We start from the raw sequence: 461373 nt of genomic DNA, 5'->3' as shown, positions 1-461373 counted from the left end.
GCCCCCAGATGTCGTTGAGCAGGCCGTCGTAGGTTTCCATCACGACCGGCATGCACCAGTACACGCGGCCGGCCGCCGCTTCGCGCTCGTTCGCGACCAGCGCATCGCGCACCGCGCCGACGCTGTGCGTGTTCGTATAGGCGATCGGGGTCGTCAGCAGGCCGGCTTCGCGGATCCATTCGAGCCCGGTCGCGTCGCCGTTGCCGTTCAGCACATGGACGCCCGCGAAGCACGGCGAATCGTGCACGGCGCCCGCGCGCGGCTCGATGACGGTGACGCCGGTGCGGATCGACGCATCGCCGTTCTCGACGTTCAGCGTGCAATGTCCGACCCGCACGCCCGGTACGTCCGTGATCGCGTTGAAGCGGCCCGGCGTGCCGAGTCCGATGCGGATGCCGAGATCCCTCGTGCGCATGATGCAATTCCTCCGTCTTTCGATGGTTCGATAGTTCGATGTGTCGATATGGTCAGAGCGAGCGGAACGCATCGCTGTGGCGCGCCCAGACCGCATACATGACGAGCGCGGCCACCAGCAGCCCGCCGATGATGATCAGGTCGGTCGGCTTGGTCGCCGTCGCCAATGTCGTGTAGAGCGTGTACGCGGCGCCCGCGACCGCGACGAGCGGCGTCACGGGCCACAGCGGCATCCGGTAATGATGCTCGACGTCGCGCCGCACGAGCCGGCTCGCCAGCGCGGCCAGCCCGACGACGAGGTAGATCAGCAGCAGCAGGTCGACCGTGAACGCGGTCAGCTCGTCGAGGCTCGACACGAACACCAGCCCCGACGACGGCACCGCCAGCGCGAGCGTCGCGAGCCACGGCGACTCGAAGCGCGGATGGATCGTCGAGAACGCGCGGTTGCAGGTGCGCGACCAGAGCGCATGCCGGCCGCTGCTGTACAGCAGGCGCCCCATCGTGATCACGATCGCGATGATCGCGTTGAACACCGACAGGAAGATCCCGCCGCTGACGACGCGCGACACCGCCGGGCTGCTCAGCGAACGCACGACATAGCCGATCGGGTCCGCGCTCTTCGTCAGCTCCGTCAGCGACGGCGCGCCGAGCACGATCGCGGTGAGCGGAATCAGCTCGACGACGAGGATCACCAGCAGCGAATAGATCACCGCCTTCGCGACGTTGCGGTTGCCGCCGCGCAGGTCTTCCGCGAGATAGGCGGCGGAGCCGAAGCCGTTGTAGCAGAAGATCGCCGTGCCGATCGCGGGCACGATGGCCGCGAGCGTGGCCGGCACCAGCGCATTGCCGCTCGCGACGACCGGCGCGATCAGCGCGTCGGCGCCGCGATGCGGGGAGCCGAAGCCGAGCCCCGCGATCAGCATCAGCACGCCGATCTCGACGACGAGGAACGCGCCCGTGATCCACGCATTCGTCTTGATGTTCAGCATCCCGAGCACGTAACTGAGCAGGACGATCGTGAGCGCGACCGACTGGTTGCCGAAGTGCGTGCCGAGCGCGTTGTTCAGGTACGGCGCGGCGCCGCTCGCGAGCACGGCCGGGATGAACACGCTGACGGACAGCACCGTGATGAACGTCAGGTAGCCGGGCAGCGTGCCGAACACGCGCTTGGCCATCACGTATTCGCCGCCTGCGCTGCGATGCGCGGCACTGAGCTCCGCGTAGCAAAGCGCGAACGCGAGCGCGAGCACGCCGCCGAGCAGGAACGACAGCACCGCGCCGCTGCCGGCCTGCTGGATCGCGAACGGCGCGATCACGAAGATCGAGCTTGCGGGCGTCACGCCCGACACGGTGATCATCACCGCGTCGCGCACGCTGAGCGTCTGCGACAGCGCGCGCGGCGCGTCTTCCGTGGCAGGCGTCGCTTGCAGCGTGCCCGTCGATTCCGACATCATCGCCATTTCGTTCTCCTGTTGCTCCTACCCTGCACTTTTTTGAACACCCATACTCGGGCCCGATTGATTGCGTGGCAGTCTAGGAAGCCAAATTCAGGACCGCTATTCCCCCTTCGTGTTACACCCTTCGGTGGTGGTATGGATCGACTCTTCTCCGAAATCGCGATGCACCAGGCGCTTGGCCGCGCGATCGATCATCTGGGCCAGCCGCGCTTCTGGCGCTTCCTGGTGCTGCTGCTCAACGAAATGGTGCCGTTCGACAACGCGCTCGCGACGGCGATCGGCCGCGACGGCGTGCCGCTCGTGCTCGACGAATACGACACGGGCGGCTCCGACAGCGCGTCGCCGGTGCCGCTTTACCTCAATGGGTTATATCTGCTCGACCCGTTCCTGCAGGCCGCGCACGACGGGCTTGCCGACGGCTGCTACCGGCTCGAGGAAGTCGCGCCCGACCTGTTCCGGCAGAGCGAGTATTTCCTGAGCTACTTCCGCGATGCGGTCGGCGACGACGAAATCCAGATCCTGCTGCGGCCGAACCCCGACTTGCTGCTGTCGTTGTCGCTCGGCGCGTCGGCGCGCTTCGACGTCGAGCCGCTCGGCAAGCTGACGGCCGCGATGCCGTGGGTGCTCGCGACGATCCGGCAGCACTGGCGGCTGGTGGGCGATGCCGCGCGCGCGACGCCCGACGACGATCTCGGCGCGCGCGTCGAGCAGGCGCTCGCGCGCTTCGGCGCGGGCGTGCTGACCGATCGCGAGATGTCGATCGCAAGAATGGTGCTGCGCGGCAATTCGTCGAAGGCGATCGCGGAGCGGCTGGCGATTTCGCCGGAGACGGTGAAGGTGCATCGGCGCCATCTTTACGCGAAGCTCGGGATTTCGTCGCAGCCGGAGCTGTTTTCGCGGTTCATTCAGGCGTTGGGGGAGGATGCGGCGGGCTGAGCGCGACGCCGACGCGTCACGACGGTTCGGCCTCCGCGGCCCGACGTGTCGGCGCGATCGCCAGGTGCAGCGCGCGCTCGGGCCGCAGCGTCACGTTCAGCGTCGCGCGCGGCGCCGTCATGCCGGGCGGCACGGACAATTCATGACGCTGCAGGATCATGGCCGCCACCACCGTCATTTCCGTCATCGCCAGATGCTGCCCGAGGCATACGCGCGGCCCCGTGCCGAACGGCAGGTACGCGCCGCGCGGAATCGCCGGCGCGTCGTCGGCGAAGCGCTCGGGCCGGAATGCCTGCGGTTCCGGAAACCACCGCGCGTCGTGATGCATCAGCTGAATCGGCAGCATGAACAGCGTTCGCGCCGGAAACTGCCATGCGCCCAGCGCGACCGGCCGCGATGCGCGACGGCTGATCAGGATCGGTGCCGCCGGATACAGGCGCATCGTTTCCTCGAGCGTCTGCGTCAGATAGCGCAATGCGGCGCGCGTGTCGGCGGTCGGCGCGCGGCCGCCCAGCACGCGCACGACTTCGTCGCGCGCGGCGGCCTGCGCGGCCGGATTCGCGGCCATGTTCCACGCCCACCAGGTCAGCGTGGCCGCGGCCGTCTCGTGACCGGCCAGGAACGCCGTCATGCACTCGTCGTGCACGGCTTGCAGCGGCCAGGCGCGCACGTCGGCGCGGTGCAGCCGCAGCAGGCGCGACAGCAGATCGTCCGGCCAGCCATGCTCCGGCATGTCCAGACGCGCATGCAGTTGGCGGTCGATCAATCCGTTCAGCACCGCCAGCGCCCTCGCCTTGCCGCGCTTCCACGGCATCCAGTCCGGCGCGCTGGCCGGCTGATAGAACTCGGCGTTCGCGGCCGCGCTGACCGTGCGCACGGCGGCCTCGGCCACGCGCGCGTCCGCGCCGATCGCATCCGAGAACATCGTGCGCATGATCACGTCCATCGCAAGCGACGTCAGTGCACTTTCGATCGGCCAGTGCGCATCGTGCGCGGGCCACTGCGCGAGCGCATGACCGGCCGTCGCGGCAATCGACGGCACGAACGCCTGCACCGGTTTCGGCATGAAGTTCGGCTGCAGCGCGTGCCGCTTGTCGCGCCACGCGTCGCCCTCGGCAATCAGCACGCTGTGCCCGTGAACCTGCGAGAACACGCGGATGCCGCGCTCCCAGCGCACGAACGCATCGTGATGCGTGACCAGCAATGCGCGCACGAGCGCCGGATCGGTCAGGACCACCGCATGTTCGGGCCACATGCGCAGGTGCACGACGTCGCCATGCGCGCGCTGCCAGCCCGCGAGTGCGCCGGTCAGGTCGCGCGACATCGCGCGCAGGAGCCGCCACCCCGTCAGGCCGGCACGCGGCCCCGGCGGCCATACGCCGGGCGGGTGAAGCGCGGGCGCCGCATCGGTGGCGTCCGCATCAAACGGGCATCGGGAAGAGGATCGTGTGTTCATGCGCCGGATTGTCCGGATCGACACGCTGCCGGTCTTGAACGCAAACGACATCGACACGTGCGGCGCCGGTCCCTATACTCCGGCGTCATGCCCTTCGGTCCGTCTCCGACATTGCCGCCGTGTCCCGATCCGCTCGCGCGTGCGCCGCGCGTGCTGTGCGACGGCCGGTCGCCGCCCACGCGGCTGTATCAGCCGCCGGCTGCGCTGCAAGGCGCGGTCGTCGCGATCATTACCCGCGACACGCGCGGCTTCATGTTGAGCGACGCGCAGCGGCTCACGCATTTCCCCGCGTCGCCGATCGTCTGCCTGTCGTGGTATCGCGGCCTCGACGTCGGGCTCGTCCGGCTCACCGGCGACGGGCCCGTATGGCGGCCGTTCGGCGCATCGGCGACGTTGTCGGGCAGCCAGTCGATGCCGGTCGCGAGCTGGGCGCCGACGAGCGGACAAGGCGGCATCGTCTGCCTGCATGCCGATGCGGCACGCGCGCTGTTCGGCGTCGCGTTGCCGGCGATCCACGACACCTTCGTCGACGCGCATGCATGTCTCGACGACAGCTGGCGGCCACTGCTCGATGCGCTCGCCGATGCCGAACACGACGACGACGCGCTGGCCGCGCTCGACCGCCACCTCGCGCCGCGCTGGCATGCGCTGCGCGGCAGCGTGTCGCCGCTGTCGTCGCTGCGCGATGCGGGGCGCAGTTGGGTCGGGCGTCTCGCATCGAAAGCGCGCGAATGGCGGTACACCCACAGCCCGCGTCAAGTCGAACGGCGCATCAAGTCGTACAGCGGTCGCTCGATGCGCGACTGGCAAACGCTGGTGCGCACCGAAGGCGTGTTCTTCGCCGCGCGCGACCGTCAGGACGCCGGGCAGCCGGTCGACTGGGCCGCGCTCGCACTGGACGAGGGATTCGCCGACCAGGCACACCTGAGCCGCGCGACGCGGCGCATCACGGGCTTCTCGCCGACCGAGTTCGTACGACGCTTCGCCGAGGACGAATCGTTCTGGATGTACCGGCTCTGGGTGTGACGGGGCGCGGCTCGTCACGCGTCAGCCGCCCGATTCGATGAACCCGCCCTCGGGCGCCTGGTGCGGCACGTACCAGCCGAAATACACCTCGGCCTCGACGATCCGGCCATCGCGGACACGCAACCGCTCCGCATTCCGGAACCGCCTGCCGGCTGTCGTGTCGGCCTCGTACACCACGAACACGTATTCGCCATGCACGGCGACGTCGACGAACTCGAAACCGGCGAGCATCGCGCTGTTCGGCCAGCAGCGCGCCAGATACGCGTCGCGGTCGAGCCGGTTGTCGAGCGGGCTCGTGAAATGGAAGTCCGGTGCGATCAGCGCTTCGATCGCGTCGCGGTCCTTGTCGACATACGCGCGATAGCTGGCACGCGCAACGTCACCGGGGTCGTCTGTCATCGTCGTTACCTCCGCGAAGGACGGGGCCGACGCGACAGCCCGCGTCGCCCCGAGGCATCGATCAAACGCTTGCGGGCGGCACGACCGACCACGACCGCCCCCGCAGGCACCTACGCGCGCACGCCCGGCCCGATGCTATTCACGAAAACCCGCACCGGGCGATCGCCGCGACCGCCTGCGCGCGCCGATGCCGCGGTTGCCCGTTTCCGCACGCACGGGCATGATGTCCGCCAGCGTGCCGGCCGCGGCCGCCGGCTTCGGCGGTCGTCGGCGCCGCGATCGGCTTGCCGCCCATGCGCCGCCTCCGGCATCACCGAGCAATCCGCGTGCCGGCCCCGGCCGCTCACCTCACCGAGTCCATGTCACTACGCGCATTCCGAACGCTGGTCGCGATCGCCCGATACCGCACCTTCGCGCGCGCCGGCGAAGCGATCGGGCTCACGCAATCGGCCGTGAGCCTGCAGATCAAGACGCTCGAAAGCGAATACAACGTCCGGCTGTTCGACCGTTCGCGCCGCCAGCCGGTACTCACCGAAGCCGGCAACATCCTCGTCGCGCAGGCCGAGCAGGTGCTCGCGATCGTCGACCGGATTCCCGATGCGCTCAGCGACGAGAAGAAGCTCGTCGGCCGCCTGCGGATCGGCGCGATCCAGACCGCGCTGTCCGGCCCGCTGCCCGACGCGCTGCTCGCGCTGCGCGCCGCGCACCCGTCGTTGCGCGTGCACGTATCGGCCGGCATGTCGGCCGAACTGGCGAATCGCGTCGCGGCCGGCGAACTCGACGCCGCGATCACGACCCGCCCCGTGCGCCCGCACCCGGCGGAGCTGACGTGGACCACGCTGTACGAAGACCGCTTCTGGCTGCTCGCGCCGCCGCAGCATGCGGAGCGCGACGCGGGCACGCTGCTCGAGGCGTTGCCGTTCATCCGCTTCGACGCGCAGGCGTGGGCCGGCCGGATGATCGCCGCCGAGTTGCGCCGCATCGGCGTGCGCGTACGCGAGGAGATGGTGCTCGACAGCGCGGAGACGATCGCGCGGATGGTCGCGCGCGGGCTTGGCGCGGCGATCGTCGCGCTCCCCGACTCGACGCTCGCGCGGCTGCCGCCCGTCACGCGCTTGCCGTTCGGCCAGCCGCAGATGGGCCGCGAGGTCGTGCTGCTCGAACATCAGTCACGGCCGGCCGAGCGTTTCGCGCGTGCGCTGGCCGCCGAAGTCACCGCGTCATCGATGAGAATTTCTCATTGAACGCCTGATAATTAACCGTTATTCCTGCTGCATCTGCGTGTTAACTTGGGGGCATCGTCACTCTTTCGATTGCGTGCCGCCATGTTGCCCGCCGGATGGATTCCCGCTTCGTTCCGCCGCTTCTCGCGCCTGCCGTCCGGCCCGTGTCGCCTGAAGGCGCGTCGATGATCGGCCCGATCCTGCTCGCGCTCGCGCCGGTCGCGCTGCTGGTCGCGCTCGGCCACGGCCTCCGGCGCACAGGCTTCATCGGCGATGCGTTCTGGCCGCACGCCGAGCGGCTCTGCTACTACGTGCTGCTGCCCGCGCTGTTCGCGAACAGCCTCGCGAATGCGCGGCTGCAGGCACTGCCCGTCTTGCCGCTCGCGGCGGCGCTGGTCGGTTCGACCGTGCTCGTCGCGGCGCTTCTGCTGCTGGTCCGCCGCTTCGTTTCTGTGGACGGCGCCGGGTTCACGTCGGTGTTCCAGGGCGCGGTGCGCTTCAACAACTATGTTGGCACGGCACTCGCCGCCGGACTCTTCGGCGCGCACGGAATCGCGCTCGCGGCCGTGTGCGTCGCGGCGATCGTGCCGACCGTGAACCTGATGTGCGTGCTGGTGTTCGCGCGCTACGGCGACACGCGGCTCGGCGCGTGGGCGCTCGTGCGCCAGATCCTGTCGAATCCGCTGGTCGTCGGGTGCGCGCTTGGGATCGCGATGCAGGTCGCCGGCATCGCGTTTCCGGCCGCCGTCGAACCGGCCGTGCGCGCGCTCGGCGCCGCCTCGATGCCGCTCGGCCTGCTGTGCGTGGGCGCGGCGCTGAAGTTCGACACGGCGCGCGAATGGATGCAGCCGATGTGCGTCGCGTCGGCGTTCAAGTTCATGGCAATGCCGCTCGCCACGCTCGCGGCCGGCCGCCTGTTCGGGCTCGGCGATGCCGCGCTGACCATCGCGCTGCTGTTCCAGGCGCTGCCGACATCGTCCTCGTCGTACATCATGGCGCGCCAGCTCGGCGGCGACGCGCCGCTGATGGCCGGCATCACCGCGTTCCAGACGATCGCCGCCGCGCTCGCGATGCCGGCCGTGCTGACGGCGCTCGCGTCGGCGCCGGTGTTTCGCTGACGGCCCGGCATCGCGGCGCGTCGCTGACCCGTCGAGGGAGCGCGGCCGCAGGAGGCCCGTTCGACTCACGAAGGTTCGGGGACGGATGGCAAATCCCGCCGCACGGGTGCAACCGCCGCGTCGTTGCGCGAGATACACGCATCGCCGATGCGCCCCCCGTTCTTCTCGCAGCCCCGCCAAAAACCGCCTATGGTGAATGAAGCGGGTCCGTGCCTCCGCCATTCGACTTCACGTCGCTCGCACCGGCGGCCACGGCGCCGCGTTCCGGCACCATTCCCCGCAGTCGCGCGCACGCCCGGCCATGCGTGCGGCTGCGCCGCCCACCGGACCACAAGGAGGTAATCATGAAAGCCGTGCTGCTCGTCAGCTCCGCCGTGCTCGCCATGGCGTCCGTTTCGGCCTTGGCTCAAGGCGCGATCACCAAGGTCGAAAACGGCGCGCTCGTCGCCGCGAACGGCATGACCGTTTACGCATTCGACAAGGACAAGCCCAACGCCGGCACCAGCGCCTGCACGGGCCAATGCGAATCGATCTGGCCGCCTTACAAGGCCAGCGCGACCGATGTCCCGGTCGGCCCCTACACGATCGTCAAGCGCGACGACGGCAGCCCGCAATGGGCCTACAAGGGCAAGCCGCTGTATTTCTTCGCGAAGGACATGAAACAGGGCGACCGCAACGGCGACAACTTCAAGAACATGTGGCACGTGGTCGCGCCGTAAGCGTGCCTTCCCCGACTTGAGTGTCGGCACGGCCGCCGCACGTGTGAAAAGGCCCGCCCCGGTCGTCGACCGGGGCGGGCCTGTGCGTCTTTACGCCGGCCGCATTGCGTCACGTCGCGGCCGGATCGCGCGTCAGCGGTTCGACGGGAAGCTGAACACCGTCCCTTCGCGCACGCCGGCCGACGGCCAGCGCTGCGTGATCGTCTTGCGCTTCGTGTAGAAGCGCACCGCATCCGGGCCGTACGCGTGCAGATCGCCGAACAGCGAGCGCTTCCAGCCGCCGAACGAGTGATACGCGACGGGCACCGGCAGCGGCACGTTGATGCCGACCATGCCGATCTGGATGTTGTCGCTGAAGTAGCGCGCCGCTTCGCCGTCGCGCGTGAACAGGCACGTGCCGTTGCCGTATTCGTGCGCGTCGATCAGCGCCATCGCCTCGTCGAGCGACTTCAGGCGGATCACGCCGAGCACCGGCCCGAAGATCTCGTGCTGATAGACCGGCATGCCGGGCTTCACGTTGTCGAACAGGCACGGGCCGAGGTAGTAGCCGCCGTCGTGGCCGTCGACCTTCACGCCGCGGCCATCGACGACGAGCGTCGCGCCCGCTTCCACGCCCGCGTCGACGAAGCCCGTCACCTTCTCGAAATGCTGCTTCGTGACGAGCGGCCCCATGTCGACGCCCGCACCGTTGCCCGGGCCGACCTTCATCTTCGCGATCTCGGCCTTCAGGCCGTCGATCACCTTGTCGCCCGTTTCATCGCCGATCGCGACGACCAGCGGAATCGCCATGCAGCGCTCGCCGCACGAGCCGTACGCGGCGCCCATCAGCGCGTTCACCGCGTTGCCGATGTCGGCGTCGGGCATCACGACCGCGAAGTTCTTCGCGCCGCCGAGCGCCTGCACGCGCTTGCCGTGCGCGCAGCCGGTCGCGTAGATGTATTCGGCGATCGGCGTCGAGCCGACGAAGCTCACCGCCTTCACGCGCGGGTCGGTCAGGATCGCGTCGACCGCTTCCTTGTCGCCGTTCACGACATTCAGCACGCCCGGCGGCAGGCCGGCCTCGAGCGCCAGCTCGGCCATGCGCAGCGTCGACGACGGCGTGCGCTCCGACGGCTTCAGCACGAACGTGTTGCCGCACGCGACGGCCATCGGCCACATCCACAGCGGCACCATCACCGGGAAGTTGAACGGCGTGATGCCGGCCGCGACGCCGAGCGCCTGGAATTCGCTCCACGAATCGATCGCGGGGCCGACGTTCTTGCTGTGCTCGCCCTTCAACAACTCGGGCACGTAGGTCGCGTATTCGACGTTCTCGATGCCGCGCTGCAATTCGCCCATCGCGTCGGCGAGCACCTTGCCGTGCTCGGCGGTGATCAGCGCGCACAGCTCGTCCGCATGCTCCTCGAGCAGCGTCTTGAAGCGGCTCATCACGCGCGCGCGCTTCAGCGGCGGCGTGTTGCGCCATGCCGGGAACGCGGCCTGCGCGGACGCGATCGCGGCTTCGACGGTCAGCTTGTCGGCGAGCGCGACGCTCTTGTGCGATTCGCCGGTGGCCGGGTCGAACACCGGCTGGACGCGGCTGCCGCCGTCGACGCGCTTGCCGTCGATCAGATGGCCGACGGTGGAGGTCACATTGCTGTCGTGTTTCATGTTTCTGGCTCTGTCTCGTGAATTCGGTTGTCGCGCAGCACGGGCCGCGCTCAGTTCACTTCGTTCAGCGCGTCGGACAGCGCGTTCACGAGGTTGTCGATCTCGCGCTTTTCCGAGATGAACGGCGGCGCGAGCTGGATCGTGTCGCCGCCGTAGCGCACGTAGAAACCCTTCGCCCAGCAGCGCATCGCGATCTCGTACGGGCGCCGTGCCGGCTCGCCCGGCAGCACCGCGATCGTCAGGCCGGCCGCCAGCCCATAGTTGCGGATGTCCGTGATATGGCGCTGGCCCTTCAGCCCGTGCACGGCCGCCTCGAAATGCGGCGCGAGATCGCGCACGCGGGCCACCGCGTCTTCCTTCACCAGCAGGTCGAGCGCCGCGACGCCGGCCGCGCACGCGACCGGGTGCGCCGAATACGTGTAGCCGTGCGGGAACTCGAGCATGTATTCGGGGCCGCCCGCGGCCATGAACGTGTCGTAGATTTCCTTCGTCGCGATCACGCCGCCGAGCGGCTGCACGCCGTTGGTCACCTGTTTCGCGAAGTTCATGATGTCCGGCACCACGCCGAACGCGTCGGCGCCCGTCATCGCGCCGGCACGGCCGAAGCCCGTGATGACTTCGTCGAAGATCAGCAGGATGTCGTGCGCGGTGCAGATGTCGCGCAGGCGCTTCAGATAGCCCTTCGGCGGCACGACCACGCCCGCCGAACCCGAGAACGGCTCGACGATCACGGCCGCGATGTTCGATGCGTCGTGCAGCGCGATCAGGTCGAGCAGGCGGTCGGCCAGATCGGCGCCGTGCTCGGGCATGCCGCGCGAGAACCGGTTTTCGGCGAGCTGCGTGTGCGGCAGGAAGTCGGCGTCGATCCCCTGGCCGAACAGCTTGCGGTTCGGCCCGATCCCGCCGACCGAGATGCCGCCGAAGTTCACGCCGTGATAGCCCTTCTCGCGGCCGATCAGGCGCGTCTTCGTGCCCTTGCCCTTGGCGCGCCAGTACGCGCGGGCCATCTTCAGCGACGTGTCGGCCGCTTCCGAGCCCGAGCCCGTGAAGAATACGTAGTCGAGGCCGGCCGGCGTCAGGTCCTTGATCTTGTTCGCAAGCTCGAACGACTTCGGATGACCGAACTGGAACGCCGGCGCGTAGTCGAGCTGCGCGACCTGGCGGCTCACGGCTTCCGTGATTTCCGTGCGGCCGTGACCGAGACCCGTGCACCACAGGCCCGACAGGCCGTCGAAGATCTTGCGGCCTTCGCCATCCGTGAAATACGCGTCCTTGGCCGACACGATCATGCGCGGATCGGACTTGAACTGGCGATTCGCCGTGAACGGCATCCAGTGGGCGTCGAGCCAGGCGGCGTCGGTGCGGAGGTTCGTCTCGTCCTGCTGGCTGGCGGTGATCGTGTCGGTCATGTCGGTCGGCGCGGCGCGCCCCTCCTTCTTGTGATGATGTTGCGCATTGTCGGGAGGCCAATTAGTCTCTTCAATATCGCAATATCAATGTTCACTTGCGCAACTATGCAAGCAAAGAAACCGAAGAGCCGCGCGCTGCTCGGGCAGCTCAGCGACATGGATCTGCGGCTGCTGCGGGTCTTCAAGGGCGTCGTGCAGTGCGGCGGGATGGCGGCGGCCGAACTCGAGCTGAATATCGGCATCTCGACGATCAGCCGGCACGTGAAGGATCTGGAAACGCGCCTCGGGCTCGTGCTGTGCCGGCGCGGCCGCGCGGGCTTCACGCTGACCGCCGAGGGGCAGACCGTGTACGAGGAAACCTTGCGACTGCTCGCGTCGATGGAGGCATTTCGCAGCAGGATCGACGGCATTCACGACAAAATGGGCGGAGAACTGCACGTCGCCGTATTCGACAAGACCGCCACCAACCCGAACGCGCGGCTCGGCGACGCGATCCGCCAGTTCACGGACGAAGCGCCCGACGTCGCGCTGAACCTGCATGTCGCGTCGATCAACGAGGTCGAGCGCGGGATCATCGACGGCAGCTATCAGGTCGGGATCATCCCCGCGCACCGCAGCTCGGGCAGCCTCGTGTATTCGGAATTGTTCGACGAACGGATGCTGCTGTACTGCGGCCGCCAGCATCCGCTCTTTGATGCGCCGCACGGCAGGCTCACGTGGACGACGATCCGCAACCACGCATTCGCCGGCCTCGGCTTCCATTCGCCGAACATGGAGCTGAGCCATCGCGCGAAGCTCACGCGCAGCGCGACGGCATCGGACCAGGAATCGATCGCGACGCTGATCCTGTCCGGCCGCTATCTCGGCTTCCTGCCCGACCATTACGCGGAGAGCTTCGAAAACAAGGGGCTGATGCAGCCGATCGCGCCGCACCGCTTCAACTACCGGTGCCGGTTCGTGAGCCTGCTGCGGCGCTCGCCGCGACCGACGCGCGCGGCGCTGCTGTTCCAGTCGTGCCTCGACGCGGCGCATGCGGCGGCGCGGCCGAGCAGCGACAGCAGCGACGCGTAGCCGCGTTCAGGTTTCGCGGGCGGCGCCGTCCGATCAGAGGCTGCGGCCCGATCCGGCTCTGCGATAATGCGCACTTCTCGTTTCCGCTCGCCTCCCGCCATGACGCAGCCGTCCGCCCCGCTCCCGACCGACCTGCCGCCGATTTCGTGCCTGCCCGGCGACGCGCTGCCATGGCTGCCGATGAGCGCCGACCTGCCGGGGCTCGCGATCAAGTATCTGCATATCAATGCGGCGGAAGACACGCTGACCGCGCTGCTGAAGATGCCGGCCGGCGGCACGCTGCCGCGCCATCGCCACGACGGCGAGGTCTTCGTCCATACGCTGCAGGGTGCGTGGCGCTACCGCGAATACGAGTGGATCGCGCAGGCCGGCTCGACGGTGCTCGAACCGGCCGGATCGGTGCATACGCCGGAAACGCTCGGCGCGCCCGGCGACGACGTGATTACGCTCAACGTGATGCGCGGCGATCTGGTGCTGCTCGACGACGACGGCCGCGAGACCGCGCGCGAGAATTGCCGCGTCGCGCTGCTGCGCCAGCGCAAGCATGCGCGCACCGCGCCGCACGATGCGGCGCCGTTTGTCACGCGGTAATCACGCGGCAAGACGGGCGACATCGTCGCGTCACGATCCACACGGCGCATGCAGTCGCCAACACGCGCATGAATGACCGCCGGCGCACTTCGTCACCCAAGCCGCCCCCGGCCGCATTACCGAAAGCGCCGGAAAAATCGGCGAATATCGTCGGCCAGCAGTTCCGGCTCCTCCATCGCGGCGAAATGGCCGCCGCTCGGCATGTCGGTCCACTGCACGACGTCGAACACCCGTTCGACCCAACTGCGCGGCGGACGACTGATTTCCTTCGGAAAGCGCGCAAATGCGACGGGCACCGCCACGCGCTGCCCGGCCGCGAAGCGCATCGGCTGCAGCCGGTTTTCCCAATACATCTGCATTGACGAGCCGATGCAGCCGGTAAACCAGTAGAGTGAGATTCCGGTCAGCAGCGTGTCGTGCGAAAACCGCTTTGCGACGTCGCCATCGCAATCGCTCCACGTGCGGAATTTCTCGGCGATCCACGCCGCCAGCCCCGCCGGCGAATCGTTGAGCGCGACGGCCAGCGTCTGCGGCTTCGTCATGTGCACGTGCGCGTATCCACCCTCCAGCGCAACCCATTCTCCACGCTGCGTCACGAAGGCGCGTTCGTCTTCGGTCAACGGCGAAGCCGCGTCGGTCGGAGGCTCGTAGTTGCCGGGCAGGTAGTTCAGATGGATGCCGTTCACCAAGTCGGCATGTCGCGCGCCGAGCGCAATCGACACGCCTGCGCCGAGATCGCCGCCTTGCGCGCCGAAGCGACGATAGCCGAGCCCGGACATCAACGTCGCCCAGCGGTCGGCGACCTGAAATGCCGACATGCCCGGTGCCGCGGGCGCGGGCGAGAACGCAAAGCCGGGAAGCGACGGCGCGACCACGTCGAACGCGTCGTGCGGATCGCCGCCGAACGCGGCCGGATCGCACAGGCGATCGATCAGCGCGTCGAATTCGAGTACGGAGCCCGGCCAGCCGTGCGTGATGACGAGCGGATACGGCTTCGGCCCCGCCCCACGCCGATGGATGAAATGCACGCGTTGCCCGTCTGCGTCCGCGACGAACTGCGGCTGCCGGTTCAGCGCACGCTCCGCCGCCCGCCAGTCAAAGCCCTCGCGCCAGTACGCAACCAGTTCATGCAGCCACGCGCCATCCACACCCTGCTGCCACGGCGCGGCGGGTGTCAGCACCGGTGCGCGCGTGTCGCGCAGGCGCCGATGCAAGTCATCGAGCGCGTGATCGGGAATCGCAATGCTGAACGGGGCGGCGCGCATGGTGTCTCCTTGCGAGGAATGCCGGAGATTCTGCGCGATTTTTCCGACCCGCGCTGGCGGCGCGCCCGCGAGCGTCAGCCCGTTTCGCGCTCGTCCGCCCGCGCGTCGCGCCGCACGGCCTGCGGCGGCACGCCGAAGCCGCGCACGAACGCGTCGCGCAGGTGGCGCCGGTCGCGGAAACCGTTCTCCTTCGCGATCACATCGAGCGAATGCCGGCTCTGCTCGATCATCAGCCGCGCGGCTTCGAGCCGCAGCCGCTCGATCGCCTTCGCCGGCGACTGCCCGGTTTCGAGCGTAAACACGCGGCTGAACTGGCGCGGACTCAGGTGGACGGCGTCGGCCAGTTCCTCGACGGTCAGCGCGCGGCCGAGATTCCGCCGCGCATAGTTGAGCGCGTTCTGGATCCGGTCCGATTTCGGCGCGAGGTCCAGCATTTCCGAATGCTGCGACTGTCCGCCCGCACGGCGCTGGTGCATCACGAGCTTGTGCGCGACCGAGCGCGCGGTGTCCGCGCCGAGATCCTTCTCCACCATCGCGAGCGCCAGGTCGAGGCCGGCCGTCATCCCGGCGGACGTCCAGATCGGGCCGTCGACGATGTAGATCCGGTCCTCCTCGACACGAATGTCCGGAAACTGCTGCTGCATGCCGCGTCCGTACGCCCAGTGCGTCGTCGCGCGGCGCTGCGCGAGCAGCCCGGCCTCGGCGAGCACGAACGCGCCCGTGCAGATGCCGGCGATGCGCCGCGCGCGGGCGTTCGCGCGTCGCAGGAACGCGACGACGCCGGCCGGCGCCGGCGACGCGAGCGGATCGTTGACGCCCGCGACGATCCACGTATCGACGTCGATCCGCCCGCGCAGCGCGCGCGTCGCGACCGGCAATCCGAGCGACGAACGCACGTCGCCGCCGTCGACCGAATAGTTGTCCATCACGTAGAACGGCTCGCCCGCGACCATGTTCGCGTACTCGAACACCGATTGCGCGGCGAGCGCCATGATCTGGAAGCCGTCGCTGATCAGAAAACCGATGCGGTGCATGCGTATCTCCAGTAGCGGGGCATGATCGTGACGACCCGCCCGATGTCCGAAATCATACCCATCTACGTCATTTGTGTCGCCGCGATTCGAGGCCAGAATGCCTTCACGCACTCACCTTTTCCTCGACACGGAGCGACATCATGACTGAAGCACATCGCGGTACCGCCGTCATTACCGGCGCATCGTCCGGCATCGGCGCGATCTATGCGGATCGACTCGCGCGCCGCGGCTACGACCTGATCCTGGTCGCGCGCAACCGCGACCGGCTGGCCACGCTCGCCGAGCGCGTCACGAACGACACGCAGCGCAGCGTCGAGATCGTCGGCGCGGACCTCAACGACCGCGCGGCGCTCGCCGCCGTCGAGGCGAAGCTGAAGCAGGACGCGAGCATCACGCTGCTCGTCAACAACGCGGGCGTCGGCACGCACGCGCCGCTGCTCGACAGCGATGTCGACGCGATGACGCGGATGATCGACCTGAACGTGACCGCGCTCACGCGCCTGACCTATGCCGCCGTGCCCGGCTTCGTCGCACGCGGCCGCGGCGCCGTGATCAACATCTCGTCGATCGTCGCGCTGTCGCCGGAAACGCTCAACGGCGTCTACGGCGGCAGCAAGGCATTCGTGCTCGCGTTCAGCCAGTCGCTGCACCACGAACTCGCGGAACAAGGCGTGCAGGTGCAGGCCGTGCTGCCCGGCGCGACGGCGACCGAGTTCTGGCAAACCGGCGGCCTGCCGCTCGAACACCTGCCGAAGGAGATCGTGATGTCGGCGTCCGACCTCGTCGACGCGGCGCTGGTCGGCTTCGATCGCGGCGAACTCGTGACGATTCCGTCGCTGCACGCGGCCGGCGAATGGGATGCGTACGAGGCCGCGCGCCGCACGATGGCGCCGCACCTGTCGACGGATTCGCCGGCACCGCGCTATACGGTTGCGCGCTAGTCGCGCAGTACCCGGGTCGCGCCCGTGCTGTCCGGGCGCGACGCTTCCGAATCGAAGCGCGTCGATGGCGCTTGCGCCACCGCAGCCGTCGACGCCGCGACGCATTCCGGACCCTGCGTTGCGTTCCCGCCAAAGCCGGTTTCACCCCGCTTGCCACGCATTTTCCGCGACGATAGGCTTCGCGATTGCAACTCCCGAAGCAGCGCCACGCGACATTCGTCCGATGATCGGCGCAATCGACCGTCGCGGAATTCGACCATGCGGTTCCGAATGTTCACCTCCGGGGCCGGCGACACACCCGGCTCCTCTCGCGTCCCCGCCGACGATCGCCCGGCGCTCGCGCCGTTGCCCGAACTCGAGACCGTGTGCCGGCTCGCCCGCGCGCATGTCGGCACGGTCGGCGCGTTCGTCACTTTCGCCGAAGCCAGCACGCAGCGCGTGGCAGCGTCCGACGGAACGCTGCCCGCCACGCTGCCTGCCGCGCACTTCCCGCCGCGTGTCGAGCGCGTCTCGGCGTCCGACCGCCGATTCATCACACCCGAGGCGAGTGGGCTCCCGCTCGACGCGCCGCACGTCGTCGCGGCCTGCGAACTAATTGCGGCCGACGGCACCACGCCTGGCGCACTGTGTATCGTCGGCGACACGGGCCTGATGCTCGACGCCGCGCAACGCGCTTTCCTGCATGACCTGGCCACGCTCGCGGAACGCGCGATCGCCCGCGCGAATGCACAGGCCGCGCTGCACGAACGGCTCGGCGGCATAGAAGAACGCAGCGCGCTGACCACGCTCGCGCTGACCGAAAGCGGCACCGGCATGTGGGACCGCAACGTGGAAACCGGCGAGATCCATTATTCGGCGGCCTGGAAGGCGCTGCTCGGCTACGCGCCCCACGAACTGACGAGCCGGATCGAGGATGCGTACGAACGGCTGCACCCGGACGATGTCGCCGACGTGAAGGCCGCGATGCTCGCACATTTCGAAAGCCGCACCGACAGCTATGCGGTCGAGCACCGCATCCGCTGCAAGAACGGCACGTACAAATGGATCTGCAGCCGCGGCAAGGTCATCGCCCGCGACAACAACGGGCGTGCGTTGCGCATGGTCGGCACGACCACGGACATCACCGCGCTGCGCGAACTCGCCGGCCGGCTGAGCGACTCCGTCACACTCGTGACGAACCTGACCGACCAGGTCCCCGGTCTCGTGTTCCAGCTGCGGCAGACCGCCGACGGTCGCCGGTTCTTTTCGTACGCGAGCGCGGGCGTGCGCGACATCTACGAACTGACGCCCGAGCAGATCGCCCGCGACGCGGACGCGGTCGAGACCCGGATTCATCCGGCCGACCTGGTCGCGTACCGCCAGTCGCTGCTGGCGTCGGCGGAGCGACTGACGCCGTGGCGGCTCGAATACCGCGTGCTGCTGCCGGATCAGGGGATGCGCTGGCGCGAAGGCGACGCGCGCCCGCAACGCACGCCGGACGGGGGCACGGTCTGGCACGGCTTCATCACGGATGCGACCGAGCGCAAGCACATCGAGACCGAGCTGCACCGGATGGCGACGACCGATCACCTGACCCAGCTGTCGAACCGCCACGCGTTCATGCGGCAAGGCGAAGCCGCGTTGCGCCGCGTGCGCGCCACCGGCCAGGACGCCGCGGTGCTGATGCTCGATCTCGACCACTTCAAGGCGCTGAACGACCGCTGGGGACATCCGTTCGGCGATCGCGCGCTCCGGCATTTCGCGCGGCTGCTGCTCGCGGAAATCGGGCCGGACGGCATCGTCGGGCGCATCGGCGGCGAGGAATTCGCGATCGTGCTGCCGCACGCCGGGATCGATGCGGCGTGCGCGCTCGCGCTGCGCGTGCAGCAGCGCGCGGTCGACGCGCGGCTCGTGCACGAGGACCAAGTGCTGGCGCTGACCGTCAGCATCGGCATCGACGCGATGCGGACGTCCGACTTCGGCGCGTACCAGGCGCTGTCGCGCGCGGACAAGGCGCTGTATGTCGCGAAGGAACGCGGCCGCAACCGGGTCGAGGTGTATCGCCCCTAGCCGCGCACCGCGCCGGCGCGTCCCCCGATCAACGCGACGCGAGCGCGACCGCGCCGCCGAAGGCGCACGCGCGACGTGCCAACGACGCTCGCGCTTGCGGTCCGGGCGCCGCCGCGATCACGATCAGCGCCCGGCCGTGGTTCAGGCCCGCCGCGCGGGGTCGCCCTTCACGCCGAGCATCAGCGCGGCGCCGCTCAGCACGAGCAGCGCGGCCAGCAAATACACGGCGAGATCCATGCTGCCGGTGCGCGTGCGGATCAGCCCGATCACCCACGGGCTGACGATGCCGCTCGTGATCCCGATGCTGCTGATCAGCGCGATCCCGGCCGCCGCCGCGTTGCCCGACAGATAGCGGGTCGGCACGGCCCAGAAGATCGGCAGCGCGGCGAAGATCAGCGTCGCCGCAATCGACAGGCACGCGAGCATCGCCGCGAAGCTGTGCAGGTGCAGCGTCAGCGCCGCGAGTGCGAGCCCGCCGCCGATCGTGCAGCACGCGAAATGCTTGCGGCGCTCGCCGGTGCGGTCCGAGCGGCGCGCGATCAGGATCAGCCCCACCGCGCCGACCGCGTTCGGCACGACCGTGTAGAGGCTCACGGCCACGACGTCGGTCACGCCGAAATCGCGGATCATCAGCGGCATCCAGAAATTGAGCGTCAGCGACGCGCAGGTCAGCGAGAAATAGATGAACGCGAACAGATAGACGCGCGGGTTCGCGAGCGCGGCCGCCAGGCTGCGCGTGTCGTGCGCGCCATGCGCACGGCCGTCGCCGCACAGCGCGGCGACGCGCGCCTTTTCGTCGGACGTGAGCCACGCGGCGTCCTGCGGCCGGTCGACCAGATACGTGAACGCGAAGCACGCGAGCACGATCGCCGGCGCACCTTCGATCGCGAACATCCATTGCCAGCCGTGCAATCCGAGCACGCCGCTCATGTCGCGCATGATCCAGCCCGACATCAGGCCGCCGAGCACGCCGGCCACCGCGACGCCCGCGAAGAACACCGAGATCGCCGCCGCGCGGCGGTTCGCCGGAAACCAGTAGGTCAGGAACAGCACGATGCCGGGAAAGAAGCCGGCCTCGAACACGCCGAGCAGGAAGCGCAGCACGTAGAAATGCGACGGCTGCGACACGAACATCATCCCGGTCGACGCGATGCCCCACAACAGCATGATCCGCGTGAACGTGCGGCGCGCGCCGAAGCGCGCGAGCAGGAGGTTGCTCGGCACCTCGCAGAACACGTAGCCGACGTAGAACACCGCGGCGCCGAGGCCGTACATCGCATCGCTGAAGCCGAGGTCGTGCTTCATCTGCAGTTGCGCGAAGCCGATGTTGATGCGGTCGAGAAACGACACGACGTAGCAGAGGAACAGGAACGGCACGATCCGCCATGCGATCTTGCGGAACAGCAGCGCGTCGCCGGCGTCCGACGCCGGTGTGGATTCATATGCGGAAGCCGACGCCGCAACACTCGCGTGCGCGATCGTCGCTTCGGCGGGAAGCGATTGGGGCATGTCTCTCTCCAAACGGGCCGCGCGATTCGAGCGCGCAGCAGTCTCCGCGGGCGTACGTGCGCCCTGCTTTCTTGTGAGACCGGAAGCCGGCGCCCCGAACCGCGGCCCAATGCCGCCGTCGTTCAGGCGCCGTCAGAAAAACGGCGGGGCGCCCGCCTGGACGCCGCGCCGCGGTGAGCCGCTCAGTCCTGCAGCGCGTCCCACATTTCCTTGTCGCGCTGCGCGGTCCAGATGCGCGGATGCGTGATGCCGCTCGCCTCGTCGAACGCGCGCGACACGTCGAACGGCAGACAGTGCTCGTAGATGAACACGTGGCCGAACTTCGGATCCATCGCTTCGCGCGTGAGCGCCATCGACGCCTTCAGGTCGAGCTTGCGCTCGACGGCCTTGCGGCCCTGCGCGAGCAGCGTCGTCACGAAATCCTTCGTGTAGTCGAGGCCCTTGTCGACCTCGGCCGGATTCAGCAACGCGGGACCGCGGCCCGGCACGAGCTTTTCCGCGCCGAGCGCGCGCAGCGCCTCGAGCGTGGCCGGCCACTGTTCGAGCTGCGCGTCGCCGCAATAGCAGGCCGCGTCGTATTCGACCAGGTCGCCGGAGAACAGCACCTTCTGCGACGGCAGCCAGACGATCGTGTCGCCCTTCGTGTGCCCCGAGCCGACGTGCATGATCTTCACTTCGAGCTTGCCGAGGAACAGCGTGATCTCGCGCTCGAACACGAGCGTCGGCCAGGTCAGGCCCGGCACCGTCTCGACGCCCGCGAACAGGCGCGGAAAGCGCTCGATCTCCGACTTCATGTCGGCCTCGCCGCGCTCGACGATCATCTCGTACGTGCCGCGGCTCGCGATCACGTGCTGCGCGCCTTCGGCGAAATACGCGGACGCGCCGAGCACGCGCACCGCGTGGTAATGCGACAGCACGACGTGCTTGATCGGCTTGTCGGTCACACTGCGGATCTTCGCGATCAGGTCCTGCGCCATCGCGGGCGTCGCGGTCGTGTCGACGATCAGCACGCTGTCGTCGCCGATGATCACGCCCGAGTTCGGGTCGCCTTCGGCGGTGTACGCGTACGCGTTCTCGGACAGCTGCGTCCAGGTGACTTTCTTCTCTTCCAGATCGGCTTGGGAGGCGAATGCTTTGGCCATGTTGCGTTCCGTGGCTGCGAGCCATGTGTTGAGGGGAGTGAGCGGATCATCTGCCCGCGTCGATTATTTGTCAATGACAAATGCGCTTGCTATTGTCCAATACGGGTAAACCTGCGGGCTGGCGCGTCAAATGGCGTCGGATACCATGCGGGGTTTCGTCAACGGAAGAATCATCGCGTGCAGAACCACGAAGTCAGCGCGGACGACGCGCCGCCCAAGGCGCAGCGCGGAATCCAGAGCGTCGAGGTCGGCGGCCGGCTGCTCGACGCGCTCGCGCGCCGGCGCAAGCCGCTCGGGCTGTCGGAGCTGGCGGCCGCGGCCGAGCTGTCGACCGCGCAGGCGCACACCTATCTCGTCAGCCTGACGCGGCTCGCGCTCGTGAAACGCGACGCGCTCACGGGCAACTACGAGCCGGGGCCGCTGTCGCTGCGGCTCGGGCTGATGTCGATCGAACGCCAGCCGGCCTATCGCGCGGCGCTGCCGCACGCGGCGCGGCTCGCGGAAGCGGTCGGCCTGAGCGTGGCGCTGTCGGTGCCGGGCGTGCTCGGGCCCACGATCGTGCGCATCGAGCACGGCGGCTATCCGCTGCACGTGAACCTGCACGTCGGATCGGTGATGTCGCTCGACACGACGGCGACCGGCCGCGTGTTCCGCGCGTTCGGCGACCCCGCCCAGCTCGACGCTATGGCGGCCAGTCAGGCCGGCGCCGGCGACACGCTCGCCGGCGCAGAAGGCGTGCAGCCCACGTCCGACGCCGGCGCGTGGCAGGCCGAACTCGACGCGATCCGCGCGCGCGGGATCGAGCGCGGCGTGGACCGGCCGAGCCCCGGCGTCAGCGCGATGTGCGTGCCGGTGCTGGACGCGGACGGACGCCTGCAACTCGCGTTGACAGTGATCGGCTCGACCGGATCGATCGATGTCGGGTGGGACGGCCCGATCGCGGCGGCGCTGCGCGATGCGGCGCGGCAAGCCACCGCGTCGCTCGGCGCGGGACGCGATGCCCCGCCGGTCGGGGCGGGCATGCCGCCGGCCACGCAGCGCATGCCGCCCGCGCTCGCCGACGATACGAAAGCGCAGCGTGGCATCAACGCACTCGACAGCACGGGGGAACTGCTGCTGGCGCTCGTGTCGGCGGGCCGTGCGCTGCCGCTGCGCGATCTCGCGGCGGCGGCCGGCATGCCGGCCGCGAAGGCGTTTCCGCATCTGGTGAGCCTGCAGAAGATCGGCCTGCTGAGCCGCGACGACGCGAGCTGCTTCGGCGGCGGGCCGCTCGCCCAGGCGCTCGGCCTGATCGCGATGCAGCGCGTGTCGCCGACGCGCGATGCAGAAGCCGAGATCGTCGCGCTGGCGGCCGCGACCGACATGAGCGTGGCGGCCGCGACGCTCGGGCCGCTCGGGCCGACGGTGATTCGTCTCGAGGAATCCGCGCGGCCGCAGCACGTGAGCCTGCAGGTCGGCACGGTGATGTCGCTCGTGAATACCGCGATCGGGCGGATCTTCGCGGCCGGCATGTCGGACGACGTGCTGGCCGGCCTGCTGGCCGACGAGCCGGTGCGCCTCGCCGGCCGCGCGACGCAGATCGACGACGCATTCCGCGCGCGGCTCGCGACGATCCGCGCGGACGCGCTCGATTTCGCGTTCGATGCGCCGGTGCCGGGCATCGGGACGATCGCCGCGCCCGTGTTCGATCACACCGGCAGCATCCGGCTCGTGATCGCGATCATCGGCTCGTCGCGCGGCTTCCCGCGCGGGCCGGACAGCGAACTCGCGCATGCGCTGCGCGCCGCGACGCGCCGCCTGTCGTGGCGCTTCGGATGGATCGGCGGGTAAGCGCCGCCCCGCCGCCGCGCCCTTTCTCCGCGCCTGACTTCCCCTTCCGTCCGTCAATGCAAGGCCGTGCTCGCCACGGCCTCGTCACGCGCGTCCGCCACGCGGAAGCACATGAAATTGATGTTGCGCAGCAGCAACAAAAATTGTCAGTGATTCTCATATAACGAAATCGCATTTCACAGCACGGTGACGTTCCTCTATGATTAGGGTTATCCCTAACTCGCCACCTACATGGGGCTTCGTCATGCAAACGTCTAATGTCTCCGATCGTTCCACCCAATCCGCTGGCTGGCTCGCACGTGTTGGCGAGCTGCTTGCAGAAGCATGGGCACTGCACCTCGAGAACTGCGAAGTCATCGCTGAAGCGCACGCACGCCTGCCGCGCTGAGCGCAGCGTCACATCATCCGTCTGACCCGCCTGCCGGGACGCGCGCCGTAAGGCCGCCGCGCCCGGCATCGGCGTGGTGGATGAGCGCCGCAAAAGCCGACGGAAGATTCATCCGTTTTCCGGCCCCGCAGGCATTTCCCGCCTGTTTCCGGCTCCGGGCCGCGCCCATTCGACGCGACAGCCCGATTGCCGCTCCTCTCCGGCACATCCGCGAATCTCGTCGTCACGACGATGCGCGTGCCGTCTCCGCCTGTCGTCACACCTGAATCGACGGCACGTCTTTCATGCACCGCAGCGCGAACATCGAGCGGCTGTGGCGAATGCTCGAAATCCTGTACAGCTTCTCGCGCAAGAAGCGCTCGTAGCCGGCCGTGCCGTCCACCGCGACCTTGATCCAGTAGTCGTATTCGCCCGACACGAGGTAGGCCTCGAGCACTTCGGGCAACGCCGCGAGTTCGGCGCCGAAACGCGCGAGCGCGTCGTCCTCGTGGCGATCGAGCGTGACTTCGAGGATCACGATGTCCGCGTAGCCGAGCATGCGCTGGTTGACCAGCGCGACGTAGCCGTCGATGTAACCATCGAGCTCAAGCTGCCGCGTGCGGTTCCAGCATGCGGTGGTCGACATGCCGATCTGTTCGGCCAGTTCTGCGTTCGACAGACGCGCATTTTTTTGCAGTGCACCGAGGATCTTGCGGTCCTGGTTGTCGAGGGTTTTCGGCGTGCGTTCGCGGGTAGCCATGATGGAAAGAATCTTCTACTTAAAATCGGCATTCTATCTGAACAGGATTCCTGTTTCGGGTGCGTTTTGCTGGAAAACAGGAAGCCTTTTAACCGGCTCGCTTGATACATTTTCTCCATGCCTGTTGTCCGGCACGCTCCCCGCGACAACCCCCTCGCACCGGGACGCCCGGCCGCAATCACGAGTTGCGGCGCCGGACACGCAGGCATGCAGTGTCCCGCCTCCCGCGCGCCTATCCGGCTGCACGGGCCGGCGCCTGATCCATCGTTTTTCGCACATCCCGTCATGTCGTTCAGGCTTTATCTGTCGTTCCTCGCTGCGTCCGCCGTCCTCATCTATGCCCCCGGCCCCGTCAACCTCCTCACGATGAACCAGGCATTGCGCACCGGCTGGCGCCGCGCGCTGCCGTGCGTATGGGGCGGCACGCTCGCCGTGCTGCTGCAGCTCGCGCTGACCGCGCTGTGCCTGAATTCGCTGGTCCGTCTCGACGAGCACGCGCTGAACGTGCTGCGCTGGGCCGGCGCGGCCTACCTCGTGTGGCTCGGCTGCAAGCAATGGCTCGGCCGCACGCCGATCGCCGCATCCACCACGTCGGCCCAACCCGGCAGCACCACATCCGATGACAGCGAACGCGCGCTGTTCTGGCGCGGCGTCGCCACCTCCGGCCTGAATCCGAAGACGCTGCTGTTCTTTCCGTCGTTCTTTCCGCAGTTCATCGTTCCGAACGCGGACTGGAGCCTGAACGCGCAGTTCCTGCTGCTCGCGACGTCCTTCGCGCTGCTGTTCGCCGGCGGCGTCGCGTCGATGGCGCTCTTCTCGCACCGGCTGAGCCGTGCGCTGCAGCGTCCGGCGCGGATGCGCGCGATGAATCGCGTGACGGGCGGGCTGCTGGTCGGCATGGGCGCGATCATGGCCGGCTGGAACTGAGACCGGGCGGCCTCACGCGCGGGTGCCGGGTCAGCCCCGTGCCCCGCGAAAAAGCAGCCGATCGCCGAATGCTTTAGGGTAGCGGCTGGTTCGTTGGACATGCCCGGCTCGCCCGGGCGATTGCATGAAGCACGTCACTACCCGCCTGCGGCGCCTGTTCGCGCCGATCGGCCTGCACTGGTATCTCGCTCTCCTCCTCGCGCTCGATGCACTGATGGTGCTGCGCCCCGTCGTCGCCCATGCGAAGCTCGGCGCGCATCATGCGTGGCTCACCGATGCGCTGAACCTCGTCGACAATGCCGGCCTCGTCGTGCTGCCGCAGGTCGTCGTCGCGGCCGGCCTCGCGACGATGGCCATCGGCATCGTGCTGCGTGCCCGCGTCGCGTGGGTGCTGTCGATCCTGCTGCTGGTCGCGGCCGCCGCGATCAGCATCCTCGGCGGCTATCGCAGCAACGCGGTATTCGTGTACACGGCCGTCCTCGCCGTCACGCTGATCTACTACTGGCGCCATTTCGACCGCGCGAGCGTCGCCGCGAGCAGCCTGTTCGCGCTGCTCAGCATCGTGTCGCTGCTGATCTACGCGACCTTCGGCGTGCTGTATCTCGGCGACGAATTCACGCCGCCGGTCCACGACCTCGCCACGGCCGTCTACTTCTCGATCGTGTCGATGTCGACGGTCGGCTACGGCGACATCGTGCCGCACGCACCCACCGCGCGCCTGTTCACCGCGTCGGTGATCGTGCTAGGCATCACGGTGTTCGCGACGTCGATCAGCGCGGTCATCGGGCCGGTGATCGGCGGCAGCCTGAAACGGATCGTCAAGGGAGGCATTTCGAACGTGATCCGCAAGCATCATTTCCTGATCGTCGGCGCGACGCCCGTCGCGCATGCAGTGCACGACGGGCTGCGCACGCGCGGCTACGCCGTGACCGTCATCGTGCCGGCCGGCGTCGAGCACAACTATGCGGGCGCGACCGACCTGATCGTCGGCGACGCCACCGACCACGCGGTGCTGGAAAGCGCCGGCGCGGCCACGGCCCGCGCGGTGCTCGCGCTGCGCTCCGACGATGCCGAGAATGCGTTCATCATCCTCGCGATCCGCGAGATCGCGTCGACGGTGCGTACCGTCGCGCTCGTGAACCAGCAACGCAACCTCGAGCGGCTGCGCCTGCTGAAGCCGGACATGGTGTTCTCGCCGCAGCAGCTCGCGGGCGAACTGCTCGCCAGCACGCTCAACGACGAACCGGTCGACAAGTCGGTGATCTCGCACCTGCTGTTCGGCACCGACGCCGCCGCGTGACCGGTGCCGGCCGGCGTGCGGCCGGTACAATCACGCGATGTCCGAATTGCTCACTTACGGCGGCCTGTTCGCCGTGTCGATGGTCGCCGCGACCCTGCTGCCGCTCCAGTCCGAAGCCGTGCTCGCCGGCCTGCTGCTCGCCGGGCGCGAGCCCGTGTGGGCGCTGGTGCTGGTCGCGAGCGTCGGCAACGTCGCGGGCTCGGCGGTCAACTGGGCGCTCGGCCGCGGCATCGAACACTTCCGCGACCGCCGCTGGTTCCTGGTCAAGCCGGCCGCGCTCGCGCGCGCCGAGCGCTGGTATGCGCGCCACGGCCGCTGGTCGCTGCTGCTGAGCTGGGCGCCGGTGGTCGGCGATCCGCTGACGATGATCGCCGGCGTGCTGCGCGAGCCGCTGCCGACCTTCCTCGCGATCGTGATGATCGCGAAGGTCGGGCGGTATCTGGCCGTCGCGTGGCTCGTGACGCACTGACGCCGCCCGCCTGCATCGGGCCAACCTGCTCGCCCCTTGCGGCTTCGCACCGCTAAAGAATTCGCCGAACCTGCCGTATTCCTTACGGTATGCGGTGGCGCGTGCGTTCCGCCTCTCTCCCTCTCCACTCAGGATTCGTATGAGATTGACCCAACTGGGCCGGGCGAGCGTCGGCGCGCGCCTGGCCGCGCTGGCATGCGTGCTGGTCGCGCTGCTGTTTACCGCCTTCGCATGGGCGCTCGCCCATTTCGCCGGCCAGCAACTCGCCGACGAGGCCCATGCGCGCATCGCGGACAAGGAGCAGTCGATCCGCGCGATGGTCGAGATGTTCGACAAGGCGCTGTCCGCCGAAGCCACGCGCTCGATGGCGCTGTTCGCCAGTTTCCTGCCGGCCGATTTCGCGCTCGACCCGGCCCGCACCGTTGACATCGGCGGCGTCGCCGCGCCGACACTCTCCGCGGGCGGCCAGCCGCTCGACCTCGATTACGCGATTCCCGACCAGTTCCTGAAGAAAAGCGGCGCGATCGCGACGATCTTCGCGCGCGACGGCGACGATTTCGTCCGCATCACGACGTCGCTGAAGAAGCAGGACGGCACGCGTGCGGTCGGCACGCGCCTCGATCGCGCGGGCCCCGCCTACGCGCCGCTCGTCGCCGGACGCAGCTATACGGGCCTCGCGAAACTGTTCGGCCGGCCGTACATCACGCAGTACAAGCCGGTCACGGACGCGACGGGCCGCGTGATCGGCGCGCTGTTCGTCGGCCTCGACGTCGGTGCCGAGCTGCAAGTCGTGCAGGACGGCATCCGGGCGCTGAAGATCGGTGAAAACGGCTATTACTTCGTGCTCGACGCGTCGCCGGGTGCATCGCGCGGCACCTTCGTCGTCCATCCCGACGCGGCCGGCCAGCGCGCGGACGACGCGCGCGCGCCGTACGCGCAAATGCTCGCCGCCGGCCAGGGCCGGCTCGCTTACGCGTCGGCCGATCCGGCCGCGCACGATACCGGGCCCACCGCCAAATTCGTGTCGTTCACGACGATTCCGCAGTGGCAATGGCTGGTCGGCGGCATCGCGCTCGACGACGAACTGCTCGCGAGCATGCGCACCGTCCGCAACCGTTTCCTGATGATCGGGGCCGTGCTCGTCGCGGCGTTCGCGGCGTTGTTCCTCGTCGTCGTGCGACGCGTGGTGAGCCGGCCGCTCGATGCGGCGGCGCGTGCGTCGGAACGCTTCGCGGCCGGCGACCTCAGCATCCGCATCCGCGACGGCGCCGCCGCGCGCGGCGCGGCGGGCAACGACGAGATCGGCCGGCTCGTGCAGGCGGTCGACGGAATCGGCGACGGCCTCGCGCGGATCGTCGCGCAGGTGCGCAGCGGCTCGTCCGACATCGCGCGCGGCACGGTCGGCATCGCGGCCGGCAGCGGCGACATCGCCGCGCGGATCGCGACGCAGGCGAGCAGCGTCGAACAGACTGCAGCCAGCATGGAGCAGATCACGGCCGCCGTGCAGCAGAACGCCGAACATGCGGCTCAGGCGAACGCGCTGGTCGCCGACGCATCGGCCGCCGCGACCGACGGCGACACGGCGGTGCAACGCGTGGTCGCGACGATGGACGACATCGGCCGTGCGACGCGCCGGATCGCCGAAATCACCGGCACGATCGAAGGCATCGCGTTCCAGACCAATATCCTGGCGCTGAACGCTGCCGTCGAGGCCGCGCGCGCGGGCGAGCACGGCAGGGGCTTCGCGGTGGTCGCGGCAGAAGTGCGCGCGCTCGCGCAGCGCAGCGCGGCCGCGGTCAAGGAAATCGACGCGCTGAGCGCTGAATCGTCGACGACCGTCGAACAGGGCTATCGGATCGCGGACGCCGCGCGCGGCACGATGCGCGACATCGTCCAGCGCGTCGATCAGGTCAGCACGCTGATCGGCGAGATCAGCGCCGCGTCGCGCGAGCAATCGACCGGCATCGAGCAGGTGAATCAGGCCATCACGCAGATCGGCGAGGCGACGCAGCAGAACGCGACGCTGATCTCGGATGCCGAACGCGCGGCCGTCGCGTTGCGCGACCAGGCCGCGCAATTGTCGGAAGCCGTCAGCGTGTTCCGGCTGGCCCGCGACGCGTGACGCACGACGAACGACCGGGCAGCCGCCCGGTCGCGTCGATCACTTCTTGTCCCCCGCCAGGTCGATCGCCTTGTCCGACCCGACCGCGTTGCGCAGCTGGAATTTCTGGATCTTGCCGGTCGACGTCTTCGGCAGCTCGCCGAAGCGCACGACCTTCGGCACCTTGAAACCCGCGAGCAACTGCCGGCAGTGCGCGATGATTTCCTCCTCGGTCGCGCTCATGCCGTTGCGCAGCTCGACGAACGCGCACGGCACCTCGCCCCATTTCGGGTCGGGCATCGCGACCACCGCGGCGACCTCGACGGCCGGATGCCGGTACAGCGCATCCTCGACCTCGATGCTCGAGATGTTCTCGCCGCCGGAAATGATGATGTCCTTGCGGCGATCCTTGATGCGGATATAGCCGTCCGGCGTCAGCACGCCGAGATCGCCCGTGTGGAACCAGCCGCCGTGGAATGCCTCGTCCGTCGCGTGCGGGTTCTTCAGGTAGCCCTTCATGCAGATGTTGCCGCGGAACATGATCTCGCCGAGCGTCTCGCCGTCGGCCGGCACCGGCGCCATCGTGTCCGGGTCGAGCACCGTCGCACCCGCTTCCAGGTGATAGCGCACGCCCTGCCGCGCATTGAGCCGCGCGCGCTCGTCGTCGGGCAGTTCGTCCCAGTGCGCCTGCTTCGCGCATACGGTCGCCGGGCCGTAGACCTCGGTCAGTCCGTACACGTGCAGCAGGTCGAAGCCGATCTCCTTCATCTTCGCGATCACGGCCGGCGCGGGCGCGGCACCGGCGACCATCGCGTGCACCGTGTGATCGATGCCCGCGCGGAACTCGGCCGGCGCATTCGCGATCGCGCTCTGCACGATCGGCGCGCCGCAGTAATGCGTGATGCGTTCGCGACGGATCAGGTCGAACACCGTCTTCGCGTCGAACTTGCGCAGGCAGACGTTCACGCCCGCGCGCGCCGCGACGGCCCACGGGAAGCACCAGCCGTTGCAGTGGAACATCGGCAGCGTCCACAGATACACGGCGTGCTTCGGCATGTCCCATTCGAGGATGTTGCTGATCGCCGCGAGATACGCGCCGCGATGGTGATAGACGACGCCCTTCGGGTCGCCGGTCGTGCCGGACGTGTAGTTCAGCGCGATCGCCTCCCACTCGTCGGCGGGCAGTGTCCACGCGTAGTCCGGGTCGCCGCCCGCGACGAACGCCTCGTAGTCGGTCGCGCCCGCGAAGCGCGCGGGGTCGGCCGGCATCGCGTCGGCGACGCTGACGATCTTCAGGCCCGGCACTTCGAGCGCCGCGCGATGCGCGAGCTCCGCGTATTCGGTATCGACGATCAGCACCTTCGCTTCGCCGTGACGCAGCATGAACAGCACCGACGAAATATCGAGCCGCGTGTTGATCGTGTTGAGCACGGCGCCGGCCATGGGCACGCCGAAGTGCGCCTCGACCATCGCCGGGATGTTCGGCAGCAGCGCCGCGACCGTCTCGCCACGCGCGACGCCGGCCCGCGCGAGCGCACTCGCGAGCTGCTTCGACCGCTTGTAGGTCTCGCCCCACGTGCGCCGCACGTCGCCGTGCACGATCGCGAGGCGCTCGCCGTAGACTTCGGCCGCGCGGACCAGAAAGTCGATCGGCGTGAGCGGCACGTAGTTGGCGTCGCGGCGGCCGAGTCCGGCCTCGAACATCTGCGTCATGATCCTGTCTCCCGTTTTCTGCCGGCCGGCGCGCATGCACCCCGATCGGTTTTGATGTGGTTCAATTGCCGATAGCCTAACGGGCGCTATTGTGAGCCGTCTGTCATCGAAACGACAGAGTGCCCGATGAACGCTGCGCGTTATCCCTATCCTCGCAAACCCGCACCCATGCACGACCACTCCGTTGCTCCGCCCGACGCGGCCGCTACGCCGGACCACTCGCCGGCCAACCCGCCGCTCGAACCGGGCCCGTTGCCGGCCCTGTCCGTGCTGTTCGGCCAGTGCGCGTGGTTCCGCGCGCTGGCGCCGGAACACCAGGCGCTCGTGCTCGCGCAGTCCCACGCGGAACGGCACGAAGCCGGCGACGTGATCGCGCAGCGGCTCGCGCCGTCCGAATACTGGATCGGCGTGCATCGCGGATTGCTGAAGCTGGCGATCTTCAACGCGTCGGGGCGCGGCTGCACGTTTTCCGGCGTGCCGTCGGGCGGCTGGTTCGGTGAAGGCAGCGTGATCAAGCGCGAACTGCGCAAGTACGAAGTCGTCGCCGTCCAGCGCTCGATCGTGCTGTTCGTCCCGGTCGACACGTTCCATGCGCTGCTCGACACGAGCCTGCCGTTCACGCGCTTCGTGATCCATCAGTTGAACAACCGGATGGGCGAATTCATCGCGTCGATCCAGAACAGCCGGCTGCTCGATGTCGACGCGCGCGTCGCGCAGGCGCTCGCGCAGCTGTTCAACCCCGCGCTGTACCCGGACACCGGCCCGTCACTCGCGATCTCGCAGGAGGAACTGGGGATGCTCGTCGGCGTGTCGCGGCAGCGGATCAACCAGGCGTTGCAGCAGCTCGAGAAACTCGGCGTGCTGAGGCTCGCGTACAACCAGATCGAGGTCGTCGATCTGGCCGCGCTCGCGCGGGTCGGGATGGAACAGATCTGAGCGGCGTCCGATGCGCGGAACCGCCGCCGATGCGGCATGCGCGTGCGGTCCGGCGGCGGTTTCCGCGCACCTGCGTCCGCGCACCTTTCATCCGATGAATCGACCTTGCGCCGCCCCGCCCCAACCTGACAATTCCGCCAGTTTCGCGCCAGTGACCCGTTCCGCCCCGACGCCTATCATTCGGGTTCCCTTCACCGACGCCTGATCACCGCCTGTCCCGCTGCCTCCATGTGGATCGTCAATCTCGCGCTCAGGCGCCCCTACACGTTCATCGTGATGGCCATCATGATCGTGCTGGCCACCCCGCTTGCGCTGATGCGCACGCCTGTCGACGTCCTGCCGGCGGTCAACATTCCCGTCATCAGCGTGATCTGGAATTACACCGGCTTCTCCGCGAAGGAGATGACCAACCGGATCACGGCCGTTCATGAACGGATCCTGACGACGACCGTCAACAACATCCAGCACATCGAGTCGACCTCGCTGCCCGGCATCGCGGTCGTGAAGGTGTTCCTGCAGCCCGGCGCGAACGTGCAGACCGCGATCGCGCAGACGGTTTCGTCCGCGCAGGCGATCGTGCGGCAGATGCCGCAGGGCGCGACGCCGCCGCTCGTGATCACCTATTCCGCGTCGAGCATCCCGGTGATCCAGCTCGGGCTGTCCAGCAAGACGCTCAGCGAACAGTCGCTCGCCGACATCGCGCTCAACTTCCTGCGCCCGCAACTGATCACGATCCCGGGCGCGCAGATCCCGTTTCCGTACGGCGGCCGCACGCGCGTGGTCGCGATCGACCTCGACCCGCAGGCGCTGCTCGCGAAGGGCCTCACGCCCGCCGACATCGTCAACGCGGTCAACGCGCAGAACCTCGTGCTGCCGACCGGCACCGCGAAGATGGGCCAGACCGAATACCGGATCGACACGAACGCGTCGGCCGACACGGTCGCCGATATCAACGGCCTGCCGGTGCAGACCGTCAACGGTGCGACGACCTACCTGCGCGAAGTCGCGTCGGTGCGCGACGGCTTCGCGCCGCAGACCAACGTCGTGCGCCAGAACGGCCAGCGCGGCGTGCTGATGTCGATCCTGAAGACCGGCGACGCGTCGACGCTGAAGGTCGTGTCGGACCTGAAGGCGCTGCTGCCGAAGGTGATCCCGACGCTACCCGAAGGGCTCACGATCACGCCGCTGTTCGACCAGTCGGTGTTCGTCAACGCCGCCGTGCAGGGCGTGATCCACGAGGCGCTGATCGCCGCCGTGCTGACCGCGATGATGATCCTGCTGTTCCTCGGCAACTGGCGCAGCACGCTGATCATCGCGATCTCGATTCCGCTGTCGATCTTCACATCGCTGATCGCGCTGGCCGCGCTCGGCGAGACCATCAACATCATGACGCTCGGCGGGCTCGCGCTCGCGGTGGGGATCCTGGTCGACGACGCAACCGTCACCATCGAGAACATCGAGCGGCACCTGCATCTCGGCACCAACCTGCACGACGCGATTCTCGAAGGCGCGGGCGAGATCGCGGTGCCCGCGTTCGTGTCGACGCTGTGCATCTGCATCGTGTTCGTGCCGATGTTCTTCCTGACGGGCGTCGCGCGCTTCCTGTTCGTGCCGCTCGCCGAAGCGGTGGTGTTCGCGATGCTCGCGTCGTACGTGCTGTCGCGCACGCTCGTGCCGACGCTGGCGATGCTGCTGTTCCGCCCGCAGCAGGCCGGCACCGGCCCCGAGCACGCGACGTCGCGTTTCGCGCGGCTCCATCACGCGTTCAACGCCGCGTTCGAGCGGCTGCGCGCGTGGTACATCGTGCTGCTCAGCATCCTGCTGGTGCGCCGCCGCTTCTACGCGACGTGCTTCCTCGGCTTCTGCCTGCTGTCGACCGGCCTCGTGTTCGTGCTCGGCCGCGACTTCTTCCCGAACGCCGATTCCGGCAACATCCGGCTGCACATGCGCGCACCGACCGGCTACCGGATCGAGGAAACCGCGCGCCTCGCCGACCAGGTCGAGCGCGCGATCCGCGAAGTCGTGCCGCCTGACGAACTCGGCGCGATCGTCGACAACCTCGGGCTGCCGGTGAGCGGCATCAACCTGTCGTACAGCAACAGCGGCACGATCGGCACGCTCGACGGCGAACTGATGATCGCGCTGAAGGCGGGCCACCGCTCGACCCAGCACTATGTGCAGACGCTGCGCACGCTGCTGCCGCAGCGCTTCCCCGGCGTCGAGTTCTTCTTCCAGCCGTCGGACATCATCACGCAGATCCTCAACTTCGGTCAGCCGGCCGCAATCGACGTGCAGGTGCTCGGCAACGATCTCGCGAGTAACATGGCTATCGCGAGCAGCCTGATGAAAAAGATCAGGCAAATCCCCGGCACCGTCGACGTGCACGTACTGCAGCGCAACGACGAACCGACCCTGGTGGCCGATATGGACCGTACGCGCATGCAGCAGCTCAGCCTTTCCGCGCAGAACGTCGCGCAGAACATGCTGATCTCGCTGTCCGGCAGTTCCCAGACGACCCCGTCGTTCTGGATCAACCCGCGCACCGGCGTCCAGTACCCGCTGCAGATCCAGACCCCGCAATACAACATCGCGTCGATCGACGACCTCCTCGGCACGCCGATTTCCGCGAGCGGGCGCACGGGCATGCCGCTGCAGCTGCTCGGCAACCTCGTGCAGATCCACCCCGTCTCGAACCCGGCCGTGATCACGCATTACAACATCCGCCCGGCGATCGACCTGTACGTGAGCGTCGAGGGCCGCGACCTCGGCTCGGTCGCGGGCGCGATCGACCGGATCGTGTCCGACGCGCGCGCGACGCTGCCGCGCGGCACCGACCTCACGGTGCGCGGCCAGGTCGAGACGATGCGCACGTCGTACATCGGTCTCGGCGCGGGCGTCGCGATGGCGATCGTGCTCGTCTACCTGCTGATCGTCGTGAACTTCCAGTCGTGGCTCGATCCGCTGATCATCATCAGCGCGATGCCGGCCGCGCTCGCCGGCATCGCATGGATGCTGTTCATCACCGGCACGCACCTGAGCGTGCCCGCGCTGACGGGCGCGATCATGACGGTGGGTGTCGCGACCGCGAACAGCATCCTGGTTGTGTCGTTCGCGCGCCAGCGCCTCGCCGCCGGCGCGCCGCCGCTCACGGCCGCGCTCGAGGCCGGCGCGACGCGGATCCGCCCGGTGCTGATGACGGCGCTCGCGATGATCATCGGGATGGTGCCGATGGCGCTCGGTCTCGGCGAAGGCGCCGAGCAGAACGCGCCGCTCGGCCGCGCGGTGATCGGCGGCCTGCTGTTCGCCACCGTTTCGACGCTGCTGTTCGTGCCGCTCGTGTTCGGCGGCGTGCATTCGCGGCTGGCCCGCCGGCGCGCGCGCCAGGCCGGACACTGACTTTCGCCCCTAGCCTTTAGACCCGGTCAATTCATGGAAGAGAAACATCACAGCTCCGTCGGCATCCAGGTGGACGAACACGGCATGCACCTGCCGACGCGCACGTCGGTGTCGCGGCGCGGGCGGGTCGTGCTGATCGTGGTCGGCGTGCTGCTGGCCGCGGGCGCCGCGCGCACGATCGTCGTCAACGTGCTGAACCGCAACCGGCTCGACGCGGTGGCCGAGCAGAACACGCGGCAGTACGTGAACGTCGTGCATCCGGTCGATGCGGCCACCGGCGGCAAGCTGACGTTGCCCGGCACGCTGCGCGGCTTCGTCGAGGCGCCGATCTATGCGCGCGCGAGCGGCTACGTGCTGCGCTGGCAGGCCGACATCGGCGCGCACGTGAAGCAGGGGCAACTGCTCGCCGAGCTCGATACGCCCGAGCTCAACCAGGAACTCGCGCAGGCCACCGCGCAGCGTCAGCAGGCGCAGGCCGCGCTCGCGCTCGCGAAGACGTCGTTCGACCGCGCGCAGCAGCTGCGCCAGCGCGATGCGGTGTCGCAGCAGGAACTCGACGACCGGCAAGGCGCGTTCAACCAGGGCAGCGCGAATCTCGCAGCGGCCGATGCGAACATGCGCCGGCTCACCGAACTGAAGGGCTTCCAGCGCATCGTCGCGCCGATCGACGGAATCGTCACGCAGCGCAACGTCGACGTCGGCGACCTCGTCAATTCCGGCAACGCGGGCCGCTCGCTGTTCACGGTCGTGCAGGCCGACCAGTTGCGCCTGTACGTGCAAGTGCCGCAGGCGTACGCGCAGCAGGTGAAGGTTGGCCAGCACGTGAGCGTCGCGCAGGCCGAGCTGCCCGGCCAGACCTTCGACGGCACGATCACGCGCACGTCCCAGGCGATCGACGTCGCGACGCGCTCGCTGCAGATCGAGATCACGCTGCCGAACCCGGACGGACGGCTGCTCCCCGGCTCGTATGTGCAGGCCACGCTGCCGATGACACCGGTCGGCCGCCTGCAGATTCCGGCCAACACGCTGCTGTTCCGCGCCGAAGGACCGACGGTCGCAGCCGTCGACGCGAACGGCCAGGTGCACCTGAAGGCGGTGACGATCGCGCGCACGATCGGCCAGACGCTCGAAGTCGACGGCCCGCTCACGCCGAACGACCGCCTCGTCGCGAACCCGAGCGATGCGCTCGCGAACGGCGACACCGTCATCGTGCAGGCGCCGCCGGCCGTGAAACCGGCGTCCGCCGCCGCGGGAGCGAAGTCGTGAGCGCGATGCGCGCCCGCCTGCGCCCCGCCGCGGTCCTGGCCGTCGTCGCGGTCGCGGCGCTTGCCGGCTGCACGGTCGGCCCCGACTACCGGCGCCCCGCCGTCGAGACGCCGGCCGCGTGGCGGCTCGACCCGGCCGACGCGTACTGGCACCCGGCCGCGCCCGCCCGCGCGCCGCTCGATCCGGCCTGGTGGACCGCCTTCGGCGACGCGCAGCTGGACATGCTCGAAGCCGACGCGTTGCACAACAACCAGAACCTGAAGGCCGTTGCCGCACGCTACGACCAGGCGAAGGCGACGCTCGCGTCGGTCGCGTCCGCGCAGTATCCGGCCGTCGGCCTGAACGCGAGCGGCCAGCGCTTCAAGATCTCCGCCGACCGGCCGCAGACCAACTACGCGACGCGCAGCATGTCGACCGTGCAGAACGACATCCAGGTCGGCGCAAGCGTCAGCTACGAACTCGACCTGTTCGGCCGCGTGCGGCGCAGCGTCGAATCCGCGCAGGCCAGCTCCGAGCAGGCGCGCGACGATTTCGCGAACGCGCGCCTCGTGCTGACCGCCGATCTCGCGTCGAGCTACTTCGCGCTGCGCGAACTCGACAGCGAAATCGACGTCGTCAAGCGCTCGATCGACCTGCAGCAGAAGGCGCTCGACTACGTGAGCGCGCGCCACGACCTCGGCGCGGTGTCCGGCCTCGACCTGCTGCAGCAACGCGCGCAGCTCGACGCGACGCGCACGCAGGCACAGCTGCTGATCCAGCAGCGCGCGCAGGTCGAGACCGCGATCGCGACGCTGGTCGGCACGCCGGCCCCCGAGTTCTCGCTGCCGCCGCGCGTGGTGCCGATCAACGCGCCCGCGCTGCCGACCGGGATGCCGAGCGACCTGCTGCAGCGGCGCCCGGACGTCGCGTCGGCCGAGCGCGCGATGGCCGCCGCGAACGCGCAGATCGGCATCGCGCGCGCCGCGTACTTCCCGCGCATCGCGCTGTCGCCGGACATCGGCTGGGACGCGACGCGCTTCTCCGGGCTGTTCACCGTGCCGGCGCTGCTGTGGTCGATCGGCGCGTCGGTCAGCCAGCCGCTGTTCGAAGGCGGCAAGCTGAAGGCCGGCGTCGATTTCGCGCAGGCCGGCTACGTGGCCGCGCAGGCCAGTTACCGGCAAACCGTGCTCACCGCGTTCCAGGAGGTGCAGAATGCGGTGACGGGCCTGGCGGTGCTGGCCGAAGCCGCGCAGCAGGCGTCGGCGGCCGTCGACGACGCGCGCAAGCTCGTGTCGCTCGCGCAGGACCGTTATGCCGGCGGCCTCACGCCGTTCATCGACGTGCTGACGGCCCAGCAGCAGTTGCTGACGAGCGAGCGCCAGGCCGTGCAGATCCAGGGCCAGCGTGCGGCGCTCGTCGTGTTTCTCGCGAAGGCGCTCGGCGGCGGCTGGGACGGCGGCGCGACAGGCGGCGCCACGCCGACCGACGTCGCGGCGGCAACCCTCCAGCCCGCCGCGAGCGTCGGCCCCTAACCCGGTTACAAGGACACACCCATGAAAGTCCTGATCGTCGAAGACGAACCGAAAGTCGTCGAATACCTGAAAAGCGGCCTGACCGAGGAAGGCTGGGTCGTCGATACCGCGCTGGACGGCGAGGACGGCGCGTGGAAGGCCGTCGAATTCGAATACGACGTGGTCGTGCTCGACGTGATGCTGCCGAAGCTCGACGGCTTCGGCGTGCTGCGCGCGTTGCGCGCGCAGAAGCAGACGCCCGTGATCATGCTGACCGCGCGCGACCGCGTCGACGATCGCGTGCGCGGGCTGCGCGGCGGCGCCGACGACTATCTGACCAAGCCCTTCTCGTTCCTGGAACTGATCGAGCGGCTGCGCGCGCTCACGCGCCGCGCGCGCGTGCAGGAATCGACGCTGATCTCGATCGGCGACCTGCGCGTCGACCTGATCGGCCGGCGCGCGTCCCGCGACGGCACGCGCCTCGACCTGACCGCGCAGGAATTCCAGCTGCTCGGCGTGCTCGCGCGGCGCAGCGGCGAGGTACTGTCGAAGACGACGATCGCCGAACTCGTGTGGGACGTGAACTTCGACAGCAACGCGAACGTCGTCGAGACGGCGATCAAGCGCCTGCGCGCGAAGCTCGACGGCCCGTTCGCGGAGAAGCTGCTGCACACGATCCGCGGAATGGGTTACGTGCTCGAGGCGCGCGAGGACGCCGACAGCGAGAGGCACGCATGAAACGCTCGATCACCCTGCGTCTGTCGGCGATGTTCGGCATCGTGTCGCTGCTCGTGTTCACGCTGGTCGGCTGCGGGCTGTTCGTGATGATTGAGCGCCAGCTGTTTGCCGAATTGCGCGCGACGATCGACACGCGCGCGAAGGTCGCGCAGATGATCGTGTCGCACGCGACCACCGCCGCGCGCGGCCGCCTGATGCAGGAAAAGCTCGCCGATCTCGAACCGCCCGACGGGTCGACGCGTTACCAGATCGACAGCCCCGACGCCAACTTCCGCTTCGGTCATCCGGTCGACGGCGTGCCCGTCGGCAAGCCGTTCGGTGCGTTCCAGCAATACGCGCTCAACCACAGCAGCTACGACGTGATGACGAAGACCGTCCCGATCGCGGGCAGCGGCGAGCGCCCCGATCTGAAGCTGATCGTCGCGTCGTCGTGCGAGCGCACGCAGCGGATGCTGCGCCGTTTCGTGTGGACGCTCGCCGCGCTGATCGCGATCGCCACCGTCGTCACGCTGTTGCTGAGCCGCGCGGTCGCGCGCTTCGGGCTCGCGCCGCTCGAACGGCTGTCGCAGGACGCGGCGGCGATCAACGCCACCGACCGCCGCCAGCGGCTGCACACGGACGCGTTGCCGACCGAGCTGCGCGATCTGGCCGCGTCGTTCAACGGCGCGCTCGAGCGCATCCAGCAGACCTACGCGCGGCTCGAGGCCTTCAACGCGGACGTCGCGCACGAGCTGCGCACGCCGATCAGCATTTTGATCGGCCAGACCCAGGTCGCGCTGACGAGCCGCGACCGCTCCGTCGACCGGATGCGCCAGACGCTGCAGTCGAACCTCGAGGAGTTCGAGCGTCTGCGCGTGATCATCAACGACATGCTGTTCCTGTCGCGCAGCGATCGCGGCGAGCGCGCGACCGACCTGAAGCACGTGTCGCTCGCCGACGAAGTGCGGCGCATGCTCGACTTCCTCGAGATTCCGCTGGACGAGGCGCAGTTGCGCGCCGAACTGCACGGCGATGCGCGCGCGGCCGTCGACCCGTCGCTGTTCCGCCGCGCGATGACCAACCTGCTGATCAACGCGATCCAGCATTCCGTGCCCGGCGCGACGCTGAACGTGACGATCACGCCGCGCGACACGCTCGTCGACGTGTCGGTCGCCAACCCCGGCGAGCCGATCGACCCCGTGCAGCGCTCGCACGTGTTCGAGCGCTTCTACCGGCTCGAGGAAGCGCGCGCGAACAGCAAGGAGAACCACGGGCTCGGGCTGTCGATCGTCAAGGCCGTCGCGGAGATGCACGGCGGCAGCGTGTTCGTCGCGTGCTCGGGCGGCGTCAATACGTTCGGCTTCTCGGTGTCGACGCAGGCGTGCAGCGTCGGCCCGATACGCTCAGCCGAGGCGGGCGACCCGCAGGTGCTGCGGCCGACGCACGCGCCGCGCGCGATGCACTGACGGCACCGCACCGCCCAGGGCAGTTTTCTTCAATACGGATACGCGCGGCTTCTTTAGTCTCGATGCGACTTTCACATTCGCATGGAGACACATGATGAGCATGCTGGTTTCGATGGCCGCGTTCGCGCTGGCATCGTCGATTACGCCCGGTCCCGTCAATATCGTCGCGCTCGGTGCGGGCGCGCGCCACGGTCTCGGCGCGAGCCTGCGCTATGCGGCCGGCGCGACGCTCGGCTTCGTCGCGCTGTTTCTGCTGATCGGCCTCGGGCTGCACGCGGCGCTCGCCCGCTGGCCGATGCTCACCACGGCCACCCAATGGTCGGGGATCGCGTTCCTGCTTTACCTCGCGCTGCGGCTGGCGCTCGACGACGGCCGGCTGTCGACCGATCCGGCCGATCCGGACGCGCCAAACGTCGCCGGCCCGTCGGCGGCGGCCGGCGCGGCGATGCAATGGCTGAACCCGAAAGCTTGGCTTGCATGCGTGGCCGCGATGGGCGCGTATGCGGCCGATGGCGGTCGCGCGCAGGTGTGGCAATTCGCGGCGCTGTATCTGGTGATCTGCTTCGCGTCGATCTCGTGCTGGGGGTATGCAGGTGCGTCGCTGCGGCACTGGCTCGCGAACGCGCGGCGGATGCGGCTGTTCAACCGCGCGATGGCGCTGCTGCTCGCGGGCAGCGCGCTTTATCTGCTCGACGTCTAGCGTCGTCGCTTCGAACGGGTGTTGCTGCGGGCGGCGGCGGTGCGAGCCGTCGCCCGCCCGCAGCGGCGCCGGCATGGGCCGGCCCTTCCCCGCTCAGTTCGCGGCGCTTCGATATTGGCCCGGCGTGGCGGCCGCGATGCGTCGGAACGCGCGCTGGAAATGCGCCTGGTCCGCAAAGCCCGCATCGAGCGCGACCTCGGCGATCGGCCGGCCGCGGCGCAGTTCCGTGCGGCCGTACTGCACGCGACGGTCGACCAGGAACGCATGCGGCGTCATCCCGTAGCGGGCGTTGAACGCGCGGATCAGGTAGGACGGCGACAGGTCGGCGGCCGCGCAGATCGCATCGAGCGTGACGGCCTGACGGCAATGCGCGGCGATGTAGTCGGCCGCGCGGGCGAGCTTCGCGTTGTCGGTCCCGCGCCGCGTGTCGACGGGCATCTCGCGATCGAGCGCGCCGTGCAGCCGCGTGAAGAATTCGACCGCCGCGCTTTCCTTGCCGAGCGGATCGACGCCGGGTGCCACGAGCGTGCGGTAAAAGCCGCCGAACTGCGCGAACAGGTCGCGCCGCTCCGTCAACTTCGGCGAAAAGCCGTGAAAATCGCTGTTCGGGTCGCGTCCGAGCGCATGCTGCAGCCGCGCGAGCCAAGGCACGTCGACATAGACCATCCGGTACGCCCACGCGTCGGGGCCATACGGATTGCACGCATGCACCTGCTCCGGATCGATGATCACGAGCACGCCGCGCCCGACGTGTTCCTTCGTCGCGCCGTTCAGGTAAGTGCTCGTGCCGCCGACGATCGCGCCGAGCGAAAACGTGTCGTGCGTGTGCTTCGCGTAGCAGATCGTCCGACCGTCGTCGACGGTGCGCGCCTCGATGAACGGCAGCGCGGCGTCGCGCCAGAACGGCGACGGCACGGCGAGGGGGGTGGCGGAACGGCTCACGCGACGGGCTCCCGGATCGGATGGCGAACGCACACCGTACAAGACTGCGCGGCGCGATGCAACCGCGAACCGACGCTTCGCGGCCGGATCGCCTAAGCTTTGATTTCGGCCGCCACGGCAGGTGCGGCGGGTTCCGTTTCCCTCTTCCAACCGGTACATTCATGCACATCGATCTGACAGGCAAAACCGCAGTCGTCACCGCTTCCACCGCCGGCATCGGGCTGGCGATCGCCGAAGGGCTCGCGCAGGCGGGCGCACGTGTCGTCGTCAACGGACGCAGCGACAAGTCGGTCGATGCCGCGCTCGCGCAGCTGCGCAGCGCGGTACCGGGCGCGGACGTCGACGGCGTCGCCGCCGACCTGTCCGACGCCGCCGGCGTCGCGCGTGTCACGCAGCACACGCCGGAGGCCGACATCCTCGTGAACAATGCGGGCATCTACGGGCTGAAGGCGTTCTTCGACATCGACGACGACGAATGGGCCCATTACTTCCAGATGAACGTGATGTCCGGCGTGCGTCTCGCGCGGCACTACCTGAAGGGGATGCTCGCGCGCAACACGGGCCGCGTCGTGTTCATTTCGTCGGAATCGGGTCTGAACATCCCGGTCGACATGATTCACTACGGGTTCACGAAAACCGCGCAGCTCGCGATCGCGCGCGGCCTCGCGAAACTCGCGGCCGGAACCAACGTGACCGTCAATTCGGTGCTGCCGGGGCCGACGATGTCGGAGGGCGTGCGCGCGCTGCTGAAGGAAACGGCCGATGCGACGGGCCGCAGCATCGACGACGTCGCGGTGGATTTCGTGCGCAGCGAGCGCGCGAGCTCGATCATCCAGCGGCCGGCAACGACGGAGGAAGTCGCGAATCTGGTCGTGTATGTCTGCTCGCCGCAGGCCTCGGCGACTACCGGCGCGGCGTTGCGCGTCGACGGCGGCGTGGTCGACACGATCGCGTGACGACTGCGTGACACGCGTGCGCGGCGCATGGCGGCCGCGCTATCGCGAAGCCGCCTTGTCGGACTGAAGCGTGCCCTTGCGGTCGGCGTCCATGCAGGTATCGAAGCCGTATTGCGTGACGGCACCGGCCTTGTCGAACACGACGAAGTACGCCCGGTGATCGTTGCCGTGCTCGATGAAGTAGTTGTAGCAGACGCCGCTTCCGTTACGGACCATCCACACGCTGCGCGGGTTGCCGCCCGCGCGTACAACGTCGGCGCGCGTCGCGCCGTGCCGCGACGCGGCCCGCGCCAGCGGCGTGCGCGAATACGAGAACGGCAGCCACGAGTCGAACCACGCGCAACCGTGCAGCATCAGGCAGCTGGCGGCCAGCGACAGCGTCGCTGCAGGACGGTACATCGGAATCAATCGCATGCTTGGAAGAATCTGCCGCGCCATGCCGGCGTGATCGAAAGCCCCATGCTACTAGACCTTTGGGTCCGGATCGAAAAGAAATGTAGAGACTTGTGTCCGACGCCGCGCTCGGCGCGGCCCGGCTCGCGCCCGATCGTCGCGAACCATGAAGGCGCCGCGCGGGCTCGCTCACGCGTCAATGCCGTTGCGCCGATGGCCCGGATCGGCGCAACGAGCCTCGCCGTCAGGCGACCCACTCGGCCCACAGCATCGTCAGCACCGTCATCAGCGCCGGGCCGACGAACAGTCCGATCAGGCCGAACGTCTCGGCGCCGCCGAGGATGCCGAACAGCACGAGCAGGAATGGCAGGCGGGTCGAGCTGCCGATCAACACCGGCCGCACGAAATGCTCGGCGACGAACACGACCACGAAGCCGACCGCCAGCACCACGACGGCCCACGCGGTCGCACCCTGCACGAACAGCCAGAGCGCCGCGCCGCAGAACACGATCGGCGCGCAGAACGGCAGCATCGCGGCGACGGCCGTGACAAGGCCGAGCAGCGCCGCGTGCGGGACCCCCGCGAGCGCATACGCGACGCCGAGAATGGCGCCCTCGCCCAGCCCGACGACGACCAGCCCCGTCACCGTGCCGTACACGGCCGCGACCATCCGTTCGATCAGGTGCGCGCCGCCGCGGCCGAACGCACTCCGCGCGCCCTGCAGCAACGCGCCCGACAACTTGTGGCCGGCCCGCATGATCACGAACAGCGTGACCAGCATGAAGCCGAACTCGAACAGCGCATGCGCGAGCTTCGTGCCGAACTGCCGGCCGAACGCGATGAACTTCTCGCCGCTCGCGCCATGCATCGCGGTGCCCGCGTGCAGCGGATGACCGAGATTGGCCTGCCACCACTCGGTGACCTGCGCGGCACCGTACGGCAACCGGCCGACGACGTCCGGCAGCGGAATGCCGTTGTCCTGGATCGAGTGCAGCCAGATGCGCAGGTCATGCGCCTGCGAGATCGCCTGGCCCAGCGCGATGGCGACCGGCAGCACGACCAGCAGCGACACGCCCGCGGTGATCGCGGTCGCGATCAGGGTTGGCCGGTCGCGAAACCAGCTGTCCGATTCGAAGCGTTTCAGCAACGGCCACAACGCGATCGCGATCACGCAGGCCCACGCGATGGCGGGAAGAAAATCGCGGATCACCCACAGCGCGAGCACCAGCAGCGCCGCATACAGCACGGCGCGGGCGATCTGCTGGGCACGCGGCCGCGCGGCGGATTCCTGGGAAGGCGAGACATGTGCGCGCATGGCACCTCTGTCGAAATGAAAAAATGGCGGTTCGCGCGGGCCGAGGGCCGGTGCGAACCGCCATTCTATCCATCGATACCGCCACGGCACGCGGACGCGATGCCAAGCATTGTCAAATGCATGGCGCGAACGTCGCGCCCGCCGCGCGGTGCGACGCGCGCTCAGGCCACCTTGTCGGCGACACGATAGCGTTCGAGCCAGTGCGCGTACGGCGCAGGCAGCGTCCACGACGGACGCTCGACGCCGAGCTGCTTGGCCGCGTAGTACGGCCAGTGCGGATCGGCCAGATGCGCGCGGCCGACCATCACGAGGTCGAGCTGCTGTTCGGCGACGACGCGCTCGGCCAGTTGCGGCGTGTCGATCCCCCATGCGGACGACACCGGCAGGCCGGCCTCGCGACGCACGCGTTCCGCGATCGGCGCGAGGAACGCCGGGCCCCACGGAATGCGCGCGTCGGGCGTCGAGAAGCCGACCGACACGCTCAGCATGTCGAGGCCTTCCTGCTTCATCCGCTGCGCGAGCGCGATGGATTCGGCGAGCGTTTCCTCATCGCGGCCGTCGTATTCGATCACGCCGAGACGCGCGGTCAGTGGCAGATGCTCCGGCCAGACCTGGCGGACGGCCTTCAGCGTGTCGACGAGGAAACGGCCGCGGTTTTCGGCGGAACCGCCGTATTCGTCGTCGCGCCGGTTCGAATGCACGGAGAAGAAGCTCTGGCCGAGATAGCCGTGCGCGAAGTGCAGTTCGAGCCATTCGAAGCCGAGGTCGCGGGCACGCTTCGCCGACGCGACGAAGTCGGCCTGCACGCGTGCGATGTCGTCGTGCGTCATCGCGCGCGGCATCTTCGGCAAATGCGCGCCGAACGGCACGGCCGACGGAGCGATGGTCTGCCAGCCACGCGGATCGCCGTCGGCGATGTGGTCGTCGCCTTCCCACGGACGGTTCGCGCTCGCCTTGCGGCCCGCATGCGCGATCTGGATGCCCGGCACCGCGCCGGCCGCCTTGATCGCCGCGACCGACGGCGCGAACGCCTCGGCCTGCGCATCGGTCCACAACCCGGCGCAGCCCGGCGTGATGCGGCCTTCCGGCGACACGGCCGTCGCCTCCGCGATCACGAGGCCCGCGCCGCCGCGCGCGATGCCGGCCAGATGCACGTGATGCCAGTCGTTGACGACGCCGTCTTCGGCGACGTACTGGCACATCGGCGGCACCGCGATGCGGTTGCGCAGCGTGACATCCTTCAGTTTGAACGGTTCGAACAGGGCAGACATCCACCACTCCTTTGCTTGGTTCTACGAAACGACTGGATGAGCCGCCGTGCGGTGCGCACGACGGAACGGTTCGGGCCGTCGCCGGGCCGGATGCGCCCGACGACGGAAACGGCCAGGTGCCGGTCATGCCGGCACCGCGCGGGCTTACTGACGGCCGAGCTTCGCGAGCAGCGCCTCGGCAGCGCGTTCCGACGACGCGGGGTTCTGCCCCGTGATCAGCAACCCGTCGGTGACGACATGCGGCGCCCAGTCGGCGCTGCGCTCGAACTGCGCGCCGTTGGTCTTCAGCATGTCCTCGACGAGGAACGGCACCACTTCCGTCAACTCGACGGCCGCTTCCTCGCTGTTGGTGAAGCCCGTCGCACGCTTGCCGCGCACGACCGATTCGCCGGTCTTCGGATCCTTCACGTGGCGCAGCACGCCCGGCGCGTGGCACACGGCCGCGACCGGCTTGCCCGCCGCCAGCGCACGCTCGATCAGGCCGATCGAGTGCAGGTCCTCGGCGAGATCCCACAGCGGGCCGTGCCCGCCCGGATAGAACACCGCGTCGTAATCGTCGACCGACACGTCGGCCAGCTTGCGCGTGGCCGCGAGCGCGGCCTTGGCCGCCGGATCGGCGCCGAAGCGGCGCGTGGCGTCGGTCTGCGCGGCCGGATCGCTGCTTTTCGGGTCGAGCGGCGGCTGGCCGCCCTTCGGCGATGCGAGCGTCAGCTCGATACCCGCATCCGTGAACGCGTAGTACGGCGCGGCCAGTTCCTCGAGCCAGAAGCCGGTCTTCTTGCCGGTGTCGCCGAGCGTGTCGTGTGAGGTCAGGACAACCAGAATCTTCATGATCAGACACTCCTTCGAAATGGGGGAACGGGGCCGCGTCGCGGCGGCAGCCCACGCGACGCACGCCGCGTGCCGGCGACGACGGCGCGCCTGCCGGTTAGGCCGCCGGCACGCGTCAACGTGCCGGCTCCGCGCCAAAAATATTGTTCAAGTCTATTAGACCAGTCGTCTAGAATCAGCTCGAAAAAAACGACGGCATCTCCTGCACCACCAGCATCGCAGCGCGATATGGCATCTTCGCGTCCGTTGGAAGGAATGACGTCGCATTCATGAGGCTGGATGATAGCCCCGAATTAGACCGGTCGTCTAGAAACCTGACATTCAGCCCTGCCGCCGTCATGGCTTTTGCACCGGAGCGCGCCCCGCAACGTGCGTTGCCGATCGCGCCCCACGGGGGCGCGCCGCCGAAACGGCTAGCCGTGCACCGGCCCGTCCGTATCGCCTGCCTCGATGATCGGCATCTCGAGCCGATGGCCGCGCACGCCGTCGGCGAGCAGGCCCAGCATCAGGTCCGCCAGCGCACGTCCGGTCGCATGCCCGGTCGGCTGCACCACGGCCGTTACCCGATGCGGATACGCGACCTCCGGCGGCACCCCGTCATAGACGATGAGCGAAATGTCCCGCCCGAGCCGCAAGCCGCTGTCCACCAGCGCCCGAAACGCGCCGCCCCCCGAAATGTTGTTGTCGACGAGCAGCGCAGTCGGCCGCTCGGCCTGTGCGAGCAGCGCCTGCGCGCCCTGCTGGCCGCCGTCGCGCGTAAACGGACACTCGACGAGCAGCGCCGGATCGGGTTCGATGCCGGCCTCGCGCAGCGCCGCGAGATAGCCGGCGCGGCGCTGCATCGCGAAATTCAGCGACAGCGGCGCGCTGATCATCGCGATCCGCCGATGACCGAAGCCGATCAGACGCCGCACCGCATCGCGCGCGCCCGCTTCGTTGTCGAAATCGAACCAGGCGTAAGGCTCGGCGGCTTGCGTACGGCCATACGCGACATACGGAAACGCATTCGAGCGCAGGTACGCGAGGCGCGGGTCGTCGACCAGCGTGCGCGCGACGATCAGCCCATCGACGAGCCGGCCGTCGACGAGCCGGCGATACGAGTCGAGTTCGGCGTTCGGCCGTGCGGCCGCGATGATGAAGTCGAGATTGCGCTCGCCAAGCCGCTCGGTGATGCCCGCAACGACCTCACCGAAGCGCGGGTCGCCCAGATCGCCGGCTCCGAACGGATACACGATGCCGATCGCATCGGCACGCCCCGTCGCCAGCCGCCGTGCGGTCGGATCCGCGACATAACCGAGTTCGCGCGCAGCCTTCATCACGCGTTCGCGGGTCGCCTCGCTCACATCGTCGTAGCCGTTCAGCGCCCGACTGACCGTCGTGCGCGACAGTCCGAGCGCATCCGACAGCGCCTTCAGATTCACCTTCACGTCGCTCCTCGCGTTGTGCATGCCATTCGTTCAATCCGCGTGCGGCGGCAATTATTTCCGAATGGTAGTTATTACCGTCAAATATTTATCTTTTGACGTCCAAACCGGTTTGAAATAGCATCCAAACCGGTTTGGATATCAACGCCACCTCAGCAGTTCCTTTTCACCGTCAACGGAAACAACGCCGACATGACTTACTTTCCTTTTTGCCGCGCGACCGCGGCCAAACGTTTGCTGTTCGCTGGCGCGGCACTGGCCGCCTTCGCGTCCGCGTCATCCGTCGCGCACGCGCAAAGCACCGGCGCCCCCGCGCCCACGCCTCATACGCAGCAGGCCTACGATCCCGAAGGCAACTTCACGATGCGCTGGACCCGCGCGGACATCCGCCAGATCGTCGCGCAGTCGCACACGGCCGGCGCGGACAAGAACTCGCTGCCGCAGTCGCTGACGATGCCGGACATCCCGCAGGATTTCCCGCTGATCAACTCGAACGTGTGGGTCTGGGATACCTGGCCGCTGGCCGACCTGCGCGCGAATCAGCTCAGCTACAAGGGCTGGGAAGTGATCTTCTCGCTCACGGCCGATCCGCACGCCGGCTACACGTTCGACGATCGTCACGTCCATGCGCGCATCGGCTTCTTCTATCGCCGTGCCGGGATTCCCGCGTCGCAGCGTCCCGCGAACGGCGGCTGGACCTGGGGCGGCCACCTGTTCCCGGACGGCGCGAGCGCCAAGGTGTTCGGCACGTCGCCGATGACCAACAACGCCGAATGGTCGGGCTCCGCACGCCTCACGCAAGGTGACAACGTCAGCCTGTACTACACCGCGACCTCGTTCAACCGCTCGGCCCCCGGCGGCGCCGACATCACGCCGCCGCAGGCGATCATCACGCGCACCGACGGCCACATCCATGCCGACGACAAGCACGTGTGGTTCAGCGGCTTCGACGATCACAAGGCGCTGCTGCAACCGGACGGCAACTACTACCAGAGCGGCCAGCAGAACACCTATTTCTCGTTCCGCGATCCGTTCGTGTTCACCGACCCCGCGCATCCGGGCAAGACCTACATGGTGTTCGAAGGCAACACCGGCGGCCAGCGCGGCGCCCGGACCTGCACCGAGGCCGACCTCGGCTATGCGCCGAACGATCCGCACCGGGAAGACCTCAACGCCGTCATGAACTCGGGCGCAGTGTATCAAAAGGCCAACGTCGGCCTGGCGGTCGCGACGAACCCGCAACTGACCGAATGGAAGTTCCTGCCGCCGATCCTGTCGGCGAACTGCGTCGACGACCAGACCGAGCGCCCGCAGATCTATCTGAAGGACGGCAAGTACTACCTGTTCACGATCAGCCACCGCACGACGATGGCCGCGGGCGTCGACGGGCCGGACGGCGTCTACGGCTTCGTCGGCAACGGCATCCGCAGCGACTTCCTGCCGCTGAACGGCGGCAGCGGCCTCGTGCTCGGCAACCCGACCGACTTCTCCGCACCGGCCGGCGCGCCGTATTCGCAGGACCCGAACCAGAACCCGCGCGAATTCCAGTCGTATTCGCACTACGTGATGCCGGGCGGGCTCGTCGAGTCGTTCATCGATGCGATCGGCCCGCGTCGCGGCGGCACGCTCGCGCCGACGGTGAAGGTGAACATCAACGGCACGTCGACGGCCGTCGACCGCGCGTATGGACGTAGCGGCCTCGGCGGTTACGGCGACATCCCGGCAAACCTGCCGGCGACGGGCGCCGACCACAACGGCGGCCCCGGCACCCGTCCGTAACGGGTCCGCTACGGACGCAGCGGGCATCGCCCGCCGGCGTCGAGGCGGCGCACATCGCGCGTGTCGCGTGTGTGCCGCTTCCCTCCTTCGCAGAATCGCGCATGCTGTCTTCGCAAGCGGCATGCGCGTCCTTTCCCGCTTCGCGCGTCGAAGCACGGAACCCCGCATGAGATCGACGTTTCTTCGCTTTCCCCTCCTGATTACCCGGCTGCTGCTCGCGTGTGCGGCAAGCGCGGCCTGCACGCACGCCGCCGCTGCGCCCTGCGACGCACCGCTCGAGCACGGCACGCCGCAATGGCGGCCGGCCGTGCACTACACGCCGCAACGCAACTGGATGAACGATCCGAACGGCCTTGTCTACGAGAACGGCCTCTATCACCTGTTCTATCAGTACAACCCGCTCGGCCACGACTGGGGCAACATGTCGTGGGGCCATGCGACCAGCACCGACCTCGTCCACTGGCGCGAACAGCCGGTCGCGATGCGCGCGAACGCGACGGAGGAAATCTTCTCCGGCTCGATCGTCGCCGACACGCACAACACGTCCGGCCTCGGCGCGCCGGGCGAAACGCCGCTGGTTGCGCTTTACACGAGCGTCTACAAGGACGGCTCGGGTCACGCACCGGGCACGCAGGCGCAATCGCTCGCGTACAGCCTCGACCACGGCGCAACCTGGCGGCCCTACGCGCACAACCCCGTGCTCACGCTCGATCCCGAGTCGAAGCAGTTCCGTGACCCGAAAGTGTCGTGGTACGCGCCGGGAGGCTACTGGCTGATGACGACCGTCGTCGCGGACGCGCAGGTCGTGAAGCTTTATCGATCCGACGACCTGATTCACTGGTCGTTCCTGAGCGACTTCACGCTGCCGGACGTGCCGCATGCGGGCGTGCTGTGGGAAATGCCCGACCTCGTGCCGCTGCCCGTCGACGACGATCCGCGACACATCAAGTGGGTGATGATCGTCAACGTCAACCCGTGGTCGATCGCCGGCGGCTCCGGCGCGATGTATTTCGTCGGCGACTTCGACGGTCGCACGTTCACGCCCGACCATGTCGCGCCGGCCGGTTCCGATCCCGCGCGATTCCGCTGGGTCGATCACGGCGCCGATTTTTACGCCGCCGGCACGTTCTCCGGCGCACCGGGCGCGCGGCCTGTCGCGATCGCATGGATGAGCAACTGGGATTACGCGGCGAAAGTGCCGACGGCGCCCTGGCGCGGCGCGACGACGCTGCCGCGCGAGTTCGCGCTGAAGACGATCGACGGCGAACCGACGCTCGTCGTGACGCCGGCCACCGCGTTCGATGCGTGGGCCGACGGGCGGCCCGCCGTGCACGAAGGCAACCTGAATGTCGAGTCCGCGACCCGCGCGCTGTCGGACGCGACGCGCGGTGTCGTCCAGCGCATCACGGTGACGATCGCGCCGCGGCATGCGGCCCGCGCGGGTTTGATCGTGCGAGGATCGGCGGATGGCTCGATCGGCACCCGGATCGTGTACGACACGGCGAAGCGCACGCTGACGCTCGACCGCTCGCGCGCCGGCTCGACGGATTTCGCGGGCACGTTCAGCCGCGAGCACATCGTCGATCTGCCGCTCGATCATGGGCAACTGCGGCTCGAAATCGTCGTCGATCGCGGGTCGGTCGAGGTGTTCGCGAACGGCGGCCGCGTCGCGCTGACGGATCTGATCTTTCCGCCGCTCGATGCGGACCGCGTCGCCGTGTTCGCCGAGCACGGCAGCGCGACGTTCTCGGGGCTGACGGTGACGCAGCTCCACGGACGCGATCGGGCCGACGAGGTTCGCGACACCTGCACATTGCGCTAGCGATGCGATCGCCCGGCGGGGCTGCGCCGCCCGACGTCGCGTCGGGTCGTGCGGCCCCGCCGGTCATCCGCTCAAAGCAAGCCCATCCCGCCCGACGCGATGATTTCCGCGCCGACGATGAACGCGGATTCCGGCGCGCTCAGATGCAGCACCGTCGACGCGATTTCGTCCGGCGTGCCGAACCGGCCGATCGGGACGAGCCCCTTGATCTTCTCGGCCGTCTCGTCGAGCGTCGCCGCGTCGAGCCCGAGCTTGCCGTACAGCGGCGTCTGGACCGGGCCGGGGCTCACCACGTTCACCCGCACGCCGTGCGGCAGCAGCTCCGTCGACAACGTCTTCGCGAACGAATTGACGGCCGCCTTGCTCGCCGCGTACAAGGACGAGCCCGGCATCCCGATATGCGCGTTGATCGAGCCGTTGATCACGATCGACGCGCCGCGGTTCAGCAGCGGCACGAGCGACTGGATCTGGAAATACGCGCCCTTCACATTCGTGTCGAACACGAGATCCCACAACGCTTCGTCGATATCCGCGAACGGCGCGAGTTTCGCGACGCCCGCGTTGACGAACACGGCGTCGAGCCGCGCGCCGGAGGCCGCGATCGCATCCGCCAGCGCCCGCGCCGACGCGACGCTGCCGGCCTCGTTGCGGATCGCGAGCGCGCCGTCGCCGAGCGACGCGCGTGCGGCGGCGAGCGTCTGCTCGTCGCGACCGGTGATGATGACCCGCGCGCCTTCGGCCGCGAATGCCCGTGCGGCCGCCAGGCCGATGCCGCTGTTGCCGCCCGTGACGAGGACCGTTTTTCCTTCGAAGCGTTGCATGATGTTCTCCTGTGAACCGGTGAGTTGACCGTGAACACAGGATGCGCGCGGCGCCCGCCCTTGCCGTACGATCGGCGCGGCGGACATGTTCGAAATCTTCGAACGTGTTTGTCGGGACCTGTCCGTGCGTTGCACGGCTGACGCGCTCAGCCCAACATGTCGATCCCGTCGAGCAGGCGCTGCGCGAGCCGCGGTTCGCGCAGTTGCTCCAGCCACCATTGCAGCGCGCGGCCGTCGCGGTCGCCGCGCCAGGCGACGTACAGCACGTTCGGCTCGCGCGGATCGGCCGTTTCCTTCTCGACGAGCTCGCCGCGCGCGAGCAGCGATGCAACCCGCCGGCGCGGCACCCAGCCGACGCCGAGCCCGTCGCGCTGCGCGAGGATCTTGGCGCGCATCGACGGCACCGCGAGCGCCGCCTGCCCGCCGAGCAGCCCGTACGCGCGGCCGACGGCCCGCCGCGACGAATCGGCGACGACGACCGCGCGATGCGCGCAGATCGCGTCGCGGGTCAGCCGCTCGCTTGCCGCGGCGAGCGGATGGCGCGGCGATATGGCGAACACCCATTCCATCGCGCCGAGCTCGAACCATTTGAAACCCGGAATCGCCGGCGGCTCGTTGGTCGCGCCGACGACCAGATCCGCGCGGCCGTCGCGCAGCGCTTCCCAGGTGCCGCCGAGCACTTCGTGCGTGAAGCGCAGCGACACGCCCGAATCGAGCCCATCGAATGCGCGGACGACCGGCAGCAGCGTATCGAACTCCAGCACCTCGTCGCTGACGATCCACAGCCGGTCCTCCCAGCCGCTCGCGACCTGCCGTACGCGCTGCGTGAGCCGCGCGACGTCCAGCGCGAGGCGTGACGCCTCGTCGGTCAGCAACTGGCCGGCCGGCGTGAGCTGCAGCCGGTAGCCGCGCCGGTCGAACAGCAGCGCGTCGAAGCGCGTTTCGAGCTGCCGCGCCGCGTGCGAGATGGTCGACGGCGCCTTGCCGAGCCGCGCAGCCGCCCGCGACAGGCTGCCGGTGGCGCGGATCGCATCGAGCAGCGCGAGTTCGTCTTCGGACAGCATGAGGGCACTCCGATCGGGGATTGTGATGGATCGTAAGGCACCGGCGGGCGGCGGTCCAATCGAATGGCGCCGTGCGGCTACGTTCGGCGGATGCCGGGCCGCCCACGAACTTCCGGTATGCTCATCGGCATCAAATTACCCTATTCGAGGTAACCACTGCGATGGACATCGCGATCCGCATCGAAGGCCGTCACGACCTCACCGGGCAAATCTTTCGGCAACTGCGCACCGCGATCGTCGACGGGCGGCTCGAAGGCGGCGCCCGGCTGCCGTCGACGCGCGACCTCGCCAGGCAGCTCGGCGTGTCGCGCAAGACGACGCTCGACGCGTTCGAGCGTCTCGTCGCCGAGGGCTTCCTGAACACGCGCGCGGGCGACGGCACGTTCGTCGCCGACGGCCTCGCGCGGGTGCCGCACGCGGCGGACTCGACGCCATCGCTCGTCGAGGCCACACGGCCCGTCCATGCCGTCGACGCACGCGCGCTGTGGGACGAACTGCCCGACGCGCTCGCGATGCCCGCGCCGCAGGACACGCCCGCGTTCGACTTCCGCGGCGGCGTGACCGACAAGACGCTGTTCCCGTTCGACGCGTGGCGCCGCTGCCTGCATCACGCGTTGCGCCAGCAGGCGCGCGGCCCCGGCCAGTACCACGATCCGGCCGGCGATCCGCAGTTGCGCGGCGCGATCGCGCGCTACGTCGCGTTCAGCCGCGCGGTCGCGTGCGGCTGGGACGACGTGCTCGTCACGCAAGGCGCGCAACAGGCGCTCGACCTGATCGCGCGCGTGGTCGTACGGCCGGGCGATGTCGTCGCGGTCGAGAATCCCGGCTATCCGCCGGCGCGCGCGGCGTTCGCGTCGCTCGGCGCGACGGTGATCGGCGTGCCGGTCGATGCGCACGGCCTCATCATCGACCGGCTGCCCGACGACGCGCGCCTCGTCTACGTGACGCCGTCGCACCAGTTCCCGCTCGGAATGCCGATGACGCTGGACCGGCGCGTCGCGCTGCTCGAATGGGCGCAGCGACGCCGCGCGGTGATCATCGAGGACGATTACGACGGCGAATTCCGCTTCGAAGGCCGGCCGGTGGAGTCGCTGAAGAGCCTCGACCGCACGGGCCTCGTCGCGTACGTCGGCACGTTCTCGAAGACGATCTTTCCCGAACTGCGGATCGGCTACGCGATTCCGCCGCGCGCGCTGCGCGGCGCGCTCGCCAAGGCGAAGCAGATCGTCGACTGGCATACCTGCACGCTCACGCAGGCGGCGCTCGCGCGCTTCATGCACGAAGGCGATTTCGCGCGGCATCTGCGGCGCGTGCAGAAGCATTACGACGCGCGCCGCAAGATGCTGCTCGCGCATTTGCGCGGCAACCTCGCGCCGTGGTTCGACCCGATCGTGCCGACCGCCGGCATCCACCTCGCCGCGCACCTGAAACCGGGGCTCGACGAAGCCGCGCTGGTCCGCGCCGCCCGCGAGCACGACATCGGCCTGTACGGAATCTCGGCGTTCCACGTCGGCTCGGCGGCGCGCGCGGGACTGCTGTTCGGATATGGCGGGATCGACGCGCTGCGCATCGACGCCGCGCTCGCGAAACTGGCCGCGCTGCTGGACTCGGGCAACATCGGCGGTGCGCCACTGGTTACCTGAATTTTCCCGGAATTGGCCATTCAAGCAGGCCAGTGCCACGCTTAAAGTGGGTCCTGTCGCGCCACCGTGCGCATCAACCGGAAAAAGGACCTGCCATGCAACCGCGCCTGAACTTCTATACCGCCAGCCCGAATGCCATCAAGGTGATGCGCAACGCCGAGGAATTCATCGCGAAAAGCTCGATCGAGAAGCCGCTCGCCGAACTGGTCCGGCTGCGCGCGTCGCAAATCAACGGCTGTGCGTTCTGCGTCGACATGCACACCACCGATGCGCGCAAGGGCGGCGAGACTGATCGCCGTCTCGCGACCGTCGTCACGTGGCGCGAAACGCCGTTCTTCACCGAGCGTGAACGCGCGGCGCTGGAATGGACCGAGGCGCTGACGCTGATCGCCGACAACCACGTGCCGGATGCCGTCTGGGAAGCCGTGAAGCCGCACTTCAACGACACGGAGCTGTTCGAGCTGTCGATGCTGATCGCGACGATCAACACGTGGAACCGCTTCGCGATCGCATTCCGCAAGATGCCCGAGTAAGGAGACGACGATCATGCGCTCCCGCTTCACGCTCCGCCGCGCGATGCTGTGCACGCCGCTCGCGCTCGTCGTCGCGCTGCCGGCCGCCGCCATTGCGCACGACGCCGGCGACAACGTGCACGCGATCATGCAACAGGCCGTGCCCGAAGCGCCCGGCAAGCTCGCCGTCGTCGCGACGGTCGACTATGCGCCTGGTCAGGCATCCGAAGCACACAAACACCTCGGCTCGGTGTTCGCGGTCGTGTCGAAAGGCGAAGTGCTGTCGCAGGTGAACGACGGCCCGGTGCGCCGCTATCGCGCCGGCGAAGGCTGGTACGAGCCGCCCGGTTCGCGCCACCAGGTGTCGCGCAATGCGAGCGCGACCGAGCCCGCGCAACTCGTCGTGTTCGGGCTGACGGGCGAGCACCGGCCGCTGAAGTCGCCGATCGATCAGTGATGACGTTCGGGGTGCGTGCCGTGTCGGGCACGCACCCGCGACGCACGGCTTCCTCGCCGGCCTCGGGCGCTTCTTCCCCCGGTTCCCCGTGGTTTCCCCATTAGCCGCTTCCTACATTCCGCCACTGGCATACGCCCGGTCGTCACGCCGCCACCCCGCTCGTCCGCACCGCCGTTCGACGTACGCCTGATCTCGATCAACGCGGGCGAAAACCCTTCCTTGAAATTAACTAACCCGTCAATTAGCGTCGTCTGCATGAACGCGAGATCCACCGTCGCCAGGCCGCGCGGGCGCCGCCCGTCGGTGGACGACTTCGACCTGCGCGACCACATGCTCGACGTCGCGATGCAGCTGTTCGCCGAGCGCGGCATCGCGGCGACGACCGTCGCGCAAATTGCCGCGGCCGCCGGCGTCACGTCGGCGATGGTCCATTACTACTTCACGAATCGCGAGCAGCTGCTCGACGCGATCGTCGAGGAGCGGCTCGCGCAGGTCATCGCGTTCGTGTGGCGGCCGACCGCCCCGCAGATCGAAAACGATCCGTTCGCGCTCGTCGCCGAACTCGTCGACCGGTTCTTCGACGTCACGCATCGCATGCCCTGGCTGCCGTCGATCTGGCTGCGCGAGATCGTCCACGAAGGCGGCCTGCTGCGCGAGCGGATGATCCGGCGCATTCCGCTCGAGCACGTCGGCCGCTTTGCCGAGCGCATCCGCGCCGCGCAGCAGGCCGGCACGCTGAACCCCGCGCTCGAACCCGCATTCCTGTTCCATTCGATCATTGCGCTCGTGATGCTGCCGCTCGCCACCGCGAAGCTGTGGCAAAGCGCGCGCGGCCTGCCGCCGGTCGATCGCGACGTGCTGCATCGCCACGTCCGCGCGCTGCTCGATTCCGGCTTGCAGCCGCCCGCCGCCGTGCCGGATGCCGGCGCACATTCGCCCCGGAGGCCGTCGTGAACGTGTCCCGCCCGCCGCCGCTCGCGCTGGCCGCAGCCGTCGCGCTGCTCGCCGGCTGCGGACGGCCGGCGAACGACGTGGCAACTTATCAAGGCTATGTCGAAGGCGAATTCGTGTACCTGTCGTCGTCGCAAGCGGGCACGCTGACGCAGTTGTCGGTCGAACGCGGCCAGGCCGTCGCGGCCGGCATGTCGGTGTTCTCGCTCGAAGCCGTCAACGAAACGGCCGCATTGCTGCAGGCGCAGCATCAGCTCGCGGCCGCACGCGCGCAACTCGCCGACCTGCAGACCGGCAAGCGTCCGCCGGAAGTCGCGGTCACGCGGGCCCAGCTCGCGCAGGCCACCGCACAGGCCGCGCGTGCCGCCGCGCAACGCGCGCGCGACGAGCGCCAGTACGCGGCCGGCGGTCTGTCGAAGCAGCAGCTCGACGATTCGCGCACGTCCGCGCAGACCACCGCCGCGCAGGTGCGCGAGTTGCAGAACCAGGTCGACGTCGCGCGCCTGCCCGGACGCACGCAGCAGGTGGCCGCCCAGGCCGCGCAAGTCGATGCCGCGCAGGCGGCCGTCACCGAAGCGCAATGGAAGCTCGACCAGAAGCGCGTCGCCGCGCCCGCCGCCGGGCGTGTGTACGACACGCTGTACCGCGTCGGCGAATGGGTGCAGGCCGGCAATCCGGTCGTGCAGATGCTGCCGCCGCAAAACCTGAAGGTGCGGTTCTTCGTGCCGGAAGCCGCCCTCGCATCGATCGCCCCGGGGCGCGCCGTCGCGATCCGCTGCGACGGCTGCCCCGCCGACGTCCCCGCGCACGTCACCTACGTGTCGCGCGAGGCCGAATACACGCCGCCCGTGATCTACAGCAACGAGAGCCGGACCAAGCTCGTGTTCATGGTCGAAGCGCGCCCCGCCGTCGCCGACGCGCCGAAGCTGCACCCGGGCCAGCCCGTCGCCGTGAGGATGCGATGAACGCGCCGCCCGCTCCGTACGCGATCGACGTCGACCGCCTGAACAAGCGCTTCGGCGACAAGCATGTCGTGAAGGACGTATCACTGCGCGTCGCGCGCGGCGAGATTTTCGGCTTTCTCGGGCCGAACGGCAGCGGCAAGACGACGTCGATCCGCATGATGTGCGGCCTGCTCACGCCCGACTCGGGCAGCGGCACCTGCCTCGGCTACGACATCGTGCGCGACAGCGCGCAGATCAAGCGGCGTGTCGGCTACATGACGCAGCGCTTCTCGTACTGGGAAGACCTGTCGATCCGCGAGAACCTGGATTTCGTCGCACGCGTGTACGGGATGCCCGATCGCCGGGCGGCCGTCTCGCGCGCGCTCGACGGGCTCGGCCTCGCGAGCCGCGCGGACCAGCTCACGGGCGCGCTGTCGGGCGGCTGGAAGCAGCGTCTCGCGCTCGCCGCGTGCATGCTGCACGAGCCGGAACTGCTGCTGCTCGACGAGCCGACGGCCGGCGTCGATCCGGCCGCGCGCCGCGACTTCTGGGAAGAACTGCACCGGCTGGCCGCGCAAGGCATCTCGGTGCTCGTCAGCACGCACTACATGGATGAAGCCGAACGCTGCCACAAGCTCGCGTACATCGCGTCCGGCGAACTGCTCGCGCAGGGCACGTCCGAGGAAATCGTCGCGTCGCAGCACCTGTCGACACGCTCGGTCACCGGCGGGCATCTGGCCGAACTGTCCGCGCGCCTGCGCACGATGCCGGGCGTCGACCAGACGGTCGTGTTCGGTTCGACGCTGCACGTGAGCGGCCGCGATCGCGCGCTGCTCGATGCAACGCTCGCGCAGATCGCATCGCAAGCCGACGCGCAGACGGACGGTCGCGCACCGCTGCAGGTCGCACCGATCGAGACCGGGCTCGAAGACGTCTTCATCTACATGATGGGCCGCGCGTCCGGGCCGCCTGGCGGAGCGGCGACATGAACGCGTGGACAGGCCTGCGCGAATCGTTCTCGGTCGCGCGCTGGTGGAGCATCGTGCTGAAGGAATTCCTGCAGCTGCGCCGCGACCGCGTGACGTTCGCGATGATCGTCGGCGTGCCGATCATCCAGCTCGCGCTGTTCGGCTTCGCGATCAACACCGACCCGAAGCATCTGCCGACCGCGGTGATCGTCGCCGACTCGAGCCCGTTCGCGCGCAGCTTCATCGCCGCGATGCGCAATTCCGCGTACTTCGACATCGTCGCGACGCTGCCCGACGAATCGGCCGGCCGGCATGCGCTTGCCCGTGGCGACGTGCAGTTCGTGCTGAGCGTGCCGGCCGATTTCTCGAAGCGGCTGCTGCGCGGCGAGCGCCCGGCGCTCCTCGTCGAGGCGGACGCGACCGATCCCGTCGCGACCGCGTCGGCGATCGGCGCGCTACCGGGCCTCGTGCAACCCGTCGCCGACAAGGACCTGACCGGCCCGCTCGCGCACCTGAACGGCCGTCCGGCCGCGTTCGACGTGGTGCTGCACCGCCTGTACAACCCCGAAGGCATCACGCAGTACAACGTCGTGCCGGGGCTGATGGGCGTGATCCTGACGATGACGATGGTGATGATGACGGGCCTCGCGATCACGCGCGAACGCGAGCGCGGCACGATGGAGAATCTGCTGGCGACGCCCGCGCGGCCGCTGGAGGTGATGACCGGCAAGATCGTCCCGTACGTGTTCATCGGGCTGATCCAGGTGTCGATCATCCTCGCCGCCGCGCGCTACGTGTTCGACGTGCCGTTCGTCGGCGGCGTGTTCGCGATCTACCTGTCCGCGCTGCTGTTCATCGCGGCGAACCTCACGGTCGGCATCACGCTGTCGTCGCTCGCGCAGAACCAGCTCCAGGCGATGCAGCTCGCGGTGTTCTACTTCCTGCCGAACATCCTGCTGTCGGGCTTCATGTTTCCGTTCGCCGGGATGCCGCGGTGGGCGCAATTCATCGGCAACCTGCTGCCGCTCACCTACTTCAACCGCCTCGTGCGCGGCATCCTGCTCAAAGGCAACGGCTGGGCCGACCTGTGGCCGTCCGTGTGGCCGGTCGCGCTCTTCACGCTCGTCGTGATGGGCATCGCGCTGCGCTTCTACCGGCGCACGCTCGACTAGGGGCCGCGCGATGAAACCGGCTTCGCGTCACGCCTCCCACACCGCCCGCGGCAGCGCATTGGCGGCCGTTGCGCTGCTCGTCGCCGGATGCGCGGTCGGGCCGGATTTCCGCACGCCGGACGCGCCGTCCACGCAGCGTTACACACGCGACGAAGCGCCCGCGGCAACGGCGGTGGCCGGCGACGCGCAGACGTTCGCGCCGGCCGCACACACGCTGCAACGCTGGTGGACGCGGTTCGATTCGGCGCCGCTTAACCGGCTCGTCGATACCGCGTGGCAAAACAGCCCGACGCTCGCCGAGGCCCGCGCGCGGCTCGACGAAGCGCGACAGAACCATGCGGCGCAATCCGGCGCGACGATGCTGCCGCGCGTCGACGCGAACCTGTCCGCCACACGCCAGAAGGTCGACGTCGCCGCGTTCGGGCTGCCCGCCAACGTGCCGAATCCGGGGCCATTCACGCTGTACGACGCGTCGGTGAGCGTGTCGTACGTCCTCGACGTGTTCGGCGGCAACCGGCGCGCGCTCGAAGCGCTGCGCGCCCAGATCGACTATCAGGCATACACGCTCGACGCCGCGCGCCTGACGCTCGCGGGCAACGTCGTCGCGACCGCGATCCTGCGCGCGTCGCTCGCGCAGCAGATCGCGCTCACACGCCAGCTCGTCGACGCGCAGGCGCGGCAGTTGCGCATCGTCGAAGCGCGCTTCGCGGCGGGCGGCGTATCGCAGGCCGACGTGCATGCGCAGCGCACGCTGCTCGCGCAGACGCAGGCCTCGCTGCCGCCGCTCGCGGCCCGCTTCGCGCAGGCCGGCCACCGGCTCGCGATCTTGCTGGGCGCGCCGCCGTCCGACGCCGCACTGCCTGATCTCACGCTCGATGCGCTCGCGCTGCCTCGCACGCTGCCGGTCGCGCTGCCGTCGACGCTTGCGCGCGAACGACCCGACATCCGCGCGGCGGAGGCCGTGCTGCACCAGGCGAGCGCGAACGTCGGCGTGGCGACCGCGAACCTGTATCCGCGTTTTTCGATTTCGGCGGGGATCGGTTCGGAACGCACGCGCATCGCGGATATCGTGAGCGGGCTCAATGTCTGGAATGTCGGTCTCGGCCTGACGCAGCCGCTCTTTCACGGTGGCGAACTGCGCGCGAGAAAGCGCGCGGCCGAAGCCGCATACGACGCCGCGTTCGCAAGCTATCGAGAAACCGTGCTGCTGGCGCTCCAGCAGGTCGCCGACGCGATGCGCGCGGTCGAGCACGATGCGGCGGAGCTGGAGGCACGAGACACGGCTGCACGGGAAGCGGCGGCAGGCAACGCGATTGCCGTCGACCGTTACGCGGCAGGCGGGATCAGCACGTTCGCGCTGCTCGACGCGCAGCGGCAGGCACTGCAAACCGCGCTCGATCGCACACGTGCACAGGCAGACCGGCTTGCCGATACGGCGGCGCTGTTTCAGTCGCTGGCGGGGAACTGGTCGGACGATTCGAGCCGGTGACGATCGGGACGGCTTGCGCACACGTCGTCGGACACTGCTCGGCCGACGACGGCACCCGCGCCACGCGTGCGGCGCGCACCCACGAAAAAAAACCGGCCCGAAGGCCGGTTTTTTCATACCGCATGCCGTGAGCGGCGCTCGCGCGCCGCGCGACATCAGAAGCGGTGGATCAGGCCAACGCCTGCAGCGATCTGGTTCTGCTTCGAACCTGCGCCCACGCCGTCGCCGATCGACGTCGTTGCGTTGACGATGCCGCCGGTCAGGCCGCTGATCGTGTTGCCGCTGGCGTGCTGGTACGCTTCGACCGCGTACAGGCCCGTGCGCTTCGACAGGCTGTAGTACTGCGACAGCGTGACTTGGTGGTACTTGGCCGCGCTCGAGACGCCGTTCGATTGGGTCGCACGCGTGTACGAGTAGCCTGCCGCGAAGTCCCACTGCGGCGCTGCCTTCCAGTGCAGCACTGCGCCCGCCGTGTTGAAGATCGCCGTATTGTGGAATGCCGACAGGTTGCCCGGGATGTACTGGACGTTCGAGTACGACACCGAGATGTCCCACGCCGGCGTGAACTGGTAACCGGCCGTCACGGCGACACGTTGCTGCGACTGTGCCGTCTTGTAGCCGCCGTTGATCGACGACACGGCCTGCTCGGCACCGTTGCCGTTCGAATCCAGACCGTTTTGCGCGGTCGAGTTCGCGCCCCACACGCCGCCGCCGAGCGTCGCGTTGTTGATGCGCTGATAGCCGACCGCGATGCCTGCCGGGCCGTTCAGGTACTGGATCGCCGCGCTCCAGGTCGAGCCGCGGTTGAAGCTGCCTGCCACGCCGCCGAGCGAGTACGAACCGCCGACCGTGAAGCCGTAGAACTTCGGCGACATGTAGACGAGCGAGTTGTTCGCGCGGTAGCTGGTGTCCAGCGAGTCGATATCGCCCGGGTGCGCGCCGTAGTAACCGGTCAGCCAGGTCGTCGGGCTATACGGCGACAGCAGCGTGTAGTACGCGGTGTACTGGCGGCCGGCCGTCAGCGTACCGTACGTCGGGTTGGTCAGACCTACCCACGCCTGACGCGTGAAGATGCCGTTCGTCCATTGCGACGAGCCGTTGTTCGCGTTGAAGCCGGCTTCCAACTGGAAAATCGCCTTCGTGCCGCCGCCGAGATCTTCGCTGCCCTTCAGGCCGAAGCGGCTGCCTGCCCAAATGCCGGTGGCCATCTGGACCTTCGAGTGACCGCCCGAAACCGCGCTGGTCGCCGACGAGTTGTTCTGCCAGGCGATGGCGTTATCGACGATACCGTACAGGGTCACGCTGCTCTGGGCGTGGGCGGCGGTAGCGGCTGCGAGACCCACTGCCGTCATGGCGAAAGCGACGCGCTTTTTCATTGATTCTCCGTCCTCAAAGAATGATTTCTTTTCTGGTGTGGTTTTATGACTGACACATGTGCGAGTACATGCCGGTGCGATTCTGACGGATTACCAATCGTTTCCCAACATGTGCAGTCGGTCATCGTATGATCGACGCAACGCAGGGGTTCACCAAACGGTTACATAACACCTGAAAACGCTTACGCGGTGGGCCTTTCCGGCATTTCCCGGTGAAAACCCTAGCTTTACATTTTTACTGGTGCATCGCGACCGTCCAATGTCGTCAGACGCCTTCGGCAACAACCTTCTTACAAATGCGCGACCGCGGCGGCTGCCACGATTCAACGCCGCCGCGCAGGATCGCTGACATTCATGACACCCACGTTTCGGAAAGCGAAATCGTGAAAACGTTTCAGTGCGTGTGGGGAGAATCGGACGGAAGCGGCCCGGCGAATGCGGGCCGAGGGGCGATGCCCGCGCCTGTCGCGCCGGCATCGTTCAGCGAGAATCAGCGCGCGGCCGGCTGCTCGATCCGCGCGTTCACCGCGTCGACGAGCGCGTTCATGCGCGCACGGATCGCCGCGTTCGAGCCGACGAGCGCGAGCGACGACGCCATGATCCGGTAGATCCGCTTGCGCGGCACCTTCGCCGGCCTCGCCGGATCGAGCCATGCATCGTGACCGGCCAGCAATTCGAGCGTTTCGAGGCCGATCATGATCGGCCACAGACACGCGAGCCGCAGACGCACGAAACGGCGCGGAATCGCCAGCGTGTACCGGCACGCGTCTCGATACTGATCGAGCGCCACGCGCAGCAGGTCGACCAGCACGCCGCGCGCGCGCGCCGACGCATCGGGCGACATCAGGTCGGCGACGCTCACGCGGTGCGCGGCCAGCACGTCGTCCGGCAGATAGCAGCGGCCGATCCGCAGGTCCTTCGCGCAGTCGCGCAGGATGTTGGTCATCTGCAGCGCCTTGCCGAAACGAATGCCCTTCTCGCGCATGTCCGCCAGGTCCCAGCCGCGCGCGGCCCGCGTGTGCGCGCCGGTCATGTCGGTCCAGAATTCGCCGACGCAGCCGGCGACCAGATACGTGTAGCGATCGAGCATGTCGCGGTCCGGCAGCGACGCGACCTCTCCCGACTGTTCGTCGGGGAACGTGCGCAGGTCGAACTCCATCCCCGACGTCAGCGTCGCGACGACCTTACGGATCGATGCGCGATCCGCCTCCGGCTGCGCGCGCAGCAGCGCGAGCATCGGCTGCATCGAGCCGAGCAGCACGTGCTCGTGCGAATCCGTCTGCATTCGCGTCACGTCCTCCAGCGCGTGCGACAGCGCCGCGCCGTCGCCGAGCCGCTCGACCTCGTCGCGCAGGTCGGTCAGCAACGCCGCGCGGAGATCGGGTGCGACGAGCGCCGTGTCGGCGATCGTGTCGGCCGCGCGCGCGAGCAGGTAGGCCAGGCCGACCGGGTCGCGCATGCCGTCGGGCAGCACGCGCAGCGTCAGGTAGAAGGAGCGGGAAACGTTCTTCAGCAGGTCGCCGAGCAGGTAGGCGGGATCGGTATGGGTCGTCATGGGTCGGTAAAAATCGGCCGGCGCGGGCCCCGGACGCACACGGGCGCCGGACGCCCGCGCCGGCCCGCGAGTCGCCGCATCGTCGCGCGGGCGGGCGTCGGCCCGGCGCGGCGATGCAAAAGTCCCGCAAGTTTAGTGCATCCGGCGCGCCGGCTCCCGGCGACGGCCGGATCGCGCCGCTCGCACGGTCGCGCAATCCGCCCGTCCCGTGCGTCTTACGCGGCAACACAAAAGAAAGGCGCGAGTAATACATATGTAATTATTCGATGCGACGATCGCGTCCCGTTCGATCCCGCGCGGCCCGCCGAGACAGGCCGCGCCGCCGGAACGACGCCCCTTTCACCGACTTCCGTTTCGAAGGTTCACCGACATGCTCTTCACGCGCCCGACCGCCCTGCGCTGCATCCCGTTCGCCTGTGCCGCCGCCCTCCTGCTCGCCGCCTGCGGCGGCGACGACGTGTCGGCATCCGATCCGACGCAGCCGATCTCCGCGAAGGTCCAGGTGGTCGGCCATCGCGGCGCGAGCGCGCTGCGCCCCGAACACACACTCGCGTCGTACCGCAAGGCGATCGAGGACGGCGCGGACGTGATCGAGCCCGACCTCGTCTCGACGCGCGACGGCGTGCTTGTCGCGCGCCACGAGAATGAAATCTCCGGCACGACGAACGTGTCGACGCTGCCGCAGTTCGCGAGCCGCAAGGCGACCAAGACGATCGACGGCGCGCAGCTGACCGGCTGGTTCACCGAGGATTTCACGCTCGCCGAGTTGAAGACGCTGCGTGCCCGCGAGCGCATTCCGCAGGTCCGCCCGGCGAACACCGCGTACAACGACCAGTTCGAGATTCCGACCTTCGACGAGATCGTCGCGCTCGCGAAACAGATGTCCGCGCAGACCGGCCGCACGATCCACCTGTATCCGGAAACCAAGCACCCGACCTACTTCCAGTCGGTCGGCCTGCCGCTCGAGGACCGCCTCGTCGATGCGCTGCTGAAGGATCCGTACACGGCACGCACGGCGACCGTCTACATCCAGTCGTTCGAGGTCGCGAACCTGAAGGCGATCCGCAACCGGATCAAGTCGAGCCAGCCGAACTGGAAGCTCGTGCAGTTGATGGACGAAGCCGGCCAGCGACCGTACGACTTCGTGAAGGCGAACGACAAGCGCACCTACGGTGACCTGTCGACGCGCGACGGAATGCGCGAGATCGCGTCCTATGCGAACGGTGTCGGCCCGTACAAGACGTCGATCATCGCCGTGGCCGCGGACGGCACGCTGCAGCAGCCGACGCCGTACGTGCGCTACGCGCACGAAGCCGGCCTCGTCGTGCATCCGTACACGTTCCGTCCGGAGAACAACTTCCTGCCCGCGTCGCTGAAGGACGGCGGCACGCCGGCCACGCGCAACACCGCGGGCTCGGTGCGCGAGATCCAGGCGTACCTGCGCGCGGGCATCGACGGCTTCTTCACCGACGATCCGGCCGTCGGCCGCACGGCCGTCGATACGTTCAAGCGGTGAGCGTACCGAACGCGTCGCATGCGGCATGCGATGCGCCGCTGAACGCGCGGCAACCGGGCGCGGCGCATGTCGTGCCGCACACCGGATGCCGCGCCGCGCTCAGATCACGCGGAAGTGGTGCGTACCGTCCCGCTTCAGCTGGTCGACCAGCCCGTATTCCCAGTCGAGATACGCCTGCATCGCGGCGGCCGCGTTGTCCGTGCCTTCATACGGGCGCCGGTAGCGGTCGACGCGCGGCGACGCCAGATGCGTCTCGCCGTGCTCCAGCGGCAGCCCCGCGTCGATCCACGCGGCCGTGCCCCCGGTCAGCACCGAGATCGCCGCGGAAGCCGGCAGCAACGCGCGCGCGTCGTCTGCCGCGAACCGCGCGAGCAGGCTCGATCCGCACGTGAACACATAGCGCTTCGCCGGCGGAATCGCGGCGAGCGCGTCGCGCAACCGCGCGCGCACGACGAACCACGCGCCGGGAATATGCCGCTTCACGTAGTTCGCGCTGGTCGTCACGTCGACGATCGCGACCTCGCCCGGCCCCGCCTCCTTCAGCCAGCCCGCGAGCGTCGCGGGCAACACCTCGGCCACCTGCGGCGTCGCCGGCACGTCGCGCGGCGGCTGGCCGCGCTCGGTGAAGGCCGCCGTGCCGGCCGGCTCGATCACGCGCACGTCCCAACCCATCTGCGCGAGCCACGACGCGGTCATGTCCGCGCGCACGCCGTCGTCGTCGGCGAGCACGATGCGCGCGCCGCGCACGGCCGCGTGATGGTCGGTCTCCTGGACGAGCTGGCCACCCGGCGTGCCCAGGAAGCCTGGCAGATGGCCGGCCTCGTATTCCTCCGGCGTGCGCACGTCGAAGCGATACAGCGTGCGGCCCGGCTCGTCGAGCGCGGCGACGTCCGCAAGCGCGATGCGCGGCACGCCGGCGCGCTCGGCCACCGCGCGCGCGGCGCGCCGGGCTTCCTCGCGCTGCGCGGGTTCGACGTCGTCGGGAAAGCGTCGCGCGGCGCCGTGCTCGAGCGTCTGGCCCGCGAGCGTCCAGCCGATCGTGCCGTTGCGCAGTGCCGCGACCGGGTTCGGCAGCCCCGCGTTCACGAGCGACTGCGTGCCGATGATGCTGCGCGTGCGGCCCGCGCAGTTCACCACCACCCGGGTCGCGGGGTTCGGCGCGAGCGCGCGCACGCGCAACACGAGTTCCGCCCCCGGCACGCTCGTCGACGTCGGGATGTTCATCGTCTGATACTCGTCGAAGCGGCGCGCGTCGACGATCACGACGTCGGCCTTCTCGTCGATCAGCGCCTGCACTTCCTGCGCCGACAGCGACGGCGTATGGCGCTCGGCCTCGACCCATTCGCCGAACGACTTGCTCGGCACGTTCACGTCGATGAACAGCTCGCCGCCCGCGGCGAGCCAGCCCGCGAGACCGCCGTCGAGCAGCCGCACGTCGGTATAGCCGAGCTGCGCGAGCTTCGCGGCCGCGCGCGGCGCGAGATCCTCGCCGTCGGCCTCGCCGAACACGACGATCGGCGTGTCGCGGCGCGGAATGCGCGTCCACGCGTCGAGTTCGAGCTTCGACAGCGGAAAGTTGGCGGCCCAAAGCGGATGGCCCTGCGCGTATGGATCTTCCTCGCGCACGTCGATCAGCGCGAGCTCGTCGCGGGCCAGGAGGCGTGCGCGTACGTCCTGGTACGACGCGACGGGGAAACGGGAAGTGGAATCAACGGATTGCGTCACGATGTCTCTGTCGGATTCTGTTGAAGTCGGTGAAGAAAGCAAAGAAGCTCGGGGCTGCGGGTGTGTGTGCTCGCAACGGGATGTCCGCGCGTTGCGGCGTCACACGTTCGATCACACGTTCGAATAGCCGGACACGAACGGCTTCACGGTGCCGTCGTCCAGGAACACCGCGCGCTCGACCTTGCCGATGTTCGCGCCGTACACGTGGATGCTGATCGACACCTGGTCGGCGAACGCGTTGGTCACGCGATGCACGTCGCCGATATGCGGCGACACGGCCTCGACGTCGCCCGGCTTCAGCCGCACCGCATCGCCCGACGGCACCGGCTTGCCGGTCGCGTCGAACCGGTACGGCTGCGAAAACTCGCCGCCGCGCAGCATGCCGATCAGCCCCCACACCGTGTGATTGTGGATCGGCGTCGTCTGGCCAGGCCCCCACACGAAGCTGACGACGGAGAACCGCTCGTCGGGATCGAGATGCAGCAGGTACTGGCGGTAGCGCTCGGGATCGGGCTGCGCGAATGCGTCGGGCAGCCAGTCGTCGTGCGCGACGAGCGCGGCAAGCAGCGCGCCGCCCTCGTCGAGAATGCGCGCCTCGTTCGCGCCGGACGCGAGCAGCGCGCCCAGCCCGTCGACGAACGGACGCAGCGGCGTCTGATGCAACGAAAGCGTACTCATCGGCTGCCTCCTCGAATATGATGCCGAATATGATGGATCGTCATGATGCACCCGAAATACCATGCAGAACAAACATGAAAATTAGCGATATCGACGCTTTTGCAGCGGTCGTCCGCTGCCAGACGCTGAGCCAGGCCGCGGCCGAGCTCGGGATGACGCAGCCGGCGATCACGCGGCGCGTGCAGAATCTCGAGGAAGCGCTCGGCGCGACGCTGCTCGACCGCAACACGAAACCGCCGCGTCCGACCGACATCGGCCTGCAGGTGTTCGAGCAGTGCCGCGCGATCCTGCGCGAGGTCGATGCGCTGCGCGAACTGACGGCCGGCCAGCGGCCGCCCGCCGGCGAATTCCGCGTCGGCCTCACGCAGGGCCTCGGCGAACTGATGCTGCCCGGGCTGATCGCGCGGATCGCCGGGCAATGGCCCGCACTCGCCACGCAGGTCACGACCGCCTGGGGCGGCATGCTCGTCGAGCGCGTCGCGCGCCGCGAACTCGATGCGGCGCTGGTGTTTCTGGCCCGCGAAATGGTGCTGCCGCCGCACGTCGAGGGCGAACGGCTGCTGGTCACCCGGCTCGTCGCGGTCGGCCGCAAGGGCGACTGGCCGCGCCGCAGCTACCGGCTCGCCGACTGCCAAGCGCGCGGCTGGGTGCTCAATCCCGACGGCTGCGGCTTTCGCGCGGGCCTGCGCCGCGCGCTCGACGCGCAAGGGCTGCCGATGCCCGTCACGCTCGACGTGTATGGTCGCGACCTGCAATTGCAGAGCGTCGCGAACGGCTTCGGCATCGGGCTGATGCCGCTGCCGCTCGTCGAAGGCAGCCCGCTGCGCGACGCGGTCGAGATCGTGCCGCTCGCCGATTTCAAGCCGCAGATCGATCTGTGGCTGCTGCACCGGCAGGACGCCGCGCGCATCAAGGCGCCGCTCGCGGCCGTGGGCGCGCATGCGCGCGCGGCATTGGCGCTGCCCGCGGATGCCGCCGCGCACGACGAGGCCGCTTGACCAAGGCCGGCGACGCCAGCACCGCGCTGTCCCGTTTGCGCCGACCGTCCTGCGGTCCCGCTCACGCATCGCGTCGACCGGATGCCGGTGCGTCGCGCGACGTCCCGCCAGTCTCCGCGTTCGCGGTTGCGCTTCGCGCCGCGGCGTCGAGCGCCGCACGCCCGGCGGCGACCGCGATCGCATCGTCCTGCGGCGTATGCACGCGGCTGCACAGCACGTCGCGATAATGACGTTCGAGCGGATTGTGGCGGCTCAGCCCGTGATTGCCCGACAGCTTCAACGCGTGCTCGACCGTGCGGATCGCCTGCTCCGTCACGGTTCGCTTGACGAGGCCGCTCGTCGTCACCGTCGGCGCGTCACCCGCATCGGTGCGCGCGATGTGCTCGTCGAGCAGCACGCGGTTCGTGTGCAACCACCCTTCGATCTCGCCGACGGCCTCCTGAATGCGCGGCAGCGTCGCGAGCGGGGCCCCGAGCCCGCTCGGCGCGCGCGTCATCGCGAACGCGAGCAGCCAGTCGCGTGACGCGCGCGCCACCGCATCGTAGAGGCTGCCGAGCAGCGCGACCATCCACGCCTGCTGGTCGGCCTGCGCGTCGACATCCGCATGGCTCGCGGCCGATACGGCCCACGCATCGGGCGCGCGCACGTCCACCGCATGATCGGCGGGCAGCCGCACGTCGTCGAACACGACCTCGTGGCTGCCCGAGGCGCGCAGGCCCAGGTGATTCCAGCTTTCGATCACGCGGATGCCTGCGTCGTCTTCCACATCGCGCTCGCGCCGCACGAGGAATACGCCGACACGCGGCTCGGGTTCGTCGGTGCGCGCCCACACGGCGAGCCAGCGCAGCGCCGGAATGCCGGTGCTGTACAGCTTGTGGCCGGACAGCCGCCAGCCGTCGCCGTCGCGACGCGCGATCGTTTCGGGCAGGCCGCCGCGCGACGGCGACCCGAGCGCCGGTTCGACGCGCAACGCGTTGATCAGCGCGCCTTCGGCGACCGCACTGTCGAACACCGCACGCCGCACGCGCGCGGGCCAGCGGTTGTCCGCACGGCCGAGCGCGCGATGCTGCAGATACGTCATCGTCAGCACCAGCGCGGTCGCGGGATCGGCGCGGGCGACGGCGGCCACGATCCGGCTCGCCTGCGCGAGCGTCGCGCCCGCGCCGCCATGCTCGCGCGGCACGACCTGCGCGATCAGCCCGGCGCGATGCAGCCGCGCAAAGTTCTCGTGCGGGAAGCGGCCGTCGACGTCGTTACGGGCGGCGTCGGCGGCGAGTTCGGGTGCGAGGCGCTCGAGCAGCGCCGCGACGCGCGCATCGTCGGCAGGCAGGTGGCGCAGCGACGACTGCGGCGGTAGCGGCGAGGAAGCGGCAAGGCTGGCGGACATCGGTACGGATTCCCTCGGTGACTGGGTAGCTGGCTAACGGATCGGCGCTCATGGCAGAGATCAATCGGCGGATGGCGCAGCGGCGCGTGAAGCCGGCGGCGACCGGTTGCGCACTCGCGCGCCGTGCCGGTTCGCGGACGTTTGCCGCGAATGCGTGCGCACGCATCGGCATTCGCACCGGGCCGCATGCCGAGCCGGTTCCCGCCCGGCGCGAAAGCCCCGCCCGACACGCCCCGACGCCCTTTCGACGCCATCGCGAGCCCACAGCGTATGCGCAACGCACACGCGGCCAAACCATGCAAATCTGATATTCAAATCGGGATTGATTATTTCCGTTCCGCATGATCCCGGCGGTAATCTGCGCTCCATTCCCGCCCCCGCCGGCCGTTGCCGGCCGCGTGGGGCTGTCCTTGTATCGGAGACCCAGATGAGCGTCGAATTCATCGGCATGATCCAGAGCCAGAAGCAGTCGGAAATCCATCCACCTGCCGGCCCCGTCGTCGACCCCGACTACGTGCGCGACTTCGCCCGCGCACACGAAACGGCCGGCTTCGACCGGATCCTCGTCCCGCACCATTCGACCGGCCCGTCCGCGACGCTGACGATCGCGTTCGCCGCCGCCGCGACCGAGCGCATTCACTTCATGCTCGCGCATCGGCCGGGCTTCACCGCGCCGACGCTCGCCGCGCGGCAGATCGCGACACTCGATCAGTTCAGCCGCGGCCGGCTCGCCGTGCATTTCATCTCCGGCGGCTCGGACAGCGAGCAGCAACGCGACGGCGACTTCCTCGACCACGACGCACGCTACGCACGCACCGACGAATATCTCGGCATCCTGCGCCGCATCTGGACCGAAACGCAGCCGTTCGATCACGACGGCGCGCACTACCGCTTCACGCAGGGCTTTTCGGAAGTGAAGCCGTTCCAGCAGCCGCACGTGCCGATCTACTTCGGCGGCGCCTCGGAAGCGGCGCTGGAAGTCGCCGGCAAGCACGCGGACGTCTATGCGCTGTGGGGCGAATCGCTCGACCAGGTGCGCGACCTGACGACCCGCGTGCGCGCCGAAGCCGCGAAGCACGGCCGGCAGGTGCGCTTCTCCGTGTCGTTCCGGCCAATCCTCGCGGCGACCGAAGACGAAGCATGGGCGCGCGCGCACCGGATCCTCGACGAAACGCGCCGGCTGCGCGAAGCGGCCGGCCTCGGCAGCGGCGGCCCGCAGCAGAGCGAAGGCGCGCGACGCCTGCTCGCCGCGGCCGAACGCGGCTCGCGCGTCGACAAGCGGCTGTGGACCGAGATCGCAAAGCTCACCGGCGCACGCTCGAATTCGACCGCGCTGGTCGGCACGCCCGAACAGGTCGCCGACGCGCTGCTCGACTACTACGACCTCGGCGTGACGACGTTCCTGATCCGCGGCTTCGATCCGCTCGAAGACGCGATCGACTACGGTCGCGAATTGATTCCGCGCGTGCGCAGCGCCGTCACCGCACGCGACGCGGCACGCCGCGCGGCCTGACGCAAAGGGAGACGCCGATCATGTCCGCCGTCCTGGCTTCGTCATCGCCCGTGCGCACCGCATCGGGCCTCGTCCTCGCCGACACGCCGCGCCAGCATTTCTGGTTCGATCCGCCCGCGCCGCGCGTCGACGTCGCCGCCGAGCGCCGCCACCGGCAGGAGCGACTCGCGGCCGCGTTCCGCCTGTTCGCGCGCTTCGGCTTCGCGTCGGGCCTCGCCGGCCACATCACCGCGCGCGACCCCGAACTGCCCGACCACTTCTGGGTGAATCCGCTCGGCGTGCATTTCTCGCGGATCAAGGTATCGGACCTGCTGCTCGTCAACGCACGCGGCGAAACCGCGATCGGCAACCGGCCGCTGAACAAGGCCGCGTTCGCGATCCACGCGGCGATTCACGACGCGCATCCGCACATCGTCGCCGCCGCGCACACGCATTCGACCTACGGCAAGGCGTGGTCGACGCTCGGCCGCCCGCTCGATCCGCTGACGCAGGACGCGTGCGTGTTCTACGAGGATCACGCGCTGTTCGACGACTTCACGGGGATGGTCGTCGACACGAGCGAAGGCGCACGGATCGCGGACGCGCTCGCGAAGCCCGACGGCACCACGCACAAGGGCGTGATCCTGAAGAACCACGGCATCCTGACGGCCGGCCCGACGGTCGAGGCCGCCGCGTGGTGGTACATCGCGCTCGACAACGCCGCGCACACGCAGTTGCTGGCCGAAGCGGCCGGCACGCCGCAACCGATCGATCACGCGACCGCGCGACACACGCATGGCCAGATCGGCGGCCCCGACGGCGCATTGCATGCGTTCGACAGCCTGTTCGCACGCGTCGTCGCCGACGAACCCGACCTGCTCGACTGAGCGCCCTGCCGCACGACCGGAACCAGAGACCACACGATGACCGAAACCACCGCACCCGCGCCGACCGGCGCCCATGACGACAAGCGCCGCCGGCTGCTGCGCGCGGCCGGCGCCGCCGCGCTCGCCGCGCCGGCGATCACGCTCGGCCGCAAAGCATGGTCCGCGCCGCCGCTGAAGAAGCTCACGTTCGCGTGGAACCAGAACGCGTTCTGCCTGACGCCGATCGTCGTCGCGCAGGAAAACGGCTTCTTCGAGAAGAACGGGCTGAAGGTCGAGCTGATCAACTACAGCGGATCGACCGACCAGTTGCTCGAATCGATCGCGACCGGCAAGGCCGACGCGGCGGTCGGGATGATTCACCGCTGGCTGAAACCGCTCGAAGCCGGCTTCGACGTGAAGATCATCGGCAGCTCGCACGGCGGGTGCGTGCGGCTGCTCGGCGCGAAGACGGCCGGCGTGACGACGCTGCAGGCGCTGAAGGGCAAGACGGTCGGCGTCAGCGATCTCGCGGCGCCCGGCAAGCACTTCTTCTCGATCCTGCTCGCGAAGAACGGCATCGATCCCGAACGCGACATCACGTGGCGGCAGTATCCGGCCGATCTGCTCGGCGTCGCGGTCGACAAGGGCGAGATCCAGGCGATCGCCGACGGCGACCCGAATCTCTATCTGCTCGAAAAGCGCAGCAACGGCGCATATACGGAACTCGCGACGAACCTGTCCGGCGAATACGCGCGCAAGGTGTGCTGCGTGATCGGCGCGCGCGGCGACCTCGTGCGCAACGACCGGCCGGCGGCCGCCGCGCTCGCGCGCTCGATCGTGCAGGCAACCGAATACACGCACGACAACCCGAACGAAGCCGCGAAGGCGTTCGCGAAGTATTCGCCGAAGATCAATCCGGAAGATCTGCGCAAGCTGTATGCAACGCTGACCTACACGCACCACCCGACCAACGTCGATCTGCAGCAGGAAATCGCGTTCTACGCGGACGATTTCCGCCGGATCAGCGTGCTGAAGAAGAGCACCGACCCGCAGCGCTTCGCGCAGCAGGTCTATGCGAACGTGCTGGGGTGACGCGATGTCGACGATCGAACACGCGTCCGCGGCGCGCACCGCATCCGCAACTGCAACCGGCGGTACCGCCGCCGCGCCTGCCACGTCCCGCGCAGCATGCACGGCCTGCGACGCGACGCTCGCGGCCGAAGCCCGCCGTGCGCGCACCTGGCCGACCGGCGTCGTCGCGGCGCTCGCGTGGGCCGCGCTCGGCGCGGTGACTGCCGTGTGGCCGAACCGCGTCGTCGGTTTCACCGACTGGGCATACACCGACACGTTCGGCATCGCCGCGTGGGCGATCGCCGCGCTGCTGCTGGTCGCCGCGACGCTCGGCCATCGCGTGCCGGCCACGCGCGCGCGGCTTGCCCGCGTGCGCCCGGCCGGCCCGTGGCTCGTCGCACTGCCGCTCGTGCTTGCCGCGTGGGAAATCGTCACGGCCAAAACCGGTTGGCTGCCGACGCCGTTCTTCGCGCCGCCGCAAGCATTGATCGAGGTCTACGTCGACGACTGGCCGCGCCTCGCCGGCAGCGCCGGCAATACGCTGAAGCTGCTTTCGCTCGGGTTCGCGTACGGCGTCGCGGTCGGGTTCGCGGTCGGCGTATCGATCGGCTGGTCGCGCCGCATCGGCTACTGGGTGCATCCGGTGCTGCGCGTGCTCGGCCCGGTGCCGGCCACCGCGCTCCTGCCGCTCACGTTCTACTTCTTCCCGACGAGCTATTCGGCCGCCGCGTTCCTGATCGCGCTGTCGACCGGCTTCCCGGTCGCGGTGCTGACGTGGTCGGGCGTCGCGAGCGTGAACCGGCAGTACTACGACGTCGCGCGCACGCTCGGCGCGAACGCGCGCTTCCTGGTGCTGCGCGTCGCGATTCCCGCCGCGCTGCCGCACGTATTCGTCGGCATCTTCATGGGGCTGAGCGCATCGTTCACGGTGCTCGTCGTCGCCGAGATGATGGGCGTCAAGTCGGGGCTCGGCTGGTACCTGAGCTGGGCGCAGGGCTGGGCATCGTACGTGAACATGTATGCGGCGCTGATCGTGATGGCGCTGCTGTTTTCCGGGCTGATCGCGCTGCTGTTCGCGGTGCGCGACCGCGTGCTCGCGTGGCAGAAAGGAACTGTCAAATGGTAAGCGCCGCCGTTCCCGAATCGTCCGTCCCCACGGCGCCCGCCACGCCCGATGCCACGGCGCCGCGCGGCGCGCGCATCGACATTCGCCGCGTGAGCCATGCGTTCGACGGCCCCGGCGGCCCGCTGCCGGTGCTCGACGACGTCACGCTGTCGGTCGCGGCCGGCGAATTCGTCGCGCTGCTCGGCCCGAGCGGCTGCGGAAAATCGACGCTGCTGCGGCTCGTCGCGGGCCTCGACGCCGCACGACAAGGCCGAATCGCGCAGGACGGCGTGCGGATCGAGCGGCCCGATCCGTCGCGTATCGTCGTGTTCCAGGATCCGACGCTCTACCCGTGGCGCCGCGTGCGCGCGAACGTCGCGCTCGGCCTCGAGGCGCGCGGCGTGGCTCGCACCGCGCAACATCGCGTCGACGACGCGCTCGCGCGCGTCGGGCTGCAGGAATTCTCGAACGTGTTTCCGCATCAGTTGTCGGGCGGGATGGCGCAGCGTGTCGCGTTGGCACGCGCGCTCGTCAACGATCCGCGCCTGCTGATTCTCGACGAGCCGCTCGGCAAGCTCGATTCGCTGACGCGGTTGACGATGCAGGCCGAGTTGACCGCGCTGTGGCAACGCGACGGCTTTTCCGCGCTGCTCGTCACGCACGATGTCGAGGAAGCGCTGTTTCTCGCGCAGCGCGTGATCGTGTTCGGCCCGCGTCCCGCGCGGATCGTCGCGGAACTGCGCGTCGACCTGCCCTATCCACGCCATCGCGGCGATCCGCGTCTCGCGGAACTGCGCCACGAAGCGCTGCGGCATCTCGGACTCGATGCGAGCTGGTAGATGCCGAGTGCCGCTAGCAGGATGGCCCGCGCACGGCAAAGGCCGCGCCGATGAATGCACCGCCGTTCGCCGACTGGGCGCTGCTGTTCCTGCAACTGCTGTATCGCGCGCAGATCGCGTTCGTCCGGGCGCTGCATGCGGCGGGCCTGACCGGGGACGCCGACGGACAGGCCGCGTGGCCCTGGGCACACCGGATCGCGCTCGAAACGCTGCGCATCGATGCCGGGCTCACGCGACAGCTTGCGGTCGCTTGCGCGGCAACCGCGTTCGCCGTGGCGCTGGGCTGCATCGCGCTCGTTTCGCGCAAGTGGCGGGCGGCATCGGCGATCGCCGCACTCGCCGTCGCGTGGTTCGCGCCGTGGCCGCCGGCATCGCTGTGGCTCGCACCCGCGGTGCCGACCAGTTTCCAGCGCAATCCCGCGCCGCTTTCCGTCACGAACGTGATGCACGGTGCGCACCTGTATGCGCGGCATTGCGCGGCATGTCACGGCGCGGACGGTCGCGGCGAAGGGCCGCTCGCGGCAACGCTCGCGCATTGGCCGCCGACCTTCGCGGGCGCGCTGCTCGCCCGCCGGCTCGACGGCGAACTGTACTGGCGCGTGCGGCACGGTATGCACGACGCGCGCGGTGCGTCGTCGATGCCGGGCTTCGCCGCGACGCTCGGTCCGGCCGACACGTGGGCCGTGCTCGCTTACCTGAAGACGCTGTCGGCCGGCAGCGGCGCACGGGCCGAAGGTGCGTGGCCCGTGCCGGTTCCGCTGCCTGCGCTCGACGTTCGCTGCGGCAGCGCCGCGCCGCAACCGCTCGAGCGCTGGCGCGAAGGCCAGCGCGTGCGCGTCGTTGCGCTCGCGCCGGGCAGCGCGCAGCCGACGGAGGATCCGCGCTGGCAGACGCTGCTCGTCACCGCCGACGATACGCCCGCGCCCACCGCAACCGGCCCGCGCGCGAACTGCGTCGCGTCGACGCCGGGTGCCTGGCAAGCGTTCGCGACGATCGCCGGCGTGCCGCCCGAGACGTTCGGCGGCACGCAACTGCTTGCCGACCGGCGCGGCTGGCTGCGGGCGCGCGCGTTGCCGGGCAGCGCGGGCTGGTCGGCCGACGATTTGTTGTGCCGCTCGGATGCGACCGCCCGGCCGTCCGCCGCCCCCGCGAACGTCGATCCGCTGACCGCGCTGCTGCTGCGTGCGGACGCTGAACCCGTGCGCGACGTGCAGGCCGGGCTCCCGCATTGAATCCCTGAACCGTTTCCTCCGATCGACCGAACTTCACGATGAATCCGACCCGACGTCACTTTCTCGCGCAAGCGAGCGCCCTCGCCGCCGCCACCCTCGCCGTCGCGCCGACCGCGTTGCACGCGCAATCGGGCACGCGACCGCTGCTGCGTGCCGGCGACCAGAAAGGCGGACTGCGCGCGCTGCTCGAAGCGGCCGGCGAACTGAACGGCCTCGCATACGACATCGCATGGACCGAATTCCCGGCCGCCGCGCCGCTGGCCGAAGCGCTGAACGCGGCGGCCGTCGACTGCGGACCGATCGGCGACGCACCGGTGATCTTCGCGCTCGCATCGGGCGCGCGCATCAAGGTGATCGGCGCGAACCGCTCCGACCCGTACGGCACCGCCGTGCTCGTGCGGCCCGACGCGGCGCTGAAGGAAGCCGCCGACCTGAAAGGCAAGCGCATCGGCACCACGCGAGGCTCGATCGGCCATTTCGTCACGCTGAAGGCGCTCGACGCCGCAGGCCTGCCGCCCGACGCCGTATCGTTCCGCTTCCTGCCGCCGGCCGACACGATGCTTGCGCTCGCAACCGGTTCGATCGACGCGTGGGCGACGTGGGAGCCCTATACCGCGCTCGCCGAAACGAGCGGCCGCGCGCGCGTGCTCGTCAACGGCCGCGGCCTGTGGTCGGGCCTCAGCTACGTCGCGGCGACCGACGCGGCGATCGCATCGAAGCGCGACGTGCTGCGCGACTTCCTGCAACGCGTCGTGCGCGCGCAGGCCTGGTCGTACCGGCACGTCGACGCGTATTCGGCGGCGCTCGCGCGCATCGTCGGCATCCCGCCGGCGGCCGCGAAGCTGCAGTTCGAGCGCCGCAACACACGCTGGCAGCCGATCGACGCGACGGTGATCGTGGGCCAGCAACGCACGGCCGACTTCTACCTGAAGGCCGGGCTGCTGCGCCAGCCGCTCGACGTGCGCACGACCTTCGACCTCGGCTTTCCGCTGGCGTGACCCGACGCGCGGCTCGGCGCGACGGCCTGCAACCGCCCAAACGGCTTTCGTATGATCTGGCACAATCGCGATTCGACCATCCCGCCTTCAGCCAGCGTCATGCCAGCCATCTCCGAACTCTTCGTCTATCCGATCAAATCCTGCGCCGGCATCGCGCTGTCGCGTGCGCAGCTGCTCGAAACGGGCCTCGCGTACGACCGCCACTGGCTGATCACCACCCCGGACGGGATGATGATCACGCAGCGCACGCACCCGCGCCTCGCGCTGATCCGCACCGCGCTCGAGCACGATGCGCTCGTGCTGAACGCGCCGGGCATGCCCGAGATCCGCACGCCGCTCGACGGCGATGCGACGCCCGCCACACCGAAGATGGCCGCGACCGTCTGGCGCGACACCGTCGACGCGATCGACACGGGCGCCGAAACGGCCGCGTGGCTCACCGAATTCCTCGGCGTGCCGTTGAAGCTTGCGCGCTTCGGGGCTGAGTCGCGCCGCGGCTGCAACCGCAAATGGACCGGCGACATCGACACGCACACGCAGTTCGCGGACGGCTATCCGCTGCTCGTGATCGGCCAGTCGTCGCTCGACGACCTGAACGCGAAGCTCGTCGCGAAAGGCGCGCCGGCGATTCCGATGAACCGCTTCCGCCCGAACATCGTCGTGTCGGATCTCGATGCATACGAAGAAGATTTCGTCGAGCATCTCGACGCCGAAGGCGACACGCCCGTGCGGCTGCGCCTCGTGAAGCTGTGCACGCGCTGCCCGATGCCGACGATCGACCAGGTGACCGGCGCGCCGAACCCGGAATGGCCGCACGAGCCGACCGACACGATGCAGACCTATCGCGCGCATCCGAACTACGACGACGCGCTGACGTTCGGCATCAACGCGATCGTCGTCGAAGGCGCGGGCGCGTGGCTCGAGGTCGGGCAGTCGCTCGAAGCGGAGATCGGGTTCGGCGACTGAGCGGATCGGTCGAAACGGCGCGACGGCGTATCGCTTTCGCCGTCGCCATTCACCGCGGTTGCGTCGAGCGCGGCCCGCCTTCTATTGCGCCGCCGGAACCGTCGGCAGCATCACCGTCACGACCAACCCGCCGCCCGCCGCATCGGTCAGCGTCACGCTGCCCTGATGCACACGCGCGATCTCCCGCACGATCGACAGCCCGAGCCCCGTGCCTTCGACCGTCTGCGTCTTGCTGCCGCGATGGAAGCGCTCGAACACCGCGTCGCGCTCGGCTGCCGGAATGCCCGGCCCGTTGTCGATCACGTCGAGCCGCGCATGTTCGCCGTCGCGCGACACGCGCACCGTGATCACCGCACGGTCGCCCGAATAACGGATCGCGTTGTCGATCAGGTTGCCGATCATTTCGCCGAGCAGATCCGGCTGACCATGTACGTCGACGTCGGCCTCGTGCTCGAAGCCGAGATCGATGTCGCGCGCCCGCGCCACCGGCGACCAGTCGAGCGTCACGCTGCGCGCCAGCCGATGCAACGCGACCGGCTGGTGCGCGACCGCATGGCCGCTGTCCGAATCGAGCCGCGACAGCGACAGCAGCTGCTGGACGATCTTCGCGGCCTGGCGCACCGCACCGTTCACACGCCGCAAATGCACGTTCACGCGCGGCTGCTCGTCCGGCCGCAAGGCCAGTTCGACGCCGGCCTGCACGGCGGCGAGCGGCGTCTTCAGCTGATGCGCCGCGTCCGCGAAGAAGCGCCGCCGCGCGACCTGCATCCGCTGCGTGCGGCCGATGTACTGGTTGATCGACTCGACGAGCGGCGCGAGCTCGCTCGGCATGCCGCCGGTGTCGAGCGGCGTCGGATCGCCGTCGGTACGCGCGGCGACCTTCGCGGACAGCCGGTTCAGCGGCCGCAGCCCGCGCCCGACGCCGAGCCATACGATCCCGAGCGCGAGCACGACGAGCAAGCCTTCCTGCAGCAGCGAGCCCATCAGGATTTCGCGCGCGAGCGCCTGGCGCCCCTCGATCGTTTCGCCGACCATCACCCATACGATGCGCGTCTGCGCAGTCGGCACGTCGTGCACCGGCACGCGCAACGCGGCCATGCGCAACTGTTCGCCGCGATAGACGACGTTGTAGTAGCGCGTGACGAACAGCGCGCCGTCGCCCGGCGGCAGCGGCAGGTCCGGATAGCCGGTGATCGTGTGGCCGTTGTCCTCGCGGATCAGGTAATAGATCTTGCCGCCGTCGCCCGACTCGAACATCTCGAGCGCGAGATACGGCAGGTCGACCTCGATCTCACCGTCGTTGAGCCGCACGCCTTCGCGGATCGACTTCAGCGACGACGACAGCGTGCGGTCGAACGCGACGTGCGCGGCGCTCATCGCGCGCTGGTACGTGAGCCACGAGTCGAGCGCGAGCAGCCCGAGCAGCGGCAGCAGCAGCCACAGCGCGACTTGCGTGCGCAGGTTCGGACGGCGGATCATCATGTCCGCCACCGGGCCGCCCCAAGCGCGGCATGCGCCCCCTCGGCGGGCAGCGGACGTGTCGATCCGGAATAGCGCTTCAGCGCATACGCCGGTCCCGTGCAAGGCCGGTGAGCGTGCGGTTGGTTCATCCGGCGGCCTTCGCTTCGAGCAGATACCCGAGCCCCCGCAGCGTGACGATCGCGACGCCGGTGTTTTCCAGCTTCTTGCGCAGCCGGTACACGTAGATCTCGATCGCGTCCGCGTTGACCGACTCGTCGAGCCCGAAGATCTTCTCCGACAGCGTCTCCTTGTTGATTGCGCGCCCGTTGCGCAGGATCAGCACCTCCAGCACCGAGCGCTCGCGCGGCGTGAGCGGCAACGCTTCGCCAGCGAGGTGGAAGCTGCGATCGATACTGTCATACGAAAGCGGCCCGCATACGACCCGCGAATGCTCGTGACCGAGGCTGCGCCGGATCAGCGCGCGGGCGCGCGCCTCCAGCTCGGTCAGTTCGAACGGTTTCGCGAGATAGTCGTCGGCCCCGAGATCGAGCCCCTTCACGCGGTCCTCGACCGAGCCGTGCGCGGTCAGGATCAGCACCGGCACCGGATTGCGGCGCGCGCGCAACCGTCGCAGCACCTCGAGCCCGTCGAGCTTCGGCAGCCCGAGATCGAGGATCACCAGCGCGTAGTCCTGGGTGCGCAGCACGTGATCCGCCGCCTCCCCGTCCGCCATGTGATCGACCGCGAAACGCGCGGCGCTCAGCGCGTCGTTCAGCGACTGCGCCAGGTTCGGGTTGTCTTCGACGAGCAGCACACGCATGGGGACCTCGGGAAATCCATGACACAAAGGACGCTATTGTGAACCGAAATGAAAGCAGGCTGAAAGTGCCTCGCAATTAACATCCGCGTCACTCGAACAACACACACGCATCACTGGAGGAAGACATGCCGTTTGCACCGAAGCAGCTCGCCGCCGCGCTGGCGATCGTCCTGGGCACCACCGCCGGCGCCGCCGTCGCGCAGGTTCCGGCCGGATATCCGGGTAACTACCAAGGCGTCGTCGACGCCGCGAAGAAGGAAGGCAAGCTGATCGTCTACTCGACGACCGACACGGGCCTCGTGCGCCCGCTGATCAAGGACTTCGAAAGCCTGTACGGCGTGAAGGTCGAGTACAACGACATGAACAGCACCGAGCTGTACAACCGCTACATCAGCGAGAACGCGGCGAGCAGCACGAGCGCCGACGTGCTGTGGAGCTCGGCGATGGACCTGCAGGTCAAGCTCGTCAACGACGGCCTGATGACGTCGTACGATTCGCCCGAAAGCGCGAACGTGCCGCAATGGGCGCAATACCAGAAGCAGGCGTACGGCACGACGTTCGAGCCGCTCGCGATCGTCTATAACAAGCGGCTGATTCCCGAGAACGAGGTGCCGAAGACGCGCGCCGACCTGATCAAGCTGCTCACGTCGCAACCCGACAAATTCAAAGGCAAGCTGACGACGTACGACGTCGAGAAATCCGGCGTCGGCTTCAACGCGCTGACGCAGGACGCGCACCTGAACGAGAAGGTCACGTGGGAGCTCGTGAAGGCGATCGGCGCGACCGGTCCGAAGCTGCAGTCGAGCACCGGCGCGATGATGGAGCGCATCTCGTCGGGCGAGAACCTGATCGGCTACAACATCATCGGCTCGTATGCGTACGCGAAGGCGAAGAAGGACAAGTCGATCGGCTACGTATTCCCGAAGGACTACACACAAGTCGTGAGCCGCCTGGCCACGATCTCGAAGAAGGCGAAGAACCCGAACGCTGCGAAGCTGTGGGTCGACTACCTGCTGTCGAAGCGCGGCCAGACGCTGATCGCGAACCAGGCGAACCTGTACGCGATTCGCACGGACGTGACCGGCGAAACGTCGGTCGCGAGCCTCACGAAGGAACTCGGCGATTCGCTGAAGCCGATCCCGATCGGCACCGGCCTGCTCGTCTATCTGGACCAGTCGAAGCGGCTCGCATTCCTCAAACAATGGCAGCAGGCGATCAAGAGCTGATCCGCTGATCGGCTTCGGCCGACCGACGGCCGCCCGCCGCACGCCGCGCGGGCGGCCCCTTCCCCTTACCGACTTCCTAGAGGCGGCCATCCGGATGGCCGCAGGGGCGAACTCATGCTTTCAACCAGCACACGCGGGGCGGCGCCGGCCGTTCCGCCCACCACCGGCCCGGGCGGCGCGATCCCCGCGCTTCCGGCCAACGGCCTGCAGCCGCTCGCCGGCATGCTGCGCTGGCTCGTCGTCGCGGTGCTCACCGTCGCGGTCGCGCTGCCGCTCGGCTTCATCCTGTTCCAGAGCCTGCTGTCCGCGCCGTTCTTCGATGCGAACAAGACGCTCGGCATCGAAGGCTTCCGTTTCATCTTCACCGACCCGGACTTCTGGTCGGCCGTGAAGAACTCGTTCATCATCGCCGGCGGGATGCTGTTCATCTCGATCCCGCTCGGCGGCATTCTCGCGTTCCTGATGGTTCGCACCAACCTGCCCGGCCGCCGCTGGCTCGAACCGCTCCTGCTCACGCCCGTGTTCGTGTCGCCGATGGTGCTCGCGTTCGGCTACGTGGTCGCGGCCGGCCCGGTCGGCTTCTACTCGGTGTGGTTCAAGGAACTGTTCGGGGTGCAGAACGTACCCTGGAACGTCTACTCGATCTTCGCGATCACGGTGATCGTCGGCCTCACGCACGTGCCGCACGTGTACCTGTACTCGTCGGCCGCGCTGCGCAACCTCGGTTCGGACGTCGAGGAAGCCGCGCGCGTGACGGGCGCGCGCCCGTTCCGCGTCGCGCTCGACGTGAGCCTGCCGATGACCATGCCCGCACTGCTGTTCGCCGGCGTGCTCGTGTTCTTCCTCGGCTTCGAGGTGTTCGGGCTGCCGCTCGTGCTCGGCGATCCGGAAGGCCACCTCGTGCTCGCGACCTACCTGTACAAACTGACCAACAAGCTCGGCGTGCCGTCGTATCACCTGATGGCCGCGGTCGCCGTGTGCATCGTCGCGATCACGTTCCCGCTCGTGCTGCTGCAGCGCCGTTTGCTGAAGACCGCGAACCGCTTCGTCACCGTGAAGGGCAAGGCCGGCCGCGCGACGGTGCTGCCGCTCGGCGTATGGCGCTGGGTCGCGCTCGCGATCGTCGCGCTGTGGCTGATGCTGACGGTGATCGTGCCGATTTCCGGCATCGTGCTGCGTGCATTCGTGACCAACTGGGGCGAAGGTGTCGCGCTCGCCGAAGTGCTGACGCTGTCGAACTTCATCGAGCTGTTCGAGCAGGACAACCTCGTGCGCGCGATCGTCAACACGCTCGGCATCGGCGTGATTGGCGGCGCGCTCGCGATCGGCTTCTACTCGCTCGTCGCGTTCGCCGGCCACCGCCGGCACGACTGGGCGACGAAACTGCTCGATTACCTCGTGCTGCTGCCGCGCGCGGTGCCCGGCCTGCTTGCCGGTCTCGCGTTTCTGTGGATCTTCCTGTTCGTCCCGGGCCTGCGCGAGCTGAAGAACTCGATGTGGAGCATCTGGATCGCGTACACGGTCGTGTGGCTCGCATACGGGATGCGGCTCATTCAAAGCGCGCTGCTGCAGGTCGGCCCCGAACTCGAGGAAGCCGGCCGCAGCGTCGGCGCGACGCGCAGCCGCGTGTCGCTCGACGTGACGCTGCCGCTCGTGCGTTTCGGCCTGCTCGCCGCGTGGCTCCTGATCTTCATGATCTTCGAGCGCGAATACTCGACCGCCGTCTACCTGCTGTCGCCCGGCACCGAAGTGATCGGCGCGCTGCTCGTGTCGCTGTGGGCGACCGGCGCCGTCGACCAGGTGGCCGCGCTCTCTGTCATCAACATCGCGATGGTCGGCGCCGGTCTCGGCGTGGCCCTGCGCTTCGGAGTGAAACTTCATGGATAAGCTCATCGTCGACGACCTGCATCTCAGCTACGGCGCCAACCCGATCCTCAAGGGCGTGTCGTTCGAACTGAAGGCCGGCGAAGTCGTGTGCCTGCTCGGCGCATCGGGCAGCGGCAAGACCACGCTGCTGCGCGCGGTGGCCGGCCTCGAACAGCCGTCCGACGGGCGCATCCAGCTCGACGACCGCGTGTTCTTCGACGGCGCGCGGCATGTCGACCTGCCGGTCGAACAGCGTTCGCTCGGCCTCGTGTTCCAGTCGTACGCGCTGTGGCCGCACCGCACCGTGGCCGACAACGTCGGCTACGGGCTCAAGCTGCGCCGCGTCGCGCCGGCCGAACAGAAGCTCCGCGTGCAGACCGCGCTCGATCAGCTCGGCCTCGGCCATCTCGCCGAACGCTTTCCGCATCAGTTGTCGGGCGGCCAGCAGCAGCGTGTCGCAATCGCACGCGCGCTCGTCTACAACCCGCCCGTGATCCTGCTCGACGAGCCGCTGTCGAACCTCGACGCGAAGCTGCGCGAGGAAGCGCGTGCGTGGCTGCGCGAGCTGATCGTGTCGCTCGGGCTATCGGCGCTCTGCGTGACGCACGACCAGACCGAAGCGATGGCGATGTCCGACCGCATCCTGCTGCTGCGCAACGGCCGCATCGAACAGGAAGGCACGCCGGCCGAGCTGTATGGCGCGCCGCGCTCGCTGTACACGGCCGAGTTCATGGGCAGCAACAACCGCATCGACGCACGCGTCGCGGCCGTCGACGGCGAACGCGTGACGCTCGCCGGCGACGGCTGGGAACTGCAGGCGCTGGCCCGCGACACGTTCGCACCGGGCCAGGACGCACAGGCCGTGATCCGTCTCGAACGCGTGCAGGTCGCCGACGGCCCTGGGGCGAACCGGCTGCAGGCCGATCTCGTCACGTCGATGTATCTCGGCGATCGCTGGGAATACCTGTTCCATTGCGGCGAGATGCGCCTGCGCGCGTTCGGCCACGTGCCGCGCGCGGCCGGCAAGCACTGGATCGAATTCCCGACCAACGACTGCTGGGCGTTCGCGAAAGCGGGCTGACCCGGGCGCGGCGTGCTCTGTGCGCCGCGCACGTCGAGCAAGGCAATGACAGACCGTCCGGCGAACGCTTTCCGGCGTTGGCCTCGACCGCGTCACACCCGTTTTACCCAACCCACAATAAATCAGGAGACACCGTCAATGAAATTTCGCGCAGCAGTCCTCACCAGCTCGGCCGCCGCGGCCTGCATCGCCGCCCCCGTCGTGCACGCGCAGTCGTCGGTCACGATGTACGGGATCATGGATGCCGGCATCGAATACACTAACCATGCGGCGCCGGAGGGCGGCAGTTCCGTCAAGCTGAAGTCGGGCAACAAGAATACGTCGCGCTGGGGCCTGCGCGGCGTCGAGGATCTCGGTGGCGGGCTGAAGGCCGTGTTCCGCCTCGAAAGCGGAATCGATCTCGCGAACGGTGCGTTCGACGATGGCCCCGACTCGATCTTCGCGCGTCGCGCGACGGTCGGCCTGAAAGGCAAATGGGGCGAGCTGACGCTCGGCCGCAACTACACCGTCACGTACGACTACATGCTGCCGTTCGATCCGATGGGTTACGCGCAGAACTACTCGTGGGCAACATCGTCGATGGCGACGGGCGGCCGCAAGGACGGCATGTTCACGCGCTCGTCGAACGCGGTGCGCTACGACGGCGAATTCAGCGGCGTGAAGTTCGGCGCGATGTACGGCTTCGGCAACGTGCCGGGCAGCGTGAAGACCAGCTCGAAATACGACTTCGCGCTCGGCTACGAGACCGGCCCGTTCGCGGCGGTGCTCACGTTCGACCGACAGAACGGCGCGGCCGACAGCGTCACGCCGGCCGATACCGTCAACTACATCCAGGGCATTCACGCGGGCTTGAGCTACGACTTCGGCGACCTGAAGACGATGGCCGGCTATCGCAACTACAAGCGCACGTTTCGCACTGCGGCGGCGAACCAGCTGAGCGACACGTACTGGGTCGGCGGATCGTACCAGTTCACGCCGACGTTCTCGCTGATCGCGGCCGTCTATCACCAGAACGTCAAGGGTGGCAGCGATGCCGATCCGACGTTGGTGTCGGTGCGCGCGAATTACGCGCTGTCGAAGCGCACGGTGCTGTACGCGGCCGGTGCGTTCGCGATCGCGAAGCATGACCAGAAGGTCGGCGTGTCGCGCGATTTCGCCGGGTATGGCACCACGCAGGTCGGCGTGACGGCGGGGATTCAGCAGCGGTTCTGAGTCCTGTTCTGAGTCCTGGCTTGACGACAGGCGGCGGCACGCGCCGCCTGCCCGCCTCCATGCGATGCGGTCATTGGCACTCGCTCGCCATCGTGCGCCGAGCCTAATGCGCAGCACGACGTCGTACACGCACGGATCACTGTCTGCTACGGCAACATGGCCTTGAATCGATCAAACCGAGTAGGCGGCAGCCTGATCTCTCCCTCACTATCAACGGCGGTATCAAAGATCAGGGATTTCTTGGTCCATACCAAACGAACAGAATCGGGGGCCGCCTCGTTCAATACGTCCCATCCCCCTTCTTCGCCGCCTCCCCACCGTTCCCCTTGAACCGCGCCGCCAGTCGCTCCGCACTCCGCGCCAGCAGCGTCGTATCGACTCCCACCGCGACAAACAGCGCACCCGCTTCGAGATACCGCCGCGCCGCCGCCTCGTCCGCGCTGAGAATGCCCGGCGCCTTCCCTGCCGCCTTGATCGCCCCGATCGCGCCGTCGATCGCCGTCTGCACGTCCGGATGCCCGGGATTGCCGAGATGTCCGAGGTCGGCCGCCAGATCCGCCGGCCCGATGAACACGCCATCGACGCCATCGACCCGCGCAATCGCGTCGATCGCATCGAGCCCGGCGCGCGTCTCGACCTGCACGAGCACGGCCATCTCGTCGTTCGCGCGATGCAGGTAGTCGCCAACGCGATTCCAGCGCGACGCGCGCGCGAGCGCACTGCCGACCCCGCGAATCCCATGCGGCGGATAACGCGTCGCGGCCACCGCCGCGCGTGCTTCACCGGCGCTCTGCACCATCGGCACGAGCAGCGTCTGCGCGCCGAGATCGAGCACCTGCTTGACGATCACGGGATCGTTCCACGGCACGCGCACGACCGGATGCGTCGGATACGGCGCGATCGCCTGCAACTGCGCGAGGATCGTCGGCACCGTGTTCGGCGCATGTTCACCGTCGATCAGCAGCCAGTCGAAACCGGCGCCCGCGACGACTTCGGCGCTGTACGGATTCGCGAGCCCGAGCCACAGTCCGACCTGCGCATCGCCGCGCGCGAGCGCGGCCTTGAAGACATTCGACGGAATCTGCATCGTTCGCTCACCTCACTCGAAATGACACTGGATCGTCCCGAGCGGACCGTAGTCGACGCTGAACGTATCGCCCGAACGTGCCGCGCACGGCCGCGTAAATGAACCGCCGAGCACGATCTGCCCCGGTTCCAGCGCGACGTCGAAGCGCGACAGCCGGTTGGCGAGCCACGCGACGCCATTGGCCGGATGGTTCAACACGCCAGCCGCGACGCCCGTTTCCTCGACCACGCCGTTGCGCGACATGATCGCCGCGACCCAGCGCAGGTCGACGTCCTGCGGCCGCACCGGCCGCCCGCCGATCACGACGCCCGCGTTCGCTGCGTTGTCGGCGATCGTGTCGAACACCTTGCGCGGCCGCTTCGTATCGGGGTCGATCGACTGGCTGCGCGCATCGATGATCTCGAGCGCGGGCACCACATAGTCGACCGCGTCGTACACGTCGAAGATCGTGCAGCTCGGGCCCGTGAGCCGCTTGCCGAGCACGAACGCGAGTTCGACTTCCACGCGCGGCACGATGAAGCGGCCGGTCGGAATCGTGCCGCCGTCGTCGAAGAACATGTCGTCGAGCAGCGCACCGTAATCGGGTTCGTCGATTTGCGACGTGTTCTGCATCGCCTTCGACGTGAGGCCGATCTTGTGCCCTTTCAGCGTGCGGCCTTCCGCGAGCTTGAGGGTCACCCACGCGCGCTGGATCGCGTACGCGTCGTCGATCGTGATGTCCGGATGGTCGAGCGAGATCTGGCGGATCTGCTTGCGCTCTCGCTCGGCGTCGTGCAGACGCCGCGCGAGCTGGTCGATGATGGCGGGTTCGAGCATGGTCGGATCGGGAATGGTGTTCAGCCGGCCCGCTTGTAGCGGGCGTGAATGTTGTTGTGCTTGTACGAACCGCTTTCGCTGAACTCGGTCAGCTCCATCGACAACGCAAGATAGCGTTTCGCGTACAGCTCGGCGAAATGTGCCTTGATCGCGTCGAACAACGCGTCGCACGCAGCTTTTTTGGTTTCGTCGCTGCGGCCCGAACCGATCTTCAGCGTCACGTGGACGAACGCGTCGTCCCCGGTGCCGTCGGCGATGCAGTAGTCCTGCAGCTCGATCGCGCGCGAGCGGATGCCGCCCGTCGGAAACACGCCGTCCTGCGCGATCAGCGTCGCGTTGATCGTGCGCAGCAGCGCGGGAATGCGCGCGTCGTCACGAATGTTCGCGGTGTACTCGACGACGATGTGTGGCATGGCAACGCTCCGGATAGGTGATGCGACGCTCAGGCGAGCGGGAAGATCGCGTTGATCTGCCCGGTGCCCGAGCTCGCGAAATAGTCGGTGACGATCTCGACGGGCTTGTCGTAGCGATCCCAGCCGAGCAGGCCGAGCAGCATCGCCGTGTCGTGCATGCCGCCTTCGCCGTGGCAATGCGTGTTGTACTCCGGCAGCATCGCGCAGAAGGTCTTGAAGTCGCCCTGCTTCCACAGCTCGACCACGCGCAGGTCGACCTGCCTGAAGAATTCGCGGCTGATCTGGTGAATCGATTCCTCGGGACTGCCGTTGTCGTTGAAGCGGTGCGACAGCGAACCGCTCGCGAGGAACGCGACGTTCGAATCGCTCTTTTCAATGGCCTCCAGCAGCGCCTCGCCGAAACGCCGGCTTTCGTCGAGCGTGTGCCACATGCACCAGCCCGCGATCGACACGACCTTGAAGTGCTGGTCGCCGTTCATGTAGCGCATCGGCACGAGCGTGCCGTATTCGAGTTCGAGGCTGTCGATCTCGTGCGCGCGCGTCGCGATGCCGCGCGCACTGGCCGCCCCGGCGATCAGGCGGCCGAGCACCGGGTTGCCCGGATACGCGTACGCCATGTCGCGGATGAAATGCGGCAGTTCGTTGCTGGTATATGTGCCTGCGAACCGCGCATTGCAGTTCACGTGATAGCCGGCGTTGACGAGCCAGTGCACGTCCGACACGACGATCGTGTCGACGCCGAGCGCGCGGCAGCGCTCGCCGATCAACTGATGGCCGCGGATCGCCGCTTCGCGGCAGCCATGATGCCTGCCGGGCAACTCCGACAGGTACATCGACGGCACGTGCGTGATCTTCGCGGCGAGGGACAGTTTTCCCATCGTTAAGTCTCCGTATCGTTCTGGCGTTCTGACGGCGTTCTTGCGGCGAAACAATCCGCGCCCGTTACACGCCCCAACGGGGAATGTGATGCGAACCCATCGAGATGCATACGTTCTTGATTTCCGCGAACACCTCGAAGCTGTATTCGCCGCCCTCGCGCCCGGTGCCCGACTCCTTCACGCCGCCGAACGGCTGGCGCAAGTCGCGCACGTTCTGGCTGTTCACGAACACCATCCCGGCCTCGATGCCGCGCGCGAGGCGATGCACCTTGCCGACGTCCTGCGTCCAGATATACGACGCGAGCCCGTAGGACGTGTCGTTCGCGAGCCGCAGCCCTTCTTCCTCGTCCTCGAACGGGATCAGGCACGCGACCGGCCCGAAGATTTCCTCTTGTGCGATGCGCATCCGGTTGTCGACGTCCGCGAACACGGTCGGGCGCACGAAGTTGCCGTTGCGCAGATGGTCGGCGAGACCGGCCGGCTTGTCCGCGCCGCCTGCCACCACGCGCGCGCCTTCCTGCTCACCGATCCGGATATAGCCCGTCACCTTCTCCCAGTGCTGGCGCGTGATCATTGCGCCGAGCTGCGTCGCGGGATCGGTCGGGTCGCCGACCACCAGGTTGTTCGCGCGGCGCGCGAATTCCTGCACGAAGCGATCGTAGATCGTGCGCTGCACGAAGATCCGCGAGCCCGCGGTACACCGCTCGCCGTTGATCGAGAAGATCGTGAACAGCGACGCGTCGAGCGCGCGGTCGAAATCGGCATCGTCGAAAATCAGCACCGGCGACTTGCCGCCCAGCTCCATTGAATACTTCTTCAGGCCCGCGCGCTCCATGATCCGCTTGCCCGTGACCGTGCCGCCCGTAAACGACACCGCGCGCACATCCGGATGGCGCACCAGCGCGTCGCCGGCGGTCGCGCCGTAGCCCTGCACGACGTTCAGCACACCCGGCGGAATGCCGGCCTCGAGCGCGAGCCGGCCGAGCTGGTCGGCCGTCAGCGGCGACAGCTCCGACATCTTCAGCACGGCCGTGTTGCCGAGCGCGAGACACGGCGCCGTCTTCCACGTCGCGGTCATGAACGGCACGTTCCACGGCGACACCAGCGCGCACACGCCGACCGGCTGGTACAGCGTGTAGTTCAGCATCTGGTCGTCGACCGGATACGTGCGGCCGTTCATCTGCACGCACACTTCAGCGAAGAAGTTGAAGTTCTCGGACGCGCGCGGAATCAGCTGCTTGCTCGTCTGTGCGATCGGCAGGCCGGTGTCCTGCGTCTCGAGCGCGGCGAGCATCGGCACGTTCTTCTCGATCAGTTCGCCGAGCTTGCGCATCAGCTTCGCGCGCTCCTTGGCCGGTGTGTTCGCCCATTTCGGGAACGCTTCCTTCGCCGCGCGCACGGCCGCGTCGACTTCGGCCTCGCCGGCGGACGCGACGTCGGTGATCACGTCGCCCGTCGCGGGGTTCAGCGTCGTGAACGTCTCTCGGCTTTCGACTTCGCGGCCGTCGATCCAGTGCTTGATGGTCATGTGCTCTCCTTGGGCGACGGGCTCAGCCGGCGCGATAGTAGTCTGCTTCGCCGACGATCGTGTTCACGAGCCGGCCGATCCCTTCGATTTCGGTCACCACCTCGTCGCCCGGCTTCGTGTCGGCCAGCCCTTCCGGCGTGCCGGTCAGGATCAGGTCGCCCGGCGAGAGCGTCATGAAACTGCTGATGTGCTCGATCAGCGCGGGTACGTCGAAGATCATGTCGCGCGTGCTGCCGCGCTGCGTCTCCCGGCCGTTCACCGTCGTGCGCAGCATGAGGCCGCCCGCATCGCCGATCTCCTCGCGGCTGACGAACCACGGCCCGAGCGGCGTGCAGGTGTCGCGGTTCTTCACGCGCAGGTTCGGGCGGTAGTAGTTTTCGAGGTAATCGCGGATCGCATAGTCGTTTGCGACCGTGTAGCCGGCAACGTAGTCGATTGCCCGCGCCCGGCTCACGTTGCGCGCCGGGCGGCCGATCACGACGGCCAGCTCGCACTCGTAATGCATGTGCGTCGCGTCCGCCGGGCGCACGGTGTGCGACCGATGGCCGATGAACGTGTTCGGCCCCTTCAGGAAAATCAGCGGCTCGCTCGGTGCCTTGAACGCGAGTTCCTTCGCGTGGTCCGCGTAGTTGAGGCCGAGTGCGAAAGTCGTGCGCGGTGCGACGGGCGGCAGCCACGTCACCGCGTCCTCGGCAAGCACGCGCCCCGTGTCGAGACGGATCGCGCCGTCGCCGGCCGGTTCGGCCGCGTGCAGTGCGCCGTTGTAGATCACGCGCGCCGTCTTCATCGTGCTTCCTCCGCAATCAGCGTATGCCGCAACGTGCCGATGCCGGCGGCGTCAATCTCGACCGTGCTGCCCGCGCGGGCACGCGGTGCGCCACCCGCGACGCCGAGCAGCAGCACGTCACCCGCGTCGAACGACATGAACGCCGTCACGTCGGCGATCAGCTCGCGCACCGGGCGGATCAGCGTGGCGGTCGATGCGGACACCGCGGTGCGGCCGTCGATCCGTACCGTCAGGCCGATCGCGTCGATGTCACCAAGCGCAGTAGCCGGCACGATCGCCGGGCCGAGCGGGCAGAAGCCGTCGCGACATTTGAAGCGCACGGCCGGACGGTAGTAATCGGGATGCGGAACCGACACGTCGCTCGCGAGCGTGAAGCCATGCACGTAGTCGAGCGCCTGCGCGGCCGGCACGCGCGTCGCGCGCCGCGAGAACACGACGGCCACCGATGCGCCGATCTCCAGCGCATCGACGCCCGCCGGCACCACGACGGCCGCGCCGTCGGCTGCGTGCGTGTTGGCCGGTTTGATGTAAAGGATCGGTGCCTGCGGCGGACGGCCGTAAGGCGGCGCGTGCACGGCGTCGCCGAGCGCGTCGAGTGCGGCGCGCTCGTTGAGCAGCGCACCGTAGACGGTACCGATGGCGACCGGCAGCGGCGGCGCCGCGGCGGTCATGCAGGACAGCTCCATGCGTCATTCCCCTGCCGCGCATCGCGGCGCATCATCAATACTTAACATCTTAAGTAAACAATCGAATGCTCGCAACCTCGATTACCCTGATACGCGAAATTCATCACCATCGGCTGTTAAGATTGATGCGTCCCCGTCCTCTGCACCTCTACCCACCCCGATGAACCGTACGCTCGACCATCGCAACCTGGCCATGCTGCTGCTCGAGGCCCGCGAAACGCTGATGGGCCTGTTCCGCCCCATTCTCAAGGAATTCGCGCTGACCGAACAGCAATGGCGGATCATCCGCGTGCTCGACGGCGAGCCTGCGCACGCGCTCGAAGCGGGACAGATCGCGCGCCGCTGCTGCATCCTGAGCCCGAGTCTCACGGGCGTGCTGGAACGGATGGAGCGCGACGGCCTGATTACGCGCACGCGCGCGCAGGAAGATCAGCGCCGGCTGCTGGTGGGCCTGACGCCGCAAAGCAGGAAGTTGGTCACGGAAATCGGTCCGCGCATCGACGAGCAGTATCGTCAGCTTGAAGCGCGTTTCGGCCAGGACGGCCTGGACGACATCTACCGAGCGCTCGACCGGCTGATCGAACTCGGCAGCGCGTCGTAGGGCCTGCGGTCGCCGGACCGCCGCGAGCGGCGGCAAACCGGCCGCCGGGAATTGGCAGGCCCCGAATCGCGCGGGCTCTCAGTGCAGCGCGCCACGCATCAGTTCTGTCACCGCGACGCCGCGCGACGTGCGCATGCACTCCTCGACGTAATCGATGAACGGTAGCGGCTCGAAATCGATTTCGTCGCGCACGCGGCGGTTGTCGAACACGCGATCGACCATCGCGAACTCCGCGCAACGCTGCAACGCGCGGCCGATCACGCGTTCGAGCGCCGGATCGGACCGCCCGAGCACGTCGCGCACCACGAGCGGCAGTTCGGCCGGCGCACAGGCCACGTAGCGCGGCGCGCCCGTCATGCCGGCCGCCTCGTCCATCGCGCGCACGATCTGCGCGACCTGCGGCGCCTCTTCGCCGGCCGACACGTGGTACACGTCGTGCATCAGCGTCGGTTTCACGGCCAGCAGCATGGTCGCGCGCGCGACGTCGTCGACCGACACGATGTCGATGCGCGTCATCGGCCGCGCGGTAAAGCGCCGCGCCGCGTGCGCGACGCGGAACATCCAGAATGAATTCGGTGCGGGCCGCGTGCCGAGCACCGTGTGACCGACGACGTGCGACGGACGCACGACGACGAGCGGCAGCCCGAGCGCGCGCAGGCGCTGCTCCGTTTCCGCCTTCGCTTGCAGGTAGTCCGCCGCGAGCACCGCGCCGTGCAACCCGTCGCCGCCCTGCGCCGCGTCGCTCGCCGTCGCGCCCGCCGTCGCCTCGTACACGATCCCGCCGCGGCCCGCGTGCGCATAGGCGGTGCCGACGTACACGAAACGCTGCAATTGCGGCGCGTGCGCGAACCGTTCGGCAAAGCGCAGCGAATCGGCGATGTCGGCCTGCAGGTGCGAACCGTCGGCCGGCGACGCATGGCCCGCGCAATGGATCACGTGCGTCGCGCCGGCGAGACGCGACGCGTCGGTGCCCTGCCACACGTCGCCGAGCGCACCGACGACCACGTTCGCGTCGCCGAGACGCGATGCCCAGTACGGCGCGAGCCCCGCGCGCAACGCCGCTTCACGCAAACGCGCGACCGCGTGGCCGCGATTCTCCGCACGCACGACACACACGATGCGCTCGAGCAACCCGGCGTTGACGAGCGCCGTCAGCACGGTACTGCCGATGAAGCCGGTGGCGCCGGTAAGCACCAGCCGTCCGACGTTGGCCGCCGCGACCGGTGCGCTGGCCGGCGACACGAGGCTCGTGCGCCAGTTGAGCGACAACGCGGTTTTCCAGATCAGCACGATAGTCTCCTTCGAAGAATCGGCCGGACGGCGCGGCCGCCCCGGATCGCGGAGCGGCGCACGGCTGTCGGCCGGGGCCGGGGCCGACGCTCGCCCCGGCAATCCCGATCGGGCTGCGGCCCGCGATCGCGTCTCTGGCACGAGGCGGCGGCGGCCCGCCGCAAACAGGCGTCCACGGCGCAGGATCGGAATATCCAAGTGTGGGGCCTGATCGCCCGCAAGTCTGTCCTGAAAGTTTCGTGAAAGTGTGAGGATTTGTACGCGAATGTCGGAGTGTGTCGCGCCGGCCGGGCGATCAAATCGTCGAAACGTCCGGGCGGGCAGCATTCGGGATGCGTCAGCGGCCAGCCCGGCGATACGCGCGGAGCCCTCGTTTCGGCGCGACACTTCGACGCGGCCTCTCACGGGGTCATCGCATGTCCGGGACACGCCAGGGTCCGATCGCGGTGCGCGGATCACGCTGCGCTTGCGTTTGCACGCTCCGTCACGATCGCGGCGGATCGTCAGACATCGTTTCATCGGGAAACGCCTATAGGCGCAATTCGGATTTATTGCGGATTATCACTTGCGTTTCACGGCAGTCTATCTAGACTGGTCAAACCAAAACGGTCGAATGTGTCATTTTCTTCAGGAGACGATCCAATGCGCCTCACTATTCGGATTAATGGCAGCGAGTCGGCAACCCGTCACTCCTTCGCGGTGCTCTGGGTCGATACCGACGAGGGGCTGTGGTCACGCGAGGCTCACCAGGGGATCGATCTTCCGAGCTGGGGCAAGGTTCGGGACGTGGAAGGCGCAATGGCACTCTGCGCGGCCGACAGCGGGAAGGCCGTGTGCCAGTTGAAGGGGCTGTCGTTCAGTGCGACGCAGCGCGAACAAGGTCCCGCGGTGCTCGCCGGCGAGCACCCCGACGGTGCATGGCGTCTGCAAGCGGTCGATCGTTCCACTGCGGAGCCGGAATACCATGAATTTATTTCCGTCGCGCGATAGGTATTTTTGACGGCAATCCTCTGCGGTTTTCGGGTTTATTCCAGTTTCCGCGATATTCATTTCGATATTCACCAATAAGGCGCCTCTCTTCAAGGCGCCTTTTTATTTTCCGGTCCCTGAATTAATCGGGGCCGGGTTAATCGAACCGCGGCGACGGTAACGATCCGCCCCCTCCAATCCGGCTCCGTTGCGCCAGCACGTCAGGCGGCGCCGCCATTTCGCCCCGCCCCCACCTTTTCCCGACCGTCCCGGGCGGAAACGCCAATCTTTTACGGGGCCGAAACACACTTTCCCCACATGATGTTTACTCATTTATTACAATCGCATTATTCCGACTGACTTGCCGCCGCCCGGCGGCCCGACCCGGCCCTTGCATGAGCGTGAAAAAGAAGACCCACCCCGCCGATCCATACGCCGCCGCGACCAAGCATCCGATGCTCGCGTCACGCCTGCCGATGTGGCGCTCGAAGCTGGTCGTGATCATGGTGTCCCTCGGTTTCGCCGCGCTGATCGGACGCGCCTTCTGGGTGCAGGTCGCGAACCAGGATTTCTACGTCGGGCAAGGCCAGAAGCGCTACCAGCGCACGATCGAGCTCGATGCGATGCGCGGGCGCATCGTCGACCGCAACGGCGCGATGCTCGCGGTCAGCCTGTCGACCTATGAAATCTGGGCAAATCCGAAACAGGTCGCCGAAATCGACTATCCGCAGATCGCGAAGCTGCTCGACATGCCGCTCGTGGAAGTGAAGCGCCGCCTGCGCAACGACCGGACGTTCGTGCTGCTCAAGCGGCAGATCGACGCCGACACCGCGAGCCGGCTCGACAAGCTCGAGATCGACGGCATCACGCAGATCGCCGACTCGAAGCGTTTCTATCCGGAGGGCGAATCGGCCGCGCACGTGGTCGGCTTCACCAACGTCGAGGACAAGGGCCAGGAAGGCGTCGAGCTCGCGGCGAACGGGCGGCTGTCGGGCACCGCCGGGCAGCGCGAGGTGATCCGCGATCGACTGGGCCGCATTGTGTCCGACACGCGTCCGCTCGTGCCCGCGCAGCACGGCGCGACGATCGAACTGACGATCGACCGGCGGATCCAGCAGCTCGCGTTCAGCCAGCTCAAGGCCGCAGTGCTCGAGAACAACGCGGTAGCCGGCAGCGTGGTCGTGCTCGACGCGCAGAACGGGGAAATCCTCGCGCTCGCGAACTACCCGACCTTCGACCCGAACGACCGCGCCCGGCTGACGGGCCAGCAGCTGCGCAACCGCGCGGTGATCGACACGTTCGAGCCGGGTTCGACGATCAAGCCGCTCGTCGTCGCGCTGTCGATCGACGAGCGCAAGGTCACACCGAACACGATCATCAACACGTCGCCCGGCACCTACAAGATCGGCCCGGCCGTGATCCACGACACGTCGAACCACGGCTCGCTGACCGTCTCGCAGGCGCTGCAGAAGTCGAGCAACGTCGCGCTCGCGAAGCTGGCGCTGAACCTGCCCGCCGAAACGATCTGGAACAAGTACCAGGAATACGGGATCGGCCGCGCGCCGGAGCTGACGTTCCCGGGCGTCGCGTCGGGCCGCCTGCGCGGCTACAAGCGCTGGCGGCCGATCGAGCAGGCGACGATGGCGTACGGCTACGGGCTGTCGATGTCGCTGCTGCAGATCGCGCAGACCTACACCGCCTACGCGGGAGACGGCACGCTGCACCCGGTGTCGCTGCTGAAGAACGGCTCCGACCCGCAGACGATCAATGCCCATCGCGGCCACCGCGTGACGTCGCCGCAAACCGCGGCGGCGATCCGTGCGATGCTCGAGTCGGCCGTCGGCGAAGGCGGCACCGGGCGCCGCGCGCGGGTCGACGGCTACCGGATCGGCGGCAAGACGGGCACGGCGCGCAAGCAGGTCGGCGCGACCTATGCGAAGGGCAAGTACCGCGCATTGTTCGCCGGGATGGCGCCGATGAGCAACCCGCGCCTGATCGTCGCGGTGATGATCGACGAGCCGCGCGGCAAGGGCTATTACGGCGGCACGGTGGCCGGCCCGGTGTTCTCGTCGGTCACGAGCGGCTCGCTGCAGTTGCTCGGCGTGCCGCCCGACGCACCGGTCGAACCAACGCCGAATGCGCCGGTCAAGGCCGCACCGCAGAAGACCGTCGCGGCGCAGAAGGCCGCGGCGCAACCGAAGACGGCGGCCGAGCAGAAGGCATCGGCGCCCGTGAAAACGGCCGCGCAATCCGGCGCGGCCGTACAGGCGAAGGCGGCGGCAGGCTGAAGCCGCCGGGGCGCACTGGGCGCCGCGCGCGGCGAACAGGTCGATCGTTCGCGGTGTCGAATGCCCGGCACGCCCGCTTTCCGCTGGCCGACACGCCCCTCTATCCGCGCGAATCCGGCCGCACGACCGTCAGTGCGCGTGCGCGGCCGCCACCGGCTTCACCATCCTGCCGAGTACGTGCTCGGTCATTCCACGCGCGAGTTCGCTCTCGCCCATGAACACGGTGCCGACGCCCTCGCTCGACAGCAACGCGGCTTCGTCGCTGCTGTTCGTGCACAGCACGACCTCCAGCGTCGGATTCAGCGTGCGCGAGATCTCGACGATCTGCCGCACGTCGAATACGTCCGGCAGCGTGACGACCAGCATCCCGGCGCGCGCGATATGCGCCTGGACGAGCACGATCGGCTCGATCGCATCGCCCGACACGGCGGCGACGCCGTCCGCGCGCAGCTTCTCGACGAGCTCGCGATTCTGCTCGACGACGACATACGCGATTCCGCGCTCGTCCAGCGCATGCGCGATCCGCGTGCCGACCTTGCCGTAGCCGACGATCACGACCTGCCCGGTCAGATGCGTCTGCGGCGTCGACATCGGCAGCGCGGCGAGCGGATCGTCGCGTGCCTCGAGCTTGCGCGCGAACGCCGAATGCTTGCGGATCCACGCGAGCGCCGGATCGATCATCGCGAACAGCAGCGTGTTCATTGCGATCGAGATCAGCGCGACCGCGAGGATCAGGCTCTGCCCTTCGGCCGACAGCAGCCCGAGCGCACGACCGAGCCCCGCGAGAATGAACGAGAATTCGCCGATCTGCGCGAGGCCCGCGCCAACCGTCAGCGCGGTGTTCAGCGGATAGCGGAACGCGATCACGAGCGCGACCGCCGCGAGCGTCTTGCCGACCAGCACGATCGCCGCGACCTCGATCACGTGCAGCGGCTCGGTGAGCAGCACCGTCGGGTCGAACAGCATCCCGACCGAAATGAAGAACAGCACCGAGAATGCGTCGCGCAGCGGCAGCGTCTCGTCGGCCGCGCGCCGGCTGAACTCCGACTCGCGCATCATCATCCCGGCGAAGAACGCGCCGAGCGCGAACGACACGTCGAACAGCTTCGCCGCGCCGAACGCGATGCCGACCGCCGCGGCAATCATGCACAGCGTGAACAGCTCGCGCGAACCGGTGCGCGCGACGAGCCACAGGATGCGCGGAAACACGCGCTTGCCGACCACGAGCATCAGCGCGATGAACGCGGCCACTTTCAGCATCGTGACGCCGAGCGTGCCCCATACGCTGCCGCCGGCCGCGTGCGCGTCGCCGGGCGGCGTGCCGCCGAGCAGCCCCGCGACGGGCGGCAGCAGCACGAGCACGAGCACCATCACGAGATCCTCGACGACGAGCCAGCCGACCGCGATGCGCCCGTTCACCGTCTCGACGAGCCCGCGCCCCTCGAGCGCCCGCAGCAGCACGACCGTGCTCGCGACCGACAGCGCGAGCCCGAACACGAGCGCCGCGCCGAGGCTCCAGCCCCACGTGAGCGCGAGCCCGCCGCCGAGCAACGTCGCGACGGTGATCTGGACGACGGCCCCCGGCAGCGCGATCTTGCGCACCGCGAGCAGGTCGCCGAGCGAGAAATGCAGGCCGACGCCGAACATCAGCAGCATCACGCCGACTTCCGCGAGCTGCTGCGCGAGCGACAGGTCGCCGACGAAACCGGGCGTGCCGGGGCCGATCACGATCCCGGCAAGCAGATAGCCGACGAGCGGCGGCATTTTCAGCAGTGACGCGAGGTAACCGAAGATCATCGCGAGACCGAAACCGGCCGCGAGCAACGCAATCAGGCTGACGTCATGAGGCATCCCCCCTCCCGAGTTCTTGTAACTATTTAGTAAGGTTCAAGAATGGAAGGATAAGGGATGAGATGGAAAAATGGCGGGCCACCGCGAAAAATTCACGCGATGGCCGCCATTGCGGGGTACTACCCCGGGCGGTCGGAACGCACCGCACGAGCCGGCCGGCAGCGCGAGGCGGATCGATCGGGCGCGGCCCGGCGCCCCGCCGCGTGCGTCAGCGCGACGCCTGCGGGAACCGCGCGCCCGGCGGCGGCTCCGGCCGCGTCGACGGCGTGCTCTCGCGCACCTTCGCGACCTGCGCGGCCGTGATCGCCGCGCCCGTATTGCCCCAGCTCGTGCGCACGAAGTTCGACACGTCCGCGACTTCCTGGTCCGACAGGCGCCAGCCGAACGGCGGCATCGTGAAGGTCGACGGTGCGGTGTGCGTACCCTGCAGCGCACTGCCTTCCAGCACGACGTGAATCAGCGACGTCGGGTCCTCGCTTTGCACGACCGGGTTGCCCGCAAGCGCCGGGAACACGCGCGTGTAGCCGTGGCCGTCGCTGCGGTGACACGCCATGCAGTTGTCGCGATAGACGGCGGCGCCCGGCTTGCTCGCGTCGCCGGTCTGCAGCGCCTTCGCCGCGGCCGCGTCGTACACGTGCGGCTGCTCGCCCTGCACGCGCGGCGGCAGCGTCTTCAGGTAGCGCGCGATCGCGGTCAGGTCGTCGTCGGTCATGTGCTGCATACTGTGGCCGACCACGTCCGTCATCCCGCCGAACGCGGCCGTGCGCAGCGTGCGGCCGGTCTTCAGGAACTGCACGATCTCGGTTTCGTTCCACGTGCCGAGCCCGGTGCGCGGCTCGCCGCGCAGGCTCGTCGGCACCCAGCCGTCGATCGCCGCGCCGCCGGCCAGGAAGTCGAGGCCGCCTGCATCGGTCAGCGCGCGCTCCTGCATCGTCGCCGCGCGCGGCGTGTGGCACGCGCCGCAATGGCCGAGACCCTGCACGAGATACGCGCCGCGCGCGACTACCGGATCGGTGTACGACGCCGCATCGAACGGCTTCGGCGCCGGCGCGAACATCTTGCGCCAGAACGTCAGCGGCCAGCGCATCGACAGCGGCCATACGATGTCGACCGCGCGGTTCTCGCGTTCGACCGGCGCGACGCCGTGCATGAAGTACGTATACAGCGCCTTCATGTCGTCGTCGCTCAGGCGCGCGTAGGACGGATACGGCATCGCCGGATACATCGTGTCGCCGTTCTTGCGGACGCCCTCGCGCACCGCGCGGGTGAAGTCGTCGAGCGTCCAGCCGCCGAGGCCCGTCTTCGGGTCCGGCGTGATGTTGGTCGAATAGATCGCACCGATCGGCGTGTCGAACTTCAGCCCGCCCGCGAACGGCTTGCCGCCGCTCGCGGTGTGGCACGCGATGCAGTCGCCCGCGCGGGCGAGGTATTCACCGCGCTTGACGAGGTTCGCGTCGGCGGATTGTGCCGCCGGCGCCGCCGGTTGCGCGAAGGCCGATCCGCCCGCGAGACCGAATGCCGCCCATGCCGTGCCGATCGCCAGTGCGCGCCGCAGCGGGGAAATTCGGCGCGCGGCGTTGTGATGGTTCACTGTCCTCTTCATGCGGTCACCAGCGGGGCGGGATTTTTCAGGTATTGCTCGCGGATCGCACGTGCCGACCAGTAGGCCAGCGCCGCGATGATCCCGGTCGGGTTGTAGCCGATGCCCTGCGGCAACGCAGACGCGCCCATCACGAACACGTTGTGCACGTCCCAGCACTGCAGGTAGCGGTTCAGCACGCTCGTCTTCGGATCGGTGCCCATGATCGCGCCGCCGACCAGGTGCGTCGTCTGGTACGCGCGCGAATCGAAGTGCTTGCCGAACTCGCGCGTCGACACGCCGATCGCCTTCGGCCCCATCGCCTCCGCGATCTTCTTCATCTGCCCGGTCACGTACTGCGCCATCTTGATGTCGTTGTCCTTCCAGTCGAAGGTCATCCGCAAGAGCGGCTGGCCGTACGAATCGCGATAGGTCGGATCGAGGTCGAGGTAGACATCTCGGTACGACATGTTCGTGCCGTGCGCGTCCATCGAGATCGTATGCGCGTAGTTGTCCTTCACGGCCTTCTTCCACGCGGCGCCCCATTGCGGCGTGCCCGGCGGTGTCGCGATGCCGCTGATCGGCTTCACACCGGCCTGGTTCACCCACAGCGGCGAACCGCCGACGAAGCCGAGCGGGCCATGGTCGAAGTTGTCCGCGTTGAAGTCGTCCACCGCGACGCCGTTGCCGCCCGCGCCGATGAACGGGTTCGTGAAGGTGTCCTTGTCGAAGAACGCCTTGATCGTCGACAGGTTCTGGTACGCGAAATTGCGGCCCACGACGCCTTCGCCCGAGATCGGGTCGTACGGCTTGCCGATGCCCGAGAGCAACAGCAGGTGCACGTTGTGATACTGGAACGCCGCGACGATCACGAGATCGGCCGGCTGGTGCACTTCACGGCCTGCCGGGTCGACGTAGGTGACGCCCGTCGCGCGCTTCTTCGTGTCGTCGAGGTCCACGCGCAGCACGTGGCACTTCGAGCGCAACTCGAAGTTCGGCACCTGCTTCAGCGCGGGCAGGATGTTCAGGTTCGGCGACGCCTTCGAGTACATGTAGCACGCATAGCCGCTGCAGTAGCCGCAGAAGTTGCACGGCCCCATCTGCACGCCGTACGGGTTCGTGTACGGACCCGACGTGTTCGCCGACGGCAGCCGGTACGGATGCAGCCCGAGCGACTTTGCCGCATCGAAGAAGCGTTGCGCCGAATACGTGTTGAGCTGCGCGGGCAGCGGGAAGTTGTCGCTGCGGTTCGCCTCGAACACATTGCCGTCGCCGACTACCTTGCCGCCGACCTTGTATGCCTGCCCCGACGTGCCGAACACCTTCTCGGCGAAGTCGAAATACGGCTCGAGCTCGTCGTAGCTGACGCCCGTGTCCTGGATCGTCATCCCTTCCGGGATGAACTTCTTGCCGTAGCGCTCCTCGTAGTGGCTGCGCAGGCGCAGCTCTTCCGGCGTGATCCGGAAATGCACGCCCGACCAGTGCAGCCCCGCGCCGCCGACGCCCTCGCCCGGCAGGAACGCGGCGAGCTGCCGGTAAGGCAGCGCGGTGTCCTGCACGCCGTGGCGGATCGACACGGTCGTTTTCGACAGGTCGAGGAACAGCTTCTTGCGGACGTTGTAGGTCAGCTCGTCGATCGTGTTCGGATACGCGCCGTCCGGATAGGTGTCGCGATACTCGCCGCGCTCCAGCGCGACGACGTTCAGGCCCGCTTCGGTGAGTTCCTTCGCGAGAATCGCGCCGGTCCAGCCGAAACCGACGATCACCGCATCGACGTGCGGCTTCTTTTCCGCTGCCATCAGGTGCGCTCCCCGTTGATCGAGACCGGGCCGTACGGATACGGCTTGCCGTTCTGGTTGACGAAATCCATGAAGTCGGCGCGCGCGCCCGGAAAACCGATCATCTTCCACGCGGCCATGTCGTGATTGCCGCCATGCACCGGATCGCAGAAGTAGCCTTCGCGCGTGTTCTGCAGCAACTGGCCGAAGAACACGACGGACGGCACGTCGTCGATCTGCGCGCCGCCTTTCTCCAGTGCGCCGAGCACGGTATCGCGAGTCGGCGCGTCGAGATCGGTGAACACCTTGCCGTGGGCCTTTTCGCAGTAGCGGTTGACGGCCGCAATGCCGAGCCGGTAGATGTCGCGCGGCACGAGCTTGAGCTGGTAGCCGAGTTCGGGCACGCCCTGCTGGAACGGCCCCTGCATGTACCACGTCGCGCCGTGCGCGTACGGGGTTTCCATCTGCCGGTCGATGAATTCGGGCACGCCGGATTCGAGCGCGCCGGGGCCTTCGGCGTCGGCCGGAATCAGGCGGTCGACGGCGGCCTGGACGAACGCCCACTCCTTCGCATCGAAAAAGGTCGGCTTGTACGGCGCGCGTTCGACACTGGCCGATGCGGTGGACGCATTGCCGGCCGCGGTCGAGGACGACGACGAGCGCAGGTCGCAACCGGCGACCGACGCGATCGGCACGAGCGCGACCGACGTGCGCAGGAAACGGCGACGCGAATTGGGTTTGTCGGGTGGCGTGGACATGGTCGGATGGTGATCGTTGGGGAACGTGGTTCGGGGCGCGCATTCCGCATGCGGCATGCCCGGCACGGCAGCCATGCCGCGCGCGGCTGGCCGTCCTGTTCTTGCGGTGTTGCGAACAACCTCGATGCGGGCGCGCCGCGCGTTGCGCGGTGGCGCCGTCATGCAGCCGTGCAGCGCGCCGGTTGTCGGCGCGCTGCATGGAGTCGACCTCTTCGCGGGTCTCATCGTCGGACAAATACCGGCTTAGCGCCCGCATCTACCCTGCATCGCCATGGCCCTATCCAACTTAGACGCCGCGCTGGCCGGCGGCAAGCGCATCGTGCACGACCCTCATTCCGGGCCCGGCGATAAACGTCGCGAATTATAGATGGAACCGGTTCCATTTCCAAAGGGTTCAATGCAATTCATTACATCGAAAATCGCAATAATGGGGAAATCGTTTTCCGGATTGCGCAAGAGCCGTGGTGCGGTCGTGTCATCGCTCACCCCGCCGGCGCGATGCGCGCGCGGGCTTCTCCCGCCCCTCCCCGGTCTGCGCGTTCCATCTCGACGCCGCGACGAGCGTCAGGGCTCCCGTCGCTGCACACGGCCTGCCGCGCCGGGCGCGACGCTCACCACGGCCACAGCATCGACGCGATCGACAACGAGAGCGCCACGCACAGCGGCGAGTAACACACGCTGTCCATCCGCGCGAAACGCGACCCGCGAACCCGCTTGAAGAAGCCGACGTAGCGGAAATCTCCGACCGCGCGCACCGCGAAGATCAATGCGAGCGCAACGATCGCGAACGCGACCGCGCCGGGATACAGGTTCGGCCACAGCCAGCCCGCGCGCGACGCCACCACGCATGCGCCGGCCAGCAATGCCGTCGCGACGGCGAGCGTGCCGAGCATGGTCGGCCGCAGCAGCGGTACCCCGTCCTGTTCGGGAATGGCCGCGCGCTTGCCGAGCCGTCCGCCGAACGCCCAGTAGACGTGAACGAGTGCGATCGCACAAAGCGTCGGCACGCTGAAATACGCGCCGGTCATCTCGGTAAGGTTCCTTGTCTCATCGTGTCGTCGTGTCGTGATCCGGCCGGAACGGCTCCGGCCGCGCGCGGCCCCGTTCCGCGCAACACGAGACGATACCCAAACCACGTGCCGCATGCATTGCGACGTCCGGTCGCAATGCGCCATGCCGCGTGCTGCGGTGCAGTGCGCGCGCGCCGTCTCACCGGCCGCCGCTTGACTTCCCTCCGGGCACCACTACCCTTTTATTCCAGTACGGCACTCGAACCGTGCATGCGCGACCGTCGCACACGTGCCGTTCGCCGGCACGCTCGATCGGACGATCGCTGCGCACCCGGGCACGACGACAACGATGAATACCCATGGAGACGACTCATGCTGATCGGTGTGCCGAAGGAGATCAAGAACCACGAATACCGCGTCGGCCTCACGCCAGCCGGTGCACGCGAACTCACGCGGCATGGCCACGGCGTGCTCGTGCAGCGCGGCGCGGGCACCGCGATCGGCCTGCTCGACGACGACTACACGGCCGCCGGCGCGGCATTGTGCGACGACGCGCGCGACGTCTTCGCGCGCGCCGACATGATCATCAAGGTCAAGGAACCACAGGCGGCCGAGTGCGCGATGCTGCGGCGCGGACAGATTCTTTATACGTATCTGCATCTCGCGCCCGATCCCGAGCAGGCGGCCGCGCTGGTGAAGTCCGGCGCGGTGTGCATCGCGTACGAGACCGTGACGGGCCCCGGCGGCGGACTGCCGCTGCTCGCGCCGATGAGCGAGGTCGCGGGACGCATGTCGATCCAGGTGGCGGCGACGCACCTCGAAAGCCCGCGCGGCGGCCGCGGCGTGCTGATGGCCGGCGTGCCCGGCGTGCCGGCCGCGCACGTCGTGGTGCTCGGCGCGGGCGTGGTGGGGACCGGTGCGCTGCAGATGGCGGTCGGCCTCGGCGCACGCGTCACCGTGCTCGACACGAACGTGGGCCGGCTGCGCCAGCTCGATCTGGTCTTCGCGAACCGGATCGCCACCGTCTGCTCGAACGCGCACACCATCGACGAAGCCGTGCGCGACGCCGACGTCGTGATCGGCGCGGTGCTCGTGCCGGGCGCGTCGGCGCCGCGGCTCGTCACGCGCGACATGATCGCGACGATGCGCACGGGGGCGGTAGTCGTAGACGTCGCGATCGACCAGGGCGGCTGTTTCGAGACATCGCATGCAACGACCCATGCGCAGCCGACTTTCGTCGTCGACGGCGTCGTGCACTACTGCGTCGCGAACATGCCCGGCGCGGTCGCGCGCACGTCGACGTTCGCGTTGAACAACGCGACGCTCGGCCATGCGCTCGCGCTCGCCGACAAGGGCTGGAAGCGCGCGATGGCAGACGATCCGCATCTGCGCGCGGGCCTGAACGTATGCGACGGCCGCATCACGTACGAGGCCGTTGCGCTGGCGCTCGGCCTGCCGTACGTCCCGGCGGAAGACGTGCTTGCCTGACTTCGGCGCGCGCCGTCACGCACCCTTCGGGCGGCCGCGCTGCGACGCGCCGCTCGCGCGCATCGTGCGCGCCAGCAGCGGCCGCAGTTGCGCGAGCGTGCGCGTGTTGAGCACGTCCTGCCGCGTGAGCCAACCACGCCGCGCCTGGCCGATACCGTATCCGAGGTTGTCCAGATCGTTCGCGCACAGTGCGTCCGAGCCGATCGCCACGGCGACGCCGGCTTTCGCGGCCTCGCGGCACCAGACGTCCGGCAGATCGAGCCGCCGCGGATCGCCGTCGAGTTCGACGAAGCAGTGGCGCGCGGCGGCCGCGGCGAGCACGCGCGGCACGTCGAGTTCGCATGCGTCGCGTTCGCCGAGCAGCCGGCCGGTCGGATGCGCGAGGATCGTGAAATACGGTTGATCCATCGCACGCAGGATCCGCGCGGTCTGCGCGTCGCCCGACAGGTCGAAGCCGTCGCGCACCGCGCCGACGACGAGGTCGAGGCGGCCAAGCACGTCGTCGGGCACGTCGAGGCTGCCGTCCTCGCGAATGCCGGCCTCGACGCCCTTCAACAGCACGAAGTCGTCGAATGACGCGTTGAGGCGGTCGATCTCGTCGATCTGCCGCACGAGCCAGTCGCCATCGGCGCGGTGACCTTTCGTATCCGGTGCGCGATCGGTGACGGCCAGATAAGCGAGCCCGCGGGCCCGGGCCGCATCCGCCATCGCGCGCAGGCTGTCGCGCCCGGCCGACGCCGCGGTATGCGCGTGCAGATCGCCATGAACGTGCCTGCGCTCGACCAGCGCTGGCAGCATGCCAGCACGCGCCGCGTCGATCTCGCCGCGGTCCTCGCGCAACTCGGGCGGCACCCAGTGAAGACCGATCGCCTCGTAGACGGATGCCTCCGTCGCGCCCGCGATCCGCTCGTCGCCGCGGAATACGCCGTATTCGTTGATCTTCAGCCCGCCGGCCTGCGCGATCCTTCGCAGTGCGATGTTGTGCGCCTTCGATCCCGTGAAATAGACGAGCGCCGCGCCGAACGCGTCGGCCTCGACGACGCGCAGGTCCACCTGCAGCCCGTTGCCGAGCATGACGCTCGAACGCGTCTTGCCGTTCGCGAGCACGCGCGCGACTTCACCGTAGCCGACGAACGCGTCGGCCACCGCGGCGGGATCGCGGGCCGTCACGAGGATGTCGAGATCGCCGACCGTTTCGCGGCTGCGGCGAAAGCTGCCGGCCGGCACCGCTTCGCCGACGCCGGCCACCTTGCGCAGACGCTCGAGCAACGGCATCAGCGATTGCGCGGCATCCGGCAGCAGGAAGCGTTGCGGCTCGCGCTTCAGGCGATCGTCGATCGCGTCGAGCAGATGGGCTTCGGTATTCGCGCCGAAACCCGGCAGCGCACGGATGTGCCCACTCTTCGCTTCGGCGCGCAGCTGTTCGAGCGAGTCGACGTGCAGTGCGTCATGCAGCGCCTTGACGCGTTTCGCGCCGAGCCCCGGCACGTCGAGCAGTTCGACGATCGCGCCCGGCAGCGCATGGCGCAGCGTTTGCTGCAGTTCGCAGGTGCCGGTCGACGCGATCTCGCGCAGCTTCGCCGCGAGATCGGCACCGATCGATGGAATCCGGCCGAGATCGCCGCCGCTCGCGATGATCGCGGGAATGTCGCGCCCGTAGTCGGCAATCGTCCGGGCCGCGTTGCGATAGGCGCGCACCCTGAATGGATTGGCGCCCTGGATCTCGAGCATGTCGGCGATTTCGGCAAAGACGGCCGCACACTCGGCATTGTGGATCGGCATGGTCGGCGTGGCTCCCTTCCACGTGGATGGCGCCGTGCGCCGGCGCGCCGGCCTCTGCCCGCCCGGCGCCGCATGTCGACGACGGCGGGCGCCCGTTGGTCATCCTGCACCGATTGCCCGTGTCATGTCGCGCGGGACATGCGGCTTGCGCGGCGCCTGCGCCGATACCTCAGAGCGATGCGCGCGGTGTCGTCGCGTAGCGGCGCTCGTACAGGGACTGGCAATGCGTGCAACGCTCGGCAGTCGGGCGTGCGAGCAGCCGCTCGTAGCCGACCGGCGCATTGCAATCGATGCATTCGCCGTAGCTGCCGTCGCGCATGTGCTGCTGCGCGCGCCCGATCGCACGCAACTCGGCCAGCTTCATCCCGATCAGCGCGTGATCCATGTCGACGAACAGATCGGCGTTCGCCTCGTCGCCCTCGTCCGGCGCCGCGCCGGCAAGCTCCGCGTAGGACTCCGACGCGCGCTGATCCTCGCTCGTGCGGATATCCGCCCGCAACGCCTGCTCGCTCTCGGTCAGTCGCTGCTGCAGCGTTCGCCGTTGTTCTTGATCGAGCGCCATCGCCGTCTCTCCTTTTCCGGGTTCCGCGCAACGAGCATACGGCGCGCGGTTGTCGTGCCGGTGCGCGGCGGGCCGGAACGCCCCGGCTCGCCGCGCCCGGATGCACGCCCGGCCGCACGAAGCGCCGGACGCCTTCGACGCAGCATAAACCCAATGCACACGCATGTGTTGACCGGCGTCAGCGCCCACCTCGTGCGCGCGAAAACGGGGGACCGACGCGATAATCCCGCATACCCGCATTCGTCTGACGCAGCCGCCGTTGAGGTCGATCAATCCCCTGTAAAAAGTTGCGACATAGATTGAAAACATGCGCGGCGAATCCGCTGCTTTGAGGGAGAACGTCATGTTGTTCGGCGTCGTCATCTGGGTGGCCCTTGCGGCCCTGTTCCCGACGATGGTCGTGCCGACGATCCAGCACGCCATCCAGCCGTCGAGTGCGCAAGCCGCGCCCGACGCCAGCCCCGCCGCCACGCCCGCTGCGTTGCCGGCGGCCGCTCAGCCGCCGTCGGACGGTTGACACGCGGTTTCACGTGCGCCGTTGCGAGGCGCATCGCATCGACGACGAAAACGCCGCGCAGAATACTTCGCAATCCTCTTCGTCAGAAGGCATTGCGCCCGACGAAGCCACGCACGACCGTCATCAGGATGATCTTCATGTCGAACCAGAAGCTCCAGTTCTGCATGTAGAACAGATCGAACTTCACGCGCGCGGCCATCGCCTCGACCTTGCGCGTCTCGCCGCGATAGCCGTTTACCTGCGCCCATCCCGTGATCCCCGGCCGTACGCGATAGCGATACATGTAGCAGTCGACCAGTTGCCGGTAGAAGTCGTCGTGTTCGATCGCATGCGGACGCGGACCGACCACCGACATCTGGCCGAACAACACGTTGAAGAACTGCGGCAACTCGTCGAGCGACGTGCGCCGCAGAAACGCACCGACAGGCGTGATGCGCGCATCGTTGCGCGAGGCCTGCCGCACGACACCGGGCTGTGCGCGATGCACGCGCATCGTCCTGAACTTGAGGATGTGAAACTCGCGGCCGTCGGCGCCCTTGCGGCGCTGTCTGAACAAGACGGGCCCCGGCGACGACAGCTTCACCGCGATCGCCAGCACCGCAAGCAGCGGCAGCAGCGGGATCAGCACGGCGACCGCGAACAGCCGGTCGAACGCGAACTTCGCCCACAGTTCCGGCGCGGAACGCGGCGTAGTCGCGAGGTTGATTGCCGGCATGCCGAGTACATCGGTCGCAGATCGCTCGACGACCGCCATCTGCCGCACGTCCGGCAACAGTCTCAACTCGACGAACTCGTCGCGCAGTTCGCGCACGATGCGCTGAATGCGCGACTCATGCGACATCGGCAGCGTGAGCCACACTTCGTCGATCTCGCCGCCGCGGATCATGCGCCGAAGCGCGACCCAGTCGCCGATCACCGGCACGCCGCCGATCCCGGCGGTGGCTGCAGCGGCCGGCGCGTCGTCGTCGAACACGCAGGCCGCCGCAAATGGGCCGGTCGGCTCGAGCTGCATGCGCTCGATCGCCACCCGTCCGTAAGCGGTCGCGCCGACGATTGCGACCCGCCGCTGCCGTGTGCGCGGATCGCCGCGCTTCATCGCCAGCGCGCCCAGTGCCAGCCTGCCGAGCAGCAGTGCCGCGTCGCCGGACAGCACCGTCCGCGCAATCCAGCGTGTCGTGACTGTGCCGCCGCGGTTCATGATCCACATCGTGCCGGCCACCGTCAGCGTGCCCGCGCACACGACGGCCACCACCGTGCGCGTCAGCACGGTTCCGCTGTCATGCGACGACGACGCCCCGCGCGACACGCGCACACTGCGCGGCAACAACGCGACCGTCAGCGCACACAGCAATGCAATCGCGCCGCGCTGCGCATCCGACAGATCGCGCCACGCGAGCCCCATCGCAACCTGCGCGGCGAGCGCGCCTGTCAGCACGAGCGCGGCATCGGCCGCGGCAATCGCGGCGCGCCGCATCGTATTCGTTCCACCCGCCGTCGCGTGCATCGTCACGCACCATGCACCGGGAATCCGCCGTGCACGTCGTGCATGCGCGGTCGCACCGGCATCGATCGCGCGCCGTTCCGCGTGCCGAGCAGCCGGCGATAGTCCGCACGAATCAGCTCGTAGCATTCGCACGCCTGGCGCTCGAGGCCGTCGCGGTCGAGCACCGTGATGCGGCCGCGACGCTGACGGATCAGTCCGGCTTCCTGCAGGTGGCCGGCTGCTTCCGTCACGCCTTCGCGACGCACGCCGAGCATGTTCGCGATCGTCTGCTGCGTGACGGCCAGTTCGTCGCCGTCGATCCGGTCATGCGCGAGCAGCAGCCAGCGGCTCAACTGCTCGCTGACCGAGTGATGCCGGTTGCACAACGCGCTGCGCGAGATCTGCGCCATCGTCGCCTGGCAGTAGTTCAGCAGCAGCCGATACGTCGCCGGGGAACGCTCGAATTCCGAGCGCATCACGCAGGTCGGCACGCGATAGGCCATGCCGCCGATACGGACTTCGACGCGGTTCGATATCGCGGTACCGCCGACGAGCGTCGCCAGACCGACCACGCCTTCGCGGCCGACCACGGCGACCTCGACCATCGCACCGTCCTCCATCAGGTGCTGCACCGACATCATGGCGGTCGTCGGGAAATGCAGGTGGCGCATCGGTTCCCCGACACGGTCGAGCATGCCGGCCTTGATTCTGACCAGTTCGAGGTGCGGTGCGATGGCACGGATGCTGTCCTCCGGGAGGGCATCGAGGATGGCGTTCGCCGAGTAGCTCGAGTGAAGATGAAGCATGTCTGTATCCCATTTTGTCGTCCGCGCCGCATGCAGCCGCGTCAGCGGAACTCGTTATCGCGATGCGCGTCCCGACGGCGACGCGGGTTGCGGCCCACAACCCTCCTTCCAATCGACCGTCGGCTTCGCGCCGCCGGATCGAATCGGCAGTCCCGTTTCGATGCGCCCATCTCAATAAGCGATTTACGTGCCAATACCCGCCTCATCCTTAATATATAAATGACCCGCGATTTTGCGCCCCCGAATTGCCGACTGAAAACCGCAAAAAGCGTCTCATTTTCGGACACCCTCTGCCGCAGCGGACACCGCCGGCGATTCGACTGATCAATGGCCACCGAGTATGCGGCGGCTCCGACAGCCGGGCCACGAAGCTTATCGTTCAACTACTTACGGCCCGTTTTCAATTGTTTCCGTGATGTCCCGCGCGTCACCCGAGCGGCGTACGACACCTCGAATGAACGTTTGAAACTGTCTCAAATATGAATCGGCATATTAATTTACGACTCTGTAAGCAAACGCACAGAACCACCGTAACTATATGATTCAATTGACCAATTCACGACAGAAATCCAAATTGTCAAATAATGTTCAATGCATTCTTAATGTTTTACCTGTACGATATGCATCGACTCCCGATTGATTCCAGATCATCATCGAATTCCAGACTTAACCGTCCATCCATATCACGGCAATTAACTCGCGAAAACATGATCTTCAAATCCGTATAACGTTTTCATTTATCCCGAATCGTCAAACTTTGTGAAGTTACGCAGTGCGCAATTTATCGAATTCAATTGCGTGCTAGCCTTTTCCCGCCATCGGCATTCGAATTCCGACGAACTCAAATCCGCACGCGCGTGCTAAATCCCCGTGGATGCCGCCGCGCGACGTGCGACCGCCCCCTACGAGGATGCGCCGTGACCCACCAGGCCAATGAAGCCGTCGCCCACGCGAGCGGCATGATCGAGCTCTCCCACAGCTTCGACGCCAACCGGTTCCTCGCGGCCCTCGACCGCGAGGAACGCGCCACGCTGATTGCCAATCTTCAGCTCGTTCACCTGAAATCGGGCCAGGTGCTGTGCGAACCCGGCGAAATGCTCACCGCGGTTTATCTGCCCGTCACGACGGCGATTTCGCTGCAGTACGTATCGTCCGGCGGCATGACGCTGGAAGTGGCCGAGATCGGCAGCGAGAGCGTCGTGTGCGACGACGTGATCGGCGGCAGCGGCCGGATGCCCTGCCGTGCCGTCGCATGCCGCGACGGCTTCGTCTACCGGCTGGACCGACGCGTCTTCGCCGCCGCGTTCGATGCGTCACCGGTGATTCGCCACCTGGTGTTCGTCTGCGTGCGGCTGCTGATGGCCCAGGTATCGCAGATCACGTTCTGCAGCCGCCATCATGTGCTCAAACATCAGTTATGCAGATGGTTCCTGCTCGCCTACGACCGGTCCCGCAGCATCGAGATTCAGGTGACTCACAGCATGCTCGCGCAGATGCTCGGCGTGCGGCGCGAGACGGTCACGGACGCAGCCGGCGAGATCCAGAAACTCGGCCTGATCCGCCAGTACCGGAGCTCGATCGAGCTTGCCGACCTTGCGGGCCTCGAGAAAATGTCGTGCGGCTGCCGCGCGATCGTGCGCGACGAGATGAAGCGCATCCTGTCGGCCGACTCGAGCGTGACCGCTGCGGCACGCGCGTGATACGCACGTCGTTTCGGCGCACGCGTGCGATCCGAGTCAGCCGATTGTAGGGTGGCGAACAGAACGCCGTGCTTGCGAATGGTCTACTGATGCCGGACTGCCGGGGGGATGTCAGCGCGCTGCGCGCGTCCGCCCGTGCGGACGACACCACACACGCCGGAGCAGCACGTGAAAAACGAAATCAGAACCATCCTCAAGCACGTCGCCCACCTCGAAGCCGCGATCGACTCGATCGGTGACGGGGACGACCTCTACGAAGCGGGCCTCTCCTCGCTCGACACGATCCAGTTGATGCTCGCGATTGAGAAGCAGTTCAACATCGAGATTCCCGACGAGATGCTGAACCGCAATCTGTTCCGCAGCATCGACGCGCTCGCGGATACGATCGCGACCCTGCAACGCTCCGAGCATTCCGCATGAGCGCGCTGCTTCCCGAACTCGCGGCCGACGACGAAGCACGCCGGCTCGACGAGGCCGCGCATGCCGTTGCGCATATCGCCGCCCAGCATGCGGATGCGGTCGATCGCGACGCGCGCTGCCCCGTTGAAGCGATCGAGGCCATGCGCGCGCGCCGCCTGCTGAGCGCAATGGTCCCGGCCCGGCTCGGCGGTGCCGGCGCGTCGCTGGCCGACATCGCGTCGGCATGCTCGATCCTCGGGCAAGCGTGCGCATCGTCGGCGATGGTGTTCGCGATGCACCAGATCCAGGTCGCCTGCATCGTCAATCACGCCGCCGACCAGGGCTGGCACAAGCTGTTCCTGCAGCAGCTCGTGCGCCATCAGTGGCTGCTCGCGTCGGCGACATCCGAAGACGGCGTCGGCGGCAACCTGCGCGCGAGCCAGTGCGCGCTCGAGACCAACGGCGGCGCATTCCGGCTGCACAAATCCGCACCGACGATCTCGTACGGCGACTATGCCGACGGCATCCTCGCGACCGCGCGGCGCGACGCAGACGCGCCGGCGTCCGAGCAGGTGCTCGTCACGCTGCTGCGCGACGGCTATACGCTCACGCGCCGCGGCGAATGGGACACGCTCGGCATGCGCGGAACGTGCAGCAACGGCTTCGTGCTCGACGCACGGGGCGCGACCGAACAATGCCTGCCCGTGCCGTTCGCGCAGATCGCCGAACAGACGATGGTGCCGGTTTCGCACATCCTGTGGGCGGCGGTGTGGATCGGCGTGGCCGGCGATGCGTTCCATCGCGCGCATCAGTTTTTCCGCGCGCAGGCGCGCCAGACCGACGGCGCGCCGTCGCCCGCGTCGCGGCGCATCGCCGAATCGCTTGCGCTGATGCAGGCGATGCAGGCCCGCGTCGACAACGTACTGCGCCTCTATGCCAGCGCGTCGCCCCGCTCGTGGTCGGCCGGCATGGCCTGGGCCGCCGAGATCAACACGCTGAAAACCTATGTGTCGTCGACCGCGCTCGAAGTCGCACAGCAGGCGATGATGATCTGCGGGATGGCCGGCTACAAGCACGGCACGCCGTTCAGCATCGGCCGCCACCTGCGCGACCTGCACGCGGCGCCGCTGATGATCAGCAACGACCGCATTGCCGCCAATACCGCGAGCCTGCTGCTCGCATTGCGTCCCGCGACGCTGGAGAAACATTCGTGAACGACCGCCTGTCCGTGCCCTCTGCCGCCACCCCGTCCGACGCACCGCTCGACCACGCGGGCGTCAATCCGCTGCGCGACGCGCTGATCGATGCGGGCCTGCTCGTGTCGACCGGCATCCAGGGCCTGTTCGGTCGCAGCGAACGGTTCGAGCGCGTCGTCGAAGCGCTCGACGCCTTCGTCACGCGCCTCGGCGCCGACCAGCAGGCCGAAGTGCTGCGCTTCCCGCCGGCGATGAGCCGCACCGAGTTCGAGCGCAGCGAATACATGAAGAGCTTCCCGCAGCTCGCGGGCAGCGTGCATGCGTTCTGCGGCGACGAGCAGCGCCACCAGCGCGTGCTGCAGTGCCTCGACCGCGGCGAGGACTGGACCGAAAGCCAGAAGCCGACTTACGTCGTGCTGACGCCGGCCGCCTGCTACCCGGTCTATCCGGTCGTCGCGCGCGCGGGTGCGCTGCCCGACGACGGCCGCATCGTCGACGTGTTCTCGTATTGCTTCCGCCACGAGCCGTCGCTCGACCCGACCCGCATGCAGCTGTTCCGGATGCGTGAATACGTGCGGATCGGCACGCCCGAGCAGATCGTCGCGTTCCGCGCGACGTGGATGGAGCGAGGCACGCGCATGATCGAGGCGCTGCGCCTGCCGAACGCGATCGATCTCGCGAACGATCCGTTCTTCGGGCGCGGCGGCAAGATCGTCGCGAACAGCCAGCGCGAGCAGAACCTGAAGTTCGAGCTTCTGATCCCCATCGAGCACGACGATCGCCAGACCGCGTGCCTGAGCTTCAACTACCACATGGATCACTTCGGATTGCTGTGGGACATCCGCACCGCGACGGGCGACGTCGCGCACACGGGCTGTGTCGGCTTCGGCCTCGAGCGGCTGACGCTCGCGCTGTTCCGTCATCACGGTTTCGACATCGACGCATGGCCGGCCGACGTTCGCGACGTGCTGTGGGGTACGCGATGAAATTCGTGTCCCGCGACGGCGAGGACGCGTCGTTCGAGGACGTGCGCCATCGCGCACGCCACTATCGGCCGCACCCGCTGCACAGTCAGGAGATGGTCTGGAAGCAGACCAACTGCTACGTCGACATGTGGCTCGAGGTGCTCCGCTGGTGGGGCCTCAATCCGTACGCGGCACTGCCGTTTACGATCGCGCTCGATTTCGAGGGCGACCAGTTCACGTTCTTCAAGTTTCCGCACGACGAACTGGAGCGGCTTTACGGAATCGTCGTGCAAGAGCATTCGATCTACGAGCCGCTCGACCAGCACATCGAGACGCAGGTCGCGCGCGGTCACCTGATGATCGTCGAGGTCGACGCGTGGTTCCTGCCGGACACGCGCGGCAGCAGCTACCGCGCGCAGCATACGAAGACGACGATCGGCATCGACTCGATCGATCGCACGCACCGCCAGATCGGCTACTTCCACAACAGCGGCTATTACGTGGCCGAGGATGTGGACTACGACGGCCTCGTCGGCGGCGGTTCGCCGATGCCGCTGCCGCCGTACGTCGAGTGCGCGAAGCGGCGTTTCGCGCCGCTCGACGAGCGCGCGCTGTGCGAAGCCTCGCTCGCGGCGCTGCAGCGCCATCTGCGCCGCCTGCCGGTCGTCAATCCGGTCGCGGCGTTCCGGCGCCAGTTGCAGATCGATGCGAAGTCGCTCGCCGATTCGCCGCTCGAACGGTTCCACGCGTACTCGTTCAATTCGGTGCGGCAACTCGGTGCAAACTTCGAACTGTTCGGCCATTACGCGCGCTGGTTGCAGGCAAGCGGCTGCGTCGGACCGTTCGCCGAGATTCGCACCGCCTGCGACCGCATCGCGTCCGAGGCGATGGTGCTGGAGTTCCGGCTGGCGCGGGCCTGCGCGCGCGGCAAGGAAGAGCGCGGCGACGCGACGCTCGAAGCGATCGAAGCGGCATACGCCGACCTGATCGACTGCGCGCGGCAGATCACCCCGCCGCTTCAGCGCGCGGTGCCCGTTCGCGTCGACGCGGCCCCCGTGCCGTCGATGCGGTGAGACGCGCGCCCGCCGCGCTCGCGTGGTCGATGCTCGCCACGGCAGCGGGCGCCACGCGCGGGCCGCTCGATCTTCCCGCCGACGGCTGGATCGCCGCCCCCGTCCCCGGCACGGTCGCGCAAGCGCTCGTGCAGGCCGGACGACCCGACGATACGGCGTCGCTCGACGAGCGCGACCACTGGTATCGCGTCGAACTGCACGGGCACGGGCCGCGCGTGCTGCGCTTTCACGGCCTCGCGACACTCGCCGAAGCCTGGCTCGACAACACGCCGATCCTGCGCTCCGACAGCATGTTCGTCGCGCACGACGTGCCCGTGTCGCTCAATGGCACACACCGCCTGACCGTCTGCTTCCGCGCCCTCGCGCCGCACCTGCGCGACGTGCGCGCACCGCGCCGTGCACGCTGGCGCACGCGACTGGCCGAACCAGCGACGCTGCGCACCGTTCGCACGTCGCTGCTCGGGCACATGCCCGGCTGGTTTCCGCGCTGCGTGCCGACCGGACCGTGGCGGCCCGTCGACGTGCTCGATCCGGCCGACGGGCCCGTTCTCGTTCATTGCGACCTGCATGCGCGCATCGATGGCGACACCGGCTGGCTCGACGCGGAACTCGCGTTCGCCGGGCCGCTGCCCGATGCGTTCACGGCCCGGCTGTCGTGCGGCGAGCACCACGCGACGCTCGAGCGCAGCGGCGCCGACCGGCTGCACGCGACCGTCGCGGTGCCGAACGTGCGCCGCTGGTGGCCGCACACGCACGGCGAACCGGTGCTCTATGAAGTCGCATTGCACATCGGCGCCGATCGACGACCGCTCGGCGCGACGGGGTTTCGCACGATCGAGCAGGACGCGGGCGACGACGGCAAGGGCTTCGGCCTGCGCGTGAACGGCGTGCGCGTGTTCGCGCGCGGCGCCTGCTGGAGCAGCGCCGCACCGCTCGCGCTGCACGCCGACGACGCAACCTATGGCCGGCTGCTCGGACTCGCGCGCGACGCCGGCTTCAACATGATTCGCGTCGGCGGCACGATGGCGTATGAGGCCGACGCATTCCACGCATGGTGCGACCGGCTCGGACTGCTGGTCTGGCAGGACTTCATGTTCGCGAATTTCGATTACGCGCTCGACGATCGCGCGTTCGCGGACGCCGTCGATCGCGAAGCCGAACAGTTCCTCACGCGCCACCGCGCATCGCCATCGCTCGCAGTTCTGTGCGGCGGCAGCGAGATCGCGCAGCAGGCCGCGATGTCGGGGCTCGGGCCGAAGCAGCGCTTCCTCGAACTGACCGCCGAGCGCCTCGCCGGCCATGCGGCGGCGCGACGGCCCGACACGGTTTACGTCCCCGACTCGCCCGACGGCGGCGTGCTGCCGTTCATGCCGCGCGAACGTGTGTCGCACTACTACGGCGTCGGCGCGTACCTTCGCCCGCTCGACGACGCACGTCGCGCCGACGTGCGCTTCGCAAGCGAATGCCTCGCGTTCGCGAACGTGCCGTGCGATGCGATGCTCGCAAGCCTCGGCTGGCCGGGCGTTCATGAGCCGCGCTGGAAAGCGGCCGTACCGCGCGATCCCGGCACGTCGTGGGATTTCGACGATATTCGCGATCACTATCTGCAGACGTTGTACGACGTGGCACCCGACCGCCTGCGGCGCGAGGACCCGTCGCGTTACTTCGAGCTGTCGCGCGCGGTGATCGCGGACCTGATGCGCGACACGTTCTCGGAATGGCGGCGCACCGGCTCACGCTGCGCGGGTGCGCTCGTCTGGCAGTTCCAGGACGTGATGGCGGGCGCCGGATGGGGCTTGCTCGATGCGACGCATCGGCCGAAATCGGCATGGTATGCGCTGCGCCAGGTACTTCAACCGGTGCAGGTCCTGCTCGTCGACGAAGGACTGAACGGGCTCGACGTGCATGTGATCAATGAGCGGCCGGCGCCGCTGTCGGCAGCGGTCGAGCTGGTCGCGCTGCGCGACGGCCGTACGCCGGTCGCGCGGGCCGGCGGGGCCCTCCGGATCGCCGCGCACGACACGGTGCGGCTCGAGTCGGCCGAATTGCTCGGCCGCTTTTTCGACTGGACCTATGCGTATCGCTTCGGCCCGTGCGAGCACGATACCGTCGTCGCGACGCTGCGCGCCGAGGACGGCACGCTGCTGTCGCAGGCCTTCTACTTCCCGTCCCGCACGCATCCGGCCGTGTTCGCCCGCCGCGAACCCGGCATCGAGGCATGCGTGTCGCGCACCGGCGACACGTGGCACGTCGACATCGATACGCGCCACGTCGCGCGCCACGTGCAGATCGACGCACCGGGCTTCGTGCCGCGCGCCGACTGGTTCGATCTCGCGCCCGGCACGCCGGCACGCGTCGCGCTCGTGCCGCTGGATAACGCCGGCGACCATCCGGCCGCCGGCGCGCCACCGACCGTCGAGATCCGCGCGGTCAACGCCGCACGAACCGTGCGCGCCGCGTTGGCCGGCTGACGCGGGCGGGACCGCTCACACGGTCGCACGGCCGCGCCGCGCACGTCAGTCCGACGAGCCCGTGCCGCGCGGCCGCTCGATTCCGTACGCTTCCATCCAGCGATAGAGCGTGGCACGCGACACGCCGAGCTCGCGCGCGGAAGCGGCGACGCGTCCGCGCGTGCGCAGCAGCGCGGTTTCGATCGCTTCGCGTTCGATCGACTTGCGGATATCGGCAACGGACGGCGACGCCGCGTCGAGACAATATTCGAGCTCGAGATCCTGCGCGGTGATCAGGCGCCCTTCCGTCATCACGACCGCGCGCCGCACGCGGTTGATCAGCTCGCGGACATTGCCCGGCCAGTCGTGCTTGTAGAGCGCCGTGATCGCATCCGTGGAGAAGCCGCGCACGCGATGGCGCGCGTCGCCACGAAAGCGTTCCAGCATGTGATGCGCGAGCAGCTCGATATCCTTGCCGCGCGCACGCAGCGGCGGCTGATCGATGCGCATCACGCAAAGACGGTGGAACAAGTCCGCGCGGAAACGCCCTTCTTCCATCGCTTCGCGCAGGTCGACGTGCGTCGCGGAGACGATCCGCACGTCGACCGGCACCGGATCGCTGCCGCCGAGGCGATGAATCGCACGCTCCTGCAGGAAGCGCAGCAGGCTCGCCTGGCTCTCGTGCGGCAGGTCGCCGATTTCGTCGAGCAGCAGCGTGCCGCCGTTCGCGGCTTCGACGTAGCCGATCTTGCGTGCGTTCGCGCCGGTAAACGCGCCGCGCTCGTAGCCGAACAGCTCCGATTGCAGCAGGTGGGGCGGGATCGCACCGCAATTGACCGCGACGAACGGGCCGTTGCGCCGTTCGGAATGACGATGGATCGCGACGGCCGTCAGTTCCTTGCCGGTGCCTGTCTCGCCGAACACGAACACCGGTGCGTCGGTGCGCGCGAAGCGCCGCACCGTATCGAACAGCCGCAGCATCGCGCTGCAGGTGCCGACGATGCCGTGCTCCCGCGATTCGAGCGCTTCGCGATCGCGCGCGAACAGGCATTCCATTCCGTACGCGTGGCCGACCGTATCGGCGATTCGTTGGTGCGACGCGGGCAACGTGATGTAGTCGAAGCAATAGTCGCGCAACAGTGCGCGCACGTTCGGCGAAGCGGTCTGACCGGTTTCGACGAGCGCGACCCATACGACATCGCGCATCGACGCGCAGGTCGACGCGATGCTGCCGATCGCGTCGGCGTGGCCGCCGCTCAGGTCGAGGATGCCGCAGGTGATTTCGCCGGAGGTGTCGCGCAATTCGTTTGCGTGCGCAACGACCGTCACTTTCCAGTCACGCCGGGCAAGTTCCTTGCGCAGCATGACGGACGGCGACCGGGTCCAGTAAATCAGAGGACGCTGCCCGGTAGTCCTCCCCCCGCCGGCGCTCTTATCGCGCGTTATTGGCATATTCATAACGAACCATCACTTTCTCCACTCCGCGAACCGTTCGCGTGCGCTGCGGACGGCGGCGCATGGCCGCCTGTCCGCGCTGCGTTTCCGCAGCTTTGGCGAAGATCGAAACTGCACACGGCGAGAGCCCCCGGAGGTCGAGCCGGATGTCATCCGGCCTCGTTGTCATCGAACTCGAAGGGAACGCACGGCCGCGGGAGCCGCGGCGTTCCGGCTTTCATGCGACGCGCCGTCAGGTGGAGCACGTCGGCAAACGGGAATTCCGTCCGCATTTGCGTCGCGTCGTACACGACAGTCGCGCCCGATGCTGAACCGGATGGCCGCCAACCCGCTTTCGGAATGGTGACCTCATTTCATCCGCTCCTGAATTTACACCCCGTATCGAGATGGCCTTGTTACCAAAAGCTAAACATCGATTCAGCCGATTACGGTGCCGCTCCGCCTGCGCGGCGCGCGTTTAGCGACTCAGATTTGATTATCTACGACCATTCCCGTCAATCAGTGGCAAATCCCACTTTTCTGCAAGATCGGCCCCTCCCATTGCCCGCGATTCTCGCCTGAATCGAACAAAAAGTCCGGACAGCATGTTTCGTCCGTCGGTAATCACGCGTCGCGCGCGACGCAGCATGACGCATCGAATGCGGGCAAACCGGGCGTGTTCGTTACAACATCGTAACGAAGCGGCCGGCCGGACCATCCGCCTACTGCCGCGATGCAGCATGACCTCCATGCCTGTCGCACCCCCTGTCGCTGCCGACGTGCCGATGCGACAGGCACCGCACTGGTGCAAGCCCGCATGCAGCCCGAAAAGGGCCGGGCAGCGCTAAATGGCAAGTATGCGCGTGTTGGCCGGCGCGGCGAAACGATCGCGGCCCGATGAAGGATGTGCGCACCGCGAGGAAACCGGCGATGCGATGGATGTTGGCTTGCGAGCGACAGCCGATCGCGAGGCGCGACCTGCCTGCCGTGAACGATCGCAATCTTCAAGTACGGCCCCGGTTTTTCAATCGCGTTCGATGCGGACGACCTCGCTGTGAATTTCGCAGCGGGCGTCGCGACGATTCAATTATGGGAAAGCCGCCATACGGCCACCGTGTGCTACCGCACATTGCCCCGTTCGCGGCACGCGGTCCGTGTCGCGCAGCCGGCATCGACCGCGCGAAACAGGAATAACGGGAGCGTGAGTACGCTTTCGAACAGACCGCTGCTCGCCGCATCCGCATCATGGATATCGTCCGGCCGCACGGAACGAAGGCGTTCATGCGGCCCGGCGTGCTGAAGGCTTCACACGAGGACCGCATCATGGAATGGCATTGTTGTGAATTCGAACATCTGAGCCCGATCGATCTCTACGCAATCCTGCGTTCGCGAAACGCGGTGCTGGTGGTCGAGGACGCGCACACGCATCTCGACATCGACGGCAAGGATGCGCACGCATTGCACGTGTTCGCGTGCATGCACAGGGGCGACACGACGGAAGTCGTCGCCTACGCGCGCGTCCTCCCCGGCGACGACGCCGATCCGGACGTCGTGATCGACAAGGTGCTGACAAGCGAGGCATGTCGCGACGACCGCACCCTCGAACAGCTGATGCAGCGCGCGCTCACGGCCGCGCAAGCCGCATGGCCCGACGTGGCTGTGCGCACGCACGTGCCCGCACAGCGTCAGTCCTTCTACAAGCGTTTCGGATTCCGCAAGGCCTACGGTCCCTATCTCGAACAGGGCGCGCCGTTCGTCGGTCTCGTCCGGCCGGCAGACCGCGCCGCCGGCGCGCTGCGTCAGCTCCTGTCACGGGCCATCTCCGCACCGCGATCGCGAAACGAGGACGCACGCGTCGACGGCCGCGCGCACAACCGGCTGCCCGCCGACACCGGAGCCAATCGATGAGCGCCACCCTTCGCCCGGTTCCCGACCCGGAGCTGCCCTGCATCCTGCCCGTCATTCTCGCCGGCGGTTCGGGCACGCGCCTCTGGCCGTTGTCGCGAGAGCAGTATCCGAAACAGTTGATCGAGCTGACCTCGAACGAATCGCCGCTGTCGTCGACCGCGCGCCGCCTGAACGGCATCGCGAACGCGGCACTCGGCGACACGCTGCTGCTGGTATGCGGCGAACAGCATCGCATCATGAGCGCCGCTCAGGTGGTCGGGCGCGCGGCGCCTCCCCGTATCCTGCTCGAACCGGCCGCGCGCAATACGGCACCCGCGCTGACGCTCGCGGCACTCGACGCCAGTGCGCTTGCGGACGATCCCATCCTCGTCGTCATGCCGGCCGATCACGTGATCGGCGACGTCGCCGCATTCCAGGAAGCGATCGGACGTGCGGCGCGCTACGCACAGGAAGGCGCGATCGTCACCCTCGGCGTGCTGCCGCGCCGCGCGGAAACCGGCTACGGGTACATCCAGGTCGGCGAACCGCGTGCCGGTCGCCTCGGCGGACAAGGCGGCTATGCAATCGGGCGGTTCGTCGAGAAGCCGAACGCCGCACTCGCCGAACGCTACCTGCATTCGGGCGATTATTGGTGGAACAGCGGGATTTTCATCACGCGCGCATCGATCTGGCTGAAGGCCATCGGCGCGCTCGCACCCGACATCCATGCGGCCTGCGACGCGGCATGGCGCGCGGGCACCGCCGAGGATCCGTTCTTCCGCATCGACGCGGCGGCTTTCGACGCGTGTCCGTCCGACTCAATCGACTACGCGGTCATGGAACGTCTCGCGGAGAGCCCCGAACTTGGCATCGAAGGCATCGTGGTCCCGCTTTCCGCAGGCTGGTCGGACGTCGGCACCTGGGATGCGATCTGGGAAATCATGCCGAAGGACGATCACGGCAACGTCGCGCGTGGCCCGATCGTGTTCGAGGACACGCAGGACAGTCTCGTGCGCTCGGAAGGCCGCCTGATCGCGTGCGTCGGGATGAAGGACGTCGTCGTGATCGAGACACCCGATGCGGTGCTGGTCGCGAACAAGCACGACGTCCAGCGCGTGAAGAACATCGTCACGCGCCTGAAGACCGAGCAGCGCCCGCAGGCAAGCGAACACCGCAAGGTGCAGCGGCCGTGGGGACACTACGATTCGATCGATCTCGGCGAGCGGTTCCAGGTGAAGCGGATCGTCGTCGAGCCCGGCAAGCGGCTGTCGCTGCAGATGCACTATCACCGTGCCGAGCACTGGATCGTCGTGCGCGGCACTGCGAAGGTCACGCGCGGCGACGAAACCTTTCTGCTCAGCGAGAACGAATCGACCTACATCGCCGTCGGCGAGGTTCACCGTCTCGAGAATCCCGGCCGGATTCCGCTCGAGATCATCGAGGTGCAGTCGGGTGACTATCTCGGCGAAGACGATATCGTGCGATTCGACGATCAGTATGGGCGGCCGGTCGTCGAGACCGCGCGGCAGCGACCGTCGCTCGCCTCGCGCGAACCGGACGAGGAAGCCGCGGAACGCGACGTCATCCGGTAGGCGCATGCGAATCGCGGCGGCGCGCGCGACGATGACGGGCGCCGCCGCGCGAACAAGCGGCGGCGGACCGCTCACCGTATGTCGCTTCGGACCGGCGGCCCATGCGACGCATCATCAGTCGATTCCGCCTTGCGACCAGCGCGCCTGCCTGACGGACTCGCGCACGCGCGGCAACAATGACGTATCCGCGCCGACGGCGTCACCCGCCGCCGACGGCGATTGATGCCCGGCCGCACACGGCGTGCCCTTCGCCCGCCCTCCCGATGCCATCGCCGGCCGGCTGGTCGCGCAATCGTGCGCCGGGTCGATCCGGACCGGCATTCCGCCGATCTCCGATAATTTGTTGTCCGCAAGACGCACGCCCGACACGTTTCCCCACAGACGAATGCCGTCGAATCGCGCATGCGATACGCGGTTGCCGATCACGGTCACGCGCGACACCGAACCCGACCACGTGCTGACCTCGATTGCCGCCTGCTGTGTGATCGGGCGATGATCGGGCCGGCCCGCCGCGGTCTGGATATCCGCGATCGAGTTGCTCTCGATGCGGATGTCGGACGAGCCGGCGGTGCGGTTGCTGTCTTCCTGCGCGACGAGAATCCCCGAGCTCACCTCCACGTTGCGCACGATGTTGTTCGAGATGGTGACGTTCGCGCCGCCGACCACCGTGATGCCCCGGCCCCACGGATTGCCCTCCAGCGAGTTGCCGGTAATCAGCACGTTGCGCGTCAGCACGCCTTCCGCCTGGTAACTCACCACGGCGATCATGTCGTCGCCGGTGCCGCGCACGACGTTGCCTTGCACGAGCAAGTTGTGCGAGCCGTGCGTCATGTGAATGCCGTCCGCCAGCGTCGACAGCACCTCGTTGCCGACGATCGCGACATCCGCGCCGCCGAACACGAAAATGCCGGCGCCGGCGCCGCCGTCGATCACGTTGTCGAGCACCTGCACGCCGCGCCCCGTGACCTCGACCTTCGTCGATGCGGGCGTCGTGAGCCGAGTCGTGCCGGTTCCCGCGAGCCGAAAGCCGACGAGTGTCGTACCGTCGCCGCGCATCTCGATCGTCTGGTCGTCGGGGGTTGTCGCGATCAACGTCGCGCCGTAGCCCGACAACACCACGTTCGGCTGCCGCACGACCAGCGAACGGCCGATCACGTACCGCCCCGGCGCGAATATCAGTCGCTGGCCCGGCTGCAATGCGTCCAGCGCACGTTGCAGCATGTCGGCCTGATCTGCACCGTCCGCGGCGGGACGCACGTATGCATCCGGTACGCTCGCATGAAGTGCGCCGGGTGCGGGCGTGCCGGATGCCGCCACGGCACTACCCGGCCACGCCAGCCCGCCTGCAATGCACATGCCGGCGATCGCCGCGCGTGCGAGGAACGGGCTTGGTGATCTACACATATCGAATCGACTCCCTCGAATGACTTCATGCGCGTCGGCTGGCGCAGCCGAACGCGGGATCCCAGCCGGATTGCCTGCCCGTGATACCGCCGAAGCGGGCGACGCGATATGTTCGATTAGATCATTCGAACCAGCCGCGTTTCGGTGCGTCAACAGACCAATGCATCCCTCCTGCGCGGCGCGCGCTCACGTACCGTTGATCATTCGTCGCGCCTCCCGTGACGCGAATCGCCGAACGGTAGGCTCGCGAACCGAGTGCAGATCGGCGACGCGTATCATGGTCATCGTGCGACGCGACCGTGGTACGGCATCACCCAAAGACACCGGCCGCCGCCGATCCGGCGTCGTGGTCCCGACGGGGTCCCATGCGCGCCCCACCCACATCGTCCGCTCTTCGCTCGTCCAGAACCCGTTCATGACCGACCTGACCATCGCAATCTGCAACTACAACCATGGCGCTTACTTGCGCGACGCGATCGATTCGGCGCTCGCACAGACCGCGCACGGTGTACGCGTGCTGGTCGTCGACGACGGTTCCACCGACGATTCGCGCGACATCATTCGCTCGTACGGCGAGCGGGTGACGGCGGTGTTTCAGGAAAATCGCGGTCAGGTCGCCGCATACAATCGCGCGCTCGAGCACGTCACGACGCGCTACGTCATCCTGCTCGACGCGGACGACCTGCTCTATGACGACGCCGCGGTCCGCGTGCTGGCCGCGTTCGCGTCCGGCGACTTCGTGAAGGTGCATTTCCGGCTCGACGTGATCGCGCGGGACGGTGCGGTGACCGGGGCGAGCGTGCCGCAGTCGGCCGTTGACACCGATTGCGGCCGACTGTTGCGCGCGGGCTGGCTGTACCCGTCGCCGCCGGCATCCGGCAACGCGTATCGGGTCGATGCACTCAAGCGCATCTTTCCGGTGCCCGTCACGCCGGACAACCTGCATGGCGCCGATTTCTACGCGATCTACGGTATCGCGTTGCTTGGCGCCGTGCACATGATCGATGCAACGCTCGGCGGCTATCGCGTGCATCAGCAGTCGGATACGCGGCCGGCCGAGGACACGCCGTCACTTGCCCTCACCAATTCGGAAGACGCCGCGACCGGCGCGCTGAAAGCTCAACGCCGTTGGTCGACGCTGCGCATGATCGCCGGCACGCGGCTGCACGAAACATTGCCGATCGCGCCGCTCGACTTCGCGATCGAGAAGGCGCGCTTCGCAAGCACGCTGTATCACGCGCCGCTCGTGAGGCGCTGGCGCTGGTTCCTGTGCGAATCCGGGCGCTACTGGCAAACCGTGCTGCGCAACCCGTTCTGGGGTCCTGCCAAGAAGGTGGCCGTCGCCGGACTTTCACTCGCATGCTTGCTGCCGTCGGCAACGCTCAGCAATCGCGCGATTCACTACATCTCCAACCCTCTCGCACGCGTGCGCAAGTCATCCGGGCATCGCGCCGACGCTCGATAGCAGCGTCGGGCCAGCGCATCCCGCGCCAAATCGCTCCTTCGGTAAGCCATCGCACCCAGTGGGCCGCGCATGCGCTGCACAATGATCCGGACCAGTGGATTCACGCGCGCTGACCGGATCTCGCCGTGTTCTCTCTCCAGTCGTCGTAGTCGAACACCGGCATCCGATGTTCGGAGAAATCTGGCCGACGCGTAGCGCGCGGCATGGATGCTTCGTGCCGGATCGTTTTCGGTGCTCTCCGGCAACGTCTACCCGATATTGCATCGGCTGAAATCACCCGGCCGCCTCGCCAGCTCACACATGCGACCGCGACTGCAGGATCCAATGGTCAAGACCACCATGCATTTATCAATCAGGAATGCATAGTTTAACGAACCGGACACCTAGACCGCACGATTTGCAGGCGACTCATCGTCACGATGGGCGATGAGTGTGCGATCGGATCGCCAGACCCAAAGATGACCAAAGAAAAGATCGTTCATATTGCCGAGGCATTTGGCGGCGGCGTGCTTTCGATGCTGACCCATCTCGCGAACCATGCGGCGGCATCCGGTGTCGACGTGACGGTTCTGCATTCGATCCGACCGGAAACTCCGGCCGATTTCTCGACGCTGTTCCTGCCCGACGTGAAGCTCGTATACGTCGAGATGGCGCGCGAGGTGAGCATCAAACAGGATTTGCGGAGCTTGCGTGCGCTGGTCCGGAACCTGCGCGACTGCAAGCCGACCGCGATTCATCTGCACTCGTCGAAGGCCGGCGTGCTGGGGCGAGTCGCCGCCCGGATCGCCGCCCCGGACGCAAGGGTCCTCTACTCGCCGCACGGACTCTCGTTCCTGCGCCGCGACGTATCGCGCATGAAGCAATACGCTTATCTGAGCTTCGAACGCATCGCGGCGCATATCGGCGGAACCATCGTCGCGTGCTCGGGCAGCGAACTCGCCGAGATCAGGGGAAAGGTTCGTGCGAAGTCGGCCGTCCTGGTGGAAAACGGTGTGAATGCGGCAGAGATTCCGCTGCGTCGAACGCGCGACGATCGCAAGGTCGTCATCGGGATGAGCGGTCGGGCGTCGTTCCAGAAGAATCACGAAGCATTCGTGCGTCTGGCCGACGCGCTGCACGGCGCGGACGTCGAGTTTCTCTGGATCGGCGGCGACGCCGCCGAAATTCCGGACCCCGGCCAGCGCCGCGCCGTCGTCTGCAGCGGCTGGGTAACCCGCGCACGCGCGCTCGCGCTGACGTCGGAACTGGACATCTATGTCCAGACTTCCCGCTGGGAAGGCATGCCGGTCGCGCTGATCGAAGCGCAGGTCGCCGGCATACCGGCCGTGGTGACGGACGTCGTGGGCAATCGCGACGTGGTGATTCACGGCGTGACCGGCTACGTCGCGTCGAACGCCGACGAGATGACCGCATATCTGAGCCTGCTCCGCGACGACCGGCAGCTTCGCGAGGATATGGGTGCGGCTGCCCGGCAACGGGCGATTCAGCGATTTTCGATGAACGCGATCTTCCGTCAGTGGCACGCCCTTTACGGACTCGACACCGACGAGCCGCGTGTCGACACGCGCGACTTCAAGCCGGTTGTTCCGGATCACGTCAAAGCCTGATTCCGAATTCGACATTCCCTTATCGACATGACCGCTTTCAAGAAATCGAAGCAACTCGTCTACAACGGCCGATTCACGACGCAGAAAACAACCGGCGTGCAACGCGTCGCGCGCGAACTGATCGCCGCACTGATCAAGTTTCAGCCGCAGGATCCGGTGACCGTACTGGTGCCGCCGCAGCCGGGCGTCGAGGTAAGCGGCGCGAAGACGGTCAAGGTGGGGTTTTACAAGGGCGTGGTCTGGGAGCAGCTGGTTCTCCCGTTATTCGCGCGCCGCGGCCGCATCGTCAATCTCAGCAATTCGGCATCCATTTTCATCGGCAACCAGATCATCTACATGCACGACGCGGCTGTGTTCGACACGCCCGCGCATTTCTCCAGGGCGTTTCGCGCGTGGTACCGGATCATGTTCTGGATCCTCGCGCGAACCTCCGTTTGCGTGCTGACCAACTCCTCTTTCTCGCGGGATCGCCTCGCGCATCACTGCGGCGTTTCCGCGGAGAAGATCAGCGTCGTACCGCTCGGTGCGGATCACCTCGACGCCCTGGAACCGGACACGAGCGTGCTCGACAAGCATGCGCTGACGCCGGACCGGTTCGTGCTCGCGGTCAGCAGCATGAATCCCACCAAGAACTTCGGCCGGCTGATCGCGGCGTTCCGGCAGATCAACGATCCGTCGGTCGATCTCGTCATCGTCGGCATGCAGAACGCCACCGTGTTCGGCAAGCAGGATCACCTCTCGGCAGCCGAGCCGAACATCAAGTACGTGGGCTACATCAGCGACGAGCAACTGAAGGCGCTGTACCAGAATGCGGCGTGCTTCCTTTACCCGTCGATCTACGAAGGCTTCGGCATACCGCCGCTCGAGGCGATGCGATACGGCTGTCCGGTGGTTGTCGGTAAATCGGCCGCACTGCCGGAAGTCTGCGCCGATGCGGCGTTGTACTGCGATCCGTATTCGCAGGACGACATCGCGCAGAAGTTGCGGAGCCTGCTCGATTCCGCCGAACTCAGGGCCGAGCTCAAACGCAAGGGAAGCCTGCACGCGGAGAAATATCGCTGGAGCCGAAGTGCCGAGATGATGAAGGAGATCTTCGAGTCGCTGTAGGTCGATCGCGGCGTGTCGTCATCGGGAAGCGATCGATCGACACGCCCTTCTCTCATGCGCCTCCCCGCGCCCCGATCGAGACTCGCAGTTTCATGTAGTCGCGCCGCCACCGGCCGGCATGCTCGGCAAATCGACGCAATTACACGACGTTGACCGTGCTACCGGCCGCGGCCCGTCGATTTCCGAACAGGCGTTTGCCGAGATACGACCTGATCGGCTCCTCGACGAATTTCGCGAGGACGGCAGCGGAGACGATCGAAACGCACGCCGCAAGCATCGCCGTTCTGACGACGTGGATGTCGCCATGCGGTGCATACGCGAACACCAGCCTTCCGATCGGGTAATGCACACAATAGAGCGGGTAAGAGATCCAGCCGAGGAATGCACTGATACGGGCAATGACCCTGCCGCTCGGAGCCAGCATGGCACCCCGATAAACCAGCGCAGGCGCGACGAACCACAGCACGGCCAGCGCGTAAATCCCCTTGATCGACGTCGGAAACACGACAACCAGCAGGAAAGCGAAAAACAGCATGTAATCGCTCTTGATGAGCCCGGCGACAAACCAGTGCGGCCTGGCCAAGAGACTGGCGTCGTGCATCTTCCCGATCGCCACTCCCAGCAGGAACCCGTAGCCGACTCTGAAGAACCCGCCGATGAAGTTATCGGCCGACCAACCCTGATTCAGGATGACGGTCAGTTTGTCGTTGTCGAGGCCTACGAGCCATCCATACACGACGAAAGCGCCGAGACATGCATACGCCAGTCGCAGCAGATTCCGCGCATTCGTCCTGATCGCCGCGATCAGGACGACACTCGCGAACAGCTCGAAGAACAGCGACCATGCAGGCGGATTGAGAGGAAACACTCCCGGGTCATCGACTGCCGGCAGGCCGTGACTTGCAGCGCCGACGAAGCCCGACACCGAGAAACGACCGAGATACGGAACGAGGAAATAGTTCTGGCCGGTGGCTGCCGCCAGGTTACCCAACGAAAACGCCGCCGACGCGTGGATACGCATGACGACAAGGCTCACGAACCCGATCGTGAGCCCGATGCATATCATCGGATACAGGCGTATCACGCGTCGCTTCAGATACTCGCCCCACCACGACTCCTGACGCAATCTTTCGCCATAAGAGTGCGTCAGGATGAATCCACTCAGCATGAAAAAAACGTCCACCGAAAGATACGCGCTCTGCAGTATCGGAATCGGCAGATCCTGAAGGAAATGCATGAACATCACGCTGATTGCCGCAATACCGCGCAATCCGTCCAGAATTTCAAACTTCTGCTTGTGAGTAGCCATGAAAAGTAGCGGCTCGGGGAAATATTGGTTTTGGGACCCGGCAATCTATGAAGCGGTCGCATGCCCCGTACCGCGCGACCCTTGCTGTTATCGCGACAACACTGGATCGATGTCCGCGGCGCGATTCCCGCGCGCGATGGCGCGCCTGCTTCCGTCTCCATCTGGTCCGGCGCCGACGGCCTCGGGCGCCGCGCGCGCCCGAGGCTTGGCGAACCGGTGAAATACGGCGATGAGCAGTACGACCGGAACGAAATTCCGCCCGCTGAACAGGTTCGGGGTCCGCATAACTTCCATGACCGACACGAACAGCACCGCGTGTACACAGCACCAGAAGCCGTTCCCGCTCCGCCAGCCCGCATAACTGCGGCCGACCGCCCAGCCGAGCACGAGCGCGTCGAACAAGCCGAACCAGCCCCACTCGTAGAAGTGAACGAAAATCCCTGACGGATTGTTGAACTCCGGATCGGCGTAGCCATTCAGGAACAGGTTGATGCTGTCTCCCGAGTCGAGCCACGGCTGCAACGTCGCTCCGATGATCGGAAAACGCAGCAGCCAGTCGAACGTAAACATCGGGTGGCCCTGGTCCCAGCCCAGCACACTCAGTATTCCCGCGCCGTTGTTCAACGACGTCGAGTAGTACAGGCCGAGACGTTCGAGCGCGAAATCGAACAGGTTGTCGTAGATGTTGACGTAATAGGCTTCCCACGACCGGTTGTACTCGTTCGCGATGAACAGCCCGAACAGCAACGGGATCGCCGCATACGGGCCGAACGTCAACAACCGCGAATACCTGCCGCCGAGGCGGAATCGCACGACCATGAGCGCAAGCGGCATCACCATTTCGATCAGCGCGAGCCGCTCGGCGAAGATGAAGCTGCGCAGCAGTGTCAGCACCGCGAGCACGGCGAAGTAGATCTTGTAACGATTCAAGCCCTTTACCGGTGTCCTGAACACATAGAAATACAGGACAACGTATGGTGCGGTCGCCTGCGTGAACGTGCTGAGACCCGTGATGCGCCCTTTCAGATCGAGCATGTCGTATGCGTTCGCTTCACCGCGGACGAACGCGACCAGCAGTGCAGGATGCGTGACGATGCCGCTCAGCAACAAGGCGTAGCCGAACAGAGCAAGCGCGAACACGAAATCGAGCACGCGAGGCGACAGTTCGACCTCGGCTGGCGGCGGGCCGCGTCGCGTCCGCACTTCGGTCGTTGCGAGCCATGACGCCGCCATCACCACCATCAGGAACAGCGCGCCGACGAACGCGTAGTAGCCGTCGAAGTAGATCCGCGCAATCGACTTCTGGTCACCCAGCAGGCTGAGCGACAGCAATCCGTACAACGGCAGGATGAACATCAGCACGAGGCGCGCCGGATCCTCCCACCAATAGCCCGTATAACCGCCCACGCCACCGCGCACGCGCGCCATCCTGCGCATCGTCGCCGGGCGCTGTCGTGGCTCGCCCCGTGCGCCGCCTGCTCGCCGGTTCATGACACCCGTTCCACCCGTTGCCGCGGCGCGATCACCCCGGCATATCCGGACGCGGCCTGATGCGTGTTCGTATCCGTATAGCCGTAGTCGTAACGTCCCGGCGCGCCCTTGTAATCGTTCAGGACCACACCGCGCACGTCGATATGCGCGTGTTCGAGCCGTCTCGCGCTTTCGTCGAGTTCCGCGAGCGTCGTCACGCCGCTGCGCGCGACGAGGAATACGGTTCCCGCGAGGCGGCCGAGCACCAGCGCATCGGCCACCGGCAGCAACGGCGGCCCGTCGATCACGACCATGTCGTAGCGCGATGCGACCTGCTCGATCAGTTCGGCGAGTGCCGGCTGCAGCAGCAGTTCGCCAGGATCGGGTACGACGTTGCCCATCGCGATGAAATCGAGACCCGGCACGACGCCGCGCTTGATCGCCTCGTCGAGCCTGTGGGTGCCTGCCACCACGTCCGACAGGCCCGGTGCGCGGCTATAGCGGAACCGCTCGTGCAGCGATCCCTTGCGCAGATCGGCATCGATCAACAGGACTCGTCGCTTCGCCGCGCCGACGAGCGATGCGATATTCGCGGCGACGAACGACTTGCCGACGCCCGTGGTCGGCCCGGAGATCAGCACGACGGGATTCGACGCGCCCGGCATCGACAGTTGCAGCGCCGCGCGGAAATTGCGCAGGCTTTCGAGCGCCGCGTCCTGCACGGCCACCGGCGGAACCGGCGCGCGCGCGCCGCGCCGTCCGGCCTTCGAGCGCAATTCCGCTTGCGCCGCGGCCGGGCTGTGCGGCACGGTCGCGAACACGGGCAGCCCGGTCGTCCATTCGATTTCCTCGGCATCGCCGATCGTGCCGACGATGCGCTGCCGGACGATCACGATCGCCGCGCCTGCCAGCAGGCCCACCATCAACAGGGCGATCACGGCGACCCCGCGATGCGGACCGATCGGCTGCTCGGCGACCTTCGCCGTATCGACGATCCGCACGGTGCCGGTCGTGCTGGCCCGCGCGAGGATCATCTGCTGACGCGTATTGAGCAGGTTCGTGTACAGCGCCGTATCGACGGCCACATCGCGCTGCAGCTGCAGCACGCCCTGCTCGACGGTGGGCAGTTGCTGAATCTGCTTGCGTGTCGTATCGAGCGAACGCTGCGCGTCGGAGAGCTGGGCATCGACGGCCACCACGGCCGGATGCTTCGGCATGAAGCGCGTCAGCAATTCCTCGCGCCGCTGCTGAAGCGTCTGCACACGCGTCTCGATGTCGACCGACTGCTGGCGCAACGCCAGCGCCTCGTCGCTCGTATTGACCGTCCCGTGCGAGGCCCGGAATGCATTGAAGCGGCTTTCCGCCTTTTCGAGCTGCGCCTTGAGCTGCGGCAACTGGGCGTCCATGAAGCGGATCAGCTTGTCGGCCGCCTCGGACTTGCGCTGCGTGTTCTGCGCCAGGTACGCGTCGCCGATCGCGTTCAGCACACGGCTGTCGTGAACGGGATCGGTGCCGTCGAGCGTCACGCCGACCATGTTCGACTGCTTGCCGCGTTCCGAGATCAGCGCGTTCTTCTGCAGCCAGGCCGTCGCCTCCTCGTCGCTGTAGCGCGTCAGGTCGAAGCGTGCGCCGGGCTTGCCGGCTACGCCGCGCACGAAGATGTCGAGCGGCCCCTGCGGCGTCTCGACATGCAGCGGCTGCCCGATGCGCCCCTGCCATGCCGGGCCGCTTCGGCCGAACCAGCCGGTACGCTGCAGCGTGTAGGCGCCGTCGTCGCCGACAGTCAGTGCGAACCGCTTGCCGAGCAGGCGCTTGGGCACGTCGAAGGTCGGCACGTCGATGCGCTCGGTGCCGTACACATAGCCGCCCGGCAACGGCGACGACACCCTGTCGGCCGCGTTCACGAGCCGCCAGCCGATCAGCGGCAGGTAGTGCGGCCGTGCGTCGACGGCCAGATTGGTGCTGTCGATCGCGCGATCGAGCACCGCGCGGGATTTCAGCACTTCGATCTCGGTCGACGCGTCCGTCTTCAGGTCGAACACCGACGACGGATCGCCTGTGGGCGACGTCGATTTCGAGTCGGTCGGGCTCTGCTCGACCTGGAACAGGATGTCGGTCCGGTAGACGGGGGCCGCACACAGCGCATACACGGCGCCGATGAGCGCGCCCGCGAGCGCCGTGCAAAGGATCAGGCGCCGGCCGCCGTACAGCATGCTCCAGTAGCGGCGCACCGGATAGGACGGCCGCAGGGCGGGTCCGCCGTGCGGGTCGGGCAGGGTCGAAGAAGTCATACGGCATCAGTCCCGTAGGCGCGACGCGCGGTCGCGATGACGAAATGGGTCACGAGGGTCACGGCGAAATCGCCTTGGCCGTCAGCGCGCCCTGCGCGGACGACGGAATCAACAGGTTGACGACGCGGCTCCAGCGCACCAGCGACGACGCATCGACGAACACGACGTCGCGACGCTCGAGCGGAAACTGGTCGGCCAGCGCGAACGACGCGGGCGAACTGCCGTCGAGGTGGTACACCCGCGGACGGTTGTCCGGGCCGCGCCGCACGACGAACACCTGGCGCGCGTCCGACGTGTACTGGCTCGCGCCGCCGGTGTCGCCGAGCGCTTCGCCGAGGCTCATCCGGCCGTCGGTCAGCGTCAGCGTCGCGGGCCGCGACACCTCGCCGAGCACGAACACCTTCGCATCGCTCGCCGCGCGCACGCGCACGAGATCGCCATCGCGCAGCAGGATGTTCGACGGGTTCACGCCCGCGGCGATCAGCGCGGGCAGGCTCACGTTCACGGTCCTGTCGCCGCGCGTGACCGAGACCTGCGAGCGGTCGGCCGTCGGCGTGAAGCCGCCCGCGCGGTCGATCGCTTCGGGCAGCGTCATCGGCATGTCGTTAACGATCTGCAGACCCGGCGTGCGCACCTCGCCATCGAGATAGACACGCTTGCTGCGATAGGTCTGCACGCGAAGCGCGATCTGCGGCTTGCGCACGTATTCGCCGAGCCGCTTCGTCAGCAGCGCGCGCGCCTGCGCCTCGGTCAACCCCGCCACGTGCACGAGGCCCGCGTACGCGAACTGCACGTTGCCGTTGGCGTCGACCGTGTAACCGGTCGCAACCGAACTGGCGCCGACACCGTCGCCGCTCCCCGTCGTCTGCGTCGTCGGCAGATTCAACTCGGGGTGATCCCACACGACGATGCCGAGCACGTCGCCGGGGCCGATCGCGTACGGCTTCGGCTTGCCGAACAGTTGACGGATTTCCGCGTCGACATCGGCCGGCCGGCCCGCGTGCTGCTGCGCGACGAATGCCGGCGTGATTTCGATCAGTTCCTCGCTCGACACGTTCTGCACGCCGTCGAAGCCGCCCGAGCCCGACGCATCGGCGCTCACGCGCGCGTTCGCGTCACGGTCGGCGGGCGCCCTGTACGTCATGCCCGGCGACAGCACGCATGCGCTCAGCGCGCACGCGGCCGCCACGATCGCCATGCGCGACAGCCACGGTGCGCGACCGGTGCCGCCCATGCATGGCCGCGGCGTCCCTGGCGTCGATTCGGGTTGCGTGGTGATTGACATCGTGCCCTTCCAAAACTGTGTGGTAACCCGCCGAACGCGGCGAATTCCGGCATTACGCTTGCCGGCGCGGCTCGCATCGCGGTGCCGCACCTCCCTCTACACCGCACGTCATTCCGTACGATTCGTCATGAACTGCTCTTCGTCGCTTTCGTCACTCGTCTGCATCGTCTCGGTCGGCTTTGCCTGCGCCGTCAATGCGCAGACGTTGCCCGCCGTCCCGGCCGACGCGCCGGCGCTCGCATCGTCGGCGGTACTTCCGCCGGCACCGCTGCAACGTTCGGCGCAAGCCGCCGCGACAAACGATGCCGCCGATCCCGCGGCAACCGCTTCCGGGGTCGCGACGCCCGCCTTCGCGCGTCCCGCCGCCAGCGCCGCCGTCCAGCCCGACACGCGCGCCCGTGGCATGCTGCGCCGGCCGCTCGTGCCGGGGCGGCCGCATCGCTCGCACGTGGCCGTTGCACCCGCCGACGACGTATGGCGCAGCGACAGGTTGTACGAGTCGCCCTACGCGAAGTCGCCCTATGAGCAACCGGGTGTTCCGGACTGACGCATCCCGGCCGGTCATGTCGCGACGTGACCAGTGATGCGCCGATACGGGATTGGACACCACGGCGAACGGCGCGTCTGTGAGGGACCCCACCGAACGCCGATCTTCATATGTAACGGGGACCGCACCCCAACGCGCACGACGCGGCACGCATCACGACCGGCCGACCGACACGCTCGCGTACGATCGCGCGGCCGCTTCGGGTATGGCCGGATCGGCGATGCGCGCGACCGGTCGGGCCGCGTCGCGGCCCAGCGCCTGCATGCATAGATCGATCACGATGTCCGTGCCGACCGCGCCGTACACCGCATGGTCGACCTGCGGCTCGAGGTGCAGACGCACGTGACGCGAGCGCCGGAACGCACACTCGATTGCACCGAAGTGACGCCGGACATCGTCGATGCCGGGATCGAGCGCGCCGTACACAAGCGTCGTCCATACGTCGCGCCGCGCAAGCTCGTGCATCACGCCGCGTGGCGTGCCGATGCCCGGCTTCCAGCCGACTCGCGCGGCGAGTTCCTTCACCGGCACGCTGACCCGCGCGATCGCATTCGCGGCCACGGCCCGCACGATGGGCCGCAGGTCGCGCCGTTCGCGCACGAGACGCTTCCACTTCTGCCAGTCGCGCACCGACAGCCAGTAGCCGCGCACCGAGTTGTTCCGCTGCTTCTGCACCACCTCGAGCGAGAGCCCGGCCGGCCACACGAAGCGAGCGAGATTGATCGCGATCACGCCGCCGAGCGACGGCGTCTTCACGGCCGCATGCAACGCGGCATAGGCGCCGGAACAAATGCCGGCCGCGGCGACCTCCGGGTGACCGAGCGCGCGCAGCCAGTCCGCGGCAGCGGCCACGTCGTCGCTCGACTGCGCCGAATACACGACGCCCGACTGATCGTCCAGCGCAGCGGGCCCGCTATCGCCGACGCCCTGCACGTCGATCCGCAACGTCGTCACGCCGGCGCGTGCCAGCGTGCGCGCGAGGCGCACGCTGAAGCGCCCTTCGCCGCTGCGCGGATTCGTCGACGTGTTCGCGATCACGACCGCCGGCCCCGCCGGATTCGTCGGCCGCGTGTCGGCGGGACGGCACAGCACGCCGACCAGCCGGTCCGGACCGACCGCGACGACCTGCTCGGTCATGTCGTGCAAGTCGAGCGCGACGGCCGATTCGCCATTCCACGTCGGATCCGCTCGCGACGGTGTCTCGACGCCAGTCGCCATACCCGGCGCGCGTGCGACGATCCAGTTCGCGAGTGTGTCGATCGCCGCGAGCGGCAGGCGCGAGCGCGTGCCGTCCAGCATCGTCGTCGGCCATTCGCGGAACGGATCGCTCGCCACGTCCACGCCGCGCTCGAGCAACGCTTCACGCAATGCGGGCCCGTCGCCCTGATCGGGCTGGATCAGCAACATCGCGCCGGGTAACGTCGGCGCATCGCGCACGACGTCGCACAGATCGACCGCCTTCAGCGCGTCGACGAAATCGGCGGGAAAGCGGTGCCCCAGCACGTTCATGCACGGTTCGTCGCGATGCGCGACGCGGATGGCGGGCGACGTGGTATCGAGCCACTGGCGATGCACGAACGACAGCTCGCGCAGGTAGGCGCGGCCGCGCACCACGGGCGCCAGCGCCACCAGTGCGTCGACACGCGGCGCCGGGCGCGGGCCGAAACCCGCGGCGGCCAGCATCGCGAACAGCGCGCCCGCGCGGATCCCGACAAGCGTCAGCGCGGTGACGCCGGCCTGATCGCGCAGCAGGTCGATCGCGTCGTGAATGCTGGCGATGCTCGCGGCATGTCGACCGGCATCGCGATCGTCGCCCGCCGAGTCGCCGGTGCACGGATAGCTGAATCGCAATACCGTGACGCCCTCGCGGGCCAACCGCTCAGCGATCGCCCGCATGAGCTTGTGCGTCCATGAAGCTTCGTGACCCAGCGATTCGCACAGGATCACGCCTTGTGTCGTCTGTCCTTCGTGCAGCCACCCCACGCAGCTGCCGAACGTTATCGGCTTCAATCGGTACTCCTCGGATCGGTATTTGTTATCGGATGCGAACACGCGTTCCGGCGGCTCCACCGGAATCGGCCACTCCACGATCATGTGACTGCGCGACAACGCACGGCCTTCAGGCAACGGACCTTCGCCGCGCCCCTGCGCGACTCGTTCGACCTCCGCCATGCGTTGTCCCGGTCCCGCTGCGGCAGGTTGCCGGCCTGAGTCGTCGTCAAGCCTTTCCGCCGCGAACCCAAACAGTCGTTCGATTAGAGCACTCGGCCCGAGCGTTCTTCGGTGCGCCAGCTTACAAATGCATTCATCACTGCAGCGATACAACGAGGCGCGCGCTGTCGCGATTCGCGCCGCACATGCGCACCGAATCCCCGAAAGGTAGGCTCGCGAACACTGCCGTCCCGCTCGGCCCGTATCATGACCGCCATACGATGTGGCCGTGTCCGGCATCGCCGGATGAAACCGGCGCCAGCCGGAACGGGCCGCGAACCCACGCAGCCGGGTCAGCGCCGACCGGCCGCGCGAGCGCACGGCGGCACGCGCGCCGCTGCCCAGCGACACCCACGGCGCCGACCAAGCGAATGTCAAACATCAAGAAGAATTTCCTGCTGCTGCTGACGCTGCAGATTTCGATGTATGCGGTGCCGCTGCTGATCGCACCGTTGCTCACGCATGCGCTGGGCCCGGAAGGCTACGGGCAGCTCGCGTTTTCGCTCGCGGTCATCGCGTATCTCACCAACTGCACGAGCTACAGCTTCGACCTGACCGCCACGCCGCGCATCGCGCTCGCCCGCGACGACCGCGCCGAACGCTCCCGCATCTTCTGGGCGACGCTGTATGCGCAGATCGGCATCGCGGTGATCTGTTTCGTCGTGCTGATCGGGCTGATCGTCCTCGTCGGCCGCTTCGGCGAGGACCGCGACCTGCTGCTGATCGGCTTCGGAATGGTGGCCGGCGTGGCGTTCACGCCAGGCTGGTATTTCCAGGGCATGGAGAAGTTGCGCGCGCTGAGCGTGATCCTGTTCGTCGGCCGCATCCTGAGCCTGCCCGCGATGTTCGCGCTCGTGCACAGCCCGGCGGACATCGATCGCGCGATGATCGTCAACGCCGCCGTCCCGACGCTGTCCGCGCTCGTGCTGGCCGTCTATCTGTATGCTCAGCGCGAAATCGACTTCGTTCGCGTCGGTTTCGCCGACATCGCCGAATCGCTGAAAGGCGGCTGGCAGGTGTTCCTCGCATCGACGTCGATCGCGTTCTATGCGTCGACCAACACCGTGCTGCTCGGCTTCGTGTCGGGCAACGTCGCGGCCGGCTATTTCGCCGCCGGCGACAAGCTGATCCGCGCGGCGCTCAGCATGCTCCAGCCGCTGAAGGCCGCCACCTATCCACGTATCAGTTATCTGATGCGGCATGCGCGAAACGACGCGTTTTCTTTCCTGCGCAAGCTGTTCGTCGTGCAGGTCGCGATGGTGCTCGGCATCTCGCTCGCGATCTTCTTCGGCGCGCCGCTCGCCGTGCGCATCCTGTACGGGCCTTCGTACGAACCCACGGTCCAGGTTCTGCGGTGGATGGCCTTCATTCCCTTCATGGCCGGGATGACTGACCTCTTCGGTGTGCAGACGATGCTGCCGCTCGGGATGAAGTCCGAATTCACGCGCGTGCTCATGTCATCGGGCATTCTGAACATCGTGCTCGTGCCGGTGCTCGCGAAGTACTTCGCCGAACTGGGCGCCGCCGCCGCCGTGCTGACGGCCGAGGCTGCCGTCGCCGCGGCGCTTGCAACCGTCGTCTATCGCGCTGGGATACCGCTGCCCGGCAGTCCCGTCGCGCGACGCGGCTAGCGAGTCCGGACGGGCCGCCTCGATTTCGCCGAAGCGGCCGGATCCCCGCGGTGCCGCGTTCGATGCGCACGCAACGAGCGGCGTCGCACGGGCACACGCCTCTCCGCCTCCCCCCTTCGAAACGCTCGCGCGCAGGTACTTCTTACCCTGCTGCATACGCACAATCAGGAACGCTTACTGCCTTTTCCCCACACCGCGCGACCATCTCGAAAAAAGATCATACGTATCGGTAGAAATACCGATGCTGTAGTCAAACTACATTCGTACGATTGGTCGCTGCAGAGAATCGCTACATCCGATTCGGCAGCGTCGGACGGTCCGCGTCGCCGTCCGCGTTATTCGATCGGGCCCAACCGGCCGTAACGATTCCCCGCCAGGCCTGGCATGCCGACGCGCAATCACCCTGCATCGCCAGCCGAATGCGTCCGGTGCGAATCCACCGGGCGTGCGCAGCTCCAGACATCATTCGAACAACCGGCAATACGATCATGGAGAGCAACATGCGGGACACACTCTGGCCGGCCGCCGTGCTGGCAGCGACCCTCTGCACCACCGCTTACGCGGGCAACGCCGATTTCAATGCACCGGGCGACGCCGCCGACGCGTTCGCATCTTCCGCCGTGCAACGACGCGCCGACCTCCTCGTGCGCAAGATGACGCTCGACGAGAAACTCCAGTTTATCCATTCGCAATACGAAATGTCGAAGGTGCCGGGCGGCGGGGCCGGCTACATCCAGGGTGTGCCGCGGCTCGGCATTCCGGATCTCAACATGGTCGACTCGGCGACCGGTTCCGGCAGCACGTCGCAGGCCAGTACGACGTTTCCCGCGACGATCGCCGTCGCCGCGAGCTGGGATCGCCGCCTGTCGTACGACTTCGGCAAGCAGGTCGCGATCCAGTTGCGCGCGCAAGGGTTCGGCATGGGCCTCGCCGGCGGCACCAATCTCGCTCGCGAACCGCGCGGCGGCCGCCTGTTCGAGTATCTCGGCGAGGATCCGTTGCTCGCCGGCGACCTGCTCGCGGAGCGCACACTCGCCACGCAGCGGCAGAAGGTCATCGCGACCATCAAGCACTATGCCGGCAACGAACAGGAGCATGGCCGGATGGGCGGCAACACGCAGATCGACGAGCGCACGCTGCGCGAGCTCTACCTGCTGCCGTTCGAGATCGCCGCGAAACGCGGGCAGCCTGGCAGCGTGATGTGCAGCTACAACCGCCTGAACGGCACGTATGCGTGCGAGAACAATCACCTGCTCAACGACGTGCTGAAGAACGAATGGGGCTTCCAGGGTCAGGTGCAATCCGACTGGGGCGCGACGCACAGCACGGCTGCCGCGATCAACGCCGGGCTCGACGAGGAAGAGGACGTCGGGCCGTCGGTCTACCTGACGCCGGTCGCCGTCAAGCAGGCGATCGCGAACGGCTCGGTGTCGACCGCGCGCCTCGACGACATGGTGCGCCGCAAGCTGGCCGTGATGATTCGCGTCGGCGTGATGGACGATCCGGCCAAGGGCGGCGGCACGATCGATTTCGCGGCGGCGAATCGGTTCGCACAGGGGGTCGCCGAGCAGTCGATCGTACTGCTGAAGAACGATGGAAACCAGTTGCCGCTGGCGGCCGCGGCATTGTCGCGTATCGCCGTGATCGGCGGCCACGCCGACGCCGCCGTGCTGTCGGGCGGCGGCTCGGGCAACACGCGCGATCCGGTCACGGGTTCGTTCGCGGGCTGCGGCGGGCTGACGTTCGGGTCGTCGACGGGCTGCAGCTGGTGGCGCAATCCGTGGCTCAAGGTCGACGTGCCGATCGTCGCGGCGATCCGCGCGCTCGCGCCGGCGGCACAGGTCACGTTCGCGGGCAACAGCGATCAGCAGTCGCCGTTCCGCGCGTACACGCAGCAGGAAATCGACCAGGCCGCGGCACTCGCGGGCCGCTCGGATGTCGCGATCGTCGTGGTCGCGCAGCCGGCCGGCGAGGATTTCGGTGACCTGCAAAGCCTGAGCCTCGCGAATCCGTCGAACCAGGATGCACTCGTCGAAGCGGTCGCGCGTGCGAATCCGCATACGATCGTCGTCGTCCAGAGCGGCAATCCGGTGCTGATGCCGTGGAAGGACAACGTGTCGGCGATCGTCGAGGCGTGGTATCCCGGCGAAGGCGGCGGCAAGGCCATCGCAAACGTGCTGTTCGGCGCGGTCAATCCGTCCGGCAAGCTGCCCGTCACGTTCCCGGCGCGCGACCAGGATTCGCCGGCTTGGGGGCAAAACGGCGCGTTCGAGAACGATCCGGTCTATGCGGAGAAGCTGAACATGGGCTACCGCTGGTACGACGCGCGCAACATCAAGCCGATGTTCGAATTCGGCTACGGGCTGTCGTACACGCACTTCGCGTATTCGGGCCTGTCGGTGTCGCGACAACGGGACGGTTCGCTGAGCGTCGCGTTTACCGTGCGCAATGACGGCCGCGTCGCCGGTGCTGAAACGCCGCAGGTCTATCTCGGCGTGCCGTACAAGGACGAACCGCCGAAGCGGCTGGTCGGCTGGGAAAAGATCCGGCTGAACCCGGGTGAGGCACGGCATGTCCGCGTGACCGTCTCACCGCGGATGCAGAGCGTGTGGGACACGTCGCGCAACGGATGGAAGGTCGTGCCGGGCGGGACGGTGTATGTGGGCGCGTCGTCGCGCGATATCCGGCTGCAGGGGAGCTGATCGGACAGCCAGGCGGCCAGCGCGCCCCCGCCCGCTCGGCTGACAGGTGATACGGGAAGCCCGGACGTCGTGAGACGTCCGGGCTTCCCGTATCGCACATGCGGCTCAGGTGAATCAGCCGAGGCCGCCGGAACGGCAGAATTCGGCGAGCACGTCGAGGCCGCGCGCCGGTTCCCGCACAAACGGATTCGACTCGTCCCATGCGTAGCCGGCCAGGATCGAGCAGACCATGCGCTTCACGTCAGATGCCTTGTCTTCATGAAACACGATGTCTTGCAGCGTCCCTGAATACCAACGCTCGACGAAGGCGCGGAAGGTGTCGATGCCCTTGCGCAACGCGACGTCGTAATCGCGCGTCCAGTCGACGGTCTCACCGCGCAACTGCCGTTCGAGCACGGCAACCGCCAGATGGGCGGACCGCAGCGCGATCGTCACGCCCGACGAGAAGATCGGATCGAGAAATTCGCCCGCGTTACCGAGCAATGCATAGCCGCGGCCGTGCAGAGAATCGACATTCGACGCATAGCCCGAAATGCGACGCACCGGCATCACGAAGGGCTTGCTGCCGACCAGCCGCGACAGTGTCGGCTCGCTCTGCAGCAATTCGCGCAACAGCGATTCCTGCTGCGCTTCCGGCACGTCCAGAAATCCGGCATCGGCCACACACCCGACCGACGAACGTCCGTTCGTCAGCGGAATCATCCAGAACCACACATCGCGTCGCGCCGGATGGACAGCAATGCAGATCTTGTCTCGATCGGTCGATCCGGCAGGCAAGCCATCTTCGACGTGCGAAAAGAGGGCCGCGCGTGTCGGCAGGCCGGTGGGCGCCTCGAGCCCCAGCAAGCGCGGCAACACACGACCGAACCCGCTCGCATCGAGTACGAACGACGCTTGAACGGAATATTCTTGGCCTGCCTCGTCGACGACGTCGAGCCGCGGCGTATCGCCGGGCTCGAAAGCGCGTACGGTATGGCCAAATCGCACGTCCGCGCCCTGTTCGGCCGCACACCGAATCAGCAGATCGTCGAACGTTGCGCGTTCGACCTGATACGCCGTTCCCCAGCCCTCGGAAAACTTCTCGCGGAAATCGAATGACGACATCCTGTCGCGATAAACGAAATACGCGCCGTTCTTGAACTGGAAGCCGGCCTCTACCACTGCCTGCAACATGCCCGCTTCTTCGAGATACCGCATGCTCTGGGGCAACAGGCTTTCCCCGATCGAAAAGCGCGGAAAATGCTGACGTTCGAGCACCAGCACCGAGTGGCCGGCCTTGCGCAGCAGCGCGGCTGCGACTGCACCGGACGGCCCTGCCCCGATGATCGCGACGTCGATCGAATTCGATTTCATTTCACTCATGCTTGCCAATTCACTTCGATTGATTGGGTATCTTACGTTTCTCACGCCACGATTTGACGTTGCAAATTACAATAGGCGCTCAACAAATCCAAGATTCCGACGAGAGGCCCATGACGTCCTACCGCACGCACGCTCCCGCCTATGTTCCCGAAACCCGATTCGGCATCTGGTTTCTTCGCACGCATACCTGGGAACATCACGTGCTCAGGGTGGCCATCGACGATCTGAAGCGGCTTGTCGCGGCGCCGCTGCCGACGGCGCCCGTCATCCTCGATGCGGGCTGCGGTCAGGGTAAATCGTTCCGCCTGCTGAGTGAAGCGTTCTCGCCCGGCAAGATCATCGGTATCGATTGCCACGATGACTCGCTCGAGCATGCGTCGGAAGAGGCGCATCGCTGCGCAACGCCCGTCGAACTGCATCACGCCGACTGCACGCAGATTCCGCTTGCCGATTCGAGTGTCGACATCGTGTTCTGCCATCAGACCTTTCACCATCTCGTCGACCAGGAACATGCACTGGCCGACTTTCGCCGCGTGCTGAAACCCGGCGGGCTGCTGCTGTTCGCCGAATCGACCGATGCGTACATCAAGTCATGGGTGATCCGTCTGCTGTTCCGTCACCCGATGCAGGTTCAGAAAAGCGCCGACGGCTACCTTGCGATGCTCCGCCACGCCGGGTTTGCGTTCGAACCGTGCAACGTGTCGTTTCCCTACCTGTGGTGGAGCCGCGCGAAAGACTTCGGTCTGCTCGAGCGCATCGGCCTGTATGCACCGAAGCCCGGCAAGCGTCGCGAGACGCTCGTCAACGTCGCTGCACGCAAACCTGCCTGAGCGAACAAGGCCGCCGTCTGGCGGCCCCTTCCCGACGCGTGGCGATTACGGCTTCAACGTCACGACCTCGCCGGTCAGTGCTGCCCCGGCCACGATCGCACCGGCACCGCACGTGAACTCGGTCGCGCTGGATCGCAACACGTTGCGGTAATTGCTCTTGATGCCGATGACGGCATTGCCGCCCTCCTTTCGCGCGCGCGCCTGAAGTTCGATCACGGCCGACAGGAATACATGCTGGCACGCGGCCTCGTCGCTCTTGCCGACCGAATTGGTCTTCTTGTTGGTCGCGAACGAACCGTACGACTTGATGACGCGCGGATGCGCCTGATCGCCGAAATAGAGCGCGATGCCATTGTCGAGCTTGCCTTCCTCGCTCTTCAATGCGCTTTCGATCGGATAATCGTTGATCGTGTCCCGTGCGTGTGCAACCGAGACCGCGAACATCGCGCCAAACAGCGCCAGTGCAATGCGATATTTCACGTGCGCTCCCGTTATTGCGCGTTCAGCTGCACGACGTCGCCCGACACGGCGATCGCACCGGCACTGCCGCTCACGCCGCACGTATATTCGCTCGTCGAATTTGAGCGCTTGTCATGGAAACGTGTCGTCACGTTGATGACCGCATTCCCGCCATGATTCTTCGCATAGACGCGCAGACGGTTCAGCGCTTCGGCCAACGCCTGGTCGCACGTCGGCTGTTCAGCTTGCGTCCCGCGCGACACACGGACCGATTCCGAACGCGGACCGATGCTGGTCTTGACGTCCGGGTGCGGCTGCGCACCGAAATAGATCGCGACGCCGCTCGTGTCCGATGCCGTCGCCGCTGCCGGCAGAGGCAGCGAACGGACCACGGTGCCGCACCCCGTCAGCAACGATGCCGCGACCAACATGCCGGCCAGATGTCGTTTGTGCTTCATTGTTATCGTCCTCTCAGCTCAGTAAGTTCACATCAATCGCCCTTCCAGGCGTCCAACAACACACTTGCACAGCTCCCGCCGAATCCGAACGAAACCGACAGCGCCCGCTCGATCGTCCATTCGCGTGCGTCGCGAACGAGCGGCATGCCGGCGATTGCCGGATCGGGCTCGTGGCCGACGGCCGTGCCCGCGACAAAACCGTCGCGCATCATCAGGATCGTATAGATCGCTTCATGCGCCCCGCTCGCGCCGAGCGGATGCCCCGTCATGCCTTTCGTCGACGAGAACGCCGGAACGTCGCCCCGAAATACGTCGATGAGCGCCTTCAGTTCCTCGATGTCTCCGAGCGGCGTCGATGGCGCGTGCGTATTGACGTAGTCCACACGCCGTCCGCCGCTGTCCAGCGCGCCGCGCATCGCCCGCGCGATCCCCGCCGCGTGAGGCGTCGCCATGCCGGCGCTGTCCGTGCATTGGCCGAACCCGGCGACCTCCGCGTAAATTCGCGCACCACGCGCACGCGCGTGCTCGAGCGATTCGAGCACGAGAATGCCTGCGCCGGATGCGATCACGAAGCCGTCGCGACCAAGCGCATACGGACGCGACGCGCGATCCGGCGTACTGTTGAAACTGCCGGACAACACACCCATCGCGTCGAACATCAACGTCATGTTGTCGTGCAGCGCCTCGCTCCCGCCTGCAAGCACGATGTCCTGGCAACCGGACCGGATCAATTGCGTCGCTTGCCCAATCGCGAGCGCCGCGCTCGTGCACGCGGACGACGGCGAGTACGACACGCCCTCGATGCCGAACAACTGCGCAACGCATGCCGATGCCGTGCTGCCCATCGCCTTCGGAACGACATAAGGTGGCGTCTTGTCGATACCGCGATGCTGCGCAATCGTCATCGCATCGTCGTAATCGGCCATCGATCCGATGCCCGACCCCACGATCGCGCCCGCGCGCGGCGAACGAAGCATCCCGGCATCGATGCCCGCATCGTCGAGCGCCGACGCGGCCGCATGCGCCGCAAAGCGCGCCGTGTCGCCCATGAACCGTTCGTGCTTGCGCGAAAACCGCGCCGCCGATGCGACCGACGCCACCCCTGCGACCTGGCTGCGAAAACCGCGTTCACGCCATGCGCTCACGTGACTCACGCCCGAGCGACCGGCTCGCAGCGCGGCCGATACTTCGTCCAGCGAATTACCGAGGCACGACACGATGCCGAGCCCGGTGACGACGACGCGCGCCGTCATCGGCCGACCCGCCGGAAAATCAACGACGTGTTGATTCCGCCGAATGCGAAGTTGTTGCTCATCGCGAATTCCACATCGATCCGTCGCGCGTCGCCGACGATGTAGTCGAGCGGTGCACAGGCTGGATCGACTGTCTCGAGATTGAGCGTCGGTGCGTACCAGTTGCGCTTCATCATCTCGATCGTCCACCACGCCTCGAGCGCGCCGCATGCGCCCAATGTATGACCCACATAGCTTTTCAGCGAGCTGATCGGCATACGCTCCCCGAACACGGACGCCGTCGCGTGACTCTCCGCCACATCGCCTCGATCGGTCGACGTACCGTGCGCGTTGACGTAGCCGATCGCATCGGCATCGAGCCCCGCGTCACCCAGCGCGAGATGCATGGCGACCGCCATCGTCTCGGCCGTCGGCTGGGTGATATGTGCACCGTCGGAATTGCAGCCGAAGCCGACGATCTCCGCATGGATCGTCGCGCCGCGTGCGATCGCGTGCTCGTACTCCTCGAGCACCAGCGTCGCCGCACCTTCGCCGACAACCAGGCCGTCACGATCGGCGTCGAACGGGCGCGGCGTCAGGTTCGCGTTATCGTTGCGCGTGCTGGTCGCGTACAACGTGTCGAACACCGCCACCGCCGGGCCCGACAATTCTTCTGCGCCGCCCGCCAGCATCAGCGTCTGCTTGCCCGTCGCGATCGCCTCGTAGGCATAGCCGATCGCCTGGCTGCCGGACGCGCAGGCGGACGACGTCGGCACGATCCGGCCTTTCAGGTCCCAGAACAGACTGACGTTGACCGCCGTCGTGTGCGGCATCATCTGCACGTAACTGTTCGATGTGACGTCCCGCATCGAACCCGTCTCGATCATCGTGCCGAACGCCCGGATCGGTTCGACCGATCCCGACGACGACCCATACGCGACGCCCATCCGGCCGTCCCGGATCGACGGATCGTCGGTCAGCCCCGCATCCGCCAGTGCGAGTTCGCTCGCTCGCACCGCGTACATCGAAACCGGCCCCATCGAACGCGTCTTCTTGCGCGGATACGTGCCCGGCAACTCGAAGGCCGGCAACGGACACGCGAGCCGCGTATGCAGCGCTTCGTAGCAATCCCATTCCGGCATGCGCCGTACCGCATTGCGTCCGTCGCGCAAGCGCGCCTCGATTTCCGGCCAGCTTTGGCCGAAGGCGGTCACGCCACCCATCCCCGTCACGACCACTCGCTTCATCACACCATCCCGCCGTTGACGCCGATCACTTGCCGGGTGACGTAGGTCGCCGCATCCGACATCAGGAAGCCGACTACCGCCGCGACTTCGTCGGGTTGACCGACGCGGCCCATCGGGACCGTCTTCAATGCGTGCTCGAGCGGCACGTCGTCGAGCATGCCGGTGTCAACCAGCCCCGGAGCAACGCAATTGACCGTGATCTTGCGCGATGCCAGTTCGACCGCCAGCGCCTTGGTCGCGCCGATCAGGCCCGCCTTCGCGGCGCTGTAGTTGACCTGGCCGCGATTGCCCATCACGCCCGACACGGACGCAATCGTCACGATGCGTCCGCCGCTACGCAGGCGCACCATCGGCATGGTCAGCGGATGAACGATGTTGTAGAACCCGTCCAGCCCAGTTTCGATCACGACGTCCCAGTCCTCTTCGGACAACGCCGGAAATGCACCGTCCCGCGTCACGCCTGCGTTGCAGACGATCCCGTAGTACGCGCCGTTCGCTTCGACGTCGGCCTCCAGCTCACGCCGGCACGCCGCACGATCGCGCACGTCGAACTGCAACACGCTGGCCGTGCCGCCCTGCGCGCGAATCGTCGCGGCGACCGCTTCCGCTGCCTCGCGCCCGGTGCGGCAATGAACCGTCACGGCGAAGCCGTCGGACGCCACGCGCAGTGCCACGGCGCGGCCGATGCCGCGGCTCGCCCCTGTCACGAGAACTCGCCGAGTCATGAATTGAAGCTCCCTTCGATAAAAGATTGGAAATCGTTCGGTTGGTACACCTTGACGACGGCTTCCGCGCAACACTGACCTTCGGCATGAATCGCGCATTCGTATGCGCCATGCCCCTCGTCGCCGCGCAGCAGTTCCCGCGCGACGATGCGCAGCACCGTGTCCGCGCCGAACGTCGTGCGATGCGCGACATAGCGGTTGGCCCCGAGCAGCACGCCCGGCTTCGCGCGGCCGCCCGCATGTGCCGCGAGCAGGCCGACGTGCGCGGCGATCGCCTGCGCCATCAGCTCGATGCCGATCCACGCCGGCATCGCCCCGCTGCCGTCGGCATACCACGCATCGCGGCGCACGGTCGCGCTCACTTCGATGCCGGTTTCCGAGCAGCGCTCGATCGCATCGAGCAGCAGCATCGTGCCGCGATGCGGCAATACGTCCGGCACGTTCCCGACCGGGATATCTGCACCGCCGTGCAACGCGTCGATCAAAGGTTCGGCATGCATGTCAGGCTCCCAGAATCAGGCTGGCATTGCTGCCGCCGAAAGCGAACGAATTGCTCATTACATAGCGCCCTGTTGCATCGCCCGCGAGGCGGCGCTCGCCGTGGACAAGATCGAGTTTCGGCAGCGCCGGATCGTGCTCGCCGTCCCAGACGTGCGTCGGCAGCGGGATCCCGCGGGCCAGCGTCAGCCAGCCGAATCCGAGTTCGGTCGCGCCAGCCGCGCCAAGCATGTGCCCCGTCAGCGGCTTGGTCCCGCTCGCCGGCACGCCGTGCGGAAACACCCGCGCCGTCACGTTCGCTTCCATTTCGTCGTTCAGGCGCGTCGCCGTCGCGTGCAGGTTCACATAGCCGATCGCGGACGAAGTCACGCCGGCGTCCGCGAGCGCGGCGCGCAGCGCGTCCTCCGCGCCATATCCCGCCGGGTCCGGCGCCGAGATGTGATGCGCATCGCTCGACTCGCCAACGCCGGCCAGCCGGACCGCGGCTTCATCGCGGCACATCACGAACAGCGCGGCACCTTCACCGATATTGATGCCGTTCCGGTTCCGGCTCATCGGATTGGTCCGTCCCGGGCTGACCGATTCGAGCGAGGCGAAGCCCTGCAACGTCAGCTCGCACAGCGAATCCGCTCCGCCGACGACCACCGCGTCGCACAGCCTCAACTGCAACAGGCGGCGCGCGGCCGCAAATGCCTTCGCGCTCGACGTGCAGGCTGTCGACAGCGTGTAGGCCGGCCCGGCCACACCCAGCGCCGCACGCACGAACGGCGCCGCCGTGCCGATTTCCATCTGCCGATAATCGAATCCGGCCGGCATCGCGCCCGTTGCGGCACGCTGTGCGAGTGCCTGCTCTGCCGCCTGGATCCCGGACGTACTCGTGCCGATCACGACGCCAACCCGGCGCGGGCCGTAACGCGCGATCGCCGCGTCGACGCAGGATCCGATCTGCGCCAGCGCCGCAAGCAGCAGGCGATTGTTCCTGCAATCGAAATGCGCGAGGGATTCGGGCGGCGCGACATCGAGTGCCGACCGCACGCGCCCGATCCAGCCGCCGGCGGGAACATCGGTGCGCGGCGCCATGCCCGGTGCGATGCCGGCGCACAATGCGTCGACGATTTCGTCCGTGGTTGCGCCAAGCGCGTTGATCATGCCGGGTGCCGACAGATAAACCGGCGCCTGTTTCGAATTCATGCGCGACACTCCTTCGTGGACGGCGTGGCAAGCGGCGCGAACAGCACCGAAAACACGATGCCCATCGCGAGGGTCGTGCCAAAGCTGCGCAGCGCGGGCATCGCGCTCGCTCCGAGCATCCCGAACGACAGCAACGTCGTGGCCGCCGACAGCAGCACGCCGGTCCACACTGCGCCGATGCCGGCACTGTCTCGCATGCAGCCTTCGCGGAGGAACACCGCGTAGTTGGCGCCCACGCCGAGTACCAGCATCAGCGCGAGCCAATTGAACAGCGTAAGCGGCATCCGTGCATAGCCGAACGCCGCAAGCGTCAACGCAATGGCGAACACGACCGGCAACGTCGTTGCGATGCCGCCGCGCACGCCGTAGCGCCACATCAGCAGTCCGGTGACCACGACGAGCGCGCCAGCCAGCCACAAGCCGCTGTCGACCCGATAGGCACCGAACAGGCTCGACACACTCGATGCCTTGTCTACCCACGATACGCCCGGCAGCGTGCGCGCGACGGCGGCGAAAGTTTCGGCATTCGCCGCATCGACCCGCTCGGGAATCGCTAGCGCCGCATCGACGGGACCGGCGCCGCCCTCGATTCGTCCGAGCCACAAATAGCGGAACGGCGCCGACCAGCGTGCCGCCAGCCAGGTGTCGATGGAGAGCGTCTCCGGGGCATTGCGGGAATACGCGTTGATCCACGCGTCGACCGCCTCGTCGCGGAAGCCCGCGCGCGCCAGCGTCCCGCGCAGTGCGGCGGTATCGGCAAACACGTGCGTGTCCAGCACCGCACGGTCATGCGCCTGCTGCTTGGCCGACGGCACGAACGTCGTGATCGACTGGACACGGCCGACCCGCTGCTGATCGAGCGACCCGATCAGTGCCTCGGAACGCTCGAGCACCTCCTCCGGCGTCGCGCCCTGAACGACAAAGAACTGTGCCGTGTTCGCCAGCCCGACCGCCGCGCGGATATTGTTCTCCTGCCGCGCGAGGTCCGCATCGCGCTGGATCAGCAGATGAATGTCGTCGTCGCTCTTCAAGAGGGACCAACCCGGGATCGCAACCAGCGCAACCAGCATGGCAGCGATCAGGGCGCGCCGACCGGCCAGCAGCGATTGCCATCCGCGCAGCAGGCGGGCCGCGCACGCGAAAACACCGGACGGCACGCGCCGTGGCTCCTTCGTCAGCATGAGCGGCAAAAAGCCGGTGACGGCCGCGAACGCGCTGAGGATTCCGACGATTGCAAAGCACGCGATCTGCTTGAGCGCGGGGAACGGCACCCACATCAGGATCGCGTAACCCAGCAGACTGGTCGCCAGCGCCACCATGAGTGCCGGCCTGACCGCCGCCGCACCGCGACGCGCGTCCCATTGCCACCCCGCGGAGAGGTACGCGACGAAATACTGGATCGAATAATCGACGGCTTCGCCGATCAGACTCACACCGAACACCAGCGTCAACAGGTGCAGCTTGCCGAATACGAGCAGCGTTGCCGCCAGCGCGCACACGATGCCGAATGCCGTCGACGCGAACGCGAGCACCAGCAGGCGCGGCGAACGGAATACGCTCATGAGCAGCAGCGCGATGCCGCCCAGCGATACCGCGCCGATCACGTGTACGTCACGCTCGGCGCTGGCACGCGCTGCTTCCGCATGAAAGACCGCGCCAGCGCGGTCGATGCGAACGCCCCGAAACTCGGCCGCGAGCGCATGTTCCGCATCGTCCGTCGCGACGCGCACGGCGTGCTGGATCTTCGATTCGTAAGCCGAGCCCGGCAACGACGTCATCACGAGGACGCCAGTTGCGCCATCGCGATGCGACACCAGCATGCCATCCTCGAGAGACAGATTGGACGCCGCGAGCGGCAGCTCGCCGAGCCAGTGCTGTAACCAGCCGAACGGGTCGTCCGCCACGGCGGTCTGCAAGCCGTCCACGGGCGGTGCATAGAGACGCCGGACCAATCGTTCGTCGAGCGTGGCCCCGCCTTGCTCGAGCGACCGGCGATCCTCATCCGTCAGCAGACCGAAACGGGCTGGCATGTAGGTAGACGAGATATCCGACAGATTGAATGGCGGCACCTCGACCGTCACCGAACGAAATGCTCCGCTGGCACCGAGCCGTGCACCGAACTGCTTCGCGGCGGCCTTGGCGCGGGCGGCGTCCGGGTTGGTCACCAGGTAGACGGTGCGGTTGCCGAGCGCATCTCCGAGCATGTCGACCGCTCGCTCGGCAACCGGGTTTGCCTCGGTAGCCGGCAGCAACGCGAGCAGGTTCGTCTGCAGCGGCGCGGCCCCGCTCGAGAAGCGCCATAGAATGTACGCAGCCGCCACGAGCGCAACGAGCAGCCATGCAGCACACAGTCCGCGCCGCCGTGCGCGTTCGCCCGATGCGTCGACGACATCACGCGCCGCATCCATCACCGGGCCTCCAGCCACGTGCGCTCGACCGGCGCGGGTGCGTCGACCGGCGTCGGCCGAGTGAACTCCAGCGATGTCACATTGCCGTTCGCAAAAGTCAAGTCGAGCCGGCCGAGATAGGTGCCTCCGCTCATTTCGAGCACACGAATCGCCTGGGCGAGCTGCGGCTGATTCGGCCGCAGCACCATCCGCCACCGTTCCGGCGTTCCGCTCGCATCGACGTCGAATTGCGCGTACAGCGCCGACAGGTCACCCCCGAGCATGTCGCGCATCATGCGCGACACTTGCGCGACGCCGCGGCCGCCGCCGGGCGCGACGAGGTGCCCGTCCGCGCCGACCTCGCGCACGCCGCTATCGGTGATCACGTAAGTAGCCTTGTAAGGCGTCTCGATTCGCCAGACGACGCCCGACCTGCGATCGAACAACATCGATCCAGTGCTGACGAGCGGCTGCTTCATCGCCGACAGCGTCTGAGTTTGCCGAAAATCCGTGCGAATCGCGCCAACGCGCGCGAGCCGCGCCGCAACGTCGGACACGAGCGCGGCATTCGACGGCCGCGACACCGCAACCGGCGCCGGGGCGGCCAGCACAGTGCCGCCGGAGAGCGTCATGCATACGGTCAGCGTCACCGCCGCAAACCGTCGGTAGTGCGAATTCAGGCCCATTGTGCGTGCACCTTTTCGATCAGGGTCGGCGGCGACACGAACTGCAGTTCGCGCGTCGCCGCATCGACCGCCAGTTGCACCGTATACCCCTTCGTCAAGCGCTCGCCGGACGCCGCGTCGACGATTTCGTACCCGATCTTCAGCCGGTTCTCGAATTCGAGCAGCGTCGCGCGCACGTCGAGCTGCTGACTGTAATGGGCCGGACGAACGTACTTCAGATGCGCCTCCACCACCGGCCACATATAGCCCGACGCCAGCATCGCGGGATAGTCGTAGTCGATCATGCGCAGCAACGCAGCACGGCTGCTCTCGAAGTACTTCAGGTAATGACCGTGCCAGCAGACGTTCATGGCATCGACGTCGTGAAACAGGACCTCGACACGGGCTGTCGCGGTCAGCGGCGGACGCGACGCGTTCATGCCGCCTCCCCGTGCCGGATTCCGGCGTACGCGCCGCCGATCGCCTCGCACGCGGCAAGGCGCGCGGTCAGCGCGCGCAACTCGGCTTCGAGCGGCCGGTCCTCGACCACCAGCGGCGATTGACGATCCACATCGTCGACGAACGCGCGAAGCGCGGGCGAAAGTTGCGTCTGCTGAGTATCGCGAAGTCGCAGCCGGGTAGCCTGCACGGTCGCGAGCACATGCGCCGCGGCAACCTGTTCGGTCAAGGTCAGAACGCGCAGGCAATCGCGCGCAGCAATCGTCCCCATGCTGACCTTGTCCTGATTGTGCGACTCCGTCGAGCGGGAGAACACGCTCGCCGGCATCGTGAGCTTCAGCGCCTCCGCCGTCCACGCGGAAGACGAGATCTGCACGGCCTTGAATCCATGGTTGATCGCCGCGCGTTCCGGCCCGGCGCCCGTCAGGTTGCGCGGGAGTCCGTTGCTGAACTTGTCGTCGACCAGCAGCGCAAGCTGGCGATCCATCAGGTCCGCGAGGTTGGCCACCGCGGTCTTCAGCGCATCCATTGCGAAAGCGATATGACCGCCGTAGAAATTGCCGCCATGCAGTACGCACCCTTCGTCCGGGTCGATCAGCGGATTGTCGTTCGCACTGTTCAGCTCGTTCTCGATATCGCGGCGCATCCACGACAGTGCGTCGCGCGCCACGCCGATCACGTGCGGTGCGCAACGTACCGAATAGCGATCCTGCAACCGGCGTCCGGGCAACTCGTCGCGCCCGACCAGGTCGGCGCGAATCCACGCTGCCGCCTCCGCCTGCCCCGCGTGGGGTTTCGCGTCGAACAGCCGCGCATCGAAGTGCCCGGCCCGGCCGTCGAGCGCGACGGTGGTCAATGCCGTCAGGCGAGCCGCCACACGTGTCAGGTAGTCGGCGCGCGCAAACGCGAGACAGGCCAGCCCGGTCATGACCGCCGTGCCGTTCATCAACGCCAGTCCTTCCTTCGGCGCGAGCGTCAGCGGCATGCGATCGATCGTATGCCATACCTCCCGCGCGTCCCGCTCGGCGCCGTCGAACACGACGGTGCGCTCGCCGACCAGCGCCGCGGCTACGTAGGACAGCGGTGTCAAGTCGCCGCTCGCGCCGACCGAGCCTTCCGATGGAATACGTGGCAGGATGCGGTGATTCACCATGTCGGCCAGCCGTTCCAGCAACGTGAACCGCACGCCCGAGTAGCCGAAGGCGAGCGAGTTGAGCCGGGCGACGATGATGGACAACGTTTGCGTCGCATCGAACCGGTCACCCATGCCGCACCCGTGATAGCGGGTCAGTTGCAGCGGCAGCGCTTCGACGAGCGACGGCGGCACCTCTACCACGCAGGCGTCGCCATATCCGGTGGTCACGCCATACAGCGTGCCGCCATTCGCGAGATAGGCGCGCAGCCAGGTCGCACCGCGCTCGATCCGCGCGCGCCATTCGGGTCCCGCGTTCAGTGCGACGGGCGCACCGTCGCGGGCGATCGCGACGACGTCCTCGATCGTCAGATGCCGGCCTCCGACCACGACGGCCGGCCGATTCGGATCCGCGGCGGTGCATGCCGCGACGTCGTTCATGTCATGCTCCGCCACGCGGACCTCCATCGGGCCGCGCCCAGAAATCGAAGAAGTTGAACCATTGGTAGGGAGCCTTGCGGCAATAATGTTCGAGCCGCGCGGCGTAGCGCTGCGCCCATGCCGCGACGTGTTCGGCGCGCTCACGGCGCGGTAGCTCGATCCGGTCGGCGAACGGCTCGAAATAGAGGCGGTAGCCGTGCGCCTCCTTCAGGCAGAAGAACAGGTAGACAGGACAACCAAGGGCGTGGGCGAGGATATACGGGCCCTGCGCGAACGGGGCGGTCGCATCGAGAAAACGGGCGTCGACCGTTTTACCGGAATCACGCGGCGGCACGCGGTCGCCGACGATCACGAGCAACTCTCCCGCGTCGATGCGCGACTGCATCATCATCGCCGTATCCGGTCCGAAGTTCGACACCTCGACGAGCTGTTTGCCAAATTCCCGGTTCGCGCCGGCAAGCACGCCGGTAAAACGCTTCGCATGCTCGGTGTAGACGATCGCCGTCACCTTCGTGTGTGCGTCGCGCAGCGCAAGCGCCCGTGTCATTTCCAGGTTGCCCAGATGCGCGCCGATCACGAGTGCGCCGCGCCCGCTCGCCGCGAGCGCATCGAACGCGGACGAATCGTCGAAACGCACGTCGAGCTCGTCGAGACGGCCGGACCATGCGACGAACTTGTCGAATCCTGCCTGTGCAAAGGCAAGCATGTGCCGGTAAGCACTGCGCCATCCCGGCTTCGGCACGGCCGCCGCCTCCGCATCGCGCAGGCGCGCGATATACGCATGCGACGCGGTGCGCGCCGTACGATTCGTCAGCACGAAATAGCCGACGATGGGATGCAGCCAGAACGACGTGAAGCCCTTGCCGAACCAGCGGCAGCTGAGCGCCAGCAACGCCATGCCGATCCGGCTGCCGCGCTCCGGCATGCGCCACCATGCGCGCGTGCGGCTCGTCGGCGCCGCGCCGCGCCGCCCGACCAGACGGCGTGTCAGGAGCATCGGCGCGCGGGCGAGCATCCCCGCGACGAGCCGTGCGTGGCTCAGGCTGATGCGCACGTTGTCGCGCCAGACATCGAAATGGGACACACCGTCGACCGGGTAGATGACTCGCGTCGGAACCGTCCTGAACGCGAGGCCGCGCCAGTGGAGACGGACCAGGATTTCGCTGTCGAAAGCCATCCGCGTCGGCATCGATACCGCGTCGATCAGTTCGCAGACGACGTCGACCGGATAAAGACGAAACCCGCACATCGCATCGGGAATGTCCAGCGACAACGTTTCGATCCACACCCATGCATGGGTGAGGTAGCGGCCGTACAGGCGCGCCTTCGGAACGCTGTCGTCGAAACGCGGCCGGCCGAGAATCACGGCGTCCGGCTCGGCCTGCGCCGCCGCCACGAACTTCGGCACATCGGCCGCGTCGTGCTGGCCATCGGCATCGATCTGAATCGCGTGCCGATAGCCCCGGGCGCGCGCGGCGCGCAATCCTTCCATGACCGCCGCACCCTTTCCGCCGTTGACCGGCAACCGCAGCAGCGTCACGAGGCCCGCGTAGCGCGTCGCCAGCGTGGCCAGCACCTGTTGCGTCGGCTCGTCGCTGCCGTCGTCGATCACCAGGATCGGCAGGCCGTGCACGGCGAGGCGCGCCAGCGTGCCGCCGATCGCGGCGCGATGGTTGTAGATCGGAATGACGATGCAGGTGTCGCTCATCGGGCCGCCGTGCCATAGACCAGAACGCCCGATGTGCATTCGCGGTCGCCGCAACGGAACGCGAAGCGCGTGGATCCGCGTACACGGTCATGCGCGATGCGCAGCGACAGCACAGCGCCCGGCGGCACCGGTGCCTTGAACTTCAGGTGTTCGACGGAATGGATTTCGCGCACGGTCGGCATCTCGCGGCCAGCCAGGCGCGCAGCCCAGTCGATTTGCACGACTCCGGGCAGGATCGGCAGCCCCGGAAAATGACCATCGAAATGCGCGAGCGTGGGCGGCACGCGCAACTCGTAATGCAACGCGTCGTCGCTGCGCCATGACGCGAGCAGTTCAAAGCCCTCCGGCGTAGCTGTGAATGCGGCCGCCAGCGCGGCGGCGGGCAACTTGCCGCGTGCATCGAACGGCATCGCGTGCAGGAACCGCCAGTAGCGCGGTAATGCGGCCGCGTCGAAATATGCACCGAGCGCGTGCCGCAAGGTCGTGGCAACGGCAACCCGTCCATCCGCCGCCAGCGCATCGCGCCCCGCCGCGGTCAATACCGCCACGACGCCGACGTGCGCGCGCGTCGTACCGTCGACCACCACGGCCGCCGCTTGCTCGACGTATGCATGCGCAAGTATCTGCGCCTCGAGCTCCGGCAGCGACACGCGCTTGCCGTCCAGCTTGACGACGCGATCGCGTCGTCCGGCGAGCGCAAAGCGACCGTTCGTGTCGAATCGTGCGGTGTCGTCGGTGCGGTGCCAGCGATCGTGGCCGAGATGGGCAGAGCGAACGCACAGCACGCCATCGTCATCGCAGCGCACGTCGACGCCGGTCAGCGGCTGCCACGCGTGTGCGACGTCCTGGCGACGCCATGCAATGCCACCGGTTTCGGTGCTGCCAAATATCTCGAACGGCGCAGCGCCGAATGCGTTCGAATAGGCCGTAGCCGCATCGGCCGGCAACGGGCCGCCCGACGAGAAGAACGCGCACGGCATGGGCGCCCGCATCGGAAAACCGGGCAACGCCGGCCAGCGCATCAGTTGCGACGGCGTGGAGACCACGACACCGCCACCGTATTCGGCCAGCCGCTGCTGCAGTTGCAGCGGTTCAAGCACCGTCATCCGGTCAAACGCACGGCCGGCCGCCAGCGGCCAAAGGATCCTGAAGAGCAGTCCGTAGATGTGGTGATGCGGTACGCTCGACAGTGTCACTGCCGCGCCTGTCCGGTCGCCCCATTCGCGCTGCAACGTGTGCACTTCGGCATCGAGCTGCGCGAGCGACTTTCGCACCGGCTTCGCGGTGCCGCTGCTGCCCGACGTGTAAAGCGTCACCGCTGCGACAGCATCGATCGGACGAGTGAAGCGTGCAGATCCGGCATCCGTGTCGTGCCCGCACGCGGCCAGTGCCGGCGCATCCAGCACGAGGTCGTATGCATGCGCCAGTGCATCAAGATAGCCGGGTGCGCTGCTGGCTGGAATCACGACTTCCCCGTGCGCCGCCGCAACCGCAAACAATGCACACGCGAACTCGTACGGATCATCCGTGCAGATCGCGACGCGTCGCGCGCCGCTCGCTTCCACCACCCTCGCAATCGCGCCGGCGCGAGTGCGCAGATCACCCAGCGTCAGCACCTCGGCGCCATCGCGACAAACCGCCACTCCGCTATCCGCTTCGGCACACAGGATCTCGTGCAGCGCAATCATGCGACACCCGTTCGCTTTCGCGCGACGGCGATGAAGCGCCTGCGCCACAGCCACTCGCCTGCTATCAACGCACCGATCAGCACATACGCGATCAGCCCGTTGTAAAGCGCCCATCCCGCGCGGCTCCAGTACAGCGCCGTATAAACTGAAAAGCTGCCGTTTACGATAAAGAACGCGCACCACACCTGTGTGACGCGCCGCGTGTACCGGACGATTTCCACACTCGGCTCGGGATAAGTCAGTCGTGCGAATTTTTCGATCATGGTCGGACCGTGCCGCAGCGTCGCGCCGAACGCGACCAACAAGCCGACACTCACGCATGCCGGGTAGAGATGAAGAAGTCGTTCGCTATCGGTCACGGCAATCGCGGCCGACAACACGGTCAATGCACCGGCCACGCCCCAGTCGAGTAGCGTGAGGCGTTTGAGCGCCTTCGCCAGCGTGCCTTTGCCGACCGTGCGCTGCAACCACAGCAATGCGATCAACAGGCAACCGACGTAACGCGGCGACATGCTCTGCCACGCAAACAGGATGACGAGCGGATAGGCAAGGACCAGTGCAGCCCTGGTCGCGACACCTGCCCAGCGCGGCAGGACCGTGCCCGTAGTAGCCCGCATGCCCGTCACCACCATCGTCAAGCGCGCGTGAGCAATACGTGAACGGCGGCGATAACGTCACCGACGGTCCGTACCGATTTGAACTCTTCCGGTTTGATGCGCCTGCCTGTCATTTCCTGAAGCTTGATGGCCAGATCGACCGCGTCGATGCTGTCCAGATCAAGCTCTTCGAACAGGTGCGTATCGGGCGTCACCCGCTCCGGCTCGATCGCGAAATTCTCATGAAAGATGGCGCGGATGCGCTCCAGGATTTCTGCGTCGGTCACGAGTGACTCCCTTTTTCCAGCGCGGCTTCTTGCGATGCCTGGTGAGACTGCTGGTCGGCAATGAACGCCGCCAGCGTGTTGATCGAACGGAAATGCGCTTTCGTGCGTTCGTCGTTCGCCGCGATCGTCAGGTGAAATTTCTTGCGCAGCATGATGCCGACTTCGAGTGCATCGACGGAATCGAGTCCGATTCCGTCCGTCGAGAACAGTGGCGCATCGTCGTCGATGTCGTCGACCGCCATGTCGCTGAGATCGAGCATCTCGATCAGAAGCTGCTTAATTTGCAGTTTTAAAGTATCCATGCTGAAACAGGCTTTGAGTAATGTGCACTTCCACCTCGCGGGCGATGCTGCGAGCGGCAATCGACGGTGATGTCACGTTCGGCGCCAGCCGGTTCAGGTCCATCGGCTCGAGGACGTCGATGCGCATACGAAATGCTCGAGCCGGCACGTGATACCAGCGCAGCGCCTTGGTAAATACCGGTGGGTCGCAATCGATCAGCACCGGCTGGATCCGGGTGCGGGATTGCAGCGCCATATGTGCGAAACCGCGTGAGAACGAATGCAGGCGATTGCCGCCCGGACTGCGCGTCCCCTCCGGGAAGATGATCATCGTGTAGCCCGCTGCCAGTTGTCGCGCGCCGGCCTCGACGAGATGGACGGCATCGGCATTGCTCACGTACTCGGCCGCGCGGACGATACCCCAGAAACAGGGGTTGCCCCAATGACCACGCTTTACGACGCAGCACGCCTTCGGCGTCAGCGACAGCAGCACCATGACGTCGAGCCAGGTCGGGTGGTTCGCGACGACGATTGCAGGGCCGTCCTTTGCGAGGCGCTCCGCGCCGCTCAGCTCGAGCCTCATCACGCCGATGTGTTGCAGCATCGCGACCAGCGCGCGGAAGAAATAATGGATGACAAGCGTCACCCCGCGCTGGCGCGAGCGCCGATGCGGCCATAATCCGCCGACGACGATCGCCAACAACGAGAACGCCGATCCGCACAGCGCGAAAAACGCCAGGCTCGCACCGGTCGCGAACAGACGCCAGCCGTAGTCAAGCCGCGCGATCATGCAAGCTCCATCTCCAGGATGCCTGCTGACAGCGCCACGACGCCGTGGTGCGCGTGGACAGGCAACGCAGCACCGCCTCGCTTTGCGTACCGGCCGCATCGTCGGCATCGCCCGCGTCGTCCGCGTCGCCCGCCGCCATCTCACAGGTCAGATAGTCGTCCGATTCATCGGCGCCAATCAGAATGGCCAGCCCGACGCTCTCAGGATCGTCATCGACATCGCCATAAACGGGATCGGCTGGCTCGTGCGCATAGACGAGCAGCACCGGCGAGCCCGGCGACGTTGCGTACTGGGAAAAGGCTTCGAGCAGGGCGTAGCCCAGGGTTTCATGGCCGGCGGCGATCGCCGTGGCTGCCGTTCGGTCGCGACGGGCAATCCCGAAAATACCCGTAACGGCATTGAGAACCGAGAGACTGAAGGCCGTCGGCGAGACAGGTTCCGAGGCGCCGATATCGGCAAGAATGCCAGTGGTGCGCACCAGTTCACCGTGACGCGATGCGAACACCATGCGCAACGGATTTTCCGTTCCGGCGCAATCGTAGGCCGCCTGGAGCGCGAGCCGCGACAGCCGGCTCAAGCGGCGTCGCACCATCGGATCGAGGGCTTCGACGCCCGGCACCCCCGCGGTCGAAATCGACGTCCATCTGGCGATTGGCATGGTCCAATGCAAATCGGCCATTGTTGTTCTCGTTAGGATTGCTTCTCTTGGGTGTTTTTATATCGCGCCACCCAGCATCAGGCGGTTGCGCTCCGCTTTCGATGAAAGCCGCCCATCGCGTATTGACCACCGGACTCGCGCCATCGACTCCCCCTTCCGGTACTACCTGGAAAAATCGGAAATCGTAATGTTTGCGAAGCCGGCACCCGGATTGTCAATCGCTGCGATTGAATGAGCGGCATATCAGTGCGCCGGAACTGTAACAGGGCCGTTACAAAAGATCAACGCCACTGCGCGAGGCGCCTTCCAGATTTAACCATTTATCAATTTCTCGAGAAAATCGCGCATCGTCGGTTATCGAGCCGATCCACGACCCGGCGTGCCTTGCGTCGATCCTGCACCGGAATGGCTCATAATGCGCTCGATGCCGCCCCCACACGACCTGCTTTCCGTTCAATGAGTTATTCACTCGCTACTGTTTACACGCGCGAACTCGAAATCCGCAAGAGCCGCTTCATCGCGTTCGCGATCCCCGTCGAGGACCGCGATGCCGCCATGCAGGCGTTGCAGCGCCTGCGCGACGAGCACCCGACGGCTACCCACGTGTGCTGGGCGCTGCTTGCGGGCGGCCAGTCGGGCATGTCCGACGACGGCGAACCGTCGGGCACCGCCGGCCGGCCGATCCTCGAAGTGCTGCGTCATCACGATCTCGACGGCGTGCTCGGTGCGGTCGTCCGCTACTACGGCGGCGTAAAGCTCGGTGCGGGCGGCCTGGTGCGCGCCTATACGGATGCGATCGCCTCGGCGCTGCTCGACGCCGAGCGGGTCGAACGCATTCGCCACACGCGGTTCGCGATCGAAATCGGCTACCCGGACGAGGCGCGCGTGCGCCGCTGGATCGAGCAGGCGGGTTATGAGCTGGTGGACAGCGCGTACGGGATGACGGTGAAGCTCGTGATCAAGCTGCCGGAAACGGCCGAGGCGGCAGCCAAGACCGAGCTGTTCGATTTGACGCAAGGGCGCTCAGGCTTCCCCGACCTGTGAGGAGGGCAGCCTTCCCGGCATCGCCATCACGGTTTCACACAGATGCCCGTGAAAATTCAGATACGTCCGATAGAAAATCCGCGCGCCGAAACTTAATCTCTCCCGTGTTCCTCGCGATGCGCCCTGCAAACGTCTGGCCGAATATACAGACACGCGGCGCATCGCGCGACAGCCAACAATCAGAATTCAGCTACGGGGATATCGGACGCATGCAACTGCAGCAATTACAAGCCCAACTCACGGAACTCGATCGACGCATCCGGGCGGCGCGCCGCCGCGAACGCCACGCGGCGCTGGTGCAGGTACGCGAACTCGTGAAGAACCATGCGCTGACCGCTCGCGAAGTCTTCGGGCAGGGTTACAGCAATCGCGCAAAGCTGTTCACCATCGGGGCGAAATATCACGATCCGGTGACCGGCGCCACCTGGAGCGGACGCGGTCGTGCGCCCGCGTGGATCGCCGGCCGCGACCGCAGCGCGTTCCTGATCCGGGAGTAACGCGCGCCGCGTTGCACGGCGCGCCTCAGTGGTCGGTCCGGCCGGCCCGGGCCGCTCAGTAAACGTCCGGGACGATCATGCTGTCCGGCGTCGGACGGCGAATGTAGTCCTCGTGGTGCTCACGCTGCGGCAGATCGATCGTCGGGCGCGGCACGTCGTGATACGGCACCTGGGTCAGCAGATGATGGATGCAGTTCAGGCGCGCGCGTTTCTTGTCGACCGCCTGCACGACCCACCACGGCGCCTCGGGAATATGCGTGCGCTGCATCATCTCTTCCTTCGCGGCCGTGTACGCTTCCCAGCGGCGGCGGCTCTCGAGGTCCATCGGGCTCAGCTTCCACTGCTTCAGCGGATCCTCGATCCGGCTCTGGAAGCGCAGCTCCTGCTCGTGGTCGGTGATCGAGAACCAGTATTTGACGATCTGGATCCCGCTGCGCACGAGCATTTTCTCGAACTCGGGCACCGAGCGGAAAAACTCCTCGTATTCGTCTTCGGTGCAGAAATTCATCACGCGCTCGACACCCGCGCGGTTGTACCAGCTGCGATCGAACAGCACGATCTCGCCGCCGGCCGGCAGATGCGCGACATAGCGCTGGAAGTACCATTGCGTGCGTTCGCGGTTGCTCGGCGCCGGCAGCGCCGCCACGCGGCACACGCGCGGGTTCAGGCGCTGCGTGATGCGCTTGATCGCGCCGCCCTTGCCCGCCGCGTCGCGCCCCTCGAAAATCACGACGAGCCGGTGCCCCGTGTTCACGACCCAGTCCTGCAGCTTCACGAGCTCGCCCTGCAGCCGGAACAGCTCGCGGAAATACTGCTTGCGCGCTTCGCGGCGCTCCGGCGAGAACAGCAGATCCTCGTTGTCATCGAAGCGGCGGTCGTCGAGCTCCATCTCGAGTTCTTCGTCGTACGCGTCGACGAGGTCTTCCTCGAAACGGCGCTGGCGCGACTCGAGCGATGCCGAATCGGTGAAGTTGTCGGTCTCGGTGCGGGAATCGTTATCGCCCATGGGGGCCTCCTTCCTTCAATTGACGCAGCCAAACTCCACCATTATCCCAGCGTCTCGCGTCAAATTGATGAAAAAGGGGCCGATCCGCCCCTCACAAGCGGAATCCGAGCCGCACCGGGTTCGCGGAAATATCGAAGGTATTGGACGCCAGCCTCCGGTTCGGCGGGCTGACGTCGGGCCCGATCCTCGTGCGCAACGGGAAAAGCCGGGCACGTGATCGAGCAGTACCCCAACCCGCCTCCGTCACTGAATGATCCGCGTGACCCCGCGTCCGCGCGGATCGGCCATCGCCTCCGGCGTCTTGCCGTCGATCTTGATCACCTGGATGTCGCCGCTGAAGTCCTGCCCCTTCAGCGTATAGCCGCGCGCCTCGATCTGCTTCGCGAGTTCGCCTTCGATCGGGTGGTACGGCTCCCAGAAGATCGTGTTCGGCGGCAGCAGTTGATGGTGGAAACGCATCGCGCCAACAGCCTCCTTCAACGGCATCCCGAAATCGTAGATGTTGTTGATCACCTGGAAGATCGACGTGAAGATCCGCGAGCCGCCCGGCGTGCCGATCACGAGCGACACCTTGCCGTCCTTCGTCATGATCGTCGGCGACATCGACGACAGCGGGCGCTTCTTCGGCTCGATTGCATTCGCATCGCTGCCGACCACGCCGAACATGTTCGCGACGCCCGGCTTCGCGGAGAAGTCGTCCATCTCGTCGTTCAGCACGATGCCGGTGCCGTCGGCGATCACGCCCGAGCCGAAGTAGCCGTTGATCGTGTACGTGTTCGACACCGCGTTGCCCCATTTGTCGACGACCGAGAAGTGCGTCGTCTCGGCCTTCTCCGGCATCGACGTGCCGAGGCCCGGCTGCACGCTCTTCGTGTCGGCGATCTGCGTCGGGCTCACTTCGGCCGCGCGCCTCGCGATATACGCATCGTCGGTCAGTTGCGCGACCGGTACCTTGTAGAAGTCGGGGTCGCCGAGATACTGCGCGCGATCGGCGAACACGCGCTTCTCGATTTCCGCGACCAGGTGGACATATTGCGGCGAGTTGAGCTTCACGCCCTCGAAGTCCTGCTTGAGGTCGGCCTTCATCTTCAGCAGTTGCACGAGGCCGATGCCGCCCGAGCTCGGCGGCGGCGCGGTGACCACGTCATAGCCGTTCCACTTCGCCTGCACCGGCTGGCGCCACACCGCACGGTATTGCGCGAGATCCTCGGTCGTGATCAGCCCGTTGCCGTCGCCGGTCTTCATCGACGCGGCGATCAACCGGGCCGTCTTGCCCTTGTAGAAGCCGTTCGCGCCGTCGTTCGCGATCCGCGCGAGCACGTCGGCGAGATCGGGTTGCTTGAAGTTCGTGCCGGCCTTCATCGTGGAGAAGTACTTGTCGAAGTTGGTCTTGCCGCTGAACTCCTTCGACGCGTCGACGCCGCGCTGCGCAAGCTGTTCGTCGACGACGAAGCCGTCGCGCGCATAGTGGATCGCCGGCGCGAGCACCTGCTTCCACTTCAGCTTGCCGAAGCGTTTCTGCGCCTCCCACATGCCCGACACCGTGCCCGGCACGCCGGCCGCGCGCGGCCCGTACAGGCTCATGCCCTTGACGACATTGCCGTCCTTGTCGAGATACATGTCCTTTGTCGCGGCGAGCGGCGCGCGCTCGCGATAGTCGATGAAGTACGGCTTGCCGTCCTTGTAGATCGTCATGAAGCCGCCGCCGCCGATGTTGCCGGCCTCCGGATACGTGACGGCGAGCGTGAACGCGATCGCGACGGCCGCGTCGATCGCGTTGCCGCCTTCCTTGAAGATCTGCTCCGCGGCGTCCGCGCTGTACTTGTCGGCCACCGCGACCGCCGCGCTCGTCAGGACCGCTGGCTGCGGCCCCTTCGCATAGGCCGGCGCATTCGGCAGGAAGCCGATGCCGGCCACCGTCGCGAGCACGACGGCGGATGACTTGAAACGATTCAGCGTAGTCATTAAATGTCCCCCATGGATCTCCGGCGAGCTGGAATAAGCCCCTGATCCGCTTATAGCCGCTGGCACGCGGTCGGTCCCATGCCGTTTTCGTAGTAAATAAATGCGCCGGGACGGAAAACCCGCCGCTCACTACGAATCATCGCGAATCCTGTGCGCTCGACCACACGGCGGAGCAAAAAGCGAGCCGGCGGATCGGTCGAAATTACATGCGGCGAATTCGACGCACATCGCGCAATCGGAAAATCACGGCACGCGGCGCTTGCGCGGTGCCGTGCATGCAAAAAAACCGCGATCGGAGCGCCCGCTGGGCGGGCCGATCTGAGAAGATAGCGCCCCGCTTTCGGGGCCGATCGTTCCCGTTCGTCTGCCGTTGCTTCACGCTTTTTCGTCTCGTTTCCTATGGCATCACACAATGCGCATCACGCGTCCGGCTTCGCGGCCGGCGTCGCCGCCGCCGTCCTCGTCGCGCAAACCGGCGCGACCGGCCCCTGGCACGCGGGCCTGCTCGCCGCGTTCGCGGCCGGCGTCGCGGGCGGCACCGCGCCCGACTGGCTCGAAGTCGCGTGGTGGACCCGCAAGCGCCGCTTGTGGATCACGCACCGCACCGTCACGCACTGGGGCATCGGCTGGATCGCGCTGCTCGCGCTCGGATGGCACGGGCTCACGCATCATCCGCATCCGCTGTGGGCCGCGCCGCTGTTCGGCTTCGCGTGCGGCGGCGTGATGCACCTGCTCGCCGACTGGCCGAATCCGCTCGGCGTGCCGTGGATCTGGCGGCGCCATTCGCTGAACCTGTGGAACAGCGGACATTGCGACCTCATCGTCGTGGCCGCCGCATGGGGCGGCACGCTGTGGCTCGCGCAGTCGCTGTGGACCCGCGCCCCGTTCCTCGAACACTGGCTCGGCTGGCTGCATCGCGTGTAGTTGCGTTTAGTCGCGTGCAGTTTCGCGTAGCCGCGGATCGAGCCGCGCAACCGCCCGACGCACGTCTAACGCGACGTCCCCCTCTCGACGATCCGGCACCCGCGACCCAACGGGTGCCGTTCCGCGCGCCCAGCCGTTGAAATGCCGGCATCGCACCTCATCTGAATCTCCGACGCGCGCGTTCTCTCGCCCGCGGTGTCCGGCACGCGCACGCGACGTCTGGCACACTGACGATTCGCGCGCCGCCCACGCGCTCGCACCCCAATTCAACGCTCCGATGGACGTCACAGCCACCCGCCCCGCCAACGCGCTCGACGTGTTCCACCCGGCCGTCGCCGCGTGGTTCCGCCGTGCGTTTGCCGCGCCGACCGGCGCGCAGGCGCTCGCGTGGCCGCACATCAAGGCCGGGCGGTCGACGCTCGTCGCCGCGCCGACCGGCTCCGGCAAGACGCTCACCGGGTTTCTGTGCGCGCTCGACGATCTTGTACGCGATGCGCTCGCGCACGACGGCGCGCTGCCCGACGCGACGCTCGTCGTCTATGTGTCGCCATTGAAGGCGCTGTCGAACGACATCCACGTGAACCTCGACGCGCCGCTCGCCGGCATCGCCGAATCGCTCGCGCAACTGGGCCTGCCGGTGCCGGCGATCCGCACCGCCGTGCGCACCGGCGACACCACGCAGGCCGAACGCGCCGCGCTGCGCAAACGCGCACCGCACATTCTCGTGACGACGCCGGAGTCGCTATACGTGCTGCTGTCATCCACGTCGGGGCGGCAAATGCTGTCCAACGTGCGCTCGGTGATCGTCGACGAGATCCACGCACTGGCATCGTCCAAGCGCGGCAGCCACCTCGCGCTGTCGCTCGAACGCCTCGACGCGTTGACGGGTCGTGCGCTGCCGCGCATCGGGTTGTCGGCCACGCAGAAACCGATCGACGCGGTCGCGCGCTTCCTGGTCGGCGGCCCGGCCGACGCGCCGCGCGACTGCACGATCGTCGACACGGGTCACACGCGCGAACGCGACCTCGCGCTCGAGTTGCCGAACGTGCCGCTCGAACCGGTGATGGCAACCGACGTGTGGGAGCAGGTGTACGACCGGATCGCCGCACTCGCCGCCGCGCACCGCACGACGCTCGTGTTCGTGAACACGCGGCGCACCGCGGAGCGCATGGCGCGCCATCTCGCCGACCGTCTCGGCAAGGACGCGATCGCGGCGCATCACGGCAGTCTTGCGAAGGAGCATCGCTTCGACGCCGAACAGCGGCTCAAGCGCGGCGAATTGAAACTGCTCGTCGCGACCGCGTCGCTCGAACTCGGCATCGACATCGGCGACGTCGATCTCGTGTGCCAGGTCGGTTCGCCGCGCGGGATCGCGCCGTTCCTGCAGCGCGTTGGCCGCTCGGGGCACCATGTCGGCGGCGTGCCGAAGGGCCGCCTGTTCCCGCTGTCGCGCGACGAGCTGGTCGAATGCGCGGCGCTGCTCGACTGCGTGCAACGCGGCGAGCTCGATGCGTTGCGGATTCCCGAAGCGCCGCTCGACGTGCTCGCCCAGCAGATCGTCGCCGAAGTCGCCTGCGCGGAATGGGAGGAGGACGCGCTGTACGCGAGCTTCACGCGCGCGGCGCCGTACGCGAGCCTGTCGCGCGAACGCTTCGACGACGTGATGAAGATGCTCGCCGAAGGCTTCACGAGCCGCCGCGGCGTGCGCGGTGCGTACCTGCATCGCGACGTGGTCGGCGGCACGGTGCGCGGACGCCGCAACGCGATGATGACCGCGACGACATCGGGCGGCACCATTCCCGACATGGCCGATTACGCGGTGCTGCTGGAGCCCCAGGGCATCCAGGTCGGCACCGTCAACGAGGATTTCGCGATCGAGAGCCTCGCGGGCGACGTGTTCCAGCTCGGCAACCAGTCGTATCGGATCATTCGCGTGGAAACGGGCCGCGTGCGTGTCGAGGACGCGCAAGGCCAGTCGCCGAGCATTCCGTTCTGGCTCGGCGAGGCGCCCGGGCGCAGCGACGAGCTGTCGGCGGCGGTCGGCCGGCTGCGCGCGCGGCTCGACGGGCTGTTCGCCGAAGGCGATCGGCACACGGAGGCCGGCGGACGCAAGCACGCGAGCGGCGCCCCATCCGGCAACAAAGGCACGCGCGGCAACGCCGGGCAGGCGGCGGAAGCCCGTGCCGCCACCGATTCGCGCGACGACGCCGTCGGCACCGCGATCGGCCCGGCCGAAAGCCGCCTCGCGCCGGCGCTGCGCTGGCTCGTCGACGATCTTCATTTGTCGCCCGATGCGGCCCGCCAGATCGCCGACTATCTCGCCCGCACGCGCGCCGCGCTCGGCGCACTGCCGACCCAGGACACGCTCGTGATGGAGCGCTTCTTCGACGAATCGGGCGGCACGCAACTGGTGATCCATTCACCGTTCGGCAGCCGCATCAACCGTGCGTGGGGGCTCGCGCTGCGCAAGCGTTTCTGCCGCAGTTTCAACTTCGAGCTGCAGGCCGCCGCGACCGACGACGCGATCATTCTGTCGCTGTCGCTCGCGCACAGCTTCGCGCTCGACGAAGTGTGGCGCTACCTGCGCTCGGCCAGCGCGGAGCACGTGCTGGTCCAGGCACTGCTCGACGCGCCGATGTTCGGCGTGCGCTGGCGCTGGAACGCGACGACCGCGCTCGCGCTGCCGCGCTTCACCGGCGGCCGGCGCACCGCGCCGCAGTTGCAGCGGATGAAGAGCGAGGACCTGCTCGCGACCGTGTTCCCCGATCAGGTCGCGTGCCTCGAGAACATCGTCGGCGAACGCGAGATCCCACATCATCCGCTCGTCGACCAGACGCTCGACGATTGTCTGCATGACGCGATGGATACCGACGGCTGGCTCGCGCTGTTGCGCCGGATCGAAAGCGGCGCGATCGAGCTGATCGCGCGCGACCTGCCCGCGCCGTCGCCGCTGGCGGCCGAGATCCTGAACGCGAAGCCCTATGCGTTCCTCGACGACGCGCCGCTCGAGGAGCGCCGCACGCAGGCCGTGCAGTCGCGCCGCTGGAGCGATCCCGAATCGGCCGACGATCTCGGCGCGCTCGACGCCGACGCGATCGACGCGGTGCGCGACGAGGCATGGCCGCTCGTGCGCGATGCCGACGAAATGCACGATGCACTGCTGACGCTCGCCTGCGTCGCCGACAGCGAAGCGCATGCGCACGAAGGCTGGCCAGAACGGCTCGCGGAACTGACCGAACGCCGCCGCGCGACGAAGCTCGTCACGTCGGACGGCGCCGCGCTGTGGGTGCCGGTCGAACGGCTGGTCTGCATGCGCGCACTGCACCCCGACGCACGCGTCGCGCCGGCGCTGAAGGTGCCCGCCGCCTGCGCACAACCTTGGGAAGTCGATGCCGCGCTCGTCGACGTGATCCGTGCGCGGCTCACCGGCTTCGGGCCGCTGACGCTCGACGCGATCGCGCAGCCGCTCGGCCTGCCGTCCGCGACGATCGCGACCGCGCTCGCGGAACTGGAGCGCGAAGGCTACGTGATGCGCGGCCGCTTCACGCCGGGCGCGACGACCGACGAATGGTGCGAACGTCACCTGCTCGCGCGCATTCATCGCTACACCGTCAAGCGGCTGCGCCGCGAGATCGAACCGGTCGAGCGCGCCGATTTCATGCGCTTCCTGTTCCACTGGCAGCACCTGACGCCCGACACGCGCGGCACGGGCCGCGACGCGCTCGCAGCCGTCGTCGAGCAGCTCGAAGGCTACGAAGCCGCGGCGAGCGCATGGGAAGACGCGTTGCTGCCCGCGCGCCTGACCGACTACACGGCAGGCGGCCTCGACGAGCTGTGCCGCTCGGGCAAGCTCGTGTGGACCCGCATCGGCGCGCCGGCCCGCGCGGCCGGCACCCCCGTGAAAACGACGCCGGTCGTGCTGCTGCCGCGCCGCCACCTCGGCGCATGGCAGGCGCTGCGCGACCCGGACGCGCAACCGGCGCTGTCCGCACGCGCAACCCAGGTGCGTGACGCACTCGCCGCGCATGGTGCGATGTTCTTCGACGCGTTGCTCGACGAACTGCACATGCTGCCCGTCGAACTCGAACAGGCGCTCGGCGAACTCGTGTCGGCCGGCCTCGTGAATGCGGACAGCTTCGCCGGACTGCGCGCGCTGCTGAAGCCCGCAGTCAAGCGCAGCGCGACATATGCGCCGCGCACGCGGCGCGGCGGCGCGCTGATCGGCGGAATGGACGACGCCGGTCGCTGGGCGCTCGTGCAACGCGCTTCGGCACCGGACGATGCGCCCGCACCGAAGCGCGGCCCGGCCGCGACCGATCCCGACGCACTCGAACATATCGTCTGGACGCTGCTGCGCCGCTATGGCGTGGTGTTCTGGCGGCTGCTCGAACGCGAGGCCGACTGGCTGCCGAGCTGGCGCGAACTTGTGCGCGTGCTGCAACGTCTCGAAGCGCGCGGCGAGATTCGCGGCGGACGCTTCGTCGCGGGGCTCGCGGGTGAGCAGTTCGCGCTGCCGGAAGCCATCCCGATCCTGCGCGAACTGCGTCGCCAACCGGGCGACGGCCAGTACGTGTGCGTGACGGGCGCCGATCCGCTGAACCTTGCCGGCACGTTGTTGCCCGGCGACAAGGTGCCGGCGCTGGCCGGCAATCGCGTGCTGTTCCGCGACGGCGTGCCGGTCGCGTCGCTCGTATCGGGCACGTTCCACTACGTGCCCGAGCTGCCGCCCTCTGCACGCGAGGATGCGCGGCTGCGGCTCGCACGCCGCTACTGACATCGGCTGACACGCGGCACGTCGCGGACTACTGAACGCCGCGCCGCATCGCCGCGCCCGTTCGGGTAGCATCGAGCGATTCACCGCGCGGCCGTCCGCGCGCAGAACAAGCCTTCCGGAGACTGCCCTTCATGTCCTCGCATGCCGATTCGCCCGCCGCTCATCACTCGGGCTCGCTGACGATTTTCCAGGGCGCCGCGCTGTATATCGGCGCGGTGCTCGGCACCGGCGTCATCGCGTTGCCCGCGCTCGCCGCCGAGGTCGCTGGCCCGGCGTCGCTGCTTGCGTGGGCCGCGCTCGTCGTGCTGTCGGGGCCGCTTGCGGCCACCTTCGCCGCACTCGGCGCGCGCTATCCGGACGCGGGCGGCGTATCGACCTACGCGCGACGCGCGTTCGGGCCGAAGGCCGCGGCGATCGTCGGCTGGTGTTTCTATTTCGCGGTGCCGGCCGGTGCGCCCGCCGCCGCGATGTTCGGTGGCGCGTACGTCGCAGCCGTCACGGGCGGCGGGCATACGACGGTCATCGTCACGGCTGCCGCGCTGATCGCGACGGTGTCGGCCGCGAATGCATTCGGCGTCACGGTGTCGGGCCGCATGCAGCTCGTGCTGTCGGCGCTGCTCGTCGCGCTGCTGCTGGCCGCCGTGCTCGCCTCCGCGCCACATGCGCGCCCGGCGAACCTGCATCCGTTCGCGCCGCACGGGTGGCTCGCGGTCGGCCAGGCTGCCGCACTGCTCGTGTGGAGCTTCGCGGGCTGGGAAGCGATCACGCACCTCGCGGCCGAATTTCGCCGGCCCGCGCACGACATGCCGCGCTCGGCCGGCATCGCCGTCGTGGTCGTCGGCTTCCTGTACCTGTCGGTCGCGGCCGCGAGCGTGACGGTGCTCGGGCCGTCGGCCGGCGCGTCCGGTGCACCGCTTGCGGAACTGATCGCCGGTGGTATCGGCGGTCATGCACAGGTGCTGGCGGCCGCGGCCGCGCTGCTGCTCACGCTCGGCACGATGAATGCGTATTTCGCGGGCGCGGCCAAGCTCGGCGCGGCGCTCGGGCGCGATGGCGCACTGCCTGCATGGCTCGCGCAAGGCAGCCAGGTCGGCGGCGTGCCGCGCCGCAGCCTCGGCGTGATCGCGATGCTGGCGGCCGTCGCGCTGGCCGCGACGACGCTCTCGGACGTCGGGCCGAAGCCGCTCGTGCTCGTCACGTCCGGATGCTTCGTGATGGTGTACGGCCTCGGCGCGGCCGCCGCGCTGAAACTGCTGCCGCGCGGTGGCATTGCATATCGCTGCGCGTGGATTTCGCTGGTCGCCGTCGCCGGGCTGTTCCTGACGACCGGATGGTATTTCCTGTGTCCGCTGCTGCTCGCGGGCGGTGCGCTGCTGTATCTGCGGATAGCCGGGCAGCGCGCGTAATCGCTTGCCGGTGCCCGTGTGCGGACGAGCGCGCGCCCGTTCGCCGCGATGCACCGGCACGCCCCGCACCGGCCACACACCGCTTCGCCCGGTGCGTCAGGCCGGCACGAGCTCGAAGCTGAGCCGCTTGCCGAGCGCGGTGGCGGCGCTCGCGAGCGTCGCGAGCGTGAGGCTCGTATCGGTTTCGTCGAGCAGCCGGTTGAGTGCGGCGCGGCTGGTCTTCATCCGCGCGGCCATCGCGGTTTTCGTGATGTGCTGCGCCTTCATTTCCTGCCCGATCTGCCACGCGATCACGCGCTTGATCGCGGTGGCGGTGGCCGCTTCGAGGTGCCCTTCCTCCTCGAGGAATGTGTCGAAGTCGCTGCCGATATGCGGATTGTTCGTGGTCGTCATGGGTACTCCAGTGCATGGCGTTGCCGGCCGGCACATCGCCGATCGCATGTGGCGGCGCAGCCGGGGGAATTCAGATGGCGCGCGTCAGCGCTTTCAGCCGCGCGACGGTCACATCGAGATCGTCGGACGGCGTGGCCTGCGACTGCTTGAAGAACGCATGCAGCAGCACCATCGTGTCGCCGACGATCGTGAACAGCACGCGCGCGCTTCGCCGCGGCAGCATCACGCGGATTTCCCAAAGATCCGCAGACATCTTCCGGACCAGCGGCATGCCGAGCGGCCAGCCGAGCTGAACGGTCTTGATCTCTTCGCCGATCACCCTGCGCTCGACCTGCCCGAGCGCCTGCAGCCATTCGCGCACCGGCTCGTTACCACGCGCGGTGCGGAAGAACCGCACGCCGAGCGTGATCTGAATCTGCTGTCTCGCCATCGTCGTGTCATCGAGCGTATCAAAAACGATACGATATGCCAAGCATGACGAGGCTCGCTACTGACCGAACGGCTAACGAATGGAGGTGAAAGAACGGCGGCCGGACACCGCCCGCCCAACGCCCTGCCCGGCGTCTCAACGCGCGCGGCGAGCCGGCTTGCGCGCGCCGCCGGGCGTGCGACGGGTGGGCGCGTCGCCGAACCGCGCCTGCGCGATCTCGCGCACGGCGTCGATCAACGTCCGGGCGACGGGTGACGGTTGCGCATCGGTGCGCAGCACGAGCCCGACCGGCTCGTCGGTGCCCGCGGACGGCAGCGGGAGCCGCGCGAGTGCACCGGCCGACAGGTCGGATTCGGCCGCATAGAGCGGCACGAACCACACGGCGTCGTTCTCGAGCGCAAGCGCACGCGCGACCGACACCGACAGCACCTCGATGAACGAATCCAGCGGCGGCGCGCCGCACGCGCCGAGCAGTTGCTCGGCCGACTGGCGGATCAGCGTGCCGAACGGCGGCAGCACGACCGGGTAGCGCGCGAGTTCGACAGCCGGCGTGGCGCTCGTCAGCAGCGGATGGCCCGCGCGCACGACTGCGACGAGCGGTTCGTTGTACAGCTGCTCGAACGCGAGGCCGATCATCCGCTCCGGCTCCGACAGGCGCCCGATCGCGCATTCGATCGTCCCGGCCTTCAGGCGCTCCAGCAGCTCGGCGTTCGCGGCCGTCGCGATCCGCACCACGATGCGCGGCCAGCGTGCGGTCAGCGCCTTCATCAGCGCGGGCGCGAGCGATGCCGCAACCGTCGGCAGCATGCCGATTTCGAGCGTCGCCGCCGCCGCGCCGCCCTCGCGCGCGAGCAGCCCGACGCCCTGCCGCAGCGCCAGCACGCACGCGTTCGCATGCGGGATGAACAGTTGCGCTTCGCGGGTCGGCTGCGCGCCGTGACGCCCCCGTTCGAACAACTTCACGCCGAGGATCGACTCCAGTTCGGCGATCGTCTTCGACACGGCCGGCTGCGTGATCGACAGGCTTTCGGCCGCCTTCTGCACGCCGCCCAGTTGCGCGACCGCGAGAAAACACTGCAGATGCCGGAACTTGACGCGGCCGTCGGCGATACGGTTATTCATAACGGACAGTTATGCGAGTAACAATGAATTGCCATTTTGCATAACTTTCCGGAAAGGCCCAAGCATTCGGCGCGGTGTCATGCATGACGCCGCAGCGCGTGGAATCCGGTCGGCTCCCAGATCCGTTTCGCGATCAGCAGCGCCGTGCCGCGCTTCTGCCCGAGCGGCGCCGACGACGACTCCGCATGCAGCGCCGCCGCCTTGCTGCCGAGCCGCCGCAGTTCCTGCTCGAGTTCCGCGGCGGCCGCGTCCGTCAGCATCCCTTGCGAGAACGTCATCGTCTCGCCCGGGCCGTCGAAGCGGCTGCCGAGAAAGTCGTCGAGCACGTGCGCATGGAAATAGCGGCGGATCGGCCCGCCCGGCAGCCAGTCGAAATCGCGCGCGACGCGCACGCGAATCCGGTCGCCCGGGAGCAGCGCGATCACGTTCATCCGGTCGAGCATCAGCAGGTATTTGACGCACTCGGCCTGCGTCACGCGATAGGCGGACACGATGTCCTGCACGGTCCAGTAGTTGATCGCGCAGACGGCGACGAGCAGCAGCTTCTCGTCCGACACGAGCAGCGCCTCCTGCTGCTCGGTCAGCACGCGCAATCGCGGCGCGGACGCCGACGCCTCCTGCACGAGCTCGGCGAGCGTGTAGCCGAGCAGTTGCGCGATTTCGGCGACACGCTCCAGCGTGAAGCGGCCGCTCGCGAACAGCCGCTTCACGCTCGTCTCGGACACGTCGAGCGCACGCGCGACGTCGCGATAGGTCATCCCCTGCGCCTTCAACTGGCGCTTCAGCGTTTCGATGAGTTGGGCGGTCTCGGTCATGTTGGTATCGAAAAATGATGCTAATGGTCGGATATTAGGCTACTCGCGCATCCGAACAAGCACTTTTGGATACTTGTCTGCATAATCCGCTCCGTCCTGTCATGCACCGACGGAGCCGCGATGAACCCCCGAACCGACACCCATTCCTTCGATCCGCAGCACGCTGCTCGGCGCAATGCCCGCGACACCGATCGCACGCTGCCGCTCGCCACGATGCGCACGCTGGCTGCCGGCGCGCACGTCGGGGATCTCGTGTTCATCCGCGTACCGGCCGGCGCGTCCCGCGCCGTCGCAGGCAGCGCGGACGCGTGGGCCGGTCGCTTCGGCATCGTCGTTGATACGTCGGGCGACGAGCCGCTGATCGCCGAGCCCGCGTTTGCGCGGACGAAGCTCACGCCGCTGTCGCGCTTCGTCGCCCGCGCCGACGGCGGCCGCATCGCGCTGGCCCGCCGCGTCGCGGCATCGAACGCCGACGCGCAACGCAACGTGCACGCGCTGGCCGAACAGCGGATCGACGCGCTGCTCGGCAGCCGCGTCAAGCTGCTGGCGCAGCGCGGGTTCTGCGCGAACTACGTGACCGACGTGCTCGGCTCCCACCGCGCCGTGACACCGGCCGCGCTGCTGCGCAGCGGCACGCTGTCGCTCGAATTCGACGGGATCGTCTTCGATCCCGCCCGACCGTAACGACGAAGGACGAACGACGGGCATGCTCGGGGAGACCGGATAACAACAACAACGAAACACAATAAAGCAGCGACGGGCTGGCTGGAGGGCCGTGCACGGAGTCGTCGCCGACGACGCGAAGCCCGATCGCTTTTTCCGCCGGACAGGCCGCCTGTCCGGCGGATTTTCATTGGCGCCGCAAAACATAACGAACGGTTATGCAATTCGCGAAAAAAGGTCATTTTTCATAACTTTCCGGCTTGGCTAAAGTCTTGCCATCCACTTCGCGAAATACCTATCAGGAGACGCCCGATGGATTCCCCCACGATCCTCACGCCGCGCGACTGGCCGTCGCATCCCGCGTATGTCCACCCCGAGTACCGTTCGTCGGTGAAGCGCGGCCCGACGCGCCCGATGATCCCGTTGAAGGAAAAGCTGCGCGACCAGTTCGCACCCGTCTACGGCGCCGAGGATCTCGGTGCGCTCGACCACGACCTGACGAAGAACGCCGTGAAGAACGGCGAGCCGCTCGGCGAGCGCATCGTCGTCACCGGCCGCGTGCTCGACGAAGGCGGCAAGCCGGTGCGCAACACGCTCGTCGAGGTATGGCAGGCGAACGCGGCCGGCCGCTACGTGCACAAGGTCGACCAGCACGACGCGCCGCTCGACCCGAACTTCCTCGGCGCCGGCCGCTGCATGACCGACGCCGAAGGCCGCTACCGCTTCCTGACGATCAAGCCCGGCGCCTATCCGTGGGGCAACCATCCGAACGCGTGGCGCCCGAATCACATCCACTTCTCGCTGTTCGGCGACTACTTCGGCTCGCGCCTCGTCACGCAGATGTACTTCCCCGGCGACCCGCTGCTCGCGTACGACCCGATCTTCCAGGGCACGCCGGAAGCGGCGCGCGACCGCCTGATCTCGCGCTTCTCGATGGACATCACCGAAGAAGGCTATGCGCTCGGCTACGAATTCGACATCGTGCTGCGCGGCCGCGACGCTACCCCGATGGAGCGCTGAACCATGACGACGCTGAAGCAAACCCCTTCGCAGACGGTCGGCCCGTACTTCGCATACGGCCTGTGCCCGCAGCAATACAACTACGATCTGAAGAGTCTGTTCACGCCGACGATCGCCACGCCGGACGCCGACGGTGAGCACGTGCTGCTGGTCGGACAGGTGTTCGACGGCGACGGCAACGTCGTCAGCGACGCGGTGCTCGAATTCACGCAGGTGGACGCGGCGGGCCGCTTTCCCGCGTCGCGTGACGACATCGCGAAGTCCGGTTTCACGGGCTTCGCCCGCGTCGGCACGGGCACCGATGCGCAGCACCGCTTCGTCGTATCGACGGTGAAGCCGGGCCGCATCGCCGCCGACGAAGCACCGCACGTCAACGTGACCGTGATGATGCGCGGGATCCTGACCCACGCGTTCACCCGCGTGTATTTCGACGACGAAGCTGCCGCGAACGCGGCCGATCCGGTGCTGAACCTGGTGCCGGCCGAACGCCGCGCGACGCTCGTAGCGAAGCGCGACGCACAACCGGGCCGGCCCGTCGTGTATCGCTTCGACATCCGCATGCAGGGGCCGGACGAAACCGTGTTCTTCGACGCGTGACGCGCGAGCCGGCGTCGGCCGGCTGCTCACACCGAACCGCCGCGTGGCGCGATACCAACAGGTATCGCGTTGCGCGGCGGTTCTCATTTTCGCGCACAAACATTCGATGCCGTGCCGCAGCACGCCCGGTCGGGATCGCCGACGCCCGTCGCTGGCTCCTTCAGACCCCGAAATCGAACGCGCGATTAAAACGCATGCTGCGACTGCACATAAATCGTGGGGGCCGCGCAATATCGTTTGCGCGTTATGCGGCGTATGCTTTGCTATCCGCAGCCCGCCGAGGTGATTAATTCGGAGCAAGCAACAATTGCACGATTCGATGCACGAACACGTCCCGCTGGCTGTCGCGCATTTTTTCTGACCGAGTGCCTTTAAGCGCGTCTGACCGAAACCTGGCAGGCGCGTTTTTTTCGTCCGTGACCGAAGCGTGGCACCGCGCCCGCCAGCGTATCCGTTCCGACTAGCGGCGTGCCTCCAGATACCGGCTCGGCGTTTCGCCGAGGATGCGGCGAAACGCCGACGTAAAGGCGCTCGCACTCGCATATCCGAGCTCGAGCGCGACGCGCGTCACCGGCTGCCCGTCGCTCAGCCGTGTGATCGCCGCCAGCATGCAGACCTGCTGACGCCACGCGGCGAAACTCACGCCGGTCTGTGCGCGGAACAGCCGCGTAAACGTGCGCCGGCTCACGCCCGCATCGGTCGCCGCCTGGTCGAGATCGGCCGCGATCGACGGCGACGCGAACAGATGCCGGCAGATCTTCGCGAGGCGCGCATCGCTCGGCAGCGGCGCGTGCAGCGACAGCCGCGGCATCGTCGCGATTTCCGCGATCAGCAGTGCCATCAGCTTGCCTGCCCGGCTGTCGACGTCGTACATCGCCGGCAGGTCGATCGCATCGTCGATCAGTTGCCGCAACAGCGGCGACACGCCGTATACGCCACACTGGTCCGACAGCCCCGCGGCCCGGGCCGCGTCGTCGGACACGAACGCGTTGAGCATCGTGACCGGCCCCGTCATCGTCATTTCGTGCCGCACGCCGGCCGGCACCCAGCACGCGCGCTGCGGCGGCACCAGCCAGCGGCCGTGCGGCGTCGACACGCCGATCGTGCCGCGCGACACGAACGCGAACTTCCCGCGCCCGTGCGCGTGCTCCGGAAACGTCGTGCCCGCCGCGTAGTCGTTGGCGGTCGCCACGACGCTACGCGGAATATGTTCGTAGGGATCCAGCAGCGTATTTCTCAAGGCCCGAATTCCATCATGAAGGCACCGATAGCGAAGGCGGGTCACCTTCGATCGGTCTACGATCCGCTCCACGCTTGCGCGACCGGACGGCCGCACGACCCGACGGCCGAAACGGCCGGATAGCGACTTCATCGGAACGGAGATGTCCAATACGTTTCATCTCGCGGTGCGTGGGCCGACACGGATTTCAGCGATGAGATCGCGGTCCGGCATCCGGTCGGCACGCATCACCGCAGCATGAACGACATGGCCGACAGGCTGTTCAGCGTGCGCACCACGTGCTCCACCGACGGCCCGTCGAAGCGCAGCGTCACCGCATCGACCCGCTCGAGCGACGGCAGCACGCAAAACAGATCGGCGAGCGCGGCCGTCTGCACGCGCAGCGTGCAAGCAGCCGGCGCGGGCCGATGCGCACCCGCGCGCCAGCCGGACGACAGCGCGTGCGCGACCGTTTCGCGTGCGGCGGTCGCGATGCGCGCGCAGGACGCTGCCGGCGTGAGCGTGTCGCCGCTCGATGCGCCGCCGGCCGTCTTGACCGTCTCGAAACGCGCGTCCGGAAACAGCGGCCGGGTTTCCTCGGCGAACACGTCGTCGCCCGACGCCAGCGCAACGTGCGCACCGTATTCGCGCGCCAGCGCGCCGTACAGCCCGGCTTCGCCGAGCTCGACGCCATTCAGCCACACCTGCGTGAACGCGAAGCCGTTGATGGTGTGCGCAAGCACGCCGCGTGTCTGCGATTTCGCGTGAAAGCCGATCATGAACACGAGGTCGGGCTGCTGTTCGAGGCCCGCCATCATCCCCAGCGTACGCGGCTTGCCGAGCACGACGCGGGCACGGGCATCGAGCCCGTCGGGCAGCAGATTGCGGAAGCCGCCATGCGAATCGTTGACCCAGACGGCCTGCGCGCCGCCGGCGAACGCGCCTTCGATCGCCGCGTTCGCCTCGGCCGTCATCCAGCGGCGCGCGCGTTCGTATTCCGGATTGCCGGCACGCGTCTGCTCGACGGCGAACACGCCGGCCACACCCTCGATGTCGGTCGAGATCAGAATCTTCATGAATGGATCGGACGTCCTTCGTTGTCTTCGTTGAATAACCGATCGAGATCGGGCACCGCGTCGCGCAGCGATTGCCGCACATGGCCGTCGCGCCCGGTCACGGTCACGGCCTGCAGCAGCGCGTCGGCGATCGCGTGTTCGACGCTCTCGGCCGCGGCCATGAACAGCGGATCGAGCGCCGCATCGGCCACGAGGGCCGGCAGCGCGACGGTCGATGCATCGTGCGCGATCGTGTATGCAGTCGAAAAAGCGAGCGCGATGTCGCCGCTGCCGTGCCCGTAGACCGAGCCGGTGCGAGCAAGCCCGGCGCCCGCGCGACGGGCGAGCCGCGACAGTTGCCGCGCGTCGAGCGGCGCATCGGTCGCCAGCAGCAGGATGATCGACCCTTGCTCCGGCGCCGCCTGCGCGTTCGCGACAGCACGCCGCTGCGCGACGACGCGCCCGAGCGGCACGCCGCCGAGCGTCAGCATCGGCAGACGGCCGAAATTCGCGAGCACCAGCACGCCGACCGTGTACGGCCTGCCGGCCGCGACGGCCACGCGCGACGCGGAGCCGATCCCGCCCTTCAGGTCGAAACACGACATCCCGCGCCCGGCGCCCACCGCGCCACGCGCGAAGTCTCGCGACGCGGTGTTGCAGGCTTCGTCGTAATGCGCGGCCGTCACCGCGAACGCCTGGATGTCGTTCAGATAGCCGTCGTTGCATTCGAACACGAGCGGGTTGACGGTCGACCAGTCGCGACCGATGTGCGGATTCTTCGCGATCGCCGCGCGGATCTGCGCCTGCGCGACCGCGCCGACGCCGAACGTGTTGGTCAATGCGATCGGCGTGTCGAGCGTGCCGAGTTCGTCGACCTGCACGAGCCCGACGCTCTTGCCGAAGCCGTTGATCACGGCCGCGCCGGCCGGCACCTTGCTGCGGTAAAGATCGCCCGGATGCGGCTTGACGACGGTGACGCCCGTCTGCACGTCACCGGCATCGAGCGTCGCGTGGCCGACCGTCACGCCCGGCACGTCGGCGATCGTGCCGCGCGGCCCGGCGGGCAGCGTCGTGCTCCACATCGGAACCGCTCGCATCAGCGCCGCTCCAGCTTCGGGTCGAGCGCGTCGCGCAGTCCGTCGCCGAGCAGGTTGAACGCGAGCACCGTCAGGAAGATCGCGAGGCTCGGGAAGATCGCGACGTGCGGCGCGGTCACCATGTCCGCGCGCGCCTCGTTGAGCATCGCGCCCCACTCCGGCGTCGGCGGCTGCGCGCCGAGCCCGAGGAACGACAGGCTCGCGGCCGTGATGATCGACGTGCCGATCCGCATCGTGAAGTACACGACGACCGACGACACGGTGCCCGGCAGGATGTGCCGCATGATGATCGTCCAGTCGGACGCGCCGATGCTGCGCGCGGCTTCCACGTAGGTCATGTGCTTGAGCATCAGCGTGTTGCCGCGCACGAGCCGCGCGAACGCCGGAATGCTGAAGATCGCGACCGCGCAGATCACGTTGACCATCCCGTTGCCGAGGATCGCGACCACGCCGATCGCGAGCAGGATCCCCGGGAACGCGAACAGCACGTCGGCCACGCGCATCGTGATGCGGTCCCACCAGCCTTCGTAGTAGCCCGCGAGCAGCCCGAAGAACGTGCCGATGAGCGCGCCGAGCGCGACCGAGAAGAAGCCGGCGGCGAGCGAGATGCGCGTGCCGGTGACGATCCGGCTGAAGATGTCGCGGCCGAGCGAGTCGACGCCGAACCAGTGCACGGCAGACGGCCCCGCGTTCAGCGCGTCGTAGTCGAAATAGTTTTCCGGATCGAACGGCACGATGTGCGGGCCGACGAATGCGAGCACGACGAGCGCCAGCACGAAACCGCCGGCGACCAGCGCGACGGTCTGCTTGCGGAACTTGCGCCAGAATTCGCGCCACGGCGTGCGGATCGCGCTCGATGCGGCCGACGCCGCGGGCTGGACAGTCGCGTTCATGCGCGCCTCACTCTCACTTGAACCGGATGGTCGGGTTGATGACCGCGTACAGCACGTCGACGGTCAGATTGATCAGGATGAATTCGAGCGAGAACAGCAGCACGATCGCCTGGATCACCGGGTAGTCGCGCATCGTCACCGCGTCGACCAGCAGGCGCCCGAGCCCCGGCCAGTTGAACACGGCCTCGACGACGATCGAGCCGCCGAGCAGGAAGCCGAACTGCAGCCCCATCATCGTGACGACCGGGATCATCGCGTTGCGCAGGCAATGCTTGAGCACGACCATCGGCTCGTGCACGCCCTTGGCGCGCGCGGTGCGCACGTAGTCCTCGTTGAGCACCTCGACGAACGACGCACGCGTGAAGCGCGCCATCACGGCCGCGACCGCGGCGCCGAGCGTCAGCGACGGCAGCACGTAGCTCTTCCACGTGCCGTCCGGCACGACGGGTAGCCAGCCGAGCTTCACCGAGAAGATCTCCATCAGCAGCATGCCGAGCGCGAATGCCGGAAACGAGATGCCCGACACCGCGATCGTCATCCCGAGGCGGTCGGGCCAGCGGTTGCGCCAAACCGCCGACGCGATCCCGATCGCCATTCCGAACGCCGTCGCCCAGACCATGCTGACGAGCGTCAGCAGCAGCGTCGGCATGAAGCGCTCGCCGATCTCGGTCGACACCGGACGCTTGCTGCGCGTCGACATGCCGAAATCGCCGTGCGCGATCTTCACGAAGAAGTTCGCGAACTGCGTCGGCAGCGGGCGGTCGAGCCCGAGATCGGCGCGCACGAGCGCGACCGTCGCGTCGTCGGCTTCCGGGCCGGCCGCGAGCCTCGCCGGATCGCCCGGCAGCAGGTGCACGAACAGGAACACCAGCACCGCGACGATCGCGAGCGTGGGCAGCAGGCCGAACAGGCGTTTGACGAGAAAATTCAGCATGGGGCACCGATCGAATCAGCGCGCCGGCAGCTTGCGCCGCCGGCGCCGCACAACGGGCGAATCGCCGTCATTTCACCGAGATTTCGTCGAAGTTGAACGAGCCGTCCGGCATCACGTACATGCCGTGCAGGCGCTTGCTGCGCGCATAGACGATCTTCTCCTGCACCAGGAAGATCCACGGCGCGTCGGCCCACACCTGCTTCTGCGCGTCGGCGTACAGCGCGGCCTTCTTCGCGTTGTCGGTCGTCTCGAGCGCCTTCGCGAGATCGTCGTCGACGGCGCCGTTCTTGTAGTACGCGGTGTTGTAGAGCTTCGGCGGCGCGGATGCGGACGCGAGCAGCGGCGACAGCGCCCAGTTCGCCTCGCCCGTCGAAGCCGACCAGCCGCTGTAGTACATCCGCACCGGCGCCGTCGCCGGGTCCTGCGCGCTCTCGACCTTCGCGACCCGCTCGCCGGCCTCGAGCGCCTGCACCTGCACCTTCACGCCAACCTGCGCGAGCTGCTGCTGGACGAACTGGATCAGCTTCTGCGCCGTCGAATGGTTGTACGCGGACCAGAGCGTCGACTCGAAGCCGTTCGGATAACCGGCCTCCTTCAGCAGCGCGCGCGCCTTCGCCGGATCGTACGGCCAGGGCCCGAGCTTGGTCGCGTATTCGACGCCCACCGGGGCGACACCCGTCTGCGGGGTTGCGTAGCCGGCGAACACGACCTTCGCGAGCGCTTCCTTGTTGACCGCGTAGTTCAGCGCTTCACGCACCTTCGGATTGTCGAACGGCTTCTTCTGCGTATTCAGCGAGATGTAGCGCTGGATGATCGACGGCCGCTCGATCAGCTCGACCTTCGGATTGCTCTTCAGGTCGGCAGCCTGCTCGAACGGGATCGTGAACGCGAAATCGGCTTCGCCGGTCTTGAGCAGCGCGGCGCGCGTGTTGTTGTCGACCACCGGCTTCCAGTCGATCGAATCGACCTTCGGATAACCCTTCTTCCAGTAGCCGGCGAACTTCTTCACCTTCATGTCGTCGGTCTGCTTCCATTCGACGAACTCGAACGGGCCCGTGCCGACCGGATGCAGCGACACGTCACGCCCCCACTTTTTCAGCGCGGCCGGCGAAATCATCACCGCCGAGGGGTGCGCGAGCGTGTTGACGAACGCGGAGAACGGCTCGCGCAGCGTGAAGCGCACCGTCATCGGATCGACCACCTCGGTCTTCTCGATCACGCGGAACAGCCCGTAACGCTTCAGCTTGTTCGCCGGATCGGTCACGCGGTCGAAGTTCGCCTTCACCGCGTCGGCGTTGAAGTCCGTGCCGTCGTGGAACTTCACGCCCGGGCGCAGCTTGACCGTGTAGACCTTCGCATCGGGCGACGCCTGGTAGCTCGTCGCGAGCACGTTGACGAGCTTCATGTCCTTGTCGAAGCCGAACAACCCTTCGTAGAACGACTTGACGACAGCTTGCGACACCGTGTCGTTCGCGTCGTATGGATCCATCGTCGTGAACGTCGAGTACACGGCGACCACGACGTTCTGCTGCGCGAACGCGGGCACGGCGACCGACAGCGCGAGCGCGCCTGCCCCCGCGGCGAACAACGCGCGCGGACGGAACATCGGGAACGAATGCGACTTGTTCATTTTGTCTGGCTCCTGTGGATGATTCGGTAACGCGTGGTGGAAATCGCGGCGTGACTGCATCCGCTCGGGAAAATGGCGCCGTTGCCTGGCGCGTGCGCAGCTGCGGTCCATGTGCGACTCGCCGTGCAATCAATACGCGCCGCCGACGCGATGCGTCGCGACGTAATGATCGGGGCCGACCGCGACGAGCGGCGCGACGAGCGGCTCGTCGCCGACCGCGCGGATCGGACTCGGAATCTCGTCCGCCGCGAGCTGGCGCAGCGCATGCCGGCGCGCGGGGTCGGCCACCGGCACCGCGCTCATCAGCTTCTTCGTGTACGGATGCTGCGGCGCCTCGAACACCGCGCGGCGCGGGCCGATCTCGACGATCTGGCCGAGATACATCACCGCGACGCGATGGCTGACGCGCTCGACGACGGCCATGTCGTGCGAGATGAACAGATATGCGACGCCGAGCTCGCGCTGCAGGTCGAGCATCAGGTTCACGATCTGCGCCTGCACGGACACGTCGAGCGCCGACACCGATTCATCGGCGATCACGACCTTCGGATTCAGCGCGAGCGCGCGCGCGATGGCGATCCGCTGACGCTGGCCGCCCGAGAATTCGTGCGGATAGCGGCGCGCGGCATCCCGCGGCAGGCCGACCTTGTCGAGCAGCCAGTCGACGCGCGCCTGCGCTTCGCGACCGCTCGCGACGCCGTGCACGAGCAGCGGCTCCATGATCGAGAAACCGACCGTCAGGCGCGGGTTCAGCGACGCGAATGGATCCTGGAAGATGAACTGGATGTTTCGGCGCAGCGCCTGCAGGTCATGGCCCTTCATCGCACTGATGTCGCGGCCGTCGAATTCGATCGAGCCGCTCTGCGATTCGACGAGGCGCAGCAGCGAGCGGCCGGTGGTCGACTTGCCGCAGCCGGATTCGCCGACGAGCGCGAGCGTCTCGCCCGCGCGCAGCTCGAAGCTCACGCGCTCGACCGCGTGCACGTATTGCGACACGCGGCCGAACACGCCGCTCTTCACCGGAAACCGCGTGACGAGATCGCGCACGCGCAGGATCGGCGGCGCGGCCGGATCGACGTGCGGCTGCCCGGCGGCGTGGGCCGCGGCCGCGTTGCCCGCATCGTTCGCGGCAGGCGCCGGCGTGGCCGCGCTCGCGCCGTCCACCTTCAGCAGCGGGAATTTCTCGGGGATATCGGTGCCGTGCATCGAGCCGAGCCGCGGCACGGCCGCAAGCAGCGCACGCGTATAGCGATGCGCGGGCGTCGCGAAAATGCGTTCGGACTCGCCCTCCTCGACCTTCTCGCCGCGATACATCACGAGCACGCGATCGGCCACTTCGGCGACCACACCCATGTCGTGCGTGATGAAGATCACGCCCATGTTCATTTCGTCCTGCAGGCCGCGGATCAGCTGCAGGATCTGCGCCTGGATCGTCACGTCGAGCGCGGTCGTCGGTTCGTCGGCGATCAGGAGCGCCGGCCGGCACGACAGCGCCATCGCGATCATCACGCGCTGCCGCATCCCGCCGGACAATTGATGCGGATAGCGCGCGAACACGCGGCGCGCCTCCGGAATGCGCACGAGATCGAGCAGCCGCAACGCTTCCGCGCGGGCTTCGGTCGCGCTCTTCGACTGGTGCAGCGCGATCGCCTCGCTGATCTGGTCGCCGACCGTAAACACCGGGTTCAGCGACGTCATCGGTTCCTGGAAGATCATCGCGATGTCCGCGCCGCGGATTCCGCGCATCGTCGCCGCGCTCGCCTGCGCGAGGTCGACGAGCGCGCCGCCGCGACGCCGCAACACGATCCGGCCGCTCGTGATCTCGCCGCCGCCATGCTCGACGAGCCGCATCAGCGCGAGCGACGTGACCGACTTGCCGGAGCCCGACTCGCCGACGATCGCGAGCGTCTCGCCGCGATCGACGTGAAACGACACGTTGCGCACCGCATCGAACGTCGCGTTTTCGCGGCGAAACATGACCGACAGGTCGTCGACGGCGACGACGCGCTGTTCCGGCAGCACCAGCGCGGACGGGGTTCGGCTCGAAGTCATGCGGAGGTCTCCTCGTGCGGTCCGGAATCAGGCCGCATCGTCGCGATAGATGCCGACCACGGGCGTCTCGCCGACGCGTGCGTAGCCGCGATACATCCCTTCCGTGTTGAACGGCATCGCGACGTTGCCGTGCGCGTCGACCGCGACGATCCCGCCGCGCCCGGCCAGGCGCGACAGCTTGTTCATCACGGCATCGTGCGCGGCATCGGCGAGCGATGCGCCGCGATAGGCCATCTGCGCGGCCACGTCATGCGCGGTCGCGAGCCGGATGAACATCTCGCCGGTGCCCGTCGCGGATACCGCGCAGGTCGCGTCGTCCGCGTAGCAGCCGGCGCCGATGATCGGCGAATCGCCGACGCGGCCGGGCTGCTTGTTCGTGATGCCGCCGGTCGACGTCGCCGCCGCGATATGGCCGTGCACGTCGCACGCGACCGCGCCGACCGTGCCGTGCTTGCGGTCGGGATCGAGCGGCTCGGCCGGCTGCCCGGCGCCGAAGGCGAAGGTCGCGGCATCGTGATCGAGCATCATGCCGGCCGCCGCGCGCGCCTTGACCCACTGTGCATGACGCGCTTCCGTGTCGAAGTAGCCGGGCTCGGCGAGTTCGAGGCCCTGTGCGGCCGCGAACGCGTCGGCACCCGCGCCTGCCAGCAGCACGTGCTCGCTCGCCTCCATCACGCGTCGTGCGGCGAGCACCGGATTGCGCACGCGGGTCGCGCAGCAGATCGCCCCGGCCGCAAGCGTCGTGCCGTCCATCACCGCCGCGTCGAGTTCGTGCTTGCCTTCGGCCGTATAGACGGAGCCGCGCCCCGCGTTGAACAGCGGACAGTCCTCGAGCAGCCGCACCGCGACGGTGACGGCGTCGAGCGCGCTGCCGCCCTCGGCGAGCACGTGTTGCGCGGCTTGCAGGATCGCGGTGAGTTCGGCGCGGTATTGGCGTTCGGTGTCGGTGTCCATCGCATCGCGCAGGATCGTGCCTGCACCGCCATGAATCGCGACGATCGCGGGTGAAGTCATGATTTTTTCGGACCGGAGGAAGAAGGGTTGGCGGCCGGCGGCGTCGCTTGCGGTTGGATCAGCCACGGCAACAGGAATTCGGTCATTTCGGCGGCGGACTTCGCGGAGCGGTGCGTGCGCAGCGCGACCGCGTCGATCAGCGCCTCGATCATCGTCAGCACGGCCGCTTCCGACGTGGCCGCGAAACGCCGTTCGGCCTTGACGTACAGATTCAGCGACGCGATCGGTGCAAGCGGCGAACCGGGCCCGTCGGAGATGCCGAGCACGCGCGCGCCGCGCGCGGCCGCGCGGCGGGCCAGCTCGATCGTGTCCTTGACGTAGCGCGGAAACGCGAGCGCGATCACGAGATCGCGCGAGTCGGCCGTGTACAGGCGCCGCGCCGCATGCGACGGGCCGCCGAGCAGCGCGAGCGACTGCACGTTGTCGTGACACACCGACAATCCGTGTTCCATCAGCCCGGTCAGAAAGGCGCTCGAACCGGCGCCGAGAATCAGCACGCGCCGCGCGCCGACGATCGCCTCGACGGCCGCCTCGACGTCGGCCGCATCCAGTTGCGCACGCGTGTTCTCGATGTTCGCGACGGCCTGGTCGAACACCGCGTCGATCCACGCGGCGCCGCGCACGCCCTGCTCGTGCTCCTGTTCCTGCTCCTGCGCGGAACGCAGCCGCTCGACCGGGCCGAGCGTCGCCTCGAAGCCGCGCACGAGCGCCGCGCGCATCGCCGGATAGCCGTCGAAGCCGAGCGCCTTCGCGAAGCGGTTCGCGGTGGCGATCGACGCATTCACGGCCTGCGCCAGCTCGTCGATCCGCATCGTCGCCGCGCGAAACGGATTCGCGAGCACGAACTCGCCCATCCGGCGGTGGATCGGCGTCATTCGCGGCATGGCCGAGGCGATGCGCTCCGCGATCGCGGATTCGTCGTGACTGGCATCGTGCGGAACGAGAGGCGTCATGCGAATGGTTTTGCAAGGTGGATGAAAATCAATTTACACAATCTGCCGGCAGGAAAAAAATAAATTTTCATCAGGGTTGTCACGGCCCCCACCGGGCCCGCCTGATGCAGTCGGTCGTGCGACCGCCGCTCGGCCTCGTCGAGCAGACATTCGGCGCCACTCGTCGCGCAATGCACCGGGGGGCCCTGTCCGCGGACATATCGGGAATACCCCGAGGATGTTCGTTCGAATGCAGATTCACGTTGACCGGATTCGAATTCGAACATAGGATGCTCGAAAATGATCAGTCGTCAGATAACATTGGCCTTCAACAGCAGCGAAATGTTCGATCGAATGCGGTGATTCCGATAAAAATCAGGTGAATCGGTCGCCCATCAAGATCGGACATCGTACAAACATGACCCGCAAAAGACGCCCCCGCCGGGCGACTTGCATGGCTCAGGAGACAGCAGTGAAAACAGTCAAGGCGTTGCGCTGGTGGATCATCGTGCTGGTATGTCTCGGCACGATCCTCAACTACCTCGCACGAAATTCCCTCGCGGTCCTCGCACCGGAACTGAAGCAGGTGTTCGAGATCTCGACGCAGCAGTACTCGTATATCGTCGGGGCGTTCCAGATCGGCTACACGATCATGCAGCCGGTATGCGGGTTCATCGTCGACCTGATCGGCCTGCGGCTCGGGTTCGCGCTGTTCGCGATGCTGTGGTCGGTGGTCGGCGTCGCGCACGGCTTCGCGTCGGGCTGGCTGTCGCTCGGCATCCTGCGCGGCTTGCTCGGGCTGTTCGAGGCCGCCGCGATCCCGTCGGGGATGAAGGCCGTCGCCGAATGGTTTCCCGATCGCGAGAAATCCGTCGCGGTCGGCTACTTCAACGCGGGCACGTCGCTCGGCGCCGCGATTGCGCCGCCGCTCGTCGTGTTCCTGTCGATGCGGTTCGGCTGGCAATCCGCGTTCATGGTCACCGGCGCGCTCGGCTTCGTGTGGGCCGCGCTCTGGTACACGCAGTACCGGTCGCCGTCCGATCATCCGCGCATCACGTCGCAGGAGCGCACGCTGATCCGCGACGGCCAGGCCACGATGCCGGCCGCGTCGAAGCGCCGGATTCGCGACGTCGTCACCGCGCGGCGCTTCTGGGCGATCGCGCTGCCGCGCTTCTTCGCGGAACCCGCATGGCAGACTTTCAGCTTCTGGATTCCGCTGTACCTCGCCACCGAACGCCACATGCCGCTCACGCAGATCGCCGTGTTCGCGTGGATGCCGTTTCTCGCGGCCGACGCCGGCGGCATCGCGGGCGGCTACCTGTCGCCCTACCTCGCGAACCGGTTCAAACTGCCGCTCGTGTGGTCCCGCGTCGCCGGCGTCGCGCTCGGCGCGGTGCTGATGCTGGGGCCGGCGATGATCGGGCTCGTGTCGTCGCCGTACACGGCCATCGCCCTGTTCTGCGTCGGCGGCTTCGCGCACCAGATGATCTCCGCGCTCGTCAACACGCTGTCGGCCGACGTGTTCGATCCCGAGGAAGTCGGCACCGCCAGCGGCTTCGCGGGCATGGCCGCGTGGATCGGCGGGCTCGGCTTCTCGCTGCTGGTCGGCGCGCTCGCCGACAAGATCGGCTACGCACCGCTGTTCGCGTGCCTCGGCCTGTTCGACATCATCGGCGTGACGCTCCTCGCGGTGCTGATCCGCGGGCAGTCGAAGCAGGAACGCCTGCTCGCGCAGCACGCCTGACCTCCGTCTTCACCAGGAATCGCCTTCATGACTTCGCTTCTTTATCCGCCCGTGTTCCGCGTCGCCGACCGGCAGGCGAACCGTGTGCTGCTCGCGTCCGACGCGGGCGCGACCCTCGAGATCTTCGTGCTCGAGGATGACATCGTGCGCGTGCGCGTGCTGCCCGACGCGACGGCGCGCACCCCGCGCACCTGGACGATCGCACCGGGCCTCGACGACGTGCCGCTCGACGGGCGCGACCGCCTCGACCTGAGCGGCTTCGCGCTGCCGGCCTACGACTTCGTCGAAGACGACGGCGGCGTGCGCATCGAAACCGCGCAGATCCGCCTCGACGTGAAACTGCAGGGCGGCCATTGCACGTGGTCGATGCGCGGCGCGGACGACGCGTGGCGCGTCGTGCTCGCCGACCGCGCGACGCAGGCCTACAACTTCGGCTGGTGGGACGATCGCGCCTATCACTACGTCGCACGCGAGCGCGGCGACAAGGTGTTCGGTCTCGGCGAGCGCGCTGGCGACCTCGACCGCACCGGCGCGCGCTTCGAGATGCGCAACATCGATGCGATGGGTTACAGCGCGAAGCACACGGACCCGCTCTACAAGCACATTCCGTTCTACGTCACGTGGTCGCCCGGCGCGTGCCAGGGCTTCGGGCTGTTCTACGACACACTGTCGGATTGCGCGTTCGACATGGGCCGCGAACTCGACAACTACCACGGGCTCTACCGCTACTTCGTCGCCGAGCACGGCGATCTCGACTACTACTTCATCGCGTCGCCCGACACGCCGCTCGCGGCCGCCCGGCGCTTCACGTGGCTCACCGGACGCCCGGCGCGCACGCCGAAATGGGGGCTCGGCTATTCGGGCTCGACGATGAGCTACACCGACGCGCCGGACGCGCAGCGGCAGATGAACCAGTTCGTCGAGCAGTGCGAATCACACGACATCCTGTGCGATTCGTTCCACCTTTCGTCGGGCTATACGTCGATCGGCGCGAAGCGCTACGTGTTCAACTGGAACCGCGAAAAATTTCCCGACGCGAAGGGTTTCGTGAAGCACTATCGCGACCACGGCATCCGCCTGTGCGCGAACATCAAGCCGTGCCTGCTGCGCGACCACCCGGCGTTCGACGACGCCGCGCGGCGCGGGCTGCTGATCCGCTCGGCATCCGGCGAACCGGCATGGGTGCAGTTCTGGGACGAGGTCGGCGCGTATCTCGACTTCACGCAACCGGACGCGTACCGCTGGTGGCGCGAGCAGGTCACGTCGGCGCTGCTCGACTACGGAATCGAGTCGACGTGGAACGACAACAACGAATACGAGATCTGGTCGCCCGACGCGATCGCGCACGGCTTCGGCCAGCCGTTTCCCGCGCGCGAGGCGAAGGTGCTGCAGACGATGCTGATGATGCGCGCGTCGCGCGAAGCCCAGCGCGCGCATGCGCCGGCGCAGCGGCCGTTCCTCGTGTCGCGCTCCGGCGGCGCCGGCATGCAGCGTTACGTGCAGACCTGGTCCGGCGACAACTACACGTCGTGGGAAACGCTGCGCTACAACCTCAAGATGGGCCTCGGGCTCGCGTTGTCGGGCGTGTCGAACATCGGTCACGACATCGGCGGCTTCTCCGGCCCCGCGCCGTCGCCCGAGCTGCTGCTGCGCTGGGTGCAGTTCGGCATCTTCATGCCGCGCTTCAGCATCCATTCGTGGAATGACGACGGCACCGTCAACGAACCGTGGATGTATCCGGAGATCACCGCGCGTATCGCGTCGCTGATCAAGCAGCGCTACCGGCTGCTGCCTTACCTCTATCACCTGCTGTGGCTGTCGACCACGCGCTACGAGCCCGTGCTGCGGCCGACCTTCGGCGATTTCCCAGGCGACCCGCGCTGCTACGACGAATGCGACGACATGATGCTCGGCGACGCGCTGCTGGTCGCGCCGGTCGTCGAGCCGGGCCGCACGGAGCGCACGGTCTACCTGCCGTCCGGCGCGCGCTGGGTGTGCTGCGCGAGCGCGCAGTCGTTCGACGGCGGCGCGAACGTGACGCTGCCCGCGCCGCTCGACACGCCGGTGATGTTGTTGCGCGAAGGCCGCGTGCTGCCGCTGAACGTCGCCGAGCAACGGTTCGGCGCACGCGCGGACACGCGCGGCTTCCTCGTCGCGCCGCGCATCGAGGACGGCGTTGCGTACGGCGAATGCGTCGAGGACGACGGCGAAACGGAAGCGTGGCGCGACGGCGAATACGGGCTGTGGCGCATCGAGACCGGACGCACGGCGTCGGGCGAACTCGGCGTGTCGGTCCGCTGGGATGGCCGCATGAACCGCCCCGCCGAGCGCGTGGAGATCCTGCTGCCGGCATCGCTGCAAGGCGCGCTTGCCGTGCGCGGTGCGCGCGTCGAACACGATGCGCGGGATGGCGCATGGCGTCGCGTCGTCGTGGCACTCGACGACTGACCGCGCAAGCGCGGGAAAACGCCGAACCCTAAGATCGGGCGGGCCGCGCACACGGCCCGCCCTCCACCAAAGAGGAGGCCGATCAGCCTCCCGCCCCCTTGAAGAGACTTGGAGATCGTCAATGAAAGCATCGCATCACTACTCTGCAATCCTGATTTTATCGGCCGCGTCGCTCGGCGCTTCCGCCGCCCATGCGCAGAGCAGCGTGACGCTGTACGGCGTGGTCGACGATTCGCTCGCGTACGTGAACAACCAGCAAGGCCACTCGAACGTGTACATGCGCGACGGCAACCTGTATGCGTCGAAGTTCGGGTTGCGTGGCGACGAGGATCTCGGCGGCGGCACGCACGCGATCTTCGACCTGCAATCCGGCTTCAACCTGAACACCGGCGCGCAGGCCGCCGCCGGCACGATCTTCAACCGCCAGGCCTTCGTCGGGCTGCGCAACGATCATTACGGCACGGTGACGGCCGGCCGCCAGTACACGCCGTACTTCCTGCTGGTCGGCCCGTACGCGGCGAGCAGCTGGCTGACCGGCGCGACGGGCGCGCATCCGGGCGACATCGACGGGCTCGACACGACGATCCGCGTCAACAACTCCGTCACCTATACGTCGCCGACCTTGTCCGGGCTGACCGCGAGCGCGATGTATGCGTTCGGCGGCATCGCCGGCGCGACCGGCAAAGGCAACACGTTCAGCGCCGCGCTGCGCTATGCGAACGGGCCGATCGGGATCGCGGCCGGTTACCTGCGCATCAACAGCTCGGGTTCGTCGGCGGGCTTCCTGAATCCGGCGACTGCCGCGTCGGGCAGCTTCGCGGTGTCCGTGCTGAACCAGGGCTACCTGACCGCGAAGGCCGTCGAGCAGGTCGCGGCGGCCGGCAACTACACGCTCGGGAACCTGACGATGGGCCTCAACTACTCGAACGTGAAGTATCTGCCCGGCAACGGCTCCGCGTTCACGGACACGGCCGTGTTCAACACCTACGGCGCGCTCGCCGCATATCGCTTCACGCCGACGTTCTCGGTGGCCGGCGCGTTCGCGTACACGCTCGCGTCGAAGGCGAACGGCGTGTCGGACGCGGCCCGTTACCAGCAATATTCGCTGAAGGAGTCGTACAGCCTGTCGAAGCGCACGACGCTGTATGCGCTGCAGGCGTATACGCATTCGAGCGGACGGACGCTCGGCGCGCTGGGCGCCGGCCATATCGTCGACGCGGCGCCGATCGTCGGCGATTCGCAGCAGCTCACGCCGTCGACGACGCACGGCCAGTTCGTCGGCATGGCCGGGATCGCCGTGACGTTCTGAACCCGTACGGCCGCGCCTCCGTTGCTTGCGCCCCGGACGATCCGGCATCGTCCGGGGCGCCGGTTTGACGTTCGCCATCCGCCTCTTTCGCACGCAGCGCGCAGCGTGCGGGTTTTCGCGATCGCCCCGATACCTTACAATTCGTCAGGTTTTCCCTGCTGCATATCCCTTCTTGCAGTCCTGACACCGCGGTACACTCGACGCACGCCGTATCAGGGTCCGACGCGCGACACGCGCGCCGGGCGGCGTCGCGCCTCGTTGCGCCCACAACTGGATGCCAGCCATGCCAGATTCCCGTTCCTCGCCCCGCACGACATTCAAGCCGCAGGTCGTGCTGCCCGCGCTCGCGGTCATCGGTGCACTGCTCGTCGTGTGCGCGCTGCTCCCGACCGAAGCAGGCGCGCTCTTCTCCTCCGGCCAGCAATGGGTCGTCGCGCGCTTCGACTGGTTCTACGTGCTCGCCGTCACCACGTTCCTCGTGTTTCTCGTGCTGATCGCGGCGAGCGACTTCGGCAACATCCGGCTCGGCCCCGACGACGCCGAGCCCGAATTCAGCTTCCTGTCGTGGACGGCCATGCTGTTCGCGGCGGGCATGGGCATCGGCCTCATGTACTTCGGCGTCGGCGAGCCGATGCAGCACTTCCTGAAGCCGCCGACCGTGGACCCCGGCACGCCGGCCGCCGCGCGCGAGGCGATGCTGATGACTTTCTTCCACTGGGGCTTCCATGCGTGGGCGATCTACGGGCTGATGGGGCTCGTGCTCGCATACTTCGGATTCCGCTACAACCTGCCGCTGACGCTGCGCTCCGGGCTGTATCCGGTGCTGCGCGAACGCGTGAACGGCTGGATCGGCCACACCGTCGACGCGTTCGCGCTGGTCGGCACGGTCGCGGGCATCGCGACGACGCTCGGCTACGGCGTGATGCAGTTGAGCGCGGGCCTGCATACGGTCGCCGGCTGGGATACGAGCGGCAACGCGTTCCGCATCGGGCTCGTCGTGATCGTCGTGATCCTGGCCGGCGCATCGGCCGCGAGCGGTCTCGACAAGGGCGTGCGGCGGCTGTCCGAGCTGAACCTGCTGCTGGCGTTCCTGTTGCTCGCGTTCGTGGTCGTCGCGGGCCCGACGTCGTTCCTGCTGCGTGCGCTCGGCGACAACATCGGCCAGTACCTGTCGAATCTCGTCGACCTGTCGTTCCGCACCTATGCGTACGCGCCGCCGCGCGAGGAAGGCTGGTTCGGCGGCTGGACGATCCTCTACTGGGCATGGTGGGTGTCGTGGTCGCCGTTCGTCGGCATGTTCATCGCGCGCATCTCGCGCGGCCGCACGATCCGCCAGTTCGTGATCGGCGTGTTGCTCGTGCCGACCGCATTCAATCTCGTGTGGATGACCGTGTTCGGCAACAGCGCGATCTGGCTCGACACGCACGGCGCGGCCGGCGCGCTCGCGCAGACGGCCGGCAGCGTCGATGCGTTGCTGTTCCGTTTCTTCGATTTCCTGCCGCTGCCGCAGTTGCTGTCGATCGTCGCGATCGTGCTGATCGCGGTGTTCTTCGTCACGTCCGCCGATTCCGGCGCATTCGTGATCGACCAGATCGCAACGCGCGGCGCCGCGCATTCGCCGGTCTGGCAGCGGCTGTTCTGGGCTGCGCTGCTGGGCGTGACGGCGGCCGTGCTGCTGGTCGCGGGCGGGCTCGGCGCGCTGCAGGCGATGACGTTGATCGCCGCATTGCCGGTCGCCTTGATCATGCTCGCGCTGTGTTACGGGCTGTGGCGCGGGCTCGCGGCCGATCGCGCGCACTATTCGCAGGACGTCGCGCCCGCGACGAGCTTCTGGACCGGCCAGCACTGGCGCCATCGCCTGACGCATATCCTGCGGCAGACGACCGAGTCCGACGCGCGCCAGTTCGTCGCGGAAACCGTCGAGCCCGCGCTGCGCAAAGTCGCCGACGAGCTGCGTTCAGGCGGCGTCGACGCACACGTGCAGCGCGACAGCGACGATGCAGTGCGGCTGACCGTGCCGACCGCGGAACACCGCGATTTCGTCTACGGCGCGCGCGTGACGGCGAAATCCGCGGCGGCCTTCCTGGTACGCGAAGCGGCCGAGCCGGAAACCGAGCGTCCGCACGTGTACGGCATCGTCACGTTCTTCGAGGACGGCCGGCTCGGCTACGACGTCGAGTATCTGCGCGGCGACGAACTGATCGCCGATGTCCTGCGTCAATACGAACGCTACGTCTCGCTCGCGGCCGACCAGCGTACGCATCTGCTGAGCCGCGCGCCGGGACACGCAACGGAGGCCGAATGAACCCGACCGCTGCGTTCCTGTCGTCGAGCCGACGCGCGGCGCCCGACGGAGCCGTGCCATGAGCGGCCTCCTGAACGATCGCACCGGCGACTTCATCGCGCTCGCGACGCTCGCGGTGCTTTACCTCGGCGGCGTCGGCCTCGCGCTTTGGCGGATCCGCACCGCCGCCGCGCGCGGCAAGGTTTACTGGATCGTCTGCATCGCGCTGCTCGCCGGCGGCGCGATCGCGATCACCGCCAACCTGTCGCCCATGCCGAACAGCGGCGAGATGCCGCCCGGTTTCGCACTCGGCGTCGAGGCGGTGCTGCTGGGGCTCGCGCTCGTGGCGGCAGGCTGCGCCTGGCTGATGTTGCGGGCGAGGCGCGACTGACACCTGCCTTTTGCACGGCGCGGCGGCCCTTTCACGCATGAACGGCAGCACACATGCCGAACAACGGGCTGCCGCCATTTTCCTGATGCATCATGCAGACGGCGCCCGCGCGGTGACGAGCCAGCACGCCGCGTCGAAGCGCACGTCCGCGCCCTCCACGTAGCGCTCGAACGCAGCGCGAACCGTATCGATCACACGCCGGCGCGGCGCGTCGTCCACCTGACGAAGCGCGAGCCCGACCGGTCCGAGTCGCGCGATGTAGTCGTCCAGCGCGGACGCCGGCAACGCGCACGCGATATCGATCGGCTCGATCGCGATGTCGGCCCAGCCGCTGTCCGACAATACCGACGCGATCCGTTGCCGGTCGCCGAACGCAAATTGTCCCGGCGCCCCCGGCTGCCGCGCCGGCAAGGCCGGCAGCAATGGCGCCGCGACACGCTCAGCCGTCGTCATGAACGGATTGTCGGCGGCGCCGCGCCATGCAACGAATCGCAAACGCGCGTTCGGGCGCGCCGCGTGCCGCAGGTTCGCGAAGGCCTGCACCGGATCGTCGAAGAACATCACGCCGAAGCGCGACACGATCAGGTCGAACCTCCCCGGCGCGAACGCATGCGTCTGCGCATCGGCATGCACGAAGTCGGCGTCAACGCCCTCGCGTTCGGCACGAGCCCGTGCGGCGGCAAGCATCTGCGCCGAAATATCCAGGCCTGTACAGTGCGCGTGCGCGCCAAGGCGCCGTGCGATCGCGAGCGTCACCGCGCCGGTGCCGCAGCCGACGTCGAGCACGCTGCTCGCGGACGCCGCCACCGCCCCATCCGCGAGCAATGCCTCGAACGGCTCGAACATCCGGTCGAGCGAGCGCTGCGTGTCGACCCATGCCAGCCCCGACGGGCCGTTCCACAGCGCAGACTGCGCTTCGTTTGTCCGGTTTCCTTCCATCGTCGATTCTCCGTTTGTCCGCATCGTTGACCGTGATCCGGACTATGCTGCTTCAAGCCGGCTTGAGGTCAAGGCCGCGAACGCGGTACGACTCGCGCGCCGCATCGGCCGTCGCCTCCGTGCCTTCACATTTCTTACATTCGCGTTCCGTATCGTTGACGGCTTTCCTACGGTGCCTCCCATGCGACGACTCCTCTCCCGCGCGCTGTTCGTGCGCTGCGCTCCGCTTGTTGCCCTCGCGGCGCTGTCCGCGTGTTCGAATCACATCGATACGCCCGCCGACCCGGCCAGTGCCGCGATCAACGTTCAGGCCGCGTGGGTCGAGATCGGCGATGCGAACCAGGCGATCGCGCGCGTGGTCACGAACTACAACCCTGCGTCCGCGAGCGATCCACTGTGTCCGCAGCTGTCCGTCGACGGCAAGCTGTCGCGCATGACGCTGCGCGCCGGCGCCGCGACCGTCGCGCAACGGCCGACGGCGAGCGCGCCGGCCGACTCGAAACCGTCGAGCTTCCCGGTGTCGGTCTGCGAAGCGACACTGCCGGCCGATGCCCAGACGGCAAGCGTCGCGGGCCGCGCGCTGCCGCTGCCGAAGGCGCAGCCGCAGCGCATCGCGATCATCGCCGACACCGGCTGCCGAATGAAGAAGGCCGACAACGCATGGCAAGCGTGCAACGACGCGACGGTCTGGCCGTTCGACACGATCGCGGCGAGCGTCGCGAAGCTGTCGCCAGACCTCGTGCTGCACGTCGGCGACTATCACTATCGCGAAAACGCTTGCCCGCCCGACATCGCCGGCTGCAAGGACAGCCCGTGGGGCTACGGCTGGGATGCGTGGCAGGCCGACCTGTTCCGCCCGGCCGCGCCGCTGTTCGCGAAGGCGCCGTGGGTCGTCGTGCGCGGCAACCACGAGGAATGCGCGCGGGCCGGCCAGGGCTGGTACCGCTTCCTCGATCCGCACCCGTATTCGGCGGCCCGTGCGTGCGACGATCCGGCCAACGACGACGACGCGAACTACTCTGATCCCTATGCGGTGTCGCTCGGCGGCGGCACGCAAGTGATCGTGTTCGACACCGCGAAGGTCGGCCGCAATCCGCTGAAGACGACCGACGCGCAGTTCCGCATCTATCAGAAGCAGTTCCAGACGGTCGCGGCGCTCGCGTCGAAAGCCGGCATGTCGACGACGATCTTCACGAACCACCATCCGATCCTCGCGTTCGCGCCGATCGCCGGCAGCACGCCCGCGCCGGGCAACCTCGCGCTGCAGTCGGTGATGGCGAGCCTGAACGCGCAGGCGTACTACCCGCCCGGCATCCACGTCGCGCTGCACGGGCACGTGCACGACTTCCAGGCGATCAACTTCTCGTCCGGGCATCCGGCGACGATCGTGTCCGGCAACGGCGGTGACAACCTCGACGTCGCGCTGCCCGATCCATTCCCGGCCGGCCTGACGCCCGCGCCGGGCGCCGTGATCGAGCGGCTGTCGCACAACAACAGCTTCGGTTTCCTGATCATGGAGCGACGCGCGGCACCGGCGACGGGCTGGGTGTTCCATGCGTATTCGGCGGCAGGCAAGCTGCTCGCGTCGTGCGACCAGTCGGGCAACACGCTCGCATGCGACAAGACGGGGTTCATCGCGCCGTGAGTGACGCAGTTCGATTGAGTGACGATTTGATGGATTCGACCGGCCGCCGGCGACGGATGGCCGGCTCGCGGAGGCGGACGGTTTCGTCGGTGACCGCTGCCGAGCGTCGGGTTTCCGGTTCGGTTCCGGCCGCCGGCAGCGGCCGGACTGTGCGCGTACTTGCCACCGCCCTCCTCGCCGGTACGGCGTTCGCGGCCCATGCCGCGCCGTCCGAGGCGATGCTGCTCCCCGGCGCGCCGCCGTCGCGCGTCGTCGGCACGATCGGCAACGGCACGCCGCAGGTGACCGACAAGGTCGACGCGGCGGCCGCCCGTTTCGCTCCGGACCCGACGCTCGTCGCGCTGGGCCGCCGGATCTTCTTCGATCCGCGGCTATCCGAGCCGCGCGGTATGTCGTGCGCGGGCTGCCACGATCCGGGGCGCGCGTTCGCGCCGACATTGTCGGCCGCTTCGCTCGCGGGGCCGGGCGTGCCGGAAGGCAGCCGCCACGGACGCTTCAGCCTGCGCAACGCGCCGTCGCTGCTTTACGTGCGCTACGTGCCGCGCCGCCACTTCTATCAGGACGACGACGCCCCCGCGCCGTCGCCGTTCGGCGGCCTCTTCAGCGACGGCCGCGCGGACACGCTCGCCGAACAGATCCGCGGGCCGTTGTTCGATCCGAACGAGATGAACAACCGGTCGCCGGCCGCGCTGCTGCGCAAGGTCGACCGCACCGAACTGGCGGACGATCTCGCCGCGCGCTTCGGCGCATCGGTGCGGCGCGACCCCGAGCAACTGGTGCGCGCGCTGGGCTCGGCCGTCGAGGCCTATCTGCAGAGCGACGACATGGCGCCGTTCACGTCGCGCTTCGACGCGTACCTGCGCACGCGCAAGCCGCTCGCGGCGGCCGAGATGCGCGGCCTGACGCTGTTCCGCAATCCCGACAAGGGCAACTGCATGAGTTGCCATACGCTGTCGGAGACGTCGAGCCGGCCGGAGCGCTCGCTCTTCACCGATTTCGGCTACGACGCGATCGCGGTGCCGCGCAACCGCGCGCTGCCCGCGAACCGCGATCCGCGCCATTTCGACAACGGCCTGTGCGACACGGCCACACGGCTGCGCTGGCCCGAGCCGACGCAATGGTGCGGCTACCTGCGCACGCCGGGACTGCGCAACGTCGCGGTCAAGCAGACGTTCATGCACAACGGCGTGTTCACGACGCTGCGCGACGCGGTCGCGTTCTACAACACGCGCTCGACCGACCCGGCCCGCTGGTATCACGGCGCCAGGACCTTCGACGACGTGCCGGCCGCCTATCGCGGCAACATCAACGTCAATTCGACGCCGATGAACCGCCGGCCGGGCACGCCGCCCGCACTGACCGACGCGGAAATCGACGACATCGTCGCGTTTCTCGGCACGCTGACCGACGCGCGCTACGCGAACCTCGTCCCGCCCGCCGCGCCTGCCGCCCGGATGACCGGATCGCCAGCCGCCCGCCCACCTTCGCCGGTGCGCTGAACCCTGGCCGAACGGCCAGGCGCATGCGCGCCCGCTTGCGGCCTCCTCATATACTGGTTATATTTACAGTACTGTATTTATGAACAGTGAGGTGCGCGATGGAACATCTGGTCCGTATCGTCAACGACACCGATCGCCAAGTGCTGGCATGGCTGCGTGCGCAGGTCGGCGACGCCCGCGTCGAGCGCGCGGCGCGCCAGCTCGGGCATACACGCAAGCCCTTCCCGTCGGCGGTATGCCGGTATCTGGGCATGAGCGCGCCGGCCACGCTGCGCCAGGCCGAGCGGCCGCGTGCCGCACGCGACTTCTCGGTTGGCGATCGCTACCTGTCGCTGATCCGTCAGCATCTCGCCGCGCATGCGGTCAGCCGATGAAATCGCCGAAATCGTATCGTCGGCGCATCGCCGCGCAGCGGCCGTCCGGGGTAAACGCGGTGTGCCGGCCGGAAAATGGCGCGCGATCGCATCGATCGTCACATCGCGCTGCACGCGCAGTTGCTCGCGAAACCGGTGCAGGTGGCGATCGAACGCGCCCGACCCGACAACTTCGGCCGCAGCAACGTCACCCAGCTACCGCCCCTTCCGCGCGTGCTCGATCCACTCGAACAACGCCATCCCGATCAGCATCGCGACGACGAACGCGATGCCCTTGGCCGACCCGAGTCCGATCGACACGATCGCCGGCCCCGGGCAGAACCCGGCAAGCCCCCAGCCGATGCCGAATACGGCGCTCCCTGCGACGAGGCGTACGGTAATCGTCCGCACGGCCGGCCACTGGATCGGCAAGCCGAGCAACGACCGCGTCCGACGCTTCGCCCAGGCGAACGCGAACACGGCAACGCCGATCGCGCCGGCCATCACGAACGCGAGCGACGGGTCCCAGCGGCCTGCCAGGTCGAGAAAGCCGAGCACCTTCTGCGGGTTGGCCATCCCCGACACGATGAGGCCGGCGCCGAACAGCAGCCCCGCCAGAAACGCGAATCCTGCCTGCATGTCAGCCTCCGATCACGTGCCGTCGCACGAATACGGTCGCAAAACCCGCGACCATGAACACCGTCGTCGCGACGATCGATCGCGCCGCGCCACGCGACAGCCCGCAGACGCCGTGACCGCTCGTGCATCCGCCCGCATAGCGCGTACCGATCCCGACCAGGAGGCCGGCCGCCAGCAACTCGCCCCAGCCCGCATCGACCTGCGGCGCCGCGGCGACACCGGCGATATGCATCATCAGCGGCGCGGCAATCAGCCCGGCGACGAATGCGGCACGCCAGTCGCGCTCGGCGGCACCGGCCGTGAACAAGCCGCCGACGATGCCGCTAATCCCGGCGATCCGCCCGTTGAACGCAACGAGCCACGCGGCCGCCAGCCCGATCAGCACACCGCCGGCAAGCGACAGCCACGGCGTGAAATGAAGCACATCAAGCTGCATGGCGGGTCCCCTTTGCGGCCGTGCCGCAGAACTGTTCGTACAGCACGCCCATCACCGCGATCACGGCCGGGCTGTCGAGCGAATAGTGGATGTTCTTGCCTTCACGGCGCGTGCGGACCAATGCGTTGTCCCGCAACACGCCGAGCTGCTGCGACAGCGTCGGCTGGCGGATATCCAGCCGCGCCTCGAGATCGCTCACGCAGCGTTCGCCCTGCGACAGCTCGCAGAGCAGCAGCAACCGGTCGGGATTGGACAGCACCTTGAGCAGCGCGCATGCCGATTCGGCGGCGGCGCGCATCTGGTCGGGCTCGGGCAGCCCGGTGGAAGGGTCGGCGTTCATGAGGGGGACCGCAAACGATTAAAGAATCTACATTATATACATTCATATAATGTAGATTCCTGCTTTCGTTCGGTGCCATCGGAAGACGGCGCCATCGGCAATGGTCGCCTCCTGCCTCCGCTACGCCTGCTCGCCGGCAATCGCCTCGGCCGCCACCGCGCGCTTCGCGCCGGCCCGCACCGCGCCAAGCACCAGCACCGCGCCCCCGGCAATTACACACGGCACCGCGACGAATGCGAACGCGGTCGACAACGGCAACCCCATCGCGAGCATCGCGCCGCCCGCCATCGAGCCGACGACGGACCCGCCGCGGCCGATCCCGTTCGCCCAGCTCACACCCGTGGTTCGGCATTCGGTCGGATAGAACGCGGCCGACAGCGCGTTCGCGCCGACCTGCGAGCCGGACACGCAGAAGCCGGCCGCGAACACGGCCAGTGCCGCGCCCGCCGGCGACGCGGCCAGCACCCCGATCGCCGCGACGAACACGCCCGCCGCCGCATAGCTGCACGCGAGCACGCGATGCGGATCGAAGCGGTCCATCAGCCAGCCGAGCACGATCGCGCCGAGCGTGCCGCCGACCTGGAACATCGCGGTCACGCGCGCGGCCGTCTGCAGCGTCACGCCGGTCGTGCGCAACAACGTCGGCAGCCAGCTCGACAGCAGGTAGATGACGAGCAGGCTCATGAAGAACGTCAGCCACAGCAGCAGCGTGCCGCGCAGCAGGTCGGCAGCGAACAGGCGGCCGAGCGGCGACCCGGCCGGCTTGCCGCGCGGCGCGACGAACGACGCGTGCGCGAGATCCGGGTCCGGTGCAATGCGCGTGAGCATCGCCACGATCCGCTCGCGCGACGCGCCGGTGTTGACGAGATAGCGCACCGATTCCGGCAGTCGCCACGCCAGCACCGGCAGGAGCAGCAGCGGCGCGGCCCCGCCGACGACGAGCACCGCACGCCAGCCGTCGCGTTCGATCAGCGACGCGGCCGCGAGGCCACCGAGCGCCGAGCCGATCGTGAAGCCGCAGAACATCGTCGTGACGAGCAGCGAGCGCCGTCGCGCGGGGCAATACTCGGACGTCAGCGTGATCGCGTTCGGCATCGCGCCGCCGAGCCCGAGGCCCGTCACGAAGCGCCACGCGATCAGTTCGGTCAAGCCGCCCGCAGTCGCCGACGCCGCACTCGCGATGCCGAAGCACGCGACACAGGCGAGCAGCAGGCGCTTGCGGCCGAACCGGTCGCCGAACGGCCCGAACACGAGCGCGCCGGCCATCAGCCCGGCGAGCCCCGCGCCGAATACCGGCGCGAGCTGCGCGGGCGACAGCCCCCATTCCGCGCGAATGACGGGAGCGATGAATCCGATCGATGCCGTGTCGAAACCGTCGATCGCGACGATCAGGAAGCACAGTACGACGATCGCGGCCTGAAACGGCGCAACGCGATGCCGGTCGATCCATGCGCTGACGTCGATGGACAGCGTATTGGCCATGATGATGTCTCCTCCATGAAGGCGGTCGCGCGCGATGTCGTTGGAACGCGCGCAGCCGGATCCGGGCTGAAGCGCGTCAGTCGACGGTCTTCAGGCAATGCTCCGCGCGCCAGCCGTGCAGCCAGTCGAGCGCGTCATAGAACTGCGCCTGCGTGCGTCCGACCCACAGCGCGTTGCGCACCTGCCGCTCGACGCCCTTCGCGTGATAGATCCGCCCCATCTCGCGCGCCGAATACAGCACGCGCGCGGTGCGCGGAATCCGCACGCGTTCGTACAGCGCGAACGCGGCCTCGAAGTCGCCGTCGGTCCGCGCGACGGCCGCGCCGAGCGTCACCGCATCCTCGAGCGCCTGGCACGCGCCCTGCGCGATGTATTGCGTCATCGGATGGGCGGCGTCGCCGAGCACCGTCGCGCGGCCCGCGCTCCAGCGCTCGACCGGGTCGCGATCGGCGGTCGCCCAGCGCTTCCACGACGTCGGCCGGTCGAGCATCTGTTTCGGCAGCGGATGAATGCCGTCGAAGTACGACAGCACTTCCTCCTTGCTGCCGTCGCGCACGCCCCAGGTTTCCTGCTCGCGGCTGTGAAACGTGACGACGAGGTTGTATTGCCGTCCGCCGCGCAGCGGATAGTGGACGAGATGGCAATGCGGGCCGGCCCACACGACCGGCGCATTGATCTGCAGGTTCTTCGGCATGTTGTCGACGTCGACGACCGCGCGGTACACGACGTGCCCCGTCACGCGATGCGCATCGCCGATCAGCGCCTGCCGGATCGCGGACTTCACGCCGTCGCAGCCGATTACCGCGTCGGCGCGATAACGTTCGCCGTGCTGATCGATCACGGTCACGCCGTTGCCATCCTGCTCGAACCCGCACACTTGCGTGCTGGTCCGGAATTCGATCAGCGGATGATCCTTGACCGCCTCGTAGATCGACAGATGGATGTCCGCGCGATGGATCACCGCATACGGGTTGCCGAAGCGTTCGCGATACGCGGCGCCCGTATCGATGCACGCGACTTCCCGCGCATCGACCGCATCCATCAGTTGCAGCCGGTCGGTGAACACCGCGCGGCCGCGCGCGGCCTCGCCGACACCCAGCGCGTCGAGCGCATTGAACGCGTTCGCGGCGAGCTGGATGCCCGCGCCGATCTCGCCGATTTGCGCGGCCTGTTCGAGCAGCTTCACGCGAATGCCCTGGCGCGCGAGCGCCAGCGCCGTCGCGAGCCCGCCGATGCCGCCGCCGATCACGAGTACGCGTCGGCCTGTATTGTTTGTCTCGTCCATGTCCGTCTCCTCCTTCGTGTTACGCGACGTAGTCCGGTTGCCGCTGCGGCTGCGCCGCCTCGAACGCCGGCTCGCGTCGCGCGTGTTCATGCACCGCGAGGCTGCGCGGATATGCGCTCAGGTCGCAATCCATCCGCAGCGCGTTCGCGACCTGCGGCACGAGGCACACGTCGGCGAGCGTCGGCGCCTCGCCGAAACACCACGGGCCCGTATCCGCGCGCGCGAGCAGGCGCTCGACGCCGGCCATACCTTCCGCGATCCAGTGCCGGTACCACGCATTCTTCTGCAGCGGCGTGACCTGCAGTTCGCTGTCGAGGTAGCGCAGCACGCGCAGGTTGTTGACCGGATGGATGTCGCACGCGATCAGCGTCGCGAGTTCCAGCACACGTGCGCGCTGCCGCGGTTCCAGCGGAATCAGCCGCGGCGCCGGATGAATCTGGTCGAGGTAATCGATGATCGCGAGCGACTGGCCGAGACGGAAATCGCCATCGACCAGCGCCGGCACCGACGCCGACGGATTCACCCGCGCGACGTAGCCGGCCTCGCGGTGCTCGCCCGTGCGGATGTTCACGGGCAGCGTGTCGAACGGCAACCCTTTCAGCGCGAGCGCAATGCGCACCCGATAGGATGTCGAACTGTTGAAGAAGCTATGCAGTTGCACGATGTGACCTTTCGAGGAAATCGAAGAACGCGCGTCAGACCACGCGCACGGCCAGTTCGCCGAGACGCTCGACGCCGACCTTCATCACGTCGCCCTTGACCACCGCGCCGACACCTTCCGGCGTGCCGGTGAAGATCACGTCGCCCGGTTCGAGGCGAAAGAACTTCGACAGGTCGGCCACCGTTTCCGCGACCGACCAGATCAGGTGCGACACGTCGCTCTTCTGCTTCGTCGCGCCGTTGACGGTCAGCCACAGGCCGGCCTGCTCGACATGACCGACCTCGCTCGCCGGATGCACGGGGCCGATCGGCGCGGAACGGTCGAACGCCTTGCCGATTTCCCACGGCCGGCCCATCTCGCGCATCTTCATCTGCAGGTCGCGGCGTGTCATGTCGAGGCCGACCGCATAACCCCACACGTGCTCGAGCGCGCGCTCGAGCGGAATGTCGGAACCGCCCTTGCCGATCACCGCGACGAGTTCAGCTTCGTAGTGGTAGTTCTGCGTCTGTGACGGATACGCCAAATCGAGCGTTTCGCCGTAGGCGACCGGCACGATCGAGTCGGCCGGCTTGCAGAAGAAGAACGGCGGTTCGCGATCGGGATCGAAGCCCATCTCGCGCGCATGGGCCGCGTAGTTGCGGCCGACGCAGTACACGCGACGAACCGCGAAGCGGGCGTCGCTGCCGGCGACGGGAAGCGCCACCGGCGCTTCGGGCGGGAAAACGTAAGTCATGAACGGCTCCAGCGTAGGCATGAAGGAAGGAACGCGCGCCGCCTCGACGGCGCACTGGACGAATCGGGGAAATCGGGAAAATCGGGCCAACCGGCGGCGTCAGTCGCGCGCTTCGCGCAGCAGGTTCAGCGCGGACAGCACCGGCCGGTCGGAATAGCTGAACAGCACGCTGTCGGACGACGCCGACAGCCGGACCGGCGCCCACGACGGCGCGACGAAGATGTCGTGCGGCTCGAATGCGAACGTGTCGCCGCCGATGTGCGCGGTGCCGCTGCCTTCGACGACGCAGTAGATCGTCGCGTCGGTGCTTCGGTAAGTGCGGCCGTCGAAGCCGGCTGGCAGGAACTGCATGAAGGTCGCGATCGTCGGCATCGGCCAGCCGCCCGTCGCGGGATTCACGTAGCGCAGCTTCACGCCGTCCCACGCGTCGAGCTCGCCGTTGCGGTACAGCGCGTCGAGGGCCTCGCGGGTGCGCGCGTACGGATAGCTGAACACCGGCGACGTCGGATCGCTTGCGCGGTGGCGCACCGGCACCATGTTGTGGCCGAAGCGCGCGAAGCTATCGCCTTCCGCGCGGCTGACGGGCTGCTCGGCTTCCGGATAGTTCTCCGCGAAGCCCGCGTCGAGGTACCCGACCAGCGGGATGTCGAGCCCGTCGAGCCATACGACCGGCTCGCCGCCGTCTTCCGCCGACGGGTTGCCGTGGTCGTGCCACGCCCACGACGGCGTGATGATGAAGTCGCCCGGATGCATCGTCGTGCGCTCGCCGTTCACCGCGGTCCACGCGCCCTTGCCCTCGACGATGAAACGCAATGCCGACTGCGTATGCCGGTGGCTCGGCGCGATCTCGCCCGGCAGGATCAGCTGCAGGCCCGCATACAGGCTCGGCGTCATGCTCGACTTGCCGGGCAGCCCCGGGTTCTCCAGCACCAGCACGCGGCGCACGGCTTCTTCCGCGCTGATCACGCCGCCGGCCTGCATCACCAGGTCACGCACCTGCGCGTACTTCCAGATCGCGGCCTGCGCGGCCGGCTGCGGCGCTTTCGGCACGAGGTTGTGCAGCGACTCCCACAACGGCGCGAGGCGCTGTTCGGCGATCCGTGCGTAGTAGTCGGCGCGCGACGTATCCGGGTGTCGGCTGGTCATGATGTCTCCTTGGGGCGGCCGATCGCGGTCGGCGCTGTGTCGGGTCGGGGACCGCGTGCTTCAGTCCGTTAGCGCATTTATATTCGACGCAGACATACCCGGTAAAATGGCGAAATCATCTAATCCATATTATTTCGGATATACCTTCCGACACGGAGCACGCGATGGACTGGACCTACCGGCTGCGATTGCGGCACCTCCAGGTGCTGCTGAGCCTGGCCAGCACGGGCAACCTGAGCCAGTCGGCGACGGCGCTGGCGACCACCCAGCCCGCGCTGTCGAAATGGCTGAAGGAACTGGAAGAGGATGTCGGGCTACCGCTGTTCGAGCGGCACGCGCGCGGCCTGCGGCCGACGGCTTACGGCGATGCGCTGATCGAGCACGCGCGCCGCGTGGAGGCGCAGCTCGACGTCGCGCGCGACGACATGGCCGCGCTGCGCGAAGGCGGCAGCGGCCTGGTCACGATCGGCACGTCGGGCGTCGCGGCGGCCGATACCGTGCCGCTCGCGGTGTCGCAGTTGCTGAAGCGGATGCCGCGCGCACAGGTGCGGCTCACCGAGAGCACGATGAACCAGCTGATGCCGCAACTCGCGCGCGGCGAACTCGACATCGTCGTCGGCCGCTCGGGCTCCGCGTCCGTCGATCCACACCTGCACGCCGAAGCGCTGTACGTCGATCCGGTGGTGTTCGTCGCGCGGCCCGATCATCCGCTCGTCGGCGCGGCCTCCGTCGGCTGGGACGAGGTGCTGGCCCACTCGTGGATCGTCTGGCCGTCCGGCACACCCGTGCACAACGCGCTGCAAGTCGCGCTGACGGCCGCCGGCCGCGTACAGCCGCCGCATTGCGTCGAATCGAATTCGTCGATCCTGAACCTCACGCTGCTGAACAACACCGACCTGCTCGGCGTCGCGTCACATCGTGCCGCGCGGCGCTTCGAGCAATTGAACGCGATCCGCATCCTGCCGATGCGGCTCGAGGGCCAGGGCGCGGTGTCGATGTACTGGCATCCGGACAGCGCGAATCGCGCGGCCGTGGCCGCCGCGATCGAGTGCCTGCGTGCCTGCGCGGCGCCGCAGGTGGGCGGATGGGAGAAAGTGAAGACGGAATGAACGGCGAGGCGGCCCGCTGCGAACCGGGCCGCCTCGCCTTGGCGCGTCAGGCGCCGTCGCAGGACGCCGTGTCGTCCAGCATCAGCGTGCCGACCCGCGCGGGCACGAGCGGCGTGCGCGGCACCGACGGCGTCCAGCCGAACAGCGCCTGCGCGGCCGCACCGCACACGCGGCCCTGGCATGCCCCCATCCCGCAGCGCGTCTGCAGCTTCGCGGCCGTCCAGCCGGGCGCCGGCGCGACCGCGTCGAAGCGCACATCCTCACAACGGCACAGCAGCGTATCGGGCCGCGCGAGCCGGCGGATCGGCTCGCGGATCGCGAAGCGTTCGCGCACCGCGTCCGCGAATGCCTGCCAGCGCGCGCGCTGCGCAATCAGCCCGGCCAGCGGCGCCGTCTGCCCGGTGGCCGCGCAGCCGGCAATCTCGCCTTCGACCATCGCCAGTTCGCTGCCGCCGACACCCGTGCACTCGCCCGCCGCGAAACAGCCGTCGCGGCTCGTGCGCTGGTGCGCGTCGACCACGACCGCGCCGTTCTCGATCCGGCAGCCGAGATGGCTCGGCAGCACGGTGTTCGGCACGAGGCCGAAGCCGCATGCGAGCCGGTCGCAGTCGACCTCGAATTCACGCTCGCCCTGCCGGATCCGCACGCGTTCGAGCCGCTTGTCGCCGAACGCTTCGACGACGTGTGCGCCGGGCCGATAAGCCGCCGTGACGAGTTTCGCGGCCTGCGCGAGTTTCGACGGCCAGCGCCACAGCCCCGCGCCGAAACCGGCGACATCGCCCCACGCAGCCTGTTCGAGCACGTGCGACACCTGCGCACCGGCCTGCCGGGCCGTCGCCGCGCTCGCGAGCAGCAGCGGGCCGCTGCCGGCGATCACGGTGCGCTGCCCGCGCACGTCGAGACCGTACTTGATCAGCGCCTGCAGGCCGCCCGCGCCGGTGACGCCCGGCAGCGTCCAGCCGGGAAACGGCAGCAGCAGCTCGCGCGCGCCGCAGCACACGATCAGCGTGCGGAATTCCAGCAGGAACCCGCGCTCGTCGTCCTCCAGCAGCAACGTGCCCGGCTGCGTCTCGGCGACGATGCGCGTGGCCGCCAGATGCGTGACGTTCGGCCGACGCAGCACGGCAAGGCGTTCCGCCGCGGCCGGCACCGGCGTCGCGGCCGCCGCCTGGCGCCAGATCTGCCCGCCCGCGCGCGGGTTGTCGTCGACGATCGCGATCGTCGCACCGCTTCGTGCGGCGGCCTGCGCGGCCGACAATCCGGCCGGGCCCGCGCCGACGATGGCGACGTCGACGCTGAGTCGTTCCTGTTTCATCGCGTGCGCTCCACCCGCATCCCGTCGCGGCACAGCGTCTGGCAAGCCAGACGACGGCGGCCGTCGATCGTCATCCTGCACTCCTGGCAGATACCCATACCGCAAAACGGCGCGCGCGCCGCACCCGTGCACGACACGCGCGTCGTGTCGTCGCCGCTCGCCGCGACGGCGGCCGCGACGGTCGCGCCGTCGGCCACCGTCAGCGCGCGGCCGTCCAGATGAATGATCATGTCAGCGCTCCGGCTACGGGGGACGTCGTCAGAAATCGTCCCGGCAAATACGGTTCGATGTCGATGGGCGGCCGTTCGCCGGTCATCAACGCGGCGACGAGCCGCGCGCTGCCCGGCGCGGTCGTCACGCCGAGCCCTTCGTGCCCGACCGCGAGCCATACGCCCGGCCGCGCCGGATGTTCGCCGAGCAGCGGCAGGCCGTCCGGGCTCGCGGAACGGAAGCCCGTCCATGCGCGAATTCCGTTCAGGTCGGCCAGATCCGGCAGGTAGCCGGCCGCGCGGCGCAGCATGCGCGCGAGAACCGGCGGCTCGACGCGCGCGTCCTCGGTGTCGAACTGGCGCGACGAGCCGATCAGCAGCTGGCCGGTGGGCCGCGGCTGCACGTTGAACGCGACCGACGTGCCGTCGCTTGCGTGCGCGCTCGCCGCATAGCCGAGTTCGACGAGCTGGTGCGACACCTGGCCCGGGTAACGATCGGTGATCAGCAGGTGGCCCTTCTTCGGGCGCAATGGCAATTCAGGCAACAGCGTGCGCGCGGCGACGCCGTTCGCGACGACCACGCGCTCCGCACGCAGCGTGTCGCCGCTCGCGAGCGTCACGCTCGGACCGTCGACCGCCACCGCACGATCGCGCCGCAACGTGATGCCCGGCGCGCGCTGCAACAGCCAGCTCGCGGCGACGGGCGCATAGAGAATCGCGTCGCCGGGGATCTTCAGCGCGCCGCCGAGGCCCGCGCGCAGCATCGGCTCCAGCCGCGCGAGCGTCGCCGCGTCGATCAGCTCGCCCGCCACGCCGTGCGCGGCGAGCGTCGCCTGCTTGGTGCGCGCGAGATCCATTTCGTGCGCGTCGGCCGCGAGCCACAGCGTGCCGCAGTTGCGGTACGCGCAGCCTTCCGGCATCTCGCCGGCGAGCGCGCGCCACAATTCGATCGAATAATGGCTCAGCGCGAGCTCCGCCGCGTTGTCGTCCATCGCGACGAGGTGCCCCATGCCGGCGCCGGTCGCGCCGCCGCTCGCGTCGTCGACGACGAGCACGCGCAGCCCGCGCTGCGCGAGTTCATGCGCGCACGCCGCGCCGACGATGCCGGCGCCGATCACGACGACGTCGGTCCGGGTCTCGCTCACGACACGATGCCCCAGCCGAACGGATCGTCTTCCTCGATCAGCAGCGTCGCTTCCGCGCTCAGGTGGGCGCTGCCGCGAATCGTCGGCACGATGCCGCCGTCGGCCTGCGCGTAGCTCGCCTGGAACACGCTGCCGATCACACTCGCCTGCCGCCACACGACGCCCGGTTCGAGCTTGCCGTCGGCCGCGAGGCACGCGAGCTTCGCGCTCGTGCCGGTGCCGCACGGGGAACGGTCGTACGCATGGCCCGGGCACAGCACGAAGCTGCGGCTGTCGTGCTCGGGATCGTCCGCGAACAGTTCGATATGGTCGATCTCGCCACCGTTCGCGCCGGTGATGCCCGCGCGTTCGAGCCCGGCACGCACCGCGGACGAATAGGCGGTCAGCGCCGCCACGTTGTCGCCGGCCACGCGCTGGCCGTGATCGCTGATCAGGAAGAACCAGTTGCCGCCCCACGCGATGTCGCCCTTCACGGGACCGTAACCGGGCACATCGACGTCGACGGCCTTCGCATGGCGGTACGCGAGCACGTTGCGCACGCTGACCGACAGGTCGTCGTGCAGCGTCGCCTCGACGGTGCCGACCGGCGTTTCGATCTGGTGCACGCCCGGCTCGATGCGGCCCATGTGATGCAGCGTGCGCACCACGCCAATCGTGCCGTGCCCGCACATGCCGAGGTAACCGCTGTTGTTGAAGAAGATCACGCCGGCCGCCGCCTCCGGCGACACGGGTTCGCACAGCAGCGCGCCGACCAGCACGTCGCTGCCGCGCGGCTCGAGAATGCACGCGGTGCGATAGCGATCGTGCTCGCGCGCGAGCACGTCGCGGCGCTCGGCCATCGTGCCGTTGCCGAGCGAGGGAAAACCGGACACGACGAGCCGCGTGGGTTCGCCGCCCGTGTGCGAATCGATGATCTGGATGCGCTTCATCATGAGCCGTTCGAAGTGGGGAAAGGAGCATAGCTTCCTCCGTCGCGCGTCCGTCCGCTTGTGGCTTTTCGATGAGGACGACGACGAAATCGGCATAGTGCGGAACGCGTGTCGCGGCCCTTGCGGCCACTGTGCCGATTTCGTCATTTTGCTCCGCGATACGGCTCAAGCGTGATGGGTGTTTGCACGGCGATACTGGTTGCACGTCGACGCGCCTGTCGTCGACCGATACGAAGCAGGAGATTGCAGTGAGCCGAAACGCCATCCAGCGGACCGGAGTTTTCCCCGCCCTCAGCCACCGGTTCGTACCGGACGCTTCCATCGCTTTCGACGCCGCGCACCGCGCCGAACGGAACCGCGCGAACCGCTGACCGATTTCCCCCGGCGGTGCGGCGGCCTCCCCCCGTCGCATCGCCACTTCCGTGTCCGGCATGGCCGGCACGGGCCCGTTCGCCGCAGCGCCTGCCCGTGCCGCACTCGAGCGGGCCCCGGCCCTCGCGGTCGTTCGAACCGGTCGCACGCCGGCCGGCAGGCGTTGCGCCTGCTGCGCCCCAGAGCGCGGCGCAGGCCGCACCTGCCCCGATATTTCCCAGGAGACAAACCCATGCCAGGTCAAGGCAACACACACCCGTCCGTCCCGCTTTCCCGTTCCGTGCCCGCCGACGGCGGTCACGGCAAGTTCAAGAAGCAGCTGTCGCTGACCGACCTGACGTTCATCGGCCTCGGTGCGATCTTCGGTTCGGGGTGGCTGTTCGCCGCGAGTCACGTGTCGACGATCGCCGGCCCGGCCGGCATCTTCTCGTGGCTGCTCGGCGGCTTCGCGGTGCTGCTGCTCGGGATCGTCTACTGCGAGCTCGGCGCCGCGCTGCCGCGCGCGGGCGGCGTGGTCCGCTACCCGGTGTTCTCGCACGGCCCGTTGCTCGGCTACCTGATGGGCTTCATCACGCTGATCGCGTTCTCGAGCCTGATCGCGATCGAAGTGGTCGCCGCGCGCCAGTATGCGGCCGCGTGGTTCCCCAGCCTCACCAAGGCCGGATCGAGCGACCCGACGACGATCGGCTGGCTCGTGCAGGCCGCGCTGCTGTGCTTCTTCTTTTACCTGAACTATTCGAGCGTGAAGACGTTCGCGAAGGCGAACAACATCATCAGCATCTTCAAGTTCATCGTGCCGCTGTCGGTGATCGCGGTGCTGTTCACGTTCTTCAAGCCCGCCAACCTCACCGCGCACGGTTTCGCGCCGTTCGGCATGCCGGGCATCGAGATGGCCGTGTCGGCCGGCGGCATCATCTTCGCGTATCTCGGCCTCACGCCGATCGTGTCGGTGGCGAGCGAAGTGCGCAACCCGCAGCGCACGATCCCGATCGCGCTGATCCTGTCGATCCTGCTGTCCACGCTGATCTACGTGCTGCTGCAGCTCGCGTTCATCGGCAGCATCCCGACCGACATGCTGGCCGCCGGCTGGCACGACGTGAGCAAGGCCTTCTCGCTGCCGTACCGCGACATCGCGCTCGCGCTCGGCGTGGGCTGGCTCGCGGTGATGGTGGTCGCCGACGCGATGATCTCGCCGAGCGGCTGCGGCAACATCTACATGAACGCGACGCCGCGCGTCGTCTACGGCTGGGCGAAGACGGGCACGTTCTTCAAGGTGTTCACGCGCGTCGACGAGGCATCGGGCATCCCGCGTGCGGGCCTGTGGCTCACGTTCGGCCTCGCGATCTTCTGGACCATGCCGTTCCCGTCGTGGGAAGCGCTGATCAACATCGTGTCGGCCGCGCTGGTGCTGAGCTACGCGGTCGCGCCCGTGTCGGTCGCCGCGCTGCGCCGCACCGCGCCCGGCCTGCCGCGGCCGTTCCGCGCGGTGGCGTTCGGCATCACCGGCCCCGCATCGTTCGTGATCGCCGCGCTGATCGTCTACTGGTCGGGCTGGGGCACGGTGTCCTGGCTGCTCGGCCTGCAGATCGTCATGTTCGTGATCTATCTCGCATGCCGCCGCTGGGTGCCGACCGCGCACCTGAGCCTCGCCGAGCAGGTGCGTTCGTCCGCGTGGCTGATCGCGTTCTACGCGGCCATGATCGTGCTGTCCTACTTCGGCGGCTTCGGCGGCACGGGCCAGCTCGCGCATCCGTACGACACGGTCGTCGTCGCGGCCGTCGCGCTCGTCATCTACTACTGGGGCGCCAATACCGGCATCCGTTCCGACAAGCTGCAACTCGACGACGACGAAGACTGACACACCGCTTTCCCCTTTTCACTCCGGCCGGGCGCCCACGCCCGGCCCCGCATTTTCCGAGGAAAACCCATGCAACTCACAGGTCAGCTCCTGATCGGCCAGTCGGCCATCGCCGGACAGAACGGCACCCTTCACGCGATCGCCGCCGCGACCGGCGAACCGCTCGAACCCGCATTCGGCGGCGCGAGCCTGCACGACCTGGAGACGGCCTGCGCGCTCGCCGACGAAGCCTTCGACACGTATCGCGAGACGAGCCCCGAGCAACGCGCGGCGTTTCTCGATGCGATCGGCCGCAACATCCTGGCGCTCGGCGACGACCTGATCGAGCGCTGCGTCACCGAAACGGGCCTGCCGCGCGCACGCATCGAAGGCGAACGCGGCCGCACGGTCGGGCAGCTCGCGCTGTTCGCGTCGCTCGTGCGCGACGGCGGTTACGTCGATGCGCGCATCGATCCGGCCCGCCCGGACCGCAAGCCGCTGCCGCGCGTCGACCTGCGCCTGCGCAACGTCGCGATCGGGCCGGTCGCCGTATTCGGCGCGTCGAATTTCCCGCTCGCGTTCTCGGTCGCGGGTGGCGACACCGCGTCGGCACTCGCCGCCGGCTGCCCGGTGATCGTCAAGGCGCACTCCGCGCATCCGGGCACGTCCGAGCTCGTCGGCCGTGCGATCCAGCAGGCCGTGCGCGAATGCGGGCTGCCGGCCGGCGTGTTCTCGCTGCTGTTCGACGCGTCGCGCGAAATCGGCCAGGCGCTCGTCGCCGATCCGCGCATCAAGGCCGTCGGCTTCACCGGCTCGCGCCGTGGCGGCGTGGCGCTGATGAACATCGCGGCCGCGCGCCACGAGCCGATTCCGGTCTATGCGGAAATGAGCTCGATCAACCCGGTGCTGCTGTTCCCGGCCGCGCTCGACGCGCGCCACGACGCGATCGCGCCGCAGTTCGTCGCATCGCTCGCCCTCGGCGCCGGCCAGTTCTGCACCAATCCGGGCCTCGTGCTCGCCGTCGACGGCCCCGCGCTGCGCGCGTTCGAAGCCGCGGCGGCCACCGCCGTGCAGGCGACCGTCGCGCAGACGATGCTGACGCCGCACATCCACGCGAGCTATGCGCAAGGCGTGGCCACCCTGCGCGCGCACGACGCGGTCGAACTGCTCGCGCAAGGCGTGGAAGGCGGTCGCTTCCAGGCGCGCGCGGCGCTGTTCGCGACCTCGGCGGACGCATTCATCGCCCATCCCGAACTGCGTGACGAAGTGTTCGGTCCGGCATCGCTGATCGTGCGCTGCCAGGATGCCGACACGCTGCATCGCGTGCTGAAGTCGCTCGAAGGGCAACTGACGATCGCCGCGCATCTCGCCGACGGCGACGCCGCGCTGTTCGCCGCGCTGCGCCCGACGCTCGAACGCAAGGCCGGCCGCATTCTCGTCAACGGCTTCGGCACGGGCGTCGAGGTCGGTCATGCGATGGTGCACGGCGGTCCGTTCCCGGCCACGTCCGACACGCGCACGACGTCGGTCGGCGCACGCGCGATCGAGCGTTTCCTGCGCCCCGTGTCGTACCAGGACGTGCCGGACGCGCTGCTGCCCGACGCCATCCGCAACCGCAACCCGCTGAACGTGCCGCAACGCATCGACGGCGTGCCGGCGCCCCGGGAAGCGCGCGATGTCTGAGCCGCTCGCCAAAGTCGTCCTGTCGCTCGATGAGGTCCATGCGCTCGCGCTGCGGGTGCTGACGCACCATGGGCTGTCCGATGCGCACGCGCGGGCGATCGCGGGCGTGATCACGCAGGGCCAGCGCGACGAGTGCCACTCGCACGGCGTGTATCGGCTGCTCGTGTGCGTGCGCTCGCTGAAGAAGGGCAAGGTCGACCCGCAAGCCGTGCCGACGCTGCGCCGGCTGTCGTCGTCGATCGTCGCGGTCGACGCGCATCGCGGCTTCTCGCTGCTGAGCTTCGAAACCGGCCTGCCGGCGCTCGTCGAGATGGCGAAGCAGCACGGGATCGCCGCGATGGCGATCAACCACTGCTACCACTTTTCGGCGCTGTGGCCCGAGGTCGAGGCGATCGCCGCCGAGGGGCTGGTCGGCATCGCGATGAACCCGAGCCACAGCTGGGTCGCGCCGGAAGGCGGCCGCGAGCCGGTGTTCGGCACGAACCCGATCGCGTTCGCGTGGCCGCGCCCGGACGGCGTGCCGTTCGTGTTCGACTTCGCGACGAGCGCGATCGCGCGCGGCGACATCGAGCTGCACGCGAAACAGGGCAAGGCGATCCCGCCGCACTGGGCGATCGACGCCGACGGCCAGCCGACCACCGATCCGAAGGCCGCGCTGCACGGCGCGATGCGCACGTTCGGCGGGCACAAGGGCTCGGCGCTCGCGGCGATGGTCGAACTGCTCGGCGGCGCGCTGATCGGCGACATGACGAGTCAGGAATCGATGGACTTCGACGAAGGCGTCGGCGCGACGCCGTGCCACGGCGAGCTCGTGATCGCATTCGACCCGAAAGTGTTCCTCGGCGACGATCTCGACGCGGGCCTCGCGCGCGGCGAGCGGATGTTCGCGTCGATCACCGGGCAAGGCGCGCGGCTGCCGTCGCAGCGGCGCTTCGACGCTCGCGCGCGCAGCATTGCGCACGGCGTGCGGATTCCGAAGGCGCTGTACGACGAAATCCTGACGCTGCTCGACTGACGCGCGATCGCCAGGCGCGGCTTCATCGCCGGCAGGACGGGCGATGAAGCCGCCGTCCGGTTCGACCGGCGTGTCCCGTGCCCGCATCCAGGCGTCCAATCCGGCGCCCGCTCGCCCGGCGCCCGCGGGCGGCCGCATGCCCGGCGGCTGTGGGATAATCGACGGGTTTGCCCAGGGCGCAGCTCAAGAGGTTGTTCGCACGGGCGCGCGAGAGGCCTCCATTCCCGTGCCTCCACCCTTTTTCGCGATAATTCTTCAGCCATCACCATGCCCACATACCGTTCCAAAACCTCCACCGCCGGCCGCAACATGGCAGGTGCGCGCTCGCTGTGGCGCGCCACCGGCATGAAAGACGACGATTTCTCGAAGCCGATCATCGCGGTCGTCAACTCGTTCACGCAGTTCGTGCCCGGGCACGTGCACCTGAAGGATCTCGGCCAGCTCGTCGCGCGCGAGATCGAGGCCGCTGGCGGCGTCGCGAAGGAATTCAACACGATCGCGGTCGACGACGGCATCGCGATGGGCCATGACGGCATGCTCTATTCGCTGCCGAGCCGCGACATCATCGCCGACTCGGTGGAGTACATGGTGAACGCGCACTGCGCGGACGCGATGGTGTGCATCTCGAACTGCGACAAGATCACGCCGGGGATGCTGATGGCCGCGATGCGCCTCAACATCCCGGTGATCTTCGTGTCGGGCGGCCCGATGGAAGCCGGCAAGACGCGCCTCGCGAACCCGGTCACCAAGACCGTCGAATTGAAGAAACTCGACCTCGTCGACGCGATGGTGATCGCGGCCGACCAGTCGTATTCGGATGCCGACGTCGCCGAAGTCGAGCGCTCGGCCTGCCCGACCTGCGGTTCGTGCTCGGGCATGTTCACCGCGAACTCGATGAACTGCCTGACCGAGGCGCTCGGCCTGTCGCTGCCCGGCAACGGCACGGTCGTCGCAACGCACGCGGATCGCGAGCAGCTGTTCAAGCGCGCCGGCCGCCGCATCGTCGAACTGACCCGCCAGCACTACGAGCAGGACGACATGCGCGTGCTGCCGCGCTCGGTCGGCTTCAAGGCGTTCGAGAACGCGATGACGCTCGACATCGCGATGGGCGGTTCGACCAACACGATCCTGCACCTGCTGGCGATCGCGCAGGAAGCCGGCATCGACTTCACGATGAAGGACATCGATCGCCTGTCGCGCATCGTGCCGCAGCTGTGCAAGGTCGCGCCGAACACGAACAAGTACCACATCGAGGACGTGCACCGCGCGGGCGGCATCATGGCGATCCTCGGCGAGCTCGACCGCGCCGGCAAGCTGCACACCGACGTGCCGACCGTGCACGCGCCGACGCTGAAGGATGCGCTCGACCAGTGGGACATCGTCCGTACGGAAGACGAAGCGGTCCGCACGTTCTACCTGGCCGGCCCGGCCGGGATCCCGACGCAGGTCGCGTTCAGCCAGGACACGCGCTGGCCGAGCCTCGACCTCGACCGCGCCGAAGGCTGCATCCGCTCGTACGAGCATGCATTCTCGAAGGAAGGCGGCCTGGCCGTGCTGACCGGCAACATCGCGCTCGACGGCTGCGTGGTGAAGACGGCCGGCGTCGACGAAAGCATCCTCGTGTTCGAGGGCTCGGCGCACGTGACCGAATCGCAGGACGAAGCGGTCGAGAACATCCTGAACGACAAGGTCAAGGCCGGCGACGTGGTGATCGTGCGCTACGAAGGCCCGAAGGGCGGCCCCGGCATGCAGGAAATGCTGTACCCGACGAGCTACATCAAGTCGAAGGGCCTCGGCAAGGCATGCGCGCTGCTGACGGACGGCCGCTTCTCGGGCGGCACGTCGGGCCTGTCGATCGGTCACTGCTCGCCGGAAGCGGCAGCGGGCGGCGCGATCGGCCTCGTGCGCGACGGCGACCGGATCCGCATCGACATCCCGAACCGTACGATCGACGTGCTGGTGTCGGATGAGGAACTCGCGCGTCGCCGCGAAGAGCAGAACGCGAAGGGCTGGAAGCCGGCGCAACCGCGCCCGCGCAAGGTGTCCGCGGCGCTGAAGGCCTATGCGAAGCTGGTGATGTCGGCCGACAAGGGCGCCGTGCGCGACCTGTCGCTGCTCGACGACTGACACCGGACGACGGGCCGCGCGAACGGCCGGCCTGCGTGATTCGGAAGCCGCTCCTCGGAGCGGCTTTTTTTCGTCCGGCGCCGGCCCGAAGCCGTGGCACCGGCGTCGTCAGTCGATCAATGACGGAACTCGTCGGTGCCCCATCCGCCTCCACCGCCGCCGTGGTTCCCACCGCCGCGGTTCCCGCCGCTGTTTCCACCGCCTTGCGGCCGTGCGCCGTAACCGCCGCCGCCCTGATACGTCGGCGGCGCCATCATCCGGGCCGCACCACCGTTGGGCGCGGGCTGCTGCGCCGGCTGCTGCGGCTGCGGCTGCGGCTGACGGGCGCCGGGCATCGGCGCAGGCGCGGGTGCGGCCTGTGGCGCCGGCGCGCGGTTCGGGCCGTTCCAGCCACCGCGCGTGGCCGACGGCCGTGCATCATGCCGCTCGGGCGCCCCACCGCCCGGCGCGCGCTGGTTCGGCCCGCCCGGCTGCGGGTGTCCGTAAGCGGGCGGCATCCCGCCGGGACCGACGCGCGGCTCGGCACGACGCTCCCAGCGGTCGCGATCGTGAAACCACGGCCGATGGCGGTAGTAGCGGTCCCAGTACGCGCCGATCGCGAAGCCGGTCACCGGCACGCCGATGATCGCGCCGTATTCGAGCAACGGCACGTAATTGCCTTGATACGGATAGTCGAGCTGCTCCGCGTCGATCCAGCCGCGCACGCCCGGCAGCGCGACGTCGCACCACGAGTAGTCGCTCAGGCAGCCGAACACGTCCAGCGCGGTGCCGGGCGGAACCTGCGCGACGACCGGATAATCGGGTGCCGGCCCCGCATAGATTTCGGCCGGCGAGTTCGTGTAGGCGCTGCTTTGGGCGTCGGCGATGCCCGGCACCGCGGCGATGCCGAACAGGACGACGCACAAACTTCGGATGATCGTGTTGCTCATGATGCTCTCCCGCGCGGTGCCACCGCGCGTCGGTCAGTGTCGATGGCCCCCGCCCCCATGCCCGCCTCCCCAGTGACCGCCGCCCCACGGACGGTGCCAGTATCCGCCCCGGTAGCCGCCGCCCCAATGCCCCCAGAAACCGAGGCCGATCGTGACGGGCGGCCCATACCAGCCCGGGTAGTACGCGGGATAGTAGGCCGGGTAAGGCACATAGGCCGGCGCGACATATACCGGGGCCGGTACGTAGGCGTAATCGTCTGCCGGCGGCGGCACCGCGGGCGTCGACGGCGCGACCGGTGCGGCGGTTGCCGGCGCCACCGGGATCTCTCGCTGCGACACCGTGGCAGGCACGGGTGCGTAATACGGTGCATAGCCGTATGGGCTGGTGTAATAACAGCCGCTCAGCGCGAACATGGCCAGCGCCATGACGGCAGGCCGCGCGGCGGGAATCGGGTTCATTCGAGGCTCCGCAGGGAATCGGTGCGTCGCCGCGTGGCGCGCGCCTGACTCTAGCTTACGTCCCCCGCATATTTCTGCGGGTTTGATCCGTTACTTTTTGTTTCGCGGCAACAAGAACGGGGCGCGACCGCGCGGGCATGCCGCATGCTCGCGCGTCAGCCACGCCGGCGTTGAAGTTGGCGCAAATGCCCTCAAGTTGAATATCGAATCAGGCTGGCCGGCGCGGACGGGTGTTCGCGGCCCCCGGGAGCCTGAAACCCGCGGACTTCGGCCCGCCCAGACAGGAGCGCGGCTCGCGCCGCCATCGACATGACTACGCCACGCCCCACGCTTCGGGCGGACACGCCCCTCGATCCGATCATCCAGCTGCTGGCGCTCGCCGGCGAACAGGGTTATCTGACGCACGCCGACCTCGTCGACGCGCTGCCGCCGGAAAGCGACAGCCCCGACGCGCTGGACGTCGTGCGCGCCGCGCTCGCGGACATCGGCATCGCCGTGCTCGACGAGCCCGCCGCGCCGGCGCCGTTCACGGGCGCGGCACCGGTCGACGTCGATCGCGACGCCCTCGACGAGGGCCGCGCGCTGCTTGGCGATCTCGCGCGCGGCACCGGTGCATCGACCGATCCGCTCGCCCTCTACATGCGGCGCATCCATGCGGTGCCGCTGCTCAAGCGCGAGGACGAAATCGTGCTTGCCCGCGAGATCGAGACGGGCCGCCATCAGATCCTGCACGCGCTCGCCGGCTGTCCGGCGGCCGTCGAGGCACTGCTCGCGCGCCATGCCGCAACGCGTGCAACCGCCGCGGCCACCGACGAAGGCGACGACGGCGGCAATGACGTGCAGGCGCCTGCGCGCTACGACACGCTTCAAGGCGCGGTTGCGACCGTGCGCGACGCATTGCATGCGCAGGGCTGCCGCTCGGCCGAGTACCGCGACGCGCGTAACCGCCTGGCCGCGCTGCTCGGTTCGCTCGCATGGGTTGCACCGGCCGTCGACGAAGCGAGCCGCGTCGTACGCGCGCTCGCTATCGCCCCGGTCGAAGCCGGAGCGGACGCCACCGCGGGCGCCGATGCCGCGTGCTTCGATCCGGTCGCGCGGCGCGCGCTCGGCGCCGCGCTGAGCGACGGCCAGCAAAAAGTGCGCGACGGTACGCGCGCGATGCTCGAGGCGAACCTGCGCCTCGTGCTGTCGATCGCGCGCAAGTACATGAACCGCGGCGTCGACCTGCCGGATCTCGTGCAGGACGGCTGCCTCGGCCTGATGCGCGCGATCGAGAAGTTCGAATACCGGCGCGGCTTCAAGTTCTCGACCTACGCGACCTGGTGGATCCGGCAGGCGGTCGCGCGCGCGGTGGCCGACCGCTCGCGCACGATCCGCGTGCCCGTGCACGTCGGCGACCAGTACCAGCGCGTGCAACGCCATGCGCTGCGCTTTCGCCAGCGCACGGGCCGCCGCGCGACGCCGGCCGAACTCGCGGCCGAGACCGGGCTCGCGGAGGACAAGCTGCGCGCCGTGCTCGCGCTGCCTGCCGAGCCGCTGTCGCTCGACACGCCGCTGCCCGACGCGGATACCGGCCTCGTCGACCTGCTCGAGGACCAGGCATCGGCGAGCCCGTTCGAGCGTCTGGCCGACACGCGCATGCGCGAATGCGTGACGTCGCTGCTGCGCTCGGTCACGCCGGCCGAGGCCGACGTGCTGCGCCGGCGATTCGGCCTCGGCGGCGCCGAGCCCGACACCTACGATGCGATCGCGCAGGACGCGGGGATGTCGCGCGAACGCGTGCGGCAGATCGAGAAGCGCGCGCTCGCCACGCTGCGCATGGCCGCGGAGGCCGAGGGCGCGCAGTCGTTCCTCGACGCGTAACGGGTCGCGCGCTCGTGCTGCACGCCGGCACGAACGCGCGCGGGACCGGTCCCGCCCGTGCAACGTTTGCCGTTGACGCACATCAATTTTTGCTCGTCGCTTGCCGTGACAATGTGCTGAAATAAGAGGTGGACCGGGGCGTTGCGCGCCGTGTCCATTCCGTTTGCACATCTCCGGGCTCCGCACATGCAAACGACTATCGGCCAAACACACGAGGAAAACCGGCAGATCGCGGCCTGCCTGCGCGAGGCCGCGCAGTTGCTTGCCGACCAGGGCGCGAATCCTTATCGGGTTGCCGCCTACCGCGCATCGGCCGATACGATCGAGTCGCTCGAAGACGGTATCCGCACGCGGTTCGACGCGGGCGGCGTCGATGCGCTCGACGCACTGCCCGAGGTCGGCACGGGCGTCGCGGAGGCGATCGCCGAACTGCTGGTGACCGGACGCTGGCGGCTGCTCGACCGGCTGCGCGGCGACGCGGAGCGCGCATCCGCATTCGAAGCCGTGCCGGGCATCGGCCACGCGCTCGCGCTGCGGATTCACGACCAATTGCACATCGATACGCTCGAGGATCTCGAACGCGCGGCCCGCAGCGGCCAGCTCGAGGCGATTCCGGGCGTCGGCCCGCGGCGCGCGGCCGGCATCCGCGCGGCGCTCGACGACGTGCTGAGCCGGCGCCGGCGCTGGCAAGGCCACGCACGCGACGCCAGCCTCGGCACCGAGCCGCCCGTCGAACTGCTGCTGTACATCGACCGCCTGTACCGCAACAAGGCCGCCGCCGGCATCCTGCCCACGCTCGTGTCACGCCGGCTGAACGCGGATGTGAGCATTCAGCCGCCCGTGATGCACATGACGAAAGGCGGCTGGCATTTCACCGCGCTGTGCCCGTATCCCGCGCGCCCGCAAGAGTCGGGGCGCACCGCGGACTGGGTCGCGCTCTACTTCTATGATGCGTTGCAATGCGAGAACCAGCGGACCGTCGTCACCGAAACGCTCGGCTCGCTCGTCGGCAAGCGCATCGTGCGCGGACGCGAGATGGAATGCCGCGTGTATTACGCGGGATGAGGCGCTCGTGGCGCCAGCCGTGGCGATGCGGCCGCCCCGTGTCACGCTCGAGCGTCCACGCTTCGGCAAACCGGACCGCCTGACCGCTTACGCGCCTTCCGTCTTCGTGCGGCGCGCCGGATGTCGGTGCGCCGCGATGCGCAGCAGCTTGCGGAACGACGGACACTCGAGATGACTCGGCGCCGGGCAGGCGGCCGCGTGCCGCAACGCGTCGCGCACCGCGCCGAGACGGCGGATCGTACGGTCGAGTTCGTCGGCCTTGTCGTCGAGCTTCGCGCGATCGATCGCGGGTCGGCCATCCGCGCCGAACATCGCGAGGATGTCGTCCAGCGAAAAGCCGGCCTCACGGCCGAGCGCGATCAGCGCAAGACGCTCCAGCACCGACTCGTCGTACTGGCGCCGCAGCCCGTGACGGCCGTTCGGCACGATCAATCCCTTTTCCTCGTAGTAGCGCAGCGTCGACGCGGGCAAGCCCGAGCGGCGCGCGACTTCGGCAATGTCCAGACGGCTCATGCTCGATCTCAAGTGAACTTGAAGTCGCAAGATAGCCGCTCGACTTCTTCGATACAAGCCTCGAACCCCATGAACCGCCGGCACCGGGTCGTTGGGCGCCGCGCACCGCGTTCATTCGCCGCCGCTGTCGATCAGGTTGTGGCGCACGCGCCCGAGCAGACGCACGAGCGTGTCGCGCTCGTCGCGCGTGAAGCCGCGCAACCCGTCGTCGGTGACCGTGTCGCCCACCTCCAGCATCTGCGGAAAGATGTCGCGTGACTTGTCGGTCAGCCGGATCACGAACGCGCGGCGATCGTCGTCGTTCGCGATGCGTTCGATCCATCCGCAAACTTCCATCCGGTCGAGCAGCCGCGTCAGCGAGATCGGCGTGATCTCGAGCCATTCCGCGAGCCGCGCCTGATTCATCTCGCCCTTCCACGTCAGGTACGCGAGCACGCGGCTCTGCGCGCGCGTCAGTCCGATGCGCTTCGCGCGCCGGTCGAACAGGCGTCCTTGCAGGCGGGCCACGTCGGAAATCAGGTAGCCGATCCGGTTCTCGTAAGTCTTGTCCATGCGGCGATTATAGGGGCAGGCCGCGAATCACCCGGGGCTCGGGCCAGGCGATGAGCACGAACATAATAAGCATGCTTATAATTCGAGCCATACCGGATCGCCGCCCACGGCGACCGCCCCACGGAGACACTCGCTTGAACCCCACCGCCGACGACGCCCCCGCCTCATTGCCCGCCCTCAACCGCCCGATGATGACCCTGTCGATCATGCTCGCGACGCTGATCCAGACCCTCGACAGCACGATCGCGAACGTCGCACTGCCCCACATGCAGGGCACGCTGTCCGCATCGCAGGACGAAATCACCTGGGTGCTGACCTCCTACATCGTCGCCGCGGCGATCGCGACGCCGCTGACCGGCTGGCTGTCCGACCGCCTCAGCATGAAGCGGCTGCTGACGATCTCGATCGCGGGCTTCACGATCGCGTCCGCGCTGTGCGGGCTGTCCGAGTCGCTCGTGCAGATCGTCGGCGCGCGGCTGCTGCAGGGCGTGTTCGGCGCCGCGCTGGTGCCGCTGTCGCAGTCGATCCTGCTCGACATCAATCCACGCGAGAAACAGGGCCAGGCGATGGCGATCTGGGGGATGGGCGTGATGGTCGGCCCGATCCTCGGCCCGACGCTCGGCGGCTGGCTCACCGACAGCTACAACTGGCGCTGGGTATTCTTCATCAACGTGCCGATCGGCGCGTTCGCGCTGGCCGGCGTGCTGACCTTCCTGCCCGCGCGCGCGCCGCGTCCGCACGTCAAATTCGACGCGTTCGGCTTCGCGACGCTCGCGCTCGCGATCGGCGCGTTCCAGGCAATGCTCGACCGCGGCGAACAGCTCGACTGGTTCGGCTCGTATGAAATCCGCATCGAGGCGCTCGTCGCGGCCCTGAGCTTCGCGTTCTTCCTCGTGCATACGGCAACCGTCGGCAAGGCGTCGTTCTTCAAGTCGGAGCTGCTGCGCGACCCGAACTTCGCGACCGGCACGCTGTTCATCTTCGTCGTCGGCGCGGTGCTGTACGCGACGCGCGCGCTGTTGCCGCCGATGCTGCAGAACCTGATGGGCTATCCGGTCGCGACGACGGGCCTCGTCACCGCGCCGAGCGGCGCCGGCACGATGATCGCGATGCTGTTCGTCGGGCGCTTGTTGAAATACGTGGATGCGCGGGCGCTGTTGTTCGCCGGGCTGGCGATTTCCGCGCTCGCGCTGTGGCAAATGATGCAGTACACGATCGTGCTGTCCGAGGCGGACATCGTGTGGCCCGGCGTGGTCCAGGGCTTCGGGCTGGGCCTCGTGTTCGTGCCGCTGAGCGCGCTGTCGTTCTCGACGCTGCAGCCGGAGCTGCGCGCGGACGGCACGGCCACCTACAGCCTGATGCGCAACATCGGCAGCAGTATCGGCATCTCGATCGTGCAGACGCTGATGACGCGCAACACGCAGGTCGCGCATGCCGACCTCGCGACCCACATCACGCCGTTCGACCCGGCCGTGCAGGCAATGGCCGGCAGCCACGTCGACATCGCGCTGCTCGACCGCACGATCAACCAGCAGGCCGCGATGATCGCCTACCTGAACGACTTCAAGCTGATGTTCGTCGCGACGCTGCTGATGATCCCGCTGTTGCTGCTCATCCGCCCGCCGCAGAAAACGGCGAGCGTCGACGTCGCGCACGCGGCGATGGATTGACGATGCGACGGGCGCATGCCCGCCGCGGGCCGCAACGTCAGGCCTTCATCGTCCCGGTGCGCACGTAACGCTCGTGCCACGACAACGCCTCGGCGAGCAGGTGCGGCGTGTGCTTGCCGAAGCTCTCGCGCGACGCGCGCTCGAAGTAGTCCTCAAGCATCGGCCGGTAGTCGGGATGCGCGCAGGTCGCGATGATCTTGCGCGCGCGCTGCTTCGGCGACAGGCCGCGCAGATCGGCGAGCCCCTGCTCGGTGACGACCACCGCGACGTCGTGCTCAGTATGGTCGACGTGGCTCGCCATCGGCACGATCCGCGAGATCGCGCCGCCCTTCGCGGTGCTGGCCGACATGAAGCACGACAGGTAGCCGTTGCGCGCGAAGTCGCCCGAGCCGCCGATGCCGTTCTGGATCTTCGTGCCCATCACGTGCGTCGAGTTCACGTTGCCGTAGATGTCGGCCTCGATCATCCCGTTCATCGCGATGCAGCCGAGGCGGCGCACGAGTTCCGGATGGTTGCTGATCTCCTGCGGGCGCAGCAGGATCTTTTCGCGGAACGTCGCGATCTCGTCGGCGAAGCGCTGCACGGCGGCCGGGCTCAGCGACAGCGCCGTGGCCGACGCGAAGCTCAGCGTGCCGTCGTCGAGCAGGTCGAGCATGCCGTCCTGGATCACTTCGGTATAAGCAGTCAGGTTCGAGAAGCCGGCCGAGCTCAGTTCCGCGAGCACCGCGTTCGTGATGTTGCCGACGCCCGACTGCAGCGGCAGCAGGTTTTCCGGCAGGCGGCCGCGCTTCACTTCATGGCGCAGGAAGTCGATCAGCTGCAGCGCGATCTGCTTCGACGTGGCGTCCGGCGCGGAGAACGCGTTGCTGCGATCCGGCGCGTCGGTCTCGACGATCGCGACGATCTTCTCCGCCGGGCAGCGCAGGTACGGCTCGCCGATCCGGTCGTCGCTTTTCGTCAGCGGAATCGGCTTGCGGTGCGGCGGCAGCGCGGTGCCGTAATAGACGTCGTGCATCCCGTCGAGACCGAGCGGCTGGCGCGCGTTGACTTCGAGGATCACGTGCTTGGCCTGCTCGAGCCACGTCTTGTTGTTGCCGATCGACGCGGACGGAATCAACAGCCCGTCCTCGCGGATGCCCGCGACTTCGACGATCGCGACGTCAAGCTCGCCGTACAGCCCGAACCATGCGTATTGCGCGACGTGGCTCAGGTGGACGTCCTGGTAGTCGACTTCACCGGCGTTGATCTTGTCGCGCAGCGTCGGGTCGGACTGGTACGGCAGGCGCATCGAGATGCCGTCGGTGCGGGCGAGCGCGCCGTCGAGTTCCGGCGCGGTCGATGCGCCCGTCAGCACGTTGATCCGGAAGTCCTCGCCGCGCGCGTGGGCCGCGTCGATGTGGGCGGCGAGCGCGGCGGGCACGGCCTTCGGATAGCCGGATCCGGTGAAGCCGCTCATGGCGACGGTCATGCCGGGGCGGATCAGCGCGGCGGCTTCGTCGGCGGTGCGGACGAGCGAACGCAGGGCGGGAGCGAGGATGCGTGAAGAAGACATGGCTGTATATCTGACGCTTTGGTCTGTCGTTGACGTCGCGGGGGGGTGTCTCCTGAGCGACGCGAAGCCCTTGGGGCCGCGATGGGCGGCCCGGCACCACGGGCACGGTCGGAGTATCGCAGAGGCCATTGCCGCGAAATGTCCGCTGGATGCAAAAGATTCTTGCTGAATGCACCGGGTATCGAACGACAGTTCTGTGACAGCCCGCGGTGGCCGCAAGCGCATGCATCCGAAAGGTGCGCGAAAGCGGACCGCCAGTTTTCCGCGCGAAAATTACGAACGGCTGAACATGAATCGACCGATACCTTTCCGGATTAGTCGCATCACCGCGAAGAATCCGCATGCGATGGCCAATCGGCGATCGCCGCGGCCGATTGTCGCCCGCCGCGGCGGTTGCGGGCCTGATGCACGTCAACGCATCGACGCGCGCGAATCGCCGCCAGGCCCGCTGTCAAGGCCCGTCCGCCCTTGACAGCGGCGTGAGGCGAACCACACTGGATCAGACAGGGTCCGCCTGCGCGAACGCCGTTTCGCGCATCCGGTTTGCAATCGGCCGATGCCCGGAATGCGCGGTAACACTCCCGTATGTCAGGACATTGGTCGAAGAAAAAGCAACAAATTACAATTCCGTATATATTTCGCCGATGGACCAAAGAAAAACCGCTACACGCTCCGAACCGCCCCTGCCGCGCACCTGGGATGCTCGGCTCGCGCGCTCGCTCGTCCGACCGCTGATCGACACGCCCGTTACCCCGAATCACCTCACCACTCTTCGTCTGCTGATCGGCCTCGCCGGCGCCTGGTGCCTTGCGCACGGCGGCTTCGGCTGGAGCAACGCGGGCGCATTCCTGATCGTGCTGTCGAACTTCGTCGATCACACCGACGGCGAACTCGCGCGCATCAGCGGCAAGTCCAGCAAGATCGGTCACTTTTACGACCTCGCGGCCGACGCGCTCGTGACGGTCGCGCTGTTCGTCAGCATGGGCGTCGGCATCGTCGCCCAGGGCGGCCAGATGGCCGCATCGCCGGTGCTGCTCGGCGCGGTGGCCGGCGCGGCCGTCGCGCTGATCTTCTTCCTGCGCATGCGGATCGAATCGATCGCCGGCAAGGCCGGCACCAAGCAGGCGTTCGCCGGCGGCTTCGAGACGGAAGACGTGCTCTACCTGCTGCCGATCGTGACGCTCGTCGACGGCGTCCAGCCGTTCCTGCTCGCGGCGTCGATCGGCGCCCCGCTGTTCGCCGCGTGGGTCGTGATCGACTGGTGGCGCATCGTTCGGCGAAGCGGCGCCCCACAGAATTCAACCGAAATCCAGGCTTCCAAATGACTCCTAGCACGCGCGACGACTCCGTGCTGAGCCCGGCACGCCCCGCGCCTGCGCGCGCGGCAGCGGCCGATCCCGATCGCACCGTGGCCAACTGCGTCGGCCGTCTCGATCTCGACCGCCTGCGCGGCGACTACACGCGCCAGGGGTCGTTCCTGTACCTCGACGCCTTCCTGCCGGCCGACGCGCACGCGAAGCTCGCGGCCGCCGCGCGCGCGATGCAGGCCGGCCTGAACCGCAATTACCTGCCCGGCCACAAGCAGGGCGGCAGCGTGAGCCGGCACACGATCGACGAACAGGCGCCGTACATCGCCGAGCTGTACCGGTCGAAGGCGCTGATCGGCTTCCTCGAGAAGATCACCGGCGACAAGCTGATGCTGTCGCCGGACGACGATCCGCACGCGTACGCGCTGTACTACTACACGAAGCCGGGCGACCACATCGGCTGGCATTACGACACGTCGTACTACGACGGCCGCCGCTACACGCTGCTGATCGGCGTGATCGACGATTCGTCGTGCCGGCTCGACTACGAACTGCATACGCGCAATCCGGACGTGCCCGACGCGCCGGGCTCCGTGCAGATCGCCGACGGCGGGATCGTGCTGTTCGACGGCGACAAGCTGCGGCATCGCGTCACGCCGCTCGGCCAGAACGAGACGCGCGTGTCGCTCACCTTCGAATACGTGACCAACCCCGGCATGCGGCCGTGGAAGCGCTTCATCTCGAACATGAAGGACGCAATCGCGTATTTCGGTTTCCGCCAGGTGTTCAAGCAGCTGGCCACGCGACGGTCGACCGGGTCATGACACGCGCCGGCCTGATCCTGCTGTCCCTCGGAACGGCACTCTTCGTCGCCCTGCTCGCGTGGCAGGGCGTCGGCGCGGTCGCGTCGACGTTTCTCGCGGCCGGCTGGGGCCTCGCGCTCGTCGCCGCATTCCACGTCGTACCGCTCGTGATCGACGCGCTGGCGATCTCGGCGATGTTCCGCCGCGGCCAGCCGGGCGCCGAGCTCGGCAACGCGCTGCGCGCGCGCTGGGTCGGCGAATCGGTGAACAGCCTGCTGCCCGCCGGGCAGATCGGCGGCCCGGTGCTGATGGTGCGCCACCTCGCGCAGCGCGGCACGCGGATGGCCGATGCAGCCGCCGCGGTCACCGTCAGCACGACCATGCAGGCGCTCGCGCAGATGGCGTTCGCGCTGATCGGCATCGCCGCGTTCAGCCTGTATGCGACGCACGAGTCCGTCGCTCACCTGCGCACGCCGGCGCTGATCGCCACCGGCGTGCTCGGCGCTCTCGCCGTCGCGTTCTACGTGGCGCAGCGGCGCGGGCTGTTCGGCCGCGGACTGCGTCTCGCGTCGAAGCTGCTCGGCCCGCGCGACTGGTCGTCGCTGGCGACGCGCGCGGACGCGATCGACGACGCCGTCGGCGCGCTGTACCGCGATCGCGCGAAGGTCGCGAAAACCTTCGCATTGAGCCTCGCCGGCTGGATCGTCGGCACCGCCGAAGTGTGGCTCGCGCTGCACTTCCTCGGGCACCCGGTCAGCTGGCTCGACGCGCTGCTGCTCGAGAGCGTCGGCCAGGCGATTCGCGGTGCGGCATTCGCGATCCCGGGCTCGCTCGGCGCACAGGAAGGCGGTTACCTGCTGCTCGCGCCGCTGGTCGGCCTGCCGCCCGACGCGGCGCTCGCGCTGTCGCTCGCGAAGCGCGCGCGCGAACTCGCGCTCGGCCTGCCCGGCCTGCTCTATCTGCATTTCAGTGAAAGAAACTGGCAGCGGCGCCGCGCGCCGCAGCCCATCGCCGACTGATCGTTCAGATCCGCCGGCTTTTTGGTTGGAGAACCCATGCGAGCCATCATTCTTGCGGCAGGCCTCGGCTTGCGCCTGCAACAACCGCCCGAGGCGCAATTCCCGAAGTGCCTACTGCGCTTCGACGACGTGTCGCTGCTCGAGCGCCATCTGCGCGTGCTCGACGCCGCCGGCGTCGATGAAATCGTGCTCGGGCTCGGCTTCCAGGCCGGGAAGGTCGAGCAGGAACTCGAGCGCCTCGGCCGCAGCGCCGAGATCGTGGTGAACGAGCGCTACGACCTCGGCAGCGTGCTGACCGTGCACACCGTCGCCGATGCGATGACGCGCGGCGGCGACGTGCTGCTGATGGACGCGGACGTGCTGTACGACGAGAACATCCTGCACGCGCTGGTCGCCGATCCGGACAAATCGGTGGACCGCCTGCTGATCGATCGCGACTTCGAGGCCGGCGACGAGCCCGTCAAGCTGTGCCTGAAGAACGGCGTGCCGGTCGAGCTGCGCAAGCAGCTCGCGGTCGACCTCGAATACGACACGATCGGCGAGTCGGTCGGCTTCTTCCGCTTCACCGAAGGCACCGCGCGCCGCCTCGCGACGATCGTCGCGGGCTACGTCGACAGCGGCCGCGCGAACATGCCGCACGAGGAAGCCGTGCGCGACCTGCTGCTCGAAGGCGGCCATTCGTTCGACGTCGCCGACGTCACGGGCTCGCCGTGGATCGAGATCGACTTCCCGAACGACGTCGCACGCGCCACGCAAGAAATTCTTCCCCTGATTCAACGCACGACTGCAGGAGCCGCACGATGAACGCACGCGAACCCAACTTCTCCGAATCGCGCAGCGCACGCCTGCGCCGCATGCTCGTCAGCAGCGACCTCGAATTCCTGATGGAAGCGCACAACGGCCTGTCGGCACGGATCGTCCGCGAAGCCGGCTTCAAGGGCATCTGGGCATCGGGCCTCGCGATCTCCGCGCAGTTCGGCGTGCGCGACAACAACGAAGCGAGCTGGACCCAGGTCGTCGACGTGCTCGAGTTCATGGCCGACGCGAGCGATCTGCCGATCCTGCTCGACGGCGACACCGGCTACGGCAACTTCAACAACGTGCGCCGCCTCGTGAAGAAGCTCGAGCAGCGCGGCATCGCCGGCGTGTGCATCGAGGACAAGCAGTTCCCGAAGACGAACAGCTTCATCGACGGCGAGCGCCAGCCGCTCGCCGAGATCGACGAGTTCTGCGGCAAGATCAAGGCCGGCAAGGATTCGCAGAGCGATCCCGACTTCTCGATCGTCGCGCGCGTCGAGGCGCTGATCGCGGGCTGGGGGATGGACGAGGCGCTGCGCCGCGCGAACGCGTATGCGGAAGCCGGTGCCGACGCGATCCTGATTCACAGCAAGCTGTCGCGCCCGGACGAGATCCTGCAGTTCGCGCGCGAATGGAGCGGCCGCGCGCCGCTCGTGATCGTGCCGACCAAGTACTACAGCACGCCGACCGACGTGTTCCGCCAGGCCGGCATCAGCACCGTGATCTGGGCGAACCATCTGATCCGTGCGTCGGCATCGGCGATGCAGTCCGTCGCACGCGAAATCCACGAAAACCAGACGCTGATCAACGTCGAGGATCGCGTCGCGTCGGTCAACGAAATCTTCCGCCTGCAGGACGCCGACGAATACTCGGCGGCCGAGCGTATCTACCTGTCGTCGTCGTCGCGCGCGTCGAACGCCGCGATCGTGCTCGCCGCGAGCCGCGGCAAGGGGCTCGAGGCCGTCACCGAAGACAAGCCCAAGGTCATGCTGCCGGTCGCCGGCAAGCCGCTCCTGCGCTGGCTCGTCGATGGCTTCAAGAAGCATGGCGTGAACGACATCACCGTGGTCGGCGGCTATCGCGCCGACGCGATCGACACGTCGGGCATCAAGCTCGTCGTCAACGAGCGCCATGCGCAGACGGGCGAACTCACGTCGCTCGCATGCGCGGCCGAACGCCTGACCGGCGACACCGTGATCTCGTACGGCGACCTGCTGTTCCGCAGCTACATCCTGCGCGACCTGGCGGAGAGCGAGGCCGAGTTCAGCGTCGTCGTCGATTCGTCGCTCACGGAGACCAACCAAAGCGTGCGCGACTTCGCGCTCTGCTCGGCCGCGGACGATCGCGGCCTGTTCGGCCAGAAGACGTATCTGCAACGTGTATCGAGCGACGTCGCCGCCGCCGGCACGCCGCACGGCCGCTGGATCGGTCTGCTGAACGTGCGCGGCGCCGGCGTCGATCGCCTGAAGGCGATGCTCGCGAGGCTGCAGGCGCGCCCCGATTTCGACACGCTCGACATCCCGTCCCTGCTCAACGAACTGATCGCCGCCGGCGAGAAGATCGAGGTGCAGTACGTGCACGGCCACTGGCGCGGCGTCAACGATCTCGAAGACTTCCGCCGCGCGGGCGACTTCGCGCACGGCCAGACGCCGCTGTCGGAGCCGGGCGCCGGCAACGGGGGCGCGCAATGATCGAAGCGGCCCAGTTCGTCGAGGCCGCGCGCGAACGCGGCTTCGACTGGTACGCGGGCGTGCCCTGCTCGTACCTGACGCCGTTCATCAACTACGTGCTGCAGGACCCGACGCTGCATTACCTGTCGGCGGCCAACGAAGGCGACGCGGTCGCGCTGATCGCGGGCGCCACGCTCGGCGGCAAGCGCGGGATCGCGATGATGCAGAACTCGGGGCTCGGCAACGCGGTGAGCCCGCTCACGTCGCTGACCTGGACGTTCCGGCTGCCGCAGCTGCTGATCGTCACGTGGCGCGGCCAGCCGGGCGTGGCCGACGAGCCGCAGCATGCGCTGATGGGGCCGATCACGCCCGCGATGCTCGACACGATGGAGATCCCGTGGGAGACGTTTCCGACCGACCCCGAACAGGTCGGCCCGGCACTCGATCGCGCGATCGCGCACATGGACGCAACGGGCCGCCCGTACGCGCTCGTGATGCAGAAAGGCAGCGTCGCGCCGTATGAACTGAAGGCGAACCCGGCGGCGGCGCCGCGCGCGCACGTCGCCGCGCAGTCGGCGGCACGCGCCGAAGCGCCCGCCGCGTGGCCGACCCGCCACGACGCGCTGCAGCGCGTGATCGCGCACACGCCGGTCGATTCGACCGTCGTGCTCGCGTCGACCGGCTTCTGCGGCCGCGAACTCTATGCCATCGACGACCGCCCGAACCAGCTGTACATGGTCGGCTCGATGGGCTGCGTGACGCCGCTCGCGCTGGGTCTCGCGCTCGCGCGCCCCGACCTGCGCGTGGTGGCCGTCGACGGCGACGGCGCCGCGCTGATGCGGATGGGCGTGTTCGCGACACTCGGCACCTACGGTCCGTCCAACCTCACGCACGTGCTGCTCGACAACGGCGCGCACGAATCGACCGGCGGTCAGGCGACCGTGTCGCGGCATGTGTCGTTCGCGGGCGTCGCGGCCGCATGCGGCTACGCATCGGCCGTCGAAGGCGATACGCTCGACGTGCTCGATGCGACGCTCGCGACGCAAGCCGACGGTGCGCAGTTCGTGCGCGTGGCGATCCGCACGGGCGTGCCCGACGGCCTGCCCCGCCCGACCGTCACGCCGGTCGAGGTCAAGACCCGCCTGATGCGGCATATCGGCGCCGCGCAGGCTGAAGCCCATGCCGAAGGAGCTCATTGATGCTGCTGCTGAATCCCGGCCCGGTAACGCTGACCGAACGCGTGCGCCGCAGCCTGCTGCAACCCGACCTGTGCCATCGCGAAAGCGAATTCTTCGATCTGCAGGATGAAGCGCGTGCGCGCCTCGTCGCCGCGTACGAGCTCGATCCGGCCGAATGGGCCGCCGTGCTGATGACCGGCTCGGGCACCGCCGCCGTCGAAAGCATGATCGCGGCGCTCGTGCCGCGGGACGGCAAGCTGCTCGTGATCGAGAACGGCGTGTACGGCGAGCGCATCACGCAGATCGCGACGCAGTACGGAATCGCACACGACGTGCTGAAGCACGAATGGATGCAGGCGCCCGATCTCGCGAAGATTGCCGAGCGTCTCGACGCGGGCGGTTATTCGCACGTCGCGGTGATTCATCACGAAACGACGACCGGCCGGCTGAACGACCTCGGCGCGATCGCCGACGTGTGCCGCGCGCGCGGCGTGAAAATGCTCGTCGACGGCGTCAGCAGCTTCGGCGCCGAAGCGATCGACTTCGCCGGCGGCACGATCGACGCGGTCGCCGCGACCGCGAACAAGTGCCTGCACGGCGTGCCGGGCGCGGCGTTCGTGATCGTGCGCCGTAGCGCGCTTGCGAAGGCCGCGAGCCGCACGTATTACCTCGATCTCGGTCGCCTCGCGAAGCTTCAGGACCAGCGCAATACGCCGTTCACGCCGTCCGTGCACGCGTATTACGCGCTCGTCGAAGCGCTGCGCGAGTTCGACGAAGCCGGTGGCTGGCGTGCGCGCCATGCGCACTACAAGGCGCTCGCGGATCAGGCGCAAGCCGGGCTCGCCGCGCGCGGGATGCCGCTCGTGCTGCCCGAAGGCGCATCGTCGGTCGTGCTGCGCGCGTACCGGCTGCCGCAGGGCGTCACGTACGAGACGCTGCACGATGGCCTGAAGGCGCGCGGCTTCGTCATCTACGCGGGGCAAGGCGGGTTGTCGAAGGAGTTGTTCCGCATCTCGACGATGGGCGCGATCGAAGCGGCTGATGTCGATCGACTGCTGGACGGTTTTACGGCATTGACGCAGTAACGCCGCCCTTAGTCGACGAAAGGCCCGCAAAGGGCCTTTTTCATTTGTGCCACGCGATGCCCGTCCTTCGCCGAACAACGGCGTGCGATCGGGCAGCACGGAAAGCGGGCTTCGGGCCGGCAGCGCCCTCCCCGGAAACCCGCGCAGCATTTTCGATCATGACCATGACGACACACCTTCGCCTTTTGCCGCTGCTCGCGCTCGCCGCCGCCCCGGCCGTTCATGCCGCCGACGACCAGGCCTGTGACGACGCCACCGTCGTCGCGGTCGCCCGCTGGGCCGGCATCGCGAGCGCACGCCTCGCCCCGCGCGACACGAGCCGGCTCGTCGTCGCATCGGCGTGCAAGGTCATGCCGAACGCGCCGAAGACGACAATCGCGGCCGCCGCATTCGATTCGCTGCCCAAGAGCCAGCACCCCGACGACAGCAGCAAGCTTCAGGTCGTCGCGCTCGTCGAGGGCGGCAAGGTCGTGGCAGCGGAGCGGTCGATCGTCGAGGAGGATGCCGGCACGGAAGTCGGCCCGAACAGCTATCGCATCGACACCGCGCCGTACCGGCTGTCGCCGGACGTGCGCGCGTTCGGCGTCGTGTTCACGAGCAGCGCGCGCGGGCCAAGCTGCCCCGATGCCGCCGCCAGCGAAGAGTTGACGCTGTGGATACGCGAAGGCAACCGCATCCGCCCGGTGTTCGGCACCAACCTGTACGGCTGGGTCAGCGTCGAAGGTGACGCGTGCGGCGCCGGCACGGGCAACGCGCAAAGCGAAGATGCGAAAATGACGATCGCCGTCGAGCCAGCGTCGAGCCACGGCTTCGCCGACCTGTCGATCACCGCACACGTCACGCAGACGAAGCGCGCAGACGGCAACTACTCGGAGACGGGCAAGCGAATCGCGCGCACGGTCGTCAAATACGACGGCAAGTCGTACGGGCTCGATATGTTCCGGACGTTCTGGTATTCGTCCGAGGCCCTGAAGCGTTTCAAGTGAGGCGGCAGCCAGGTCTCGCCCCGTCCGCCTACTCCACCACCTTCGGCCCGATCGCATCGGTCGGCACCGGCATCCGCAGCGCATCGTCGCGCATGCGTCGCGCCTCGCGCGCGGCGTAGCGATCCTTCAACCGCAGGAACGGCTTCTCGACGAGGAAATAGCTCGCCGTCGCGGCCAGCAGCGCCCACACGATCCCGAGCGGGAACGCGTGCGGAACCGCCAGCTCAGGATTCGCGAACGGCTGCTGCCACAGATACAGGCTGAACGAGATCGTGCCGACGAACACGACCGGCGCGGCGCGCAGCCACCGCGCGCACCAGAACTCGCTGCGGAAATTCAGCACGACGATCAGGATCGCGATCAACGCGGCCTCGAGCGTCACGCCGTAGGTTGCATTCCAGAAGCCACCGAGCCGATGTTCGGCAACGGGCATCCCGAACAGCACGATGAGGACGAGCGCCGTCACGATGCGCGTCTCGCCGCGCCACGAGCGGATCCATGCTTCGAGCCGTTCGCGGTTGAGCGCCGCGTAGCAGCCGATCAGGATCGGATCGACGCCCGTATGCAACATCATCCCGAGTTGCCCGCGCAGCGCCGGTGCGACGAAATACGTGAGCGCGCGCACCAGCGGCACGATGAGGATCAGCGCGGCCAGCCAGCGCGTGCCGCGACGGCGAGCGCCGTACACGAACAGCAGCGGCCAGAACCAGTAGAACTGCTCCTCGAGCGCGAGCGACCAGAAATGGCCGAGATACCACGCGCCGGCCGGATGCAGCGTGTTGTCGCCGGTCAGCCCGAACCACGCCGAGTAATTCCACAGATGCAGCGCCGCATACAGCCACTGCCGGCGATCGACGTCGAGCCAGCCGGCGATGGCGAGCACGCCGACGGTCGCGAGATACACGTAGCAGGCCGGCCAGATCCGCAACGCACGGCGCACGTAGAACGACGTCAGCGCGATCCCGCCAGTGCGCGCGAATTCCGCGCGCAGCACGTTGGTGATCAGGAAGCCGCTGAGGACGAAGAAGATCAGCACGCCGAGCCGGCCGTCGGCGATCAGCCGCAGCGGCGCGAACCAGCCCGTGTAGCCGCCTGGCAGCACGTGCTCCGCATGGCCGACGACGACCATCGTGACCGCGACGGCGCGCAACCCGGTCAGCTGCTTGACGCGATGGTTCATCGGCTCGTTTCCCGTTGGCACGGTGGAGGAACGGTATGAAGGCCGGCGCCCGCGACCGGCTCGCCGATATGTCGCCGGGATTTTGTCTGAAAAATATCGGAACGAAATTGCTTCAAAAAATTTCGGTGCGCCTGTCGGCCGAAATGGCCGCGCCGCACGCCCGGTGCCGACCGCCGCACGGCGGGCGGAATGAATGGGCATAATGACAAGCCTTGTCCGGCGGCGGCCGGTCCGATGCAGACACAACGAATTTTGCGGCGCCGCAATATCTGCGATACCGGCGCCGCGGTATTCCGATCGCACATCGGCCCGTGCCTCATCCGCCCTCCTGCCGACCCTCACCCGGAGCCTGCCCGTGTACCCACCGATCGAACCCTACGCCCATGGCCACCTCGACACCGGCGACGGCCACCGCATCTACTGGGAGCGCTGCGGCAACCCGTCCGGCAAGCCGGCGGTGTTCCTGCACGGCGGCCCGGGTGCGGGCTGCAGCCCCGACCATCGCCGCCTGTTCGATCCCGAGCGCTACGACATCCTGCTGTTCGACCAGCGCGGCTGCGGACGTTCGACGCCGCACGCGAGCCTCGACAACAACACGACCTGGGACCTGGTGGCCGACATCGAGCGGCTGCGCGAGATGGTGGGCGCGGAACAATGGCTCGTGTTCGGCGGCTCGTGGGGCAGCGCGCTCGGCCTCGCCTACGCGGAAACGCACCCGCGGCGCGTGAGCGCGCTCGTCGTGCGCGGCATCTTCACGATGCGCCGCGCGGAGTTGCTGTGGTACTACCAGGAAGGCGCGTCGTGGCTGTTCCCGGACCTGTGGGAGGAATTCCTCGCGCCGATCCCGGAAGCCGAGCGCGGCGACCTGATGGCCGCATACCATCGCCGGCTGACGGGCGACGACGAAGCCGCGAAGCTCGAAGCCGCGCGCGCATGGAGCATCTGGGAAGGCCGCACGATCACGCTGCTGCCCGATCCGGCGCTGGCCGCGCACTTTGCGGACGGCCACTACGCGCTCGCGTTCGCGCGAATCGAAAACCACTACTTCGTGAACCGCGGTTTCGTCGATGAAGGCCAGTTGCTGCGCGACGCGCATCGCCTCGCCGGCATTCCGGGTGTGATCGTGCAAGGCCGCTACGACATCGCGACGCCCGCGCGCACCGCGTGGGACCTCGCGAAGGCATGGCCCGACGCGACGTTCGAGATCGTGCCGGACGCCGGGCATGCGTACAACGAACCGGGCATCCTGAAGGCACTGCTCGCCGCGACGGACCGGTTCGCCGCGTAAGCCGCAACGCCAGGCGGCGCGTTGCAGCCGGCCATGCCGGCCTGCACGCGCCGCCCGCTCAAAGCGCGGCTTCGACGATCGTCCGGCCGCTGATCGCGCGCTCGACGAGCTGTTCGTCGCCGACCTTGCGGATCGCATCGTCGAGCAATCCTTCGGGCTGCTCGGTCGCGACCTTCAGCAGGCCCGACAGGCCGCGCGCATCGAGCACCACGAGCGTCTCCATCGAATCCGCGCGGCTCACGAGCACGCGACGGAATGCGGGGCCCGCGCCGAAGCTCGCGCAGAGCGCGATCGTCTCGTTACCGAGCGGGTAGTCGAAGTTCTTGATCATGTCTGCCGCCGTTGCAATGAAATGGCCACGCGCGACGGCGCGGCGCCGTGACGTCGACGCACCCGTGCGTGCCGCCGGCGCCGGACCCGGATCCGGTCCGTTCGTCGGCATCACCATGCTAGGCGGGCAGAATTAACGAAGACTTAAACGGCCGACGCGCGCGGCGCCGGCGCGACCATGCCGCGTGACTTACGGCGTATCGAGCGGCTCGACCGTCACGCCGACCTTCAGCTCCTGATCCGCGCCGCCGCCGCGGATCACGCCGCGCAGCGGCGTCACGTCCGCGTAGTCGCGGCCGATCGACAGCATCACGTAGTCGTCGCCCGGTGCGCGGTCGTTGGTCGGATCAAGCTGCAGCCAGCCGCCGTCTTCGGGCCACGCCGGGTCGTAGACGTCGACCCATGCATGCGACGCATCTGCGCCGATCAGCCGCGGCTGTCCAGGCGGCGGCTGCGTCAGCAGATAACCGCTCACGTAGCGCGCGGCGAGCCCGAGCGAGCGCAGCGCGCCGATCATCACGTGCGCGAAATCCTGGCAGACGCCCTTGCGCAATCGCAACGCATCGAGCGCCGTCGTCGTGATGTCGGTGCTGTTCGGCGTATACGCGAAGTCGGCGTGAATCCGCCGCATCAGGTCCCACGCGGCCTGCACGAGCGGCCGCCGCGGCGTGAAGCTGGCGGCCGCATACGCGGCCAGTTCGGGATCGCACGCGACGTGCGGCGACGCGAACACGAACTCGCTCGCCGCGTCGTACGGCTGCCCGGCACGAAACCGCAAGCGGTCGCGCACGGCTTCCCATGCCGTTGCATGTTCGGCGTCGGGATGCGCGATCGCGGGCGGCGGCGCGCCGCGTGCGCCCTGCGACCAGACGGGCGGGCTCACGCGCACCGTGCTGCGGCTGCGCACGAGCAGCGCGTCGTGAGGCTGGTTCAGCGCGAACGATGCGCGCGCATTGCCGAACGCGTCGATCTCGGTGCAGACCGCTTCCGGCGCGGGCTCGATGTCGAGCGCGAACGACAGCACCTGCTGGCGAGGTGTCGCGAGCGGCTGCAGCCGCGCCTGGTGCTGGGCGGATTCGACGCGGGCGGCGTAGCGGTATTCGGTGTCGTGCGTGACGCGCAGCACGCGGCCGGCCGCGACGGCCGCCGGCGTTGCGGGTGCGGTGGGCGTGGCCGCCTCCTTCGCGCTGCCGGAACCGGTCGCAGGCGGCGTCTTCGCCGCGTGTTTCGTCGTCACCATAGCGTCCTGCCCGCCTCGCGCACGTGGCTGAAATAGCGCTCGCCGATCCGGTTCGACAGCTCCCACACGGCCTTCACGGTCGCGTCGAGCGCATCGAGCAGCTTGTCGTGCCGGCCGTCGTCGCCGGTTTCGCACAGCTCGTGCAGCGACCACGCGGGCACGTCCGGAATCGTCTCGGCCAGTTCGGACAGCGCATAGCCCTCGCTGCGCTCGACCTTCGTCAGCCGGCCGCGCAGCGCCTGCACGACCCAGCCGAGCGAGCGCGGATTGTCGGTGTCGAGCACCACGAGCGACAGCAGCGGCGCGACGTCGAAACCGCGCTGGAACCGCGAGCGGAATGTGATCGTGCTGTCGAACAGTTCCAGCACGAGTTCGAAGCCGTCCTGCCGATGCACGGCGCCATCGTCGAACGCGAACTTCAGCACGCTGCACAGGAAGTCCAACCGGTCGATCTGCCGGCCGATCGACAGCAGTCGCCAGCCGTCGTCGCGCGTCATGTTGTCGGTCTGCGCGCCGGTGATCGCGCCGAGCAGCAGCCCCAGCCGCTCGAGCAGCTGCAGCGCCTCGTTGCCGATCTGCTCCTCGGCTTCCGGATGATCGGCGCTGTCGGCGAACAGTTGCGTCGCGTCGTCGATCAGCCGCCACTGATCGCTCGACAGCCGCTCGCGGATCGCGGCGGCGGCCGCGCGCATCCCGAACAGGCACGACGCGATGCCCGACGTACGGTCCGCGCCGCGCGTCAGCGACGTCGCGAGCGCGTGCTGGAACGCGCGCGGCGCATCGACGGCGTTCGGTGCGTCGGGCGCGATCAGCCCGGTGTCGCGGCATAGCGTGTCGATCAATTCCAGATGCGCGGGACTGTCGACGTCGTCCTCGCCGCGCAGCCGCTCCAGCGCGGCGCGCGCGAGACGCATCAGGTTGGTCGCGCGCTCGGTGTAGCGGCCGAGCCAGAACAGGTTCTCGGCCGCGCGGCTCGCGATCGCGCGCGGGCGCTCGACCAGATCGTCGGGGCCGAGACGGGTCTGCAGCAGCGTCGTCGAATCGACGATGCCTTCGGTCATCACCCACGTATCGACGGTGCTGCCGCCGCGCGGCATCGGCGCGTTGAACAGCGTATCGCGCGTGCCGACCCGCGACAGCCCGCCGGGCAGGAGCCGCCAGCGTTGCGCGCCATCGGCGAGCGCGAACACGCGCAGCAGCAGCGGCTTCGGCACGATGCGCGCGCCGCCGGAGCCGTCGGGCGCGTCGGGCCCCGGCCAGGTCGGCGCCTGCGACAGCGGCAGGTCGGCCTGCACCGTGTAATGCTCGGGCCGGGCCAGGATTCGCGCACGCCATTCGGCCAGCTGCGCCGGCGTGAGCCGCGCGCCGATCACCGGGTCGAACGCGCCGCCGGCCTGCGCGTCGGGCGGATACGACGGCTTCACGATGCAGCGCGCGAGCTGCGCCAGCGCGTCGTCGCATGCCGCCGCCTCGCCGCACCACCACGAATGCACGGCGGGCAACGTCAGCGTTTCGCCGAGCAGCCCTTCCGCGAGGCGCGGCATGAAACCGAGCATGCCCGGCGATTCGAGGAAGCCGGAGCCGGGCGCATTCGCGAGTAGCACGTTGCCGGCGCGCACGGCCTGCAACAGCCCCGGCACGCCGAGCAGCGAATCGGGCCGCAGTTCGAGCGGATCGAGCCACGCGTCGTCGACGCGCCGCAGGATGCCGTGCACGGGTTCGAGCCCGCGCAAAGTCTTCAGGAATACGCGGTTGTCACGCGCGGTCAGGTCGCCGCCCTCGACGAGCGTGAGGCCGAGGTAGCGCGCGAGATACGCGTGCTCGAAATACGTGGCGCTGTGCGGCCCCGGCGTCAACAGCACGATCCGCGAATTCCTGGCGGCCGGGCTGAGCGCCTGCATGCTCTGCAGCAGCGACCGGTACGCGGACGCGAGCCGCTGCACGCGCAGCCCGCGGAAGCCGCGCGGAAAGAGCCGCGACACGATCAGCCGGTTCTCGAGCAGATAGCCGAGCCCGGACGGGCCCTGCGTGTGCTGCGCGACGATCCGCCATTGCCCGTCGGGGCCGCGCGCGAGGTCGAACGCGACGACGTGCAGCCACGTATCGCCCGGCACGCGTGCGCCGCGCATCGCGCGCAGGTAGCCCGGATGCCCGGTCACGAGCGCGGGCGGCAGCAGCCCGCGCTGCAGGATCGTCTGCGGCCCGTACAGGTCGGCCATCGTCGCGTTGAGCAGCCGCACGCGTTGCAGCACGCCGCGCTCGATCGCGACCCAGTCCTCGGGCGTGACGATCAGCGGCAGCAGGTCGAGCGACCACGGGCCGGCCGCGCCGTCGCCCGCGCGTTGTTCGTGGAGCTGATAGAACAGGCCGTTCTCGCGCATGCGGCGCTGCAGCGCATCGGCGCGGCGGTCGAGGTCGGCCACGCCGTCGCTGCCGATCGACGTGAAGAAGCTGCGCCATGCAGGCGCGAGCAGCGGCGCGGTGAGGCCGGCGGCGCTGCCGCGCAGTTCGTCGTAGCGGCCGGCCGCGGCCGGCGCCGCGAGCGCGGCGGCCAGTTCCGCGGCATCCGGCTGCGCGCCGGTATCGAAGAGCGTGGGCATCGCGTCGGCGAGATCGTCGGGGTGAATGGGCGGCACGGTCGATATCGTTCCGTCGTCAGGGGGCGAGCGCACCCGCGCGCCGCCGCACCGGCGGCCGGGCACGGCGGACGCGGCGGGCGGCCGCGTTCTGCCCGCATCCTAGCACTCCGGCCGGCGCGCCGGGAGGTCGCGAACCGCGCATCGTCGTCCGTGCTTTCATCCGAGGATCAAGGCCGTCGCAGGTCGAGCGTGAACGGGAATTCGCGGCTCGGCGCAGCGGCCGACACGTCCATCCGCCCCGGCGTGTGGCCCATCGCGACGAAGCGCGCGAGCCGGCGGCTCTCGGCCTCGTACGCGTTGACCGGGAACGTCGCGTAGTTGCGCCCGCCCGGATGCGCGACGTGATACCGGCAGCCGCCGAGCGAGCGTTGCAGCCACGTATCGACGATGTCGAACGTGAGCGGCGCATGCACGCCGATGGTCGGATGCAGCGCCGACGGCGGCGCCCATGCCTTGTAGCGCACGCCCGCGACGTATTCGCCGACGGTGCCGGTCGGCTGCAGCGGCAGCGCGCGGCCGTTGACGGTCACGACGTGCCGGTTGTCGTTCAGCCCGGTCACGCGCACTTCGAGCCGTTCGACCGACGAATCGACGTAGCGCACCGTGCCGCCGGTCGCACCCTCCTCGCCCATCACGTGCCACGGCTCCAGCGCGCCGCGCAGCGACAGCTGCATCCCGTTCACCGCGATCTGGCCGAACAGCGGGAAGCGGAATTCGAAGTGCGGCGCGAACCACGCCGCATCGAACGCGAAACCGGCGTCGCGCAGCTCGGCCAGCACGTCGTCGAAATCCATCTTCAGGAACGCCGGCAGCATGAAGCGATCGTGCAGCGCGGTGCCCCAGCGCGTGAGCGGCGTCGTGTACGGCACGGCCCAGAAACGCGCGACCAGCGCGCGCAGCAGCAGTTGCTGCACGATGCTCATCCGCGCATGCGGCGGCATCTCGAACGCGCGCAGTTCGAGCAGGCCGAGCCGCCCGGTCGACGAATCGGGCGAATACAGCTTGTCGATGCAGAATTCGCTGCGGTGCGTGTTGCCGGTCACGTCGATCAGCAGGTTGCGCAGCACGCGGTCGACGAGCCACGGCGGCATGTCCTGCCCGTACAGCAGCTTGTTGCGCTGGATTTCTGCGAATGCGATGTCGAGCTCGTAGACCTGGTCGTTGCGCGCCTCGTCGACGCGCGGCGCCTGGCTCGTCGGACCGATGAACAGCCCCGAGAACAGGTACGACAGCGACGGATGGTTGTGCCAGTACGCGATCAGGCTCGCGAGCAGGTCCGGGCGGCGCAGGAACGGGCTGTCGGCCGGCGTCGCGCCGCCGAGCACGAAGTGGTTGCCGCCGCCCGTGCCGACGTGCCGGCCGTCGACCATGAACTTCTCGCTGGACAGGCGCGACTGCCAGGCCGCGTCGTACAGGAATTCGGTCTGGCCGACGAGTTCGTCGAAGCTCTTCGCCGGATGGATGTTCACCTCGATCACGCCGGGATCGGGCGTGACCTGCAACAGCTTGAGCCGTGCGTCGCGCGGCGGCGGATAGCCTTCGAGCACGAGCTTCACGTCGAGCGCGTGCGCGGTCAGCTCGATCGCGGCGAGCAGGTCGAGATAATCTTCGAGCGCGGCGAGCGGCGGCATGAACAGATACAGGATGCCGTTGCGCACTTCGGCGCACAGTGCGGTACGCGTGATCCACGCGGCCGATTCGAAGCGTTCGGGGCGGCGCTGCGCGTCCGGCGCGCCATGCGCATGCCGTCCGCCGGCGGCCGTGTCGTCGCTGCGCCATTGCATGACCGTTTGCACGGGTGCTTCGCGATGCGCGCCGGCCAGGTAGCGCGGCGCGTCGGCCGTGCCCGCGTGACGCGCACGGAACGCGGCCGCGTCCGGCAGCGCGTCGCGCGGCGCGAACGGATCGCGTTCGACGAGGTACGGATAGTCGGCGCCGGCGACCCACGGCAGCGAATCGAGCGGCAGTCGATAGCCCATCGGCGAATCGCCGGGCACGAGGTACATCCGCTCGTCGCGGAAGAACCACGGGCCCGTCTGCCAGCGCGGGCCGTCGAGGCCCGGCCGGCCCGGCACGTCGTCCGCGCGCTTGATCGGCAGCACGTAGCCGACCACGCTGTCGAGCTGCTGGTCGAACACCTTGCGCAGCCGCGCGCGTTCGAGCTCGTCGTCGAGGCGCGAATCGAACGGATCGACGTTGACGGGCAGCCGGCGCTCGCGCCACAGGTAGTACCAGACGTCCTCGTAGCCGGGCCGCACGAATTCGTCGGTCAGGCCGAGGCGCGCGGCCAGCGCGTCGATGAAGCGCTTCGCGTCGTCGGTCGTGCACGCGGACGGTTCGCGCTCGTCGGCGAACAGCGACGGATCGTGCCACACGGGCTGGCCGTCGGCGCGCCAGAAGATCGACAGCGCCCAGCGCGGCAACTGCTCGCCCGGATACCACTTGCCCTGCCCGAAATGCAGGAAGCCGCCTTCGCCGTATTCGGCGCGCAGCCGCTGCACGAGTTCGGTCGCGTAGCCGCGCTTGGTCGGGCCGAGCGCATCGGTGTTCCACTCGGCGCCGTCGCGATCGTCGATCGACACGAAGGTCGGCTCGCCGCCCTGGGTGAGCCGCACGTCGCCGGCCGTCAGCGCGCCGTCGACCTGCGCGCCGAGCGTGCGCACGGCGTCCCACTGCGACTCGGTATACGGCTTCGTCACGCGCGGCGATTCGTACACGCGCGTCACCGCCATCTCGTGTTCGAACGCGACTTCGCATTCGTCGATCAGCCCTTCGACCGGCGCGGCGCTGGTCGGCTGCGGCGTGCACGCGAGCGGGATATGCCCTTCGCCGGCAAGCAGGCCCGAGGTCGGATCGAAGCCGATCCAGCCCGCGCCCGGCAGATAGACTTCGCACCACGCGTGCAGGTCGGTGAAGTCGACCGACGTGCCGCTCGGGCCGTCGAGCGCCTTCACGTCGGGTGTGAGCTGGATCAGGTAGCCGGACACGAAGCGCGCGGCGATGCCGAGGTGCCGGCACAGCTGCACGAGCAGCCACGCGCTGTCGCGGCACGACCCGGACGCGAGCTCGAGCGTCTGCTCGGGCGTCTGCACGCCCGGCTCCATCCGCACGAGATAGCCGATGTCGTGCTGCAGTTGCTGATTCAGCGCGACGAGGAAGTTCACGGTGCCGGCCGGCGTGCGGTCGACGCCGTCGAGATACGCGCGGAACAGCGGCGCCGCGCTCGTCTGCGGATCGCACGCGAGGTACGGCGCGAGTTCCGTCTTCAGCGCATCGTCATAGTTGAATGGATATTGCTCCGCGCTCGCTTCCAGAAAGAAGTCGAACGGGTTGTACACCGACATCTCGGCAACCAGGTCGATCGTGATCTCGAAGTGTTCGGTGCGTTCCGGAAACACGAGCCGCGCGAGATAGTTCGAGAACGGGTCCTGCTGCCAGTTGATGAAGTGCTGCGCGGGCTCGACCGTCATCGAATACGCGACGATCGGCGTCCGGCAGTGCGGCGCGGGCCGCAGCCGCACGATCTGCGGGCCGAGGTTGACGGGCCGGTCGTAGCGGTAGCGGGTGGTGTGATGCAGCGCGACGTGGATGGGCATGGGAGAGCCGCTCGGTTCGGGTTGGGCCGGCCGCGCGCGCCGCGTCGCCGTCGCTGCGGCGGCACGGCACGGCGGATTCGGCGAAGGGGTGCGTCAGACCAGTTCCGGCGACTGCACGACGCTGATCTCGATGCCGACGATGCTCGCGCCGAGTCCCGTCACCGGCTGCGCGTCGCGAGCGTCGAGGCCGACGGCGATGCGCACGTAGCGCTCGTCCGGGCAGCGGTTCATGAACGGATCGAAGCCGACCCAGCCGAGCCCTTCGACGTAGGCCTCCGCCCATGCATGACCGGCCGGCTGCTGCATCAGCGCGGCGGCCTGCGGCTGCGCGCCGAGCGCCGCCTGCGGCAAGCCCTGCGACTGGGCCGCGTGCGATGCGCCGAGCGCCTGCTGCATGCCGTCGCCGCTCTGCAGCGCGAGCGCCTCCTCTTCCTCGTCGTCCGCCGCGCTCTGCTTCGCGTCGGCGATGCGCTGCATCGCGCTGTCGGCGAGCACGTAGCCGGAGATATAGCGCGCGGGCACCTTCAGCGCGCGCGCGGCCGCGATGAACGCATGCGCATGGTCGCGGCTCGTGCCCTCGCCGCTTTGCAGCGCGGTTTCGGCATCGACCGGCGCGTCGGCCAGGTTCGGCGCGTACGCGATGCGGCCATGCACTTCCGTCATCAGCCAGTGCAGCGCGTCGAGGCTGTGCGGCTCGATCGGCAGCGCCTGCGTGAGTTCGCGCACGGTGTCGCCGGCCTTCGTGAGCGCGGTCTCGCGCTCGAAGATCCACGGCGGCGCATAGCCCTCGGAGTTGCCGAGAATGCCGGCGCGGTCCTGCGTCTCGACGACGCCGGCCGCGACCACGACGATCTCGCTCTTCGCGCCGCGGTCGTGGCGCACGAGGTCGATCCGGTTGCCGAGCCCGTCCGTGTAGGACAGCGCCGGCTCGACGCCTTCGATCGTGACCTGCCACGCGCGCACCGTCTGCCCGGGCCCCGATTGCGGGCGCAGCCGCAGCCGTTGCAACGCGTAGGTGGCTTGATCGTCGAACTGATAACGCGAGATGTGTCGGATGGCGAGTCGCATGGCAAGTCTCAGTCGAAGTTGTAGGCCTGGGCGATGTCGATCCCGAGGCTGTTGTTGCGGCCGATGAAGTCGGTCAGGAACTCGTGCAGGCCGCTCTTGAAGATGCGCTCGACCGAGGTGTCGGACAGCATCTGCAGAATCTTCGTGGCCGTGTCGTGACACGGGTGTGTCACGCCGTAATCCTTCGCGAGCATGTTCAGGCTCGACACCACGCGCCCGTAGCAATAGCGCAGCGAACGCGGCATGCGGCCATTCAGGATCAGGTAATCGGCGATGTTCATCGGCTTGTACTGCACGTCGTACACCCAGCGATACGAGCGGTGCGCGGCCACGCAGCGCAGGATCGTCTCCCACTGGTAGTTGTCGAGGATCGTGCCGACGTGCGACACCGACGGCAGCAGCAGGTGGTATTTCACGTCGATAATCCGCGCGGTGTTGTCGGCGCGCTCGACGAACGCACCGATCTGCGCGAAATCGAAGATCTCGTTGCGCAGCATCGTGCTGTAGAAGCTGCCGAGGATCAGCGCGGTTTCACGCTTCACTTCGTCGAGCACCGCCGGCAGCCCGCTCTCCGGCACCGGCTGCGCGAGCGCGTGGCGCAGCGCGAGCCATGCGCCGTTTACACTCTCCCACGCCTCGCGGGTGAGCGCCGTGCGCACCATCCGCGCGTTCGAGCGCGCGTTCTCGATGCATGACAGCACGCTCGACGGGTTGTCGCGATCGCGCAGCAGATAGTCGGTCACGGTATCGGCGGCATATGCGTCGTACTTCTGACGATAGCCTTCGTCCGCGCCCGAGCTGACCAGCACCGACGACCATTCGGCCGGCGCGTCGGACGTGCGCGTGAGCGCCATCCGCAGCCCGGCATCCACGATGCGCGCGATGTTCTCCGCGCGCTCGATATAGCGGTACATCCAGTAGAGACCGCTCGCAGTTCGTCCCAGAAGCATCTCGTGTCCACTCCGTCTTCGTTCGGTTCGCGCGCCGGCTGCGGCGCGCGCGGTCGTGCCCGGCTCAGTCGGCCAGCACCCAGGTGTCCTTGGTGCCGCCGCCCTGGCTCGAGTTGACGACGAGCGATCCCTCCTGCAGCGCGACGCGCGTGAGCCCGCCCGGCGTGATGCGGATCCGGTCCGACACCAGCACGAACGGCCGAAGGTCGACGTGGCGCGGCGCGAGGCCGGCTTCGGTCAGGATCGGCGTCGTGGACAACGCCAGCGTGGGTTGCGCGATGTAGTTCGCGGGACGCGCGCGCAGCTTCGCGGCGAACGCCTCGAGTTCGGCCTTCGATGCGCACGGGCCGACCAGCATCCCGTAGCCGCCGGAGCCGTGCACTTCCTTCACGACCAGTTCGTCGAGATGGTCGAGCACGTATTTCAGGCTGTCGGCCTCACCGCAGCGCCAGGTCGGCACGTTCTCCAGCAGCGCCTTACGGCCCGTGTAGAACTCGACGATCTCCGGCATGTACGAGTAGATCGCCTTGTCGTCGGCGATGCCGGTGCCGGGCGCGTTCGCGATCGTGATGTTGCCGGCGCGGTAGACGTCCATGATCCCGGCCACGCCGAGCACCGAATCGGGGCGGAACGTGAGCGGATCGAGGAACGCGTCGTCGACGCGGCGGTACAGCACGTCGATCGGCCGGAAGCCTTCGGTGGTGCGCATCGCGACGCGGCCGTCGACCACCTGCAGGTCGCTGCCCTCGACGAGGTGCACGCCCATCTGGTCGGCGAGGAACGAATGTTCGTAGTACGCGGAATTGTGGATGCCGGGCGTGAGCACGGCGATGGTCGGGTTGTCGGCGTTGCCGCCCGGCGGGCACACGGCCGCGAGCGACTGCCGCAGCATCTGCGGATAGGTCTCGACCGGGCGCACCTTGACCTGCTGGAACAGCTCGGGGAAGAGCTGCATCATCGTCTCGCGGTTTTCCAGCATGTACGACACGCCCGACGGCGTGCGCGCGTTGTCCTCCAGCACGTAGAACTCGTTCTCGCCGGTGCGCACGATGTCGACGCCGATGATGTGCGTGTAAACGTTCCCGGGCGGCCGGAAATCGATCATCTCCGGGATGAACGCCTCGTTGTGCGCGATCAGATGCTTCGGCACGATGCCGGCGCGCACGATCTCCTGGCGGTGGTAGATGTCGTCGAGGAACGCGTTGAGCGCCATCACGCGCTGCTCGATGCCGAGCGACAGCCGGCTCCATTCCGCGCCCGAGATGATCCGCGGCACGATATCGAACGGAATCAGCCGCTCGGCGGCCTGCGCGTCGCCGTATACGGCGAACGTGATGCCCGTCCTGCGGAACACGCCTTCCGCGTCGTGGGCCTTCTGGGCGAGGCTCGCGGGGTTCTGCGTGTCGAGCCACTGCTTGAGGCGCGCGTAAGGCGCCCTCACCATGTCGCCGGATTGCAGCATTTCATCGAATGGCTTCATCGATCTTTTCTCCATCGATCGTTTTCCCCGGCATTGCGCATGCCGGACCGGCGTACTGACTGCCTTGCAAGGAACGTGCCTTGCGATATTCCCTCAGGTTCCCCCTTTTTGTCGCACGGCCGGCACGCCCCCGCGGCACGCCGCACCACGATGGTGCGATGCGCACGACGCAGGACGCGCCGGAGGCGTGCCGTGCCCGCGCACGGCCTCTGCTGCACCGCGCCTGTCGAACATAGTTCCCCTGCGTGTCACGACTGTGCAATCTGCACTGCACCAATCCTTCCCCTGCCGGCGCGCCTCGGCGAATCTCCGCGCCACCGGCCGGCAGCGGTGCCGCGCCTGCGTCGGCGCGGCTTCCCCCGTCGCCGTGCGATCGCCCGCGCCCCGCCACCTTCCCGCCCGATCTTGCCGCATCGCAGCGAACCGCGACGCGGCATCGGCGAGCCATTGCGGCGACCCGCCCTGCACCGCGACGGGGATTGCGCCACATCTTTCGGTTGCCCGGGCGGAATAGCGGAAAGGCGAGCCGGCGCGCGCAGGTGCGCGGCCGGCCCTGGGGGGAAGTACCGTCTGCGGCAAGTCGGGGAGTTCGACGCAGTGAACTAACCGGTTAGCCGGGTCCGGCACCTCAACCGTATGTAGCCGTAATCCCGCCGACAACGCCCATGCATATTTCGACTAACACCGATCGAAAAAAAACATCGGCTCCGATGCGCGAGGCGCGGTACGCTACCAAACCGGTTCAGTGAAACGGCGCCGCCGCCTTCCGGCGCCGACTATAAAAAGCGAAGATCAACATGGAAGCAAAGTGGCTGGAAGATTTCCTGAGCCTTGCGGATACCAAGAGTTTTTCCCGGGCCGCGCGTCATCGGCACCTCACGCAGTCGGCATTCAGCAGACGAATCGCCGCGCTCGAAACATGGATGGACGCGAAGCTGGTCGACCGCAGCATCAACCCGATCGCGCTAACGCCGGCCGGGCAGATGTTCCGCGGGCTGGCCGCGGACATCCTGCGCAGCATGTATGCGGCACGCAACCTCGTGAACGGCTACGACCAGTTCGCCGCAAGCGACCAAGTGGTGCGCTTCGCGGTCGCGCATACGCTCGTATTCACGCTGTTCCCCGAATGGCTCAAGCAGTTGAACGGCGAAGTCGGCCACGTGACCGCGCGCGTGAACGCGGTGAACGTGCCCGAAGGCGTGCAACAACTCGTCGAAGGTGAATGCGATCTGCTGCTCGGCTATCACCATCCGCAATTGCCGATCGTGCTCGATCCGAACCACTTCCCGTTCGTCACGCTCGGCGTCGAGCGGATCCTGCCGGTGTCGACGCCCGACGCGCGCGGCAAGCCGGTATTCGAACTGCCCGGCACGCCGGACGCGCCGCTGCCGCTCCTCGCGTATTCGTCGGGCGCGTTCCTCGGGAATGTCGTCGAGATGCTGCTGCTGAACGCGTCCGAATCGTATGCGCTGCATCGGTGCTTCGAGACGCACATGTCCGAGGCGTTGAAAGGAATGGTCGTGGCCGGGCACGGCATCGGCTGGCTGCCCGAAAGCTGCGTGGCGAAAGAACTCGCGGATGGTTCGCTCGTTCGTGCGGGCTCGGCGGACTGGATCACCGAGCTCGAGATTCGCCTGTACCGGTCGGCCCGCAAGCGCGGGCTCGCGGCCGAGCAGTTGTGGACCTACATCATGAACCGCCCGCGCGTCGCGGCCGACGGCACGCGTGCGGCCGAGCCGTCGATCGAGCCGGCCGTGCGCATCGCGCGCCGCAGCGCCGGCGGCAGCCGGTAACACCCTCCACCGCCCCTCATCGCCCGATTTACCGGAGCGCTACGCGGATGCAATCCGCGCGGCGCTCCGGTATTTCATGTTCGCCGTCGCGAAGCATTTTTCGATCCCGCTTTGTCTTCAATATGCGTTCCGCACGCTCGATCAATTCCACGATACCGCCAAACGTTTGCGAATCCGAATGAATTGTCGACTTGGATGACGGAAATACCCTGTTACACAACATATCAAAAGTTTCGATTTTCATGTAACGACAATCTCGCCAAAAACGTCATACCAGCCCTTTCGATTTAGCTGACCTGTGCTTCAGGATTCATCATGATGCGCCGATGACAGAGGCAAGTCTTCCTTTTATCAGTCGTTATTTTTCGGCACAAAATTCGGTACCACTTACGTCGGAAAATTTCGAAATGGTCATCGCTACCGGCGAGCAAATTTCATGTTCGGCAATATCGACTTTGTTCAGTGCTGATCCATTTCGTCGAATGAGTACCAATCCTATTTAAATAAGACATTTAAAGCATGTCCCATTCGGGCCACACGCGATTGTTTGTTCAAAACCCATCGTGTATCAATAGCATGTCGCAAAAAGAACGTCGCCCATTTCAAATCGGAATAAATGCGCTGTCAGCGATTTCGGATGGAGGTTGCAATGTCTTCCTCGTTTGAACAGCATGCTCGCCCGCTCCTCGGCATCGTCGTATCCGCACTCTGCATCAACGCCGCGGCACAGACCCAGCCCCCGGCACCCTCGTCCGACGCCGAGGCCGGGCGATACATGATTTCGTACATCTGCGGTGATGCGCGAATCGACGGTACGGCACCGCTCCCCCCCGATGGCCGCCCTTACAACCTCGGCGTGTCGTTCGTATCAGGCGCGAACGGGCAACCGCTGTCCAACGTGCAGGTGCGGCTGCGACGGCATGGCCGCGTGCTCGTCGAATTCAAGGCAACGGGGCCGCGCTGTCTGTTCAGCGTGCCCGATGCAAGTTACCGGGTCGAGGGCACCTATCAGGGCTCGACCCAATTCGCGGTCGTCGAAACGGGCGCACTCACCACGCAGTTGCGGTGGTGAGCGTCGGTTGAATCCGCATGGCGATGGCATGTGCGCGCGTCGTGCGTTGCGATCCGTCGAATCGAGGAGGACTGAATGACTCGTGCAGAACGACCGGACGGCTCGCCCGTCCGTCAGTCGAAGCCCGCCTGGGGCCCCGGAAAGAGTGCGGCACTCAGCATCATTGCGTTTGCCGCGATCTTCGGCGGTTTCGCGTACGTCCAGCGGGACGCGGGAGTCGGCCATGCAACCGTGACGCACGACATCGCCGGCATGATCGGCAGCGCCGTCGGAAAGTATCGCGACGCCATTGCGGCCGCGACGGCCGACGCCTCCCGCGCGGCATCGACCGTCGCGCAGGCCGAGCCGGTTACGCCTTCCGTACCGGGAACGCCGTTTGCGTCGGCAACATCTGCCGTGTCGGCCACGGCGGCGCCGGCCGCGCCGCCACGCACGACTGCCCGCGCCGCCGCGAAACACCCGCACCCCGCGCATGTGCCGCCCACAACGCTCGCGGCCAACGCGCACGCCGCATCGGCCGGCGGTCGCGCGGCGCGGCCCGGCGACACGCACCGTACGTCACGTTCGCAGGCGCTCGCAAGCACGAAAAAACACACCGACCCCGCGCCGCGTCGTCAACCGCAATCGTATCTCGCCGACTCGCCGCACATGGAGGCCACCAGCGTCACGCGCGACGAACTGGAAGGCGCGCGCGCACTGGCCCGGGCGCGCTGGTGCGCCCGGATCGACGAATGGAATTGCGTGGAGCAGAACGCGAGCCGCGCGCTCGCCATCGACCCGAAAAACAGCGAATCGCGCGCGCTGCTTGGACAAGCGATCCGCAACCGCCTGTGAAGCGGCCGGATGCCGCCGGGCCTCGCTGCCGGCGGCACGACGACCGGCGACGCGCGTCGTCGGGCGTGCAACCGATGTGATCGTTTCAGAGTGAGGAGACATCGTGGCTAACAATCGTAGGCAACAATGCACCACCGCCGCTCCGCCCAACCGGCGGATCCTCCTGCATGCGCCATTGCTGTTGCTGCTCATCGCGTCCGGCTCCTGTCTTGCCGCCGAAGGCGACGCGGCCCCGGGCGGCGCGAGCGAAATCGCCGGGACGCGCGGCGCGGCGGATGCGCTGCCGCCCGACATGCAACCGACGGCGGCGTCGCTGGGAATCGCCCAGGGTCGGAAGGCCCTGCCCCCGCAGGCGCCGACGCCGATCGCGCAGGCATCGGATGCGTCGATGCAGCTCGCGCAGGCGTCGGACCCGCCACCGCAGGTGATGCCGACCACGGTCGTGGTGGATCCCGACGTCGCCCAGCCGAGCGAACCGGCGCCGGGCGCGCCGATCCAGATCGCCCAGGCGACCGATACCGCGCCGCCGAGTACGCCGCCACCGATCGAGCCGACGTCGAGCGCCCCGATGCAGCCGGCCCAGGCATCCGACACCGCGCCGTCAAATATGCCGGCACCCGTCGCGCAGGCATCGGACGCGCCGATCGGCGTCGCCCAGGCCGCGAACCCGCAGCCGCCCGACACGTCGGCGCAAACTACCGCGACAACGTCCGACACACCTGCGTCCAGTCCGCCCGCGCCCGTCGCGCACACACCGGAGCCGCCGCCGCAACCCGCGCAGGCCGTAACCCCCGCGCCCTCGAATTCCGCGACGCAAACCGCGCAGGCCTCCGGCACCCCGATGCCTGGCTCGCCCGCGCCCGTCACCCAGACACCGGGCTCGCCACCCCCGTCCTCCGTGACGCCGAATTCACAGACGCCCGGCGCCCAGCTGCCCGGCGAGCAGACGCAACGGTCGCAAGGCCCCGACGTCGAAGCGCCGAATGCCCAGATGCCGAATCTGCGTACCGCCGACGTCGCGACGGTGCGCAACGACGTGTTCGGCCTCGCGGCGAGCGGCGGCGCGATCCAGGCGCTCGAGGAAGCGAAGGCACGGCCCGATGCGTTCTCCGCCGTCGACGTCGCGCAGCTGGAGGAACTGGCGATTCGCCAGCAGGTGCGCGGCGGACGCGACAAGTCGCGCTCGATGACGAGTTCCGACCGCTTCGACGGCCTCGACAGCGCGCTGCACGCCGCGGACGACCTCGACAAGCGGATGCCGGCCACGCCCGAATATTCGCCGGTCAGGACGGCGCTCGCGGGGGACCGCACCGTCGCCTACGCGGCGCGCGGCGACATGACGAAGGCCGTCGCGACGTTCGAGACGATTCCGTCCGACGCGGAGATCTCGATCGACGCGCTGGCGGCCGTCGGCGACGCCTACCTCTACCTGAGCGAACCGGCCAAGGCGAACGGCGTGTACCAGCGCGCGCTGAAGCAGGCGACCGCCGCGCCGACGGACCGCGCGACCCGCGGCTTCCAGTACGGTGCACGCACGCGTGCGATCGAACTGCGCGAAGGGCTGTTCTGGTCGTACGTCGACCAGGGACGCGCGGCGGACGCGAAGCAGGTGCTCGACGACATCGGCAACTCGCTGCCGCCGGCCAAGGAGGTGCGCAACTACGGTCCGGAAGAAAGCGACTTTCTGCGCTACTACCGGCTACGCGCGCAATACCTGATTTATACGGGCCGCGTCGACGAAGGGATCGCCGCGCTCGAGCAGCTCGAGCAACAGGTGCCGTTCAATGCGGAGGTCCGTGCCGCGCATGCCGACGCGGTGTCGGGCCAGGCGCATCCGCGCCAGGCGATCGCGATGTATCGCGCTTCGCTGACCGACCACCCGGACAGCGTCGAGATGCTCGCGGGCCTCGGCCGCGCGGCGCTCGTGGCGGACGATTACGCGACCGCGAAGTACGTCGACCAGACCGTGGACAACGTGTTTCCGGACAGCGGCGCCGTGCGCGGTTTCAAGCGCGACTACAAGGCATACCGCAGCCCCGTGTTCACGACCGACCTGAGTTTCGAGCACGGCAACAGCGCGCTGGCCGACAACAGCTTCACGTCGGACAGTTATGTGTATTCCCAACCATTCGGCGACAACTGGCGCGTCTTCTCGCACACGTTCTTCGGCCATGCGCAGACCGACTCCGGCAGCGTCAGCCGCACGCGCACCGGCGTCGGCGGCGACTACCGGCACGGGCCGCTCACCGTGCAGGGCGAAGTCACGCGCTCGTTCGGCGCAGACGGCCGAACCGGCGGCCGCGGATCGATCGCGTACGCGCTGAACGACTACTGGACGGTCAACGCCGGGCTCGATACCAACGACAACTCGCTGCCGTGGAAGGCGTATGCCGCGCACATCTGGGGCCGCTCGGCGAACGTCTCGGTCGTGTATCGGCAGAACGATCGTCGCGAGGTCAAGCTGAACTACGGCGTGAGCCGGTACAGCGATTCGAACCTGCACCAGGAAATCACGGCAATCGCCACGCAGCGCGTGTACACGTCCGCCAATCAGCTCGTCAACGTATCGCTGGATCTCGGCACCGACAGCAACACGCGCCACGACGCGCCCTACTTCAGCCCGAGCCGCGACTACGCGGCCGCGGCGACCGTCATGCACCAGCTGACGCTGTGGAAGAAGGGCGACATGTCGCTGCAGCAGCGCGTATCGGTGTCGGGCGGCGTGTACAACGAGCGCGGCTTCGGCACCAGCCCGCTGTGGAGCGCACGCCTCGAGCACGCGTGGACGTTCAAGCACGACATCACGCTGAGCTACGGCGTCGAGGTCAGCAGCCACGCGTACGACGGCCAGCGCGAGCGCTCCGAAACCGGCTTCCTGTCGGTCAACCTGCCGTTCTAGCAAGGAGATCGCTCAATGCAAACCAGACGGACCTTCATGTGCGGATGCCTCGGCACGTTCACCGCCTGTTCGCTGTTCCCGGGCGTGACGAACGCCCGGATGATCGACCTGCTGCCGCCGTCCGATCCGGCCGACGGCAAGACGTTCCGCGTGATCTGCCTGCACGACGTGCGCGACAACCTGATGGCGTCGTTCTCCTCCCCGTCTGCGATGGTCGACCCGTTCGCGGTCGATACCGGCACGCTGACCGCGATCTTCTCGTGGCTGCAGACCAACAACTACCACACCATCACGGTCAAGCAGATCGAGGAATCGCGGCACGGCGGCAAGCCGCTGCCGCCGCGCGCGGTGCTCCTCACGTTCGACGACGGCTACCGCAGCCACTACACGAAGGTGCTGCCGCTGCTCGAGCGCTTCAAGTATCCGGCCGTGATGGGCATCGTCACGGCGTGGATCGATGCGCCGCCGAATGCGCCGATCCGCATCAGCGACAAGATCCAGGTGCCGCGCGACTACTTCATGTCGTGGGAGGAGGTGCAGAAGGTCGGTCAATCTCACCTCGTCGAGCTCGGCTGCCATACCCACAACCTCCATCACGGCGCGGTCGCGAATCCGCAAGGCAACGAATTGCCGGCGACCACGTCGCACCTCTACCTGCAGAACGAGAAGCGCTATGAAACCGACGCCGAATTCGAAGCGCGCGTGCACGACGACCTTCAGACATGCGTGCGGCAGATCCGCGAACGCACCGGCATCGTCGCACGCTCGATGGTGTGGCCATACGGTGCGGAAAACCAGCCCGTGCGCAAGATATCGACGTCGCTCGGCATGGACATCCAGTTCAGCCTCGATGCCGGCCCGAATACGCCGGACGTGCCGCTGGACCGGCTGAGGCGGATCCTGATGATGTACGACGTCGACATCGGCGGGTTCGAGCGCTCGATGCGCGAGCCGGCGTCCAACCGCGGCGACGTCGACGTGCCCGAGCGCATCGTGCAGGTCGATCTCGATCAGGTCTACGATCCCGATCCCGCGCGGCAGGAAGCGAATCTCGGCAAGCTGATCGAGCGCATCTACCGGATGCAGCCGAAATCGGTGTACCTGCAGGCCTACGCCGACCCGAAAGGCACGGGCGTGGCCGAAGCCGTGTATTTCCCGAACCGGCACCTGCCGATGCGCGCCGACCTGTTCTCGCGCGCCGCGTGGCAGCTCAACACGCGCTCCAACGTGCAGGTCTACGCATGGATGCCGGTGCTCGCGTTCCGGCCGCCGCCGGACAAGCATCAGGGGCTCGAGGCCGTCAGTGCATACGGCGGCGCGCCGGCCCGCGAGAACGGCACGCGCGTGTTCCGGCTGAGCCCGTTCGATCCGGAAGCGCGGCTGATGATCCAGCAGATCTACGAGGATCTCAGCAAGCACGCGTCGTTCAGCGGCATCCTGTTCAGCGACGACGCCGTGCTCGACGACTACGAGGATGCGGGCCGGCATGCGCTACGAACCTATTCGCAGTGGGGGCTGCCGGCCGACGTCGGCAAGATCCGCGAGAGCCCCGACCTGATGAAGCGCTGGACGCGCCAGAAGTCGCGCTACCTGATCGACCTGACCCGCCAGCTCGAGCAGATCGTGCTCGCGCACCAGAACGTGGGCGACGTGCTGACCGCGCGCAACATCTTCGCGATGCCGGTGCTCAAGCCCGAGTCGGAAGCGTGGTACGCGCAGAACTACGACGATTTCCTTGCCACCTACGACTACGTCGCGCTGATGGCGATGCCGTACATGGAACAGGCGAAGGACCCCGAGGGCTGGCTCGACCAGCTCGTGCGCACCGTCCGTACGAAGCAGCGCGGGCTGCAGCGCACCGTGTTCGAACTGCAGTCGTACGACTGGCACGCGCACAAGGACGTGCCGGCCCGCACGCTGCTCGCTCAGATGCGGCGACTGCGCAGCGAGGGCGCGGTGAATTTCGGCTACTACCCCGACAACTTCCTGAACGGCCAGCCGGAGCTCGACGCGATGCGCGACGTGATGTCGCTGAAGTCGCGCCTCGATCCGACCTCGATCAACGCGCTGATGCAGATGCAGCATGCGCAGGGAACCAAGACGCCATGACCACCCACAGCATCATCCAGCGCCTGCAGGATTTCGTCTTCTACTATCCGTTCTTCATGTCGTATCTGTGGATGATCGGTGGCGTCGTCCATTACTTCCTGCTCGAGGAAGGCCGCGAGCTGTCGACGCGCACGATCGCGGCGAGCGGAATCCCGAAGATCTCGATCGTCGTGCCGTGCTTCAACGAAGCGGCGAACGCGCGCGGCGTGATCCGCCACCTGAACGCGATGGACTACCCGAACTACGACATCATCGCGGTCAACGACGGCAGCAAGGACCGCACCGGCGAGATCCTCAACGAGCTGGCCGTCGAGATCCCGCGGCTGCTCGTGATCCATCACGCGCGCAACGAAGGCAAGGCGGTCGGGCTCACCACCGCGGCCGCGGTATCGAACGCGGAATACCTGCTCTGCATCGACGGCGACGCACTGCTCGCGCACGACGCGATCGGCTGGATGCTCGAGCATTTCCTGACCGATCCGGGCGTCGGCGCGGTCACGGGCAACCCGCGCATCCGCACGCGCACGTCGCTGCTGGGGCGCATGCAGGTCGGCGAATTCTCGTCGATCGTCGGGCTGATCAAGCGCACGCAGCAGGTGTACGGCCGCATCTTCACGGTATCGGGCGTGATCACGATGTTCCGCAAGACCGCGCTCGCCGATGTCGGCTACTGGAGCTCGGACATGCTGACCGAGGACATCGACATCAGCTGGAAGCTGCAGTGCCGCGACTGGCGCGTCGTGTACGAGCCGCACGCGCTCAGCTGGATCCTGATGCCCGAGACGCTGAAGGGGCTCTACCGGCAGCGGCTGCGCTGGGCGAAGGGCGGCATCCAGGTGCTGCTCAAGTACGCGGGCACGCTCGCGCGACCGACGCAGATGATGATGTGGCCACTGTTCGTCGAGTATCTGATCGGCATCGCGTGGGCCTATTCGATGTCGTTCATCCTGCTGCTCGCGCTGATCGACGTCGTCTATCCGCTTCCGCAGACCTGGCATGTATCCGTGGTGCCGCACTGGCACGGGATGCTGCTGGTCGCGACCTGCATCCTGCAGCTGATCATCGGCAGCATGATCGATCGTCGTTACGACGAAAAACTCCTGATGTATTTCCTTGACACCGTCTGGTACCCCGTCGCGTTCTGGTTGATCAGCATGGTCACCACCGTCGTCGCCCTGCCCGCCGTCGTATTGCGGGGCCGCGGCAAGCGCGCCGTTTGGGTCAGTCCCGACCGAGGCATTCAACATGAAGAACGCGCCGATTATTGATCTTTCCCTGCGCGCCCCGCGCGAACTGATCGCCGAACGCGGCGGCATCGTCGGGCCCGTGCTCGTCGCGTGGTTCCGCCTCGTGCGGCCCGCGCTGGTCGGAGGTGTGTGGGCGTCGATCTGCATCTATACGTACCGCTACCTGCTGCCGTTCAACGAGGCCGAGATGCCGATCGAGCAGATCGTGTTCTACGTGACGAGCATCGCGCTGATCGCCGGCACGATCGTCATGTGGCTGATCGCGGGACGTGTCGTGCATCCGCTCGCGTACCGGTTGCGCGTCTCGAAGATGCTGCGGCGCTCGGCCAGCGTGAAGATGCGCTCGCTGCCGCCGACCGCGCTCGCGGGCGCCCGCCGGCGCGGCGCGCGGCGCACGTCGCGCATTCTCGTCGCGTCGCACGATGCGAACGGCTCGATCTCGGGCATCGAATGGATCACGCACGCGGGACCGCAGCCCCGCGAATAGGTCACCGGAGACGTGCCGCGCCGGACGCGACGCATGCCGCGCGACGCGACACCGCTCCTGGATTCGCGCCGTCGCGTGTCGTGCGCCTGCCTGCAACTTCCTGTAAACGAGGTGAATCATGTGCGGAATCGTCGGAGCAAGCGGCCTGAACAATCAGGTGCCGCAACTGGTCAATGCACTGAGCCGGCTCGAGTATCGCGGTTACGACTCGTGCGGCATCGCCGTGCTGCGTGACGGCCGCCTGCGCAGCGAACGCACGCTGCGACGCGTGGCGGACCTGCAGGACCGCGTGGTGACGCTCGGCCTAGAAGCGCAGACGTGCATTGCGCACACGCGCTGGGCGACGCACGGCGCGCCGTCGGAAATGAACGCGCACCCGATCATGTCGGGCGACACGATCGCGGTCGTGCACAACGGGATCATCGAAAACCACGATGCGTTGCGTGCCGAACTGCGGGAGCGCGGCTACACGTTTCGCGGCGAGACCGACACCGAGGTGATCGCGCATCTGATCCACAGCATGTATCGCGACGACCTGTTCGATGCCGTCACCCGCGCGGTCAAGCGGCTGCACGGCGCGTACGCGATCGCCGTGCTGAGCGCGCGCGAGCCGCAGCGGCTCGTCGCCGCGCGCGCGGGCTCGCCGCTCGTGATCGGCATCGGCGCGGACCAGAACTACCTCGCGTCCGACTGCGCGGCGCTCGGCGACCTGACCGACCGCTTCGTCTACCTGGAAGACGGCGACGTCGCGCTGATCACGCCGGAACGGATCGACGTGGTGGACGCGATCGGGAGCGAGGCCCAGCGTCCGCTATGCCTGGTCAAGGCGCGCGACGACGACGCCGCGCTCGGCCCGTATCAGCACTTCATGCAGAAGGAAATCTTCGAACAGCCGAAGGCGATCGCCGCCACGATCGACGGTGTCGACACGATTTCGCCAGCGCTGTTCGGCGGCAGCGACAGCACGCGCGCGCTGCTGTCGAAGACCCGGAGCGTGCTGCTGCTCGGCTGCGGCACCAGCTACTACGCGGGCCTCACTGCGAAATACTGGCTCGAGAGCATCGCAGGCATTCCGGCGCAGGTCGAGATCGCGAGCGAATACCGCTACCGCGACACCGTGCCCGATCCGCGCACGCTGGTCGTCGGTATTTCGCAGTCCGGCGAAACTGCCGACACCATCGGCGCGATCGAGCGCGCGCGCGCGATGGGCCAGGATATGTCGATGGCGATCTGCAACGTGGCGACCAGCTCGATCGCGCGCGGCGCGCCACTCAGCTTCCTGACGCGAGCCGGCATCGAGCTCGGCGTCGCATCGACCAAGGCGTTCACGACGCAGCTCGTCGCGCTGTTCGTGCTGACGCTGACGCTCGCGCAGCAACGCGGCCGGCTCGATGCGGCGCATGTCGCGATGCACCTGAAGAAACTGCACGAACTGCCGGATCGCATCGCTCACGCACTCGCGCTGGAAACGCAGATCATGGGCTGGGCCGCGAAGTTCGCGCGCACCGAGAACGCGCTGTTCCTCGGGCGCGGCATTCACTATCCGATCGCGCTGGAAGGTGCGCTGAAGCTCAAGGAAGTGTCGTACATCCATGCGGAAGGCTATCCGGCCGGCGAACTGAAGCATGGCCCGCTCGCACTCGTCACGAGCGCGATGCCGGTCGTCACGATCGCGCCGGACGACCGCCTGTTCCAGAAGCTCAAGTCCAACATGGCCGAGGTGCGCGCGCGCGGCGGTCGGCTGTACGTGCTTGCGGGCCATCATCTCGAGATCGACGCCGATCGCGACACGCACCTGATCCGCGTGCGCGAATCGGGGGACGCGCTGTCGCCGATCGTCAACGTGATCCCGCTGCAGCTGCTCGCGTATCACGTCGGGTGCGCGCGCGGCGCCGATGTCGACAAGCCGCGCAACCTCGCGAAATCAGTCACCGTCGAATGATGCGACGGCCGGTCGCGACGCCGATCGCCACCGTGCGTGCCCGTGCGGGCGCGCGCGCCGCCGCGTGGCGTGTCGCGACCGTGCTCTGCGGCGCGTATTGCGCCGTCGCCGCACCGTCGCACACATTCGCCGGCGCACCGGTCGTGCACACCGTCACCGTGCAGGCGCCCGCGTCGCCGCAGGACAGCGGCGACCCGCGGCGCTTCATGCACGGAATCGGCGTGGCCGACGCCGGCGACGGCCGGCGCTGGGTGTTCTTCAGCAGCTCGGGTATCGCGCCGCGCGGCGCGCTGCGCAACGGCAACTGGCCGCACGACGTGTACGTCGGCGAATGGCTGCCGGGCAAGCCGCGTCTGCTGCGCGTCCGTACGTTCATCAGCCGCCCGGAAGCGCAGGAGCCCGTATCGATCGCGCAGAATCAGCGCGGCGACATCTTCGTCACGTTCGAGGACGGCTGGAACACGCCGCAGGAGGTCAGCCAGCGCTACGGCGTCTATCGGCGCGACCTGAAGCCGATCAAGCCCTACCCGAACGACGTCGAGGCGGGCGGTCACTCCGGGCATGTCGCCGCGGTCGGCGAACGCTTCGTCGTGTTCTATTCCGCCGACTGGATCGACGGCGGCGGCGTCGACAACCTCGGCACCGGCAACGGCGTCTACGTGAAAACCTACGATGCCGACGGACGCGTGCTGAATCACGTGCCGGTCGCGCCGCACCGCCGCGAATGGTGGCCCGTGGTCGCCGGCTCGCCGCACCGCGCGCTGCTCGTCTGGCAGAAATTCATCGAAGGCAGCACGGATGCGACGCTCGAATACGCGATGTTCGATCCGGTCACGGCGAAGCTCGACAAGCTCGGGCCGCTGAGCGACGCGATCCAGTACTACGTGTATTCGTCCGCGTACGTGCCGGCGATCGACCGCTTCGTCGTCGTCACGACGACGGCGGACAATCGCGGCGTCGCAATGCTGATCGACCCGGACGGCCGCCGCCTCGCGACACTCGACTGCCTGCCGGCGTCGGTGCGGGAATCCGGAATCGGCGTCGACGGCACGCATGCGTATGTGCCAACGCGCGACGGGCGGCTGCTGACGCTGGCGCTAACGCCGACGGGCATGTCGGTGAGCGGCGCGCAGCGCTCGCCGATTCCGTGGGGTTCGACCGGCATCGCCGGGTTCGCGGCACGCGGCGGGACGATGCATTTCGTATCGCTGACGTCGTCCGGGACGCGCGAAGCCGATTTCGACACGGCAAGGGAAACGCCTTTGCCGAAGACCGACGCGCAGTGTCCGACACATTGACGGCGATGCGAACGGGACCGGACCGACACCGTCGCCCCGTGTAATTGCGCAGCCGGCCGACTTGCGCAATGCGATCCCGCCCGCTGCCGCCGGCCGGCGCGATCGCCGCCACTGCTCCGATCCCGCATCGAATTCGCCAGCGACGCCCGTACCGGCTAGACTGTCGCCCGATTCCATCCACCGGCCGCGCGCTCGCCTCCCCGCCGCCGCCGGAACGCCCCCCACGGAGAACGAATGCTGAAGCGCCGGTGGTTTTCGCTGTTGCTGGTGACGGTGTGTCTGATCGCGACGCGCGCGTCCGCGCAGGGCTCGCTCGAACTCGAGACCGACAGCACGCCTCGCGTGCTGACGCGCCAGGCGCTGCTCGCGCGCGCCGACGCGACGGACATCCACGTGCCGCGCGACATCGCGTACGGCCGGCCGATGACGTTCCGCGCGGTGCCGTTCGCCGCCCTGCTCGGCGACACGCCGCTGCCGGCGGACGGCGTGCTCGAAACACGCGCGGCCGACGGTTTCGCCGCGCAACTGCCGCTGGATCTCGCGCGCCGCCGTGCGCCGGCCGGCGCCGTCGCGTGGCTCGCGATCGAGGACCCCGCGCATCCGTGGCCGAAGCTGCCGGGCAAGCAAGTCAGCGCCGGGCCGTTCTATCTCGTGTGGCTCGGGCCGGACGCATCGTCGGTGCGCGGCGAGCAATGGCCGTATCAGATCGTTCGCATCACGATCGAATCGTCGCCGCTCGCGCGCTGGCCATCGCTCGCCGTCGATCCCGCGCTGCCGACGAACGATCCGGCCCGCGCGGGCCAGCGACTGTTCGTCACGCAATGCCTCGCGTGCCATCGCCTCGACGGCGCGGGCAGCAGCCAGGCCGGCCCCGACCTGAACGCGCCGATGAATCCGGTCGACTACTTCCAGCCCGCCGCGCTGCGCCGCTACATCCGCAACCCGGCATCGGTGCGCGACTGGCCGGGCCGCGTAATGCCGGCGTTCCCGCCCGATCAGCTGAGCGACCGGGAGCTCGACCAGATCGTCGCCTACCTCGCGTTCATGGCGCGGCACAAGGCGGGCAAGTAAGCCGCGCCCGTCACGCGCGCATCACGCGCCCGGTTCCTGCGCGCTTTGCAGCACCGCGCGCAACAGCACGTCGGCGCCCGCCGCCGACCATTCCGGCGTGATCGCCTCGGCCTCGTTGTGGCTCAGCCCATCGACGCACGGCACGAAGATCATGCCCGTCGCCGCGACGCGCGCGATGTAGCACGCGTCGTGACCCGCACCGGAAACGATGTCCATGTGCGGCAGCCCGAGCGCCTGCGCCGCATCGCGCACCGCGTCGATGCAGTGCGGCGCGAACGGCACCGGCGGATACGTGAAGATCTGCTCGATCCGCGCACCGAGGCCGGCGTCGGCCGCGACGCGCGCTAGTTCCGCACGCAGCGCCGCGTCGAGCTCGTCGAGCACCGCATCGTCGGGATGGCGAAACTCGACCGTGAAGAAGCAGCCGCCCGGCACCGTGTTACGCGAATTCGGCCGCGCCTCGATCATCCCGACCGTCGCGCGCGCATGCGGCGCATGGCGACGGCCGAGCGCATCGACGAATTCGATCATCCGCGCGGCACCCACCAGCGTGTCGCGCCGGAATTCCATCGGCGTGGTGCCCGCGTGCGCGTCGACGCCCGTCAGCGTTACCTCGTACCAGCGCTGCCCCTGCCCGGCGGTCACGACGCCGATCGTCTTGCCGGCGCGTTCGAGAATCGCGCCCTGCTCGATATGCAGTTCGTAGGCGGCATGCACCGGATAGCCGCCGACAGGCTCGGCGCCCGCGTAGCCGATCCGCGCGAGTTCCTCCCCGATCGTCCTGCCCGCGCCGTCGGTGCGCGACAGCCCGTATTCGAGCGGATAGACGCCCGCGAACACGCCGGCCGAGATCATCGCCGGCGCAAAGCGCGAACCTTCCTCGTTGGTCCAGATCACGACGTCGATCGGCCGCTCGGTCTCAATCCCCGCATCGTTCAGCGCACGCACGACCTCGAGGCCGCCGAGCACGCCGTAGATGCCGTCGTAGCGGCCGCCGGTCGGCTGCGAATCGGCGTGCGAGCCCGTCATCACCGGCGCGGCATCGGGATTGCGGCCCGCGCGGCGCGCGAACACGTTGCCCATCCGGTCCACCCGCACCGTGCAGCCGGCATCGCGCGCCCACTGCACGAACAGGTCGCGCGACTCGCGGTCGAGGTCGGTCAGCGCGAGACGGCAGACGCCGCCTTTCGGCGTCGCGCCGATTTGCGCCATCCGTTCGAGCGACGCCCACAGCCGCGCGCCGTCGACGCGCGGTGCATCCGCGAAATCGTCACGCATTGCCGGCCTCCGGGGCGTCGACCTGCGGCGCCGCCTGCAGCGCATAGCGGAAATCGCAGCGCTTGCCGCCCTGCATGATCGTGCTCGTGCGCGTCAGCGCGATGCGCGGGTCGTAACCCTCGATGAAATAGCTGTCGCGCGCGCAGCTCAACAGGTGGCCGATCTCGCCAAGCCCCATCGCGTGATACATCTCCGCGTAGCTGCAGCGATGCACGTCGTAGTCGTAGTGCGCGTCGTCCGCTCGATGCACCTCGACGTCGAGCGCGTCGTCCTTCTCCCACAGCACCTGCAGCGCGATGAACGATTGAACGCTCGTGCCGTCGGGCTCCTGCGCGGCGAACGTGCGGCCCGCGTCGACGGCCGCGCCGCGCACGGCTTCCGCGATCACGGCCTGCGCGCGCTCGGTGCCGAATTCCCGCTTCATGATCTCGTAGATCGGCTTGATGATTTCCGCTTCGATGCGGCGCCGCGCGAGAATGCCGAGGCGCGAGTCCTCGGGTACGGCCGTGGATGCATGTGTCGTGTCGGTCATGGGATTCGTCTCGGTCGTCATTTCGTTGCAGGGTGCGCGCCGCCGAGCACGTCGACGACGGTCCACTTGCCGCCGCGCACCTGATAGATCGTGAATGCCGGGTCCTTCAGATTGCCTTCGGCGTCGAATGCGACCCGGCCGGTCACGCCGGGCCGGTCGATCGCGCGCACGGCCGCGACCAGCTTCGCCGGCTGCGTCGTGCCGGCCTTCTGCGCGGCCGCGATCAGCGTGGCCGCCGCGTCGTACGCGAACGGCGCGTGCAGCTCGATCGGCGCGTGAAAGCGCGTGCGGTACTGCGTGTCGAACGCCTTGCCGCCCGGCATCCGGTCGAGCGGCAGGCCCGGTTCGAGCGCCGTCACGCCGTCGCCGTCCTTGCCCGCGAGCGACAGGAAGGTCTGGCTCACAAAGCCGCCGGCGCCGAGCAGCGGCGCGTTCACGCCGAGCTGGCGCATCCGGCGTGCGATCGGCGCGGCCTGCGCGTCGAGCCCGCCGAAGAACACGAGATCCGCGCGCTTGCCCTTGATCGCGGTCAGCACGCCGCTGAAGTCGGTCGTCTTGTCGTTCACGTACTGGCGATCGACGATCGTGCCACCGTTCGCCTGCACGCCCTTGATGAACTGGTCGGCCAGCCCCGCGCCGAACGACGTGCGATCGTCGATCACCGCGATGCGCGTGGCCTTCAGCGTCTTCACCGCATAGGCGCCGGTGAAGTTGCCGCCCGCATCGTCGTGACCCATGATGCGGAACGCCGTCGCGTAGCCCTGCTGCGTGTACGGGTGGCCGGTGGACGCCGGCGCGATCTGCGGAATGCCCGCATCGCGGTAGACGCGCGACGCCGGCACGCTGCAGCCCGTGTTCCAGTGACCGACGACGCCGATCACGTGCTGGTCGACGAGCTGCTGCGCGACCGCGACGGCCGTGCGCGGATCGGATTGATCGTCGGCCGCGACGAGCTTGTAGACGACCGGCTTGCCGCCGATGCTCGGATGCGTCGCGTTCGCGTCGTCGATCGCGAGCTGCGCGCCGTTCTGCAGGTCCTTGCCGATCCGCGCGGACGGGCCGGTGAGCGGCGCGGCGAGACCGATCAGGATCGTCTGCGGCGCGGACTGCGCGAAGGCGGGAACGGCGGCGATCAGCGTGGCCGCGGAGAATGCGAGGCTGGCGGGAAGAAAAGCGATTTTCATGTGCGGGGATCGGGGACTCGAATCAAAACATGAAAAATATTAAATATTTGGCTCCCACACCCAAAATACTCAATTGTTGGATGCTTATGCCATTTCCGACACAATAACGTAATAGCCTGTAAATACGAGATATTTTCGTGTTGTCGCTTACCCTGATTTTTCGATAAAATTCGACACATGAAAAATATCGAACAATTGCCGCACGATCCGCCGCTGCGCGCCGTCCGCGCGTTCGAGGCATTCGCGCGTCTCGGCTCGGTCACCGCGGCGGCGCACGAGCTCGACATCACGCCCTCCGCGGTCAGCCACCAGTTGCAGCTGCTCGAAGCGTTCATCCAGACGCCGCTGACCGTGCGCGAAGGCCGGCTGCTCGCGCTTACCGACGAGGGGCGCGACTACTACCGCTCGATCAGCACCGCGTTCTCGGTGCTGCGCAGCGCGACGCGCTTCGTGCGCGACCGGTCGTCGTTGCGGCAGATCACGATCAGCCTGATTCCGCTGCTCGGCATCGGCTGGTTCATTCCGCGGCTGCACGCGTTCCTCGCCGACAACACCGATGTCGACGTGACCGTGCTGTATGCGCATCACCGCAACTATCGAAGCGACGCGTCCGACCTGTCGATCCGCTTCGGCACCGGCGACTGGCCCGGCTACCGCTGCGAGCGGCTGCTGCCGGGCGCGATGGTGCCGATGTGCAGCCCGTCGTTCCTGAAGCGCCACGGGCCGTTCCGCACGCCGGCCGATCTCGCGCGGGCGCCGCTCGTGCACGACGAGGATCGCAGCACCTGGGTCAACTGGCTGCAGGGCGCCGGCGTGCGGCACGTGTCGCACGCGGTGGGGCCGATGTTCGAGGACGGGCAACTGACGCTAAGCGCGGCGCGCGCGGATCTCGGCGCGGCGCTGCTGCGCGCGCCGCTGGTCGAGCGCGAACTGGCGAACGGCGAACTCGTGAAGCTGTTCGACCATGCGCTCGACGACGGGCGCGACTACTACCTGTGCACGCGCGAGGATACGGACATGCCGGACGGCGCGAGACGGCTGGCGGATTGGCTCCGGCGGATGGCTGCATAAGCGCGCCCGACCGCACGCGTACCGTCCCGCCGATGCGTCATACCGCCCGCCCCCATCCGCGCGCGACCGCATGTGCGACCGTCGCGCGCGCCAGCTCCTGCGTGCTGTCGATCAACGCGAACGGTGCATCGCGCAACGCGCGCGCCGCGATCGGAATTTCCGTGCAGCCCATCACCGCTACGCCCACGTCCCGTCGTGCCAGCGTCGCGAGCGCGCGCGTCAGGCACCGCACCGACGCATCGAGCTTCCCCGCCTTGACCGCCGCGATGCACGCGGCGATATCGCGCTGCGCGACCACGCCCGGCATCACCGGCTCGAAACCGCGTGCACGCAGCGCCGCCTGGTAGAAGCCCGACACCAGCGTGCCGCCCGTGGCGAGCACTGCGACGCGCCGCACGCCCGCCGGCAACGCGGCCACCGACGCATCGACGATATGCAGGATCGGCGCCGCGCTACGTTCGCGCAGCGGCGCATACCAGTGATGCGCCGAATTGCACGGCATCGCGATCACGTCCACGCCGCAGCGGTTCAGCAGCGCGATGCCATCGAGCAGCGCCGGCAGCGGATCGGTCCCGCCGTCGATGATCGCGCGCGAACGATCGGGCGTTCGCGTCAGGTTCGCGACGATCATCGGCAGGTGCTCCTGATCGCAACGCGCGCGTGTCAGGCGAATCACACGATGCATGAAGTCGACCGTGGCCAGCGGCCCCATTCCGCCCAGTACGCCGACAAGTGCCATGACGCCTCCCCTCCTTCACGCACGCGGCGGCCGCGCGCAGATCGCGGATACGACGGCCGAGTTGCCGATCACCAGCAACAGTGTCCGCAATATTTCGCAAAACGGATCGATTGCCGCGAACAGCACGAACGCAGCCTCGAACGGCAGGTGCAGTGCCGCGCACACCATGCCGGCGAGAGACACCGTCACGACGCCCGACGTGCCGGTCGACGCGAATCCGGCCAGCACCGATGCGACCAGCACGACGCAAAGCTCGCCGGGGCCGAGCGACCGTTCGTAGAGTTGCGCGACGAACAGCGTCGCGCTTGCGTAATAGACCATCGGCCCGACGCGCAGCAGCGACACGGCAAGCGGCACGACCAACTCGACGCGCGCACGGGCAAAGCCGAAGCCGTCGGCCAGGCACTCGATCATGCTCGGCATGCAGGCCACGCTGCTGCGCGTGGCAAGCGCCATCGCGAACGGCGTGCGCAACCCGGCGAGCGTCTCGGCCAGCGTCGCGCCCGAGCGTTTCCAGATCACGACGATCGCGGCCGCGATCAGCACGAGCGCGACGACGGCGAACGCGGCGACGAAGCGGACCATCGCCTCGAGCGGCCCGAACCCCGACGTGCCGATCTGCGCGGCGCCGCCGCAGAACAGCACGATCGGCGTCGGATACGCGAGCCAGTGCATGATTTTCTGACACGTGAAATAGACGGTCTCCAGCGTCTGGCTCAGCGCCGCCGAAATGCTCGCCGGCACGCGTCCCGACGCGAAGCCGAAGAACAGCGAGAACACCAGCGCCTTCAGCGTGTCGCCGCTCGCGAGCGCCGCGAAGAAGTTGCCGGGCACCAGTGCGATCAGCATGTCGGCAAGGCCCGACGACTTCTCCGCGGGATCGGTGCCGTACAGCGTCATCACGGTGTCGCTCGCCGCGCCGTCGCTGCCGACCAGCGCACCGAACGCCTTCAGCGTCGCGTTCGACAGATGCTCGCCCGGCCGCATCGCGACCAGCACGACCGCGCCGACCGCCACGACGAACACCGATGCGCAGCCGAAGATCGCGATCACGCGCATCACGAGGTCCGACGCGCTGCCGTCGCGCAGCAGCCGCTGCAGGCTGAAGATCACGGCGGCCGTCATGAACGGCAGCGCCGTCATCTTCAGCAGGCCGACGTACACCTGGCCCACATAGTCGAACTTCGGCGCGGCGGCCGGCCACAGCACGCCCGCCACGATCCCGAGCGCGAGGCTGCCGAAGACCGTCAACGGATGGATCGCGAACGCATGCAGCCGCTCGATGCGGGGCATGATCCTGATGTTCTCGTTCATGTTCATGTCAGCGACCCATCGCATCGAGCAAGGATTTCACGTCGAGCCGCTTGTTGCGCTCGGCCAGGAACTGATTGACGAACGCGAGCAGCGTCGGCGTGGACACCGGCACGCCGACGGCAAGCGCGTCGGTGAGGTCGTCGAAGGTCGCGACGCGCAAGCGGATCGGCGCGGTCGGGTCGTCCTGCATCACCAGCTTGATCGCGAGTTCGTCGCGATACACAGCCGTGACCGCGCCGGCGTTCAGCGCGTCGAGCGTCGCCGGCCAGCTCGGATACGTGCGCACCCGCGCGGCCGGGAAGTCGCTGCGCACGTATTCCGCATAGGCCGACCCCGCGACGACGCCGATCGTGCCGCGGTAATCGCGCACGACTTCCGGCAGCGCGCGCCCTTTCGCGAGTTCCGCGAAGCTGACGCGGTTGATCAGCAGCGCGCGTCGCAGGTTGATGTACGGCGTGCTGAAGCGGACCACCTGCGCACGCGGCAACGTGCGCGACAGCTTGCTGATCGCGACGTCGGCCTGCCCGGTCGCGAGCAGGTGAACGACCTCGTCGAACGTGCGCGCATCGCGGTCGAACTGCACGGCCACGCCGAGCTTTTTCGCCAGTTCGTCGGCGAGATCGATGTCGACGCCCGCCATTGCACCGTTGCGCGACATGAAGAACGGCGGCTGATCGACGCCGAGCACCGCGACGACGAGCGCGCCGCGCGAGACGATGCGGGCGAACTCGGGCGCGAGCAGCCGGCCGTCGGGCATCTGCACGAGGCCGGTCGATGTGGTGGCGGGTGTCGCCGTCGCGGCCGGCGCGGATGCATCGACGGCGAGCGCCGGCGCGGCACACAAGAGGGTCACGAATACGCAGGCCGCACCGCGCAGAAGCCGATGCAGGCATCGCCGCGTGGGGACGATCTCGCGGAACCACGCGAGCGGCGCACGCTGGGCGCGTCCGGAAAAAAGGTTCATGGCGGCAGTGGGACGAAGAGTGTCTGACGACCGCGCAGCCGTTCGTGCCGAACGGGCGCCGGGCCCTTGCGCGGGGCGCATCGCCGTCGCCCGGCGCCGCGCCCTCCCGCACGCCCAATGTGTCAGAAGCGCCGGCTGGCCGAAATCCGCCGAAAGGCCCGGCCCGGATGGCACGGGCCGACCGGACGGCCCGTCGCGACGGGGGCCGGAAGCAGATAGAAATTCCCGATGCCGCGGATTGAAACAAGCAATTTCACAAACCTGGGGTGAACCCGGATACTGGCAACACTTCATCAACACCCAAGCAAAGGAACTCGCAAGATGCCGATCATCAACACCCAAATCAAACCGTTCAAGGCAACCGCATACCACAACGGCGATTTCGTGCCCGTGTCCGAAGAGAACTTCAAGGGCAAGTGGTCCGTCGTCGTGTTCTACCCGGCCGACTTCACGTTCGTCTGCCCGACCGAGCTGGGCGACCTCGCCGACCGCTACGCGGAATTCCAGAAGCTGGGTGTCGAGATCTACGGCGTGTCGACCGATACGCACTTCACGCACAAGGCATGGCACGACACGTCGGACACGATCGGCAAGATCAAGTACCCGATGATCGGCGACCCGACGCTCACGCTGTCGCGCAACTTCGACGTGCTGATCGAGGAAGAAGGGATGGCGCTGCGCGGCACGTTCGTGATCAACCCGGAAGGCGAGATCAAGCTGTGCGAAATCCACGACAACGGCATCGGCCGCGACGCGGGCGAACTGCTGCGCAAGGTGCAGGCCGCGCAATACATCGCGGCGCACCCGGGTGAAGTGTGCCCGGCCAAGTGGACGCCGGGTGCGGAAACGCTGACCCCGTCGCTCGACCTAATCGGCAAGATCTGACGATCGCGCCGCGCGCCTCGCACGAGGCGCGCGCGTCACGCGAACACGGGCCGCCTCGTGCGGCCCGCGCCCTTCTCCGGCACGACGTGCCCGACCATAATTATCAATACGGAATCCGAAACGCCATGCTCGACGCCAATCTCAAGAACCAACTGAAAGCGTACCTCGAAAAGATCACGCGCCCGATCGAACTCGTCGCGTCGCTCGACGACAGCGCGAAATCGCAGGAACTGCTTGCGCTGCTGAACGAGATTGCGTCGCTGACGTCGCGCGTGACCGTGACCGAACGCCGCGACGATGCCGAGCGCAAGCCGTCGTTCTCGATCGGCGAACCCGGCAAGCCGGCCGGCATCCGCTTCGCCGGCATCCCGATGGGCCATGAATTCACGTCGCTCGTGCTCGCGTTGCTGCAGACGGGCGGCCATCCGCTCAAGCTCGACGACGACGTGATCGAACAGATCCGCGCGCTCGACGGCGATTACGCGTTCGATACGTATTTCTCGCTGTCGTGCCAGAACTGCCCGGAAGTCGTGCAGGCGCTGAACGTGATGTCGCTGATCAACCCGCGCATCCGCCACGTCGCGATCGACGGCGCATTGTTCCAGAACGAAGTCGAAGCACGCCAGATCATGGCCGTGCCGACGATGTTCCTGAATGGCGAATCGTTCGGCCAGGGCCGCAGCAGCGTGAAGGAAATTCTCGCGAAGCTCGACACGGGCGCCAGCGCCCGCGCCGCGAAGTCGCTTGAGAACAAGCCGGTGTTCGACACGCTGATCGTCGGCGGCGGCCCGGCCGGTGCGGCCGCCGCGATCTATTCGGCGCGCAAGGGCATCGCGACGGGCGTCGTCGCCGAGCGTTTCGGCGGCCAGGTGCTCGACACGATGGCGATCGAGAACTTCGTGTCGGTGCAGGAAACGGAAGGACCGAAGTTTGCCGCGGCGCTCGAGCAGCACGTGAAGCAGTACGACGTCGACATCATGGACGTGCAGCGCGCCGACGCGCTGATTCCGGGTGACGTGCACCAGATCCGCCTCGCGAATGGCGCAGTGTTGAAGGCGAAGACGATCATCCTCGCGACCGGCGCGCGCTGGCGCGAAATCAACGTGCCGGGCGAGCGCGAATACCGCAACCGCGGTGTCGCATACTGCCCGCACTGCGACGGCCCGCTGTTCAAGGGCAAGCGGGTCGCGGTGGTCGGCGGCGGCAACTCGGGCGTCGAGGCCGCGATCGACCTGGCCGGCATCGTGAAGGAAGTCACGCTGATCGAATACGGCGCGCAACTGCGCGCGGACGAAGTGTTGCAACGCAAGCTGCGCAGCCTGCCGAACGTGACGATCGTCACGCAGGCGCAGACGACCGAGCTGACCGGCGACGGCAGCAAGCTGAACGGGATCGTCTACAAGGATCTGCGCTCCGGTGAAACGAAGCGTGTCGATCTCGAAGGCGTGTTCGTGCAGATCGGCCTCGTGCCGAACACCGAATGGCTGAAGGGCACGATCGAACTGTCGAAGCACGGCGAGATCGTCGTCGATGCGCGCGGTGCGACGTCGGTGCCGGGCGTGTTTGCCGCCGGCGACGTGACGACGGTGCCGTTCAAGCAGATCGTGATCGCGGTGGGCGAAGGCGCGAAGGCATCGCTCGGCGCGTTCGATCACCTGATCCGGCAAGACGCGACGCCGGCGACCGCCGACGCGCCGCAGGTCGAAGAAGCGATCGCCGCGTAACGCGCGACGCATCAAACAGGTTCGTGTCTCTTGGCCCCGCATGCCCTGGTCGGCGTGCGGGGCCCTTTTTCATCCGGCGTCGAGCGGCGTTGCGCGAGCGCGGCCGCTCCGTTCTCACTGCGCCACGCCGGGCCCGGCGTTCGCCGGTGTGGCTGCCTTGAAGCTGCTCGACTGCTTGACGAGCTGGTCGGTCATCGCGGCGGCGACCGGATTCGCACCCGTCGACGCATGCTGCGGATCGACGCTCGGCGCCGCCACGTATCGCGGTGGCGGCAACGACGGATCGAGCTTTGCCGATTCCCGCACGAGTGCCGCGGTTTCAGGCGTTTCGGATTTCATCGCGGGGGTCGCGGCCGCGTGCCGCTCGAGCCCGTCGCGCTTGCGCGCCGCGCGCTGGGTCGGCTGCTCCGCCTGCTGACTCGGCCGAGCCGCCTGCGTCGCCTGGGCCGGCGGCGTCGGTTGCACGGGTTGCGCTGCTTGTACCGGCGCTTTTACCTGCGGAGCGGGCTGGGCTTTCGGCGGGGTCGCAACCTCCGGCTCGATCGTCACGACATGGACGGTCGGCGGCGGCGCACTCGGTTTCGCCGGTGGCGCCGCCGCGGCGACGACCGGCGCGACGGCAGCGGATGCCGGCGCCGCGCTCGTACGCGCAGGAGCCGCGGACGGCGGCCGTGCGGCCGCTGGTTGCGGCACGACCTCATCGACATGCTTGGAAGGGACGGCGACCGCCGCAGGCGGCGCGATCGTGCCTTGTGCGGTGTGTCCATCGTTCGCTGCCGTTACGGCGGCGGCAGGCGCCGCGGAGTCGCCGATACCGGCCTCCGCGATCGCGCGGTGGTCCGCACGCAGGAGCATCACGTAGCCGGTGCCGGCCGCGGCGACCAGCAGGCCGCCGGCGATCATCAATGTCTTACGGGTACTAGTCATGCTTGCTCACCGATCTTATCGACGTGAACAAGCCATCATACGCGTGCGATCGCGGCCGATCCCGCACGAATACAATTGGTTTCATTGATGTCGACCCCAGAGCGGCGCGGCCTTGCCGCACCGCGTCGCCCTATCGTCAGACGGTTCGACATCGCCCCCAGCGATATTGCATCGGACGATCGAAGTCGCGGAAGGTCGGCCATTCGCGCTGCACCACCGCGAGCCAGGGAACGCACCGCGTGTCGAGAAACGGCGCCACACCTTGCCGCGCCGGTGTATGAACGACATACGCAATGAACGCGATCGACACAATCCGGCATGCGGCAGTTATTCGGGAAACGGCAAATCGGTCTGTCCGTCCGCGCGCATGCCGAACGTGTTGAGCGTCATCGCCACGAGCGCGTAATAGCCCAGCAGCGCGACGAGGTTCACGACGGTCTCGTGGCCGAAACGCGCCTGCGCGCGCGCGAACGTCGCATCGCTCACGCGCCGCGTGTCGTACAGCTCGCTCGCGAACGCATGGATCAGCGCATCGTCGTCCGACTCGAACACCGGCTCGACGCCGCGGCGGATCGCGTCGGCCGTCGCGGCCGGCACACCCGCATCGAGCGCGATCGGATGATGGATGTGCCACTCGGCCTGCGAGCGCCAGCGTGCGGCCGTCACGAGAATCGCGAGCTCCGACAGTCGCAGCGGCAGACCCGTGCGATAGCGGCAGAACGCGCCGAGCCGCTGCGCGTGCTGCGCGAGCTCGGGACTCGCGATCCAGCCGAGGAACGGCCCGTTCAGGTTGCCGCGCGGGCCGCTGAGAATGTCGGCGAGCACGGCCTTCTGCTCGTCGGTGGCCGATGCGGGATCGAAGGGAGGCAGTCTGTCCGTCATGGTGAGGATTCGATAAGCTAAAGGTTTACGCGCCGGCCGATGCGAGCGCCGCATCGATCGCGCCGGACAGCCGTTCGACGATCGTGTCGATCTGCTGCGCGGTGCAGACGAACGGCGGTGCGATCAGGATGTGATCGCCGTGCACGCCGTCGATCGTACCGCCCATCGGATACACCATCAGCCCGCGCTGCATCGCCTCGCGCTTGACCGCCGCATGCAGCTTCAGCGCGGGATCGAACGTCGCCTTGCTGTCGCGATCGCGCACGAGCTCGACGCCGACGAACAGCCCGCGGCCGCGCACGTCGCCGACATGCGGACGCGCACCGTAATGCTCGCGCAGCGACGCGCGCAGTTGCTCGCCGCGCGCCTTCACGTTGTCGAGCAGCTTCTCTTCGGCGATCACGCGCTGCACTTCGAGCGCGGCCGCGCAGGCCGTTGCATGACCGAGATACGTGTGGCCGTGCTGGAAAAAACCCGAACCGTCGACGATCGTCCGGTAGATGCGATCGCTCACCAGCGTCGCGCCGATCGGCTGGTACCCCGCGCCGAGCCCTTTCGCGATCGTCAACAGGTCGGGCGCGACGCCATCTTCGTCGCACGCGAACAGGTAACCGGTGCGCCCCATCCCCGACATGATTTCGTCGAGAATCAACAGCACGCCGTATTTGTCGCACACCGCGCGAATCTTCTTCAGATAGGTACGCACCGGCGGCACCGCGCCGGCCGTCGCGCCGACCACCGTTTCCGCGACGAATGCGGCGACGTTTTCCGCGCCGAGTTCGACGATCTTCTGCTCCAGCTCATCAGCCAGGCGCTGCGCATAGGCTTCGTCGGTTTCACCGGCCTGCTGGTCGCGATACGCATAGCACGGGCTCACATGATGCGCTTCGATCAGCAGCGGCAGGAACGGCTCGCGTCGCCATGCGTTGCCGCCGATCGCGAGTGCGCCGAGCGTGTTGCCGTGATAGCTCTGGCGACGTGCGATGAAATGGCGGCGCTGCGGCTCGCCCTTCTCGACGAAATACTGGCGCGCGAGCTTCAATGCGGCTTCGATCGCCTCGGATCCGCCCGACACGAAATACACGTGTTCGAGACCGGCCGGCGCGGCCTCGACGAGCCGGTCGGCCAATTCTTCCGCCACGTCCGTCGTGAAGAACGACGTATGCGCGTACGGCAGTTGCTGCACCTGCCGCTTGATCGCATCGATCACGCGCTGGTTGCTGTGGCCGAGGCACGATACGGCCGCGCCGCCGCACGCGTCGATGTAGCGTTTGCCGGTCGAGTCGATGATCTCGATGCCGTCGCCCGCGACGGCGACGGGCAAGGTGGCGCGTGGAGCGCGATGAAAAACGGTCGTCATGCGTTGCCTCATGGATCAGGACGCGCTGCGCGCGTGCGCGGACGGCACGATGCGCGTCGCGAAGCGCTGCGTGCCGTGCTGGTGAATGGTGAAGTCGATCGCGGTGTCGCGAATCGCGAACACGGCGGTCGCCAGCGTGTTTTCGTCGTCGGGGTCGGCCGGATCGTCGCGATAGATCGGGAGTCCTTCCGGTGCGCGGTCACCGAGCACGCGCAGCAGTGCGGCTTCGTCGATCGCGTCGATGCCCGGCGTCAGCGCATCGACACGCCGCTGACGATCACCGGACGATTGCGTGACGATCTGCGCTTCCCCCTCGCATCCCGGATGCACGAGATGATTCGCGTGACCGGCAAGACGCGCGACTTCGACGACCGAGCAGCGCGCGACGCTCGCCTCGATGCTCAGGAGCCGCGGATCGCCGGTCGCGCCGAGCGTGTGGTGAAAGCCGCTCGCGCGCGCATGCGTGCGCAGCACGTCGGCGGCCGCATCGAGCGATGTGGCGTCGAGCACGGCGCGCGCGAGGATCATCCGCGGCACGCCGAGCGCCGGCGTGCGGATCCGCAGGTTGTTGATCGCCTGCGCGATGCCCGCGCGGTTCGCGGCGAACGTATGCCCGGGCAGCGAGCCCGGGTAGTAGAAACTGATGAAGCCCGGCTTGCCTTGCGGCTGCACGTCGACCAGCAGACAGCGCTCGCGCAGGTACGGATCGCCGTCCTCGTTGTGCGCGATCCAGCGCGTGTCGTGCGCATCGCGCCCGGCGAGCGTCGTGCAGCCGTCCGGCGCGTGATGGATCAGTTCGCCGCGGCAGTTCCACAGAAAGATGTCCTCGGCCGGCCAGCCGACGCCTGCCGCGATCCCGTCCAGTTCCGCAACGAGATCGGGGTACGCGGCCAGCGCGGCCTGTCGCAGCGCGGCGACGAACGGGTGGCCGCGCCAGCGGCGCACGGCCTGCCATGCGCTGCTCTGCTGCATGTACGCATCGAACACGGGGCGGGCAAGCTCGCCGAGGCGCACGCCGATGTCGAACGGCGTGCCGGCGATGACGGGAGATGGGGAAAGCGGCATGTCGGATGATTCGGTTTCGTTCAGGACACGTGTTTCAGGAATTCCTTCAGGCGCGGTGTCGGCGGGCGGTCGATCAGGTCGACCGGATGGCCGTCCTCGGCGATGCCGCCCTGATCCATGAACAGCAACCGCGTGCCGACCCGCTTCGCGAAGCCGATCTCGTGCGTGACGACGATCATCGTCATCCCTTCGGTCGCGAGATCCTGCATCACTTTCAGCACCTCGTGGCGCAATTCCGGATCGAGCGCCGACGTCGGCTCGTCGAACAGCATCAGCCGCGGCCGGATCGCGAGCGCGCGTGCGATCGCGACGCGCTGCTGCTGGCCGCCCGACAGCTCAGACGGATAATGATTCGCGCGCGATTCGAGGCCGACCTTGTCGAGCAGCGCCATCGCCTGGTCGCGCGCGTCGGCGCGCGACGCGCCGCGTACCTGGGTCGGCCCGAACATCACGTTCTCGAGCGCGGTCATTTGCGGAAACAGGTTGAACTGCTGGAACACCATGCCCGCTTCGAGCCGGATGTTGCGGATCGTCGATGCGTTGCCACGCACGCTCTGGCCGTCGACCAGCAGTTCGCCGCCGGTGATCTTCTCGAGCGCGTTGATACAGCGCAACATCGTCGACTTGCCCGAGCCCGACGGACCGATCACGACGACCACCTCGCCCGCGTCGATCTTCAGGTCGATATGCTTCAGCACCGGCACATGGCCGAAGCTCTTCGACACGTTCTGGAATTCGATCATGCTCATAAGATGCGCATCCTCTTTTCGACGAGCCGAAGCGTCAGCGTCATCGCGCCGGTCAGCATCAGGTAGATGACGGCCACCGCGGTCCAGATCTCGACCGCCTGGAAATTGCCGGCAATGATTTCCTGCCCCTTTCGCGTCAATTCGCCGACGCCGATCACGATGAACAGCGACGTGTCCTTGAGGCTCACGATGCACTGGTTGCCGAGCGGCGGAATCAGGCGCCGGAATGCGAGCGGCCCGACCACCTTCAGCAGCACGCGCGGCATCGACAGGCCCATCGCGAGCCCCGCTTCCGTCAGCCCCTTCGGAATCGACAGCAGCGCGCCGCGCACCACTTCCGCGAGATACGCGCCCGAATTCACCGTGATCGCGATGATCGCGGCCGTCAGGCCGTCGATCCGGATATGCGCGAGCAGCGGCAACGCGAAATACAGGAACATCACCTGCACGACGATCGGCGTGCCGCGGATCAGTTCAATATAAACCTGTGCGAGCACGTTCATCGCCTTCGGTCCGTATGCGCGGAACATGCCCGCGATCATCCCGACGACGAATCCGCCCACCAGCCCGAAAAATGCGATGAACACCGTCAACCGGACCCCGTCCATCAGGTCCGGCAACGCCGCCCAGATCGCCGACCAATCGAAATTCACCTGTCGCTCCCCGTCCGATTCAAGACCGGCGCGGCCGCCCGGCCGCGCCATGCTGTGCCGTCACGCTCACATCTTCGGCGGCTCGGCGCCGAACCACTTCTTGTAGATCTGCGCGTAGCGGCCGTCGGCCTTGATCTTCACGAGCGACGCGTTGACCTTCGGCACGAGCGCGCTTCCCTTCGGGAAGCCGATCCCGTACTTGTCACCGCTGACCGGCTGGCCCGCGACCTTCACCTTGCCCTTGCCTTCGTTGTTCACGAAGAACAGCACGTTCGGCGTGTCGTGCATCGCCGCGTCGACGCGGCCGGCCTCGAGCGCGAGATATGCCTGGTCAATGTTCGGGAACTGGCGGATCTCCTTCGGCTTCAGGTGCGCCTTGATCCAGTCGATCGTCGCGGTGCCCGTCTTCGCGGCGATCACCTTGCCGTTCAGGTCGTCGATCGACTTGATCGTCGTGTTGTCCGTCTGCACCATCGCCGCGAGGCCGCTGTCGTAGTACGGCGCGGAGAAGTCGATCGCCTTCTTCCGCTCTTCCTTGATGGTCATCCCCGACAGCGCGACGTCGATGTTCTGCGTCTGCAGCGCCGGGATCAGGCCCGCGAAATCCATCGGCTGGATCGTGTATTTCCAGCCCTGGTCCTTCGCGATCTCCGCCCACAGGTCGAGATCGAAGCCGACGTACTTGTCGCCCTGCTTGAACTCGAACGGCATGAACGACGTATCGGTCCCGACGACGAGCGTCTTGGTATCCGCGTGCGCGATGCTGGCGCCGAGCGCGGCGACCACCGCGACGGCTTTCAGGAAGGAACGGCGACTCATGACTTTTCTCCGCATGGTTGAGCGATGTAACCGGCCGGCTGGCCGGGGAACGACGACATCAAGCCGCACCGCAACATGCGATGTTGAATTAGACCTTAGTGCAACAAGTGTTGTCAACACGGATACTACGACAACAAAAAAATGCTCAACAGGAAAATGAATCGAGACAAACCCGAGCCGCACGGGCGGGATTGATCGGAGGAAAGGCGTGCGCGGACGGGCATCCGCCCGGCAATTCGTCGCGACCGGAGGGCCCCATGCGCGCCGACGCCGGAGCGATCGACTTCGAAACGAAGATCGTCCGCTACAGCAGTTTCAGTCAGGTGATCGGCGCGGCGCTGGGCGGCGCGGGCATCGCGCTCGGGCGCGTGCCGCTGATCGAGCCCGAACTGCGCAGCGGCCGCCTGGTGCCGCTGGTGCCGGGCCTCGCACGCGATGCGTCATGGCGCTTCGTGCTGCGCCGCAATCCGTCGGCGCGGCATCGGCTGCTCGATCCGTTGATCGCGTTCCTGCGCCGCGAAGCCGATGCACCGCCGTTCCAGCTCGCGAAGATCGTTGCGCCCGCATCCAACGACAGTCACGCGCGCGGCGCAGGCGGTGCGTAGCGAACCCGCGCGCCGAGGCCACGCGGGGGCCTCCCGTTCATCCTCTCGTCACGGCGCGGCAAAGAACAACGCGACGACGCAGGCCATCCCCGCGAACCACACGAGCGAGCGCAGCGACGCCCAGTTCAGCAGGTACGTCAGCACATAGACGACGCGAATCGCGACGAACCCAATCGCGAGCTGATCGACGTGATGCGCGTTCGCGCCGTTGTGCCATGCGACGACCAGTGCGGCCGTAAACAGCGCCAGCGCCTCCCACGCGTTCTGGTGCGCGGCCTGCGCCCGCGCGCGCCAGCCTTCGAGCCTTGCCAGGTACTCGCGCGGCGCGTGGTTGTCGTAGCCCTTGCGGGCCTTGGCCAGGAACGTCATCGGGAACGGCAACAGCGCCACGATGAACAGGCAGATCTGGGACGTCGTCATCAAAGTCTCCTCCTTTATGATTACATTGATCAATGACACGGTCGCGCAGAGCTTAGCATTGCGCCGGGCTGTTCGCGCACCGGTTTTCTAGACGGGAGACTCGGCAAAACCGCCTGCCGAAGGCAGTGACGGCATGGATCAGGCACAAAAAATTCCACCAAATCGCCGACAAATACGTTAATTAAAACTGGTCGAACACCAATAAGATAGCGCTCAACACTGGCTTGGTGTGTTGCCGCGCCAGCCTGCTCACCCGCGCCGCGCCGCCGCGTGCGCCGAACGACTTTCGACCCGAGCCCGCCCATGCCCCGTCCCATCGTCGCCCATATCCGTCCCGACGCCGTCCGCCATAACCTCGACTTCATCCGTCGCACCGCCGCGCAATCGCGCGTATGGGCCGTGGTCAAGGCCAACGCATACGGTCACGGGATCGAGCGGATCTATCCGGGCCTCGCGGCCGCCGACGGCATCGCGCTGCTCGATCTCGACGAAGCCGTGCGCGTGCGGGAGCTCGGCTGGAACAAGCCGGTGCTGCTGCTCGAAGGGATCTTCGAGCCGGCCGACGTCGAACTGGCCGACCGCCACCGGCTGACGGTGGCCGTGCACTGCGACGCGCAACTCGACCTGCTGATCGCCGCGAAGCCCCGGCAGCCGATCGACATCCAGCTGAAGATGAACTCCGGGATGAACCGGCTCGGCTACCGGCCCGACGCATTCCGCGCCGCGTGGGAACGCGCGGCGGCCGCGCCGTCGATCGGCAAGATCACGCTGATGATGCATTTCGCGAACGCCGACGAAGGCGAAGTCGACTGGCAGCTCGATCAATTCGATGCGGCCACGGCCGGGATTCCGGGCGAGCGCTCGGCATCGAATTCGGCGGCCGTGCTGTGGCATCCGCGCGCGCATCGCGACTGGGTGCGGCCGGGCACGATCCTGTATGGCGCGTCGCCGACCGGCGCGTCGCGGCACATCGCCGACACGCCGCTGATGGCCGCCATGACGCTGACGAGCAAGATCATCGGCGTGCAGACGCTCGCGCCGGAGGAAACGGTCGGTTATGGCCGTCGCTTCACGGCAGACCGGCCGATGCGGATCGGCGTCGTCGCGTGCGGCTATGCGGACGGCTATCCGCGCCACGCGCCGACCGGCACGCCGATCGCGGTGGACGGCGTGATGACGCGCGTCGTCGGCCGCGTGTCGATGGACATGCTCACCGTTGACCTGACGCCGTGCCCGAACGCGGGCATCGGCTCGAGCGTCGAGCTGTGGGGCGATCAGGTGAAGGTCGACGACGTCGCGGAAGCGAGCGGCACGATCGGCTACGAGCTGATGTGCGCACTCGCGCGCCGCGTGCCGGTCGTGACCGTGCCGCCCGGCGCGTCGACGGTGCAGCCGGCGCTGCGCACGGGCAGCTACGGGCGCTGATGCCCGGCGCGGATGCGGCGGCACGCTCGCTGTCGCCGCACATCCGGATCAGCGCGCGGGCCGCTTTACCAGCGGCCCGTCTGCTTTTGCAACGTGTAAAGCGCGCTGGCGAGGGCAATGCGCACGCGCGGCCCCCGCGCTACGAACGCCACACCGGCTTGCGTTTCTCCAGGAACGCATCGATCCCCTCGCCGGCGTCCTCTTCCATCATGTTGCGCGCCATCATGTCGCCCGCAAACGCGTACGCGTCGTCGAGCGGCAGTTCGCGCTGCCGGTAGAACATCTGCTTGCCGTAGCGCACCGCCGCCGGGCTCTTCGCGACGATCTCCGCGACCTTGCGCGCGATGGCCGCGTCGAGCGCATCCTCGGGCACGGCCTCGTTGACGAGCCCCCAGGCGGCCGCCGTCGCCGCATCGACGAAACGCCCGGTGACGAGCATGTCGAACGCGCGCTTCGCCGACACGTTGCGGCTCAATGCGACGGCCGGCGTCGAGCAGAACAGCCCGACGTTGATTCCGGATACCGCGAAGCGCGCGGTGTCCGCTGCGACGGCGAGATCGCACGCGGCGACGAGCTGGCAGCCGGCCGCCGTCGCGATGCCGTGCACGCGTGCGATCACCGGCACCGGCAACGCGCGCATCGCGAGCATCACGCGGCTGCATTGCGCGAACAGCGTGCGGTAGTAATCGAGTTCGGGTTTGGCGCGCATCTGCCGCAGGTCGTGGCCCGCGCAGAACGCCTTGCCCTCGGCGGCGAGCACGACGCAGCGCACGTGCGGATCGGCGGCCAGCGAATCGAACGCGTCCTGCAGGCTCGCCAGCATCGCCTCCGACAACGCGTTGAACTGTTGCGGCCGGTTCAGCCGCAGCGTGACGACCCCGTCGCGCACGTCGCGCAGCAGGATCGGCTCGGGTGTTTCGTGACGGGATTCCATGATGCTCCGCTCGACGGGGTTCGATCGGGCGCGAATCCGCAGCACGGGCAGCACGGGCGACACGCGCCCGGATTCGCGATCGACATGATCACGAATCGTCCTCCACATTGCGCGCGGCGTCCAGCGGGGTCGACCAGCCGGCCGCGAAGCCGGCTTGAACGTCACCGCACCGTGACGCGAAGGCCACCCAGGCTGCCCATCGATCGCCGGCCGACGGCGATGCATCACCCGCGTGCGCGCTCAGCCCGCGAGCTTCTTCAGCGCGTCGAGCACCGCGTCGCCCTTGAACGGCTTCACGATCCAGCCCTTCACGCCGGCGGCCTTGCCGCGCTCCTTCATCGCCGGGCTGCTCTCGGTCGTCAGCATCACGACGTTGACCGACGTATTCGCCAGCTCGCCGCGGATCTTCTCGACCATCGTCAGGCCGTCCATGTTCGGCATGTTCACGTCGCTGATCACGAGGCGCACGCCGGGCGTCGCCTTGAGCTTCGCGAGCCCGTCCTTGCCGTCCACCGCCGTCGCGACGTCGAGCCCGTGATTGCGCAGGAACCCCGCGACCTCGTCACGCACCGTGCCCGAATCGTCGACCACCAGAATCTTTGCCATGCCGTATTCCCCTTTCCTTGTTGCTGACTTCAACATTCAAAACAGTTCGAGTTCGCCCGACTCGACCATCGGCCCCACGTCCTGCACGGATTCGCGGAAATCCTCCGGCGACCAGCTCAGGCTAAACACGAAACGCTGGTCGAGCCGCACCGATCGTCCCGACTCGGGGTCGGTCATCCGATACTTGAAACACAGCTGCGGACAGTCGCCGCCGAACGAAATGAATTTCTGCTTGTGATTGACGACGAGCGGCACCTGCACGGGATGCCGCGCGAGTGCCTCCGCGTCGCCGAGATAGCGGTTCTTGAACGCGCCCCACACGAGGTTGGTCAACTCGCCGAGCACGTTGTTCACGTCCCGGAAATCGGGTGCGCGGCCGTCGTCGCGCGTGCCGCCGATCATGTCGAGCAGCGGCTGCTCGCTCGTCTGCAGCAGCATGTAGCCGCGGCACCACGCGCTTTCCAGCGCGATCAGGCTGAACACCTCGCCGAAGATGATCTGGTCGCGCACGATGCACGGCGTGTCGCGCTCGATCGCGAGGCCCGGAAACAGGCTGTCGAGCCGCGCCTCGGTGATCTCCGCGATGCCGCGCACGAGCGCGTTCGGGTAATCGCGGCCGAACAGGTATTCGTCGATCGCGCGCTTGAGCGGCGTCAGGTCGTCGGCGACGTAGGCCGCGCACGCGACGCGCGCGAGCGCATCGGGCAGCCCGTCGCGCGACGCATTCGACGCGCGGCGCAGGATGATCGGCAGCTCGGGCCGCAGCGCATCGATCTGCGTCGCGATGATCGCGCTTTCGTCCGGCGAGCCGCCGTAGTCCTCGGCGAGCAGGATCGCGCCGAGATCGATGTTCGAGCGCAGCACCTTCAGCAGCCGGTTGCGCCGCACGGTCAGGCCGACCAGGTTGTGCTCGTCGCAGAAGCGCTTGAGCGTCGCCGCATGCGCGCGGCTGTCGTCGAGCACGAGCACCTTGCTGACGGGTTGGTCTACGGTCATCTCGCGGAGTCCTTCCTCACAATCGGTCAAAACAGTTCGAGCTCGCCGCCCGTGTCCACGCTCGCCGCTTCCGGCACGTGGAAATCGACCGGCGCGTTCGCGCACACGCACAGCGTCGCGCCGATCCGCACGTCGCCGTCGAGCGTCACGTCGTACGCGGCCACGTGGTCGGGATGCAGCGCCGGCAGGTAGTCGACGCTCGCGCCGCTCAACAGGTAAGGCGTCGACATCCCGAGATCGGGGAACGGCGCGGTCAGCGCCTGGTTGATCGCGCCGCAGCACAGGTTCGCGACTTCCATGAACGCCTCGGGCAGCGGCCGCTGCGCGCTCGCGCCGGGCGTCGCGGCGGCGAAATGACGACGCGTCGGTTCGTCGTCGCGAAAGCGCAGCGCGAGCAGCAGCCGGAAATGCAGTGCCGAGATCGTCAGCACTGCGACGTGCTCGGGCACCTTCGGCGTCGCGCGCGATTTCGCGCGTGATGGATCGTGCGACGCGTCGTGCGCATCGCCGGCGGCCGGCCTGATTTCGCACGCGCCGCCGGACGCGAGCCGCGTGCGCGCCGCATCGAAGAAGATCCGCTCGAAACCGGCCCGGGCCTGCGCGGTGATCACGCCGCCGCTCCCTCGAGCCGCGCATGCAGCTGCCCGGCCAGCGTCTCGACCGTCGCGAGCGCGGCCGTGATCATCTTGCCGCCGGCCTGGATGTCCTGGAACGTCGCGGCCGTCACGAGATCGTTGCGATTCAGGCTGTCGCGATAGCTGTTCGACAGCTGCTGCGAGCGCGCGGCGAGCCCGCGCACCTCGCTCGCGACGATCGAGAAGCCCCGCCCGGCCGTGCCCGCGCGCGCGGCCTCGATCGACGCGTTCAGCGACACGATCGACACGTGCGCGACGATCGCCGACAGCTCCTGGTTCTTCGTGCGCATGTCCTGGTTCTGCGTGGTCAGCGAGATCATCTGCTCGTGCCAGCGTTCGAACGTGCCGGCCAGCCCGCGCAGCCGCGCGGCTTCGTCGGCGAGCTTCGTCGCATGCTGCGACAGCGCGGCGCGCTCGGCCGCGAGCGCCTGCAGCGCGTCGCGCTGCTCGCCGGTGCCGGCCGCCTCGCGCGCCAGCGCCTCCTCGAGCGCCGCTTCGCGGCGCGCCCACACCTGCGCCGCTTCGGCATGTGCGGCAACGGCTTCATCGGCCCGTGCATCGGCCGCGCCGAGCGCGGCGCGCAACGCCCCGGCTTCGCGCGTCAGCGCGGCAACGAGCCGCGCTCGCGCGATGCGACACACGATCGCGGCCACCGCCGCGACCACCAGGCCGCCCGCCAGCGCGGCGCCGATCGGGATCATCCACGCTTGCACGATCACTCCGCCACGTCGACGATCGCGATGCCGGCGCCGGCCGGCTGCCCGGCGTCACGGGCGGCGCCGTCCGCCGCGAATCGCGCGGGCAGCGACACGATCGTCTCGAACGCGCGATACGACGCGCCGACGCGATCGTCGGTGAAGCGCAGCGCGATGTCGCCGCCGTCGCGCTTCAGGAAGTTGCGCACCGCGTCCATCCCGACGCCGCGCCCCGATACTTCGGTCACCGCGCGCGCGGTCGAAAAGCCCGGGCGAAAGATCAGTTCGGCCACCGCTTCGTCGGTCAGCGCGGCTTCGTTGCCGGCGTCGATCCAGCCGCGCTCGCGCGCGATCCCGCGAATCCGGTCGAGCGCGAGGCCGCGGCCGTCGTCGCCGAGCACGAAGCGCAACGCATCGTCCTCGATGTCGACCGCGATGTCGATCTTGCCGGCCGGCGCCTTGCCGGCCGCGCGACGCTCTTCCGACGTTTCGATCCCGTGGTCGATCGCGTTGCGCAACAGGTGCATGAACACGTTCTTCAGCGTCGCGCCGATCTCGCTGCGCACGCGATGGCCGTTGCTGTCGATATGCACGACGGGCGCCGGCTTGCCGAGTTCGGCCGCGAGCGACGGCAGCGATTCGATCACGCCGCCCAGCGCATCGCCGATGCCCTGCGTGCCGAACTGGCTCAGCAGGCGGCGCACCGAATCGCGCGCCGCGCGCCAGTCGCTTGCGTTCGCCGGATCGGCGCCGTCGAGCATGCGCAGGCTCTCGCTGATATGCGCGCGCTCGACCATCAGGTAGTCGGTGCCGCCGTGCTGCGCCGCCTCGCCATGCCGGCCGAGCGTGACCGCGTTGATCGTCGCGTAGTGGTCGACGGCTTCGCGCACGCGCGCCAGATCGTCCATCAGCGCATCGCGATTCCACTCGGGGCCGCCGTCCGCGCGGCGCAGCGATTCGTACGCCTGCTCCGCTTCGTGCACGATGTTGGTCAGATGCTGCAGGCTGTACGTGCGCGCGTTGCCCTTGATCGTGTGCATGTTGCGGAACAGCGCCGCGACGATCGAATGATCGGCGCGTTCGTGCTGGCGGATCATCCGCTCGTTCTCGCTGAGGAAGCCCTTCGCGCTGTGCACGAAGTCGTGGAACTTGTCCTGGCTGATCGACAGGATCTCGCCGATCATCTCGAGACGGCGCTGCTGCTCGCCGGCCTGCGCGGTCAGCTCGCGGATCTCGGTCACGTCGCGCACGCACAGCATCAGGCGCGCGACCGTGTCGGTCTCGTCGGTGATCGCCGACCAGCTCAGGTCGAGCCATTTCTCGCGGCCGTCCGGCATCCGCTTCGCGACTTCGTTGACGAGCAGGTGCTCGTTGAACGCGAAGTTCATGCTGTCCTCGCCGAGGCACGCATGCACGGCCGCGTCGACCTGCGAGCGCGCGTCGGAGCCGATGCTCGAATCGTCGAATACGAGCGCCATCAGGTCGCGTCCGGCGATGTCGCCGGTCTCGAAGATGGTCTCGAGGTAAGCCGAATACTCCGCGTGCACGACGCCGCCTTCGACGACCGTCAGGATCCCTTGCTGCATGTTCTGCAGCATTGCCTGGATGTCGGCCGTCTTCTGCTTCAGTTGCGCGGCGTTCTCCTGGATCTTCTCGATCATCCCGTTGAACGCGACGATCGAATGACCGATCTCGTCCATCCGGCCCACCGGCACGCGGCGCGTGAAGTCCTGGCTCGTGGCGATCTCGCTCATCGCCGTTTGCATCCCGATCAGCGGACGCGTGATCTGGCGATACAGCACGAAGCCGAGCGCGGTCAGCAGCACGACCACCGTGCCCGCCACGCCCGCGATCGCGGTGGCCGTCGTCGCGAGCATGCCGTTCAGCGCGCGGATCGCATCGTCCTTCTGGCGGTTCTTCTCGACGCGCAGCGTGTCGACGATGCCCTCGAGTTCGTCGCGATACTGCGCGACGTTCGCGAACAGATACGCCTGCGCCATCTCGGGCTTGCCGTCGGTCTTCATCTTCACGGTGTCGTCGATCGCGGCGAAGTAGTTCGCGGCGCTGTCCTTCGCCTGCTCGACGAGGCCTTCCTGCGCGCGGCCGACCGCCGATTTCGCCTGGGCGTCGAGCGCCGCGCGCAGCGCGCCCTGCTTCGCCTTCAGCTCGTCGCGCGCCTGCGCGGCGGTGTTCGCGTCGGGCGCGTACACCAGCGTCATCGTCGCGATCTGGATGTTCTTCACGTCGGCGACGAGATCCGCCGACGCGAGCGCGCTCGGCACGATTCCCTGGGTAACCTGACGCACCTCGGACGCGCTCTTGCGCGTCTGGTACACGGCGTACACGCCGATCGCGGACAACGCGAAAAACGTCAGGACGACTAGCAGCGTAATGCGATGACGAATGGTCATGAGTACAGCTCCCCGCAGCGATCCGGCTTCGATCGCCCTTTTGTCTATTGAAAGAATGTGAGCGCCGAATTATCGGGGATGGTGTATGACTGTCCGATGACCGAAAATCAATCGGTCGTTGAGAAAATCGCAATGATCAATTGCGGCGAGAAAATCCTAAAGTTTTTCTCGAATCGGCCGTTAACCTCTGGCCTGAAAGGCCCGACGGGCGTTCCCGGCGGCCTCGATAAATCGAATCCGGATATTCATTCTTTTATTTGCGATCCGATAATTCAATCCGGCCGAATACCGGTAAAACGTTTGCGCATTATCCGCGAATCGAATCGGGTATGCACCTTCTGCCGCGCGGCCGGAATCGCTGCGCCGGCCGACATGGCGAATGGCCGTCTATTCATTCTCATCAGGAAACAATCAATCGCCGTCCGGCGATTCACCTTCGCTCCCGCGCGTTCTAGACTGTCGGATCACTTCCCCACCGGACCCTTGCAATGACCGACGTCCTGCCGCTGACCACCGACTCCGAATCCGGCCTCCACTATCGGCTGCGCCCGGCCGCGGGCCGCCCCGTGGGCCGCCTGTTGCTGCTGCACGGCGTCGGCGGCAACGAAACCAATCTGCTGAATCTGGCCGGCACGATCGACCCGCGCATCGAAATTGCGTTCGTGCGCGGCCCGCTGACGTTCGGCCCCGGCCAGCACGCGTGGTTTCCGGTGCGCTTCGGCCCGAACGGCCCGGAAATCGACGCGGCCCGCGCGGAGGCGAGCCGTGTGCAGCTGATCGCGCTGCTGCGCGCGTTGCGCGCCCGGGGCACCGACAACGAACACGCCGCCCCGCCCACCGTGATCGCCGGCTTCAGCCAGGGCGGCATCATGAGCGCGAGCGTCGCGCTCACGTCACCGGCCGATGTCGTCGCGTTCGCGGTGCTGTGCGGGCGCATCCTGCCGGAGATCGATCCGCTGATCGCGCCGCGCGACACATTGAGCGCGCTGCACGCGCTGGTGATGCACGGCCGCTTCGACGACAAGCTGCCGGTCGCGTGGACCGAAACCGCCGACGCGAAGCTGACGGCGCTCGGCGTCGCGCACGACACGCGCCTCTACGACGCCGGCCACGAACTCACGGCGGAGATGGCCGGCGACTTCGGCCGCTGGGTCGGCGCGCGCACCGGATCGAACTGAGCGCACGGGCGGTCGACCCGCCCGTGCGTATCGTCAGACGTTGCTCGCCGGATCGGCGCCGATCGGCGCGGCGGCCGCAGCGGACGCCTCTCGCGCGGCACCGCGCTTCGCGAGCTTCCAGCCCACCACGAGCGCGAGCACGACGACCGGGATCATCCCGACGGTCCACGTGCCGCCCGGGTAATCGAACGCCATCATCACCAGCACGCTGACCAGGAACCCGAGCGTGAGCCACGACGTGAACGGCGCGCCGGGCATCCGGAACGAGACAGGGCTCAGCTCGCCGCGATTGACCGCGCGGCGGAACAGGATCTGGCACATCACGATGAAGCCCCAGGTCGTGATGATCCCGAGCGACGCCATGTTCAGCACGATCTCGAACGCCTGCGCCGGAACGATGTAGTTCAGCGGCACGCCGATCGCATTGACCGCGACCGTGACGAGGATCCCGCCGTACGGCACGCCGCGCGCGTTCATCCGCGACACGAAGCGCGGCGCCGAGCCGCCCATCGCTAGCGAACGCAGCACGCGCCCGGTCGAATAGAGGCCGGAATTCAGGCTCGACAGCGCGGCGGTCAGCACCACGACGTTCATCACCGTGCCGACGTACGGCACGCCGAGCTTGCCGAAGAACGTGACGAACGGGCTTTCGTGCGCGCTGTACGCGGTCCACGGCAGCAGCATCGTCAGCAACACGACCGAGCCGACGTAGAACAGCGCGATGCGCCACATCACGCTGTTGATCGCCTTCGGCAGCACCTTGCGCGCATCGGCGGTCTCGCCCGCGGCGACGCCGACGAGCTCGATGCTCGCATACGCGAACACGACGCCCTGCACGATCAGCACGGCCGGCAGGATCCCGTGCGGGAAGATTCCGCCGTGATCCGCGATCAGGTGCAGCCCCGGCATCTGCCCGGCGACCGGATGACCGCTCGCGAGAAACACGGCGCCGACGGCGAGGAACAGCGCGAGCGTTCCGACCTTGACGATCGAGAACCAGAACTCCATCTCGCCGAACACCTTCACGCCGATCATGTTCATCACCGACACGATCCCCAGCGCGCCGAGCGCGAACACCCACTGCGGCACGTCCGTGAACACCGCCCAGTACTTCATGTAGATCGCGACCGCGGTGATGTCGACGATGCCGGTGGTGGCCCAGTTCAGGTAGTACATCCAGCCCGCGACGAACGACGCGCGTTCGCCCATGAACTCCCGTGCGTACGACACGAACGAGCCGCTGGTCGGCCGATGCATCACGAGCTCGCCGAGCGCGCGCATGATCAGGAATGCGAATACACCGCACACGAGATACACGACCGCCAGCGCGGGGCCCGCGCTCTGCAGGCGGCCGCCCGCGCCGAGAAAGAGGCCGGTGCCGATCGCTCCGCCCATCGCGATCATCTGCACGTGGCGCGGCTTCAATTGTTTCTCATAGCCGGATTCGTGCGACGCGAACATCGCGTCTCGGTCGGCATGACGGGGATCCGCGCCGCCGGCCGTGTCGGCCGCGCGCTCGCTGGCGTGCTTCATGGTGTGTCTCCGTTTCTTGATGTGTCGCGCCCGTCGACGGGGCGCTGCGGGAACGGCCGCGCACGGGCGTCCGGCGGCATGCGCCGGCGCCGCGCGGCCGGAATCAGTACGCGCGCGGGCGGATCAGCGCTTCGGGCTGCAGCGCTTCGTCCAGTTGCGCGGCGGTCATCAACTGGCGATCGAGCACGACTTCGCGGATCGACTTGCCACTCGCGTGGGCCTCGGCGGCCACGGCCGTCGCGCGCTTGTAGCCGATGTACGGGTTTAGCGCGGTCGCGAGCGCGACCGACCGCTCCATCGTTTCGCGCAACCGCTCGGGGTTCGCGGTGATTCCGCTCACGCAGCGGTCCGCGAGCGTCGTGCAGGCGGCCGTCAGGTGGCCGAAGCTGCGGAACAGCGCGCTCGCGATCACCGGCTCGAACGCGTTGAGCTGAAGCTGGCCGGCCTCGGCGGCGAACGTCACCGTGAGGTCGTTGCCGAATACTTCGAATGCGACCTGGTTCACGACTTCCGGAATCACCGGGTTCACCTTGCCCGGCATGATCGACGAGCCGGCCTGCACCGGCGGCAGGTTGATCTCGCCGAAGCCGGCGCGCGGGCCGCTCGACAGCAGCCGCAGGTCGTTGCAGATCTTCGACAGCTTGACCGCGATCCGCTTCAGCACGCCGGAAACCTGCACGAACGCGCCGCAGTCCTGCGTCGCTTCGATCAGGTTCGGCGCGGTGCTCAGGTCCAGGCCGGTGATGCGTCGCAGCGCGGCCAGCGCCTTCTGCGCGTACTCCGGATGCGCGGTGATGCCGGTGCCGATCGCGGTCGCGCCGAGATTGATCTCGCGCATCAGCAAGCCGGCTTCCTGCAGGCGCGCGATGTCTTCCGTCACCATCACCGCGTAGGTCGAAAATTCCTGGCCGAGCGTCATCGGCACGGCGTCCTGCAGCTGCGTGCGGCCGAGCTTCAACAGATCAGAAAACGCGTCGGCCTTCTCCGCGAATGCATCGCGCAGGCGCGCCATCGCGTCGAGCAGATGCTCGACCGCGAAGCAGGTCGCGATCCGGATCGCGGTCGGATAGACGTCGTTCGTGCTCTGCGCGAGATTGACGTGCTCGTTGGGATGGAGGTATTCGTACTGCCCGCGCGCATGCCCCATGATTTCGAGCGCGCGGTTGCAGATCACCTTGTTGGCGTTCATGTTGGTCGATGTGCCGGCCCCGCCCTGGATGATGTCGACCACGAATTGATCGTGCAGCCGGCCCTCGCGGATCTCGACACAGGCGGCGGCGATCGCGTCGCGATACGCGTCCGGCAGCAGCCCGAGCTCGCAGTTCGCATCGGCAGCGGCTTCCTTCACCGCCGCGAGCGCCATGACGAGGTACGGCAGCGACGCGATCGTGCGCCCCGAAATGTCGAAGTTCTCCTTCGCGCGCAGCGTATGGACGCCGTAGTACGCAGAATCCGGAATGCTTCGTTTCCCTAAAAGATCCGCCTCGACGCGGAAGCCGCTTTCCGTCATGGTGCCCCTCCTGAATTGTCTCTGCCGACGTGGGAAACCGGCTGCGTTCACCGCTTCCCCGTACGACGGGATCGCATTCTATGCCTTTGCATAAAGAACCTCGCTTCTGTATTATCGAAAGCGGTTTTGCGTGGGATGCAACAGCGAGAGACGAATGAAAACAACGGCGAGAGACACCGGCATCGATCACCTCGGCGCGATGCGCGCGTTCGTGCGGGTCGTCGAAATGGGAAGTTTTTCCGCGGTCGCGAAGGAGATGCGCGTGTCGACATCAACGGTCGCGCGCAAGATCACGGCGATCGAGGACGCCCTCGGCGTCGCGCTGTTGCATCGCTCGACGCACAGCGTGACGCTGACCGAGGCCGGCCACATCTACCTGGAACGCGCGGTCACGCTGATCGCCGATCTCGACGACACGCTGCGCGTCGTTGCCGAGCTCAATTCACAGCCGAGCGGCCCGCTGAAGCTCACCGCGCCGGTCGCGTTCGGCCGCCGCCATCTCGCGCCGCTGATCGCGCCGTTTCTCGCGCGCTATCCGACGATCCAGCTCGACGTGCGGCTCACCGACAACCACAACGACCTCGTCGCCGGCGGCTTCGACCTCGACATTCACGAAGGCGAGAACTACCTGGACAACCTGGTCGTGCACCGGCTGTCGCGCAACGACAGCATCCTGTGCGCGACGCCCGGCTACCTCGACCGCTGCGGGCGCCCCGCGACGCCGGACGACCTGCGGCATCACAACTGCCTGCGCTACGTGCATCCCGAGGGCGATCCGCGCTGGGAGCTCGTGCGCGGCGATGCACGGCACAGCGTGCTGCCGGCCGGCAACCTCGTCACCGACCATTCGGAACTTCTGCTGGACGCGACCTGCGCGGGCCTCGGCATCGCCGAATTCGAGATCTGGCTGGTGCGCGACCTGCTCGCGAGCGGCCGGCTCGAAGCCGTGCTGCCGCGCTACCGGCTGCAGAACAAGCTCACGGGCGACTACATCTACATCGCGTATCTGGCGAACCGGCGCAGCTCGGCGAAGCTGCGCGTGCTGAAGGACTTCCTCGCGGAGCATCTCGCGCACATCGGCGAGCTGTCGGAAGTCGAGCTGACGAAGATTCGCGACGCGGGCGCGTAGCAGCGGCCGTCGCGCCGGCCGGCAAGCCAGCGCCGACGACGCATGCACCTTCGGCACGCGGCATCGGCACCACAGCCGCCGTCAGGCCGGCTGCAATTCGAACGGGAACGTCGCGTGCCCGATCTCGACGCCCTGCGTGTTCAGCATCCGCGGCCGGTGGAACGCGGCGAGCCGCGCGCGCTGCGCGTCCGTGCCGATCCGCAGCCGTTCGAGCAGTTCGCTGACCATCATGTACAGCACGTCGATGTTGCCGTCCTCGATCTTCACCGAGAGGCCGAGCGCGCCGTCGGCGCCGAGTTCCCGCGTGCGCGCCGATGCGCGGACGCCGATCCCGTAGCACGCATCCGCGCCGAGCTTGCCGACGACCTGCCCGTCGAAGGCCTCCATCAGCACCGTGCAGTAGCGCCCTTCTCCGGCGACCAGCTCGGGATGGGCCGTCATCGCATGATGAATGCGCGCCAGCGCGCGCACGCGATCGGTCGCCGCCGCGCCGCCGGCTTCAACCGTATCCGCACCGTCTGCCAGCGATGCATAAAGACGCGCGAGGCGGTCGAGCGGGAACGCCGGCGTCGGCAGGTTGCAGCCGTCGATCGCCCAGTCGACCTCGTCGTCGGGCAGGCCGCACGCATCGGCGACCACGTGCTTCACGCGCATCTGCATCGGATGCGCCGGCAGATGGTAGTCGGCGATCGCGGCGCCGATCGCCCGCGCGCCGGCCAGCATCCCGACGTGCTTGCCCGAGCAGTTGCTGCACACGCCGGTCGGCGTGTAGTCGCGCTTGATCCAGGACCGGTACACCGCGTCCGACAGCGGCGCATGGCCGCCGCACCGCAAATCCGACTCCTGCGCGTCGACCTTCGCCAGCATCGCCCGCGTGCGCGCGATGTGCCGCTCCTCGCTGCTGTGCGATGCGCACATCAGCGCGATGTCCGCTTCGTCGAAACCGAAACGCTCCGGCGCGCCCGTCTCGATCACGGACAGCGCCTGGGCCGGCTTCGCCGCCGAGCGCGCGAGCGTCATCCGGAACGGATCGCCGAGCCGGAACAGCAGCTTGCCGCCGGCATCCACCACCGCCACATCGGCGACGTGCGTGTTCTCGATCGCATTGCCGCGGTACGTCACGACCGCTGCGCGTTGGGTGTCCATCTGTGCTGTCTCCTTCGTCGGGGCCTGATATGCCGGGGCCCGTGCAACCGGTACGGCAGTGTATCGACTCTGCCGCCGGGTCGAGCCGGGCGCCCCGTGGAAAGCGGTATTGCGCCGGATGCAAAGCCATCGAACCCGCCGGGCTCGAACGCGGGCCTCGGCGGCGGCGCCGACCCTATCGCCGCGACGAACCAGGATCTCGCGCCCGAGCGCTAGCGCACATCGAGATCGGCTTCGCGGGCAACCGACGCCGCAACTACGCGTCCAGCGCCAGCAGCGCGAACGTCGCGAGCCAGTGCTCGCCCATGTAGTCGCCGGCCACGTGCGCGAGCGCGCTCGCGAGGTGCCGGTCGGCCGCATCGCGCAGCTTCGCGCGCCGCGCATCGCCTTCCGGCAGCGCGCCGGCGAGCGAGCGCTGGCACCACGCGCGGCTCAGATTCAATCCGTCCAGATGCGCGATCTTGCCGTCGCTGCGATCGCTGACCGTCGCCGGCTCGAACAGCGTCGCCGGCTCGCCGCGCGCGAGATCGGGCAGGAAACGCGCGAACCAGCCGTCGAATTCGGCGGCCGGCAGCACGCGCCGCATCAGCTCCGCCTCCATCAGCGCGGGCGACAGGAACTCGTCGCCCGACGGCTCCCACGCCTGGCACGCGACATCGTTCAGATGCCAGCGTTTCGCCGTATCGGCGATCAGCGCCGCGAGCCCGTCGCGCTGCGTCGCGCGCGCGAAGTCGAGCGCGAGCGCCAGCGCGAACGCGGTGTTGAAGTGCGTGCCGACCCGCAGCGGATAGGTGGCCTTCGGCAGGAAGGTCTCGAAGCGCGCGACGAACAGGTCGGCGAGCGGCGCGAGCGTCTTCGCCCAGCGCGCTGCCTGCGGCACCACGCCCTTCAGCGCGAGCCGCTCCAGCTGCGCGGACAGCGCCAGCAGCCACGCCCATCCGTAAGGCCGCTCGAAGCCGCTGTTGTGCGGCAGCGCCAGATACGCGCGTTCGCCGGCGACGTTCGCGTCGGTGAAGTGCGCGTCGACGACGGCGATGATCCGCTCGGACTCCGGCAGCGCCGGATAGCGTTCGAGCACGCTCAGCACCAGCCAGTAGCCGTGCACGCACGAATGCCAGTCGTAGCTGCCGTAGAAGATCGGGTGCAGCGCGCGCGGCCCCTGCACGTCGTGCGGGCCTTCGAGCGAATGCGTGAGCTTGTTCGGATATTCGCGGGTCAGGTGCGCGAGCGCGAGCGACGCGAATTTCGATGCGAGTTCGGGGGTCAGTCGATCGGTCATGGGCACCTCGTCAGAAGCGGAATACGAACGCGTACATCAGCAGCGTGTTGACGGCCAGCAGCAGCACGGCGGTCGGCCACTGCGCCTTGATCACGCCGTTCTTGTCCTTCAGTTCGAGCAGCGCGGCCGGCACGATGTTGAAGTTCGCGGCCATCGGCGTCATCAGCGTACCGCAGAAGCCGCTCAGCATCCCGATCGCGCCGAGGATCGCCGGGTTGCCGTGAAATTGATGGACGATCAGCGGCAGGCCGATGCCGGCCGTCATCACGGGGAACGCGGCGAACCCGTTGCCCATGATCATCGTGAACAGCGCCATGCCGACCGTATAGGCGGCGACGACCGCGAACGGCGAATCGATCGGCACCCACTCCCTCACGAGCCCCGACACCACGCCGCCGACGCCCGCGACCGCGAACAGCGCGCCGAGCGCCGCGAGCATCTGCGGCAGGATCGCGGCCCAGCCGACCGCGTCCATCGTGTGACGTGCCTCCTTCAGCGCGTGAACGGGCGAATCGCGCAGCATCGCGAGCGCGACGGCGAACGCGACGAGCGTGCCGAGCACGAGCGAGATCAGCGTCACGCTCTTCGGATCGACGAACGGCACCCGTTTCAGCGCGAACGTGCCGATCAGCGTGACGACGGGAATCAGCAACGCCGGCAGGAACAGCCGATTGCCGAAGCGCAGCGCCTTCGCGTCGCGCCGCGCACCCGCCGCTTCGCTGGATTCGTCCGACTTGCCGCGTCCGAGCTTGCCCGAGCCCGCGATCAGCGCGAGCGCGATCGCGAGGCAGCCCGTCACGAAGTGCGGCAGCAGCGCGCCGAACAGGAACGTGAGCGCGTAGATCGCCCAGAACGCGAAGTTGACGACGCGGCGCGGGTTCGTGCGGTCCGTCAGGTTGAAGCATGCGAACGCGCCGAACATCAGGCCGGCGAGCGTGTACAGCGGTTCGAGGCCGATCATCGCGCGCCCTCCCGCCCGAATGCGCCGAAGCTGCGCGACAGCCGGTGATCGAGCAGCGCCAGCCGCGTGCAGTGGATCAGCAGCGCGGCGATCGCCGTCGGGATCGCCCAGACCGACAGGTGCAGCGGCTCGACCACGATCCCGTTCTGTTCGAGAAAGCCCTTGATCAGCAGGATCGACTGGATCGCGATGAAGATGTCCTCGCCGAAGAACACGGCGACATTGTCGGCGGCCGACGCATGCGCGCGGATCTGCTGGCGCACGGATTCAGGCAGGTCGCCGAGCCGGCTGACGGCCGCGGCCTCGGCCATCGGCGCGATCAGCGGCCGCACCATCTGCGCGTGGCCGCCGAGCGACGTGAGGCCGAGCGCGGCCGTCACCTGGCGCAGCACGAAATACAGCATCAGCACGCGGCCGGTGGTCGCCGCGTGCACACGCGAGATCATCCGCTTCGCCTGCTCCTTGAGCCCGTTGCGTTCGAGCAGCGCGATCACCGGCAGCGTCAGCCAGATCAACCCCATGTAGCGGTTGTCGGTGAACGCCTTGCCGAATGCGCTGACGATGTCGACGAGATTCATCCCGCCCGCCAGCCCCGTCGCGAGGCCCGCGATCGTCACCACCAGCAGCGCGTTGAAGCGCAGCGCGAAACCGATCACGACGATCGGCACCCCAATCAGCACCAGCATTGCCCCTCCTTGCGATGGATTCGCGGCGCCGCAAAGGCGCGCCGCCCGCCCGGTTTCGACCGGGTTCAGGCGGCAAAATCTAACACGAGACTTTATCGATAAAAAGTCGACAATTTGAAGCTTCGGGTAAACGTTGAAACCGATGCCACGTTGCGCCGGTCGTGTGTCCGCTGTGTTTCGGCGGAACGAATCGCGGCTGGCGGCGGCAACGCGCGCGCGGCAACGCACGATCCCGGCCGGCGTGCCGTGGACGGCCCGCGCCCCGCCGCGCATGGCGGAGCGCCGGTGCGCCGACTACACTGGAAGGCATCGCAACGTTCGGGAGAGCCGCCATGATCGACGTATTCCAGACCATCGGCAGCCGCGCGTTCTCCGCTCATCTGGCGAAGGACGGGATGGTGACGCTGATGGAACAACGCCACGAAGTCGACCGCGTGACGCTCGCGACCGCCTATGCCGCGCTCGTCGAGGAATCGGAGCAGGAAGCCGATCTGCTCGACGCAACCGTCGAAGGGATGATGCGCGCGCTGATCCAGGGGTACGCCCGCAGCCATTGAACGACTGGACGCGCACCGCGCGCGGTGTGCCGGCCTGCGCGGCCGGCTCGCCGGTGCCTGCGCGTGCGCCCGTGCCGGGCGCCGCGCTTCGCGCCGTCACGAACGCGTCGACGACGGATTGCCGCGCTGCCGCATAATCCTGCACATCGCTGTCGGTCTTCCCGGGCGGCAAAAAATGCCGTCTGCCCATAGAGGAAGGGGTCGGAATCGACGCAATGCGCAATTTTTTCGATTGCCGCCGCTCGCGCCGCATGACAGCATTCGAGGCGTCGCCAGTCGAAAAGAATTTCGTGCCATCCGCCCGCCGATGCCGTTCGGCGGCGCCGGCCCGGCACTGCCTTTCATGAACCCGGCCCATATCCAACACTACGAACCGACCGGAGTATCCCGCTTGTGAACATCGGCATCGTCAACGACCTCCCGCTTGCCGTCGAGGCGATGCGCCGCGCGCTCGCGCACCGGCCCGAGCATCGCGTGCTGTGGGTCGCGACCGACGGCGCGCAAGCCGTCGAAATGTGCGCCGCGCAACCGCCCGACGTCGTGCTGATGGACCTGATCATGCCGAAGTTCGACGGCATCGAGGCGACGCGGCGGATCATGCGTTCCAGCCGCCCGTGCGCGATCCTGATCGTGACGAGCTGCATCGGCGCGAACGCGTGGCGCGTGTTCGAAGCGATGGGCGCCGGCGCGCTCGACGCGGTCGACACGCCACGCCTCGGCGAAGGCGCGGGCGGCGATACCGCGCGGCTGCTGCTCGCGAAGATCGACCAGATCGGCCGGCTGCTCGACGCGCCCGGCGGCGTCCGCGCGGCCGGCACGACCTCGCGCGCGAGCGGCGGCCCGCTGATCGCGATCGGCGCGTCCGCCGGCGGCCCCGGCGCGCTCGCGTCGATCCTCGGCAGCCTGCCGGCCGACTTCAGCGCGCCGATCGTGATCGTCCAGCACGTCGATCGCGCGTTCGCCGAAGGGATGGCGCAATGGCTCGACGGCCAGACGCCGCTGACCGTACGCGTCGCGCACGAAGGCGACCGCCCTCAGCCCGGCGTCGCGTTGCTCGCGGCGACCGACGATCACCTGCGCGTCACGCGCACCGGCACGCTCGAATACACGCGCGAACCGGCCGCCACGCCGTACCGGCCGTCGGTCGACGTATTCTTCAACAGCCTGACCGAGCACTGGCCGGGACGCGTGATCGGCGTGCTGCTGACCGGCATGGGACGCGACGGCGCGATCGGCCTGAAGGCACTGCGGATGAAGGGCTGTCATACGATCGCGCAGGACGAGGCGACCAGCGCCGTCTATGGCATGCCGAAGGCGGCCGCGACGCTCGGCGCCGCGCGCGCGATCCTGCCGCTCGAGCGCATCGCGGGCGAGCTGGTGGCGCTCGCGCGAATCTGAACCCGATGAAACCCTGTCACACCCATCGCTACCATGGCGCAACCCTGCATCAATCATGACTAGCGACCTCACCCGCCCGCCCGGCGGGCTGCATGCGGCGTTCGACGCCGCGCACGCGGCGCCCACGCCGCACGCCGACGCGCCCGCGATGGTCCTGCTGGTCGACGACCAGACGATCGTCGCGGAAGCCATCCGCCGCGCGCTCGTCGACGAGGACGGCATCGACTTCCACTACTGCCCGCGCTCGGACGACGCGCTGGCGACCGCGATCGAGACGCGGCCGACCGTGATCCTGCAGGATCTCGTGATGCCCGGCACCGACGGCCTGAGCCTCGTGAAGGCGTACCGTGCGAATCCGGCGACGCGCGACGTGCCGATCATCGTGCTGTCGACGCAGGAAGAGCCGGTGATCAAGAGCGCCGCCTTCGCGGCCGGCGCGAACGACTACCTCGTGAAATTGCCGGACCGCATCGAGCTGATCGCGCGGATCCGCTATCACTCGCGCTCGTACATGAATCTGCTGCAGCGGGACGAAGCCTATCGCGCGCTGCGGCAATCGCAGCAGCAACTGCTGGAGGCCAATCTCGAACTGCGGCGCCTCACGCATTCGGATGGCCTGACCGGGCTGTCGAACCGCCGCTATCTCGACGAATATCTGGCCGCCGAATGGCGGCGCGGCACGCGCGAGCGCAGCGAGCTGTCGCTGCTGATGATCGACGTCGACAACTTCAAGCTGTACAACGACACGTACGGCCACGTGTCGGGCGACGGCGTGCTCAAGCAGGTCGCGGCCACCATCGAACGCTGTCTCGGGCAATCCGGCGATCTCGCCGCGCGTTTCGGCGGCGAGGAGTTCGCGGTCGTGATGCCGGCCACGTCGCCGGGCGCCGCGCGGCTGCTCGGCGAGAAGATCCGCCTCGCGGTCGAGTCGCTGCGGCTCGAACACGCGCACTCGTCGACGGGGCGCTACGTGACGATCAGCATCGGCGGCGCGAGCATCGTGCCGGCCGCCGGCCTGCCGACGACGTCGCTGATCGAGGCCGCCGATCGCGCGCTGTACCGCGCGAAGCACGACGGCAAGAATCGCGTCGAGATCGATGCGCCGCCCGCACCGCCGGCACCCAGTACCCCGCCTGCGTCGCCGGACGGCGGCGGTTTCGCGTGAACGCCTAGACAGTGACGAGCCGGCGCGCGTAGTCGGCCGGATCGAGCGGCCGGCCGAACAGGTAACCCTGCTGCATGTCGCAGCCGATCTGCTGCAGGAACCACGACTGCGCCTCGGTCTCGACACCTTCCGCGGTGACTTTCATCCCGAGCGAATGCGCCATCGCGACGACGGCCTGCGTGATCGCGACCGAGTCGCGATGATCGGGCACGCCCGACACGAACGAACGGTCGACCTTCAGGTTGTGCAGCGGAAAACGCTTCAGGTACGCGAGCGACGAATAACCGGTGCCGAAGTCGTCGACCGAGATCCGCACGTTCATGTCCGTGAGCGCCTCGAGCATCGGCAGCACGGTGTCCGTGTCGTTCATCAGCAGTCCCTCGGTAATTTCCAGTTCGAGCGCGCCCGGATCGAGCCGCGTCTGTTCGAGACAGCGGTCGACCGACTCGACGAGCCCCTCGTGGAACTGCCGCGGCGACAGGTTGACCGCCAGCATCAGGTCGGGGGCGATCGTGCGGCGCCATTCGGCGGCTTGCCGGCAGGCCGTTTCGAGCACCCACTGGCCGATCGCGACGATGAGGCCGGTATCTTCCGCGACCGGGATGAATTCCGCCGGCGACATCGGCCCGAGCTCGGGGCTCGTCCAGCGCAGCAGCGCTTCGGCGCCGACCGTGCGGCCGCTGCGCGCGTCGACGACCGGCTGGTAGGCGAGCCGCAGCGCATCCGAGGCGATCGCGCGCCGCAGCGACTGCTCGATCGCGAAGCGGCGCTGCAGGCGCAGGTTCAACTGCGCGGTGAAGAACGTGAAGTGGTTGCGGCCGCGCTGCTTCGCGTCGTACATCGCGGAGTCGGCGTTGCGCATCAGCGTGGCCGCATCGTCGCCGTCGCGCGGCGCGACGCTGATCCCGATCGACACGCCGAGCCAGTATTCGTTGTTCGCGATCGCGAACGGCTTCGCGATCGTGTCGATGACCTCGCGCGCGAGCACGGCGAGCGCGTCGGGATCGTCGCAGTCGTCGACGAGGATCACGAACTCGTCGCCGCCGACGCGCGTGAGCGCGTGGCGCCCGCCCGCGCACGCCGCGAGGCGCGCCGCGACGCTGCGCAGCAGCGCGTCGCCGGCGTCGTGCCCGGCCGTGTCGTTGACCTTCTTGAAGCCAACGAGATCGATGAACAGGATCGCGACACGCGCGGGCCCGGCCGCCGCATCGCGCGCACCGAACAGCTCGCGCATCCGGTCGGAGAGCCAGCGCCGGTTGTAGAGGCCCGTCAGCGCGTCGCGCGTCGCCAGGTAGCGCAGCTGCTGCTGCGCCTCGCGCACGGGGCCGATGTCGTGAAACGACACCAGCACCGATTCGGGTTGCGACTCGCCCGGCTTCACGATCGGCACCGCGTTGCCGCGCACCCAGATGACGTCGCCGTCGGCGAGCCCGAAGCCGACCGAGTAGTCGAGCTGCGGCGTGGCCGTGGTGAACGCGCGCCGGCTCGGCCAGTCGTCGGGCGCGATCGGCGTGCCGTCCTCGTACAGCTTGTACAGGATCACCGTCGACAGCCGGCGGCCGACGAGATCGCCCTTCGCGCGCATCATCCGGTTCGCGCTCGGATTGCTCGCGACCACCACGCCGTCGGGCGACACGACGAGAATCCCTTCGTTCAGGCTGTTGACGACCAGGCGGTGATGTTCCTCGCTACGCACGAGCTGCCGCGCGATCCAGTCCTGGTGCACCGCGAGGCCGACGCTGTTGCCGATGTCGCGCAACAGGTCGGTTTCCGTGTCGGTGGGCCGGCGCGGCGTCCGGTGATAGACGGCGAACGCGCCGAGCACGGTGCCCGCTTCGTCCAGAAACGGCACCGACCAGCACGCGCGCAGGCCGAACGGCAACGCGAACGAACGAAAGTCGGCCCACAGCGGATCGGTTTCGATGTCGTCGACGGCGACCATCCGGCGCTCGTACATCGCCGTGCCGCACGAGCCCGCGGCGGGCCCGATCGACGCTCCGTCGATCGCCGCGCTGTACTGCGCGGGAAGCGACGGCGCGGCGCCGACGCGCACGTGCACGCCGTCCGCGTCGAGCAGCAGGATCGTGCACGAGGCGCCGTCGCCGAGCAGCGCCTCGGCGCGCCGGCAAACCTCGACGAGCAGTTCCGGCAGCGGTGTGTTGCGCGTGATCAGCCTCAGCACGCTCTGCTCGGATGCGAGCACTTCCGCTGCGAGGCCGAGGCTGTAGCGAGAACTTTGCGGTTCGGTATTCGACATGAATCCTGCCGTCAGTTCGACCGGGTCTGATGCGCCCGATTCGTTAGCGATGCTTCGTGCCGTTTTCCGCACCGGGATTACGTCGTGCCCCCGGTGCGTCCCCATTCGGGTGCGCCCCTGATGCGCACCAAAGTACATTTAATACCAATCCGTGCAACCCTGCGCGTCCCTGCGCATCAGGGCTTACGCGCGGTCGCGGCCGGCCTGTCGCCGGAACCCGATTCGTCTGATTATTACGCCGCCGTCAGTCCTTGCGAATGTTCGGCGAGGAAGTCGATCAGCAGCCGCACGCGCGCGTTGCGTGACTTGACCCGCCCGCGCCGGTCGGCCCGGGCGGGCGACGACACGGCCAGCCACGTTCACGGATACGTGCTTCAATGTCGTTCGAACCGGCGTCGCGCGTTGTCACCACGCCGCGCATCGCGCCTCCCTCGACCGACCTTCACGGAATCCCATGACGAACCCTGCCGACATCAAGGCGCTCGTTTTCGACGTGTTCGGAACGATCGTCGACTGGAGAAACGGCGTCGCGCGCGAAGCCGCCACGTTCCTGGCGCGCCATGCGCCGGATCGCGATCCGTTCGAATTCGCCGATACATGGCGCCGCGAATATGCGCCGTCGATGGAGGAAATCCGCAGCGGGCGCAGGCGCTACGTGCGGCTCGACGTGCTGCATCGCGAGAACCTCGTGCGCACGCTCGACCGCTACGGGATCGACGGCGTGCCCGACGCGGAGATCGACGCGCTCAACCTCGCGTGGCACCGGCTCGATCCATGGCCCGATTCCGTCGCGGCGCTGCAGCGGCTGAAACAGCGCTACATCATCGCGCCGCTGTCGAACGGCAACATCCGGCTGATGGTCGACGTCGCGAAACACGGCGGCCTACCGTGGGACGCGATTCTCGGCGCCGAAGTCGCGCACGCGTACAAGCCGTCGCCGAAGGTCTACACCGAAGCGGTCGAGATTCTCGGCGTCGAGCCGGCCGAGGTTTGCCTGGTCGCCGCGCACAACGGCGATCTGGCCGCCGCGCGGCAACTCGGGCTCGCGACCGCGTTCGTGCTGCGGCCGACCGAACACGGGCCGAACCAGACGACGGATCTGAAAGCCGACGGCGCGTGGGATTTCGACGTCAAGAACCTGCACGAACTCGCCGATCGGCTCGGCTGTCCGGGTTGACGCACAGCCGCGTGCCCGGAAGGCGATGACGACATGAACGTCCGGGTCGTCAACGCGGCGCGGTTGCGTTCGTCGTCGCAACCGATCGACACGGGACGCACCGCCGCGCTCAATCGGCGACGAATCGCACCTGCTCCGACTCCCCCATCAGCAATGCCCGGTTCGCGTCCGCCGCCGCGCGCAGGTAATCCCATAGCGCCGTCACGCGGCGCAGCTTGCGCAGGTCCTCGCGACACGTCAGCCAGAAGCACCGCGTGACGACCACGTCGTCCGGCAGCACCGGCACCAGCGCCGGCTGCGTGGCCGCCATGAAGCACGGCAGGATCGCGAGCGCGCCGCCCTGCAGCGCCGCGAACACCTGCGCGATCACGCTCGTCGTGCGCAATCCGGCGGTCGCGCCGGGCACCGCGCGCTCCAGATACAGCAGCTCGCTGCTGAACGCGAGATCGTCGACGTAGCTGATGAACGCATGCCGCGCGAGATCGTCGGTGCACGTGATCGGCGCGTGGTTCGCCAGATAGTCGCGCGTCGCATAGAGCCGCAACTGGTAGTCGCACAGCTTCGTGACCACGTAAGGCCCGCGTTCGGGCCGCTCGAGCGTGATCGCCAGGTCGGCCTCGCGCTTCGGCAGGTTGACGAAATGCGGGACCGGCAGCAGATCGACCGTCACGTGCGGATGCGCGACGCGAAACCGCGCCAGCTGCGGCGCGAGGAAAAAGCAGCCGAACCCTTCGGTCGACCCGATCCGCACGTGGCCCGACAGCGCCTCGCCGGTATTGGCGACCTGGTCGCACGCGGACTGCACGGTCGTCTCCATCGCGTCCGCATACGCGACGAGCCGCTGCCCCTCGGCCGTCAGCGTAAAGCCGCCGGAGCGCGACTTGTCGAACAGCAGCGTGCCCATCGCGGCCTCGAGCGCGCGAATGCGCCGCGCGACCGTCGTGTAGTCGACGCCGAGACGCTTCGCCGCCCCGCTCGCGCGCTGCGTGCGGGCGACTTCGAGGAAGAAGCGCAGGTCGTCCCAGTTCAGGTTGCCGGAAACCGGCTCGGTGGCGTGTCGCATCGGCGGGAAAAAGGGCAGGAGTCTCCGGGCCGGCCGTCGATATGCATAAATGCACATCCAACCGGTTTTCTTGTCGGTACATCGTGGATCCGCGCATAACTATACTCGACCGTGACCTGCGGACCATGAGCCGCGGGCAATAAATACGGAGACACCATGCAGACGCAATCCACCCTCGATGAGCATGCCGCCGTCGCGACGCCGGCCCCCGCCCGCACCGCGAGGCACTACCTGCTGGCCGGCTGGGCCAGCATGGCCGGCACCACGATCGAGTGGTACGACTTCTTCCTCTACGGCACCGCCGCCGCGCTCGTGTTCAACCGCATCTTCTTCCCGTCGCTGGACCCCGTCGTCGGCACGCTCGCCGCGTTCGGCACGTTCGCGGTCGGCTTCATCGGGCGGCCGATGGGCGGCATCGTGTTCGGCCACTTCGGCGACCGCATCGGCCGCAAGTCGATGCTGATGATCACGCTGCTGCTGATGGGCGTGCCGAGCATGATCATCGGGCTGATCCCGTCGTACGACCGCATTGGCTACTGGGCTGCTGCCCTGCTGATCGCGATGCGCTTCCTGCAGGGGATGGCGGTCGGCGGCGAATGGGGCGGCGCGGTGCTGATGGCCGTCGAGCACGCGCCGAAGGGCCGCAAGGGGCTGTTCGGCAGCCTGCCGCAGACGGGCGTCGGGCTCGGGCTGATCCTGTCGTCGGTCGCGATGGCCGCGGTGGCCGCGCTACCGGAAGCCGACATGCTGTCGTGGGGCTGGCGCGTGCCGTTCCTCGCGAGCATCGCGCTGGTCGGCCTCGGCTGGTTCATCCGCGCGAAGGTGCCGGAGTCGCCGGACTTCGAGAAGATGCAGCGCCAGGGCAAGGCCGAGAAGTCGCCGGTGACGGCCGCGCTGCGCCGCCATCCGCGCGAGGTGCTGACGATCGTCGGCGCGCGTGCCGCCGAGAACACGTGGTTCTACATGGTCGTCACGTTCGCGCTCGCCTATGCGACGCAGCAGTTGCACCTGCCGAAGGCCGACATGCTGCACGCGATCACGGCCGGGGCGGCGCTGTCGCTCGTCACGATGCCGCTGTGCGGGCATCTGAGCGACCGCATCGGCCAGCGCCGGATGTTCGCGATCGGCCTCGTGCTGATGTGCGCGTTCGCCGCGCCGTTCTTCATGATGCTCGGCACGCAGCAGACGTCGTACGCATGGTGGGCGATCGTGCTCGGCCTCGGCGTCGTGTTCCCGATTCTTTACGCACCGGAGTCGCTGCTGTTCGCGCAGCAGTTCCCGGCGGAAATCCGCTACAGCGGCATCTCGCTGTCGGTGCAGCTCGCCGGCGTGATCGGCGGCGGCTTCGCGCCGATGATCGCGACGTCGCTGCTCAAAGCGGGCGGCGGCCAGCCGCACTACGTGATCGCGTACCTCGTCGGCTTCGGCGTGTTCGCGCTCGCGTGCACCGCACTGATGCGTCCGGCACGGACGTAACGCATCGACGCCAGCCGGCCCGTCCTTACCCGGTTTCCATTCGACCTGCCGTCCGCCGTGGCCGAACGCGCGACGGACGCAGGGCACCCATTTTCTTCGCACCACCGTTTCCGGAGAGTTCCATGAACGCCGCAGTTCCCCAGACCACCCTCGCCCTGCCCACCGCCAAGCTGCTGATCGACGGCGCGTTCGTCGATTCGCAAAGCGCCGAATGGGGCGACATCGTCAACCCCGCGACGCAGGAAGTGATCGGCCGCGTGCCGTACGCGACGCTCGACGAGGTCGATGCCGCGATCGCGTCCGCGCAGCGCGCGTTCCAGACCTGGAAGACGACGCCGATCGGCGCGCGGCTGCGCATCATGCTGAAGTTCCAGGATCTGGTGCGCCGCAATCTCGAACGGATCGCGCACACGCTGACGGCCGAGCAAGGCAAGACGCTGCCCGACGCGCAGGGCGACATCTTCCGCGGCCTCGAAGTGGTCGAGCACGCATGCTCGATCGGCACGCTGCAGCAAGGCGAGTTCGCGGAGAACGTCGCGGGCGGCGTCGACACCTACACGCTGCGCCAGCCGATCGGCGTGTGCGCGGGCATCACGCCGTTCAACTTCCCCGGCATGATCCCGCTGTGGATGTTCCCGATGGCGATCGTGTGCGGCAACACGTTCGTGCTGAAACCGTCCGAGCAGGATCCGCTGTCGACGATGCAGCTCGTCGAGCTCGCGATCGAGGCCGGCGTGCCGAAGGGCGTGCTGAACGTCGTGCACGGCGGCAAGACGGTGGTCGACCGCCTCTGCACGCACCCGGACATCAAGGCGATCTCGTTCGTCGGCTCGACGCGCGTCGGCACGCACGTGTACAACCTCGGCAGCCAGCACGGCAAGCGCGTGCAGTCGATGATGGGCGCGAAGAATCACGCGGTCGTGCTGCCGGATGCACATCGCGAGCAGTCGATCAACGCGCTGGTCGGCGCGGGCTTCGGCGCGGCCGGCCAGCGCTGCATGGCGACGTCGGTCGTGGTGCTGGTCGGCAAGGCGCGCGACTGGCTGCCCGATCTGGTCGAAAAGGCGAAGGCGCTGAAGGTCAACGCCGGTGCGGAAGCCGGCACGGACGTCGGCCCGGTCGTGTCGAAGGCGGCGAAGGCGCGCATCCTGTCGCTGATCGACGCGGGCGTGAAGGAAGGCGCGACGCTGCTGCTCGACGGCCGCGACGTGACGGTGCCCGGCTACGAGCACGGCAACTTCGTCGGCCCGACGATCTTCTCGGGCGTGACGACCGACATGTCGATCTACACGGAAGAAATCTTCGGGCCGGTGGTGGTCGTGCTCGAAGCCGACACGCTCGACGACGCGATCGCGCTCGTCAACGCGAACCCGATGGGCAACGGCGTCGGCCTGTTCACGCAGAGCGGCGCGGCCGCGCGCAAGTTCCAGAGCGAGATCGACGTCGGTCAGGTCGGCATCAACATCCCGATTCCGGTGCCGGTCCCCTACTTCAGCTTCACCGGCTCGCGCGGCTCGAAGCTCGGCGATCTCGGCCCGTACGGCAAGCAGGTCGTGCAGTTCTACACGCAGACGAAGACGGTCACCGCGCGCTGGTTCGACGACGACGCGACGGCCGGCGGCGTGAACACGACGATCGCGTTGAGCTGAGCGCGAAGCGTGGGACCGGACCAAGCGCTAAAGCGCCAAGTCCGGTCGACCGCAAAGCATGGGACCGGACTAAGCGCTAAAGCGCCAAGTCCGGTCGACACAGGAGCCTGTACATGGAAATTGCATTCATCGGACTCGGCAACATGGGCGGCCCCATGGCCGCCAACCTGCTCAAGGCCGGTCACACGCTGACGGTATTCGACCTCGATGCGAACGCGGTCGACACCGCCGTGCGGGCGGGCGCGACGGCGGCCGCGTCGCCGCGTGACGCGGCCGCCCGCGCATCGCTGGTGATCACGATGCTGCCGGCCGCGCAGCACGTGCGCGCGGTTTATCTCGGCGACGACGGCGTGCTGGCCGGCGCGCGCGCCGGCGCGACGTTCGTCGACTGCAGCACGATCGATCCGGACACCGTGCGCGCGCTGGCCGACGCCGCCGCGCAGCGCGACTTCCCGCTCGCCGATGCGCCGGTGTCGGGCGGCACCGGCGGCGCGCAGGCCGGCACGCTGACCTTCATGGTCGGCGCGGAAAGCGCGCTGTTCGAGCGCATCCGCCCGGTGCTGCTCGACATGGGGAAGAACGTCGTGCATTGCGGCGGCACGGGCACCGGGCAGATCGCGAAGATCTGCAACAACCTGCTGCTCGGGATCTCGATGATGGGCGTGTCGGAAGCGATGGCGCTCGGCGCCGCGCTCGGCATCGATCCGGCCGTGCTGGCCGGCATCATCAACACGTCGACCGGCCGCTGCTGGAGCTCGGACGCGTATAACCCGTACCCGGGCGTGAACGACGCGGCGCCCGCCGCGCGCGGCTACTCGGGCGGTTTCGCCGCGAACCTGATGCTGAAGGATCTCGGGCTCACGACCGAAGCCGCGCGCAGCGCACGGCAGCCGGTGTGGATGGGTGCGCTCGCGCAGCAGCTTTATCAGTCGATGAGCCAGCAAGGGCTCGGCACGCTGGACTTCTCCGCGTGCGTGAAGCTGTACGAGGCGCAACCCGCGTAACGCGACCGACGGACGTGCGTCGGCCCGCGATGCCCGTCAACGGCATCGCGGGTCGATTCGCTTCCGGAGCAGCACGGACGTGGAGGCCACGGCCGCGCGGGCGACGCGGCGCTTATCCGCGCGGGTTCGACGCCGTCTCGAAGGTCGGATGGCACTCGAACGCGAGTTCCGAGCGCGCGTCGACGCGGCGGCCGCCGGTCACCGACTCCTGCTTCAGGCTCGCGCGCATGCCGCGCTGCGTGCAGTAGTTGGTCGCTTCGTTGACGGCTTTTTCATGGGCGTCGGCCCACGTCGTCGACATGCCGAGCGTGCGCGTCGTCACGGTGAAGACGTTCGGGTTCGACGTCGTGGTCACGTCGGAGGCGGTCGAACACGCGGCGAGCAAGCATGCAGCGGCCGCGATGGTCAACCCTCGCAGGGATCGAAAAGGTACAGGGATGGACATGGGGGCAAGCGCACGTCGATTCGACGGCATTGAGCAACATAGGCGACAGTATGCCTGCCCGATTGCCGGAGATCATGCCCTTTTCGATGAACACATTGTTTCGAATGGTTAAACGATGGGTGCTCCCGGCAAGATTTACGAGGCCGCGGCGCGCCCGGCGTTGCCCCGTGTGTCGCTTTTTCTCCGGCCGCCGTACTGCTTCTTCACGTGCGCCGGTCAGTGCGAGCGTGCTGCCTGATTCTCGCCGAGGCTTCCTCCAGGTTTCGCCACGCCGGTTGACCGGGCGCGTAGCGCGCGCGGATGTACGCGGCAAGCTCGGCCATCTGCCGGTCGTCGAACGCGTCGCGGAAACCCGGCATGTAGCCGAGCGCGTCGGTGGCCGGATGGTCGATCCCGTCGTGCAGCACACGCAGCAGGTTGTCGGGCGCGGCCTGGCTGACGCTCGTGTTGAGCCCCATCAGCGGACGCACGCCGAAATGCCCGACCCCGCCCGATTCCGAGTGACACACCGCGCACGCGGCATCGAACGCGCGCCGACCGCTCTCGAGGCCGAGCGTCGCGACGGCTTCCGCACCGTGCGCACGGCGGGTCGCCGTGTCGGCCGCCACGGCCGCATCGACGGGCGGCGACAGCGACGTCAGATAATGCGCGATCGCCCGAACGTCCGATTCGGGCAGCGCCGCGAGCCCCGCGACCACCGGTGCCATCGGCCCAGCCGCGACGCCGTGCTGCGCGGAGAAACCGGTGCGCAGGTAGTCGAACAGCGCGTCTTCGGTCCACGGCACCGGTGACGCCGGCGACGCGACGAGTGGCGGAGCGACCCATCCCTCGGCCTCGCCGCCGGCCAGGTACGCGCGCCCGCCCTGTTCCGCGCCGAATGCGTTGCGCGGCGTATGGCAAGCGCCGCAGTGCGCGGCGCCGTCGACCAGATACTTGCCGCGATTCCATGTCGCGGAGCGCGCCGGGTCCGGCGCGAACGGCCGCGCGTCGTGAAACAGCCAGTTCCATCCGGCGACGAGGCGCCGCTGGTCGAGCGGGAACGGCAGCTTCGTCTTCGGCGGTGCATGCGTCACCGGCGGCCGCGACATCAGATAGGCATAGAGCGCGAGCAGGTCGGGCTCGCTCAGCTTCGCGAACGCGGTGTACGGAAACGCCGGATACAGATGCGAGCCGTCGCGGCCGATGCCTTCGCGCATCGCACGCGCAAACGCCGGATACGACCATGCGCCGATGCCGGTTTCCGGATCGGGCGTGATGTTGGTCGTGTAGATCGTGCCGAACGGTGTGTCGAGCGCGAGACCGCCCGCGTTGGGCGCACCGCCGGGCGCGGTATGACAGACCGCGCAATCGCCGGCGAGCGCGATCAGGCGACCGCGTTCGAGCGTCGCCGCGCTCCACATCGCGCCGTCCGCACCGCCCGATGCGATCGGCGCGATCGGTGCCGGGCCCGGCAGAATCGCGCACGCGAGCCCGATCAGCCCGCCGATCACCCCGCCCGCGCCACCGCCAGCGAGCCAGCGGCGCCAGCGCGACGACGCACGGCGCGACGTGCCGGAATGGCTCTCGCCTGAATCCACCGGTGCCGGCCGAGCCAGCGCCTCGCGAATGCGCGCGGCATCGAACGGCGGCGCGCGAAAACGCACGCCCGTCGCGTCATGCAGCGCGTTCGCGATTGCGGCCGCGGCCGGCGCGGCCGCCTGCTCGATCCGTTGCGCATCGTACGCCGACAGCGAGCGGGCGCGATCCGCGCCCGGCGCGGCGTCGTCGAACGCGACGAGTTCATGCGCGATCGCATCCGGCGCGACATCGCCGCCGGTCTCGTCATGCGCCGGCCGCGCGGACAGCCGCGCGCCCATCACGCGCGAAATCGTCGCCTCGATCTGCCATGCGGGCAAGCCCGCCATCGACGCCCGCCCGGGATTGCCGGCGCCCTGTCCGGCGACGACGCGGCGCACCGCGACCTCGCCCGTCGCACGATCGACGTCGAGATCGACGACCCACGCAGACCAGTGCGGGGCGTTGTCGCGACCCGCATCGGCTTGCACGTTTTCGTCCCCGGACGACGCGTCGGGCGCACCGGCCCCGTCGAATGCAAAGCCGCGTCCGTTCAAGCGGTCGGGTACGTGCGCCGTCGCCGGTTCGCCCCACGCGGCGCGTTCGCTGACCATCCGGATAATCTCGCGCGGCCCTGCATCGCGCGACGCATCAAGATGCTGCAGACGCAATGCGACCGGATCGCGCTTCAGCGCACCGGCCAGCTCGTCGACGAACGATTCGCGCGCGAACGCGTGCGCATGGCCGGGAATCGCGTTGTGGATGTCGGCCATCTCGATCGACGTCTGCGCATGTCGATAGACGAACGGCGAAGATGGCGTCAACGCCCTGCCCTCCGCCATCGCGCGCCGCGCATCCGCCGTCGCACCGGCCTGCGCGCGATAGCGCCACGTCGTCATCCGGCCATCGGCGGTGGTCCTTGTTTCGACATCGAACGACGCCTGCGCGCGCGTATCGCCGATCGGCCACTCGTAGCGCCCGCGATGCGTGCACGCCGTGTCATCCGCACGCCGCGCCGAACCGGCCGCCACTTCATCGCATCGCACATCGTCCGCATCGGTTTCGGGCTGCGCGGGCACGCTCGGGTCACGCTTCATCGCCGTCATCCCGCAGATAGCGCGCGGCCCGATGCACCGCGCGGATGATCTCCAGGTGCGTGCCGCAGCGGCAAAGATTGAAGCGCAACGCGTCGCGAATCGTCGCATCGTCCGGCAACGGATTGCGGTCGAGCAGCGCTTTCGTGCTCATGATCATCCCGTTCAGGCAATAGCCGCACTGCGCGGCCTGCTCGTCGATGAACGCGCGCTGGATCGGATGCGGCGCGGCGCGCGAGCCGAGCCCTTCGAGCGTCGTCACGTCGCGCCCATGTGCGGCGGCAGCCGGCACGACGCACGCGCGCGTCGCCTGCCCGTCGACCAGCACCGTGCATGCACCGCACTGGCCGAACCCGCAGCCGTACTTCGGGCCGTTGAGCGCGCAGTCGTTGCGCAGGATCAGCAGCAGCGGCGCGTCGGGCGCGGCTGCGTCGAACGTGAGCGGCGTGCCGTTCACGCGAAACGCGAGCGGCCGCGACGGAGAAGCGGGATGGGACATGAATGGATCCGGAATGCGGGGCGCGGGCCGGAAGACCGGCGGGCCGAGGCCTGGGGCCGGCGGCGGGCACGGCCGCCGACTCGCGACGGCCGGCATCGCGCGCAACGCCGACGTATAACACGCCGAAATGCGCGCGTGCCGCCGCGTCGATCGACGATATGGCGGCGCGGCATCCGGCGCGGACACCGCGCGCGCGTCAGGCAACGGCCGCCACGTTGCCGCGCGACGGTGACGGTGACACGAGCGGCACGTCGAACACGTCGTAGCCGAACACCCACGACGGATCCTCGTTGGTGCGCAGCCACGTGTTGTTGTGCGACACGAGCTGCACCTTCGACGCACGCGCCGCGCGATTCGTCTCATACAGCGCGAACGCACCCGCGTGATCGCCGATGCCGACTTCGTCGAGACAGCGCGTGAGCATCGCCGCATCCTCGATCGCCATCGCCGCGCCCTGCGCCATGTGCGGCTTCATCGGATGGCACGCATCGCCGAGCAGCACGAGACGGCCGCGGCTCCACAACGGCAGCGGGTCGCGTTCGAGCAGCGGCCACTTGGTGATCGACGGCGACACGTCGATCAGATGCTGGATGTCGGCATGGAAACCCGCGAACGCCTCGCGCATTTCATCGCGGCTGCTGTCGACCATCGACACGCCTTCCGGCCACTCGGCCTGCGGCACGCCGGTCACGTAGTAGTACTCGTCGCGCTTCTCGGTCACGTAGTAGACCATCATGTGACGATCCTCCGACCACCACTTCACGCACATGTCGTACGGCTTGTTGCCGAGCAGCGATGCCGGGAACACCGCGCGATGCGCGACGTAGCCCGTATAGCGCGGCGGCTCCGCACCGAGCAGATGCTCGCGGATCCGCGAATTCACGCCGTCCGCGCCGATCACGATGTCGGCCGTCTCGGCGCTGCCGTCGGCGAACGTCAGACGCACCGCGTCGCCGGTGTCCTCCACCGACGCGAGCCGCTTGCCGAAGCGGATCGTGCCGGGCGTCACCGCCTGCGTCATCAGCGCATGGAAATCGCCGCGATGCACGGTCAGGTAGCTCGCGCCGTAGGTCTTGCGCGCGTAGTCGCCGAGCGGAATCTGCGACAACACGTCGGCCGTCCGCCAGTCGCGGCTGTACCAGTAATCCGGATGCGAGCCCATCGTCTCCAGCGCGTCCTCGCACCCGATGCGCCGCATGATCTTCATCACGTTCGGGCCGAGATGAATGCCCGCGCCGAGGCGCGAGAACGCCGGCGCCTGCTCGTACAGCGCGACGTCGTAGCCGCGGCGCTGCAGAAGCGCCGCGGCGGCCGTGCCGCCGAGACCGGCGCCGATGATTGCGATACGTGGTTTGCTCATGCGGATCTCCTGATCGTGAGCCCGTCGCCGAACGCGGCACGGAGAACGGGCGAATTGAATGGCGTCTATATAGCGTACACACTCAATTTATTCAGAACAAGCGGATTGTTGTCGGCGATTCAATCATCCGGGAAAACACCAATACACCCTCAAGTTTACGCACTCACAAATGATCATTGCCGAACGGCGATCATTTTGATCCATTGCCATTTTCAAATGTACACACTAGACTTTGCTCGAAATCAGGCGATCTCGCGCCAGCGTGCCGCCCCACCCTTACCGACACGGAGCCTCCCGTCATGAGCAAGACCTACCGCATCGGCCAGATCGTGCCGAGTTCCAACACGACGATGGAAACCGAGATTCCCGCGATGCTGCGGTTGCGCGAGGCGATCCGGCCCGAGCGCTTCACGTATCACTCGAGCCGGATGCGGATGAAGAAGGTCGTCAAGGAAGAACTCGCGGCGATGGATGCCGAATCCGACCGCTGCGCGGTGGAGCTGAGCGATGCGTGCGTCGACGTGCTCGGCTACGCGTGCCTCGTCGCGATCATGGCGATGGGCCGCGGCTATCACCGCGTGTCGCAGGCGCGCCTCACGAAACACACGGCCGACAACGGCGCGCAGGCGCCGGTGCTGACGAGCGCGGGCGCGCTCGTCGACGCCTTGAAGGTGATCGGCGCGAAGCGCATCGTGGTGGTCGCGCCGTACATGCTGCCGCTGACCGAACTCGTGGTCGATTACATCCGCAACGAAGGCTATGAAGTGATCGCGTATCGCGCGCTCGAGATTCCCGACAACCTCGACGTCGGCCGCCACGACCCGGCACGCCTGCCCGACATCGTGAAGACGCTGCCGTACCAGGACGCCGATGCGATCGTGCTGTCGGCGTGCGTGCAGATGCCGTCGCTGCCGGCTGTTGCGAAAGTCGAGGCGATGACGGGCAAGCCCGTGATCACGGCTGCGATCGCGACGACCTACGCGATGCTGCGCGAACTCGATCTCGAACCGGTCGTGCCGGGCGCCGGCGCGCTGCTGTCCGGCGCGTACTGAGCCCCCCGCTACTTCGGAGCCTCTCCATGTCCTCGACTTTCCTGTACGGCGCAAACGTCCGCGCGAACGGCATCCGCCAGCACTACCTGCGCTACGGCGGCGCGACAGGCGCGCGCGCGTCGCGACCCGCCATCGTGCTGATTCCCGGCATCACGAGCCCCGCGATCACGTGGGGTTTCGTCGGCGAAGTGTTCGGCGCGGCGTTCGACACCTATGTGCTCGACGTGCGCGGTCGCGGGCTGTCCGACGCGTCGCCGTCGCTCGACTACGGCCTCGACGCGCAGGCCGACGACGTCGCGGCGCTCATCGCCGCGCTCGGCCTGCCGCGCACGAGCCTCGTCGGCCATTCGATGGGCGCGCGGATCGCCGCGCGCGCGGCGCGGCGCGACATCGGCGGTCTCGAGTCGGTCGTGCTCGTCGATCCGCCGGTGTCGGGCCCGAACCGCCGCGACTATCCGGGCAAGCTGCCGTGGTACATCGACTCGATGACGCTCGCGCGCGCCGGCACCGACGCCGAAGGGATGCGCGCGTTCTGTCCGACCTGGACCGACGCCGAACTGCAATTGCGCGCCGAATGGCTGCACACGTGCGACGAGCGAGCGGTGCGCGCGTCGTACGAAGGCTTCCACACCGACGACTTCCACGCGGATGCCGCACGACTGACCGTGCCGTCCCTGCTGATCACGGCCGAGCGCGGCGACGTGGTGCGCGACGACGACGTCGCTGAATTGCAGCACGCGACACCGTCGATGCGGCACGTGCGCGTGCCCGACGCCGGCCACATGATCCCGTGGGACAACGCGGCGGGCTTCTACGCGGCCTTCGGCGACTTCCTCGGCGCGCCGCTCGCGGCCTGATTCCACGTCGCCCCCCCTTTTCCCTTCACGCTTTTACCGGAGCCGACGATGCCAGTCAGCGACTATCAACTGATCGACGCGTGGAAGCAGGTGCTCACGCTGTCGCGCCTCGAACCGGGCCAGACCGTCACGATCCTGACGAGCGCGGCCACTCACCCGCAGACGCTGTCGTGCGCGCTGATCGCGACGCAATCGATGGGCGCGATCGTCAACCGGCTCGACCTGCCGCCGGTGAACGGCGAGAAGGCGTTCAGCCGCGACCCGCTCGCGTATCTCGGCACGACGCCGCTGACCGGCAACCGAGCCGCAATCGCCGCGCTGCGCGAGAGCGACCTCGTGCTCGACCTGATGACGCTGCTGTTCTCGCCCGAGCAGCACGACATCCTGAAGTCCGGCACGAAGATCCTGCTCGCGGTCGAGCCGCCCGAGGTGCTGGTGCGCATGGTGCCAACGCTGGCCGATCGCACGCGCGTGCTCGGTGCCGCGAAAAAAATCGCCGCCGCGCGCGAGATGCGCGTGACCTCCGCGGCCGGCACCGCCCTCGTGTGCCCGCTCGGCGATTTCCCGCCGACCGCCGAATACGGCTTCGTCGACGCGCCGGGCCGCTGGGACCACTGGCCGAGCGGTTTCGCGCTGACCTACCCGAACGATCGCACCGCGCGCGGCACGATCGTGATCGATCGCGGCGACATCCTGCTGCCGCAGAAGCACTACGTGAGCGAGCCGATCGCGCTGACCGTCGAAGGCGGTTACGCGACGCACATCGAAGGCGGCATCGACGCCGATCTGCTGCGGGACTACATGGAAACCTTCGCCGACCCGGAAGGCTACGCGATCTCGCACATCGGCTGGGGGCTGCAGCCGCGTGCGCGCTGGTCGACGCTCGGCCTGTACGACCGCGAGGCGACGATCGGGATGGATGCGCGAGCGTTCGAAGGCAACTTCCTGTTCTCGCTCGGCCCGAACAACGAAGGCGGCGGCAATCGAACGACCACCTGCCACATCGACATCCCGCTGCGCCGCTGCACGGTCGAGCTCGACGGCGAGACCGTCGTGCGCGACGGCCGCGTGACCGACCAACCCGCCTGACAGACGAGTGCCCGACACCATGACCGACCTTTCCCATCATGCCGAAGCGAACGTCTATCGCCAGCAGGGTTTCGGCACGCCGCTGCCGCCGCACGGCAACATCGGACTGCTGATCGTCGACTTCGTGGTCGGCTTCGCCGATCCCGCGACGTTCGGCGGCGGCAACATCGCGCCGGCGATCGCGCGCACGACGCGGGCGCTCGCGCTCGCGCGCGAACGCGGCTGGCCGGTCGCGCACAGCCGCATCGTGTACGCGGACGACGGCAGCGACGACAACGTGTTCTCGCTGAAGGTGCCCGGCATGGCGACGCTGACCGAGCACCATCCGAACAGCGCGATCGTGCCCGAACTCACGCCTGCCGCCGGCGAACTCGTCGTGCGCAAGACCGTGCCGTCGGCGTTTTTCGGCACGCAGCTTGCACCGTGGCTCGCGCAGCGCGCGGTGCAGACGCTGCTCGTTGCCGGCGCGGTGACGAGCGGCTGCGTGCGCGCGAGCGTGGTCGACGCGATGTCGCACGGGTTCCGTCCGCTCGTGCTTGCCGATTGCGTCGGCGATCGCGCGATCGCGCCGCACGACGCGAACCTGTTCGACATGCAGCAGAAATATGCGGCCGTGATGCCGCTCGATGATGCGATCGCGGCGATCGATACCGTGCACGCGCGCTGAGCCGCCACGCCACTCCGTGCTGCGCGGGCGGCGGCCTGGCCGTCGCCCGCGCCCTCACCCTTCACCCGCGTGCGATTGACGCTGCGGTTTTGGCGACCTAGATTGACCGCGTGCGCCGTCGCGCAAGCCCAGGCCGTCACCTCGTGCGCGGCACGCAGCGTCTGCACGCCGAAGCCCGTGCGCCCGCCAGCCGCGCCCTCTCCGACAGGACACCTCGATCGTGAACCGCTCCGAACTGCTTGCGCGCGACGGCTGCCTGACCGTGATCCGGCCGCCCGCGCCGCCGCCCAGGCCGGCGCCCGGCCAGCCGGGCAGCCTGTCGTCGTACGTGCCGGTGCTACCCGAGGTGTTCGTCGCGATTCTCGACGACGGACGCATCCTCGCGTTCAACGGCCATGTCGACCTCGGCACCGGCATTCGCACGTCGCTCGCGCAAATCGTGGCCGAGGAACTCGACGTGCCGCCCGCGCGCGTGACGATGGTGCTAGGCGATACGGCTGCGACGCCGAACCAGGGTCCGACCATCGCGAGCGCGACGATCCAGATTTCCGCGACGCCCTTGCGCTGCGCGGCCGCGCAGGCACGCCACGCATTGCTGATGCGGGCCGCCGAGCGTTTCGGTGTCGATCTCGCGCAGTTGAGCATCGACGACGGAACGATCTCCGCGCCGGCACACGGGCACGCTGCGACGTTCGCCGCGCTCGTCGCGGAGCACCGCATCGCACTGACGCTCGACCTGAATGCCCGCACGAAGGATCCCGCTGACTACCGGATCGTCGGCCGATCGTCGCCGCGCGTCGACCTGCCCGCGAAAGCAACGGGCCAGCTCACGTTCGTGCACGACATGCGCGTGCCGGGCATGCTGCATGGCCGCGTCGTGCGGCCGCCGTATGCAGGCCACGACAGCGGCGCGTTCGTCGGCACGTCGCTGGTCGACGTCGATCGCGCGTCGGTCGCCGACGTGCCGGGGCCCGTGGCGATCGTCGCGATCGGCGATTTCGTCGGCGTCGTGGCCGAGCGCGAGGAACACGCGATCCGCGCGGCGCGCCAGCTGCGCGTCACGTGGCGGCCGCATCCCGCGCTGCCGCCGCTCGATACGCCCGCGGCCGCGATCGCCGCCGCGCCCGCGCAACGCCGTTTGTTGCTCGACGAAGGCGACGTCGACGCGGCACGCACGCAACCCGACACGATCACGCTGTCGCGCACCTATGCATGGCCGTTCCAGATGCATGGCTCGATCGGCCCGTCGTGCGCGCTCGCCGACTATCGCGCGCCCGGCGACGGCCGGATCACCGTATGGTCCGGCACGCAGAACCCCGTATCGCTGCGCTACGACCTCGCGACGCTCGTGGCGCGAGACGAAGCCGATTTCGACATCGTACGAATGGAAGCAGCCGGCTGCTACGGCCGCAACGGCGCGGACGACGTATGCGGCGACGCGCTGCTGCTGTCGCGCGCGGTCGGCCGTCCGGTGCGCGTGCAACTGTCACGCGCGGACGAACATCTGTGGGAACCGAAGGGCGCCGGGCAACTAATGCAGGTGACGGGCACCGTGACGCGCGACGGCCGCCTGCTGAGCTACGACTTCACGACGCGCTATCCATCGAACGACGCGCCGCTGCTCGCAACGCTCCTGACCGGCGCGATCGCACCCGAGCCGCGCGTGTTCGAGATGGGCGACCGCACGGCCGTGTCGCCGTATGAAAGCCCGAACCGCCGCTTCGTCTGCGAGGATCTCGCGCCGCTCGTGCGCGCATCGTGGCTGCGCGGCGTGTCGGCGTTACCGAACTCGTTCGCGCACGACGCGTTCGTCGACGAATGCGCGGTGCTGGCCGGCATCGATCCGCTCGCGTTCCGGCTTCGGCATCTCAAGGACACGCGCGCGCGCGAACTGCTGCAGGCCGTGGCTGATCGCGCGGGCTGGACCCCGCGCGCGGGCCGCAACCATGAACACGAAGGATCGCGCGTCGTGCGCGGGCGCGGCGTCGCGTATGCGCGCTACGTGCACAGTCGCTTCCCCGGTTTCGGCGCGGCATGGTCCGCATGGATCGTCGACCTGAGCGTCGATCGCGTGTCCGGCGAAATCCGCATCGAGCGCGTGACGGTCGGCCAGGACACCGGCACGATGATCAACCCGGACGGCGTGCGTCACCAGATCCACGGCAACGTGATCCAGGTATTGAGCCGCACGCTGAAGGAGCGTGTGCGGTTTGCCGATGGCAAGGTCGCTTCGCGGGAATGGGCAAGCTATCCGATCCTGACGTTCGACGAAGTGCCGGATGTCGACGTGGTGCTGATGCCGCGGCAAGGCGAGCCGCCGCTCGGCGCGGGCGAATCGGCGTCGGTACCGGGGCCCGCCGCCGTCGCGAATGCCCTGTTCGACGCGACCGGCGTGCGCTTCTACGCGCCGCCGTTCACGCCCGAGACGGTGCGTACAGCGCTGCGCGAGGCCGGCCGGCTTCCTGGTGCGGAAGCGCCCGCCGCAGCACACGCGGTGTAAGGGTGGTTCGCGTCGAGGGCCGGACGGCGCCGCGCGTCACGCGTCGCCATCGGCCTCCATCATCTTGCGCAGCAGATACTGCAATGCGACGCGTTCGCCCGGATTGAGCGGCCCGTACGTGCGCTCGGTCACCTGCCGCGCGAACGGCACCGTGCGGTCGATCAGCGCGAGGCCCGCCGCGGTCGCGCGCACGATCAGCTTGCGGCCGTCGTTCGGGTCGGGCAGCACCTCGATCAGCTCGCGCGCCTTCAACCGATCGACGACGCCGCGGATCGTCGCCTGGTCGATCGCGGTCGCCTTGACGATGTCGTTCAGCGAACACGCCTGCTTTTCCTTGACCGCGCACAGCGCGACGAACTGCGCGGCCGTCAGGTCCGAATCGGGGATCGCTTCCTGGAAGATCGCGACGTGCCGCTGATAGGCGCGGCGCAGCAGGTGCCCGACCTGGTCGTGAAAGTCGTAGGAATCCTTGGAAGACGCCATGAAGATGAAGGCCCGCGCGGCATGAATGAGAAAGGCAAGCAGTGTACACCCTCGAATCGGCACGATCGTTCGCGCGGTGGTCGCTTCATTGCGGTACGTCAGGGTTCGTCGCGTCCGCTCCGCCTTTGACCTGACGATTGCCCGACTGTGCCGACCCGCTCACGACACCGCGCCCCAAGGGGGCCGTTCGCACCATCCTGCGGACTACCGAACGCACGCTATCGCACCACCGAGGCACTTGCATGCACACACTCCACTTTTGAGCGCACACGCACGAATTTTGTGCATCTCGATCCGCTCGTGATGTTCGCGAAAATATGTGCTTTTCCCCGAATAATTCCTCGAAAAACATAGGCCTTATACGGCACATCGATCGATCCTAAAACGGATGTTTTCATGCCAGTGCGATTCCGTATTTTCTAGTGTGTACGCTATGTAATTGGCGTGCTATACAGACTCCAGCGCGCGGCGAACCTTCGCTCGCGTCGAACGGCCACCCACTTCATCCGTCACATTCGAACAGGGGCAATCCCATGTCTACCGCACACCCGAGCGCCGCCGTCTCCGCCGACGACACGCTGCACGGCGCGCTATACCGCAAGGTCACGCTGCGCCTGATCACGCTGTTCTGCCTGTGCTATTTCGCGGCCTATCTCGACCGCATCAACATCGGGCTCGCGAAGCTGCAGATGCTCGACGCGCTGAAGTTCAGCGACACCGTGTACGGGCTCGGCGCCGGCCTGTTCTTCGGCGGCTACATCCTGTTCGAAGTCCCGAGCAACCTGGTGCTGCAACGCGTCGGCGCGAAGCTGTGGATCGCGCGGATCATGATCACGTGGGGTCTGCTGTCGGGCGCGACGATGTTCGTGCAGACGCCGATGCAGTTCTACATCGTGCGCTTCCTGCTCGGTGCCGCCGAAGCCGGCTTCCTGCCCGGCGTGCTGTTGTACCTGACGCAGTGGTATCCCGATGCGCGCCGCGCGCGGATCGTCGCGCTGTTCATGGTCGGCCTGCCGCTGTCGAGCATGATCGGCAGCCCGATTTCCGGCTGGATCATGCGGGCGTTCGACGGCGCGCACGGGCTCGGCGGCTGGCAGTGGCTGTTCCTGCTGGAGGCATTGCCGTCCGTGCTGCTCGGCTTCGCGGTACTGCGCTGGCTGCCCAACGGCATCGAAACCGCGCGCTGGCTGAACGCCGATGAGAAGCGCACGCTGCGCGCCAACCTCGACGCCGATCCGTCCGGGAACAAGAGTCATGCGCTCGGCCGTGCGTTCACCGACCCGAAGGTGTGGGCCCTCGGTCTCATTGACCTCTGCGTGCTGCTCGGGCTGTATGCGGTGAGCTTCTGGCTGCCGACGATCCTGCGCGACACCGGCGTGAAGGACGCGTATCACATCGGCTGGCTGATGGTGATCCCCAATGCCGCGGCCGTGCTCGCGACGCTGTATTGCGGCGCGAGCTCCGACCGTGCACGCGAGCGCCGCTGGCATATCGTCGTGCCGTTCCTGGTGTCGGCCGTCGCGCTCGCATTTGCCGCCGCGTCGTCGCACGGCACGCTCGCAACCGTGTTGCTGTTCTCGCTAATCAACGCGGGCGCGGCCGCCGCGATGCCGGTCGTCTGGGCGTTGCCGTCCACGTTCCTGAAAGGCTCGGCCGCGGCGGGCGGGATCGCTTTCGCATGTTCGATCGCGAACCTCGGCGGCTTCGGTAGCACTTACTTCATCGGCTGGCTGCGCGACACGTTCCATTCGCAAAGCGCGGGGCTATACGGCTTTGCCGCATGCATGCTGGTCGGTTGCGCACTCGCGCTCGCGTATCCGGCGAAGCTCGTGAATCGGTGATGCACATCACGCGCGCGGCGCCGCCAGGTCGCCGCGCGACCGCATGATCTTCCTCATATCGATGCGCACGCAACGATATGCGCGAAAATCACCGCCCCCTGTCCCGCGTCGGCCGCAGCGCACAACGGTCGACGTTTGAAACGCCTTTTCGGCACACGTCGCGCGCTCCCTGGTTGCATCGCCTTTTTACAAGCATGCAACCCCGACTCTCACGATCCGGCGCGGCACGCAACTGCCCTGCATGCCGCACCTCCGCCACACGGGCGCCCGTGCCGATTCCGTCGCCTGGGCACATCGCTTGCGACATCCATGCGCCCGCCGCCCCGGCGGACGGCAATTCCTTCCTTCAATCCGGCGCTGCGTACCGCGCGATGCCTCGCGCGGCGACACCGCATCGCAATCAGGTTCCCTGAATGAGAGGACGACAATGAAATCCATTCGAACAATAGCAGCCCTGTGCTCGGTCGTTTCCATGCTCGCGGCATGCGGCGGAGACGGCAACGACGTCGGCACCGAACTCGGCATCTCGAAACCGCAGGCGCGCTTCATCAACGCGGTGCCGGCCGGCCCGAATCTCGATTACTACCTGAATGCGAAGGTCGACGCGTCGGGCGTCGCGTACAAGGGCGTCACCCGCTATCACGACATCGACTCGGGCACGCAGACCGTCAGCTACGACGTATCGGGAACGACCACGACCGTCGCGTCGCAGTCGTTCGGCGCGGCGAACGGCCATCACTACACCACGATCGCGTTGCCGAGCACGTCGTCGGCGATTTCGGTGATCGACGACCCGTTCGACAAGAAGCTGCTGTCCGACAAGGCGCGCGTGCGCAGCTTCAACGCCTCGCCGAACGCGCAGAACGTCGACGTGTACGTCGTGCCTCCCGGCACCGACATCAACGCGCAAAGCCCGACGCTGGCGGGCGCCGCGTATCAGAACGCCGTGCCGGCATCCGGGCAGGATTCGGTCTACCTGAACGGCGGCAGCTACCAGGTGATCGTCACGACGGCCGGCAGCAAGTCGCCTATCCTGAAGACCGCACCCGTGAGCATCAACAACAACGCCGACTGGCTGCTGGTGACGATTCCGTCGGGCGGCATCGGCGACGTGACGCCAAACGACGTCCACGTGCTCGTCGCGCAAGGCAACGATGCGGACACGTCCGCGCAGGAACTCGGCCCGCAGTAACGGCCATCGGCGGACCGCCGGCCGGCGGTCCGCCCCGCGTCCATCGATGCGTCAGTCGGTCCGCTCGAGGCGGATCACGTGCTCGGCCCGCGTGCCGTCGCCGTGCTCGACATCGACGTCGCCGACATAGCGGACGCGCCAGCCCGGTCGCGTCGCGATTTGCGGCATGTTGCCGCCCGGGCGGCTCTCGATCCCGCCGAGCCCTTCGTCGGGCGTGTCGACCGCGTCGTCGAGCGACGCGTTCGAGTAAATCACGTTGTCGTGCCATTCGGTCGCGCCTGCACGCGCCTCCAGGCCCTTGCCGTCGACGTCGACCGTGTTGTCCGTCATCGCCATGTTGGCGTTGTCGAGCGTGACGATCCGGCCGGCCGCACGACGCACGGGGTCGCCGCTGTCGACCGCATTCGCGTCGACGTCGATCGGCGGCAGGCCGGTCGGCGTTTTCGCCGCGACCGCCTCCGGCGTCAGCGGCTGCTTCGCGACTTCGGCAGCCTGGGTCGCCGCATCCGGCATGTCGCCGGCCGCCGGCGTCTTCACCGGGCTCTTCTGGATCTGTTCCCGCTGCTGTTCCGGGGTTGGGTTCGATTCCGCGTTCTGCATCGCACCTCCTGTTCCCGACGGCGCGCGCCGACATGACGCGGCCGGCGCCGCTCCGGGAATCGCTACAACGGTCCTTGCAAATCTTTCACGCGCAGCGCGCTGCCCGCGCACGTCCTGCGACGCACGTGCCGAGCGGAACGCCGTTACGGCGGCGCACGGGCAATCTGCCCGCGCACGCCGCCCGCTCCCGCGATCAACCGCCGCTTGCGCCCGTCGGCGCGGATGCCGCGCCCGGCATGCTCGCCGCGCCGCCGGCCGTGCCGCTGCCCGGCATGCCCGAGGGTGCGGTGGACGGCGCCGGCGCCATGCCGCCGGTGGCGCTCGTGTCCGAACTCGCGCCGGTGCCGGTGTCGCTCTTTTTCTGACAACCCGCACCCGCCGCCAGACCGGCGATCAGGATGCCGGCGAAGACGGCCCGCGATACGTGACGAATGGAATATCGCTGCATGACACCTCCGCTGATGTCGATGTGGATGGAGCCCTTCAATACGCAATTCGCGTGCCGCGCAGCCGATCCATCCCCATTCATTTTTCAAATGACGCCCAGCCGAATATTTAATTTCCCATCGCCGCGCCCGCCGCCCATACTCGCGAACAAATCCGAGACATAACGTCCACGGCGGCCGGCCCGCGCTGCGTGCACACGCTGCCGGTTCGCGCCCCGCACATGGAAGGAGACAAGGCGTGCAACTGGAAGCCATCCACCGCGCGGGCATCGTGCCCGGCGCGCACGACGCACTGCATCGAACCGATACGGCCGCGCGCGATCCCGCGTTGAGCCCGCGGCTGCACAACGCCGACCTCGCGCCGACCAAGGCCGAGGGCCGCACCTGGGGCCGCTACAGCATCTTTGCGCTCTGGACCAACGACGTGCACAACATCGCGAACTACTCGTTCGCGATCGGCCTGTTCGCGCTCGGCCTGTCGGGCTGGCAGATGCTCGCGTCGCTCGCGATCGGCGCCGTGCTCGTGTATTGCTTCATGAACCTCACCGGCTACATGGGCCAGAAGACCGGCGTGCCGTTCCCGGTGATCAGCCGGATGAGCTTCGGCATCTACGGCGCGCTCTTGCCCGCGATGATCCGCGCGGTGATCGCGATCGCATGGTTCGGAATCCAGACCTATCTCGCATCGGTCGTGCTGCGCGTGCTGCTCACCGCGATCTGGCAGGGCCTCGCCGCCTTCGACCACGATGCGATCTTCGGACTGTCGACGCTCGGCTGGATCACGTTCGTCGCGATCTGGCTGGTTCAGATCGGCATCCTGACTTACGGCATGGAGATGGTCCGCAAGTACGAGGGGCTCGCCGGCCCGGTCATTCTCGTCACGACGCTGTCGCTCGCCGCATGGATGTTCAGCCGCACCGGTGGCCATCTCGCGATGTCGATCGGCAAGCCGATGACCGGCCTGAAGATGTGGACCGAGGTGTTCGCGGGCGGCTCGCTGTGGCTCGCGATCTACGGCACGCTGGTGCTCAACTTCTGCGATTTCGCGCGCTCGTCGCCGAGTGCGAAGACGGTGCGGGTCGGCAACTTCTGGGGCCTGCCGGTGAACATCGTGGTGTTCGCGGCGATCAGCTTCGTGCTCGCGGGCGCGCAGTTCAAGCTGAACGGCCAGATCATCCACAGCCCGACGGAAATCATCGCGACCGTGCCGAACAAGCTGTTCCTCGTGCTCGGCTGTCTTGCATTCCTGATCGTGACGGTCGCGGTGAACATCATGGCGAACTTCGTCGCACCGGCCTTCGTGCTGACGAGCCTCGCGCCGCACCGCCTGACGTTCCGCCGCGCGGGCCTGATCAGCGCGACGGTCGCCGTGTTGATCCTGCCGTGGAACCTGTACAACAGCCCGATCGTGATCGTCTACTTCCTGTCCGGCCTCGGCGCGCTGCTCGGCCCGCTGTACGGGATCATCACGGTCGACTACTGGCTGGTGCGCAAGCAGCGCGTGAACGTGCCGGATCTCTATACCGAAGCGCCGACCGGCGCCTATTTCCATACGCGCGGCGTGAACCGCAAGGCGCTCGCGGCCCTGGTGCCGTCCGCGCTGATCTCGATCACGCTCGCCGTCGTGCCGGCCTTCAGCGCGATGACGCCGTTCTCCTGGCTGCTCGGCGCGGCCATCGCGGGCAGCGTTTACTGGCTGACGGCCGATCGCAAACGGCAATACGAGGAGCGCTCGGGCGAACACATCGCGGTCGCCTGCGCCCGACACTGAACGCAGCATACGGAGTGCACCGATGAGAATCCTGGTAGTCAACGTCAACACGACCGAATCGATCACCGACGCCATCGCCGCGCAGGCGCGCGCCGCCGCGTCGCCCGGCACGGAGATCGTCGGGCTGACGCCGCGCTTCGGCGCGGAGTCGGTCGAGGGCAACTTCGAGAGCTACCTCGCGGCGATCGCCGTGATGGACCGCGTGTTGAGCTACGACGAGCCTTACGACGCGGTGATCCAGGCCGGCTACGGCGAACACGGCCGCGAAGGGCTGCAGGAACTGCTGACGGTGCCCGTCGTCGACATCACCGAAGCGGCCGCGAGCGTCGCGATGCTGCTCGGCCACCGCTATTCCGTGGTCACGACACTCGACCGCACGGTGCCGCTGATCGAGGATCGCCTGAAGCTCGCCGGACTCGATGCGCGCTGCGCATCGGTGCGCGCAAGCGGCCTCGCGGTGCTCGAACTCGAGGAGAACCCGGCCCGCGCGATCGAGTCGATCGTCGACCAGGCCGCGCGCGCGGTGAAGGACGATCACGCGGAAGTGATCTGCCTCGGCTGCGGCGGGATGGCCGGCCTCGACCGGCAGATCGAGGAATGCACGGGCGTGCCGGTCGTCGACGGCGTGTCGGCCGCGGTCGCTCTTGCCGAATCGCTGGTGCGCCTGAAGCTGAAGACGTCGAAGGTCCGCACGTATGCGCCGCCGCGTCCGAAGCGGATCGTCGGCTGGCCGGGCACCTTCGCCAAATGACGGGCCGCGCGAACGCGTAGCGCCATGCGGGACGCACCGAAGCCGAACGGCCTTGCCCTCGACGCGTCCGACGCAACGGGCGCGCTCGACGTGCTGGACGCGCGGCTGATGCGCATCCTGCTCGTGCTGCTCACCGAGCGCACCGTGTCGCGCGCGGCCGTGCGGCTGAACATGTCGCAGCCGGCGACGAGCGCCGCGCTCAAGCGCCTGCGCACGCTGCTCGGCGATCCGCTGCTGGTGCGCAGCCGCTACGGAATGGTGCCGACTGAGTTCGGCGCGCGGCTGATCGAGCCGCTGCGCAACGCGCTGCGCGTGATCGACTTCATCCGCATCCAGCAGCCGACCTTCGACGCGCGCACGTCGGTGCGCACTTACCGGATCGGCTGTCCCGACTACCTGAACGTGCTGTTCGTGCCGAAGCTCGTCGCGCTGTTCCGCGAACGCGCACCGAACGCGCAGCTCGTGTTTCATCCGCTCGGCGACGGCTTCGACGACGAACGGGCACTCGCCGACGGCGAGCTCGACGTCGTGATCGACAACCGCCCTGCCCGCTCGTCGCGGTTCCGGCAGGACGACCTGTTCGACGATCGCGTCGTGTGCCTGATGCGCGCGACGCATCCGCTCGCGCGGCGCGGCACGATGACGGCCGCCGAGTTCGCGCAGGCGCCGCAACTGTGCCCGACACCGTCGTGGCTCGAAGCGTCCGGTGCGATCGACCGGCAGCTTGAACGCGTCGGCCTGCAACGGCGGATCGTCGTCACGCTGCCGCACTTCGAACTCGCCGCGCATGCGCTGGTGCGCTCCGATCTGATCCTGACCACCACGTACCGGCTCGCGCGCCACTACGCGAAGCTGCTGCCGCTCGGCACGGTCGCGCTGCCGGCCGAGCCGCCCGACATCGTGTACCGGATGACGTGGAACGAATCGGGACCGTGCGTCGACGGTGTGCGCTGGCTGCGCGGGCTGATCGCCGAAGCGACGCGCGGCTGGCTCGATGCGGAAGCGGCACGGCCGGCCGTTGCGGCGGTCGCCGCGAATGCGAACGCGGATGCGGACGCGCGAACGAACGCGCCGATCATCGATGCCCCGCCCGAGCCGACGCGGCGCACACGCCGCCGGCAGGCGACGCATTGCGGTGCATCGCAGCGACCGCACGTCGCGCGCGCGGCGCGCATCCATCGCCTCGCGATGAGATCGCGCTGAACCGCGGGCACGACGACGCCGCGTCGTCGCGTGCAACGGGAAGCGCGTCGCTCGCGGCACGCGTCACCCATCGCGCATCGGTTGCGCAAGCAACGTGTATGCAACGACGGCGACAGCCAGCGCGAGCACGCCGCTCAACGTCAGCGCGGCGGCGAATCCGCTCGCGAAGGCCGCGGGCGCCGCGTCGGCGAGCGTGCGCGCGGCCGACGGCGGCACGTGCGCCAGCGCCTGCCCGAGATCGCCGGCCAGCAGGCTCGACATGAACGGCGCATCGACGAACGCGCGCACGTCCGCCACGGCGGACAACATCCGGTCGAGTCGCGCGTGCGTGCTGGCGGCCAGCACCGCGCCGAGCACGCCGACGGCCGTCACGATCGCCGAGAAGCGGGTGGTCGTGCTGATGCCCGACGCCATTCCGGTCCGGTTCGGCGGCACGCACGCCATGATGGCCTTCTGCGTGTCGCCGTTCATGATGCCGGCACCGCAGCCCGTCACGAACATCCCGAGCGCGACGAGCCGGTAGTCGCCGCAGGCGGTCAGCGCCGCGGTCACGAGATTGCCCGCGCCGATCAGCGCGAGCCCGCCCGCCAGCACGCCGCCGGACGACACGCGCGCCGCGAGCATGCTGCCGAGCGACGGCCCGGCGATCATCGCGAACGCGAACGGCAACATCCCGAGCCCCGCGTCGATCGCCGACATCCCGAACGCGTTCTGCAGGTACAGCGGCAGGAACGTCATCATCACCTGCGCGCACGCCGCGTAGCCGAACATCGCGAGCACGGCGCCGACGAAGCGCGGCTGGCGAAACAGCGCGAGATCGATCATCGGCCGCGCCTGCCAGCGCTCCGCGCCAATGAACGCGGCCAGCAGCGCGGCGGCGAGCGCGAACCGGCCGAGCGTCGCGGCCGACAGCCAACCGTGCGACGGCGCGCCGATCAGCGCCGCGATCGCGCACGCGAGCGCCGTGCCGAACAGCAGGCTGCCCGCGGCGTCGACCCGCTTCGCATGCGGGTCGCGCGACTCGTCGATCGCGACGCGCGCGCCGACCGCGAGCAGCGCGCACACCGGCAGGTTCAGCAGGAATACCCAGCGCCAGCCGATCCACTGCGTGATCGCGCCGCCGACCAGCGGCGCGACGGCCGTCGCGATCCCCATGCACATTCCCCAGATCGCCCACGCGCGGGCGCGTTCGCGCCCGTCCGGAAAGCGGTTCGCGATCACCGCGAGCGCGGCCGTCAGCAAGAGCGCGGCCCCGCCGCCCTTCACCGCGCGCGCGGCGATCAGCCAGCCGGCCGACGGCGCGATCCCGCACCCGAGCGACGCGAGCGCAAAGAGCGCGAGCCCCGTGCCGAGCATGCGTTTGCGCCCGAAGCGATCCGCGAGCCCGCCGGCCGGCAGCAGGCATGCGGCGAACGCGGTCATGTAGGCGCTCACGACCCACTCGATGTCGGCGAAACTCGCATGGAAGCTGCGCGCGACACTCGGCAGCGACACGGCGACGACGTTCGTGTCGAGCACGATCAGCGAGCACGTCGCGGAGGCGACCGCGAGCGTCGCGGCGGCCGGCAGGCGGGCACGCGCATGCGCGGCGGCGGGCGCGCCGGCACGCGGGGCGGGAGAAGACTGGGACATCGACGGGCTCCGGAGCAAGAGGGACGAGCCGTATGCTAGGCTGGCCCGTATTGCCTGTCATTGACATACCCATGCAGTTTCATTGACGAAAATCGCAATCATGAATCCGCTTGAATTCCGTCACGTGCGCGCGTTCCTGGCCGTCGCGCAGCACCTGCATTTCGCCCGCGCGGCCGACGCGCTCGACATGGCGCCGCCCGCGCTCACGCGGCAGATCCAGGAAGCCGAGCGGGTGCTCGGCGTGCGGCTGTTCCAGCGCTCGCGCCGCGCGGTCACGCTGACGGCGGCCGGCGAGGCGTTTCTCGCCGAGGCGAGCGCCGCGTTCGAGCATCTGCAGCGCGGGCGCGAACTCGCGACGCTCGCCGAGCGCGGCGAGCTCGGCCGCCTCGAGATCGGCTATGTGTCGTCGGCCGTCTATTCGGGCACGCTGCAGCGCACGGTCGGCGCGTTCCGCGCCGCGCATCCGCGTATCGAGCTGAACCTGCGTGAGGTGCCGATGGACGACGTCGCGAAGCAGCTCGACACGGGCCGGCTCGACCTCGCATACGTGCGCCCGCCGTTGCCGCTGCCGGGCGGGCTGCGGATCGTCACGCTGCAACGCGACGTGTTCGTCGCGGCGGTGCCGGCCGATTCGCGTTACGCGGCGATGACCGCCGTGCGCGCCGCCGATCTCGCCGACGCACGCTTCGCGGTGCCCGAACAGGAACGCGGCACGCTCGAAGTCGCACGCCGCGGCCGCTTCGCGCCGGTGATCGCCGCGCGGCCGGGCGGGTTGCTCGCGGTGCTCGCGTGCGTGTCGGTGAACGGCTGGGTCGCCGTGATCCCGGACGCGCTCGCCGGCTGCGTGTCGTTGCCGGGCGTCGTGTACCGGCCGATCGCCGGCAAGCCGATCATGTCCGAACTCGCGCTCGCGCATCGGCGCTTCGAAAAGGCGCCCGCGGTGCGCGCCTTCCTGCGCACCGTTCCGGCCGCTGGCTAGGGCCTGTTCGCGCCAACAACGGACTGGCGCCGCCCCGCCGCCGCCGAGCATGCGTCGAGGGCGGCCGCGGCCTTGGCTTCTCCACACCGCCACTCACCAGCCTCGCGTGAATAAGCATTTCGCGATTCGATGTTTGCCGGCGCGAAACCGATTCCGTAATCTGCCCGGCAACCGCGCGACCTGCGCGCGGATCACCGAGGACCCGCCGCCGATGACTTCGCCCCCCGCCCCGGCCCGCCGCCGCGCCCTGCTGCGCGTCGCCGCCCTGGCCGCCGCACCGCTGGCCGGCGCCGCCGCATTGCCCGTGCGCGCGGCCGGTCCCGACCTGTCGAACGTCACGCTGGTGCTCGGCGACCAGGCCGGCGGCCTGCGCGCGCTGGCCGAAGCCGCGCGCGTGCTCGACGGCGTGCCGTACCGGTTTCGCTGGGCGAATTTCCAGGGCGCGGCACCGTTGTTCGAAGCGCAGCGCGCGGGCGCGATCGATCTCGCACCGGCCGGCGACCTGCCGGTGTTGACGGCCGCGCTCGGCGATCCGGCGTTGCGGATCGTCGCGACGCGCGTCGGCTCGCCGACGTCGCTCGGCATCGTCGTGCAGCCCGATTCGCCGGTGCGCACCGTCGCCGACCTGAAGGGGCGCACCGTCGTCGTGTCGTCGGCGCGCGGCAGCATCTCGCAATACCAGCTGTACGGCGCGCTGCGCGAACACGGCCTCGCACCGGGCGACGTCGAGGTGCGCTTCGTGCTGCCGGTCGATGCGTTCGCCGCATTCGAGGCGAAGCAGATCGGCATCTGGGCGACCTTCGATCCGTATTACGGACACGTGGTTCGGCGCGGTGCGCGCATCGTGCGCGACGGCAGCGGGATCAATTCGGGGCTCGCGTTCCTCACGTCGCCGGTCGACACGCTCGACGATCGATCCAAGCGCGCGGCGCTGTCGGACGTGCTCGCGCGCCTGACCCGCGCCGGCCAGTGGGCCTTGTCGCACCCTGTCGATTACGCGGCCGTCTATGCGTCGCTCACGCGCCTGCCGCGCGATGCAGCCGCCGACATCGTCCGCCGGGCGGCGCTCGCGCAGCGCGGCGTCACCGGCGCGGACATCGACGTGCTGCAACGGGTCGCCGACCGTGCTGCCGCGGACGCGATCCTGCCGAAGCGCGTCGACGTCGCGTCGATCGCGATACGCAACCTGTCGGCCGCCTAATCGGTTTCGCGCGCGCTCAGCGCGGTTTCGACATGTCGAGATCCGGGACGTCGTCGCCGAACGTCGACGCGACCAGCGTGCGCATCGCGGCGACCAGCAGCGTCGGCCCCGACTGGTTGAACGTGCAGCGCTCGCCTGCCGCCGGCACGGCCCGATGCAGCACCGCGCGCCACGCGCCGTGCCCGCCGCCGCGCTCGAACGCGCCGAACGGCAAGCGTTCGACCAGCGGGCCGCCGTCCGCCCATGACGACGACGGCGCGTACAGCACCGGCGTGCCGCCCGATTCGCGAATGACCGTGCACTCTGCGGCATCGACGCGCGGCGCGCCGAGGTCTTCCGCCATCGCCACCCAGAAGTCGAGCGGCGCACCGGCCAGATCCTGAACCTGCATCGCGCCCTCCAGCGGTCTTGAAAACGCCATCCTAGCGCCGCCGCGCGCAGTTCGCCGACGCGCCGCCGTCCGATGTTTCCCCCGGCAAACCTGTCCGGCGTGCAAATCCATCGATACGTGTTACGAATCGGCGATTCCTGCCTACAATGAACGCAATGCCTGTCGTCCGGTATGCGGTGGACGAACAGGCCGGAACCGACTTCACGCCGAACCGGGCCGGGCCCGTTCGGCAAACGACAACCGGAACCATACGGTGCAGCGCAGGCCGGATCTCTCGGGGGAACCGCAGCATGTCCACGCACGCCAGGAAGCCGCTGATATCGCTCGTCGTGCCGTTTCACGACGAAGAGGAAACGATCGACGCATTCTTTGCAGAAACGCTGCCCGTTCTCGAGTCGGTCGCCGGGGTGCGCTTCGAGATCGTCTGCATCAACGACGGCAGCCGCGACCGCACGCTCGACCGGCTGGTCGCGGTCGCCGCCCGCGACCCGCGCGTGCACGTCGTGGATCTCACGCGCCGCTTCGGCAAGGAAGCGGCGCTCACCGCGGGCCTCGACGAGGCCGCCGGCGCCGCGGTGATCCTGATCGACGCCGACCTGCAGGACCCGCCCGCGCTGATTCCCGCGATGATCGAACACTGGCGCGGCGGCGCCGAAGTCGTCGCCGCGAAACGCACCGACCGGATGTGCGATCCGTACCTTCAGCGCGCGGCGGCGGCACTTTACTATCGCGTGCACAATGCGCTGTCCGAAGTCGAAATGCCGGAAAACGTCGGCGATTTCCGCCTGATGGATCGCGAGGTCGTCGATGCGCTGCGCGCGCTGCCGGAGCGGCGGCGGTTCATGAAGGGGCTGTTCGCGTGGGTCGGCTTTCGCACCGCGATCGTCGAATACACGCGCGCGCCGCGCAGCGGCGGCCGCTCGAAGTTCTCCGGATGGCGCCGCTGGAACTTCGCGCTCGAGGGCATCACAAGCTTCAGCACCGTGCCGCTGCGCGTGTGGACCTACGTCGGCCTCACGTTCGCGATGCTGTCGCTCGTGTACGGCGCGTTCATCGTGGTGCGAACGCTGCTGTTCGGCAACCCGGTGCATGGCTACCCGTCGCTGATTTCCGTCGTGCTGTTCGTCGGCGGCATCCAGCTGATCGGCATCGGCGTGATCGGCGAATACCTCGGCCGGATCTATCACGAGTCCAAGCAGCGCCCCGTCTATCTCGTGAGGCGACGCTATCGTGCCGAGCGCGATGCCGCCGGGCAGCCGGCATCGAAGCTGCTGCAGTTCCCGCTGAAGCGCGCGAACGCCGCGCGCCGCCGGACGGCGCTGCCGGCGGCAACCGGCGTCGCCGCTCGCAAGGCGTCGTTCAAGTAGAACCGGGCGGCCGCAATTGGACATTCCCCGGCAATCGCTGCGCTCGGCGGAGCGCCCGGTCGTCGCGTGGCTCACACCGCGACGCGTCATCCTGTACAGCATGCTGATGCTGGCGTTGTCCGCGCTGTTCGTCGCGATCTGGATATCCGTCGTGCGTCATGCGCACGGCAGCGTCCTATCGCGCGCCGGCGCCGACTTCTCGGTGTTCTGGTCCGCGTCGCACGTCATGCTGCACGGCTCGCCCTCGCAGGCATACGATTTCTCCGTATTCTCGCGGCTGACGGCCGAACTGTTCCCGAATCTTCGTCGCGACGCCTTCGCTCCGTGGCTGTACCCGCCCACGTATCTGCTGCTCGTGACGCCGCTGGCGCTGCTTCCCTTCGCGCTCGGTTATCCGCTGTTCGTCGCGTTCGGCGTGGCCGTGCTCGGCCTCGCCGCGTGGCGCGTGGCGCGTCTCGGCGTGATTCCCGGCGCATGGCGCGCCGGCATCGTTGCGCTGCCCGTCGCGCCGTGCGTGTTCGTCACCGGGGCGCTCGGGCAAAACGCGTTCCTGACCGCATCGTGCGCGGCGCTGGCCGTCTACTGGGCCGAGCGGCGGCCGATGTGGGCGGGCCTTTGCATCGGACTGCTGTCCGTCAAGCCGCAAATGGCGCTACTGTTCCCGTTCGTTCTGGTGGCGACACGCGCATGGCGCACGATCGCGTGGGCTGCGCTCGCCACCGGCACGTTCGTCGCGCTGAGCGTCCTGGTCTGCGGCATCGAGTCGTTGCGCCTGTTCGCCGCCGGCACGGACCTCGTACGCTCGATCGTCCTCGAACACGGCGTCGTGTTCTGGCTCGCGTCGCCGACGCCGTTCGCGGCGTTCCGCCTCTCGGGCGTGCCGCTCGGCGCCGCGTATGCGGCACATGCAGGTATTGCCGCGATCGCGATCGCGGCCGCCTGCATTGCATGGACGCAGTCGCGCGATACCCGCGTGCGCGCCGCCGTGCTGACGGTGGCGACGCTCGTGGCCACCCCGTACCTGTGGCACTACGAACTCACATGGCTCGCCATCGCGATCGCCTGCATGCTGTCGATCGGCTGGCGCGACGGCTGGCTGCGCGGCGAACAGACCGCGATCGCGCTGATGTGGGCACTGCCGATCGTCGAATACCTGAACCCGTGGCTCCAGTGGCCGCAGATCGGCCCGGCCGTGACGCTCTTCGCGCTGCTCGTGCTGCTGCGCCGCGCGCGCCACGACGCTCACAGCGCGAGCCGCGGCGGCACGTATACGCCGTAGTACGGCCCGACGCCCGTCGCGACGCCGGTCATCTTCACGCCGGCGACGAAGTGCCCCTGGATGTACTTGTACGTCCCGCCGAGCGACACGTCGATGTGGAACGCCGCGAACGCGACGATCGGCACGTAGGTGCTGCTCGCCGTCTGCGTGACGACCGGCAGCACGACCGTCGTGCCGACCGGCACCGACGTGTAGAGCGTCGCCTTCACGCCGGTCGCGAGATAGATGCTGTCGCCGATGTTGAGCGTCGTCGGGTTGCCGGTCACCATCAGGCCGCCCATCGTCGTCGTGTCGGTCGCGGTCGACTGGAACGACGTCCACTGGCCGCCCATGCACAGCGCGCCGTAGGTCTGGCCGTTCGTGATCGAGAATTCGTACGGCAGGCCGGTCAACGGATTGATCAGCGGCTGGTTGGTCGCCGCATTCCAGTACTGGTTGTACACGCACTGGTCGATCGCGATCGGAAAGAGCCCGCCGGCCGCGACCCCGCCGGGCGCGGCGAGCACCGCGATCGCGGTCGCGCTGCCGGACGCGCCGGGGATGCCGAGCAGCCCGCCGAGCAGCAGCGGAATCGACCCGCCGTTCACGCCCGGCGCGCGCGACACGGTCACCTGCACCGCGGGCACATCGTACGAGCCGGGCGTGATGGTGTTCGGCTGCATCGACGCGGGGCTGCGCGTCACGTTCCAGTAGCCGGTCGTCACCGTGCCGGTCGCCAGCGGTGCGCCTGCCGCCGCGTTCTGCGCGATCACGCCGTTCGCCGCGGGCGCGGCCTGCGACCAGTTCAGCGCGCCGCCGGTCGGCGACATCATCGCGTCGGCCCCCGCGAGCACAGCCGCGTCGGCGGCGTTCTGCAGCTGGTTGCGTACCGTGGCCACCCACGCGATGTCGATCGCCAGCGCGCCGAACGACAGCAGCGGAATCAGGAACATCAGGAAGAACAGCGCGACGGAACCGCGCTCGCGCGCGGCGCCGATCCCTGGCGCGTCGGCGGCGTCATTCATAGAGCATCACCGAGCTGGCCGAGATCGTCACCGGGCCGGTCAGCGCGCTGAATGCCGAACCCAGCACCAGCCCCGAATACGTGTAGGTCACCGTGACCGTCAGCGCGGTGCCCGACGTCGTGCCGTTCGCCTGCGTCACGGTCACGGTCGGCGTCGTCGCGGTGCCGCCGGTGATCAGGCTGTTCTGCGTGTAGCTCGATGCGACGCTGGCGATCTGCGTCGTGGTCAGCATCGGCACGCGCAGCATGACGCCGGCGCGCGCGGCTTCGCGGCTCGCGTTCGTGATGACGGCCTTGTCGCACAGCAGCAGGCTGGTGTCGATGATGCCGATCAGCACCATCAACAGGAACGGCAGCATCAGCACGAATTCGAGCGACACGACGCCGCGCGCGCGGCGCGCGCCCATCGCCCCGCGTGTCATTTTTCGGCCTCCGCGGCGGGCCGCAATGCGCGCGGCTCGAGCGCGGCGCCCGTCGACGGTCGTGCCGCGGCGGACGCCGGGCGCGACGCGAGCTGCGCGCGCACCGCCTGGTAGACGCGCAGATTGTCAGCCACCGCCGACGCGGGCAGATCCGCGGACAGCAGCTTCTTCGCCGAATCGGTGTTGCCGAGCACGCCATACGCGAACGCGAGATTCTGGCGCGCCTGCCACGGCGCGTCGGGCAGCCCGGCCACGTCGAGCAATACGTTCACGCCCTCGCGTGGCCGGTTGCCCAGCACGAGCGACAGCCCGAGGTCGACACGCAGCCCCTGCGCATCCGGATGCGCGCGCAGCGCATCCCGGTACACGGCCTGCGCGTCCTCGTGACGGCCCTGCAGATCGAGCACCGTGCCGAGCCCTTCGGCCGCGAGCGGAAGGTTCGGCTGCGCGGCCAGCAGGTCGCGGTAGCGCCGTGCGGCCTCGTCGAGCCGACGCTGCCGCAACGCGACCCGCGCAAGCCCGATCTGCGGCCCGAGTTCGGCGGGCGCCTGCTGCCGCGCCTGCTCGTAGAGAATACGCGCGCGCTCCAGATCGCCCGCGCGGTAGTTGACGTCGCCGAGCCCCAGACGCGCCGGGAGCGAATCGGGATGCCGGGCAAGCACCTTCTCGTACAGCGTCGATGCGAGATCGACGTTGCCGCCGGCCAGCGCGCTGTCGGCAATGCGCAATTCGGCCTGCGGGTCGTCGCTCTTGTGCGACAACGCCGGCCGCGTCTGGATACCCGGCGCGCAGCCGCCGGCCAGCACCGGCAACACGGCCGCGAACGCGAGCGCACGGAGGACGGATCGTGTCATTTGAATACCTCGAGCAGGCGGATCGCCGCCGGGCCCGCCGCGATCAGGCCGACCGTCGGCAGGATGAACAGCATCATCGGCAGCGTGATCTTCGGCGCGAGCTTCGCGGCCTGTTCCTCGAGCGCGACGATCTGCTCGGTCCGCTCGCTGCGCGACAGCGTCCGCAGCGCCTGCGTGATCGGCGTGCCGAATCGCTGCGATTGCGTGAGCGTCGTGGCAAGCGAACGCGCCGACGCGAAGTCGACGCGTATCGAAAAGTGCGCAAGCGCTTCGGCCACGTTGCCGCTCAGCGTCAGCTCGTCCGCGCACACCTTCAGCTCGTCGGCGAGCGGCGGGCAGATCCGCTCGAGTTCGCGCGCGACGCGCCGCACGCCCGATGCGAGGCTGTTGCCGGCCATCGTGCAGATCACGAGCAGGTCGAGCGCATCCGGAAAGCACGCGGAGATGATGCGTCGACGCCGCCGGATCATCGCGCCGAGCACGTATTCGGGCACGATCACGCCGATCACGAACGCGGCGACCATCGCCAGCGCCCGGATCACGAAGTATTCGCCGAAGCGCGGAATGTACGGGCTGAACACGATCGCGACGCCCGCGAACAGCACGCCGCAACTCAGCTTGATGCCGATCATCGACGACACCGCACGCCGCTCGCGAAAACCCGCACGCGTGAGCTGCAGCCCGAGCTTCGCGCGCTGCATCGGGTCGAGCACGGGCAGCCGCTCGCCGAGCTGCGCGAGCCGCCGCGTCAGGTCCTGACGCACCTCGCCCGGCTGCAGCCGCCCCGACGCCAGCGACAGCGAGCGTTGCCCGGCCGCCTGCTGCACTCGCTCCGCGATCCGTCGGCGCGTGCCACCGCCGGGCGGCGCGAGCGCCGCCGCGACGCACGCGAGCAACAACAACAGTTCGAGGCCGCGGGCGGCCAGCATCGACATCGTCATCGCGCGGTATCCAGTTTCGAGATCTTGCGGATCGTCAGTAATCCGATCGTCAGCAGCGCCGCGGCGATCGTCAGCATCACGCGTCCGGAATGCGTGTCGAACAGCAGCATCACGTACGCACGGTTCACGAGGAACAGCGCACCGATCATCACGAACGGCACCGCCGAAATGATCTTCGTCGTGATCCGCCCCTCGGCGGTCAACGCGCGCGTCTTCAGACGGATGTCGCGTCGCGTGCGAATGATGCTCGACAGCTCGTCGAGCGTCTCGCCGAGGCTGCCGCCCGTCTCGCGCTGCAGCAGCAGGTAGACGGTGAAGAACGAGAAGTCCGCGATCATCAGCCGGTCCGCCGCGAGCGTCAGCACGTCCTTCAGATCCGCGCCGACGCGCAGGCTGTCGCCCATCGTGCGAAAGGTCGAGCGCACCGGCTCCGCCGCGCTGTCGCCCACCGTGCTGATCGCCTGCGTGACCGGAATGCCCGCGCGCACCGCGCGCACGATCAGGTCGATCGCATCCGGGAACGCTTCGAGAAAGCGCAGCCGGAACCGCTCGACCAGCGCGCGGTAACTGGCGCGCATCGCTACCAGCGGCAGCCCGACGTAGATCAGCGGATGAAGTACGCTCGGCAGCGCGACGAGTTCCACCACGGCGATCGCGGCGATCGCGCCGGCGAGCGTACCGGCGACGACGATCCGCATCCCGCGTTCGCCACCGACCGCCCGCACGCGCGTCACGTAACGCTGTAGCCACGCACGCGCGCGGCTTTGCCGGCGCGGCAGGTTGAACAGCGCGATGCCGGGCGCCGCGGCCGCACCGGCCTCCCGGCCCGCCAGCGATGGCGCAAGGTGCCGCATCCGCGCGCGAATGCGCTGCTCCGGCGTGTGGCGCGCGCGATCGAGCAGCGCGGACAGCGCGAGGCCCACCGCGAGGATCACGACGAATGCGCCGAGCGCGAATAGGTCCGCGGCGCTCATTGCCGGAATACCTCGGAAAGTGCGTCCTCGACGCCGTAATACGCGGCGCGCGGTGCGAACGCAGGCCGCAGCGACGACGCCTCGAACACGCCCTTCACCACGTCCCGCGTCGTGTCGCCTTCCTGACGGAAGGCGAAGAGATCCTGCGTGATCACCACCTCGCCCTCCATCCCGACGATCTCGGTGATGCGGGTCACGCGGCGCACGCCGTCGCGCATCCGCTCGACCTGCACGAAAAGGTGCACGGCGCTCGCGATCTGGCGCCGGATCGACAGCAGTTGCAGGTTCGCGTTCGCCATCATGACCATGCTTTCGAGCCGGCTGATCGCGTCGCGCGGCGAGTTCGCGTGGATCGTCGTCATCGAGCCGTCGTGCCCCGTATTCATCGCCTGCAGCACGTCGAACGCCTCCGCGCCTCGGATTTCGCCGAGGATGATGCGGTCGGGCCGCATCCGCAGCGCATTGCGCACGAGGTCGCGCTGAGAAATCCCGCCGAGCCCTTCCGTATTCTCCGGCCGCGTCTCGAGACTGACGACGTGCGGCTGCAGCAGTTGCAGCTCGGCGGCGTCCTCGATCGTCACGATCCGTTCGTGCTCCTCGATATGTTGCGACATCGCGTTGAGCAGCGTCGTCTTGCCCGAACCGGTACCGCCCGAGATCACGATGTTCAGCCGGCATGCGCACGCGATCTTCAGCACCTGAAGCATCCCGTGCGAGATATTGCCCTGATGCGCCATGCGCGCGAGCGTGATGTCGCGCTTCGCGAACTTGCGGATGGAGATCGACGCGCCGCGCATCGCGATCGGCGGCAGGACCACGTTCACGCGGCTGCCGTCGGCGAGACGCGCGTCGACCATCGGGCTGCTTTCGTCGACGCGACGCCCGACCGCCGCCGCGATCCGCTGCGCGACGCTCGTCACGTGCGCGTTGTCGCGAAACTTCAGCGGCGTGAGTTCGAGCCGGCCCGCGCGCTCGACGTACACCTGATCGGGGCCATTCACGAGAATGTCGGAGACGGTGTCGTCGGCGAGCAGCGGCTCGATCGGCCCGACGCCGAACATGTCGTTCAGGATCGCATCGACGATCAGCACCTGCTCGCCCGTCGTGATCTTCAGGCGTTCGCGCTCGACGGTGTGCGCGGCCACCTGCTCGATGCCCGCACGCACTTCGTCGCGCGTCTTCATCAGCGCCGCCGACATGTTCATCGACGAAAACACCGCGGTGCGAATCGCATCGAACTTGCCGGAGCGAATGAGCGCCTCCTGGGTATCGGCCGACGCCATGGCACGCGCGGACGCGGGCGCCGGGCTCGCGGCCGGGCTCGCGGCCGGACCCGCGCCTGGGCCCGGCCCGGGCGCGCCGTCGGGCGGCGCGGCGGGCGCCCCTGCCGGCGCCGGGTCCGGCGTCGACTGCTTGCGGGTGCCGAACGTCACGATCCCTTCCTCCATTTGACGAAGCGCGCGTACCACGGCTCGGCGACGGCCATCGATTCGCCGGTGATGCCGTTCGCGAGCAGCCGGATCTCGTCCAGGAAGCCGTGACGTTTCGCGCGCTCGATCGGCTCGCCGAGGTTCTCGGCGACCGCGAGCGGCTGCGGCTCGTGCGGAAGCTCGCGCAGCCTCACGCCGCCGAATGCGTCCTCGAAGTCGGTCTGCGCGACGCGCCCCTTGACCGGCTCGAGCGGGTTGTTCAGCATCATCGACAGCAGCCGCTCGCCGGGCAGCTCCTTCACGAAGCGCGCAAGCCGCGCGGCTTCGTACGCGGCGTGCACCGAACGGTCGGCGACGATATAGACGAGATCGGACACCGCCAGCGCATCCTCGAACAGCTTGCCGACGCGGGTGCCCACGTCGAACAGCACGTAGTGGAAGCGGTCCTTCAGCATGTCGACGAGCAACGCGACCGCATCGTCGCGCAGCGGCGCGTCCTCGCCATACGCCAGCTCGGCCGACAGCACGTGCAAGCGGTCGCCCTTCGTGACGAACATGCGGTCGAACAACGCGTCGTCGGGGCGCTGCTCCATGTTCAGCAATTCGATCAGCCCGTTGTTGCTCGACAGCCCGAACATCGAGTTCGCGCCGCCGCCATGCAGGTTGAGGTCGACGTACGCGACGCGGCGGCGCTTCTCGCCCGCCAGGCAGCGCGCGAGACTCACCGCGATCGTGGTCGTGCCCACCCCGCCGCGCGCGCCGACGAAAGCGACGATCTTGCCGGTGCGCGCCTGCACGACCGATTCCGTCGCGGTCAGCGCGCGCCGCATCAACTCGACGGTCAGCGGCTTCACGATGTAGTCCTGCACGCCGATGCCGAGCAGGTTGCGGAACAGCCCGACGTCGTTCTGCGTGCCGATTGCGATGACCCTCACCGACGGATCGCACACGTCGGCGAGCCGCATCAGGTCCGATACCGGCAGCACCGAATTCGATACGTCGACGATCAGCTGGCGCGGCGAGCGTTCATGCTGCTGCAACAGCCGGATCGCGTCGTCGCAATTGCCCGGCTGCACATGAGCGCGCGTGATCGACAGATCCTGCGCGACGCGCCGGATCACGTCCTCGCTGCCGGCATCGGACACGACCGCGACGAGGTCCGCCGCTCCGGCTGCGGCGGCGTGCTTGGCATTCTGGCGGTCGAGGACGTTCATGGGCGGCATCGCGCTTCGCATCGGGAGTGGGTCAATGGCCGGGCGAGCCGGTCGTCGTCAACGTCTTGCCGGGCGCGGGCTGCTTCACGCGATCCTCGACGTAGCGGCGCACGGCGTCGGCCGCGACTTGCGCGTCCGCGCCGCCATACGGCACGGGCGCGACGAGATCCTCCGGGCGCGCGAGCATCGTCGCGAGATTCGTGTAGGTCGCGCAGCCGAACGGCACGCCGGGCCGCCCGAACCCGGCATCGACGAGATGCGACGGCTGCATCAGCTTCGCGCAGTCGGGCGGCACCGCGTGCACGCCGTCGAAGCCGATCGCGCGCGCATCGGGCAGGTTGATCGGCGGCGGCGCCGACAGGCAACCCGCCAACGCCGACGGCAACAGGACGGAGACGATGGTTCGAATTCGCATGCGCTCCTCCGGTCAGTACACGAAGCCCGCGGCGCCGACGAGGCGCGGCGTGTCGCCCGACAGCATGTCGATCCCGAGATTGCGCTGGATCGCGAACTCGAGGTCGCTGCTCGGCCGCGCGACGGTGTCGAGCGCCTGCTCGAGCTGGCCGGGGCCGGTCGGCTGCACGATGTACGGCGTCACGATCACGACAACCTCGGTCTTGTTGTCCTGAAAGTTCTTCGACGAAAACAGCCGGCCGATGATCGGCAGCCGGCCGAGCCCCGGGATCTGCGACACGGTATCGGCCGTCTGGCTCTGCAGCAGCCCGCCGATCGCGAAGCTCTGCCCGCTCGACAGCTCGACCGTCGTCTCGACGCGTCGCACGGAGAGTCCCGGCACCGTCACGCCGCCGGTCGTCACGCTGTTGCTCGAGTCGACCTCGCTCACCTCCGGCCGCACCTTCAGGCTGATCCGGTTGTCGGCGAGCACGGTCGGCGTGAAGTCGAGCGACACGCCGAACGGCTTGAACTCGACCGTGATCGCGCCGGTCGTGGTGCCGGCCTGAGCGACCGGAATCGGAATCTCGCCGCCTGCGAGGAAGCTCGCGGTCTGCCCGGACATCGCGGTGAGATTGGGTTCCGCGAGCATCGTGATCAGGCCTTCCTGGTCGAGCGCATCGAGCACGACGTCGATCGACCAGCGCCCCGCGTGGAAACCGCCGAGTATCGAATACGCGCCGGTCGGCGACAGGTTGAACAGCTTGGTGGTCGGATCGATCAGCGTACGTCCGTTGAACAACCCGCCGACGAAGTTGCCGGCCGCGCCGAGCGAGCTCCAGTTGATGCCGAGCTGCTGCGTGACGTTGCGGCTCACCTCCGTCACGCGCACGCGCAAGTTCACCTGGATCGGGCGCGACAGCGTGAGCCGGTTGACGATCTTTTCCTTGTCGTTGAGATACGGCGTGAGCGACTGCATCACGGCGTCCGCGTCGGCTGCGCTCGGCACCTTGCCCGACACCATCAGCGAGCCCGGCGCGCCGGACACCGACAGCTTCAATTGCGGAAAGCGGCTGTCGAGCACCGCCTGCAGCGACACGGTATCGACCTGCACGATCACCGTCCGGCGCAGGATCGGCCGATGGTTCGCGCCGAGCGCGATCAGCGTGGTGGTGCCGGCCTTCTTCCCGAACACGAACACCGTGCGCGGCGACGGCACCTGGATGTCCGCGATGCTCGGGTCCGCGACGAACATCGCGGTCGCGGGTTCGGACAGCGACAGCATCTCGCCCTTGCCGGTCGCGATCGACAACGCCGCGCCGGCGTCCGCCGCCTGCGCGCGCGGCGCGAGCACGACGCCCGGCGCGACGATGCAGGCCAGGCACCAGAAAGCGATCCAACGAACCATGCGCACCATGCGTCTTCCCGTCAAATGCCGGCCGCCGGGCGGCCGGCCCGAATCGTCATGCCGTCACTGCGGCACGGCCGCGCGCGGCGCTTGCGCCGTCGCGTCCGCGGCAGCATTCCCGCCCGCGGGCGCAGCCGGCGCAACCGGCATGCCTGGCGTGCCTGACATAGCCGGCCACCCGGACGGCAGCGGCGGCAAGCCCGGCGTGCCGATGCCGCCGCCGCGCGATCCGTCGTCGACCGACGAGCCGCGATAGATCACGACAGTGTTGCCCTGCACCGCCGGCCGCGTGCCGCCGTCCGTTCTCCCGGACGGCGCCCGCGCCGCGTCACGGGCCGCGCGCGACACGTCGCCGGCCCACACCGGCGGCGTATCGGGCTCCTGTTCGTCGCCGCCCGCCGCCTGGCGGCGATCGCTCGTCGCGAAGCTGCGCAACGCCAGCGACAGCGAGCCGAGGCGCGTCGCGACCAGCACGACCTGGGCGGTGCGCGGCGCCACCTCGAGCGTGACCGTGCGCGCGCGGACCGGCGCGTCCGGTGCGCTCGCGGGTGCCTTCGCACGCTGGAATTCCGAGCCGACCGCGAGCACGCGCGCGCGCCGCACGACCGTCTCCGCTTCGAACGTGCCGGGCGTCGTCGCGGACCCGCCGATCTCCTGCGTGAGCACCACGTCGACGAAGTCGCCCGGCTGGATCAGCCCCGCGTTGCCCGACACGTCGTCGACCGGCACCGAGATCGCGCGCATGCCGGGCTGCAGCGCGGCCGCGAGAAAATCCGGCGCGCCGGCCGCAATCACGTTGTCCGCACGGATCGGCGCACCGGCGTCGACACGGTTGCGCAGCAGCGCGCCCTTCAGGTCCGCGCCCGGTTGCGACTCGACGAACGCACCGGCCGGCACCTGCGTGCGCGGCATGCGCTTCCACGCGAGATCGTTATCGCGCAGCAGCAGCCCTTCGGGCAGGTCCGCCGCCGCGACGCGCACGCTCACCTCGGCGGCTTCGCTGGGCGCGGAAGGCGTCGACGCGGAGACATACAGCTGACGCAGGATGAACGCGCCGATCGCGGCAGCGATGATCAGCACGGCCATTCTCAGGGGTTTGGGCATGGCGGCGTGCGTCCCCCGGCTAGGCAAGCGAAACCGCGTGAGGAAACGGCGCCCAGACGGCCAGCATGCCGCCGAGCGCGAGCGCGATGCCGTACGGCACGCCGCGCGGCGCGATCGCACGTGCCGGCGCGGTGTGACGCCGCCATGCAACGGCCGCGAGCGCGGCGACGCCATACAGGGCGCCGCTCGCGGCGACGAGCGTCAGCACCGGGAAAGCGAGCGTCGGGCCGGCCCACAGGAACACCGCCGCCGCCAGCTTCACGTCGCCGCCGCCCATCCAGCCCGCGTGACGCAAGCCGGCGAACAGCAGCAGCATCGCCGCGGCGGTCGCCACGTGACCGGCGAGTTGCGCGAGCCCGTCGCGCGCGAGTGCCGCCGCGATCAAATACAGCATCGCGAACGCCAGCACGGCGCGATTGGACAAGCGCCGCTCGCGCAGGTCCTGCGTCGCGAGCGACACCAGCACGAGCGTCGCCGCCGACTGTACGAGAAAGAGCATCGGAGAGCCGTCCGTCGGCGCGCCCCGGCTGGATACGTCGTACCGCTGCGGATCCGTGTGTCCGCCGACGGCGCGCGGGTTCAGGAGATCAGATCAACGCCGTGACCTTGTTGATCAGTGCGGTGAACACGGCCGGCAAGCCGCCGGACGTGCTGCTGAGAATCACCCCGACCGCCGCCAGCGCGACCACGACGATACCGGCCAGAACCGCATATTCGAGCGAGCTGACACCACGTTCATCGCGCAGCAAGGTCTTGACGTATTGCAGCATGACAACCTCCGTGTGGCGGGGTCGGTGATCGACCGTTGAATGTAATGACGCGGTGTTGCACGGGGTGGTGCGCACGGCGTTCGCCCATTCGTGACTCATGCGGCGGCCCCGGCATCGGACCGTGCGCATTCCCCGGAATCCATTCGATCGCTGCAACGCGTGGTGTGCGGCGGCGGCATTGGCCGCTACATTCGCGCGTTTGTGGCGAGCCGCATTGACACGATGCGGAACACGCCAATTCGTCTAGGGTATAGACAATTTTTTGGGCGAATTCAAATAATTTGGCGTCGGAATGCATTTATGGGCGGAGCGCTTCAGTGATGAAATACACGCACGTCATTTACCGCTTTTCCAGCGTGGCGCGGCAGGCCGGTCATGGCTCGGAGTAAGAATGTTAATGCCCGGCCGCATCATTGCCGCCAGCGTTCAATTCGATGGTTTTTTATTCAGTTTTTCGATATGCCGCGCGCTTCGCATTGACGAATTCAGAACAAACTCCCGCGTGCGTTGCCCGGCAATCCTTTCGTCCATTCCAGCGCGATCCGGAAAATATTGCACGCGCCGATCGGCTGCGGGATCGGCGCTCGGCGTTGGCGCGATTCGACATTTCCAATTGGCGCCACGCGTGATTTGCCAACCGGAAACGCGGCGATAAGCATAGTTCAAATCGTTGCTTGTCCCGCGCCGGCGGCGTCCTCCAGAATGGTTCGACATCCTCCGGCCCGATTTCCACTCCTCGCCATCCGACGCGCCATGATCGACCGATTCCCGTCTCCCCTGCGCCTGCTGCGATCGTTGCTGATCGCGTCCCTCGTCGCGTTCCCCGCTGTCGCCGCGCACGCCGACAAGCCCGCCACCATCCGCATCGGCGTCGCCCAGCAGGGCGCCGGCGATCCGCCGACCTTCGGCGGGTCGAGCGCGGCCACCGCGCAATTGCAGCAACTGGTCGAAAAGGAGTTCGCGACCGACGGCATCAAGGTGCAGTGGCTGTTCTTCAAGGGCGCCGGCCCGGCCGTCAACGAGGCGATCGCCAACAAGGCGCTCGACTTTGCCTACCAGGGCGACCTGCCGGCGGTGCTCGCACGCTCGAACGGAATCAGGACGCGCCTGCTGCTCGCCGCGAGCGTGCGCTCGGGCGTGAAGATCGCGGTGCCGCCGGACTCCACCATCCGCTCGATCGCCGACCTGAAGGACCGCCGCGTGTCGATCTTCCGCGGCACGAACCTGCAGCTCGTCGCCGACAATGCGCTCGCGAAGAACGGCCTCGGCGAGCGCGACCTGCGCGTGATCAACCTCGACTCGGCGAGTTCGCTTGCCGCGCTCGCGTCGAAGGGCATCGACGCATCGGTCGGCGACTATCAGTTGTACAAACTGCGCGACGCGGGCCTTGCGAAGATCATCTACGAATCGCAGAACGACGGCCCGCAGTTCACGCGTCAGACCCACCTGCTCGTGCTCGACGACTTCGAGCGCGCGCATCCGGACATCGTGCAGCGTGTCGTCGACGCGCTGGTCAAGGGCGCGCAATGGTCGTCCGATGAAGCGAATCGCGACGCGCTGTTCAAGCTCTGGGCGAAAAGCGGCGTGCCGTATGCGTCGTGGCAGGCCGACTTTGCGAACCAGCGCCTGAAGGACCGCCTGTCGCCGCTGATCGATCCATTCCTCGTCGCGCGCTACAAGGCCGTCGCGCAGGACGCGCTGAAGCTGAAACTGATCCGCCAGCCGGTCGACGTCGACGGCTGGTTCGAACCGAAGTATCTCGACAACGCGTTGCGCGCGCAGCACCTCGAGCACTACTGGCCGCGCTACGACGCGTCCGGCAAGCCCCTCTCCTGACCCGGACCGGCCCCGATGAGCGACACCGCGATCCCGATTCCGTCGTCCGACCCGCCTGCGCTCGCGGCGCAGTCCCGCGCGGCGGCCGTGAAGCGCGTGGCGTGGCGGCTCGCGCCGTGGGCGCTGCCCGCACTGCTGTTCGCGCTGTGGACCGTCGGCAGCGCGCGCGGCTGGATCGCGCCGCAGATCCTGCCTCCGCCCGAACAGGTCGCCGACTCGCTCGCGGAACTCGCCGCCAGCGGCGACCTCGCGCGCCATACGCTGATCAGCCTGCAGCGCGTGCTGGTCGGCTTCGCGGCCGGCACGCTGCTCGGTTTCGCGACCGGTGCGGCGCTCGGCCTGGCACGCACGCTGGAAGCCTACGTGCTGCCCGGCTTCAACGCGCTCGTGCAGATTCCCGTGCTCGGCTGGCTGCCGTTCCTGCTGCTGCTCGTCGGCGTCGGCGAGCCGCTGAAGTACCTGCTGATCGCACATGCGGCACTCGTCCCCGTGACGATGTGCACGCTGCAGGGTTTCCGCCAGACGCCGCCTGCGCTCGATGAAGTCGCGCGCGTGTTCGGCTATACGCGCCGCCAGCGCATCGCCCACGTCGTGCTGCCCGCCGCGATCCCGACGCTCGCGACCGGTGTACGACTCGCCTTCACGAAATCCTGGCTCGCGCTCGTCGTCGTCGAACTCGTCGCATCGTCCGAAGGGCTCGGCTACCTGATCGTGTACGGGCGCCAGCTGTTCCAGCTCGATCTCGTGATGGCGGCGGTGATCGTCGTCGGCGCGGTCGGCCTCGCAATCAACCGGCTGCTCGACGCGCTCGAAGCACGGCTGCGCCGTGGCGTGCCGTCCGCGTTCCGCGGCTGAACCCGATTCAAGGATGCCGCTCATGCCGCCTGCCGCCACGTCGATACCCGACGCCTCGTCGCCCGCCGTCTCGACCGCCCGGCGCTTTCCCGTGCCCGACTGGCGCGGTTTCGTCCTGCCACTCGGCGCGTTCGCGCTCTGGTGGGCCGTCTCGTCCGCGCATCTCGTCAAAAGCGGGCTGCTGGTCGGCCCCACCGACGTGCTGCACACGGCGTGGACCCAGACGACCAGCGGTGCGCTGGCGCGCGCGCTGTCGGCTTCGCTCGCGCGCGAAGCGTGCGGCTTCGCGATCGGCGCGACCGGCGGCCTGCTGCTCGGCGCCGCGCTCGGCCTGTCGCGCATCGCTGCGCGGGTGGTCGGCCCGAGCTTCGACACGTTCAAGCAGATCTCGCTGTTCGCGTGGATTCCGCTGATTTCCGTCTGGTTCGGCCTCGGCGACGCCGCCAAGGTCGTATTCCTCTCACTCGCCGCGCTTCTGCCGGTCGCCACGCATACGTGCGACGGCATTCATGCGGTGCCGCGCGCGTATGTCGACGTGGCCCGCGCGCTGCGCTATTCGCGGCTTCAGCTGGTGCGTTACGTGCTCCTGCCCGCCGCGCTGCCATCGATCTTCACCGGGCTGTATCTCGGCCTCATCTACTCGTGGCTCGCGACGCTCGGCGCCGAGTACCTGCTCGTCGCGGGCAGCGGGATCGGCAACACGCTGATCGACGGCAGCGAGCAGTTCCGGATGGACCTCGTGCTGTTCGGAATCATCGTCGTCGGCGTGACCGGCTGGGCGCTGAACGCGATCGCGCGTGCGGTCGAACGCAAGGTGCTGGCCCGGCGCGGCGACCTGCGCCGCTGATCGCCCTCCTTCTTCCTGTCGCTTCCTTCTCCGCCATGACGAACCTCGCTTCCGATTCGCTCGATATCCTCCACGTGAGCAAGCGCTATGCGCAACGCGGCGCGACGCTTGCCGTGCTCGACGACGTGTCGCTGCACGTGCGTGCCGGCGAATTCGTCACGATCGTCGGCGCGAGCGGCTGCGGCAAGTCGACGTTGCTGCGGCTGATCGCCGGGCTCGACACCGACTACGCGGGCGAAATCCGCGCCGGGGACGAACCGGTGCGCGACACGTCGCTGCAGCGCGGGATCGTGTTCCAGGATCACCGGCTGTTCCCGTGGCTGACGGTCGCGCAGAACGTCGAGGCCGCGCTGCGCAATGCGCCGCTCGACGCCGCGAGCAAGCGACGCGCAGTGGCCGAGCACATCGCGCTCGTCGGGCTGAACGGTTTCGAGCATGCGTACCCGAACCAGTTGTCGGGCGGGATGGCGCAGCGCGTCGCGATCGCACGCGGCCTCGTCAACCGGCCGCGCGTGCTGCTGCTCGACGAGCCGTTCGGCGCACTCGATGCACAGACGCGCGCGCGAATGCAGAACGAACTGCTGCGCATCTGGGAGCAGGAGCGCATCACGATGGTGCTCGTCACGCACGACGTCGACGAAGCCGTCTATCTCGGCGATCGCGTCGTCACGATGGCGCCGCGCCCCGGGCGCATCGAGCGCATCGTCGACGTCGCGCTGCCGCGACCGCGCCGACGCGATTCGCCGGAATTCGCTCGGCTGCGCGACACGGTGCTCGCCGATTTCGACGATCGTGCACCGCCGGGTGGCGGCGATGGCGGCGATGGTGGTCGGGCAAAACGCGTCGATGCGCCCGATGCGCACCGGATCGGCGAATGGCGGCTCGCGTGGTGACACTGTCGCGCCGCATGACCCGACACCGTGCCCGAATTGCTCAGCATGACGACACATATCGATCATCGCGGCGCGCGCTAAGGATGTGACGATTCATCGGTTCCGGTTCCGCGCGATCCCTGCTTGAATGGAGACTCGACCGATCCGATCCAGGAGACTCCCGATGTCCGAAGTCCAGCACGCCGCTCACCCGTCATCGCATGCTTCGCACGCCGCCGCACCGCGCACGGCCGCCGTCCCGCTTCAGGTTCGCCAGGTCGCCGGCCGGATCGGCGCCGAGATCGCCGGGGTCCGGCTGTCGGGCACGCTCGACGACGCGACGTTCGACGCAATCCAGGCCGCGCTGCTGCGCCACAAGGTGCTGTTCTTCCGCAACCAGGGCCATCTCGACGACACGGCGCAGGAAGCCTTCGCGCGCCGCTTCGGCGATATCGTCGCGCACCCGACCGTGCCGTCCGTCGACGGCAGCGCGCACCTGCTCGAACTCGATTCCGCGCACGGCGCGCGCGCCAATTCGTGGCACACCGACGTGACCTTCGTCGACGCGTATCCGAAGGTGTCGATCCTGCGCGCGGTCGTGATCCCGCCGTTCGGCGGCGACACGGTGTGGGCCAACACGGCCGCCGCGTACACGCATCTGCCCGAATCGCTGCGCGCACTCGCCGACACGCTGTCGGCAGTGCATACGAACGCTTACGACTACGCGTCGACGCACGTGCATGCCGACGACACGCAACTGAAGCGCTACCGCGAAGTGTTCACGTCGACCGTCTACGAAACCGAACACCCGGTCGTGCGCGTGCATCCGGAGACCGGCGAACGCACGCTCGTGCTCGGGCACTTCGTGCAGAAGATCAAGGGGCTGTCGTCGCAGGATTCCGCGCATCTGCTGCAGGTGCTGCACGAACACGTGACGCGCCTCGAGAACACCGTGCGCTGGAACTGGCAGCAAGGCGACGTCGCGATCTGGGACAACCGCGCGACGCAGCACTATGCGATCAACGATTACGGCGATGCGCACCGCGTCGTCCGTCGCGCGACCGTTCACGGCGACGTGCCGGTCGGCGTCGACGGCCGCCGCAGCGTCGTGCTGAAGGGGCCCGGCGCGACGCTGCAATGACGTTCGCCGCGCGCGGCGGCGACTTCGGCCGCCGCCGTGCCGACCCCTTCCCGCACTCCCGCATTGCCGACCGGAGGATCCGACCATGACGTTTCCGCCACCGGGCCGACGCTTGCATGCGCAACGATGTCGCCGGCCGTCCACCCCGTTCACTTCCGCCAGGAGCGTCGCATGAGCGCCCTACCCGAACCCGCCGCCCAGCCGGTCGACGTGATCCCGCTGTCCGCCCACATCGGCGCGGAGATTCGCGGCATCGACCTCACCCAGCCGTTGACCACGCCGCAGATCGCCGCGATTCGCGCCGCGCTGCTGAAATGGCGCGTGATCTTCTTCCGCGAGCAATTCCTCACGCACGAGCAGCATGTCGCGTTCTCCGCGCAGTTCGGCGAGCCGACCGTCGGTCATCCGGTGTTCGGACACGTCGACGGTCACCCGGCCGTCTATTCGATCGCGAAGCATCGAAAGGCGACGCGCTTCGAAGGCGAGCCGGTGCGCCGGCCGTGGACGGGCTGGCACACCGACGTGACGGCCGCGGTCAATCCGCCATGGGCGTCGATCCTGCGCGGCGTGACGATTCCGCCGTACGGCGGCGACACGCACTGGACCAACCTCGTGCGTGCGTACGAGACGCTGTCGGCGCCGCTGCGCGGCTTCGTCGACGGCTTGCGCGGCATCCACCGCTTCACGCCGCCGGCCGGTGCGCGCGCGACCGGCGCATTCGATGAAGCCGTCGAGCGCCGCCCGCTCGTGACCGAGCATCCGCTGGTGCGCGTGCATCCGGAGACCGGCGAACGTGCGCTGTACGTGAGCCCGAGTTTCCTGAAGTCGATCGTCGGGCTGACGCCGCGCGAAAGCCAGGCGTTGCTCGAACTGCTGTGGGAGCACGTGACGCGGCCGGAATTCACGATCCGCTTCAAGTGGGAGCCACGCAGCATCGCGTTCTGGGACAACCGCGCGACCGCGCATCTCGCGCCGGTCGACATCTTCGATCTCGACTTCGATCGCCAGCTCTATCGCACGACGCTCGTCGGCGACGTGCCGGTCGGCCCCGACGGCCGGCCATCCGTCGCGCTCGAAGGCTCGCCGGTCGAAGCAGCGGCCGCGGTCGCACTGAACTGATTGTCGCGTCGACAGCCGGCGCACGCGCGCCGGCCTGCCTTCCTCAATCCAGCCAGACGCCGTCGAACCGGTGCCCGCCGAGCGGCGAGAACGTCACCCCGTGCACGCGCTTCGAGAGCGGCAGCGACACGATCGATGTCGCGATCGGCGTGAACGGCACCTGACTCTTGAATACGACCTGGGCCTGCTCGTAAAGCGACGTGCGTTTCGCGACGTCCGCGTTCGTGCGCGCCGCATCGACGAGCCGCTCGAAATCCGCGTTGCACCACTTCGCGAGGTTGCTGCCGTGCACGGCGTCGCAGCCGAGCAACGTGCCGAGCCAGTTGTCGGGATCGCCGTTGTCGCCCGACCAGCCGTACAGGATCGCGTCGTGCTGCCCGTCGCGTTTCGCGCGGCGGTTGTACTCGCCCCACTCGTAGCTGACGATCTTCGCGCGCACGCCGATCCTCGCCCAGTCCTGCTGGATCAGTTGCGCCATCAGCTGCGCGTTCGGGTTGTACGGGCGCTGCACCGGCATCGCCCACAGCGTCAGGTCGAAACCGTTCGGGAATCCTGCTTGCGCGAGCAGCGCCTTCGCCGCGGCCGGATCGCGCGGCGCGTCCTTCAGGCGCGGGTTGTACGACCATTGCGCGGGCGGCATCGGGTTCGTCGCGATCGTCGCGTCGCCGTTGAACACGGTCTTGATGATCGCCGTCTTGTCGATCGCGATGTCGAGCGCGCGCCGCACGTCGACGCGATCGAGCGGCGGATGCTGCGTGTTGTACGCGACGAAGCCGACGTTGAAGCCCGTCCCCGAAAACAGCGTCAGCTTCGGATCGCGCCGCACCGTCTCGAGATCAGCCGGCCGCGGAAACACCGACACCTGGCACTCGCCCGCCGTGAGCTTCTGCAGGCGCACGGCCGGATCGGGCGTGATCGCGAACACGAGATGCGCGAGCTTCACGTCGTCCGGCTTCCAGTAGTCGGGGTTCGCGTCGTAACGGATCGTCGCGTCCTTCTGGTACGCGCGCAGCTGGAACGGCCCCGTGCCGACCGGGAACTGGTTGATGTCGGCCTCGCGATGGCTCGCCGTCAACTGCGCCGCGTATTCGGCCGACAGGATCGACGCGAACGCCATCGCGAGATTGCGCACGAACACGACGTCGGGCGACTTCAGCACGAAGCGCACCGTGTCGTCATCGATTTTCTCGATACGCTCGATGTTGCGGTCGAATCCGAGATCGCTGAAGTACGGGAAGCTGACCGGATAGGCCTTGCGGAACGGATCGTCGGGGTCGAGCATCCGGCGGAACGTGAACACGACGTCGTCCGCCTGGAATGGCCGCGTCGGCTTGAACCACGCGGTCGTCTGGAACTTCACGCCGCGCCGCAGGTGAAACGTGTAGACGCGCTGGTCGGACGACACGTCCCAGCTCGTCGCGAGCGACGGCGCGAGATCGAGCGTGCCGCGTTTGAACTGCACGAGCCCGTTGTAGATCGTGTACGTGCTCGCGTCGAAATCGGTGCTGGTCGTGTGCTGGCCGGGGTCGAAGCCGGCCGGGCTGCCTTCGCTGCAGAACACGAGCGTCTTGCCGGCCGGCGCCGCGAACGCGTGCGTGACCGCGCCGGCGAGGAGCAGCGACGCGGCCATGCCGCGCAGCGCTGCAACGGCAACGGATGCGGGCCGCGCGCGATGCGCTGAGAACGAAACGAATGGAATCTTCATGGTGGCGGTCGAGAAAGGACTGTCATGCGAATGACGACCGCCGATCTTCGCGCGACGCCCGCCGATCGCTTACCAATTAATTCCGCGTTGCTTATCGCGGCGGATGCATCGCGCTGCCGCTGCATGAAAATGTCCGCACGAGCGTCGGGGCATGCCGGCGAATTCCGGCTGCCAAGCGCCACCGCTCCGCGTCATGCAGCGACGCCGTTCGCGGTCCGCCTTCCGGCCCCCTGCAGATTCTCCGGAATTGGCGCATCGTATCGGTTGGTCAACGGCGGCACCGGCGCGCGAGCATTCGCCCGCGCGCGCGTTGCGGCGCGCTGCCCCTTCCTGGAGGACCCACGATGTCGATCAGCCCCGATACGCCCTCTCGTCCCGTGAAGTCGCCGGGCCCCGATCATCCGATCACGATCGAACCGCATCCGTCCCGCGTGGTGGTCAAGGTGGCCGGCAAGGTCGTCGCCGATACGCGCCACGCGCTGGCGCTGCGCGAGGCCAGCTATCCGGCCGTGCTGTACGTTCCGCGCGAGGACGCCGACATGGCGCTGCTGCAACGCACCGACCATGCGACGTACTGCCCGTACAAGGGCGATTGCGCGTATTACTCGATTCCCGCCGGCGGCGAACGCGCGACCAACGCGGTGTGGACGTACGAGCATCCGAACCCGGCCGTCGAATCGATTCGCGCGCACCTCGCGTTTTACCCGGATCGCGTCGACTCGATCGAGGAAAGCCCGCTCGGCACCGATTGAGTGCGGCGACGCCTGCCGGCCCGTCGTTCACGTATCGTCCGGCCGGTGATTTGCATATGCGGATTCATTGGTTGGCCGCCGATTCGTGCGGCCGTATCGTCGTGCATCCGGCGCGGGCCGGCCGCGCGCAGCTTGCGCATCCGGCTGCGTCCCGTGCCGATCGCGCCGCAAGCGCGCGCGACCCGTGAACCCGCCAGCAGGACGCCTCGATGAACGACGAATCACACGCAGACCTTGAAACGACCCCGGCAAATCCGCGCCGCCGCCAGTGGCTGCACGGCGCGGCCGCCGGACTGGCCGGGCTCGCACTCGGCCCGCTCGCGGGCATGCCCGCACTGGCGCAGGGCAGCGAGAAGCGGCTGCGCGTCGGTTTCCAGAAATACGGCAACTTCGTCGTGCTCAAGGCGCGCGGCACGCTCGAGAAGCGGCTCGCGAGCCAGGGCGTGACGGTCCAGTGGCTCGAGTTTCCGGCCGGCCCGCAATTGCTCGAGGGACTGAACGCAGGCGCGATCGACGTCGGCACGGTCGGCGAGACGCCGCCGATCTTCGCGCAGGCCGCGGGCGTCGATTTCGTCTATCTCGGCAACGAACCGCCCGCGCCGCACGGCGAGGCGATCGTCGTGCTGCCCGATTCGCCGATCCGCACCGTCGCGCAGTTGCGCGGCAAGAAGGTCGCGTTCAACAAGGGTTCGAACGTCCACTATCTGCTCGTGAAGGCGCTGGAACATGCGGGCCTCACGTATGCCGACATCCAGCCGATCTATTTGACGCCCGCCGACGCGCGCGCCGCGTTCGTGCAGCGCAGCGTCGACGCGTGGGTGATCTGGGATCCGTATCTGGCGGCCGCCGAACGACAGCTCGGCGCACGCGTGATCGCGAACGGCGACGGGCTCGTGCGCAACACGCAGTACTACCTCGCCGCGCGCAAATATGCCGCCGCGCAGCCGCAGGTGCTGCGCACGCTGCTCGACGAAGTCGACGCGGTCGATCGCTGGGGACGCGACCACGTTCCGGAAGTCGCCGCGCAACTGTCGCCGCTCGTCGGCCTCGACGCGCCGACGCTCGAAGTCGCGCTCAAGCGCGCCGGCTACGGCGTGCAGCCCGTCACCGATGCGACGCTCGCGTATCAGCAGAGCATCGCCGACGCGTTCAGCGCGCTGAAGCTGATTCCCGGCAAGGTGACGGTCGCCAACGCGCGCTGACGCGCCGTCGCTGCGCCGCGTTACGGCGAACGCGTCGCGCCGATGCGCCGCCACTCGTCGTAATCGGTGACGAGGCCCGCATCGTCGACCGCGATATCGGCCGCATACGTGCCGCTCTCGTAGCGGTAAACGTGCTCCGCCGTGCGCGCATAGCGCTGCTCGCCGCGCACGATCTCGAACGCCGGAAAACGCAGCCAGGCCGTGTGAATGACGGCCGACGCGCCGACCGCCAGCCCGAGACGCCGGATCGGCAGCGTATTGGTCGACGGACTGAAGCCGAGATCGATGTCGGTCGCGCCCGCGAGGGCCGCCGCGTCGACGCCGTCGATCGTCCAGCGCGACGCGTTGCGTTCGATTGCGAGCTGCCGTGGCGGCGCTGCGCCGAGCCAGTACATCACGTGCGCCGATCGCGTCAGCCAGTCGGCGCCGCACGCGATCGCATAGTCGACGCGAAACGGCGTGCCGTCGATCGCGCCCGCGACCGCGCCCGACAGGTCGATGCCCGCATGCGTCTCGACGAGCCGGCACCATTCGGCCGCCTGCCAGGTCTGCGTGTTCTGCCACGCGACGCACCGCGTGCGCGCTGCTTCGTCCCGTTGCGTCATGTCGTCTCCCGTCGGTTGCATGAGCCTTTGATCCAGACGGTGACGGCGACGCGCCACCGACGCCCGATGTTCGACACGATCCTGGCCGGCGGCGGCATCGGCGTCGTGCAGGCGCCGGCCTGCGGCAATGCGCTCGCGCACGGCACGCGCGTCGCGATCACCACGCCTGCTGATAGATCGCCAGCGCGTCGGCTTCCGTGACTTCGCGCGGATTGTTCACGAGCAGGCGCGTCTGCAGCATCGCGTCCGACGCCATCCTCGGCAGGTCGCCCTCGCCGACGCCGACCTCGCGCAGCGTGCGCGGAATGCCCGTCGCGACGATCAGGCGATCGATCTCGTCGATCAACGCCTGCGTTCTCGCTTCGTCGCTACCCGTCGCCGACGGCGCGACGATCGCCGCGAGTTCGGCATACAGCGGCGCGGCAGCCGGCGCGTTGAAGCGCAGCACATGCGGCAGCACGAGCGCGTTCGACAACCCGTGCGGCACGTGGAAAATGCCGCCGACCGGATAGGCCAGCGCATGCACGGCCGCGACCGGCGCGTTCGCGAATGCCTGGCCGGCGAACATCGCGCCGACCAGCATCGCTTCGCGCGCGTGGCGACCGCCGCCGTCGTCGCATGCCTTCAGCAGGTTGCGCGACAGCAGCGTCAGTGCCTGCACGGCCAGCATGTCGGACACCGGATTCTTGAGCCGCGACGACGTATACGCCTCGATCGCATGCACCATCGCGTCGATGCCGGTCGCGGCCGTGGCCGCGCGCGGCAGCCCGAGTGTCAGCTCGGCGTCGAGGATCGCGACGTCCGCGAACAAGTGCGGCGACACGACACCCATCTTGCGCGCCTCGCCGACCGTGACGATCGACACGGCCGTCACTTCGGAGCCGGTGCCGGCCGTCGTCGGCATCTGCACGAGCGGCAGCCGCGACGTCGCAACCTTGTCGACGCCGTACATGTCGGCCAGCGCCTGCCGCCCCGGCGCGAGCACCGCGATCAGCTTCGCGACGTCCATCGACGAACCGCCGCCGAGGCCGAGCACGATTTCCGCATCGGCCGCCACCGCCCGCGCGGTCGCTTCGAGCACGACGTGCTCGGGCGGATCGGCGATCACGTCGTCGATCACGGTCACCTGCCAGCCGTGCGCGGCGAGGCTCGCCAGCGCGGGCGCGAGCACGCCGCTGCGATGCAGGAACGCATCGGTGACGACGCACAGCCGCGCGAGCGCCGGAAAGCGTTCGCGCAACAGCGCGCCGAGCCGGCGAGCAGCGCCGAATTCGACGATCTGCGTCGGAACGGTACGGAATTGAAACGGGTTCATCGGGTGCCTCCCGGCGGCGTCGCCGTGCCGGTGTCCGGCTGCACCATGTAGCGCGTCACGTCGCGGCGATCGAGCAACGGAAAGATCGCACCGACACCGATCCGCTGGAAATGCGGCGTTTCCCGATGCACGTCGAGGCCGTCTGCCTCGCGATAGCGCTCGAGGATCACGATGTGGTCGGGATCGACCGGCGACCGGAAGTATTCATAGTCGAGGTTTTTCGGCTCGGTGCGCGTGGCCGGCGCGAGTTCGGCCAGCAGTTCGATCACGCGGTCGCCGTTGCCGGGTTTCGCGAAGAAATGCGCGATGACCTGCAGGTAAGGTTCGTTCATGCTGCGCTCCGTATTCGCCAGCGGCCCGTCATGACGGGCCGTCATTCCACCATGCGCGATTGCGCGCCGAAAGTGGCGGTCGGCGGCCCGACGCGGCGCCGACGCCCCGACGTCGCATTGTATTGAATCGGCGCCGCGCGCGCAGCGCATCGTCACGCGCGCCGCTGCGCCGGCCGCTACCACGGCACGGTGCGCCCCTGGTAATCGAGGTATTCGAGCCCAGCGCGCCGTTGCTTCCCGATCAACACGTTCACGAGGCTCGGCACGCTTTCGTCGATCGTCAATCGCGCATCGGGTCCGCCGAGTTCCGTGCGGACCCAGCCCGGCGCCATCAGCACCATCGCGCGCGGCGTGCCGGCCTGGCGCGCCGCGAAACTGCGCATGAACTGGTTCAGCGCGGCCTTGCTGCCGCGGTAGACCTCGCGCATGCCGCTCACGTTGTTCGCGACGCTTCCCTGCCCCGACGACATCGCGCCGATCAGGCCATCCGGGGTCACGAGATCCTGCAGCGTGTCGATCACGCGCATCGGCGCCAGCGCATTCGTGATCATCACGCGCACGAATTCGTCGGTCGTGACGTCGCCGATCGTTTCGTTCGGATCGTTGGTCGTGCCGGCGTTCACGAACAGCATGTCGAAGCGCCGGCCCGACAAACGCGCGCGCAGTGCGGCCAGTTGTTCCGGCGCGCAAATGTCGAGCCGTCCGTCGAAGCGGTCGGCGAGCGCGTGCAGCTGCGTGCGCGCCGATGCCGCGCGCACGGTACCGGTGACGTGCCAGCCCTTGTTCAGGAATTGTTCCGCCATCGCGAGCCCGAGGCCGCGCGAGGCCGCGACGAGCAGGATCGAAGGTGTCCTGGGGGTCGATACGGTCGATTGCATGGATTTCACCTTTGCCGGAGTTCGTCATCCGGCCACTATAGGCGCGCACCATCGCATGCACCAGACGCACCGGACTCAATCGATAGTTGCATCGAACGCCCTGTCACGCCGTGCGATGTCGTATGCTGCCCGGATGGAAGACATCGACCTGAACCTCGTCGCCGCGCTCGACGTGCTGCTGACCGAAGGGAGCGTGACCGGCGCCGCGCGCCGGCTCGGACTGAGCACTTCCGCGATGAGCCGCACGCTCACGCGGCTGCGCACCGCCACGGGCGATCCACTGCTCGTGCGTGCCGGACGCCGGCTCGTGCCGACGCCGCACGCATCGGCATTGCGCGATCGCGTGCACGCCATCGCGAGCGATGCGCGTGCCGTGCTTCGTCCGGCCTCGGCCGACGTCGACATGGCCACGCTGTCGTCCACGTTCACCATCCGGGCGGCCGCGTCGTTCATGGACATGCTCGCCGGCCCGGTGGTCGCCGCGATCGGCGACATCGCACCCGGCGTGCGCGTGCGTTTCGTCGCCAGGCTCGACCGCGATCCGGGGCCGCTGCGCGACGGCACGGTCGACCTGGAAATCGGCAAGCGCGGCGACGACGCGCCCGAGCTGCACACGCGCGAGCTCTTTCACGACGGACACGTCGCGGTGGCGCGCGCCGGGCATCCGCTGTTCGCGGCGGCCAGGATCACGCCTGCGCGCTACGCGGCCTGCCGTCACGTGATCGCATCGCAGCTCGGCGACTTCGGCGGGCCGGCGAACGATCCGGCAGACACGCTCGCGCCCGCTCACATCGTGCAGGTCGTGGTGCCCGGCTACCCCGATGCAATGCGCGTCGCGACCGGCACCGACCTGATTGCGCTCGTGCCGCGCTCGAGCCTCGGCAACGCATTCACGCCGGGGCTCGTGGACGCACTGGGGCTGCGCAGCTTCGCGATACCGGTCCGGCTGCCCGAGATCCTGATCTCCGCGCTCTGGCATCCGCGGATGCAGCGCGATCCCGTGCATCGCCGTCTGCGCGAGGCCGTCATCGACGTGTGCAAACGCGCGTATCCGGCGGCCCGCGCACCGCGCGCACCGAAGCGCGGCCATTGCGACGCGCCCGGCGGCGCCGGCGGGCCCTTCGGCTAAAATGCCGCACTTTCCATCCTGTCCGGCCCGCTCGCCATGCAACCCGCCTCCCCCGCCCGATCCGCCTCCCACGGCGCCGACGACGCAGATTCGTCGCGCGACCTCGTCTATGGCCCCAATGACCGGCCCGCGCCGATGGTCGCCTTCGTCGCGGCGCTCCAGCACCTGCTGGCGATCATCGTGCCGATCGTCACGCCCGGCCTGCTGATCTGCCAGGCGCTCGGCGTATCGAGCCGCGATACGACCCTTATCGTGTCGATGTCGCTGGTGATTTCCGGTATCGCGACCTTCGTGCAGTGCAAGCGCTTCGGTCCGCTCGGCGCCGGCCTCCTGATCGTGCAGGGCACCAGCTTCAACTTCGTCGGCCCGCTGATCGCCGGCGGCAGCGTGATGGTCAAGCAGGGCACGCCGGTCGAGACCGTGATGGCCGCGATCTTCGGCGTCGTGATCGCCGGTTCGTTCGTGGAGATGGGCGTGTCGCGCATCCTGCCGTTCGTGAAGCGCCTGATCACGCCGCTCGTCACCGGCATCGTCGTGCTGCTGATCGGCCTCACGCTGATCAAGGTCGGCCTCATCAGCATGGGCGGCGGCTACGGCGCGATGGCCAACGGCACGTTCGCGAGCGCCCAGAACCTGACGCTGTCGTGCCTCGTGCTCGGCACGATCATCCTGCTGAACCGCGTGCCGATCGTGTGGGTGCGCAGCACCGCGCTCGTGATCGCGCTCGCGATCGGCTATGCCGCGGCCGCGGTGCTCGGCCGCCTCGACTTCACGGGCGTGCATCAGGCCGCGGTGTTCCAGGTCCCGACGCCGCTGCACTTCGGCATCGGTTTCTCGTGGTCGCTGTTCGTGCCGATGCTGATCATCTACCTCGTCACGTCGCTCGAGGCGATCGGCGACGTCACCGCCACCAGCAAGATCTCCAAGGAGCCGGTCGAGGGGCCGGTGTGGATGCAGCGGATCAAGGGCGGCGTGCTCGTGAACGGCGCGAACTCGCTGCTGGCCGGCGTGTTCAACACGTTCCCGAGCTCCGTGTTCGCGCAGAACAACGGCGTGATCCAGATTACCGGCGTCGCGAGCCGCTACGTCGGCATCTGGATCGCGGGCATGCTCGTGGTGCTCGGCCTGTTCCCGGTCGTCGCGGGCGCGCTGCAGGCCGTGCCGGAGCCCGTGCTCGGCGGTGCGGCGATGGTGATGTTCGGCGCGGTGGCCGCATCGGGCATCAACATCCTGTCCGGCATCCAGCTCGATCGCCGCGCGCTGCTGATCATCGCGGTGTCGCTCGCGCTCGGCCTCGGCGTGTCGCAAGTGCCGGACATCCTGAACAGCCTGCCGCATGCGTTGAAGAACGTGCTGGAATCGGGCGTCGCGACGGGCGGCATCTGCGCGCTCGTGATGAACTGGTTCTTGCCGGAACAGAAGTAACGCTACGCACTCCATGACGACGCGGCCCGACCGACGGGCCGCGTCGCGCTCGGCGGCTCCGGCTTGGCCGGGCGCCCGAGTCTCGCTAGAATCGGGGCATGCCTCAAGCCCCCGTCTCCACCAATGCGCCGGAAGCCAGTGCGGTCCTCGTCAAGGAACGCGCGACCGTCGTCTGCTACCGCGAACAACAGGTCTTGCTCGTTGCGCGCGTTTCGTCGCGCTGGGCGCTGCCCGGCGGCACGATCAAGCGCAGCGAAACGCCGCTCGAGGCCGCACATCGGGAACTGCTGGAAGAAACCGGCATCGTCGGCCAGAACCTCGTCTACTCGATGCAGTTCACCGGGCTCGCGAAGGTGCACCACGTGTTCTTCGCGGAAGTCGGCCCGGAGCACCAGGCCCAGGCGAGCAACGAGATCGAGAAGTGCAAGTGGTTTCGCATCGACAACGTCGATGCGCTGCGCGCGAGCATCCCGACGAAGCGCATCGTCGAGCTCGTCTACCGGCACGAAATCCTCAAGTAGGTAGACACCCCACCCCCACCGGCTCGCGCGAGCCGATATCATGCGCCCACGGTCCGTCGTCGCGTTCCCTTTCGAGCGAGCTGCAGATGAACAGTGCGTACACCTACCGCGGATACACCATCGATGTCCGCTGCGAATTCCGGCTCGACGAACCACGCGACCACGCGCCGCCACCCGCCACGCTTCGGTTCGGGTTCGTGGCGGTCGTGCAGGTTCGCGCGGCCGGCAGTGCGCCGCGCCTGCTGGCGCCGGTCCGGCTCGGCGACGACGGCGGCCGCCTGTTCGACGACACCCTCAACGCGCTGCGCGCCGGCCGGGCGGCCGGCGAAATCATCGTCGACGACCTGTTGGTCGATTCCGGCTCCGCCGACGGGCGCGCGCATTCCTGAACCGGCGGTCAGCCGGGAGCGTTCTGCGCGGAGACGGTGCCCCGACGCTCAGTTCAGGCGTTTTCGTCGTAGTTCGTGTGTGGAATAGACGACGAGGAAGATCCCCAGCATCGCGACGCCAGATGCCATGAAGTCGTTTGCGGTTCCCATGCTGTTCAGCGATTTCGGGAAAATGCCGAGACTCAGTCCCGCGGCGGCCAGGAGCACGCCTGCCGCCACACCCCATACCGGTCCGGTGGTCTTTTCGATTGTGTTTTTCATACAGCACCCGTCTTCAGTCGTTACCTGAACGGGGGCGGCGCATGTCGCTCGCGACCACCGTTCGTGCTTCGACTATAGCGGCGAAATAATCGGGGCGGATTCAGTGCTTTCACCGATCAAGTTTTCGCCGATCGCGAATTGGGCCGTGTTCCGGCGACACGCGTTCTCGCCGATCGGTTCGGAGCATGATTCATTCCCCGCGCGCCGCAATACGTGCCACCGGGTCGCGAATACCGGTCGAGAAGCGCCTCCCCTTACGCTCCGACGCAGAATTTACGGTTCGTTTCAAAGCTGTCCACACTGTGGGCATTCCCCGACACTATGCTTCGTTGCATCCACAATAATTTCTCGGAGGGGGCAAAACAATGAACCATTCATTCTGGAAGGCCGCACTATGTGCGGCAGCTGTGCCGTTCGCGCTTGCAGCGTGCGGCGGCGGCGACGATGGCGGCAGCCCGCAAACCGGCACGCTGCATGTCGCGATGACCGATGCGCCTTCGTGCGGCTTCGATCATGTCTTCATCACCGTCTCGCAGGTTCGCGTCAATGCGAACGGGAATGCTTCCGACAACGACGCCGGCTGGTCGACGATCACGCTGGCCACACCGCAGAGGATCGACCTGCTGTCGCTGACCAACGGCGTGCTCGCCGATATCGGTCAGACGGCGTTGCCGGCAGGTCAGTATCAGCAGGTCCGTCTGGTTCTCGCGCAGAACCAGGGCAACACCCTCGCGAACTCGGTCGTCCCGACCGGCGGCACGGAACAGGCACTCGCGACGCCAAGCGCGACGCAAAGCGGCTACAAGATCATCCAGCCTTTCACGGTTCAACCGAACACGCTCGTCGACCTCGTGCTCGACTTCAACGCGTGCAAGTCGATCGTCCAACGGGGCAACGGCACGTATGCGCTGAAGCCGGTCGTCACCGCGATCCCGACCGTCGTGAGCGGTGCGATCTCCGGTTACGTCGCATCGGCCGAAGCCGGCGCGACCGTGTATGCGGAGCAAGGCGGCAAGGTGGTCCGCGGCACGGTTGCCGATGGTACCGGGAAGTTCGTGCTGTCGCCGCTGATCCAGAGCTCGACGCAAGGCAACTACGATGTGGTGGTCGTGCAGAACAACTTCGCGTCTGGCATCGTGCGCTCGGTTCCGGTCGTCGTGAATACGACCACGGCGGTGTCGACGTCGAACGCGCCGATCGCGCTGCCGGCATCGACGATGAGCACGGTCAGCGGCACGGTGACGGCAAGCGCCGACGCGTTCGTGCGTGCACTGCAGACCGTCGATGCAAAAGCGTACGAGATCACGTCGATCAACGCGAACATGGATACGGGCGCGTACGCGCTCAATGTACCCACGGCCGCGCCGATCGTCGGCACTTACTCGGGATCGCTGCCGGTCGCGCTGGCTGCGTCGCCGGGCGCCGCGGCACAATATACGATCGAGGCGGACGCAGCGTCGGGCGCAACGCAATCGACGAACGTCAACGCAACGACCAGCCAGTCGAACGTCAATTTCAGTTTCTGACGCATCGACAGCATCATCGAAAGGGCCGCACGGCCCTTTCATCAATAAACGGGAGAACGAAGTGAAGAAAGGGGTGATCGCATTGCTCGCGGCGGCGAGCGTGGTCGGCGCGCTCAGCGGGTGCGTCGCATATGTTCCGGGTCCGCCGGTGGTCGTCGCACCGCAAGGCGGGCCGGGGAACGGGTTCTGCCCGCCCGGACAGGCAAAGAAAGGCAATTGCTGATTGAACGAGGCCCGCGTACGCGGGCCTTTGATTTTCAACGGTGCAGCAACGGGTATGCGGCGAGCCCCATCGACGCCGCGCCCGCCACGATCGCCGGTTCAGGCAGACGTATGTGCTCGCCCGGAACACGACCGGTTCTGTCCATCGCGAATCACCCTTCGCGTTGGACATCCGAGATATCGCGGACATGCTTCGCGTCGATCTCGCGCTCGAGCCCGGAAGAAAACATTTCGGTACCCCGACGTTCCGGTGCGCCGATACCTCGAGCTACACCCTCGCTACCGCTTCTCGAAGTCGGCACGCACTACCCACTCTCGCACATCAAGGCGGCATCGCGACAAGCCCCCCCTTGCTCTTCGCACCGCTTACCGTGCTGCCGTTGAAACTGCTCTTCCAAAACCACGGTCCGGCGCGGCTGCGGCGAATCGTCTGCTCCGCTGCTTACATTTCGTCCGAAGTTTCATTCAGTACGTCATGTTTAGCAAAACAAACAAAAAATCAGGGAGACATCTGATAGTTGATAAACCGGCGACTCCGTAATATTCCGTAACACCAAGGAGGTGGACAACAATTTCCAACAAGGAGACCGAAGGTGACAAATAGCACACGCTGGATCGTGGCCGCAGTCGCGGCCGCAATGTTGAGCACCGGTTGCGGCGGTGATACGGCTGACAGCCCGCCTGCAGATCATTCACCGATGTATCCCGGCAGGCCATCGAATCCCGGCTCTCCGTCGAATCCATCCAATCCCGGTACGCCGTCCAATCCGACACCGTCCGTCAAGGATTTGCAGTTGACGCGCTATGTCGACCCGATGATCGGCACCGATCAAGTGCCGCCGATCGATCCGGACATTGCGAAAGCCGAAGCTCACCCTGAAGATCTGCTCGGTGGATTTACGACGCCTGCCGCTACGTTGCCGTCCGGCATGGTTCAGTGGGGGCCGGATACTCCGCCTGTTCCCAACGTGTGGAGTCCGCCCGGCTACCATTACAGTCAGACGCAAATCACGGGTTTCAGTCTCACGCACCTGAGTGGTGTCGGCTGTAGCGCAGGTGGGGCGTTGCCGGTATTTCCGACCGTTGCCGGCGAGGATGGTCCTTCTTCGTTCAGGCATTCGAACGAAACCGCGAAGCCCGGCTATTACGGCGTGACCTTTGACAACGGCATCCGTACCGAACTGACGGCAACGTTGCGTTCCGGCGCCGCACGTTTCGCGTGGCCGGAAGGCAAGATCGGACAACTCAATATTTCGGCAGAAAGTATTGCAGCCGCAGGTGACGGTTCGATTGCCATCGATCCAGAAGACTCGCAAGCGTTGCAAGGTACGTTGACAGGCGGCGGTTTCTGCAGCAATGGCCAGACTTACACGATCAATTTTTACATCAAATTCGATCAGGACTTCAAATCGAACATAAGTGGCGACAGTGCAAAACTGACATTTTCGCCGTCGAAGCCGGTTAACATGAAGGTCGGAATTTCGTACGTCAGCATCAAGAATGCCAAGGAGAATCTGCAGCAAGAGAGCGGATCACAAACGTTCGACCAACTTGCGTCGCAGGCCGATGCAATTTGGAACAAGGAACTGAACGCAATCCAGGTGACAGGTGGCAGCGACGAAAATCTGAAGAAGTTCTATTCGGCCTTATATCACGCGCTCCTTGCGCCGAGCATTTTCAATGACGCGAACGGCGAATATCTGGCGATGGATGGCGCAACAGCCAAAGTTCAAACGGGTCACAGCCACTACACCACGTTTTCCACCTGGGATATTTACCGGTCGCTGATGCCGATGATTGCGTGGCTGAAACCGGCTGCAGCAAGCGACATGATGCAGTCGCTTGTCGACGATGCCAACGTGTGCGGCGGCAGCTTTCCGAAATGGGTTGAAGCCAGCACGAACAGCGACGTCATGCCGGGGGACGGCACGTCAATTCTTGTTGCGCAGAGCTACATGTACGGCGCAACCGGCTTCGATACGAAAAAGGCGTTGTCGATCATGCTCGATACGGCAAACGGTGTCGCCACCTCGTGTAACGGAATTACTGCGCTCCCCGGACTTTCCGATTACATCAAATATGGCTACCTGCCCCCGGAAACCGTCAGCAACGGCCCCGCATCGACGACGCTGGAATATGCGGCAACGGATTATGCAATTTCCCGTTTCGCGCAAGCGCTCGGCGACAGCAGTAACGCGGCGAAACTGCTCAAGCGTTCGGCAAACTGGAAAAATCTGATCAATCCGTCTGCCCCCGGTTATAACGGCACTACGTTGGCGCGCCTGTCGGATCGAAAAGGCGATGGTAGCTGGGTGGCGGACTCCTACAAGGAAGTCGAAGGAAACGTCGAACAATACACGTGGATGGTGCCGTTCGACATTCCGGGATTGATCAATGTCCTCGGTGGTGACAGCGCAGTCGTGCCCCGGCTCGATATGTTCAATCGCTTCCTGAATGCGGGTGAAGGCAGTCAGCACATGTGGATCGGCAACGAACCGTCGTTTGCAACGCCGTGGATTTACAACTGGACGAGCCGCCCGGACCGGACGCAAAAAGTCGTGCGCCGGATCGTCAACCAACAGTACACGACGGCCGCATCCGGTCTGCCGGGCAACGACGACGAGGGTGCAATGTCCGGTTGGTTTGTCTGGGCGGCGCTTGGCCTTTACCCGGAAGTTCCGGCTGTTCCCGGCTTTACGCTGACGAGCCCGTTGTTCCAGCATGCGCTGATTAAACTCGGCAACGGCAACATGCTCGCGATTGACGCCGACAATCCGGACTTCACCTACGTGAAAAACGCCACACTGAACGGCGCGGCATTGAACAGTACGTGGCTCGACCTGGATCAGCTCAAGAACGGCGGCGCACTCGCTTTCGGCCTGAGCGATGCACCTACGACGTGGGGGCGTTCCGCTGTCGCACGGTAACTTTTCAGCGCAAAGCAAACTGCGCGAAACCTGTTTGGCGTAGATCCATATCCGCTGGATAACGCTGATGTTGTTGATATGAGTATCTGACCGACCTCCATTGCCCCTCTTTCCTCGATCCCGAGGGGCAATTTCATGGCGGGTGTCTGTATTTCGGGCACCCGCTCTTTTTCGTACCGCGGAAGAAGTAAATCCCAATCGGGAAAAGCGCTCAGGACCATCGAGACATTTCCTCGACCTGGCGTTATTGCAATCGCTTGAAGCAGCAGCGGTTCATAGCGACGAGTTGCAGCCGAATGTCCAGCCATTGATCTGATCCACTGGAGATACACCATGACCACTGCAGAGACCCTCCATTTGTCTGCCGATCGGCTCGAAGGCGCGCAGAACAAAATTACCGATATATTTCACGCGATCGGAACAGTCTTGACCCTCATAAAGGAAGGACCCGACATTCAACTCGAGCTTGCGACTGACTGTGTCAAAGTGGCCGAGTTCAGTCTCGCAGGGCTATGCAGCATAATCGGCGTCGACACCTTCACCTCCCGGGAGCGCGAGCAGCGTTACCTACACCTTCGAGCAGCCAACAAGCGCATCCGTGATCTCGAGACGCAGCTTGGCAACACGGCGTCCCCGGAGAGCACTCAATACGCCATCAAAAACATTGCACTTCACCTCAAGAAGTGGTGGAACCGCGGCGGGTTCGGCTATGTGCACGACCTCGAATTCGGCGCCTACGGTACCTGTCATGGCAAATTCTCGTTTCGGCTCAACGCTGGAGTCCCGATCCTCGACTCGGACACGCCTGCCTTCGACAAGCGGAACGATGCTGCCCGGATAGAAAGCCTACGCAATCTGGGCTTCGTGATCGTTCGGGACGACCGGCAATGGGCGATCGCCGACTGCGATGCCAGCCGCGCTGCACTGATCGATCTTTTCGCGAAGAACATTCCGTCGGCCAAGGTTTTCAGGATCGAGAACGTAAATCGCTGGCGTGCGAATGACTTCGTCCTGACCACCGCCGAAGTCTACATTCATAAGTTGACCGAAATCCTCGCGCTCCCGATCCTTCCTGTTTGACGACCAAGGCCATGGTCACCCTAAACCTTCTCCAGCCGATTCCCGTCACGCGGGATGAGAACGGCTATTTCATGCATCCGGACCTTCGCCACTTCTGCGACGTCACGATGAACGGCGCCAGACAATGCGGCGCATTCGAGTGGAAAGCGCTCAAGGCCCGGGCCGGCATCAAGACGTCGGTTCACCTTCTGGAATCCGAGCCACAAGATCATCCAGCGGTCGATGCATATTTCGTACGCGGCATCCGCGAAGCATTACGTGCATCTGGTAACCGCCCAGCTTGCATAGCGCCCGTGTCCGCTTTTTACGGAATTCCAATCCCAAGCCATCGGCGGAAATCGTAGATCAAATCCCAAAGAAGGCAAAACCCGCGATCACGATGCCAATCGCGGCCACGCCGATCGACAGACCCTGCATCCATGACCGTCGCGTGAGGATCGTGATCGCCGCCAGTGCAATCGAGATCTGGATGATGGTCGTCGCCTGCGACCATCGATGGTGTCGGTGCATCCGCTCCTCACTCGCCACGTTGTTCTTCTCGACTTCCTTTTCCAGTGCCTCGGCACGTGCCCGGATCGGCTCCTTGTCGGCGCGGTATCTCGCGGCATCCGTCTCGAACCGCTTTCGCTGCGGCGACGTCTCCGGGCTCAACGCCGCACCGAGTTCGGCGAGGTTCTGCTTGTTGCCCTTCGCCTGATAGTAGGCCCACTGGTTCGCAGCCTCGGTTTTCCGGATCGCGGCGTCATTCTTGTAGAGCAACGCAAGGCTTTCGTCGGCACCGCTCTGATAGGCAGATATCGCGCCGAAGCAGGCAAGCACGGCCGTCAGCACCGCGATGCGCGACGTACCGTGATCGCCATCGTGAGCCGCGTGATGTTCCACGGCATGGTCGTGAGGACCATGAACTTCGTATTCTTCAGACATCCTTGGCACCCGCGTGATACGCGTTCTGTCGGGATAATGCGGCGATTATCGGGCACGAGGGCGATTTCGAGCAACGCCCCAGGCACCGAACGCGCGTGCGTCATAGCAGTGGCCCGGCAGCGCTTCACGCCGATACAGACCTGCCCGCAGAACAACACGTAGACGTAGGTCGGGAGATGGTCTAAGCGCATGGATCATGCGTTGCTCGGTCGAAGCCAAGAATCCAACGTTGCAGCCTCGTTCGACACTCGCGCGATTCACTCGCCGGATAACCGCCCGGCTCGCGGAAGCCGTCAAGAAGATCGGCCAGTCGTAGAGCGCCGACACGATACGGGCAGAAAAACCCGCCCCCCTTACGAAAAAAGCGCTCCCGATGGAGCGCCTGGATCGCCGAAAAACCCTTGTGGCGGAAGGCACCCAGAGTCGGACTGACCCGGGAGTGTCTGACATCCCCCACCGGATTTGAAGTCGGATTCCATTGTCTGCAAGATCAGTTGAAAGGCGCGAAACCGGTGCCGTTATTGCTTCTTTGCCAAAGGAGCTGTAAAGGCAAGTACGGCCTGTAGAAATTTCTCTCGATCCGGTCCTGGTTGAAGGTTGGCATAGTGGGAAGCACCCGCGAGTTCGACAAATTGCGCTGACGCCGCGCTCGTTAGATCGGCAAGAAGTGTTTGAGCATCGACGGAACGCGACCAAAAATCGTTACCCGATCTCAAGATCAAGACGTGAGAACGGATAAATGAAGCATCGAAAATTCGTCGGCCATTAACCATCAATAAAGTGTCGAAAAATGGTCCGCTCGGATGCCGAAAGCTCGGGGGCGTACGGGTATCCGCGGTTCGATCCCCTTCCATGGCTAGCGCAACATAGCGCGAGAGAAAAGCCGAATCGATACCGTCATCGCGCCAGTGGCCGACGAGCGCATCGGCCGTCGACAACTGGTAAGCACCGTATCGCTTGTGATCCAGTTCCGCTGGATGCTTTGGATCGCCAAATTCCGTCTGCAGGCGCCACCCTCCGGACGGGCCACCATATGCCCCGTTGTAATAAACCAGGTAAGTGATCTTTTCAGGGTAAAGCGATGCGTAATGTCCAAGCCATTGAGAACCAGTCGCCCAACCCATCGCGGCCAGGCGCGTTTCGCCTGGATTTCGGCGTTTAATGTCCTCTACTACGGCGGCAATGTCGCGCACCGCTTCGTTGGATCGAACAGCAGGCGGGGCCGCGAACTGTCCACCTTTCATTTCGGCAGGAAAACTGGATCTCCCGAACCCTCGCACATCCATCAGATACACGTGATGTCCGGCTTTTGCGAGTTCCTCCGCCGTCGACGTGCTGGGTGCATTAACGTCCCAACTTGCTAACACGCCGGGCCGTCCACCGTTGACCAGGAGCATCGGGCCGCGATCGGAACAGCTCTGGGTGTCCCGAATTTCCCGCACGAAAATTTGCAGACCGTCTTCGTCCAGGACCGTATAGTCTCGACGAACGATCTCGGCACACGTCTGTCGTGCCGACAGGGCAGACAGACCGAGCAGCGCAGCGAGGACAATTTGAGTAGGGCGCACGGCGGTTCCAGGTAGCAAAAATTGCCACCATTGTCTGACTGGATTAATAACCAATCCATGCCGTCGTTGAGGTTTTTTGATATCGTAGCGATATGGAGCTTCGCCATCTGCGCCACTTTCTTGCTGTTGCGGCAGAGTTACATATGGGGCGTGCCGCCCAGAGCCTCGGGATGGCCCAACCACCGCTCAGCCAGTCAATCGCACGTCTCGAAAAGGACGTCGGCGTTCCGCTATTCACCCGTGCTCATCGGCGTTTGAGCCTGACCGCAGCCGGTATGGCTTTTCTTGAAGAAGCTCAAGCGTCTGTTCGTCATGCAGAACGTGCGGCTGCCTTTGCAAGATCGGCCTCGCTCGGAGAGGCAGGGGTAATCCGGATCGGCTTCGATTCGGCCGCGCTCTATCAGCATTTACCGCAGCGATTGCTAGCCTTGAAAGCGCAATATCCAGCGATCCAGCCGGACCTGAAGGAGCTCTCGACCAACGATCAGCTCAAGGCCTTGGCGGACGGCGCGATTGATATCGGATTCGCCCATCCTCCATTCAGTACCGACAGCCCCATAGCCGTTCACGATTTCCCTGCCGAGATCAGCCTGGCCGTTCTGTTCGACGACGGGACGAGCGGCGATACATCGTTAGCAGAACTTGCCGATCAAGGACTGATACTCTTCCCCGCTCAGCAGGGGCCCGTACTTCACGCCCAGATACTAGGTGTATTTGCAGCGGCGGGACTCGAAGCCAGAATCGTTGCCGAAGCCAATCGCGCTTTAACCATGTTGTCGCTCGTCTCGGCGCAACTCGGCGCGACGATTCTGCCCGCTTCGACAAAGCGGCTTCACTTCACTGGCGTGCGGTTCGCCAGTATCTGCGACGCAACGATGCCGACGTGGCCACTGTCCATGGTAACTAGACGTGAACGGACTTCTCGACTTGTCAGAAAAGTTTGGCAACTCTTCCTGGACGTACCAACTGAATAGGATTACCGCATTCGTGGATCACTCGACAACGGCTCAATGATCCGCTGAAGTTTCCGGACCGGATCCAGGGCGAGTTTTGCGACGTCTACAAGAGCCGCCGCGAAATGCCGGAAATCGCAAATGCGTGCACGCATCGACAAATCCGCACGGCGATTCGCACCGCCCAAGCGGACATCCCAAGGCTGATTCCGATCAAGGATGAGTGGATCAAGGCGAGAAGGAAATCAGATCGCCGAAAACCAATGTGGCGGAAGGCAGCCAGAGTCGAACTGACCCGGGAGTGTCTGACACCCCCAACCGGGTTTGAAGCCCGGCCGTACCACCGGATACGAATGCCTTCCGTGGGAAAAAACCAAAAGAACGACGAGCGCCTACGCCTGTATACCCACCCAACCGCTGTCAGGCCGCAGGAAGTGAAGATCGCGGTGGAAGCGAGTATACCCAACCCGATCGAAGAATTCGAGAATCTGGATCGCCCGCTTGCGGCCGAGCCCGGTCGCGTCGCGAAACGTCGCCGCATCGAGCCCGCCGCCGCGCGTCGGCGCGAGATTGGCGACCAGCCCGGCCAGTTCGCGCACGATATCCGCGTGATAGAACAGGTCGCGCACGACCTGATGCACGTCGCCGCGCCGCGCGAGCTTGCGCAGCAGCGTGCGCACGGCATCCTCGGCCGCACCGGTGTCGCGCGCCAGATCGCGGACCCACGGCGGATCGAAGCGCCCCGCATGAATCAGCGGCAGCAGTTGCTGCGCCAGCGCTTCCTCGCGCGCATCGAAACTCACCGCATGCGACGGCAGATGCAACCACGGCCCGCTTCGCGCGACCTCCCCGCCATCCACCAGCGCATCGACCAACGCGCGCCACAGCACATCGCCGACGAGCGGCGCCGCCATCCGTCGCAGGCGTGCCGCATCGAGTCCCTGCTCGTCCGGCACGCGCTCGTGATACGCGCGCAGCGTGTCGATCGCCCGCGCTTGCAGCGCATGCCAGTGCGCTCGCGCGATCACCGTGCCGTCGTTCGACGCACGCTCGCGCTGGCCGATCGCCAGGGCGTCGTCCGGCAACGCGAGCGCGTCGGGCGCGAAGCCCGTCAGGTGCGTGAGCATCGTGCGTGCGATACCGAGCGGCGCCTGCGCAAGCAGCGCATCGAGCCGCCCTTCGTCGAGCCATGCCGCGAGTGCGTCGAGCCATGCGCGACGCGCGGGCGTGCGGCGCTTGCGCGCGGGACCGAACGGGTCGAGCACGCGGCCGCCGCCGACGGTGCGCGTCGCCTGCGGATTGCGGACGATGAAGCGATCGCCCGGCAGCGCGAACACGGGTTCGTCGAACACCAGTTGCACACGCATCTTTTGGCCGGCCGCGAGCGTATCGCCGTCGAGCAGTGCGACGTGCGCGACGCGATGCAGCGTGCCGAGATGCACGTGCAGCGGCGCCCAGTGCGTCAGCGTGAGCCCCGCATCGGCCAGCAGCGTCAGGTCGACGTCGAGACGCGGCGACGTCGCGACGAGCCGCGCGTCCGCGACGGTATCGCCACGCTCGACGTCCGCCTTGTCGACGCCGGCCAGGTTCAGCGCGCAGCGCTCGCCCGCGCGGCCCGCGCCGACCGGCCGGTTCTGCGCATGGATGCTGCGCACGCGCGCGGCGGCGCCGGTGCGCACGACCGCGAGCGTGTCGCCGGTCGCCACGCGTCCCGCGAACGCGGTACCCGTCACGACGGTGCCCTGCCCGGCGAGCGTGAACACGCGATCGACCGCGAGCCGGAACAGGCCGTCGTCGCGACGTGCGCGCCACGCGAGCGCCGCATCGGCGAGATGACGCTTCAATGCGGCGACGCCCGGATCGTCCTCGCGCGTCGCGCAGGTTTCGAAGATCGGCGCGCCATCGAGCGTCGTGCCGTGCAGCCACGCGGCGATCTCGTCGCGCACCGCCGACAGGCGTGCGGTGTCGACGCGATCGCACTTCGTCAGCGCGACCGCGCCATGCGTGACGCCGAGCAGTTGCAGGATCGCGAGATGCTCACGGGTCTGCGGCATCACGCCGTCGTCGGCGGCGATCACGAGCAGCGCGAAGTCGATTCCGCACGCGCCGGCCGCCATCGTATGAATCAGCTTCTCGTGGCCCGGCACGTCGATCAGGCCGAGCACGTCGCCGTTCTCGAGCGGCGTATATGCATAGCCGAGTTCGATCGAAATGCCGCGCGCCTTCTCTTCCTTCAAGCGGTCGGTATCGACGCCCGTCAGCGCGCGCACCAGCGTGGTCTTGCCGTGGTCGATGTGCCCCGCGGTACCGACGATCATGCAGCCGGCCCCGCGACCTGCACGCATTGCGCGACGAATGCCGCTTCGTCTGCCGCTTCGAGGCAACGCAGGTCGAGCCGCAGCGCGTTGTCGGCGATGCGGCCGATCACCGGACGCGGCCATTCGCGCAGTTTCTTCTCGAGTTGCGCGAGCGCGCGGCCGCCGCGCTTGCCGTCCGGGTTGCGCACGACGAGCCCGGCGCTCGGCAACTGATCGATCGGCAGCGCACCGCTGCCGATCTGGCTGAACATCGGCTCGACCGTCACGTCGAAACCGCTGCCGAGCGCGGCCTGCAACGCGGGGCGCACGCGCTCGGCGGCCTCGGCGATATCGCGCTGCGGCCGCGTCAGCAAGCGCAACGTGGTGAGCCGCTCGCGCAGGAATTCCGGCGCGCGGTAGAGCCGCAGCACGGGTTCGAGCGCGGCGAGCGTCAGCTTGCCGACGCGCAGCGCGCGCTTGAGCGGATGTTTCTTGATCTTCGTGACGAGCGCGCGATCGCCGACGATCAGGCCGGCCTGCGGCCCACCGAGCAGCTTGTCGCCACTGAACGTGACCACGTTCGCGCCGGCGGCGACGGTTTCCTGCACGGTCGTTTCGTGCGGCAGGCCCCATTGCGTCAGGTCGGCGAGCGTGCCGCTGCCGAGATCGACGGCGACCGGCAGCCCGTGCTCGCGTGCGAGCGGCGCGAGTTCGACCAGCGTCACTTCCTTCGTGAAGCCGCTGATCGCATAGTTGCTGCAGTGCACCTTCATCAGAATCGCCGTGCGCGGGCCGATCGCATCCGCGTAGTCGCGCAGATGGGTGCGGTTGGTCGTGCCGACCTCGCGCAACTTCGCGCCCGCGCGGCTCATGATGTCGGGAATGCGAAATGCACCGCCGATCTCGACCAGCTCGCCGCGCGACACGATCACTTCGCGTTTCGGCGCAAGCGCGGACAGCGTCAGCAACACGGCCGCGGCATTGTTGTTGACGACGGTAGCGGCTTCCGCGCCGGTCAGTTCGCACAGCAGATCGTCGATCAGGTCGTCGCGATCGCCGCGGCGGCCGGTGGCGAGATCGAATTCGAGGTTGACGGGCTGGGTGAGCGCGTCGACCACCGCACGCACCGCGTCGTCGGGCAACAACGCGCGCCCGAGATTGGTGTGCAGCACGGTGCCCGTCAGGTTGAACACAGGGCGGACGGCGCCCGCGTTCTGTGCGGCCAGCGTGCGGGCGACGGCCGCGGCGATGCGCGGCTCGTCGAGCGGCTCGGCCGCCGGCGGATCCTGCTGAGCGGCGGTGCGCCAGCGTTCGAGTTCGGCGCGCACCGCGTTCAGCACGCGGGTGCGGCCATAGTCGGCGAGCAGCGGTTGCAGCGGCGCCGACGACAGCACGCGCTCTACCGACGGCACGCGCGCGAGGACGGCATTCAATTTATTCAAACCCGGTTCGGTCACGTAATAGTGGCTCCATTTCCATGCGCGGCAGGGCAGCCGGCACCGGCGCTCGCGCGCCCGCCCCGGCTGCCTGCCGTCACTCCGCTTCGCGCGACATGTCCGGCCACAGCAGCGGGTTCGGCGAACTGCGCTGGTAGCCGGCCTCATTCATCAGCAGATCGAGCGTGAGGCTCGCGAGATCGTCCGCCAGCGGCTCGAACTCGTAGTCCTTCTCCTGGTAGCCGATCTTGCGATAGGTCTTGCATTCGTCGCACGACTCGGCCTTGACGGCTTCGCTGCCGCCCTCGATCCCGTGGTAGGCGATGCCCTTGGTCGAGTCGCAGTGCGAACATTTCGTGCGCACCATGTGCCACTCGGTCGTGCACAGCCCACACTGGAGGAAACGGTAGCCCTGGAACTGGCCGCCGACGCGCACGACGCTCGCGACCGGATGCGAGCCGCACACGGGGCACAGCCCCGGCTGGTCGAGATATGGGATGTCGGCCGGTGCGACGCGGCTCGCGAGATCGGTCCAGACGACCTGCAACGCGGCCATCAGGAACGGCGCGGTGGCCGGATCGACTTCGGCGAAGCGCAGCGCGAGGATCGCGTCGGCCTGTGCGTCGAGTTCGGCGGGCGCCATCAGGCGCAGCCGGTCGAGCAGCTTCGCGAGCGACGGATTGACGAGCCCGGCGCTTTCGACGCGGTCGAGCAGTTCGTACAGCACGGCCCGCCACTGCGGGTTGCGCTCGCCGTCGAGCGCCGGCACGAGCGGCATCGAATGCTGCTGCGCACGCGCGATCGCTTCGGGCGACGGCATCGGCAGGTTCAGCGCCTGCAGCGTCGCGTGCTGCGCATCGGCGACGGTCGCCATCAGCCGCAGGTAGCCGCTGATCGGGTTCAGGTCGGCGAGCTTGCGCAGCCGTGCGGCACGCGCGGCAAACACGGTGTCGCGCTCCGGCAGGCGAAAGCGCGGAATGGCCGAATGATCGAGCGTCGAGATCTCGGTCGGTTCGAGAATGCGTTGTGTCACGAAAATGTCATCCAAAAAAACAAGCGCCGACGGATCGGCGCTCTTCAGGCAGTCCCGGCGGCAGGCGGGACGGCACACCGCAATCGGCGTACCGCCCCGCTCCGGTGCGTTATTTCACGCTTTCACGGAACCACTTCGGGTGATGCTTGCGGGCCCAGCCCAGCGTGACGGTGCCGCGCACCATCGCCCCGATCGAGCCCTTCACCCACAACGCCGCGTAAATGTGCACGATGATGCTCGCGATCAGCACGAAGGCCGCCACGGCATGCACGACGGCCGCCGCGCGGATCATCCCGATCGGGAAGTAGAACGAGAAGTAGCGTCGCCAGATCACGATCCCCGACAGCAGGAGCAACAGCAGGCACGCCACCAACGTGAAGAATAGCAGCTTCTGCCCGGCGTTATAGCGCCCGACGGGCGGCAGCTTGTCTTCCTGGTTGGTCAGCACGTCGTCGATCTGCTTCAGCCATTGCCGGTCATCCGCGTCGAGCACGTTGTGGTGCCAGAAGCGCACCACGAGAATCGCGAACGACACGAACATCACGAGACCGACGAACGGATGCAGGATCCGAGTCCACTGGCCGCCGCCGAACAGCGCGGTGAGCCAGAACATCGACGGATGGAACAGCGCGAGCCCGGACAGCGCGAGCAGCACGAACGTGATCGCGGTGATCCAGTGGTTCGTGCGCTCGTTCGGCGTGTAGCGGACGATCAGGTTGGGGTCGTCGTGCTTCATTTTGCGTCCTCCTTGATGCGTCGCGCCTCGTCGCGGGCGGCGGCTTCCTCGTCCTCGCTGACCTCGTTCGGACCGACCCGGGTGTAGTGGAAGAACCCGGCCAGCGCGGTTAGCGCGAGCCCGGCGACCGCGAGCGGCTTCGCGATGCCCTTCCACAGCTTCACCATCGGGCTGATCGACGGATTGTCGGGCAGCCCGTGGTACAGCGACGGCTTGTCCGCGTGATGCAGCACGTACATCACGTGCGTGCCGCCGACGCCCTGCGGGTCGTACAGCCCCGCATGCTCGAAGCCGCGCTCCTTCAGGTCCTCGATCCGCTCGGCCGCGTGCTGCTTCATGTCCTCCTTGGTGCCGAACACGATCGCGCCCGTCGGGCAGGTCTTCACGCAGGCCGGTTCCTGGCCGACCGCGACACGGTCGGAACAGAGCGTGCATTTGTATGCGCGATGATCCTTCTTCGAGATCCGCGGAACGTTGAACGGGCAGCCGGTCACGCAATAGCCGCAACCGATGCAGTTCTCCTCGTGGAAATCGACGATCCCGTTGTTGTACTGCACGATCGCGCCCGGCGACGGGCACGCCTTCAGGCAGCCCGGATCCTCGCAATGCATGCAGCCGTCCTTGCGGATCAGCCACTCGAGGTCGCCTGCCGGGTTCTCGTATTCGGAGAACCGCATCACCGTCCACGAATGCTCGGACAGGTCGGACGGGTTGTCGTACACGCCGACGTTGGTGCCGACTTCGTCGCGCAGGTCGTTCCACTCCATGCATGCCGTCTGGCATGCCTTGCAGCCGATGCACTTCGATACGTCGATCAGCTTCGCGACGCTCCCGGTCACCGGTTCGCGCACCGTGGGCGGTGGCGTCGTGGTGGCCGAGACGCGCTTGATATCCAGCGATTGCAATGCCATCTCTTCCCCCTTACGCCTTTTCGACCTTCACCAGGAACGACTTGAATTCCGGTGTGTACGAGTTGCCGTCGCCTACGGACGGAGTCAGGGTATTGGCGAGATAGCCGGGCTTCGTCAGACCCTTGAAGCCCCAGTGCAACGGGACGCCGACCGTCTGGACCTTCTTGCCCTCGATCGTCAGCGGCTTGATCCGCTTCGTGACGAGCGCCACCGCGACGATGTAGCCGCGCTTGGACGACACCTTCACGCGATCGCCATGCGCGACGCCGACTTCCTTCGCGAGATCTTCGCCGATCTCGACGAATTGCTCGGGCTGGATGATCGCGTTCAGCCGTGCATGCTTGGTCCAGTAGTGGAAATGCTCGGTCAGCCGGTAAGTCGTCGCGACGTGCGGGAACTCCGACACCTTGCCGAACGACGCGCGGTCGTCCGGGAACACGCGGGCCGCCGGGTTATTCAGCGCCTGCGGGTTGTCGGGGTGCAGCGGATTCGCCGCGAGCGGCGTCTCGAACGGCTCGTAGTGCTCGGGGAACGGACCTTCGTTCATCCCCGCGCGGGCGAAGAAGCGCGCGACGCCTTCCGGGTTCATGATGAACGGCCCCATCCCGTTCTCGGGCGATTCGTCGGCCTTGAAGTCCGGCACGTCGGCGCCCTTCCACGCGCTGCCGTTCCAGCCGATCAGCTTGCGGGTCGGGTCGAACGGCTTGCCGCTCACGTCGCACGACGCGCGGTTGTACAGGATCCGCCGGTTGGCCGGCCAGGCCCACGCCCAGTTCAGCGTCTGGCCGATGCCGGTCGGGTCCGAGTTGTCGCGCCGCCCCATCTGGTTGCCGGCCTGCGTCCAGGCACCGCAGAAGATCCAGCAGCCGCTCGCGGTCGTGCCGTCGTCCTTCAGCTGCGCGAACGCGGCGAGCTGCTCGCCCTTCTTCACGAGCGTCTTGGCCGGATCCTTCGGGTCGGGCAAGTCGGCGAGCGCACGGCCGTTGAACTCCATCGCGAGCTCTTCGGGCGTCGGGCTTTCCGGGTTCGCGTACGGCCAGGTCAGGTTCACGATCGGATCCGGATACTTGCCGCCGTCCGCCTGGTACATCTTGCGCATGCGCAGGAACAGCCCCGACATGATCTCGAGGTCGCTGCGCGCCTGGCCCGGCGGCTCCGCGCCCTTCCAGTGCCATTGCAGCACGCGGCTCGAACTGACGAGCGAACCGTTTTCCTCCGCGAAGCACGTGGTCGGCAGACGGAACACCTCGGTCTGGATCTTCGACGCATCGACGTCGTTGTAGTCGCCGTGATGCTTCCAGAACTCGGACGTCTCGGTTGCGAGCGGATCCATGATCACGAGCCACTTCAGCTTCGCGAGGCCTGCCGCCGTCTTCACCTTCGACGGCGCCGCCGCGAGCGGGTTGAAGCCCTGGCAGATGTAGCCGTTCATCTTGCCGGCATTCATCAGCTCGATCGCCTGCAGCAGGTCGTACTGCTTGTCCAGCTTCGGCAGGTAGTCGTAGGCCCAGTTGTTCTCGGCGGTCGCCGCATCGCCCCACCACGACTTCATGAAGCTGACGTGGAAGGCCTTGTAGTTCTTCCAGTAACTCAGCTGGTTCGGTCGCAGCGGCAGCTGCGTGCGCTTCTTGATGTAGCCGTCGAAATCCTGCTCGGCCTGCATCGGCAGCGTCATGTAGCCGGGCAGCAGGTTCGACATCAGCCCGAGGTCGGTCAACCCCTGGATGTTCGAGTGGCCGCGCAGCGCATTCATGCCGCCGCCGGCGATGCCGATGTTGCCGAGCAGCAGCTGCACCATCGCGCCGGTGCGGATGATCTGCGCGCCGATCGAATGGTGGGTCCAGCCGAGCGCGTACAGCACCGTGCCGGCGCGGCCGGGAACGGCCGTCGTCGCGAGCATTTCGCACACCTTCAGGAATTTCTCCTTCGGCGTGCCGCACGTCTGCTGCACCATGTCCGGCGTATAGCGTGCGTAGTGCTGCTTCAGCAGGTTGTACACGCAGCGCGGATGTTGCAGCGTCGGGTCGACCTTCACGAAGCCGTCGTCGCCTCGTTCGTAGTCCCAGCTCGATTTGTCCGGGTACGCGTGTTTCTCCGCGTCGTAGCCGGAATAGATGCCGTCGTTGAACGCGAAATCCTCGCGCACGATGAACGAGAAGTCCGTGTAGTTCTTCACGTACTCATGCTGGATCTTGTCGTTCGTCAGCAGATAGTTGATCACACCGCCCAGGAAGACGATGTCGGTGCCGGTGCGGATCGGCGCGTAGTAATCGGCCACCGAGGCCGTACGCGTGAAGCGCGGGTCGACGACGATCAGCCGCGCCTTGCGGTGCGCCTTCGCCTCCGTTACCCACTTGAAACCGCACGGATGGGCCTCGGCTGCATTGCCGCCCATCACGAGAATCACGTCCGCGTTCTTGATGTCGACCCAATGGTTCGTCATCGCTCCACGGCCAAACGTCGGGGCAAGACCTGCCACCGTCGGGCCATGTCAGACACGCGCCTGATTGTCGAATGCGAGCATCCCCAGACTACGGATAGTCTTGTGGGTCAGGTAGCCGACTTCGTTGCTGCCCGCCGACGCGGCCAGCATGCCGGTGGTCAGCCAGCGGTTGACCTTCGCGCCGTCTTCGGCCGTCTCGACGAAGTTCGCGTCGCGGTCCGCTTTCATCAGCTTCGCGATCCGGTCGAGCGCGTCGTTCCAAGAGATCGGCTCCCACTTGTCCGAGCCGGGCGCGCGGTATTCGGGATGCGTCAGGCGGTTCGGGCTGTGGATGAAATCGATCAGGCTCGCGCCCTTCGGGCACAGCGTGCCGCGATTGACCGGATGGTCGGGATCGCCTTCGATATGGATGATGCTCGGCTGTGCGTTCTTCGCGCCGTCACCGAGGCTATACATCAGGATGCCGCAACCCACCGAGCAATAAGGGCAGGTGTTGCGCGTTTCGACTGTGCGCGCCAGCTTGTACTGTCGGACCTCGGCGAGCGCTTCCGTCGGAGAAAAGCCCATCAGGGCAAGACTCGATCCGGCAAGCGACGTGGCCGTCACCTTCAGGAACTGGCGCCGGGACATTTGTAGCATGATGGTCTCGGCGTTTTTGTGGGGTGAGGTGAAACTGAAAGGAATTATAGACAGTTCAGGCAACTATGATCGAATCCTCGGATCAATACCGATTTGTCTGATCCGCCGATGTCCTTGCGTACAACGCCCAACCGAACCGTCATGAAACGACCGATCACGTCCGAAGCCACCCGTCTCGCGCAACAGCAGGCCAACTGGGCACTCAATGCGTTCAAGCGCTTCTCGTCCGACCGCTGCTCGGCGATGGCCGCGAGCATCGCATTCTTCTCCGCGTTCTCGCTCGCGCCGACGCTCGTGATGGTGATCGCCGTGGCCGGCTGGTTCTACGGCGACGACGCCGCACGCGGCCAGGTGTTCGAGCAGGCGCATCAGTTGATCGGCGACGACGCGGCGGCCAGCATCCAGACGATCGTGCAGAACGCGCATCGCGCGGGCGAGCGCGGCGGAATCGCGACGCTGATCTCGTTCGCCGCGCTCGCGGTCGGCGCGTCGGCGACGTTCGCGTCGCTGAACACCGCACTGAGCGTGATCTGGCCCAGCACGGAAAGCCGCTGGTCGAGCATGCTCGGGCTCGTGCGCGTGCGGCTGGTTTCGTTCGGGCTCGTGCTCGGCGTCGCGTTCCTGTTGATCGTGTCGCTGGTGCTCGATACCGCGATCACGTTCGTCGGCACCTGGCTGCTCGGTGATTCGCCGTACGTCGTGATCACCAATCTGCTGCAGTTCTTCGTCGGCATCGCGGTGCTCGCGGGCGCGTTCGCCGCGCTGATGAAGTTCCTGCCCGATGCGCGCGTCGCATGGCGCGACGCGACGATCGGCGGAATCGTGTCCGCGATTCTGTTCTCGGGCGGCAAGAAGCTGTTCGCGCTGTACCTCGCGCGTGCGGGCACGGCCAGCGCGTTCGGCGCGGCCGGATCGTTCGCGGTCCTGCTGATGTGGCTGTACTTCTCGGCGGCCGTGCTGCTGCTCGGCGCGGAATTCGCGGCCGCGCGCGGCGATGCGCATCGCCGCACCGGCAACGCCGCGGCCGCGGCCGCGGCCGCGCCGACCGATCGCGCAAGCGGCGACTGATTCCCCACGTATTGCTTCCCGCGGTCGCGCCGCGCGCGTCGTATCGCCGCCCTACGCGACCGCCTCCCTTTCCGCAACCACCCCGCCCGCCGCGCATTCGCGCACGTTGACGCGTTCTTTGCGTCGGCAGGCGATGCGTGCTGCAACAGCAAACGTTTGCATGCCTCGATTTCCGCGCACGAACCGGCGAAATCCGCCCTTCTCCTGCCGAACGCATCAACAGTTGCAACAATCGCAGCGCACCAAATGTCAACTATTTCAAAAAGAGGAACAGTCGTTGATGTCCTTGATATATATGGATTTTTTTCCGCTGTTACCTTTTCGAGACACTTTATTTTTTAAGCTTTCTTGCACGTATGGCACTGAGCTATTCTCCAATCCGCAACAAATAACGAATGACGATTCATTTGCGTGGAGATACTCAACGATGAAGAAACTCGCACTCTCGACCCTCTCGCTCGCCCTGCTGGGCGCCGCTGGCGCTGCTCACGCTCAGTCGAGCGTCACGCTGTACGGCGTGATCGATACGTCGATCGCATGGGTTCACGGCAACAACGGCCAAGCCAACAACTCGTGGCAAATGCTGTCGGGCAACCTGCAAGGCAGCCGTTGGGGCCTGAAAGGCGCTGAAGACCTCGGCGGTGGCCTGAAGGCGATCTTCCAGTTGGAAAACGGTTTTGATCCGGGCACCGGCCACCTGAACCAGGGCGGTCGCATGTTCGGTCGTCAGGCATACGTCGGCCTCGAGAGCGCCCAGTACGGTACGCTGACGCTCGGCCGCCAGTACGACCCGCTGGTCGATCTGGTCCAGGCAGTCACGGCTGACAACTACTTCGGCAGCGTGATGGCAACGCCGGGCGACGTCGACAACAACGACAACTCGCTGCGCGTCAGCAACGCAATCAAGTACACGTCGCCGGTCTGGGCAGGCTTCCAGGTCGAAGGCATGTACGCTCTCGGCGGCGTTGCAGGCAAGACGGGTTCGGGCCAGACGTGGTCGGTCGCGGCTGCCTACAACAACGGCCCGGTCGGCGTTGCAGCAGGCTACTTCTACGCAGCCAACCCGTCGCCGACGACGGCTGTCGGCCGCGCAGGCTGGGGTTCGACGACGTCCGACGCGATCTTCGACGGCCCGATCAACTCGGGTTACGCAACGGCGAAGTCGATCGCCATCGCGCAAGTCGCAGGCCAGTATGCCCTCGGCCCGGTGACGTTCGGCGTCGGCTACAGCAACGCACAGTACAAGCCGGATGCGTTCTCGGGCTTCGGCTCGACCGAGAAGTACAACACGATCCGCGGCTTCGCAACGTACCAAGTCACGCCGCCGCTGCTGCTGGGCCTCGGCTACTCGTACACGAAGGCTAGCGGCGACACGTCGGCTAAGTACCACCAAGTCGGTGTCGGCGCGGACTACTCGCTGTCGAAGCGCACGGACGTCTACCTGGTTGGCGCATACCAGCACGCAAGCGGCACGCAGCTCGTCGACGGCGTGCAGCAAAGCGCGCAAGCGTCGATCGCTTCGTACGGCTTCGCTGGCAAGAGCTCGGCCGAGCTGGTCGCGGTCGGCATTCGCCACAAGTTCTAAGAAGTACGTTTCCGGTGTGCATGGCGTCTCCGACGCCATGTCGCCGAACTGCAAAACCAGTCACCGGTTTCGGCCGTGGCTGGTTTTTTTTCGTCCGTTGCCGGCGGCGCCGTGGCGGGCGATGGCCGTGGTCGACACTTGGGTACGGCAACCGGCCGGGAGCGGCTCCTGGGCCGCCTGTCGCGCGCTGGAAGCCTGTCCTGAGGCATCCGGACACCCCTTGCTGTCCGACGGCCGCATACGGCCGGTCAGGCGCACGCCGCCGCGCGAACCTCGCCATATCCCCCTGACGCGCGACGACGGAACCGCCATCGCAACGGACGCTTGCGCGCCCACCCTGCCGATTTCGATACAGCGACGCGAAGCACTATGCTTCGACTTGTCGATTTCGACGGCCTTCATCCGTCGTATCGATGGCGGCACGCAGATTGCCCCATCCTTCACCGACATCCGACAGGAGACGCTCCATGACGATTCAGAAGATCACGCCGTTCCTCTGGTATGCGACGGAAGCCGAAGAAGCCGCGGCCTTCTACGCGGGCATTTTCCCGAACTCGCGCGTCGTGCGCGTCACGGCGATACCCGGCACCAGCGGCACCCGGATGGTCGAATTCGAGCTGTTCGGCCAGCCGTTCATCGCGATGAGCCACCCGCGCACCGAGACATTCAACCACGCGATCTCGCTGATGATCAGTTGCGCCGACCAGGCGGAACTCGACCGCTACTGGAGCGCGTTGCTCGACAACGGCGGCACGGCCGACGGCTGCGGCTGGCTGCGTGACCGCTTCGGCGTCTCATGGCAGATCGTGCCCGACGCGCTGATCCCGATGATGGCCGACCGTGACGAGGTCAAGGCGGCGCGCGTGGCCGCGGCCATGATGCAGATGACGAAGTTCGACGTCGCCGCGCTGAAGGCCGCCTACGCCGGCACGGCGGGCTGACGAAGCACGGGCGCCGCGGCCTCCTTCGCGCGGGCATCGGCACGCCCGCGGCACGCGCGATACGCGCCTGACCGCGGCCGTCGACGGGATTGCATCGTGCCGCGACGCAATCGCGGCCAGCGACCGTTCGCGCGCGACTACGCCGACAACGTGGCTTCGACGATCCGTCGCACGTAACGCACGAATGCGGCGACCGGTTGGCCCGACAACAGCGCGTCGGCACCGTCGCCGTCACCGCGCAGATAGACGATACGCGCGGCCGACAGAACGGGGCGGTACGTGTCGGGCAGGCGCTCCAGCGCCCACGCCGCGGCGACATCCTTCGGCGCGATCCTGCCGGTCGCGGCGCTGTACCAGATGCGCGCGAGCGCGAGCACGACGTTGCATTCGTCGCCGCGCCAGTCGGGCTCGGCATTCCACTGCGCAACCGTGGCGAGGAGCGCGGCGACGAAATCGCGTGCGGGCACCGCGTCGAACCACGCGGCCGCGCGCGGCCCGCGCAGCGCAACGTCGTGCTGCCGCACCTTCGTCAACAGAATCGCCAGATCGTGATCGACGCATGCCGGCTCGACGATACCCGCGCGCAGATCGCGGCGCAGCCACTCGCCGAACTGCAGTTCGCGCCGGGCGGGATGACGCCACGGCACCACGTCGCCGCGCACGACCACGGTTACTTCCAGCGCGCGCCTGAGCGACTCGCTCCGTGGCGGCGCAGACACGTCGAGCAAGTCGAGCAGCAGCGCGCGCCGCACCGCTTCGCCCGGCGATGCGGCAACCGTCACCAGCAGGTCGATGTCGCTGCGCGGTTTCAGCCCGCCGTCGAGCGCCGAACCGAACAGATGCATCGCCTGCAGCGTCGCGCCGAGATGCCGTTCGATCGCGGCGCACGCGACCGTCACCTGCTCGGCGATCTCGGCGGGAACGATCGTCGCGTTCATCGCGCAAGCCCCGCGCGACGCACGCGCAACGCGCGGCGATGCACAGCCGCGCGCCGGCACGAACACGACGATCCGGCCATCCGCGCAAGCGGCCCGCCACACCGGATGCGCGTCACGTCATGCCGTATCCGCGCCGTGCGATACCGACGCGGCCGTTCGATTTGCGCGGCGCAATAAAAATCCCCGTACGCTTTCGCGTACGGGGATCGTCGGACATCGCAACGGCCGCCGACATGCATTCGGCGACCGTTACGCGGCATTACGCAGCCGCGTCCTTCAGCTTCTTCAGCGCACGTGCCTTCACGCGCACGCTGGCCGGCTTTGCCGGGAACCAGCGCTCTTCGCCCGTGAACGGATCCTTGCCGAAGCGCTTCTTCTTCGCCGGCACGACTTGCGCCGTGATCTTCAGCAGACCCGGCAGCGTGAACTCGCCTGCGCCCTTCTTGTGAACCGAGCCCAGCACGACGTTCTCGAGTGCGACGAGCACTGCCTTGACCGCCTTCACTTCGACAGCTGCGCGCTCAGCGATGTGCGTTGCGAGCGATGCCTTCGTGAACTTGTCCTTCAGCGGCGTCGGAGCAGCCGGTGCTGCCTTCGCGACAGCCTTCTTGGCCACTACTTTCTTCGCGGGCGCAGCCTTTTTGGCAGCCACTTTCTTGGTGGCCGGTGCGGCAGCCTTCTTGGCCACCTTTTTTGCGGAAGTCGCCATGTTTCTCCTACCAGGTGTGGTCGTTGGATACACGAAGCGTGCAACGCGCGCGCTTCAACGCCGGATTCTACAAGCGCCTTGACGCTTCGTGGAGTACTTTTATGCGTTTTCGCGGGGTTTCCCGCAGGTTTTGTTGCGCGCGACCGACTTCGACGGCGCTCCAGCATCGAAAAACGCCTTCACGTATACGTCCAAACGCGTCCGATCGCGAATTACGTTCGATATTTGCGCACCTATACTGACCTCGCTCAGTGCCCCGGATGCCTTCATGCGCGAAGTCAGATACGTCAAAGGACTCGACGGCCTGCGAGCCATCGCCGTCATCCTCGTTTTCCTGTCCCACAAGGGCCACGTCCTCGCTGTCGACGTGGGCAAGCTCGGTGTGTGGACGTTCTTCTTCATCAGCGGATTCCTGATCGTCGGCGAACTGCATCGCAATCGTCAGGCGATCGAGTGCGGCGCGATGACGCGCCGCCATGCGCTGGCGCTGTTTCTCGCGAAGCGCGCGCTGCGGATCTTTCCCGTCTACTACCTGCTGCTCGCCGCGCTCGCGATCGCGCACGCGCTGTTCTACCAGCGCGGCGTCGATCTCGGGCTCGCTTGGCACGCCACGTTCCTGTCGAATTACTGGATCGGCGTCGTCAAGGACGGCTGGCCGGGCTCCACGTCGCACTTCTGGAGCCTCGCGGTTGAGCAGCAGTTCTATCTGATTGCGCCGCTCACGCTGCTCGCGGTGCCGGCCGCGCGCCATGTCGTGCTCGGCGTCGCGGCCATCGCGCTGTGCGCGGCCGCGCATCTCGCGCTCTACGCGGTCGACGCATCGCCGGTGCTGATCTACGCGTTTTCCCCGTGGAATTTCGCGCTGATCGCGCTGGGCGGCGTCGGTGCGATGGCGCTCGCCGATCGCGGCCAGGACGTCGTCCGCCGCATTCCGCCCGGCTGGCTCGCCGCCGCCGGCGTCGTGTTCTTCCTCGCGCTGCCCGCGTTCACGATGCTGCCGGACGTCGTCACGGGGCTCGCGGATCTCGGCCTGTCCGCGTCGCTTGGCGCGCTGATGCTGTGGATCGTCACCGAACCCGACCATCCGGCCGTGGCACTGCTCGACTGGGCGCCGCTCGTCTATCTCGGCACGATCAGCTACGGCTTCTACCTGTTCCACAACCTGATCCCGGCACGTTTCGGGGAGATGCCCGCGCTGTTCGCGCGCGTGCCGATGCCCGGAATCGTCCGGGACGTGCTGCCCGAACTGCTGCAGTTCGCGCTTGCCGTGCTGCTCGCACATCTGTCGTGGCGCTATCTGGAACGGCGCCTGCTCGACTTCAAGAAGCCGATCGCCGCGATGCTGGCCCGGTACTTCGTCGCGCGGCCGAGCACGTCGCCGCGCTGAGCGCGAGACCGGCGCGGACGCGACGCAGCCTGTACGCAACCCTCGTTCATCAGCGCGCAAGCGGCCGGCGCGCCGGCACCGGTTTCAACGCCGCGGTGTCCGGCGCACCGCGCAACGCGCAACGCGCGCTCGAACCGGCATCACCGTCCGGCGGCATACCAAAATCGTCGCGTACGCACCCGCTCGAATCCGCCCGAAATCCGCATCGCCGGTCACCCGCCGCCGCACGCGCGCACTTCGTCCACACGCAAAAAAGCCCCGACGCACGAGGCAGCCGGGGCCAACGGAACAACCACCACCTGAAACAACGGAGCAGCGCAGCTGCTTATGCGACAGCAGCCAGCGCGGGCAGACAGGTACGCAGGTACGCCTCGAATTCGCGGCTCACTTCCGGATGCTGGAGCGCGAGCTCGACGGTCGCCTTGAGGTAGCCGATCTTGCTGCCGCAATCGAAACGCGTGCCGTAGTAGCGATACGCGAGCACCTGCTCGTTCGCGAGCAGCGTCTGGACCGCGTCGGTCAGCTGCAACTCGCCGCCTGCGCCCGGCTTGAGCTTGCGCAGGTGATCGAAGATCGTCGGCATGAACACGTAGCGGCCGACCACGCCGAGGTTCGACGGCGCGTCTTCCGGCGCCGGCTTCTCGATGATGCCCGACAGCTTGATGATGTCCTCTTCCCACTCGCGGCCCTCGACGACGCCGTACGAGCGGCTGTCCTCGCGCGGAATCGTCTCGACGCCGATCACCGAGCTGTGATAGTGGTCGAACACGTCGACGAGCTGCTTGAGCACCGGCTGTTCGCCATGCAGCAGGTCGTCGGCGAGAATCACCGCGAACGGCTCGCCGTGCACGAGCTTTTCCGCGCACAGCACCGCATGGCCGAGACCGAGCGCTTCCGGCTGGCGCACGTAGAAGCAGTTCACGTGGCTCGGCTTGATGCCGCGCACGAGTTCGAGCAGCTTTTCCTTGCCGCGCGCCTCGAGTTCGGCCTCGATCTCGTACGACTTGTCGAAGTGATCCTCGATCGCGCGCTTGCTGCGCCCGGTCACGAAGATCATCTCGGTGATACCGGCGTTGATCGCTTCCTCGACCGCGTACTGGATCAGCGGCTTGTCGACGACGGGCAGCATTTCCTTCGGGCTCGCCTTCGTTGCCGGGAGGAACCGCGTGCCGAGACCGGCGACGGGGAACACGGCCTTGGTGACTTTCAACATGTTCGCATCCTGATTGCGTTGACAGCGCCGCGTCGCTGGGCGACCCGGCGCAATTGTTTTTCGAACGGCATATCGAGAACCGGCGGCACGGCCAATTCCACTCCGCTCATTTTCGATATGGACCTATTGCCCACGTTTCAAGAAAATAGATAATCCGCGAATCCGGTCGATATTGCCGAACCCGGCGCCGACACATAAACAAATTACCGATTTTCCGGATACAAATTCTTACGATTCGAATTCCTCGATATACGGGACGCCGCCCCGTTCGAGGCCCGGGCGAATCGGCTCGTTCTTCAGCGCCTCGCGGTACGCCGACAGCACGGCCATGACCAGCAGTACTGCCGCGCTCGCGATCCAATGCATGTCCATCTTGCCGCTCCTTGCATCAATCAACTGGAGCTTCAAGCTATCAGAAAAAAATCGGCAAATAATTGTGGCAGTGGCGAAACCGCTTTCAGACCGGAATAAAACCACCATCTGAAACATCATCATTTCCCGGCGAGATTTTTTTATTCATTCGGATCGAATTCTTGCGCATTACGATTGGACCATCCCCTTCATCCGTCGCAAGGAATCGAATCGCATGCAAGCTTTCAGCGGATCGTCTTTGACCGCGCCGCCCGTCGCCGACCACAAGGAACACGTGATCGACGCGATGCGCGGGTTCGCGGCGCTGCTCGTCGCCTATTTCCACTGCCGCCAGGTCGTCTGGGTCGGCATGCAGAGCTTCCATCACGCTTACGGTCATGCGCTGAACCCGAGCGTGATCGCCGGCTACCTGACCTTCCCGTTCGCGTGGGGCTCCGCCGGCGTGCCGATCTTCTTCGTGATCAGCGGCTACTGCATCCACCGCAACGCGGCGCTCAAGCTCGCGGCCAACCCCGCATACCGGCTCGACGCGCCGAACTTCTGGGCGCGCCGCTTCGCGCGCATCTACCCGGTGCTGCTCGCCGCGCTGCTGTTCACGCTCGCGATGGACGCGGTCAGCCTGCAGATCGCGCCGGTCAGCCACAAGATCCGCGACGTCGGCCTCACCGCGTTCCTCGTGAACCTGTTCTCGCTGCAGGGCGTCGCCGGCTACACGTACGGGTCGAACGGCGCGCTGTGGACGCTGTCGCTCGAAGTGCAGTTCTATGCGATCTACCCGCTGCTGTTCGCGCTGCGCCGGCGCATCGGCATGCCGGCCATCGTGGCGGCCGTCGCGCTCGTCAACGTCGCGTCGGCGTGGCTGCTCGAACGGCACGACCTGCAGTTCTTCACGTCGTACTGGCTGTCCTGGACGGTCGGCGCGTGGATCGCCGACGTGCGCGCTCAGCCGTCGCGCGGCACGGCCGCCGTGCCGTCGCGCACGTGGTATCTCGCGGCCGCCGCGCTGCTGGCCGCGGGCTGCGGCGCGTTCCATTTCGGCCAGTACGGCGCGTTCCAGCTGTGGGCGGCCGGCTTCGCGTGCTTCCTGTACCGCGCGCTCGCCTGCCCGCCGCGCCCGACGCCGCTCTTGCGCGTGCTCGGCTGGTTCGGCGACTTCAGCTACTCGCTGTACCTGATCCATCTGCCGCTGTTCGTCTGCCTCGGCTCGGTGCTGTTCCACTCGGAACTGCAACTGTCGATCTGGCCGTCGATCGCGTTCATGGCCGCCGCGATTCCGGTCGCCTACGTGTTCTACCGGCTGTTCGAACGCCCCGCGATGATGTGGTCGGCCAGCCTGAAGCCGACGCGCGCCGCCCGCGTCGTCGCACCGGCGCCCGAACGGGCTGTCTGATTGCGCCGTTACGGCGCTCCCGGCCCCCGCGCGACCTCAAGTCGTGCGGGGGCATTTTCATGGGCGTGACGCGGCGTCACGTGCCGCCTGGGCGGCTGCACTACCGTCGCATCGCCCGCCCAAAAAGCAGAACCCTCATGCAGCACACCGCCGCATGAGGGCCCGTTTCCCGGCGCATGGCGTCGATTCGCGCCGGCGCGCCGCACCTACCGCTTCTTCGCCTTCGCGGCCTTCGCCGTATCCGCGAGGATCTTCTCGACCCGTTCCACATAGGTCGCGGTGCCGAACCGGCGCACCGCGGTCGCCCGCCCGCTCGCGACGAGCCGCTCGCGCAGCGCGGCGTCGTGCTGCAGCCTGCCCAGCGCATCGGCCAGCGCGGTCGCATTGCCCGGCTCGCACAGCAGCCCGTTTTCGCCGTCCTCGATGATCTCGACGACTCCGCCCGCGCGGGCCGCGACAACCGGTCGCCGTGCGAGCATGCCCTCGACGATCACGCGTCCGAACGGCTCCGGCGTGATCGACGTATGCGCGACCACGTCGACCGCCTTCATGCACGCGGCCACGTCGCGCTGGAAGCCGAGGAAGTGCACGCGATCGTCCATCCCGTGACGCGCGACGATCTCGTGCAGCTGCGCCGCGTATTCGTCCTCGCCGAACAGCGGCGCGCCGACCAGCACCACGTGCATGTCCGGATGGCGAGCCGCGGCCTCCAGCAGCAGGTGCTGCCCCTTCCAGTGCGCGAGGCGGCTGAACGAGCCGACCAGCCATGCATGCTCGGGCAGCCCGAAGCGCGCGCGCAGCGCGGCCTGGCTGGCCGTGTCCAGCGCGTCGAACGGTTCCGCCGAAATGCCGTTGAACACGACGTCGACGTGCTGCGGCGTGAAGCCCGTCAGCGCACGGAACGCCTGCGCGGACGCGTCGGAGTTCGCGATCACGCGCGTGACGCCGAACCGCGCGCAGTACTTGATCGCCATCAGTTGCTTGCTGCCGAAATGGTCGCCGCTGACGATGTCGCGCAGGTGCCAGACCACCGGCTTGCGCGCGAGCCGCCCGGCCAGCGCCGCGACCACCATCGCGCGCTGCGTGTTCGCGTAGATCACCTCGGCGCGGCGTGCGCGCCGCACGACGTCCCGCACGAGCGTGTAAAGCTGCTTCAACGCGCCGGCCGACACGCCGCCCTGCTTGCGCACCCCGGCGAGCGCGCCCTGGTCGAGCACGTCGACGCGCGCGCCGATCTCGTCGAGCGCCGCGCGGAACGGGCCATCGTCGAACAGCACCACGTCGGCGTTCGCGCGCATGTGCTTCATGATCTCCAGCAGCGACAGCTCCGCGCCGCCGAGCACGCCGCTCTGGTCCAGCACGAGCGTCGCCGGGCCGCGCGCGGGCGGCATCGGCGCGACGGCCGTGCCGCGCTGCGCGGTCGAGCCGGGCAGCGCCGCCTCCACGTAGTCGAGGAAGCGCCGCCGGAACGTGTCGGCGGAGAAGCGCTCTGCATTCGCGCGGCACGCGTGCGGCGTGAAGCGCTGCGGCGCGCGCTCGAAATCGTCGACCGCCGCGACGATTGCGTGCGGCGTCTGTTCGTCGAAGAACAGCCCGGTCGGATTCGCGTGCGTGCGCGGTTCGAGCACCGTCTCGAGCGCACCGCCCTTGCCGTAAGCGATCACGGGCGTGCCGCACGCCTGCGCCTCGACCACCGAGATCCCGAAATCCTCCTCGGCCGCGAACACGAACGCCTTCGCGCGCCGCATCCGGTCGTGCAGCACCGCGAACGGTTGATAACCCATGATCTCGACGTTCGGGCCGGCCTTCGCGCGGATCTTCTGCATCTCGGGGCCGTCGCCGATCACCACGAGCTTGCGCTCCGGCGTGCGCGAGAACGCTTCGACGATCAGGTCGATCTTCTTGTACGGCACCATCCGCGACGCGGTCAGGTAGAAATCGTCCTTCGCCTCGTTCAGCGAGAAGCCGTCGACGTCGACCGGTGGGAAGATCACCGCCGCGTCGCGGTGATACACCTTGCGGATGCGTCGCGCGATGAACGCGGAGTTCGCGACGAAGCCGTCGACCGCATTCGCGGTGCGCGTGTCCCAGTTGCGGATGTAATGCAGGATCATCCGCGCGAGCAGCGACTTCGGCCCGTGCGTGAGGTTCGACTGTTCCAGATACTGGTGCTGCAGGTCCCACGCGTAGCGGATCGGCGAATGCACGTAGCTGATGTGCATCTGGTCCGGCCCGGTCAGCACGCCCTTCGCGACCGCATGGCTGCTGGAGATCACGAGATCGTAGTCCGACACGTCGAGCTGCTCGATCGCGAGCGGCATCAGCGGCAGGTAGCTGCGGTACTTGGTGCGCGCGAACGGCAGTTTCTGGATGAACGAGGTCGTCACCCGCTTGCCGCGCACGAACGCGCGATCGTCGAGAAAATCGACGAGGCTGAACAGGTCGGCATCGGGGAAGCACGCGACGATCTGTTCGAGCACGCGCTCGGCGCCGGCGTATGTGACGAGCCAGTCGTGGACGATCGCCACGCGCAGCGGGCGCGACGCATCGCGTGCGCCCGCCTGCCCGGCCGGTTCGGTCCGGCGCAGCGCGGCGGTGTCGCCGGCTTCGGCCACGGCGGCATCGGCCGTGGCGAGGTTCAGGATGGCGTGTTCCGCCAGATCGCGATTCATACGGTTTTCCTCGCATTGAGACGGACGAACAGGTCGCGCACCAGCGCGCGCAGGGCCGGCGTCATCGTGAGCGACCACGCAAGGTTCAGCACCAGCACGACCGCGCAGAGGCCGATCGACTCGCCGAGCCCCGACCACGCCTGCGCGAGAAACAGGCTCGCGAGCAGGAAGGCGAGATGCGCGAGCATATCGAGCACGATTGCGCGCATCCGGATCGCCGACAGGTAAAGCAGCACGCCGTAATCGACCAGCGCGCGGGTCGCGACGACCACCGCCGCGCCGATCAGCCCGAAGTGATGAATGCCGAACCACAGGCCGCCGACGAAGAACGGCATCTCGACGAGCCCGGCGAACGCCGCCCGGGCCGGATTGACCTGCGACTGGATCAGGATTCGCGTGACGCTCGCCTGGCCGACGAGCCAGACGCTGATCACCAGCACGCGCCCGACCGGCGCCGAATGCGCGGCGAGATCGGCGCCGACCCACAATGTGAGGAACGGTGCGAGCGCGAAGATCGCGACGATGCCGACCGGCGTGAACACGCCGTTCAGGAATTCGAGCGACTGGCGCGCGAGCGTGTCGGCATGCTCACGGCCGACCGCGGACAGGCGCGGAAACAGCGTGCGCACCAGCGCGTTCGGCAGCATGTTCAGCCGCGTGACGAGGTTCTGCGGAACCGTGTAATAGGTGACGAACTTCGCGCCCATGCCGGCGCCGAGCATCACGCGGTCGAGCGTGTCGGCGATCATGCTCGTCGTGCTCGCGATCAGCATCCAGCCGCCGAAGTTGAACAGCCCTTTCGCGGTGCCCCACTGCGGCGGGTCGATGCGCCGGATGCCGAGCACCTTGATGCTTGCGTGACCGAGCATCACCGCCGCGATCAGCCGCGCGAGGACGGCCGCGGCCAGCACCGTCTGCAGGTTCGGCGCGATCCACCATGCGGCGCCGAGCGGCAGCAGCTGGAACAGGAACGTGCCGATCGTCTGGTTCGTGTTGAACACGCCGAACCGTTCGGCCCCGTTGATCGCGCCGGCGAACACCCACGACACGTTCGCGAGCGGAATCGCGAGCGCGAGCCACGGCAACGCGAGATACACCTCGTGCTGCATCGCCGCCGACACCTTCGTGAAATACGCGGTATAGACGAACGCGCCGAAATAGATCAGCAGGCCGCCGACGATGCCGGTGCCGAGGTTCAGCCAGAACGCGCTCCAGAAGACCCGCGCGCTTTCGTCCGCGTTGCCGCTCGCGAGCGCCTTCGAGATGTGGTTCTGCGCGGCCATGCTCATCCCGAGATCGAGGATCCCGAAATAACCGATCAGCGTCCACACGAGGCTGACGACGCCGTAGCGTTCGACGCCCAGCGCGTGGATGTACGCGGGCACCGTCACCAGCGACACGAAGGTCGGCAGGATCAGCCCGATGAAGTTGATCGAAACGTTCTTGAGTATGCCTTTGTCCATGCTTCTGCCTTGTGTGACGCCAACGACGACGGCGCGCCGCCCGTCACGGTTTCCAGCGATACATCAGCACCTTGCCGCGCGCGTCTTCCTCGACGAACACCAGGTATTCGCCGTTCTCGCGCCGGAACGCGCTGATGCCGAACGGCACGTCGACCCAGCCCGACGCCTTGCCGACCTCCGCGCCCGGGCTCATCACGCCGACTTCCTTGCCGGTTTCCTTGTCGTACACGTGGATCTTGCCGACCGGCTCCACCGTGAAGATGTAGCGGCCTTCGACCGTGATGCCGATCAGGTCGAGGATCGGCTTCGCGTCGAGCTGCCACGGCAGCGCGACCGTATAGCGCACCACCGGCGAGCCGGTCGACCACTTGTCGAAGCGCACCAGCACGCGGCCGACTTCCTTGTTGATGCCCGGCTGCGGCGGCGCGTCGGCCGTGTAGCCCGTCACGTACAGCGTGTCCGTCTGCGGCTCGTAGATCGCGCGGCGCAGCTGCGTGAACGGCTGCGGCATCGGATAGGTCGTGACCTTGTCGTACGAGTAGATCGGGTTGCCGGCCTTGTCGACGCCGCCATAGGCGAAGCGATGAATTCCGCGCACGTCGCTCGTGCGCCAGATGTCGCCCTTCGTGTCGACCCACCAGCCCCAGCCGCCCGCCTTTGCCTTGCCGGTCGTGTTGGTCGTGAATTCGTCCTCGTCGAGCCGGCCGTTGCCGTTCGCGTCGCGCCAGATCCAGTCGCCGCCCGGCGGCTTGTTCGGTACCTTGTCGACCGGCCGCGCGCGGCCCGCGATCAGGCCCGACGGAATCGCGACCTCGCCGTCGCGCTTCGCGTCGAAGCGGTAGATCTTCAGGTGGTCGGCGTACATGTCGGTCAGGTACAGGAACGTGCGGCCGTCGACGCGCCGCGCGAACGGCATGCCGGGATACTGGTCCGTGTGGAACACGGGATCGTCCGGATACTTGAAGCGGTTCGACAGGAAGCCGGCGTATTTCCAGTCCTGGCCAGGCGGCTTCGACAAATCGAGCTCGAAGCGTTTGTTGCCCGTATACACACTGTTCGGCCGCGCCGGATCGAGCCACGCGCCGTCGACGAACAGCAGCCCCTGCACCTGCCAGCGCAGCTTGCCGTCCGGCGTATAGCTCTCGAGCACCGCGCCGAGCCCCGCGCCGATCGTGTCGTGACGCGGCCCGATGCCGTTCATCGACACGTACACGTTGCCCGCGCGATCGACGCCCACGCCCGTCAGCCCGTTGAAGCGCTGCGGCCCCGGACGGCCGGGCACCGGGCCCGCGAAGATTCCGCCTCGCTCGCCGAGCGTGCCCGACGGCGCATAGCCCTTGCCGCCTTTCGAGAAGATCAGCACCTGCTGGCGCGGCCCGTTGTCCGCGACCAGCACGCGCCCTTTCGCGTCGACCGCCACGTCCACCGCCTCGGTGCCGTCGGGCAGCGCAGGCGCGTCGTCGAGCTTGCGGCCGTCCGCGCGCACGTGCACGAGGCGCGCGGGCCCGCCGATCGTATCGGTGAGCAGCCACAGCGTGCCGTCGCCGGCGAGCGCGATGCGGCCCGGCTCATGCGCGCTCCAGGTGGCCTTCTTCTGCATCGTCTCGGCGTCGTACACGTCCACCGCGTCATGCGACGGATTCGTCGAGAACAGCGTCTTGTCGTCGGCCGCGAGGCCGCCGACTTCCGCCTTCGCCTCGCCCACTTCCGACCGGGCCGGGGCCGGCACCTCGTTGACCATCATGAAGCTGGCGGCCATGCGCGCGCGGCCGGCATCGGCGCGCCCGCCCGGCGCGACCTGCGGCGCGGCGCGGAACGGCGCCGGCTGCTTCATGTCGCCGATCGTGCGGCGCGAAATGCCGAACCACTGCTTGCCCTTGTCCGGCCAGATGCCGGGCGACTGCAGATGGCCGCGCTCGTTGCCGACGCCGATCGCGACGTACGCATACTTGCCGTTCACTGCGACCGCGTTGCCGCCGAGGTTGCCCCAGCCGTGCGTGCCGCCGGCGAAGCCGAGCATCTTCCCGTCCTGGTAGACGCTCGCCTCGGCGCCGCTCTCGTCCCACGGCGCGTTCGTATACACCTTGCCGTCGGGCGTTACCGCGATCGCGCGAATGTCGATCTGCGTCCAGCTGCCGTCGCCATAGCCGAACGTGTTGCCGATCCACGACGTGGTCGCGGGCAACACGGTTTCAGCCGATGCGGCGCTCGCGGACAGCGCCGCGCATACCGTCATGCCAACCAGAATCAGACGTCGCAATGCGCTCTCCAGACTCGATGCGGAAGCGACCGGCGGCGCGGCATGCTGCCTGCACTCGATGCCCTGTCGCTAAATAGGTTTCAAACGTCGCGATGCAGGTTACAAGCAAAAATAATCACAAGAAATTTGGAAATATTTGGGGATGTTTCCACCTGAAATATCGATCCGGAACAACGAGAAATTGGCCCGGCAAAGCGGAAATATCGACCGCCTTTCACGCGGCAATCCGTAGAAAATGCCGTTCCAGCCCGCCCGCCGGGGCGCGTAGCCTGCAAACCTTTCATGTCGCGATTGAAACGACCGGCATTCGAATCTTTTCAGCCGGATAAATGACATGCGTTTTTTTGCCGATTTCTTTTCCCTAGAATCGATTTCGATTCAATATTTCATTTAAACGCATGCATTACGTTCACGCATCGGATGCGCGGCGCGCCACGGCATCGGCCGCGCGTCGCGAAGGAGCGGCGCGATGACGGGCATCTCGCGCACCGCCGACCTCGCCCCGCCGCAACACGGCCGCATCGTGCAGCTCGACGGGCTGCGCGCGATCGCCGTCGGCGCCGTGTTCCTGCAACATGCGCTGAAGGCGCCGCTGTGGATGGGCGTCGACCTGTTCTTCGTGCTGAGCGGCCTGCTGATCACCGGCATCCTGCTCGATCGCAAGGCGCGCGGACAGTCGTACTTCAGCCACTTCTACGCGCGCCGCGTACGCCGGATCCTGCCGCCGTACGTGCTGCTGCTGGTCGTGTCGACGCTGCTGTTCGGCGCAAGCTGGCTGCCGCACTGGCCGTGGTTCGCGTTCTTCTCGACCAACATCGGGCTGTCGCTCGGCAGCATCGGTCACGACAGCCTGAACGTGCTGTGGTCGCTCGCCGTCGAGGAGCAGTTCTACATCTTCTGGCCGTTCGTCGTGCTGTGGTGTTCGGAACGCGCGCTGCTGTGGATCGCCGCCGCGCTGATCGTCGCGGCGCCCGTGCTGCGCGCGATCGCGACGCCGTGGTTCGATTCGTTCTGGCCGATCTACTACCTGACGCCGTTCCGGATGGACCTGCTCGCCGCCGGTGCGCTGCTCGCGATCGTGCTGCGCCGCGACCGGCGCGCGCTGGAGCCGTTCTATCCGCTCGCGATCGTCGGCGCGCTCGTGGCGCTCGCGATCCTCGGCTGGCTGCACCTGTCGTTCCCGCGTTTCCGCGCGGCGAACACGCCGCTGTCGAACGCCGCGCTCTACAGCGTCTCGCTGCTGCTGTGCACGTCGATCGTCGTGATCGCGCTGCGCGGACGCGGCTTCGTCCAGCGCGCGCTGACGAACCCGCTGCTCGTGTACGTCGGCACCGTCAGCTACACCGTCTACCTGATTCACCTGAGCGTGCTGTACGCGCTGTGGCCGCTGCACCTGAACCGCTTCGTCACGGCCGCGCTCGCCCTCGCCATCACGCTCGCGTACGCCACCGTGAGCTGGTACGGCTTCGAGCGGCGCCTGACGCGCGGCCCCGCACGCGCCACGGTGCCCGCCGCCGCGCGCACGACCGCCTGAATTTCTCAATCCATCGATTCGACCAGGACATTGCCATGAGCCAAACTCGCAAGAAGGCCATCATCACGGGGATCACCGGGCAGGACGGCGCCTACCTGACCAAGCTGCTGCTCGACAAGGGCTACGAGGTCACGGGCACCTACCGCCGCACCAGCTCGGTGAACTTCTGGCGCATCGCCGAGCTCGGCGTCGACACGCACCCGAACCTGTCGCTCGTCGAGCACGACCTGACGGATGCCGGCTCCAGCCTGCGGCTGCTCGAACGCACGCAGCCCGACGAGCTGTACAACCTGGCTGCGCAGAGCTTCGTCGGCGTGTCGTTCGATCAGCCGGCCACGACCGCCGAGGTCACCGGCATCGGCCCGCTGAACCTGCTCGAGGCGATCCGCGTGGTGAGCCCGAAGACGCGCTTCTACCAGGCATCGACGTCCGAGATGTTCGGCAAGGTGCAGGCGATTCCGCAGACTGAAACGACCGCCTTCTACCCGCGCAGCCCGTACGGCGTCGCGAAGCTGTACGCGCACTGGATGACCGTGAACTACCGCGAGTCCTACGACCTGTTCGGCTGCAGCGGCATCCTGTTCAACCACGAATCGCCGCTGCGCGGCCGCGAGTTCGTCACGCGCAAGATCACCGACACCGTCGCGAAGATCAAGCTCGGCAAGGCGACCAAACTCGAACTCGGCAACCTCGACGCCAAGCGCGACTGGGGCTTCGCGCTCGAATACGTCGAAGGGATGTGGCGGATGCTGCAGGTCGACGAGCCCGACACCTACGTGCTCGCGACCAACCGCACCGAGACCGTGCGCGACTTCGTGCAGATGGCGTTCGCGGCCGCCGGCTATCAGATCGAATGGACCGGCAAGGGCGAACAGGAACGCGGCCTCGACGCATCGAACGGCAACGTGCTCGTCGAAGTGAATCCGAAGTTCTACCGCCCTGCCGAAGTCGACCTGCTGATCGGCTGCGCGGACAAGGCAAAATCCAAGCTCGGCTGGGCGCCGGAAACGACGCTCGAGCAGCTTTGCCAGATGATGGTGGAAGCGGACCTGACGCGGAATCGTCACCATGACACGTACTGATGCCGGACGCTCGTCGCGCCGTGCGTTCGTCACGGGCCTGACGGGCTTCACCGGCCGCTACATGGCGCAGCGCCTCAAGGCGGCCGGCTACGACGTGTGGGGCACCGTGGCGCCCGGCGCGGCGCGGCCGGACGATCCGGCATTCGCGAACTGCACGCTGCTGCCGGTCGACCTGCTCGACGCGCACGCGATGCGCGCCGCGGCCGCCGATGCGCGACCCGATGCGGTCGTGCATCTGGCTGCGCGTGCGCACGTCGCGCAGGACGAGCCGTCGCAGACTTACGCGGTCAACATCGTCGGCACGCGCAACCTGCTGGCCGCGCTCGCGGGCCTCGACCGTCGTCCGTCGGCGGTGCTGCTCGCCAGCAGCGCGAACATCTATGGCAATTCGACGGCCGGCGTGCTCGACGAAACCGTCGCACCCGCCCCTGCAAACGACTATGCGGTCAGCAAGCTCGCGATGGAATACGCGGCGAAGCTATGGGCCGACCGCCTGCCGATCGTGATCGCGCGGCCGTTCAACTACACCGGCGTCGGCCAGGACGATGCGTATCTGCTGCCGAAACTCGTGTCGCACTATGCGCGCAATGCGCCGCGCATCTCGCTCGGCAATCTCGACGTGAGCCGCGATTTCTCCGACGTGCGCGACGTGACGGCCGCCTATCTGAAGCTGCTCGAAGCCGCGCCGGCCGGCGAGACGTTCAACGTCTGCTCGGAGCGCGCGTATTCGCTGAAGGAAGTGCTGGCGATGCTGTCGCGGATCGCCGGTTACGTGATCGACGTGACGATCGATCCGCGTTTCGTGCGGCACAACGAGGTGAAGCGACTGAGCGGGTCGCGCGACAAGCTGCGGCGCGCGGTGGGCGAGCTGCCGGTGACGCCGCTCGACGACACCCTGCGCTGGATGATGGAAGCGATGCGCGACGTGCCGCAGTCCGCGCAGGCCGGCTGATTCCGTCAACGCGCGCGACGCAGGCCAAAAGAAAACGGGCCGCTCGATCTGATCGAGCGGCCCGTCTCATGTCGGCCTTGAAACCTGCCGCCGCGCTCAGCCTTCGAGGCCGCGCGCGAGATCGTTGCGCAGGTCGCCCGCGTTTTCCAGACCGACCGCGAGGCGGATCAGCCCTTCGGTGATCCCCGCGGCCGCACGCGCTTCAGGCGTGACGCGAGCATGCGTCGTCGTCGCCGGGTGCGTGATCGTCGTGCGCGTGTCGCCGAGGTTGCCGGTGATCGAGATCAGCTTCGTGCCGTCGATCACGCGCCACGCATTCGCGCGCTGCTGCTCGGGCGTGTCACCCTTCAGCTCGAACGACACGATCGCGCCGCCCGCCTTCTGCTGGCGCTTCGCGAGTTCGTGCTGCGGATGCGATTCGAGCCCCGGATAGAACACGCGCGCGACGGCCGGATGCGAATCGAGCCAGCGCGCGATTTCGAGCGCGTTCGCCGACTGCTTCTCGACGCGCAGCGACAGCGTCTCCATCCCCTTCAGCAGCACCCACGCGTTGAACGCCGACAGCGTCGGCCCCGCGCTGCGCACGAACGGGAACACCTTGCCCATGATGAATTCCTTCGAGCCGACCAGCGCGCCGCCGAGCACGCGGCCCTGCCCGTCGAGGAACTTCGTCGCCGAGTGCATCACGACGTCCGCGCCGAGCTTCAGCGGCTGCTGCAGCACCGGGCTGCAGAAACAGTTGTCGACGACGAACAGCGCGTTCGCGGCCTTCGCGATCTTGCCGATCGCCTCGATGTCGGCGAGTTCGGTCAGCGGGTTCGACGGCGTTTCGAGGAAGAACATCTTCGTCTCGGGCCGCACCGCTTCCTGCCATGCATTCAGGTCGGTCGGATCGACGAAGGTCGTCGTGATGCCGAACTTGCTGAAGATCTGCGAGAACATCCCGAGCGTCGAGCCGAACAGGCTGCGCGAGCTGACGAGGTGATCGCCCGCCTGCAGCGCGGACATCACGACCGACATGATCGCGGCCATGCCCGACGCCGTCGCGATGCAGGCCTCGCCGCCTTCGAGCGCGGCGAGACGATCCTGGAACATGGTGACGGTCGGGTTCGTGAAGCGCGAATAAGTGAAATAGTCTTCCGAATTCGCGAAGCGCTCGGCCGCCTCGGCCGCGCTCGTGAAGCAGAAGCTCGACGTGAGGAACAGCGCTTCCGAATGCTCGTTGAAGTTGCTGCGCAGCGTGCCCGCGCGCACGGCGAGCGTGTCGAAGTTGAGGGAGTCGTCCATGTTCCGTTTTCCGTATTCGAGGGTCGCGCCGCGGGTCATGCATCGGGCGCGCACCCAGCCACAAAATCAGGCCAAAACAAAAAGCCCGCTATGCGTCGGCATCAGCGGGCTTCGGTGCGGTACGACAGCGATCGACTCGGGCCGGCTGCCGCCGGCCTTCGCTTTAGCTGTTTTGGGAAGTCGCCCCGCGTCCGCAAGCTGAATCAAATCGACGCAAGGCGCCATCCTATCACGCTTCGTCGGAAGCGTGCGCCGGCATCACTCGACCGACAGTTGCAGGTTCATCTGCGAACGCGCGGCATCGCCGGCCGTGTCGCGATCGGCCTGCGACGCCGGTGCGAGACGCGCGCGCTCGATCGCATCGAGGTACTCGGGCGTCACGGCGCCGGTGATGTAGTTGCCGTCGAAGCACGACGCCTCGAAGCGCTCAAGCTTCGGGTTGATGTCGCGCACCGCGCGGCGCAGGTCGTCGACGTCCTGATAGATCAGGTAGTCGGCGCCGATGATCTTCGCGACTTCATCGTCGGTGCGGCCGTGGGCGACCAGCTCACCGCGCGTCGGCATGTCGATGCCGTACACGTTCGGGAACTTCACGGGCGGTGCCGCCGACGCGAAGATCACCGACTTCGCGCCCGCATCGCGCGCCATCTGCACGATCTCGTGCGAGGTCGTGCCGCGCACGATCGAGTCGTCGACGATCAGCACGTTCTTGTCCTTGAACTCGATGCTCATCGCATTGAGCTTCTGGCGCACCGACTTCTTGCGCACGGCCTGGCCCGGCATGATGAAGGTGCGGCCGACGTAGCGGTTCTTGAAGAAGCCTTCGCGATACTCGACGCCGAGCTTCGCGGCGACCTGCATCGCGGCCGGACGCGACGAATCGGGAATCGGCATCACGACGTCGATCGGCACGTTCGGCAGCTCGCGCTTGATCTTCTCGGCGAGGTAATCGCCCATGCGCAGGCGCACGTTGTAGACGGGCACGCCGTCGAGGCACGAATCCGGACGCGCGAGATACACGTATTCGAACATGCACGGATTCAGCGTCGGGTGCTCCGCGCACTGCTGGCTGTGGAAGTTGCCGGCCTTGTCGATGAAGATCGCTTCACCCGGCTGCACGTCGCGCACGAATTCGAACCCGATGCCTTCGACCGCCACCGACTCCGACGCAACCATCCACTCGGTGCCGTGTTCGGTCTCGAGCTTGCCGATGCAGAGCGGGCGGATGCCGAATGGATCGCGGAACGCGAGCAGGCCGTAGCCGGCGATCAGCGACACGATCGCGTACGAGCCCTGCAGGCGGCGATGCACGCCCGCGACCGCCTTGAACACCGCGGCCGGATCGAGCTCGAGGCCCGTCGTCGACAGCTGCAGCTCGTGCGCGAACACGTTGAGCAGCACTTCGCTGTCGGAATTGGTGTTGATGTGCCGGCGGTCGATCCGGAACATCTCGTCCTTCAGCTGTTCCCAGTTCGTCAGGTTGCCGTTGTGCGCGAGGATGATCCCGAACGGCGCGTTCACGTAGAACGGCTGCGCCTCGGCTTCGCTCGACGCCGAGCCGGCCGTCGGATAACGGACCTGGCCGATGCCGAAGGTGCCGGGCAGGCTGCGCATGTTGCGCGTGCGGAACACGTCGCGCACCATGCCGTTCGCCTTGTACATGTGGAAATTGCTGCCGTCCGCCGTCGCGATGCCCGCTGCGTCCTGACCGCGATGCTGCAGCAGCAGCAGGCTGTCATAGATCAGCTGATTGACCGGGGATTGGGAGATAACACCTACGATGCCGCACATGGCATGTCCTTCAAGATGACAAAATCGGTTCCGTCCTGCCCGGCCGCGTCGTCACACGCGCACATACTGGGCCATGCCGTCGGGCAGGAGCTGCTTCAGCTCGTGCACGCCCTGTTCGGCGAAAGGACGCAATAGCGCATTGCGCCAGAAATCCTGTTTGGGCAATTCGGTCAGCCCGGCCGCCGCGACCAGCAGCACCACCAGCACGCAGCCGCGGACGAGCCCGAACATCATGCCCAGCGAGCGATCGACTCCGCCGAGGCCCGTCGCCTGCGCGATTCGCGACAACAGCGCGTTCGCGACACCCGCGACGAACACCACGCCGATCACGATCAGCGCGAACGCCAGCACCCACTGTGTCAGCGCACCGCCCGGCCAGTTCGCCGGGATATACGGCACGACCAGTCCGACATAGCGGGCCGCGATCGCAATCGCCGCGATCCAGCCGATCAACCCGAAAATCTCCGAGACGAAACCGCGCCATGCGCCACGCAGCGCAGACAACGCGATCACCGCCAATACAGCGTAGTCGAAAGCCGTCAGCATCGCACGTTACTGCGTGAGTCCGGCTTCGCGCACCTTCGCGATCGCGGCGGACGCCGCCGCGCGATCCGCGAACGGGCCGGCACGCAGCAGTGTAGCCGTGCTGCCATCCGCCTGCTTGCGATGTTCGACATATGCGGGCACACCCGCCGATTTCAACTTGGTGGCCCACGAACGGGCCGTTGCGTCGTCCTTGAACGAACCGAGCTGCACCGCGAAGCGCGCACCGGCCGGCGACGCCGGCGACGATGCGTCGCCGCTGTCGGCCGCGGCATCGGCGTTCGCGACCGTCGCGGGCGCCGGTTTCGGCGCGGCCGGCTTCGGTGCGGGTGCGGCCGTGGCCGGCTTCGCAGCGGGCTTCGGCGGCGTCACGCTCGCCGTGGTCGTCGGGGTCGTGGTATCGGGCTTCGCGGCCGGCTTGGCTGCATCCTTGGCCGCGGGCGCGGGCACGGCCGCCACGGCGACATCGGATGCCGGCGGTTCGTCGTGCGCGACGCCCGCCTGCACGTCGGACGCATCGTCGTCGCGCGGTGCCACCGCCTGATGCGCGGGCCGGTTCGGGATGTCGATCGCGATGTCGTCCGTCACCGGCTTCGGGTGCGAATCGAGCACCATCGGCAGCACGATCACCGCGGCGACGACGAGCGCGATCGCGCCGACGAGACGCCGGCGGGCGCGTTGCTTTTCTGGAAGGGTCGGATCGAGGAGCAGTGCGTCCGATTCCGGACGCTCGGTGCGGCGCGTGCGTCGCTCGACGCGTTCAGTGCGCTCCGTGCGCACGTTCCGGGAGGCCCCGGTACGACCGCCGCGCCGCGGGGGCGCGTCGTCGTCTTTCTTGCCGAACGAGAAAATTCCCATGAATGGCTGAGTCCGAAACTGCCCGTCAGTCAGTGTTGCTGCGATTTCCGGTAGGCCATCACACCTGCCACCGTATGGAAACTGCCGAAAACCACGATTCTATCATTCTCGGATGCTCTTTTTAGTGCATCGCGAAACGCTTCGGCGGGCGACGCGAACCGCGTCACGCTCGAATCGGCCCCCTCCTCCACGCCGGCCTTGCGCAGCGCGGCTTCAAGCTGCTCCGCGCTCGCCGCGCGCGGCAGCGGCAGGTCGGTCACGCACCAGTGGTCGATCTCGCCCTTCAGATGCTGCAACACGCCATCGATGTCCTTGTCGTGCATCGCGCCGAACACCGCGTACGTGTACGGGAAGAAGCCCATGTTGCCGAGATTCTGCTCGAGCACGGCCGCCGCATGCGGGTTGTGCGCGACGTCCAGCACGATCGCCGGCTTGCCGGGCAGCACCTGGAAGCGCCCCGGCAGTTCGACGTTGGCGAGCCCGAGCCGGATGTCCTGCGCGGACACCGGCAGCACCGGGCGCAGCGCCTCGAGCGCGGCCAGCGCGGCCGATGCATTGATCAGCTGATTCGCACCGCGCAGCGCCGGATACGCGAGCGCCGGATAGCGCTTCTCGCGGCCGAGGTAGCTCCATTGCTGGCGTTCGGCGCCCGGCTGCGCTTCGTAGCGGAAATCGCGACCGACCAGCCACAGGTCGGCGCCGATCGCTTCGGCATGCTCGACCAGCGTGTTCGGCACCGCGGGATCGCCGCAGATCGCCGGCTTGCCCGCGCGGAAGATCCCTGCCTTCTCGAATGCGATCTTCTCGCGCGTGTCGCCGAGGTATTCGGTGTGATCGATGTCGATGCTCGTGACGATCGCGCAATCGGTATCGATGATGTTGACCGCATCGAGCCGGCCGCCGAGGCCGACTTCGAGGATCACCGCGTCGAGCCCGCGCGACGCGAACAGGTGCAGGATCGCGAGCGTCGTGAATTCGAAGTACGTGAGCGACACCGGCTCGGGCAGCGACGTGCGCGCCGCCTCGACGGCTTCGAAGTGCGGCAGCAGCTCGGCGTCGGTCACCTGCTGGCCGTTCACGCGCGCGCGCTCGCCGAATTCGAGCAGGTGCGGCGACGTGTGGCAACCGACCTTGTAGCCCGCATGAACGAGGATCGCCTCGAGGAACGCGCAGGTCGAACCCTTGCCGTTCGTGCCGCCGACCGTGATCACGGGGCACGCGAATTCGAGCTGCAACGCCGCCTTGACCTGCCCGATGCGGGTGAGGCCCATGTCGATGCCGACCGGGTGCGCGCGTTCGAGATGCGAAAGCCACGCGTCGAGAGTGGGAAAAGTGCTCATCGGATCAAATCTGAATCGGTACCGCCACTACGCCAAAAAACGAAACGCGCCGCCCGGCGGTTCAGCCGGGCGACGCGCGCAGTTCACAACGCCGCGCCAATCAGGCCAGCGCGTCGGCCGGCTGTCGCTGCAGCAGCGCGAGCAATTGCGCGATCTCGTCGCGCATCTTGCGGCGGTCGACGATCATGTCGATCGCGCCCGTCTTCAGCAGAAATTCCGCGCGCTGGAAGCCTTCCGGGAGTTTCTCGCGAACCGTTTGCTCGATCACGCGCGGGCCGGCGAAGCCGATCAGCGCCTTCGGCTCGGCGATCACGACGTCGCCGAGGAACGCGAAGCTCGCCGACACGCCGCCCATCGTCGGGTCGGTCAGCACCGAGATGAACGGCAGCTTGGCTTCGGCCAGCTTGGTCAGCATCGCGGTGGTCTTGGCCATCTGCATCAGCGACAGCAGGCTTTCCTGCATCCGCGCACCGCCCGACGCCGTGAAGCAGATGAACGGCACCTGCTGCTCCAGCGCATTCTGCGCGCCGCGCGCGAAGCGCTCGCCCACGACCGAGCCCATCGAGCCACCCATGAACGAGAATTCGAAGCAGGCCGCGACGACGGGCAGCGTGTGGATCGCGCCGCCCATCACGACCATCGCGTCGGTCTCGCCGGTTTCGTCCATCGCTTCCTTCAGACGATCGGGATACTTGCGGCTGTCCTTGAACTTCAGCGAGTCGACCGGCACGATTTCCTGGCCGATTTCATAGCGGCCTTCCGGATCGAGCAGCCCGTCGAGACGCTCGCGCGCACCGATGCGCATGTGGTGATCGCACTTCGGGCATACGTGCAGGTTCGCGTCCACGTCGTTGCGGTACAGCACAGCCTCGCAGGACGGGCACTTGACCCACAGGCCTTCCGGAATGCCCTTGCGGCTTTTCGGGTCGGTCTGCTTGATCTTCGGCGGCAACAGTTTGTCGAGCCAGCTCATCGTATGGTTTCCTGTTCCGTGGCGGGGCGGGCCGACCGGCCCGTTCCCGCTTCCTGTGTTGTGTTTATCGCGCCGTCTTGCCGGCGCCGTCCAGGGCGGCGCGCAGCTCGGCGATGAAAGTCTTCAGCGCGGCGGCGGCGCTTTCCGGCGCGGCGCTCTCGAGCAACTGCACCAGGCGGCTGCCGATCACGACGGCGTCCGACACTTCGGCCACCGCGCGCGCCGTTTCGGCGTCGCGGATGCCGAAGCCGACGCCCACCGGAACCGGCACGCGCGACTTGATGGCCGGGATTTTACCCGCAATGCTCGAAACATCCAGATTTCCGGCGCCGGTCACACCCTTGAGCGACACGTAGTACACGTAGCCGCTCGCGATCTTGCCCACGTCGGCGATGCGTGCGTCGGTCGACGTCGGCGCGAGCAGGAAGATCGGATCGATCTGCACGGCACGCATTTTCTCGGCGAACACGCCCGCTTCCTCGGGCGGATAGTCGACGACGAGCACGCCGTCGACGCCCGCCGCCTGCGCTTCGGTCGCGAACGTGTCGACGCCCATCCGCTCGATCGGGTTCGCATAACCCATCAGCACGACGGGGGTTTTCCGGTCGGTCTCGCGGAAGCGCTTCACGTCGGCGAGCACGCTCTTCAGCGTGACGCCGCGCGCGAGCGCACGCTCCGACGAGCGCTGGATCACCGGGCCGTCGGCCATCGGGTCCGAGAACGGCACGCCGAGCTCGATGACATCGGCGCCGCCTTCGGCGAGCGCGTGCATGAATTCGACGGTCTTCGCGGGATCGGGATCGCCGGCCGTAATGAACGGGATCAGGCCCTTGTGGCCTTGTTCGGCGAGTGCGGCGAAGGTCTGCTGGATACGGGAGGACATGGCAATTTTCCTTGATGCGATCGGCACTGCGGCGGCGCGACTCACGCGCACGCCGGCGTGGCGAGCGCGTTCACGCGCTCGTGCGCGATCGCGCAATAACTTTCGTTGATCTCGTAGCCGACGAAGTCGCGCCCCTGCCGTGCGCAGGCCACCGCGGTCGTGCCGCTGCCCATGAACGGATCGAGCACGCGGCCGCCCGGCGGGCAGCTTGCGAGCACCATCCGCTCGATGATTTCCAGCGGCTTCTGGGTCGGATGATCGACGCGCTCCGCGTGCTGCCGGTGCAGGCGCGAGACCGACCAGACGTCCTTCGGGTTGTAGCCCATCTCCAGCCACTTGCTGCCTTCGAACAGCTTGCGCGAGCGGGCCTTCTTCGTGTCGGCGTCGTACGGGATGCGGACCGGATCGAGATCGAAGTAATACGCCTTGGAAACCGCGAAAAAGCCGATGTTGTCGTGCACCGACGTGAAACGGCGCGTCGTGCCGCCCATGCTCGGCACGCGCCGGTCCCAGATGATCTCGTTGACCATCGTGAGCTTCGTCTTCAGGAAACTGAAGATTTCCGGCGCGTACTGCCACGTGCAGAAGATGTACATCGACCCGCTCGGCTTGAGCTTCGGGATCGCGAGTTCGAGCCACTCGCGCGTCCACGCGAGAAAGTCGTCGCCCGAGCGCTTGTCCGAGTCGTTGCCGTAGTCCTTGCCGAGCCCGTACGGCGGATCGGCGACGATCAGGTCGATCGACGCATCCGGCAGGCGCGCGGCTTCGGACATGAAATCGCGGTTGTGCAGCTCGATCCCGGACGGCAGCGCGCACGGCACGGCGACGGCGGACTGCACCGCCTCCGCTTCGCTCGCGGCACCGCCGCCCGGTTGTTCGATCAGGTCACGCATCGGTCGGGGTCAGAGCGCGATGCCCGATCGCTCGGCGACCGTGTGCATGTCCTTGTCGCCACGGCCCGACAGGTTGACGAGCAGGATCTTGTCCTTCGGCAACGTCGGCGCGAGCTTCACGCCATACGCGATCGCGTGGCTCGACTCGAGCGCGGGAATGATCCCCTCGATCCGGCAGCAGTCGTGGAACGCCTTCAGCGCCTCTTCGTCGGTGATCGGCACGTACTGCGCGCGGCCGCTGTCCTTCAGCCATGCGTGCTCCGGACCGACGCCCGGATAGTCGAGCCCGGCCGACACCGAATGCGTCTCGATGATCTGACCGTTGTCGTCCTGCAGCAGGTACGTGCGGTTGCCGTGCAGCACGCCGGGGCTGCCGGCGATCAGCGACGCCGCGTGACGGCCGGTGTCGAGGCCGTCGCCAGCCGCTTCGACGCCGATCAGCTGCACCGACGTGTCGTCGATGTACGGATAGAAGATGCCCATCGCGTTCGAGCCGCCGCCGACGCACGCAATCACCGCGTCCGGCTGCCGGCCGGCGAGTTCCGGCATCTGCACCTTGCACTCGTCGCCGATCACGCGCTGGAAGTCGCGCACCATCGCCGGATACGGGTGCGGGCCCGCGACCGTGCCGATGATGTAGAACGTGCTTTCGATGTTCGTGACCCAGTCGCGCATCGCTTCGTTCAGCGCGTCCTTCAACGTCCGCGAACCCGATTCGACCGGCACGACCGTCGCGCCGAGCAACTTCATCCGGTAGACGTTCGCGGCCTGGCGGCGCACGTCCTCGGCGCCCATGTAGACGATGCACTCCATCCCGAAGCGCGCGCAGATCGTCGCGGTCGCGACGCCGTGCTGGCCGGCGCCGGTTTCGGCGATCACGCGCTTCTTGCCCATCCGCTTCGCGAGCAGCGCCTGGCCGATGACGTTGTTGATCTTGTGCGCGCCGGTGTGGTTCAGGTCCTCGCGCTTCAGGTAGATCTGCGCGCCGCCGAGCATCTCGCTCCAGCGCTGCGCGTGATAGATCGGCGACGGACGACCGACGAAATACTTGAGTTCGCGCTCGTACTCGGCGACGAAATCGGGGTCATTGCGGAATTTTTCGTACGCCGTGCGCAGTTCGTCCAGCGCGTGAATCAGCGTTTCGGCGACGAACACGCCGCCATACGGGCCGAAGTGGCCGTGATCATCAGGAAGGTTGTACATGGTGTCACTCTCGATCGGTCGGCGCGCCCCGCTGTCGGGGCCGCACCGGCTTGCATCACCCGGCGTCCGCTTCGCGCACCGCGCGTACGAACGCCGCCATCCGGGCGTGATCCTTCACGCCCTTCGCGCCGTCCACTTCGATGCCGCTCGAGACATCGACAGCAAACGGGCGCAACTGGCGGATCGCATCACCGACGTTTTGCGCGTTCAAGCCACCACTCAAAACGGCCCGATGCGCGAGCTCTGCGGGAATAAGTGACCAATCGAAGACCTTGCCGCTACCGCCGTAATCCGGCACCAGGGTGTCGAACAGGAGGCCGCGCGCTTTCGAATAATGAAGAGCCGATTCTACCAAATCGGCTGGCTGCGTCGAGGGGCCGACGCGCACCGCGCGCAACCACGGCAGACGTGCCGTGCGGCCGAGGGCGTCGCACTGCTCGGGCGTCTCGTCTCCGTGGAATTGCAGCACCGTGAGCGGCACGTCGCGCACGACCGCCTCGATCTCGGCTTCGGTCGCGTTCACGAACAGCCCGACCACCGACATGAACGGCGGCGCGAGGCGTGCAAGCTCGGCCGCCTGCGCGATCGACACCGCACGCGGGCTCTTCGGATAGAACACGAGGCCGATCGCGTCGGCGCCGAGCGCGGCGGCGTGCAGCACGTCCTCGGGGCGCGACAGGCCGCACAGCTTGATGCGCGTGCGCGGCGCGAGGCCGGCCGCGGCGGGAGTCGGAGAAGACACGGCGTGATCCGTCATGGTTGTGGGTCCAGGTCGGCCCAGACGCTGCTCCACGGCACGCTGCCGAGCTGCGCGGGCGGGACGGCGAATTCCGCCGGGTAGCCGACATGGGCGAGGTACAGCCCGTCGGCCATGAACGTGGGCGCGGCGAGATTACGGTCGCGCCCGGCCAGCACATCGGCGAGCCACTCCGCCGGGTAGCGGCCGCGTCCGACCGCGACGAGACAGCCCATCAGGTTGCGCACCATGTGGTGAAGGAACGCGTTCGCGCGGAAGCGGAAATGAATGAAGTGGCCCGCACGCCGCACGTCGATCTGGTATAGGTGTTTGACCGGCGTCTTCGACTGGCATTCCGACGACCGGAACGACGAGAAGTCGTGCTCGCCGATCAGGTGCGCGGCGGCGACGCGCATTGCGTCGTCGTCGAGCGGCGTGTGGATCCAGCCGGCCCGGCCGGCCAGCATCGGCGAGCGCACGGGATGCACGTACAGCGCGTAGTAGTAGGTGCGTTCGAACGCCGAGAAACGCGCATGGAACGTGTCCGGCATCGGCTTCGCCCACTGCACGGAAACGGTCGGCGGCAGGAACGCGTTGGTGCCGCGCACCCACGAGAAATCCGCGCGGTCGAGGTCCGTGTCGAAGTGCACGACCTGCCCGAGCCCGTGCACGCCCGTGTCGGTCCGTCCCGCGACCGTCGTGTGCAGCGGCACGCACGCGAATTCGCCGAGCGCACGCTCGAGCGCATCCTGCACGGTCTTGCCGTGCGGCTGCGCCTGCCAGCCGCAGAACGCGGCGCCGTCGTACTGAATCCCCAGCGCGATCCGCATCACGCCTCTTCCGCCAGTTTCGCGAGCAGCGCGCGCGCATCGTCGCGCGTCGCGGCGTCGTTCGCATCGACGACTTCCTGCAGCAGCGTGCGCGCGCCGGACAGGTCGCCCAGCTCGACGTACTCGGACGCGAGATCCAGCTTGTTGCGTGCGATGCGCGCGAGCTCTTCCGGTGTCAGCGCGGGCAGCACGGCGCCCGGCGCGGACGGCAGGTCGAGATCGAAATCCAGCTTCAACGCGCCGAACTGCGCGCCGCCGAGCGGCGGCAGCGACGACGGCGCAGGCGCACCGCCCGCGTGCGGCGCGGGCGTTGCCGCATCCGGATCCCAGTCGAACTCGTCGTCCTGATCGGCCGGGTGCTCCGGCAACGGATCGTTCGCACCAACGGGCGGGTGCGACGCGGACTGACCGTTAGTTGCGATTTTCTCGCTTTCGGCTTGCCCTTCCCGAACGGCCGGCTCTTCCGCCGTACGCGGCGGCAGCGGCATATCGAGGCTGTTCAGCGCGCTGATCGCGTTCTGCATCAGTGCCGCGTGCTGATCGTCGTTCGTCGCCGGCGCGGCGGGTGCTTCGATCGACTGACCGGGCGTTGCCTCCGCGACGGGCTTCGCGTCGTGCGGTGCCGGCTCTGCGGCGGGCGTCAACGCGGCGGGCGCGGCCGGCGCTTCCTTTTGATCGTCTCGCGGCGTTGCCGCTTCCGGCGACGAAGGTACGTCGAGATCGCGCGTTTCGGCCACCTCTGCCGCTACCGCAGCGGCCGAAACAAGATTCACATCGGCGGCTGCGTCGCGTGCGACCGGTGTCTCGGGAAGAATCGGCGGCACGGGTTCGACCGGCGACGATGATGCGCCGGCATCCGAAGCAGCCGCCCCGCCGGATTCCGAGGCGACGGCCTCGGCGCGCCGCGCTTTCCGGCGCTTGCGCCATGCGAAGCCGGCTGCGAGAACGACCACCGCCGCGCCAGCCGCCGCGGCCGGGCGCCAGTCGATCTGTTCGGAAACACGCGCGGACGGCGTCGCCGTCACGGGCACGGCCGGCTGCACGGGGGCCGATGCCGGCTGCGCCGCACTGGCGGCCACGCCGGACGCCGCCTCGCTCGCGGCGGGCGACGACGCGGCAGCAGATGCGCCGTCATTCGCGGCGGGACGCGGGGCAGCAGGCGCCGGCGCGGGTGCAACGTTGTTCGTCGCGGCCGGCTTGCCGATTCCGTGTTTCTGCAGCTCCATCAGCACGCGATTCTTCAGCGCGAGCAGTTGCTGCAGGCTCGACGGCCGCGGCTGCGACGCGCCCGCGACGGGTACCGCCGCGGATGGTTCGTGCATGCCTTGAGCCTGGCCGCCTTGCGCGGGCTGGATGGCGGCTTCGCTCGCGGACGACGGAGTCGCGGACTGAATCGCGCCGCTCCACACGTGCGGCCCGCTTGCGCCGGCCGCAGGCGCGGCCGGCTGAACGGGCTCGACCGTCGACGCGCCATGCGTGGCGGACGCGCCGGTCGAAGCCGATGCCCCTGCCACGACTGCCGCCGCAGCGACACTTGCGCCGCTGACGGGTGCCGCATGAGCAGCCGGCGCCGTTTGCACGGCCGACCCCGGATGCGGCGCGGACGCGCCATGCTGCGTAGCCACAGCCGAAGCCGCGGCCGTACCCGACGCGGCGGCCACCGCGGACGCGACCGATGCACCTGACGCACCGGCCGCCGCGCCCGTCGCGTCGAGCGCCGGCACCGTCAGCGTCGCGCCGACTTTCAGGCGGCTCGGATCGCGCTTCATGAATGCCTGCGGGTTGGCGTCGAAAAGCGCGCGTCCGGCGCGCGCGAGCACGCCTGGATCGTGCGACTGCGTGGCCGCCTTCGCGAGATCGTTCAGCGACTGGCCGGGCTGGACCGTCACGGTGAGCGGCGCGGGGCCACCTGCGGCGGAAGCCGGCAGTTCGACGGTGCCGGCCGCCCAGGCCGACGCGGCCGCGCCGAGTGCCAGGATCGCCAGCGCGCCGCGCACGGCGCGCGACAGACGGGACTGACGCGGAAACAAGGAAATTCGGGACATCGTAGGCTCTATCGCCGCGCGCGGGCGCGGCTCGGATTCGCGTAGGGAAGCGTCAATAAAGTCGCCGCAGAAATGCAAAAGCGTCGCGCAGAACGCGACGCTTTCGGCGACTCTGCGCGTCGTAACCGCATAGTTTACTTCACGCGATCAGGTTCCGGCCGAATTCGTCGCCGGCGGATGCGGCCGTCCATGCCGATACATCGGCGCAACCGCTATTCGCGCCGCGCCGCCGGCGCGCGGATCGCGCGACTGCCGTGCTGATCCTCACCATCAATCGCGCACGGCAGTTTTATCAAAAAGGGATCATCAATCGACGACAATTGTTGCGGCCGCATCGCCCCGGGAATGAATTCATGCCCGTATCGTTCGCGTCGCGCCCCTCTCGCAAGCGTCTCGGGGTTTTCGCGCGTATGCCGCCGCGCCAACCAATAAAAAAACGCCTGCCGCCCCGCGAAGGGCAGACAGGCGTTTCGCGTCGCGCGCCGACGGGGCGCGCAGCGCAGCCCGATCCTTACTTGTCGAGCAGGATGCGCAGCATGCGGCGCAGCGGCTCGGCCGCGCCCCACAGCAACTGATCGCCGACCGTGAACGCCGACAGGTATTCGCCGCCCATCGCGAGCTTGCGCAGGCGACCGACCGGCACCGTCAGCGTGCCGGTGATCTTCGCCGGCGACAGGTCACGCATCGACGCTTCGCGCTCGTTCGGCACGACCTTCACCCAGTCGTTCGCCGACGCGAGGATGCCGTTGATTTCGTCCAGCGGGACGTCCTTCTTCAGCTTGATCGTCAGCGCCTGCGAATGGCAGCGCATCGCGCCGATCCGCACGCACAGCCCGTCGACCGGGATCGAACCCGGCTCGCCCATGGCCGGCTTGCCGAGGATCTTGTTGGTTTCCGCGCCGCCCTTCCACTCTTCCTTCGACATCCCGTTGCCGAGATCCTTGTCGATCCACGGAATCAGCGAACCCGCGAGCGGCACGCCGAACTGGCTCGTCGGCATTGCATCGCTGTTCATCGTCGCGAGCACGCGGCGGTCGATGTCGAGAATCGCGGAAGCCGGATCGGCGAGCTGTTCCTGCACCGAACCGTGCAGCGCGCCCATCTGCGACAGCAGTTCACGCATGTTCTGCGCGCCCGCGCCCGATGCGGCCTGGTAGGTCATCGCCGTCATCCAGTCGACGAGGTTCTCGCGGAACAGGCCGCCGAGCGCCATCAGCATCAGGCTGACCGTGCAGTTGCCGCCGACGAAGTTCTTCGTGCCCTTGACGAGCGCGTCCTTGATCACGTCGAGGTTGACCGGATCGAGGATGATGACCGCGTCGTCCTGCATCCGCAGCGACGAGGCCGCGTCGATCCAGTAGCCGTTCCAGCCGGCCGCGCGCAGCTTCGGAAACACGTCGTTCGTGTAGTCGCCGCCCTGGCACGTGATGATCACGTCGCACTTCTTCAGCTCGTCGACGTTGGTCGCGTCCTTGAGCGTAGTCTCGTTTTTCGCGAACGACGGCGCCTTGCCGCCCGTGTTGCTGGTGCTGAAAAACACCGGTTCGATCAGGTCGAAATCACCTTCTTCCTGCATGCGTTGCATCAGCACGCTGCCGACCATGCCGCGCCAACCTACGAGACCTACGTTCATGACTAACCCTTTGAATGGAGCTTCCCCGCCATTTCCGCCCCCGGCGTGACCGCGCGGGGAAACAGGCGGGCACGACGGACGATCAGCGTTTAATGATCGTTTTCGTGGTAATGGTTTTCGTGATGACGATGGCGCGCGTACCCGCACGGGCAGTGTTGCCGTGGAGTTTCAGGACCGGGGAGATCAGGGAAATCAGCGCCATCGTTCGAGTCTACACAAAGCCGGTTGGCCGCACAACGGCCAACCACGCGCGAACCGGCCGATTTCGCGGCCCGTTCGCGCCCTTTCTACAATTCACTGCATTACCGCATTACAGCGCGGCGACCACCGCGTCGCCCATCGCCGCCGTACCGACCTGCTTGCAACCCGGCGTCGCGATGTCGCCCGTGCGATAGCCTTGTTCGAGCACCGTTTTCACCGCGCGCTCGATGCGATCGGCCTGCTCCGCGCGATTCAGCGAGTAGCGCAGCAGCATCGCGGCCGACAGGATCGTCGCCAGCGGGTTCGCGATGCCCTTGCCCGCGATGTCCGGCGCCGAACCGTGCGACGGCTCGTACAGGCCCTTGTTGTTCTTGTCGAGCGACGCCGACGGCAGCATGCCGATCGAGCCCGTCAGCATCGACGCTTCATCCGACAGGATGTCGCCGAACATGTTGCCGGTCACGATCACGTCGAACTGCTTCGGCGCCTTCGCGAGCTGCATCGCCGCGTTGTCGACGTACATGTGCGACAACTCGACGTCCGCGTATTCCTTCGACACGTCGATCATGATGTCGCGCCAGAATTGCGACGTTTCGAGCACGTTCGACTTGTCGACCGACAGCAGCTTCTTCGCACGCTTGCGCGCGGCCTGGAACGCGACGTGCGCGATGCGGCGCACTTCCGGTTCCGAATAGCGCATCGTGTCGAAACCTTCGCGCTCGCCGGCGAACGGGCCGTCGGGAGCGGCACGCACGCCGCGCGGCTGGCCGAAGTAGATGTCGCCGTTCAGCTCGCGCACGATCAGGATGTCGAGGCCCGCGACCAGCTCCGGCTTCAGCGGCGACGCGTCGACGAGTTGCGGATAGCAGATCGCCGGGCGGAAGTTCGCGAACAGCTCGAGATGCTTGCGCAGCCCGAGGATCGCCTGCTCGGGGCGCAGCGCGCGCTCGAGCGAGTCGTACTTCCAGTCACCGACCGCGCCGAACAGGATCGCGTCGGCTTCCTTCGCGAGTTTCAGCGTCGCGTCCGGCAGCGGATGACCGCTCGCCTCGTAGCCCGCGCCGCCGACCGGCGCCTGTTCGAGTTCGAACTTCTCGTCGAGGGCGTTCAGCACCTTGACCGCTTCGTTGACGATTTCCGGACCGATGCCGTCGCCGGGCAGCACTGCAATCTTCATGCGTTATTCCTGACTGGGTAGGTATGAGTGGCAGGTCGGCGAGCGCGCGTCATGCGCGCCCGCCCGGAGGCAATCTCAGCCGACCAGCTTGTTGTTGAGCCACGGCTGCTTCGCGAGCCGCTCGGCTTCGAACTGGCGGATCTTGTCCGCGTGACGCAGCGTCAGGCCGATGTCGTCGAAACCGTTCAGCAGGCAGTACTTGCGGAACGCGGTGATGTCGAACGCATACTCGCGGCCGTCGCCCGTGCGCACGACCTGCGCGTCGAGGTCGATCGTCAGCTGATAGCCGTTGAACGCGTACGTGTCATTGAACAGGTGATCGACCTGCTGCTCGGTCAGCACGATCGGCAGCAGCCCGTTCTTGTAGCAGTTGTTGAAGAAGATGTCGGCGAAGCTCGGCGCGATGATCGCGCGGAAGCCGTACTGCTGCAGCGCCCACGGCGCGTGCTCGCGCGAGCTGCCGCAGCCGAAGTTCTTGCGTGCGAGCAGCACCGATGCGCCCTGGTAGCGCGGCTGGTTCAGCACGAAGTCCGGGTTCAGCGGGCGCTTCGAGTTGTCCTGGCCCGGCTCGCCGTGATCGAGGTAACGCCATTCGTCGAACGCGTTCGGACCGAAGCCCGTGCGCTTGATCGACTTCAGGAACTGCTTCGGGATGATCGCGTCGGTGTCGACGTTCTCGCGATCGAGCGGCGCCACGACGCCGGTATGCACATTGAATTTTTCCATGATCCGTCTATCCGGTTGAAGGGCCGGCATTCAGCCGGCGCACATCGACAAATTCTCGGCGGATGTCACTCCGCGGCGCGCTGCAGCGCGTTGCCGGCGGCATTGACGTCCTGGCCGAAGCCTCGGACGGTATTGCAGCCCGCAAGGCCGAAGCCCAGCCCCGCGAGCGCCAGCGCGGCAACCAGCCGCGCGATGAGCTTCGATGCCGTCACGCGTTACCCCAGCTTGCGAATGTCGACGAAATGGCCTTCGATCGCCGCCGCCGCCGCCATCGCGGGGCTCACCAGGTGCGTGCGACCGCCCGCGCCCTGCCGGCCTTCGAAGTTGCGGTTCGACGTCGATGCGCAGCGCTCGCCCGGATCGAGCCGGTCGGCGTTCATCGCGAGGCACATCGAGCAGCCCGGCTCGCGCCATTCGAAGCCCGCGTCCGTGAATACCTTGTCGAGGCCTTCGCGCTCGGCCTGTGCCTTCACGAGGCCCGAGCCGGGCACGACCATCGCGAGGCGCACGTTCGATGCGATGCGGCGATTCAGCTTCTTCACGACGTACGCGGCCGCGCGGATGTCCTCGATGCGCGCGTTCGTGCACGAACCGATGAAGATCTTGTCGACCTTGATCGACTCGATCGGCGTGTTCGGCTCGAGCGCCATGTAGGCCAGCGCGCGTTCCATCGCGTCGCGCTTGACCGGATCCTTCTCGCGCTCGGGATCGGGCACGCGACCGTCGATCGACGTGACCATTTCCGGCGACGTGCCCCACGTGACCTGCGGGACGATCTCGGCCGCGTTCAGCTCGACGACGCGGTCGAACTGCGCGCCTTCGTCGGACTTGAATTCGCGCCAGTACTCGACGGCCTGGTCCCATTCCGCGCCGGTCGGCACGAACGGACGGCCCTTCAGGTAATCGATCGTGGTGTCGTCGACGGCGACCATGCCCGCGCGCGCGCCGGCTTCGATCGCCATGTTGCAGACGGTCATCCGGCCTTCCATCGTCAGCGCGCGGATCGTCGAGCCGCCGAATTCGATCGCGTAGCCCGTGCCGCCGGCCGTGCCGATCTTGCCGATGATCGCGAGCACGATGTCCTTCGCGGTACAGCCGCGCGGCAGGGCACCCTCGACCTTCACGAGCATGTTCTTGCTCTTCTTCTGCAGCAAGGTCTGCGTCGCGAGCACGTGCTCGACTTCCGACGTGCCGATGCCGTGCGCGAGCGCGCCGAACGCGCCGTGCGTCGACGTGTGCGAATCGCCGCAGACGATCGTCATGCCCGGCAGCGTCGCGCCCTGCTCCGGCCCGATGATGTGCACGATGCCCTGGCGCACGTCGTTCATCTTGAACTGCGTGATGCCGAACGCGTCGCAGTTCGCGTCGAGCGTGTCGACCTGCAGCTTCGAGACCGGATCGGCAATGCCGTGGCTGCGATCCGTGGTCGGGACGTTGTGGTCCGACACGGCCAGGTTCGCGCTGATGCGCCACACCGGGCGGTGCGCGACGTTCAGCCCTTCGAATGCCTGCGGGCTCGTGACTTCGTGCAGCAGCTGACGGTCGATGTAGAGCAATGCCGTGCCGTCGTCCTCGGTGTGGACGACGTGGGTATTCCACAGTTTGTCGTAGAGAGTCTGTGCCATGGGTATGCGGGGTCGTTGTGACTACAAGCCTTGCGGATGCGGTCGATTATGCCACGCAGAACGCGCCACGGCGCAGGCCCGGCGCGAAAAAACCCATTAAAAACAGTGGTTTGGCTGGTAGTGCCAATACCTGTATCGGCATTACCAGCCAAACGGCAGCATCGGACACCGCGACGCCCCGTGCTCGCGATGTTCGCCTCGAGGCGGATTCCGGCATACGATGGGACGACGTACGTCTGCCTGTCCCCACGGTCCGGAACCGGAGCCCACGACGATGAAGCTCGGCATCAACGAATCGCTCGCCCGCCTCGACGATGAAGGCACGCCGTTCACGACACTGTTTCGCCACGGCACGCTCGACGTCGAGCTGTACCGGCCGCGCGGCGAGGACCGGCAGACGCCGCATACGCGCGACGAGGTCTACGTGATCGCCACCGGCACGTCCCGTTTCGTCGTCGACGGACGCGAATGCGGCGTCGCGGCGGGCGACGTGGTGTTCGTCCCCGCATTCGCGTCGCACCGTTTCGTCGGCTTCTCCGACGACTTCTCGACCTGGGTGTTCTTCTACGGCCCCGAAGGCGGCGAGCGCGACGCGCGCGGTGCATGACGCGCGCCAAGCACCGCGCTTCCCGCACGATCTCCTAGACTGTCTATTCGCTACGGGCGGCGCGGCCGCCCTCCCCGCCATCGCGATGCGCCCATCGCCCGGCGCATCGACCGGACAGGAGCACGGCATGCGTTACGAACTCTATTACTGGCCCGAGATCCAGGGCCGCGGCGAATACGTGCGGCTCGCGCTCGAGGCGGCCGAGGCCGACTATGTCGACGTCGCGCGCGAATCGGGGCGCGGCATGGGCGTATCGGCAATGATGCGGCTGATGGACAGCACGAAGACCGAATGCGTGCCGTTCGCACCGCCGTTCCTGAAGGCCGGCGACGTGCTCGTCGGACAGACCGCGAACATCCTGCTGTTTCTCGGCGCGCGGCTCGGTCTCGCGCCCGCCGACGAAGCCGGACGGCTGTGGGTGCATCAGCTCCAGCTGACCGTCGCCGATTTCGTCACCGAGATCCACGACACGCATCATCCGATCGGCAGCGGCCTGTACTACGAGGACCAGAAGGCCGAGGCCGCCGAGCGCGCGGCCGATTTCCTCGCGCACCGCCTGCCGAAGTTCCTCGGCTACTTCGATCGCGTGCTGGAGCAGAATCCGCACAAAGGCGGCTATATCGCCGGCGGCGCGCTCAGTTATGCGGACCTGTCGATGTTTCAGCTGATCGAAGGGCTGCGCTACGCGTTCCCGAAGGCGATGAAGCGCGCGGAGCGCAAGGTCGCGGGGCTCGTCGGCCTGCACGACCGCGTTGCACGGCATCCGCCCGTCGCGCGCTATCTGGAGTCGGCGCGCCGCATCCCGTTCAACGACATGGGGATCTTCCGGCACTATCCGGAGCTGGACAAGTAGCGCCGCACGCCGCGTCAGTCGCCGTAGCGATAGCGGCTGCGCATCGCGTCGAGCGGATTGCCGTCGGCGAGCGTCCCGCCGAGACTGCGGATCACCGCGCTCGCTGCGTTAATCGCCGTCTGCACCGCGCCCTCGATCCAGCCGCCCGTGAACGAACAGCAGCAGCCGGCCAGGTAGATGCCACGGTCCGACGACGGATCGGCGGCCGTCTGGAACTGATAGAACAACGCCTGCGAGTGAATGTCCTCGCCCGGATAGTTCAGTTTGAATGCGCCGAGCGCGTAGCGGTCCGACAACCAGTCGTGGCTCGTGACGTTGCGCGCGTAATCGTCGTCGAGCGGACGCAGGTGCGCGGCGAACGCCGGCGACACGATGCCGATCTCGGCCACGAGACGCTTGAACCGCTCGACCTTGTCGGTGAGCGACAGGATCTTGTGCGAATCGTCCTCCCACGTGTAGCTGATCAGCACGACGCCGTGTGCGTCGGGATCGTCGGGCGCGTAGTCGAGGCAGTAGATGCCGCGCGCCAGCGTATCCGTCTGGATGTTGTGCGGCAGCCCGTGCTTGAGCCAGAACTTGTCGCGGGTCAGCACGAACAGCTTCGACGAGCTGACCATGTGCGTCTCGTTGATCGCGCGAACGACGTTCGGCGCGAACAGGTTCGCGATGCCGGTGATGCCCATGCCGACCTGCATCGCGCGCGTCGTGGTCGCGACGATCACGCGGTCGAATATCTGCGTCGATCCGTCGTCGAGCGTGAGCGCAAAGGTCTCGTCCGGCTGCTTCGCCACGTGCCGCACGGCCGCGTGGACGATGCAATCGCGCACTCGCGCGTCGTCCCCGCCATCGTCGAGCAGCCCCTGCGCGAGCGCGAAGATGCCGGCCGGGATCAACCGCTGGTCGACTTCGAGCTCGTTGACCACGATCCGCAGGATTTCGAGGAACGATGCGCGATAGACCGGCTGGAAGCCGCCCGAGCCGATGCCGAGCGTGCCGAACAGGCGCAGGTCCTCGCCCTTGCGCCAGCGCGCGCCGCCCGGCGGCGTCGCGCCCGTGAAGATCTTGACGATCGCCGAGTAGAACGACTCGTCGCCGAAGCGGTCGATGTACTGCTGCCAGCCATGCCGCGCATCGTCGTAGCGGTGCGCGCGCAGCAGCGCCGTCAGTTCGGCCGGTGCGGGCAGCTGCGTGCCGTCGTCGAGCCGCACGCCGTCGCGAATGAACGCGCGCCAGCCGCGGTCGACGCGGTCGAACAGCGCGGGTGGCGCATCGCCCGCGGGCCAGTGGTACGCATGGCCCTGGTAGTGGATCTCGGTGTCGACGATGCCCGGATCGGGAAACGCGGATGCGCTGTCGACGCCGAACCGCTCGAGATAGTGGTAAAGCGCGGCCTGCGACGGCGGGAAACGCATCGCGCCCATTTCGGCGAGCAGGTGCGGATGGTCCGGATTGATCGACTGCGACAGCAGGCGCCCGCCCACGCGCGCGCGGTTCGCCTCGAACACGACGACCTGCCGTGCCCCCGCGCGCAGCAGCTCGCAGGCGGCGACCAGGCCGCTGACGCCCGCGCCGACGATCGCGATCCGCGCGTCGCGTGCGCGCTGCGCCGGCAGCGTGCCGAGATGCCCACCGGTGCGGGACAGGAAGGCGCCGTAGTCGTACAGCGTGTCGATGTACGGCAACGTGCGCGGCAGGAATTCAGGAGCGTTCATGTGGTCGGGAACGAAAAGGGACGTGCTGGCCGCACGCAATCAGACAGGCAGATGGATGCTGCCGAGCGGCGCGTCGGCATTGACGAGATCGACACGCTTCACGCGGATGCGCAACGTGTCGTCGCATACCGCGAGTTCATGCGTGTACCAGCCGGCGAACAGCGTCTGCTCGTCGCGTCGCGTTTCGACGTAATGAAACGGCGTGCGCAGCACATAGGCGCCGCGTTCGTGGTCGGCCCGATCGACGTGCGGCTGCTGGAGCAGATGATGACCGCGACTCGCCGGCTGCTGCGAGAACGTCCGGCGCCCGGCCAGCCGCTCGATGCGGATGCGCAGCAGGAGCCGGTCCTCGTCCATCAGCGCGCCGTGCAGCCCGGTGTCGGGCTGGTCCGGCGACAGCGGCATCCAGTAGCGCGCGTCGTCCGCATAAAGCGCGAGCCATTCCTCGTAGCGCCGCTCGTCAAGCAGGCGTGCCTCGCGATACACGAACGCGACGAGCTCATCGTGCGGAAATACGCGCATCGGCGGCCTCCTGCGTCGATACCGGCGCGATGAACTGCAGCCATGCCCGGAACTGGTTGCGGATCTGCTGTTCGCTGGTGCCGTTCGTCTCCGACGTCGGCTGCGCGAACTCCTCGGGCTCGAACAGCCGCCCGACATGCACCCAGTCGCGCGCCTGCGTGGCGAGGCCGCGCTGGGCGCGTTCGTACATTTCGAGATCGTCGTGCGCGACGATCGACGTCGGCGCGTTGATGAGGCGGTTGTAGGCGAGCGTGCGCTCGAACAGCGAATCGGGCGCACCGACGAGACGAAACGACCACGACTCCACCAGCGTGCGGTCGACCGCCAGCGGCTTGAACACGCGCAGGATCTGGATCGGCCCTTTCACCATCGCATTCGGAAACAGCACCGTGTTGTGACGCACCTCGCCGAGAATCCGCGCGGCGCGCGCTTCGCCGTAGGCCGCGGTCATCTTCTCGTGATAGCCGGGAATCGGCGTGTAGCGCGCGTGAATCGAATCAGCGGTGCCAGTATGACCATGTCCGTTGGGCCACACGCGCAACCCCATCTGCTCGAAGAACGCGTGTGGCTGGATGAACGGCTCCAGCAGCTCGACCGCCATCGGCTTCGCCTGCTGCGTGCCGTCGCGCTCCCACACGCGCACGGCCGTGCCGGCCGACGACTCGTGCGCGACCATCGGATGGCAGGTGTCGGTCTGATTCTCGACCAACATCTTCCAGTTGCAGCCGTGCACGTAGCGGAACACGCCGCCCGCGACTTCCACGCGCCCTTCCGGCGAACGATCGACGAGGTTGTCGAGCGACGACAGCGCATCGCCGAAGTACGCATGGAAATCGACACCGGACTGACTCAGGCGGCAGAACACGAAACCGCGATGCTCATGGATCGCGCCGACCGCCTGCATGCCCTTGCTCGCCTCGCACGTCTCGAAGCCCGTGTTTTCGTAGCCGCGCCGCAGCGGAATCGCGTAGAGGCTGCCGTCGGTCCGGTACGACCAGGCGTGGTACGGGCAGCGGAAGAATGTGCCCGTGTTGCCGGAGGCATCCGTCACCAGCTGCGTGCCCTTGTGCGAACAGCGGTTGTGCAGCACCCGCACCGAACCGTCGACGTGGCGCACCATCACGACCGGCTCGGCGCCGATCGTCGTCGTCACGTAGTCGCCCGTGGCCGGAATCTGGCTGACATGGCCGACATAGACCCACGTGTTCCAGAACAGATGACGCATCTCCAGCTCGAAGATGCGCCGCGACAGATAGAGGTCCTTGTGCACCTCGGTATCGCGCACGAGCGAAGCCACCGCATCGGTGAACGATGGCGCCGTCATGCGCGCCCCCGACTGCGGACGCGATGCGGCCGCGCGTCCTCGCGACGCGCAATGTCGATTGCTTTTATTGTCATCTCTCAGGTTTCTGGTTGGTATGCCGCTCGGAGGAGCATGTGCCTGCCGCCGCGCGGCGGCGTCAGGCGTTGCGGGTAACGGTCAGCCCGTCACCGGCGTCTCGTGCAAGCGCAGCCAGCCGATGCGGCCATCCGCGTCGCGCTCGAACACGACGGTCGAACGGCGCACCGTTCGCCGCCCTGCCGCGTCGGTTTGCGTCTCGCGATAGGCGATCGTCGAGCCGCCCTGCCACGTGCTCACTTCGTGCAGTTCGTCGATCGCGATCCGCAGGCCGGGCCGCGCGCCGAAGCCGCGCGAGAACAGGACGTCGATATCCGCGTAGTCGAGCGCATGCCCATGCAGCGAGATCATCGAGAAGTCCCGCGAAAAGCGCGCGAGCAGCGGCGCGAGCCCGTCGCGCGCCGCGCTGCCGGACAACCATTGCTCGATGTCGACGTGTGCGTCGACCACTTCCTGGAAAAACGGGTTTGACGAATTCATCTCGAAACTCACGAACGTTGAGAAGCCGCACGCCCGGCGGGCGCACGGTGCGCGGCGAGGCGCGCGACGAACGGCAGCGGCAGCAGCGTCGCCAGCGCAGCCAGGCCGAAACATTGCTGGTACGGCAGCCGCCCGTCGTCCCCTTGCATCGACAGCAGGAAGTTCAACGCGCTGCCCAGCACCGCGACGCCGAGACAGAAGCTCAGTTGCCGGTTGATGTTCCACAGCGCGCTCGCGTCGCCCATTCGCGCGGCGGGGACATCGAGAAACGCCGCGCTTTGCGACGTGCTCGTGCACATGCTGGCGCCGAGCCCCATCGCGACGAACGCGAGCACGCGCCCGGCCTCGAAACCTGCAAGCGGGGTCGCGAGCAACACGATCCCGATCGCGTCGATCGCAATCCCGCACATGAACAGCGGCTTCGGCCCCCACTTCGGGAAACAACGGCGCGTCGTCGCGATCGCGGCGAACGACGCGATCGCCCACGGCACCATCAGCGCGCCCGTATGCGTCGCGCTGAGCCCGAGCGCGTTCTGCAGATACAGCGCGGCGACGAGGTTCACGCCGGTGAACACGCCCGGCACGCACAGGTAGACGATCAGCCCGATCCGCAGCAGCGGCTGCGCAACCAGGCGCAGGTCGAGCAGCGGCGCGGCAGCCCGGCGCGCGTGCGCGACATACGCACCACCGGCGACGAGCGCGATCGCGAGCGGAACGAACGCGTCGCGGCCCGCGCCCGGCTGTCCCGCGAACGTCAGGCCGAGCAGCAGCGCAACGAGCGCCGCGGCGCTCAGCCCGAGGCCGCGCGCGTCGAGCGCCGGCGGGCTGCCGTCCGGTTCGTCGGCCGGCAGCCACGCGAACGCGAGCACGCTCGTGACCGCGGCGAGCGGCAGCATTCCGAAGAAGATCGCCCGCCACGACGCGCGATCCACGACCACGCCGCCCAGCGCCGGCGACAGCGCCGGCACGAGCAGCGCGACCATCATCACGATCGACGTCAGATGCGCCCGCGCATCGGGCGGATACGCACGATAGGCCATCGTCTGCCCGACCGGGATCAGCAATCCGCCGCCGAGCCCCTGGATCAGCCGCCATGCCAGCAGTGCGCCGATCGACGCTGACAGGCCGACGCCGAGGCTGCCGAGCGCGAACAGCAGCAGCGACGCGATCAGCAGCCGGCGCTCGCCGAAGCGGCGCGCGAGCCACGTACCGAGCGGGATCACGACCGTCAGCCCGAGCACGTACGCGTTGCCGATCCACGCCAGCTGCGCGACCGACGCGTGCAGCTCGCGCTGGATCGTCGGATAGGCGGCGTTGATGACGAACATGTTGGCGAGGTCGATCGCGAACCCGAGCAGATAGACGGCGGCGATTTTCGAGCGATCGGTCATGGCGGCGGAAGACGAACGAAACGCCGCAGTGTAAGGTTCGCCGCGCACGTCGATAAGCCCGGCCGGACGGCAAGACTGGTCGAAAAATTTTGACAATCAGGGCACCATGTCGGTTTTCCGCCTCACATCCGACACGCCATGGTGAGTCTCGATCGTTTCGCCGTCTTCCGCGCCGTCGTGGAAGCAGGGTCGTTTACGGCCGCCGCCGCCCAGCTGAACCAGGCCCGGGCCGCGGTGAGCTTCAACATCAAGCAGCTGGAAGCCGAGCTCGGCGTCACCCTGCTCACGCGCACCACGCGGCGCGTCGAGCTGACCGACGCGGGCGAGCGCTTCCATGCGCGCTGCCTGCGCGTGCTGGAGGAAGCCGAAAGCGCGATCGAGGACGCGCGCAGCGAGCATGGCGGGATGCACGGCGTGCTGCGCGTGACGTCAACCGTCGAGTACGGGACGATGGTCGTCGCCCCCGCGCTGCACACGTTCATGCAGCGGCATCCCGCGCTGCGCGTGCGGCTCGAAACGCATGCGTCGCAGGTCGATCTGGTGCGCGAGCGCGTCGACGTGGCGATCCGGCTCGGCCGCCTCGAACAGTTCCAGGATCTGCCGTACCGCGGCGCGTGCCTCGCGACGTACGAAGTGCGGCCCGTGATCGCGCCGTCACTGCTCGCCGCGGCCGGCCTGTCGCACATCGATTCGCCGGACACGCTCGCCCGGCTGCCGCAGCTCGGCCATACGCGGCTCGAGCGCATCGCCACGTGGCCGCTCGCCGATCGCGACGGCAACCCGCACGCGTTCCGGCCCGGCGCCAAGCCGCGCGTCGTGGTCGACAATGCGTCGGTCCTGCGCGTGCTCGCGCGGCAAGGCAGCGGCGTCGCGCTGCTGCCCGAATGGCTCGTGCGCGACGATCTCGCGAGCGGCGCGCTGGTCGATGCGCTCCCCGGCTACCGGTTCCCGCCGCAGGCCGTCTATGCGCTGTACCCGTCGACCCCGCACGTGCCGCAGAAAGTACGTGCATGGGTCGACTTCATGAAGGCATATCTCGCCTGAACTCGGCGTGAACGTGGCAGGCGCGCGGCGACTCACGCGCGCGCCGCATCGTCCCGCAGCAGCGCGTCGATCCGCCGGGCGATCGCGAGCAGACGGCGGTCGCCGCCCCATGGCCCTTCCAGCATCAGCCCGACCGGCAGCGCCGTTTGCGGGGAGCGTCCGGCCGGGATCGAGACGGACGGCACGCCGGCGAGCGTCGCCGGCGAAGTCTGGCGTGCGACGCGCGCGAACAGCGCCGCATCCTGCGCGGCGGTCATCGCGGCCGTGTCGTCGAGCGACGGCGGCTCGCCCGGCACAGTCGGCATCGCGATGCAGTCGACCGGCGTACCGAACGCGTCGTCGTACCAGCGCACGAGACGCCGACGGCACGCGATCGCGTCCGCATACGCCTGCGCATCGACTGGCGTAGACACGAACGACCGGAAGATCGCGCGCACGTCGTCGCTCGCGATCCGCTCGACGAACGTGTCGAACGGGATGCCGAGCCGTTCCGCCGCGAAGCGGCGCCAGTATTGGTTCGCCTCGTATCCGACGAGCGGAAAGCCGCATGCTTCGCTGGCCTCGTGCAGCGGCATCGCCGGCAACGGCACGAGCGTCGCGCCGGCCGCCGCGAACGACGCGAGCGCACGCTCGATGCAGGTCGCGACGCCCGGATCGAGCGCGTCGAAGTACGGTGCGCCCGGCACGCCGATGCGCAACTGCGGCCACTCGGGCGCGGTCGCGATGCTGTCGTCGCGCGTCAGCACCGCGTCGAGCAGCAGCAGATCGTCGATGCCATGTCCGATCGGCCCCACCGTGTCGCGCGTGGGCGACAGCGACAGCACGCCGTGCGCCGAATAGCGCTGCGCGGACGGCCGCAATCCGTAGACACCGCAGAATGCGGCCGGAATCCGCACCGAGCCGCCTGTGTCGGTACCGAGACCGAACGGGATACCGGCCGCGACGGCCGCCGCCGTGCCGCCGCTCGACCCGCCGGCGATACGCCGCGGATCCTGCGGATTGCCGACCGCGCCGAAGTGCCGGTTGCCGCTCGTGATGCCGAATGCAAGCTCGTGCATGTTCGCCTTGCCGAGCGGCACCGCGCCGGCGTCAAGCAGGCGCCGCACGGTCAGCGCGTCCGAGGCCGCCCGATAGCCGTTCACCGCCGGGCTCGCGCCGAGCGTCGGCATCCCGGCGGTATCGAGGTTGTCCTTGATCACGAACGGCACGCCGGCAAGCGGTAACACGTCGCCCTGGGCGACGCGCGCATCGACGTGCTCGGCCGTGCGGCGCGCGAGTTCGCCATCGACGTGCACCATCGCATTGAGCGGCGCGATCGCCGCGAGACGCGCGAGCGCGTCGTCGGCCAGATCGACAGCGCGGCGTTCGGCCGTGCGCACGGCATCGGCAAGCTCGCGCACGCTGGCGGCGGAAACGAATGAAGAGGAAGAAACGCGGTTCGGCTGTATTGTCATGTTGTGTGCTGGACGCGGAATCGATCGGGAAACGCGCGACGTGCCGGAGGCCCTGTCCGGCACGCTACGCGAAGGCGATGGTATCCCGGCCCGCGGCCGCATGCACGCTACGCGCCGCGCGACGACCGCTCGCGCGTTTCCCCCGCGTCGCCGACCGGGCGCGTCAGCCACGGCCCGATCTCCATCTCCTCGTACCGCACGAGCCGACTCTTGCGCGCGCGGCGATACACCCACCAGATCGCGACGAACAGCGGAATCCACACGTAGATCGACAGCACTTCCATCCAGTCGATGCGAGCGGCGAAGAACGCCTGGTAATCCTGCCCGAGCGAGATCACGATGCAGATCGCGATCGCGAACAACGGCCCGAACGGGAACCACTTCGCGCGATACGGCAACTGATCGAGCCTGTAGCCCTGCTTCAGAAAGCCCTTGCGGAACCGGTAGTGGCAGACCGCGATGCCGAGCCACGCGATGAAGCCGGTGATGCCGACCGTATTGAGCAGCCACAGATAGATGCGCTGGTTGTTGGTCAGTGACGTGAGGAAGCACAGCCCGCCCACCGCCATCGTCGCGTAAAGCGCGTTGCGCGGCACGCCGCCCGGCGACAGCGTCGCGAACATCGCGGGCGCACGGCCTTCCGCCGCGAGGTTGTACAGCATCCGCGTGGCCGCATACGTGCCGGAGTTGCCGGCCGACAGCACGGCCGTCAGGATCACGAGGTTCATCGCGCCCGCGGCGAGCGGAAAGCCCGCATGGCTGAACACGAGCGTAAACGGGCTCACGCCGATGTCGGTCACGTCGCTCTTCAGCAGGTTCGGGTCGGTGTACGGCACCAGCAGGCCGATCACGAAGATCGCGAGCACGTAGAACAGCATGATCCGCCAGAAGATCTGCTTCACCGCGCGCGGGATCGTCTTGCGCGGGTTTTCCGATTCGCCGGCCGTGATCCCGACCAACTCGGTGCCGAGAAACGAGAAGCCCGCGATCAGCGCGACGCTCATCATCGCGTGCACGCCGCCGACGAACGGCGCATCGCCGGTCCTGAAGTTGCGCCAGCCGACGGGATGCCCGTTGCCGAGCAGGCCAGCCGCGATCAACAACCCCGCCGCGATGAACGCGATCACGGTGACGACCTTGATCAGCGAGAACCAGTATTCGGATTCGCCAAAGCCGCGCACCGACAGCGTGTTCAGCAGGAAGATCAGCACCAGGAAGCCCGCGCCCCACCACACGCCCGGCACGGCTGGAAACCAGTAGCGCATCACGATCTGCCCGGCGACGAGTTCGATCGCGATCGTCACCGCCCAGCTGTACCAGTAGGTCCAGCCGAGCGCGACGCCGAAGCCTTCGTCGACGTACTTCTCGCCGTAGATCGCGAACGAGCCCGACACCGGCATCAGCGCGGCCATCTCGCCGAGCCCGGTGACGACGAAGTAGACCATCAGCCCGATCGCGACATACGCGGCGATCGCGCCGCCCGGCCCCGCCTGCGCGACCGATGCGCCCGACGCGACGAACAGCCCCGTGCCGATCGAGCCGCCGATCGCGATCATCGCGATGTGGCGGCTCTGCAGCCGGCGCTTCAGCGCCGTTCCGGACGGCGCGGCCGTCTCCACTGCCGCTTGCAAAGCATCCATAGTGTTCACCCTGATTGGATTCGGGCCGCTCCAATTGATTCGGAATACCAACCGATTGGCCCGGTTATTCGCGTCGAAGAACGGTCCTGTTCGCCGGGCCGCGCGTCCGATGCCGGCGGCCCGGACGCACACGACCGCGTCAGACGACGCTGCGCTTGATCGCCTGCAGCTCGGCCGTCGTCACGATCTTCTCGATCCGGAACCGCTGACTTTCCAGCCACATGTTCGCGATCCGCCGGTATTCGTCGAGATCCTCGCACGCGAGCCGCACGAGAAAATCGAACGTGCCGCTGACGAGCCAGCAGTCGAGCACCGCCGGGTTGTTCCGCATCTCGTCCTCGAACGGCGCCTGCGAACGCCCGTGGTCGGCCAGCACGATCTGCGCGATCACGACGATCGGCTTGGTCGCGCGCGGCGCCTTGATCACCGCGCGATAGCCTTCGATCACGCCGAGCGCCTCGAGCCGCTCCACGCGCGCCTGACATGGGCGCGGCGTGAGGTTCACGAGCTCCGACAGCTTCCGGTACGAAATCCGTCCGTCGGTGCGCAGGATGTCGAGGATCCGGAGGTCGATCTTGTCGAGCTGCATCTTCTTGTCGGTCATCCGCGTTCGCTCCGGTCGGGTGGTGGCTGGCGCGTGGAGAGTCTGCTCCAGTTCCGCGCGGGGGCCACATTATCCGGCCGAAGCGGCCGCGCGCCAATCGGCTAGAAGCGCAGCGACAGGCAGGTCAGGCCGCCGTCCATCTTGCGGAACTCGCTCGTGTCGATCACGTGCAGCGGCAGCCCGAGCGAGCCGATCGCGTCGTGCACGCGCGGATAGCCGGCCGGTGTGATCAGCGTGCCGTTCACGCGCAGCGTGTTGCCCGCGTATTCATCGGCGGCCGAGATGGCGATCCGGCGATAGTCGGCGAACGCCGGATGCTCGGCCAGCGCCTCGGTCACGAGCAGCGTGTCGTCGCCGAGCGCGTTGACCACCGATTTCAGATGCAGGCCGGCGCCGACCGGCACCGCGACGACCGAGTAGCCGTAGCGCGACACCAGCGATTCGAACGCGGCGATGCCCTCGGCATCGGTGCGGCTCGTCAGGCCGATGTAGAAGCGCTTGCCGACGAGCATCACGTCGCCGCCGTCGAGGCGGCCCGCCTGCATCGGCAGCAGGTCGCGATGCGCACCGAGCGCCGCTTCGATGTGCGCCGTCTCGCCGCGCCGCGCGGGTGCGCCGGGGCGCGTGATCACCGCGAATTCGGGCGTGACGACAGCGACGTCCTCGACGAAGTGCGAATCGGGAAACGCGTCCAGCGGCGGCAGTTCGGTCAGTTCGACACTGAGGCCGCGCAGCGCGTCGCAGTATGCGTGGAACTGCGTGAGCGTCTTGTCGTAGTCGGGCGCGCCGAGCGCGGCGGTGGTGAGACCCGCGCCGCAGGACGGCGCGGGACGGCGAACGATCGCTTGCGTGAATTGCATCGACTCCTCCATGGTCACGCTGCCCCGTGCGGCGCGCGGGGCAGCTGCGTTGTGTCCGGACCATTATCGGAAGCCAAATTGCGCAATTCGCGTCGAATTCGGGCGTGCCCGCAGCCGATCGCGTCGAATTGCGTGCGTGACGCAGCGGATTCGGCAGACGGCTGGCGTGCGCGGCGCAAACGCGCCGTACGCGGGTGCCGGAGCGACCGATGCGTCCATGCGCTGCATCCGTTATGCGGCGACAGGCGCGAACCCCATTTGCGCACGCCCCAGCACCGTCAGATCGCCCTCGCCGCCGCGTCCGTCGAAATCGACCTCGAAATGATCGGCCGGGAAATCGGGCGGGCTGTCGCCGCGCAGGAACGCGAGCCGCTGGCGCTGCAGGTACGCATCGTTCTTCGCGCAACCGGGCGCGGCCGCGATGTACATCACGTTGCTGTCGCCGCTGCCGCGATGGGCATCCTCGACCGCATGCACGACGTCGCCATGCCAGAACACCGCATCGCCCGGCTCCATGTGCGGGATCGGCACCAGCGCGTCGAGCAGCAGCGCATGCCATTCGGGCAGGATCGACAGCGCGCGCCCCGGACGCGCGCCGCACAGGTCGTCGTCCGCGACGTCGTCCTGCAGCGCACGCAGCACGACGTACGCCATCGCGTTCGCAACCGGGATCAGCTGCAGCGTGCCGTCTCCGGGCCCTTGCGGCGTCAGCGCGGTCCAACCCTGGAACGTGCGGAACATCGAGCACACGGCCGGCGACGGAATCTCCTCGACGTCGGGGCGGAACGCGGCGTCGAACGGATCGTAATCGCGCCAGTGGCCGGCCAGCACGTGGCGGTAGACCTGCCGGAAATTCGCGCCGAGCCAGCGTTCGACCGAGCCGCCGTCGACGTGCGGCGACAGCCCGAGCGACGTCGAGCCCGGTGGCCGGCGGCGGATCCGGTCCGCATAGGCCGGCACCTGGTCGGGATCGAAATGCGTGCGCGCGCCGTCCGCATGACGCCACAGCCGGTTCAGGAACACGCGTGCCCGCGTGAGGGCCGGCGACTGGCGCGCGGCCACCTGCGGCTTCGACCAGTAGACGCCGTAGATCTGCGGCTTGCCCGACGCGAGGTTGCCGAAGTAACGGTCCTCGGCGCGCGCATGCAGCCGCTCGGCGAAGCGATTCGCGTCCAGATAGGCGCCGATCTCGTCGTTCCAGTCGCGCGCCTGCTGCACGTCGAACACACCGCGGATCACCGCCGCGCCATGCGCACGGATCGCGGCGATCGCCCGCGGATCGACGGTGTCGTTCGCGATATCCGCGAATCGCAGCACCGGAATCACGTCGCGGCCTTGCGCATGCGCGCGGCGGATCGCGTCGACCTGCCGCGCGATATCGCCCTCCAGCTCGCGGAACGTGGCCGCGTACCCGGGCAGATCGGCGCGCAGCGCCCGTTTCGCCGTGCGGATCGCGGCCGGCAGATCGTCAATCATCAGGTGCATCGTCGTCTCCTCGCTGAATCGTGTGTCGTGTCGAGCATTCAGCGTACGGCCGACGCGGCGCCGTCATCGACACTATCCGGTCAACTATCGATACAATCCTGACAACCACTCGCTACTCGGGGCGATGGCAGACCACGCACAGCTTGTTGCCGTCCGGGTCGCGGAAATACGCGCCGTAGTAGTCGGCGTGATAGTGCGGCCGCAGCCCCGGCGGGCCGTCGCAGGTGCCGCCCTGCTGCAGCGCGAGCGCATGACAGCGGTCGACCCGCGCGCGCGTCGCCACGTCGAACGCGATCGTATGGCCGTTGCCCGGTTCGGGCGCGCGGCCGTCGAGGGGCCGGCCGAAGAAGAACAGCGGCCGGTCGGCATCGGCCGGCATCCAGCCCGACCAGCCGTCCGGCTCGCTGAACTTCAGACGCAGCCCGAGTTCCGCGAACAGCGGCGCGTAGAAGTCGTACGCGCGCGCGGTATCGCTGACGCCTACGCAAACATGTGAAAACATGGCATCGCTCCGTCGTGACGATCGATCACGATCATGCCACGGCGCGCTGCCCCGCTCGACCGGAGGTCGCGATGAAGCCGCAATACGAGCATGTGACGTTCGCCCCCGGCTGTTCGATTCGCGTGTATCACCGTCAACTCGCGCACATTCCGTTCGAATGGCATCGACATCCCGAATACGAACTGACGCTGACGCTGAACAGCCGAGGTCGGCGCTTCGTCGGCGATCATGTTGCCCGTTACGGGGACGACGACCTGGTGCTCGTCCCGCCCAACCTGCCGCACACGTGGTCGTCGAATGCGCGCATCGATCGTGATGCGCCTGAAGTCGCGCTCGTCGTCTGGTTCGACGGCGACTGGGTACGGCGCATGGCCGACTGCTGCCCCGAATACGCGCCGCTGCGCTCGCTGCTGCGTCGCGCGGCGCCCGGTCTCGCGTTCGACGCCGAGACGGCCCGCGCGATGCGCGCGCGGTTGCCGCAGTTGCTCGACTCATCGCCGCGCGTCCGCCTCGCGGCCGCACTCGACACGCTCGCCGATCTCGCTGAAGCCGGCGGCGAACCGCTCGCCACCGCCCAGGCCTACGGCCGGCCCGACGCCGCCGCGTCATCGGCTGACTCGGCCGCGCCCGAAGCCGAACGCCTCGACCGCGTGCTCGACGCGATCGACCGGCGCTTCCACGAGCCGCTGCGCATCGACGCGCTCGCCGCCGTCGCGCACATGTCCGAACGCACGCTGCAGCGGCTGTTCGTGCGGCACCTCGGCGAAAGCGTCGGTCGCTACGTGCAGCGGCTGCGGCTCGCGCATGCGTGCCGTCACCTGGTCGGCACCGACTGGCCGATCGCGACGGTCGCCGCGCGCTGCGGCATTCCGAATGCCGCGAACTTCAACCGCCAGTTCCTCGCCGCGCGCGGGATGACGCCCGGCGCATACCGGCAGTTCTTCGCGCGGCATGGCCACGCCCCCGACGCCGGCGCGCCGCCACCGCTCGACACGCGGCCGCCGTCGCTGGAACGCCATGCCGTTCGGCCGCGCAAATGAAAACACCCCGGCGGGATGACCCACCGGGGTGTCGGGGCGTTGCGATTGCCGGACGCGAGCGGCCTTGCGGCCGTTCGCGCCGCGCACGACTTAACGTGCGTTGAGCGGCTTCGCTTCGCGCGGCGTGTCGCCGATGAACAGCTGACGCGGACGGCCGATCTTCTGTTCCGGATCCGCGATCATTTCGTTCCACTGTGCGATCCAGCCGACCGTACGTGCCATCGCGAAGATACACGTGAACATCGACGTCGGGATGCCCAGCGCGCGCTGAACGATACCCGAGTAGAAGTCGACGTTCGGGTACAGCTTGCGCGACACGAAGTATTCGTCTTCCAGCGCGATCTTCTCGAGCTGCATCGCGAGCTTGAACAGCGGGTCGTCGTGCAGGCCGAGTTCGTTCAGCACTTCGTAGCACGTTTCGCGCATCAGCTTCGCACGCGGGTCGTAGTTCTTGTACACGCGGTGACCGAAGCCCATCAGCTTCACGCCCGAATTCTTGTCCTTCACCTGCTTGATGAATTCGGGGATGTTGTCCGGCGAACCGATCTGCTCGAGCATGTTCAGCGCGGCTTCGTTCGCACCGCCGTGCGCCGGGCCCCACAGACATGCGATACCGGCTGCGATACACGCGAACGGGTTCGCGCCCGACGAGCCGGCCAGACGGACCGTCGACGTCGAAGCGTTCTGCTCGTGGTCGGCGTGCAGGATCAGGATACGGTCGAGTGCGCGGACGAGCACGTCGTTGACCTTGTACTCTTCGCACGGGTTCGAGAACATCATGTGCATGAAGTTCGCGCTGTACGACAGTTCGTTCTTCGGATAAACGAACGGCTGGCCGATGCTGAACTTGTACGCCATCGCGACGAGCGTCGGCAGCTTCGCGATCATGCGGATCGCCGACACTTCGCGGTGACGCGGATCGTTGATGTCGAGCGAGTCGTGATAGAACGCCGACAGCGCGCCGACGGCAGCCACCAGCACTGCCATCGGGTGCGCGTCGCGGCGGAAGCCACGGAAGAAGAAGTGCATCTGCTCGTGCACCATCGTGTGCTTCGTGACGGTGTCGACGAATTCCTTCTTCTGTGCTGCGTTCGGCAGTTCACCCTTCAGCAGCAGGTAGCAGCTTTCGAGGAAGTCCGCGTTTTGCGCGAGATTGTCGATCGGGTAGCCGCGGTACAGCAGTTCGCCCTTGTCGCCGTCGATGTACGTGATCGCCGAATTACAAGCTGCCGTCGACATGAAGCCCGGGTCGTAAGTGAACTTGCCGGTTTGGCCGTACAGCTTGCGGATGTCGATCACGTCCGGGCCCATCGTCCCCTTGTAGATCGGCATTTCGACGCTCGGCGAATTGTCGCTGAACGATAGCGTGGCTTTAACATCAGACGGAGTCATGGCACATCCTCAATCGAAATAAAGAAACGGGATTCGATAACGGGCGTAACGCGTTACACGTTGCGCAGCATCTCCAACAGCCGGTGAACGTCCGGGCTGTCTAGGTCGCCCTCTGGTTCCTTGCGCGCGAGGAGCAAGTCCATCAGGTCGTTGTCGCTCAGATCGAGCAGGCGCGACAACGCGCCTACGTCTGCATCGGTGAGGTCATGCTCGTATCTGCTGAAGAAACGCTCGAATACGATGTCGTTTTCCAGCAGACCCCGCCGCGCGCGCCAGCGGAGGCGCGCGCGACGGTGCGGGTCGGATTGATGCGAATCGTCGCTCATCACAAACTTTAAACCGCGCGACGGACCATCAGTTCCTTGATCTTGCCGATCGCCTTCGTCGGGTTCAGGCCCTTCGGGCAAACGTCGACGCAGTTCATGATCGTGTGGCAACGGAACAGACGGTACGGGTCTTCCAGGTTGTCGAGACGCTCGCCGGTGGCGGTGTCGCGGCTATCGGCGATGAAGCGGTAAGCCTGCAGCAGGCCGGCCGGGCCGACGAACTTGTCCGGGTTCCACCAGAAGCTCGGGCACGACGTCGAGCAGCTCGCGCACAGAATGCACTCATACACGCCGTCGAGCTCGTCACGTTCTTCCGGCGACTGGAGACGTTCCTTCTCCGGCGGCGGCGCGTCGTTGATCAGGTACGGCTTGATCGAGTGGTACTGGTTGAAGAAGTGCGTCATGTCGACGATCAGGTCGCGCACGACGGGCAGGCCCGGCAGCGGGCGCAGCACGATCTTCTGCGGCAGGTCGTTCAGGTTCGTCAGGCACGCCAGACCGTTCTTGCCGTTGATGTTCATCGCGTCGGAACCGCACACGCCTTCACGGCACGAGCGGCGGAACGACAGCGTCTCATCCACGGCCTTCAGCTTGACCAGTGCGTCGAGCAGCATGCGCTCATGCTGGATCTCGAGCTCGTACGTCTGCATGCGCGGCGCCGCGTCCTTGTCCGGATCGTAGCGGTAGACTTCAAAAATGCGTTTTGCCATTTCGGATTCCTTTGACTCGGCTTAGAACGTGCGCGGCTTCGGCGGCACGGAGTCGACCGTCAGCGGCTTCATTTGAACCGGCTTGTAGTCGAGGCGATCGCCTTCGCTGTACCACAGCGTGTGGCGCAGCCAGTTGTCGTCGTCGCGATGTTCGTAATCGCTGTGTGCGTGCGCGCCGCGGCTTTCCTTGCGCGCTTCCGCGGACACCATCGTCGCGCGGGCGACTTCGATCAGGTTCTCCAGCTCGAGCGCTTCGACGCGCGCGGTGTTGAACACCTTCGACTTGTCCTTCAGGTGGATGTTTTCCACGCGTGCCTTCAGGCCGGCCATCTGGTCGACGCCTTCCTTCAGCAGTGCCGACGTGCGGAACACGCCTGCGTGCTTCTGCATCGTCGCGCGGATGTCGTTGGCGACGTCCTGCGTGTACTCGCCCGAGGTCGACTTGTCGAGCTTGTTCAGACGCGCCAGCGAGAATTCGCCTGCATCGGCCGGCAGCGGCTTGTGTTCCTTCTGGTTCTTCACGTGCTCGACGATGTGGTTGCCGGCCGCACGGCCGAACACCACGAGGTCCAGCAGCGAGTTCGTGCCGAGGCGGTTCGCGCCGTGCACGGACACGCACGAGCACTCGCCCACTGCGTAGAAGCCGTTGACCGGATCCTTGTGGCCGCGCGACGTGCCGACGACCTGACCATGGATGTTGGTCGGGATGCCGCCCATCTGGTAGTGAATCGTCGGGACGACCGGGATCGGTTCCTTGATCGCATCGACGTTCGCGAACTTCAGCGCGATTTCGCGGATCGACGGCAGACGCTTCATGATCGTCTCGGCGCCGATGTGCGACAGGTCGAGCAGCACGTGGTCCTTGTTCGGACCGACGCCGCGGCCTTCCTTGATTTCCTGGTCCATCGAACGCGACACGAAGTCACGCGGCGCCAGATCCTTCAGCGTCGGTGCGTAGCGTTCCATGAAGCGCTCGCCGTTCGCGTTGCGCAGGATGCCGCCTTCGCCGCGCACGCCTTCGGTGATCAGCACGCCCGCGCCGGCCACGCCGGTCGGGTGGAACTGCCAGAACTCCATGTCCTGCAGCGCGATGCCCGAGCGAGCGGCCATGCCGAGGCCGTCGCCGGTGTTGATGAACGCGTTGGTCGACGCCGCGAAGATCCGGCCTGCGCCGCCCGTCGCGAACAGCGTCGTCTTGCCTTCCATGATGTAGACGTCGCCCGTCTCCATCTCGAGGGCCGTCACGCCGAGCACGTCGCCGTCCGCGTCGCGGATCAGGTCGAGCGCCATCCATTCGACGAAGAATTGCGTCTTCGCTTCGACGTTCTGCTGGTACAGCGTGTGCAGCAGCGCGTGACCGGTACGGTCGGCGGCCGCGCAAGCGCGCTGGACCGGCTTCTCGCCGTAGTTCGCGGTATGGCCGCCGAACGGACGCTGGTAGATCGTGCCGTCCGCGTTACGGTCGAACGGCATGCCGAAGTGTTCCAGCTCGTACACGACGTTCGGTGCTTCGCGGCACATGAACTCGATCGCGTCCTGGTCGCCGAGCCAGTCGGAACCCTTGATCGTGTCGTAGAAGTGGAAGTGCCAGTTGTCTTCGCTCATGTTGCCGAGCGACGCGCCGATGCCGCCCTGTGCGGCCACCGTGTGCGAACGGGTCGGGAACACCTTCGACAGCACGCCGACCGACAGGCCCGCGCGCGACAGTTGCAGCGCTGCGCGCAAGCCCGAGCCGCCCGCGCCGACGATCACCACGTCGAACTTGCGGCGCGGCAGGGAAGTTTTGATTGCAGCCATTCTTTACACTCTCCAGAGAATCTGCGCGGCGTAGCCCGCACATGCGAGCAGCCAGACGATGGTCAGCGATTGCAGCAGCAGGCGCACACCGACGGGCTTCACGTAGTCCATCCAGATGTCGCGCACGCCGACCCATGCGTGGTAGAAGAGGGAAAGCAGCGTCACGAAGGTCGCGAGCTTCATCCATTGCGCGGAGAAGATCGATGCCCAGCCTTCGTACGAGAAGTCATGCGCGCCGAAGAACAGGACGAGCAGAATGACCGTGTAGACCGCCATGATCGTGGCGGTGACGCGCTGCGCGAGCCAGTCGCGCAGGCCGTAGTGAGCGCCGACGACGAGGCGCTTCGAGCCGATTCGGTTATTGGCTGCCATTTTCTTAGAATGCTCCGAACAGTTTGAGTGCCATGGCGATCGTCAGGGCGATCGAGACGACAAAGACGACGACGGCCGTCCGCTTGCCGCCTTCCTTCGAGACGGCGTCGTGATTGACGTCCATCAGCAGGTGGCGAATGCCGGCGCAGAAATGGTGGAGGAACGCCCAGGACAACGCGAGGACGATCAGCTTGACGACGATGTTGGAGAGGAAAGCCTTGAAGACTTCGAAGCTGAGCTCGGAGGTGAGGCTCTGATCGAAGAGGAACAGCAGGAACGGCAGGAACAGGAACAGCAGCGCGCCGCTGACTCGATGGAGGATCGACAATATCGCCGCCAAGGGCATGCGATATTTCATCGTGATATCGCCGAATCCGATGTTCCGGTATTCCGGCCTCGGCTTTCTTACTGCGTCAGTCATGCTAGACCCCTACTATGTTGTCACACTAATCCGCGATTTTAGCGCCTTTTTATATCGCGCTGCAGCGAAAGTCTGCTCTGGATCATTACGCGAACGGGAATAAAGGCGGCCCGAAACGTGCTACGCGAACATGGGGAGCGCGCGCACGCTGCTTGTGCCGATACGTCGTCAGCTCAAGTCATTCTGATAGTAATACCCGGTTGTGACATACCAGCCGCGTCGCACTTCCACCGGCCGGTCTCCGTATGTATAGGACACACGCTCCACAGACAGCAAAGGAAAACCCGCCGGCACGTGCAGCAGGTCGGCCACCGCCGGCTCCGCCGCCACCGCGCGGATCTTCTCCGTCGCGCGGATCATCCGCGTGCCGAATTCCGTCTCGAACATCGCGTAGAGCGGCCCCTTGTACTCGCTCAGCCGCTCGAACGTGAGCCCGCGGAACATCGCGCCCGGCAGCCAGATCTCGTCCAGCACGGTCACTTCGTTCTCGAACTCCAGCAGGCGGCGCACCTGCACGACCGGGTCGGCCGGCTTCAGGTCGAGCTGCCGCGCGATCTCGGCCGGCGCGCGCAGGCGCCGGCATTCGAGCAGGCGACTCACGTGCGGATGCTCGGCACCGTCGTCGGCCAGCAGACGCAGAAAGCGGAACTGCGCGCGATCTTCGTTGTGCGTTGCAACAAAAGTGCCCTTGCCCTGCCGCCGGACCACCAGGTTTTCGGCGGCCAGTTCGTCGATCGCCTTGCGAACGGTGCCCTGGCTGACCTTGTAACGGGCCGCGAGCTCCACTTCGCTCGGAATGATCTCGCCCGGCTTCCACTCGCCGGATTCCAGGCTTTGCGTGATCAATGACTTGATCTGCTGGTATAACGGACTGAAGGTCGGCGACGGTGAAGCGGCAGGCGCAGGCGCCGGCACGGAATCGCCCGCGCCCGGCTGCCCTGGGCCGCCTGCGCCGGTCGGATTCGCGTTGTTCGCCTGGTTCGATGTCATGGCGCGCATTTCATCACAAACCGCGCTTTTCCGTCCACTCAAATTCCGCAAAACATCTGTCTTATATAAGACATATGATACCGTTTGACTTTGGGTCCATCGGCTCCTACACTCCGGGGCGAGCAAGGGTTCGCGGGTGCAAAATGCGTCCCCGGCTACGTGCCACGGCCGTCTCCAGGTTCACCGCGTCTGCCTTTCGCGAGTCCTCCGCCCTGCTTCAATGCAACGCTACGCGTAACGCGCATAGAATGGCGTTTTGCCTAGCGTCCACCGCTTCACCCGTCCTGGAGATTTTCAATGGCTAAGCCCGCAAAGCGCGTTGCCGTCACCGGCGCCGCAGGTCAAATCGCTTACTCCCTGCTGTTCCGCATCGCGAACGGCGACCTGCTCGGCAAGGACCAGCCGGTCATCCTGCAACTGCTCGACCTCCCGCAAGCCCAAGCCGCCGTCAAAGGCGTCGTGATGGAACTCGACGATTGCGCGTTCCCGCTGCTCGCGGGCGTCGTGATCACCGACGATCCGAAGGTTGCATTCAAGGATGCGGACGTCGCGCTGCTGGTCGGTGCACGTCCGCGCTCGAAGGGCATGGAGCGCAAGGACCTGCTGTCGGCAAACGCCGAGATCTTCACGGTCCAGGGCGCCGCGCTGAACGAAGTCGCGAGCCGCGACGTGAAGGTGCTGGTCGTCGGCAACCCGGCGAACACCAACGCGTACATCGCGATGAAGTCGGCGCCGGATCTGCCGAAGAAGAACTTCACGGCAATGCTGCGCCTCGACCACAACCGCGCGCTGTCGCAGCTCGCGGCGAAGTCGGGCAAGCCGGTCGCATCGATCGAAAAGCTCGCCGTGTGGGGCAACCACTCGCCGACGATGTACCCCGACTTCCGCTTCGCGACCGTCGAAGGCGAGTCGCTGCTGAAGCTGATCAACGACGACGTGTGGAACCGCGACACGTTCATCCCGACCGTCGGCAAGCGCGGCGCGGCGATCATCGAAGCGCGCGGCCTGTCGTCGGCAGCGTCGGCGGCGAACGCGGCGATCGACCACGTGCGTGACTGGGTCCTCGGCACGAACGGCAAGTGGGTCACGATGGGCATCCCGTCGGACGGCTCGTACGGCATCCCCGAAGACATCATCTACGGCGTGCCCGTCACGTGTGAAAACGGCGAGTACAAGCGCGTCGAAGGCCTCGAAATCGACGCATTCTCGCGCGAGAAGATGGACGGCACGCTGGCCGAACTGCTCGAAGAGCGCGACGGCGTCGCTCATCTGCTGAAGAACTAAGCAGACTGCATGGCCGGGCCGCCTCCGGGCGGTCCGGTCACGGCACGGGCGGCGGGCCGGCAGCCGGCCCCGCCGCCCGATCCGATCCGGGCACGTTTTGCCGCTCCAGGCGCCCCGCGCGCCGGCCCAGAACGCGCCCGAATCCGATTTTCTCCACGTTGCCCGCCTCCTTGACGTAGAAGAGATGTCCGCGCTCACTCCTGCACAAGTGCTGTACGACGGGGCGTCCCCGCCCGCGATCCTGCCCTGCTGCGATCACTACGCGGGCAGCGAGAAGCTGATGCGCAAGTCGCTCGCGCTCCAGGCCGAACTCGGCCCCGTGTTCGACATCACGCTCGACTGCGAGGACGGCGCAGCCGTCGGCCAGGAAGCCGCGCACGCGCAGCTCGTCGCCGAACTTCTCGGCAGCGCCGAAAACCGCTTCGGGCGTGTCGGCGTCCGCATCCACGACTTTTCCCATCCCCACTGGCGCGACGACGTGCGCATCGTGCTGCGCGCCGCGCGCGCGCCGGCCTACGTCACGCTGCCGAAGATCGCGAGCGCCGCGGACGCGGCCGAGATGGTCGCGTTCATCGAAGGCACGCGCCGCGAACTGGGCCTCGCGCAGCCGATCCCGGTCGACGTGCTGGTCGAGACGCACGGCGCGCTCGCGCAGGCGGCCGCGCTCGCCGCGCTGCCGCTGGTCGGCACGCTCAGCTTCGGGCTGATGGACTTCGTGTCCGCGCATCACGGCGCGATTCCCGATGCGGCGATGCGCTCGCCCGGCCAGTTCGACCACCCGCTCGTGCGCCGTGCAAAGCTCGAAATCGCCGCCGCCTGCCACGCGCACGGCAAGACGCCGTCGCATAACGTGACGACGGAGGTGCGCGACATGGCCGTCGTCGCCGGCGACGCGCGTCGCGCGCGTGACGAATTCGCGTTCACGCGGATGTGGAGCATCCATCCCGCGCAGATCCGCCCGATCGTCGACGCATTCGCGCCGCGCACCGATGAAGTCGCGCTGGCCGCCGAGATCCTGCTGGCCGCGCAGGCCGCCGACTGGGGCCCGACGCGCCACGGCGATACACTGCACGACCGCGCGAGCTACCGCTATTACTGGTCGGTGCTGCGCCGCGCACGGGCGACCGGCCAGCCGGTGCCGGCCGAGGCCGCGCCGCTGTTCGGCCCGGCCGCCGGAGACGCGCGGTGAGCGCGCGCCGACACACGCATTTCATCGAATCACCGGAGCGTGAACCCGCGACAGGTTTGCGAAACGACAAAAAACGTAACGGAGCCCGAAAACCTGAAATATGCGCGGCCAAATAGGTGAAAATAGCGGCCGCTGCGCGCTTCCGGGGCGCGTGCAGTTTCAAACCGGTCGACGGTGTCTGCCGCCGGCCCTTGTCAACTGATTATCGAAAGGTTCTGACTCCATGAAGAAACTCCTGATCGCTACCGCCATCGGCGCGTTGTCCGCCACGATGCTGGTGTCGGCTCCGAGCGCGTTCGCCCAGGATACGGCGACGACCGCGAAGAAGACGGCCAAGCGCCCGGCGCCGGCCAAGCGCATCGTTCCGCGCAGCAAGAAGGCGCAGGCGCGTGCCGCGGCCAAGGTCGATCCGGTACCGGACGGCGCAGCCAAGTGGGCGTGCAAGGACGGCCTGTCGTTCGACCTCGCCGGCGACATGAAGCGTGACCAGGTCGTCACGGTTCACTGGGCGAAGAAGAACTACAAGCTGCCGCGTCAAGCCACGACGACGGGCGCCGACACGTTCTACGATCCGGCCGCGGGCTTCAAGCTGGTCGTGATCCCGAGCAAGGCGATGCTGTTCAGCGACGCCAACGGCGGCGAGCGTCTCGCCGACGAATGCGTGACGCCGGAAATGGCGCAAGGCACGCCGGCTCCGACGCAATCGAACGAACTGAAGCCGGCAACGAACTAAGCGCCCGCGTCTTCACGCTCCCAGGCCCCTCGATGTCCGCCTCGGTCTCCAACGTCCGCCCCGCTCCGGATACGGTACTCGTCGATATCGTCGACTACGTGCTGAACACCGGAATCGACAGCGCGCTCGCGCTGGAGACGGCGCGTCATTGCCTGATCGACACGCTCGGATGCGGACTCGAGGCGCTGTCCTACCCGGCCTGCACCAAGCTGCTCGGCCCCGTCGTGCCCGGCACGATCGTGCCGAACGGCGCGAAGGTGCCCGGCACGTCCTTCCAGCTCGATCCCGTCCAGGCCGCTTTCGACATCGGCGCGATGATCCGCTGGCTGGATTTCAACGACACCTGGCTCGCCGCCGAATGGGGTCATCCGTCCGACAATCTCGGCGGAATCCTGGCGACGGCCGACTGGCTGTCCCGCACGGCCGTCGCGGCCGGCAGGAAGCCGCTTTCCATGCGCGACGTGCTCGTCGCGATGATCCAGGCCCACGAGATCCAGGGCTGCCTCGCACTCGAGAATTCGTTCAACGCGGTCGGGCTCGACCACGTGCTGCTCGTCAAGGTCGCGTCGACGGCCGTCGTCGGCCGCCTGCTCGGCCTCACGCGCGACGAGCTGATCAACGCGGTATCCAACGCATTCGTCGACGGCCAGGCGCTGCGCACGTACCGCCACGCGCCGAACACCGGTTCGCGCAAGTCGTGGGCGGCCGGCGACGCGACATCGCGCGCGGTGCGCCTTGCGCTGATCGCGAAAACGGGTGAAATGGGCTACCCGTCGGCGCTCACCGCGAAAACCTGGGGCTTCTACGACGTGCTGTTCGGCGGGCAGCCGTTCCGCTTCCAGCGCCCGTACGGCACGTACGTGATGGAGAACGTGCTGTTCAAGATCGCGTTCCCCGCCGAATTCCACGCGCAGACGGCCGCCGAGGCCGCGCTGCAACTGCACGCGCAGCTCGCCGCTGCGGGCCGCACGACCGACGAGATCAGCCGGATCACGATCCGCACGCACGCGGCCGCGATCCGCATCATCGACAAGCAGGGGCCGCTCGCCAATCCGGCCGACCGCGACCACTGCATCCAGTATATGGTGGCCGTGCCGCTGCTGTTCGGCCGGCTGACCGCGGCCGATTACGAAGACGCGGTCGCCGCCGATCCGCGCATCGACGCGCTGCGCGCGAAAACCGTGTGCGTCGAGGATCCGCAGTTCACGAAGGATTACCATGACCCGGCCAAACGATCGATCGCGAATGCGCTGACGATCGAATTCGCGGACGGGTCGAAGCTTGCCGAAGTGGCGGTCGAATACCCGATCGGCCATCAGCGACGCCGTGCGGACGGCATCCCGCTCCTGGTCGAGAAGTTCAGGACCAACCTCGCCCGTCGCTTCCCGGCAAAGCAGCAACAAGCGATTCTCGACGTGTCGCTGGACCAGGCAAAGCTCGAAGCGATGCCGGTCGATGAGTACGTCGATCTGTACGTGATATAGCCGTCATTTACAGGACTCTTTGTTTCCTAGCCTTAAACCCAGGAAAATCACCATGGCCCACAATCTCCACAAGACCCTCAAGGAATTCGACAGCGGTTTCGGCAAAGGCAAGTTCTACTCGCTACCGCAGCTCGGCAAGGAACTGAAGACGAAGATCGAACGCCTCCCGGTGTCGATCCGTATCGTGCTCGAGTCCGTGCTGCGCAACTACGACGGCAAGAAGATCACCGAAGAACACATCGAGCAGCTCGCGAACTGGAAGCCGACCGCGAAGCGCGTCGACGAGATTCCGTTCGTGGTGTCGCGCGTCGTGCTGCAGGACTTCACGGGCGTGCCGCTGCTCGCCGACATCGCGGCCATGCGCGGTGTGGCAGAGCGTTCGGGCAAGAACCCGAAGAAGATCGAGCCGCTGGTCCCGGTCGATCTCGTCGTCGACCACTCGGTCCAGATCGACTACTTCCGCCAGAAGGACGCGCTCGACCTGAACATGAAGCTGGAATTCCAGCGCAACAACGAGCGCTACCAGTTCATGAAGTGGGGCATGCAGGCGTTCGACACGTTCAAGGTCGTGCCGCCGGGCGTCGGCATCGTCCACCAGGTGAACCTCGAATATCTCGCGCGCGGCGTCCACAAGAAGGCAGACGGCGGCGACACCGTGTACTACCCGGATACGCTCGTCGGCACGGACAGCCACACGACGATGATCAACGGCATCGGCGTGGTCGGCTGGGGCGTGGGCGGCATCGAGGCGGAAGCCGGCATGCTCGGCCAACCGGTGTACTTCCTGACGCCGGACGTCGTCGGCGTCGAGCTGAAGGGCAAGCTGCGCGAAGGCGTGACGGCCACCGACCTGGTGCTGACGATCACCGAAATGCTGCGCAAGGAGAAGGTCGTCGGCAAGTTCGTCGAGTTCTTCGGCGAAGGCACGAAGTCGCTGTCGCTGCCGGACCGCGCGACGATCGGCAACATGGCGCCGGAATACGGCGCGACGATGGGCTTCTTCCCGGTCGACGAAAAGACGATCGACTACTTCGAAGGCACGGGCCGCACGAAGGCGGAAATCGCCGCGTTCGAAAACTACTTCAAGGCCCAGAAGCTGTTCGGCATTCCGAAGGCCGGCGACATCGACTACACGAAGACGGTGACGCTCGACCTGGCAACGGTCGCCCCGTCGCTGGCCGGCCCGAAGCGCCCGCAGGACCGCATCGAGATCGGCAACGTCAAGTCGACGTTCACCGACCTGTTCTCGAAGCCGGTCGCGGAAAACGGCTTCGCGAAGAAGGCGGACGACCTGAACGCGCAATACACGACGAGCAACGGCGTCGACGTGAAGAACGGCGACGTGCTGATCGCCGCGATCACGTCGTGCACGAACACGTCGAACCCGAGCGTGCTGCTGGCCGCCGGCCTGCTCGCGAAGAAGGCCGTCGAAGCCGGCCTGACCGTCGCGCCGCACATCAAGACGTCGCTCGCGCCGGGATCGCGCATCGTCACCGAATACCTGACGAAGACGGGCCTGCTGCCCTACCTCGCGAAGCTCGGCTTCGAAGTCGCCGCCTACGGCTGCACGACCTGTATCGGCAACGCGGGCGACCTGACGCCGGAACTGAACGAAGCGATCACGAAGAACGACATCGTCGCGGCTGCGGTGCTGTCGGGCAACCGTAACTTCGAAGCGCGCATCCACCCGAACATCCGCGCGAACTTCCTCGCGTCGCCGCCGCTGGTCGTCGCCTACGCGATCGCCGGCAACATCACGCGCGACCTGATGACCGAGCCGGTCGGCAAGGGCAAGGACGGCTACGACATCTACCTCGGCGACATCTGGCCGACCAGCGATGAAATCCACGCGCTGCTCAAGTTCGCGCTCGACCCGAAGAAGTTCGAGGACAACTACTCGAAGCTGACCAAGAAGGGCGACCTCTGGAGCAAGATCGAGGGCGAAACGGGCCAGGTCTACGACTGGCCGAAGTCGACCTACATCGCCGAGCCGCCGTTCTTCGGCAACGACTTCTCGATGGAGCCGGCCGCGTCGATCCCGACGGTCAAGGGCGCGCGCGCACTGGGCATCTTCGGTGACTCGGTCACGACCGACCACATCAGCCCGGCAGGCTCGATCAAGGAAGACTCGCCGGCAGGCAAGTGGCTGAAGGAGAACGGCGTGCAGAAGGCCGACTTCAACAGCTACGGCTCGCGCCGCGGCAACCACGACGTGATGATGCGCGGCACGTTCGCGAACGTGCGGATCAAGAACCTGATGATCCCGGCGAAGGCGGACGGCACGCGCGTCGAAGGCGGCCTGACGATCCACCAGCCGAGCGGCGAACAGCAGTCGATCTACGACGCGGCCATGCAGTACGTCGCGGCCGACACGCCGACCGTCGTGTTCGCAGGCGAAGAGTACGGCACGGGCTCGTCGCGCGACTGGGCCGCGAAGGGCACGCAACTGCTCGGCGTGAAGGCCGTGATCGCACGCAGCTTCGAGCGGATCCACCGCTCGAACCTGGTCGGCATGGGCGTGCTGCCGCTGCAGTTCAAGGGCGCGGACAGCGTCCAGTCGCTCGGCATCACCGGTGAAGAGACGTACGACATCGAAGGCCTCGGCGACGACTTCAAGCCGCAGCAGGACGTCACGCTCGTGATCCACCGCAAGAACGGCGAAGCGACCCGCGTGCCGGTGCTGCTGCGCATCGATACGCCGATCGAAGTCGACTACTACAAGCACGGCGGTATCCTGCCGTTCGTGCTGCGCTCGCTGCTCGCAGCGTAAGCGTCCTGCTTTTGCAGGTGCCGCAGCCGCCTCGCGGCGGTTGCGGCCGATTTGGATGCCCGACCTCGTGTCGGGCTTTTTTTATGCGCGCGCGACTGGAGCGCAATGTCGGCGGTACGTCATGCGGCCTTGTTGCCGCGTGCCTTGGCCCCCGCCCGCACGTTCTTCTTCAGGTGCGCGCGGTTGTAGTCGATCGCCGCGCGAACGAGGCGCTTCAGCGCGCGCTTGTCGAGCGTGTCGCCTTCGAGGAAATCGATCGCGCGCCGCGCATTGCCGTCGAGGCCGGCATTGAACAGCCCGTCGGGATCGGGCAGGTGCGCGCCGTGCATGAACGTGAGCTTCACCTTGCCCTTGTGCGCGTTCGCGACCGCGATCATCCCGTCGCACGACCACACCGGGCTGCCCATCCATTTCCATTCCTCGACAATGCCGTCTTCGGCGGCAAGGATCGTCTCGCGCAGTTCGGCGAAGGTCTTGCCTCGCCAGTCGGCGATTCCCGCGATCAGCGCGTCGATGCGTGCCGACGGCTCCAGGTCTGGCGCGCTCATGCCCCGGCCTCCGGTTCTCCATCGGGACGCGCCAGCACCTGTTCGAGCGATTCGAAGAATCGCACCCACCCGTGCTGCGCCCCGCGATACGCCTGTTCCTGATCCGCGCGGAAGCCGGCCTGCTCCATGCGCAGCAGCGTGCCGCCCGGCGTCGGCGTGAGCGTCCACGTGACGACACTTTCCAGGCCATACGCGGCCCATGTATAGGACAGCACGCGCTGCGGCTCGATCGTCAGCACCGTGCAGTCGACCGAACCCCAGTCCGCGCGGAAGCTGAACGCACGCCCCGCCACGGGCTCGAAGTCGCTCTGCATCAACCACGCCTCGATCAGGTGCGGTTGCGTGAGCGCACGCCAGATCTTCTCCGGCGGATGCGACAGTTCCCGTTCGACGACGACGGTACGCGTTTCGGTAGTGGCCTGGTTCATTGATCCATCCTTTTGAGCAGATCTTCGAGAGCGTCGAACCGGTTCTGCCAGAAGCCGGCCATCTGGCTGGTCCAGTCGATCAACGGCGTCAGCGCCTGCGGCTGCGCGCTGTAGTGCGTCTGCCGGCCTTCGTGACGGTCGCTCACGAGCCCGGCCTGCTTCAGTACGCCCAGATGCTTCGATACCGCCGGCTGCGACACGCCTGCATGGGCCGTGAGTGCGGCGACCGTCAACTCGCCCTCCTCGCACAGCCGCTCGAAGAGCGCGCGGCGCGTCGGATCGGCCAGTGTTCTGAAAAGCAGGTCGTGAGCGTCGTGCATGTTCGAATCAATAACCCGATGGTTATGGATTGAAGCATAGCCGGCGAACGATACGCGTCAAGGAGGAATTTCGCGCGTGACGTCGTTCGATCCGCAGTGTGCTCGTTCGCCGGCGCGGGCCGAGCGGCAACGGAACCGCTGGCGACGGACATCCGGCGCGCGCCGAATCGGCGCCATCGTTCGCATTCGAGCATTTCCTCTAATCCGCTCGCCCGACCCGCGAACCGAAAGCACGCTGCAAGACTCGGCATCGCGCTGTTCCACAGTTCGGGAAACGCTCGCGATCGACCGGCCCCGTTTCTGTGCATCCGCGCATCGCGGCGTCGTCGCGTTGGCGTCATGGCGACGCTTGACCACATAGTGCAACGCGCGACGCACCGACGCCCCATCACACGCAATGCGCTTTCGCGGCGATTCGCTCCGCAATCGCGCGCATTCCGATACCGCAACGAACGAGTCGTGCGTGCAAACGTCGTCGACCGCAGCGCGATCGCGTCGCGAACCGGTTCCCTTCGGCGGCACCGATGCCGCGTGCGTCGACGCCGCCGCGCATGCGCGCGAACCCGCCGATGTCAGAACTGACAGCTATGGAAACTGGCAGCTACCTGAACGGCACCGACGCCCTACGCTCGTCACCGCTCGCGGCCCCACAAGGGCCGGGGGCTCCAGCAACGTCGTCTCTCCTAAAAAGGACTCCCGATGAAAAGGAACGCCTGGTTTGCCCTCCCCCTTCCGTCGCCCCGCCGCCTCGCGTGCGCGTGGCCGCTCGTGCTCGCCGCCGGCGCGGCGCATGCGACGACGGACTGGGTCGACACCCACACGAAGGCCTTTCTGACCGGCCCGCAACTGATGGCGCGCAGCGCGGCGCCGTCGCTTGAACTCGCGGCCGGCGAGACGACCGACGTCGTCGTCAGCCTGAAGCTGCGCAACGCCGCGCAGCTCAAGCAGCTCGCGCACGACGTGAACCGGCCCGGCAACGCGCATTACCGCCAGTACCTGACGCACGAGCAGTTCCTCGCCAGCTACGCACCGACCGACGCCCAGGTGAAGTCGGTCGTCGACTATCTGCGCAAGAGCGGCTTCGTGAACATCGAAGTGGCGCCGAACCGGCTGCTGGTGTCAGCGCGCGGCACGGCCGGCACGGTGAAGACCGCGTTCAACACGTCGCTCGTGCATTTCCAGTACGCGGGCCGCTCGGGCTTCGCGAACGCATCGACCGCGCAGGTGCCGCGCGCGCTCGGCGACGTCGTCGGCTCGGTGCTCGGGTTGCAGAACGTCGCGCGCGCACGGCCGATGCTGCGCATCGGCAACGTCGCGAAGCCGCAGGCACTCGCGGCCGGCACGGCCACCGGCCACTATCCGAAGGAATTCCCGGGCCTCTATAACGCGACCGGCGTGCCGACCGCGGCCGGCGTGACCGTCGGCATCATCACGATCGGCGGCGTGTCGCAGACGCTGCAGGACCTGAAGCAGTTCACGTCGAGCAACGGTTACGGCACGGTCACGACCCAGACCGTCAAGACCAACGGCACCGGCACGAGCGGCAGCTACAGCGACGACCAGGACGGCCAGGGCGAATGGGATCTCGACAGCCAGTCGATCGTCGGCTCGGCCGGCGGTCAAGTCGGCAAGCTGGTGTTCTACATGGCGGACCTGAACGCCGCCGGCAACACGGGGCTCACGCAGGCATTCAACCGCGCGGTGTCGGACAACACCGCGAAGGTGATCAACGTGTCGCTCGGCTGGTGCGAAACCGACGCGAACGCGGACGGCACGATCGACGCCGAGGAACAAATCTTCACGACGGCTGCCGCGCAGGGCCAGACGTTCTCGGTATCGTCGGGCGACGAAGGCGTCTACGAGTGCAACAACCGCGGCTATCCGGACGGCGCGAACTACACGGTGTCGTGGCCGGCCGCGTCGCCGCACGTGCTCGCGATCGGCGGCACGACGTTGTACACGACGTCGGCGGGCGCATTCTCGAACGAAACGGTGTGGAACGAAGGCCTCGACGGGAACGGCAAGCTGTGGGCCACGGGCGGCGGCGTCAGCACGGTCCTGCCGGCGCCGGCGTGGCAGTCGGGCAGCAATCGTCAGTTGCCCGATGTATCGTTCGACGCCGCGCAAAGCACGGGCGCGTACATCTACAACTACGGCCAGCTGCAGCAGATCGGCGGCACGAGCCTCGCCGCGCCGATCTTCACCGGTTTCTGGGCGCGTCTGCTCGCGGCGAACGGCACGGGTCTCGGCTTCCCGGCCGGCAAGTTCTATGCGGACGTTCCGTCGAACCCGTCGCTCGTGCGCTATGACGTCGTGTCGGGGAACAACGGCTATCAGGGGTACGGCTACAAAGCAGGCACCGGCTGGGATCTGACGACCGGCTTCGGCAGCCTGAACATCGCGAACCTCAACAAGCTGATCCAGACGGGCGGCTTCTGAGCGTGATGCGAAGGCCGGCGCGCGGCGGTCGTTCGCCGCGCGCCGGCCGGGAAACTCGCGGGCAGCGGGCGCGTACGGAACGCTACTCCGTCGCCGGCTCCTTCGCCGGCGTCGCCGCGACCGATGCGACCGGCGCACCGGCCCGATGCGACGGTGCGAAGAGCCGCAGCCCGCTCGCGACGCTCGCGGCACCGGCAAAGCCCGCACCGAGCATCAGCGCGAGCGTCGGCCCATGACGCCCGGCGATCCCGAACGACAGCGCGACGAGCGCCGCGCCGGTCGCCTGCCCGATCAGCCGCGCGGTCGCGATGATGCCGCTCGCGCCGCCGCTGCGCTCGGGAGGCGCGCTCGACATCAATGCCTTCAGGTTCGGCGACTGGAAGAAACCGAAGCCCGCGCCGCACAGCATCATCCGCCAGCCGATGTCGACGACGTTCGGCGCCGCCGGCAGCGCGGCGAGCGACACCATCCCCGCGCTCAGCAGCGCGAGCCCGATCGCGCCGAGCAATCCGGGCGGATAGCGATCCGAAAGCCGGCCCGCGATCGGCGCGGCGAGCGCGACGATCGCCGACCATGGCGTCATCAGGAAGCCGGTCTCCACCGCGTCGCGATGCAGGACGGTTTCGAAGTAGAACGGCAGCGACACGAACGCGAGCCCCTGCGCGGCGAATGCACACACGGCCGTCAGCGCGGACAGCGTGAACACCGGCCGGCGGAACAGGTCGACCGGCAGCATCGGCGCCGGGTGCCCGGCCTGGCGGCGGATCAACAGCGCCCCGAACGCGAGCGCGACCGCGGCAGCCGCGAACACGACGGACAGCGGCCCGCGCTGCGCGAATTCGCCGAGCGCGAAGATCAGCGATGCGAACGTGATCACGTTGAACAGCGCGGCGAGCGGATCGAACGCATGCTTGCCGCGCGCCGTCTGCGGCAGCGACGGAATCGCCACGGCAAGCGCGAGCACGCCGAGCGGCACGTTCACCGCGAACAGCCACGGCCAGGCGGCCACCGACAGGATCAGCGACGCGATCGTCGGCCCCACGGCGAACGACACGCCGACGACCAGTGCGTTGAAGCCGACGCCGCGCCCGAGCCGGTGCGCGGGAAACAGGTTGCGGATCAGCGCGACGTTCACGCTCATGATCGCGCTCGCGCCGAAGCCCTGCACGATCCGCGCCGCCGTCAGCTGCGGCAGCGTCGCCGCGAGCGAGCAGCCGAGCGACGCGAGCGTGAACACCGCGAGGCCCGCGACATACACGCGCTTGTGACCGACGATGTCGCCGAGCGACGCGAACGGCAGCAGCGTCGCGACCATCGCGAGCTGGTAGGCGTTGATGATCCACACCGACGCGGCCGGCGACGCGTGCAGGTCGGTGGCGATCGCGGGCAGCGCGGTGTTCGCGATTGCCGTGTCGAGCGTCGCGAGCGCGACGGCCAGCAGCACGGCGGACATCGCGCGCCAGTTGACGGCCGGCTCGCGGGCGCCGGCAGGGGATGCGAATTCGGACAAGATGAGGCTCGGCTGACGAGCGACGCGCGGCGTCGCGGATTGAGCGGCGCGGCACCGGGCGCCCCTGCTGCAAGAACGGAACGCGCGGCACTGCGAGCCGTATTGTTGCAGAGCCGCGTCGAACGTGCAGGCGACCGCGTCGTCAGTCAGCGAAACGAAAGCTTCGGTGCGCCGCGTCGAGTGCGCGGCATCGTTGAAAACGCAACGATCGACGGCACACCGGACGCTGCGCTTCCGGCCGTCACGACACCGCGCGCCGCGCGTTGCGCCCGCGCAGCCATTCGAGCGCGAGCAGCAGGCTCGTCGAGAAGATGATCAGGATCGTCGCGAGCGCGGCGATCGTCGGGCTGATGTTCTCGCGAATGCCGGTGAACATCTGGCGCGGCAGCGTCGTCTGGTCCGCACCCGCGAGGAACAGCGTGACGACGACTTCGTCGAACGACGTCGCGAACGCGAACAGCGCACCCGACATCACGCCCGGCGCGATCACCGGCAGCGTCACGCGGAAGAACGTCGTGACGGGATTCGCGCCGAGCGACAGGCTCGCGCGCACCAGGTTCTGGTTGAAGCCCTGCAGCGTCGCAGCCACCGTCGTCACGACGAACGGCACGCCGAGCGCCGCATGCGCGGCGATCAGCCCCGTATAGGTGTTCGCGAGCCCGAGCGGCGCGAAGAACAGGTACATGCCGACGCCGACCACGACCACGGGCACGATCATCGGCGAAAGCAGCACGGCCATCAGGAGCCCCTTGCCGCGGAAGTCCGCCTTCGTGAGGCCGATCGCGGCGAGCGTGCCGAGCACGGTCGCGACGACGGTCGCCGACGGCGCGACGATGAAGCTGTTCTTCGCGGCCATCCGCCACTCGTCCGACGCGATCAGGTTCTCGTACCAGCGCATCGAGAAGCCCGGGATCGGATAGACGAGGAACGTGCTCGACGAAAACGACAGCGGCACGATGGCGAGCACCGGCAGGATCAGGTACAGCAGCGTCAGCACGACGAGCACGCGCAGCGCGACGTACCACGCGCGCTCGACGAACGACATGTGCGGCGCGAACAGCGGCCTGGCGAGTTTCATGGTCGGCATCCCCTTCCCGTTTCGTTGTGCGCGGCGCTCAGCCGAGGCTCACGTTGGTGCGCGTGAAGCGCCCATATACCGCATACAGCACCAGCGTCGCCGCGAGCAGCAGCCCGCCGAGCGCGCACGCCATGCCCCAGTTGATCGTCACGTTCGTGAAGTACGCGACGTAGTAGCTGACCATCTGGTCGTTCGGCCCGCCGAGCAGCGCAGGCGTGATGTAGTAGCCGATCGCGAGGATGAACACGAGCAGCGCGCCGGCGCCGACGCCCGGATAGGTCTGCGGCACGTACACGCGCCAGAACGCGGCGAACGGATGGCTGCCGAGCGACACGGCCGCGCGCTGGTAGGTCGGCGGGATCGACTTCATCACGCTGTAGAGCGGCAGGATCATGAACGGCAGCAGGATGTGCGTCATCGAGATGTACACGCCGACGCGGTTGAACAGCAGCGTCAGCGGATGCGAGATCAGCCCGCTGCCGATCAGCGCCGTGTTGATGAGCCCTTCGCTCTGCAGCAGCACGATCCACGCGGCGACGCGCACCAGCACCGAGGTCCAGAACGGAATCAGCACGAGGATCATCACGAGGTTCGCGCGCCGCTCCGACAGCGTCGAGATCCAGTACGCGAGCGGATAGCCGAGCAGCAGCGCGAACAGCGTGACCGCGACGCCGATCACGAACGTGCGGCCGAAGATCGCGAGATAGATCGACTGATCGGGATCGGCCTGCACGATCCGGCCGAAGCCGTCCTGCTTGTGGTCGAGCGCGGCGAGCAGGTAGAACGGCGACATCTGGCTGCCGTTCTTCGCGATCGACTGCCAGTACGCAACGTCGCCCCAGCGCGAATCGAGATCGATCAGTTTCGCGCGCGTTTGCGCGGGCGTCAGCGCCGCGTCGTTGTCGCCTTTCAGCGGCATCGCGCGCGCCGTCTTCGCGACGAGCGAGCGGTAGCCGGGAATCTCGGTGTTCAGGCGCCGCGCGAGTGCGCCCATCGCCTCGCTGTCGGCGACCTTCGTCATGTCGACCGCGAGCGCGGCATACGCGGCGTCTGCCGGTGGCGCCTTGCGGTCCCAGCCCGACAGCGCGGCGATCGTGTTCGGCAGCGCGGTCGCGATCTCGGGGTTCTGCACCGCGCGCGTGAGCAGCGTGCCGATCGGCACGACGAAGATGAGCAGCAGGAAGATCGCGAGCGGCGCGATCAGCAGCAGCGCCATCGTGCGCTTGCGGGCCTCGGCGGCCTTCAGCTCGCGCTTGAGCGCGGCTGTCGACGGCGAGGAAGGAGCGATCGTCATCGTGTTCAACGGTTCTCTCCGGCCGGGCTCGATCCGGCGGAATGCCGCGCGACGCAGTCGATGCGCCGCGCGGCAGGTTGCATCAGGACACCTGAGTAGCGGTTACTTCGTCGCCCACGCGGCGAAACGCTGCTCGAGCTCGTCGCTGTGGTCGGTCCAGAAGCCGATGTCCTCCAGCACCGCGTTCTTGCCGTTGGCCGGCGAGTTCGGCAGGTTCGCGAGCGTCTTCGCGTCGAGCGACTTGATCGCCGCGATGTTCGTGGGGCCGTACGCGATGTGCTGCGCATACCCTTGCTGCGGCTTCGGCGTCAGCGTGTACGCGA

399 protein-coding genes, 1 tRNA gene and 1 pseudogene (2 of these 401 cut by a window edge) are annotated in these 461373 nt (G+C 67.6%); 176 read left to right on the top strand and 225 right to left on the bottom strand.

Annotated features, from left to right (window positions below):
* Positions 1-415: the beginning of a DmpA family aminopeptidase gene (locus WS87_RS22525; RefSeq protein ID WP_059819036.1), read on the bottom strand. It extends 695 nt beyond the left edge of the window; the window shows 415 of its 1110 coding nt (coding positions 1-415); the start codon lies at positions 413-415; its stop codon lies off the left edge, out of view.
* 52 nt (positions 416-467) lie between these two features.
* A complete protein-coding gene (locus tag WS87_RS22520; protein WP_059819035.1) occupies positions 468-1874 on the bottom strand; it encodes an APC family permease in 1407 nt (468 codons plus the stop codon).
* A gap of 132 nt (positions 1875-2006) precedes the next feature.
* On the opposite strand from WS87_RS22520, the gene WS87_RS22515 reads away from it, so the two are divergent.
* Positions 2007-2807: a helix-turn-helix transcriptional regulator gene (locus WS87_RS22515; RefSeq protein WP_059467907.1), complete on the top strand. Its 801-nt coding sequence runs from the start codon at positions 2007-2009 to the stop codon at positions 2805-2807.
* Between the two features lie 16 nt (positions 2808-2823).
* Here WS87_RS22515 and WS87_RS22510 read toward each other — a convergent pair whose 3' ends face one another.
* A complete protein-coding gene (locus WS87_RS22510) occupies positions 2824-4263 on the bottom strand; it encodes a cytochrome P450 (protein WP_059819657.1) in 1440 nt (479 codons plus the stop codon).
* An 87-nt stretch (positions 4264-4350) separates the two neighbouring features.
* Here WS87_RS22510 and WS87_RS22505 point away from each other — a divergent pair, with 87 nt between their 5' ends.
* Entirely contained in the window at positions 4351-5289 is a 939-nt protein-coding gene (locus WS87_RS22505) for an AraC family transcriptional regulator (RefSeq protein WP_059819034.1), read from the top strand.
* 21 nt (positions 5290-5310) lie between these two features.
* Here WS87_RS22505 and WS87_RS22500 read toward each other — a convergent pair whose 3' ends face one another.
* A complete protein-coding gene (locus WS87_RS22500; protein ID WP_059525329.1) occupies positions 5311-5688 on the bottom strand; it encodes a nuclear transport factor 2 family protein in 378 nt (125 codons plus the stop codon).
* A gap of 359 nt (positions 5689-6047) precedes the next feature.
* Here WS87_RS22500 and WS87_RS22495 point away from each other — a divergent pair, with 359 nt between their 5' ends.
* The 3 genes from WS87_RS22495 to WS87_RS22485 all read left to right on the top strand — a co-directional run bounded on the left by WS87_RS22495 (position 6048) and on the right by WS87_RS22485 (position 8748).
* Positions 6048-6932 (top strand): LysR family transcriptional regulator, encoded by an 885-nt coding sequence (locus WS87_RS22495; protein WP_059819033.1) that lies wholly within the window; start codon positions 6048-6050, stop codon positions 6930-6932.
* A 164-nt stretch (positions 6933-7096) separates the two neighbouring features.
* A complete protein-coding gene (locus WS87_RS22490; protein WP_059819656.1) occupies positions 7097-8029 on the top strand; it encodes an AEC family transporter in 933 nt (310 codons plus the stop codon).
* Positions 8030-8373: 344 nt separating this feature from the next.
* Positions 8374-8748, top strand: a complete 375-nt coding sequence (locus WS87_RS22485) for a COG4315 family predicted lipoprotein (protein WP_059819655.1) — start codon at positions 8374-8376, stop codon at positions 8746-8748.
* 132 nt (positions 8749-8880) lie between these two features.
* Here the strand turns inward: WS87_RS22485 and WS87_RS22480 are convergent, their stop codons facing one another.
* Positions 8881-10398, bottom strand: coding sequence for a CoA-acylating methylmalonate-semialdehyde dehydrogenase (locus tag WS87_RS22480; protein WP_059819032.1), 1518 nt, complete (start codon positions 10396-10398; stop codon positions 8881-8883).
* Positions 10399-10448: 50 nt separating this feature from the next.
* Positions 10449-11807, bottom strand: a complete 1359-nt coding sequence (locus tag WS87_RS22475; protein WP_059819031.1) for an aspartate aminotransferase family protein — start codon at positions 11805-11807, stop codon at positions 10449-10451.
* 105 nt (positions 11808-11912) lie between these two features.
* Between WS87_RS22475 and WS87_RS22470 the strand changes: the two genes are divergently transcribed.
* A complete protein-coding gene (locus WS87_RS22470; protein ID WP_059819030.1) occupies positions 11913-12878 on the top strand; it encodes a LysR family transcriptional regulator in 966 nt (321 codons plus the stop codon).
* Between the two features lie 99 nt (positions 12879-12977).
* A complete protein-coding gene (locus WS87_RS22465) occupies positions 12978-13469 on the top strand; it encodes a 2,4'-dihydroxyacetophenone dioxygenase family protein (protein ID WP_059450233.1) in 492 nt (163 codons plus the stop codon).
* A 116-nt stretch (positions 13470-13585) separates the two neighbouring features.
* Here WS87_RS22465 and WS87_RS22460 read toward each other — a convergent pair whose 3' ends face one another.
* On the bottom strand, positions 13586-14734 hold the full coding sequence (locus tag WS87_RS22460) for an epoxide hydrolase family protein (RefSeq protein ID WP_059819029.1): 1149 nt from the start codon (positions 14732-14734) through the stop codon (positions 13586-13588).
* A 74-nt stretch (positions 14735-14808) separates the two neighbouring features.
* The gene (locus WS87_RS22455; protein WP_059819028.1) at positions 14809-15768 is read right to left on the bottom strand and encodes a GlxA family transcriptional regulator; all 960 of its coding nucleotides are present in this window, start codon (positions 15766-15768) and stop codon (positions 14809-14811) included.
* A 140-nt stretch (positions 15769-15908) separates the two neighbouring features.
* On the opposite strand from WS87_RS22455, the gene WS87_RS22450 reads away from it, so the two are divergent.
* Together WS87_RS22450 and WS87_RS22445 are read left to right on the top strand one after the other, a co-directional pair.
* A complete protein-coding gene (locus WS87_RS22450) occupies positions 15909-16709 on the top strand; it encodes an SDR family NAD(P)-dependent oxidoreductase (protein WP_059819027.1) in 801 nt (266 codons plus the stop codon).
* 270 nt (positions 16710-16979) lie between these two features.
* Positions 16980-18758 (top strand): sensor domain-containing diguanylate cyclase, encoded by a 1779-nt coding sequence (locus tag WS87_RS22445; RefSeq protein ID WP_059819026.1) that lies wholly within the window; start codon positions 16980-16982, stop codon positions 18756-18758.
* Positions 18759-18899: 141 nt separating this feature from the next.
* Here WS87_RS22445 and WS87_RS22440 read toward each other — a convergent pair whose 3' ends face one another.
* Both WS87_RS22440 and WS87_RS22435 read right to left on the bottom strand, forming a co-directional pair.
* Positions 18900-20267: an MFS transporter gene (locus tag WS87_RS22440; RefSeq protein ID WP_059819025.1), complete on the bottom strand. Its 1368-nt coding sequence runs from the start codon at positions 20265-20267 to the stop codon at positions 18900-18902.
* 182 nt (positions 20268-20449) lie between these two features.
* A complete protein-coding gene (locus WS87_RS22435) occupies positions 20450-21409 on the bottom strand; it encodes an MBL fold metallo-hydrolase (protein ID WP_059525310.1) in 960 nt (319 codons plus the stop codon).
* Positions 21410-21586: 177 nt separating this feature from the next.
* Here WS87_RS22435 and WS87_RS22430 point away from each other — a divergent pair, with 177 nt between their 5' ends.
* Positions 21587-23239, top strand: a complete 1653-nt coding sequence (locus WS87_RS22430) for an IclR family transcriptional regulator (protein ID WP_059819024.1) — start codon at positions 21587-21589, stop codon at positions 23237-23239.
* Positions 23240-23483: 244 nt separating this feature from the next.
* Positions 23484-23627, top strand: coding sequence for a hypothetical protein (locus tag WS87_RS22425; RefSeq protein WP_179955234.1), 144 nt, complete (start codon positions 23484-23486; stop codon positions 23625-23627).
* Between the two features lie 256 nt (positions 23628-23883).
* Here WS87_RS22425 and WS87_RS22420 read toward each other — a convergent pair whose 3' ends face one another.
* Complete coding sequence (locus WS87_RS22420) at positions 23884-24366, bottom strand: Lrp/AsnC family transcriptional regulator (RefSeq protein ID WP_006755380.1); 483 nt, start codon at positions 24364-24366, stop codon at positions 23884-23886.
* Positions 24367-24651: 285 nt separating this feature from the next.
* Between WS87_RS22420 and WS87_RS22415 the strand changes: the two genes are divergently transcribed.
* The 4 genes from WS87_RS22415 to WS87_RS22400 all read left to right on the top strand — a co-directional run bounded on the left by WS87_RS22415 (position 24652) and on the right by WS87_RS22400 (position 29184).
* A complete protein-coding gene (locus WS87_RS22415) occupies positions 24652-25293 on the top strand; it encodes a LysE family translocator (protein WP_059819023.1) in 642 nt (213 codons plus the stop codon).
* 124 nt (positions 25294-25417) lie between these two features.
* Complete coding sequence (gene kch / locus WS87_RS22410; RefSeq protein ID WP_059819022.1) at positions 25418-26593, top strand: voltage-gated potassium channel protein; 1176 nt, start codon at positions 25418-25420, stop codon at positions 26591-26593.
* 37 nt (positions 26594-26630) lie between these two features.
* Positions 26631-27062 (top strand): YqaA family protein, encoded by a 432-nt coding sequence (locus tag WS87_RS22405; RefSeq protein ID WP_059819021.1) that lies wholly within the window; start codon positions 26631-26633, stop codon positions 27060-27062.
* Positions 27063-27201: 139 nt separating this feature from the next.
* Positions 27202-29184, top strand: a complete 1983-nt coding sequence (locus WS87_RS22400; RefSeq protein WP_059819020.1) for a methyl-accepting chemotaxis protein — start codon at positions 27202-27204, stop codon at positions 29182-29184.
* 39 nt (positions 29185-29223) lie between these two features.
* On the opposite strand, the gene WS87_RS22395 is transcribed toward WS87_RS22400, so the two are convergent.
* Positions 29224-30876, bottom strand: a complete 1653-nt coding sequence (locus WS87_RS22395; RefSeq protein ID WP_059819654.1) for an acyl-CoA synthetase — start codon at positions 30874-30876, stop codon at positions 29224-29226.
* Between the two features lie 168 nt (positions 30877-31044).
* Here WS87_RS22395 and WS87_RS22390 point away from each other — a divergent pair, with 168 nt between their 5' ends.
* The 7 genes from WS87_RS22390 to WS87_RS22360 all read left to right on the top strand — a co-directional run bounded on the left by WS87_RS22390 (position 31045) and on the right by WS87_RS22360 (position 40847).
* Complete coding sequence (locus WS87_RS22390; RefSeq protein WP_059700280.1) at positions 31045-31812, top strand: Crp/Fnr family transcriptional regulator; 768 nt, start codon at positions 31045-31047, stop codon at positions 31810-31812.
* A 228-nt stretch (positions 31813-32040) separates the two neighbouring features.
* Entirely contained in the window at positions 32041-35208 is a 3168-nt protein-coding gene (locus WS87_RS22385; protein WP_059819019.1) for an efflux RND transporter permease subunit, read from the top strand.
* Positions 35209-35241: 33 nt separating this feature from the next.
* Entirely contained in the window at positions 35242-36474 is a 1233-nt protein-coding gene (locus WS87_RS22380) for an efflux RND transporter periplasmic adaptor subunit (RefSeq protein ID WP_059690007.1), read from the top strand.
* Between the two features lie 5 nt (positions 36475-36479).
* Complete coding sequence (locus WS87_RS22375) at positions 36480-37985, top strand: efflux transporter outer membrane subunit (RefSeq protein ID WP_059819018.1); 1506 nt, start codon at positions 36480-36482, stop codon at positions 37983-37985.
* Positions 37986-38006: 21 nt separating this feature from the next.
* Positions 38007-38702, top strand: a complete 696-nt coding sequence (locus tag WS87_RS22370) for a heavy metal response regulator transcription factor (protein WP_059450219.1) — start codon at positions 38007-38009, stop codon at positions 38700-38702.
* Entirely contained in the window at positions 38699-40147 is a 1449-nt protein-coding gene (locus WS87_RS22365) for a heavy metal sensor histidine kinase (RefSeq protein ID WP_059819017.1), read from the top strand. The genes WS87_RS22370 and WS87_RS22365 overlap by 4 nt, the downstream gene beginning before the upstream one ends.
* A gap of 94 nt (positions 40148-40241) precedes the next feature.
* Positions 40242-40847 carry a LysE family translocator gene (locus tag WS87_RS22360; protein ID WP_059819653.1) on the top strand — a complete coding sequence of 202 codons (606 nt, stop codon included), beginning with the start codon at positions 40242-40244 and terminating at the stop codon, positions 40845-40847.
* A gap of 93 nt (positions 40848-40940) precedes the next feature.
* Here WS87_RS22360 and WS87_RS22355 read toward each other — a convergent pair whose 3' ends face one another.
* On the bottom strand, positions 40941-41789 hold the full coding sequence (locus WS87_RS22355) for an AraC family transcriptional regulator (RefSeq protein WP_059819016.1): 849 nt from the start codon (positions 41787-41789) through the stop codon (positions 40941-40943).
* A gap of 161 nt (positions 41790-41950) precedes the next feature.
* Between WS87_RS22355 and WS87_RS22350 the strand changes: the two genes are divergently transcribed.
* On the top strand, positions 41951-42745 hold the full coding sequence (locus tag WS87_RS22350) for an SDR family NAD(P)-dependent oxidoreductase (RefSeq protein WP_059690000.1): 795 nt from the start codon (positions 41951-41953) through the stop codon (positions 42743-42745).
* A 39-nt stretch (positions 42746-42784) separates the two neighbouring features.
* Here WS87_RS22350 and WS87_RS22345 read toward each other — a convergent pair whose 3' ends face one another.
* The 5 genes from WS87_RS22345 to WS87_RS22325 all read right to left on the bottom strand — a co-directional run bounded on the left by WS87_RS22345 (position 42785) and on the right by WS87_RS22325 (position 48003).
* Positions 42785-43159, bottom strand: coding sequence for a hypothetical protein (locus WS87_RS22345; protein ID WP_059819652.1), 375 nt, complete (start codon positions 43157-43159; stop codon positions 42785-42787).
* 223 nt (positions 43160-43382) lie between these two features.
* Entirely contained in the window at positions 43383-44453 is a 1071-nt protein-coding gene (locus WS87_RS22340) for an AI-2E family transporter (RefSeq protein ID WP_059819015.1), read from the bottom strand.
* Between the two features lie 161 nt (positions 44454-44614).
* Positions 44615-45724, bottom strand: coding sequence for an NADH:flavin oxidoreductase/NADH oxidase (locus WS87_RS22335; RefSeq protein ID WP_059819014.1), 1110 nt, complete (start codon positions 45722-45724; stop codon positions 44615-44617).
* Positions 45725-45868: 144 nt separating this feature from the next.
* Positions 45869-46555, bottom strand: a complete 687-nt coding sequence (locus tag WS87_RS22330) for a type 1 glutamine amidotransferase domain-containing protein (protein ID WP_059819013.1) — start codon at positions 46553-46555, stop codon at positions 45869-45871.
* A 413-nt stretch (positions 46556-46968) separates the two neighbouring features.
* Positions 46969-48003, bottom strand: coding sequence for a substrate-binding domain-containing protein (locus WS87_RS22325; protein WP_059819012.1), 1035 nt, complete (start codon positions 48001-48003; stop codon positions 46969-46971).
* 168 nt (positions 48004-48171) lie between these two features.
* On the opposite strand from WS87_RS22325, the gene WS87_RS22320 reads away from it, so the two are divergent.
* A complete protein-coding gene (locus WS87_RS22320) occupies positions 48172-49758 on the top strand; it encodes a glycoside hydrolase family 68 protein (RefSeq protein WP_059819011.1) in 1587 nt (528 codons plus the stop codon).
* A gap of 166 nt (positions 49759-49924) precedes the next feature.
* Positions 49925-51580, top strand: a complete 1656-nt coding sequence (locus WS87_RS22315; RefSeq protein ID WP_059819010.1) for a glycoside hydrolase family 32 protein — start codon at positions 49925-49927, stop codon at positions 51578-51580.
* A gap of 71 nt (positions 51581-51651) precedes the next feature.
* On the opposite strand, the gene WS87_RS22310 is transcribed toward WS87_RS22315, so the two are convergent.
* The gene (locus WS87_RS22310) at positions 51652-52401 is read right to left on the bottom strand and encodes an SDR family oxidoreductase (protein ID WP_059819009.1); all 750 of its coding nucleotides are present in this window, start codon (positions 52399-52401) and stop codon (positions 51652-51654) included.
* Positions 52402-52547: 146 nt separating this feature from the next.
* On the bottom strand, positions 52548-53465 hold the full coding sequence (locus tag WS87_RS22305; RefSeq protein WP_059819008.1) for a LysR family transcriptional regulator: 918 nt from the start codon (positions 53463-53465) through the stop codon (positions 52548-52550).
* Between the two features lie 161 nt (positions 53466-53626).
* Between WS87_RS22305 and pdxR the strand changes: the two genes are divergently transcribed.
* From pdxR to WS87_RS22265, 8 genes are all read left to right on the top strand, one after another.
* Complete coding sequence (pdxR, locus tag WS87_RS22300; RefSeq protein ID WP_059819007.1) at positions 53627-55108, top strand: MocR-like pyridoxine biosynthesis transcription factor PdxR; 1482 nt, start codon at positions 53627-53629, stop codon at positions 55106-55108.
* 95 nt (positions 55109-55203) lie between these two features.
* Positions 55204-55641, top strand: coding sequence for a carboxymuconolactone decarboxylase family protein (locus WS87_RS22295; RefSeq protein ID WP_059819006.1), 438 nt, complete (start codon positions 55204-55206; stop codon positions 55639-55641).
* Positions 55642-55654: 13 nt separating this feature from the next.
* Positions 55655-56077 (top strand): cupin domain-containing protein, encoded by a 423-nt coding sequence (locus WS87_RS22290; RefSeq protein ID WP_059819005.1) that lies wholly within the window; start codon positions 55655-55657, stop codon positions 56075-56077.
* Between the two features lie 255 nt (positions 56078-56332).
* Positions 56333-57031 (top strand): TetR/AcrR family transcriptional regulator, encoded by a 699-nt coding sequence (locus WS87_RS22285; RefSeq protein ID WP_059819004.1) that lies wholly within the window; start codon positions 56333-56335, stop codon positions 57029-57031.
* Positions 57028-57993 carry an HlyD family secretion protein gene (locus WS87_RS22280; RefSeq protein WP_107938193.1) on the top strand — a complete coding sequence of 322 codons (966 nt, stop codon included), beginning with the start codon at positions 57028-57030 and terminating at the stop codon, positions 57991-57993. The genes WS87_RS22285 and WS87_RS22280 overlap by 4 nt, the downstream gene beginning before the upstream one ends.
* A complete protein-coding gene (locus WS87_RS22275; protein ID WP_059819003.1) occupies positions 57990-58961 on the top strand; it encodes an ABC transporter ATP-binding protein in 972 nt (323 codons plus the stop codon). Before WS87_RS22280 ends, WS87_RS22275 begins: the two co-directional genes overlap by 4 nt.
* Entirely contained in the window at positions 58958-60112 is a 1155-nt protein-coding gene (locus WS87_RS22270; protein WP_059819002.1) for an ABC transporter permease, read from the top strand. The genes WS87_RS22275 and WS87_RS22270 overlap by 4 nt, the downstream gene beginning before the upstream one ends.
* A gap of 10 nt (positions 60113-60122) precedes the next feature.
* Complete coding sequence (locus WS87_RS22265; protein ID WP_059819001.1) at positions 60123-61601, top strand: efflux transporter outer membrane subunit; 1479 nt, start codon at positions 60123-60125, stop codon at positions 61599-61601.
* A 155-nt stretch (positions 61602-61756) separates the two neighbouring features.
* Here the strand turns inward: WS87_RS22265 and WS87_RS22260 are convergent, their stop codons facing one another.
* A complete protein-coding gene (locus WS87_RS22260; protein ID WP_059689985.1) occupies positions 61757-62977 on the bottom strand; it encodes a porin in 1221 nt (406 codons plus the stop codon).
* A gap of 490 nt (positions 62978-63467) precedes the next feature.
* A complete protein-coding gene (locus tag WS87_RS22255) occupies positions 63468-64532 on the bottom strand; it encodes a phytoene/squalene synthase family protein (protein ID WP_059819000.1) in 1065 nt (354 codons plus the stop codon).
* 370 nt (positions 64533-64902) lie between these two features.
* Here WS87_RS22255 and WS87_RS22250 point away from each other — a divergent pair, with 370 nt between their 5' ends.
* The gene (locus tag WS87_RS22250) at positions 64903-66048 is read left to right on the top strand and encodes a glycerophosphodiester phosphodiesterase (protein ID WP_059818999.1); all 1146 of its coding nucleotides are present in this window, start codon (positions 64903-64905) and stop codon (positions 66046-66048) included.
* A 99-nt stretch (positions 66049-66147) separates the two neighbouring features.
* Here WS87_RS22250 and WS87_RS22245 read toward each other — a convergent pair whose 3' ends face one another.
* Together WS87_RS22245 and WS87_RS22240 are read right to left on the bottom strand one after the other, a co-directional pair.
* Complete coding sequence (locus WS87_RS22245) at positions 66148-67773, bottom strand: rhodanese-related sulfurtransferase (RefSeq protein ID WP_059818998.1); 1626 nt, start codon at positions 67771-67773, stop codon at positions 66148-66150.
* A gap of 111 nt (positions 67774-67884) precedes the next feature.
* Positions 67885-68451 carry a cysteine dioxygenase gene (locus WS87_RS22240; RefSeq protein WP_059689982.1) on the bottom strand — a complete coding sequence of 189 codons (567 nt, stop codon included), beginning with the start codon at positions 68449-68451 and terminating at the stop codon, positions 67885-67887.
* Positions 68452-68525: 74 nt separating this feature from the next.
* On the opposite strand from WS87_RS22240, the gene WS87_RS22235 reads away from it, so the two are divergent.
* Positions 68526-69449, top strand: a complete 924-nt coding sequence (locus WS87_RS22235) for a LysR family transcriptional regulator (protein ID WP_059818997.1) — start codon at positions 68526-68528, stop codon at positions 69447-69449.
* A gap of 61 nt (positions 69450-69510) precedes the next feature.
* Here the strand turns inward: WS87_RS22235 and WS87_RS22230 are convergent, their stop codons facing one another.
* The gene (locus WS87_RS22230) at positions 69511-70836 is read right to left on the bottom strand and encodes an acyl-CoA dehydrogenase family protein (protein ID WP_059818996.1); all 1326 of its coding nucleotides are present in this window, start codon (positions 70834-70836) and stop codon (positions 69511-69513) included.
* Positions 70837-71263: 427 nt separating this feature from the next.
* Between WS87_RS22230 and WS87_RS22225 the strand changes: the two genes are divergently transcribed.
* The 8 genes from WS87_RS22225 (at position 71264) to WS87_RS22190 (ending at position 79405) form a co-directional block, all read left to right on the top strand.
* Complete coding sequence (locus WS87_RS22225) at positions 71264-72349, top strand: LLM class flavin-dependent oxidoreductase (RefSeq protein ID WP_059818995.1); 1086 nt, start codon at positions 71264-71266, stop codon at positions 72347-72349.
* 20 nt (positions 72350-72369) lie between these two features.
* Positions 72370-73215, top strand: a complete 846-nt coding sequence (locus tag WS87_RS22220; protein WP_059525233.1) for a class II aldolase/adducin family protein — start codon at positions 72370-72372, stop codon at positions 73213-73215.
* 36 nt (positions 73216-73251) lie between these two features.
* On the top strand, positions 73252-74286 hold the full coding sequence (locus tag WS87_RS22215) for an ABC transporter substrate-binding protein (RefSeq protein WP_059818994.1): 1035 nt from the start codon (positions 73252-73254) through the stop codon (positions 74284-74286).
* 4 nt (positions 74287-74290) lie between these two features.
* Positions 74291-75391, top strand: a complete 1101-nt coding sequence (locus tag WS87_RS22210) for an ABC transporter permease (RefSeq protein WP_059819650.1) — start codon at positions 74291-74293, stop codon at positions 75389-75391.
* The gene (locus tag WS87_RS22205; protein WP_059818993.1) at positions 75385-76209 is read left to right on the top strand and encodes an ABC transporter ATP-binding protein; all 825 of its coding nucleotides are present in this window, start codon (positions 75385-75387) and stop codon (positions 76207-76209) included. The genes WS87_RS22210 and WS87_RS22205 overlap by 7 nt, the downstream gene beginning before the upstream one ends.
* 50 nt (positions 76210-76259) lie before the next feature.
* Positions 76260-77441: a c-type cytochrome gene (locus tag WS87_RS22200; protein WP_059818992.1), complete on the top strand. Its 1182-nt coding sequence runs from the start codon at positions 76260-76262 to the stop codon at positions 77439-77441.
* Between the two features lie 38 nt (positions 77442-77479).
* Positions 77480-78439: an ABC transporter substrate-binding protein gene (locus WS87_RS22195; RefSeq protein ID WP_059818991.1), complete on the top strand. Its 960-nt coding sequence runs from the start codon at positions 77480-77482 to the stop codon at positions 78437-78439.
* 99 nt (positions 78440-78538) lie between these two features.
* Positions 78539-79405, top strand: coding sequence for an MOSC domain-containing protein (locus WS87_RS22190; RefSeq protein WP_059525223.1), 867 nt, complete (start codon positions 78539-78541; stop codon positions 79403-79405).
* 81 nt (positions 79406-79486) lie between these two features.
* On the opposite strand, the gene WS87_RS22185 is transcribed toward WS87_RS22190, so the two are convergent.
* Both WS87_RS22185 and WS87_RS22180 read right to left on the bottom strand, forming a co-directional pair.
* Complete coding sequence (locus WS87_RS22185) at positions 79487-80884, bottom strand: sensor histidine kinase (RefSeq protein WP_175907321.1); 1398 nt, start codon at positions 80882-80884, stop codon at positions 79487-79489.
* A 127-nt stretch (positions 80885-81011) separates the two neighbouring features.
* On the bottom strand, positions 81012-81686 hold the full coding sequence (locus WS87_RS22180; RefSeq protein WP_059818990.1) for a response regulator: 675 nt from the start codon (positions 81684-81686) through the stop codon (positions 81012-81014).
* Positions 81687-81811: 125 nt separating this feature from the next.
* Between WS87_RS22180 and WS87_RS22175 the strand changes: the two genes are divergently transcribed.
* The 4 genes from WS87_RS22175 to WS87_RS22160 all read left to right on the top strand — a co-directional run bounded on the left by WS87_RS22175 (position 81812) and on the right by WS87_RS22160 (position 87071).
* Positions 81812-82912: an ABC transporter substrate-binding protein gene (locus WS87_RS22175; protein WP_059818989.1), complete on the top strand. Its 1101-nt coding sequence runs from the start codon at positions 81812-81814 to the stop codon at positions 82910-82912.
* Positions 82913-83026: 114 nt separating this feature from the next.
* On the top strand, positions 83027-84799 hold the full coding sequence (locus tag WS87_RS22170) for an ABC transporter permease (protein WP_059818988.1): 1773 nt from the start codon (positions 83027-83029) through the stop codon (positions 84797-84799).
* Positions 84792-85859, top strand: coding sequence for an ABC transporter ATP-binding protein (locus tag WS87_RS22165; RefSeq protein ID WP_059818987.1), 1068 nt, complete (start codon positions 84792-84794; stop codon positions 85857-85859). Before WS87_RS22170 ends, WS87_RS22165 begins: the two co-directional genes overlap by 8 nt.
* Before the next feature lie 138 nt (positions 85860-85997).
* The gene (locus WS87_RS22160; RefSeq protein ID WP_059818986.1) at positions 85998-87071 is read left to right on the top strand and encodes a porin; all 1074 of its coding nucleotides are present in this window, start codon (positions 85998-86000) and stop codon (positions 87069-87071) included.
* Between the two features lie 280 nt (positions 87072-87351).
* On the opposite strand, the gene hpaI is transcribed toward WS87_RS22160, so the two are convergent.
* The 7 genes from hpaI to WS87_RS22125 form a co-directional block, all read right to left on the bottom strand.
* Positions 87352-88158 (bottom strand): 4-hydroxy-2-oxoheptanedioate aldolase, encoded by an 807-nt coding sequence (hpaI, locus tag WS87_RS22155; protein ID WP_059818985.1) that lies wholly within the window; start codon positions 88156-88158, stop codon positions 87352-87354.
* 12 nt (positions 88159-88170) lie between these two features.
* Positions 88171-88974 (bottom strand): 2-oxo-hept-4-ene-1,7-dioate hydratase, encoded by an 804-nt coding sequence (gene hpaH, locus WS87_RS22150; protein WP_059818984.1) that lies wholly within the window; start codon positions 88972-88974, stop codon positions 88171-88173.
* A gap of 20 nt (positions 88975-88994) precedes the next feature.
* A complete protein-coding gene (locus tag WS87_RS22145; protein WP_059818983.1) occupies positions 88995-89387 on the bottom strand; it encodes a 5-carboxymethyl-2-hydroxymuconate Delta-isomerase in 393 nt (130 codons plus the stop codon).
* A 29-nt stretch (positions 89388-89416) separates the two neighbouring features.
* Positions 89417-90265 (bottom strand): 3,4-dihydroxyphenylacetate 2,3-dioxygenase, encoded by an 849-nt coding sequence (gene hpaD / locus WS87_RS22140; protein ID WP_059818982.1) that lies wholly within the window; start codon positions 90263-90265, stop codon positions 89417-89419.
* Positions 90266-90329: 64 nt separating this feature from the next.
* Positions 90330-91793 carry a 5-carboxymethyl-2-hydroxymuconate semialdehyde dehydrogenase gene (hpaE, locus tag WS87_RS22135; RefSeq protein ID WP_059818981.1) on the bottom strand — a complete coding sequence of 488 codons (1464 nt, stop codon included), beginning with the start codon at positions 91791-91793 and terminating at the stop codon, positions 90330-90332.
* A 22-nt stretch (positions 91794-91815) separates the two neighbouring features.
* Positions 91816-92580: a fumarylacetoacetate hydrolase family protein gene (locus WS87_RS22130; protein WP_059818980.1), complete on the bottom strand. Its 765-nt coding sequence runs from the start codon at positions 92578-92580 to the stop codon at positions 91816-91818.
* Positions 92577-93266, bottom strand: coding sequence for a fumarylacetoacetate hydrolase family protein (locus tag WS87_RS22125; protein ID WP_059818979.1), 690 nt, complete (start codon positions 93264-93266; stop codon positions 92577-92579). The genes WS87_RS22130 and WS87_RS22125 overlap by 4 nt, the downstream gene beginning before the upstream one ends.
* 160 nt (positions 93267-93426) lie before the next feature.
* On the opposite strand from WS87_RS22125, the gene hpaR reads away from it, so the two are divergent.
* Positions 93427-93867 (top strand): homoprotocatechuate degradation operon regulator HpaR, encoded by a 441-nt coding sequence (gene hpaR / locus WS87_RS22120; RefSeq protein ID WP_059818978.1) that lies wholly within the window; start codon positions 93427-93429, stop codon positions 93865-93867.
* Between the two features lie 78 nt (positions 93868-93945).
* Here the strand turns inward: hpaR and WS87_RS22115 are convergent, their stop codons facing one another.
* Entirely contained in the window at positions 93946-95157 is a 1212-nt protein-coding gene (locus WS87_RS22115; RefSeq protein WP_059818977.1) for an SDR family oxidoreductase, read from the bottom strand.
* Between the two features lie 642 nt (positions 95158-95799).
* Between WS87_RS22115 and WS87_RS22110 the strand changes: the two genes are divergently transcribed.
* Both WS87_RS22110 and WS87_RS22105 read left to right on the top strand, forming a co-directional pair.
* Entirely contained in the window at positions 95800-96147 is a 348-nt protein-coding gene (locus tag WS87_RS22110) for a DUF3564 family protein (RefSeq protein ID WP_059525188.1), read from the top strand.
* Between the two features lie 374 nt (positions 96148-96521).
* Positions 96522-98414, top strand: a complete 1893-nt coding sequence (locus tag WS87_RS22105; protein WP_059818976.1) for a peptidoglycan D,D-transpeptidase FtsI family protein — start codon at positions 96522-96524, stop codon at positions 98412-98414.
* Positions 98415-98543: 129 nt separating this feature from the next.
* On the opposite strand, the gene WS87_RS22100 is transcribed toward WS87_RS22105, so the two are convergent.
* The 5 genes from WS87_RS22100 to WS87_RS22075 all read right to left on the bottom strand — a co-directional run bounded on the left by WS87_RS22100 (position 98544) and on the right by WS87_RS22075 (position 105408).
* Positions 98544-100265, bottom strand: a complete 1722-nt coding sequence (locus tag WS87_RS22100; protein ID WP_059525184.1) for a cation:proton antiporter domain-containing protein — start codon at positions 100263-100265, stop codon at positions 98544-98546.
* 208 nt (positions 100266-100473) lie between these two features.
* Positions 100474-101868 carry a cytochrome c gene (locus WS87_RS22095; protein ID WP_059818975.1) on the bottom strand — a complete coding sequence of 465 codons (1395 nt, stop codon included), beginning with the start codon at positions 101866-101868 and terminating at the stop codon, positions 100474-100476.
* Complete coding sequence (locus WS87_RS22090) at positions 101865-103643, bottom strand: GMC family oxidoreductase (RefSeq protein WP_059525180.1); 1779 nt, start codon at positions 103641-103643, stop codon at positions 101865-101867. Before WS87_RS22090 ends, WS87_RS22095 begins: the two co-directional genes overlap by 4 nt.
* The gene (locus WS87_RS22085; protein WP_059818974.1) at positions 103643-104380 is read right to left on the bottom strand and encodes a gluconate 2-dehydrogenase subunit 3 family protein; all 738 of its coding nucleotides are present in this window, start codon (positions 104378-104380) and stop codon (positions 103643-103645) included. Before WS87_RS22085 ends, WS87_RS22090 begins: the two co-directional genes overlap by 1 nt.
* A gap of 611 nt (positions 104381-104991) precedes the next feature.
* Entirely contained in the window at positions 104992-105408 is a 417-nt protein-coding gene (locus WS87_RS22075) for a DUF3995 domain-containing protein (RefSeq protein WP_059818973.1), read from the bottom strand.
* Between the two features lie 354 nt (positions 105409-105762).
* On the opposite strand from WS87_RS22075, the gene ald reads away from it, so the two are divergent.
* Positions 105763-106878: an alanine dehydrogenase gene (gene ald, locus WS87_RS22070; protein ID WP_059525694.1), complete on the top strand. Its 1116-nt coding sequence runs from the start codon at positions 105763-105765 to the stop codon at positions 106876-106878.
* Positions 106879-106893: 15 nt separating this feature from the next.
* Here the strand turns inward: ald and polX are convergent, their stop codons facing one another.
* Together polX and WS87_RS34590 are read right to left on the bottom strand one after the other, a co-directional pair.
* Positions 106894-108660, bottom strand: a complete 1767-nt coding sequence (polX, locus tag WS87_RS22065; protein ID WP_059818972.1) for a DNA polymerase/3'-5' exonuclease PolX — start codon at positions 108658-108660, stop codon at positions 106894-106896.
* A gap of 169 nt (positions 108661-108829) precedes the next feature.
* Positions 108830-109222: a TraR/DksA family transcriptional regulator gene (locus tag WS87_RS34590; protein WP_059818971.1), complete on the bottom strand. Its 393-nt coding sequence runs from the start codon at positions 109220-109222 to the stop codon at positions 108830-108832.
* A 343-nt stretch (positions 109223-109565) separates the two neighbouring features.
* On the opposite strand from WS87_RS34590, the gene WS87_RS34045 reads away from it, so the two are divergent.
* On the top strand, positions 109566-109739 hold the full coding sequence (locus WS87_RS34045) for a hypothetical protein (protein WP_175907158.1): 174 nt from the start codon (positions 109566-109568) through the stop codon (positions 109737-109739).
* Positions 109740-109821: 82 nt separating this feature from the next.
* On the opposite strand, the gene WS87_RS22050 is transcribed toward WS87_RS34045, so the two are convergent.
* Both WS87_RS22050 and WS87_RS22045 read right to left on the bottom strand, forming a co-directional pair.
* The gene (locus WS87_RS22050) at positions 109822-111213 is read right to left on the bottom strand and encodes an undecaprenyl-phosphate glucose phosphotransferase (RefSeq protein WP_059819648.1); all 1392 of its coding nucleotides are present in this window, start codon (positions 111211-111213) and stop codon (positions 109822-109824) included.
* A 32-nt stretch (positions 111214-111245) separates the two neighbouring features.
* Positions 111246-112028: a Crp/Fnr family transcriptional regulator gene (locus tag WS87_RS22045; RefSeq protein ID WP_059818969.1), complete on the bottom strand. Its 783-nt coding sequence runs from the start codon at positions 112026-112028 to the stop codon at positions 111246-111248.
* A 917-nt stretch (positions 112029-112945) separates the two neighbouring features.
* On the opposite strand from WS87_RS22045, the gene WS87_RS22040 reads away from it, so the two are divergent.
* The 6 genes from WS87_RS22040 (at position 112946) to WS87_RS22015 (ending at position 119832) form a co-directional block, all read left to right on the top strand.
* Positions 112946-113728 (top strand): Crp/Fnr family transcriptional regulator, encoded by a 783-nt coding sequence (locus WS87_RS22040; protein ID WP_175914879.1) that lies wholly within the window; start codon positions 112946-112948, stop codon positions 113726-113728.
* A gap of 168 nt (positions 113729-113896) precedes the next feature.
* Positions 113897-114148 (top strand): acyl carrier protein, encoded by a 252-nt coding sequence (locus WS87_RS22035; RefSeq protein WP_047903457.1) that lies wholly within the window; start codon positions 113897-113899, stop codon positions 114146-114148.
* Positions 114145-115341 carry an acyl-CoA dehydrogenase family protein gene (locus WS87_RS22030; RefSeq protein WP_059818967.1) on the top strand — a complete coding sequence of 399 codons (1197 nt, stop codon included), beginning with the start codon at positions 114145-114147 and terminating at the stop codon, positions 115339-115341. Before WS87_RS22035 ends, WS87_RS22030 begins: the two co-directional genes overlap by 4 nt.
* Entirely contained in the window at positions 115338-116309 is a 972-nt protein-coding gene (locus WS87_RS22025; RefSeq protein ID WP_059818966.1) for an amino acid--[acyl-carrier-protein] ligase, read from the top strand. Before WS87_RS22030 ends, WS87_RS22025 begins: the two co-directional genes overlap by 4 nt.
* Positions 116306-117361, top strand: a complete 1056-nt coding sequence (locus tag WS87_RS22020; protein ID WP_059818965.1) for a DUF1839 family protein — start codon at positions 116306-116308, stop codon at positions 117359-117361. Before WS87_RS22025 ends, WS87_RS22020 begins: the two co-directional genes overlap by 4 nt.
* Complete coding sequence (locus WS87_RS22015; RefSeq protein ID WP_059818964.1) at positions 117358-119832, top strand: glycoside hydrolase family 2 protein; 2475 nt, start codon at positions 117358-117360, stop codon at positions 119830-119832. Before WS87_RS22020 ends, WS87_RS22015 begins: the two co-directional genes overlap by 4 nt.
* A 45-nt stretch (positions 119833-119877) precedes the next feature.
* Here WS87_RS22015 and WS87_RS22010 read toward each other — a convergent pair whose 3' ends face one another.
* Positions 119878-121269: a sigma-54 dependent transcriptional regulator gene (locus tag WS87_RS22010; protein ID WP_059525160.1), complete on the bottom strand. Its 1392-nt coding sequence runs from the start codon at positions 121267-121269 to the stop codon at positions 119878-119880.
* 1299 nt (positions 121270-122568) lie between these two features.
* On the opposite strand from WS87_RS22010, the gene WS87_RS22005 reads away from it, so the two are divergent.
* On the top strand, positions 122569-123153 hold the full coding sequence (locus WS87_RS22005) for a drug:proton antiporter (protein WP_059819647.1): 585 nt from the start codon (positions 122569-122571) through the stop codon (positions 123151-123153).
* Positions 123150-124724 (top strand): mannose-1-phosphate guanylyltransferase/mannose-6-phosphate isomerase, encoded by a 1575-nt coding sequence (locus tag WS87_RS22000; protein WP_059818963.1) that lies wholly within the window; start codon positions 123150-123152, stop codon positions 124722-124724. The genes WS87_RS22005 and WS87_RS22000 overlap by 4 nt, the downstream gene beginning before the upstream one ends.
* A 114-nt stretch (positions 124725-124838) precedes the next feature.
* Here WS87_RS22000 and WS87_RS21995 read toward each other — a convergent pair whose 3' ends face one another.
* Positions 124839-126128 (bottom strand): right-handed parallel beta-helix repeat-containing protein, encoded by a 1290-nt coding sequence (locus WS87_RS21995; protein WP_059818962.1) that lies wholly within the window; start codon positions 126126-126128, stop codon positions 124839-124841.
* A 415-nt stretch (positions 126129-126543) separates the two neighbouring features.
* Between WS87_RS21995 and WS87_RS21990 the strand changes: the two genes are divergently transcribed.
* From WS87_RS21990 to WS87_RS21980, 3 genes are all read left to right on the top strand, one after another.
* Positions 126544-127593, top strand: a complete 1050-nt coding sequence (locus WS87_RS21990) for a glycosyltransferase family 2 protein (protein WP_059818961.1) — start codon at positions 126544-126546, stop codon at positions 127591-127593.
* 458 nt (positions 127594-128051) lie between these two features.
* Positions 128052-129200 (top strand): glycosyltransferase, encoded by a 1149-nt coding sequence (locus WS87_RS21985; RefSeq protein WP_059818960.1) that lies wholly within the window; start codon positions 128052-128054, stop codon positions 129198-129200.
* 27 nt (positions 129201-129227) lie between these two features.
* The gene (locus tag WS87_RS21980; RefSeq protein ID WP_059818959.1) at positions 129228-130307 is read left to right on the top strand and encodes a glycosyltransferase family 4 protein; all 1080 of its coding nucleotides are present in this window, start codon (positions 129228-129230) and stop codon (positions 130305-130307) included.
* Between the two features lie 139 nt (positions 130308-130446).
* On the opposite strand, the gene WS87_RS21975 is transcribed toward WS87_RS21980, so the two are convergent.
* The 4 genes from WS87_RS21975 to WS87_RS21960 all read right to left on the bottom strand — a co-directional run bounded on the left by WS87_RS21975 (position 130447) and on the right by WS87_RS21960 (position 136662).
* The gene (locus WS87_RS21975) at positions 130447-131616 is read right to left on the bottom strand and encodes an acyltransferase family protein (protein ID WP_059818958.1); all 1170 of its coding nucleotides are present in this window, start codon (positions 131614-131616) and stop codon (positions 130447-130449) included.
* Between the two features lie 87 nt (positions 131617-131703).
* On the bottom strand, positions 131704-133107 hold the full coding sequence (locus tag WS87_RS21970) for an oligosaccharide repeat unit polymerase (RefSeq protein WP_059818957.1): 1404 nt from the start codon (positions 133105-133107) through the stop codon (positions 131704-131706).
* Positions 133104-135377 carry a polysaccharide biosynthesis tyrosine autokinase gene (locus WS87_RS21965; protein WP_059818956.1) on the bottom strand — a complete coding sequence of 758 codons (2274 nt, stop codon included), beginning with the start codon at positions 135375-135377 and terminating at the stop codon, positions 133104-133106. The genes WS87_RS21970 and WS87_RS21965 overlap by 4 nt, the downstream gene beginning before the upstream one ends.
* A 58-nt stretch (positions 135378-135435) precedes the next feature.
* Positions 135436-136662, bottom strand: a complete 1227-nt coding sequence (locus WS87_RS21960) for a polysaccharide biosynthesis/export family protein (RefSeq protein ID WP_059818955.1) — start codon at positions 136660-136662, stop codon at positions 135436-135438.
* Here WS87_RS21960 and WS87_RS21955 point away from each other — a divergent pair.
* The gene (locus WS87_RS21955) at positions 136649-137209 is read left to right on the top strand and encodes a hypothetical protein (protein ID WP_236873260.1); all 561 of its coding nucleotides are present in this window, start codon (positions 136649-136651) and stop codon (positions 137207-137209) included. The genes WS87_RS21960 and WS87_RS21955 overlap by 14 nt on opposite strands.
* A gap of 153 nt (positions 137210-137362) precedes the next feature.
* On the opposite strand, the gene WS87_RS21950 is transcribed toward WS87_RS21955, so the two are convergent.
* A complete protein-coding gene (locus WS87_RS21950; RefSeq protein ID WP_059819646.1) occupies positions 137363-139219 on the bottom strand; it encodes a serine aminopeptidase domain-containing protein in 1857 nt (618 codons plus the stop codon).
* A 572-nt stretch (positions 139220-139791) separates the two neighbouring features.
* On the opposite strand from WS87_RS21950, the gene WS87_RS21945 reads away from it, so the two are divergent.
* Entirely contained in the window at positions 139792-141051 is a 1260-nt protein-coding gene (locus WS87_RS21945) for a flippase (protein WP_059700184.1), read from the top strand.
* Positions 141052-141551: 500 nt separating this feature from the next.
* Complete coding sequence (locus tag WS87_RS21940; RefSeq protein WP_059819645.1) at positions 141552-143753, top strand: glycoside hydrolase family 3 C-terminal domain-containing protein; 2202 nt, start codon at positions 141552-141554, stop codon at positions 143751-143753.
* 114 nt (positions 143754-143867) lie between these two features.
* On the opposite strand, the gene WS87_RS21935 is transcribed toward WS87_RS21940, so the two are convergent.
* A complete protein-coding gene (locus tag WS87_RS21935; RefSeq protein WP_059818953.1) occupies positions 143868-145115 on the bottom strand; it encodes an NAD(P)/FAD-dependent oxidoreductase in 1248 nt (415 codons plus the stop codon).
* Positions 145116-145225: 110 nt separating this feature from the next.
* Here WS87_RS21935 and WS87_RS21930 point away from each other — a divergent pair, with 110 nt between their 5' ends.
* On the top strand, positions 145226-145945 hold the full coding sequence (locus WS87_RS21930) for a class I SAM-dependent methyltransferase (protein ID WP_059818952.1): 720 nt from the start codon (positions 145226-145228) through the stop codon (positions 145943-145945).
* Between the two features lie 45 nt (positions 145946-145990).
* On the opposite strand, the gene WS87_RS21925 is transcribed toward WS87_RS21930, so the two are convergent.
* From WS87_RS21925 to WS87_RS21840, 18 genes are read right to left on the bottom strand one after another with little or no spacing between them, the layout of a single operon-like run.
* Positions 145991-146425: an excinuclease ABC subunit A gene (locus WS87_RS21925; RefSeq protein ID WP_415750077.1), complete on the bottom strand. Its 435-nt coding sequence runs from the start codon at positions 146423-146425 to the stop codon at positions 145991-145993.
* Between the two features lie 11 nt (positions 146426-146436).
* Positions 146437-146862, bottom strand: coding sequence for a hypothetical protein (locus tag WS87_RS21920; RefSeq protein ID WP_059818951.1), 426 nt, complete (start codon positions 146860-146862; stop codon positions 146437-146439).
* Positions 146863-146894: 32 nt separating this feature from the next.
* On the bottom strand, positions 146895-148115 hold the full coding sequence (locus tag WS87_RS21915; RefSeq protein WP_059818950.1) for a beta-ketoacyl-[acyl-carrier-protein] synthase family protein: 1221 nt from the start codon (positions 148113-148115) through the stop codon (positions 146895-146897).
* The gene (locus WS87_RS21910; protein WP_059818949.1) at positions 148112-149341 is read right to left on the bottom strand and encodes a beta-ketoacyl-ACP synthase; all 1230 of its coding nucleotides are present in this window, start codon (positions 149339-149341) and stop codon (positions 148112-148114) included. Before WS87_RS21910 ends, WS87_RS21915 begins: the two co-directional genes overlap by 4 nt.
* On the bottom strand, positions 149341-150066 hold the full coding sequence (locus WS87_RS21905) for a 3-ketoacyl-ACP reductase FabG2 (RefSeq protein ID WP_059525124.1): 726 nt from the start codon (positions 150064-150066) through the stop codon (positions 149341-149343). The genes WS87_RS21910 and WS87_RS21905 overlap by 1 nt, the downstream gene beginning before the upstream one ends.
* Positions 150063-150566, bottom strand: coding sequence for a hotdog family protein (locus WS87_RS21900; RefSeq protein ID WP_059525123.1), 504 nt, complete (start codon positions 150564-150566; stop codon positions 150063-150065). The genes WS87_RS21905 and WS87_RS21900 overlap by 4 nt, the downstream gene beginning before the upstream one ends.
* A gap of 1 nt (position 150567) precedes the next feature.
* Positions 150568-151755 (bottom strand): beta-ketoacyl-[acyl-carrier-protein] synthase family protein, encoded by a 1188-nt coding sequence (locus WS87_RS21895; RefSeq protein WP_059819642.1) that lies wholly within the window; start codon positions 151753-151755, stop codon positions 150568-150570.
* Positions 151752-154163 (bottom strand): MMPL family transporter, encoded by a 2412-nt coding sequence (locus WS87_RS21890; RefSeq protein WP_059818948.1) that lies wholly within the window; start codon positions 154161-154163, stop codon positions 151752-151754. The genes WS87_RS21895 and WS87_RS21890 overlap by 4 nt, the downstream gene beginning before the upstream one ends.
* Positions 154163-154828 carry a LolA family protein gene (locus tag WS87_RS21885; protein WP_059818947.1) on the bottom strand — a complete coding sequence of 222 codons (666 nt, stop codon included), beginning with the start codon at positions 154826-154828 and terminating at the stop codon, positions 154163-154165. Before WS87_RS21885 ends, WS87_RS21890 begins: the two co-directional genes overlap by 1 nt.
* Positions 154819-155247, bottom strand: coding sequence for an acyl-CoA thioesterase (locus WS87_RS21880; RefSeq protein WP_059818946.1), 429 nt, complete (start codon positions 155245-155247; stop codon positions 154819-154821). Before WS87_RS21880 ends, WS87_RS21885 begins: the two co-directional genes overlap by 10 nt.
* Complete coding sequence (locus WS87_RS21875; RefSeq protein ID WP_059819643.1) at positions 155244-156854, bottom strand: HAL/PAL/TAL family ammonia-lyase; 1611 nt, start codon at positions 156852-156854, stop codon at positions 155244-155246. The genes WS87_RS21880 and WS87_RS21875 overlap by 4 nt, the downstream gene beginning before the upstream one ends.
* Entirely contained in the window at positions 156841-158547 is a 1707-nt protein-coding gene (locus WS87_RS21870) for a glycosyltransferase family 2 protein (RefSeq protein ID WP_059818945.1), read from the bottom strand. The genes WS87_RS21875 and WS87_RS21870 overlap by 14 nt, the downstream gene beginning before the upstream one ends.
* Positions 158544-160235 (bottom strand): AMP-binding protein, encoded by a 1692-nt coding sequence (locus tag WS87_RS21865; RefSeq protein WP_059818944.1) that lies wholly within the window; start codon positions 160233-160235, stop codon positions 158544-158546. Before WS87_RS21865 ends, WS87_RS21870 begins: the two co-directional genes overlap by 4 nt.
* A complete protein-coding gene (locus tag WS87_RS21860) occupies positions 160232-160867 on the bottom strand; it encodes a hypothetical protein (RefSeq protein ID WP_059818943.1) in 636 nt (211 codons plus the stop codon). Before WS87_RS21860 ends, WS87_RS21865 begins: the two co-directional genes overlap by 4 nt.
* Positions 160868-160869: 2 nt before the next feature.
* Positions 160870-161118 carry an acyl carrier protein gene (locus WS87_RS21855; protein WP_059525109.1) on the bottom strand — a complete coding sequence of 83 codons (249 nt, stop codon included), beginning with the start codon at positions 161116-161118 and terminating at the stop codon, positions 160870-160872.
* The gene (locus WS87_RS21850) at positions 161115-161420 is read right to left on the bottom strand and encodes a phosphopantetheine-binding protein (RefSeq protein ID WP_059819641.1); all 306 of its coding nucleotides are present in this window, start codon (positions 161418-161420) and stop codon (positions 161115-161117) included. The genes WS87_RS21855 and WS87_RS21850 overlap by 4 nt, the downstream gene beginning before the upstream one ends.
* Entirely contained in the window at positions 161395-162189 is a 795-nt protein-coding gene (locus WS87_RS21845) for a lysophospholipid acyltransferase family protein (RefSeq protein ID WP_059525107.1), read from the bottom strand. Before WS87_RS21845 ends, WS87_RS21850 begins: the two co-directional genes overlap by 26 nt.
* Positions 162173-162868, bottom strand: coding sequence for a beta-ketoacyl synthase chain length factor (locus WS87_RS21840; protein ID WP_059818942.1), 696 nt, complete (start codon positions 162866-162868; stop codon positions 162173-162175). The genes WS87_RS21845 and WS87_RS21840 overlap by 17 nt, the downstream gene beginning before the upstream one ends.
* A 435-nt stretch (positions 162869-163303) precedes the next feature.
* Between WS87_RS21840 and WS87_RS21835 the strand changes: the two genes are divergently transcribed.
* Positions 163304-163891 carry an IMPACT family protein gene (locus WS87_RS21835; RefSeq protein ID WP_059525103.1) on the top strand — a complete coding sequence of 196 codons (588 nt, stop codon included), beginning with the start codon at positions 163304-163306 and terminating at the stop codon, positions 163889-163891.
* A gap of 209 nt (positions 163892-164100) precedes the next feature.
* On the top strand, positions 164101-164388 hold the full coding sequence (locus tag WS87_RS21830; protein ID WP_059818941.1) for an H-NS histone family protein: 288 nt from the start codon (positions 164101-164103) through the stop codon (positions 164386-164388).
* A gap of 55 nt (positions 164389-164443) precedes the next feature.
* On the opposite strand, the gene ppk2 is transcribed toward WS87_RS21830, so the two are convergent.
* Positions 164444-165394 carry a polyphosphate kinase 2 gene (gene ppk2, locus WS87_RS21825; RefSeq protein WP_059818940.1) on the bottom strand — a complete coding sequence of 317 codons (951 nt, stop codon included), beginning with the start codon at positions 165392-165394 and terminating at the stop codon, positions 164444-164446.
* A 243-nt stretch (positions 165395-165637) separates the two neighbouring features.
* Positions 165638-167359: a gamma-glutamyltransferase gene (gene ggt, locus WS87_RS21820; RefSeq protein ID WP_059818939.1), complete on the bottom strand. Its 1722-nt coding sequence runs from the start codon at positions 167357-167359 to the stop codon at positions 165638-165640.
* Between the two features lie 399 nt (positions 167360-167758).
* Between ggt and WS87_RS21815 the strand changes: the two genes are divergently transcribed.
* The 3 genes from WS87_RS21815 (at position 167759) to WS87_RS21805 (ending at position 174463) form a co-directional block, all read left to right on the top strand.
* Complete coding sequence (locus tag WS87_RS21815) at positions 167759-168283, top strand: metal-dependent hydrolase (protein WP_059466236.1); 525 nt, start codon at positions 167759-167761, stop codon at positions 168281-168283.
* Positions 168284-168560: 277 nt separating this feature from the next.
* Positions 168561-173057, top strand: coding sequence for a DEAD/DEAH box helicase (locus WS87_RS21810; protein WP_059818938.1), 4497 nt, complete (start codon positions 168561-168563; stop codon positions 173055-173057).
* A 131-nt stretch (positions 173058-173188) separates the two neighbouring features.
* A complete protein-coding gene (locus WS87_RS21805; RefSeq protein ID WP_059818937.1) occupies positions 173189-174463 on the top strand; it encodes an APC family permease in 1275 nt (424 codons plus the stop codon).
* Between the two features lie 96 nt (positions 174464-174559).
* Here the strand turns inward: WS87_RS21805 and WS87_RS21800 are convergent, their stop codons facing one another.
* The 4 genes from WS87_RS21800 to WS87_RS21785 form a co-directional block, all read right to left on the bottom strand.
* Entirely contained in the window at positions 174560-174856 is a 297-nt protein-coding gene (locus tag WS87_RS21800; RefSeq protein WP_059466239.1) for an XRE family transcriptional regulator, read from the bottom strand.
* A gap of 70 nt (positions 174857-174926) precedes the next feature.
* Positions 174927-175286 (bottom strand): type II toxin-antitoxin system RelE/ParE family toxin, encoded by a 360-nt coding sequence (locus WS87_RS21795; RefSeq protein WP_059819640.1) that lies wholly within the window; start codon positions 175284-175286, stop codon positions 174927-174929.
* 135 nt (positions 175287-175421) lie between these two features.
* The gene (gene pcaQ / locus WS87_RS21790; RefSeq protein WP_059818936.1) at positions 175422-176408 is read right to left on the bottom strand and encodes a pca operon transcription factor PcaQ; all 987 of its coding nucleotides are present in this window, start codon (positions 176406-176408) and stop codon (positions 175422-175424) included.
* A gap of 77 nt (positions 176409-176485) precedes the next feature.
* The gene (locus tag WS87_RS21785) at positions 176486-177223 is read right to left on the bottom strand and encodes a helix-turn-helix domain-containing protein (RefSeq protein ID WP_059525085.1); all 738 of its coding nucleotides are present in this window, start codon (positions 177221-177223) and stop codon (positions 176486-176488) included.
* A gap of 120 nt (positions 177224-177343) precedes the next feature.
* On the opposite strand from WS87_RS21785, the gene WS87_RS21780 reads away from it, so the two are divergent.
* The 3 genes from WS87_RS21780 (at position 177344) to pcaG (ending at position 179503) form a co-directional block, all read left to right on the top strand.
* Positions 177344-177907, top strand: a complete 564-nt coding sequence (locus WS87_RS21780) for a YiiX/YebB-like N1pC/P60 family cysteine hydrolase (protein ID WP_059818935.1) — start codon at positions 177344-177346, stop codon at positions 177905-177907.
* Between the two features lie 291 nt (positions 177908-178198).
* Positions 178199-178906: a protocatechuate 3,4-dioxygenase subunit beta gene (gene pcaH, locus WS87_RS21775; protein WP_059525082.1), complete on the top strand. Its 708-nt coding sequence runs from the start codon at positions 178199-178201 to the stop codon at positions 178904-178906.
* 3 nt (positions 178907-178909) lie between these two features.
* Positions 178910-179503 (top strand): protocatechuate 3,4-dioxygenase subunit alpha, encoded by a 594-nt coding sequence (gene pcaG / locus WS87_RS21770; protein ID WP_059818934.1) that lies wholly within the window; start codon positions 178910-178912, stop codon positions 179501-179503.
* Between the two features lie 460 nt (positions 179504-179963).
* Here pcaG and WS87_RS21765 read toward each other — a convergent pair whose 3' ends face one another.
* The 9 genes from WS87_RS21765 to WS87_RS21725 all read right to left on the bottom strand — a co-directional run bounded on the left by WS87_RS21765 (position 179964) and on the right by WS87_RS21725 (position 190350).
* Positions 179964-180743 (bottom strand): AraC family transcriptional regulator, encoded by a 780-nt coding sequence (locus tag WS87_RS21765; protein ID WP_059818933.1) that lies wholly within the window; start codon positions 180741-180743, stop codon positions 179964-179966.
* Positions 180744-180970: 227 nt separating this feature from the next.
* Positions 180971-181798: a M55 family metallopeptidase gene (locus WS87_RS21760; RefSeq protein WP_059818932.1), complete on the bottom strand. Its 828-nt coding sequence runs from the start codon at positions 181796-181798 to the stop codon at positions 180971-180973.
* Positions 181795-182874, bottom strand: a complete 1080-nt coding sequence (locus tag WS87_RS21755) for a DmpA family aminopeptidase (RefSeq protein WP_059818931.1) — start codon at positions 182872-182874, stop codon at positions 181795-181797. Before WS87_RS21755 ends, WS87_RS21760 begins: the two co-directional genes overlap by 4 nt.
* Complete coding sequence (gsiD, locus tag WS87_RS21750; protein ID WP_059818930.1) at positions 182874-183767, bottom strand: glutathione ABC transporter permease GsiD; 894 nt, start codon at positions 183765-183767, stop codon at positions 182874-182876. The genes WS87_RS21755 and gsiD overlap by 1 nt, the downstream gene beginning before the upstream one ends.
* A gap of 13 nt (positions 183768-183780) precedes the next feature.
* A complete protein-coding gene (gene gsiC / locus WS87_RS21745) occupies positions 183781-184701 on the bottom strand; it encodes a glutathione ABC transporter permease GsiC (protein WP_059818929.1) in 921 nt (306 codons plus the stop codon).
* 67 nt (positions 184702-184768) lie between these two features.
* Positions 184769-186331, bottom strand: a complete 1563-nt coding sequence (gsiB, locus tag WS87_RS21740; protein WP_059525068.1) for a glutathione ABC transporter substrate-binding protein GsiB — start codon at positions 186329-186331, stop codon at positions 184769-184771.
* A 129-nt stretch (positions 186332-186460) separates the two neighbouring features.
* Positions 186461-188383, bottom strand: a complete 1923-nt coding sequence (locus tag WS87_RS21735) for a dipeptide ABC transporter ATP-binding protein (RefSeq protein ID WP_059818928.1) — start codon at positions 188381-188383, stop codon at positions 186461-186463.
* A 27-nt stretch (positions 188384-188410) separates the two neighbouring features.
* Positions 188411-189397 (bottom strand): isoaspartyl peptidase/L-asparaginase family protein, encoded by a 987-nt coding sequence (locus WS87_RS21730; protein WP_059818927.1) that lies wholly within the window; start codon positions 189395-189397, stop codon positions 188411-188413.
* Positions 189394-190350, bottom strand: coding sequence for a MurR/RpiR family transcriptional regulator (locus WS87_RS21725; RefSeq protein WP_059818926.1), 957 nt, complete (start codon positions 190348-190350; stop codon positions 189394-189396). The genes WS87_RS21730 and WS87_RS21725 overlap by 4 nt, the downstream gene beginning before the upstream one ends.
* Positions 190351-190801: 451 nt before the next feature.
* On the opposite strand from WS87_RS21725, the gene WS87_RS21720 reads away from it, so the two are divergent.
* The 5 genes from WS87_RS21720 (at position 190802) to WS87_RS21700 (ending at position 198505) form a co-directional block, all read left to right on the top strand.
* A complete protein-coding gene (locus tag WS87_RS21720) occupies positions 190802-192073 on the top strand; it encodes an MFS transporter (RefSeq protein WP_059818925.1) in 1272 nt (423 codons plus the stop codon).
* A 27-nt stretch (positions 192074-192100) separates the two neighbouring features.
* Entirely contained in the window at positions 192101-194521 is a 2421-nt protein-coding gene (locus WS87_RS21715; protein WP_059818924.1) for a glycoside hydrolase family 31 protein, read from the top strand.
* Positions 194522-194642: 121 nt separating this feature from the next.
* Complete coding sequence (locus WS87_RS21710) at positions 194643-195830, top strand: porin (protein ID WP_059818923.1); 1188 nt, start codon at positions 194643-194645, stop codon at positions 195828-195830.
* 283 nt (positions 195831-196113) lie between these two features.
* A complete protein-coding gene (locus WS87_RS21705; RefSeq protein ID WP_059818922.1) occupies positions 196114-198135 on the top strand; it encodes a BCCT family transporter in 2022 nt (673 codons plus the stop codon).
* A gap of 58 nt (positions 198136-198193) precedes the next feature.
* Positions 198194-198505: a hypothetical protein gene (locus tag WS87_RS21700; protein WP_059700134.1), complete on the top strand. Its 312-nt coding sequence runs from the start codon at positions 198194-198196 to the stop codon at positions 198503-198505.
* Positions 198506-198595: 90 nt separating this feature from the next.
* Here the strand turns inward: WS87_RS21700 and WS87_RS21695 are convergent, their stop codons facing one another.
* Positions 198596-199444: a class I SAM-dependent methyltransferase gene (locus tag WS87_RS21695; protein ID WP_059818921.1), complete on the bottom strand. Its 849-nt coding sequence runs from the start codon at positions 199442-199444 to the stop codon at positions 198596-198598.
* A gap of 181 nt (positions 199445-199625) precedes the next feature.
* On the opposite strand from WS87_RS21695, the gene WS87_RS21690 reads away from it, so the two are divergent.
* From WS87_RS21690 to WS87_RS21680, 3 genes are all read left to right on the top strand, one after another.
* Positions 199626-201089 carry a metallophosphoesterase family protein gene (locus WS87_RS21690; protein ID WP_059818920.1) on the top strand — a complete coding sequence of 488 codons (1464 nt, stop codon included), beginning with the start codon at positions 199626-199628 and terminating at the stop codon, positions 201087-201089.
* A gap of 218 nt (positions 201090-201307) precedes the next feature.
* Entirely contained in the window at positions 201308-202588 is a 1281-nt protein-coding gene (locus tag WS87_RS21685) for a cytochrome-c peroxidase (protein WP_236873268.1), read from the top strand.
* A 98-nt stretch (positions 202589-202686) separates the two neighbouring features.
* On the top strand, positions 202687-202962 hold the full coding sequence (locus tag WS87_RS21680; RefSeq protein WP_057928306.1) for a hypothetical protein: 276 nt from the start codon (positions 202687-202689) through the stop codon (positions 202960-202962).
* Between the two features lie 195 nt (positions 202963-203157).
* Here the strand turns inward: WS87_RS21680 and WS87_RS21675 are convergent, their stop codons facing one another.
* The 8 genes from WS87_RS21675 to gtdA all read right to left on the bottom strand — a co-directional run bounded on the left by WS87_RS21675 (position 203158) and on the right by gtdA (position 209663).
* Entirely contained in the window at positions 203158-203580 is a 423-nt protein-coding gene (locus WS87_RS21675; RefSeq protein WP_059818919.1) for a DUF6691 family protein, read from the bottom strand.
* 1 nt (position 203581) lies between these two features.
* Positions 203582-204016: a YeeE/YedE family protein gene (locus WS87_RS21670; protein WP_059818918.1), complete on the bottom strand. Its 435-nt coding sequence runs from the start codon at positions 204014-204016 to the stop codon at positions 203582-203584.
* A complete protein-coding gene (locus WS87_RS21665) occupies positions 204006-204356 on the bottom strand; it encodes an ArsR/SmtB family transcription factor (protein ID WP_059525037.1) in 351 nt (116 codons plus the stop codon). Before WS87_RS21665 ends, WS87_RS21670 begins: the two co-directional genes overlap by 11 nt.
* Before the next feature lie 120 nt (positions 204357-204476).
* The gene (locus WS87_RS21660; RefSeq protein WP_059818917.1) at positions 204477-205838 is read right to left on the bottom strand and encodes an MFS transporter; all 1362 of its coding nucleotides are present in this window, start codon (positions 205836-205838) and stop codon (positions 204477-204479) included.
* A 76-nt stretch (positions 205839-205914) separates the two neighbouring features.
* On the bottom strand, positions 205915-207123 hold the full coding sequence (locus WS87_RS21655) for a 3-hydroxybenzoate 6-monooxygenase (protein ID WP_059819638.1): 1209 nt from the start codon (positions 207121-207123) through the stop codon (positions 205915-205917).
* A gap of 19 nt (positions 207124-207142) precedes the next feature.
* The gene (gene maiA / locus WS87_RS21650; protein ID WP_059818916.1) at positions 207143-207784 is read right to left on the bottom strand and encodes a maleylacetoacetate isomerase; all 642 of its coding nucleotides are present in this window, start codon (positions 207782-207784) and stop codon (positions 207143-207145) included.
* A gap of 34 nt (positions 207785-207818) precedes the next feature.
* Complete coding sequence (locus tag WS87_RS21645; RefSeq protein ID WP_059525029.1) at positions 207819-208517, bottom strand: fumarylacetoacetate hydrolase family protein; 699 nt, start codon at positions 208515-208517, stop codon at positions 207819-207821.
* 99 nt (positions 208518-208616) lie between these two features.
* On the bottom strand, positions 208617-209663 hold the full coding sequence (gene gtdA, locus WS87_RS21640) for a gentisate 1,2-dioxygenase (protein ID WP_059818915.1): 1047 nt from the start codon (positions 209661-209663) through the stop codon (positions 208617-208619).
* A 164-nt stretch (positions 209664-209827) separates the two neighbouring features.
* Here gtdA and WS87_RS21635 point away from each other — a divergent pair, with 164 nt between their 5' ends.
* Positions 209828-210772, top strand: coding sequence for a LysR substrate-binding domain-containing protein (locus tag WS87_RS21635; RefSeq protein ID WP_059689902.1), 945 nt, complete (start codon positions 209828-209830; stop codon positions 210770-210772).
* A gap of 46 nt (positions 210773-210818) precedes the next feature.
* Here the strand turns inward: WS87_RS21635 and WS87_RS21630 are convergent, their stop codons facing one another.
* Genes WS87_RS21630 through WS87_RS21615 form a run of 4 tightly spaced genes read right to left on the bottom strand, consistent with a single transcriptional unit; the run spans position 210819 to position 214370 of the window.
* On the bottom strand, positions 210819-212087 hold the full coding sequence (locus WS87_RS21630) for an NAD(P)/FAD-dependent oxidoreductase (RefSeq protein WP_059818914.1): 1269 nt from the start codon (positions 212085-212087) through the stop codon (positions 210819-210821).
* The gene (locus WS87_RS21625; protein ID WP_011658575.1) at positions 212084-212317 is read right to left on the bottom strand and encodes a 2Fe-2S iron-sulfur cluster-binding protein; all 234 of its coding nucleotides are present in this window, start codon (positions 212315-212317) and stop codon (positions 212084-212086) included. Before WS87_RS21625 ends, WS87_RS21630 begins: the two co-directional genes overlap by 4 nt.
* Complete coding sequence (locus WS87_RS21620; RefSeq protein ID WP_059818913.1) at positions 212314-213441, bottom strand: NAD(P)/FAD-dependent oxidoreductase; 1128 nt, start codon at positions 213439-213441, stop codon at positions 212314-212316. Before WS87_RS21620 ends, WS87_RS21625 begins: the two co-directional genes overlap by 4 nt.
* On the bottom strand, positions 213438-214370 hold the full coding sequence (locus WS87_RS21615; RefSeq protein ID WP_059607857.1) for a 4-hydroxyproline epimerase: 933 nt from the start codon (positions 214368-214370) through the stop codon (positions 213438-213440). Before WS87_RS21615 ends, WS87_RS21620 begins: the two co-directional genes overlap by 4 nt.
* 604 nt (positions 214371-214974) lie before the next feature.
* Between WS87_RS21615 and WS87_RS21605 the strand changes: the two genes are divergently transcribed.
* From WS87_RS21605 to ilvD, 4 genes are all read left to right on the top strand, one after another.
* Positions 214975-216600, top strand: coding sequence for an APC family permease (locus WS87_RS21605; RefSeq protein WP_059818911.1), 1626 nt, complete (start codon positions 214975-214977; stop codon positions 216598-216600).
* 69 nt (positions 216601-216669) lie between these two features.
* Positions 216670-218262 (top strand): aldehyde dehydrogenase (NADP(+)), encoded by a 1593-nt coding sequence (locus tag WS87_RS21600; protein ID WP_059818910.1) that lies wholly within the window; start codon positions 216670-216672, stop codon positions 218260-218262.
* Positions 218255-219277 (top strand): Ldh family oxidoreductase, encoded by a 1023-nt coding sequence (locus WS87_RS21595; RefSeq protein WP_059818909.1) that lies wholly within the window; start codon positions 218255-218257, stop codon positions 219275-219277. The genes WS87_RS21600 and WS87_RS21595 overlap by 8 nt, the downstream gene beginning before the upstream one ends.
* Positions 219278-219544: 267 nt before the next feature.
* The gene (ilvD, locus tag WS87_RS21590) at positions 219545-221404 is read left to right on the top strand and encodes a dihydroxy-acid dehydratase (RefSeq protein ID WP_059525009.1); all 1860 of its coding nucleotides are present in this window, start codon (positions 219545-219547) and stop codon (positions 221402-221404) included.
* 116 nt (positions 221405-221520) lie between these two features.
* On the opposite strand, the gene WS87_RS21585 is transcribed toward ilvD, so the two are convergent.
* Positions 221521-222333 (bottom strand): SH3 domain-containing protein, encoded by an 813-nt coding sequence (locus WS87_RS21585; RefSeq protein ID WP_059818908.1) that lies wholly within the window; start codon positions 222331-222333, stop codon positions 221521-221523.
* Between the two features lie 33 nt (positions 222334-222366).
* Positions 222367-222792 carry a hypothetical protein gene (locus WS87_RS21580; RefSeq protein WP_082750647.1) on the bottom strand — a complete coding sequence of 142 codons (426 nt, stop codon included), beginning with the start codon at positions 222790-222792 and terminating at the stop codon, positions 222367-222369.
* A 309-nt stretch (positions 222793-223101) separates the two neighbouring features.
* Between WS87_RS21580 and WS87_RS21575 the strand changes: the two genes are divergently transcribed.
* Positions 223102-224655 carry a sigma-70 family RNA polymerase sigma factor gene (locus WS87_RS21575; RefSeq protein ID WP_059818907.1) on the top strand — a complete coding sequence of 518 codons (1554 nt, stop codon included), beginning with the start codon at positions 223102-223104 and terminating at the stop codon, positions 224653-224655.
* A 186-nt stretch (positions 224656-224841) separates the two neighbouring features.
* On the top strand, positions 224842-225720 hold the full coding sequence (locus WS87_RS21570; RefSeq protein WP_059818906.1) for a helix-hairpin-helix domain-containing protein: 879 nt from the start codon (positions 224842-224844) through the stop codon (positions 225718-225720).
* Between the two features lie 87 nt (positions 225721-225807).
* Here WS87_RS21570 and WS87_RS21565 read toward each other — a convergent pair whose 3' ends face one another.
* Positions 225808-226233, bottom strand: coding sequence for a helix-turn-helix domain-containing protein (locus tag WS87_RS21565; RefSeq protein ID WP_059818905.1), 426 nt, complete (start codon positions 226231-226233; stop codon positions 225808-225810).
* A 111-nt stretch (positions 226234-226344) separates the two neighbouring features.
* Positions 226345-226785, bottom strand: coding sequence for a MarR family winged helix-turn-helix transcriptional regulator (locus WS87_RS21560; protein ID WP_059818904.1), 441 nt, complete (start codon positions 226783-226785; stop codon positions 226345-226347).
* A gap of 188 nt (positions 226786-226973) precedes the next feature.
* Here WS87_RS21560 and WS87_RS21555 point away from each other — a divergent pair, with 188 nt between their 5' ends.
* Positions 226974-228455 (top strand): DHA2 family efflux MFS transporter permease subunit, encoded by a 1482-nt coding sequence (locus tag WS87_RS21555; RefSeq protein WP_107938190.1) that lies wholly within the window; start codon positions 226974-226976, stop codon positions 228453-228455.
* A 37-nt stretch (positions 228456-228492) separates the two neighbouring features.
* On the opposite strand, the gene WS87_RS21550 is transcribed toward WS87_RS21555, so the two are convergent.
* Positions 228493-230007: an acetyl-CoA hydrolase/transferase family protein gene (locus WS87_RS21550; protein WP_059524999.1), complete on the bottom strand. Its 1515-nt coding sequence runs from the start codon at positions 230005-230007 to the stop codon at positions 228493-228495.
* Between the two features lie 644 nt (positions 230008-230651).
* Between WS87_RS21550 and WS87_RS21545 the strand changes: the two genes are divergently transcribed.
* The 8 genes from WS87_RS21545 to WS87_RS21510 all read left to right on the top strand — a co-directional run bounded on the left by WS87_RS21545 (position 230652) and on the right by WS87_RS21510 (position 238853).
* A complete protein-coding gene (locus WS87_RS21545; RefSeq protein ID WP_059524997.1) occupies positions 230652-231332 on the top strand; it encodes a CDP-alcohol phosphatidyltransferase family protein in 681 nt (226 codons plus the stop codon).
* The gene (locus WS87_RS21540; RefSeq protein ID WP_059818902.1) at positions 231329-232138 is read left to right on the top strand and encodes a HalD/BesD family halogenase; all 810 of its coding nucleotides are present in this window, start codon (positions 231329-231331) and stop codon (positions 232136-232138) included. Before WS87_RS21545 ends, WS87_RS21540 begins: the two co-directional genes overlap by 4 nt.
* Positions 232135-233136, top strand: coding sequence for an HpnL family protein (locus WS87_RS21535; protein WP_059818901.1), 1002 nt, complete (start codon positions 232135-232137; stop codon positions 233134-233136). Before WS87_RS21540 ends, WS87_RS21535 begins: the two co-directional genes overlap by 4 nt.
* Positions 233137-233172: 36 nt before the next feature.
* Complete coding sequence (locus WS87_RS21530) at positions 233173-233940, top strand: phosphocholine cytidylyltransferase family protein (protein WP_059524991.1); 768 nt, start codon at positions 233173-233175, stop codon at positions 233938-233940.
* Complete coding sequence (gene aepX, locus WS87_RS21525) at positions 233937-235625, top strand: phosphoenolpyruvate mutase (RefSeq protein ID WP_059818900.1); 1689 nt, start codon at positions 233937-233939, stop codon at positions 235623-235625. The genes WS87_RS21530 and aepX overlap by 4 nt, the downstream gene beginning before the upstream one ends.
* Positions 235622-236803: a phosphonopyruvate decarboxylase gene (gene aepY, locus WS87_RS21520; RefSeq protein WP_059524987.1), complete on the top strand. Its 1182-nt coding sequence runs from the start codon at positions 235622-235624 to the stop codon at positions 236801-236803. Before aepX ends, aepY begins: the two co-directional genes overlap by 4 nt.
* Positions 236803-237867: a 2-aminoethylphosphonate aminotransferase gene (locus tag WS87_RS21515; RefSeq protein ID WP_059818899.1), complete on the top strand. Its 1065-nt coding sequence runs from the start codon at positions 236803-236805 to the stop codon at positions 237865-237867. Before aepY ends, WS87_RS21515 begins: the two co-directional genes overlap by 1 nt.
* Positions 237868-238031: 164 nt before the next feature.
* Positions 238032-238853 (top strand): hypothetical protein, encoded by an 822-nt coding sequence (locus WS87_RS21510; RefSeq protein WP_059819637.1) that lies wholly within the window; start codon positions 238032-238034, stop codon positions 238851-238853.
* Between the two features lie 28 nt (positions 238854-238881).
* Here the strand turns inward: WS87_RS21510 and WS87_RS21505 are convergent, their stop codons facing one another.
* Positions 238882-240033: an acyltransferase family protein gene (locus WS87_RS21505; RefSeq protein ID WP_059818898.1), complete on the bottom strand. Its 1152-nt coding sequence runs from the start codon at positions 240031-240033 to the stop codon at positions 238882-238884.
* 35 nt (positions 240034-240068) lie between these two features.
* Between WS87_RS21505 and WS87_RS33715 the strand changes: the two genes are divergently transcribed.
* Together WS87_RS33715 and pip are read left to right on the top strand one after the other, a co-directional pair.
* Positions 240069-240236, top strand: coding sequence for a hypothetical protein (locus tag WS87_RS33715; protein WP_156437134.1), 168 nt, complete (start codon positions 240069-240071; stop codon positions 240234-240236).
* Positions 240237-240388: 152 nt separating this feature from the next.
* Positions 240389-241321 carry a prolyl aminopeptidase gene (gene pip, locus WS87_RS21500; RefSeq protein ID WP_059524980.1) on the top strand — a complete coding sequence of 311 codons (933 nt, stop codon included), beginning with the start codon at positions 240389-240391 and terminating at the stop codon, positions 241319-241321.
* A 58-nt stretch (positions 241322-241379) separates the two neighbouring features.
* Here pip and WS87_RS21495 read toward each other — a convergent pair whose 3' ends face one another.
* From WS87_RS21495 to WS87_RS21465, 7 genes are all read right to left on the bottom strand, one after another.
* Positions 241380-241652: a hypothetical protein gene (locus WS87_RS21495; protein ID WP_059525674.1), complete on the bottom strand. Its 273-nt coding sequence runs from the start codon at positions 241650-241652 to the stop codon at positions 241380-241382.
* A gap of 189 nt (positions 241653-241841) precedes the next feature.
* Positions 241842-242891: a transglutaminase family protein gene (locus WS87_RS21490; protein WP_059818897.1), complete on the bottom strand. Its 1050-nt coding sequence runs from the start codon at positions 242889-242891 to the stop codon at positions 241842-241844.
* A complete protein-coding gene (locus WS87_RS21485; protein WP_059819636.1) occupies positions 242885-245491 on the bottom strand; it encodes a circularly permuted type 2 ATP-grasp protein in 2607 nt (868 codons plus the stop codon). The genes WS87_RS21490 and WS87_RS21485 overlap by 7 nt, the downstream gene beginning before the upstream one ends.
* Before the next feature lie 206 nt (positions 245492-245697).
* Positions 245698-249126: a transglutaminase family protein gene (locus tag WS87_RS21480; protein ID WP_059818896.1), complete on the bottom strand. Its 3429-nt coding sequence runs from the start codon at positions 249124-249126 to the stop codon at positions 245698-245700.
* A gap of 93 nt (positions 249127-249219) precedes the next feature.
* On the bottom strand, positions 249220-250194 hold the full coding sequence (locus tag WS87_RS21475) for a transglutaminase family protein (RefSeq protein ID WP_059818895.1): 975 nt from the start codon (positions 250192-250194) through the stop codon (positions 249220-249222).
* Positions 250195-250202: 8 nt separating this feature from the next.
* Positions 250203-251144 carry an alpha-E domain-containing protein gene (locus WS87_RS21470; protein ID WP_059818894.1) on the bottom strand — a complete coding sequence of 314 codons (942 nt, stop codon included), beginning with the start codon at positions 251142-251144 and terminating at the stop codon, positions 250203-250205.
* A gap of 64 nt (positions 251145-251208) precedes the next feature.
* Positions 251209-252624 (bottom strand): circularly permuted type 2 ATP-grasp protein, encoded by a 1416-nt coding sequence (locus tag WS87_RS21465; RefSeq protein WP_059450610.1) that lies wholly within the window; start codon positions 252622-252624, stop codon positions 251209-251211.
* Between the two features lie 797 nt (positions 252625-253421).
* Here WS87_RS21465 and WS87_RS21460 point away from each other — a divergent pair.
* From WS87_RS21460 to WS87_RS21415, 10 genes are all read left to right on the top strand, one after another.
* Entirely contained in the window at positions 253422-254417 is a 996-nt protein-coding gene (locus WS87_RS21460; protein WP_059689878.1) for a LysR substrate-binding domain-containing protein, read from the top strand.
* Positions 254418-255066: 649 nt separating this feature from the next.
* The gene (locus tag WS87_RS21455) at positions 255067-255489 is read left to right on the top strand and encodes a hypothetical protein (RefSeq protein WP_059525671.1); all 423 of its coding nucleotides are present in this window, start codon (positions 255067-255069) and stop codon (positions 255487-255489) included.
* Positions 255490-255564: 75 nt separating this feature from the next.
* Complete coding sequence (locus WS87_RS21450; RefSeq protein ID WP_059818893.1) at positions 255565-256323, top strand: hypothetical protein; 759 nt, start codon at positions 255565-255567, stop codon at positions 256321-256323.
* 103 nt (positions 256324-256426) lie between these two features.
* Positions 256427-259222, top strand: coding sequence for a poly-beta-1,6 N-acetyl-D-glucosamine export porin PgaA (pgaA, locus tag WS87_RS21445; RefSeq protein WP_059818892.1), 2796 nt, complete (start codon positions 256427-256429; stop codon positions 259220-259222).
* 15 nt (positions 259223-259237) lie between these two features.
* Positions 259238-261331 carry a poly-beta-1,6-N-acetyl-D-glucosamine N-deacetylase PgaB gene (gene pgaB / locus WS87_RS21440; protein ID WP_059818891.1) on the top strand — a complete coding sequence of 698 codons (2094 nt, stop codon included), beginning with the start codon at positions 259238-259240 and terminating at the stop codon, positions 261329-261331.
* Positions 261328-262599 carry a poly-beta-1,6-N-acetyl-D-glucosamine synthase gene (gene pgaC, locus WS87_RS21435; RefSeq protein ID WP_059818890.1) on the top strand — a complete coding sequence of 424 codons (1272 nt, stop codon included), beginning with the start codon at positions 261328-261330 and terminating at the stop codon, positions 262597-262599. Before pgaB ends, pgaC begins: the two co-directional genes overlap by 4 nt.
* Positions 262577-263065 (top strand): hypothetical protein, encoded by a 489-nt coding sequence (locus WS87_RS21430; protein ID WP_059818889.1) that lies wholly within the window; start codon positions 262577-262579, stop codon positions 263063-263065. Before pgaC ends, WS87_RS21430 begins: the two co-directional genes overlap by 23 nt.
* Before the next feature lie 118 nt (positions 263066-263183).
* Positions 263184-265007: a glutamine--fructose-6-phosphate transaminase (isomerizing) gene (gene glmS / locus WS87_RS21425; RefSeq protein WP_059818888.1), complete on the top strand. Its 1824-nt coding sequence runs from the start codon at positions 263184-263186 to the stop codon at positions 265005-265007.
* Positions 265007-266305, top strand: coding sequence for a hypothetical protein (locus WS87_RS21420; RefSeq protein WP_082750679.1), 1299 nt, complete (start codon positions 265007-265009; stop codon positions 266303-266305). Before glmS ends, WS87_RS21420 begins: the two co-directional genes overlap by 1 nt.
* A 234-nt stretch (positions 266306-266539) precedes the next feature.
* Positions 266540-267376, top strand: coding sequence for a c-type cytochrome (locus tag WS87_RS21415; protein WP_059818887.1), 837 nt, complete (start codon positions 266540-266542; stop codon positions 267374-267376).
* 21 nt (positions 267377-267397) lie between these two features.
* Here the strand turns inward: WS87_RS21415 and WS87_RS21410 are convergent, their stop codons facing one another.
* From WS87_RS21410 to WS87_RS21400, 3 genes are read right to left on the bottom strand one after another with little or no spacing between them, the layout of a single operon-like run.
* The gene (locus tag WS87_RS21410) at positions 267398-268654 is read right to left on the bottom strand and encodes a Zn-dependent hydrolase (protein WP_059818886.1); all 1257 of its coding nucleotides are present in this window, start codon (positions 268652-268654) and stop codon (positions 267398-267400) included.
* Positions 268647-269186, bottom strand: a complete 540-nt coding sequence (locus WS87_RS21405) for an L-2-amino-thiazoline-4-carboxylic acid hydrolase (RefSeq protein ID WP_059819634.1) — start codon at positions 269184-269186, stop codon at positions 268647-268649. Before WS87_RS21405 ends, WS87_RS21410 begins: the two co-directional genes overlap by 8 nt.
* 17 nt (positions 269187-269203) lie before the next feature.
* Entirely contained in the window at positions 269204-270370 is a 1167-nt protein-coding gene (locus WS87_RS21400; protein WP_059818885.1) for a branched-chain amino acid ABC transporter substrate-binding protein, read from the bottom strand.
* A 177-nt stretch (positions 270371-270547) separates the two neighbouring features.
* On the opposite strand from WS87_RS21400, the gene WS87_RS21395 reads away from it, so the two are divergent.
* Positions 270548-271441, top strand: coding sequence for a LysR substrate-binding domain-containing protein (locus WS87_RS21395; RefSeq protein ID WP_059818884.1), 894 nt, complete (start codon positions 270548-270550; stop codon positions 271439-271441).
* 37 nt (positions 271442-271478) lie between these two features.
* On the opposite strand, the gene WS87_RS21390 is transcribed toward WS87_RS21395, so the two are convergent.
* The 3 genes from WS87_RS21390 to WS87_RS21380 are packed head-to-tail and all read right to left on the bottom strand — an operon-like array spanning position 271479 to position 274458.
* On the bottom strand, positions 271479-272180 hold the full coding sequence (locus WS87_RS21390) for an aspartate/glutamate racemase family protein (RefSeq protein ID WP_059818883.1): 702 nt from the start codon (positions 272178-272180) through the stop codon (positions 271479-271481).
* 15 nt (positions 272181-272195) lie between these two features.
* On the bottom strand, positions 272196-273500 hold the full coding sequence (locus WS87_RS21385) for a dicarboxylate/amino acid:cation symporter (protein ID WP_059818882.1): 1305 nt from the start codon (positions 273498-273500) through the stop codon (positions 272196-272198).
* A 1-nt stretch (position 273501) separates the two neighbouring features.
* Positions 273502-274458 (bottom strand): ABC transporter substrate-binding protein, encoded by a 957-nt coding sequence (locus WS87_RS21380; RefSeq protein ID WP_059818881.1) that lies wholly within the window; start codon positions 274456-274458, stop codon positions 273502-273504.
* 321 nt (positions 274459-274779) lie between these two features.
* On the opposite strand from WS87_RS21380, the gene ahpC reads away from it, so the two are divergent.
* A complete protein-coding gene (ahpC, locus tag WS87_RS21375) occupies positions 274780-275343 on the top strand; it encodes an alkyl hydroperoxide reductase subunit C (protein WP_006488685.1) in 564 nt (187 codons plus the stop codon).
* Between the two features lie 125 nt (positions 275344-275468).
* Positions 275469-277067: an alkyl hydroperoxide reductase subunit F gene (gene ahpF / locus WS87_RS21370; RefSeq protein WP_059818880.1), complete on the top strand. Its 1599-nt coding sequence runs from the start codon at positions 275469-275471 to the stop codon at positions 277065-277067.
* 114 nt (positions 277068-277181) lie between these two features.
* On the opposite strand, the gene WS87_RS21365 is transcribed toward ahpF, so the two are convergent.
* The 7 genes from WS87_RS21365 to glnH all read right to left on the bottom strand — a co-directional run bounded on the left by WS87_RS21365 (position 277182) and on the right by glnH (position 283522).
* Positions 277182-277994, bottom strand: a complete 813-nt coding sequence (locus WS87_RS21365; RefSeq protein ID WP_059818879.1) for a hypothetical protein — start codon at positions 277992-277994, stop codon at positions 277182-277184.
* 327 nt (positions 277995-278321) lie between these two features.
* Positions 278322-278876 (bottom strand): carboxymuconolactone decarboxylase family protein, encoded by a 555-nt coding sequence (locus WS87_RS21360; RefSeq protein ID WP_059818878.1) that lies wholly within the window; start codon positions 278874-278876, stop codon positions 278322-278324.
* A 25-nt stretch (positions 278877-278901) separates the two neighbouring features.
* Positions 278902-280236: an aspartate aminotransferase family protein gene (locus WS87_RS21355; protein WP_059818877.1), complete on the bottom strand. Its 1335-nt coding sequence runs from the start codon at positions 280234-280236 to the stop codon at positions 278902-278904.
* Between the two features lie 15 nt (positions 280237-280251).
* On the bottom strand, positions 280252-281301 hold the full coding sequence (locus WS87_RS21350) for a C45 family autoproteolytic acyltransferase/hydolase (RefSeq protein WP_059818876.1): 1050 nt from the start codon (positions 281299-281301) through the stop codon (positions 280252-280254).
* Between the two features lie 20 nt (positions 281302-281321).
* Positions 281322-282050, bottom strand: coding sequence for a glutamine ABC transporter ATP-binding protein GlnQ (gene glnQ / locus WS87_RS21345; RefSeq protein WP_059818875.1), 729 nt, complete (start codon positions 282048-282050; stop codon positions 281322-281324).
* Positions 282047-282754 (bottom strand): glutamine ABC transporter permease GlnP, encoded by a 708-nt coding sequence (gene glnP, locus WS87_RS21340; RefSeq protein WP_175912039.1) that lies wholly within the window; start codon positions 282752-282754, stop codon positions 282047-282049. The genes glnQ and glnP overlap by 4 nt, the downstream gene beginning before the upstream one ends.
* Before the next feature lie 15 nt (positions 282755-282769).
* Entirely contained in the window at positions 282770-283522 is a 753-nt protein-coding gene (gene glnH, locus WS87_RS21335) for a glutamine ABC transporter substrate-binding protein GlnH (protein ID WP_059450633.1), read from the bottom strand.
* A 281-nt stretch (positions 283523-283803) separates the two neighbouring features.
* Here glnH and WS87_RS21330 point away from each other — a divergent pair.
* Positions 283804-284127: pseudogene (locus WS87_RS21330) on the top strand (LysR family transcriptional regulator); the annotation flags it as partial.
* Positions 284128-284175: 48 nt separating this feature from the next.
* Here WS87_RS21330 and WS87_RS21325 read toward each other — a convergent pair.
* Complete coding sequence (locus WS87_RS21325) at positions 284176-284547, bottom strand: MAPEG family protein (RefSeq protein WP_059818873.1); 372 nt, start codon at positions 284545-284547, stop codon at positions 284176-284178.
* A gap of 303 nt (positions 284548-284850) precedes the next feature.
* Here WS87_RS21325 and alr point away from each other — a divergent pair, with 303 nt between their 5' ends.
* Positions 284851-285972: an alanine racemase gene (alr, locus tag WS87_RS21315; RefSeq protein ID WP_059818872.1), complete on the top strand. Its 1122-nt coding sequence runs from the start codon at positions 284851-284853 to the stop codon at positions 285970-285972.
* Positions 285973-286111: 139 nt separating this feature from the next.
* Here the strand turns inward: alr and WS87_RS21310 are convergent, their stop codons facing one another.
* The 6 genes from WS87_RS21310 to WS87_RS21285 form a co-directional block, all read right to left on the bottom strand.
* Entirely contained in the window at positions 286112-286906 is a 795-nt protein-coding gene (locus WS87_RS21310) for an enoyl-CoA hydratase (protein ID WP_059819633.1), read from the bottom strand.
* 240 nt (positions 286907-287146) lie between these two features.
* Complete coding sequence (locus tag WS87_RS21305) at positions 287147-287512, bottom strand: response regulator (protein ID WP_006765703.1); 366 nt, start codon at positions 287510-287512, stop codon at positions 287147-287149.
* Between the two features lie 36 nt (positions 287513-287548).
* Positions 287549-288508 carry a chemotaxis protein CheX gene (locus WS87_RS21300; RefSeq protein ID WP_059818871.1) on the bottom strand — a complete coding sequence of 320 codons (960 nt, stop codon included), beginning with the start codon at positions 288506-288508 and terminating at the stop codon, positions 287549-287551.
* Between the two features lie 26 nt (positions 288509-288534).
* Positions 288535-289119 (bottom strand): hypothetical protein, encoded by a 585-nt coding sequence (locus tag WS87_RS21295; protein ID WP_059818870.1) that lies wholly within the window; start codon positions 289117-289119, stop codon positions 288535-288537.
* Positions 289116-289856: a methyl-accepting chemotaxis protein gene (locus WS87_RS34505; RefSeq protein WP_082750678.1), complete on the bottom strand. Its 741-nt coding sequence runs from the start codon at positions 289854-289856 to the stop codon at positions 289116-289118. The genes WS87_RS21295 and WS87_RS34505 overlap by 4 nt, the downstream gene beginning before the upstream one ends.
* Before the next feature lie 2 nt (positions 289857-289858).
* Positions 289859-292249, bottom strand: a complete 2391-nt coding sequence (locus WS87_RS21285; protein ID WP_059818869.1) for an ATP-binding protein — start codon at positions 292247-292249, stop codon at positions 289859-289861.
* Positions 292250-292345: 96 nt separating this feature from the next.
* Here WS87_RS21285 and WS87_RS21280 point away from each other — a divergent pair, with 96 nt between their 5' ends.
* Entirely contained in the window at positions 292346-292741 is a 396-nt protein-coding gene (locus WS87_RS21280; RefSeq protein ID WP_162499721.1) for a hypothetical protein, read from the top strand.
* Positions 292738-293427 carry an alpha/beta hydrolase gene (locus WS87_RS21275; protein WP_059818868.1) on the top strand — a complete coding sequence of 230 codons (690 nt, stop codon included), beginning with the start codon at positions 292738-292740 and terminating at the stop codon, positions 293425-293427. Before WS87_RS21280 ends, WS87_RS21275 begins: the two co-directional genes overlap by 4 nt.
* 33 nt (positions 293428-293460) lie before the next feature.
* Here the strand turns inward: WS87_RS21275 and WS87_RS21270 are convergent, their stop codons facing one another.
* Positions 293461-294960 carry an amino acid permease gene (locus WS87_RS21270; protein ID WP_059524912.1) on the bottom strand — a complete coding sequence of 500 codons (1500 nt, stop codon included), beginning with the start codon at positions 294958-294960 and terminating at the stop codon, positions 293461-293463.
* Positions 294961-295063: 103 nt separating this feature from the next.
* Entirely contained in the window at positions 295064-296470 is a 1407-nt protein-coding gene (gene aspA / locus WS87_RS21265; protein ID WP_059818867.1) for an aspartate ammonia-lyase, read from the bottom strand.
* Between the two features lie 154 nt (positions 296471-296624).
* On the opposite strand from aspA, the gene WS87_RS21260 reads away from it, so the two are divergent.
* A complete protein-coding gene (locus WS87_RS21260) occupies positions 296625-297599 on the top strand; it encodes a LysR family transcriptional regulator (RefSeq protein ID WP_059689844.1) in 975 nt (324 codons plus the stop codon).
* Positions 297600-297680: 81 nt separating this feature from the next.
* On the opposite strand, the gene WS87_RS21255 is transcribed toward WS87_RS21260, so the two are convergent.
* The 4 genes from WS87_RS21255 to WS87_RS21240 all read right to left on the bottom strand — a co-directional run bounded on the left by WS87_RS21255 (position 297681) and on the right by WS87_RS21240 (position 301671).
* Positions 297681-298745, bottom strand: coding sequence for an asparaginase (locus WS87_RS21255; protein ID WP_059818866.1), 1065 nt, complete (start codon positions 298743-298745; stop codon positions 297681-297683).
* A 256-nt stretch (positions 298746-299001) separates the two neighbouring features.
* On the bottom strand, positions 299002-300024 hold the full coding sequence (locus WS87_RS21250) for a DUF2891 domain-containing protein (protein WP_059818865.1): 1023 nt from the start codon (positions 300022-300024) through the stop codon (positions 299002-299004).
* Between the two features lie 10 nt (positions 300025-300034).
* A complete protein-coding gene (locus tag WS87_RS21245; RefSeq protein WP_059818864.1) occupies positions 300035-300985 on the bottom strand; it encodes a DUF979 domain-containing protein in 951 nt (316 codons plus the stop codon).
* Positions 300982-301671, bottom strand: coding sequence for a DUF969 domain-containing protein (locus tag WS87_RS21240; protein ID WP_059689837.1), 690 nt, complete (start codon positions 301669-301671; stop codon positions 300982-300984). Before WS87_RS21240 ends, WS87_RS21245 begins: the two co-directional genes overlap by 4 nt.
* A gap of 332 nt (positions 301672-302003) precedes the next feature.
* On the opposite strand from WS87_RS21240, the gene WS87_RS21235 reads away from it, so the two are divergent.
* From WS87_RS21235 to WS87_RS21220, 3 genes are all read left to right on the top strand, one after another.
* Positions 302004-302228 (top strand): hypothetical protein, encoded by a 225-nt coding sequence (locus WS87_RS21235; protein WP_039357299.1) that lies wholly within the window; start codon positions 302004-302006, stop codon positions 302226-302228.
* Positions 302229-302621: 393 nt separating this feature from the next.
* Complete coding sequence (locus tag WS87_RS21225) at positions 302622-303626, top strand: chemotaxis response regulator protein-glutamate methylesterase (RefSeq protein WP_059818863.1); 1005 nt, start codon at positions 302622-302624, stop codon at positions 303624-303626.
* A 55-nt stretch (positions 303627-303681) separates the two neighbouring features.
* Complete coding sequence (locus WS87_RS21220) at positions 303682-304791, top strand: diguanylate cyclase domain-containing protein (RefSeq protein WP_059818862.1); 1110 nt, start codon at positions 303682-303684, stop codon at positions 304789-304791.
* A 4-nt stretch (positions 304792-304795) separates the two neighbouring features.
* Here WS87_RS21220 and WS87_RS21215 read toward each other — a convergent pair whose 3' ends face one another.
* Positions 304796-307048, bottom strand: coding sequence for a putative bifunctional diguanylate cyclase/phosphodiesterase (locus tag WS87_RS21215; RefSeq protein WP_059818861.1), 2253 nt, complete (start codon positions 307046-307048; stop codon positions 304796-304798).
* Between the two features lie 454 nt (positions 307049-307502).
* Between WS87_RS21215 and WS87_RS21210 the strand changes: the two genes are divergently transcribed.
* Positions 307503-308225, top strand: a complete 723-nt coding sequence (locus WS87_RS21210; RefSeq protein ID WP_059818860.1) for a haloacid dehalogenase type II — start codon at positions 307503-307505, stop codon at positions 308223-308225.
* A gap of 109 nt (positions 308226-308334) precedes the next feature.
* On the opposite strand, the gene WS87_RS21205 is transcribed toward WS87_RS21210, so the two are convergent.
* Positions 308335-309288, bottom strand: coding sequence for a LysR family transcriptional regulator (locus tag WS87_RS21205; RefSeq protein WP_059818859.1), 954 nt, complete (start codon positions 309286-309288; stop codon positions 308335-308337).
* A 156-nt stretch (positions 309289-309444) separates the two neighbouring features.
* On the opposite strand from WS87_RS21205, the gene WS87_RS21200 reads away from it, so the two are divergent.
* The 3 genes from WS87_RS21200 (at position 309445) to mmsB (ending at position 313417) form a co-directional block, all read left to right on the top strand.
* Positions 309445-310764, top strand: a complete 1320-nt coding sequence (locus tag WS87_RS21200; RefSeq protein ID WP_059818858.1) for an MFS transporter — start codon at positions 309445-309447, stop codon at positions 310762-310764.
* 122 nt (positions 310765-310886) lie between these two features.
* Positions 310887-312413: a CoA-acylating methylmalonate-semialdehyde dehydrogenase gene (locus WS87_RS21195; protein WP_059818857.1), complete on the top strand. Its 1527-nt coding sequence runs from the start codon at positions 310887-310889 to the stop codon at positions 312411-312413.
* Positions 312414-312526: 113 nt separating this feature from the next.
* On the top strand, positions 312527-313417 hold the full coding sequence (gene mmsB, locus WS87_RS21190) for a 3-hydroxyisobutyrate dehydrogenase (RefSeq protein WP_059818856.1): 891 nt from the start codon (positions 312527-312529) through the stop codon (positions 313415-313417).
* Between the two features lie 112 nt (positions 313418-313529).
* Here the strand turns inward: mmsB and WS87_RS21185 are convergent, their stop codons facing one another.
* The 4 genes from WS87_RS21185 to WS87_RS21170 all read right to left on the bottom strand — a co-directional run bounded on the left by WS87_RS21185 (position 313530) and on the right by WS87_RS21170 (position 318369).
* Entirely contained in the window at positions 313530-313862 is a 333-nt protein-coding gene (locus WS87_RS21185) for a hypothetical protein (protein WP_059818855.1), read from the bottom strand.
* Between the two features lie 203 nt (positions 313863-314065).
* Complete coding sequence (locus tag WS87_RS21180) at positions 314066-316513, bottom strand: c-type cytochrome (RefSeq protein ID WP_059819631.1); 2448 nt, start codon at positions 316511-316513, stop codon at positions 314066-314068.
* Positions 316503-317009 carry a (2Fe-2S)-binding protein gene (locus WS87_RS21175; RefSeq protein ID WP_059818854.1) on the bottom strand — a complete coding sequence of 169 codons (507 nt, stop codon included), beginning with the start codon at positions 317007-317009 and terminating at the stop codon, positions 316503-316505. Before WS87_RS21175 ends, WS87_RS21180 begins: the two co-directional genes overlap by 11 nt.
* A 196-nt stretch (positions 317010-317205) precedes the next feature.
* Positions 317206-318369, bottom strand: coding sequence for an FAD-dependent monooxygenase (locus WS87_RS21170; RefSeq protein WP_059818853.1), 1164 nt, complete (start codon positions 318367-318369; stop codon positions 317206-317208).
* 299 nt (positions 318370-318668) lie between these two features.
* Between WS87_RS21170 and WS87_RS21165 the strand changes: the two genes are divergently transcribed.
* The 5 genes from WS87_RS21165 (at position 318669) to WS87_RS21145 (ending at position 324534) form a co-directional block, all read left to right on the top strand.
* Positions 318669-319421, top strand: coding sequence for a maleate cis-trans isomerase family protein (locus tag WS87_RS21165; protein WP_059818852.1), 753 nt, complete (start codon positions 318669-318671; stop codon positions 319419-319421).
* 26 nt (positions 319422-319447) lie between these two features.
* Positions 319448-320278, top strand: coding sequence for an alpha/beta fold hydrolase (locus WS87_RS21160; RefSeq protein ID WP_059818851.1), 831 nt, complete (start codon positions 319448-319450; stop codon positions 320276-320278).
* A 48-nt stretch (positions 320279-320326) separates the two neighbouring features.
* Complete coding sequence (locus WS87_RS21155) at positions 320327-321367, top strand: hypothetical protein (protein WP_059818850.1); 1041 nt, start codon at positions 320327-320329, stop codon at positions 321365-321367.
* Positions 321368-321386: 19 nt separating this feature from the next.
* Positions 321387-322034 carry an isochorismatase family protein gene (locus WS87_RS21150; protein ID WP_059818849.1) on the top strand — a complete coding sequence of 216 codons (648 nt, stop codon included), beginning with the start codon at positions 321387-321389 and terminating at the stop codon, positions 322032-322034.
* A gap of 220 nt (positions 322035-322254) precedes the next feature.
* Complete coding sequence (locus tag WS87_RS21145; protein ID WP_059818848.1) at positions 322255-324534, top strand: xanthine dehydrogenase family protein molybdopterin-binding subunit; 2280 nt, start codon at positions 322255-322257, stop codon at positions 324532-324534.
* A gap of 36 nt (positions 324535-324570) precedes the next feature.
* Here WS87_RS21145 and WS87_RS21140 read toward each other — a convergent pair whose 3' ends face one another.
* On the bottom strand, positions 324571-325017 hold the full coding sequence (locus tag WS87_RS21140) for a MarR family winged helix-turn-helix transcriptional regulator (protein ID WP_059818847.1): 447 nt from the start codon (positions 325015-325017) through the stop codon (positions 324571-324573).
* 533 nt (positions 325018-325550) lie between these two features.
* Between WS87_RS21140 and WS87_RS21135 the strand changes: the two genes are divergently transcribed.
* Together WS87_RS21135 and WS87_RS21130 are read left to right on the top strand one after the other, a co-directional pair.
* Positions 325551-326858, top strand: coding sequence for an MFS transporter (locus WS87_RS21135; protein ID WP_059818846.1), 1308 nt, complete (start codon positions 325551-325553; stop codon positions 326856-326858).
* A 427-nt stretch (positions 326859-327285) separates the two neighbouring features.
* Positions 327286-328050 (top strand): DUF4397 domain-containing protein, encoded by a 765-nt coding sequence (locus WS87_RS21130; protein ID WP_059524878.1) that lies wholly within the window; start codon positions 327286-327288, stop codon positions 328048-328050.
* A 51-nt stretch (positions 328051-328101) separates the two neighbouring features.
* On the opposite strand, the gene WS87_RS21125 is transcribed toward WS87_RS21130, so the two are convergent.
* Positions 328102-328650, bottom strand: coding sequence for a DUF3005 domain-containing protein (locus tag WS87_RS21125; RefSeq protein WP_059818845.1), 549 nt, complete (start codon positions 328648-328650; stop codon positions 328102-328104).
* A gap of 32 nt (positions 328651-328682) precedes the next feature.
* Between WS87_RS21125 and WS87_RS34290 the strand changes: the two genes are divergently transcribed.
* The 4 genes from WS87_RS34290 (at position 328683) to WS87_RS21100 (ending at position 332821) form a co-directional block, all read left to right on the top strand.
* Entirely contained in the window at positions 328683-329015 is a 333-nt protein-coding gene (locus WS87_RS34290; protein ID WP_159085701.1) for a hypothetical protein, read from the top strand.
* A 319-nt stretch (positions 329016-329334) separates the two neighbouring features.
* Positions 329335-330867 carry an NCS1 family nucleobase:cation symporter-1 gene (locus WS87_RS21110; RefSeq protein WP_082750644.1) on the top strand — a complete coding sequence of 511 codons (1533 nt, stop codon included), beginning with the start codon at positions 329335-329337 and terminating at the stop codon, positions 330865-330867.
* Between the two features lie 22 nt (positions 330868-330889).
* Complete coding sequence (locus WS87_RS21105; protein ID WP_059524874.1) at positions 330890-331618, top strand: aspartate/glutamate racemase family protein; 729 nt, start codon at positions 330890-330892, stop codon at positions 331616-331618.
* Between the two features lie 24 nt (positions 331619-331642).
* Complete coding sequence (locus WS87_RS21100) at positions 331643-332821, top strand: LysR family transcriptional regulator (RefSeq protein WP_059818844.1); 1179 nt, start codon at positions 331643-331645, stop codon at positions 332819-332821.
* Between the two features lie 63 nt (positions 332822-332884).
* Here the strand turns inward: WS87_RS21100 and WS87_RS21095 are convergent, their stop codons facing one another.
* On the bottom strand, positions 332885-334453 hold the full coding sequence (locus tag WS87_RS21095) for an MFS transporter (RefSeq protein ID WP_059818843.1): 1569 nt from the start codon (positions 334451-334453) through the stop codon (positions 332885-332887).
* Between the two features lie 100 nt (positions 334454-334553).
* On the opposite strand from WS87_RS21095, the gene WS87_RS21090 reads away from it, so the two are divergent.
* Both WS87_RS21090 and WS87_RS21085 read left to right on the top strand, forming a co-directional pair.
* Positions 334554-335432, top strand: a complete 879-nt coding sequence (locus tag WS87_RS21090; RefSeq protein WP_059524865.1) for a LysR family transcriptional regulator — start codon at positions 334554-334556, stop codon at positions 335430-335432.
* A gap of 211 nt (positions 335433-335643) precedes the next feature.
* Positions 335644-336633, top strand: coding sequence for an ABC transporter substrate-binding protein (locus WS87_RS21085; RefSeq protein WP_059819629.1), 990 nt, complete (start codon positions 335644-335646; stop codon positions 336631-336633).
* A 16-nt stretch (positions 336634-336649) separates the two neighbouring features.
* On the opposite strand, the gene WS87_RS21080 is transcribed toward WS87_RS21085, so the two are convergent.
* Entirely contained in the window at positions 336650-337024 is a 375-nt protein-coding gene (locus WS87_RS21080; protein WP_059818842.1) for a phage protein NinX family protein, read from the bottom strand.
* 290 nt (positions 337025-337314) lie between these two features.
* Here WS87_RS21080 and WS87_RS21075 point away from each other — a divergent pair, with 290 nt between their 5' ends.
* Together WS87_RS21075 and WS87_RS21070 are read left to right on the top strand one after the other, a co-directional pair.
* Positions 337315-338391: a glycosyltransferase family 2 protein gene (locus tag WS87_RS21075; protein ID WP_059524863.1), complete on the top strand. Its 1077-nt coding sequence runs from the start codon at positions 337315-337317 to the stop codon at positions 338389-338391.
* Positions 338392-338407: 16 nt separating this feature from the next.
* On the top strand, positions 338408-339670 hold the full coding sequence (locus tag WS87_RS21070; protein ID WP_059818841.1) for a glycosyltransferase family 87 protein: 1263 nt from the start codon (positions 338408-338410) through the stop codon (positions 339668-339670).
* On the opposite strand, the gene WS87_RS21065 is transcribed toward WS87_RS21070, so the two are convergent.
* The 13 genes from WS87_RS21065 to WS87_RS33705 form a co-directional block, all read right to left on the bottom strand.
* Entirely contained in the window at positions 339634-340674 is a 1041-nt protein-coding gene (locus WS87_RS21065; RefSeq protein ID WP_059818840.1) for a TadG family pilus assembly protein, read from the bottom strand. The genes WS87_RS21070 and WS87_RS21065 overlap by 37 nt on opposite strands.
* Entirely contained in the window at positions 340667-341095 is a 429-nt protein-coding gene (locus WS87_RS21060; protein WP_059818839.1) for a TadE/TadG family type IV pilus assembly protein, read from the bottom strand. The genes WS87_RS21065 and WS87_RS21060 overlap by 8 nt, the downstream gene beginning before the upstream one ends.
* Positions 341092-341949: a tetratricopeptide repeat protein gene (locus WS87_RS21055; RefSeq protein ID WP_059818838.1), complete on the bottom strand. Its 858-nt coding sequence runs from the start codon at positions 341947-341949 to the stop codon at positions 341092-341094. Before WS87_RS21055 ends, WS87_RS21060 begins: the two co-directional genes overlap by 4 nt.
* Positions 341946-342890, bottom strand: coding sequence for a type II secretion system F family protein (locus tag WS87_RS21050; protein ID WP_059818837.1), 945 nt, complete (start codon positions 342888-342890; stop codon positions 341946-341948). Before WS87_RS21050 ends, WS87_RS21055 begins: the two co-directional genes overlap by 4 nt.
* A complete protein-coding gene (locus tag WS87_RS21045; protein ID WP_059818836.1) occupies positions 342887-343864 on the bottom strand; it encodes a type II secretion system F family protein in 978 nt (325 codons plus the stop codon). The genes WS87_RS21050 and WS87_RS21045 overlap by 4 nt, the downstream gene beginning before the upstream one ends.
* Positions 343861-345312: a CpaF family protein gene (locus WS87_RS21040; RefSeq protein WP_442861414.1), complete on the bottom strand. Its 1452-nt coding sequence runs from the start codon at positions 345310-345312 to the stop codon at positions 343861-343863. The genes WS87_RS21045 and WS87_RS21040 overlap by 4 nt, the downstream gene beginning before the upstream one ends.
* Positions 345294-346517: an AAA family ATPase gene (locus WS87_RS21035; protein ID WP_059819628.1), complete on the bottom strand. Its 1224-nt coding sequence runs from the start codon at positions 346515-346517 to the stop codon at positions 345294-345296. The genes WS87_RS21040 and WS87_RS21035 overlap by 19 nt, the downstream gene beginning before the upstream one ends.
* 22 nt (positions 346518-346539) lie before the next feature.
* Entirely contained in the window at positions 346540-346923 is a 384-nt protein-coding gene (locus WS87_RS21030) for a CpaD family pilus assembly lipoprotein (RefSeq protein WP_059818835.1), read from the bottom strand.
* A gap of 12 nt (positions 346924-346935) precedes the next feature.
* Entirely contained in the window at positions 346936-348318 is a 1383-nt protein-coding gene (locus WS87_RS21025; protein WP_059818834.1) for a type II and III secretion system protein family protein, read from the bottom strand.
* A 54-nt stretch (positions 348319-348372) separates the two neighbouring features.
* On the bottom strand, positions 348373-349413 hold the full coding sequence (gene cpaB / locus WS87_RS21020) for a Flp pilus assembly protein CpaB (protein WP_059818833.1): 1041 nt from the start codon (positions 349411-349413) through the stop codon (positions 348373-348375).
* Positions 349414-349432: 19 nt separating this feature from the next.
* Positions 349433-349912: an A24 family peptidase gene (locus WS87_RS21015; RefSeq protein WP_059818832.1), complete on the bottom strand. Its 480-nt coding sequence runs from the start codon at positions 349910-349912 to the stop codon at positions 349433-349435.
* Between the two features lie 88 nt (positions 349913-350000).
* Positions 350001-350183, bottom strand: coding sequence for a Flp family type IVb pilin (locus WS87_RS21010; protein WP_044843866.1), 183 nt, complete (start codon positions 350181-350183; stop codon positions 350001-350003).
* Positions 350184-350609: 426 nt separating this feature from the next.
* Positions 350610-350849, bottom strand: a complete 240-nt coding sequence (locus WS87_RS33705; RefSeq protein ID WP_218929485.1) for a hypothetical protein — start codon at positions 350847-350849, stop codon at positions 350610-350612.
* Between the two features lie 87 nt (positions 350850-350936).
* Here WS87_RS33705 and WS87_RS21005 point away from each other — a divergent pair, with 87 nt between their 5' ends.
* From WS87_RS21005 to WS87_RS20980, 6 genes are all read left to right on the top strand, one after another.
* Complete coding sequence (locus WS87_RS21005) at positions 350937-352019, top strand: ABC transporter substrate-binding protein (RefSeq protein WP_059818831.1); 1083 nt, start codon at positions 350937-350939, stop codon at positions 352017-352019.
* 15 nt (positions 352020-352034) lie between these two features.
* Positions 352035-352874 (top strand): ABC transporter permease, encoded by an 840-nt coding sequence (locus WS87_RS21000; protein ID WP_059818830.1) that lies wholly within the window; start codon positions 352035-352037, stop codon positions 352872-352874.
* A gap of 22 nt (positions 352875-352896) precedes the next feature.
* Positions 352897-353721 (top strand): ABC transporter permease, encoded by an 825-nt coding sequence (locus WS87_RS20995; protein ID WP_059525653.1) that lies wholly within the window; start codon positions 352897-352899, stop codon positions 353719-353721.
* Between the two features lie 35 nt (positions 353722-353756).
* Positions 353757-354614: an ABC transporter ATP-binding protein gene (locus WS87_RS20990; RefSeq protein ID WP_059818829.1), complete on the top strand. Its 858-nt coding sequence runs from the start codon at positions 353757-353759 to the stop codon at positions 354612-354614.
* A 163-nt stretch (positions 354615-354777) separates the two neighbouring features.
* Positions 354778-355734, top strand: a complete 957-nt coding sequence (locus WS87_RS20985; RefSeq protein ID WP_059818828.1) for a TauD/TfdA dioxygenase family protein — start codon at positions 354778-354780, stop codon at positions 355732-355734.
* A 171-nt stretch (positions 355735-355905) separates the two neighbouring features.
* Positions 355906-356853 carry a TauD/TfdA dioxygenase family protein gene (locus WS87_RS20980; protein WP_059818827.1) on the top strand — a complete coding sequence of 316 codons (948 nt, stop codon included), beginning with the start codon at positions 355906-355908 and terminating at the stop codon, positions 356851-356853.
* Positions 356854-356896: 43 nt separating this feature from the next.
* On the opposite strand, the gene WS87_RS20975 is transcribed toward WS87_RS20980, so the two are convergent.
* Positions 356897-358558 (bottom strand): ABC transporter substrate-binding protein, encoded by a 1662-nt coding sequence (locus tag WS87_RS20975; RefSeq protein WP_082750643.1) that lies wholly within the window; start codon positions 358556-358558, stop codon positions 356897-356899.
* Positions 358559-358902: 344 nt separating this feature from the next.
* On the opposite strand from WS87_RS20975, the gene WS87_RS20970 reads away from it, so the two are divergent.
* Together WS87_RS20970 and WS87_RS20965 are read left to right on the top strand one after the other, a co-directional pair.
* Positions 358903-359310, top strand: a complete 408-nt coding sequence (locus tag WS87_RS20970; protein WP_059524833.1) for a DUF427 domain-containing protein — start codon at positions 358903-358905, stop codon at positions 359308-359310.
* A 209-nt stretch (positions 359311-359519) separates the two neighbouring features.
* A complete protein-coding gene (locus WS87_RS20965) occupies positions 359520-360512 on the top strand; it encodes a sulfonate ABC transporter substrate-binding protein (RefSeq protein ID WP_059689786.1) in 993 nt (330 codons plus the stop codon).
* Between the two features lie 20 nt (positions 360513-360532).
* Here the strand turns inward: WS87_RS20965 and WS87_RS20960 are convergent, their stop codons facing one another.
* The 4 genes from WS87_RS20960 to WS87_RS20940 form a co-directional block, all read right to left on the bottom strand.
* Positions 360533-361117, bottom strand: a complete 585-nt coding sequence (locus WS87_RS20960; RefSeq protein WP_059818826.1) for a putative glycolipid-binding domain-containing protein — start codon at positions 361115-361117, stop codon at positions 360533-360535.
* A gap of 157 nt (positions 361118-361274) precedes the next feature.
* A complete protein-coding gene (locus tag WS87_RS20950; protein ID WP_059818825.1) occupies positions 361275-362432 on the bottom strand; it encodes an iron-containing alcohol dehydrogenase in 1158 nt (385 codons plus the stop codon).
* Entirely contained in the window at positions 362429-362764 is a 336-nt protein-coding gene (locus WS87_RS20945; RefSeq protein ID WP_059690194.1) for a putative quinol monooxygenase, read from the bottom strand. Before WS87_RS20945 ends, WS87_RS20950 begins: the two co-directional genes overlap by 4 nt.
* Positions 362765-362940: 176 nt before the next feature.
* Positions 362941-363642, bottom strand: a complete 702-nt coding sequence (locus WS87_RS20940; protein WP_059818824.1) for an SDR family oxidoreductase — start codon at positions 363640-363642, stop codon at positions 362941-362943.
* A gap of 133 nt (positions 363643-363775) precedes the next feature.
* Here WS87_RS20940 and WS87_RS20935 point away from each other — a divergent pair, with 133 nt between their 5' ends.
* The 4 genes from WS87_RS20935 (at position 363776) to WS87_RS20920 (ending at position 367106) form a co-directional block, all read left to right on the top strand.
* Positions 363776-364771, top strand: a complete 996-nt coding sequence (locus WS87_RS20935) for a LysR family transcriptional regulator (protein ID WP_059819625.1) — start codon at positions 363776-363778, stop codon at positions 364769-364771.
* Positions 364772-364807: 36 nt separating this feature from the next.
* Positions 364808-366196 (top strand): nucleobase:cation symporter-2 family protein, encoded by a 1389-nt coding sequence (locus WS87_RS20930; protein ID WP_059818823.1) that lies wholly within the window; start codon positions 364808-364810, stop codon positions 366194-366196.
* Between the two features lie 98 nt (positions 366197-366294).
* Positions 366295-366717: an NUDIX hydrolase gene (locus WS87_RS20925; protein ID WP_059818822.1), complete on the top strand. Its 423-nt coding sequence runs from the start codon at positions 366295-366297 to the stop codon at positions 366715-366717.
* Positions 366718-366803: 86 nt separating this feature from the next.
* Complete coding sequence (locus tag WS87_RS20920) at positions 366804-367106, top strand: hypothetical protein (protein ID WP_059818821.1); 303 nt, start codon at positions 366804-366806, stop codon at positions 367104-367106.
* 48 nt (positions 367107-367154) lie between these two features.
* On the opposite strand, the gene WS87_RS20915 is transcribed toward WS87_RS20920, so the two are convergent.
* Positions 367155-367367, bottom strand: coding sequence for a hypothetical protein (locus tag WS87_RS20915; protein ID WP_059524815.1), 213 nt, complete (start codon positions 367365-367367; stop codon positions 367155-367157).
* Between the two features lie 365 nt (positions 367368-367732).
* On the opposite strand from WS87_RS20915, the gene WS87_RS20910 reads away from it, so the two are divergent.
* From WS87_RS20910 to WS87_RS33700, 4 genes are all read left to right on the top strand, one after another.
* Positions 367733-368893, top strand: coding sequence for a DUF4382 domain-containing protein (locus WS87_RS20910; RefSeq protein WP_059818820.1), 1161 nt, complete (start codon positions 367733-367735; stop codon positions 368891-368893).
* Positions 368894-369708: 815 nt separating this feature from the next.
* Positions 369709-372042 (top strand): GH92 family glycosyl hydrolase, encoded by a 2334-nt coding sequence (locus WS87_RS20900; RefSeq protein ID WP_159085699.1) that lies wholly within the window; start codon positions 369709-369711, stop codon positions 372040-372042.
* A 333-nt stretch (positions 372043-372375) separates the two neighbouring features.
* Positions 372376-373122: a hypothetical protein gene (locus WS87_RS20895; protein ID WP_059818818.1), complete on the top strand. Its 747-nt coding sequence runs from the start codon at positions 372376-372378 to the stop codon at positions 373120-373122.
* Positions 373119-373466, top strand: coding sequence for a hypothetical protein (locus tag WS87_RS33700; protein WP_159085698.1), 348 nt, complete (start codon positions 373119-373121; stop codon positions 373464-373466). The genes WS87_RS20895 and WS87_RS33700 overlap by 4 nt, the downstream gene beginning before the upstream one ends.
* A gap of 1 nt (position 373467) precedes the next feature.
* On the opposite strand, the gene WS87_RS20890 is transcribed toward WS87_RS33700, so the two are convergent.
* Positions 373468-374046: a DUF4337 domain-containing protein gene (locus WS87_RS20890; RefSeq protein ID WP_059818817.1), complete on the bottom strand. Its 579-nt coding sequence runs from the start codon at positions 374044-374046 to the stop codon at positions 373468-373470.
* Between the two features lie 518 nt (positions 374047-374564).
* A complete protein-coding gene (locus WS87_RS20880) occupies positions 374565-375614 on the bottom strand; it encodes an alpha/beta fold hydrolase (RefSeq protein WP_082750641.1) in 1050 nt (349 codons plus the stop codon).
* A 92-nt stretch (positions 375615-375706) separates the two neighbouring features.
* On the opposite strand from WS87_RS20880, the gene WS87_RS20875 reads away from it, so the two are divergent.
* Positions 375707-376588, top strand: a complete 882-nt coding sequence (locus WS87_RS20875) for a LysR family transcriptional regulator (protein WP_059818816.1) — start codon at positions 375707-375709, stop codon at positions 376586-376588.
* Between the two features lie 245 nt (positions 376589-376833).
* Here WS87_RS20875 and WS87_RS20865 read toward each other — a convergent pair.
* The 7 genes from WS87_RS20865 to fdnG form a co-directional block, all read right to left on the bottom strand.
* Positions 376834-376929 (bottom strand) — tRNA-Sec (locus WS87_RS20865).
* A gap of 30 nt (positions 376930-376959) precedes the next feature.
* A complete protein-coding gene (gene selB / locus WS87_RS20860; RefSeq protein ID WP_059818815.1) occupies positions 376960-378885 on the bottom strand; it encodes a selenocysteine-specific translation elongation factor in 1926 nt (641 codons plus the stop codon).
* Positions 378882-380321 carry an L-seryl-tRNA(Sec) selenium transferase gene (gene selA, locus WS87_RS20855; RefSeq protein ID WP_059818814.1) on the bottom strand — a complete coding sequence of 480 codons (1440 nt, stop codon included), beginning with the start codon at positions 380319-380321 and terminating at the stop codon, positions 378882-378884. The genes selB and selA overlap by 4 nt, the downstream gene beginning before the upstream one ends.
* 76 nt (positions 380322-380397) lie before the next feature.
* On the bottom strand, positions 380398-381333 hold the full coding sequence (gene fdhE / locus WS87_RS20850; protein WP_175906405.1) for a formate dehydrogenase accessory protein FdhE: 936 nt from the start codon (positions 381331-381333) through the stop codon (positions 380398-380400).
* A gap of 109 nt (positions 381334-381442) precedes the next feature.
* Positions 381443-382069 (bottom strand): formate dehydrogenase subunit gamma, encoded by a 627-nt coding sequence (locus WS87_RS20845; RefSeq protein ID WP_059524797.1) that lies wholly within the window; start codon positions 382067-382069, stop codon positions 381443-381445.
* Positions 382066-382980: a formate dehydrogenase subunit beta gene (gene fdxH / locus WS87_RS20840; RefSeq protein ID WP_059524795.1), complete on the bottom strand. Its 915-nt coding sequence runs from the start codon at positions 382978-382980 to the stop codon at positions 382066-382068. Before fdxH ends, WS87_RS20845 begins: the two co-directional genes overlap by 4 nt.
* Positions 382981-382990: 10 nt before the next feature.
* A complete protein-coding gene (gene fdnG / locus WS87_RS20835) occupies positions 382991-386062 on the bottom strand; it encodes a formate dehydrogenase-N subunit alpha (protein WP_159085697.1) in 3072 nt (1023 codons plus the stop codon).
* Between the two features lie 141 nt (positions 386063-386203).
* Between fdnG and WS87_RS20825 the strand changes: the two genes are divergently transcribed.
* The 3 genes from WS87_RS20825 (at position 386204) to WS87_RS20815 (ending at position 389656) form a co-directional block, all read left to right on the top strand.
* Positions 386204-387130: a YihY/virulence factor BrkB family protein gene (locus tag WS87_RS20825; protein ID WP_059818812.1), complete on the top strand. Its 927-nt coding sequence runs from the start codon at positions 386204-386206 to the stop codon at positions 387128-387130.
* Between the two features lie 427 nt (positions 387131-387557).
* Positions 387558-388715: a porin gene (locus WS87_RS20820; RefSeq protein WP_059524787.1), complete on the top strand. Its 1158-nt coding sequence runs from the start codon at positions 387558-387560 to the stop codon at positions 388713-388715.
* A 467-nt stretch (positions 388716-389182) separates the two neighbouring features.
* A complete protein-coding gene (locus WS87_RS20815; protein WP_059689716.1) occupies positions 389183-389656 on the top strand; it encodes a VOC family protein in 474 nt (157 codons plus the stop codon).
* Positions 389657-389793: 137 nt separating this feature from the next.
* On the opposite strand, the gene WS87_RS20810 is transcribed toward WS87_RS20815, so the two are convergent.
* Entirely contained in the window at positions 389794-390594 is an 801-nt protein-coding gene (locus tag WS87_RS20810; RefSeq protein WP_059819624.1) for an aminoglycoside adenylyltransferase family protein, read from the bottom strand.
* A 259-nt stretch (positions 390595-390853) separates the two neighbouring features.
* A complete protein-coding gene (locus WS87_RS20805) occupies positions 390854-391303 on the bottom strand; it encodes an HU family DNA-binding protein (RefSeq protein WP_011548077.1) in 450 nt (149 codons plus the stop codon).
* Between the two features lie 268 nt (positions 391304-391571).
* Here WS87_RS20805 and WS87_RS20795 point away from each other — a divergent pair, with 268 nt between their 5' ends.
* On the top strand, positions 391572-392690 hold the full coding sequence (locus WS87_RS20795; protein ID WP_059818811.1) for an acyltransferase family protein: 1119 nt from the start codon (positions 391572-391574) through the stop codon (positions 392688-392690).
* A gap of 325 nt (positions 392691-393015) precedes the next feature.
* Here WS87_RS20795 and galU read toward each other — a convergent pair whose 3' ends face one another.
* Together galU and WS87_RS34035 are read right to left on the bottom strand one after the other, a co-directional pair.
* Positions 393016-393903, bottom strand: coding sequence for a UTP--glucose-1-phosphate uridylyltransferase GalU (gene galU, locus WS87_RS20790; RefSeq protein WP_034179975.1), 888 nt, complete (start codon positions 393901-393903; stop codon positions 393016-393018).
* Between the two features lie 228 nt (positions 393904-394131).
* Entirely contained in the window at positions 394132-394275 is a 144-nt protein-coding gene (locus WS87_RS34035) for a hypothetical protein (protein WP_006479318.1), read from the bottom strand.
* Positions 394276-394489: 214 nt separating this feature from the next.
* Here WS87_RS34035 and WS87_RS20780 point away from each other — a divergent pair, with 214 nt between their 5' ends.
* A complete protein-coding gene (locus WS87_RS20780) occupies positions 394490-395665 on the top strand; it encodes an acyltransferase family protein (protein WP_059818810.1) in 1176 nt (391 codons plus the stop codon).
* A gap of 206 nt (positions 395666-395871) precedes the next feature.
* On the opposite strand, the gene WS87_RS20775 is transcribed toward WS87_RS20780, so the two are convergent.
* From WS87_RS20775 to WS87_RS20765, 3 genes are read right to left on the bottom strand one after another with little or no spacing between them, the layout of a single operon-like run.
* Positions 395872-398337 carry a glycosyltransferase family 4 protein gene (locus tag WS87_RS20775; protein ID WP_059818809.1) on the bottom strand — a complete coding sequence of 822 codons (2466 nt, stop codon included), beginning with the start codon at positions 398335-398337 and terminating at the stop codon, positions 395872-395874.
* A complete protein-coding gene (locus WS87_RS20770; protein WP_059818808.1) occupies positions 398334-399800 on the bottom strand; it encodes a flippase in 1467 nt (488 codons plus the stop codon). The genes WS87_RS20775 and WS87_RS20770 overlap by 4 nt, the downstream gene beginning before the upstream one ends.
* A 43-nt stretch (positions 399801-399843) precedes the next feature.
* Complete coding sequence (locus WS87_RS20765; protein ID WP_059818807.1) at positions 399844-402036, bottom strand: hypothetical protein; 2193 nt, start codon at positions 402034-402036, stop codon at positions 399844-399846.
* A 493-nt stretch (positions 402037-402529) separates the two neighbouring features.
* Here WS87_RS20765 and WS87_RS20760 point away from each other — a divergent pair, with 493 nt between their 5' ends.
* The 3 genes from WS87_RS20760 to WS87_RS20750 are packed head-to-tail and all read left to right on the top strand — an operon-like array spanning position 402530 to position 405628.
* Positions 402530-403594 (top strand): acyltransferase family protein, encoded by a 1065-nt coding sequence (locus WS87_RS20760; RefSeq protein ID WP_059818806.1) that lies wholly within the window; start codon positions 402530-402532, stop codon positions 403592-403594.
* A 35-nt stretch (positions 403595-403629) separates the two neighbouring features.
* Complete coding sequence (gmd, locus tag WS87_RS20755; protein ID WP_059524769.1) at positions 403630-404676, top strand: GDP-mannose 4,6-dehydratase; 1047 nt, start codon at positions 403630-403632, stop codon at positions 404674-404676.
* Positions 404663-405628, top strand: coding sequence for an NAD-dependent epimerase/dehydratase family protein (locus WS87_RS20750; protein WP_059818805.1), 966 nt, complete (start codon positions 404663-404665; stop codon positions 405626-405628). Before gmd ends, WS87_RS20750 begins: the two co-directional genes overlap by 14 nt.
* A 96-nt stretch (positions 405629-405724) precedes the next feature.
* Here the strand turns inward: WS87_RS20750 and WS87_RS20745 are convergent, their stop codons facing one another.
* The 18 genes from WS87_RS20745 to leuC form a co-directional block, all read right to left on the bottom strand.
* Positions 405725-406915: an O-succinylhomoserine sulfhydrylase gene (locus tag WS87_RS20745; RefSeq protein ID WP_059525647.1), complete on the bottom strand. Its 1191-nt coding sequence runs from the start codon at positions 406913-406915 to the stop codon at positions 405725-405727.
* Between the two features lie 258 nt (positions 406916-407173).
* Positions 407174-408706, bottom strand: coding sequence for an amidophosphoribosyltransferase (purF, locus tag WS87_RS20740; RefSeq protein ID WP_059818804.1), 1533 nt, complete (start codon positions 408704-408706; stop codon positions 407174-407176).
* A gap of 51 nt (positions 408707-408757) precedes the next feature.
* Positions 408758-409252, bottom strand: coding sequence for a CvpA family protein (locus tag WS87_RS20735; RefSeq protein WP_059524763.1), 495 nt, complete (start codon positions 409250-409252; stop codon positions 408758-408760).
* Between the two features lie 6 nt (positions 409253-409258).
* A complete protein-coding gene (locus tag WS87_RS20730) occupies positions 409259-410107 on the bottom strand; it encodes an SPOR domain-containing protein (RefSeq protein ID WP_059818803.1) in 849 nt (282 codons plus the stop codon).
* Positions 410108-410136: 29 nt separating this feature from the next.
* The gene (gene folC / locus WS87_RS20725; protein WP_059818802.1) at positions 410137-411447 is read right to left on the bottom strand and encodes a bifunctional tetrahydrofolate synthase/dihydrofolate synthase; all 1311 of its coding nucleotides are present in this window, start codon (positions 411445-411447) and stop codon (positions 410137-410139) included.
* A gap of 100 nt (positions 411448-411547) precedes the next feature.
* The gene (accD, locus tag WS87_RS20720; RefSeq protein WP_044843820.1) at positions 411548-412420 is read right to left on the bottom strand and encodes an acetyl-CoA carboxylase, carboxyltransferase subunit beta; all 873 of its coding nucleotides are present in this window, start codon (positions 412418-412420) and stop codon (positions 411548-411550) included.
* 64 nt (positions 412421-412484) lie between these two features.
* A complete protein-coding gene (gene trpA, locus WS87_RS20715; protein WP_059818801.1) occupies positions 412485-413303 on the bottom strand; it encodes a tryptophan synthase subunit alpha in 819 nt (272 codons plus the stop codon).
* A 41-nt stretch (positions 413304-413344) separates the two neighbouring features.
* Complete coding sequence (locus WS87_RS20710) at positions 413345-414196, bottom strand: DNA-methyltransferase (protein ID WP_059524755.1); 852 nt, start codon at positions 414194-414196, stop codon at positions 413345-413347.
* Between the two features lie 9 nt (positions 414197-414205).
* Positions 414206-415399, bottom strand: a complete 1194-nt coding sequence (gene trpB / locus WS87_RS20705; protein WP_059524753.1) for a tryptophan synthase subunit beta — start codon at positions 415397-415399, stop codon at positions 414206-414208.
* Positions 415400-415454: 55 nt separating this feature from the next.
* A complete protein-coding gene (locus WS87_RS20700; RefSeq protein ID WP_059818800.1) occupies positions 415455-416156 on the bottom strand; it encodes a phosphoribosylanthranilate isomerase in 702 nt (233 codons plus the stop codon).
* Complete coding sequence (gene truA, locus WS87_RS20695) at positions 416153-416965, bottom strand: tRNA pseudouridine(38-40) synthase TruA (RefSeq protein ID WP_059818799.1); 813 nt, start codon at positions 416963-416965, stop codon at positions 416153-416155. Before truA ends, WS87_RS20700 begins: the two co-directional genes overlap by 4 nt.
* Positions 416965-419010 carry a FimV/HubP family polar landmark protein gene (locus tag WS87_RS20690; RefSeq protein WP_059818798.1) on the bottom strand — a complete coding sequence of 682 codons (2046 nt, stop codon included), beginning with the start codon at positions 419008-419010 and terminating at the stop codon, positions 416965-416967. The genes truA and WS87_RS20690 overlap by 1 nt, the downstream gene beginning before the upstream one ends.
* A 511-nt stretch (positions 419011-419521) precedes the next feature.
* Positions 419522-420643 carry an aspartate-semialdehyde dehydrogenase gene (gene asd, locus WS87_RS20685; RefSeq protein WP_059466419.1) on the bottom strand — a complete coding sequence of 374 codons (1122 nt, stop codon included), beginning with the start codon at positions 420641-420643 and terminating at the stop codon, positions 419522-419524.
* Positions 420644-420725: 82 nt separating this feature from the next.
* Positions 420726-420845: a hypothetical protein gene (locus WS87_RS34285; RefSeq protein ID WP_039319027.1), complete on the bottom strand. Its 120-nt coding sequence runs from the start codon at positions 420843-420845 to the stop codon at positions 420726-420728.
* A gap of 108 nt (positions 420846-420953) precedes the next feature.
* A complete protein-coding gene (gene leuB / locus WS87_RS20675) occupies positions 420954-422021 on the bottom strand; it encodes a 3-isopropylmalate dehydrogenase (protein ID WP_059524744.1) in 1068 nt (355 codons plus the stop codon).
* Between the two features lie 75 nt (positions 422022-422096).
* Positions 422097-422747: a 3-isopropylmalate dehydratase small subunit gene (gene leuD / locus WS87_RS20670; protein WP_059524742.1), complete on the bottom strand. Its 651-nt coding sequence runs from the start codon at positions 422745-422747 to the stop codon at positions 422097-422099.
* 65 nt (positions 422748-422812) lie between these two features.
* Positions 422813-422959, bottom strand: a complete 147-nt coding sequence (locus WS87_RS20665) for an entericidin A/B family lipoprotein (protein ID WP_059450800.1) — start codon at positions 422957-422959, stop codon at positions 422813-422815.
* Positions 422960-422962: 3 nt separating this feature from the next.
* Entirely contained in the window at positions 422963-424372 is a 1410-nt protein-coding gene (gene leuC / locus WS87_RS20660; RefSeq protein WP_057923944.1) for a 3-isopropylmalate dehydratase large subunit, read from the bottom strand.
* Between the two features lie 274 nt (positions 424373-424646).
* Between leuC and WS87_RS20655 the strand changes: the two genes are divergently transcribed.
* Together WS87_RS20655 and WS87_RS20650 are read left to right on the top strand one after the other, a co-directional pair.
* A complete protein-coding gene (locus tag WS87_RS20655) occupies positions 424647-424979 on the top strand; it encodes a cupin domain-containing protein (RefSeq protein WP_059818797.1) in 333 nt (110 codons plus the stop codon).
* Positions 424980-425106: 127 nt separating this feature from the next.
* Entirely contained in the window at positions 425107-425832 is a 726-nt protein-coding gene (locus WS87_RS20650; protein ID WP_059700569.1) for a glutathione S-transferase, read from the top strand.
* Between the two features lie 14 nt (positions 425833-425846).
* Here the strand turns inward: WS87_RS20650 and WS87_RS20645 are convergent, their stop codons facing one another.
* From WS87_RS20645 to WS87_RS20625, 5 genes are all read right to left on the bottom strand, one after another.
* Complete coding sequence (locus tag WS87_RS20645) at positions 425847-427544, bottom strand: flavin monoamine oxidase family protein (RefSeq protein WP_059818796.1); 1698 nt, start codon at positions 427542-427544, stop codon at positions 425847-425849.
* 39 nt (positions 427545-427583) lie between these two features.
* Positions 427584-428066: an aromatic-ring-hydroxylating dioxygenase subunit beta gene (locus WS87_RS20640; protein ID WP_059524736.1), complete on the bottom strand. Its 483-nt coding sequence runs from the start codon at positions 428064-428066 to the stop codon at positions 427584-427586.
* Positions 428044-429390, bottom strand: a complete 1347-nt coding sequence (locus WS87_RS20635) for an aromatic ring-hydroxylating dioxygenase subunit alpha (protein ID WP_059818795.1) — start codon at positions 429388-429390, stop codon at positions 428044-428046. Before WS87_RS20635 ends, WS87_RS20640 begins: the two co-directional genes overlap by 23 nt.
* 156 nt (positions 429391-429546) lie before the next feature.
* A complete protein-coding gene (locus WS87_RS20630; protein WP_059818794.1) occupies positions 429547-429945 on the bottom strand; it encodes a hypothetical protein in 399 nt (132 codons plus the stop codon).
* A gap of 8 nt (positions 429946-429953) precedes the next feature.
* Positions 429954-431336: an MFS transporter gene (locus WS87_RS20625; protein WP_059818793.1), complete on the bottom strand. Its 1383-nt coding sequence runs from the start codon at positions 431334-431336 to the stop codon at positions 429954-429956.
* A 138-nt stretch (positions 431337-431474) separates the two neighbouring features.
* Between WS87_RS20625 and WS87_RS20620 the strand changes: the two genes are divergently transcribed.
* Complete coding sequence (locus WS87_RS20620) at positions 431475-432380, top strand: LysR family transcriptional regulator (RefSeq protein ID WP_059524728.1); 906 nt, start codon at positions 431475-431477, stop codon at positions 432378-432380.
* 32 nt (positions 432381-432412) lie between these two features.
* Here WS87_RS20620 and iaaH read toward each other — a convergent pair whose 3' ends face one another.
* From iaaH to WS87_RS20590, 6 genes are all read right to left on the bottom strand, one after another.
* On the bottom strand, positions 432413-433834 hold the full coding sequence (gene iaaH / locus WS87_RS20615; RefSeq protein WP_059818792.1) for an indoleacetamide hydrolase: 1422 nt from the start codon (positions 433832-433834) through the stop codon (positions 432413-432415).
* A gap of 107 nt (positions 433835-433941) precedes the next feature.
* On the bottom strand, positions 433942-435474 hold the full coding sequence (locus WS87_RS20610; RefSeq protein WP_059818791.1) for an amino acid permease: 1533 nt from the start codon (positions 435472-435474) through the stop codon (positions 433942-433944).
* A 139-nt stretch (positions 435475-435613) separates the two neighbouring features.
* Positions 435614-436078, bottom strand: coding sequence for an Lrp/AsnC family transcriptional regulator (locus tag WS87_RS20605; protein WP_059524722.1), 465 nt, complete (start codon positions 436076-436078; stop codon positions 435614-435616).
* Between the two features lie 101 nt (positions 436079-436179).
* The gene (locus tag WS87_RS20600) at positions 436180-436938 is read right to left on the bottom strand and encodes a dimethylarginine dimethylaminohydrolase family protein (protein WP_107938217.1); all 759 of its coding nucleotides are present in this window, start codon (positions 436936-436938) and stop codon (positions 436180-436182) included.
* A 231-nt stretch (positions 436939-437169) separates the two neighbouring features.
* On the bottom strand, positions 437170-438423 hold the full coding sequence (locus WS87_RS20595) for a DUF1479 domain-containing protein (RefSeq protein WP_059818790.1): 1254 nt from the start codon (positions 438421-438423) through the stop codon (positions 437170-437172).
* Positions 438424-438535: 112 nt separating this feature from the next.
* Positions 438536-438925 (bottom strand): VOC family protein, encoded by a 390-nt coding sequence (locus WS87_RS20590; RefSeq protein WP_059818789.1) that lies wholly within the window; start codon positions 438923-438925, stop codon positions 438536-438538.
* 71 nt (positions 438926-438996) lie between these two features.
* Here WS87_RS20590 and WS87_RS20585 point away from each other — a divergent pair, with 71 nt between their 5' ends.
* Complete coding sequence (locus tag WS87_RS20585; RefSeq protein WP_059819622.1) at positions 438997-439965, top strand: helix-turn-helix domain-containing protein; 969 nt, start codon at positions 438997-438999, stop codon at positions 439963-439965.
* Between the two features lie 90 nt (positions 439966-440055).
* On the opposite strand, the gene gltA is transcribed toward WS87_RS20585, so the two are convergent.
* From gltA to WS87_RS20550, 7 genes are all read right to left on the bottom strand, one after another.
* The gene (gltA, locus tag WS87_RS20580) at positions 440056-441357 is read right to left on the bottom strand and encodes a citrate synthase (RefSeq protein ID WP_050011289.1); all 1302 of its coding nucleotides are present in this window, start codon (positions 441355-441357) and stop codon (positions 440056-440058) included.
* A 53-nt stretch (positions 441358-441410) separates the two neighbouring features.
* A complete protein-coding gene (locus WS87_RS20575) occupies positions 441411-441683 on the bottom strand; it encodes an FAD assembly factor SdhE (protein WP_059450790.1) in 273 nt (90 codons plus the stop codon).
* Positions 441684-441691: 8 nt separating this feature from the next.
* Complete coding sequence (locus WS87_RS20570) at positions 441692-442393, bottom strand: succinate dehydrogenase iron-sulfur subunit (protein ID WP_011658352.1); 702 nt, start codon at positions 442391-442393, stop codon at positions 441692-441694.
* Between the two features lie 21 nt (positions 442394-442414).
* Positions 442415-444190, bottom strand: coding sequence for a succinate dehydrogenase flavoprotein subunit (sdhA, locus tag WS87_RS20565; RefSeq protein WP_059524714.1), 1776 nt, complete (start codon positions 444188-444190; stop codon positions 442415-442417).
* 3 nt (positions 444191-444193) lie between these two features.
* A complete protein-coding gene (gene sdhD, locus WS87_RS20560; protein ID WP_006399546.1) occupies positions 444194-444562 on the bottom strand; it encodes a succinate dehydrogenase, hydrophobic membrane anchor protein in 369 nt (122 codons plus the stop codon).
* Positions 444563-444566: 4 nt separating this feature from the next.
* The gene (gene sdhC, locus WS87_RS20555; RefSeq protein ID WP_059601793.1) at positions 444567-444983 is read right to left on the bottom strand and encodes a succinate dehydrogenase, cytochrome b556 subunit; all 417 of its coding nucleotides are present in this window, start codon (positions 444981-444983) and stop codon (positions 444567-444569) included.
* Positions 444984-445151: 168 nt separating this feature from the next.
* Positions 445152-445982: a GntR family transcriptional regulator gene (locus tag WS87_RS20550; RefSeq protein ID WP_082088449.1), complete on the bottom strand. Its 831-nt coding sequence runs from the start codon at positions 445980-445982 to the stop codon at positions 445152-445154.
* A gap of 288 nt (positions 445983-446270) precedes the next feature.
* Between WS87_RS20550 and WS87_RS20545 the strand changes: the two genes are divergently transcribed.
* The 5 genes from WS87_RS20545 (at position 446271) to acnA (ending at position 453433) form a co-directional block, all read left to right on the top strand.
* Positions 446271-447257, top strand: coding sequence for a malate dehydrogenase (locus WS87_RS20545; protein WP_044843799.1), 987 nt, complete (start codon positions 446271-446273; stop codon positions 447255-447257).
* Positions 447258-447441: 184 nt separating this feature from the next.
* Complete coding sequence (locus tag WS87_RS20540) at positions 447442-448446, top strand: HpcH/HpaI aldolase/citrate lyase family protein (RefSeq protein WP_059818788.1); 1005 nt, start codon at positions 447442-447444, stop codon at positions 448444-448446.
* A gap of 223 nt (positions 448447-448669) precedes the next feature.
* On the top strand, positions 448670-449179 hold the full coding sequence (locus WS87_RS20535; protein ID WP_059524708.1) for a hypothetical protein: 510 nt from the start codon (positions 448670-448672) through the stop codon (positions 449177-449179).
* Between the two features lie 32 nt (positions 449180-449211).
* Positions 449212-450663, top strand: coding sequence for a bifunctional 2-methylcitrate dehydratase/aconitate hydratase (locus WS87_RS20530; protein ID WP_059699912.1), 1452 nt, complete (start codon positions 449212-449214; stop codon positions 450661-450663).
* A gap of 52 nt (positions 450664-450715) precedes the next feature.
* Entirely contained in the window at positions 450716-453433 is a 2718-nt protein-coding gene (gene acnA / locus WS87_RS20525) for an aconitate hydratase AcnA (protein WP_059818787.1), read from the top strand.
* Between the two features lie 119 nt (positions 453434-453552).
* Here acnA and WS87_RS20520 read toward each other — a convergent pair whose 3' ends face one another.
* Genes WS87_RS20520 through WS87_RS20510 form a run of 3 tightly spaced genes read right to left on the bottom strand, consistent with a single transcriptional unit; the run spans position 453553 to position 454729 of the window.
* The gene (locus WS87_RS20520) at positions 453553-453981 is read right to left on the bottom strand and encodes a DUF1801 domain-containing protein (protein ID WP_059818786.1); all 429 of its coding nucleotides are present in this window, start codon (positions 453979-453981) and stop codon (positions 453553-453555) included.
* Positions 453978-454409: an SRPBCC family protein gene (locus WS87_RS20515; RefSeq protein ID WP_059699908.1), complete on the bottom strand. Its 432-nt coding sequence runs from the start codon at positions 454407-454409 to the stop codon at positions 453978-453980. Before WS87_RS20515 ends, WS87_RS20520 begins: the two co-directional genes overlap by 4 nt.
* The gene (locus tag WS87_RS20510) at positions 454406-454729 is read right to left on the bottom strand and encodes an ArsR/SmtB family transcription factor (RefSeq protein WP_059524698.1); all 324 of its coding nucleotides are present in this window, start codon (positions 454727-454729) and stop codon (positions 454406-454408) included. Before WS87_RS20510 ends, WS87_RS20515 begins: the two co-directional genes overlap by 4 nt.
* Positions 454730-455428: 699 nt before the next feature.
* Between WS87_RS20510 and WS87_RS20500 the strand changes: the two genes are divergently transcribed.
* The gene (locus WS87_RS20500) at positions 455429-457168 is read left to right on the top strand and encodes a S53 family peptidase (protein ID WP_059818785.1); all 1740 of its coding nucleotides are present in this window, start codon (positions 455429-455431) and stop codon (positions 457166-457168) included.
* 82 nt (positions 457169-457250) lie between these two features.
* On the opposite strand, the gene WS87_RS20495 is transcribed toward WS87_RS20500, so the two are convergent.
* From WS87_RS20495 to WS87_RS20480, 4 genes are all read right to left on the bottom strand, one after another.
* Positions 457251-458678, bottom strand: coding sequence for an MFS transporter (locus WS87_RS20495; RefSeq protein ID WP_063888579.1), 1428 nt, complete (start codon positions 458676-458678; stop codon positions 457251-457253).
* Positions 458679-458919: 241 nt separating this feature from the next.
* On the bottom strand, positions 458920-459756 hold the full coding sequence (locus WS87_RS20490) for an ABC transporter permease (RefSeq protein WP_059525632.1): 837 nt from the start codon (positions 459754-459756) through the stop codon (positions 458920-458922).
* Positions 459757-459793: 37 nt separating this feature from the next.
* Positions 459794-461050: an ABC transporter permease gene (locus tag WS87_RS20485; RefSeq protein WP_059819621.1), complete on the bottom strand. Its 1257-nt coding sequence runs from the start codon at positions 461048-461050 to the stop codon at positions 459794-459796.
* 102 nt (positions 461051-461152) lie between these two features.
* Positions 461153-461373 carry the end of an ABC transporter substrate-binding protein gene (locus WS87_RS20480; protein ID WP_059818784.1) on the bottom strand. The gene runs 826 nt beyond the window's last position, so 221 of the gene's 1047 nt are visible here — the last part of the coding sequence; its start codon lies beyond the right edge, outside the window — the gene reads right to left on this strand; its stop codon occupies positions 461153-461155.

It is taken from the genome of Burkholderia sp. MSMB0856 (genome assembly GCF_001524645.2).
GTDB lineage: Bacteria > Pseudomonadota > Gammaproteobacteria > Burkholderiales > Burkholderiaceae > Burkholderia > Burkholderia diffusa.
Note: the sequence above shows the minus strand (reverse complement) of the source record. Positions and strands in the feature narration are given on the sequence as shown.

Coding starts and splice junctions, on each gene's coding strand:
- WS87_RS22520 (WP_059819035.1), bottom strand. CDS start 1,874: ATGGCGATGATGTCGGAATCGACGGGCACGCTGCAAGCGACGCCTGCC.
- WS87_RS22515 (WP_059467907.1), top strand. CDS start 2,007: ATGGATCGACTCTTCTCCGAAATCGCGATGCACCAGGCGCTTGGCCGC.
- WS87_RS22510 (WP_059819657.1), bottom strand. CDS start 4,263: ATGAACACACGATCCTCTTCCCGATGCCCGTTTGATGCGGACGCCACC.
- WS87_RS22505 (WP_059819034.1), top strand. CDS start 4,351: ATGCCCTTCGGTCCGTCTCCGACATTGCCGCCGTGTCCCGATCCGCTC.
- WS87_RS22500 (WP_059525329.1), bottom strand. CDS start 5,688: ATGACAGACGACCCCGGTGACGTTGCGCGTGCCAGCTATCGCGCGTAT.
- WS87_RS22495 (WP_059819033.1), top strand. CDS start 6,048: ATGTCACTACGCGCATTCCGAACGCTGGTCGCGATCGCCCGATACCGC.
- WS87_RS22490 (WP_059819656.1), top strand. CDS start 7,097: ATGATCGGCCCGATCCTGCTCGCGCTCGCGCCGGTCGCGCTGCTGGTC.
- WS87_RS22485 (WP_059819655.1), top strand. CDS start 8,374: ATGAAAGCCGTGCTGCTCGTCAGCTCCGCCGTGCTCGCCATGGCGTCC.
- WS87_RS22480 (WP_059819032.1), bottom strand. CDS start 10,398: ATGAAACACGACAGCAATGTGACCTCCACCGTCGGCCATCTGATCGAC.
- WS87_RS22475 (WP_059819031.1), bottom strand. CDS start 11,807: ATGACCGACACGATCACCGCCAGCCAGCAGGACGAGACGAACCTCCGC.
- WS87_RS22470 (WP_059819030.1), top strand. CDS start 11,913: ATGCAAGCAAAGAAACCGAAGAGCCGCGCGCTGCTCGGGCAGCTCAGC.
- WS87_RS22465 (WP_059450233.1), top strand. CDS start 12,978: ATGACGCAGCCGTCCGCCCCGCTCCCGACCGACCTGCCGCCGATTTCG.
- WS87_RS22460 (WP_059819029.1), bottom strand. CDS start 14,734: ATGCGCGCCGCCCCGTTCAGCATTGCGATTCCCGATCACGCGCTCGAT.
- WS87_RS22455 (WP_059819028.1), bottom strand. CDS start 15,768: ATGCACCGCATCGGTTTTCTGATCAGCGACGGCTTCCAGATCATGGCG.
- WS87_RS22450 (WP_059819027.1), top strand. CDS start 15,909: ATGACTGAAGCACATCGCGGTACCGCCGTCATTACCGGCGCATCGTCC.
- WS87_RS22445 (WP_059819026.1), top strand. CDS start 16,980: ATGTTCACCTCCGGGGCCGGCGACACACCCGGCTCCTCTCGCGTCCCC.
- WS87_RS22440 (WP_059819025.1), bottom strand. CDS start 20,267: ATGCCCCAATCGCTTCCCGCCGAAGCGACGATCGCGCACGCGAGTGTT.
- WS87_RS22435 (WP_059525310.1), bottom strand. CDS start 21,409: ATGGCCAAAGCATTCGCCTCCCAAGCCGATCTGGAAGAGAAGAAAGTC.
- WS87_RS22425 (WP_179955234.1), top strand. CDS start 23,484: ATGCAAACGTCTAATGTCTCCGATCGTTCCACCCAATCCGCTGGCTGG.
- WS87_RS22420 (WP_006755380.1), bottom strand. CDS start 24,366: ATGGCTACCCGCGAACGCACGCCGAAAACCCTCGACAACCAGGACCGC.
- WS87_RS22415 (WP_059819023.1), top strand. CDS start 24,652: ATGTCGTTCAGGCTTTATCTGTCGTTCCTCGCTGCGTCCGCCGTCCTC.
- kch (WP_059819022.1), top strand. CDS start 25,418: ATGAAGCACGTCACTACCCGCCTGCGGCGCCTGTTCGCGCCGATCGGC.
- WS87_RS22405 (WP_059819021.1), top strand. CDS start 26,631: ATGTCCGAATTGCTCACTTACGGCGGCCTGTTCGCCGTGTCGATGGTC.
- WS87_RS22400 (WP_059819020.1), top strand. CDS start 27,202: ATGAGATTGACCCAACTGGGCCGGGCGAGCGTCGGCGCGCGCCTGGCC.
- WS87_RS22395 (WP_059819654.1), bottom strand. CDS start 30,876: ATGACGCAGATGTTCGAGGCCGGACTCGGCCGCCGCGACGCCAACTAC.
- WS87_RS22390 (WP_059700280.1), top strand. CDS start 31,045: ATGCACGACCACTCCGTTGCTCCGCCCGACGCGGCCGCTACGCCGGAC.
- WS87_RS22385 (WP_059819019.1), top strand. CDS start 32,041: ATGTGGATCGTCAATCTCGCGCTCAGGCGCCCCTACACGTTCATCGTG.
- WS87_RS22380 (WP_059690007.1), top strand. CDS start 35,242: ATGGAAGAGAAACATCACAGCTCCGTCGGCATCCAGGTGGACGAACAC.
- WS87_RS22375 (WP_059819018.1), top strand. CDS start 36,480: ATGCGCGCCCGCCTGCGCCCCGCCGCGGTCCTGGCCGTCGTCGCGGTC.
- WS87_RS22370 (WP_059450219.1), top strand. CDS start 38,007: ATGAAAGTCCTGATCGTCGAAGACGAACCGAAAGTCGTCGAATACCTG.
- WS87_RS22365 (WP_059819017.1), top strand. CDS start 38,699: ATGAAACGCTCGATCACCCTGCGTCTGTCGGCGATGTTCGGCATCGTG.
- WS87_RS22360 (WP_059819653.1), top strand. CDS start 40,242: ATGAGCATGCTGGTTTCGATGGCCGCGTTCGCGCTGGCATCGTCGATT.
- WS87_RS22350 (WP_059690000.1), top strand. CDS start 41,951: ATGCACATCGATCTGACAGGCAAAACCGCAGTCGTCACCGCTTCCACC.
- WS87_RS22345 (WP_059819652.1), bottom strand. CDS start 43,159: ATGCGATTGATTCCGATGTACCGTCCTGCAGCGACGCTGTCGCTGGCC.
- WS87_RS22340 (WP_059819015.1), bottom strand. CDS start 44,453: ATGCGCGCACATGTCTCGCCTTCCCAGGAATCCGCCGCGCGGCCGCGT.
- WS87_RS22335 (WP_059819014.1), bottom strand. CDS start 45,724: ATGTCTGCCCTGTTCGAACCGTTCAAACTGAAGGATGTCACGCTGCGC.
- WS87_RS22330 (WP_059819013.1), bottom strand. CDS start 46,555: ATGAAGATTCTGGTTGTCCTGACCTCACACGACACGCTCGGCGACACC.
- WS87_RS22325 (WP_059819012.1), bottom strand. CDS start 48,003: ATGCACAACGCGAGGAGCGACGTGAAGGTGAATCTGAAGGCGCTGTCG.
- WS87_RS22320 (WP_059819011.1), top strand. CDS start 48,172: ATGACTTACTTTCCTTTTTGCCGCGCGACCGCGGCCAAACGTTTGCTG.
- WS87_RS22315 (WP_059819010.1), top strand. CDS start 49,925: ATGAGATCGACGTTTCTTCGCTTTCCCCTCCTGATTACCCGGCTGCTG.
- WS87_RS22310 (WP_059819009.1), bottom strand. CDS start 52,401: ATGCAACGCTTCGAAGGAAAAACGGTCCTCGTCACGGGCGGCAACAGC.
- WS87_RS22305 (WP_059819008.1), bottom strand. CDS start 53,465: ATGCTGTCCGAAGACGAACTCGCGCTGCTCGATGCGATCCGCGCCACC.
- pdxR (WP_059819007.1), top strand. CDS start 53,627: ATGGACATCGCGATCCGCATCGAAGGCCGTCACGACCTCACCGGGCAA.
- WS87_RS22295 (WP_059819006.1), top strand. CDS start 55,204: ATGCAACCGCGCCTGAACTTCTATACCGCCAGCCCGAATGCCATCAAG.
- WS87_RS22290 (WP_059819005.1), top strand. CDS start 55,655: ATGCGCTCCCGCTTCACGCTCCGCCGCGCGATGCTGTGCACGCCGCTC.
- WS87_RS22285 (WP_059819004.1), top strand. CDS start 56,333: ATGAACGCGAGATCCACCGTCGCCAGGCCGCGCGGGCGCCGCCCGTCG.
- WS87_RS22275 (WP_059819003.1), top strand. CDS start 57,990: ATGAACGCGCCGCCCGCTCCGTACGCGATCGACGTCGACCGCCTGAAC.
- WS87_RS22270 (WP_059819002.1), top strand. CDS start 58,958: ATGAACGCGTGGACAGGCCTGCGCGAATCGTTCTCGGTCGCGCGCTGG.
- WS87_RS22265 (WP_059819001.1), top strand. CDS start 60,123: ATGAAACCGGCTTCGCGTCACGCCTCCCACACCGCCCGCGGCAGCGCA.
- WS87_RS22260 (WP_059689985.1), bottom strand. CDS start 62,977: ATGAAAAAGCGCGTCGCTTTCGCCATGACGGCAGTGGGTCTCGCAGCC.
- WS87_RS22255 (WP_059819000.1), bottom strand. CDS start 64,532: ATGACGACCCATACCGATCCCGCCTACCTGCTCGGCGACCTGCTGAAG.
- WS87_RS22250 (WP_059818999.1), top strand. CDS start 64,903: ATGCTCTTCACGCGCCCGACCGCCCTGCGCTGCATCCCGTTCGCCTGT.
- WS87_RS22240 (WP_059689982.1), bottom strand. CDS start 68,451: ATGAGTACGCTTTCGTTGCATCAGACGCCGCTGCGTCCGTTCGTCGAC.
- WS87_RS22235 (WP_059818997.1), top strand. CDS start 68,526: ATGAAAATTAGCGATATCGACGCTTTTGCAGCGGTCGTCCGCTGCCAG.
- WS87_RS22230 (WP_059818996.1), bottom strand. CDS start 70,836: ATGTCCGCCAGCCTTGCCGCTTCCTCGCCGCTACCGCCGCAGTCGTCG.
- WS87_RS22225 (WP_059818995.1), top strand. CDS start 71,264: ATGAGCGTCGAATTCATCGGCATGATCCAGAGCCAGAAGCAGTCGGAA.
- WS87_RS22220 (WP_059525233.1), top strand. CDS start 72,370: ATGTCCGCCGTCCTGGCTTCGTCATCGCCCGTGCGCACCGCATCGGGC.
- WS87_RS22215 (WP_059818994.1), top strand. CDS start 73,252: ATGACCGAAACCACCGCACCCGCGCCGACCGGCGCCCATGACGACAAG.
- WS87_RS22210 (WP_059819650.1), top strand. CDS start 74,291: ATGTCGACGATCGAACACGCGTCCGCGGCGCGCACCGCATCCGCAACT.
- WS87_RS22205 (WP_059818993.1), top strand. CDS start 75,385: ATGGTAAGCGCCGCCGTTCCCGAATCGTCCGTCCCCACGGCGCCCGCC.
- WS87_RS22200 (WP_059818992.1), top strand. CDS start 76,260: ATGAATGCACCGCCGTTCGCCGACTGGGCGCTGCTGTTCCTGCAACTG.
- WS87_RS22195 (WP_059818991.1), top strand. CDS start 77,480: ATGAATCCGACCCGACGTCACTTTCTCGCGCAAGCGAGCGCCCTCGCC.
- WS87_RS22190 (WP_059525223.1), top strand. CDS start 78,539: ATGCCAGCCATCTCCGAACTCTTCGTCTATCCGATCAAATCCTGCGCC.
- WS87_RS22185 (WP_175907321.1), bottom strand. CDS start 80,884: ATGATCCGCCGTCCGAACCTGCGCACGCAAGTCGCGCTGTGGCTGCTG.
- WS87_RS22180 (WP_059818990.1), bottom strand. CDS start 81,686: ATGCGTGTGCTGCTCGTCGAAGACAACCCGAACCTGGCGCAGTCGCTG.
- WS87_RS22175 (WP_059818989.1), top strand. CDS start 81,812: ATGCCGTTTGCACCGAAGCAGCTCGCCGCCGCGCTGGCGATCGTCCTG.
- WS87_RS22170 (WP_059818988.1), top strand. CDS start 83,027: ATGCTTTCAACCAGCACACGCGGGGCGGCGCCGGCCGTTCCGCCCACC.
- WS87_RS22165 (WP_059818987.1), top strand. CDS start 84,792: ATGGATAAGCTCATCGTCGACGACCTGCATCTCAGCTACGGCGCCAAC.
- WS87_RS22160 (WP_059818986.1), top strand. CDS start 85,998: ATGAAATTTCGCGCAGCAGTCCTCACCAGCTCGGCCGCCGCGGCCTGC.
- hpaI (WP_059818985.1), bottom strand. CDS start 88,158: ATGCAGATTCCGTCGAATGTCTTCAAGGCCGCGCTCGCGCGCGGCGAT.
- hpaH (WP_059818984.1), bottom strand. CDS start 88,974: ATGCTCGAACCCGCCATCATCGACCAGCTCGCGCGGCGTCTGCACGAC.
- WS87_RS22145 (WP_059818983.1), bottom strand. CDS start 89,387: ATGCCACACATCGTCGTCGAGTACACCGCGAACATTCGTGACGACGCG.
- hpaD (WP_059818982.1), bottom strand. CDS start 90,265: ATGGGAAAACTGTCCCTCGCCGCGAAGATCACGCACGTGCCGTCGATG.
- hpaE (WP_059818981.1), bottom strand. CDS start 91,793: ATGACCATCAAGCACTGGATCGACGGCCGCGAAGTCGAAAGCCGAGAG.
- WS87_RS22130 (WP_059818980.1), bottom strand. CDS start 92,580: ATGAAGACGGCGCGCGTGATCTACAACGGCGCACTGCACGCGGCCGAA.
- WS87_RS22125 (WP_059818979.1), bottom strand. CDS start 93,266: ATGGAGCTGTCCTGCATGACCGCCGCGGCGCCGCCGCTGCCGGTCGCC.
- hpaR (WP_059818978.1), top strand. CDS start 93,427: ATGAACCGTACGCTCGACCATCGCAACCTGGCCATGCTGCTGCTCGAG.
- WS87_RS22110 (WP_059525188.1), top strand. CDS start 95,800: ATGCGCCTCACTATTCGGATTAATGGCAGCGAGTCGGCAACCCGTCAC.
- WS87_RS22105 (WP_059818976.1), top strand. CDS start 96,522: ATGAGCGTGAAAAAGAAGACCCACCCCGCCGATCCATACGCCGCCGCG.
- WS87_RS22100 (WP_059525184.1), bottom strand. CDS start 100,265: ATGCCTCATGACGTCAGCCTGATTGCGTTGCTCGCGGCCGGTTTCGGT.
- WS87_RS22095 (WP_059818975.1), bottom strand. CDS start 101,868: ATGAAGAGGACAGTGAACCATCACAACGCCGCGCGCCGAATTTCCCCG.
- WS87_RS22090 (WP_059525180.1), bottom strand. CDS start 103,643: ATGGCAGCGGAAAAGAAGCCGCACGTCGATGCGGTGATCGTCGGTTTC.
- WS87_RS22085 (WP_059818974.1), bottom strand. CDS start 104,380: ATGTCCACGCCACCCGACAAACCCAATTCGCGTCGCCGTTTCCTGCGC.
- WS87_RS22075 (WP_059818973.1), bottom strand. CDS start 105,408: ATGACCGGCGCGTATTTCAGCGTGCCGACGCTTTGTGCGATCGCACTC.
- ald (WP_059525694.1), top strand. CDS start 105,763: ATGCTGATCGGTGTGCCGAAGGAGATCAAGAACCACGAATACCGCGTC.
- polX (WP_059818972.1), bottom strand. CDS start 108,660: ATGCCGATCCACAATGCCGAGTGTGCGGCCGTCTTTGCCGAAATCGCC.
- WS87_RS34590 (WP_059818971.1), bottom strand. CDS start 109,222: ATGGCGCTCGATCAAGAACAACGGCGAACGCTGCAGCAGCGACTGACC.
- WS87_RS34045 (WP_175907158.1), top strand. CDS start 109,566: ATGTTGTTCGGCGTCGTCATCTGGGTGGCCCTTGCGGCCCTGTTCCCG.
- WS87_RS22050 (WP_059819648.1), bottom strand. CDS start 111,213: ATGCGGCGCGCCGCGATTGCCGCGGCCGATGCCGCGCTCGTGCTGACA.
- WS87_RS22045 (WP_059818969.1), bottom strand. CDS start 112,028: ATGCTTCATCTTCACTCGAGCTACTCGGCGAACGCCATCCTCGATGCC.
- WS87_RS22030 (WP_059818967.1), top strand. CDS start 114,145: ATGAGCGCGCTGCTTCCCGAACTCGCGGCCGACGACGAAGCACGCCGG.
- WS87_RS22020 (WP_059818965.1), top strand. CDS start 116,306: ATGAAATTCGTGTCCCGCGACGGCGAGGACGCGTCGTTCGAGGACGTG.
- WS87_RS22010 (WP_059525160.1), bottom strand. CDS start 121,269: ATGAATATGCCAATAACGCGCGATAAGAGCGCCGGCGGGGGGAGGACT.
- WS87_RS22005 (WP_059819647.1), top strand. CDS start 122,569: ATGGAATGGCATTGTTGTGAATTCGAACATCTGAGCCCGATCGATCTC.
- WS87_RS22000 (WP_059818963.1), top strand. CDS start 123,150: ATGAGCGCCACCCTTCGCCCGGTTCCCGACCCGGAGCTGCCCTGCATC.
- WS87_RS21995 (WP_059818962.1), bottom strand. CDS start 126,128: ATGTGTAGATCACCAAGCCCGTTCCTCGCACGCGCGGCGATCGCCGGC.
- WS87_RS21990 (WP_059818961.1), top strand. CDS start 126,544: ATGACCGACCTGACCATCGCAATCTGCAACTACAACCATGGCGCTTAC.
- WS87_RS21985 (WP_059818960.1), top strand. CDS start 128,052: ATGACCAAAGAAAAGATCGTTCATATTGCCGAGGCATTTGGCGGCGGC.
- WS87_RS21980 (WP_059818959.1), top strand. CDS start 129,228: ATGACCGCTTTCAAGAAATCGAAGCAACTCGTCTACAACGGCCGATTC.
- WS87_RS21975 (WP_059818958.1), bottom strand. CDS start 131,616: ATGGCTACTCACAAGCAGAAGTTTGAAATTCTGGACGGATTGCGCGGT.
- WS87_RS21970 (WP_059818957.1), bottom strand. CDS start 133,107: ATGAACCGGCGAGCAGGCGGCGCACGGGGCGAGCCACGACAGCGCCCG.
- WS87_RS21965 (WP_059818956.1), bottom strand. CDS start 135,377: ATGACTTCTTCGACCCTGCCCGACCCGCACGGCGGACCCGCCCTGCGG.
- WS87_RS21960 (WP_059818955.1), bottom strand. CDS start 136,662: ATGTCAATCACCACGCAACCCGAATCGACGCCAGGGACGCCGCGGCCA.
- WS87_RS21945 (WP_059700184.1), top strand. CDS start 139,792: ATGTCAAACATCAAGAAGAATTTCCTGCTGCTGCTGACGCTGCAGATT.
- WS87_RS21940 (WP_059819645.1), top strand. CDS start 141,552: ATGCGGGACACACTCTGGCCGGCCGCCGTGCTGGCAGCGACCCTCTGC.
- WS87_RS21935 (WP_059818953.1), bottom strand. CDS start 145,115: ATGAGTGAAATGAAATCGAATTCGATCGACGTCGCGATCATCGGGGCA.
- WS87_RS21930 (WP_059818952.1), top strand. CDS start 145,226: ATGACGTCCTACCGCACGCACGCTCCCGCCTATGTTCCCGAAACCCGA.
- WS87_RS21920 (WP_059818951.1), bottom strand. CDS start 146,862: ATGAAGCACAAACGACATCTGGCCGGCATGTTGGTCGCGGCATCGTTG.
- WS87_RS21915 (WP_059818950.1), bottom strand. CDS start 148,115: ATGACGGCGCGCGTCGTCGTCACCGGGCTCGGCATCGTGTCGTGCCTC.
- WS87_RS21910 (WP_059818949.1), bottom strand. CDS start 149,341: ATGAAGCGAGTGGTCGTGACGGGGATGGGTGGCGTGACCGCCTTCGGC.
- WS87_RS21905 (WP_059525124.1), bottom strand. CDS start 150,066: ATGACTCGGCGAGTTCTCGTGACAGGGGCGAGCCGCGGCATCGGCCGC.
- WS87_RS21900 (WP_059525123.1), bottom strand. CDS start 150,566: ATGCATGCCGAACCTTTGATCGACGCGTTGCACGGCGGTGCAGATATC.
- WS87_RS21895 (WP_059819642.1), bottom strand. CDS start 151,755: ATGAATTCGAAACAGGCGCCGGTTTATCTGTCGGCACCCGGCATGATC.
- WS87_RS21890 (WP_059818948.1), bottom strand. CDS start 154,163: ATGGATGCGGCGCGTGATGTCGTCGACGCATCGGGCGAACGCGCACGG.
- WS87_RS21885 (WP_059818947.1), bottom strand. CDS start 154,828: ATGGGCCTGAATTCGCACTACCGACGGTTTGCGGCGGTGACGCTGACC.
- WS87_RS21880 (WP_059818946.1), bottom strand. CDS start 155,247: ATGAACGCGTCGCGTCCGCCGCTGACCGCGACAGCCCGTGTCGAGGTC.
- WS87_RS21870 (WP_059818945.1), bottom strand. CDS start 158,547: ATGAGCGACACCTGCATCGTCATTCCGATCTACAACCATCGCGCCGCG.
- WS87_RS21865 (WP_059818944.1), bottom strand. CDS start 160,235: ATGATTGCGCTGCACGAGATCCTGTGTGCCGAAGCGGATAGCGGAGTG.
- WS87_RS21860 (WP_059818943.1), bottom strand. CDS start 160,867: ATGGTGGTGACGGGCATGCGGGCTACTACGGGCACGGTCCTGCCGCGC.
- WS87_RS21850 (WP_059819641.1), bottom strand. CDS start 161,420: ATGGATACTTTAAAACTGCAAATTAAGCAGCTTCTGATCGAGATGCTC.
- WS87_RS21845 (WP_059525107.1), bottom strand. CDS start 162,189: ATGATCGCGCGGCTTGACTACGGCTGGCGTCTGTTCGCGACCGGTGCG.
- WS87_RS21840 (WP_059818942.1), bottom strand. CDS start 162,868: ATGGCCGATTTGCATTGGACCATGCCAATCGCCAGATGGACGTCGATT.
- WS87_RS21835 (WP_059525103.1), top strand. CDS start 163,304: ATGAGTTATTCACTCGCTACTGTTTACACGCGCGAACTCGAAATCCGC.
- WS87_RS21830 (WP_059818941.1), top strand. CDS start 164,101: ATGCAACTGCAGCAATTACAAGCCCAACTCACGGAACTCGATCGACGC.
- ppk2 (WP_059818940.1), bottom strand. CDS start 165,394: ATGGGCGATAACGATTCCCGCACCGAGACCGACAACTTCACCGATTCG.
- ggt (WP_059818939.1), bottom strand. CDS start 167,359: ATGACTACGCTGAATCGTTTCAAGTCATCCGCCGTCGTGCTCGCGACG.
- WS87_RS21815 (WP_059466236.1), top strand. CDS start 167,759: ATGGCATCACACAATGCGCATCACGCGTCCGGCTTCGCGGCCGGCGTC.
- WS87_RS21810 (WP_059818938.1), top strand. CDS start 168,561: ATGGACGTCACAGCCACCCGCCCCGCCAACGCGCTCGACGTGTTCCAC.
- WS87_RS21805 (WP_059818937.1), top strand. CDS start 173,189: ATGTCCTCGCATGCCGATTCGCCCGCCGCTCATCACTCGGGCTCGCTG.
- WS87_RS21800 (WP_059466239.1), bottom strand. CDS start 174,856: ATGACGACCACGAACAATCCGCATATCGGCAGCGACTTCGACACATTC.
- WS87_RS21795 (WP_059819640.1), bottom strand. CDS start 175,286: ATGGCGAGACAGCAGATTCAGATCACGCTCGGCGTGCGGTTCTTCCGC.
- pcaQ (WP_059818936.1), bottom strand. CDS start 176,408: ATGAATAACCGTATCGCCGACGGCCGCGTCAAGTTCCGGCATCTGCAG.
- WS87_RS21785 (WP_059525085.1), bottom strand. CDS start 177,223: ATGACCGAGACCGCCCAACTCATCGAAACGCTGAAGCGCCAGTTGAAG.
- WS87_RS21780 (WP_059818935.1), top strand. CDS start 177,344: ATGAACCCCCGAACCGACACCCATTCCTTCGATCCGCAGCACGCTGCT.
- pcaH (WP_059525082.1), top strand. CDS start 178,199: ATGGATTCCCCCACGATCCTCACGCCGCGCGACTGGCCGTCGCATCCC.
- pcaG (WP_059818934.1), top strand. CDS start 178,910: ATGACGACGCTGAAGCAAACCCCTTCGCAGACGGTCGGCCCGTACTTC.
- WS87_RS21760 (WP_059818932.1), bottom strand. CDS start 181,798: ATGAAGATTCTGATCTCGACCGACATCGAGGGTGTGGCCGGCGTGTTC.
- WS87_RS21755 (WP_059818931.1), bottom strand. CDS start 182,874: ATGCGAGCGGTTCCGATGTGGAGCACGACGCTGCCCGCCGGGCCGCGC.
- gsiD (WP_059818930.1), bottom strand. CDS start 183,767: ATGAACGCGACTGTCCAGCCCGCGGCGTCGGCCGCATCGAGCGCGATC.
- gsiC (WP_059818929.1), bottom strand. CDS start 184,701: ATGCTGAATTTTCTCGTCAAACGCCTGTTCGGCCTGCTGCCCACGCTC.
- gsiB (WP_059525068.1), bottom strand. CDS start 186,331: ATGAACAAGTCGCATTCGTTCCCGATGTTCCGTCCGCGCGCGTTGTTC.
- WS87_RS21735 (WP_059818928.1), bottom strand. CDS start 188,383: ATGACTTCGAGCCGAACCCCGTCCGCGCTGGTGCTGCCGGAACAGCGC.
- WS87_RS21730 (WP_059818927.1), bottom strand. CDS start 189,397: ATGACTTCACCCGCGATCGTCGCGATTCATGGCGGTGCAGGCACGATC.
- WS87_RS21725 (WP_059818926.1), bottom strand. CDS start 190,350: ATGACGCCTCTCGTTCCGCACGATGCCAGTCACGACGAATCCGCGATC.
- WS87_RS21715 (WP_059818924.1), top strand. CDS start 192,101: ATGACTTCGCTTCTTTATCCGCCCGTGTTCCGCGTCGCCGACCGGCAG.
- WS87_RS21710 (WP_059818923.1), top strand. CDS start 194,643: ATGAAAGCATCGCATCACTACTCTGCAATCCTGATTTTATCGGCCGCG.
- WS87_RS21705 (WP_059818922.1), top strand. CDS start 196,114: ATGCCAGATTCCCGTTCCTCGCCCCGCACGACATTCAAGCCGCAGGTC.
- WS87_RS21700 (WP_059700134.1), top strand. CDS start 198,194: ATGAGCGGCCTCCTGAACGATCGCACCGGCGACTTCATCGCGCTCGCG.
- WS87_RS21695 (WP_059818921.1), bottom strand. CDS start 199,444: ATGGAAGGAAACCGGACAAACGAAGCGCAGTCTGCGCTGTGGAACGGC.
- WS87_RS21690 (WP_059818920.1), top strand. CDS start 199,626: ATGCGACGACTCCTCTCCCGCGCGCTGTTCGTGCGCTGCGCTCCGCTT.
- WS87_RS21685 (WP_236873268.1), top strand. CDS start 201,308: ATGCTGCTCCCCGGCGCGCCGCCGTCGCGCGTCGTCGGCACGATCGGC.
- WS87_RS21680 (WP_057928306.1), top strand. CDS start 202,687: ATGGAACATCTGGTCCGTATCGTCAACGACACCGATCGCCAAGTGCTG.
- WS87_RS21675 (WP_059818919.1), bottom strand. CDS start 203,580: ATGCAGGCAGGATTCGCGTTTCTGGCGGGGCTGCTGTTCGGCGCCGGC.
- WS87_RS21670 (WP_059818918.1), bottom strand. CDS start 204,016: ATGCAGCTTGATGTGCTTCATTTCACGCCGTGGCTGTCGCTTGCCGGC.
- WS87_RS21665 (WP_059525037.1), bottom strand. CDS start 204,356: ATGAACGCCGACCCTTCCACCGGGCTGCCCGAGCCCGACCAGATGCGC.
- WS87_RS21660 (WP_059818917.1), bottom strand. CDS start 205,838: ATGGCCAATACGCTGTCCATCGACGTCAGCGCATGGATCGACCGGCAT.
- WS87_RS21655 (WP_059819638.1), bottom strand. CDS start 207,123: ATGGACGAGACAAACAATACAGGCCGACGCGTACTCGTGATCGGCGGC.
- WS87_RS21645 (WP_059525029.1), bottom strand. CDS start 208,517: ATGACTTACGTTTTCCCGCCCGAAGCGCCGGTGGCGCTTCCCGTCGCC.
- gtdA (WP_059818915.1), bottom strand. CDS start 209,663: ATGACCAGCCGACACCCGGATACGTCGCGCGCCGACTACTACGCACGG.
- WS87_RS21635 (WP_059689902.1), top strand. CDS start 209,828: ATGGACTGGACCTACCGGCTGCGATTGCGGCACCTCCAGGTGCTGCTG.
- WS87_RS21630 (WP_059818914.1), bottom strand. CDS start 212,087: ATGAAACAGGAACGACTCAGCGTCGACGTCGCCATCGTCGGCGCGGGC.
- WS87_RS21625 (WP_011658575.1), bottom strand. CDS start 212,317: ATGATCATTCATCTGGACGGCCGCGCGCTGACGGTGGCCGACGGCGCG.
- WS87_RS21615 (WP_059607857.1), bottom strand. CDS start 214,370: ATGAAGCGCATCCAGATCATCGATTCGCACACGGGCGGCGAACCCACG.
- WS87_RS21605 (WP_059818911.1), top strand. CDS start 214,975: ATGCCAGGTCAAGGCAACACACACCCGTCCGTCCCGCTTTCCCGTTCC.
- WS87_RS21600 (WP_059818910.1), top strand. CDS start 216,670: ATGCAACTCACAGGTCAGCTCCTGATCGGCCAGTCGGCCATCGCCGGA.
- WS87_RS21595 (WP_059818909.1), top strand. CDS start 218,255: ATGTCTGAGCCGCTCGCCAAAGTCGTCCTGTCGCTCGATGAGGTCCAT.
- ilvD (WP_059525009.1), top strand. CDS start 219,545: ATGCCCACATACCGTTCCAAAACCTCCACCGCCGGCCGCAACATGGCA.
- WS87_RS21585 (WP_059818908.1), bottom strand. CDS start 222,333: ATGAGCAACACGATCATCCGAAGTTTGTGCGTCGTCCTGTTCGGCATC.
- WS87_RS21580 (WP_082750647.1), bottom strand. CDS start 222,792: ATGAACCCGATTCCCGCCGCGCGGCCTGCCGTCATGGCGCTGGCCATG.
- WS87_RS21575 (WP_059818907.1), top strand. CDS start 223,102: ATGACTACGCCACGCCCCACGCTTCGGGCGGACACGCCCCTCGATCCG.
- WS87_RS21570 (WP_059818906.1), top strand. CDS start 224,842: ATGCAAACGACTATCGGCCAAACACACGAGGAAAACCGGCAGATCGCG.
- WS87_RS21565 (WP_059818905.1), bottom strand. CDS start 226,233: ATGAGCCGTCTGGACATTGCCGAAGTCGCGCGCCGCTCGGGCTTGCCC.
- WS87_RS21560 (WP_059818904.1), bottom strand. CDS start 226,785: ATGGACAAGACTTACGAGAACCGGATCGGCTACCTGATTTCCGACGTG.
- WS87_RS21555 (WP_107938190.1), top strand. CDS start 226,974: ATGATGACCCTGTCGATCATGCTCGCGACGCTGATCCAGACCCTCGAC.
- WS87_RS21550 (WP_059524999.1), bottom strand. CDS start 230,007: ATGTCTTCTTCACGCATCCTCGCTCCCGCCCTGCGTTCGCTCGTCCGC.
- WS87_RS21545 (WP_059524997.1), top strand. CDS start 230,652: ATGGACCAAAGAAAAACCGCTACACGCTCCGAACCGCCCCTGCCGCGC.
- WS87_RS21540 (WP_059818902.1), top strand. CDS start 231,329: ATGACTCCTAGCACGCGCGACGACTCCGTGCTGAGCCCGGCACGCCCC.
- WS87_RS21535 (WP_059818901.1), top strand. CDS start 232,135: ATGACACGCGCCGGCCTGATCCTGCTGTCCCTCGGAACGGCACTCTTC.
- WS87_RS21530 (WP_059524991.1), top strand. CDS start 233,173: ATGCGAGCCATCATTCTTGCGGCAGGCCTCGGCTTGCGCCTGCAACAA.
- aepX (WP_059818900.1), top strand. CDS start 233,937: ATGAACGCACGCGAACCCAACTTCTCCGAATCGCGCAGCGCACGCCTG.
- aepY (WP_059524987.1), top strand. CDS start 235,622: ATGATCGAAGCGGCCCAGTTCGTCGAGGCCGCGCGCGAACGCGGCTTC.
- WS87_RS21515 (WP_059818899.1), top strand. CDS start 236,803: ATGCTGCTGCTGAATCCCGGCCCGGTAACGCTGACCGAACGCGTGCGC.
- WS87_RS21510 (WP_059819637.1), top strand. CDS start 238,032: ATGACGACACACCTTCGCCTTTTGCCGCTGCTCGCGCTCGCCGCCGCC.
- WS87_RS21505 (WP_059818898.1), bottom strand. CDS start 240,033: ATGAACCATCGCGTCAAGCAGCTGACCGGGTTGCGCGCCGTCGCGGTC.
- WS87_RS33715 (WP_156437134.1), top strand. CDS start 240,069: ATGAAGGCCGGCGCCCGCGACCGGCTCGCCGATATGTCGCCGGGATTT.
- WS87_RS21495 (WP_059525674.1), bottom strand. CDS start 241,652: ATGATCAAGAACTTCGACTACCCGCTCGGTAACGAGACGATCGCGCTC.
- WS87_RS21490 (WP_059818897.1), bottom strand. CDS start 242,891: ATGGTGACGACGAAACACGCGGCGAAGACGCCGCCTGCGACCGGTTCC.
- WS87_RS21485 (WP_059819636.1), bottom strand. CDS start 245,491: ATGCCCACGCTCTTCGATACCGGCGCGCAGCCGGATGCCGCGGAACTG.
- WS87_RS21480 (WP_059818896.1), bottom strand. CDS start 249,126: ATGCCCATCCACGTCGCGCTGCATCACACCACCCGCTACCGCTACGAC.
- WS87_RS21475 (WP_059818895.1), bottom strand. CDS start 250,194: ATGCGACTCGCCATCCGACACATCTCGCGTTATCAGTTCGACGATCAA.
- WS87_RS21470 (WP_059818894.1), bottom strand. CDS start 251,144: ATGCTTCTGGGACGAACTGCGAGCGGTCTCTACTGGATGTACCGCTAT.
- WS87_RS21465 (WP_059450610.1), bottom strand. CDS start 252,624: ATGAAGCCATTCGATGAAATGCTGCAATCCGGCGACATGGTGAGGGCG.
- WS87_RS21460 (WP_059689878.1), top strand. CDS start 253,422: ATGGAAGCAAAGTGGCTGGAAGATTTCCTGAGCCTTGCGGATACCAAG.
- WS87_RS21455 (WP_059525671.1), top strand. CDS start 255,067: ATGTCTTCCTCGTTTGAACAGCATGCTCGCCCGCTCCTCGGCATCGTC.
- WS87_RS21450 (WP_059818893.1), top strand. CDS start 255,565: ATGACTCGTGCAGAACGACCGGACGGCTCGCCCGTCCGTCAGTCGAAG.
- pgaB (WP_059818891.1), top strand. CDS start 259,238: ATGCAAACCAGACGGACCTTCATGTGCGGATGCCTCGGCACGTTCACC.
- pgaC (WP_059818890.1), top strand. CDS start 261,328: ATGACCACCCACAGCATCATCCAGCGCCTGCAGGATTTCGTCTTCTAC.
- WS87_RS21430 (WP_059818889.1), top strand. CDS start 262,577: ATGAAGAACGCGCCGATTATTGATCTTTCCCTGCGCGCCCCGCGCGAA.
- glmS (WP_059818888.1), top strand. CDS start 263,184: ATGTGCGGAATCGTCGGAGCAAGCGGCCTGAACAATCAGGTGCCGCAA.
- WS87_RS21420 (WP_082750679.1), top strand. CDS start 265,007: ATGCGACGGCCGGTCGCGACGCCGATCGCCACCGTGCGTGCCCGTGCG.
- WS87_RS21415 (WP_059818887.1), top strand. CDS start 266,540: ATGCTGAAGCGCCGGTGGTTTTCGCTGTTGCTGGTGACGGTGTGTCTG.
- WS87_RS21410 (WP_059818886.1), bottom strand. CDS start 268,654: ATGCGTGACGATTTCGCGGATGCACCGCGCGTCGACGGCGCGCGGCTG.
- WS87_RS21405 (WP_059819634.1), bottom strand. CDS start 269,186: ATGACCGACACGACACATGCATCCACGGCCGTACCCGAGGACTCGCGC.
- WS87_RS21400 (WP_059818885.1), bottom strand. CDS start 270,370: ATGAAAATCGCTTTTCTTCCCGCCAGCCTCGCATTCTCCGCGGCCACG.
- WS87_RS21395 (WP_059818884.1), top strand. CDS start 270,548: ATGAAAAATATCGAACAATTGCCGCACGATCCGCCGCTGCGCGCCGTC.
- WS87_RS21390 (WP_059818883.1), bottom strand. CDS start 272,180: ATGGCACTTGTCGGCGTACTGGGCGGAATGGGGCCGCTGGCCACGGTC.
- WS87_RS21385 (WP_059818882.1), bottom strand. CDS start 273,500: ATGAACATGAACGAGAACATCAGGATCATGCCCCGCATCGAGCGGCTG.
- WS87_RS21380 (WP_059818881.1), bottom strand. CDS start 274,458: ATGAACCTTTTTTCCGGACGCGCCCAGCGTGCGCCGCTCGCGTGGTTC.
- ahpC (WP_006488685.1), top strand. CDS start 274,780: ATGCCGATCATCAACACCCAAATCAAACCGTTCAAGGCAACCGCATAC.
- ahpF (WP_059818880.1), top strand. CDS start 275,469: ATGCTCGACGCCAATCTCAAGAACCAACTGAAAGCGTACCTCGAAAAG.
- WS87_RS21365 (WP_059818879.1), bottom strand. CDS start 277,994: ATGACTAGTACCCGTAAGACATTGATGATCGCCGGCGGCCTGCTGGTC.
- WS87_RS21360 (WP_059818878.1), bottom strand. CDS start 278,876: ATGACGGACAGACTGCCTCCCTTCGATCCCGCATCGGCCACCGACGAG.
- WS87_RS21355 (WP_059818877.1), bottom strand. CDS start 280,236: ATGACGACCGTTTTTCATCGCGCTCCACGCGCCACCTTGCCCGTCGCC.
- WS87_RS21350 (WP_059818876.1), bottom strand. CDS start 281,301: ATGCCGCTTTCCCCATCTCCCGTCATCGCCGGCACGCCGTTCGACATC.
- glnQ (WP_059818875.1), bottom strand. CDS start 282,050: ATGAGCATGATCGAATTCCAGAACGTGTCGAAGAGCTTCGGCCATGTG.
- glnP (WP_175912039.1), bottom strand. CDS start 282,754: ATGGCGCGGCCGGGCGGCCGCGCCGGTCTTGAATCGGACGGGGAGCGA.
- glnH (WP_059450633.1), bottom strand. CDS start 283,522: ATGAGTCGCCGTTCCTTCCTGAAAGCCGTCGCGGTGGTCGCCGCGCTC.
- WS87_RS21325 (WP_059818873.1), bottom strand. CDS start 284,547: ATGACGACGTCCCAGATCTGCCTGTTCATCGTGGCGCTGTTGCCGTTC.
- alr (WP_059818872.1), top strand. CDS start 284,851: ATGCCCCGTCCCATCGTCGCCCATATCCGTCCCGACGCCGTCCGCCAT.
- WS87_RS21310 (WP_059819633.1), bottom strand. CDS start 286,906: ATGGAATCCCGTCACGAAACACCCGAGCCGATCCTGCTGCGCGACGTG.
- WS87_RS21305 (WP_006765703.1), bottom strand. CDS start 287,512: ATGGCAAAGATTCTGGTGGTCGACGATTCGGGCACGGTGCGTGACGAG.
- WS87_RS21300 (WP_059818871.1), bottom strand. CDS start 288,508: ATGACCGTAGACCAACCCGTCAGCAAGGTGCTCGTGCTCGACGACAGC.
- WS87_RS21285 (WP_059818869.1), bottom strand. CDS start 292,249: ATGACCATTCGTCATCGCATTACGCTGCTAGTCGTCCTGACGTTTTTC.
- WS87_RS21280 (WP_162499721.1), top strand. CDS start 292,346: ATGACCGAAAATCAATCGGTCGTTGAGAAAATCGCAATGATCAATTGC.
- WS87_RS21275 (WP_059818868.1), top strand. CDS start 292,738: ATGACCGACGTCCTGCCGCTGACCACCGACTCCGAATCCGGCCTCCAC.
- WS87_RS21270 (WP_059524912.1), bottom strand. CDS start 294,960: ATGAAGCACGCCAGCGAGCGCGCGGCCGACACGGCCGGCGGCGCGGAT.
- aspA (WP_059818867.1), bottom strand. CDS start 296,470: ATGACGGAAAGCGGCTTCCGCGTCGAGGCGGATCTTTTAGGGAAACGA.
- WS87_RS21260 (WP_059689844.1), top strand. CDS start 296,625: ATGAAAACAACGGCGAGAGACACCGGCATCGATCACCTCGGCGCGATG.
- WS87_RS21255 (WP_059818866.1), bottom strand. CDS start 298,745: ATGGACACCCAACGCGCAGCGGTCGTGACGTACCGCGGCAATGCGATC.
- WS87_RS21250 (WP_059818865.1), bottom strand. CDS start 300,024: ATGACCGATCGACTGACCCCCGAACTCGCATCGAAATTCGCGTCGCTC.
- WS87_RS21245 (WP_059818864.1), bottom strand. CDS start 300,985: ATGATCGGCCTCGAACCGCTGTACACGCTCGCCGGCCTGATGTTCGGC.
- WS87_RS21240 (WP_059689837.1), bottom strand. CDS start 301,671: ATGCTGGTGCTGATTGGGGTGCCGATCGTCGTGATCGGTTTCGCGCTG.
- WS87_RS21235 (WP_039357299.1), top strand. CDS start 302,004: ATGATCGACGTATTCCAGACCATCGGCAGCCGCGCGTTCTCCGCTCAT.
- WS87_RS21220 (WP_059818862.1), top strand. CDS start 303,682: ATGACTAGCGACCTCACCCGCCCGCCCGGCGGGCTGCATGCGGCGTTC.
- WS87_RS21215 (WP_059818861.1), bottom strand. CDS start 307,048: ATGTCGAATACCGAACCGCAAAGTTCTCGCTACAGCCTCGGCCTCGCA.
- WS87_RS21210 (WP_059818860.1), top strand. CDS start 307,503: ATGACGAACCCTGCCGACATCAAGGCGCTCGTTTTCGACGTGTTCGGA.
- WS87_RS21205 (WP_059818859.1), bottom strand. CDS start 309,288: ATGCGACACGCCACCGAGCCGGTTTCCGGCAACCTGAACTGGGACGAC.
- WS87_RS21200 (WP_059818858.1), top strand. CDS start 309,445: ATGCAGACGCAATCCACCCTCGATGAGCATGCCGCCGTCGCGACGCCG.
- WS87_RS21195 (WP_059818857.1), top strand. CDS start 310,887: ATGAACGCCGCAGTTCCCCAGACCACCCTCGCCCTGCCCACCGCCAAG.
- mmsB (WP_059818856.1), top strand. CDS start 312,527: ATGGAAATTGCATTCATCGGACTCGGCAACATGGGCGGCCCCATGGCC.
- WS87_RS21185 (WP_059818855.1), bottom strand. CDS start 313,862: ATGTCCATCCCTGTACCTTTTCGATCCCTGCGAGGGTTGACCATCGCG.
- WS87_RS21180 (WP_059819631.1), bottom strand. CDS start 316,513: ATGAAGCGTGACCCGAGCGTGCCCGCGCAGCCCGAAACCGATGCGGAC.
- WS87_RS21175 (WP_059818854.1), bottom strand. CDS start 317,009: ATGTCCCATCCCGCTTCTCCGTCGCGGCCGCTCGCGTTTCGCGTGAAC.
- WS87_RS21170 (WP_059818853.1), bottom strand. CDS start 318,369: ATGAGCAAACCACGTATCGCAATCATCGGCGCCGGTCTCGGCGGCACG.
- WS87_RS21165 (WP_059818852.1), top strand. CDS start 318,669: ATGAGCAAGACCTACCGCATCGGCCAGATCGTGCCGAGTTCCAACACG.
- WS87_RS21160 (WP_059818851.1), top strand. CDS start 319,448: ATGTCCTCGACTTTCCTGTACGGCGCAAACGTCCGCGCGAACGGCATC.
- WS87_RS21155 (WP_059818850.1), top strand. CDS start 320,327: ATGCCAGTCAGCGACTATCAACTGATCGACGCGTGGAAGCAGGTGCTC.
- WS87_RS21150 (WP_059818849.1), top strand. CDS start 321,387: ATGACCGACCTTTCCCATCATGCCGAAGCGAACGTCTATCGCCAGCAG.
- WS87_RS21140 (WP_059818847.1), bottom strand. CDS start 325,017: ATGGCGTCTTCCAAGGATTCCTACGACTTTCACGACCAGGTCGGGCAC.
- WS87_RS21135 (WP_059818846.1), top strand. CDS start 325,551: ATGTCTACCGCACACCCGAGCGCCGCCGTCTCCGCCGACGACACGCTG.
- WS87_RS21130 (WP_059524878.1), top strand. CDS start 327,286: ATGAAATCCATTCGAACAATAGCAGCCCTGTGCTCGGTCGTTTCCATG.
- WS87_RS21125 (WP_059818845.1), bottom strand. CDS start 328,650: ATGCAGAACGCGGAATCGAACCCAACCCCGGAACAGCAGCGGGAACAG.
- WS87_RS34290 (WP_159085701.1), top strand. CDS start 328,683: ATGACGCGGCCGGCGCCGCTCCGGGAATCGCTACAACGGTCCTTGCAA.
- WS87_RS21105 (WP_059524874.1), top strand. CDS start 330,890: ATGAGAATCCTGGTAGTCAACGTCAACACGACCGAATCGATCACCGAC.
- WS87_RS21100 (WP_059818844.1), top strand. CDS start 331,643: ATGCGGGACGCACCGAAGCCGAACGGCCTTGCCCTCGACGCGTCCGAC.
- WS87_RS21095 (WP_059818843.1), bottom strand. CDS start 334,453: ATGTCCCAGTCTTCTCCCGCCCCGCGTGCCGGCGCGCCCGCCGCCGCG.
- WS87_RS21090 (WP_059524865.1), top strand. CDS start 334,554: ATGAATCCGCTTGAATTCCGTCACGTGCGCGCGTTCCTGGCCGTCGCG.
- WS87_RS21085 (WP_059819629.1), top strand. CDS start 335,644: ATGACTTCGCCCCCCGCCCCGGCCCGCCGCCGCGCCCTGCTGCGCGTC.
- WS87_RS21080 (WP_059818842.1), bottom strand. CDS start 337,024: ATGCAGGTTCAGGATCTGGCCGGTGCGCCGCTCGACTTCTGGGTGGCG.
- WS87_RS21075 (WP_059524863.1), top strand. CDS start 337,315: ATGTCCACGCACGCCAGGAAGCCGCTGATATCGCTCGTCGTGCCGTTT.
- WS87_RS21065 (WP_059818840.1), bottom strand. CDS start 340,674: ATGAATGACGCCGCCGACGCGCCAGGGATCGGCGCCGCGCGCGAGCGC.
- WS87_RS21060 (WP_059818839.1), bottom strand. CDS start 341,095: ATGACACGCGGGGCGATGGGCGCGCGCCGCGCGCGCGGCGTCGTGTCG.
- WS87_RS21055 (WP_059818838.1), bottom strand. CDS start 341,949: ATGACACGATCCGTCCTCCGTGCGCTCGCGTTCGCGGCCGTGTTGCCG.
- WS87_RS21050 (WP_059818837.1), bottom strand. CDS start 342,890: ATGACGATGTCGATGCTGGCCGCCCGCGGCCTCGAACTGTTGTTGTTG.
- WS87_RS21045 (WP_059818836.1), bottom strand. CDS start 343,864: ATGAGCGCCGCGGACCTATTCGCGCTCGGCGCATTCGTCGTGATCCTC.
- WS87_RS21040 (WP_442861414.1), bottom strand. CDS start 345,312: ATGGAGGAAGGGATCGTGACGTTCGGCACCCGCAAGCAGTCGACGCCG.
- WS87_RS21035 (WP_059819628.1), bottom strand. CDS start 346,517: ATGCCGCCCATGAACGTCCTCGACCGCCAGAATGCCAAGCACGCCGCC.
- WS87_RS21030 (WP_059818835.1), bottom strand. CDS start 346,923: ATGCGAATTCGAACCATCGTCTCCGTCCTGTTGCCGTCGGCGTTGGCG.
- WS87_RS21025 (WP_059818834.1), bottom strand. CDS start 348,318: ATGGTGCGCATGGTTCGTTGGATCGCTTTCTGGTGCCTGGCCTGCATC.
- cpaB (WP_059818833.1), bottom strand. CDS start 349,413: ATGCCCAAACCCCTGAGAATGGCCGTGCTGATCATCGCTGCCGCGATC.
- WS87_RS21015 (WP_059818832.1), bottom strand. CDS start 349,912: ATGCTCTTTCTCGTACAGTCGGCGGCGACGCTCGTGCTGGTGTCGCTC.
- WS87_RS21010 (WP_044843866.1), bottom strand. CDS start 350,183: ATGCTGCAATACGTCAAGACCTTGCTGCGCGATGAACGTGGTGTCAGC.
- WS87_RS21005 (WP_059818831.1), top strand. CDS start 350,937: ATGATCGACCGATTCCCGTCTCCCCTGCGCCTGCTGCGATCGTTGCTG.
- WS87_RS21000 (WP_059818830.1), top strand. CDS start 352,035: ATGAGCGACACCGCGATCCCGATTCCGTCGTCCGACCCGCCTGCGCTC.
- WS87_RS20995 (WP_059525653.1), top strand. CDS start 352,897: ATGCCGCCTGCCGCCACGTCGATACCCGACGCCTCGTCGCCCGCCGTC.
- WS87_RS20990 (WP_059818829.1), top strand. CDS start 353,757: ATGACGAACCTCGCTTCCGATTCGCTCGATATCCTCCACGTGAGCAAG.
- WS87_RS20985 (WP_059818828.1), top strand. CDS start 354,778: ATGTCCGAAGTCCAGCACGCCGCTCACCCGTCATCGCATGCTTCGCAC.
- WS87_RS20980 (WP_059818827.1), top strand. CDS start 355,906: ATGAGCGCCCTACCCGAACCCGCCGCCCAGCCGGTCGACGTGATCCCG.
- WS87_RS20975 (WP_082750643.1), bottom strand. CDS start 358,558: ATGAAGATTCCATTCGTTTCGTTCTCAGCGCATCGCGCGCGGCCCGCA.
- WS87_RS20970 (WP_059524833.1), top strand. CDS start 358,903: ATGTCGATCAGCCCCGATACGCCCTCTCGTCCCGTGAAGTCGCCGGGC.
- WS87_RS20965 (WP_059689786.1), top strand. CDS start 359,520: ATGAACGACGAATCACACGCAGACCTTGAAACGACCCCGGCAAATCCG.
- WS87_RS20960 (WP_059818826.1), bottom strand. CDS start 361,117: ATGACGCAACGGGACGAAGCAGCGCGCACGCGGTGCGTCGCGTGGCAG.
- WS87_RS20950 (WP_059818825.1), bottom strand. CDS start 362,432: ATGAACCCGTTTCAATTCCGTACCGTTCCGACGCAGATCGTCGAATTC.
- WS87_RS20945 (WP_059690194.1), bottom strand. CDS start 362,764: ATGAACGAACCTTACCTGCAGGTCATCGCGCATTTCTTCGCGAAACCC.
- WS87_RS20940 (WP_059818824.1), bottom strand. CDS start 363,642: ATGCAATCGACCGTATCGACCCCCAGGACACCTTCGATCCTGCTCGTC.
- WS87_RS20935 (WP_059819625.1), top strand. CDS start 363,776: ATGGAAGACATCGACCTGAACCTCGTCGCCGCGCTCGACGTGCTGCTG.
- WS87_RS20930 (WP_059818823.1), top strand. CDS start 364,808: ATGCAACCCGCCTCCCCCGCCCGATCCGCCTCCCACGGCGCCGACGAC.
- WS87_RS20925 (WP_059818822.1), top strand. CDS start 366,295: ATGCCTCAAGCCCCCGTCTCCACCAATGCGCCGGAAGCCAGTGCGGTC.
- WS87_RS20920 (WP_059818821.1), top strand. CDS start 366,804: ATGAACAGTGCGTACACCTACCGCGGATACACCATCGATGTCCGCTGC.
- WS87_RS20915 (WP_059524815.1), bottom strand. CDS start 367,367: ATGAAAAACACAATCGAAAAGACCACCGGACCGGTATGGGGTGTGGCG.
- WS87_RS20910 (WP_059818820.1), top strand. CDS start 367,733: ATGAACCATTCATTCTGGAAGGCCGCACTATGTGCGGCAGCTGTGCCG.
- WS87_RS20895 (WP_059818818.1), top strand. CDS start 372,376: ATGACCACTGCAGAGACCCTCCATTTGTCTGCCGATCGGCTCGAAGGC.
- WS87_RS20890 (WP_059818817.1), bottom strand. CDS start 374,046: ATGTCTGAAGAATACGAAGTTCATGGTCCTCACGACCATGCCGTGGAA.
- WS87_RS20875 (WP_059818816.1), top strand. CDS start 375,707: ATGGAGCTTCGCCATCTGCGCCACTTTCTTGCTGTTGCGGCAGAGTTA.
- selB (WP_059818815.1), bottom strand. CDS start 378,885: ATGATCGTCGGTACCGCGGGGCACATCGACCACGGCAAGACCACGCTG.
- WS87_RS20845 (WP_059524797.1), bottom strand. CDS start 382,069: ATGAAGCACGACGACCCCAACCTGATCGTCCGCTACACGCCGAACGAG.
- fdxH (WP_059524795.1), bottom strand. CDS start 382,980: ATGGCATTGCAATCGCTGGATATCAAGCGCGTCTCGGCCACCACGACG.
- WS87_RS20825 (WP_059818812.1), top strand. CDS start 386,204: ATGAAACGACCGATCACGTCCGAAGCCACCCGTCTCGCGCAACAGCAG.
- WS87_RS20820 (WP_059524787.1), top strand. CDS start 387,558: ATGAAGAAACTCGCACTCTCGACCCTCTCGCTCGCCCTGCTGGGCGCC.
- WS87_RS20815 (WP_059689716.1), top strand. CDS start 389,183: ATGACGATTCAGAAGATCACGCCGTTCCTCTGGTATGCGACGGAAGCC.
- WS87_RS20810 (WP_059819624.1), bottom strand. CDS start 390,594: ATGAACGCGACGATCGTTCCCGCCGAGATCGCCGAGCAGGTGACGGTC.
- WS87_RS20805 (WP_011548077.1), bottom strand. CDS start 391,303: ATGGCGACTTCCGCAAAAAAGGTGGCCAAGAAGGCTGCCGCACCGGCC.
- WS87_RS20795 (WP_059818811.1), top strand. CDS start 391,572: ATGCGCGAAGTCAGATACGTCAAAGGACTCGACGGCCTGCGAGCCATC.
- galU (WP_034179975.1), bottom strand. CDS start 393,903: ATGTTGAAAGTCACCAAGGCCGTGTTCCCCGTCGCCGGTCTCGGCACG.
- WS87_RS34035 (WP_006479318.1), bottom strand. CDS start 394,275: ATGGACATGCATTGGATCGCGAGCGCGGCAGTACTGCTGGTCATGGCC.
- WS87_RS20780 (WP_059818810.1), top strand. CDS start 394,490: ATGCAAGCTTTCAGCGGATCGTCTTTGACCGCGCCGCCCGTCGCCGAC.
- WS87_RS20775 (WP_059818809.1), bottom strand. CDS start 398,337: ATGAATCGCGATCTGGCGGAACACGCCATCCTGAACCTCGCCACGGCC.
- WS87_RS20770 (WP_059818808.1), bottom strand. CDS start 399,800: ATGGACAAAGGCATACTCAAGAACGTTTCGATCAACTTCATCGGGCTG.
- WS87_RS20765 (WP_059818807.1), bottom strand. CDS start 402,036: ATGACGGTATGCGCGGCGCTGTCCGCGAGCGCCGCATCGGCTGAAACC.
- WS87_RS20760 (WP_059818806.1), top strand. CDS start 402,530: ATGACGGGCATCTCGCGCACCGCCGACCTCGCCCCGCCGCAACACGGC.
- gmd (WP_059524769.1), top strand. CDS start 403,630: ATGAGCCAAACTCGCAAGAAGGCCATCATCACGGGGATCACCGGGCAG.
- WS87_RS20750 (WP_059818805.1), top strand. CDS start 404,663: ATGACACGTACTGATGCCGGACGCTCGTCGCGCCGTGCGTTCGTCACG.
- WS87_RS20745 (WP_059525647.1), bottom strand. CDS start 406,915: ATGGACGACTCCCTCAACTTCGACACGCTCGCCGTGCGCGCGGGCACG.
- purF (WP_059818804.1), bottom strand. CDS start 408,706: ATGTGCGGCATCGTAGGTGTTATCTCCCAATCCCCGGTCAATCAGCTG.
- WS87_RS20735 (WP_059524763.1), bottom strand. CDS start 409,252: ATGCTGACGGCTTTCGACTACGCTGTATTGGCGGTGATCGCGTTGTCT.
- WS87_RS20730 (WP_059818803.1), bottom strand. CDS start 410,107: ATGGGAATTTTCTCGTTCGGCAAGAAAGACGACGACGCGCCCCCGCGG.
- folC (WP_059818802.1), bottom strand. CDS start 411,447: ATGAGCACTTTTCCCACTCTCGACGCGTGGCTTTCGCATCTCGAACGC.
- accD (WP_044843820.1), bottom strand. CDS start 412,420: ATGAGCTGGCTCGACAAACTGTTGCCGCCGAAGATCAAGCAGACCGAC.
- trpA (WP_059818801.1), bottom strand. CDS start 413,303: ATGTCCTCCCGTATCCAGCAGACCTTCGCCGCACTCGCCGAACAAGGC.
- WS87_RS20710 (WP_059524755.1), bottom strand. CDS start 414,196: ATGCGTGACCTGATCGAACAACCGGGCGGCGGTGCCGCGAGCGAAGCG.
- trpB (WP_059524753.1), bottom strand. CDS start 415,399: ATGTACAACCTTCCTGATGATCACGGCCACTTCGGCCCGTATGGCGGC.
- WS87_RS20700 (WP_059818800.1), bottom strand. CDS start 416,156: ATGACGGATCACGCCGTGTCTTCTCCGACTCCCGCCGCGGCCGGCCTC.
- truA (WP_059818799.1), bottom strand. CDS start 416,965: ATGCGGATCGCGCTGGGGATTCAGTACGACGGCGCCGCGTTCTGCGGC.
- WS87_RS20690 (WP_059818798.1), bottom strand. CDS start 419,010: ATGTCCCGAATTTCCTTGTTTCCGCGTCAGTCCCGTCTGTCGCGCGCC.
- asd (WP_059466419.1), bottom strand. CDS start 420,643: ATGAACGTAGGTCTCGTAGGTTGGCGCGGCATGGTCGGCAGCGTGCTG.
- WS87_RS34285 (WP_039319027.1), bottom strand. CDS start 420,845: ATGGCGCTGATTTCCCTGATCTCCCCGGTCCTGAAACTCCACGGCAAC.
- leuB (WP_059524744.1), bottom strand. CDS start 422,021: ATGAAGATTGCAGTGCTGCCCGGCGACGGCATCGGTCCGGAAATCGTC.
- leuD (WP_059524742.1), bottom strand. CDS start 422,747: ATGGAAAAATTCAATGTGCATACCGGCGTCGTGGCGCCGCTCGATCGC.
- leuC (WP_057923944.1), bottom strand. CDS start 424,372: ATGGCACAGACTCTCTACGACAAACTGTGGAATACCCACGTCGTCCAC.
- WS87_RS20655 (WP_059818797.1), top strand. CDS start 424,647: ATGAAGCTCGGCATCAACGAATCGCTCGCCCGCCTCGACGATGAAGGC.
- WS87_RS20650 (WP_059700569.1), top strand. CDS start 425,107: ATGCGTTACGAACTCTATTACTGGCCCGAGATCCAGGGCCGCGGCGAA.
- WS87_RS20645 (WP_059818796.1), bottom strand. CDS start 427,544: ATGAACGCTCCTGAATTCCTGCCGCGCACGTTGCCGTACATCGACACG.
- WS87_RS20640 (WP_059524736.1), bottom strand. CDS start 428,066: ATGCGCGTATTTCCGCACGATGAGCTCGTCGCGTTCGTGTATCGCGAG.
- WS87_RS20635 (WP_059818795.1), bottom strand. CDS start 429,390: ATGACGGCGCCATCGTTCACCGATGCGGTGGCTTCGCTCGTGCGCGAT.
- WS87_RS20630 (WP_059818794.1), bottom strand. CDS start 429,945: ATGAATTCGTCAAACCCGTTTTTCCAGGAAGTGGTCGACGCACACGTC.
- WS87_RS20625 (WP_059818793.1), bottom strand. CDS start 431,336: ATGACCGATCGCTCGAAAATCGCCGCCGTCTATCTGCTCGGGTTCGCG.
- WS87_RS20620 (WP_059524728.1), top strand. CDS start 431,475: ATGGTGAGTCTCGATCGTTTCGCCGTCTTCCGCGCCGTCGTGGAAGCA.
- iaaH (WP_059818792.1), bottom strand. CDS start 433,834: ATGACAATACAGCCGAACCGCGTTTCTTCCTCTTCATTCGTTTCCGCC.
- WS87_RS20610 (WP_059818791.1), bottom strand. CDS start 435,474: ATGGATGCTTTGCAAGCGGCAGTGGAGACGGCCGCGCCGTCCGGAACG.
- WS87_RS20605 (WP_059524722.1), bottom strand. CDS start 436,078: ATGACCGACAAGAAGATGCAGCTCGACAAGATCGACCTCCGGATCCTC.
- WS87_RS20600 (WP_107938217.1), bottom strand. CDS start 436,938: ATGCAATTCACGCAAGCGATCGTTCGCCGTCCCGCGCCGTCCTGCGGC.
- WS87_RS20595 (WP_059818790.1), bottom strand. CDS start 438,423: ATGCACCTGATGATTGACGATCTGCCGGCCGCGATCCGCACGGCGAAA.
- WS87_RS20590 (WP_059818789.1), bottom strand. CDS start 438,925: ATGTTTTCACATGTTTGCGTAGGCGTCAGCGATACCGCGCGCGCGTAC.
- WS87_RS20585 (WP_059819622.1), top strand. CDS start 438,997: ATGAAGCCGCAATACGAGCATGTGACGTTCGCCCCCGGCTGTTCGATT.
- gltA (WP_050011289.1), bottom strand. CDS start 441,357: ATGACTCCGTCTGATGTTAAAGCCACGCTATCGTTCAGCGACAATTCG.
- WS87_RS20575 (WP_059450790.1), bottom strand. CDS start 441,683: ATGAGCGACGATTCGCATCAATCCGACCCGCACCGTCGCGCGCGCCTC.
- WS87_RS20570 (WP_011658352.1), bottom strand. CDS start 442,393: ATGGCAAAACGCATTTTTGAAGTCTACCGCTACGATCCGGACAAGGAC.
- sdhA (WP_059524714.1), bottom strand. CDS start 444,190: ATGGCTGCAATCAAAACTTCCCTGCCGCGCCGCAAGTTCGACGTGGTG.
- sdhD (WP_006399546.1), bottom strand. CDS start 444,562: ATGGCAGCCAATAACCGAATCGGCTCGAAGCGCCTCGTCGTCGGCGCT.
- sdhC (WP_059601793.1), bottom strand. CDS start 444,983: ATGACTGACGCAGTAAGAAAGCCGAGGCCGGAATACCGGAACATCGGA.
- WS87_RS20550 (WP_082088449.1), bottom strand. CDS start 445,982: ATGCGCGCCATGACATCGAACCAGGCGAACAACGCGAATCCGACCGGC.
- WS87_RS20545 (WP_044843799.1), top strand. CDS start 446,271: ATGGCTAAGCCCGCAAAGCGCGTTGCCGTCACCGGCGCCGCAGGTCAA.
- WS87_RS20540 (WP_059818788.1), top strand. CDS start 447,442: ATGTCCGCGCTCACTCCTGCACAAGTGCTGTACGACGGGGCGTCCCCG.
- WS87_RS20535 (WP_059524708.1), top strand. CDS start 448,670: ATGAAGAAACTCCTGATCGCTACCGCCATCGGCGCGTTGTCCGCCACG.
- WS87_RS20530 (WP_059699912.1), top strand. CDS start 449,212: ATGTCCGCCTCGGTCTCCAACGTCCGCCCCGCTCCGGATACGGTACTC.
- acnA (WP_059818787.1), top strand. CDS start 450,716: ATGGCCCACAATCTCCACAAGACCCTCAAGGAATTCGACAGCGGTTTC.
- WS87_RS20520 (WP_059818786.1), bottom strand. CDS start 453,981: ATGAGCGCGCCAGACCTGGAGCCGTCGGCACGCATCGACGCGCTGATC.
- WS87_RS20515 (WP_059699908.1), bottom strand. CDS start 454,409: ATGAACCAGGCCACTACCGAAACGCGTACCGTCGTCGTCGAACGGGAA.
- WS87_RS20510 (WP_059524698.1), bottom strand. CDS start 454,729: ATGCACGACGCTCACGACCTGCTTTTCAGAACACTGGCCGATCCGACG.
- WS87_RS20500 (WP_059818785.1), top strand. CDS start 455,429: ATGAAAAGGAACGCCTGGTTTGCCCTCCCCCTTCCGTCGCCCCGCCGC.
- WS87_RS20490 (WP_059525632.1), bottom strand. CDS start 459,756: ATGAAACTCGCCAGGCCGCTGTTCGCGCCGCACATGTCGTTCGTCGAG.
- WS87_RS20485 (WP_059819621.1), bottom strand. CDS start 461,050: ATGACGATCGCTCCTTCCTCGCCGTCGACAGCCGCGCTCAAGCGCGAG.